Origin of the sequence: Pseudomonas fluorescens (genome assembly GCF_005938625.1) — a bacterium.
Classification (GTDB): Bacteria; Pseudomonadota; Gammaproteobacteria; order Pseudomonadales; family Pseudomonadaceae; genus Aquipseudomonas; species Aquipseudomonas fluorescens_BD.
Map to the genome: position 1 here is coordinate 1 of NZ_VCNJ01000008.1, position 357,995 is coordinate 357,995.

Below are 357,995 nucleotides of genomic sequence, written 5' to 3' on the forward strand. Positions count from 1 at the left end.
CCGGACTGCGCTATACCCCGGCTTGAAATTGGCTCCGTGACCAGGACTCGAACCTGGGACCCAATGATTAACAGTCATTTGCTCTACCGACTGAGCTATCACGGAACTACATATTTCAATTTACAACGGTGAAACTTACTGCTTCCAGTCACTCGTTCGCATCGCTGCGTTCGTGTGTCTGAGGCGCGCTATTCTACAACCTAGAACACCTCTGTCAACCCCCTAAATTGCTTTCAAGTTAATGATTTGCAACTTATTTCAGATTTCAACTCAGTGAGCTGAGACCGTCTTGGCGACTGACTGCGGGGCGCACTTTACAAGCCTTTTCCTTTGAGTTCAACAGCCTAACGAAAAAAAAGGCCCTACGATGTAGGGCCTGCCAATTTTCATTGGCGCCTGGACTCAGTTGAAAACGATTTCGTCGTTCTCGACCTTGCCGGTCGCCGTGTCGCCTGGCATGAAATGACCCGAAAGGATCAACTGCGCCAGCGGGTTTTCGATCCAGCGCTGAATCGCCCGTTTCAAAGGACGTGCGCCATACACCGGGTCGTAACCAACGGCGATCAACTTGTCCATCGCCTCCGGGCTGAGTTCCAGCTTCAGCTCGCGCTCGGCCAGACGAGTGCGCAGACGGCCCAACTGGATCTCGGTAATGCCCGCGATCTGATCCCGTGCCAAAGGCTCGAAGATCACCACTTCGTCGACCCGGTTGATGAACTCCGGACGGAAGTGCGACGTCAGCGCATCCATCACCGCTGCGCGCTGCGCCTCGCGATCACCGACCAGCTCCTGAATCTGCACAGAACCGAGGTTCGAAGTCATGACGATCACGGTATTGCGGAAGTCCACCGTGCGGCCATGGCTGTCGGTCAAGCGACCATCTTCAAGCACTTGCAGCAAGATGTTGAACACATCCGGGTGCGCCTTCTCGACTTCGTCCAGCAGAATCACCGAATAAGGCTTACGACGTACCGCCTCAGTCAGGTAACCGCCCTCTTCGTAGCCGACGTATCCCGGTGGCGCACCGATCAGACGCGCCACGGAGTGTTTCTCCATGAACTCGGACATGTCGATCCGCACCATCGCCTCTTCCGTATCAAAGAGGAATTCGGCCAGCGCCTTGCACAGCTCGGTTTTACCGACACCGGTCGGGCCTAGGAACATGAACGAGCCGCTCGGACGATTCGGGTCGGACAACCCTGCACGCGAACGCCGCACGGCGTTAGCCACGGCAACTACGGCTTCTTCCTGACCGATAACGCGTTTGTGCAACAGGCTTTCCATCTTCATCAGTTTGTCGCGCTCGCCTTCGAGCATTTTCGACACCGGAATGCCGGTCCACTTCGACACGACTTCAGCGATCTCCTCCTCAGTCACCTTGCTGCGCAGTAACTGGTTTTCGCTCTTGCCGTGTTGATCGACCATTTGCAGGCTGCGTTCCAGATCCGGGATCACCCCGTACTGCAATTCGGCCATGCGATTGAGGTCGCCTTTACGGCGCGCGGCCTCCAGCTCCTGACGCGACTGTTCGATCTTCTGCTGAATCTGAGCAGAACCCTGTACCTCGGCTTTTTCCGAGTTCCAGATTTCTTCCAGATCCGAGTACTCACGTTCGAGACGGACGATTTCCTCCTGGAGTTTCTCCAGACGCTTCATCGCCGCTTCGTCGCTTTCTTTCTTCAGTGCCTGGGATTCCACCTTCAACTGAATCAGGCGACGCTCCAAACGATCCAGCACTTCCGGCTTGGAGTCGATTTCCATGCGGATACGACTGGCGGCCTCGTCGATCAGGTCGATGGCCTTGTCCGGCAACTGCCGGTCAGTGATGTAGCGATGGCTAAGCTTGGCCGCGGCGATGATCGCGCCGTCGGTGATCGCCACCTTGTGGTGAACCTCGTAACGCTCTTTGAGGCCACGCAGGATAGCGATGGTGTCTTCTTCGCTCGGCTCATCCACCAGGACTTTCTGGAAGCGTCGCTCAAGCGCCGCGTCCTTCTCTATATATTGGCGATACTCGTTGAGCGTGGTCGCGCCGACGCAGTGCAACTCACCGCGAGCCAGCGCAGGCTTGAGCATATTGCCGGCATCCATCGAGCCTTCGCCTTTACCGGCGCCGACCATGGTGTGCAGCTCGTCGATGAACAGAATGATCTGCCCTTCCTGTTTCGACAGCTCGTTGAGCAGCGATTTCAGGCGCTCTTCGAACTCACCTCGATACTTGGCACCGGCAATCAGCGCGCCCATGTCCAGCGAGAGCAGACGCTTGCCTTTGAGGCCGTCCGGCACTTCGCCGTTGATGATGCGCTGGGCCAGACCTTCGGCGATCGCGGTTTTACCCACACCAGGTTCACCGATCAGCACCGGGTTGTTCTTGGTGCGGCGTTGCAGAACCTGAATGGTGCGACGGATTTCGTCGTCACGGCCGATCACCGGGTCAAGCTTGCCGTCTTCGGCGCGCTTGGTCAGGTCGACGGTGTATTTATCCAGCGCCTGCCGCGACTCTTCGTGGTTGGCGTCGTTTACCGCTTCGCCGCCACGCAGGTTGTTGATCGCGTTTTCCAGGGCTTTCTTGCTCACGCCCTGGCCGAGCAGCAACTTGCCGAGCTTGCTGTTCTCGTCCATTGCAGCGAGCAACACCAGTTCACTGGAAATGAACTGGTCGCCCTTCTGCTGGGCCAGACGGTCAGCCTGATTGAGCAGGCGCGCCAGATCCTGCGACATGTTGACGTCGCCGGTGGGGTTCTGGATTTTCGGTAATTGGTCGAGCTCTTTGGTCAGCTCTTTACGCAAGCTGTTGACGTCGAAGCCCACCTGCATCAGCAGAGGTTTGATCGAACCACCCTGCTGTTCAAGCATGGCTTGCATCAAGTGCGCCGGCTCAATCGCCGGATGATCGTGGCCGACAGCCAACGACTGGGCGTCGGACAAGGCCAACTGTAATTTGCTGGTTAAACGGTCTATTCGCATAAGTCACCTTCCTTTTGAGCAGGCCGGACCTAAAAACCATCCTGAATAAAGAAACCTGCCAGATACCGCTATAGATGCGGTCGATTCTGCAAGATTCAAGCGTCAGAGGGTTGATGCAGATCAGACAGTTTAGCGGGTGAGCCAAACGAGGGAGGCAAAGCGACCGGTGCGTGACGCACGGCGATAGGAGAAGAAGCGTGGATCGGTCACGGTGCAGAAACCGCCACCATAAACAGCTGTGACACCCCGCTCAGCCAGACGCAGACGCGCGAGCAGATAGATGTCAGCCATGAACTTGCCGGCATTGTCGCTCGGTACGAACGCTTCTGCTGCTTCAGGCAGTTGATTGATGAAGACTTCCCGTACTTCCGGGCCGACTTCAAAGGCTTTGGGGCCAATGGCAGGGCCGAGCCAGACCAGCACTTCTGCGGCCGGAACATCGAGACTGTCGAGGGTAGCTTCCAGCACACCCGCCGCCAGACCCCGCCAACCGGCATGAGCCGCCGCTACACGAGTGCCGGCACGATCGCAGAACAATGCTGGCAGGCAATCTGCCGTCATCGCCGCGCAGGCAATGCCCGGCGTTGCCGTCCAGCTGGCATCGGCGGTCGCAACAATGCCCGGATCAGCATGCGCCACGGCAATCCCGTGCACTTGCTGCAACCATGCAGGCTTTATAGAGAAGTGCTCGGTCAGACGCCGACGGTTCTCGGCCACAGCCTCAGGACGATCATCAACATGATCGCCCAGATTGAGGCTGTCGAACGGCGCCTCGCTGACGCCACCCTCGCGGGTGGTGACGCAGGCTTTGACGCTGGCCGGCGCAGGCCAGTCCGGCGTCAGCCAGTTCATCCGACGAATGCCTCACGATCCTGCTTGAGCAGGGTCAGCAGCCAGACGAAATCTTCCGGCAGCGGCGATTCCCAGCTCATGCGTTCACCGGTCGTCGGATGATCCAGCTCAAGGAAACGCGCGTGCAGGGCCTGACGCGGGAAATGCTTGAGGGATTCAACCATCGTCGGGTTGGCCGCTGGCGGAATGCGAAAACGACCGCCATACGCCGGATCGCCGACCAACGGGAAGTTGATGTGCGACATGTGCACGCGAATCTGGTGAGTACGACCGGTTTCCAGTTTCACCCGTACATGGGTGTGGGAACGGAAGCGCTCCAGCACGCGGTAGTGGCTGACGGCAGGCTTGCCGCCTTCCATCACCGCCATGCGCTGGCGCTGCTGGCCGTGGCGACCGATCGGGGCGTTGATCTTGCCACCGGCGGTGACGACACCGATCACGATGCACTCATAGATGCGGCTGACGCTGCGACTCTGCAACTGAGTAACCAGTTTGGTCTGCGCCTGAATGGTCTTGGCCACCACCATCAGACCGGTGGTGTCCTTGTCCAGACGATGCACGATACCGGCGCGCGGGACATTGATGATGTCCGGCACGTGGTGCAGCAAGGCGTTGAGCAGCGTGCCATCGGCGTGACCGGCAGCCGGGTGCACCACCAGGCCCGCAGGCTTGTTGATCACCAGGATGTCGTCGTCTTCATAGACAATGTCGAGCTCGATGTCCTGGGCGATCCACTCGCCCTGGGCTTCCTGCTCGGCAGTCAGCTCAAGGATGGCACCGCCGTGCACGATGTCGCGAGGGCGGATGACCGCCCCGTCCACAGTCAGGCGACCTTCTTTGATCCAGGCGGAAAGGCGCGAGCGAGAGTGCTCAGCGAAGAGTTGGGCAGCGACTTGATCGAGGCGTTGGCCGCCCAATTCGGACGGCACCTCTGCGCGAAGTTCAATTTTATCGGACATGCTCTGACTGTGCGTCGGCACAGCTTTTGGTTTCGGCTGCGCGCTTGTGGTTAAATACGGCGTCTTTTGCCCCGAGGCTTTTCAACGGGGCGCTCATCATAACAGGACGGCCCCGCCCAAGACAGCGGCCGTCATAGGGACGCAAGCCGCCATGCAAGTGAAACACCTGCTGCTGATCGCCATCCTCGCATTGACCGCTGCTTGCTCATCGAAGGAAGTCGTAGACGAAAACCTCAGCGAAGCCGAGCTGTATCAGCAGGCTCAGACTGACCTGGACAACAACAGCTACACCAGCGCCACAGCCAAGCTGAAGGCTCTGGAGTCGCGTTATCCGTTCGGTCGCTACGCCGATCAGGCACAGCTGGAGCTGATCTACGCCAACTATAAAAACGCCGAGCCGGAAGCTGCAAAATCCGCCGCCGAGCGTTTCATTCGTTTGCATCCGCAGCACCCGAACGTGGATTACGCCTACTACCTGAAAGGTCTGACCTCTTTCGACCAGGACGTCGGCCTGCTGGCGCGCTTCCTGCCGCTGGACATGACCAAGCGTGACCCGGGCGCCGCGCGCGACTCGTACAACGAGTTCGCCCAGCTGACCAGCCGCTACCCGAACAGCCGCTACGCGCCGGACGCCAAGCAGCGCATGATCTACCTGCGCAACCTGCTGGCAGCCTACGAAATCCACGTGGCCGACTACTACCTGACCCGTCAGGCGTATGTAGCCGCTGCCAACCGTGGCCGTTACGTAGTGGAAAACTTCCAGGAAACCCCATCGGTCGGCGACGGCCTGGCGGTAATGACTGAAGCCTACCAGCGACTGCACCTGGACGACCTGGCAGCCACCAGCCTGGAAACCCTGAAGCTCAACTACCCGAACCACCCAAGCCTGCAAGACGGTCAGTTCGTGCCACGGGTTGCCGAAGCCGACAACCGTTCGTTCCTGAGCAAGGCGACCCTGGGCCTGATCGAATCGCGCCCACCGCTGCCGCCGGGCGAAACCCGCGCTAACCAGGACGTGCAGAAGCAGTTCCAGGACGCGAAAGACGCGATTCCGAACGAGCTCAAGCCTAAAGACGAAAACGGTGACGTGATCGAAGAGCCGGAGCCTGAGTCGAGCAACACCGACCGCTCGTGGTTCAGCTACATGACTTTCGGCGTGTTCGACTGATCACACCGGATGCACAGAAAAGGGAGATCTGCGGATCTCCCTTTTTTATTGCCGCGCATTAATAGGCTGTGCGCTGGTCGGGAGCTTGGCTAAACTGCCGGATCATCAGTCGGAAAGCCGCTCATCATGCTTCGTTTATTGTTCTGGATCGTCGTGATTTTCGCCGCGATATGGTTGTGGCGTAAATTCAAGGCGCCTGCCGCGTCCAATCAATCCCATCGCGCCCCGCGCGAACAGGACGCGCCACCGATGGTGCGTTGCGCCCATTGCGGCGTGCATCTGCCACGCGACCGCGCGCTAAGCGTGCAACAACAGTGGTATTGCAGCCAGGCTCACCTTGAGCAAGGCCCGGGTGCCAGTGATCGCTGAGGCCACCAGCGCCGACAGCAAACAGGCGCAGCGCCTGCTGCGCCTTTATCATCTTTACCGTTTAAGCGTCGGCATCACTCTGGTGCTGCTGATCTCCAGCAACATGGACAACCGCCTGCTGATGTCGGCCAACGACGAATTGCTGCGCGGCGGCAGTTGGCTGTACCTGATCCTCAACATTCTGTTGGTGGTGTTCCTTGAGAACACCCGACGGCCGGCGCAACTGTTCAGTCTGGCCCTCGTTGATGTCCTGCTTTTATGCGCTTTGTTCTTTGCTGCGGGCGGCGTCGGCAGTGCGCTGGGCAATCTGCTGATTGTCTCGGTGGCGATCAGCAACACTTTGCTACGGCGACGCATCGGCCTGTTGATCGCCGCCATCGGTGCGCTGGGCATCGTTGGCTCGAGTTTCCTGCTGGGTTTCAGCCATCCCCTGAGTGCCAATGAATACCTGCAAGCCGGCACCCTCGGCGCGCTGTGCTTTGCTGCGTCGTTGCTGGTGCAAGGGCTGATCAGTCGCCTCGAAGTCAGCGAAACACTCGCGGAAAAACGCGCCAGCGAAGTTGTCGGCCTCGAAGCACTCAATGCGCTGATCCTGCAACGCATGCGCACCGGCATTCTGGTGCTCGACGAGGACCGTCGGGTACAACTGGCCAACTACAGCGCGCAAACCCTGCTCGCGCAATCGCATCTTCAAGGGCACCTGATCGATGACTATTCGCCGGCGCTGGTTGATCGCCTGCAACTGTGGATGAATAACCCGACCCTGCGCCCACAGAGCCTGAAAATCCCCGGCAACGGCCTTGAACTGCAACCGAGTTTCATCGCCCTCGAACAAAGCCCAAACCAGCAAACCCTGGTGTTTCTCGAAGACCTCGCGCAGATCGCGCAACAAGCCCAGCAATTGAAACTTGCCGCACTAGGGCGCTTGACCGCCGGCATCTCCCACGAAATCCGCAATCCGCTGGGTGCCATCAGTCACGCCGCACAGCTATTGGCTGAATCCGAGGAACTCGACAGCGCCGATCGGCGTCTGACACAGATCATTCAGGACCACTCCCAGCGCATGAACCGAGTCATCGAAAACGTCCTGCAACTGTCCCGCCGCCAGCAGAGCGCGCCACAACGGCTGGATCTCAAACCGTGGCTGGAAAACTTCGTTGCCGAGAGCCGCGAACAGGCCAGCGAGCGCCAGATTATTCACCTGCGGACCCGTTCGGGGGATTTCACCACGCTGATGGACCCCGGCCAGCTCACGCAAATTCTCGACAATCTATTACGCAACGGCTGGCGCCACAGCGCGCTGCTGCACGATCAGGCGCAAGTCTGGCTGGACCTGTTCATTGACCCCGACAGCCAGTTGGCGGTCCTTGAAGTGCAGGACAACGGCCCCGGCGTGCCAGCCGATGAACAGGCGCATCTGTTCGAACCGTTCTTCACCACCAGCAGCCAGGGCACAGGCCTTGGGCTTTATCTGTCCCGTGAGCTGTGCGAAAGCAACCAAGCGCGCCTAGACTTTCAATCACGCCAAGGCGGCGGCTGCTTTCGCATCACCTTTGCTCACGGACGGAAACAAAGTTGAATACGAGCCCACGGCAAAAAATTCTCATCGTCGACGACGAACCGGACATCCGCGAACTCCTGGAAATCACCTTGGGACGGATGAAACTCGACACCTACAGCGCGCGCAATCTGACTGAAGCCCAAGCGCTGTTGAACCGCGAGAACTTCGATCTGTGCCTGACCGACATGCGTCTGCCCGACGGCACGGGGCTGGAACTGGTGCAGCACATTCAGCAACGTTATCCACAACTGCCGGTGGCGATGATCACCGCGTATGGCAGCCTGGAAACCGCGATCAACGCGCTGAAGGCCGGAGCATTCGATTTTCTGACCAAACCGGTAGACCTCACGCGCCTGCGCGAACTGGTCGGCACAGCCCTGCGCATGCCGGCGGCAGGAGGCAGCTTTACATCGATTGATCGACGTTTGCTCGGCGATTCGCCGCCGATGCGCAACCTGCGCAAGCAAATCGACAAACTCGCTCGCAGTCAGGCGCCGGTGTATATCAGTGGCGAGTCGGGCAGTGGCAAGGAACTGGTCGCTCGCCTGATCCATGAGCAGGGGCCGCGCGCCAGCCAGCCGTTCGTGCCGGTCAACTGCGGGGCGATCCCGTCGGAGCTGATGGAAAGCGAATTTTTCGGTCATCGCAAAGGCAGTTTCACTGGCGCGGTCGATGACAAGCCCGGGCTGTTTCAGGCGGCCCATGGCGGCACGTTGTTTCTCGATGAAGTGGCGGACTTGCCACTGTCGATGCAGGTCAAACTGCTTCGGGCGATTCAAGAGAAAGCTGTACGCAGTGTCGGTGGCCAGCAAGAGAGCGTGGTCGATGTGCGGATTCTTTGCGCCACCCACAAGGATCTCGATGCCGAGGTCGCGGCCGAACGCTTTCGTCAGGACCTTTATTACCGCTTGAACGTGATTGAACTGCGCGTGCCGTCCCTGCGTGAGCGTCGTGATGACATCGAAGTGTTGGCGACGCATATGCTCAAACGTTTGGCCAAGGACACCGCCCAACCCGTGGCGCACCTGCATCCGCAGGCTTTGGAAGCGCTGAAGAACTACCGGTTTCCGGGCAATGTGCGGGAGCTGGAAAACGTACTTGAGCGGGCACACACCTTGTGCGAAAACCGTATGATCGAGGCCGAAGACTTGCGCCTGAGTGACGGCAACTGCGCGGCGGATGGTGGCATTGCCGATCTGACGCAGATCGATAATCTGGAGGATTATCTGGAGAACGTCGAGAGGAAGCTGATCTTGCAGGCGCTAGAGGAAACGCGCTGGAATCGCACGGCGGCGGCGCAGCGCTTGAGTCTTTCGTTCAGATCGATGCGCTACAGACTGAAGAAATTGGGCCTGGATTGAAGCCCCCTTCGCGAGCAGGCTCGCTCCCACATTGGATTTTGTGAACGACAAAGATCAACTGTGGGAGCGAGCCTGCTCGCGAAAGCGATCTGCCAGACGCCAGACGCCAGAGAAATATCTGACTAAATCCGGCCTTCCGGTGCATACGGCGCAGGATCAATAATCGGCGCCCGCCCCAGCATCACATCGGCAAACAACTGGCACGACGCTGGCGCCAGCACCAGTCCATTGCGGTAATGCCCGCAGTTCAACCACAACCCGTCGAACCCCGGCACCCGTCCGATGTACGGAATTCCCTCCGGCGACCCCGGACGCAGCCCGGCCCAGTGGCCGACCACTTCAGCCTGCGCCAGCGCCGGCAGCAACTCGACCGCTGAAGCCTTCAGGCTTTCCAGCGCCACATCGGTTGGCGTCTTGTCGTAGCCTTCGTGCTCCAGCGTACTGCCAATCAGGATATGCCCGTCGCGACGCGGAATCGCATAACGCCCTTTGGCCAACACCATGCTCGGCAGAAAATCCGCCGCACACTTGTAGAGAATCATCTGGCCCTTGACTGGCTCTACCGGCAGCGTCAGGTCCAGCGTCTTGAGCAGATCCCCGCTCCACGCCCCCGCGGTCAGTACGACCTGATCACCGTTGATCACGCCCCTCGACGTCTCGACGCCAATAACTCGCCCGTTCTCGCGGACAAACCCGCTGACTTCGCACTGTTCGTGAATGGTCACGTTCGGCAGTGCCTGCAAGGCCGCTTTCAGCGACTTGACCAGACGCGGATTGCGCACGTTGGCGACATCCGCCATGTAGATCGCCCGCGAGAAGCCACCACCGAGCACCGGCACCGCATCATGCGCCGCCGAGATATCCACAGCCCGCAGCGGACGATTCTCTCGCTCGGCCCAGGCCAACGCTTCGGCTTCATCGTCCAGATCGAGCCAGTACAGGCCGGTGGTGTGCACTTCAGGATCAACGCCAGTGTCGGCAAACAAACGCTCGCCCAGCTGTGGATAAAAATCCTGCGACCAGTGCGCCAGCGCTGTGACTGCCGGGCTATAGCGCCACGGATACAGCGGCGAAACGATACCGCCGCCCGCCCAGGACGATTCCTGGCCGAGGTTCGAGCGATCGAGCAGCACCACGCTGCGTACTTCGGAAGCGAGGTTGTAGGCGGTCAGCAGGCCAATCACCCCGCCACCGACAATCACCACTTGCTGTTGCCTGGTCATGTTTGTTCCAACCGTAAAAAGACAGTGAGCGCAAAAGGCACTCGAAAAGAAAGCGCCTCAGCGGCCCCAGCAATCCTTGGTGGTCAGCCCCGTGGTCGCGTTGTTCATGCTGCGGACACCGGTGTTGGTCAGGGTGAAATCCCCGCACTTGTCGGTGGCCATGGACGTACCCGTCTTGCGGGTGGCGGTCAGCAGGAAGGTTTGGTCAGCAATGGTCGGGGTGATGGTGTAGAAATCATTGCCCGTGCTGAGCCCGGTGATGCCGGTGTAGACATTGTTTTTGGTGTAGAAACGTTCGAGGCTCTGTGCGTGCTCCGATAGCAAAGACACCACTTCAGCGCGACGGCCCTTTTTCAGGTACTCGGTATAGCTCGGTGCGGCGATGGTGATGACGATCCCGATGATCGCAATCACGATCATGATTTCGATCAGGGTGAAGCCTCGGTTGAATCTGCGCATGCCTCAAACTCTCACTTACTGTATTTGTCGCCACATGATACGACGGCTGCCACCGCCGGACTTTTCCACCAGGGTCGTTATGCCGCCACTGGAGTCATTGACAATTTTGCGTGTGGCGCCGTTGACGATGGCATTCAGGGTCGGAATGCCACCGGTGAACACCACGCCACTGGAAATCGTGTCATTGCTGTCGACCACGCCATCGGCGTTGGTGTCGAGCACCGCGTAGTTGAGCATCTTACCGCTGAACGCATCGAGTTCGACCAGTTTGCCGGTGCCAAAACTGGAACAGGGGTCGGTGGTATCGACGCTCGCGGTGGTAAAGATGATCCGCCCAAGCACCAGACTGGCCTGATTGATCACGCGCTCGCCGTTCAGCGCGTTGTTATACACCAAGGGCAGGTACCAGCCCTTCTCTCCCGGATAGGTCGTGTCGTTCTGCGTCGTCGTCACGAACTGCCCGGTACTGCCGGAGAACACCCCCGTGACTGCCTGCGCCTGAAGATTGCTGACCGTAAGCTGGCCCGAGCCCCCGTCGGCATCCCACACCGAATAGAAGGCCTGCAAATCCTTGTTGGTCTTGTCGGCCGTTTCGTTGAACTTGCCGGTACCGACGAAAATCTGTTTGCCGCCGAGCGAGTTGTCCGCCAGCAGCGGTTGCGCGGTGATCGGTTGAGTCGCCCCACCCGCCGTCGTGAACAGCGGCTTGCCGGAAAATGCCACGCCCCAGCTGTCCGTCGATGTCGCGCTCAGATCGAACTTCCACAGGCGCCCTTTCAAGTCACCGCCATAAGCGGCCTGCACCACGTTCGAAGAATTGACCTTGAGCTTCACCGAGGACAAACCGTTGGTGGTTTCCGTGCTGTCGATGACGATTTTCTTGATCAGCGAACCATCTCGTACATCCAGCACATACAACGCTGCTACCCCAGAGTTGCTGCCGTAACCGTTAGCGATAAACGCCGCCCAGCGACCATCGGCCAAGCGTGCCACTTCCGGCCGCGCGTAGGCGTAACCCAGATCATTAAAAGCGTTGCCAGTGCTAGCTGTCACCGGGGCGCTGACTTCCCACAAAGCACGCAAAACGTTACCCGCCGATGCATCGAACAACTGCAACGCGTAAAAGCTTTTGCCACCGGCGCCCGTGCCGCCAATGGCCAAGGTCTTCCAGACGCTGTTGAGTTGCACGTCATACACACCGACCTGGCCATCCACCAGATATTTGTGGCTGACACCGTTGATGTAATTCGGATCAGCAATCAGCCGAAGCGATGGCAGCACGCTGGACGGCATGTAGGCGTAACGTCGGCTGCCGTTGGCCGAGTTGATGACGTTGACGAAACCGTCATTGGCATTCACCACCAGACTGGCATTCATGTTCGCCGCTTTGGTGGTCAGGTAAGCGGTGTAGGTGGTGTCGCCCGACAGATCGGAGGCTGTCTTGTCCGTTGGTGAGGCCAGCACCAGCGGTGAATTGATGATGTCGCCCAGCAACACGCTGCGTACCTTGAGCCCGCTCTTGTTGGTGCCTTTGCTCCACTCCACCAGATCACTGCCGGTAATACCGGTGGGCAGGCCTTGGCTGAGTGTCGTCTGCTGGGGTGCGGAAAAATTACCGTAGGCCAGCGTAACGGCGGCGTTGCTTGTAGTGTTCCACGACTGATAGGTCGGTGCGGTCGCACTCGGTACGATAGTGGTGTCAGTGGTCCAGAGCACCGCTGAGGTATTCACCGCTCCGGATGCATTGAAGCCGAAGGACTTGATCGTGCCGCGCCAGTCCTTGGGGTCGTAACTGGTCTGAAAGTAACTGGTGCCGCTGGCCAGTGTGGTGCCGCTGGTGACGCCACTGCCGCCGGAACCGGCCTTGGAGGTGATGTCGCTCAACGCCGACGACAACGCGGCGTTGAGGCCGGTACTGTCAGTCGCCTGGTAATACCGGCCCTGCCCGTAACTGGCCGCGTCCGACAGCATGTCGTTGTCAGCGGTGAAGCCCACGGTATAGGTGTTCATATTCTGTTTGGGAAAATCCACCGCGTTCCAGCTCTTGCCCGCCGCGTCGGTACCGCTCGAGCGCATGTCGATATCGAACGCGAACTTGGCGATGTCATCCAGATACAACGTGTCCCCTTCGTTGTCACCATTGAGGTTGTTGCCGTCATTGTTAACGCCGTCCCAGTTCGGCAATCGACTGCCACCCAAAGGGTCGTTGGTCGGAAAGGTCCGGTCGAAGGTCGGCAAACCGTCGGTAATCACCACGCCATAGTTTTTCTGGCAGCGGTACTGGATCGGGCTGGTATAGGTCGCCGGAGTGCTGTTGTAGTAAGGCGCCATGCCGCGCATGTAGCGCGTGATTTCGTAATAGGTTTCGGCTAATGGCGTGTTGGCCACGGCGCTTAAACCATTGATTGATGAGATCAGCGCGTTGTAGTTGGTGTCTGCCTGAGCCTGAGTCACGCTGCCGGAAACCGGTGACAGATCGCTGATCGAGCGAGCGATGAAACCACCGTTACCAGAGTTGTTGCTGGTGGCCGGGTTAAACGTCGATAGACCGATACGCAAGGTGCGGTTGCTGGTGACCAGCGCCGTCGAGACGTTACGCGCAACGTTGATCCGGTAGTCGTTGGGAATCGCCCCAGCGGTGAAATCGCGCGTGCCGTTGTTAATGGCCAGACTGACCACATAGGCAATGTAATCCCCGGAATACCGCGTGTTGCCGCTGCCCACCGGATCCGGCAGTTTCAGACACAACGGCGCCAGACTGTTGTTGTAGAACGCATAGGCACCGCCGGAACACCCGGAGGTCGGCAGGCTCGACAGAAAGATCGTGTCGCCGGTGATCGCCGTCGAACTCAGACACAAGCCGAGCAATGCGTTGCATTGCCGCGCCGGCGTGCGATCAACCGTCGGATCAAATCCGGACGCATAAATGATGCTGTTCATACTCCCCGAGTCGTCGATCAGCAGCATGACGTTGGGTGGCACCGCCGCCGCACTCAGCAGCGGCGAGTCGGAAGGCGTAAACGCATACGCCGGCGCGGCCAGATAAAAGCTCATGAGCATGCCGAACACCAACGACTTACAGCGCTCAATACTTCGCATAGACACTCTCCACAACGCTACGCGAAGTGCCGGCGATGCCGACGGCCGTGACCCGATACAACGTCGCCGACGTATTGCTCGGCACATTCACAGCCGTGAGCGTGGTACCGATGTTCTGTACGCCGTAGAAGCCATTACCGGTCGCAATCCAGGTCACACCCGAGGTTGAGTTGAGCCCCGCCGCGCTGACCACCGATGACTCCGCAGGCGGAGCGCATTGCGTGGTCCCGCTGCAAACTGCGAGGCTGTAGCTGTCGAGTTGCACCGCACTCTCACCCACCCGCAACGCCGCCTCGGCAGTTTGGAACGACTGATTACGCAGACTCACGCTGCCGGCCATTTTTTCCTGCAGGTTGGCACTCTGCATCGACGACAGGCCTATCAACGTCAGCAACAACAGAAACACCAGACTGACCAGCAACGCCATGCCGCGTTGCGCTTGGCGGTCATGAAGAGAAATCCGCATCACCCCGGCCCTCACTGCAAGCGGTTGCGCAAAGCGGCAACCACATTGAAGGTTTGCGTGGCGACCCGGCTGTTGGGGTCGGCGAGAGTCAGGCTCAGGCGCACACTGCGAATGCGTGCCGGATCACTGGGGTTGGCGCTGTACGTCGAGGCCGCCACATCCGTCGCGGAACTGGCCAGACCAAAAGTGACGTTGAAAGCACTGACGTTGTTCACCAGCACCTGCTGGGTGGGCGTGCCGCTACCGGTGCCCATGAGAATCTGGTTGTTGCTGAAGCTGTAGATCAGACGTCGGATCGGGAAGGCGATCTGCCCGCTCGCTGGGGATCGCAAGCCGGTATAGGCCGTTGCACTGTTGCGGCAATCGGAGAGCACCGTCCAGGTTGGCGTGCCGCCGCCGCTGCCGATATCGGCGGTGACCAGCGTCAGTTTCAGATTGGCGTTGTCCCAATTTATCGGCGTGACCTGCGCAGCGTTGAAATCGCCTGCCGAGCTCGAATCGGTAATAGTGCCGAGACAACCGAACATCCCGACCATGCGAATTTCCTGAATCATTTTGCTCAAGACGAAACGCGCGTCCTCCTGCATCGCCGCGGCGCTGTTCTGACTGACGTAAGTGTTTTTCGCGGCGATGAAAATCTGCACGACGCCCAGCACGATGATCAAGCCCAGTGCGAGAGCAATCAGCAACTCGACCAGGCCGAACCCCCGCTGATGGCGCATCATGGTGTAGCCACCGGGTCGACAGCAGCGCGGCTGGTCAGGACAAAACTGCGCTGAGCGCTGGCGGTGTTGGCTGCCCGTGCGTCGCTCCAGTTGATCGTGATGGTGTAGACCCGTTGATTGAGGGTAATGCTGCCGGTCGCCGTCGGCCCGCCGAAATTGATGATATTGGTCGAAAAATCGTAGAGATCCTGATCCCGTGCAACGCCGAGATTGCCCGAGGTCGGTGGCGTAATGGTGTAGTCGGCGCCGGAGTTGGCGCGGATGCGGTCCATCATGTCGTAGGCGATGAAACTGGCCTGGCTGGTCATCCGTGAGCTGTCGGTGTACTTCAGCGCATTCAGTTGCACTGCCGCCGCGCCCAGCAACCCGACCGTCAGAATCAGCAACGCGACCAGCACTTCGATCAGCGTCATGCCCTGCTGTGCGTGTTGACTCCCTACCCTCATCCGCAAGTTCCACCCAATTGAATTCGTCCGTTCAAACACACGTTCAGCGTCCTGCTTTGCGTTCCCAACGTGTAACTGATGGTCACCGCCGTCGACGGTGCAGCCAGACCGCCAAGGTTATTGAAATCCAGTGCGGTCACTCCTGAGGGTAGCGTCAGAGTTGCGCCGCTGCTCATCGCGGGAACAACCCGCAACACATTGGCCGGAGTGCCAGTACTGTCGTAGACCGATAACTCACCGGTCCAGACGCTGCCCCCGGCGGTCGGGCGCAGACGCAGAGTAGTGCCACGATCAATGGCTTCCAGGCGGGCGAAATTGATCGCGCGCTGCAGGTCGCCCATTTCGGTATCGGCCCTGCTGCCTTGTATCGAGCGGGTGAAGGCTGGCACTGCCAGGGTAATCAGGATCACGAAGATCGCGAGCGCGACCAGCAACTCGATCAGCGTGAAACCTTTTGTACGAAGATCCATCGATGCCCTCCGTTGCCGTCGGCTATACCTGCTTCTACACGCTAGAACATTCATCCGACCCGCGTCGGTTGATTTGCCCTGCCCGGCGCACGGACCGCGCCGCCAACCACGCTCCATGGAGGGGATTTTCATGCCACAACAGGGTTTCAGCCTGATCGAACTGCTTATGGGACTGGCGATTGGCGCAATTGTTCTGCTGCTGGTCAGTCCGGCATTTGCCACGCTCAGAGAATCGAACCATCGGGATCAGGCTGCGCAATCCTTGCTCGATGGCCTACGCAACGCTCGCACCCTGGCCATCACGCGCAATCAGAACGTGGTGATTCATGGCATCAACGGCGACTGGAGTCAGGGCTGGCGGATCATTCTGGATATCAGTGGCAAGGGGCCGAAAGACAACAGCAATCCGCTGCTACAAGAAAGTGTGAGCGACACACAGGTGCCGATTGTCGGCAATTGGTCGGTGAGTCGTTACGTACGCTTCAGCAGTCTGGGACAACCGCTGATGCCCGGGCGGGCGTTTCAGGCAGGGACATTACATGTCTGCTCGGCTCGCGAGCCGGTCAGTCAGCGCCAGATAGTGCTGGCGGCGACCGGTCGCGTGCGCCTGAACAGCAAAAGCGCTGAACAGGCGTTGTGTCAAAAAGCCAAAAGCCTCAAATCGAACGAACGCGCAGCTCTTTAGGCATCGAGAACGTGATGTTCTCTTCACGCCCGGCCAGCTCATCGGCACCAGTAGCGCCCCAGGCCTGCAATTGCTGAATCACGCCACGTACCAGCACTTCTGGCGCGGAGGCACCGGCAGTTATGCCGATACGCTCAACGCTATCGAACCAGCTCTTTTGCAGGTCTTCGGCACCGTCGATCAGGTAAGCCGGCGTGGCCATGCGTTCAGCCAGTTCACGCAGACGGTTGGAGTTGGAGCTGTTAGGGCTGCCGACCACCAACACCACGTCACACTCTTCTGCCAATTGCTTGACCGCGTCCTGGCGGTTTTGTGTGGCGTAGCAGATGTCGTCCTTGCGCGGACCACCGATGGCCGGGAAGCGCGTGCGCAAGGCATCGATGACGCGACTGGTGTCGTCCATCGACAGCGTCGTCTGAGTGACGAAAGCCAGTTTGTCCGGGTTGTGCACCTGCAACTCGGCGACGTCTTTTTCGTCCTCGACGAGGTAGATCGCGCCGCCATTACTAGCGTCGTACTGGCCCATGGTGCCTTCGACTTCCGGATGGCCGGCGTGGCCGATCAGGATGCACTCACGACCATCGCGGCTGTATTTCGCCACTTCGATATGCACCTTGGTCACCAGCGGGCAGGTGGCATCGAATACTTTCAGGCCACGGCCGGCGGCTTCGGTACGCACGGCCTGGGATACGCCGTGAGCGCTGAAGATCACGATAACGTCATCCGGCACCTGGTCCAGCTCCTCGACGAAGATCGCCCCGCGACTGCGCAGGTCTTCGACGACGAACTTGTTGTGCACCACTTCATGACGCACGTAGATCGGCGGCCCGAAGACTTCCAGAGCGCGGTTGACGATTTCGATCGCCCGGTCCACGCCGGCGCAGAAGCCACGGGGGTTGGCGAGTTTGATTTGCATGCTGTGCCTCGTGTCTTGCGCGCAAGAAATAGCGAAAACGGTTGAAAACATTGTGGGAGCGAGCTTGCTCGCGAAGGCAGTGTGTCAGACAACAGCTATGTTGAATGTCAGTCAGCATTCGCGAGCAAGCTCGCTCCCACATTTGACTTCATAGAGTCAGTTAGATCGATTTGACGTTGATGATCTCGACGTCAAAGGTCAGCGTCTTGCCCGCCAACGGGTGGTTGAAGTCGATGGTCACTTGCGTGTCGTCGAACTCTTTCACCACACCCGGCAGCTCAGTATTGGCCGCATCGTTGAAGATCACCAGCAAACCCGGCGACAACTCCATGTCGGTGAACTGCGAACGCGGAATGATCTGCACGTTCTGCGGGTTCGGCTGGCCAAAGGCATTTTCCGGCTCGACGGTCAGCGTACGCTTGTCGCCGGCCTTGAAGCCGAACAGCGCCGCTTCGAAACCCGGCAGCAGGTTGCCGTCGCCGACCTTGAAGGTCGCCGGGGCTTTGTCGAATGTACTGTCGACGGTGTCGCCGTTCTCCAGGCGCAATGCAAAGTGCAAAGTGACTTCCGTGTTCTGGCCGATGCGTTGCTCAGCCAATACCTGTTCAGTCATGAACGGCTTCTCCGGTCTTTTTACTTTTGAACATATCCAGTGCAAGCATCACCGCACCAACGGTAATGGCGCTGTCGGCGAAGTTGAACGCCGGGAAGTACCAGCGGTTCTGCCAGTGCACCAGAATGAAATCGATCACATGGCCCAGGGCAATGCGGTCATACAGATTGCCCAGCGCACCGCCCAATACCAGCGCCAGCGCGACGGCCAGCCAGGTTTCATTGCGCCCCAGACGCTTGAGCCAGACCACCAGCACCGCACTGACCACAATCGCGATCAGGGCAAACAGCCAGCGCTGCCAGCCGGAGCTGTCAGCCAAAAAGCTGAAAGCAGCGCCGGTGTTGTAGGCCAGGGTCCAGCTGAAGTAATCGGGAATGATCACGATCTGCTGGAACATTTCGAGCTTGCCTTCGAAGTAGAACTTGCTGGCCTGGTCGATGACCAGAACCAGCAAGCTCAACCACAGCCAGCTCAACCGTCCGAAACGGCCAACGGCATTAGGCATAGTGACGAACCTCGCCAGCGCCGCTGATGTTTTCGACGCAACGACCGCAGATTTCCGGATGCTCCGGGTTCACGCCAACGTCTTCGCGGCAGTGCCAGCAACGGGCGCACTTCGGGAAGGCCGATTTGACGATCTTCAGCTTCAGGCCGCTGACTTCAGTCACCACTGCGTCTTCAGGTGCGCTGACAAAAGGCGCAACACTGGCCGTCGAAGTGATCAGGACAAAGCGCAGTTCGTTGCTCAGCTTGGCCAGGTCGGCGCTCAGGGCGTCTTCGGCGTACAGCGTCACTTCGGCTTGCAGGTTGCCACCGACGGCTTTGGCTGCGCGCTGGATTTCCATTTCTTTGTTGACCGCTACTTTGACCGCCATCACGCGTTCCCAGTAGTCGCGGCCCAGCTCAACGTCGGCCGGCAGTTCGGTCAGACCTTCGTACCAGGTGTTGAGCATCACCGATTCGTTACGCTCGCCCGGCAGGTATTCCCACAGCTCGTCGGCGGTGAAGGCGAGGATCGGTGCGATCCAGCGCACCAGCGCTTCGGAGATGTGGAACAGCGCGGTTTGCGCCGAACGGCGGGCCTTGCTGTTGGCGCCAGTGGTGTACTGACGGTCCTTGATGATGTCGAGGTAGAAACCACCCAGCTCCTGCACGCAGAAGTTGTGGATCTTGGAGTAGACGTTCCAGAAACGGTATTCGCCGTAGTGCTCTTGCAGCTCGCGTTGCAGGAGCAAGGTGCGGTCGACCGCCCAACGATCCAGCGCGAGCATTTCTTCAGCCGGCAGGATGTCGGTGGCCGGGTTGAAACCGCTCAGGTTCGAGAGCAGGAAGCGCGCGGTGTTACGGATACGACGATAGGCGTCCGCACTGCGTGTCAGGATCTGATCCGATACCGCGATCTCGCCCGAATAATCTGTCGAAGCGACCCATAGACGCATGATGTCAGCGCCCAATGTGTCGTTGATCTTTTTCGGCTCGATCACGTTTTTCAGCGACTTCGACATCTTGCGACCAGACTCATCGACGGTAAAACCGTGAGTCAGCAGTTCGCGGTACGGCGCGTGGTTGTCGATAGCGCAACCGGTCAGCAGCGACGAGTGGAACCAGCCACGGTGTTGGTCAGAACCTTCCAGGTACAGATCGGCGCGTGGGCCGCTCTCGTGACCCATCGGGTGCGAACCGCGCAGGACGTGCCAGTGCGTGGTGCCCGAATCGAACCAGACGTCGAGGGTGTCGCTGATCTTGTCGTACAGCGGCGCTTCGTCGCCGAGCAACTCGGCAGCGTCCATCTTGAACCAGGCTTCGATGCCTTCGACTTCAACGCGTTTGGCGACTTCTTCCATCAGCTCGACGGTGCGCGGGTGCAGCTCGCCGCTTTCCTTGTTCAGGAAAAACGGGATCGGCACGCCCCAGTTGCGCTGACGCGAGATGCACCAGTCCGGACGGTTGGCGATCATCGAGTGCAGACGCGCCTGGCCCCAGGCCGGAACGAACTTGGTGTCTTCGATAGCTTTGAGCGAGCGCACACGCAGGGTGTCGCCGCTGGTTGGCTCTTTGTCCATGCCGATGAACCACTGCGCAGTCGCGCGGTAGATCAGCGGAGTCTTGTGACGCCAGCAGTGCATGTAGCTGTGTTTGATGATGGCGGTGTGCAACAGCGCACCGACTTCGGTGAGCTTGTCGACGATGGCCGGGTTGGCCTTCCAGATAAACTGGCCGCCAAAGAATTCCAGAGACGGCACGTAGACACCGTTGCTCTGCACCGGGTTAAGGATGTCGTCGTTGACCATGCCGTACTTCTTGCAGGTCACGAAGTCGTCCACACCGTAGGCCGGGGCAGAGTGAACCACGCCGGTGCCAGCGCCCAGTTCGACGTAGTCAGCCAGGTACACCGGCGACAGACGGTCGTAGAACGGGTGACGGAAGTTGATCAGTTCCAGCTGTTTACCGGTGGTGCTCGCGATGACCGAACCTTCCAGGCTGTAGCGCGCCAGGCAGGCTTCGACCAGTTCTTCAGCCAGCACCAGCAGCTTGTCGCCGACATCAACCAACGCGTAGTTGAATTCCGGGTGAACGTTCAGCGCCTGGTTGGCCGGGATGGTCCACGGGGTAGTGGTCCAGATCACGATCGAGGCAGGCTTGCTCAGCGACGGCAGACCGAACGCAGCAGCCAGTTGGGCTTCGTCAGCGATCGGGAAAGCAACGTCGATGGTCGAGGAGTCCTTGTTCTCGTACTCGACTTCCGCTTCGGCCAAGGCCGAACCGCAGTCGAAGCACCAGTTCACGGGTTTGAGGCCCTTGAACACGAAACCGCCCTTGACGATTTCAGCCAAGGCACGGATTTCACCGGCCTCGTTCTTGAAGTCCATGGTCTTGTACGGATTGGCCCAATCGCCCAGCACGCCGAGACGGATGAATTCGGACTTCTGCCCTTCGATCTGCTCGGTGGCGTAGGCACGGCACAGCTCGCGGGTTTTGTCCGCGCCGAGGTTCTTGCCGTGGGTCACTTCAACCTTGTGCTCGATCGGCAGGCCGTGGCAGTCCCAACCCGGAACGTACGGCGCGTCGAAACCCGACAGGGTCTTCGAGCGGATGATCATGTCCTTGAGAATCTTGTTCAGTGCGTGACCGATGTGGATCGTGCCGTTGGCATACGGAGGGCCGTCGTGCAGAACGAACTTCGGACGATCCTTGCCAATCTCGCGCAACTTTCCGTACAGGCCAATACTGTCCCAGCGCTGCAGGATCTGCGGTTCGCGCTGTGGCAGGCCGGCCTTCATTGGGAAGGCGGTGTCCGGAAGGTTAAGCGTGGCTTTATAGTCGGTCATTTAAGGCTCTTCATTAGCGATGGGCGCTAGGTGCGGCTAGTGCACGGGCGGTGGCGACATCCGCATTGATCGCCGTTTTCAATGCCTCCAGGGAGGCGAAGCGCTGCTCTTCACGCAGCTTTTGGTGGAAAACCACCGTCAAACGCCGGTCATACAGATCGCCGGCAAAATCTAAAAGATGGACTTCAAGGTGGGCCTTGCCATCACCTTGTACCGTGGGCCGCACGCCAATGTTGGCGACGCCGGGCCAGGTCTTGCCGTCGATATCGACATCCACCAGGTACACCCCGGTGAACGGCACGCGACGACGCTTGAGTTGAATATTGGCAGTGGGCGTACCCAGTTGCCGGGCCAGTTTCTGGCCGTGCAGCACGCGACCGGCGATCCGGTACGGGCGGCCGAGCAAACGTTCGGCCAAGGCAAAATCGGCGGCAGCCAAGGCGTTACGCACCTGTGTGCTGCTGACACGAATGCCGTCCAGCTCGACGGTTTGCGCCGCTTCTACGGTAAAACCATGCATCTGCCCGGCCTGCAGCAGGAAGTCGAAATCGCCGAGGCGATCGCAACCGAAGCGGAAATCGTCACCGACCTCCAGATGCTGCACGCCAAGACCATCAACCAGGATGGTATCGACGAACTCACTGGCGCTGAGTTTGCTCAAGCGCTGGTTGAACGCCAGGCATAACACCCGGTCAACGCCTTCGGCGGCCAGCAGTTGCAGCTTGTCGCGCAACCGGGCCAGACGCGCTGGCGCGGTCTCGGGGGCAAAGAATTCCCGTGGCTGCGGCTCGAAAATTACCACGCAGCTGGGTACGCCCAACTCGAGCGCACGCTCACGCAGTCGGGCCAGGATAGCCTGGTGACCACGGTGAACACCGTCAAAGTTGCCAATAGTGGCGACGCAGCCCCGATGCTGGGGGCGCAAGTTGTGGAGGCCTCGAACCAGCTGCATAACGCGCTTCTTGCTCATAAAGTGGTCGATTATAACCACACCCGACGGTCGACGACAGGCAACACCGTAACGCAAAGTGAACGAGCCGACAAAACTGCCGGCCCGCGCCTGTTTATAAAGGGTAAAACCTCAGCTCAAGGCCTTGCGATTGAAGTCGCGCAAGCGGAAACCGAGCAGCAGCAACATACCGAAATAAGTGATTACGCCCGCCGCGACCAATGCGCCCAGACGCAGGAAGCGCTCAAGCATGTGACCTTGATCCCACGCTGGCATGAAGTGCATGCCAATCAGCAGCACTGCCGACATCACAGCCACCGCGACCACCAGCTTGAAACCGAACTTGGCCCAACCCGGCTGGGGCTGATACATCTGTTGCTTGCGCAGTTGATAGAACAACAATCCGGCATTCAGGCAGGCGCCGGCACTGATCGCCAGGGCCAGTCCCGCATGCGCCAACGGGCCAATCAGCACCAAGTTGAACAGTTGAGTGACGACCAGGGTGAAGATTGCGATTTTTACCGGGGTGCGGATGTTCTGTTGCGCATAGAAGCCCGGTGCCAACACTTTGATCACGATAATCCCCAGCAGACCGACAGAGTAAGCAATCAGTGCACGCTGAGTCATTTCAGCGTCGAAGCCACTGAACTGGCCATACTGGAATAGCGAAACGGTCAGCGGCTCAGCGAGAATCCCCAACGCCAGCGAACATGGCAGCACCAGCACGAAGCACAGGCGCAGGCCCCAGTCGAGAATTCGCGAATATTCGTGGCGATCCTTGCTTGCGTAAGTTTTCGCCAGGGTCGGCAGCAGGATTGTGCCCAGCGCCACACCCAGTACGCCGGATGGCAACTCCATCAGGCGGTCGGCGTAATACATCCACGACACTGAGCCTGCGACCAGAAACGAGGCGAAGATGGTGTTGATGATCAGCGAGATCTGGCTGACCGAGACGCCGAGAATCGCCGGCAGCATCTGTTTCATCACACGCCAGACGCCGGTATCACGCAGATTCAGACGCGGCAGTACCAGCATGCCGATCTTTTTCAGGTGCGGCAGTTGATAGAGCAACTGCGCCAGACCACCGACCAATACTGCCCAACCCAGTGCCATGACCGGCGGATCGAAGTACGGCGTGAGGAACAGCGAAAACACGATCATGCTGACGTTGAGCAAGGTCGGCACAAAAGCCGGCACCGAGAAACGGTTCCAGGTATTGAGAATCGCGCCCGCCAGCGAGGACAGGGAGATCAGCAATATATAGGGGAAGGTCACCCGCAACAGATCGGAGGTGAGCTGGAATTTTTCCGGCGTATCGGTGAAACCGGGGGCCGTGGCCCAGATCACCCAGGGCGCAGCGATCATGCCCAGCGCAGTCACCACCGCTAATACGAGCGTCAGAAGACCTGAAACGTAAGCAATGAACGTACGGGTTGCCTCTTCGCCCTGCTGACTTTTGTATTCAGCGAGAATCGGCACAAAGGCCTGAGAGAAAGCGCCCTCAGCAAAGATTCGTCGCAACAGATTGGGCAATTTGAAGGCAATAAAGAAGGCATCCGTCGCCATCCCGGCGCCGAATGTACGGGCAATCAGCGTGTCACGAACAAAGCCCAGAATCCGGGAAAGCATCGTGATAGAGCTGACGGCGGCCAACGATTTGAGCAGATTCATTGAGGGAATTTGTGCCTGTCGATAAACAGCAGGCGAACAAAGCGCCTACTTGTGCGATACTCCGCGCCGCAGCAGCACAGAGCCAAAGCTCGCGAGTTTACAGGTCAAGCGCCGGAAATAAATATCCCGCCTCTTTATACCTACCACTTAGCGGAACGTTTCAAGTGCCCTTGACAAGACTTCAACTCATCGGCATGATTCGCGGCCTATTTTGTTTGCTATTTCCTAAAAAGTCTTTCGAGGAGCTCGACGGTGGCCAACTCACCTTCCGCCAAAAAACGTGCAAAACAGGCTGAGAAGCGTCGCAGCCACAACGCCAGCCTGCGTTCCATGGTTCGCACCTACATCAAGAATGTAGTTAAAGCCATCGACGCAAAAGACGCTGAAAAAGCTCAAGCTGCATACGTTCTGGCTGTGCCAGTTATCGACCGTATGGCCGATAAAGGCATCATCCACAAGAACAAGGCTGCTCGCCATAAGAGCCGCCTGAATGGCCACGTCAAAGCACTGAAAGAAGCTGCTTAATCCGACGTAGTCATTAAAAAACCGACCTTAGGGTCGGTTTTTTATTGCCTGAAATTTAGTAAATCCAGCGCAAAAAAATGTAGGAGTGAGCCTGCTCGCGATAGCGGTTAGTCAGATGTATATCTGCTGACTAACACACCGCTATCGCGAGCAGGCTCACTCCTACAGTTGGTTTTGCGGTGTTATTGCTGGACCGGCACCCATGGCAGGATCGGGATTGCGGTCACGGCATTCTGCGGACTACCTTCGATCAAGCGGTCGCTATAGACCAGATACACCAGCGTGTTGCGCTTCTTGTCGAGGAAACGCACCACCTGCATGGTCTTGAACACTAGCGAAGTGCGCTCCTTGAACACCTCATCACCATCTTTCAGATCACCCTTGAACTTGATCGGGCCAACCTGACGACAAGCAATCGAGGCCTCTGCGCGATCTTCAGCCAGGCCCAAACCACCTTTTACGCCGCCAGTCTTGGCGCGCGACAGGTAGCAGGTCACCCCTTCAACCTTCGGGTCATCGAATGCTTCGACGACAATCCGGTCATTCGGACCGACAAACTTGAACACCGTCGACACCTGACCGATTTCCTCAGCCGAGGCCAGCAATGGCATCGCCATCAGCAAGCCCAACAATCCTTTTGCTAAACGCATCGAGTTTTCCTTAAACCAGAATCAGGTTGTCACGGTGAACCAATTCAGGCTCCGCCATGTAACCGAGCAAACCGACAATCGCATCCGACGACTGACCGATGATTTTTTGTGCCTCCAGCGCGCTGTAGTTAGCCAGGCCACGGGCAATCTCACGACCATCCGGCGCCACACAGACCACCATTTCGCCGCGGCGGAAACTGCCCTGTACCAACTTCACACCGACGGGCAGCAGACTTTTGTTGCCCTTGGACAACGCCGATACAGCACCCTCGTCCAGCACCAAGGTGCCGCGAGTTTGCAAATGCCCGGCCAGCCATTGCTTGCGCGCCGCGAGCATGCCGCGCTCAGGCGACAGCAATGTGCCGATGCGCTCACCCGCCTTCAGACGATCAAGCACGCGCTCAAGACGCCCACCGACGATGATAGTGTGCGCACCGGAACGCGCAGCCAATCGAGCCGCACGCAGCTTGGTCTGCATGCCGCCACGACCCAGCGCACCACCGGTACCGCCGGCGACCGCATCGAGAGAAGGATCATCTGCACGCGCCTCGTAAATCATCTGCGCATCAGGGTTATTGCGCGGATCAGCGTCGAACATTCCGTCGCGATCAGTGAGGATCACCAGCAGATCCGCCTCGACCAGATTAGCCACCAGCGCCGCCAGCGTATCGTTGTCGCCAAAACGGATTTCGTCGGTGACCACGGTGTCGTTTTCGTTGATCACCGGGATGACTTTCAGCTCGACCAATGCGCGCAGAGTACTGCGGGCGTTCAGGTAACGCTTGCGGTCGGACAGGTCGTCGTGCGTCAGGAGAATCTGGGCGGTGTGCCGGCCGTGCTCGGCGAAGCTCGATTCCCACGCCTGCACCAAGCCCATCTGGCCAATTGCAGCGGCCGCCTGGAGCTCGTGCATCGCACTGGGTCGTGCGGTCCAGCCCAAACGACTCATGCCGGCCGCCACCGCCCCGGAGGACACCAGCACCAACTCGACGCCAGCCTCATGCAAGGCCACCATCTGCTCGACCCAGACACTCATTGCCGCGCGATCCAGCCCTTTGCCATCAGCTGTCAGCAAAGCGCTGCCGATCTTCACGACCCAACGCTGCGCACCTGTCACCTTGCTCCGCATCATCTTCAACCTTAGCTTGAGGGCAGCGCGACCCAGCGCCGCCCATGACGTTATTTGTGACTTGCGATTTCCAGATACCAAAACGCCGCTCGATTGAGCGGCGCCTTAGAAAAACGGCTTGCAGCGATGATAACACCGCCCTGAGATGAAGACTCAGCAGACACCAGCGATCTTCTGAAGGTCAAAAGATCGCAGCCTGCGGCAGCACCTACCCAACGAATCAGTCACGCACGTAAATGATTTCCGGACCGTCTTCGTCATCCACATCTTCTTCGTCCCAATCATCGTCGCCGATGTCATGGACCGACTTCACGCCGCTGCGACGCAGGGCACGCTTGTCATCCAGCGCCTGCAGTTGCGCGCGCGCTTCGTCTTCGATGCGCTGATCGAGATCGGCCAGCTCTTCCTTGTAAGCCGGGTCATTGGCCAGGCGATCGGCGCGATCTTCCATGTAACGCATGATGTCGTGGCACAGACGCTCGGTACCGATCTTGGCGATCGCCGAGATCACATAGACCGGACCGGTCCACTCGAGGCGATCAACGATTTCCTTGACGCGCTCATCGTGCTCCTCTTCAAGGATCTGGTCGCACTTGTTCAGCACCAACCAACGATCACGCTCTGCCAGGGACGGGCTGAACTTGATCAGCTCGTTGACGATCACTTCAGCCGCATCCGGTGCACTGCTGTCATCCAGCGGCGCCATGTCGACGAGGTGCAGCAGCAGACGGGTACGCGCCAAGTGCTTGAGGAAGCGAATGCCCAGGCCAGCACCATCGGAAGCACCTTCGATCAGACCAGGAATGTCGGCAATGACGAAGCTCTTCCAGCGATCGACGCTGACCACACCCAGGTTCGGCACCAGCGTGGTGAACGGGTAATCGGCGACTTTCGGCTTGGCAGCCGATACCGAACGGATAAAGGTACTTTTACCGGCGTTCGGCAAGCCCAGCAGACCGACGTCAGCCAGTACTTTCATTTCCAGTTTCAGATCACGCTGCTCACCCGGCTTACCCGGAGTGGTCTGACGCGGCGCACGGTTGGTACTGGATTTGAAACGGGTGTTGCCCAGACCGTGCCAGCCACCCTGCACTACCATCAATTTCTGGCCAGCCTTGGTCAGGTCGCCGATCACTTCCTGGGTAGCAGAGTCGATCACCGTGGTGCCGACCGGCACGCGCAGGATCAGGTCTTCGCCTTTTTTACCGGTGCAGTCGGTGCTGCCACCATTGGAGCCACGCTCGGCATCGAAGTGCCGGGTGTAACGGTAGTCGACCAGGGTGTTGAGGTTTTCGTCGGCCATCATGTAGATGGAACCGCCGTCACCGCCATCACCGCCGTTCGGGCCACCGTTTTCGATGAATTTTTCCCGACGGAAACTCATGGCGCCATTGCCGCCGTCACCAGCCTTTACGCGAATCGATACTTCATCAACAAACTTCATAACCAACGCCTCTCGCCGTACGGACGAGCCGAAAAACAATCAAGACATAAGACTCTTGCAAAAATGAGCGCAGCGACCCCAAAACACGACCTGCATCGCACGCCGACAGCCCATACAAACAGTTTTGCAAGAGACTCACCCCACAAACGAAAAAGCCCCGTCGCGAGACAGGGCTTTTCCAGCGATCGCGCAATTAAGCTGCGACAACGCTCACGTAACGGCGGTTGAACGCGCCTTTTACTTCAAACTTGATCACGCCTTCGATTTTCGCGAAGAGGGTGTGATCCTTACCCATGCCAACGCCGTAGCCAGCGTGGAATTGGGTGCCGCGCTGACGCACGATGATGTTGCCCGGAATGATTTTCTGGCCGCCATACATCTTAACGCCAAGGCGTTTGGCTTCTGAGTCGCGACCGTTACGGGTACTACCACCAGCTTTTTTGTGTGCCATGAGTCAATTCTCCTAGTGAGGAATTAGGCTGAAATTAAGCCTGAATACCGGTGATTTTGATCTCGGTGTACCACTGGCGGTGGCCCATACGCTTCATGTGGTGCTTACGGCGACGGAACTTGATGATGCGGACTTTATCGTGACGACCTTGGGAGATCACTTCAGCCACAACGGTAGCGCCAGCAACAACTGGAGCGCCGATATTCACGTCGTCGCCATTGGCAACCAACAGAACGCGATCAAAGGTAACGGATTCGCCGGTAGCGATTTCCAGTTTTTCGATCTTCAGGTATTCACCTGGGGCGACTTTGTACTGCTTGCCGCCAGTAACGATTACTGCATAAGACATGGTATTTCTCCGATAATCCTGCTCACCCAGCTCTTTATAGGAAGAGGTATTGGCTGGCATGGCTGCATAAGGCTGGAAGGCCTGTTGCAATTGCGTAAGGCAGGTGCTGCCCAGGAAGTTCAGGGTGCGCGATTGTACGCAAGGCGCGACAGGCTTGCAAGTAGCCGTCTATCGCGCCTTGACAGGTCTGGATGGGGGTCCTAGCATGCCGCGCAACCCTTCTGGAGCGACTCTCGCTGATGCAACCCCAAGCTTTCTACCGCGCGGTGGCGGACGATTTTAGCGCCGTCGACGGCATCATCAAGAAGCAGCTGACTTCCCGAGTACCGCTGGTATCGAAAATCGGCGATTACATTACCTCGGCCGGCGGCAAACGTCTGCGTCCTTTATTAGTGTTGCTGTGTGGCAAGGCCCTGGGTCGCGAAGGCGACGACATGCGTCTTTTGGCCGCCACCATCGAATTCCTGCACACCGCCACTCTGCTGCATGACGACGTGGTCGACATGTCCGGCATGCGCCGTGGCCGTTCGACCGCCAACGCCATGTGGGGCAACGCCCCGAGCGTGCTGGTCGGCGATTTCCTGTATTCGCGCTCGTTCGAAATGATGGTCGAACTGGGCTCGATGCCGGTGATGAAGATCCTGTCCCAGGCCACGCGCATCATTGCCGAAGGCGAAGTGCTGCAGCTGTCCAAAGTGCGCGATGCCAGCACCACCGAAGAAACCTACATGGAAGTCATCCGCGGCAAGACCGCGATGCTCTTCGAGGCTTCGACCCACAGTGCCGCCGCACTGGCCGGCGCCACCGCCGAACAGAGCGAAGCCCTGCGTACCTTCGGCGATCACCTGGGTGTGGCGTTCCAACTGGTCGACGACCTGCTCGACTACAAGGGCGACGCCGAGACACTGGGCAAGAACGTCGGTGACGATCTGGCCGAAGGCAAGCCGACCCTGCCGCTGATCTACACCATGCGCGAAGGCACACCGGAACAGGCTGCACTGGTGCGCCAGGCGATCCAGAAAGGCGGGATCGAAGATCTGGAAAGCATTCGCATTGCCGTAGAAGCGTCAGGTTCCCTGGAGTACACCGCGCAACTGGCCCGTGATTACGTGGCCCGTGCGATCAAGTGCCTCGATGCACTGCCGGCCAGTGAATATCGGGATGCGCTGGTTGAACTGAGCGAGTTTGCGGTCGCGCGTACGCACTGATACCGCTGAAGCAAAATCAAGAGATCGTAGCCTTCGGCAGCTCCTACAGGGGTTGTCGATGCTGCGATCTTTTGCATTTGACTGCCTGAAAAGCTAAAACCCTATACAATGTGCGACTTTTAGCGATCCACACCCAAGGAGCCTTAGTGAGCACGTTGCCACCCTGCCCGAAATGCAATTCCGAATACACCTACGAAGACGGTACCCAATTGGTGTGCCCGGAGTGCGCCCACGAGTGGTCCGCCAATGGCGAAGCCGAAGTGGCGTCCGATGATGCCGTGAAGAAAGATTCGGTCGGCAACGTCCTGCAGGACGGCGACACCATCACCGTGATCAAGGACCTCAAGGTCAAGGGCACCTCGCTGGTGGTCAAGGTCGGCACCAAGGTCAAGAACATCCGCCTGTGCGATGGCGACCACGATATCGACTGCAAGATTGACGGCATCGGCCCGATGAAACTCAAATCCGAGTTCGTCAGAAAGGTCTGAATCTGTTGTCATCCATCCCGCGCCAGCCGTGGGATGGAGCTTCGCCCTCCCCGCTCCGCCCCAATAAAATCAAGCAGTAGCCAAACGCCAGCCGTTTTGACCTTACGCAATCTTTACCCGGAAAAAATCAGAATCCGCCAATAGACGCTTGCTATTTGATGAATAAGAATTATTCTCATTGAAACCTTTCAAGGAGATGAGAACCATGACTTATTTGATCGACGCCTGGCTGGACCGCCCACACCCATACCTCAGAATCCTCCATCGGGAGACCGGTGAAGTTTGTGCGGTGCTTGAAGAAGAAGCCCTGCATGAACTGCAAGACCAAGGGGATCTGGACGTCAGCAGCCTGAATTCCAGCGAACCGCTGGTGCTCAAGGAGCTGGTGCGCAATCTGTTCCTGTTCTGCTATGCCCGGGCGTTGCGCCCGACCAGTGAGCTGCATCACAAGATAGAACTATGAGCAGCGATACAAAACCTGTGGGAGCGAGCTTGCTCGCGAAAGCTTCAACTCGAATCTCAAGTTAGATCCAGTCGCCTGCATTCGCGAGCAGGCTCGCTCCCACAAAGTTCTTACAGAACGTCCAGCAGCTCGACGTCGAATACCAGAACGCTGTGCGGCGGGATGCTGCCAACGCCTTGAGCGCCGTAAGCCAGTTCGCTCGGCACGTACAGACGCCATTTGCTGCCGGCATTCATCAGTTGCAGGGCTTCGGTCCAGCCAGCGATCACGCCGCCAACCGGAAATTCTGCAGGCTGGCCGCGCTCGTAGGAGCTGTCGAACACAGTGCCGTCGATCAGCGTGCCGTGGTAGTGCGTACGCACTTGGTCTTCACGGGTCGGCTTGGCGCCTTCGCCCTGCGTCAGCACTTCGAATTGCAGGCCGGAAGCCAGGGTAGTGATGCCGTCACGCTTGGCGTTTTCAGCCAGGAAGGCCAGGCCTTCGCCTGCAGCAGCTTCAGCTTTGGCAGCGGCTTCGGCTTGCATGATTTCGCGGATCACTTTGAAGCTGGCGGACATTTCTTCCTGACCCACACGGCTTTCCTTACCGGCGAACGCGTCGGTCAGGCCAGCCAGAATGGCGTCCAGGCTAACGCCCGGTGGCGGGTTGTCGCGCAGCTGGTCACCCAGCTGACGGCCGATGCCGTAGCTGACGCGGGTTTCGTCGGTGGACAGATTTACTTCGGACATGACACTGCTCCGCTGTGCGGACGGCCACAAGACTTGCCGTGCGTGCACAGCGCGTCCCGGCGCGCCCGGAACCAAAAGGGCGAGCAGACTAGCACAGATGTTCCGGCGATGGCGCGCAACGCCTACAGGGCAGAACGCCAGGCAAGCGGCACCTTCAGGCTTTCCTCGCCACTGGCGCCCAGGCCACACATTTCATCATGTACCGAGGTGTGTACGAGGTTGAAGGGCAGCACCGGAAAGTTGTGCAGCAAATCCCGCGCATGCTCCACCGAGCGCAATGTCAGCATCCCACCCTTGAGATCACTCAACGGATACGCCGCGCCATGCATGCGTGCTTCGAGCAGATAAATCCCGCCTTCCATGGAGATCAGATTCAGCTCATCAACCTTCCTGGCGATGGCAAACGCATTCAACTCTTGCAGGTTCATGAACGCACCTCACAACGTGGCGAGTCAGGACCTCTACAGGGATATGCCCGCGCGCATCAAAGCACAAGCCATAAACGACACCGCCCGTCTGTTTCGCAACAGACGGGCGGTGTTTTTGCAGCGATCAACGGTTGATCAGTGCTTGGTGACCTTGTCCAGGTAACCCATGGCGAACGCCGAAACGACGAAGGTCATGTGGATGATCACGTACCACATCAAGTGCTCGGGATCGACGTTCTTGGCGTCCATGAAGATGCGCAGCAAGTGGATCGAGGAGATCGCCACGATCGAAGCCGCGACTTTCATCTTCAGCGACGAAGAGTCCATGGTGCCGAGCCAGCTGAGCTTTTCCTTGCCCTCATCGATGTTCAGTTCAGAGACGAAGTTCTCGTAGCCGGAAATCATCACCATGACCAGCAGGCCGCCGACCAGCGCCATATCGATCAGCGACAGCAGCACCAGAATCAGCTCCGATTCGGCCATCGAGAACACGTTGGGCAGGATGTGAAACACTTCCTGGAAAAATTTCAGTGCCAGCGCCAGCAGCCCGAGGGACAGCCCGATATAGATCGGCGCCAGCAGCCAGCGCGAGGCGTACATTGCATTTTCGATAAAGCGTTCCATTGAATCTCACACATGGGGGGCTGGAAATGGCGGCGAGTATATCAGCCCCCTGTGACAGCCAGAAACTGCCCAAAAATCCGCCACCTGCGCGTGTGGGTGATTTTTTTCTGCTAGTGTCCAAACCATTGACAGCCCAGTGACTGCAGACAGGACGTGTGGAAATGGATGTGCGATTACCAATAACGACGGCCGGAATCTGTCTTGCTCTGTTGATCAGCGGTTGCTCGCCCGGCGACGAGAAACATGCCGCCAGCCTTGAAGAAAAGACCGCAAAGTTCGAACAGTCGCTGGACGCCATCACCGATCCGAAACTCAAGGACGCCATCACCGAGCTCGGCGGTTCACTGCTATTGCTCGAACGGGCACAGCTCAAACTCGCCGACAATCCACCGCGCACCGAATACGGCGAAGACGCCCTCGCCGTGCTCAAGCACTACCCTGCCCCGCAGACTCTGGTCGACACTTTTATCAATGGCCTGTTCGTGCTGCACAAAGATGCCAGCTCCGACTACCTTACCGATCTGCAACCAGTGTTCCCGTTCAACCTGAACATTCCCGGCGGCTTCCTGTTCCCCCATGGCGTGGAGTGGCAATCGGTAACGTTGAGCAACAAGCGCGTGATCGCTTATCAGCCGGAATGGTCGGAAACCGATCCGGGCATTCAGCTCAGCCCGTCCAGCTCCAACGTCACCAACCCCGATGACCTGACCGTGACCTACCCGTTCATTGACGGGCTGGACGTGGACAAGAAGACCCTGCCGCAACCGGTCAGCCTGCAAGGCCAGATCGAAGTCATCGCGCCGCGCCGCTTGTACAGCTTCGACCTGACGCAAAAGGACGTCGGCCAGACCCGCACCAACGACAACCTCAGCGTCAAACTGCTGAAGCTTGAAAAGGACTACGCCGAAGTCGAATTCAGCAACAACTTGCCGCTGGCCGCTGAAGTCGCCGAGGCCCAGCTCAATCCGCTGATCGTCCAGGCCCGCGATAACACCGGTCAGTATCTGGTCCGCGCCGGCTCGATCAACGAAAGTCCGGAGCAAGTGGCCTTCTACCAGAAACAACTGGCGTACCTGCAACAGCAGAAAGGCTGGAGCAATACTCTGGAAAAACAGCTCACCCAAGAACAGCAGGATTTCGAGCAGAAGCACTCGCGACGCTACAACAAGGTCTATTTCAATGGCCCGATCGAAACCCTGGAAGTCAGCGTGCTGGATTTTTCCTCGGCAACCGTGACCCGCAAACCGCTGGACCTGCCGATTCGCACGTTCAATCAGCACACCACGGAGAAAACCATCCAGCCACTGGATCCGTCGGTGACCGTTTACGACGATCTGGCGGCCAACTGGCTCAAGGGCGCGAGCCTGACCGAAGAGCAATTGAAGGCTGGCATCCGCGTCCACCAATCCGTGGAAGAACCGAGCGCCGCCCGTATCGAGTTCTCCCATCGCCGTACGTTCAACGATGAATTGCTGGGCGATGACTTCAGCCCGGGCGTCAGTCCTGTCACGTTCTTCACCGAAAAACGCAGCGGCAAGCTCGATGAGCCGATCGAACTGCCGCCCGAGGCGTATCAAGTCGATCCGCTGCGCGCGACGATCACTTACGACCTGAACCTGTTCCCGGAAACCCCGGCGATTGCCGTCGGCTCAATGCCGCTGTTTCTCGCCACGGTGGCCAAACAGGCGTACGACGCCAAATCCTTGCCCAAAGGCCTGGAGATCAAGAACAACCAATTGGTGGTGGATCTGAAACTGTTCCCGCCCAACGAGTGGCGTTTCTTCGTCAAAGACGACAGTGGCAACTACCTCAAGCAGATCCTGTCGGTCAGCCACGATGCGAGCGCAGAAGGCCCGGCGTTGTTTGGCGTGCATTACTTTTATGGCCGCCCCACCCACGTCGAAACCTATCAGCGCACCGACCTCGCCACCGTGCAATACGGCTTTGAGGTCAAACTCGACAAGGCACAGGTGCCTGATACTGCGCCTTGAAGGGCAAGATCAAAAGATCGCAGCCTGCGGCAGCTCCTACAGGGCGCGGCCACGGCCACCGTTGATCTGCCGCAATTGAGCTTGCAGGTGCAGACTCCAGATCTGCGGATCGTCAGCCAGCTCGTAGCCATGCAAGGTCAGACTTTCGACGATGGTGTCGAGTATCGATTCAGCGGCGACCGGCCCATGAAACGGGCCCTGGGCTTTGATAGCGGAAGGTTGTTCGCCGGCCATGCCGGCCGCGAAGAGCAGCGTCCACATGCCGTTATCGCCGGCCAACGGCTTGATGGCGCATTCGATACGGGTCACCAGACCCAGGCATTGACGGGTGAGACAGAGGTTGCGCGACATGGCGGCGACCCTCGGTGAAGCCGGTATTCAGTCCCCACGGGAGGACTGGCTCGATCCAGTGATACTGTCGATATCCTTGAGCTGAGAATAGAAGAAAAGTCCGCTGCGCAAGCCGAATGGAACCAGAAGGCGCCGAATGGTCATTGTGTGAATATTGGCGTCAGAGTTGTGGCGAATTTCCGGAAGATCCCCACAAAACAAATGTAGGAGTGAGCCTGCCCGCGATAGCGGTGAACCAGTCGACTTATTCGCCGACTGACACTCCGCTATCGCGAGCAGGCTCACTCCTACAGTTTGACCGCGCCAGGCTTAAGCCGGTTTGGCTTCGGCCAAGGCCTCTTGCGCCAGTTCCTTCTCGGCTTCCTTGAGGTCTTCTTCGCTGATCATCTCAGCGATGTCGCGCAGACGCTCGACCACCCGTGCGTTGATGCTGCCTTCCGGGAATTCGCCATCGGCATTTGGTTCACCCGCCGGTTCGCCCACCAGCAGACTCAGCGCCTCGTCGGCCTGACGCACCGCGTAAACGTGGAACTGCCCGGCTCGCACCGCCGCCAGCACTTTCTCATCAAGCATCAGCGTGGCGACGTTGGCCTGCGGAATGATCGCGCCCTGCTCGCCCGTCAGCCCACGCGCTTCACAGAGACGGAAGAAGCCCTCGATCTTCTCGTTGACCCCGCCCACCGCCTGCACTTCGCCGAACTGGTTGATCGAACCGGTGATCGCAAAGCACTGTTTGAGCGGGGTTTTCGACAGCGCCGAAATCAGCGTGCACGCCTCGCCCAGCGACGCACTGTCGCCATCAACGTAACCGTAGGATTGCTCCAGCGCGATGCTCGCGGAAATCGCCAGCGGGAATTCCTGGGCGTAACGGCTGCCCAGATACCCGGTGAGGATCATCACGCCTTTGGAGTGGATCGGCTGCCCAAGGTTGACCTCACGCTCGATGTCGACGATGCCGCTGCCGCCCGGGTACACCGTGGCGGAAATCCGCGCCGGCACACCGAACGCCGAATCGCCGACTTCGAGTACGGTCAGACCGTTGCACTTGCCGACTGCGGCGCCATCGGTGTCGATCAGGATGATCCCGGCGAGCATGTCATCGAGAATCCGCGCCGACACGCGACCAGTACGCGTGGCTTTGGCCTTCAGCGCACGTTCAATGTGCCCGGCGTCGGTCATCTCATCGCCGGCCAGATGACGGATGAAATCCGCTTCGCTGACCAGTTGGAACAGATCGCCGATACGCGCCGACAAACGCCCCTGATGCTCGGCCAGCCGTGCGCTGTAAGTCGCCAGACGTGCCACCGCGTCGGCGGTCAGCGGCGCCATGCCTTCTTCCGAGGTACGGGTTTTCAACAGCTGGGCGAATTGCTCCAGGCTCTCGTCGACCATCGGGATGTCTTCGTCGAAATCAACGAGAACGCGGAACATCTCCTGGAAGTCCGGATCGAGGTCTTGCAGCGTGTAATACAGCGAGCGCGCCCCGATGATGATGACTTTGACCTGCAACGGGATGTGCTGCGGGTTAAGCGTCACCGTAGCGAAACGGCCCATCTCGCCCAGCGGCGATTCCATTTTCAGCTTGCGCGATTGCAGGGCGCGTTTCAGCGCATCCCACACAAACGGCTCGCTGAGCATTTTTTCCGCTTCAAGAATCAGGAAACCGCCGTTGGCGCGGTGCAAGGCACCCGGACGCAACTGGCGATAGGTGGTGTAGAGCGCGCCCTGATCAGTGGTGTATTCGATACGACCGAAGAGGTTTTCGTAAGTCGGGTGCGGCTCGAACACCACCGGCGCACCGCCACTCACCGGATGGCCGACCACCAGGCTTGGCGCGTATTGCTCTTCCAGCAACTTGCGTGCAACGGCGTCGGTTTTGCTGTCATCGACCAGTTGCTCGACCACGGTCTTCAGCAGGTAGACCTGCATGGCTTGCAGGTAACCGCAGACCGCAGCGTTCTCGGCGTACTTCTCCGACAACGGCGACAGCAATGGCTGCAAGGCCAGGGTGATGGTTTCTTCGTTGAGCGAACGCAGCTGGTTGTTCGACTCACGCTTCCACTGCGGCAGGCTGGCGAGTTCTTCGTTCAGGCGCTCTTCGAGGCCAGAGATGTCATCGTGAAAACGCTCGCGATCAACCTCTGGTAACTGGGCGAATTCCGCTTCGTCCAGCGCTTTGCCGTCGAGCATCGGCGTGAACGCAATGTTGCTGCTGTCGCGATACAGGGCGACGTCTTTTTCCAGGGCCAGACGCTCGATGATGTCGAGAGCCTTGTCGTAGCGCTGGTTGAAAGCGCGGTCGATGGCGCTTTTCTTTTGCTGGTAGGACGGGTGCTCGAACACCGCTGGAAATGTCGCCAGCAGGTTATCGATCAAGCCGTTGATGTCACCGATGAATGCGCCGGCAGTGCCCGATGGCAACTCCAGGGCACGCGGCTCGCGCGGTTCATCGAAATTGTTGACGTAGACCCAGTCCGCCGGGGTCTGCAGGCGCTTGCCTTCGGCCTTCAGGTAGCGTTTGACGAACGAGAAACGACCGGTGCCAGGCTCGCCCATGACGAAAACGTTGTAACCGGGGCGTGGCATGGCCACACCGAACTGCAAGGCTTCGACCGCGCGTTCCTGGCCGAGCACACCGCGAAAGGGCTCCAGATCATTGGTGGTAGTGAAGCTGAACTGTTCAGCGGAAAACGGACGGGTCAGCGCTTCGGGCGCGAGACGCAAGCTGGCAGCAACAGGATCAGGCATCGGGCTTCCTTAACAATCAGGCGGGGCAGATAGCGGCATTCTGGCGCTGCCCGTGCCCCACTGGCAAGGCGCGCCACACCACAAAGCATAGACAACCGGCCAAGCCTGCGGCTCGCCCCCGGAAACCGGGGTTTATTCCAAATATTTTGCAAAAAACCACGGAACCCCTGGAACGTGCCTAAACTCCAAACTGCGCGGCTGGAACTAATACCGGCCCACTGGCTTCGTTTGGATCTGTTTCGTACAGAGCTTGGGGGGCCAGAACCCTGTCCATTGGTATGCACACAAAAGAGAACAAAGCTATGAAACGGATTCTTCTCGGTACTCTCTTCACCGCTGTATCCATCAACGCAATGGCGCAAGCTCCAGGCGGCCCGGATTGCGGTTGGGGCAACATGCTGTTCGAAGGTCAGCGTGGCACCCCGGCGCACTTCCTCGCTTCCACCACCAACGGCACTTCCGGTAATGCCACCTTCGGGATGACGTCCGGCACCAACGGTTGCTCGACCAACGCATCGCTGACCTACGGCGGCAAATCCTGGTTTGCCATGAATGGCATGATGAACGAGCTGTCCGAAGACATGGCCAAAGGCAACGGCGAAGCGCTGACGACTTATGCCGTGGTACTGGGCGTGGCGCCGGAAGATCGCGCGCATTTCGCTGCTGTGACTCACGAGCACTTCCAGCAGATCTTCAGCAAGGCTGACGTGACCGCTGAAGACGTGCATACCAACACCCTGGCCGTACTGAAATCGGATCCTCGTCTGGCCAAGTACGCAACTCAGGCTTAAGCTCGACCCCACCCGCTTCCTTCGGGAAGCGGGTTTTGTTTTTTCGGCCCGCCCTCCTTGGGTCTTTATTTCTTTCCTGTTCAAGTTGCCGACTATGCTCAAACGCCTTGCCTGGCTGGCGCTCTGTGTCTGCGCCCCGCTGTCCGCCGCGCCCCACATCGACCCTCAACGTTTGCAGCAACTGGCCAACGACCGCTTCTGGATTTCCCTCGGTCACTACGAAACCGCCAAGCTTGGCGGCTGGCGCAGCTATGTCAGCGACAAGAAATTCTTTCTGGCGCCGGATGGCAATGAGCATCCCGACCACGAACTGGCGGCCACCGTGCAAGCGCTGTACGCCCCTGCCAGCCTCGGCGAGCAACACGCGCAATGTGTTTATCCGGCGCGCACCCGCTGGCTGAAAGCGCAGCTCAACCTGACCGACCTGCCGACGCCCGAGTGCGCCGAGTACAAAAAATGGTTCAAGGACGTCTCGCCGCACAGCGCGGTGATGATCTTCCCGGCGGCTTACTTGAACAGTCCGTCATCGATGTTCGGCCACACCCTGCTGCGTATCGATCAGGCCGATGTGCAGGCCGATAAAACATCGCTGCTCAGTTACGCGATCAACTTCGGTGCCTACATCGAAGGTTCGGACAACAGCATTCTGTACGCCTGGAAAGGTTTGATGGGCGGTTATCCCGGCCTGTTCGCGCTGGTGCCGTATCAGGAAAAACTTTCGGAATACCGCAGTCTGGAAAACCGCGACCTGTGGGAATACCGACTGAATCTGACCCAGGAAGAAACCGCGCGCATGGTCGAGCATGTGTGGGAGTTGAAGCAGATTCAGTTCGACTATTTCTTCTTCGATGAAAACTGCTCGTACCGCCTGCTGGAGCTGCTGCAAGTCGCACGGCCGAGTCTGCGCCTGACCGAACAGTTTCCGCTGACCGCGATTCCCACGGACACCGTCAAAGCGGTGAAAGAAGCCGGGCTGGTGGAAAGTATCGAATACCGCCCGTCCCGCGAGCGCGAACTGCTCAGCCGCGCCGAGCCGCTCAACAGTGACGAACAGCAATGGGTGCTGAACGTCAGCGCCGATCAACAGCAGTTGCAGGATCCGGCTTTCAAAGCCCTGCCCCGCGACCGTCAGGCGTTGATCATTGATGCGGCGTATCGTCTGGAGCGCTACCGCGCCAACGGCCAGGAGCGCGATCCGCAACGGGCACAGCGCAGTTTCGAACTGCTGCGGGCGATCAACAAGAATCCCGCGCCAGAGTTGGACATTCCGCAGCCAGGCTTGCCGGAAGACGGCCACGAATCACGCACCTGGCAGGCAGGCCTCGGCACACGCGGCGATCGTGCGTTCGGCGAATACGGCTTGCGCATGGCTTATCACGATCTCAACGACAACGCCGAGAGCTTCCCGCTCGGCGCGCAGATCGAAATCCTGCAGATGAAGTTGCGTCAGTACGAAGGCAATCACTGGCAGTTCCAGCAGCTGGATCTGGCGACGATTCGTTCGCTGACGCCGCGCAATGAGCTATTGCAGCCGCTGTCGTGGCAGGTGACCGGTGGGCTTGAGCGGGTCCCGGGCAAGCATGATGACGAGACGCTGGTCAGCCACGTCAACGGTGGCGGTGGCGGCACCTGGGCGCTGGGTGACGATGTGCTGGGTTTTGCCCTCGGCACCGTGCGCGTTGAACACAACAACGATTTCGCCGAGTTCGTCTCTCCGGCCGGCGGTTTCAATACCGGTGCGCTGTGGAAAAACCCGCTGGGCAATCTCAGCCTGGAGGCCAAGGGCGATTACTTCTTCAATGGCGAAGTGCGCCGCAGTCTGAGTCTGAACCAGCAGTGGGAGTTGTCGCGCAATATGGGTTTGCGCCTGAGTGCGCAACGCGAATTCAGCCACCTTGCCACACCTGAGACGGAAGTCATGCTCGAAGTGAAGTGGTATCACTACTGACTCCGAACACAACACAGAACCAATGTGGGAGCGAGCTTGCTCGCGAAAGCGGTGGGTCTGTCGATATTAAAATCGCCTGACAGGACGCCTTCGCGAGCAAGCTCGCTCCCACAGGGGTTTTGTGGTGTTAATGGATTTTTCACGGGGCTTCGACAGCCGTGTCATGAATCAGCTTCTAGACTTTCCCCATAAGCCGGACAACCGGCGCGGGAGAGTGCGATGTGGCGGTGTGCGGGTGTGTTGGGTGTTTTGCTGTTGCTGGGCGGTTGCCAGTCGACCCACGATGATTTGATCGCCAAGGGTTACCCACCGGCCTTCGCCGACGGTTTTGATGACGGTTGCATCAGCGGCCGCCAGGCGGCCGGTTCGATCAGCGGCGAATTTCGCAAGAACGTGCCGCGTTATCTCAAGGACAAGCAATACGCCGACGGCTGGACCGATGGCTTTCGACAGTGTCAGGCGATGCTGGAAAACAAGGGGCGCGAAGAGTATCGCAACGAACACTGGGATGAACGCGAGCGCGCCTGGCAGCAACAGAAAGATCAGGACGCCGGGCGGGCTTATCGCTCGCCATAGGTCGCTCACAGACATCCAGTGAAACCAAATGCCTGCGAGCATGGCCCAAACCTCATACGAGGAGGACTTCATGAGCCGTGCTTTTGTCAACGAAGACAACGCCGCCGCACAAGCCGATCAGCCGGTCGAGCGACAGGTCAGCGAGCAGCCCAATTACGTCACGCAACAAGGCTTGGCGCAGTTGCAGGCGAAAGTTGCCGAACTGCAAAACCTGCACGCCGAACAAACGGCCAAGGGTGAGCAGGCCGACAAACAACGGCTGGCGGATCTGCAAAGGGATTTGCGCTACTTCAATCAGCGCCTGAGCAGCGCGCAAGTCGCCGTCGCAGCAACGTCCAGAGACAAGGTACAGATCGGCAGTTGGGTGACCTACGCCGATGAGCACGACACCGAAAGCCGCGTGCAACTGGTCGGCGAAGATCAGGCCGATGCGAGCAAGGGCCTGATCAATTGGGGTTCACCGCTGGGCCGGGCACTACTCGGTGCCCGCCTCAATGACGAGGTGCTGTGGCAGCGCCCCGCCGGCGATCAAGTGATCGAAGTGATCCGTATCGAACCGGCTTAAACCACGCCCTGCGCGAGCATTGCGTCGGCGACTTTGACGAAGCCGGCGATGTTCGCGCCTTTGACGTAGTTGATGCGCCCGTTCTCTTCGCCGTAATGCACGCAAGCGTGGTGGATCGACTGCATGATCGCGTGCAACTTGCTGTCGACCTCACCCGCCGTCCACAGCAGACGCATGGCGTTCTGCGACATTTCCAGACCACTGACCGCTACGCCGCCGGCATTGGATGCCTTGCCCGGAGCGAACAGAATGCCGGCCTCGATAAAGATATCCACAGCCGCAAGCGTGGTCGGCATGTTCGCGCCTTCAGCCACGCACACGCAGCCATTGCGCAGCAGTGTGCGTGCGGCTTCGGCGTCGAGCTCGTTCTGCGTGGCGCACGGCAGCGCGATGTCGCACGGCAACGACCATGGCAGCTGACCGGCGCGGAATTCCAGACCGTAAGCAGTCGCCAATTCACTGATGCGCCCGCGTTTGACGTTTTTCAGTTCCAGCAGCGCCAGCCACTGTTCTTCGTTCAGACCGGCCTCGCAATACAGCGTGCCTTCGGAGTCAGACAGCGAAATCACCTTGCCGCCCAGATCCATCACTTTGCGCGCCGCATACTGCGCAACGTTGCCGGAACCGGAGATCGCCACGCGCTTGCCTTCAACCGTCTGCTCGCGGCGCTTGAGCATTTCTTCAGCGAAATACACGCAGCCGAAACCCGTGGCTTCCGGGCGAATCAGGCTGCCGCCGTAGGTCATGCCTTTGCCCGTGAGGACGCTGGTGAACTGATTGCTCAAGCGTTTGTACTGGCCGAACAGGAAACCGATTTCCCGCGCACCAACACCGATATCACCGGCCGGCACGTCAACGTCGGCGCCGATATGGCGATACAACTCGCTCATGAATGCCTGACAGAAGCGCATGACTTCGGCGTCGCTCTTACCCTTCGGATCGAAGTCCGCGCCGCCCTTGCCGCCGCCCATGGGTAACGAAGTCAGGGAATTCTTGAAGGTCTGTTCGAAGGCGAGGAATTTCAGCACGCCCATATTGACCGAAGGATGGAAGCGCAAGCCGCCCTTGTACGGGCCGATGGCGCTGTTCATCTGGATGCGAAAACCGCGATTGACCTGAATCTTGCCCTGGTCATCGACCCACGACACGCGGAACACCACCGCGCGTTCCGGTTCACAAATACGCTCCAGAATTCCCGACGTCAGGTAGTGCGGATTGGCCTCGAGAAAAGGCCACAGGCTGCGCAAGACTTCTTCGACGGCCTGATGAAATTCGGGTTGATCCGGGTCGCGTTTTTTCAGGCGGGCGAGGAAGGATTCGACGGATTCGATCATGGCAAAAGTCTCGGCAAATTTATTGTCGTTGGAGGAGATTGGGCCGGACTGTAACAAACGAAATGCGCACAGGAACAGAGCAAAATGTCGCAGTTATGAAATTAAATGGTGCACAGGATATAAATCAGGCCGTTTTTTGGACCTGCTTTGCACTCTAATGGTGAGATTAGATTCACGTCATGCACCAACAGTTACACCCCCTTCGCGAGCAAGCTCGCTCCCACATTTGAAATGCGTTCCCCTGTGGGAGCGAGCTTGCTCGCGAAGGGTTCGACTCGGTTAAACCTGAAAAACACAGGCAAAAAAAAACGGAGCCCGAAGGCTCCGCTCTTTTATGCAACCAACCCGATATCAGGCCAGTTTCTTGTGACGCACGCGGTGTGGCTGGGCAGCTGCTTCGCCAAGACGCTTTTTGCGATCGGCTTCGTACTCGGTGTAGTTGCCTTCGAAGAAGATCGCTTGCGAGTCGTCTTCGTACGCCAGGATGTGTGTCGCCACACGGTCAAGGAACCACCGATCGTGAGAGATCACAATCGCGGCGCCCGGGAAGTCCAGCAGGGCTTCTTCCAGGGAACGCAGGGTTTCAACGTCGAGGTCGTTGGACGGTTCGTCGAGCAGCAGGACGTTGCCGCCCTCCTTCAGGGTCAACGCCAGGTGCAGACGACCGCGCTCACCGCCGGACAGGTCCTTGACGAACTTCTGCTGGTCGCCGCCCTTGAAGTTGAAGCGACCGACGTAGGTGCGCGACGGGATCTCGTAGTTGCCGATGCGGATCTGATCAGAACCGTCGGAGATCTGCTGGAACACAGTCTTGCTGCCATCCAGGTCATCGCGGCTCTGATCGACGCAGGCCAGCTGCACGGTTTCGCCGACTTCGATGCTGCCCGAATCCGGTGTTTCCTTGCCCATCAGCATGCGGAACAGGGTCGATTTACCGGCACCGTTACCGCCGATCACGCCAACAATGGCACCCTTCGGCATCGAGAACGACAGGTTGTCGATCAGCACGCGATCGCCGTAGCCCTTGGTGACGTTCTTGAATTCGATGACCTTGTCGCCCAGACGTGGGCCGGCCGGGATGTAGATCTCGTTGGTTTCACTGCGCTTCTGGAATTCCTGCGATTGCATTTCTTCGAAGCGTTGCAGACGAGCCTTGGATTTCGACTGGCGGGCTTTCGCGCCTTTGCGCACCCACTCCAGTTCTTCCTTCATGGCTTTTTCGTGGGCCGACTGCTGCTTGGATTCGGCAGCCAGACGGTCGGACTTGGCTTCGAGCCAACCCGAATAGTTGCCTTCGTACGGAATGCCCGCGCCGCGGTCGAGTTCGAGAATCCAGCCAGCGACGTTATCGAGGAAGTAACGGTCGTGCGTGATCGCTACCACGGTGCCCGGGAAGTCGTGGAGGAAGTGCTCCAGCCACGCAACGGAATCGGCGTCCAAGTGGTTGGTCGGTTCGTCGAGCAGCAGCATGTCCGGCGCGGACAGCAGCAGACGGCACAGGGCCACACGACGTTTTTCACCACCGGAGAGGAATTCGACCTTGGCGTCCCAGGCCGGCAGACGCAGTGCGTCGGCGGCGACTTCCAGCTGGCGATCAAGGTTATGACCGTCGCTGGCTTGCAGGATCGCTTCGAGCTTGGCCTGTTCGGCAGCCAGTTTGTCGAAGTCGGCATCTTCTTCAGCGTAAGCCGCGTAGACCTCGTCCAGGCGGGCCTGGGCGTTCTTGATCACGCTGACCGCTTCCTCGACCACTTCACGCACGGTCTTGGTCGGATCAAGTTGTGGCTCTTGTGGCAGATAACCGATGTTCAGCTCCGGCATCGGACGGGCTTCGCCCTCGAACTCGGTGTCGACGCCAGCCATGATTTTCAGCAGCGTGGACTTACCCGAACCGTTGAGGCCGAGTACGCCGATCTTGGCGCCGGGGAAGAAGGACAGAGAAATGTTTTTCAGGATTTCCCGCTTCGGCGGAACAACTTTGCCCAGCCGATGCATGGTGAAGACGTATTGAGCCAATGGGTGGCGCTCCTGACAAAATGGAAATAAGCGCGCTGAAAGCCCCGCCCCACGAGGTGAGTAAAGGTGATTGACGTCATCCAGGCGTTTCTTGAAAAAATACCCTCTCGGGTACTCTGCGCGACTGCAAATAGTGACGCGTTATCCCTATGAGTGCAATTGTGCCTGACAGAACGATCAGCCCTGACTTTGCGGCGGATAGACCAAGTGCCATGGGGTGCGTGATTCATAGGCGCGCGCAAGGTGGATGGCGATATGTTCATGCTCGCGCTTACAGACGAATTGCAGCGAACAAGGTTTGCCGTCATCGGTGAACCCCGCCGGTATCGCAATGGCGCACAGGTCAAGAAAATTCACGAACCGGGTGAAATGATTAGGGGGTGCCAGATGCTCAATTTGATCCAGTGCGCACGCAGGCATCTGCGTGGTGGGCAAGACGATGGCATCGACACTCTCGAAGAGGCGTTCGAACTGCCTGCGCAGTACGCTCATTTCCTGTCTGGCATCAAGGTAGGAGCGGCGGGAGATCTGTGCGCCGTGTGAAAGGCGGGCGCGCACCGCTTTGCCTATTTCACTGCGAGGGTCCTGAAAGAGGTGCGCGTAATTGGCATGCGCCTCGTAGAACGTGATAAGCGTATTTTTCTTCAGATAGTGTTCCAAAGAGGTGGGGAACTCACCCGTCTGGAGCTGGATACCGGCATCGCGAAGCACCTGGATGGCGTGCTCATATCGCGCGAGAACAGACGCGCAGACAAATGAGCGCTCACTGGGTGGCAAAGTCGCCACGCGATATTGGTCCAGGGATTTTTGTGACAGGGATCCGGCTTTGTTTTCGAAGGTCGCGCCGTCCGATACATCCAGCAGATGTGAGTAAAGCAGCGAAGCGTCGGCAACGCTTCTGGCGAGAACTCCCACGGAGTCCAGTGTCTGGCTGAGAGGCACGACATGGGTCATGTCGATCAAGCCATGGCCTGGCTTCAGACCCACAATGCCGCACCACGACGCCGGAATGCGCACAGAACCTCCGGTGTCGGTACCCAACGCCCAAGGTGTCAGGCCGGCAGCGACAGCGACCGCGGCCCCGCTGCTCGAGCCACCCGGGGCAATTTCGTGGTTGGTGCTCCAGGGGTTGTGCGGGGTCGGAAAATGCTCGTTCACACCAAAAGCGCCCAAGCCAAATTCCACTGTGTGGGTTTTACCCAATATGACCATACCTTTGTCTGCAAGGCGCTCGACAACCTCGGAGCTGGTTGACGCCCGCAGTTCACGCCAGCATGCGGAACCTGCCGCGGTGAGTTCTCCCTTTACGTGGAACAGATCCTTCAGTGCAATGGGAATACCGTGCAGTGGTCCCTTGGACTTGCCCTCACCGATGTCCTTGCAGGCTCGACGCGCGGCGGCGCGCGCCTGGCGCTCATAGACATCGAAAAATGCATTGAAGACGGTTCGACTGTCGAGGATTCGATGCAGGAAAGCATCCGTCACCTCGACGGGCGACAGGTCCCTGGCTTGAACGAGCGTAACGAGTTGGGTGGCCGTCAATCGGGTGATTGATGTACTCACTTGGCCTTCTCCGGGTCGGCCAATGTGCCGTGCTCCGATTGGCGATCCCCCACGAAAAGGATTGAAACGATTACGATCGACAACGTCGCAATAACGATCATCAAGACCGCCAGTTTCATGTGCGCCAGGAAGAACGCAGCATCATTGATGTAATGGCCGAACACTGCAACGCCAAGCGCCGATCCTATCTGGCCCGTCGCTCTGGAAAGTCCCGAGGCGATGCCTGTATAGATTTTTGGAGCACTCTGCATAAACACCGCGGTCGACATCGGTGCCCCTAGTCCGCCGCCCAGACCAATCAAAACCAGCGGCACCAGGAGCCAGGAATAAGCAGTGGAGTATTGGGGGATCAGCATTGCACAAAACCCGACGAGTCGGATCAGCGCCCCGGCGATCATCAGTTGTCGAGGTTGAAACCGATCAACCAGGCGCCCGGACATTTTATTACCGACTATCACGCACAGCGACAATGGGAGTAACGCCAACCCGGTTTCAACCGCGCTGTAGTGAAGGTAGTCCTGGAAATAAAAGGTGAGGACGAAAAGCGTGCCGAAAAAAGAGAAGGCCCCGGCCAGAAAGATGTAGGCGATGCTACTGAAGTTTCTATTCTTGAACAGCATCAAGGGCAGCATCGGATGGGCCGTGCGGGATTCGATCAGCACGAAGGCCATCAACGATGCGACGCAGATTAGCCCGCCCAACACTATGAATTCAGAGGCGACGCTGGCGTTTGGATATTCTATGAGCGTCCAGATCAGACTCAACAACATCAATGCCACTGTGAACTGTCCCTTGAGATCGAAGTGCTTTTTATGATCGGGATATGCAGGGGTCTCGATCCTGCTGGTCAACCAGACACCCACTAAACCAATGGGAATGTTGATGAGGAAGATCGAGCGCCATGACAAGTACTGAGTGAGCAGACCTCCCATGAGAGGGCCCATCACCAGGGCGATCCCCCCCCAACTGGCCCAACTGGCAATGGCTTTGGCGCGGGAGGAATGATCGGGATAACTATGAGTGATCAGTGCCAGTGAGCTGGGCACTAATAACGCAGCCCCTATTCCCTGAAGACCACGCCCAACCAATAAAGGTGTCGCGCCCACACTCAAGCCGCACATCAATGAGGCGGCTACAAATAGCAGAAGACCTGAAATGTAGATTGTCTTCGGTCCGATGCGATCACACAGCGCCCCGCCCGACAACAACAGACTGGCGAACACCACCAGATAGGCATTGACGATCCATTGCAACGCATCCGTGCCAATACTCAGTTCATTCCTGATCGATGGCAAAGCGACGTTGACAATGGAAGAGTCGAGGATGACCAGTATGTAGCTGATGTTGGCCGCCAGTAGCACTGAACGTTGTGTTTTATTAATAGTGTTCATATGGACTCGATATCTTGGAATTCGTCACCGGCACCCGCAACGGGTGCCGGAAAGGATTAGTCCGCGTTGAATGCTGCAATATCTTTTCGGTAGTGCATTCCGTCGAAGTGGATTTTTTGAGCGACCGCATACAGGCGCTCACGCGCCTGTTCAAAGGTATCGGCGGACGCACTCAGAGAAATGACTCTTCCGCCCTTGCTCACCAGACAACCGTCAGTACGGGTTACCGCCGCATGGAAAACCCTGGCTTGCTGTTCACCGTCAGGCAGGGAAATCACATCGCCACTGCGTTTTTTCTCTGGGTAACCCGCCGAGCTGATTTGCAGTGCGACTGCGCATTTGTCATTCCAGCGAACCTCGGCCTGGTGCAACTGCTTGTTCACAGCCTGCTTGAGGAGCGGCGCCAACTCACTGTCCAGACGCTCAAGCATGGGGAACAATTCCGGATTGCCAAGGCGGCAGTTGATCTCCAGCAAATGGACTTCCTGCGCTGGATCAATCATTACGCCAAAATATAGAAACCCTAAATATTCAATGCCTTCGTCGTTGATTGCCTTGATGACAGGCTCAACCAGACGCTCAATGATCCGCTGGGTCAGCGCCTTGGAAATGACCGGAGAATAGGCGCCCATTCCGCCAGTGTTCGGGCCCGCGTCATTCTCGTGCAGTCGTTTGTAATCGCGACTTTCGGCCATCGGAATGTAATTTGTACCGTCAAACAATACGGTAAAACTGACTTCCTCCCCCACCAGAAAGTCCTCAACCACGACCTTCCCGCCGTAAGTACTGAACAGGTGATCAAGGGTGGCGTCGACTTCCTGCCAGTCGTGGGCAATAACAACCCCGACTCCTCCGGTGGCCATTCCATCGACTTTCAGTACCAACGGCAGCGTCCGATCGCGGGCATACGAGCTGGCGGACGCGAAATCGGCAAACACTTCAAACTTGGGTGTGGGGATGTTGTGCCGTTGCATGAACTGCTTGGAGTATTCCTTCGACCACTCCAGTTTTGAGGCGTCGCGAGTAGCGGCCAGGATCTTGAGGTCTCGCGTATTAAAGTAATCGACAATCCCTGCCTCAAGTGCCTGCGTTGGCGTTACCAGGGTGTAATCCACCTCATACCGGGCGGCGGCATCGGCCAATCCCGGTATATCCGTCGACGCTACATTGATATTTTCGACTTTCGATTCGGCTTCGGTGCCGGGGCTACCTGGGGCGACGTAGACTTTTTCCACCTGATCGGATTGGACCAGCTTCCATGCGAGTGCATGCGCTCCCGAGCCTGCGCCGACAATGAGAATTTTCATATTACGTTCCTTGTGTAGAGAGTAAGAAAGTCAGTCCTTGAGATTCGAAGGGCCCCATTGAACCGAATCGTTTAACCAGTCGAGGAAGGTATCTATCCGTTCTAGCAGTCGGGCATCACTATCAGCGACGAGTATCGCGCTCAGTACATCGTCGGTGTAGGTTTGTGCAGCTGCATAGGTCTGGCCTTCGACGCCGGTAATACAGAGGGTCTTGACCCAATCGAAAGGTGCGAACGCCGGGATTTTCAGCAACCGTTCATTTCGCACTGGCACACGAATGGAGGCAGCGAAACTTGTCGGTGATCGCCCCGTGGGCAAAGGGTCTTCGATGCCCGCACACGCTCTGATCCAGGCTTGGTGAATATTGATTCCGTAGGAATGTTCGATCAATTCACCTGTCAGCGACCCGGCAGTACGTGCTGCGATTTCACACAATAAAAGTCGATCATCAGGCGTCTGGAAGATTTCAGCATGAAATCCCAACGGCGACGTTTGCGGTAATGCGGCAATGACACTTTTAGTGAAGGCCACCAGCCGTCGCGCAAGCGGTGTTTCCGGCTCGAGGGTTCGACTGCCGAAGGTTCCGGCGTTTTGGAAGTCCAGGGAGCCATTGATATAGGCGCACGGTGCAAAAAATGCCGAACCGCTGTCGGTCACTACGCCATTGACATGAAACATCTGCCCCTTGATGAAGGTCTCGATCATGTAGCCTTCAAGTGTCGGTTCGTTGAAGACTTGCGCAAGATCCGATCGATTGCGTATTACCCGAACCCCTTTCGAACTGCATCCATCGACAGGTTTGACTACGCACGGGAACCCGTGCTGATCAATAAACGCGAGAACATCGAGTGAGGACTGCACGCGTTTGAAGTGCGCCACCGCAATACCGGCTCGCGTCATATGTTCTTTCATGACGACTTTGTCCCGATACGCGATCGCGCTTTCGAGACTTTGCCCTGCAATGCCCAGATGCTCGCGAAGACGGGCGGCACGAATCAGGTCGAATTCAGAGTGCGGCAGGATCCTGGAAAATTTCGTCTGCGCCGCCCAGTCCAGTGCCGTCGTTTCGGCTTGGGAACCAACGTCCAGGTCGTTCAAGCGTTTTACCGCCTGGTAGAGATGTTGTGAGGGAAAGGGAAGTGAACCAATCAGAAAAAGTGCTTCATCCCTGTCCTTCAACCACTGTGCAAAATCTATCTTGATGCTTCTTCCCAAACACAGAATAGCCATGTTTTTTCCCCGTCATTACCGACGTATTTTCAATCCAGGGGCTGGAGTGATTTGCGCATGAACAGACGTGCGTTCCCTTCTGGCGTGCAGGCGACGCGGCCAAAAACTTCATACCCGTTCTTCACGTAAAAAGTCGGTGCCTGGATTTCCATAGTGAACAGCAGTGCCGTCAAGCACCCCCGTCGCGCAGCCTCTTGTTCGGCCTCAAGCAACATTCGACTGCCATGGCCTCTTCCCCGAAGTGTGTCGGGAAGATAGAAATAACTGATAAAAAACACCCCCAACGACGTCCTGCCCACCAGTCCCCCAACGACTTCGCCGGTGACGGGGTCCACCATCATGACGTCCAGTGGTTCGTTATCGTTGAGGCCCGTTTTCGCCACATTGTATTGATCCAGCAAATCACTGATCTGGTTGCGAGCGCTGGGCTCAGCGGTATTGTGAAGCGTGATGAGATAGTTATTGCTGCTGCTCGATTCGTATGCATCTGTCATTAATGAATCCACTGTGGAAGGAGCGAAACGCGGCACATGTGTACCGCGCAGAGTTACGCCTCAGTGACGGTCACGGCGCCGCGTACACGGGCGTCCTGATGCGTCTCGAGGTAAAGCTGTTCGTAATCGGCACCGCGGGCCTTGAGTTGTGGAATGACGGGACGCCCCTGATGAACATCCAGCCATAACCGCAGTAGATGGCGCTTTTGCGTCTCCGAATCCTGAAACTCGGTACGAGAGTGGAGCGTGGTGAAATTGTTCAGAAACAGCATTTCTCCGGGCTCAAGCATGAATTCAAGCTGGAACTCTTTCCGATTGCAGATTTGGTAAAAGGCTTTAAGCGCTTTGTCCATTTCTTCTGGAAATGCCTGCTTGAGTACCAGGGCGGCCGCGCGCATGTAATTACCCACGCACATTGAACTGAACCTGCCGTTCACTTGGGAAAACACCGGTATCCGATAATCCGTGACCGGATGACCCGACTGGGCACGCTCGGCAGTGGCATAGGGGTAGCCTTCGTAGAGAACCGGCAATAACGCTGGATTCTCTTCCAGGAGTTGGTTATGCACCGCCAGTCCGCTGACGATTTGACTGGTTCCTCCACTGGCGGCACTGCTGAGGCACATCAAGCCAATGATTTCGAACGCGTCCGAATGAAAACCCAGTTCCCGGTTTGACTGATAGCCGCGATTCTTCGGATTGGATACTTCGTGACGAACGTGACCGATGCGATCGCCCTGGGTGCTCTGTACAACAGGTCGTCCCATGTAGGAAGAAAGCCCCCAAAACAATCGTTCGAGATCCCGCTCACTGAATCTTTCCACATCGATACCGTGTAATACCGCAACCCCAGGCCCCTGTTGCAGCGTCTGGTGAAGGTTGCTCAGCAGCTCATGGATAGAAGGCTCATCGAAATCCTCCCATGTCAGATCGTGGATCGACTTGTGGGCACTTTGTTTCAACAAGGCCTCAATGCAATGCAGATCCGCGTCACTGAACGTTAGCAGCACCTCGTCCTTGGACTTGAGTGTCGAAGCATTCCAGACGGCGGGGTCGCTGATGGTCGCAGGCGTGAAATTGACGTATTCGGCGTTCATTCAAGGATCCTCAAGCACTGCAAACCGTGCACGATGTGTGTTGAGGTTTCTCAGTGATCGTTGTTTGCAGTGTGGCGAAATCAATCTGGATCAATTTGCCGGCGGAACTCATTGGCCAACCGACCAAGTGACGCACGATGTCCGCTGACATCATGCCCCCCACGGTCATGGCGCAATGGCTGAACGCCGACGTAGCAGGAATCAGGTCATGTTTTTCACGGTACTGTCGGGTGGCGTGATGATCCGGGTTGTTTTCCTGTGACCAGAGTTCATCGCAGCGAAAGCAACCGGATCGACCCGGATATTTGGTCCATAACATGCCCATGCCGGCCGAGACGCTATTGAAGACCGCGGGTATGCCGCCTGCAAAACAGGCATCGCTGATCCAGCGGTCGGCGGCGATGACAGGGCGATCGATTGCCGCAACGATGATGTCGGGTTTGAATTGATCGATCAGGGCGGCCACTGCGTCAGTCCCCGTCAGACGCTGAAGCACGGTATTGACCGTGACATCAGGATTGATGGCGATCAATCGAGCCTTGAGACCCTCGACTTTTTTCTGCCCGATGTCTTCAACCGCGAACAGTTGACGGTTGAGATTACCCAACTCGATATCGTCGAAATCCACCAGGGTCAGGGTTCCGCAACCTGCCATCGCAAGTGCAGTCGCAGTACAACTTCCCAGACCGCCACAACCGAGCATCAAGACACGGCCCTTGAGCAACCGCGCTTGAAGATCCGCCGGCTTCTGCTGATCGCGGGCGAGCGCTGCAAAACCGTTGAGGTTGCGCGAATAGCGATCTGCCTGATCGGGCCTTAGCCGGTCGAGCTGGAAGAACGTACTGTCTTGAAGAAGATTGCGCGTGTGCAAATCATTAACCAAGGCAGCGACAGCAGCCTGATCCACCTGATGCTTTTCGCTGGCCAGTTGCAGCGCAATCTGTGCCAAATCCCTTTTGCCGTTCATCAACTGGATGGCCGCGTATTTCCAGTTGTCAGCGTCTTCCAGAATCAGGCTCGGGTCGCCTTGGCGGGTCCCGCGATGAATCGCCACACGGTGGTTCGGGATTGGCACAGCAATGACGGTTGCCTGCAGTTGGGGGCGGTTCATCGGGTTTGCTCCTTCACGGTGATAACGGGAAGAAGGATGCCTCTGCGGCCAACGTTCATGACCGGATCAAAACTGGCCCGGGCCTGGAAACCCGCAAAGCGCCCGCCATAGACGTAGGTGTCTACGCCCGACCACATCTGTTCGGTCACTCCAATGTCCGGGTGGACCGCAGCAAGCATATGGCCCTTGATATACCGCTGGACCACAAAGGTGGATGCCCCCGCCAGCGCTTCCTGGATAAATGCCTCCCACTCTTGCTGCGCAGCGAATGGCCCCACCAACAGCCCCTCGCCACGGGTTGCATTCGACGGTTTCAGTACCAGATCCTGACGATGCTGTTTGACATAATCGATCAGGTTCACTGTCTGGCCGTTGTGATCGGTGCTGCTACCTTCAACCAGCAGCCGCGTCCAGGGGATATGTGCCTTACACAGAACCTGGTCCTGCGCAGGCAGCAAGGCCAATGTCGCGGGATCACTCAGCAGCGCCATGATGGCTTTATCCGCCAGTGGCCACTGACTGACCAAGGGGTTGAGAAACGTCACCTCACCCGCATTGGCGGCTTGCAGGTATTCGTCGACCAATGGCTCGTCAATCAAATCTCTCAAGTCGAGCTTGTTGTAGGCGACATCGATGGTGCGGCCTTGTTTATCGACAAGCTGGCCATCGCGTCGCGATAGATCCGCCGCATCGACTTCTTCGGTGGGTACGCCGAGCCTGTTCAATCCAGCGACCATTTGTGCCACTTCGTTTTTGAAGCGGCCCTTGAATGTGACAATGGCGGCACGACTCGCGGGGCGCCCGACCCGTTGCAGGTGAGTCGCCAGAATCTCCTTGAGGAACAGGTCCGCATCGGCGACGAAAGGCTGAAAGTCGATGCTGTGTTCTACACCCGCCAACAACGGGTTCTCGATATCGGCCCAAAGCTGGCTCGCCAATCCGTTCTGGATGACGCCGCCGGGGCAATCGGTATTGGTTTCCAGAATCTGGTAAACGCCTTCACCGTCGAATAAACCATCAAGTCTGAATATGCGAACCAAGGGCGAATGATCTGGCAGATTCAAAGTCAGGTGCTCGCTGTTCTTGTAGGCTGGGAACAATTTACGCACCTGTTCATTCTTGACGTAGATCCTGGCAACGTTGTCAAAAACCCTGGCGAATCCCTCTCCGATCGCTTTCAGCTGCTCGACTACTTTTTGCGGCAGGATCAACGGACGGATCGAGACGGGGTAACTTTTGCCTTCGAAATTCAACCCTTCACTCGACAACGTTTCGCTGAAGCGTTGCTGGGCTGCCAGCAGGCTTTTGTTCGCTGCAGGGGTAAGCCCCGCAAGAGACCGCTCGATCAACTGGTTATCCAGGTCGAACAGATTGGCGTCGTTGCCGCTGGTTAACTTGCTAACGATGCCGCCGGCGGCCTCTGACCGAAGGGTATTTTGTTTTTTTGCGGTGCTATCCATCGCTGTGCCCAACCGTGCTAATCCGTCATTTAGGGTTTGTGTATCGATCGTCAAAGGCGGCAACAATTTGATTACGTTGTCTTGCGGACCGCAGGTTTCGACGATCAATCCGTCAGCGTAAGCGTGAGCGCTCAGGGCTTGGGCCGTCGCGCAGTCTTGCAATTCGATGCCCCATATCATGCCGATACCGCGCACCGCTTTGATCGTCTGGGGCCACGTTGCGTGCCAGTGGGAGAGTGCATCGGCGATGCGCCTGGAATTCTCGGCAAGCGCCTGTATAAATGCGGGGTCTTGCCAGAATTGCAGCGCGTGAGTGGCTGCGACAAAGGCAAGGTTGTTACCTCGAAACGTGCCGTTATGCTCACCTGGTTGCCACTGATCCAGCTCCGGTTTGATCAGCACCAGCGACATCGGCAGGCCATAACCGGAAATGGACTTGGCCAGACAGATAAGGTCGGGTTGAATGCCCGCCCGCTCGAAGCTGAAGAACGAGCCTGCTCGACCGCACCCGGCCTGAATGTCATCGACAATCATGAGAATCCTGTGCCGAGCGGCCAGTTCGGCCAACCTTGCCAGCCACGGTCCGGTAGCGACATTGACACCGCCCTCTGCCTGAACGGTCTCGACGATGAAAGCGGCCGGCAAGTCGATCCCCGCCCCCGGCGAATGCAACATTTTTTCCAGCACTTCCAGGCTGTCTACATGCTCACCGAGAAAGCCCTCATAGGGCATTCGAATGATATCGGGCAGGGGAACGCCGGCGGCGGCCCGCTTGGCGCTGCGCGCAGAGGCTGCAAGCGCCCCCAGAGACATGCCATGAAAGGCGTTGCTGAACGCAACGATGTTGGTCCGGCCTGTGACTTTACGGGCGAGCTTCATTGCCGCCTCAACCGCATTCGTGCCGGTAGGTCCCGTGAACTGCAGGCGATAATCCATGCCTCGGGGCTGAAGAATGATTCGATTGAATTCTTTGATGAAGTTTTTCTTCGCGCTCGTGTGCAAATCAAGTGAGTGGGTAATACCGTCGCGTTGCAGGTAATCCACAAGAGCGTTCTTTATTTTCGGGTGGTTATGTCCATAATTCAAAGACCCCGCACCGGAAAGAAAGTCGATATACGTGTGACCATCGACATCCCGAAGTATGGACTCTCTCGCGGTGTCAAATACCGCCGGAAATTTTCGACAGTAACTTCTCACCGCGGATTCATGATCGGTAAATATCGCAGTTAGATCTTCTACGGCAGCAGCAGTCGCTGGAGTGACTAAAGTATTCACTTCACTATCCTTTGTCGGAATTGACTTTACTCAAATCAGAAATTCAAGATTTTATGATCTGCGCGTGGTTACCCGCATTACCGCTAGAGTTCTTCTCGTATCATAATCCTGCCCAGACTGGTCAGTTGCGGGGAGTTTTCGCAGGCAATGAATGATGCGCTTTGCTGATTATTGGCGTGATAATGCCGCGCCCATGCAGGCACATAAATTGCGTCACCGGCTTCCCAGTGCAGCACTTTATCTTCAATGAACGTAGAACCGGTTCCCGCCAGCACATAGAGCACTCTTTCATAGTTGATTCGATGCAACCGAGTTTGCTCTTCCGGGGCCAGGTGCTCGATGCTCATACGCATTGTTTGCACCGGCAGATCCACTGCGTGGTTTTTTACCTTTGCGGTTGTCACACTGCGTGCATCTTGATCGGCGCTGACGGCTACATGCAGAAGTCTTTGTGGTAGTTGCAGCGATCCCGCGTTTGCCTTATCCAGCCAATACCCGTCCTGCGATTCAGTCGATGGTTCATGGTCGGACCTGAAAGACTCTTGGCTGACCTCTTTCCAGATAGCGTCGAACATAACGCAGCGTTTCAGGATAGCTTCCCGCCCGATCTGTTTGGCCAATGCTTTCGCTTCAGGTGAATGTTGAGTCAACTCGCCCAAAATGCCCAGCATGGTGATGGCGTGGTCCTCATCCTCCTCAATGTGCAAACGGAAAAACTCCAACCCCTCGTCGCTGATGTTCAATCGTTCCAGCGCCTGCAGTACCGGTTTGTAGATCAGAGGGACAATGGCCTCCGCCCCCATGCAAAGGGCAGCCAATCCTTCGACAGGGTTGGTAGCACGAGAGAACTGCATTATCGTCTGAGTGAAATCGACGGTTTCTGGCAGCGCCTTTTCGGCCATGGGATGGGTTCCCACTGCGCGTAGGGTTCTCTGAAACAACTCGGCATGTGTGACCTTGTTGTCACCATCAATGCCCATTTCTTCCTGCATGTTTTCCATCAAATGCTTTATGTCGCCGAGGGATTCAAGCCGGTTGATGATGGCGCAAAGAAAGCGAGTGAAGTTTCGTGAGTAATGGTGATGTTGCACAAGAAAGTAGCGCACACCATTTAAAGACAGGCGGCCCTTTTGCATATTCAAGAGCAGGGGATGATTAACCAACAAATTCAACGCATCGGCATCCAGCCAGGAATCCCATATAGACCCACCGGTAATACTGCTAATGCTTTTGGTTATATCGGGCTGAGCAATAACAAGTTCCATATCCACTTTTATCTTCCTTATTGAGAAAATAGATTCAGCGATGGAGTTCATTACTACTTCGGGGTAAAGCCTGTCGACAACAGATCCACAACAATATCATTACGATATCACTCAACGACCGACGTCATCCGAAGTAATAGGACGCGGCTATAAAAATCCGGGTAGAAACAAGAGGAATAAATCGAAGGGATTGTTCATCAGCAATATCCTTATTATTTTTTACAAAATGTTTCCGTACAGTGCGGAACAAGGAATAGACCAAGGAGAAAATGATGTCAAGAAAAACAATCCACGAAGAATGTCACAGAGCCGTGACAAATCAGGATCACTCACAGTGATAGTAGTTAGCAGTGTTGCGATGACCCCAGTAATTATTAAGGAATGAGAAAGACAGACTGTAAACCATCCCCTGAAATCCATCTGCGCGATACAAGTACTGAATGAGATTCCCGGACCAATATGTGTCGATGGTTGAACTATTCGTTACGATGAAAGTCGTTACCGCATCTGGGTAGTGGCTGTGTGACATTGTGGTTAGTTCACTTCAACTCAGGCAGGTATGTGAATTTTTTCTTGCAGTGCCCATAGACTTTGGCCGCCTCTGTTAAACAGCCGCACAGGCAAAAAAATCTTTCAGCCACCGCTTTTGAAGGCTGAATGGCAAATCGCTAACCTTTTATTCCGACGGCGACAGAAATCCCATAGAAGTGTCAGCAACGGGGTCATTGCAGCGTACCGGCGATGCTGAAGGGTTATCGAGGCCACCAGTCGTGCAGGGCTGGCACTTCGCCACGACTCAAGGCATGCTAGCCGCCCTTTGGGCGTCCGGCTTATAGTGCACGTCGCGCCAGTCCAGCCAGACCGCAGGATTACAGCTTGTCCAATGTCACTCCGCCAGCTTCCGTGAGCAGCACCCCACCGGCGCCCGGCTCGTCCCTGCGCGGTACATTAAAGGGTGCGCTGGCGACGCTCGTGCTTTTGTTGCTGGCGTTGCTGTTCTGGCAACTGCTCGATCAACTGCGCGAAACCCAGAAAAACCAGCGTCAGTACACCATCGATTACACCGCCGACCTCGCCTCGCAGGTCAGTCTGAACATGGCGCTGAACGCGCAAATCGCCCTCAATCTGCTACCGATCGTCGAACAACCGCAATCAGCCGACGAACAGCAGGTGCTGCTGCGCAAGCTTCAGCAATCTCTGCCCGATCTGCGCAGCATGGCATTGCTCAGTCCTTCCGGGCGGATCATCAGCGACAGCGCCGTCGACAGTCACGACGCCGACTACCTCACCGAACTGGTGCGCCGCAGCCGCGCCCAGGCCCACTATTTCAGTAACGCCGATGATGGCTCGGTGGTGCACCTCTTGCTGCATCAGGCCAGCGGCAGCACGCGCGGCTATTGGGCCTTGCGCCTGACCCCGACCTTTTTCGACTCGCTGACCAAACAGGGTGAAACCGGCATCCGCCCGTTGTGGCTGGTGGAAAACCGCATCAACCATCAGATCATCAGCCGCGATGAAGCGTTGCCCTCGGCCAAGCCCGGCGTGCTGAGCCCGGACGACCTCGCCAACACCGTGCTGACCGTGCCACTGAGCAGCAGCGACTGGCAGTTGCGTGGTCTGTTCGACCGTCAGCGCGTGCTCGAAGAACTGCTGCCGGCATTTATCGGCAAATGCCTGTTGGGCCTGGCGTTCTCGATGCTGCCGGTGATCGCGCTGTTGAACATGCGCCGTCGTCAGCGCCAGTTGCACGAAGGTCGTCGACGCTATCAGGACATTTTTGAAGGTACCGGGGTGGCCCTGTGTGTGCTCGATCTGTCCGGCCTGAAGCAGGTCTTCGACAAGGCGCAGATCCAGACCAGCGACCAGCTCAAGGCCTGGCTCGACCAACCGCAACAACGCCAGCAACTGCTACAGGAACTGCGCGTCACCGAAGTCAACCAAGTGGCGCTGCAACTGCTCAACGTCAACTCCTGCGAGCATGCCTGGCAACTGTTGATCGATGGCCACCCACACCGTCAGTGTGCGATCGGCAATCAAGTCCTCGACGCCGTCCTGCAGCAACAAAAGCAGCTGGAACTGGAAATCAAACTGCCGGACATCAACGGCCGCGACCAGCACCTGTGGATGGTATTGCGCCTGCCGACCGAGCAGCACGACTACAAAGCCGTGATCCTCAGCATCAACGACATCACCAGTCGCAAGCTGATCGAACTGTCGCTGCTCGAACGCGAGGGGTTCTGGTCGGACGTGGTGCGCACCGTGCCGGATCACCTGTACGTGCAGGATGTGATCAGCCAGCGGATGATTTTCAGTAACCACCACCTCGGTCAGACGCTCGGCTACAACCGCACTGAACTGCACCAGATGGGCGAGTATTTCTGGGAGATCCTCCTGCACCCGGAAGATGCCGACTACTACCATCGCTCACGCCAGTTGCAACGCCACGCCGGTTACAGCCAATTGCTGCAATGCCAGTTGCGTTTCCGTCATCGCGACGGCAAGTGGCGGCGTTTCGATATTCGCGAACAGGCGCTGGCCCGCGACAAGCATGATCAAGTCACGCGGATCATCGGCGTGGCCAAGGACATCACCGAACAGATCGAGGCCAGCGAATCCCTGCGCGACAGCGAGCAGCGCTACCGCATGCTCGCCGAAAGCATCAGCGACGTGATTTTCTCCACCGACAGCAAGCTCTCGCTGAACTACGTCAGCCCGTCGGTGCAAGCCGTGCTGGGTTACGACGCCGAGTGGATTTTCCAGAACGGCTGGCAATCGACCATCGCCAACCCGCAGCAACTGAGCGGGATCTACACGCTTATGGATCGCGTCAGCAAGGCGCTGGACAAACCCGAGCAACTGGCGGTGTTGCGCAATCAGGTGCAGACGCAAATGTTCCTGTTCGACTGCCTGCGCGCTGATGGCCGCAAGATCCCGATCGAGTTGCGTCTGGTGCTGGTATGGGACGAACATGGCGCGTTCGAGGGCGTACTCGGTGTCGGTCGCGACATCAGTCAGCAGCGCCGCGCCGAGAAAGACCTGCGCATGGCCGCCACGGTTTTCGAGCACTCGACCTCGGCGATCCTGATCACCGACCCGGCCGGTTACATCGTGCAAGCCAACGAAGCCTTCAGCCGCGTCAGTGGGTACGCGGTGAGCGAGGTGCTCGACCAGTTGCCGAACATGCTCACCGTTGACGAGCAACAGGATGCGCACCTGCGCTACGTGCTCAAGCAATTGCATCAGCACAGCACCTGGGAAGGCGAAGTCTGGCTCAAGCGCCGTAACGGCGAGCATTATCCGGCGTGGGTCGGCATCACCGCGGTGCTCGACGACGAAGGCGATCTGGCCAGTTACGTGTGCTTCTTCAGCGACATCAGCGAGCGCAAGGCCAGCGAACAGCGGATTCACCGCCTCGCCTACTACGACGCCCTGACGCATTTGCCGAACCGCACACTGTTCCAGGATCGCCTGCACACCGCGCTGCAATCGGCCGAGCGGCAGAAGTCGTGGGTGGTGCTGATGTTCCTCGACCTCGACCGTTTCAAACCGATCAACGACTCCCTCGGCCATGCCGCCGGCGACCGCATGTTGAAAGACATGGCCACGCGCCTGCTGGCCTGTGTCGACGATGACGACACCGTGGCGCGCATGGGCGGCGACGAATTCACGCTGTTGTTGCAACATCGTTCCAGTCGCGAAATGGCGCTGAACCGGGCGATTCATGTCGCCGAACAGATTCTCGGCAGCCTCGTCCGGCCGTTCGTGCTTGAAGGCCGCGAATTCTTCGTCACTGCCAGTATCGGCATCGCCCTGAGTCCGCAGGACGGCAACGAGCTCAGTCAGTTGATGAAGAACGCCGACACGGCGATGTACCACGCCAAGGAACGCGGCAAGAACAACTTCCAGTTCTACCAGGCCGACATGAACGCCAGTGCGCTGGAGCGTCTGGAGCTGGAAAGCGACTTGCGCCATGCCCTGGAGCAGAACGAATTCGTCCTGTATTACCAACCGCAATTCAGCGGCGACGGCAAACGCCTGACCGGCGCCGAAGCGCTGTTGCGCTGGCGTCATCCGCGTCGTGGTCTGGTGCCGCCGGGAGATTTCATTCCGGTGCTGGAAGAACTCGGTCTGGTGGTCGACGTTGGCGACTGGGTGATCAGCGAGGCGTGCCGTCAACTGAAGACCTGGCACCAGAATCGTGTACGCGTGCCGAAGGTGTCGGTGAACATTTCCGCGCGACAGTTCTCCGATGGTCAGCTCGGTACGCGGATCGCCACGATCCTGCGCGAAACCGGCCTGCCGCCGGCGTGTCTGGAACTGGAACTGACCGAAAGTATCCTGATGCGCGAAGTCAGCGAGGCCATGCAGATTCTTGCCGGGCTGAAAAACCTCGGTCTGAGCATTGCGGTCGACGACTTCGGCACCGGTTACTCATCGCTGAACTACCTCAAGCAATTCCCGATCGACGTGCTGAAGATCGACCGCACATTCGTCGATGGCTTGCCGTCCGGTGAGCAGGACGCGCAGATCGCCCGGGCGATCATCGCCATGGCCCACAGCCTGAATCTGGCGGTGATCGCCGAGGGCGTGGAGACCCATGAACAGCTGGACTTCCTGCGTGAGCATGGTTGCGATGAGGTTCAGGGCTATCTGTTCGGGCGGCCGATGCCGGCGGGGCGATTTGAGGCGCAGTTCAGCAATGATGCGCTGTTCATGTTCGACTGAAGATCGGCGGCGCGACCGAAAAGATCGCAGCCTTCGGCAGCTCCTACAAGGATTGATGTCGGTCACAGTATTCGGGATCAGCTCGGATTACTGTAGGAGCTGCCGAAGGCTGCGATCTTTTGAGGCCGGCACAATCACCATCTATCTGCGCATGAACGCCACTTGTCTGCGACATGATGTCGTTTCATATGCCATCCAAAACCCATTGGGTTAGAATGCCCCCCTTTTCTGCCCCCGATCCTTGAGGACCGCCATGTTCAGCCGTGATTTGACTATTGCCAAGTACGACGCCGACCTTTTTGCCGCCATGGAGCAAGAAGCTCAGCGCCAGGAAGAACACATTGAGCTGATCGCTTCGGAAAACTACACCAGCCCAGCGGTGATGGAAGCTCAAGGCTCGGTCCTGACCAACAAGTACGCTGAAGGCTACCCAGGCAAGCGTTACTACGGTGGTTGCGAGTACGTCGACATCGTTGAGCAACTGGCCATCGACCGCGCCAAAGAGCTGTTCGGCGCCGATTACGCCAACGTTCAGCCGCACGCCGGTTCGCAAGCCAACGCCGCCGTTTACCTGGCCCTGCTGCAAGGTGGCGATACCATCCTGGGCATGAGCCTGGCACACGGTGGTCACCTGACCCACGGCGCCAGCGTTTCCTCCTCCGGCAAGCTGTACAACGCCGTTCAATACGGTATCGATGCCAACGGCCTGATCGACTACGACGAAGTCGAGCGTCTGGCAGTTGAGCACAAGCCAAAAATGATCGTGGCCGGTTTCTCTGCCTACTCGCAGATTCTCGACTTCCCACGCTTCCGCGCAATCGCTGACAAGGTTGGCGCTTACCTGTTCGTCGACATGGCTCACGTAGCCGGTCTGGTTGCCGCGGGTGTTTATCCGAACCCGGTGCCTTTCGCTGACGTCGTGACCACCACCACGCACAAGACCCTGCGCGGTCCACGTGGCGGCCTGATCCTGGCGCGCGCCAACGCCGACATCGAGAAGAAGCTGAACTCCGCGGTCTTCCCGGGCGCCCAGGGTGGCCCGCTGGAGCACGTGATCGCTGCCAAGGCGATCTGCTTCAAGGAAGCGCTGCAGCCTGAGTTCAAGGCCTACCAGGAACAAGTGGTGCTGAACGCCCAGGCCATGGCCGAAGTGTTCATCGAGCGCGGTTTCGACGTAGTTTCCGGTGGTACCAAGAACCACCTGTTCCTGCTGTCGCTGATCAAGCAGGACATCTCCGGTAAAGACGCCGACGCCGCTCTGGGCAAAGCGTTCATCACCGTGAACAAGAACTCCGTGCCAAACGATCCACGCTCGCCATTCGTCACTTCCGGTCTGCGCTTCGGTACCCCGGCTGTGACCACTCGCGGCTTCAAGGTTGCAGAGTGCAAAGAGCTGGCCGGCTGGATCTGCGACATCCTGGCTGACCTGAACAACGAAGCGGTGATCGACGCCGTGCGCGAGAAAGTCAAAGCCATCTGCAAGAAACTGCCGGTGTACGGCGCGTAATTGCGACGTTAAATCTGCAGCATGAAAAACCGGCCAAGTGATTGGCCGGTTTTTTTTCGCCTGCAGAAAAGATCAAAAGATCGCAGCCTTCGGCAGCTCCTACAGGTGAATGCATTCCAAATGTAGGACCTGCCGAAGGCTGCGATCTTTTGATCTTAACCACCGGTCAGACCGGTCATGCCAATTTTGTGTTTTCCCCTTGTATTCAAGAAAAACCCGAGCGTAGACTGCGCCTGCACTGGACATACCGGTAAGACCACAATAATTAAGTCCTGAATCTGAGCGTGCAAGCGCCAGCAGCCAGGACACCGACCAGGATTTCTCCCATGCTCAGATGGTGCTCGCGTTCAATCTTCCTCCAAGTGGTTCTCGGACTGATGCTCGGCATCGTCTGCGGGCTGACCCTTCCTGAATACTCGGCCCAGCTCAAACCGCTCGGCGACGGCTTCATCAAACTGATCAAAATGCTCATTGGCCTCATCGTGTTCTGCGTGGTGGTCAGCGGCATCAGCGGCGCGGGCGATCTGAAGAAGGTCGGGCGCATCGGCCTCAAATCGGTAATTTACTTCGAAGTGTTGACCACCATCGCCCTGGTGATCGGCCTGGTGTTCGCCTTCAGTACCGGCATCGGCAGCGGCGCGAACATTCATTTGGAGCAGCTGTCCGCCGCTGATATAGGCGACATCGCCGAGCGCGGCCAGCACATGCACACCACCACGCAGTTCCTGATGGACCTGATTCCGACTTCAGTGATCGGCGCCTTCGCCGACAACAATATCCTGCAGGTGCTGCTGTTCTCGGTGCTGTTCGGCAGCGCCTTGAATCTGGTCGGCGAAGCGGCTTCCGGGATCTCCCGACTGATCAACGAACTGAGCCATGTAATCTTCCGGATCATGGGCATGATCGTGCGTCTGGCGCCGATCGGCGTGTTCGGCGCGATTGCCTTTACCACCAGCAAATATGGCCTCGATTCCCTGCAGCACCTGGGCAGTCTGGTCGGTTTGTTCTATTTGACCTGTATCGCTTTCGTCAGCGTGATTCTCGGTCTGGTGATGCGCGCCTCTGGCCTGCGTATGTGGCCGCTGCTCAAGTACCTGCGTGAAGAACTGCTGATCGTCATGGGCACCGCCTCTTCCGATGCTGTGCTGCCGCAAATCATGCGCAAACTCGAACACCTCGGCATTGGCAGCTCGACGGTTGGCCTGGTGATTCCGACCGGGTATTCGTTCAACCTCGACGGTTTCTCGATCTACCTGACCCTGGCCATCGTCTTCATCGCCAACGCCACCGGCACGCCACTGGCGATGACTGATTTGCTGACGATTCTGCTGGTGTCGCTGATTACCTCCAAAGGGGCACACGGCATTCCGGGTTCGGCGCTAGTGATTCTGGCGGCAACATTGACGGCGATTCCGGCGATCCCGGTGGTCGGTCTGGTGCTTGTGCTCGCGGTGGACTGGTTCATGGGCATCGGCCGGGCACTCACCAATCTCATCGGCAACTGCGTCGCCACGGTAGCGATCGCCCGTTGGGAAAAAGACATCGACGTGCAACGCGCCAACAAAGTACTCAGCGGCCAGCAGGGCTACACCTTTCAGCCGCGTAAAACAGCAACTCCGGCGCACCAGCAGGAGTTCTGATTTCAACCCTGGAGGCGCTGCCGCAAGCGGTGATCTTTGATCCTGATTTGCGGCGCCCTACAGGCACATGGAGCAAGACAAGTGATTACCACATCAACCGTCGTCAACTCAGTCGTAGAGAAACTCCGCGCCGCCCTCGCCCGGGGTCAGTGGCGCTCCGGCGACATGCTGCCGGGCCAGCGTGAACTGGCCGAACAACTGGGCATAAGCCGGCCGAGCCTGCGCGAAGCGGTGATCGTCCTGGAAACCCTCGGCCTGGTCCGTTCGATGCCGGGCAAAGGTGTGGTCGTGCTCGACGCGCAATTGAGCGACAGTCAAAGCCACGACAGTGCCGTGGCCGGCGCCAGCCTGGAAGACGTGCTGCAACTGCGCTACACCCTTGAGCCGTTCATTGTCGGCTTGGTCGCACAATCGATCAGCAGCAAGGAAGTCGGCCAGTTGCGCCTGACCCTGATGGACATGCGCGAAGCCCTCGAGGCTGGCGACAGCGAAGCCGGGGTCAGCGCTTACATCGCCTTCCACGAAGAGTTGTTCACCCTGACCTCGAATCCGATCTTCCAGAGTGTGGTGCAGCAGACCAGCAATGCCCTCAAGCAAAGCGCTGAAGTGTTGCGCAACTCACCGGAACATCTGGCCGAACGGCTGGAAGAAAACGAAGCGGTGGTGCGCGCCATCCGCAGCAAGAACAGCGCCCAGGCCAGCGCCGAAATGCGCCGGCACATTCTGCGCGAAGGTAAGCGCATGGGCATCGAGCTGAATATTCCGGAAGACAACTTGAGTCGCTGATCCCTATTGGAGACAGGCCATGAACAGTTTCGCCTCACCGTCGCACACCCAGCCGGCTGCTGCGCCCCTGCCCTTCTCCCGCGTCAGGATGCCGGCGGACGATCTGTATCCGCGACTGTTGGATGCGATTCTGGAACAGCGCATAGACTCGACCAGCCGCTTCACCGAGGACAGTTTGAAAGAGATGTTCTGCGTCAGCCGCGCCGATGTGCGCCGGGTGCTGACGCAGTTGTCGCTTGAGCAAGTCATTGTGCTGCGGGCCAACCATCGCCCGCGTGTGGCAGCACCTGATCGGGAGCAGACCCGGCAGACTTTGCATGCGCGGCGGCTGACCGAAAACACGCTGGTACGTTTGGCCTGCCAGCGCCCGCAAGCAGAAGGCTTGAAACTGCTGCGCGGGTTGATCGAGCGCGAGCGTCAGGCGGTCGAGCAAGATCGGCGCGGGGCGGCGATTCGCTTGTCGGGGGAGTTTCATCTGACGTTGGCGAAAATGGCTGGGAATGCACCGTTGGCGCATTTTTTGGGCAGTCTGGTGCCGTTGACGTCATTGGCGATTGCGCGAAGTTCGTCGCAGACGCACAGCTGTTGCGCGTGGCAGGAGCATTTGGCGCTGGTTGAGGCAATGGAACATCGGGATGTTTCCAAGGCCGGGATGCTGATGAATCAACATCTGGATCATCTTGAGCAGACCCTGCTGGGTTCAGACCTTGAGCAATGTGCTGTCGGTTAGATCGCCTTCGCGAGCAAGCTCGCTCCCACAGTGAATTGCATTCGACTGACAGAGTGCGGTCGACTGTGGGAGCGAGCTTGCTCGCGAAGAGGCCATCACTGACAACCGAGATCCATCAGGCAGAAGCCAATCTGGCAAACCCCGCCCGAATCTTCTCTTCCGGCAAATCATCAGCAATAAACACAATCACACTTTCCCGCGCCTCGCCCTCGGCCCATTCGGTGTCCCAGTCGAAACCATAGAGTTTCAGCACGCCCTGAAACACCAAGCGCCGATCTTCGCCGGCAATGTTCAGCACGCCCTTGTAACGCAGCAATTGTTTGCCGTGTTCTTCCAGCAGTTCATTCATGAACTCGCTGAGCTGATCGATATCCAGCGGCTGATCGGTGCGCAATACCAGACTGGAAATACGATCAATCGACGGCGCCTTGCTCACCGGGCGCAGGCTCAAGTCGCCGCCAAGATCGGCATTCAGGTTGAAGCCGCGCACATCCAGCAATTCAGCCAGATCAATATTGCCGTGCTCAACCACACGCACGGGCGCACGCCGGTTGATCCGCGTCAGGCGTTCGCTCAACGCGTTGAACGTCGCCTCATCCACAAGATCGGTCTTGCTCACCAGCAAGCGATCGGCAAAACCGATCTGCGCCTGGGCGATGGTCTGGGTCAGGTGGACATCCGCGTGCGCCGCATCGACCAGGGTGATGATGCCGTCGAGCAGATAACGCTCGCGCAGTTCTTCGTCGATAAAAAACGTCTGTGCCACCGGCGCCGGATCGGCCAGTCCGGTGCACTCGATGACCAGGCGATCAAACGCAATTTCGCCGCTGTCCAGCCGCTCCAGCAGCAGATACAACGCCTTGGTCAGGTCGGTGTGAATGGTGCAGCAGACACAGCCATTGGCCAGGGTCATGACTTGCACGGGTTCATCGCCGAGCAACTGCGTGTCGATGCCGGCGTCGCTGAATTCGTTTTCGATCACGGCGATTTTCAGGCCGTGCTCGGCTTTCAGAATATGGCGCAGCAACGTGGTCTTGCCGGCACCGAGGAAACCGCTGAGTACCGTGACAGGTATGGGAGAAGACAAAACTGATCCCCTTCACAAAATGAATGAACAACACAAAAACAACTGTGGGAGCGAGCTTGCTCGCGAAAGTGGTGTGTCAGTCAAATCATTCATCAACTGACACTCCGTATTCGCGAGCAGGCTCGCTCCCACAGGGGGATTACCTCAACCTTGCGCTGTCAGCTCAACAGCACTTCGGCCCACCCTTGCCACCGTAACGGGCTTCCTGACGTTCGCGGAAGAACATCTCGTAGCTCATCACCGGTTTGTCCGGGTGCTTGGTTTGCATATGCTCGACGTAGGTGTCGTAGTCGGGCATGCCGACCATCAGGCGCGCGGCCTGACCGAGGTATTTACCGAGGCGACTCAGGTCATTGAACATGGTGCAATCCTCTGGTTACGCGTCCGGCAGGGCCTGGAATGGCGATTCTTTATCCGTGCGCTCTTTTTTGCCCCAGGCGGCGATGCCGACCTTGAGCGCATAGAACAGGATACTGAAGACCACGAACAGGAACAGCGCGGTAAGCGTTGCGTTGGTGTAAGCGTTGAAGATCACGTGCTGCATCTGCTCGACGCTTTTTGCCGGTGCCAGCACCTGACCATTGGCCAGGGCATCGCTGTATTTCTTGGCCAGCGACAGGAAGCCGATCGCCGGGTTGGCGTCGAACAGCTTGATGAAGCCCGCCGTCGTGGTGCAGATCAACAGCCACGTGGCTGGCAGCAGGGTGACCCAGATGTAGCGCTGGCGCTTCATTTTGATCAGAACCACGGTGCCGAGCATCAGCGCGATACCGGCCAGCATCTGGTTGGAGATACCGAACAGTGGCCACAGGGTATTGATGCCGCCCAGTGGATCGATCACGCCCTGGTAGAGCAACCAGCCCCACATTGCCACACAACCGGCGGTGGCGATCAGGTTGGCGGTCCATGATTCGGTACGTCTCAGTGCCGGAACGAAGGAGCCGAGCAGGTCCTGCAGCATGAAACGCCCGGCACGGGTGCCGGCGTCCACAGCAGTCAGGATGAACAGCGCTTCGAACAGAATCGCGAAGTGGTACCAGAACGCCATGGTGTTTTCACCCGGCAGGACACTGTGCAGGATCTGCGCGATACCGACCGCCAGGGTCGGCGCACCACCGGCACGGGCCAGAATGGTGGTTTCACCAATGTCATGCGCCACGGCTTGCAGCGCTTCCGGCGTGATCGCGAAGCCCCAACTGGAGACCACTTGCGCAACTGATGCGACATCACTGCCGACCACGGCGGCCGGGCTGTTCATGGCGAAGTACACGCCAGGCTCGATCACCGAAGCGGCGACCATGGCCATGATGGCGACGAACGACTCCATCAACATGCCGCCGTAACCGATGTAACGGGCGTTGGTTTCGTTATCCAGCAGCTTCGGCGTGGTGCCCGAAGAAATCAGCGCGTGGAAACCGGAAACCGCACCGCAAGCGATGGTGATGAACAGGAACGGGAACAGACCGCCCTTCCACACAGGGCCAGTGCCGTCGACGAACTGGGTCAGCGCCGGCATTTTCAGCTCAGGCATGGTCACCAGAATGCCGATCGCCAGGGCGATGATGGTGCCGATTTTGAGGAACGTGGAGAGGTAGTCGCGCGGCGCCAGAATCAGCCACACCGGCAACGATGCCGCGACGAAACCGTAACCGACCAGCATCCAGGTAATCTGCACGCCAGTGAAGGTGAACGCCTTGGCCCACACTGGGTCAGCGGCAATCTGCCCACCCAGCCAGATCGAACCGAGCAGCAGCAACACGCCGACCACGGAGATTTCGCCAATACGACCCGGGCGGATGTAGCGCATGTAAATGCCCATGAACATCGCGATCGGGATGGTCGCCATCACGGTGAAGATGCCCCACGGGCTCTCGGCCAGCGCTTTAACCACGATCAATGCCAGCACCGCGAGGATGATGATCATGATCAGGAAGCAGCCGAACAGGGCGATGGTGCCGGGAATGCGGCCCATTTCTTCACGCACCATGTCGCCCAGGGAGCGGCCGTTGCGACGGGTCGACATGAACAGGACCATGAAGTCCTGCACCGCGCCCGCCAGCACCACGCCGGCAATCAGCCAGAGCGTGCCGGGCAAGTAGCCCATCTGCGCGGCCAATACCGGGCCGACCAAAGGTCCGGCGCCAGCGATCGCTGCGAAGTGGTGACCGAAAAGAATGTGTTTGTTGGTCGGCACATAGTCCAGACCGTCGTTGTTGAGCACGGCGGGGGTGGCCCGACGCGGATCAAGTTGCATCACATTGTTAGCGATGAACAGGCTGTAGTAACGATACGCAACCAGATAAATGGCCACGGCAGCGACCACGATCCACAAGGCGTTGATCGCCTCGCCGCGGCGCAATGCCACTACGCCCAGGGCGCACGCTCCTACGATTGCCAGCAATAGCCAGGGTAAGTGGCGTAGCAGGCTATTATTATTTTTCATTTTATTATTCCAGCCAGGGTGGACAAGAAAGACAGCCACCCCGAGTTTAGCGCTTACGGCGCCAAAGGCCATACCCCGACGTTGGTCTAGACGCATTAGCGATTGGCTGGCGCCCGCATTCGCGGTCTATAGTCAGCGAACCTTCATGAGGATTGCGCCATGAGCGAACACCCAGCCAACCGTCGTCGCTTCAAACGTATTGCGTTCGATGCCAGAACCGAGCTGCGTCAGGGCCACTTCATCTGGCCGGTGAAGTTGATTGATCTGTCGCTCAAGGGGCTGCTGATCGAACGGCCGGAGCCTTGGCTGGGGGATCGCGAACAGGACTTCTTCGTTGACATTCACCTGAGCGATGACGTCGATATCGAGATGGATGTGCAATTGGCCCATGAAGAAAAAGGGCAGCTGGGTTTTGTCTGCCGGCACATCAGCCTGGAATCGATCCAGCGTTTGCGGCGGCTGATCGAGCTGAACCTGGCTGACGAGGCCGAACTGGAACGCGAATTGGGTGCCCTGATCGAAATCTAGAATCCGCCACAGATCAAATGTAGGAGTGAGCCTGCTCGCGATAGCGATTTGTCATTCAACATTTGCGTTGACTGGTTCACCGCTATCGCGAGCAGGCTCACTCCTACAGGGGTCGGTGGTTTATTCGAAGAGTGCGTCGAGGGCCTGTTCGAGGCGGGTCACGGCGATGATCTGCAAACCCGGTGGGGATTCCTTCGGCGCATTGCCCTTCGGCACGATCGCCCGCTTGAAGCCATGCTTGGCAGCTTCCTTCAATCGCTCCTGCCCGCTCGGCACCGGACGCACTTCGCCGGACAGCCCCACTTCACCAAACACCAACAGATCATGCGGCAACGGTCGATTACGCAAACTCGACATTACGGCAGCCATCAGCGCCAGATCCGACGCCGTCTCCAGCACCTTCACCCCGCCGACCACGTTGAGGAACACATCCTGATCATGAGTCGGGATGCCGCCATGGCGGTGCAAAACGGCAAGCAACATCGCCAAACGGTTCTGATCCAGCCCCAGCGTCACCCGGCGCGGGTTGGCCAGATGACTGTCATCGACCAAGGCCTGCACTTCCACCAGCATCGGCCGCGTGCCTTCCCACGTCGCCATGACCACACTGCCCGGGACTTCTTCCTGCGCACGGGTGAGAAAAATCGCCGAAGGGTTGGAAACCTCCTTCAGGCCCTTGTCGGTCATGCCGAACACGCCCAGCTCGTTGACCGCACCAAAACGGTTTTTCACTGCGCGCAGCAAACGCAAACGCCCATCGGATTCGCCTTCGAAATACAGCACGGTGTCGACCATGTGTTCGAGAACACGGGGACCGGCCAGCGCGCCTTCCTTGGTCACGTGGCCGACGAGGAAAATCGCCGTGCCGCTCTGCTTGGCATAACGCACCAGCAGCGCCGCACTCTCGCGGACCTGGGAAACGCCGCCGGGGGCCGATTGCAGCTGTTCGGTGAAGATCGTCTGGATCGAGTCGATCACCATCACCTTGGGCTTTTCCTGACGGGCAGTAGCGATGATGGTTTCGATGCAGGTTTCGGTCATCACCCGCAGTTGATCCTGGGGCAAGCCGAGGCGGCGGGCACGCATGGCGACCTGCTGCTGGGATTCTTCGCCAGTGACGTAAAGCGCTGGCATGCTTTTGGCGAGGTTGCACAAGGTCTGTAACAGAATCGTCGATTTGCCGATGCCCGGATCGCCGCCGATCAACACCACCGAACCGTCGACCAGACCGCCGCCGAGCACGCGATCCAGCTCACCGGAAGCGGTGGAAAAGCGCGGAATTTCTTCGACGCTGACTTCCGCCAGCGTCTTGATCTGCGCCTGTTGCCCGGCCCAACCGGTGCGACCGGTCGGCGCTGTAGCGCCGCCGCTTTCGATCATGGTCTCGGTCAGGGTGTTCCAGGCACCGCATTCACCGCACTGCCCGGCCCACTTGGGAAAGGTTGCGCCGCATTCGGTGCAGCCGTACATGCGCTTGGCCTTGGCCATCAGAACCCCCGACAAAAACCGCGATGATAACGCACGGGCCGCCGATCAGCGCGGCGCGGCACTACGGATTTCGCCGCTGGCCAGACGCGCGGCGCTATTGCCCAACGGATCTTCGGCATTCAGGTCAGCGCCCTTGGCCTTCAGTGCATCGAGCAGTTCCAGACGCTTGAACAACCCGGCGTACATCGCCGCCGTCTGCCCGGCGCCGTTGCGCTGATCGGGGCTGCAATCGGTGGCCATCAGGCGCCGGGCGATCTGTACTTCACCTTTGAAAATCGCCCCCATCAGCGCCGTGTTGCCACGCAGGTCCTGGGCGCAGGCATCGGCGCCGGCAGCGAGTAACCGCTCCACCGCCGGCGCCTCACCGTGATAAGCCGCCAGAATCAGCGCGGTGTAACCCTTGCTGTCGCGGGTGTCGAGGGAATAGCCGGACTCGATGAACGTGTTGAGCATCGGCACATCGCCGCGCCGCGCCGCATCGAAGTAATAGTCCTGCAACTGGGTCTTGATTGCCTCGGGACTCTGCTCGGCCGGTGCCGCCCACGTCGCGAACGACAGGCAGCCGGCCAACAGCAAAAGACAGATGCGCATCAGCAGTCTCCTTGAACGAAACGGGGCCTGACTCAGGCCCCGTGTGCTACATCGATATCAATCGACCAGTTTGGCCGCCAAGGCCTTGACCCGGCTCAGGTCGCCCTTGGCCACTTCCGTTACGCCAGTGCCGTATTCCGGATCAGCCTTATAAAGGAAGGACAGGATGATGTGCTTGCTCTCGTCATCGGTGCTGGCCAACGAGCCACCGAAGCTGTCGATCAGGTCGCGGCGTTCTTTCTTGCTGAACGAGCGATACAGATCACCTGCCTGCTTGAAGTTCTGCTCACGCTGGATCTTCGCTTGCTGAGTGCTGCCCGACAGCGCCGATTGGCTGTAACGCGCACTGGGTGTCTCGTCACGGGGTTGCAGGCGGCTCGGCTGATAGTTCACCCCGCTGTTGCTGGCGCCGAAGTTCATCGCGCCATCCTGATTGCCATTGTTCACGGCAACTTTTGCCGCGTTGATTGGCAATTGCAGAGCATTCGCCCCCAGACGATACATTTGCGTATCGGCATAGGAGAACACTCGACCTTGCAACAAACGATCTTCGGAAGGCTCGATACCCGGTACGATATTCGCTGGCGCCATGGCCACTTGCTCGGTTTCCTGGAATACGTTTGCCGGATTACGGTTCAACACCATTTGTCCAACTTTTCGTTCAGGAATACCTGGCCAGATCTTGGTCGCGTCTAATGGATCGAAATCAAACTTGGACAAATCTTGTGGCTTCAGCACTTGAATGTACAAGTCCCATTTCGGGAATTTGCCTTTATTGATATTGCTCACCAGATCATTGGTCATGTGACTGTAGTCTTGACCCTGAACTTTGGCGACTTGTTTTGGCGTGAGGTTATTAAGTCCCTGCAAGCTCTTCCAGTGAAACTTGACGTAGTGAACTTCGCCCTTGGCGTTTATCAACTTATAAGCATGCACGCCATTGCCATCCATCTCTCGATAGCTGGCGGGAGTTCCCGAGTTCGAATACAACTCGGTCAGCGTACGAGTGGCTTCGGGTACATGCGAGAAGAAGTCGAATCGACGTGAGTCGTCATCGAGGTTAGTCCGGGGATCGGGTTTGAACGCGTGCACCATGTCGGGAAACTTGATCGCATCGCGGATAAAAAAGGTCGGGAAGTTGTTGCCCACCAGGTCCCAGTTGCCGTCGGCCGTGTAGAACTTGGTGGCGAAACCTCGTGGATCGCGCAGGGTTTCCGGCGAGTGATTACCGTGCACCACGGCAGAGAAGCGCACAAATACAGGGGTGCTCTGGCCGGCGGCGAACACCTTGGCCTTGCTCAGGTCGCTGAGGTCGTTGGTCACCGTGAAGGTGCCATGGGCGCCAGTGCCGCGGGCGTGAACCACACGTTCGGGAATGCGTTCTCGATCAAAACGCTGCAACTTCTGGATCAGTTGCACATCCTGCAGCAGCACCGGGCCGTTGGCGCCGGCGGTCTGCGAGTTCTGATTGTCGCCGACCGCTGCACCGTTATCGCGGGTCAGCGGCGCGGCGTTTACGGAGAAGGTCAACAGGCTGGCGGTGAGTACACCGAGGGTGCGGCGACGGGGAAAAGCCCCCAATCCAAGTGCGGAAGTCATATCAGGATCCTCTGGTTTTTTTGCGGCGCATCCAGGTGCGCCAACCCAAGGCTAGAGGCCTGCGGCGTCGAACATAAATAGAAAGAACGTAACGCCATGATTGAAAAAATTGGCTTCATGATCAGCGAGTTACGCGATATTTCGCGCGCGATTGATGGCACTTTGCAAACTAATCGTCGATTGATGTGTCGATAAAAACGGGCTTTGTAAGAAGGTGTTTCGCGCAGGACGCGTTTTGCTGATTTACACTGCGTACACCAAACTCATCTGTAACAAGGAAATAACTATGGGCGTGCTAAGTGAGTTCAAGGCCTTTGCGGTCAAGGGCAATGTGGTCGACATGGCCGTCGGTATCATCATCGGTGCCGCCTTCGGCAAAATTGTTTCGTCGTTTGTTGGTGACGTGATCATGCCGCCAATCGGCCTGCTGATCGGTGGGGTGGACTTCAGTGATTTAGCCATCACGCTCAAAGCCGCCGATGGCGCTGCGCCTGCGGTGGTGATGGCCTACGGCAAATTCCTCCAGACAATTCTGGACTTCGTGATCGTCGCTTTCGCGATCTTCATGGGGGTCAAAGCCATCAACCGTCTCAAGCGCGAAGAAGCCGTGGCCCCTACCCTGCCACCGGTTCCGACCAAGGAAGAAGAGTTGCTGGGCGAGATCCGCGACTTGCTCAAGGCCCAGAACACTCGGCCCTGACCTTTTGCACGATAGAAACAACGGCGCCTTCGAGGCGCCGTTTGTTTACCAGTAGTTTTCCACCGCCACCTGCCCGGGCCGGCGAGTCAGGCTGAGGCTCATATGGCGTTTTTTCAGCAACGCGCGCGTGTCATCGATCATTTGTGGATTGCCGCACAGCATGACCCGCGAGTGGTCCGCTGACAGTTTCACGCCCGCTGTGCGCTCCAGCTCACCATTTTCGATCAATGTGGTGATGCGCCCGTGCAGTGCACCAGGATGCGCTTCGCGCGTCACCGTCGCGATGAACTGCAATTTGTGCGCATATTCGCTGAGGTATTCACGCTGCAAGAGTCCGTCAATCAGCGCCTGATAGGCCAGCTCCCGCGCTTCACGCACGCTGTACACCAGAATGATGCGCTCGAATTTTTCCCAGACTTCGAAGTCCTGCAGTATCGATAAAAACGGCGCCACCCCGGTGCCGGTGGATAACAGCCACAGATCCCGCCCGTCGACGAAGCGATCAAGGGTCAGGTAGCCGAATGCCTGACGATCCACCAGCAACGTGTCGCCGACCTGCAGCCGACTCAGCTCACTGGTGAATTCACCGCCCGGCACGACGATGGAAAAGAACTCGAGAAACTCGTCAAAAGGCGACGACACCATCGAATAGGCACGCCACACGATGCTGCCATCAGCCTTGCTCACACCCAGCCTGGCGAACTGCCCGGCGCGGAAACGAAAACCGGCATCGCGGCTGGTGCGCAAGGTAAACAGGCTCGGGGTCAGGGGTTGGACATCGAGCAACGTCTGCGTGGTGTATTTCTCTGCGCTGGCAGTCATGGGGAACTCCATTGAACGATTGCCGACAGTGTCGCGCAAACTAACTGGTCTAAACACTGATGATTGGTAATGACATTCGATGATTTAATCCTCTCGGTATTATTTATCAGATGACAAGATCAATATAAACATCGTTCACCCTAAGAACGCTTTATGGATATTTGGCTATCTGCAATCTCGAAAAAATTTAAAGCCTATTGTAGGAAACATCCTACACTTCGTTGCGTGCCGGATCCTTTGGATCCATTCGGCGCCCCCGCAACGTCATTGGAGTGTTCAAAGATGGAAACGTGGAAGGAGTCACAGTTAAAACGACTGACATTTGCCAAAGGAGTAGAGACCGCATATCCGATCTTGTTGCAATTCGCTGAAAATCTCGGTTTCAATTATTGCGCGATTTCGGTTGTTTCACTTCATCGCGACATGCCTCTTAAAACCTTGCAAATCAACAACTACCCTGACGATTGGAATACTCAATACGAAAAAAACAATTACAGCAAAGTTGACCCACTGATAGCACACTGCAATCACTCGATGACGCCAATTATCTGGTGCGAGTCGGTATTCGCAGATACCCGACAGTTATGGCAAGGATTGCAGCATCACGGCCTGCAACATGGCTGGTCACAGTCGTTCCATCATGAGCAAAGCGGCTTGTGCAGCATTATCAGCCTGGCGCGCAAACACTGTGCGATCAGTCCTCTGGAGCTGTATGAACATTTTGGTTATATGTTCTACGCCACCAGTCACTTGAGTGAACTGTTTGCCCGGACGCTGCCGCGAGAGTCTCTCAAACCTCGCCAGCCGCACCTTTCGCCACGAGAACTGCAGGTTCTGCAACTGTCTGCGGTTGGCAAGACCGCTTATGAAATCTCGAAAATCCTCAGCCTGAGCGAGCGCACCGTGAACTATCACGTGCAGAACGTCATCGAGAAGCTCAACGTCTGCAACAAGATTTCCGCTGTCATCGCGGCCGCCAGAGCCGGGATCATCTAGTCGATCCAGCCTTGCTCCCCATAGAAAACTTGCGGGTAATGAAGAAGAAAAAACCGTACCATTCGAGACCCTCCTGAGTGATGACGCGAACGTTAAGCGTTGCATTTCACTCGGCCGGTTCCGCTGCACAATGTCAGAGCTGCGGAACACCCCGTTGATTACCCTGAGTCCCCGCCCCATGCCTTTGCTTGATACGCCCTTCGCCCAACTTGATCTGATCCGCCAGCCAGAACAGCAGAACGAACCGCTGCAAGCCTTCGATGCCGCCGACGAATACCTGCTCAACCATCTGGCGGCGCAGCAACCGACGGCCGACACGCGCGTATTGGTGCTCAACGACAGCTTCGGTGCTTTGGCTGCCAGCCTGCTCGGCAAGGTCGAGGTCAGCAGCAGCGGCGACTCCTTCCTGGGTTTTCAGGGGCTGGAGAAAAACCTGCTGCGCAATGGCCAGGCGTTCGATGCCATTCGCGGTATCCCGGCCAGCGAGCCATTGGTCGGACCGTTCGACCGGGTGCTGATCCGCGTGCCGAAAACCCTCGCGTTACTGGAAGAACAATTGATCCGCTTGCAAGGGCAGCTCGCGCCCGGTGCCGAAGTGATCGCAGCGGCCATGGTCAAACACCTGCCACGCGCCGCCGGTGATCTGCTTGAACGCTACATCGGCCCGGTACAAGCCTCGCTGGCGGTGAAAAAGGCGCGGCTGTTGATCGCCACGCCGGAAGCAAAAGCCCCGGCTGTGTCGCCCTACCCTTCGCGGTATCGGCTCGACGAGCCGGCGATCGAGTTGCTCAACCATGCCAATGTGTTTTGCCGCGAAGGCCTGGACATCGGCACGCGCGCCTTCCTTCCGCATCTGCCGAAAAACCTTGGCAGTGCCCGAGTCGCCGATCTGGGCTGTGGCAATGGCGTGCTGGCCATCGCGAGTGCCCTGCAAAATCCCGATGCGCATTACACAATGGTCGACGAATCGTTCATGGCAGTGCAGTCGGCTAGCGAGAACTGGCGCGCAGCACTGGGCAATCGCGAGGTGATCGTGCGGGCTGGCGACGGTCTGGCCGGACAGGAACCGCAATCACTGGACGTGGTGCTGTGCAATCCGCCGTTCCATCAACAGCAGGTGGTTGGCGACTTCCTCGCCTGGCGCATGTTCCAGCAGGCGCGCGAAGCATTGGTGGTGGGTGGCGCGCTGTACATCGTCGGCAACCGTCATCTGGGTTACCACAGCAAACTGGCGCGGCTGTTCCGCGGCGTCGAGCAAGTGGCCGCGACGCCGAAGTTCGTCATTCTCAAAGCGCGCAAGTAAACCTTCAGGCAAAAAAAACCCTCCGTGAGGAGGGTTGCAAAGCCGTACCCGAAGGCGCCGGAACGGGGATGATTCAGTGCGTGGTCAGGCCTGCCGCATTCATGAACATGCGCATCAGGCTGGCGGCGATAAACAGCACGCCAACACTGCCGACCCAGATCAAGGCCAACCAGCCGAGCCGCTGCCACAGCGGTTTTTTTTCGGCTTCTTCAATGTCGTGCAGGGAATGTTTGCCGGTCATTGTTGCGATCCTCAGTCAGATCGATGGCGCCGCTACCGACGCCATCGCGGGCAAACCCGCTCCCACAGGTTTAGTGATAGCCGTCTTCGTGGGTGACCTTGCCGCGGAACACGTAGTAGCTCCAGAAGGTGTAACCCAGAATGAACGGGATGATGAACAGCGTGCCAACCAGCATAAAGCCCTGACTTTGCGGCGGTGCGGCGGCGTCCCAGATCGAGATCGACGGCGGCACGATATTCGGCCACAGGCTGATGCCCAGACCGCTGTAACCCAGGAAGATCAGCACCAGCGTCAGCAGGAACGGCATGTAGTTGGCGTTACGCGCCACCGCGCGGATCAGGCCGTACATCGTCACCAGCACCAGAATCGGCACCGGCATGAACCAGAACAGGTTTGGCATGCTGAACCAGCGCGAGGCAATTTCCGGGTGAGCCAGCGGCGTCCACAGGCTGACGACACCCATCACCGCCAGCAGCACGAACGCCAGAGGGCGGGCCAGATTGTGCATCTGCTCTTGCAACTTGCCTTCGGTTTTCATGATCAGCCAGGTGCAGCCGAGCAAGGCATACGCCACCACCAGCGCGGCGCCGCAGAACAGCGTGAACGGCGTAAGCCAGTCCAGTGAACCGCCAGCGAACTGCCGATTGACCACCGGCAAACCGTCGATGAACGCCCCCAACGCCACGCCCTGGAAGAACGTCGCCGCCACCGAGCCACCGATAAACGCCTTGTCCCACAGATGCCGCTTGTCGTCCTTGGCCTTGAAGCGGAACTCGAAGGCCACACCGCGGAAGATCAAACCGATCAGCATGAAGATCAGCGGCAGGTACAAGGCCGACAACACCACCGAATAAGCCAGCGGGAATGCGCCGAACAACGCCGCGCCGCCCAGTACCAGCCAGGTTTCGTTGCCGTCCCAGACCGGCGCGACAGTGTTCATCATTACGTCACGGTCGACTTTGCCGGGGATGAACGGGAAGAGAATCCCGATGCCCAGGTCGAAGCCGTCCATGACCACGTACATCATGATGCCGAAGATGATGATCACGGCCCAGATCAGCGGAAGATCAATACCCATGGCTCAAATCTCCTTGGTCAGGCTGGGGGTGTCGTGATCGGCATCGGTCGAATCGTCGGCAGCGGACAACGGACGCGCCGGCGTGCGCTGTTTGCCTGGCCCACCGTCCGGCGTTTCGGCGCCTTCGCTGATCTTCGGCCCTTTGCGCACAAGACGCATCATGTAGCCGAGACCTGCGCCGAACAGCGCGAAATACACCACCACAAACATGATCAGGGTGATGCTCATCTGCATGAAGCTGTGGTTGGAGGAGGCATCCGCGGTGCGCATCAGCCCGTAGACCACCCACGGCTGACGACCGATTTCCGTGGTGAACCAGCCGGCGAGAATCGCGATCAGACCGGACGGCCCCATCCACAGCGCCAGATAAAGGAACGGCCGCGAGGTGTAGAGCGTGTCGCGTTTACGCAACCACAGGCTCCAAAGACCGGTGAAGATCATCAGGAAACCGAGGCCGACCATGACGCGGAACGACCAGAACACAATGGTCGAATTCGGCCGGTCTTGCGGTGGGAACTCCTTGAGTGCCGGCACCTGTTTGTCCAGCGAGTGAGTGAGGATCAGGCTGCCGAGGTACGGAATCTCCACGGCGAACTTGGTTCTCTCTTCTTTCATGTCCGGCCAGCCGAACAGGATCAGCGGCGTCGCTTCGTCACCGTGGTTTTCCCAGTGACCTTCGATCGCAGCGATTTTTGCCGGCTGGTGCTTGAGTGTATTGAGACCATGGAAGTCGCCGATGACCGCCTGGATCGGCGCAACAATCAGCGCCATCCACATGGCCATCGACAGCATGGTGCGGATCGCCGGGTTGTCCTTGCCGCGCAGCAAATGCCAGGCCGCCGAGGAGCCGACGAAGAATGCCGTGGCGACGAACGCAGCCGTGGCCATGTGCATCAGGCGATACGGGAACGAAGGGTTGAAGATGATCGCCAGCCAATCGGTCGGAATCACCTGACCGTTGACGATCTCGAAGCCCTGCGGGGTCTGCATCCAGCTGTTGGAGGCGAGAATCCAAAAGGTCGAAATCAGCGTACCGATCGCCACCATGACAGTGGAAAAGAAGTGCAGCCCGCGCCCGACCTTGTTCCAGCCGAACAGCATCACCCCAAGGAAACCGGCTTCCAGGAAGAATGCCGTGAGCACTTCATAGGTCAGCAACGGCCCGGTGACGGCGCCGGCGAAGTCCGAGAAGCGGCTCCAGTTGGTGCCGAACTGGTAGGCCATGACCAGCCCCGAGACCACGCCCATGCCGAAGTTGACGGCAAAGATCTTCGACCAGAAATGGTAGAGGTCACGGTAGGTGTCGTTACGGGTTTTCAGCCACAAGCCTTCGAGTACCGCGAGGTAACTCGCCAGACCGATGGTGATGGCCGGGAACAGGATGTGGAACGAGATGGTGAACGCGAACTGAATTCGGGCGAGATCTAGTGCCTCTAAACCGAACATATGGCTTCCTCTGTCAGGTAATACCGGCTGCGGACCCGGAGGCCTGCACCCACTGCCCCCACGGATATGGAGTGCGGCGAATTCTGATTCGTTCTTTTTAAACAACCATCGCAACGCAGGGAGTCTGGCCAACTGGCCACCGGATCAATTCCTTTTGGGTCTTGATCTGGATCAAGCAACGTTGAAAGAGTAGTCCCATTTTTGCCGATGAACTGCGTGGTCGTTTGCCGCGTGACAAGTTGCCTCATAACCGTGGCAATGCCCTGCAACAAATCCCCGGAGCGCTGGCAGTGGGGAAAACAGTACAGATCGCGAAGGCGACACAAATCCCCGAACAGCAGAATTCATCTGCACCGCTAAAAAATCGATGTCTGGCTAACTAAATTTTTTGTCATAGCAACTTCCTGTTACAGGCTGGTGATAACCTCGGCATTCCCCTCGAGCCAGACCTGCCTTCAGATGCCCAGCCAAGAGCCCCTGCTGTTACGTCATCACCGCCCGTTTCTCGCTTTCTGGTTCGCGCGGATCTTTACCGCCAGCGGTTTCCAGATGCTCACCGTGGCGATCGGCTGGAACCTCTACCAACTGACCGGCAACGTCCTCGATCTGGGCCTGGTCGGGCTGGTCGAATTCGCCCCGCGCGTGCTGTTCATGCTGCACACGGGACACGTCGCCGACCGTTATGACCGGCGTAGAGTCGCCGCAATCTGTCAGTCGTTGCAGGCGCTGATCGCGCTGGCACTGGCCATCGGCAGCGCCACCGATCACGTGACCCGCGAGATGATCTTCATCCTCGCCTTCCTGCTCGGCGCGGCGCGCTCGTTCGAGATGCCGACCACGCAGGCGTTGCTGCCGAGCATCGTGCCCAGCGCGCTGTTCCCACGAGCAGTAGCGGCGGCGCAGTCGGCGCAGCAGTCGGCGACCATCGTCGCCCCGGCCCTCGGTGGTTTGCTCTATGCGTTCGGCAGTGTCTGGGTTTATGGCCCGACAGTGCTGCTCTATGTGATTGCCTGCACGCTGATGCTCAACCTGCCCGCGCGGCAAACGCCGTTGAACAAAGGCAAAGCCACGCTGGACTCGTTGCTGGCGGGGATTCGCTTCATTCGCAGTCGCCCGGACATTCTCGGGGCGATTTCGCTGGATCTGTTTGCGGTACTGCTCGGCGGCGCCACCGCGTTGCTGCCGGTATTCGCCAAGGACATCCTGCTGACCGGGCCTTGGGGCCTCGGCCTGCTGCGTTCGGCACCGGCGGTCGGCGCATTGGGGATGTCGCTGTTTCTCGCGCGGTTTGCCGTGGAGCGCAATGTTGGCCGGGTGATGTTCACCGCGGTCGGGGTGTTTGGCGTCGCGACCATTGCCTTCGGCCTGTCGACCTCATTCTGGTTTTCGCTGGCGGTGCTGGTGGTGCTCGGCGCGGCGGACATGATCAGCATGGTCATCCGCGCGTCTTTCGTGCAGTTGGAAACCCCGGACGAAATGCGCGGCCGGGTCAGCGCGGTGAACGGGCTGTTCATCGGTGCCTCGAACCAGTTGGGCGAATTCGAATCCGGTGTCACCGCCCACTGGTTCGGCACCGTGCCGGCGGTGGTGATGGGCGGGATCGGCACGCTGGTGGTCACGGGGACGTGGATCAAGTTGTTTCCGACGCTGGCGAACCGGGACCGGATGCATGTGCCGGTGGAAGAAGTGAAGGTCTGACAACCTCCAAAGCACAAGAAAACTGAAAATGTGCGGTACATAGTTACCGCACCGAGTGTAATGTATCGCCTTACACTCGAGCCCATGATCAAATCCTTTCAGCACAAAGGCCTTCGAGGCTTCTATGAAACAGGTTCGACTCGCGGGATTCGTGCCGACCACGCAAAACGGCTGTCGCGCATGCTGCAGTTCATGGATCGCGCTACGCTTCCCGCAGATCTGGACCTTCCGGGCTGGCGCCTGCATCGATTGAAAGGTGAACTGACGGAATACTGGTCGCTGAGCGTTTCAGGCAACTGGCGAGTGATCTTTCGTTTTGTCGGTTCGGACATCGAACTGGTCGACTATCTGGACTACCAAGAGGCAGATTCATGCCCATGCACAACCCGCCACACCCCGGTGAAACACTGCTGATGGATGTTTTGCCCGAGCTTGGCATCAGCGTGACCGAATTGGCCCGACACTTGGGCTTCGCACGCCCGCATCTTTCACGTGTATTACACGGACATGCGCCAATCAGCCCGGATCTGGCCGTGCGTCTTGAGCGTGCCGGCATTGGCAAGGCGCGTGTGTGGCTAGGCGTACAAACCGACTACGATCTGTGGCAAGCAGAGCATCGGGAGCAACCGGTTATCGAACTGATCGCTGTCCACGCCTGACACCTCCAGCCACTACAACTCCCCCGCCACTTTCGCCCGCAACGCCTTGCCGCCGAGTTGCTCGACCAGCGTCAAGGCAAACTCCAGCGCAGCGCTGGAGCCTTGCGCGGTGACGCAGTTGCCGTCGACTACCACCGGTTGATCAACAAACGTACAACCCGAGAGTTGATGACTGGCGCTGGGCAGGCAGGTCATGCGCCTCTGGCGCAGCACGCCGAAGGATTGCAGGGCGACGGCCGGGGATTCGGCGATGGCGGCGAACAGGCGTCCGGCGCTGGCCTGGTCCTTGAGCAACTGTTGTAGAGGTTGGTGCGCGGCCAGGTGTTGTGAACCAACAGTCCCGCCGGGCAGGACGATCAGGTCGAAGGTTTGCGCCAGCACATCGACCAGCATGCCGTCGGCGGTCAGGCGTGTGCCACGGGCGCAGGTGAGCATGCGTCGCCCTTCAATACTGGCGGCCACCACTTCGATACCGGCGCGGCGCAGCACGTCGATCAGAGTCACGCTTTGCAGATCATCGATGCCCTCGGCGAGGGTAATCAGGGCTCTAAAGGTCATGGGCGCTATCCGCTGGGTGATACTTCAAGCGTAGTCAGCTTCACCCGGATCGCGCTGCAGCAGCCGTTACTTGATGTAAAGCTGGGTCGACATCGTGTTGCGTGGCGCGTTGATCGAGGTGTTGCTGAAGGTGAAAGTACCTTCCTGCTTACCCGCCAGATCAAAGGTATAAAGAGAACCGACGGTTTTGTTGCCGGGAGTGCACTCGGTCAGGTTGCCGTTATCAAAGGCACACACCGGGGCACGTGTGCCGTTCACTTCAAAACCGTCCAGTGCGACCTGAGGCTGGCTCTTGCCGTAGCCGACTTCGAGCACGTAGACCTTGATGTTCGGTCCGCTGTGATTGCACTGCGTCTGCGTCTGGCCATCGGCGATATCTTCAAGACCACAGGCTGGCGATTGCACCTTGATGACTTTCACTTGCGTCAACGGTGGCGCCGATGCCGCCCACGCTGTCGACATCCCGGCCATCAGTACGGCAATCAAACCCAAAACCTTCATCCAGCACTTGCTCATGCGCTTCCCGCCCCGAAAAAATCAGCGCGCAGTATGGCGCAGTTGGCATCAACGCAAAACTTCGCCGACGTTCGACACCAACAACCGCCATATTCCTCACGCTGCTGGTATGATGCGCGGCTTTTTCCGGCCCACCACAATTTTTCAGGCGCTTGCGACGGTCTGTGCTTTGCTGTTGAGGTCGATACATTCACGGCGCCACGCGCGCCACGGGGAGCAGACATGCTGGAAAGGCTGTTTCAACTCAAGGCACACAACACCAACGTGCGCACCGAGATTCTTGCGGGCATAACGACTTTCTTGGCCATGGCCTACATTCTGTTCGTCAACCCGAGCATTCTCGGCGAGACCGGCATGGACAAAGGTGCGGTGTTTGTCGCCACCTGCCTGGCCGCCGCGATCGGTTCGACGATCATGGGCCTGATCGCCAACTACCCGATTGCCCTCGCTCCGGGCATGGGCCTGAACGCCTTCTTCACCTACACCGTGGTCTTGCACATGGGTCACACCTGGCAAGTCGCACTGGGCGCCGTATTCATCTCGGCCGTGTGCTTCTTCCTGTTGTCGATCTTCCGTATCCGTGAATGGATCATCAACAGCATTCCGCTGCCGCTGCGCTCGGCGATTGCAGCCGGTATCGGCCTGTTCCTGGCACTGATCGCCCTGCACAACGCTGGCATCGTGGTCAGCAACCCGGCGACCATGGTCGGCCTCGGTGATTTGAAAGCCCCCGCACCGATCCTCGCCACCCTCGGCTTTGCCCTGATCGTTGCCCTTGAAGCGCTGAAAGTGCGCGGTGCGGTACTGATCGGCATTCTGGCGGTGACCATCGTTTCCATCGTGATGGGCTTCACGCCGTTCAACGGCGTGACCTCGATGCCACCCTCGCTGGCGCCGACCTTCATGCAACTGGACATCAAAGGCGCACTGGACATCGGTCTGGTCAGCGTGATTTTCGCCTTCCTGTTCGTCGACCTGTTCGACAACTCCGGTACCCTGATCGGCGTCGCCAAACGCGCCGGCCTGATGGGCAAGGACGGCCACATGCCGAAAATGGGTCGTGCGCTGATCGCCGACAGCACCGCGGCCATGGCCGGTTCGTTGCTGGGTACGTCAACCACCACCAGTTACATCGAATCCGCCGCTGGTGTGAGTGCTGGCGGCCGCACCGGTCTGACTGCCGTCGTTGTGGCAATTCTGTTCCTGCTGGCACTGTTCTTCTCGCCACTTGCAGCCAGCGTTCCGGCCTTCGCCACCGCACCGGCACTGCTGTTCGTCGCCGTATTGATGACTTCCGGTCTGGCAGAAATAGACTGGGACGACATCACCGTCGCCGCGCCGGTCGTGGTGACCGCGCTGGCCATGCCGTTCACTTACTCGATCGCCAACGGCATCGCCTTCGGTTTCATTTCCTGGACGGTGATCAAGCTGCTGTCGGGCCGCGCTCGTGAGCTGAATCCGGCGCTGGTGATTCTGTCGATCCTGTTCGTGATCAAGTTGGGTTGGTTCAACGCATGACTTTCGATTCCCAGGCTTACGCCGAGCAACTTGAAGCCAAGGTCACGCGCTTGCGTGATCTGCTGGCGCCGTTCGATGCCCCCGAGCCGACGGTGTTCGACTCGCCGCTGCAGAACTTCCGTCTGCGCGCTGAGTTCCGCCTGTGGCGCGAGGGCGGTGATCGGCATTACGCGATGTTCGCTCAAGACGACAAGCGCACGCCGATCCTCATCGAAGAGTTCCCGATCGCCAGCCTGCGTATCAATCAGTTGATGCCGCAGTTGAAAGCGGCGTGGCAGGCCAGTTCGGCATTGAGCCACAAGTTGTTTCAGGTTGAATTTCTGACCACGCTGTCCGGCGATGCGATGATCACCCTGTGCTACCACCGTCCGCTGGACGAACACTGGCATGCAGCGGCGACGAAACTGGCGGCGGATCTCGGCGTCAGCATCATCGGTCGCTCGAAGGGCAAACGCGAAGTGCTTGGCCTCGATTACGTGGTCGAGAAACTCGAAGTCGGCGGTCGCACCTTCAGCTATCGCCAACCGGAAGGCGCGTTCACCCAGCCTAACGGCACCGTGAACCAGAAGATGCTGAACTGGGCGTACGAAGCGCTGGGCGATCGCACTGACGACTTGCTGGAGCTGTACTGCGGCAACGGTAACTTCACCCTGCCACTCGCGACCCGCGTGCGCAAAGTGCTGGCCACCGAAATCAGCAAGACCTCGGTCAACGCCGCCCTAAGCAACCTCAGCGAAAACGCTGTGGATAACGTCACGCTGGTGCGTTTGTCTGCCGAAGAGCTGACCGAAGCGCTCAACGAAGTGCGTCCGTTCCGCCGCCTGCAGGGCATCGACCTGAAGAGCTACGAGTTCGGCAGCGTCTTCGTCGACCCGCCGCGCGCCGGCATGGACCCGGACACCTGCGAGCTGACCCGGCGTTTCGACAACATCCTGTACATCTCCTGCAACCCGGAAACCCTGGCGGCGAACATCGCCCAGTTGCACGACACGCACCGCATCACCCAGTGCGCGTTGTTTGACCAGTTCCCGTGGACGCATCACATGGAATCGGGTGTGTTGCTGACTCGCCGTTGATTACGGGACAGCAGATACGAAAAAGCCGTCGTGATTGACGGCTTTTTTGTGGGTGCTCTAAAAGATCGTCCGAACGCGGCCCGAACCTTCGGCAGCTCCTACAGGGAAACGCATTCCTATGCAGGAGCTGCCGCAGGCTGCGATCTTTTGATCTGTGCGATTAACGAACACAAAAATCCTGGGCTCAAGCACTTCAATTGACCATGGTAACCATCTAGTACATTTTATCTCCACAGGCCGAAACCTCTGGCCAAAGCCAAAAACAATAAGTGGAGTTACCCCTCATGCCCCCTATCGTTCTGGTGCTCAACGGCCCGAACCTGAACCTGCTCGGCACTCGCGAGCCGGCGACTTACGGTCACGAAACCCTGGCGGACATCTCGGCTTTGTGCGGTCGCGCGGCTGAAGAACTCGGCCTGGCTGTGGAGTTTCGCCAGACCAATCACGAAGGCGAACTGCTCGACTGGATTCACGCTGCCCGTGGCCGTTGCGCCGGGATCGTGATCAATCCGGCCGCGTGGACGCATACGTCGGTAGCGATTCGCGATGCGCTGGTGGCCAGCGAACTGCCGGTGATCGAAGTGCACCTGTCCAACGTCCACGCCCGCGAACCGTTTCGTCATCACTCGTTCGTCTCGGCCATTGCCACCGCAGTGATGTGCGGCTTTGGCAGCCATGGCTATCGATTGGCACTGGAACATTTCAGCCAGCGGCTGAAGGGGTAACTCGCATGTCTCGCTCTAACGTAATACTCGCCGGGCTGATCGGCGCCGGCATTCAGGCCTCGCGCACGCCAGCGCTGCATGAGCACGAAGGTGATGCCCAAGGCCTGCGCTACCTCTATCGATTGATCGATCTCGACCAGTTGAAAATGGACATCACCGCCCTGCCCGACCTGCTGCTGGCGGCCGAGCGGATGAACTACACCGGGCTGAACATCACTTTCCCGTGCAAGCAGGCGATCATCCCGCTGCTCGATGAACTGTCGCCGGAAGCCAAAGGCATCGGCGCGGTGAACACGGTGGTGCTGAAGGACGGCAAGCGTGTTGGCCATAACACCGACTGTCTCGGTTTCGCTGAGGGTTTTCGCCGGGGGCTGAAGGACGCTGCCCGTGAGCGCGTAGTCCAGATGGGTGCCGGCGGCGCGGGTGCAGCAGTGGCCCACGCCATGTTGAGCGAAGGCGTACAACAGCTGAGTATTTTCGACGTCAACCGTGAGCGCGCCGAGAGCCTGGCGAACAATCTCAATGAGCATTTCGGCGTTGCTCGTGCGATCGCCGGGCATGATCTGCCGAGCTCGCTGAATCAGGCTGACGGTCTGGTAAACACCACGCCGATGGGCATGGCCAAACTGCCGGGCATGCCGGTGCCGGTCGAGCTGCTGCGCAAGGAATTGTGGGTGGCGGAGATTGTGTACTTCCCGCTGGAAACCGAACTGCTGCGCAATGCTCGCGCGCTCGGTTGCCGGACGCTGGATGGCGGCAACATGGCAGTGTTTCAGGCGGTGAAGGCGTTTGAGTTGTTCAGCAGCGTGGTGCCGGATGCGCAGCGAATGCTCGCGCATTTTCAAAGTATGAACGGTTGAAGATCAACCTTATCCCCCTGTGGGAGCGAGTTTGCTCGCGAAAGCGGTATATCAGTCAGTAGAGGTATAACTGACCAGACGCTTTCGCGAGCAAGCTCGCTCCCACAAAGGTCGGTGTCAGGCTTGCAGGTAGCGCAGCACCGATTCGCAGATCATCTCGCGATGACGCTGTTTGATGTTTTCATCCGGCAGGTCAATCTGGAAAATCTCGCCAAATGTGTGCCGGTTCGATACGCGATAGAAGCAGAACGAACTGATCAGCAGATGCACATCCAGCGCATCCAGCCCCGCACGGAAAACACCCTCTTCAGCACCCCGACGCAGAATCTCGCCGAGCGAATCAAGAATGGTGTTGTTCATCGTCTTGATCGCATCGGAACGCTTCACGTATTCAGCGTTGTGGATATTTTCGATGCTGACGATGCGCACGAAATCGACGTTGCGGTCGTGGTGATCGAAAGTGAACTCGACCAATCGCCGGATCGCCTCAACCGGCGCCAGCTCGGCCAGATGCAGACGGTTTTCGGTGCTGCGGATATCGCCGTAAAGCTTCTCCAGCACCTCGACGTACAACTGCTCCTTACTGCCGAAGTAGTAATAGATCATGCGTTTGGAGGTGTGGATGCGCTCGGCGATCGCGTCGACGCGGGCACCGGACAAGCCTTGCTGGACGAACTCGACGATCGCCTCCTGCAAGATGTTCTCGCGGGTCTTTTCCGGGTTGTTCTTGCGACTCTTGCGCGGCTCTACAGCGGAAACTTCAGGAGCTGCGGAAAGTTCTGTATTCATCGTCATTGCGGGCTCACGGCCATCACTGCACAGGCGGCGATTATGGGCCGCGCAGCACAGTGAAGGAAGCTGCGGGACCTGTGTTTAATCCCGCGTTTACGAATTTCCTACAACTTCGCCTGGCGCACGGCGCCACTGCGTGATTTGGCCATCGCCGCCAGACGCACCGCGACGTTCGCCGCGCCATACCCGGCATAGCCGTTCTTGCGCTGGATGATCTCGAAGAAGAAGCGCCCTTCGAACGGTTCGGTGTAGACGTGGAACAGCTCACCGCCCTGCGCGTCACGGTCGTACAGAACGTTGTAATACGCCAGTTCGCTAAGGAATTCGTCATCGAAATCGAAGCGCGCGGCGAGGTCGTCGTAATAGTTTAGCGGGATATCCAGCAATGGCACGCCGGCCTCTTTGGCGCGACTGACTTCGGCGAAGATGTCATCACAATCGAAGGCGATGTGATGCACACCCGAACCGCGGTAACTCGACAGCGCGTGGGAGATGGCGGTGTTGCGGTTCTCGGAAATGTTCAGCGGCAAACGGATCGAGCTGTCGCGGCTGCGCAGTGCGCGGCTTTTCACCAGCCCATACGGATCGGGCAGCACCACTTCATCGTCGGCCTCGAAATCCAGCAGGCTCTTATAGAACAGCACCCAACTGTCGAGGCTGTCGGCCGGCAGCGCCATGGCCATATGATCGATACGCTTGAGACCGCCACGGGCCGGCGCTTCTGCCAGCAGGTTGAAATCGGTGCCGTAGACATCGGCTTGTTCATCCACCAGATAGATCAGGCTGCCGTCCGGTGCGCGCACTGCCGCCAGTTCCAGCTCGTTGGGGCCGACCAGTCCACGATAGGGCTGACCTTTGTAAGCGACGGCGCGGGCTAGCGCACTGGCGCTGTCCTTGACCCGCACGGCGGTGGCACACAGCGAAGGGCCGTGAGCCTCGAAAAAGCTGTGGGCAAACGAATACGGTTCGGAGTTGAGGATCAGATTGATATCGCCCTGGCGCAGGAGACTGACGCTCTTGGAGCGGTGCTGCCCGGCCTTGACGAACCCGAGGCGCTCCAACCAGTTCGACAGCTTGGCGCCCAGACTTTCATCAACGGCAAACTCAAGAAACTCGATGCCGTTGTACTCGCTGGCCTTCGGCGTTTCGAAGAGAATTTCGCGGTTGGCCACAGGCTGGGCCTCCTGCTCCAGGCGCTGGCGGGTCTTCTCTTCCAGATACAGCAGCGAGCGCAGACCATCCGCAGCATTGGCCCGCGGCGGCGCGGCGCGGAAGCCATCGTTGAAGATTTCCAGCGACAGTGGCCCGGTATAACCACTTTGGATGATCGGCGCGAGGAAGCCCGGCAGATCGAATTCGCCTTGCCCCGGGAAACAGCGGAAATGTCGGCTCCACTCCAGCACATCCATGGCCAGAATCGGCGCGTCGGCCATTTGCACGAAGAAGATTTTGTCGCCGGGAATGTCGGCAATGGCACGAGGATCGCCCTTCAGCGACAAGGTGTGAAAACTGTCTAGCAATACGCCGAGGCTTGGATGATCGGCTTGACGCACGATGTCCCAGACCTGTTGATAAGTGTTGACGTGACGGCCCCACGCCAGCGCTTCGTAACCAATGCGCAAACCGCGCGCGCCGGCGTGCTCGGCCAGCAGCCGCAGATCATCGACTAGAATTTGTTGATCGCCGACGCTGTCGGCCGAGGCATTACTGCAGACCAGCACCAGATCGGTACCCAGTTCCTGCATCAGATCGAACTTGCGTTCGGCGCGCTCCAGATTGCGCGCCAGGCGATCGCGGCGGCAGCCTTCGAAATCGCGGAACGGCTGAAACAGGGTGATGGCGATGCCGAGGTCGGCGCACATCTGTTTAATTTCCCGCGGACTGCCGTCGTAGTACAGGAGGTCGTTTTCGAAAATCTCCACCCCGTCGAACCCGGCGGCGGCAATGGCTTCGAGCTTTTCCGGCAGGGTGCCGCTCAAGGAAACGGTGGCAATGGAACGCTGCATGTTTCAACTCCCGGACTGCGCCGCTTTATCTTTACTGTAGGAGCTGACGAAGGCTGCGATCGTTTGATCTTGATTACCAAAACAGCAAAATCAAAAGATCGCAGCCTGCGGCAGCTCCTACATGGGATTGGTTTTTTATAGTAGGGAAATTATTGGCTGCATCGAACGTGGCAGCAATTTAAAGTGTACTACCCGGTTAGTTTTGCGTGCGATTATCGAACACAATGGCGGTTTGGCGAATTGACGATTTTTCGTCCACTGCCCAACATCGACTGCACATTGAGTCCGGATCTGAACCACCGGTCGCAGCGTGCAAAGTAAAAAGCACACCAAATAACAAATCCAAAAACGGGTGGAACACATGATTCCTTCACAGACTTCCCGCATGGCCCCGGCCATGAGCACTGCCACGGGTGGCATCGGCGACAAGATCCGCGGCGCCATGGCCGTCGGCAAGACCCGTTGGGGCATGCTGGCGCTGGTGTTTTTCGCCACCACCCTGAACTACATCGACCGCGCCGCCCTCGGCGTCATGCAGCCGATCCTCGCCAAGGAAATGAGCTGGACGGCGATGGATTACGCCAACATCAACTTCTGGTTTCAGGTCGGCTACGCGATCGGTTTCGTCTTGCAAGGTCGCTTGATCGACCGGGTCGGCGTCAAACGCGTGTTCTTCTGCGCCGTGCTGCTCTGGAGCCTGGCCACCGGTGCCCACGGTCTGGCGACTTCGGCCGTTGGTTTCATGGTCTGCCGGTTCATCCTCGGTCTGACTGAAGCGGCAAACTACCCGGCCTGCGTGAAAACCACGCGCCTGTGGTTCCCGGCCGGTGAACGTGCGGTTGCCACCGGCATCTTCAACGCCGGCACCAACGTCGGCGCGATGTTCACGCCGATGCTGCTGCCACTGGTCCTGCATGTCTGGGGCTGGCAAGCGGCGTTCCTGTGCATGTCGGCACTGGGCGGAATCTGGTTGCTGTTCTGGGGTTTGAAGTACTTCAACCCGGAAGATCACCCGAGCGTTAAACAGTCCGAACTGGACTATATCCAGAAAGAAGTGGAACCGGAACAGGCCCGCGTGCCGTTCTCGAAAATCCTCCGTATGCGCGGCACCTGGGCCTTCGCCCTCGCCTACTCGCTGACCGCACCGGTGTTCTGGTTCTACCTGTACTGGCTGCCGCCGTTTCTGAATCAGCAATACAACCTGGGCATCAACGTCACCCAGATGGGTATTCCGCTGATCATCATTTACGTCACGGCTGACTTCGGTAGCGTCGGCGGCGGCATCTTGTCTTCGTTCCTGATCGGTCGCGGCATGAACTCGATCAAGGCGCGGCTGCTGTCGATGTTCCTGTTTGCCTGCTGCATCATCGGCGTGGTCATGGCCGCTGGCTCTGCCAATCTGTGGGTGGCGGTGGCTGCGATTTCTCTGGCGATCGGCGCGCATCAGGCCTGGACCGCGAACATCTGGAGCCTGGTGATGGACTACACGCCCAAGCACATGATGAGCACGGTGTTCGGTTTCGGCGGCATGTGCGCAGCGATCGGCGGGATGTTCATGACCCAGATCGTCGGCCATATCCTCACCGTGACCAACAACAACTACACCGTGTTGTTCACCCTGATTCCGGCGATGTATTTCCTTGCGCTGACGTGGATGTACTTCATGGCACCGCGCAAAATCCCTACCATCACCGAATAACCTGCCTACACCCGGCTCCCTTGTAGGAGCTGCGGCACGCTGCGATCTTTTGATCTTGATGTTGAAGATCAAAAGATCGCAGCCTCGTTTCACTCGTCAGCTCCTACACGGGGGTTTGCGGTCTCTTCAACGGCGGCTCTGCTGCCACGCTGCCGCCAGTCCGCTGCAACAGATCACCGCAATGCCGATCACCGTCAACAGACTCGGCGTGTGATTGAACAGCAACCAACCCAACAACCCCGCGAACACAATCTGGCAATAACCGAACGGGGCCAGCAGCGCCGGGGCGGCATGGCGGAACGCCTGGGTCAGAAACAGATGCGCAGTCATCCCGCAGCTACCCAGCGCCAGCATCAGCCCGGCATGGGTCAAGGTCGGCACCTGCCAGAAGAACGGCACCAGCGCACTCATCACCAGCGTGTTGCACAACCCGGCGAAAAAGTTGCTGGTGGTCGGGCTGTCCACTTCGGCGAGCTTGCGGGTCAGCAATTGATAGAAGCAGAAAAACAAAGCCGAGCAGAATGGCAGTAACACTGCAGGGGTGAACAACTCACCGCCGGGATGGACGATGATCAGCACACCGATAAAGCCGCAAATAACCGCGATCCATTGGCCGCGTGTCACTCGCTCCTTGAGCAGCGGCACCGACAATGCGGTCACCAATACCGGCGCAAGAAAGTTGACCGCCGTGGCTTCTGCCAGCGGGATGTAAAGCAGCGCCGTGGTGAAAAACAGGCTCGTACCGAGTAGGCAAAGTGCTCGGGTCAACTGCCATAAAGGCTTCTTGGTGCGCAGGACGCGCAACCCGGATTGCGGCAGAAAAATCCCCGCCATCAGCAGTGTGTGCACCAGATAACGCGCCCAGACCACCATCACGATCGGATAGAAACCGGACAGGTATTTCGACAACGCGTCGTGGCTGGAGAACAGGAAGGTTGCCACGACAATCAGCAAAATCCCCTTGAAGGGTTGGTTGACACCGGAGAGCGGGGTGCTGACGGTCATTGGCTATCTCTAGAAATCAAAATGAGGAAAGAGCCTCCAGCGATAATTTAGAACCCGGTTCCAAATTCTCACACCCTTCAAGCCAAATTCTGTGCGATCAACGCACAGCTTTACAGACAACCCGCCCCGTCTTCGGTTGCGCGGCTATACGAACAGCTCCGACGCCAGGCTCGCCGCCGACAACTCCTCGCTAAACTTCAACAACAGCGGCGCCAGTTCATGCAACCTCGCCCCCGGCATCCGCGCGCTCGGTCCGGCAATGCTCAACACCCCGATCACTCGGTCATCCGCCGGGTGCCGCACCACAGCGGCAATCGCCGACGTACCCACTGCCGAGCTTTCTTCGACACAGGCATAACCCTGTTCACGCGCCACGCGCAGATGCTCGAGCAATTCAATGTTGGTTCGCGGTGCATTCGGCCCGATACCCACCGGCATTTCGGCAGCCTGGCGTTCCACCAGCGACAAGGCTTCGGCATCACTCATGCTCGCCAGCCACGCATGGCCGGACGCGGTGTAGAACAGCGGCGCATCGCGGCCCATGTCCGGGTCGTAACGCAATCCGCTGCGCGCACCCTGTGACTTGGCGATCCAGGTCTGGCGCTCGCCGTCGGTGACGCCCAGCCGCACCAGTTCGCCGGTTTTCTGCGCCAGTCGATCAAGCACCGGCTGCACGATGTCGGCGCCGCTGCTCGACAGGTAACGAAAACCCATCGCCACCAATTTGGTCGACAAGTGATAACGCAGGGTTTCCCGGTTCTGCCGGACATAGCCCAGCCGGGACAGTTCGGCGAGCAAGCGATGGGTCGCACTTTTCGGAATGTCTATTTGTTCCGCGAGGGTTTGCAGCGGCAGTCCGCGCGGCTCGTGGGTAAGGTTTTCCAGCACGCTGAAAACCCGTTCGATCTGACTGCCGGCCATGGTGCGATCCCTGTGAAATTTTGCCGATTCTAAAATACATATTGGAGATTGCGAAATCTGGAACCGACCGCCCGATAATCGCCCGTTTTCTCGGCTGACGAGTTGCCCCCACTGGCAGGCGTTGTTTAGTTTTCGGAATCCCATTCTGAAACCCCAACAATGCAGGAGGCGCTGACCATGCAACACATCGTCAACAACCAAGGACTGAATCTGCCGAAACTCGGCCTCGGCACCTGGCCGATGCTCGGCGACGAATGCACCCGCGCCGTGGAGCAAGCGCTGGAACTGGGTTACCGGCACATCGACACGGCAGCGGCCTACAACAATGAAGACGCAGTCGGACAGGCAATGGCGAATACGCCGACACCCCGTGAGCAGATCCACGTCACCACCAAAGTCTGGTGGGACCAGTTGCAACCGGATGCCATGCGTCACTCGCTGGATCGCAGCCTCAAGGCGTTGCGCAGCGAGTACGTCGACCTGTTCATGATTCATTGGCCGACCACTGACTGGGACTTGCCGCGCACCCTCGAAACCCTGGCGTCGTTCAAGGAGCAAGGTCTGGCTCGCAACATCGGTGTGGCGAATTTTCCGCTGCCGCTGCTGCGCAAAGTCGTCGAGGAATACGGCATTCCTCTGTCAGCCATTCAGGTCGAGTACCACGTCCTGCTCGGACAAAACGCCCTGCTCGACTACGCCCGTCAACACGATCTGGCGCTGACGGCCTACACGCCGCTGGCGCGCAACAAGGTCTCGGAGGTTGCGCAGATTCAGAAGATCGCCGAAAAACACGACGTGCTGCCGACTCAGGTCGCACTGAAGTGGTTGCTGGATCAGGACAATGTCGCGGCAATTCCCAAGGCCAGCAGCAAGACCAATCAACTGGCCAACCTGGCGTCACTGAAGGTCGAACTGGACGATGAGGACCGTGCTTTGATTGCCGCGCTGTCCAAGCGCGAACGTCAGGTCAGCCCGGACTTCGCGCCAGTGTGGGACTCATTTGATCGCTAACCGTCAATGCAGGGCGCGTCATCGCCACCAGTAAAGGGATGAACTGGCAAACGCGTATATGGCTGCGCCCGATGCAATGCCGTTCAATGTCAGCGTCACATTTGCGAGATATTCATCGTAAAGGGGTTCCATATCGAGTCGATAGTCGGTTCGAGCCTGATGGGTCCACCCTCTGGCCACGTAGGTGGCCAGTGCCATTTTCCTGGGATGTCGATATCCGTTCTTGTAACCCACAGATACAGCAACTCGCGCAAAATTCGAAAAAGTCGACGGGCACCCTTGATATGTGAATGCTGCACCGTGATGAGTGGCTACAAGGCCATTGAACTTATAAGGCACCCTGCTTCCGTGCAGGATCGGGATATTGATAAAGTCAGCGTCTCCTGGCAGCAAGATGCCTTTCAATCGCGCTGAATCAGAAGGTCGCCTCTCATGCACCACCATGGCCAGTCCATTTTGATTCGGATCATTGGCGCGACGTCCTCTACTGATCTCGCGAGTCCGATAAATCGACACGTAGTCAAACTCCATTTCGGAATGGGACGCGGGCCACAAATACAACTGTCCACGTCGATTGAGCTCTCGGACAAATCGCCAATGCAACGGTCTGAGCTTGACCCCGCCCCAATCTGACCCGATACCCGGCACAATCCACGGCCGATCCAGCGCCGGAATGTGCCAGGTAATGGTCGAACCTCCACCACGATGGAAAATCACAGTGTCTATTGCCATGCCCCAGTGATCCCAATCCCAGTGAGAAAGCACCACAGGTGCTGTGCTCTCACTACCGCTGGATAAATCCGGCTTGAACCGAGGCAAGCCAGCTCGATCTTGAAACGTCGTTGGCCACCCCAAATCAAAAAATAGATGGGTGTCAGACCCACTCTGAATCGCGTTCAAGTTTCCTTGCCCGACATCGACGACATTGACCCGGATGGATTGGCTACCGGCATTGCGAAAGGCTTTATCGATGTTTACTCCCTCGAACAGTGGCGCAGTCGGAAGTTGCGTCAACGCATCAAGCGATTCATTCACTGGAGGGTCAGCTGGGGTAATGCTGATCACTCGATAAACATTTTTCAGCTGCACATTGTCGTCAGACAAAAGAAATCGAACGGCCACCCCATCGTTGGTTGATGCCCGCAGGATGATTTTCCACCAGGACTGAGAGTTGAACTGCTGGACGGTCACCTGCAAGGTTCGCCAAGCCTCGACTCGGTTTATCGCAAACAACGCGACCGGGTAACGTATGTCATCGCTCAGGCTATCTTGCCCAAGCGCACCCGCCTCTGCTTTTCGCTCGAACGATTCGTGAAAGGCATCAAAAACAATTTCACCGCCCTCGAAATTGCCCAAGGGGTCGATGGTAGACAAGTTCATCAGGCCATAAAAAACCAGTGTTTCTTCAACCGCATCCATTCGTGTCATACCCTTTCGATCATCCCTGTTTAATGGCATCGGACGTAAAACCCTCGATTAGAAGCCGCTTGACCAGATCGGCGAATACCTGGTGGGGAGCTAAAGCAAATAACAGCATTTCGATTTTACAGTGTTGATCCCTTTCCAATTGGAGGTAGTCGCCGATCTGCGCCACCAACCGTACATACTCTCGATAGGCTGATCTCACCGGGATGTGAAACTGAGGTCGTATTTCCTTACCCACATGCGCGCTGAGCAAGATGCTCGAATCCAACGCCCCAGAGCGCAGGTTCGACAAGAGGAACAGGCTTTCCAGATTAATCAGTGACAAACGGGCTCCTCGACCGACGGGCATTGGTAAAAACGCCTCGGTATCACCGTTCATGTAATTGATTGCATTGATGGAGAATGCGACCCGGGAATCGTAGATCGGCGCCCAGTCATACAGACATGAGACAACCTTTGACCATGAGCTCACACCGGTCAGTGAGATGTCATCCATCTTCTCCGGCCCCTTATCAAGGCTACAGCGGGCTTTAATCACCCATTCAGACAGCTTTACGCTGGGGGTAATCCCGCCCCACTCACCCACCAGAAAACGTGCGGCATCCAATCCTTCTTTGCTCTTCGGATCTGCCAGCATTGGACGCAAACACGCCTTCATTTTCAGGGTCTTTTCATAGGCACTGCCGATCTCCGAAAAGTCCTGTTGAGTAAGGTCGCTAATTTTTTGGCAATTGATCGGCCACTGATAATACTCATCCACATTACCGATGCTTGGGCTCAAGTAGTCACCCAACGTCCGCGCCATCTTTCTTATCGATGTTGCTTGCCCTTTTTTTATCGACATTCCTTGTATGCTCACTGTCTGAATTCAAAACCTTGCCGGACGATCGGACTGGCGCCAGCATCACACACCAGCAACACTCATCACCACGATCAGACAGAGGATTCCCACATGTTATGGAAAAAAGGCCGACGCAGTGACAACGTCGTCGACGCCCGTGGCGATGACATGGGCGGTGGTGGCGGTGGCATGCGCTTCGGTGGCGGCAAGGGCCTGAGCCTCGGTGCGATCCTGCTGATCGTCGGCATCGGCTGGATCACCGGGCAGGATCCGCTGCAGATCCTCGGTCAGCTCGCCGGGCAATCCACACAACAATCGGCGCCGACCTCGCAAACCCGTCAGGCCCCGCCGGCCAACGATGAACAGGCCGAATTCGTCCGCTCGATCCTCGGCGATACCGAAGACACCTGGGGCGCGATTTTCCAGCAGGCTGGCCGCCAATATAAAGATCCGACCTTGGTGCTGTTCAGCAATCGGGTCAATTCCGCCTGCGGTCTTGCGACCTCGGCCACCGGCCCGTTTTACTGCCCGGCGGATCAGAAGGTCTACCTGGACATGGCGTTCTTTCAGGAAATGTCGCAACGCTTCAAGGCTGCCGGCGATTTCGCTCAGGCCTACGTGATCGCTCACGAAGTCGGACACCATGTGCAGACGCTTCTTGGCGTCTCGGCGAAAATTCAGACAGCCCGCCAGCAAGGTCGGCAGATGGAAGGCGACGGCGGTTTGCTGGTGCGTCAGGAATTGCAGGCCGACTGCCTCGCCGGCGTCTGGGCCTACAGCGCACAGAAGCGCTTGAACTGGCTGGAACCGGGCGACATCGAAGAAGCCTTGAACGCAGCCAACGCCATCGGTGATGATCGCCTGCAACAACAGGGTCAGGGCCGTGTGGTGCCGGACTCGTTTACCCACGGTACGTCGGCGCAAAGGGTGCGCTGGTTCAAAACCGGATTCGCACAGGGCCAGGTCGGCCAGTGCGACACCTTCGCGGCGAAAAACCTGTAAATGCATAAATGGCTTTTGGCGTTACTGATTGTTGGCAGCACCGCGCAAGCGGCCGGTGTCGATGCAATCAGCCCCGGTCGTTTGCAACTCAAGGCCGGGGAAATGGCGGTGGGCATTGGTCCTGCGCCGGAGAAGATCGAGCGCGTGCTGATCGTCATTCATGGCCGTTTGCGCAACTCGGAAACCTATCGCAAAAGCGCCGAGAGCGCCGCCGAACTGGCAGGACAAAGCGCTCACACGCTGGTGATTGCGCCGCAGTTCCTCAATGAAAGCGATGTGGCCTTATATTCGCTGCCGCCGACACTGCTGCGCTGGCAAGGCAACGAATGGATGGGCGGCGGCTTATCCACAGGGCCGAATCCGTTGAGTTCATATGCCGCGCTCGATGAGATCGTCGGACGGATCAGCGACCGCAAACAGTTTCCGGACGTGAAGCAGATCGTGATCTTCGGCCACTCCGGCGGCGGCCAGGTGGTGCAGCGCTATGCCCTGCTCGCCAAGGAACAGCCTGCGCTGAAAGCCAACGGCATTCGCTTGCGCTATGTCGTGGCCAATCCGTCTTCTTATGCCTACTTCAATGAACAACGGCCGGTGGCGTTCGATCACGCCAAATGCGCGGGTTTCAATCGCTGGAAGTACGGTCTGTCAGACATGCCGGTGTACGCCGGTGGGCAAACGCCGTTGCAGCTTGAGAGCAGTTACGTCAAACGCGAGGTGATTTATCTGCTTGGACAGCAGGACGTCGATCCCAAGCATCCTGCGTTGGACAAGCGTTGCGAAGCCGAGGCGCAAGGGGCGTATCGCCTGGAGCGTGGCAAACTTTACTTCGGCTATTTGCTGCGTCGGCACCCGGAAGGGGTGAATCAGCGGCTGGTGGAAGTGCCCGGAGTTGGGCATAACGGCGATGGGATGCTGACCTCGCCGGAGGGGCAGAAGGCGTTGTTCGAATAAGTTTTGTGCTGATTGATCTGACGCCATCGCGAGCAGGCTCACTCCTACAGGGGAACGCATTCCAATTGTAGGAGTGAGCCTGCTCGCGATGAGGCCCGCTAAAGCGGCCAAGATTTCAGGCCAGAAGCATTCGCCGCAACTCGACACAATCCTTCGCATGCCAATCGGTCAGCTCGGGCCACGGGTTATCCGGCAGATTCACCAACACCGTGCGCGCCCCCGCCGCTCGCCCGCAATCAAGATCAAAGCGGTAATCACCGACCATCACCATCTCGCTCGCCGGTACTTCCCAAGCGTCTGCCAGCTTCAGCAAACCACCCGGATGCGGCTTCGGCGGTGCTTCATCACGGCCCAATACATCTTCCACTGCGAAGCAGTCAGCCAGACCAATGGCTTCCAGCGTTACATGCGCCAACTCCCGCGCGTTGCGGGTGAGGATGCCGAGGCGATAACCACGCGCATGCAGATCACGCACCAGCTCTACCGCCCCGTTGGCCGGGGTCGAACCCAGCGCCAGATCGCGCTCGTGCTCCAGCAACCAGGCATGTTTGGCCGCCGCCTCATCCGCCGGCAATGCCGCAAGATGAGTAAGGATGTCGTCTTGCGGCGGAATCGCCAGCGCCACGCGAATCGCTGCAAAATCATGCACGGCGACGGTCAGCGTGCCGTCCATGTCGAACACCCAGTGCTTCACCTCTTTCAGGCTCATGCCCAATCCTTGCGATGACGGATCAAGCCTTCCTGCGTCACCGACGCGACCAGTTGACCGGCGCGGTTGTACACGCTGCCACGGGAGAAGCCACGGGAATTGCCGGCCCACGGACTGTCCATTGCGTAGAGCAACCAGTCATCGGCGCGCAAATCGTTGTGGAACCACAGCGCGTGATCGAGGCTGGCGACCTGCATGTCTTTCTGCCAGACCGACTTGCCGTGGGGCAGCATCGAGGTGGTCAGCAAACCGAAGTCCGAAGCGTAGGCCAGCAGGTATTTGTGCAGCGCCGGGATGTCGGCCAAAGCGCCGTCGGCGCGGAACCATACGTATTTCACCGGATCCGCCGGTTGCGGGTTGTACGGGTCTTTTTCAGTGACAGGGCGTACTTCGATCGGTTTCGGGCACAGCAGTTTTTCCCGCATGTGTTCCGGAATCAGGTGCGCGCGTTGCTGAGTCAATTCCAGCTCCGACGGCAGGTTTTCCGGGCCGACCACAACGGGCATCTGACTCTGGTGCTCGAAACCTGCCTCGTCGTATTGAAACGATGCGCTGCAGGTGAAGATCGGATGACCCTTCTGAATCGCCGTGACCCGACGAGTGCTGAAACTGCCGCCATCACGCACGCGATCAACCGAATAAACCACCGGCAACTTGGCATCGCCCGGACGCAGGAAATAGCCGTGCATCGAGTGCACATGACGCGCCTCATCAACCGTCTGACTAGCCGCCGACAGCGACTGACCGAGCACCTGGCCACCGAACAACTGACGGAAACCCAGATCCTGGCTACGGCCACGGAACAGGTTTTCTTCGATCGGTTCCAGGGTCAGCAAGTCGACCAGATCTTCCAACACTTGGCTCATTCAGACTCTCCTCACACAAAGCTATGCCGCGCAGTCTTGGCTGCGGCGGCCGATTCAGATTCTGGCGCGGGCCAATGATATGGCGGCCATTGTAAACGTCCGTGTCGGCTTATCCATGCAAGGTTTGCAGCCATTGTTCGCGGGTGATGCGGTAGAGCACATGCCGGCGCAATGGATGATCGACGGCAAGCTTGGGGTGATCGAAATCATCTTCCGGGGCGTGATGCATGCCGATCGCCTGCATGACTTTCTCCGACGGCAGATTGGATTGCGCGGTGAAGGAGACGATTTCCTTCAGCGTCAATCGATCAAAGCCGCAACGCAGAGCGGTCCACGCCGCCTCACTGGCGTAGCCCAGCCCCCAATGTTCCTTGGCCAGGCGCCAGCCGATTTCCACTGCTGGAGTGAACGGCGCATCAAAGCCGACCACGCCGAGCCCGGTGAAACCGATGAATTCTCCGCTGTCCTTGCGCTCCAGTGCCCAAAGGCCAAAACCGTGCTCGGCAAAATGCCCGCGCACGCGGCCGATCATTGAGGCGCTTTCCAGTCGGCTCAACGCTGCCGGGAAGTAGCGCATCACCTGAGGATCGGCGCACATCGCTGCAAATGCTGGCAAATCCTCGTCCTGCCACTGACGCATCAGCAGGCGTGCGCTTTCGAGTTCCAGTATCGGCTCCATCGTGCCCCTCCGTTTCCATGCCGCAAGTCTACATCGCTGGTAGGATCCTTCACTCTTTCCTACGTTCCTACACGAAATCGCCATGCCACTGCCGCTGATCTACCACGAAGACTACAGCCCGGAGTTTCCGGCAAATCACCGCTTCCCGATGGACAAGTTTCGCCTGCTGCGTGATCACTTGGTCGACAGCGGTCTGACCCGCGATGCCGACCTGCTGCGCCCGGAGATCTGCCCCAACGACATCCTCGCCCTCGCCCATGACCGTGCGTATATCGAACGCTACATGAGCGGCGAGTTGTCCCGCGAAGACCAGCGGCGTCTCGGCCTGCCATGGAACGAAGCCTTGGCGCGGCGCACGGTGCGCGCGGTCGGCGGTTCGATTCTGGCGGCGGAAAAAGCCCTGGAGCATGGACTGGCCTGTCACTTGGCGGGCGGCACTCATCACGCGCACTACGACTATCCGGCAGGCTTCTGCATCTTCAATGACCTGGCGATCATCAGCCATTACCTGCTGCAAAGCGGTCGCGTGAATCGCGTGCTGATCTTCGATTGCGATGTACATCAGGGCGACGGCACCGCACGAATCCTGCATGACACGCCGGAGGCGATTACCGTTTCCCTGCACTGCGAGAAGAATTTTCCTGCACGCAAAGCCGAAAGTGACTGGGACATTCCGCTGCCCAAAGGCATGGGCGATGCTGACTACTTGAAAGTCGTGGATGACACGCTCAATTATTTGCTGCCGCTGTATCAACCGGATCTGGTGCTGTACGACGCCGGAGTGGACGTGCACAAGGACGATGCCCTCGGTTATTTGCAACTGACCGACGAAGGCGTTGCCGCACGCGATGAAAGCGTGATGCGCCATTGCCTGGGCCGCGACATACCGGTGATGGGCGTAATCGGCGGCGGCTACAGCAAGGATCGCCACGCCCTCGCCCGCCGCCACGGCATCCTCCATCACAGTGCGCAACGGGTCTGGCAGTCACACGGTTGTCATTGAGCTGTGCTGCGTTACCCACAATCGCTGTGGAACTGCCTGTGGATAACCTGCGTGAAAGGGCCTACAGCCCATAATGGCCGAGGCTCACAGCGTACTGACTATTTTTTAACCAGGTACTGAATCAAACGAAAATCCCCCTGTGGGAGCGAGCTTGCTCGCGAAGGCGTCGGTGCACTCAACATTTAATTGACTGACCCACCGCTTTCGCGAGCAGGCTCGCTCCCACAAGGATCTCCCACACTGGTTTGCGCTGTTAGAATGCCCGGCTTATCCCGCCATACCGCAGCGCACGCCATGACCCAGAACTCCGCCTCCTCCCCCGCTCACGTCGCCATCTTCGGCGGTGGCCCTGCCGGCCTGATGGCCGCTGAAGTGCTGAGCCAGGCCGGAATCCGCGTCGACCTGTACGACGGCATGCCCTCGGTGGGCCGCAAATTCCTGCTGGCTGGCGTTGGCGGGATGAACATCACCCACTCCGAAGCGTACCCGGCGTTCCTCTCGCGCTACGCCGAACGCGCACCGCAAATCGCCCCGTTGTTGCGCGGCTTCGACGCCGATGCGTTGTGCACATGGATTCACGATCTGGGCATCGAAACCTTTATCGGCAGCTCCGGCCGCGTATTCCCTACCGACATGAAAGCCGCGCCGCTACTTCGCGCCTGGCTCAAGCGTCTGCGCGACAGCGGCGTAGTTATCCACACACGCCATCGCTGGCTCGGCTGGGATGAACACGGTGCGCTGCGCATCGACAGCCCGGAAGGTGAAATCACCGTCAAACCCGACGCCACCCTGCTCGCCCTCGGCGGCGGCAGTTGGTCGCGCCTCGGTTCCGACGGCGCGTGGATGCTACCGCTGGAACAACGCGGTGTAGGACTGGCGCCGTTGCAACCAAGTAATTGCGGCTTCGAGGTGCAGGCCTGGAGCGAATTGATGGTCAGCAAATTCGCCGGCGCGCCGCTGAAAAATATCGCCATTGGTTTGAACGATGACATTCCGCGCTTGGGTGAATGCGTGATCACCGCGACCGGGATTGAAGGCAGTCTGATTTACGCGCTGTCAGCGCCGATTCGTGAGGCGATCAATCAGTATGGCGCGGCGGTTGTTCACATCGACCTGCTGCCCGGCCGGCCTGTGGATAAATTGCAGGCAGCGTTGAGCAAGCCAAGGGGGTCGCGCTCGATGGCCAAGCATCTGCACAGTCAGGTCGGCATTGATGGGGTGAAAGCGGCGTTGTTACGGGAACTCACTGATGCGGCGACCTTCGCTGATCCGGCGTTATTGGCGCGAGCGATCAAGGCGCTACCGCTGACGTTGGTCAAAACGCGGCCGCTGGACGAAGCAATCAGCAGTGCCGGTGGCGTGACGTTCGAGGCGATGGATGAGCGCTTGATGCTCAAGGCGTTGCCGGGGGTGTTCTGCGCGGGGGAGATGCTGGATTGGGAAGCACCGACGGGCGGCTACCTGCTGACAGGCTGTTTCGCCAGCGGCCGGGCGGCAGGGTCGGGGATCCTACAGTGGCTCAAACACCCCTAACCCTGTAGGAGCTGACGAGTGAAACGAGGCTGCGATCTTTTGATCTTCGGCAATCAAGATCAAAAGATCGCAGCGTGCCGCAGCTCCTACAGGAGTTACGGTTTACGCTTACGAGGGCCGGTGTTGAACACCGGTACTTTACGTACAGGCTTGATCGAAGGCTCCGGCGCCTGCGTCTCGCCGCTATCCACCCACTTGCCCAGATTACGCTTGCCACCACCACCGGAAGCTTTCGGCTTCTTCGGTTTCTTCGGCTTCTTGATCACCTGACCGCTGGCATCGGTGTCCGGCACGCGGTGCTCAGGTTCGAAATCCGGTTCGTTCTGACGATTCAACGTCTGCCGCGTCAGCATTTCAATTGCCGACAACATGTTCACTTCATCCGCGCAAACCAGCGAGATCGCCTCGCCCGTCGCGCCTGCACGACCGGTACGACCAATGCGATGGATGTAGTCTTCAGCCACGATCGGCAAATCGAAGTTGATCACCAGCGGCAGATCTTCGATATCCAAGCCTCGCGCAGCAACGTCGGTGGCCACGAGAATCTGCACTTCACTGAGTTTGAAACGATCCAGCGCACGCTGACGGGTCGCCTGCGGTTTGTCGCCGTGGATACCGTCGGCATTCACACCGAGGCCCTGAAGTTTTTCCACCAGCGCATCCACGCCGTTGCGGGTCTTGGCAAAGACCAGCACCTGCTTCCACTTGTTCTTGCGCATCAGGTGCACGAACAGTTCGGCCTTGCGCTTCTTGTCCACCGTTACGATCCACTGCTTGACGGTGTTGGCCGCGACGTTGCGCGGGCTGACTTCGACGGTCAGCGGATCGTTGAGCATCTGCCCGGCCAGCAGGCGGATATCATCGGAGAAGGTCGCGGAGAACAGCAGTGTCTGGCGCTTCTTCGGCAGCATGCGATAAATGTTCGCCAGTTCTTCGGAGAAGCCCAGGTCGAGCATGCGATCGGCTTCATCCAGCACCAGAGTCTGCAACTGATCGAGTTTCAGCGCGTTCTGGCGGAACAGGTCGATCAGGCGACCTGGCGTGGCGACCAGCACATCGACGCCGCCGCGCAGCTTCATCATTTGTGGGTTGATGCTGACGCCGCCGTACACCGCGTATGTGCGCAGCGGCAGGTTTTCGGCGTATTGGCGCACGGCTTCGTGAACCTGTTCAGCCAGCTCGCGGGTCGGCACCAGAATCAGCGCACGCGCCGAGTTGGCAGCGACTTTCGGCCCTTCCATGGCCAGTAACTGCAGCAGCGGCAAGGCGAAACCGGCGGTTTTGCCGGTACCGGTCTGGGCGGCGGCCATCAGGTCGCGACCGGCCAGAACGGCCGGGATGGCTTGCGCCTGCACCGGCGTCGGGGTCTGGTAGCCGAGCTTCTCGAGGGAGCGCAGCAAGGGTTCGATCAGGCCAAGGGTGGCGAAAGTCATGGAAGTACCGTAGGAAAAAATGACGCAGGCATGCAATGTCGCGCAGTTTACCCTAATTCGTACGCTGTTCCGCGGGAACGGCTGTCGGCGCTGCGACTGGCGGCTGTGCCGGGCGGCGCCACTGCGGCAAACCAATCAACACCACGGCGCTGATGATCACCAGCATCGCCAGCGCTTCTTCGATGCCGATGGTCTCGCCGACAAACACGATGCCCAGCAACACCGCGACTGCCGGGTTGACGTAGGCATAACTGGTCGCCGCCGCCGGACGCACGTGCTTGAGCAGGTACATGTAGGAGTTGAAAGCGATGATCGAGCCGAAGAAGATCAGGTACGCCAGCGCCAGCCAGCCCTCAACCGGGGGCATCGCTTGCAAGTGTTCACCACTGACGGCGCTACCAATCAGCAGCACCACACCGCCAACCAGCATTTCCACCGCACTGGCCATCGCCCCCTGCGGCAACGGCAAATGTTTGCTCCACACCGAACCGAACGCCCAGGTCGCCGCCGCAAAAATCAGCAGCGCTGCGCCCATCGGGCTCGATTGCAGGTTGGAGCCCATGTTGAGCATGGCAATACCGATAATCCCCAACGCCACCCCGGCCCATTCCAGACGGGTATTGCGCGCGCCCCAGAAATATCCACAGAGCAAAGTGAACAGCGGCACCGTCGCCACCGCCAACGCAGCAACACCGGAAGCCACGCCCGTGTGCTCGGCCACGCTCACCGCGCCATTACCGAAGCTGAGCAGCAAAATCCCGATGATCCCCGCCGCTTTCCACTGCGCCCAGGTCGGCGCCGGAGCCCCGCGCCAGCGCAGGAACGCGTACATCAACGTGCCCGCAATCACGAAGCGCACACCACCGAGCATCAGCGGTGGCCAGTACTCGACGCCGATGCGGATCACCAGATAGGTCGATCCCCAAATCACGTACAACGCAAAAAACGCGGCGATCAGCGGCAAGGAAAAACGGCGCAAGGCAGGCATGGGCAACTCGAAAGTCTGGGTCAGGGGATGGATTATTCTAGAAAGGCTGACGAGCAAAAATAAGTTACAAAACCTGTTTATAGCGCCGGTACACTTTGGAAAACACGGAGATCGACGGCTTAAACCGCGATTTCGAAAGTCTGGCATTTTCAGGAGTCCGGTCTTGGACAAATACGACCGCATGCTGCTCAGCGCTCTGCTCGAAAACGGCCGTGCGTCTTACGCCGATCTGGCGCGCAAGGTGAACCTGTCAGCGCCCGCCGTGGCCGAACGCGTGGCCAAGCTTGAGGCAACCGGGGTAATCACCGGATATGAGGCGAAAATCGACCTGTCGAAAATCGGCTTACCTATCCAGTGCATGATCGAGTTGCGTCTGCACCAGAACGGCAGTCAGAAGGTCTACGACGAACTGGTGAAAATCCCGCAACTGACCGAGTGCTTTCGAGTGACGGGCGATCCGTGCGTGATGATGAAGGCCGCAGTGGGATCGATGACGGAGTTGGAGGAGCTGATCAATCGCGTGGCGAAGTTTGGTTTCAGCAAGACCTCGATTGTGTTGTCGAGCGCAATCGAAAAGCGCGTGCCGCTCGGCCACATCGAAAACAACGGTAAATCCTGAGGACAATAATGCCACCTGTGGGAGCGAGCCTGCTCGCGAAAGCGGTGTATCAGACAACATCAATGTTGAATGAAAAACCGTATTCGCGAGCAGGCTCGCTCCCAAAGGGGTTGCGTGCTGGATTGGGGATTAGCGATAGCGCTGCAGGTGCTCGCTGACTTTGGCGGCAGGGACTTTCTGCAACTTGCACAGCAGGTCATGGGACAGTTCACGCACGCCATGCTTGCCGCGCAATTCTTCAGCCAGATGCGCCATCAGATTGGCCGCCATCTCCGCATCCGCCATCGCCCGGTGAGCCTGGCCGGTGTGCGGCAGGCGCGCGAACGTAGTCAGCGTGCCGAGCTTGTGGTTCGGCGCAGCCGGCATCAGCCGCCGCGCCAGCAACAGCGAACAGGCAAAGTTCTGCAACCGTGTGCGCTTTATCCGCGCCAGTTCAAAGTCCCAAAACTTCTGGTCGAACGATGCGTTGTGCGCCACCAACGGCGTGCAGCCGACAAACTCATTGACCTCGTTCATCACCTGCTCGGCCGACGGCGCGGTGCGCAGCATGGCGTTGCTGATGCCGGTCAGTTGTTCGATGAACGCGGGGACGCGCACGCCAGCGTTCATCAGGCTCTGGTAACGCTCGACGATGCGGCCGTTTTCCAGCATGACCACGGCGATTTCCGTGGCGCGACAGTTGCTGTTCGGCGACAGGCCAGTGGTTTCAAAGTCGATGACTGCAATGCGTTCCAAACCGGGTTCAACTCCGTACAAATCAATTCTTCAGCTTAATTTTTTAACAGCAGCGCGCCTTCGATCGGCACATAACGGCTGGCGGCGCGGATCAGCGAGTTGGCCGTCAGGCCGGGCACGCCGTAGGCGACTGCCTGCACGCCGTGCTTGCTGATGATGCGTTCGAGCAGCATGTCGAAATCGCCATCACCGGAGGCCAGGACGATTTCGTCGACATGGTCGGCGGCGTCCATGATGTCGAGGGTGATGCCGACGTCCCAGTCGCCCTTGGCCGAGCCGTCGCTGCGCTGGATGTAGGGTTTGAGCTTCACGGTGAAACCGAGGTTGCGCAGGATCTGCTGGAACTGCTGCTGCTTGCTGTCGCCACGGTCGATCGCGTAGGCGTAGGCCTCGACGATCTGCCCGTCCTTGCTGATGTCGGCCCACAATGCGGCATAGTTGAAGTGACAACCATAAGCCTGACGCACGGTGTAGTAGAGGTTCTGCACGTCGGCGAACACTGCGATTTTTTTCACCGGAGTTCCTGTGGGCGCGCAAGCGCACGAAGCGGGATCAGGCGCCAGGCCCGAAAAAGGCGCTCAGTATGCCAGCCATCAGGAGGGTTCCGCGAATAATCGGCCCGGAGCCCTCAGGGGCTCCGGACGAATGGTGAATCAGACGAAGGAATCGTCGTCATCAAAGAACGATGAGTTGTCGTCGCTGTAGTCGGTGTCGGTGAATCCGCCCTGATCATTGCCAGAGAAGCCGTTATCCGCCACACGCTGATCATCGCCCCAGCCGTTGTTGCTCTGGTCGGCGACCTGTGCCGGCTCTTCCTTGATCACTTCAACGATTTCTTCCGGCTGCTGGTTGTGATGGAACAGACTGCTGATGCCCTGCGCCAGCATCACGCCACCGGCCACACCGGCGGCGGTTTTCAGGGCGCCGCCGAGGAAACTGCTACCGGCTGCCGGAGCGGCTTGTTGCGCATAGTTAGGCGGCGGCGCGCCGAAGTTCTGTTGTGGCGCTGGGGCCGCATAATTCTGCTGCGGTGCCGGCTCACGCCAACCGCCAGTGGACGCCGGGGCGGCACTCTGGGTCGGCGCCGGACGCGGGCTACCGCCGAAGATGCTCGAGAGGAAACCGCCACCACCGCTCGGCGCCGGTGCGGCACTCTGCGCCTTGGCCGCTTGCAACTCGGCTTGCAACTGCTGGACCTGTTGAGTCAGTTGCTTGTTCTGCTCGTCGAGGCTCTTGAGCGCCGCCTCTTGCACCAGAATCGCCTGGGTCATGAAATAACCTGCCGCCGGCTGGCGGGTCAGGTGTTCCTTGATCCGCGTCTCTGCCTGGGCATCGCGCGGGGCTGCCTCCGTTTCGGCCTGTTGCAGCCGGGAAAACAGTCCATCGATCAGGGTTTGCTCTTCGCTGTTCATGGCGACCTCGTAGATTGCCGGGGATAACATTGCCCTCGTCCACGTTGGCCGAGGTGCTCTCCTGTAATGGAGACGGTGACAAAACGTTTCAATGACCTTTACCGAATGTTTACGTTTGTGTCGCACCAGCCATCATCGGTTAAAGTGAGCCACTGTTTTCGACCTGCGATACCGACTGATGAATGCCCTCGAAGTACTGCGCGACTCTCTGTATTTTTTCAAACGCCATTTAGGCAGCATCGTGCGGTTGTGCCTGCCGCTGGTGATTTTCGAAGCGTTTTTACAACAAGTGGTCGATCGTGCCAGCGGGCCGGAAAACATCTCGGCGATCAGCATCGTCGTCGGTCTGCTGGTGTATCCGCTGTACACCGCGGCGCTGATCCTGTTCCTCGATGCGCGCAGCCGTGGCGAGACGCCGCGCAACCGTGATCTGCTGGCGATGGCCGCCACTCTGTGGCCGCGCTTCGCGTTGCTCACTGCGCTCAATACCTTGCTGATTCTGTTGGGCCTGTCGCTGTATTTCCTGCCGGGCCTGATGTTGATGGTGATGCTCGCGTTCGGCGAGTACCTGCTGGTGCTGCGCGGCATGGGGCCCTTGCAGGCGATGAAAGAAAGCCTGCGCCTGACCCGTGGGCATTTCTGGCGGATCCTGTTGTGCATTCTCTGTGTGATGACGCCGCTGTGGTTGCTCAAAGGTGCGACGCTGGCGGTGTACCCCGAGCCGCAAAACCCGGTGATCGCCATACTGATCGACAGTGCTCACAGCTTCCTGCAACTGTTCACCAGCGTGGTGTTGTTCCGCCTGTTCATGCTGATCAGCGAATTGCCTGACAAACGTGACAGAGCAATCTGACAGCACTGCGCTTGGGCTTCGAGACGGCCGTCAGGTATGCTCGGGGCCACTTTCTGTAACGCTATAAGCCGAGCCATGACCCGTCTACTGCGCTACACCCTGCTACTTGCCGTGCTCACCCTCGTGCTGATCGGCGCGCTGATCTTCAGCCTGACCTGGCGCCCCGACGCCCGCGAGACCCTGCCGGTCAGTTGCACGGGGACGCCACCGACGCTGGTGCCGGGCCAGGCGCTGAAAGTCATGACCTGGAACGTGCAGTACCTGGCCGGCAAGCGCTACGTGTTCTGGAATGATCTGGCCCAGGGCAACGATGAAGCGCCGACCCTGGAAGACATGGCCTTCAGCCTCGACGAAGTGGCGCGGGTGATCCGCGATGAGCAGCCGGATGTGGTGCTGTTGCAGGAACTGGATGACGGCGCCAAGGCCAGTGACTATCAGGATCAACTGAAGTTATTGCAGGAACGCGTTGCCGACCTGTATCCGTGCAGCGCCAGCGCGTTTGACTGGAAAGCCGAATTCGTCCCCGACTCGCATATTTTCGGCAGCGTCGGGCGACAACTGGCGACCCTGAGCCGCTACCGCATCGAACACGCCGAGCGCCTGCAATTGCCGGTCGCCTCAGCCAACTTCATCAGCCGCCAGTTCCAGCCAAAAGATGCGTTGCTCGCGACCAAACTGCCGCTGAGCGATGGCGGACAATTGACCGTGTTCAATACCCATCTCGAGCGCGCCAGGCAACCCGACGACACGTTGCGGGCGCAAGTGAGCGCCGTGGCCAAAGTGCTCGACAAGTACGAAAGTCAGGGTCTGCCGTGGTTGATCGGCGGCGACTTCAATCTGTTACCGCTTGGTCAGTATCGCCGTTTGTCCGCCGAACAACGCACGCCCTACTCAGCCGACAGCGAACTGCATCTGCTGTGGGACAAGTACCCGATGATCCCGACCAACAACGAAGCCAGCGGCATCGACCGTGCGCAATGGCTGACCCACTATCCCAACGATCCTGGCCTGAACGGCCCGGATCGCACGGTCGACTATCTGTTCTACAGCCCGAAGATCAAACGGGTCGAAGCAACGGTGCGCCAGGACGACACGTTACGCATCTCCGATCACTTGCCGGTGATTGCGCGCTTCCTGCTACCGGCGGCGCCCTAGTCAGGGCCGAGGAATATCGACCCGTCGCCCGAATTGACGATATGGAATCCCATGAAAATCTTATTGGTGTGCAAGGATATTGGTGGTTACGCGCGCAAACTGGCGGACTATCTGATGATCGACAACGACGTGTGTTTTATCGATACGTCATCGATGCAGAACAGTTTTGATCGGGCGCCGAAGATCCTGCGCCGCCCGCTGAAACGCTGGGCGCAGTTGCGTGAGTTCAACAAAGCTATCGCTGCGCATGGACGTTTCGACGTCGCACTCATCATCAACCCGGCCCAGATCGATGCAAACCAGTTGGCCGCCGGACTCAAGGTCTCCGACCACAAGATCGCCTACCTCTACGACAGCTTCAGTCGCTGGCCGATGACGCGCGAAGCGCTTGCCGGTTATGACGAGGTGTTTTCCTTCGACCCGGAAAATGCCGAAAGCTACGGGCTGAAAAAACTCTACAACTTCATTTACGACGATTACATCGCGGACGGTGAGCCCGGTGAGTACTCGGCGTTTGTGGTGATGGCGGGCAAGGATCGGGTGCCGGCACTTGCCGGTCTGGCAGAGGAATTCGATCGCCTCGGGGTGACCGATTACAAGTTTCTGGTTCAGTCCAAACCGGTTCCGGGCGCGCATCCGGGCATCACCTTCTTCGAGCAGAGAATGTCACTGCAATCCGTCGGCGAGCTGGTCAAGCGCTCGCGGATCATTCTCGATATAGCCAAGCCCGGTCAGGCCGGGTTGAGCTTCCGTTTCTTCGAAGCCATGGCCTCACGGAAAAAAGTCATCACCACCAACAACAGCGTGGTCGACTATGACTTCTACAACCCGGCGAACATTCTGGTGATCGATGAGGCCAACCCGGTGATTCCTGAACGGTTCATCAGCGAGCCGTATGTGGATGTGCCTGAACACATCTATCAGAAGTACACACTGCAGGGCTGGGTCAAAACGGTCTTTGCCCAGCAGTGAAATCACATTGTGGGAGCGAGCTTGCTCCGGGCGGCGATCCGACGAATGCGGTGCGTCAGGCAATAAATACATCGACTGACACTACGCCATCGCGAGCAGGCTCACTCCTACAGGGTTTTGTGTTGAATCGGACTCAATGCACCTCTTCCAGGTCGTCATGCAGCAGCCCGAAGATCTGCCGTTTCATGTCGATGAACGAGCGCTCCATGACCATGTCCAGTGAACGCGGACGTTCGATTGGCACGTCGAGAATCTGTTTGATCCGCCCGGGTTTGGCGCCCATCACATAGACCCGGTCGCCGAGCAGAATCGCTTCGTCGATGTCATGGGTGACGAACAAAACGGTTTTCTTGCTGTTGCCCCAGACCCGCAGCAACAGCTGCTGCATCTGCAGACGCGTCTGGCTGTCGAGCGCGCCGAACGGTTCGTCCATCAGCAGAATCTGCGGATCATTGGCCAGTGCGCGCGCGATCGCCACACGCTGCATCATCCCGCCCGACAGCTGCTTGGCATAGTTGTCAGCGAACCCGGCGAGGCCGACTTCGTTGACGTAGTAATCGACAATTTCCTTGCGCCGCGCGGCCGGCATGCCCCGGCGCTTGAGGCCGAACTCGACGTTCTGGCGTACCGTCAACCACGGGAACAGCGTGTAACTCTGAAAGACCATGCCGCGATCCGCACCGGGTCCCTGCACTTGCTGTCCGCCGACGTAGATTTCACCGGAGGTCGGCTCGGCCAGGCCTGCGGTCAAGTACAACAGACTCGACTTGCCGCAACCCGAAGGCCCGACCAGCACGGCAAACTGCTGATCCGGCACTTCGAACGACACCTCTTCCAGCGCGGTAAACGTTCCGCCGTCAGGCTTCTTGTAACGCAGGCTGACCTTGTCCACCTGCAAGCGCGGTGCGGCCTGCGCCGGAGTCGCAACAGGTTCGATAAAACGATGATTGGCAGCAGTCACTGAGCCCATGCGGCAACCCTCAAACGAAGAAAGCGGAACAGTTGATCGGTGACCAGCCCGAGCAGGCCGATGATCGCGATGGCGAGAAAAATCACATCCACTTGAAAGCCGCGCATAGCCTTCAGGCTCAAGTAGCCCAAACCACTGGAAGCGGCGACCAGTTCAGCCACCACCAGATACGTCCAGGCCCAGCCCATCGTTACCCGTAGGGTATCGAGCACACCCGGCACCGAGGCCGGCGCGATCACATGCAACACCGCATCGCGGCGGTTCGAACCCAAGGTGTAAGAGGCGTTGATCAGATCCTTGGAAATGCCCTTGGACACGTCGGCGATCATCACCAGTTGCTGGAAGAACACGCCGAAGATAATCACCGAAACACGCTGCTCCAGACCGATACCGATCCACAGGATGAACAACGGCACAAACGAGGTCACTGGCAGGTAACGAATGAAGTTCACCAGCGGTTCAAGGAACGCCTGAACGATGCGGAAGCTGCCCATCAGCAACCCCAACGGCACCGCGACCAGCGACGAGACAATGAAGCCGACCATCACCACTTCGACACTGGCCCACACATGCGTGCCGAGCGTGCCGTCGCGGCCCAGGCGTACGGCGGCTTCAACCACCGCACCCGGTGTCGGCAAAAACATCCCCGGCACGATGCCGCCGTAAGAAAGCCCGGCCCACAGGCCGACCAACAACACCCAGGCCAGGCCGCTGGCACTCCACACCACTTGCACCGGCAACGCGGTTTTCGGTGTGAGGCTGCGGCTCAGCCACGAATTGCGCTTGAACATGGCACACCTCCTAGAGCGGGCTGACGAAACGGTTGTCGACCAAGTCGTCGTTGCTGACGTTGTACGGTTTGCCCTGCAATTCGCTGGCGGTTTCGTTGGCCAGTTTGATCAGCGCTGCGCTGTCGCCCGGTTTGCCTGGCGAGCCGAGGAGCTTTTCGCTCATCGCTTGATCGTAGAAGCGCACGCCTTGTGCGGCGGCGGCCAGTTCCTTCGGATCGGACAGGTAACCGCCGACGCCTTTGGCCATGATTTTGTAAGCGTCTTCCGGGTGATCCTTGGTGTACTGAACGGCTTTGTACAAACCGGCGACCAGCGCTTTGACGTCTTCCGGTTGCTTCTCGATGACGCTGCAATTGAGCGCGACCACATCGACGATCACCCCGGGGGTGCTGCTGCTGTCGATCAGCACTTTGCCTTGCTGCTTGTCGCGGACCATCGACAGGTGCGGCTCCCAAGTCACGGCAGCGGGTACGCGACCGGCGATGAACGCGGTGGCGGCATCGTCAGCGGTCATGTTCTGCACGGTGATGTCGCTCATCTTCATGCCGTTCTTTTTCAGCAGGTACGAGAGCCAGAACTGCGACGTCGAGCCTTCGTTGACTGCCACGGATTTGCCCTTGAGTTCTTGCAGGCTCTTCACATCCTTGCCGACCAGAACGCCGTCACCGCCATGGCTGTCATCCAGCGCCGCGACCGCTTTGAAGCAGAACTGCGGGCGGTACTTGAGCACCTCATCGATGGTCGACGCCGAGCCGGACAATTGCCCGGACGCCTGCGCGGCCATGTACATCGAGGCCTCTTCGACCACCGGCAATTCGACGGTCAGGCCGTTTTCCTTGAAGTAGCCCAGGTCCTGAGCCAGATAGAGGGTGCCGTAGCCGACCCACGTGGTGTGGCCGATGGACAGGGTGCCGGCCTGGACGCTGGTCGCGACCGTGGCGGCCAGGGCGGTGATTGCCAGTGGCTGAGTAAGACGAATACACAAGGACTTGATCATGGAGCACTCCCGACGCTGTTGATTTAGTTTTGTCATGGGCAGTACGGTCGCCGGCCGTTGTGCAGTTGCTGCCATTGGTCTCTCGCGGACGCTTGGGCGGACAACATTCGGCTGGCGGGCAAGATCGATGGTGGCCCATGTGCGCGGTGAGGAAAATCAGGAAATTGTTGGCTGCAAATGATGAAAAAACTGGGTAGTGCGCACTGCTAAAGGGCAGCGATTGGAGGGGTGCGCGAGGTGGGTGCAGATCGGGGATTTTCTGTGGCTGGGAGAATGCCATCGCTGGCTTGCCAGCGATGGCGTCGGGTCAGCCGACACTTTTGTTGCATGACCCACCGCATTCGCGAGCAAGCTCGCTCCCACAATGATCTCGAGCGAACCCTGGATTTGTAGACACCACTGAATCTGTAGGAGTGAGCTTGCTCGCGAAGGGGGCGACCCGGTTTCAGCGCAATTGAAACCAGGTAGTTTTCAGCTGGGTGTATTTGTCGAACGAGTGCAGCGACAGGTCGCGGCCAAACCCCGATTGTTTGCCGCCGCCAAACGGTACTGTCACATCCAGCGCATCCACCGTGTTGACCGACACTGTGCCAGCGCGCAACTGCCGCGCCACTCGATGGGCGCGGTTAAGGTCATCGGTCCACAGCGACGCCGCCAGCCCGTAGAGACTGTCGTTTGCCAACCGCACCGCTTCCTCTTCACTGTCGAACGGCACGACCGCCAACACCGGCCCAAACACTTCTTCGCGAAACAGCGGCATGTCAGCTGTCACACCGGTAAAAATCGTCGGTTCAATAAAATTATCCGACCCGTTGAAACGCCGCTGCTGACCACCACACACCCGGGTAGCGCCCGACTGCTCGGCGCTGCGAATGAAGCGCATGATGCCGGCCGTCTGCTTATCGTCGACGATCGCACCCGCACTGCTCTGCGGATCCAGCGGATCGCCCGGCAACCAACGTTCGGCCTGCGCTTTCAGCCGTTCAACAAATTCATCATGAATGGAACGCTCCACCAACAACCGCGAGTTGGCCGAGCAGACTTCGCCCTGATTGAAGAAGATCCCGAACGCGGCTTTTTCCGCCGCCAGGTCCAGATCCTGACAATCGGCGAACACCAGATTGGCACTCTTGCCACCGCACTCCAGCCACACCTGCTTGAGGTTCGACTGCGCGGAATACTCCATGAAATATTTGCCGACCTGGGTCGAACCGGTGAACACCAGACAATCGACATCCGCGTGTAAACCCAACGCCTTGCCGGTCTGCTCGCCAAGACCCGGCAAGACGTTCAGCACACCCGGCGGCAGCCCTGCTTCCAGCGCCAGCTCGGCCAGACGCAACGCCGAAAACGGTGACTGCTCGGCCGGTTTGAGGATCACCGAATTACCTGCAGCCAGTGCCGGCGCGAGCTTCCACGCGGCCATGTCCAAGGGGAAATTCCAAGGCACCACGGCGGCCACCACACCGAGTGCTTCGCGGGTGATCGTCGCCAACACATTCGGCGCACTGGGCGCGATCTGATCGTAGAGTTTATCGATGGCTTCGGCGTACCAACGGAACACCCCGGCAGCGCCCGGCACGTCGATGTTGTAGGCATCCATGACTGGTTTGCCCATGTTCAGCGAATCGAGCAGCGCCAGTTCTTCACGATGACTCATCAGCAAATCAGCCAGACGCAGCAGCACTTGTTTGCGCTCGGCCGGGGAGCGTTGCGACCACATACCGGCCTCAAACACTTGCCGTGCATTGCGCACCGCCGCGTCGACATCGTCTTCACCGCACGCGGCGACATTGGCCAGGCACTGACCGCTTGCCGGGTTGATCGCGGCAAAAGTCTGCCCCGATATCGCTGCGCAATGCTTGCCGTCGATCACGGCCTGATCGGGAAACTTCAATGCAACGGCGCGGCGCTGCCACTCTGCAAGCTCAAACACGACGGATGCTCCTGAGACGTTATTGTGCCTCGATGGTCGCTCAGGCCCGCGCGGGCTAAAAATAGTAAAAATGTCTTCGCAGGCAATAAAAACACTGGGCAATGACTTCCCCCAAACGCCGCGCAGGTGGCTATGGTTGAAGGATAAAAACATCGTCGTGCAACGGACGTGGCGGCGCACAAATTGCTTGGAAGTCGAGTCCGCTCGTCCTGAGGTTTGCCGTGGCCGCCTACAATTTGCGTCAGCTGAAATACTTCATCACCACCGTCGAATGCGGCAGCGTTGCCGAGGCCTCGCGCAAGCTGTACATCGCGCAACCGGCGATCTCCACCGCGATCAAGGCGCTGGAAGACAGCTTCGCCGTGCAACTGCTGATCCGCCATCACGCCCAAGGGGTTTCCCTCACACCGAGCGGCGCACGCTTCTTGCGCAAGGCTCAGGAACTGCTGCGCATGGCCAAGGAGTTCGAACAGAACGCTTTGGCCGACAACGACGTGGTCGCCGGGCAGATCGATATCGGCTGCTTCGAAACGGTTGCGCCGCTGTACTTGCCGCAGTTGATCGCCGGGTTCGCGGCGCTTTATCCGGGGGTGAAAATCCGCATCCGCGACGGTGAGCAACAGGAGCTGGTGCAAGGCCTGACCTCGGGAGCGTTCGATCTGGTGATTCTTTATGAACATGAGCTCGACGCGACCATCCAGACCGAACCACTGATGCCGGCGCAACGGCCCTATGCGCTATTGCCAGCGGATCATCGTTTTGCCCAGTACAAACAGGTTTCGCTAAGGGATCTGTGTCTGGACCCGATGATCCTGCTCGACGTGCAGCCGAGCCGAACCTACTTCGTCAGCCTGTTTGAAGAGCTTGGATTAACGCCGCGTATTGAATTCAGCTCGCCGTCGATCGAGATGGTGCGCGGGATGGTCGGCCAGGGTTTCGGCTTCTCGATTTTGGTGACCAAACCCCATTCGGAATGCACCTACGACGGCAAGAAAGTCGTGTGCGTGGACATCGTCGAAGACGTCACCGGATCAGGGTTGGTCGCGGCGTGGCTCAAGCGCGGGCAGTTGACCAAACCGGCGCAGTTGTTCGCCGATTACTGCCGCGAACAACTCACCGCCAAGATCCACCACTAAAAAGATCGCAGCTTCGGATCATGCAGCGAAAACCTGTAGGAGCTGCCGAAGGCTGCGATCTCTTGATCCTCAGGTGCCACGCGGCTTGGCCCGTGCGGTGGCTTCGGCCACCAACGGATCGTCCGGCCAGTAATGCTTCGGATACCGCCCCTTCAAATCCTTCTTCACCTCGGCATAGGTGCTGCGCCAGAAGTTGGCCAGATCCTGCGTCACCTGCACCGGTCGCCGCGCTGGCGATAGCAGATGCAATTTGACCACTTGCCGCCCTCCGGCAATTCGCGGTGTATCCGCCAGCCCGAACAACTCCTGCAAACGTACTGCGAGAATCGGTGGGAACTCGCTGTAGTCCAGACGAATCGACGACCCCGACGGCACGCTCAAATGATGCGGCGCCAGCTCATCGAGCTTTTGCGGCAACGGCCAGGGCAGCAGGTTTCGCACAATGCTCGACAGATCCAGATTGGCAAAATGACTGAGCCGCGAGACCTTGCCCAGATACGGCATCAGCCAGTCTTCGAGGGTATTCAGCAACGTCGCGTCGCTGACGTCCGGCCACTGACTGTCATCCTGATTGTTCAATTCCAACTGCCGTAACAGCGCCACCCGCGCCTGCCACTGACGCAGCTCCGGCGTCCATGGCAGCAGCTCCAGACCTTTGCGCCGCACCAGATTGACCAGCGCCTGACTACGGGCATTTTCGTCGAGACCGGTCAGCGGCTCGCGGCTGAGAATCAGCTCGCCGACCTTGCGCTGACGCTCGGCGCGCAGCACGCCTTCGCGCTCGTCCCAGTCGAGTTGATCGACGTTGCGCACCTGTTCGGCCAGCACCGAATCAAACAGCGCCGGATCAAAATCCGCCGCCAGATAAATGCGTTCTTCGCGCTGGCCCTGACGGCTGCCGAGATCGGCGATGACGATCCACGGTTCTTTCATCAGGCTGTCGGCTTCGGCAAACAACGCGGCGCGACCGTTGGCCAGACGATATTCGGCACCACCGGCACGCCGCTGCTGGGCGACACGATCCGGATACGCCAGCGCCAGCAAGGCACCGAGCCAGCGCGGATGATCGGGATCGATGACCGGTTCGCTCGCCTTGCCGCGCAGATAACCGCGATATTGCCGCGCCAATTGCTTAGCGCGCTGCACCCCGCCCTGCGCACCACGGGCGGCACGTTCTTCGCCGGAAAGCAGCACCAGCCGACTGTGCAGATCAGCCCCGGCACCGCGCAAGATATCGCGCTCGCCGAGCAACGCGGCGACATCGCACGCCATGTCCGCCAGCCCCAACGCCTGACCGCGCAACAACAAATGACCGATGCGCGGATGCGCGGGCAGCTCAGCCATGGCCTGACCGTGTGATGTCAGCGCCTCACCTTCCAGCGCGCCGAGCCGTTGCAACAATTCCTGCGCCTGGGCATAAGCCGCCGCCGGCGGAACATCGAGCCAGACCAGTTCGCCCGGCGTCACGCCCCAGCGCCCCAGTTGCAGCGCAAGGCTGGCGAGATCCGCCGAGAGAATTTCTGCACTGCCATAAGCCGCGAGCTGTTCGTGTTGATCCTGCGACCACAAGCGATAACAAACCCCCGGCTCCAGTCGCCCGGCCCGGCCCGCCCGCTGGGTGGCGCTGGCCTTGGAAATCCGCTGGGTATCGAGCCGCGTCATGCCGCTGCCGGGATCGAAACGTGGCACCCGCGCCAGCCCGGCATCGATCACCACACGCACGCCGTTGATGGTCAGACTGGTCTCGGCAATGTTGGTCGCCAGCACCACTTTGCGCTGGCCGGCCGGTGCCGGATCAATCGCAGCACGCTGGGCATTGAGGTCGAGCTCACCGTGCAACGGGCACAGCAGCACATCGCTGCGCTCACCGATCGCATCGGCCAATTGCTGGTGGACGCGACGGATTTCCGCCTGCCCCGGCAGGAACACCAACAGGCTGCCGGTTTCATCGTGCAGCGCTTCGAGCACGGTTTGCGTAACACGCTGATCAATATATTCGCCGGGCTGAAACGGTCGGCCCCAGCGCATCGTCACCGGGTACATGCGGCCTTCGCTGCGCAGGATCGGCGCGTCATCCAGCAATCCTGCCAGGCGCTCACCTTCGAGCGTGGCCGACATCAGCAAAATCTTCAGCGGCTGTTCAGCTCGAAACAGCTCACGACCGTTCAGACTAAGCGCCAGCGCCAGATCGGCGTCGAGGCTGCGTTTTCTAACTTGACCGATTGCACCATAATGTCAAAATGTCGAAAACGCCCTAAATACAAGGGATTGCGATACAGAATTAGAGCATCAATAAATTGACAATCATCAGAAAGACCGCATCCCTGGCTAACTACCCCTTCAGAGCGCTATCGCTTGACGTGGTAGACCTGCTGGTGCGGACAGCTAGTAGGGTGAGTACCTCCAGTCACACCACGGCCATTAGGCTCTTCGAGTGCTATTGCGACCTTCAAAATACACAGGTGGCCTACCTTGACCTGTCCAGTTCCAAATACCTCGATCTGGTCAGGGGGTTCATGGGTGCCGTGATGAGCGATGACTTTGTTGAAATGCACGCCTCCTCGCGCCGCCCCATTTCTCGCCTAATGGCTGTTGTTCACCAGGCTCTTTGCAACGAGATCCCTGCAATGGAACGGGTGGAACACGACCGTCCAAGCATGGAGCTATGCGATGGCATCTGGCAGGAGCATCGCTCGAAACTGTGCCCAGTACGCGTGCAATACTGGAATGGCTGGATTGTCGAGAGCGTTAAAAACGAAACTTATTACCTCGCCTTGGCAGATCTCTGGACGACCCATGGGCAAGAGTTCACTGAGGATTTTTTCCTTCAGTGGAAACAGCATTTTAAGAAACAAGCACGGCCTGGATGCACCATGGTCAACAAATTGGTTAATTTTCTTTCTACCAATTGTGAAGACTGGCCTGCGGTGACGTTCCAGCATCCTCAAATGATAAAGGCATTCTTCCTTGCCTTTATGAAGGACTTCTTTCTGGATGCACATGATCGCGGACTGGACATTAATTCCCAGATCACGCTGTGGGTTAATTTCATGTCGGCCTGTGAAGATGTTTTCATTGAGACAGGTAAGTGGACGACGCCCTATCAAGGTAGCCTACCTAAGCCAAAGCCGAAGTCTGATCTCGGTCATAACAGCAGAAAAAAAATGGGAGAGGACGGCGTAATCGTCCACGAGAAACTAATCACGCCAGTCCCTCTACACCTAACAGATGAAGAAGCAATTGAAATTCTGTTCAGCCGGATTCAGACAGATATTTTAATTGTAAAAAGCTGGGCTCTTGATCAGAGCTCAAAGCTCATTAGCACCGCTCGCATACGAAAAAAACTCGCAGAAACAGGTACACCAATTGACTCAGGAATGTCAGAAAGAACTATAGCTGAAGTCGGCCCAGAGAATATCTGCGCAACATTTGAAAGGGATGGTTTTCAACGAGATCCAGACTATCTGCTAACGCACTTCGGCAGAAATGGCTTCAGGAATATCGCTGACCTTCTGGGGCTGCCAACAGCTTATAGCCTTCATCCTTATCTGTTCCTCCTGATTGGCGAGCACCCGGAAATTACATCAGGATTCCTCTATAAACTCCAACTTCAGAATGACAATGGAGACCACATAGGGTTTGTCAAGTCGAACAATGGCGCAAAGCTCGTAGGTTATAAAGATCGGAGAGGCAAAAAGCTCAGCGAGCAAGTCATCGAGCTTAATGAAAAATCCCAGCGATGGATTGAGGAGATCATTGAAATCACAGCACCGTTGAGAGAGGCTCTTCGAAAAGAGGGGAACCCCACTTGGAAAGAGCTCTTCATTACTTGCGGGCAAGGATTTGCCCCACCGTCAACTGCTAAGCTGCCTACATGGAGTCGCTCTCACCTTAAAACGAAGGCCTACTTGCGCGAAGCCTTAATCGAGCAATTTGCTCCGTATGAAAAGATGATGCCTTGCGAGACTCTATTGTTCTTAGAAAGGGTTTCTCTCTCCGCCCTGAGATCTTCATGTGGTGTTGAAGTGTACCTTCGCACGAAGAGCGTTACGGAAATGGCGAAAGCGCTGGGCCACGCCAGCTATAAAACCAACTTATTGAGGCGATATCTTCCTGAGGCCATCCTGTCATTCTTCCAAACCAGGTGGATCAGAATTTTCCAACGCAGCATAATTTGCGAAGCTATGAAAGATAGTCCATACCTGCTGGAAGCTACAACTTTCGAAAGCATGGACGAACTGCATACCTTCCTGAAAAACCATGCACTCAAAAATATACCTCATCACCTGAGAAACCCAGAGAACAAGCCAAGGGATGAAAAGGCCGTATCACCAAATAGCCGCATCTACATATCAATTGATGTAGGTATCATGACGGCCCTTCTTTCCTTGGAGGCCGCTGTGAAATCTGCCGACCAGAAACAACAAGTTTGCGGCAGAGCCAGGTATTGGGCTGAGGTCTCAAAATCCGTAAGCGAAGAGATCGAGCGCGGTCATGATAGCTTACTGAAAGAGCACCTTAGCACCGCCAAAATTCATTGCAATCCAAACCGAATGGAAAAGGTCATCTATGCAACTGCCGCCTGAGCTCGACTTCCTGACACCGTTTTACATCGAGCCTAGTATTGCTCTAAGGCAGGCAGATTGGTTACTCAGTGATTTTGATGACTACTTCTGGAAATATAGCTTTGGCTTCAAAAAGCCTAAAGGTATTGATTGGAACGTTCAGCTCGATGATGGCAGCCGCCTCACCGACCCTAAAAACAAAGAGCTTTTAGACGGATTCAAATATTTCATTACTGGCTCTACTAATTCATTCGCCCAGTCTGCGCCCGGCACCGCTTCAACTGCAACCAGGGCTGGCGAGTTTAGCCGCGCCTTGCACATTGTTGACTTTCTGCTGCTTAATGCTAAAAACTTCCAATTAGCGAAGTATGGCCTTGCTGGTCTGGGAAGGGATGCTCTTAAGCTTATTTTATCAGAAATTTGTTCGAATAAGTTCGCGGTTGAGGCGGTATATGGCTGGCGGAAGCGGCTATCGCTTTACTGCCTAAACCTTACCCTCCAGACGAGTGCCGCCCAAATTGAGAGCACGCTTAAAAAATTCCCTGAGCTAAACAGTATTACACCAGACCAAGTTGAAAACAACACGCTCGACATTCCGCTGGAAATGATCCCGCGCGTTCGCGCAGCCTTATACCTGAATGGTATGTATGGGCACTCTGAAAAGGGCTACACCGCCAACTCTGTAAAAATCTCTAAAACAATCTATCGCGACACGTTGAAAGGCTGCAACGAAGTAAAACCCGCCATCGAAATACTTACCGTCAAAGAGGATGATTATTTTACTAGAGAGCTGCTCCCAATAGCGGTTACTACTGGCAAACGAGAGACGATAGGTGATGCCGGCTTCTACGAATACAGGAAGATTCTTTATAGCCTGGGTAACCTTCATGAGGTAGGACTGCCTGCACCGTCGGTAGATGACCTTGCCTCAGTGAAGAGATTCATGCTGGAGACAGGTAAGCTAGGTAGGTTTAGGACACTTCCTTCGCGCGTGGTATTCGGCGCCGTAAGGAATGCAATTGAATTTCATTTAAAACATGGCAAAACGCTGATTGATGGATTATGCAAAGTAGCACTTCACTGCAAACTTAAGGGCATATCTACTAGCGAACTCAAAGATCGCTTATTACAACGCATTATTGGTGAAGACCTTCGAAAGCTCGGGGTTAAGCGCCTTGGGCTGTCTCGACGGGTAGTCGGTACTGACTACGCGAGGCGTATAAAGGCTCCGCTCTCTGAGTATTACCCAGACCTTCGGGCCAACAAGGGCCTATTTGAACTCGTCAGAGTGTATATTGGGAGCGCCCAGATCGTTACCGGAGCTCTAATGGGCCGTCGAGTTGGAGAGCTTCAGGAGCTTCATGCGTCCAATTGCCTCGATGTCTCTGAGCAATGGCTTGTATTCCAAAATCGGAAAAGCACTCAGAACTTATTCGGAATTCGCCAAGTAGAGGTCAGGCCTATTGAGCCCATTGCGGTTCAAATGATTAAAAATCTTGTTCGGATGCAAAAAATCCTTAAACGGCTGGGCTATATTGATGAGCTCACGGAAATTTTCTGCGCCCCCTCCATTCATGGTGGACTTTCACTCACTAGCGCTCAAGCATACAACTACAATCAAAATCTCGACTTCTTCTGTGATTACTTTGAAACCGAAACCAATGATGATGGCAAGCGCTATTATATTCGCCAACATCAGCTAAGGCGCTTTTTCGCGATGTTATTCTTCTACTCCAGCAGTTTCGGCGGTCTTGAAACCTTGCAATGGATGCTTGGGCATACTGACGTCGAACATGTATGGAATTACATCACCGAAGCAATGGACGGAGCAACTCTTGCAGGCGCTAAAGTCCAATATGTCGCTGAGGCCCTGCACAGTGGCGATATTGAAAGCTTCGAGAGCCTCGCTGCCTTGGTAGCCGCTCGTTATGGCACCGAAGACTTCACTGTCGTAGATACAAACGAGCTGGAGGACTACCTCGCAGATCTGATGGAGGAAGGTGCAATTACCATCGAGCCCGAATTCTTCGAAGATGACGATGGTCAACGTTTTAAAGTAATCGCAAAAGTCACGGGAGTTGATGCATGAAGAAGGTTGATGCTCGCGTGGAGCGAAACACCTTGGCACTTAATACACTTATGGAGCTTCTTCACCAAGTCCATAAGTCACCCGAGAGCTTCAAGGGCAATAAAGAACTGATTCAAGCGCTCAAGAGCCAAGGAGCGACGGCAAGCCTGGACATCAGCTTCAAGGTGGGAGAGACCGCCAAGACGACCTCACCCATGAGCTTGAATACGCTCAAGACTTATGCCGAGCGGAACATCCCGACAGGATTCGATGGGTTTAACAGGCTTCGGGGTTCGGCTCTGGAGGCAGTGGAAGCTGCCGAGCGTAGGGAACAACGATCAAATAAGCGGACTAAGGTAGGGTTAACCCTGCGCGCTGAGGAGCTTGAGCACAAGCTCTCTGCGCTCCAAAAGACGAACATGGTGTTGTTGCAGGCCCTTAATCGCGCCCTTGATGACATAAAAAGTGTTCGAGACGCATCCAGCACTGGCGTTAGGGCGCTTCGTGCGACAGAGGCAATTAAGGCCCTGTCAGCAATCACGTCGCTCAATGCCCCGCCATTTAACAGGCTAACAAATCCAGATGAGAAAGCCGTCATCAACCTTGACGAGTATCGATGATGAAGAAAGAAACCTCTCATCAGCTTTACTCGCTCATTGATGAGTTAACACTTTTCTCACATATGGCGTTAGGAAGAACTGAAACCAATACATTTAACAACATCCCGTTTATGACATGGCCAGACGGATCGCCATGTATCCCAGCGAATCTCTACATACTGTCTTTGCTTGAACGTGCAGGTCGTGGTGGTAACCGTGGCCTATCTACTCGAGGTTCTAAGGGCGGTTCACTTGGTGAATACGCTTCTAAAATAGGACAGTTAATCCGCTACTGCTATTATAAAAATATCGACCTCATGCATCTAACAGATTCGACTTTCACGACTTTCATCGGTTCATTGAGAGACGAGAAATCTCCTATTTACCCAACCTCCAAGAAAAAATCTGAACCTACCATTTTAGCGATTGGCCGCATTTGTTTGACCTTTCTAGAGTTTGTAGGGCGACTCAATGGCAATCCGGAATTCGTTGCAAAGGGCGGTACAATTCGAGTAACCCATGAGACTTACACCATTACCTCCCGCAATGGTCGAAGCGTTAAGAGAACCTACATTCACCATCATTCTCTTAGCCTTGGGGGACGGACGCGAAGTGTATTCCCGATTACTGATGCCAACATCAAGAAACTCACCGATGCTGTTGACACATTGCCTAGCTCTCGATTCGTTAAAATCAGACGGAAGGTTATGCTTCTGCTCTTGGAGCTCACGGGTGCAAGGCGAGGAGAAATTTCAAGAATCCGGGTCGAGGATATCCTGAATGCATTCCATTCGGATGAGCCGATGCTTCGCTTGGAGACCTGGAAGCAGGGAGCTTCAAGCGAACGGATGATTCCGATTCATAAGATGATCCTCAAGGATGTCAACACCTTCATCGATATGCAGCGCAGGAAGGTTGCCAAGAAATTCAAAACTGGCAAGAACGACGGCTTCCTATTTATAGGTGAAACAACAGGTGAAGGCCTTTCACCGGATACAATCACCTCTGAGATCACTGCCCTCAAAACAGCAGCAGGCATTAAAGAGAGGATCTCTCCACATATGTTCAGGCATGCATTCATCACTAAAAAATTCGTGAGAATGATCAAAGAACATGAGATGACAAACTCCGACCAATTCCGACGAGCGCTCCTCGACGTCAAGGGCTTTATCGCCGAAGTCATGATGTGGACAGGACATAAATCGCCTGAGTCAGTAGAACGTTACATACACTTGGCCTTTAAGGAAATTACCGGCTATTCCGCAACTGTTACCTCGGTACACCTCACAAGTGCCATGGAGCTGTTTGATCGTAAGCAGCGGCAACTTGTAGAGCGGTTAAAAACTGATTTGACTGTTGAGGAATATGAGGCTGAGTTGTTGGAGCTGCAGCGCTTGAGAGATGAGGACTTTGAGATTGCACGCAAGCTTACTCCGGCCCCCTGATACAGCGATCCACTTAGTGCCCCCGTTTGGGAACATTACGGTGAAAAAATGGCTTAATGTGCCGTTTTGGGGGCGTTACGCCAAGCGTTTTTTGGCTTGCCCCCTTCGGGGACGGCTCTCGTGAACCAAACCCTGGCTGCGCCCGGTTTTGGCCCCGGCGGGCTTCCATCCTCAAGTCTCTGGCCCATCCTGGGCCAGCGCGCTCCGCTTACGGTCGTGAGAGATACCCGAACAACCCTCCACAACCTAGCGATGCCCTTCCCGCAGGCTATTGCGCAGGTAATTTGCCTGACCTATGATCAGGCCAGGCGGTGATGGTCGCCTGGCGCCTGTTTCGCGAAGCAATAGCCCATCGTAGATGCACCCCACGTTTTACATCGGCATGTCCCTACCCAGACGCTGCCCGGTGAACAGGCAATCGGTAACCAAAGCGTTGATGGTTTTGGAGACATTGCTATGTCTGATTTTTCCCCTCTCAGCATTTTCAAATCGCAAGCCAAGCAGCATAGTCGCCAGCACGACATGAAGCTTTCTGCTGCCCAAGAATCGCTTGCGCGCCAGGCAGGGTTCGAGGAGTACCACGAGCTCGTCGTTGTGGCCCAGCGAACCCCTACGGACGCTCGTTTGATGCTCGCCGCCTTTGGCGTGCGTGACTTTAAGGACGCGATCCACGAGGACGATGTTTTCTCCGAACTGGATCAAGAGCTAGAGCAGGCGCTCTCCCGCGCCATGGCCGAGACCAACACAAGTCAGTTTTCCATCAGCGACAGCAAGGTGGAATCAGCCGCTTACAACGAGGCGACTGGGGCGCTCACGTTGGGCATATCGATTCCCTACGAAAGGCAGCAGGATCCCGAGCGGGTTTACTACGGCAGGGCATTCTTCCTCCAGGCGGTTACTGAGCTGATTCGACGTGACGGCAAGTGGTCGCTTGGTAAAGACGGTTTTTCCATCACCAGTAGCGAGTCGGATATCGCCGCCCATCGGCGTGCCCTAATAACGAATGAGACCAGAAACATGTATCAGAAAGACCACTCCCCCCATGAAAAGCCAATCGAAAAGCTAAACGAAGATGGGAAGCGTGTAAAAAACCCGAACGAAATTACGGTCAATCAACACGTCATCCCCCAAGCGCATTTGAAGCAATGGTTAGGCGGTGAAGACCTGCTTACGGTCATCGATAAATCGAGTGGCAAGGCCTTGAAGCGCGCACCTAAGAACTCGTTTGTTGTCGCCCGTCTTTGGGATCAGCCTACTGAGCAAGGCATGATCAAAACGAACGAGGACAATTATCAGCAGCAGCTGACGTTACTCGCAGAGACCGGAAGCATCGCTCGCTCCCCCTGGATCACAGAATACTTCGTGATGTTGGCAGCACGGGCCTATTTTGCAGCCAAAGAAAGACCACTTTACGACTCCATCATGGAACCCCCGTCCTGGGCGCCTTCTCAGGCGGAGCTTGAAGAGGATGAAGTGGAGCAAGTGCATGATACCGTCCGAATTTACAGGGGCGCTGGAAACCCACATGCCACAGCCCGCACGGTTGTGAGCATGGCACTCACATCGTTCTTCATCAGAGGCCGGGTGCTGATTGAGGACACTGTATGGGTGCCCTTCACAACGACGGGGGAGAAGTTCATCCTCCCCGACTCGAACGTAGCGCTGTACGAGAAACGTTTTCTAGCACTGCCCGTGAGCCCGGAACTCGTGTTGCTTGACGAGAAGCTACTTGCCGGGCTCCAAGAGGCCGGCCAACTCACGCCGGAATACCTCAACAAGCGCTTTTTGGAGTCATCGGTTCGCTACTACGTTGCCCCCAAGTAAACTCTGCTCAAGGCATGCACGCTTCGCCCACAGCCAGAACAAATACGCTCTGGCTGCTTTCAGGGTAGTCAGGCTGGGTGGAAGATGTATACCTGCTTGCGCCTTCCGTACACCGCAATCTGGAGCACTTCATTTCCAGCGCTGGCAGCCTCAGTCACCTTGATGAGCTTGGCCATGCTGTTGACCGTGCTGGTCTTGCACTGGTATTTGAAGCGCTCGATCTCGGCTATGGAGCAGGCTCGATAAGCGGTTCGGATCACGCCGCTTTTCTCGAGGAGGTCGATTTTTTCTGGCGATATCCAGGAAATCAGATCGGTAATTTTGTCGATCTTCTCGTGGAGGTGAGCTACAGCCTGCTGTTCATTGGTGACGTTGAAGCGCTTCCACGCGGGTTCATAGTGGAACACCCTATTTCGGAACTTCCTTACCAATGCAACCTGATCCCTACATCCGGCCAGCATTGCACCCGCCTGACTTGTTGGCCACTGCCCCTTGAAAACCCGTCCCAGATTTTTTGGCCATATGAGGTTGTTGCCCATGTATTCATCGTCCAAAACGAATTCCCACGTGGAAAACTCTGTTTTGGATACGACCTCTTGGTGATCTGGTGGCCCGCTTACCTGGCGACCTTTACGCTCATACCAAGCAGTGCTGTAGGCTGACCCAAAATTTTTTGTGAGCTTACCGACCGCATCGGGCACCAGCCCACCGGGGGTAAAGCTTTTGTACTTGAGTTTTTTTGCCTTCCACCAAAATTTCCCGAGATCAGCAGTCAGAGCCGCGTCAATCGAGTTCCGCAACGTAACCTCTGCCGCGCTGAGCAGGGGGTAGAGAACGCCACAAACGTGCGAGTTCCACAGGTAGGCACCCACTAACTCAGCATCATTGCTGGTCGAAAATACCTTGCTGTAGCTGGCGATTCGGTGGGAACTAATGAGCTCGTCGATCAACAGGGGTCTATACTGGATGGTGTGCGGCATGCTCAGCTTCCTTTCGGCAAGGCGCCTGTATAGATTGTGGTTGACATAGGTGTCAACCACTCGTAGGATTAATGCACAGGTTGGCACTGAGCTCCAATGAGCGAAAGCTTACGACTCTTTGCAAAGACCACGAAAAACCCGCCCCGGCCTTGAGCCGGGGTTTTCGTTTCTGGGCGATACATAACCTCGTCCTCTCCCCCCATCTCCTGCCTCCTCCTGGCGATTTGTTCTTCTCCTGCGCCTCCACACGCGACGCCCGTTTCCTGCGCATCAGCCGCTGAGCTACCATCGAGATACACCTGATCAGCCAAGTTCCAGGGAGGACACACATGCCGAACGTTTGGTCGAAGCTGCTAGAGATCATTGGCGCTTGGATTAGCCTGGCAATCGGACTGTTCCTGATGCCGCTCTTCTTCCTGCCCACCTTTCTGTTCGGCTGGATCGTGTGGGACTGGGCTTCGCCGGCAACTATCTATTCGCTCCTCTACGACAAGGCCTTCATTACCATCATCGGGGTGGCCTTGCTGCTTATCCTCGTCTGGACTGAAGGCTTCAAAGCGTCTTTGGCTGAAGCGCCCTTCCTAGCTAACGTTAAGGCAACCGGCACGGCTCCCGGCTGGCTCTGGCGGATATTTCTCTACCGGAACAGCAAGCTCGCTCAGGCGTACAGGAACATCGACGACTTCGAGCAATACCTTTTACAGGCTGACCCAGACCTCTACAGGCATCATACCCTGGCCATGTCCTTCCTCCCTGCCTGGCTCGGAGAATATGTAAGTGGCCACACCCGGCACGGACATATTCGCTATACGCGAAATGGGCCAGTGAACGTCAGGTCGCACTATGTCATTGGCCATTTCAGGTCAAGACATCGATGAGGCACGGCAGTCCAGACCGATATGATTGGCCAATGTTTTCACCACATGTGGATTAAAAGGATTTTTTGATGCCTGCTCGAAAATACATACTTGAACGCTCACTGCTTGAGCCTGCTGACATCATCCTTACAGGCGACAAGGGCGGGGTAAGTCTCTCAGTAAGGGCAGCCACGATAAGCAGATATTCACATGCTGCCATTTATGTCGGAGACACTACTATCGAAGCTACGATGGCTGGCGTTTTCTCAAAAAATCCCCAACGCCTGATATTCGGCAGACCTACGGATGTACTGGTTTTACGTGCGAAACGCCCGCTATCTGAGCTTGAGGTTCGCGCAATTTGCTCCTATGCCCAGTCAAAAGTTGGAAGCCTCTACGCCCTCAATGAAGCGATTACCATCAGGCTGAGGACGCTGTTAAGACATCAAGATTCAAAGCAACAGTTCTGCTCAAGGTTGGTTGCGAAATCTTATGAGCATGGTGAATTTGATTTGATGAACTTGAGAAATCCTGCATTCTGCACGCCCAAACAATTGGCGCTATGTAAAGCGTTCGAGCCGGTTAAAGGGGTTGTCAGGCCTGCTAGCGAGGTGGAGATTAAATTTGCAGAAAGCGATGATCCGGCCCAAGAAAATCTTCGCAGGCTTTATGACTGGCTTAATAAAGTAAGAGAGTTAGTCAGCCAGCAGAAAGAACTAAATGGGAAATGGGATATTCAATCTCAGCATGAAGTGGATGGTTTTCTTTTAGCACACCCTGAATATGACATTCAAATATCCAGCTACGTGGAGAGCAGCGGGTATTTAGAGTTCTACACCATTGAGTCGCGCCAGAATCCCTACCGCTACAAAGTCGAACTATTCATGAATCTACTTTCCCAGATCGAAGATCAAGACGAATTCATCGACGCCGAACTATCCAAAGAGACAAGCATCTTCCAGCGCTTCGCCACAATGCAGAACTACTATGCTGAGCAATACGAAACTAAAAAACTAAAGTTCTTTAAGCTGCAGATACAGCTTTATAATAACATGCTGTCAGAAATACTTGTTCGCGTATCTGTTGTACGAGAGGCCCTTATAGAGCTTGGGTTAATTGATGAGGCTGAAAGCCTTAAAGCATCGATTGATGCCGTAGCATCAGTAGTCCGAGAGGGGCACGAGGCTCTCAGGGGCGCCAGCTGACGTCAAGACATACCTGCTGCAATGAGCATAGGGCGAGGGGTATGCACACGGCCACACCACTGCATGACCTTCCCCCCAACTCACCTGATCCTAGACACTCGCGAAGCCAAGATGATAGCTTTGCCGCAAATGATCTCCCTGGATCAAACGGTCGGCTCGTGAAGGCTCAAATGCCACAGGTTGCAACACCCTCTTTATCGCACGCATTTCGACGATAGTCAGCGGGCAGCCGACACCCTGGCACCGGAGAATTGCTATGCGCGTCCCAGTCTATCCACAAGACATGATCCGTAATCGTGGCTTCAAAAGCCTGTCTAAGCATTTGCAAGCGCAATGGTGTGGCTCAACACCAATCTCGCTGGCAGATGCTCAAAAAGCTCTCGCGCAGGGACTGGGCTACAAGAGCTTTTACGATCTCAGCGAAACCTCAAAGGTCTGCCAACCTGGGGAACCTGTGCCGCCAGAAGCCGATGTCAGGCAGGCAATTGGTTCTGTCATCAAAGCTACCCTGGAGCCGGAAGCATTGCTGTCTGTAGATCAAGGGGAGTTGGAACAGCTCTTAACCGATCTTCCTCTGACAAACCTTGTAGCCTTCAAACGAGTGCAGGTTTCTCACGATGCTGGTCACAGCCTGTTACCTAAACTGGTTAGCGGGGCTCAGAACGGATTGATCAAAGAACACATTCAGACCCTGGAAAAGATCCTTGCTGCATCTGGCAGCTTGAGGGATCGGGCTCTGTTCGCATGCATGCTGGGTGCGCTGCGGGCAAGCGAGCTACTATCGGCGAAAATGAAGCACGGTGTTGCGGTGTATAGCGTTAAGAGCCGTGATACCAAGAATGTAATCGATGCAATTCCCGATAGGCACAGGTCGGTGTTCGAGCAGTACATCAAGACCTCGAAGTTGTCGGACGGAGAGTATATTTTCAGTGTCGCCAATGCCCCTGGACGTCCACTATCGTCTGACGCGCTGAGAAGGATCTGTTTCTCGTGGGCTCGCAAAGCGAATATCGACGTGAGTCTACTCACGCCCCGTGGCATCCGTAGCACCAATGATGGTTATGCCGACTTGATGCGCAAAATGAGTGAGAGGATGGGGCACTACTCAGCGAATACGTCATTGGCATACGCAGTCGGATTACCGACAACCAGTAACACTGTTCACTAGGCCCATAATCGGAAATGGTAGAGATCTTGAGTTGTGAAGCCATTGACGCTTCTCCCGCCCCTTACGTCGATGCGATCTTGAGTATCCCCGCTTTTGGCCAGCCCCCTGTCAGGGTACGGCTGTCGTGAATCCAATCTTGGCTTCGCCAAGGTTGGGCCCTCCGGGCGTCCATCCTCAGGCCTTTGGCCCGTCATGGGCCGGCGCGCTCCGCTTGCATTCTTGACCACAACGTTCGACGTTATCTCGACGATTATCGACGCAGGCCTCACCTGCGTAGTTCCGCGCTAGAGGCTCTATATACTGACGCCGCGTCAATCGGGGACTAGGCACAGTGTTTTATACTAGGCCCCAGTTAACATCACGCGGAGCGTTTCTGGATCAGATTCAGCAGCAACTGGCCATCTGGCATAGGAGACATAGTGCGCAAAAAGACGACGTTCTTTTGCACCGCTTTCTTGATGTCCGCAGCTGAAATCGGCTTTTCCAAGATGGTGAAATCCATTAAACGCTGAAAATGGCACTCTTCGAGATAGCCGTGATGCTCACGTTTTTCAGTTTCGCCAGTACCTTTTCCGAAGGCGACGATCCCCTTGCCATTTTCGTACAAGAACACCACATCACCTTTCTGTATACGGTCGATGTTGTACTTCCAAGGGGCATAAAAAGCTGCTGCGCTTCCCTCGCTGAGCATACGGTCATGGTCTTCCAATGAGTGACGCTTGTTCGTATTCAGAAGGTGGAAGCTCGATGGTTCGAGTAACTCAATGTCTACCGCCGCCTGCTCTTTGTCATCAAGCTTCAGAGCAGTCTTGGCGGCTTCAACCCCCTTCTCGAGCAGTTTCAGCATTGTCTCCTGGCGACTCAGATCGAGCTGATCAGCCAAACCTTCGATGAAGGAGTAGAGCTCCTTGGGCATGCGGATAGATGCGGACGCCAGGTCATTCTTCGTCTTCGCGGCGTTTTCGATGAGCGAAATAATGTCGTTCATGGGATGGATCTCCTGTCAGATGCGGAGAAGCATCCCACGGCAATAAAATAAAATCAATTAATGCTTTTTTATAAAAGCACATTGCGAATCTAAAAAAATGCAATCCGAGTGTTCGGCGATGATTTCCACTTGAAGACGCTTGCCTGTGAGCCTTCCATCGGACAAGTAACTCCGGATGGGGAATACGGAAGCCAATCCTTCCTTGGGGGTGTACATTCATACAGCTATCTGATGCTATGCCCGGTGCAGGGCGCTGGCATAACGCTGGAAAGGTGCTTAGATCAATGCTTAATGTCATGTCGCCACCAGCAAGGATGAGGATTCAACTTGGCCACTCTTACTGATAAAGAAATCGAAGCGCTGAAAATCGAGAATTTCATTTTTCACGTTGTGCATCATCGAGCCGATGATCCGATACTTTTTGACGACACCCCCTTAAGCACCTTCGAGCCGTTCTTCATTGACCGCATCAAAGAAACCCTCAAGGGCAATAAATTCTCTTTCGCTGAAATATCTCAAGTAAAGGCCAAACTGAATAGTTGGGAAAAGGGCGAGTCGAATTTCGTCGATATCTCCAAGAGCCTGGCACGGCAATTTCATCGCCTTGGCGATAAACGGATGAAGTCAGGCGTGCTGATTGTAATCGGTTTAGTTACAGGCGCTAAAAAGTTTTATTCTTTAATCAAGTATGACTCTGAGAAAGTTGTGACATTTGAAACCAAGGGCGCCCAGGCAATACTTCAGGCAGTTACCAATAACTTTACGGAATCACCGAAAGCGCTGCAGAAATCAGCTCTTATTGATTTGGATTCCATAGACGCAGAAGTGGTGATCATCGATAAAATGAGCCGCTCAGGAATTAGTGACTTCTTCAAAGAATTCCTGGGAGTAGAGCGCCTCCGGAACTCAAAGGAAATGACGGTAGATTTGGTTAAGGCAATCAAAAAAACTGTAAGGACACACCTGGGTGATCTGCCGCCGGCTATCACATCGAAGGTCGCTGAGAAAGTCGTTGAGATTGCGAAAAAGCGTAAAGACTTTGAAGTCGACGGATTCTTCATAGATTTTTTTGGCATCAATGGCCAAGATGAAATTCGGGCGACCTTCGACAAAGAATTGGAAAGCCTAAATTTGACTGGAGAAGTGTTCTCCTATGATGAGGAAGAGCTACCTACCAACGAGGCAAAGAAATACGTAACAAGCGAAGGCATAACCATCAATATGCCTGCGCGGGCAAAGGGAAGCTTAACTATTGAAAATGGAAAGGATGAAACTGTTATTACTATTCGTACAAGTCGCTTGCGTGAATCATGAAACAGCTAGCGCTGGAACTTCGCAACTTCTTTGAGCGACTTACGGCGTCGGGTGGTTCTGCGCAGGTTGAAACTACGCATATTTTTCGAATTGATGAAGTGAGCGTTACATCTTCCGGGTTTGTTCGAGAATTGAAAGATCTTGCCCAGCGTGTTTGCTCTATGGGCATCGGAAAGATAGAGCTTTTTGGGGAAGTTTCCGACAGCATCGAGATCAAGAATTTCGATTTGGAGGATGTGAAAAATGACAGACTAACAGTCATCTTGGAAAAGCCAACGGATGATGGTTGGTGTTATTTCCTAACTTTAAAAGGTTTCGAAAACTGGTTGAGGACAAACCAATTTTCAGCACAGAACTCAAAGAAAAAAATGTGCGTGTGGGTTGCAAGTGAAACCTTTGAATTTTCCACTCATCAGTTTTTAGTGAAAGAAATGGGTGGAGATAAAAATTTACCGACCGTCACTCAACATCCTGAAAAGCCTTGGAAAATGGTACGGGATCTTACCCATTCCCTCACCCCACCGTCGCTTGAACCCTGGCTGCTTACTGCTGAGCCAATTACTGAAAGCGAACCTTTTACATCCTGGAAACGCGTGGCGGTGGAAAGGCTTTCCTTCTGCTTGCCTGCCGAGATTCGCAAGGAAGGTGATGAGACTCATGTGGTATTCCGAGGCGGGCGCTCACTCCCCATAGCTATAGACCAGGCTATTAACTGGGCTGATATCAATTTTGAAACGCTTCACGACACCTGTCAGTGGATCTACTCCACCCCTAGGGAGTGTGAAACGAAATTCCAACTTTTCAACAACCACATTGCTATCAACTGGAACAGTGGGACGACGTGGCCCTCTGGCTCAACTCCAATCCTAAAAAATAGCCTCTCGGGGGCCAAGGAAGCGTTCTCCTTTCATCTCCAGGATCAGAGCAAGGAGGCTGTCAAAAGCCTGGGGGATCTGCGCAAAGGTTTGCAGGAGGAGGTTAATAAGACACAAACTGCGACAAGGGATTTAATATCAGCTCTCTGGCGTGATTTCGCGGTGGCGGGTGTTGTTTTAGCTCTCAAGACTCCGATAGCTACTACAGGCGTGGCCGATACAGCTACCACGATTCTGTATCTCGGTGTCTCTGCACTTCTCATGTTAAGCATAGTTATCAACACTCTATCAACCTTGAGGTTTAACAGTCTTGCTGACAGCAGTAGAGAAGGATGGCGGAGGAAGATCTATAACTTCATGTCTGCCGATGACTGGAAGCGCTTGGTTGAAAAACCTATATCGTCCGGACGCACCGTTTACTGGCTCGCTTGGACTGTGTGTTTCTGTCTATACGTAGCCATTGCCCACTACTTCCTATCGCTTGCGGCACCTACTTTTGTAGCGAACCACATCGATTATTATTTTTTCTGCGCTTGGAACTACATCGCCGGCTTTTTTAATAAAACCATAAATACAGCTACGGTTGAATCTTTATGGTGCAGTATTCCTGCGCGGATATTTAGCAGCTATGCCAGGAACCATTAGGGACTTGCTTCCAAATCAGAAGATAGGCTGGGTTAGGTAGGGGGCTATAGTCATCATTGTCCGCATTCCTTTGCTCAGCGTAATGTACCCAAACAGGGTCATTAAGCCTAAAAATGGTGGTTAATGTGCCGTATAAGGGACATTAGCCTGGCTCGTCACACGGGACATATCCGCAGCACTCGGCGTCCAGACGGCGGTTAATACTCTTAGTCGCTAGGCTCATGGCGAGCCCAGCGCAACGCAGCTATCGACATGAATTGCCTAATCGCCAGTGCTCCCCGTTCATTTCTGGCTTTCGAGCCAGGCAAGGTCAATGCTACCTCTACCTTGGCACGACTCGCTTCGTACATTGCAAATGCGTTGAACTCAGAATCAAGCAGCACCAAGAGCACAGTATCGAAGGGTTGTCGTAGATCAATTGCGCCCATACGGCCCGTAATCTTTTGCTGGTTCAGGATACAGCGCCCCTTGATCTGGATTCTCGCGACGCCATCTTCCAGCGTCTCTGTTGCGTCGTAACCTGCCTGCCTTGCAGGATGTAGTAACAGGCCGAGTCGAGTAGCAGCTTCGTACTCTGCGACCTCGCCTGTCACGCCCAGCGGCTTGCCGGTCAAGCGATAGAATCTACGCGCAAGCACCTTGGCTTCTTTCAAGATCTCTAGGATTTCATCCTGGATCAATGCAGCCTGCTGAGGTTCGTTGCCATGACCGAGTTCAGTCATCTGCAAACGCCTCGAGCGCAGTGAGCAGCTTGGCAAGCTCAGCCAGGTTGGCTGCCGTCACGATGTCATATTCTCCTCGACTACTCAGCCGATATACCTCTCTAGCCTTTTTCACCCGTTCCAGTAGAGGAACAACAATGCCTGAAGCTCTTTCAAGAAACTCGTTAATGTCTGCCCGTGTTTGAGGGATCTTGTAGCCTTTGGCCGCGCTTGTGATGATGACGTCCGCATCCCGAAGCTTGGCAATGCCACTGGATCGAATTCGCTGGCCGTTGACCTCACCCAATCCGCTATCTTTTAGATGGGCCATGATCTCCGTAGTCAGCACGTAATCCTTGGTGACGAATTCGCTTTGAAATCTTAAGAACCGCAGGATACTCAATTGCAGGCGCTCATCCTCATCAGGATGCTCACCAACCCGCTCGCTGAAACGGTCTGCCTGGCGGAGAGCTTCCTGGTGTACCTGGTAGTCTGCATACCCAGACTCATTCGTCGGCGGCGGCAGAAGAGACTGGTACTTGGATGGCCACTCAAGCATTCCAAGAGTCAGGCTGCGTAGTATCTTTTTGTAGGCAAGAACTGCTTCTTCCGATGCTTTCTCTTCGTAGATCTGAGCGACTGAGCCAGCAAAAAAATCTGCAACCTGAACCAAAACGTTGTCCTTACTGGCCATCGTCTGGAAGGCATCCTTATCGCCAAATAGGTCGTCCACGAATCGTTCTGCAACGTAGCTTTTGAGGCTCTCCTGAAATTCCTGGCCACCATGCTCGTCTACGATCATCTGGAGGTCAGGGTATGCGCGGAACAAACGTTCATAGAGCAACCCGTTCACGTATTTTATGAACGAGGTTTTGATACGGAGGCCGCCGTCTTTGTGAATTCGGGACTTATCAACGACGGTGAAATAGAGCTTGAAAGGCAGCTCAGCTAGCTCGTTGAGGATTCGGGCACGGCGATCTGAATCCTTCGGCTTTAGATTGCTGGATTTGATCTCACCTGTTTGAAAGTGACGCATGCGGAGTGCTTCAGCTTGGGCATAAGCAGCTTCCAGGTCTTTCTCTGCCACCAGAATAGAGCACACGATGAAGAAGCCCGAGCTTCCTCCCTTTGACGTATCAAGGTCGGAATTCCCAGACTCATCCACGAAGGCATATGTTCTGTCCATGAGCTTGCTCCATCAACAACGTACTGAGCGCGGTGGGTCGCCCAATGGCAAGGTGGCGAACTCAGTTCGTCGCAGTGGTAGTACCTGGAGCGGGGCCGTCGCTGAACGTGTAGTTGATGACTACGTCATTTCGGATCAAGACATCGAGAGTTTTCTGAGTGCCTGTAGTCGTCACCTTCATGGTGACCACGTAGCTTTGAGCATGGGCTGAGCCATTGGTGTAAGTGTAGATCCACTTTTCGTCAGTCTCGCTGACAGCACTCTTGGCGTAGGGCTCACCGAATAGAGATTTCAACTCAGAAGTGGTGGTTTTGCCTTTGGTGATGCTCGTTACGCTTGCCGACGGAAAGTCTCGGCCTGCGGTGTAGTGAGACGTAGCGCAACCGCCGAGTGCGACACACATCCCCATGACTGCGATGAGCTTTTTCATATCCTTCCTTGATCGTAGAAAGCTCCAAATCTAGCTGGCATCGAGGCCAAAAGCCATCAGCATGTCGAAGCACCTGGAAGCTGTGGATTTTATACCCGCAACGGAGCTGTGACCGTTCCCAGTTGGGCTGCCTTCGTCCATCACGTTCGCTTCAATTGAGTGTCCTAAGAGTTTCAACAATTAGCGAACGCATCCAGCGATGACCTGGGTCACGCTAAGTTTGCTCATGCCAAGCCAGGATTTTTGTGAAGGCTGACTCTAGGCGTAGGGTTCCGGCAAGCTCGGGGGCAGTCTTTTCGATCACTACGCTGTTTTTTGGGCGAAGCACCCGGCATTGGGCTTCGTTAAATCCATCGCCGTCTTTAGTCGGCTGCAGATGTACCGCTCTTCACCGCCAGGCTCTTGCGCACGATGTCTGCCTCGCATTTGATGGTGTCGTTGTCGCTTTTAACCACCCAATTATTTTGAGCGCAGGGTACAGCGGGGCATTATTCGCTCGGCGAATTTGGCTCGTGACTATTAACGATTTCACAAGCTTCAGCCATTACGCGAACCTGATGACGAACCAAGCTAATCATCGTCAGAGGGTTTAAACATGAAAGGTAAAGATATTCTGGCTTCTGCCGCACTCGCCGCTTCGCTTACCGCTTCCGCAGGCGCCATGGCAAGTGACGTCGTCTCCTTGAAGTTTAGTGATGGCCGCCCAGACGTCGTCGGCGTAGATAAAGTAAACGCAGCGCTGAAAGATCTCGGCGTACACGTCGTGACTGTAGACGTGCCTAAATCAGCTACTCCGATTCTGGCCGCCTCTTACGAGCGTGCGCTGACCGAAGAGGAAAAGCGCAGCTTGATTAAAGACTTCAGCCTCACCATCCCGCAGTTGCTCGACTACGTGAAAATGGCAGGCCGCAAGCCAGCTGTCACTGACGGTGGTGTGTACACCGAGGAAACGGGAACCGGCCCTTACCCTAAGGTGTACGACATGAAGGCGTTGGACAAGCCGACTCATAAGGCCGTCCTGGAGAAATATGCCCGTCTGCACGTCAACTCCGCCGACGACGGAACCGACGTTGACGAGGTTATGACTGCCGTCTCCGGTGGCCCTTTCCGCTGGGCATTCACCACGAAGGATGGTTCGACCGTTCGCTTCCAAATTGAAAAACTGAAGCTGGGTGATAAGGCAGTTCGTGTGAGCTACCACGGCCTGGGCATGCATGCCGGCATCATGGATCCGGAGCAGGGTTTGATCGTAGCTTACGGCCATGGCCCGAAAGAATTCACCATGCGCTACAAGGCTGACGTACCTCACGCGAATCTGCTAGGTACAAATCCTTGGATGGATTTCAAAGGCGAAATGCCTAAAGCACTGGATAAAGCTCAGTAATCGTCCGATATCAGCAGATCAATGATCCGTAAGGGCCAGCCTGGCCCTTACTTGGTTGAGGAGAAAAAAATGATTCCTTTCGAGTTGAAGCATCTGGATCACGTCGTCTTGCGCGTTCAAGACATGGATCGCAGTTTGACCTTCTACATCGAGACCCTCGGTTGCGAAGTGAAAAAGCGTCGTGACGATTTGGGCATGATCCACCTACGTGCTGGATCCTCAATGATCGACCTCGTGGACGTTGCCGGCCCCCTTGGCCAACAGGCTGGCGGGCCCGCAGATCCGCAACATCGTAATGTCGATCATTTCTGCCTGCGGATCACACCGTTTAACGAGGCCGACATTCTCTCTCACCTACACGGCCACGGTATCCAAGCAGACAAGGCAGTGACACGATACGGCGCCGAAGGTAATGGCCCATCAATCTACTGCTTTGATCCCGATGGCAACCTGGTAGAACTTAAAGGCCCGGTTGAAGGTTGACGCTGGCTCAATGAGTCGCGTCATCAACCACGCCTGGATAATAGGCATCAACAAAACACTTTCGAAGCCACCTCAACGCAGGGTCACCGTCCTTTCTCAAGTGCCAGGCTTGCTGGTACGCGATTTTCGGCAACGCTATGGGCGGCTCAAAGCATCGTAGGTCGGGAAATCGCTTCATGTTTCCGAGAGCCTTTGCAGCAATCGTGAGCATGAGATCAGTCCCCTCGATCAACTCCACCGCCGCCGTCCAGTGAGGGAGGGCCAGCACAATATTTCTGCGTAGCCCCATGCCACTGAGTGTTCTTTCAATCTCATCGTTTGCATCAGGCCGCAACGCAAGCATCACATGCGGTCGCTGCAACCACTCCTCAAGCGACATCGTCCCCTTTGACGGTAAGGCAGCTTTATCGGCAACGCTAACGAACTGATCGGGAAATAGGTCTTCGACCATGATGTCTTTCGGTGCCTCCGGAAAAATACCCAGAGCCAGGTCTAATTCACCATCGGCCAGTTGAGAATGCATTGTCTCGCGGCTTGCTTGGCTGACGGCCAGCTCGATACCTGGTGCTTCAGCCCTGACTCGCCGAACAACGGAGGGGAACACTGTTTTCGCGGCGTAATCTGAGAGCGATAGCCGCAGTCTGGTTCTCGCTGTTGCAGGATCAAAGTCAGCCTCCGAAAGCAAACTGTTGAGCCCGATCAGCGCCGATTCCAGTGGGCCCATAAGAGCTTGAGCTTTGGCTGTCAGCGCCATGTAGCCATCTCGCCTAATCAGCAGCTGATCGTTGAAATGTACGCGCAGTTGGGCGAGGGAATGACTCACTGCTGGTTGACTCTTGTGCAAGCGCACTGACGCTCGGGTTACATGACGCTCTGTCAGCAATGCATGCAAAGTCAGCAGGAGGTTAAGATCGATTCGCCGGAGTTCATCCATAGAAGGTTCCACTGGAGCATATTTGATAAAGTTTCTAAGTCTCAGGCCAAATGGTAGCGTGAATATCAACTCCTCTGCCTGACTGGTCTACTTGCCATTAGCTTCCATCCTAGCGCTGGTAAGCCTCCCTATGGGTTCGAATTCAGTTAAAAAGATTGCTGATTGTCCGAGTGCCAGGTCAAAGCGGTATAGCGCCAGGTGCGATGCCAGCGAGATGATTTGGCTGTTATTGATAGCTCCTGTTTCAAACGTTAAGCATGAAACGACGATGGAGTCGATATGGCGCTTCCCCCGCTACACAGCTTCAAGGTATTTGAAAGCGTGGCCAGGTTAGGCAGCCTTGCCGGCGCGGCTTTAGAGCTGCACGTCACAACGGGTGCAGTTAGCCAACAACTCAAAGCCCTGCAGTCCAGTCTATGCGTGGAGCTCTTCTCCAAGCAGGGCCGACAATTGGCTCTCACACCCAGCGGTCGCCGACTGCACATGCGTATCGCTAACGCGATGCGCGAGATCAATGACGCTGTGAGTGAAGTTCGAATTGGCAATGAGCAGGAGCTCGTTGAAATCACATTGTCCACTCCGCCGTCCGAAGGAACCGAATGGCTGGTCTCGCCCATACTGCGTTTCATGGCAGAGTCCGAGGCGGTCAGGGTGACCGTGATTACGGCTCCGAACATGGCGCTGGTGGACTGGCGTCGTGCAGATGTTGCGGTTATTTATGGCACACCTCCATGGCCAGGCTACTGGTGGCGCCTGCTGCACGGCATACGCATGATTCCCGTATGCAGTCCTCAGCATTTGCGGGGAGCTCTTGCCATTCACGAAGTCGGGGATCTAGTGAAGCATCGGTTGCTACATGAGGATGACGGTAGCCAGTGGCAGCAATGGCTTGCTGAGACGGGGGGCGCACGTGGTGATTTTGACAATATCCACTTTGAAGACTTCGGCATGGTGCTTCAGGCTGCGCGAGAAGGTTTCGGTGTAGCGCTGAGTGATGAAACAGTATCTGCCCGAGATCTAGATGAAGGTCGTTTGGTCTGCCCTTTGCCAGTCTCTGTGCCAGCGCTACACAACTACTACGTCGTTTGCTCCGAAAGCGCACGTGAACGCCCGGAGTTGCGGGCGTTCATCGACTGGTTATTGGATACGGTGGGCCGCTCTGATCAGTAACCGTACCCGCGACCATCTGTGAAACGGATGTTAGTCAGGATGCTAATGTCCTTCTCCACCTTGTACAGCTTGGAGCTCTTGATGAGCTCTGGGTCGCTGAAAGACTCCCCCTTGGCCCGTCCTGCCTGGATCTGCAGCATCTTGTCGCGGATGACCACAACTTCGGCATAGGTCATGGCCGGTACTCTCGATGGGTCTTCATCAGCATGGGCGCCGTAGATTGCAGTATTGGGATTGATGACCTTCAGAGTGGCATCGAGGGATGACACATAGTCCTTCAGGTTTCCTGCCAAGAGCCATGATGGATAGAGGTGATCACCGGCCAGCAGGATGTCATGTGCCTCATCGTACAAAGCCACTTCGTCTTTGGTGTGCCCAGGGACGCTCAGCAAGCGAACCCTAAGGCCACCCAAGTCGATAATCTCCTGTGGCTTCACCAAGCGCGAGACCTTGAAGGGCGGTACTACCATGTGGTCGAAATTGCCCAGGTATACCGGCTCCGGTACGTGGTAAAGGCCATCCTTCCCTTTGAACTTGCTAGTGAAGGGGGTATCGACCAAGTACACGCTCTGGAAATTATGCAGGCCGCCCAGATGATCAAAGTGCAGGTGCGATGGCAGAACTGATAGTGGCTTATCGGTGATTTTCTTCGCTACTTCCGTGATGTCCTCCCTTTGGTTTGCACCTGAATCGAACATCAGAGCCTGTTTCTCTCCCACGAGCAGATAGGAGAAGTTTTTTTGGTAGTAGGTAGGCTCGCCGATGGCGTAGAGGAAATCAGTCAGCTTGTGCACTACGAAGGCTGGCCCAGCTGTCTTGGTCACCTCTTCTGCATGGGCAACGAATGGAGCGGAGAAAATCGTAATGGATGCCAGCGTTAGGGCATTAATGAACTTGCGCATTTGGCGCGAACCTCTTCTTCTAGTTATCGAGGGGGGGCAGAACGTGATCTGCGAGGTTCATCTCACCGTCTGTCGTGCCTGACATCAATCCACTTTTTTAAGATCAAAAACTTCAGTACAGCTAAAGCATCAAGAAGACGCTCGGCCACCGCTGATTGGTAAGCTCTGTGATATCGGGACGCCGATCACCAATCAACTCGATGTAGCGGTGTAGCGGTTTAGCGGTGTAACTGATCATCATCGGGTAACTTGGCTGCAGGCGAAGATCACGCTTCGTAGCCAGCTGTTGGCCGGATCTGCTTCCTTTCGAACGTGCCAGGCTTGCTGATACGAGAGGGTTGGCAGTGCGAAGGGAGCCTCGAAGGTTCTGAGGGTAGGGTGTTTGTTGAGATCGCCGACTGCCCAGCTCGCCACAGTCAGAATCAGATCGGTGCCGGCGATTAGCTCAATGGCCGCGCTCCAGTGAGGAAGTGCGACAGCTATCCGACGGCGGACACCTATAGCCGTGAGTGCTTTCTCAATCTCGTCGTTGGCGTCAGGCCTCATTGCCAACATGACATGAGGCCGCTCCAACCATTCATCGAGGCTCAGGCAGCCATTTTCAGGCAGAAAGGACACATCAGCGAGGCTCACGAAGTGTTCGGGAAACAACTCCTGGACATGAATGCCTTCGGGATACTCGGGGAATATGCCGAACGCGACATCCAGCTCACCATCTGCGAGCTGAGCTAGCATCATCTCTCGCGTGGCTTGGCTGACAGCCAGGTCGATACCAGGTGCTACTTCACGCAGATGTCGAACCAACCCTGGCAGCACGCGCCGAGTAGCGTAGTCCGAGAGAGAGAGACGGAATCGGGCATGAGACTTACCAGGATCGAACTGCGAAGCTCCCAGTAGACCATTTAGATTTTGAAGCGCCTGCTCTAAAGGAATAAGCAGACATTGCGCACGAGCCGTAAGAACGAGCTGCCCATCCCTTCTGATAAGAAGCTGGTCGTCAAAGTGAGCACGAAGTTGGGCCAAGGCATGGCTAACAGCAGGCTGGCTCTTGTGCAGGCGCACCGATGCCCGAGTGACATGTCGCTCCAAGAGCAGAGCATGCAGGGTCATCAGCAGATTGAGGTCAATTTTACGTAGCTCTTCCAGCATCAATTACTTCTCGATTTCTACTCGACCCAGCTTAGCAAACCTACCTGGCTCTTTGAGTGGAGGCCTAGATCGGAGCTGGGGCACGCGATCAGGTCAATTTTCGAATTCGACAACCTCAAGGCAACTAGGTGTGGTCTTTGACCGATAATTCGTACGGCGAATATTGGACGTATGATTAATCGATTTCCATTAGAAAAACGGATGGAGGATTATCTGTACACCAACTGAATACAGAGGGCGCAAAAGTGATTGGCAAAACTGCAATTCTCGCTCTGATCCCTGTCAGCATGGCATTCCTGGCTGGCGTAGTTCTTCCCTTTCAAGCGGCTAGTAATGCCGCAGTGGGCCGGGCCCTGGGCAGTCCTCTTTGGGGCGCTCTGACCTCCCTGATTGTCAGCGCGATAGTTGTCATCGCAGCAGTTCTCGTAATGCGAGTGCCTGCGCCGGACATCAGCAAAGCGTTGCAAGGTTCCTGGTGGCTATGGATCGGCGGGGTGCTAGGGGCAATCTACGTGGTGGGGGCGTCGGCACTCACCCCGAAACTTGGGGCTGGTGGCTTCCTTCTGCTTGTAGTGGCTGGCCAAATCACCGCCTCAGTATTGGTTGACCACTTTGGCCTGATGGGCTTGAGCCCGAAGCCGATCAACTTCGCCAAACTTGCAGGAGTGATTCTGATCTTCGGCGGCGTTTTCTTAGTACAGAGCGCTGGATCAACACCCACAGATAAACCATCGATTGAAGTCGCTAAGTAAGCCCTTCTCAGTTCGATGCGAGTGGACACTTCAAGAGCCTCACTGGAAGTCGACCTGAGGTTAACGGGAGGGAGGCGCAGGCGGAATTTTGATCATCATGGCAAAGATAATCGGACTTAAGCGATCTCAAAGCAGCTGAAACGCTGACCAAATTTCCGCACCGTTATAGATGGATTCCACGACGCTCTGCTTAGGCTGATTTTAGCTTCAATAATTCAGCCTCTTTTTACAGAAGCCTGATATCTAAATTTTATAAAAATTAACACTCAGAACTTGCATAGACGTTTATGTTTTATCACGTCAGCAGGATGTGCACATGAACGAAAGTTCATCACTACATTTCAATCTAAATCGTTTTATTGGAGTATCTCTTATGAATATCGTAAAGTTGCAATTCAGTGATGGTCGTCCTAATGCCGTAGGCCTCGAAGAAGTTAATGCTATTCTTCGGAGCGTCGGAGTTCGTGCGAGCACCGTCAGCATTCCCGATGCTGCCAAGCCAATTCTAGAAGCATCGAAATCTCGCCCTGTTACCGAGGCTGAGCAAGAAGAACTGATCAAGCATTTCAGCCTGAACCGTGCAGAGCTGCTTGAGCAGATCGAACTGGCAGGTCGCGTCCCGGAAACCCCGCGTGGAGGCCTGCTCGGCACTCGTCAACCTGGCGTTGCTCCTTACCCCAAGGTGTACGACATGTTGGCCATCCCTGAAGATTATCGCGCTAACGTTCTGGAGACTTTCGGTCGCTTTCACGTGAACATGGCCGAGAACGGTCAAGGCATCGATGAAGTGATGACCGTCGTATCGGGTGGCCCATTCACGTGGATGTTCGTCCTCCCTGACGGCGTCGTGATACGGCTCACCGTTGGCCCAGCCAGTGAAGAAACTGCGATCCGCCTGAGCTACCCAGGCATGGGTATACACGCCGGCTACATGGATCCGAAGCAAGGTCTGATCGTGGCATACGCACACGGCCCTGAAGAGTTCGTAGTTCGCTACGACGAACCTACAGCGCCCCATGCAGAGTTGCTGAATACCAACCCATGGGTAGACTTCACCGGAAACATGCCGTCCCTGTTCGACAAGATCTAACGGGCTCCTCCAAAAGCCTCCGTACCGAAAGGACGGAGGCTTTTTCGTAGCTGCCCAAAAAGCTCCTCTGCCTCACCATCCTATCTGTCCCCTGAGGCTTTCTCTAGATTTTCGCCATCTAAGACAACGTGCTTATTTCTGCAGTTAGCGATCCGTTCCTTGGCGCAGTAGAAATTGTTCCTCCCCGTTTTCCACGGTGCCACCTCGGTACTCGAAAACCGGTAAAAGCGGAATTCCCCCGGTTCGTGCTGGCTCTCCCGAAGCTTGCTGCGAGGCCCAATCACAACGACCAACTCGTCATAATTATCGGGGTTACCCACATTGATGTTGTTGCCCGTTGGCGAGTTGTTGAATTTGATCTGCACTCGCTTTTCGTCATGCACACCGTCATGCCCTGGTAGCCGCAGTTGTTCAGCAAGCACTGTTCCGAAGGCATCAGCGCAGAGGAACTCGCCAATGTCTCCCAAAAATCTCGAGGATCGGATGATGCCGACTTTTTCTAGCCTATCGACGGCCTCGAAGAACGCTGCCAAGGCAGATTCTTGATCACTTGTCATAACAGTCCAGCCATAAGTAGATGATCTATGTGGCGAAATAATTTCGCTAATTTTATCGCATAACTTTGATGAGCAGCCGCCTAGGCCAATTGATACCAGCGCTAAAACCGCGATATGAAGATGCAAGATGGGTCAAGCTCTGCGCAGCGATCACGAATTCATTGCCAGCCTGCCCATCAGATGTTTGCGGTCTGCTTACGCTGTGCATAAATGTCCGCTTCTGGCCCGAAGTTGACTGCTATGGGTCGATATCCCACTCAAGGCCAGCGAGTGTGCAGGTCAATTCGAATGTAAATAGGTGGTTACCCATGCGCTTACGCACACGAAGCACATTAAGACTGAATTCCCAATGCGTACTCGCGGAGAAGCCTCATAGAGCTCGATTCGGAGCATGCACAAAAAACCCGGTTGATCGGAAGGGAGCAATGATTCAACCGGGTGGGAACTGAAAACGCCAATCTGGCGCTCTAATAGTTAACGAGCGCTTTCAGAAACGCGCCGGAGGGATTGTGTTATGCACCACAACAGATATTGGGAATTGCTGACCGCCAAGGCTGCCACTGATAAACCAGCAGAGACATTTTTTGCTCGGGCTCATAAAAGACCAAGATTTTGCCCTCACCGCCGTCATCACGGGGGGAGTTTAAAGAGGTCACAAACCGGAACAGGTGGCCCGAGGGACTGATGGGCGATGGCTTCCCCTCAGTCGTTACCTCGACCGGAAAATCGACCTGATCAACCCAATCCAAGTTTTTCCCGGCTTGGGCGTCCTTTCCACCCACTCTCATGGCGGGTAATGTCCAAGAAGTACAGGGTGGTCGAGCGACATCTACTACGTAACACCCCTCTTCCTGCACGTCAAAATGAAAACCAGGATGAGCGGATAGGCGACTTAATCCGTTTGCGATCTCGAATCGGAGCCATGTGGTGTACACCCCCTTATGTGAGGTTAAAACACCGTCATGTTGAGCTTTGATTTCACACGCCGAACTTGGCACGACTACCCGAACTTTCTCGCTCCACTCTGCGTGAAAGTGCCCTAGGTATATCGTCACCAGAGGAACCAGATCACTCCCGAGTAGAGCTGAGCCATCGGCGGATTTCGGATTACAGTAATTGTTCACGTTTCCTCCTACGAAGCCAAACTGTGTCTTCCTATGAGGTGCTGTACTTGAGGCTTATGACGCCCTGGAAGCATCTAACGAACGGGAAGTGCATGTGTGTGTGCATCTTTAGCCACCGAGGAATTTAGCTTGCTGCTTTGGCGAAGACATACATTCCAACACCATCTCTGCCCATGTCTTCAACGCGAATAATTGAAAATCCACATTTATTTACGTAAAAACACACGTTGTTAATGAGGCATGTCGGAGTTTTCAGCTTCCAGCCTCCTTCGCACGGAAAGCTCCTTTCAATTTCTACCCATGCGCGGTAGCCATAGCCTTTCCCCTGTTCATCAGGAAGGATAAACAGTCGTTCAATTATGTTTGCGTTATAAGTATCTAAAGAAATTAAAGCCCCTCCAATCAGGAGGTCATCCTTCCATAGGGTCAAGACAGTTTTGTCCGGGAGCGCTATTGCGGACTCGAATGAAAGCTCTCTCTCATCATCGCCATCTTCCTCTTCCATATCATCAGGAAAGTAAGGCGCATTCGAATCGAGAGATAATGCATATATTCTTTCAAGCTCGTCGGCATCAGCTTCAACAGCTGTCTTTATTTGCAATTCTTTCTCCATTTTCATGTATAAAAAATGAGTTGTTAGAAGGTGCATTCTTTATTCTGGTGACAGGCCGTTATGCTCGAGCGCTCTGACTGGTAGGCGGGCGCACAAGCGTCGATAGTCTTTGGAGTAGATATGACCAAGGAGCCGAGCTGTCGGCATCACCGACTGGTGACTTCACTTTGCGGCTTCTTTTCTACTGGTGACAGGTTTGTACCGGTGAACTGAGCAACCAGCAACCCGACAAACATGATCCCGACGCCGATGGCGCGTCCCATGTTGATAGGCTTGACGGTCAATCCCAGTAATCCAAAGTGGTCGAGAAGCATTGCTGCGATCATCTGCCCGGCGATGACACACACGATGAAACCCGCAGCACCGATTTTTGGCAGAAGCGCCAGTGAGGTCGCGACGTAAATCGCCCCAGTTATGCCTCCGATCCACATCCACCATGGGCCTTGGAGGGCGTTTGACATAGAGGGAAGGGGTAACCGCAAAGCGAACGCAACAATTAATAATGCAAAAAAGCCGATGAACAGCGCGACAGCGGCACCCCACAGGGGATTGCCAAGCACCCGGCCCAGAGTGCCACCGCTTGCTGCTTGGACAGGAATAAGAGCTCCTGCCATTACTGCCATCGCCAACGGAAGAACTGATAAAAGTACGGTTTTGCTGAACATAACGAATCTCCGTCTGGAACCGATGGATGATTCGCATATTCTTCGTCATCTTAAATATATATAGAAATCGTTTATACGCACAAAGGTTATTCGTCGCATGGATGATGACCGAGAAGACCTTAGCGCCGCTAACCCTCCATGCAGCTGCTTAAGAGTCAAATCACTTGCACATCCGTTCGGCTCCATCGAAGCCTACGAACTGCAAGATAGCCACTGGGGGCAGCTATCTACATCGACTTTACCGAGACAACGTCCACATACTTGTACTTCTTCCTAGCGGCTTTCACGGCCTCTTGCTCAGCAAGCAACGAGCTCAACGTATCAACCTCGTGAATCAACTCGGTCATTTTCCCCTCAAATTCGTTTCCAACCCTGAGAATGACCTTCAGTCTAGGCGTAAAAGCTTTTGCCGCTTTCTTCTTGACTAGGGGAGCTGCTGGCTTTGTAGGCACTACTTCGGGCACATGCTCCTGTACTTGAGGAGCAGGCAACTGCTCTTCGGGCTGAGGCGTACCGAATAGAGCACGGCGCATTTCTTCTTCAGTTAATTCAGAGTTCATAGAACATCTCAAAGGGACGCATTTCGCTGGGCAAGTTCTAATAGGATTGTTGCTGACCGGTGTTCGGGGAGCCTGCGGGGACGTCAAATCCCCAATTCGATTTCAATACAAGAGCCTCGCAGGGCTCGCGAAAGCTGCGCCTTTGGCAGCAGTGTAATGAGCCCATCAACTAAGTTGCTAGCGTGACGAGCGTATAGCGTGACTGTGCCTGGATCCGGCGTTCGGCCTGGCACGATAGCACCTACCCGCTGCTGGGCAATTTTCAGTATGCTCAAGACGTCCTGACTCACCTCATTGGTGGACAGGTGTTCAACCAATGGTCTGGGCGGAGGGGCGGCGCGGCTCCACATTTCCATGACCGCTTGGAGGAGCCCGTCTGAACCAAGATGCTCGAGGGCCATTTCCCACAGCTGACCTTCCTGCACCATATCCAGGCGAGCCCTAGTCATTACGGAGTTCCGGCAAATGAGGCTCTTTCTTGATTGCGAGTTTACCCAGCTCTCAGCCACAGCGAAGCTGATATCACTCGCACTGGTAGCTGAGAATGGACGCGAATTCTACGTGGAATTGCTCGACACATGGCGAGTAGACGACTGCAGCGACTTCATCGTACAGATCGTTCTTCCGCAGCTCTGGGGCGGTGGCAATGCACAACCCATTATTGGGGCGAGAGCTGCACTGCTCGATTTCCTCGCGTCGTTCGACGAAGTCCTGGAAATTGTCACAGACGCTCCACAGTTCGACTGGGAGCTTTTCTGCGAACTCGCATATGACGACGGCAAATGGCCAGGGAATGTTCGGAACTACCCCACGGACGCAACCACTTTAGATGCCTCAAGTGACGGGGATCCGCTTCCGCATCACGCTCTCCTTGACGCCCGTATCATCGCTAGCATGTTCACCAAGAGCAATCCAAGGAGAGAGTTACCCTGAGAAAGGGCAGTCAATCATTAGTATGTATGGGGCAATCGAGTGGAGTGAAATATGAAATGGAAAGCGCACACGACCGAGCAAGTCGCCGAGTTATTTGTGGGGACAACACGGAAGGTTATTTCCGCTTTCTTATCCGCGCATGCAGCAGAGGCCGTCGTCATTATTCGCTCAGCTTAATGTGCCCGGATAGGGCCATTGAGCCCAAAAATGATGGTTAATGTGCCGTATTGGGTACATTAGCCTTGCACATCATTCGGAGCGTCCGTTGCGTTAGTCTTCAAGACGGCAGTTAATTATCTGAGTCGTTAGGCTCATGGCGAGCCCAGTACAACGTAGCTACCGCAGTCCTCCACAGCAGTCCTTCCTGTGACATTTTTAGCCGGGAGCTGGACACTGGAAAATCATTCGGAATCCGTTTGCTCGGACGTGATTGTTTTCAGATATCTGCGGACAGTCGATCTCGACAGATCCAGTCTCTCTGCGATTTCGGACACCGCAACTCCGGCACTGCGGAGGCGATCCGCTTCAGCCGCCTTTTGCGCAGCATCGGATCGGACGGGTCGACCAGGCGCCGGCTTTCCGTCTCGTGCCATTGACTCCATTTCCTGATCAACGCTTTCTTTTTTAATTCTGTTCAGCTGTTTGGAAATGCGTTTAAGGCCCTCCCCGAATGGCTCATTAGATTGCAGGGATGTCGCCATGAGAATCAGCGAGGCCGGCTCAACTTCCATTATCGCTGCAAGACGAATGAGCACATCAATCGTGATGTTCACCTCGCCACGCTCTATCCGGCCCCAGTAGGAACGGTCAATCGTGATCAGGTTTTCCTGCGTAAAACCCTTTCTTCTACGCAGTGCTCGTACCACTACAGCTAGGGCTTCTGCGGCCTCCATGACATTTCCCCAAGCAAATCGAGGATGAGGCCATATTGCGAAGCACCATAACACGGACTATCATCCTCATTATGGTGCGCTCGGCGCTTTCAGGCTGGCTTCCCTTGATCTGATTGACGTCTCCAGCCCCACACAGCTGGCGTGCGGAGAGGTTCCCACGAGGGGCGAGCGCAGACTAACGGGATTGAATTGTCAATTTCCGGGTTATTAATTGAGGTGAACCTTATGGCTAGCGTCCAAGAGCCCGATTTTATGAAAGGGCCTAGAACGCCCCTCGAGGGCCTGACGGGTACTTCCGAGGCTCGAGCTTTAGCAGTCGAACGATTTCCTAAAAAGCCTTACTGCCTAGTTCGCGACTGGACAATATTTCGTATTGAAGTTACCCGCGACGAACTCTTCAAATGCCAGGCAGCGGGCCAACTCCCGATGATTCTGTTTGCTCACAACGTGGCCGAGGACAGCCAAGGCCGTTTCGAACGCGGCGATTGGGTTCGTTCAAGCATGTGCACCGGTCTCCACGACGGTGTTGCGTTCGAGACCAGAAACTCTGTTTACGTATTGATTGGCCCTGGTCATGAACAGCTCGCAAGCCTGAAAGACGTTTTCTCCCTCTTCTAACCTGCGCTCTATATCGGAGCCCCTTCAGGCCAAGGACATACGATGTTTAGAACACACGACGCCGACATGCTGGGCCTACCGGGCATGTTCGGTGAGGGTCAATACCAATGGCAACAGGTATCCAAAGTGCTTCGTAATCACTGGTATCACGTAACTGTCCAAGCCATGTACGAGGACAGAACTTCAGAGGCGGTTCTGATGATCGACAGCGAACCACGGCTTCAGCAACTGCTGATTGCCCAGGACTCGGAGACGATCATCACAGAGGTGCAAGTAGTCACTCCCGCCTATATGAACGGAACGGGAGGCTGGCGAATGGAGACTCTAACCAAGGTGACGCTTGGCGAAGACGAGAACGAATGCGTTGTGTCTTTGTTGGAAGTGGAGACCGGCTCCAAGTACCACAGCTCTCACCAACCTGGCTTCACCACTGATGTGCTGAGCAACCTTCGTCCGATCTATCACGCAAACATGATTCGTACAGCCTGAGATTTACCAGGATTCCTGCACGATACCAGCACAGATGGTTGCGTGTGGTTTTCCTGGTAACGCCATACTGGCTGCGAAAGGAGCGCAAATATGCCGAACACTGTGGATGTAAATTTTCATGGAAAACGACACACAGATTTTGATCTTGCACGAATCCTAAAAGCACAGGCGCAATGCTTCGACAAACCGATAACAGCCTATCTCTGCGGGGTATCCATAAAGGCTCGTGCTGGATTAGGTGTCGTGTTTGGTCACAACCGTAAAGACCAATATGGACGGTTCGGCGACGGTCACCTGATTCGGACTTCTGACGTCATCAAAGCGGAGCGCGAGGGACGATTTTGGGTGCTGACCACAGTGGACTCACGATACGTGCTCGCGACGTTTCAGCGCGGCAATGGGCGTGCGAGCCTGCGAGATTTTCTACGTATTTCACAGGGTCAGTACCATTTCACTCCGCGAGTGTTGCAGTGACAGTCGCGCCCATTAGCATGAATGGAAATCACCATCCTCCGCTCAATCTGGCTCGTCCGCCTGCGTACTTTTAATGAGGTAATTACCGAGAGAGGCACATAGGCCAACTATCAACTCAGCCTCATAGAAGGAAGGCTCTCGCCCTTCGCGTATGTGCCGACCATTTTCAGATGCGTAACCCCAAGCTTTTGCTACAGCCTGATCCAGTGGGGGAGGAATGATGGTGTTGTGTCGTTTGAGAATGTCACCCAAATTCGCTTTGACATCACCAGTGATTTCTCGGGCAACACACTCTAATGATGCCATAGCATGTTGGATGGCACCTGTTGGATCAGGAGAGGGGCGACGGGAGAGATCACCTATTGCTTCGTGCAGCTCCTTACCCGCTGTCACATGACCGTATTCGCTCTCTGTCTCCCTAGCATTCTTTACGATGACTTCGAATGACTCCGGGCCACGAATTTCGACCAGGCCATCTGCAAGCTTCCAACCAATGCCATTCTCTACGAAATAGTCATTCAACTCGGTGTGAAAATGTTCGTACGTATCCGGGTTGTAGTTGTGCTGACCCAAGTCGGCCTGGATGCGTTCGATTACGTCATAAACTTTGTACCACTTACATTCTTGGAGAAGATTGTTCACCTCCCAGTCAACGTTGGGAAATTCGCTCCAGTTATTCGGGTCAGGCTGTTTTTTTAGGGCTTTACAAAGAATGGCCCGCAGGCCTGAGGGCTTGAATCCGCACTCGTAGGCCAGTTGAACCAAATACCCTCGTAGCTCCTCTGGCGCATCCTCCCTGATGGTGATTTCACTCTCTTGGGTGCTATGAAATCCGTTGCGCTTGGAAAAAGAGTCTTTCATCCCGTTTCCGCTCCGTTGATCCATGTTTGATCAAGCTAAAGTTTTTCCGGATCCGTGTCTATTGCTCAGGCTCTCATAGCAGCAGAGGAGCCGGCACGCTTACGAGATGGCCCATCCTAGCGCTGGACGCCAACCTGCTTTCCCAAAGCTGATCGTCATTTTCTGCGTGGATCGCGAGCTTTATGCCACATCCGAAAACCTGAGAGCTTTTGGGAAGGCTCACTTATTGATTCAGAGTCAACGCTGGAAAACCTTCCGAAATTTGCGAGCAAGAAACTGTTCATTCGATTGCATTGATATTAAAAATCAACAAAGGGCCGTTGAAAGCCTACCAACTGGATGGTAGCTTTGTTGCAGATTTTAAATTCGTGCAACCAACGCCATCCCTGTGAGAATCCCATGCAAGATTGGAAGCAAACCCGCAAAGACATCAATACTCGTTTGGTAGAGCTCAACGGCCTGTCGCCGGAAACAATGAAGGGCATGGCCGCACTCGGCGCCGCCGGTGGGAAAACCAACCATCTGGACGCCAAGACTCGCGAGCTCATTTCCCTTGCAGTGGCCGTGACGACACGCTGCGATGGTTGCATTGCCTTCCACGCGGCTGAAGCCAAGAAGCTCGGTATAACCAGTGAAGAGGTAGCTGAAGCTTTGGGTGTGGCCATCAACATGAACGCCGGGGCTGCGATGGTTTACAGCACCCACGTACTCGACGCGTTCGACAAGTCCTAACTCAAACGCCGAATTCAACCCTTAACGACGTCGAGATTAATCATGAATAAGCTGTTCACTCCTTACGATCTAGCCGGTACTCCTTTGAAAAACCGCGTTGTCATGGCCCCTATGACTCGCACCCGAACCTTGAACAACATTCCGAATGAATCCAACGCGCTTTACTACGCACAACGAGCTTCTGCCGGCTTGCTGATCACCGAAGGCCTGCCTATTTCCGATGAGGCTCGCGGCTATCTGTACACCCCTGGCATTTACGAAGATGTGCACTTACCAGGCTGGCGCAAAGTGACGGAAGCGGTGCACGCCAAGGGCGGGAAGATTTTTGCTCAGCTTTGGCACGTAGGGCGTATGTCCCACACCTCGGTACACGGCATGGTGCCGGTCTCCTCGGGCACAGTGCCTGCGGTGGACACTACGGTGTATGCCTGGATCGAACCTGGCAAAGCTGGCCCGGTACAGCCCAGCGCTCCACGTGCGCTGGAAACTGAAGAAGTGAAACGCGTCATCGCTGACTTCGTGAAGTCTGCACGGATGGCCGTGGACGCCGGCTTTGACGGTATCGAAATCATGGCAGCCAACGGCTTCCTGTTCGACCAATTCCTGAGCAGCGCCCTGAACACTCGTACTGATCAGTACGGTGGCTCCATTGCCAACCGTCAGCGCTTCCTGCTGGAAACCATTGATGCGATTGCTGCTGAAATCGGCGGATCGAAGATCGGTGTGCGCTTCTCTCCATTTGGTCGACTGTATGACTTCGGTGTGTACGAAGGCGAAGAAGAAACCTGGATGAGCATGGCGGCTGCTCTCAACGAAAGAGAGCTGGCATTTGTTCACCTGAACTACCAGCCGACCATCCTGGCCGCGCAAACGCCACCAGGTTTCGGTGCTGCGTTCCGTGAAGCGTACAAGGGCACCTTGATGGCTGCGGGCGGCTTCACCAAAGAGATCGCAGAGTCTGAGCTGGCCAAAGGCGAGCTAGATCTGATTGCCTTTGGCACCGCCTACATTGCCAACCCTGATCTGGTAAAGCGTATGCAGAACGATTGGCCATTGGCCGAGGGTGATCGCGCGACCTACTACGGCGTAAGTGGTTCGATTGATAAGGGCTACACCGACTATCCAGAATACGCAGCGACCAAAGCCTGATATTCCTTCACAAACATTTAGGAGAACACCATGCCACTCGTAACTATCAAAGGGATTGAAGGCGTTTTTTCCGACGAGCAAAAGGCTGAGGTCATTCGCAAAGTGACCGACGCCATGGTGTCAGTTGAAGGCGAAAACATGCGCGCCCTCACCTGGGTCATCTTCGAAGAAGTGAAAAGTGGAGACTGGGGTATTGCTGGCAACCCCGTGACCGCGCAGGAAGTATTGAAGCTGCAAGCCGGCCAGTAAGGCTTCACCTTCAGGTCATTAGCTCCCTGTTTGTTGAGTGCGATTATGCTCAGCGAACAGGGAGCTTTTTCCGTTCTTAAAGAACGCCAGGTTTGTGGGGATTACTCCGTGATTCTGATCATTTACGCCCATCCTTACCCTGACAAATCTCACGTCAACAAGCTGATGCTTAAGCTAGCAGCCAATCATCCTGATGTCGTAATACGTTCGCTGTACGACCTATATCCCGATTTCAATATCGACGTTGAAGCTGAGCAGAGGGCGGTGGAACAGGCAGATCTCCTGGTTCTGCAACATCCTATGTATTGGTACAGCTATCCGCCCCTTTTAAAGCTGTGGATCGATAAGGTCTTCACTCAGGGCTGGGCCTATGGCTCAGGCGCTGTTGCCTTAAAAAACAAAAATCTGCTGTGGGCTGTAACTACGGGCGGAGAACATGATCATTTTGAAGGCGGCGACCACCCAGGTTTTGCGGTGCTGTCCCAGCCCATTCAGGCGACGGCGAATTACTGCGGGATGCGTTGGTTGAGTCCAGTCGCAGTCCATGGTGCTTACAGAGCAGATCAAACCGCATTGCTCAAACAGATTCGGAATTATGGCGAGCGCCTGACGTCATGGAGGGAAGATTGAATGGACACTCACAGCCTGATTGAAATGCTCATCTACCTGGGCTCCGCAGGCTTGATAGTCCCAATTGCCGTTCGCTTAGGGCTGGGCCCGGTTCTAGGCTACCTGATAGCGGGCTGCCTGATCGGCCCATGGGGTTTGAAGCTTGTGACCGACGTGGAGTCCATCCTGCACTTTGCTGAAATTGGCGTGGTGTTGATGCTGTTCATCATTGGTCTCGAACTCGACCCCAAGCGCCTTTGGGCAATGCGCCGCATGGTCTTCGGCGGCGGCGCGCTGCAGATGCTGGCATGCGGCGCGGCCATCGCAATTTTCTGCGCTGTACTTGGCTTGAATTGGACGGCTGCGTTGTTGGTAGGGCTGACGTTGAGCCTGTCCTCGACGGCTATCGCCATGCAGGCCATGAGCGAGCGAAACATGAACTCCACCGCCGTGGGTCGCAGTAGCTTCGCCGTGTTGCTTTTCCAAGACATCGCGGCGATTCCCCTAGTTGCCATGATCCCACTGCTGGCCGCAAACGGTGGTACGCCCTCAGGTGCAGAGCTGGCCCTGTCCATTGCCAAAATCGTGGGTGCAATTGTCGCAGTGGTTCTCTTGGGTCAGTACGTCTCTCGGCCCGTCCTTCGCTTTGTAGCGCGCTCAGGCCTGAGAGAAATCTTTAGTGCCGTCGCACTGTTCCTGGTGTTTGGGTTCGGCCTCTTGTTGGAAGAGGCCGGCTTATCCATGGCCATGGGCGCGTTCTTAGCCGGCGTTCTCTTGGCCAGCTCGGAGTATCGCCATGCTCTGGAAAGCGATATAGAACCCTTCAAAGGCCTGTTGCTGGGTCTGTTCTTTATCGGTGTAGGGATGTCGATTGACTTCGGCACGCTGATCGATTCGCCACTGAAAGTCATCACCCTGACCTTGGGCTTCATCCTGATCAAGCTGCTCGTGATCAAGCTCCTGGGTCGCTTACTGAATGTCCCAATTGACCAGCGTTCATGGCAGGCGGTGTTCCTTGGCCAAGGCAGTGAGTTTGCCTTTGTAGTATTTGGCGCAGCGACCGTCTCCGGCATCTTGGTCGACCCTTGGGGTAAGAGCCTAACGCTAGCGGTGGCGTTGTCGATGTGTGTGACGCCTTTGTTGATCCTTTTGCTCAATCACCTGGAGTCGTCGAGCAAACAGGGCAGTAATGAAGCTGACACCATTGATCAGAGCAATCCTCGGGTCATCATTGCTGGCTTCGGTCGATTCGGTCAGATCGCTGGGCGTCTGTTGATGTCCTGTGGTTTTGAGGTAGTGGTCTTGGATCATGATCCAGACCACATCGAGACGCTGCGTAAGTTCGGGGTCAAGGTGTTCTATGGGGATGCCACCCGCCTCGATTTACTGCACGCTGCGGGTGCTGCCCAAGCCGTGGTGCTGATCAACGCCATCGATAATCAAGACGATAACCTGGCACTGACCAAGTTGGCCCAGGAGCATTTTCCATCCCTAAAACTGGTGGTGCGCGCTCGAGATATGGGGCACATCATTACCCTACGACAGATGGGTGTGGAAGAAGTCGAGCGAGAGACATTTGAAAGCGCATTGTCCCTCGGGCGCCGGGCTTTGGAGCAACTCGGGATAGGACGCTACGAGGCTCGTGAGCGTGCGGATCGATTCCGTCGCCTGAACTTGGAAATGCTGGAGGAGATGGCCGCTCAGCCCGAGGATGATTCCGAATTCAAGTACGACGCTTACAAACGAGCCAACGCTTTACTAACGGAGATATTCAATGAAGACCGCGCTCATCCAATTGATGCCGGCCCAGGAAAAGTGAGCCTTACGCATAGGGAGACAGGTAGCTGAGTTGGTTTATATGTCGCGGAGGATGCTTGGTTAGCTAGCATCTTCCAGCTCAGTGATGATTGCTTTTTTCAAGGCCGAAACCGATTTAGACCCAGCGAAGACTTTCAGCAGTCGGCCTTCGTGGAACACTGCCAAGGACGGCACAGATCGAATGCCATACATCTGCGCAATCGTCGGCGATACCGCAATATCAATCTTTCCAAACACTGCGAGAGCATGGAGCTTTTCCTCCAAGTCGACGAAGACTGGCTTCATCTCTTTACAAGGTTTGCACCAGGATGCTGAGAACAGTACGACACTGCTGCCTTTGGCAACAAAGCGGGAAAATTGGGGAGCGCTCAATTCAACGATACGGCTCATTTGGATCTCACGTGTTGTGTTAAGGAAAAGGGGGCACCTTCTGAGTGCCCCCGTTCCGTTGTCCATCAAATTTCGCAGCCATCGATGCCGCAGACTTGGCCCATCAATGAGCTATCCTCGGTTCTCGCTTTAGCAACCATTTGATTCAGCGCTTCAAGAAAGGCCGCTTCTGGCTGAGCGCCTGACACCGAGAACGTGTTGTTGAAGACAAAAAGTGGCACGCCGGAACCCAGTTGGGCTGCGAAATGCTCGTCCTCTTCCATCTCAACTCGCAGCTCCACGGATGACCACGCCAACTGAATTGATTCATCGGGCACACCTGCCGCCTTCGCAATCGCCTCCAAATTGGCGCGATCAAAAAGCGACTTGCCGTGACTGGTACTTTGCTCGTACAGCGCCTCAACAAGACGCTTCTTCACTGTCGTGTCTTCAACTGCTTTCACCAGGACATGAGCATCAGCTGTGTCACCAAACATCATGGTGTCGAAGCGATAATCCAGCCCCTCTCCTCGACCATATTTGCTGACCGTATTCATCATCGCTTCTGCGGAATCTGGGTTGCCGAGCTTACGTTTCAGTGCCGCGATCATCGGTTCAGGGGCGTGATTTCCAGCCAGTCGATAGGCCCGAACGTTGACCTGTACATCGTCTTTCTGCGGGAAGGTTTCGAGCGCTTTTTCAAAACGACGCTTGGCAATCCAGCACCAGGGACACACATAATCAGACCAGATATCGACTACATATTTTTTCGAAGGGGTTTGCATATTTTATCCTGCACGAAGAAACGAAGACTTTATTGCCGACATTTCAAGTAAATGGTTAAAGCCGGCCAAAGGGTCGGTCGAGCGACCGATTGTCCAATCAATGAGGCTTGCTCCCTCCAACATACTCAGCAGCATGAAAGCGAAGCTCTCAACAGATGTTCCCAGCGACCAGTTGTACTGCCGGACTGCGTCATTCAGGGTGGCCTGTAGCCAAGAGAGCTGGGAGTTAAAGAAGTCCCGAGTGAGCGCTTGAAGCGACAATGGCAACGCAGCCATTTCCGCTGCCAAGGCACCGCATAACGGCAGAAGCCCTTCATTCGCGCTGATCACGAAAAGTCGGGAAAAAGCCTGTAAACGTTGCACTGGCTCGGGATGCATGATCTCGATTGACAGCAACGTCTCGTTGAACCGAGTGATGTAGTCGTTGATCAGCTCCGCGCCCAAGCACTCCTTGGTAGGAAAGTGATGGTGAATACTGGCTTTTCTAATGCCGATTTTCGCTGCGAGATCCGCGTAACTGAACGCTGAGTAACCCTTTGATCGCATCTGGGTTTCCGCGTAGCTCAGCAGCGCGGCTTTTGTCGTGATAGACATTTGAAACTCCTACAGCCAGCACCCTTGTCACCGAAGCAGCCTGCTGGAAAGCGCCCCGTTGAGAGGCGCTACACAGCACGCTTGCCTCGGTGTTTAGGCACGTACCGCCATCACCCCTGCATCAACGTCCCAGATAGCACCGGTCACCCAGGCGGTTTTATCGGAGAGTAAGAAGAGGATGGTGTTAGCGACGTCTTCAGGAACACCGACTCGACCCAGTGGGTGGAAATCGTTCAGCGACTTCATTGCATCCGGGATCGCCTCCTTGTCCATGAAGCCTTCGTAGATCGAGGTGTGAACGATGCCAGGCGAAACGGCATTGACCCGGATACCTGAGTGAGCCAATTCAATTGCCAGGTTTCGGGTGACTGCGTGCAGGCCCGCCTTAGCCATCGAATAAGCGGTTGCTGGAGAGCCGGCTAGCGCGGCCTGGGCGCCAATCGAACCGACGTTGACAATGGAGCCTTCGCGCTTGGCAGCGAGCATGTTCTTGACCACAGCCTGAGTGATAAAGAATGTGGCGCGGTTCAGATCCAGGTACATGTCGTAGTCAGCCTCATCGTGCTCGATGAAAGGCTTCGGAATGAATATGCCTGCAGAGTTCACCATGAAGCCGATGTCACTGTGGTTGGCATTGATTTCGCTGCGTACATGATTCATCCCTTCCTCGGTCATGAGGTTGGCAACGATCACTGATACGTTCCCCAGCGGACTCAGCTCGGCGCGCACAGCATCGGCTTTATCCTGTTTACTGCCGGTGAGAACTACGCTGCCACCCGCCTTTAAAAACTGGCGCGCTGTTTCCAGACCCATACCGCTCGTGCCGCCGACGACCAACAGTTTTTTGCCTTTAAAAAAATCGTTCATTACAGACTCCGGTATCAGATAAGTGAGAGGTGGTCAGCGGCCAGGTGCCGTGCTGACCTGTGGCCAGGACGGTTAGCCTTCGATGACTTCCAGCTTAGGGAGCATGCGAATGGCTTTAGAGAAGTTGGCGTAGTTGACCGAAGTCTTGAGCACCACGTTGTGCAGCTCCTCTACACGCTCACGGGAAGCATCTGTGTGCAGGCGAATCACGACACTCACCTCGTCGTAGCCTGGGTTAACGCTTTCGTCGATCCCCAGGAAGCCACGCAGGTCGAGAGTGCCGTCGGTCTCAATTTCCAGGCTGTGAATCTTGATGCCCATCATTGCGGCATTGGCGGCATAGCCGACCGACATGCAGGCGTTTAGAGCAGCCATCAGCAGCTCCTGAGGGTTGGGCGCGGTGTTCTCGCCCAGCAGCTCATTCGGCTCGTCAGCTGCAATTTCAAAATCGCGGGAATAGGTCTCACCGGCCAAGCTGTAACGGCTGACTTTGGCTACAGAACGGGTCTGACCCTTCCAGGCGGTTTTAACGTTGAAGCTTGCGTGGCGCTTGGTCGCATCACCAGTAACGCCTTCGGCGAAATTCTGGAGTGCGGCGACATCGATACCATTCAGGTTGCTGCTCATGTGGACGTTCCTCTTCAGATAAGCCGGACGATTAGACCGGAAGAGAAACAAGCCTACCAAGTAGTAGGTTGGCTTACAAGAGAGATGACGATACCAATAGCTTTGAACAAATAGGCTGCATAGAGGAATTGGGAATATTGATGACAACACAGTGAGTGTCGTGATCAACAGAGTCACTTCGAAAGCGACGCCATGAAACGATCTTTCACACCTCTATGCATCGGGTGAAATTTGTGTAATCGTACGAATTGATGGCATAAGGCCGTCACCACATGGATAAAATCAGGGAGGTTTTATGGCTGTTTATGCACCAGGGCACGTGTTGGGGCGAGATGGAGGTTCGTTTCAAGAAGTCACTTTGAACGCAGCCAAAAGCGCGGTCGTCGCTAAGCATGGACGTTACTGTACAATTCGCGATCACGAAAAAGCGCCGCCTACAAGCCAACCTTCCCGTCATTGGATGCAAATCTACCGCACACCAGATAATACCGAGTGATATATCCGGTGGATTTTAGTTTGCACTAATTGATACAAGCATAGATCGGCTCGCGGCCCTGAATCAAATGACTCAAGGCCGCCTGCTCTTGGCAGGCGACCAAATCGAGAAGCTATTGAAAGATGTACTAAAGATACAGCGATGAAAGATGCCCCCTGAAAAGGGAATGCAGCGATGGAGTCGATAAATGTGCTTGCTAGAGTTTTCAGTGACGAAGGGTAGATAAAATCAAATCAAATCCCGAAGTTTTCTCGTAATCATCGCTCATCGCCCAAGAAACAAAGCTCGCACCTTCCAAAGTATTCAATATGTACCTTGAAACTCTGATTACATCCAGGTCGGCTTTAAGCTCTCCTCGATCTTGACCCTGCTTAATATTTGCCTGAAGCCAAGTGAGATGGATCTCAAAGAAATCCTTCGTCATTTCTTTGAGACTTTCAGGCAGGGCCAGAAGCTCTGCGGCCAAGGCTCCACAGAGTGGAAGCATCCCGTTTAGACTGCTTTGTGCGAACATCAAGGCGAACGCATTCAGTCGGTCGACAACACTGACGTGTTCATCATTGATAGCATCCAGCTGCTTTTTGAACCGGAACAGGTAGCTCTCGACTATGGCAATTGCCAAGCCTTCCTTGGTGGGGAAGTGATGGTGAATACTCGCCTTCTTGATGCCAATGTCGTCCGCAAGGTCGGCATAGCTGAAGGCCGCGTAGCCTTTAGTGCGCAGCAGAACTTCGGCGCTGGTCAAAAGGTCTGAACGTGTACTCATGATGCGAAATCCGAATTTGTCATCCAAGCATCATAAATTAGTCCCACCTCAGAAGACAGCGTTCGCCCTCGAGCGCGCTGAGTCACCGATTGCGTTGTTCGCAGCATGAAAGGGGTAAATGCAAATAATGCCGGAGCGGTCACGCGAAGGTTTCCTGTCGAAGATGAACCAGGCATTAGGTATGGGATCTGTGCGCTGGTAGTCGCGTGCCGAGTTGCTTATCAATTGATATCACTGTTTGTTCCGTTTTTACTACGCCGGCAGCGCTCCGAGCAGTAACGCACTTCGTCCCAGCAACGTGCCCACTTCTTCCTCCATGTAAAAGGAAGGCCGCAGGTCGCGCAAATTTTTACTGGGCGTTCACTCTTATTCATTATGACTCCCTTTCGTCCAAGCTTGTGGCCGCGCCAGGCGCAAGCTCTTGGAACTGCACGCCACCAACAAGAGCATGCTCGCCGAAAAAGCCCTGCGCGACATCCAGCTACCATACGAAATCGAACGCGAAGCCCGCGAACTGGAGCCGGATCTAAGGCGCCAAATACGCCAGGAAAAGCCGTCCCGTCATGGAGAGGCCGCACACTTGGATGATCTCCAGCGAGAGCTCGAACCGGAATGTTCGGCCATCCGCAGAATGCTTGATTACAGCCTAAAAACGCTGGGCAGCGCTGCCTCGATGACGGGGCCGTCCCTGTTGATAATAATTGGGCAGAGAGCCAAATCCGGCCATGGCTATGGGCGGCTACTATCATGAGCTTGATCAAGTCTGCACGGCTTAGCGAGATTGATCCGAGTGATTATTTGAAGGGCGTGCTCACTCGCCTGCCGTCGCAGCGGGCGAGTGAGACTACCGATCTGCTGCCACACAATTAGGTCGCCATCTGACCGCGTATATCCAATGCGGAAATTTGCGGCGTAACGCCAAAGATACTTAATCCTGCGCGACTTTGATTACTACCTTACCAAAGGCGCCTTTGGCCAAATGTTCGTACGCTTCGCGTGCTTGATCGAATGGATACACATGGTCAATTACCGGGCGAATCTTGTGCTCATTCAAGAATTCGTTCATTCGGTCAAATGACGAGCGTGGAGCAACGGCTATGCCGCGAATCGTTGTTTGTCGGAAAATCATAGGCATCAGGTTCAGGGCAGAGGTTTGGCCTGTCAGAAAGCCGATCTGTGCGATACGCCCACCTACCTTTGTTGCAGCAATCGATTGATTGATGCCGTCGCCGCCTGCCACATCCAGTAGGAGATCCACTCCCTTGCCGTCAGTGAGCTTCAGGACTTCCTCCGCCCATTCAGGGGTAACGCGATAATTCACACCAGCAACAGCGCCCAGTCTTTTTACAGCGTCCAGATTGGCATCACTGCTGGAGGTGACGATAACCTTGGCTCCCAAAGCTGTGGCTATTTGCGCCGCAAAAACAGAAACACCTCCAGATCCTTGAACCAAAACGGTTTGGCCGGCCTCGATCTGACCATAATCGACGAGCGCATACCATGCCGTCAGAGCAGCGATTGGAAGGGTCGCTGCTTCCTCATCTGACATGTCGTCGGGGGCACGTACCGCGCTGTCTTCATGGATGATCATGTATTCAGCAAGACCACCAGGCAATGGTGAGCCGAAGCAGTAGTTGGGTTCATCTGGCCCGGGCATGCCGTCCAACCAGCGCGAGTAGAGGTGTGAGTTGACCCGATCTCCAACAGCGAAGCGGCTAACACCATCACCAACTGCCACGACAGTCCCCGCCGCATCGCTGACGGGGATCAGCGGCTTGGGCACCATGTGAGGTTCGTAGATACCGTCAACGATGGCCTTGTCCCGGAAATTGAGTGATACGGCGCCTACTTTAACCAGCAGCTCACCAGCTTGGGGCACGGGGGTTTCCGTTTCGCCCTGCACCAAATTCTCTAGGCCAAAATCTTTTAGAAGCCACGCTTTCATTTTCTTTCTCCAGCAATTTTGAAGTGCTTAGGAGGAAAAGCTCCCCCTGTACGCTGAAGACATTGTTCCGCTTTGCCACTTCTGGATAAATGTGCAGAAACCAACAGGATTGTTATCCTGGCAAGCAACAATCATCGCAGTCACATGCTTTTCGGAGGAGAGTTATGGAGCTTCTACAGGCGATGCAGGTATTCGCTAAGCTAGCGGAGCTAGAGAGCTTCACGAAAGTCGCGGAAGCATTGCAGGCAGGACGCCCGCACGTCACGCGCACCATTCAGGATCTGGAAGCTTCGCTGGGTGTCCGTCTCTTCCAACGCACTACTCGCAAGGTAAAACTGACTGCTGAGGGCGAGCGGTTTTACGAACGCGTCAAAGAGATTTTGGCAACCATCGCAGAAACCACTTCCATGTTCGACCGCAGTGGATCGACGTTGCGAGGACGGCTTCGAATTGACATTCCCACTGCATTTTCCCAGCACAGCTTCATGGAAAGCCTTAGGAGATTTACCGAGGCATTCCCCGAAATCGAGCTTGCGCTAGGCGTGACCGACCGTATGGTAGATCTCGTAGCCGAGGGCATCGACTGTGTAGTACGAATTGGTGACCTCCCAGATTCAAGTATGGTGGCCAGAGAAATTGGCACCGCCATCATGGTGACCTGTGCGTCCCCAAGTTATCTCCACACGTTTGGGGCACCTACAACTCTGCAAGGTCTAATAGACCACCGGTGTGTCAGCTTCCTTTCCGGTCAAAGCAACAGGCCGCTCCCTTGGCACTTCTCGGTGGACGGCGAGGATCATCCTCACACCCCCCGTGGCGGTATCACTGTGAATGAGTCAAATGCCTACGTTCAATGTGGTGTTGCCGGCTTCGGCATTATTCAAGCTCCGGGAATTACCGTTGAGACCTTCCTCGCAAGTGGAGAACTGGTTGAGGTGCTCAGTGAGTATCGTCCACAGCCGCGCTTGGTTTCCGTGCTTTATCCAAGCAGGACGCATCTTGCTCCTCAGGTCGACGCATTTGTGGCTTGGCTGAAGGAACATTTTCCTGTGCTACACCCCAGTTGGTTCACAGCGCACTAACCTTCGCTTGTATGCTGGCTCTACACCAAACTGGGCTAGGCAAGTTATGCCCTGCAGACGCTTACGTGAGATGACCTTGAGCCGTGCCAAATTCCGCCGAGAGGGTTTCTTGCACACTATGCAGTTTCCAATATGTAGCCCAAACTGAGCTCATAGGAATAGCGGTTCGTAGTACCGAACCAGTCCTACCGCCGAAGTGACATCATGTTCAATCTCGATGAATTCCGATTCAATTCTCACCACCTTCTAGTGGCTCTCGATGGGGCGACAAATCATCTAATGATGCTTGTGGTGGCGAAGGAAGTCTCAGGCGCCCGATGGGACGAAGCAGTGATTTGCCACAAAGGCGCATATGACGCTTGGACTATGTTGCTTTCCACTGCCCCACCTTGCGTCGAGCCTTGACGGTCGCCCGTCGGATGGTTTGTTTCGTATTGGAGTAGCTACCATGGCGTCCAGATAGGAAAAGCCTTAAGCCTAGCCTTCATGACGTTTGAGACGCGGATCGCCTGGCCGGAGCAGTTTTGCGACAGCCATCATCAGGTCGTTCATAGACCAAGGCTTATCCAGGTAAATTGTTGAAGGTGGAACCATCGACGGATCCAGCGCATAGCCTGAAGTAAGAATTGTGGCAGTTGTTGGCCACTTCTCATTAATCAACTCTATGAAATCCGCACCCTGAAGTTCACCAGGCAACCCTTGATCTGCGATCACCAGTGGGCAGCTATCTGACATGCCAAGCACGTGGGTCAAGGCATCATCTGCAGTGCTGAAGTCCAAGCATCGCATCCCCATCTCCGACAAGATCTCTACCGTCAGCAGGCGAAGTAATGGGTCGTCCTCAACTACGATTACCAGTCCTTCTATCGGGGGAAGTTTTTCCCACTCTTCGTGCATAAGATCGTTCCTGTATCCGATCTATTTTTCTAAAAATTTTGTACAGCGGCCTAAAGTGTAGGCCTTTTCGAAGGAACTGACTGGTCGGAACGAGCTAAGTGACAAAATTCTACGCGGCATTCAGTCGAACTGGGAGTTGAATACGGCTTAAGAGCAACGCTGACTTTGCTGCGAGCTAAGCCAGGCTTCCATTTTTTGCAGTCTGCCCATTTCGAGAAGCTTCGGTTTTCCTAAATCTAAAAGCATGAGTAGTCCTTGTCTGTCCTCTGACGAGGGGAACCATTCAGCCACTTCAACATTGCAGTGCTTGGACTCACTCATGGCCCATTTTACAACCATGTCTGCCGTAGCTCTGTAATGATCCGCAATGAAGATACTGGCTCCCTCCACTGGCCATCCGCGCTCTGCCAGTTGAACGGTTACGTCAAGGATTCCCGAACTCCCGAAAAAATCAGAGGTGTCCGGATAATGGATGCCTGCCAACGATACCTTCGCCACACCGGCTTCTCGGTCGAAGTACAACATAAAATGCCATCCACCCGTTGTGCTCCCAGCGTGCGGAAAATTGATGGCGGCTTTACCAGTTATGTAGTGCTCGCGTGACACACGTTTGAGATCAAAATCAAAGAGCGGCTGCCTCATGGGAGCTTTTTGAGCCGGGCTAAACCCTGTTTGATATGGCCAGCGTTCTCACCAATTGTGTAAAGCGCGCCACGAACGTTGTCGCCAACTTCCGCATGTCCCTGCGCTTCCACCTGGAGGGTTAGCTCCATGAGGGCAGCTTCCAGGGCTAGCTGGTTTTGGTACATCCTTTCCAGTACATCTGATAGGGAATACTCACCCTGCATTTGGCTCACCTCCATGTTGGGAGCAACAGCATAGCAACAGGCGTAAACGAGTAGGCGCTTTTCCAGACTGGCCTACAGCTCATCACCATTGAACTAATCATCAAGCGCACGTCCCTAATGTCTTGCTGATAGCCACTCGGTTTCGCGGTTCGGAGCTCCCCACTCACACGCAAAGGTTTGATGAATCATGAAGAGCGAACAAGTTGAAGGTGTAGCAGAAAAGCTGGCCGGCAAGGCGCAGAGCACTGTCGGGAAACTAATTGGTGATTCGAAGATGGAAGCTGAAGGTGCGGGACATCAAGCAGCTGGTCAGCTGACTAAAACCTATGGCGATACACTGAATAGCGTATCCACGTTCGTTAAAGAAAAACCAGTCGCCGCTCTCGCGATTGGTGCTGCAGCATTGATCTTGATAAATCGCATTTTTCGTCGTTGATCGTGGAGGAGGTGTTTCCAGCCAGGTGACACCTCTCGCTAACGTCCCTCCCGCTTCGCACTCCCGCTACAGTTTTCTGCCAAGAGAATGCGAGGGTAATAAACCTGCAGCCTCTTTTGCCTCGAGCAGCCTTTGCTCAGCGTACATAGCCGGATCATCGTCTGGAAGCGGGTAGCCTGCAGCCGATAGGGCCTGGGCCCGCTCCTCAATCACCAGGCGCTCGGGATCGCGAACCGCTTGGTAGGATCTGCCTGGTACGCGTTGAGTTACGCCAATTCGCAACTCCCCAGGACTTAATCTCCAGCCGGCATCGTCTGGGTGCTTGGTAAGCTTGTAACCAGAGCAGTTAGGCACGTGATTAGTGATCTCGTACTCTCGCCATTCGGCCATAGCTTGACCGTCAATCTTCTGTGGCCTGCACTCAATCAGCCAAGCCACCGCATTGATGAGTTGCCCGTGTGAAAACACGGCGACCTCCTGGGCAGGATGCTCTGCAATTCTATCTAAAAAAGACTGAGCTCTAGATATAAAGTCCAGGAATGACTCGGCGCCTTCACCATCCGTGAACGCTGGGTCTGACTTGGCCCAGTATTCCTCCACCCAAGCTCGTCTCTGGGCAACGGTGGTGTTGATACACCGCGCAGGTTCAAGGTAGGTGAACTCGTGAATGGGCCATATTTCAAACGGCACTGAAGGGAAAGCAGCCACTGTCTGCATTGCAGTTGCTTGCGCTCGGGAGAACGGCGAGGCAACGATCAGATCTGGGGCCTGGGCGAATGCCCTGGCCACCAAGTGCGCTTGTTCCACACCCTTTGGCGTTAGCGGGATGCTCGCATGATCCGAACTGGCTTCTCCAGCGTTCGCGGCGCTTTCCCCGTGGCGAATCAGTCTGACGTGCTTCACCGACCAAATACCCCCACTATTTCAGCCATCCGAACCTGCTCTCTACGTTATGGGCAACACCACAAGTGCCTCCCTTCCCCAAGGATACACCGCAGCCATGAGCACGAAAGACATCACGTAAAGAAAGAGGGATCGCGATAACCTGGAGGTTTATGTATTCCAATATTTTTGGACTGTGCTTTTGGCAATGCCTAGCTTTTCAGCGATTGTTTTCCTGTCCAAACCTTGCGCTTTCATGGCTCGAACGTATTCCGCATTAAGCGGTTGCTTAGGCTTTCCCTGGGAGCGCTTGATGAGCTTTCCATCACTGAATTGCTCCTCTACCAACTGCCATCCTCCGGACATTTCGAATTCCCTGATTCGCAAGGCAGTACGTTGCAGAGCCTCCGAGGGAAGTTCGTTACCCTGAGCCGCAATGGCGAGAGTGACTACCGTCAAAAGGTCGAGGCCTAAGTAGTCAGCGATCTCGTCCAGTTTCTCCAACGTCGGCGTCGTCCTGGCCTGTTCAAGCTTCCCTACATTCGTTCGGTGCGTTGCCCCTGCGAGATCCTCGTAACTCAACCCTTGGTGTGCACGGGCTCCGCGTAATGCCCCCGCCAGCGCTTCCTTCAGATTCATGTGTCGGATCCCCAAAAGCGAGGATAGAGCCACGGGGAGCATGTTTCGATAAACAGATCATAGTGATATTATCGTGGCATTAGGTTCGTCAGGCGGTGGTCGATCAAGTCGTCACGGCGTCAGGGGCGATGGTTTGGTTTGATCAGGAAAGCGGGCTGGTGGGACATGGCTCGGTGGCATTGACGCGAGCCACTCCATAGAGCGTGCATTGAATGGCCTCCGCGTGCCTACCTGCAACCATCATTGAAGGCTTCCTGGCATGAACCGAATGCGTTTTTTAAGCGAAGGCAGGGATAGGTAGTAATGAAATTTGATTGCGTGAAGTTTTCTGGGAAAGTCGACTACGTTCGGCATACTGATCGTATAAGTGGAGGTTATAAGGCTAATGTTAGTATTAATGGGGCCGTGATACCAAAACTACAGCTGACGAATAAATTTTACGAAGAACTGGAGGCTGGCGAAAATGTGACGTTGTACGGCGTTTTTAAAAACAAAAGGAAAAAAGAAGAAAACGACGGCTTTATATATGGACTTCAGAAAGAGAGCGGCGAAAAAATGTTCGCGACTCACTATAGATATCAAGTTCCTATTTTTATGGCATTTACGGCTGCTATAGCTTTTTGTCTGACATTCGTTGCAGGCTGGTTTGCATCGATATTTCCAGTGCTGATGCTCTTTGGCAAAGATGATCCGAATTACATGTATAACACTACTGTATTTGCGACAATTGAAGCGAGTATGGTCGCTGCTTTTTTCCTGTGGCGGGCCTGGCTAATGTTCAGCGTTACGGCGGATCCAGAAAGCTGGGAAACCATTGAGCCAGCAACTCTTTCGAGCCGTTTCAGTAAGTTTTATAAGTAACACACCTGTCGGTGGGTGGGGTACGTACAACGCTTGCTCCACTTGCTCCACTTGCTCCACTTGCTCCACTTGCTCCACTTGCTTCAGAGCGCGGCAAGATCCAGGTTCGCTGGGCATGCCGCCTGACTAGCAGATGGAGTCGTGGGCCGTGGGAGAGCGAATTAGTGAACAGTGGTAGGAGCTACCGGGGGAAGAGTGCGGAATCTGATAGCCTTAACGAGGGACAACCTGCATGAGCTCGAAGCCATCGAGCGCCTCGCCTCGACGCTTGGTGCCGACCGCTTCTTTGTTCTGGCATTGCAGATCGCTCACGAATACCCGATCAAGATCGAGGAGTCCTATCAATCTGTACGTAAACTGCAGCACAGCTCGGTTATTGGCATGAGCGCCACCCCGTTTGAGGCGCTACGCTCCGTATGCGAAGTCATTATTGAGCGAGCTCCTGAGCTGCTGCGGATACTCTCATATCGCAATCGACATGAGAGTCGCACGACTATTCCCCATGGACTTTGGCTAGCTCTCCTAGACTGTGCTAATGGAGACATGTCTCAGATCTACGCTGTCTGATCGCATGGATTGATGGGCGCTGGGTTCGAAGATCGTTGCCACGTTCCACGATTGATCGCTTACCACAAGGTTGTTGGGAGCTTAGTCGCATACAGAAGGGAAGCACGCGCTCGCTGGCAGGCTGCAAGAGGGAGGAACAGACTCAAGCCCATTGATCGCGGCAATTGTAGGTTTCAATGCTCGGCAGACCAAATATGGCATCTTTGTTTTTTCATCGTTGAGATACTGGCTGTCTAAAGTAAAGGGATGACTATGGCCCGAGTCTAAGGATCTTGGCCTGTGGGTAAGCGGAGCGCGCAGGCGTGTGGGATGGACGCCCGTAGGGACGAGACGTGGCTTGCCACGGCTCGGTTCACGCCAGCCATCCGCCGAAGGCGGCACGCCATCACCACTGCCCTGCTTTGTGAAAAGGAGGCTTAAATGACCTGCGATTTACTCCGCGAGCGTGAGAGAACTAGGCGAAGGGTTCTGTGGGCGCTTGCCACCTTCCACCCTGGTGATCCCAACGCATCCGACCTCCTGGCCATCCTCGATGATCTCGCCGACCAAGAGCGAAACGACACCCCCTATAGCGATAGGTTACTCGAGCTCACTGAGGTTCGTAACTCTGTCTTGGTGATGCGCCATAAATCCGGAATTGGCATCATTTTGGAGCAGACTATCCCGCAGCCGTGGAGGGAGCGGTTCCATCAGGCAAGCATCGGGTCGACCCGCGTTCCGGATGGGCCCTACGCCACAGACTGGGATAAATTTTTGGTTGAATGGGAGCGTGAGATGCAGCATCTGCAAAATCACCGAGTTGCACAGGCTACTAACAGCTAGAACGGCTGGCGAGCGATGGCGGCGCAACCACACAAGCAGTCGGTGTAGCCTGGTGAAGTTGCACCCTCAAAACAGGAGCTGCAGAGTGGAACGGCCTTCTTTTTTTATCGATTTCGAAGCCTCAGGGATAGCCCCGGATAGCTATCCTATCGAAGTCGCCGTCGTGTCGAATGAGACCGTCTACAGCTCGCTGATTAAGCCCGCCCGCTATTGGACGCACTGGTCGTTCGATGCGCAAGACATGCATGGCCTCACTCAGGATTATCTGCTTCAGGAAGGTGATCCCCCCCACGCCGTGGCGAAACAAATGAATCAGCTGTTTTCAGGGCAGGTGCTTTGCAGCGACTCACCTCAAGACGTGTTTTGGTTCGATGTCCTTTATGAGGCAGCAGATCTGAGACCTACCTTCGAGTTGAAGCCTTTGGAAGTTTTTGTGGGCAGGGAGGCTGCCAGTGAAATCTACCGGCGACTGCCGACAACCAGGCACCACCGAGCTTCAAATGACGCAACTGCTTTGATGAACGCCTGCCGTGCTTTTTTCGAAGCTTGAACTATCAAAGGTATGGATACCCTCTGCTACGACAAAGAAATGGGCCCATTGAGCTTTGGATCTAGCTCAGCCTGAGTGTCCGCTCGAACCGAAGGCAGGTGTTCACGCGGCTAAATAGCACGGTAAGCGGAGCGCGCAGGCGTGTGGGATGGAAGCCCGAAGGGCCGAGGCCGGCGCTTGCGCCAAGGCTCGGTTTACGACAGCCCCTCACCGAAGGGGCACGCACCAAACGCCAGGCCGTATGAACTGGAGACGAAGAACATTCTGCGAGGATGTGCCGATGGGAATGAAGAGCGATGACGACACAGTGTACTGCGACGTTCAAATGCCCTTAGCTCAGGGTAAGGAGCTGCTGCATTTGTTCAGCACACTCCGGGAGTCAAATACCCATCCGACTCTGAACAGGGTCTTTGAGCAAATGCAGTACGAGCTCAGCACGTCGATTGATATAGTCGAAAATCCGCCGACTTGGGGCCTTTGGCGCGAATGATTCCCTCATCACGGTGTTACTAGCCAATAGCAAAGCCGCTATATAACGTCGAGGGTTGGATTTCGAAAAATTTATTTCTGGCGTCTATGGTCGGCATGGATGTGCGCAGGAATAGCGTCACTTTTTGGCCATCTACCAGGAGGTTAAAATAGGGTTCGCTCGACCTTACCCTAACCCGGATTTGTGCTCTGTTAGCACCATTGGCAAATTTGCTGAACGTTTTGATATAGAACGAGCCGTTAAATAAGTTAACCGATGCATTTCCAAAAACAATGGTATTGCTCCAGTTTACTGAGTTGACATCCTCCCCAGCGTGACTCAACGGAACGAATGCATCAAAGTAATTGAGCGGCTCATTTTCTATATAAAGCTGATGCTCGACTCGTTCGTTCATGCTCAAAATTCTCCAAGCATCGACAACTTCCTGTAGCGTGCCAGGGTGGATTGCTGGAGAGCTCTGAACTTGTTGAGCAAGCGCAAGCATTTGTGCTCGCGTAGGCATGGCCTTTTTTTTCGTAGTAGGAACTGCGCCTAAGTGGCTTGGGATGATCGTGGGTGCTACTGCCATTGCAACTTTTTTTTGCTCTCCCTGTACATTGGAGTTCTCGATGGATTCCTTTTCATTCTTACATCCAGTGACATGCCTGTTTGGTGCCCTAAAAAATTTGTTGTTCCTTTGCGCTGGGACGACCTTTTCCAAGCAGTTCTGCTCAGGACAAAAATAATAGGAAGTGGAGTTGTCTTTTGCGTACTCTGCCGACACGTTGGCGCCCACCTCCCAGCACACTGCGGTGGTCATCAATTCAGAGCTCATATTTCATATTCCCTCATTCGTCCGAGAACTCATCCTATCCACAGTGATGGCCCATGACTATCTGTGGTTTTCATCTTGTCCTGAGACCAGTGGCGACGGCGGTGGGGCCTGATCGCGAATTACGACAGGCTACCTATGTGCAAATGCCTTGGGATGAAACTAGGATCGATTCTGCACGTCGCTCCCAACGTCCTGCCGCAACAGGAGTCGGCGATTAATGCCATTGGAAAACCATCTCATACGTCACCTCCAGAATTAGCCGGGCTAATCACATCGCCTTCTTATAGGCTTTCGAGGTAGGGCTTCTTATCAATCACTGCAGCACGTACCTTGCTTCGCAGGAGACTGACCAAGTCGCTTTTGTTCATGAGCAGCACCACGATTTCCCTTAGCGTGCAAAGCACCATCGTTTTCTGGGTTGAGTGAGTGACGCACTCGGCAATAGTGGTAGAGGCAAAATCTGAGTTCGAGATGAAGATTCCTCGAGCGTCAGCTCTCGCAAACAGTCTAACCATGTGCGCCGCGAGATCATTCACTCCTACTGGATCCTTGAGCCATTTCATCTCTACAAGGTAAATGTGTCCTTCAAACTCGATGACTCCATCTATTTGCTCAACGACGGCGCCTCCAGATTGATCAAGTCGCTTGAAGTCTTCTCGTAAAAGGATTCCGTGTGCCCTGAACAGGTCGTTCAAAACTCCTTCCAAGAGCTTGCCGCGCTTTTGAGGTTCTTTATCCATACCAAAGAGAGCACTCAGCCGATCACGCACGTCTTCAACTTTACGATCCCTCGCTGCAGCCGCTTGACGCTCGGCTCGTGCCTTGCCGGCAACCTCGGCTTGAGCGGCCTCTCGTTGCTGGTTCATTCGGGTAAACGAGTCTTTAACATTGACGATGCGCGCCAGGTCTCCCACGTTAGCTTTAGCCTTGTGAACATTGTTGGGCCAGCATCCTGAAAACTCCTCGAACTCCACCACTCGTTTGATGATTTCGCGCCTAGCCGCCAAGCCCCCATCCCCTCGCTTATTCAGCTTTTCAAGGACGTCGCGAACTATGGCAAATGTACTGACTGAATCACGGTTTGTTTTAACCGTGACCTCCATCAGCGCCAGGTCATCATGAGGCACTCCCGCTCCCCGTAAAAAAAGCAGCACGTCAGCCTTACTTCTGCAAAGTAGCGGGATGGTGTCGACCAGCAGGTTAAAGACATCAGGGGGATAGTGGTAGCGCGCGTCCATGTTCCAGCCCAGCACGTGGTGGTGAAATGCAAGAGTAGCTACCAAGACCACAAAGACACCATCGGTGGATGTGAAAAAAGCTCATGACGGACATGTCTTGGTAGCAGGCAAAGCTCCTGCGCCATGCTACGGCCTCATCTGATTAGGTTTTGGGGCATGTGGCACAAGCGTTGAGTGATGCCCATTGATACTTAACATCGTCACGGGGCGTCAGAAGTTTCGTATCAGACTCCCTAGTAGGTTGAATCATCCTGGCGATGTGCTATCCATTGGGTATATACGCTATCGTTGGAAACAGGGTATCCCACCGGGGCGCATCTATCGGCGCGACCAATGCCTATCTGCAAGGAAGAACCATGCGCCTCGATCAGATGCCGTACCACTCGATGCCTACTCTAGCCGTACTCCCATTCCGTCAATTTGGAATCGGCTGGTCATGGCAACTGCGAGCCCTGAAGCTCTTCCCTGACTCCCTGCTCGCCTGGAAACGCTATTTCTACGATAACGGCCAGGGGCATGCACGTGGTTCCTCATTTAGCACCTTTGCAGAAGCCATGATTGCGGCAGATGCGTTCAACCAGACCATCGCCGAGCGCATAGGCATAGCGGTGCTTGATCCCGTGCTCCAAGCCTCAGTCACCCTAAAGGTCGACAAGGCTTTGACTGCGGCTCGCCGCATTCAGGACGAAGAGGAGCTAATGGAGCGCGAGGCGATCAAACGTAATGCTCATCTGCCCCGCCCAGCCATCCGAGATTTAAATCTGCCCAGTAAGATGGACAGTTTGCGGGAGCCGCTACACGAACAGCTTATACGTGCCCCGTATTTGCAAGTGGTTGCAATCCCAAGGTTTAACGCTTGTCTTCGTCGTACCGGAGACATGGAATGGGAAGAGATCGGCGCTCTAACCCCGAAGCGCTCACAGATATGCCTTAGAGAATTTACTGCCAAGGGTTTTGGTCTTTCGGCAGCTGATCACTGGGGAAGAACCAAGGCACAGATTCGTGCTCTGCTGCTTCCAAGAGCTAACCAACTGCTTCAACTGGCCAGCGTCAAACAAATGCTTGCCGAAGCCAGGATGCGCGGCCAGAGGGTGTTGGTCTGTGGAGGTTTCGTGTTCTGGCTCGAGGATGATGGGCAGCCTAGGTGGGTCATCAAGAACACCGGGGGCGAGTCCAATAGCGAAGAAGGTACGACCCTATGGCATGAAGGCACCATTTTGTCCAAGAATCATGGTCGGATCGTAGTGCTTCCATATATCAAGGAAAATGGCGAGCGGGTGCAAGGGCACACTAAGAACGCGCCACATGACGGAAAAGCTCTACTTCGTCATCGAGATCAATATGTCACCCTTCCGTTCGAAATCTTGGAAGGAGATCTCATGATCGGTTTGTTCGGAGAGCTGCACTATGAGTGACAACCGAACAGCACCTGATGCGATCCCACCGCATCGAAGACCGTGAAATCAATGGTCAAGCGACAACAATCAGAGCTCTGCATCCCATGCATCCATCGCCTCGCTCACGGTAGCCAACCAGCGGAGATGATCGTTCTGTATAGCATCGGCGACTTGCCTGGCTGTGTTAGCTTCGATCCAAGATGGGAGACTATGCGAGCCGTCCGAGAACAGGTTTGCGGTCGCGACAGCGAATCGCCCCGTACTCGTTGACTGGAGGCACACGTAGCGCACGGAAGCGCCAGTCTGCAACCGACGCCAAGCCACCACCTCGATACAATCCAAGGCACTCACTGGAGCCTCAACGGCGGGACTCGCATCCTGTTCCACCAGGACGTCTCCCACTGCTTTGAATGAGCTGCTAGGCGGTTCTGGTTTGTGGACAAACTGCTTCAGCTGCTCACGTGAGGCGATGATCTGTTCGCGGAGCTCTTCGGGGTCTATAGACATGCCACCCCGGTCGGTGACCGAAAGGGTCTTCAGGCTGTTCGCTGCCAGGATGAACTCACGTTCTCGAGTTTTCTCTCGCTCGGGGCGGCGGTCGGGGCTGATTAGGTTCCGAATACTATTTAGGAGCTTCAAAGACATTCCTAGCAAGGATGAGCCGATCTCAATTATACATCCCCGGAACGTTTATCATCTCGAGCTTGGATAAAGCGTCCTCATCAAAAAGGAACGATCCACAGTGCCCAAGCCCCGCCAACGGTCTTCGTTGTTTCTTAGGTATTGAGCCATCTCATCCACATCTAGGTCATAAGGGACATCCATGAGAGTGTTGAGCCTCTGGAGCGTCTGTACCGGCACGCCCATTTCCTCCAAGCCAGCCAGGCCAGATGGGAGGTGGTAATGTTCAAAAACCCCACGAAGTTTTGAATAATCAATCTTCGCATTAATATTACGCCTTTTAGCATGCAACTTAACGACATCCTCAAGAATACCGAGTAGTTTTGGAACTGTGTGCCCCAGAATATTGACCACCACCTTGAGGTCATCATTAATACATGTGGAAAGATTATCGACCTCGCCCTTCTCTAAGCGCGCCTTCGACTGAACAATCTGTGACTTAAAGTATTCTGCGTACTGAGGGGTATACAGATAACTTGTGAGTTTTGCATGGATAACCGAACTATTCTTGGTTGGGATCCGCACTCGGCGAAGCGCGCCGGATTGGAACCTCGTTAGTGCCTCAGCCAAAACATTGAGAAACTCACCTGAAGGCATCCAATGAAAGATGGTGGACTGAAAGGATTCCTCAAATAACATCTCGACATAAGAGTACAGCTCTCTGAATGCCTCCAGAGTGAATGAGCTATGGCGCTTCAACAAGTCCACACCAAATTCATCGATATTTTCATCTCGTTCGAATCTGGACTGAGAGTAATCACTAAGGTGCTCAGGCTGAACGCCAACCAGAAGATTCATTGGCGTCGTATCATCTTGAATTCCGAGAGGGATATCCACCTCTTGGTTGAATGAGTCCTGGGGAATCGACTCTAGGCAGTAAACTTTTCCTACGAAATGGACACCCATGCGACCAGCGCGCCCCTTTATGTTGCCATGTGTGAATTTATCAATGCTAAAATTGCCATCCCTGTTGTCATGTATCACAACATTTTTTGCAATAGTATTCACCCCCTCGATTATCGTCGAAGTACAAATAAGGTAGTTAATTTTTCCCCGATTAAAAAGATCAATAGTGTACTGCTGCAAAGCACGCGGCAACCCCCCAAAGTGAAGACCGATTCCGCTTCGTAGAGCGACACAATAATCCCAATCAGAATCGTACTCTTGGGCGACCCAGTCGAGATGAGGGCTATGAAACTCAGCACCAAACCCATGCTTGGCTAAAGACCTTGCAACTCCTCCAGCAACAGCAGAGGATTTACAGTAAATTATTGTCGCCTCACCACGACACAGGTCTGCAATAGAGAGAACCGCTTCCTCTTTACCCTCCTCATCATTAGGAGACAGGTCGAAGGACTCAACATCCAAAGCCACGGTATTAAAATCGGAGGAGATGAAGGTATACTCGAGGCCGAGACTCGCTAAGCCTGTCACACTGTTAATAAAAGGCCCGGTCATATAAAACTGCTTAGATGCCTTCAACAGCTTACTCAAAGCGATATTAAGCTCGATAACCCGCTCATTTTCATAGTCTATCTTCCCACTGGCCCGCTGCTGAAATGCAAGTTTGTAGAACTCATCAATTACGAAGAAATCAATTCCAACAATATCCTGTCGTTCATTAACCCTTTCCTGCGTGAGAACGTAAATCACCTTATCACCATTCGCTTCCTGAGAACTGTGATGGATGATTTGATAGAATTCGCCGAACCGCTCCTGAAGGCGCCTGCGCGTTTCGTCGGCTAGCGCGATAGTAGGAACAACTAGAACCACTCTACTCACTATTCCCAAGCCAATTATCGAATCTACGATTGCGCTCTTTCCCATGCTGGTCGGTGCACTTAGAACAACGTTGCGTCCAGATCGAAGCAGTTCAAAAACCTGAAACTGCATTGAATGGAAAACAATTTCATCCGAAAAAGGAGTCTGATAGATCCCTAAAGCCGCTTTTTCGCTGACCGTTACCTCTTGGAACTCTTTCTTCAAATACGGATACAGCCCAGACTTGCGTACCAGGTTGCGAAGCAAAGGCGTATAGCTCGTAAACTTCAGCCTAGCGTCCAAGGCTCGGATAACTAAATCCCTACCCATATGCAATGAAACGGGATTCGACAACAGCTTGTCAGCAGCATGAAGATAGCTAAATGCTGATGTTCCTTCTGTTTCGAGCAGAAGCCGAGCAGTGTCGTAAATCCTATTCACATGTCATCCCTCATTTTCTTTTCCACCAACCCACATAAGTCGTCAAAGCTTGGGGCAGGATAGAGATAGAGCTCAAAATTAAATTGTGAATATTCCGGACTCTTGGTGATATCGGAAATAAAATCAACGAAGAGATCATAAGCTTCCTGATACAGGTTAGCCTCATGACCTTTAGTCTCAGGAATAGTGAGAAAACTTGACTCATAGCCGAAAAAAATTACAAATCGAAGGCGTTCCAAATGATCTTCAAACGAATTGCTGGTATCTAGAATATCATCGATATCGTGATTAAGTAGATATGAGTCCTCCTTGACATCCAGAACCTTTTCTCTAACTCCGTCCAGACCACTTACAATATCATTATACAGCGTATCTCTAAGATCATTTAAAACCTGTGATAACGTCTTGGCTTTTGTTAACTTGCTGATCCCAAGCCATAACTCATCACCTCCCTTAGCACGCTGTACGATGTGAACATTCTCAAAAACCCGCATTTCATCTTTAGAATCAAGGTATAGGGTAGCCGGAATAGGCTGACTGTTATGTCTTAGCCTCATGACCGAATGCAGCAATGCATTTCCAAGAAACCGCTCAAGGTCTCTGGCATTATCAGCGAGACGTGACCTTAATAATTTGTATTTTTCCGTAGCAGTCGAACTGATGAAGTCGGCAATTTCACCTGGTCTCAACAGGAGCTCGTCAAACCAACAACAAATATTCTTGGCGATGTGCTCATAGCGGTACTGCCCCATCTGATAACGCTGATGTAGGGCAAGCCCATTCCTGGTTGGAATCGGACTTAAAAAAGGCGCCTGAAGTTGAATTAATATATCTGGCAGCTTGCGATGAACATAAACTTTGCAATGAGAATTTCCGCGATCATAAAATAAGACCTCCGCCTTGAACCAAGCAAGAAAATTATCTCTATGGTAGGTTTTGTCATCTTCAACGTACACACGCCTATCGAGCGCACTTCTTTTAGTCATAGCTACTAAAATATTAACCCAGATACTTTCAACCATTGAATCCGAACTTAGAATTACGCCATACAGGTTAAGGGCAGCATTTCTGATATTACTAAGACCTGTAAGTTCTACTTGCCTTAAGCTAGGTATAACCTCCCACGAACAAGAGTCAACCCAGTCGGATATAGAATTGCCTGCTGGCGCAACATATTTTCGCAATTTTACGTCGAGCTCATCGATCAGGCTTTGTCGGCCAGGCTTACCGTCTCGCTTTGAGAGCTCAATTTCTAAGTAGTCGAGTGGCGCTTTACAGTCTCTAGGAGATAAGATCCGAAACTTGCATTTCTCAATAGGCGTGAATGCACATTGCATTGACTTGTGCACAATTGAACTATTGGCAATAAGCTTTTTATCAGCTCCACGAGTACGACTTGTAACCGTACTAATAGACCAGCGAGGCTTGTCAGAAGTCTTAACTTGAACGAACTCAGTATGCGTATCGTATAGGATATCGATGTCGTCTGTAACTTCGCATCTGACAGCCTGGATCTTCTTGTTGAGTAGCATCTGGGTTACGAAAAGCGCCGCCGCACAGTCCTGATACAAGAATCCAAGCTTGGCTGCTACGCCCCCCGCATTGCTTGAGTCCATCACCTACTTCCATGGTTTTTGATGCCCAAGGCTATGGGAAAAGACATGTGGCGTCCACGCCTAATGGCCTTAGGCTATTTCGCCTGCGACGTGAGGAGAAAAAGCGGGCAGAACGTGAGGCTGATTTGGCCCGAAAGTCAGGGCTTCCTAGGCTTGGCTTTGGCAGTCGCCTCAGCCACTAATGGATCTTCGGGCCAGTAGTGTTTCGGGTATCTGCCTTTAAGATCCTTCTTCACTTCCACGTAGGTTCTACGCCAGAAATTGGCTAGATCTTGGGTAACCTGTACAGGCCTCCGCGCCGGCGACAAAAGATGCAACGTCAGGGGCTGTTTACCTTGGGCAATCCGAGGTGTTTCTGACAGACCAAAAAGCTCCTGCAGCCTCACAGCCAATATCGGAGGATGCTGCGAATAGTCGATTCGGATATTCGACCCAGATGGCACCTGGATGGTCTGAGGTGCCTGTGTCTCTAGTTCCTGTGGAAGCGGCCAAGGCAGAAGATTCCTGACAATCGATGACAGATCCAGTTGGCTGAAGTGGCTGAGCCTCGAGACTTTGCCCAGGTACGGTGCGAGCCATTCTTCCAGCGTGTCCAGAAGGTTGGTATCGCTGAGATCAGGCCACTTGCTTTCTGCTTGGCCATTTTGGATATCCAACTGACGCAGCAGATTGACCCGCGCCTGCCATTGGCGCAACTCAGGGTTCCAAGGCAGAAGCTCGATGCCCTTGCGCCTCACCAGATTGACCAAGGCTAGCGAACGAGCTTGCTCATCAAGACTTGGCAAAGGGGTTGCGGACAGCACCAACTGCCCCACCTTGAGTTGCCGCTCAGCCTTGAGTACCCCCTCCCTCTCGTCCCAGTCAACCTCATCGACTGACCTTACAAGGTCAGCCAGCTCGTCATCGAACAAGGCTGGATCGAGATCGCTCGCTAGGTAGATCCGCTCCTCGCGCTGCCCTTGCCGACTACCCAGATCGGCCACTATTAGCCACTCATGTTTAGTGAGAGCATCAGGCTCTGAGAACAAAGCAGCCCGCCCGTTGGAGAGACGGTACTCAGACGCACTCGCACGCCTCTGGAGACCTACTCGGTCAGGGTAAGCGAATGCCAGTAGGCAGCCTACCCATCTTGGGTGATCCGGCTCTCTGACAGGGTGAACGGCTCTCCCACTTAGCAGGGATCGATACTGCCGAGCAGACTGCTTCACGCGCTGGAAGGAGCCACCGCCTCGACGTGAATGTTGCTCGCCGGATAATGCACTCAGTCTGGTGTGAAGATCGGCACCTGCACCACGCAAAACATCCTTCTCACCCAGCAGCGCAGCTATGTTGCAAGCAAGGTCATCCAGCCCCATCGCGTTGCCCTTGATGAGCATGTGAGCGATCCGTGGATGCGCTGGAAGCTCGCTCATGGCTGATCCGTGTGGTGTGAGCTGTCCGGCATCATCGAGTGCGCCCAGGCGCTTCAGCAGGTCTCTACCTTGGCCGAAGGGAGCTGATGGAGGTTGGTCGAGCCAGGCCATCTCCTCTGGCTTCATTCCCCACCGCGCCAACTGGAGTGCCAGGGCTGCAAGATCAGCCTGCAAAACTTCAGGGGTACTGTAGCCGGCCATTTGCTCGTGCTGCGACTCAGACCACAGGCGATAGCAGACACCTGGCTCCAATCGCCCTGCCCGCCCCGCTCGCTGAGTAGCGCTGGCCTTCGAGATACGCTGCGTGTCGAGTCGGGTCATCCCACTGCGAGGATCGAACTTCGGCACTCGCTCGAGACCACTGTCCACCACCACCCTGACGCCTTCGATGGTCAGGCTGGTCTCGGCGATGTTCGTGGCCAGTACAATCTTCCGGGAGCCCTTGGGTGCCGGGTCTATCGCGGCACGCTGGGCGTTCAAGTCGAGGTCACCGTACAGCGGGCATACGATCACGTCTGGACGGCTGCTCAATTGCTCTTTGAGTGTCTCTGCCACCCGCAGAATCTCAGCCTGCCCAGGAAGGAAAACCAGAACGCTTCCCGGCTGTTCGTTGATGGCGGCCAAGCAGGTGTGCGTGACTCGCGCATCGATACGCTCGCCCGGCTGATATGGGCTACCCCAAACCGTCGAGACCGGATACATCCGCCCTTCACTGGTGACCACAGGCGCATCATTCAGCACCTTTGAAAGGCGAGCACCTTCCAGTGTTGCGGACATCAGAAGTAACTTCAGTGGGGGCTCATCACGCAGAAGCTCCCGAGCACTCAAACACAGAGCCAGTGCAAGGTCGGAGTCCAGGTTTCGCAGGTGGTATTCGTCGAAGATCACCACACCCACACCATCCAGCGCAGGATCATCTTGAAGCCGGCGAGCCAGGATACCTTCTGTGACCACTTCAATCTGGGTGCGAGGGCCTACCTTGCTTTCAAGACGAATGCGGTATCCGACAGTCTCACCAACCTTCTCACCAAGCTCACTTGCCAAACGTTCAGCGGCGGCCCGAGCAGCCAATCGACGAGGCTCGAGCATCAGGATCTTCTGATCACCAAGCCAAGGTTCGTTCAGTAGTGCTAGGGGCACACGAGTGGTCTTGCCCGCACCAGGAGGAGCTTCAAGGATTACTTCGTGGCGGTTGGCCAGGGCCTCTCGTAGGTCTGGCAATACGAGGTCAATAGGTAGTGAAATCATCGAGGCTCCCAAATCAGGGAAGCAGTATACGACGGGGGATCAAGCGAGGAGATTAAGCCCTCAGACTGAGACGGCGTTGTTTGAGAGTTTTTGACAAGAAAGTGATTGTTTCTGTGCATTCAGCAAAACGTGAAATTCGTCGAAGATCAGCAACCCCACGCCTTCCAGCGCCGGGTCATCCTGCAAGCGACGGGTGAGAATGCCTTCGGTGACCACTTCGATACGTGTATTGGGGCCAACCTTGCTGTCGAGACGGATGCGATATCCGACGGTTTCCCCGACCTTCTCGCCCAATTCGCTGGCCAGACGTTCTGCGGCAGCCCGCGCGGCCAGACGGCGCGGTTCGAGCATCAGAATGGTCTGCCCGGCCAGCCACGCTTCATTGAGCAAGGCCAACGGCACGCGCGTGGTTTTACCGGCGCCGGGCGGTGCTTCGAGCACGGCTTCGTGGCGTGTCGCGAGGGCTTCACGCAGGGCGGGTAAAACTTCATCGATTGGCAAAGAAATCATGCTGGCTCCAAAACAGAGGCCCGAGTATAACGGCGAACTGGCGGGCGTTCGTCAGGGTCTTAACTTCACACGACGACGCTTCGTTCTTAGATCAATCAGGAGATTTCCCCATGCGCTTACCTTTTCGCCTGATCGGCGGTGTACTGGTCGCCACCCTGCTCACGCAAATCACCGCGTGCGGTTCGATTTTCTACCCGGACCGGCGCGGCCAGATCGACGGAAAGATCGATCCGGCGATTGCCGTGCTCGACGCCGTGGGCTTGCTGTTCTACATCATCCCCGGCCTGATCGCGTTTGCCGTCGACTTCGCCACCGGCGCGATCTATTTCGAACCGGGCCACACCGCGCAGATCGATCCGGCCAAACTCAAGCAAGCCATCGGCCCGGACGGTCAGGTCGATAATCACAAGCTGCAGGCTATTCTCGAAAGCGAGCTGGGCAGAGATTTCCCACTGGATGATCCACGCCTGATTCAACACAAAGGCAGCACTCAGCAACTGGCGATGTTCGGCCTGCAACCCGCCGCCTAAAAAGGAAGATCAATGACATCCAGCCCCGAACACGCTCGCCTGCTACGGCTGGCGACCCGCGCCTCGGTGGCGGTCGCTTGCACGTTGATCGTCGCCAAAGCCATCGCCTGGTGGCTCAGCGGCTCGGTGAGCATGCTTGCCGGCCTCACCGACTCGGCGCTGGATGGCGTCACTTCGATGCTCAATCTGCTGGCGGTGCATTACGCGCTGCGCCCGGCGGATGACGATCACCGTTACGGTCACGGCAAAGCGGAATCGCTGGCGGGCATGGCGCAGGCGCTGTTCATTGGCGGCAGTGCGGTGCTGATCGCGTTTCAGGCGTACGAGCGATTGCATGATCCGCAGCCGCTGGGCGCGCCGTGGCTGAGCATTGGCGTCATCGTGTTTTCGTTGCTGCTGACGGCGGCGTTGCTGGTGTTGCAGCATCGGGTGATCAAGCAGACCGGCTCCAACGCCGTGCGCGCGGACTCGCTGCACTATCGCTCGGACATGCTGCTCAACGGCAGCATTCTGATTGCGCTGATTTTGGCCGGGTTTGGTTTTGAGCAACTGGATGCGTGGTTCGGTCTGGGCATTGCTGCGTACATTCTGTGGAGCGCAATCCAGATCGCCCGGGAAAGTTTTTCGGTGTTGATGGATGAAGAACTGCCAACCGACGTCAGCCAGCACATGCTCGAACTGGCTTGCAGTGTGCCGGGCGTGTTGGGTGCGCATGACTTGCGCACGCGGATATCCGGCAACCGCTGGTTTGTGCAGTTGCACCTGGAATTGCCGGGGGAATTGACCCTGTCAGTGGCGCACGGCATCAGCGATCAAGCCGCCGATGCCATTCACAAGGCCTACCCGCGAGCCGAAGTGCTGGTGCACGCCGATCCGATAAAAGCAGCTACAAGTCGCGAGCCGCAAGCTTCAAGCTTGTAGCTCGAAACTTGCCGCTCGCAGCTGCTTCTATCTGACCTGATAACCACGACTGCTCAGGCAATTGCCCTGAGCCTGTCGATAGGCCTGAACCACTTCGGGCGCCGGTTGATAAGTCGCGGTGCGCGGGTCAAAACCGCTTTGCTGCACGGCGTACTGGTAGCACTGGTAACCGTCCTGCTGCACCTGCTCCGGCGACTGACCGTTGGCTGGATACGCCTCGACGTCATAGCCTTGGGACTGTGGCTGCGGCTGTTGCTGCACCGGCGGCTCGACCACCACGTAATCCTGCGTCGCTTCCTGATACGCGTAGTAGGAACCGGCGGCAAGGAACAGCAGCGAACCACCGATCCACACTTCACGGGCGTAATCCGGCAAATACTGGATGCGGATCCCGCGCGGCGGTTGCACGACGATGTAGCGCGGGCCTTGCGGGCGATACCAGTAGCCGCCGGAGAAGAAGTAATCCTGCCCGCGATACGGCACGCGGTAATCGCGATCCGGGAAACGGTCGATCACATGCCCCGGACGATACTGCGGGCCCGGGCCCCAACCGTTGCCGTGTCCGTCGGGACGCCCCGGCCAGCGATTGTCATTGGGCCGGTTGTTGGTCTGCCAATGCTGATTGCTGTAGCCGTTTTGCGGACGCTCGTCGCGGTAGTAACCCTGACGCGGCTCTTGAGTCTGGCGCACGGCGTCGGGCCGTGGCTGGATCGGCAGGCTGTTGGCCGGCAGTTGCGGCGGTGGTGGCGGCTGACGTACCGGGTTGGGGTTGTAGGCCGGACGGTTTTGATCATGGTTTTGCCACTGGCCGTTATTGTTGTGCTGCTGACCGTTGTGCTCGAACTGGCGGCTGTTGTCGCCACGAATGATCTCGTTGTTCTGCGGGCGCGGCTGATTCTGTTGCGGCTGATTCTGCGATGGATTGCTCTGCGGGCGCGGCTGATTGTTGCTGCCATGGCCCTGATTATTGCCCTGATGGTCCGGGCCGTGGCCGCCGCCATCCGGTCCATGATTCTGCGGCTCATCGGCAAGCGCTTGCGCACTGACACTCACGCACAGCAAACCAACACCGGCCAGACGCCAGATGCGCGACTTCATGCTTTTTCTCACTGCGGGGCCTGCAAATGTAAGAGGACTTGTCACTAAGACCGGGAATACCCACAACGGGTTCTGCAACAGGTTATCAGTCACGCAACTTATTTATTGAGTGTCAGGCATGAAATCGCAGGCAAGAAAAAAGGGAGACCCGTCGGCCTCCCTTCTAGAGAACTTCGTCCTGGCTCGACGCTTTTGACGTCGGCTCACCTCACGCCGTCTTCTGGACAGTGTGCAGCTCGGGGGCCGGCACAACCCCGGTGGGGGTGGCGGCCGCGGCAGGCCTGATAGGGCGGGCCGCGTGGACTGTGTTACCGAGCAGTGATTCTGGTGATAAGAATAGGCCTGAGGCCGCGACAGAGGATTGCGAAGATTGCTGAAATAAACACCACTTGCGCAATTTTTAACCCTGGATAGATAATCCGCCGCAATAGTTACAACCAAGGACAGATTGATGAGCAAACTCGACCGTTACGACCTGAGCATTTTGGCGGAATTGCAGCGCGACGCCCGCATCTCCAACCAGGAATTGGCCGAGCGCATCGGTCTGTCGCCCTCGCCATGCTCGCGCCGGGTCAAGCAGCTGGAAGACGACGGGTATATTTCGCGTCAGGTGGCGTTGCTTGATCGCAAGATGCTTGGGTTGAGCCTGACGGCCTATGTGCTGATCGGCATGGACCGGCACACACCGGAGCGTTTCGAGAATTTCGAAGCGGCAATTCGGACGTTGCCGCAAGTGCTGGAGTGCAGTCTGGTGACGGGTGTGGATGCCGATTACCAGTTGAAAGTGGTGGTGCCGGATATGGATCACTATCAGAAGCTGTTGCTGGGGCACCTCACCCGCATCGAAGGCGTGACCAGCGTGCGCTCAAGTTTTGTGCTGAACCAAGTCCTAAACAGCACCGAACTCCCCCTAACCCATCTGCGCAACTGATCAAGGACACCCTCACCCCAGCCCTCTCCCGGAGGGAGAGGGAGCCGACCGAGGTGTCTGCTGTCATACATCGACTTGAAAGATCGAGTCGATTATGGATTCACAACAGAACGTTCAGGTCGGCGTATTTTGCGAGCATCCCCCGGTCAGTCCCCTCTCCCTCTGGGAGAGGGCTAGGGTGAGGGCTAAAGGCTTCGGATCAGACCCAGATCAATGCCACCTCACACACCTTGGCGTATACTCGTCGCGCCCTTTTAGCCGCGTGCGCGCCGGAGATGCCCAATGGATCCAGCCTTATTAGAAGAGTGGATGATGACCGGACTGGTCAGCATCCTGATCATTTTCATGGGTTTCATCGTCTGGGATCTGGCGAAGAAGTCCAAGGCCGGGCGCTTTGGCTCGTTCATTCTGTTCTTCGTGCTGGGCCTGGGCGTGGCGGCGTTCATCATCAAAAGTGTAGTGATCGGCCTGATCGAATCCGGCGCTTTATAAGCGCGCCGGCACTTCCTTCCACTGGCCCTGATCGAGGCCTTCGACCGTCCAGTCCCCAATCTTCACCCGCACCAGCCGCAGCGTCGGCAGTCCGACGGCTGCGGTCATGCGCCGTACCTGACGGTTGCGCCCTTCGCGAATCACCAGCTCCAGCCACGAAGTCGGCACGGTCATGCGAAAGCGCACCGGCGGATTGCGCGGCCACAACTCAGGCTCATCCAGTTGCCGCGCCTCGGCGGGCAAGGTCATGCCGTCGTTCAGCTCTACACCTTCGCGCAAGCGCTGCAATTGCTCAGCCGTCGGCACGCCTTCGACCTGCACCCAATAGGTCTTCGCCAGTTTGTGTTTCGGATCGGCGATGCGTGCCTGCAACTGCCCGTCGTTGGTTAGCAACAACAAGCCTTCGCTGTCACGATCGAGGCGTCCGGCCGGATAAATGCCGGGCACATCGATGAAATCCTTGAGCGTCGCCCGCCCTTCACCATCGCTGAATTGCGTGAGCACATCGAAGGGTTTGTTGAACAGGATCAACTTCGGCTCGGCCGGGGGTGCCTTGGCAACACGGCGCGGGGAAGAAGACTGAGGCTTCACGCCTGGGCGGCGGGAAGGTGGACGCGGGGGACGAGACATAGGGAGAGCAAACATTTAGCGATCAGGGCTGACAATGCTAGTGCCCTGACCGCCAAATGACCACGACTAACCGTTAGCGGAACGGCGGCTCGTCGAAGCTGCGCAGTTTGCGCGAGTGCAACGAGTTGAGTTCAGTGCGCAGCAGATCCACCGCTTCGATACCGATCTTCAAGTGCTGGCTGACCGCGCGTTCATAGAAAGCGTTGGCCGAGCCCGGCAGTTTGATTTCACTGTGCAACGGTTTGTCCGAAACGCAGAGCAACGTGCCGTACGGTACGCGCAAGCGATAACCCTGCGCGGCAATCGTGCCGCTTTCCATGTCTACCGCGACCGCTCGGGACAGGTTGATCAACGGCCGTTCCTGCGCCCAACGCAATTCCCAGTTACGGTCGTCGTAGGTCAGCACGGTGCCGGTGCGCAGGCGTTTTTTCAGATCGTCGCCCTTCTCGCCGGTGACGTTCGCCGCTGCTTGCTGCAGCGCCATTTGCACTTCGGCCAGTGCGGGGATTGGAATGTTCGGCGGCACCACGCGGTCGAGAATGCCGTCGCGACGCATATAAGCGTGGGCCAGCACATAGTCGCCGATGGTCTGCGACTGACGCAGGCCGCCGCAGTGACCGATCATCAGCCAGCAATGCGGACGCAGCACCGCCAAGTGATCGGTGATGTTCTTGGCGTTGGACGGGCCGACGCCGATGTTGACCAGCGTCACGCCGTGGCCATCGCTGGCGATCAGGTGATAAGCCGGCATCTGATAACGGTGCCAGACCACACCGGCGGCAATCGCCGAAGCTTCGCCGTGATCCATGCTCTTTTCGATGATCACGTTGCCCGGCAGGACCATGCGCACGAAACGCGGATCGCTGCGCAACTGTTCCAGACCATGAACGATGAACTGGTCGACGTAGCGGTGATAGTTGGTCAGCAGAATCCACGGCTGCACATGACGCCAGTCGCTGCCGGTGTAATGCACCAGACGCCGCAGCGAGAAATCCACGCGCGCGGCGTCGAACAGCGCCAGCGGCAGCGGATCGGTGTTTTCCCAGTCGTAGAGACCGTCGGCGATGCCATCGGTGGCGGCGGACAGGTCGGTACTCGGAAACACCCGCGCCAGCACGGCAGCGGTGACGCCGGAGCCGGCCAGTTCATCGCCCTGCTCGACCACGTACGGATACGGAATGTTTTGCTGGCTGACGCCGACTTCCACGGTCACGGTGAAGTCGTGCATCAATGGCACAAGTTGTTCGAGCAGGTATTTGCGGAACGCCGCCGGGTGGGTGACGGTGACGCTGTAGGTGCCCGGCAGTTGCACCTTGGCGTAAGCGCGGGTGGTCTGCGGGACTTCGCCCTGGCAGTGATAGGTCAGACGCAGTTCGGGATAACGAAACAGAGCACGCTGCGCAGCGTCGGGTTCGACGCGATCCTTGAGGTAACGCTTGAGCGCCGAGTTCAGCGCAGTGGTGGCCCGCTCATGCAGCTCGGCCAGACGGTCCACGGCTTGTTCGGCGGTTTGAACGACAATAAACGCTTCGGTCACGATCAGCTTCCTGTGTTCTGACTTGCAGAGCTTCATCTTGCCTGCATCGTGGCGTCACGGGAACAGTGGCATGTTGGCAACCACACAATATATGGGTCAGCACGATCCCAGTAGGAGCTGTCGAAGGCTGCGATCTTTTGATCTTATAAACAGCAAGATCAAAAGATCGCAGCCTTCGGCAGCTCCTACTGGGGATGTGTGGTGGGTCAGAGAATCTGTGGGGTTGAGCGGGCGACGATAGCTTCGACGTCCAGCCCACGTGGCAAGGCGCCGTACACGCGACCAGCACCGCTCAGACGGCTGGCAATGAACGCATCGCTGATCGCCGAGTTACCGGCCTCAAGCAACAGTTTGGCCTGCAAACCGAGCGCGATGTCCTCAGTCAACTGCCGCGCCCGATACTGAATGTCGCTCGTATCCTTGAACTGCGCCTGCAACTGCTGAATATGCGCGGCCAGTCGTTTGTCACCATGACCATTACCGAGTTCGCTGAACAACACATCCAGCACGCCCGGCTCTTTCGACAAGGCTCGCAGCACATCCAGACACTGCACATTCCCCGAGCCTTCCCACGTCGAGTTCACCGGCGCCTCGCGGTACAGACGCGGCAGGATGCTGTCCTCGACATACCCGGCGCCGCCCATGCATTCGGCGGCTTCGTTGATCATCCCCGGCGCGCGTTTGCAGATCCAGTACTTGCCCACCGCCGTCACCAAGCGCGCAAATTGCGCTTCGTGGCGATCATCCAGATGATCCAGCGCTTTGCCCATGCGCAAACTGAGGGCCAGCGCGGCTTCGCTTTCCAGGGCCAGATCGGCCAGCACGTTCTGCATCAATGGCTGTTCGCTGAGCAGTTTGCCGCCGACCTTGCGGTGCGCGCAGTGGTGGCTGGCCTGGGTCAGCGCCTGACGCATCAGCGAGCTGGAACCGACCATGCAATCGAAACGGGTCATGGCGACCATTTCGATAATGGTCGGCACACCGCGCCCTTCCTCACCGACCATCCACGCCAGCGCGCCACGGAATTCTACTTCGCTGGAAGCATTGGACTGGTTGCCAAGTTTGTTTTTCAGGCGCTGGATGTAGAACTGATTGCGCGTATCGTCCGGGCGATGACGCGGCAGCAGGAAGCAGCTCAAGCCCTTGTCCGTCTGCGCCAGCGTGAGGAACGCGTCGCACATTGGCGCGGAGCAGAACCACTTGTGCCCGACCAGCTCATACGCCTGCCCCGGGCCGCTGGCGCCGACCGGATAAGCCTTGGTGGTGTTGGCGCGCACGTCGGTGCCGCCCTGTTTCTCGGTCATGGCCATGCCGATGGTCACGCCGGCCTTGTGCGCCATGCCGACATTGCGCGGATCGTATTCGGTGGCGAGGACTTTCGGCAGCCATTGCTCAGCGAGATTCGGCTGCAAGCGCAGGGCCGGCACGCTGGCGAAGGTCATGGTCAACGGGCAACCGCTGCCCGCCTCGGCCTGGCTGTGCAGATAAGTCATCGAGGCGCGGGCGACATGGGCGCCATCCTGTGGATGCGCCCATGGCAGCGAGGTCAGGCCATGCTCGATCGCCGTGCGCATCAGCTCGTGATAAGCCGGGTGAAATTCCACCAGATCAATGCGATGGCCATAGCGGTCATGGCTGGCGAACACCGGTTTGTTCTGGTTGGCAAGGAAGCCGGCTTCCATCAACGGCCCGCCGGCGAGCGCGCCGTAGGCATCGATCCGCGACTCGGCCCAACCGGCACCAAAGCGCCGCGACCACTCCTGCAACGGCTGGTCGATGCGGTACAGGTTGGTGCCGTCCAGCGACGGCGGCTGGTTGGTGACTTCGTGGGTTTCGGCGAACTGATGCAGGTTCATGACGGGCTCCTTTGCTCAACCAAGAGATCCAGTTAAGCACCGCCCCAAGGTTGATCAAAGTGTCATATATGCCGATTTTGCGGCGCTTTTACCCTATCAACAACACAGTACGCGGCGCTCAAGTGCTGACTGCAAGTCCTCGAATTTCACCGGTTTGTTCAGGTAATCGATAGCGGCGCCGGTGCTGCAGAGCTCTCGGTCGGCGGTGAGCGCCAACATGAATACCGGCAAGTTCGCGCAGCCAGGCAACGCATGAATCTGGCAGCATAATGACGCGCCGTCGTGAGCCGGCAACTGGCAATCGATCAGCACTGCATCGAAGGTCTCCCGCTGCAGGCAGTCCAATGCCGCCGCACCGTTATCGGCAGTACGCACGCGGAAGCCGAGCTTGAGCAACATGCCGCGCATCACCAGTTGATTGACGCTGTTGTCGTCCACCAGCAACACCGTGCAGTCCTGCGGTGCACGTACGCAATCGTGCGAAGGTGTAGCGATCGGCGCAGATTCCATCACCGGCAATTCGAATTCGACATCCAGCTGGAAGCGGCTGCCACGCCCGGGCTCCGAGCGGTGCGTGAGCTTGCCACCGAGCAACTCGACCAACTGTCGGCAGATCGCCAGACCGACGCCGAGCCCGCCGTATTCGCGGGTCATCGAACCGTCGAGCTGGAAGAAACGCTGGTACATCGTCGCCTCGCCCAGATCGGTGAAACCAATGCCGGTGTCGATCACTGCGAACGACAGCGCCAGACGATTGCCCGTCGACGGTTTGCCGGTGACCCGTAGCGCCAGACCACCGACGCGGGTGAACTTGATCGCGTTATCCAGCAGGCACTCCAGGCATTGCGCGAGTTTGGCGCTATCGCCGTGCAGGCGATCCGGCAGGGTCGGCAGCACCTCGACTTTGAAGTCCAGCGACTTGCTCGCTGCGTTGCCGTCGAACTGCAAGCGCAACGCTTCAACCACTGCGCGCAGACTGAAGCTGCCCGGCGTGGCCTTGAGCTTGCCCGCCTGCAATTCGGTAAGGGTCAGGATGCCGTTGACCATGCGCATCATGTCCCGCGCGGATCCGGCGGCGGTCTGCTGATATTGCTCAAGCTCAGGATTCAGATCGACGGTCTGCATCAGCTCCAGCGAACCGATCACACCGTTCATTGGCGTGCGCAGTTCGTGGGTCAGGGTCGCGAGGAATTCGTCCTTGAGCTTGTTGCTGTGCGCCAGTTGCTGGTTAAGCACTTCGAGCTTCTGACCGGCGTCGTACAGCGTCTGCGCCTGTTGCTCACGCATCGCGTTGATGCGATCGGCCAGCGCCAGCGACAACAGCGCCACTTCGATGGCCGAACCGATCTGGCTGGCGTACATGGTCAGGAATACGTTCGGTAGCAAGCCCAGCACCATCAGCGTGTTGACGATGCCGCCGAGCAGGAACGCCGACCAGGCGATGATGAAATAACGCGCAACGCGCAAGCCGCGCCACCAGGCCAGAATCCCGGCGGCAAAAATCACCACGGTGAAGGTCAGCGCCAGCGTCGTTGCCAGGCGCAGGGCCAGGGCGTAACTGGTCATCAGCGACAAGCCGATGACCAGTGCACCGAATGCAATGAGTCCGATCAGCAACCGATCGAGCCAGCGACTGTGGTTTTTGGTCTGCAAGAAGGTGCGGGCAAACTGGCTGCCGAACAGGCCGGCGCAGCCGATGAAGAACGGCGTCGCCGCATTGGCCCACCATGGATTGTCCGGCCAGAAATACTCGACAGCGGCGCCATTCACGGAAAGTTGATACAGGCCGAACGAGGCGATGTAGAAGATGTAATAGAGGTAACTCGTGTCACGCACGCTGAGGAAGATGAACAGGTTGTAGACCACCATCCCCAACAGCACGCCATAAATGATGCCGAGCACGTACAGGCGCACCGGTTGATCTTCGAGGTACGCAGTACTGGACCATAACGTGACCGGTGCCTGAATCGAGCCTTCGCTGGCCAGTCGCAGATACACGGTTTGCGTTTGATCCGGCTTGAATGAAAGATCGAACAGATAGTTGTTCTGGCGGATCTCGCGACTGGCGAACGGCCAGGCGTCTCCGGTTTGCCGGACGAGGCGGTAGTCGCCATTGACGTCGGCCGTATAGAGGTCGAGATGGTCGAGCGGTGGATAAGCCAGTTCCAGCAGCCAGGTGCGCTGGGCGGCGGGATTGCTCGGGCGGTAATGCAGGTCGATTTTCAGCCAGAACGCCGAGCGCGAGTAGCCGGCATTGAGCGTGTCTTTATCGTGAGCTTTGAAATTGCCGGCGGCAGCTTGCGCACGAACATCGGCAATGCTCGCCTGACCGCTCGGGTCTTCGAACACTTGCAGCGACCGGCCCAGAGGGAGGCTCTGGGTAAATTCGTCGAATTCGACGGCGCTCGCCATAAGGGGCAAGCAGAACAACAACATCAGCAAATAGCGCATTGAAGCCCCAGCGTGGCTCGTCCGGTTGTGTCAGGAAGCCCCCCATTCCCTTTGAGTAGACGTAAAACCGGTATTACCTGTTATTGGTTTGGATCCAGACTAGCATAGCCGTTGATGGCCATTGAGCACCATTGAAATTTTTCCTACAAAGGCTCTAGAACGGGCGTTCCAGAGCAAAGCAGCGAGCTAGAGCTGTTGAGTTGGTCAGCTTGTGACAGAGCGGTCGGATTCTCCTGCCAGGTTATCGGCCCGGGACAACGGCACTGAACCGGAAAATCAGGTTTGGTGGTAAGCTCGCGCACCATGAATATCTACAGCTCCCGCCCCGTTGTCCTCTGTCTCTCCGGCCACGACCCAAGTGGTGGCGCCGGCTTGCAGGCAGATATCGAAGCCTTGCTCGCGCAGGGTTGCCATGCGGCTCCGGCCGTCACCGCCCTGACCGTGCAAGACACCGTCAACGTCACTGACTTCCGCGTCCTCGACCGTGAGTGGGTACTGGCTCAGGCCAATGCCGTGCTCAACGACTCCGAAGTCGCTGCGGTCAAACTGGGCATGCTCGGTTCGCTGGAAATGGTCGACACCATTGTCGAACTGCTTTCGGCGCACCCGCACTTGCCGGTGGTCTGCGACCCGGTGCTGCGCGCCGGTGGCGGCGGTCGCCTGGGCAAGGACGAGGTCGGCTATGCGATGCGCGAGCGTCTGCTGCCGCTGTCGATCATTGCCACCCCTAACCTTCCTGAAGCCCGAATCCTCGCCGAACTGCCCGAAGGCACTGCGGACGAGTGCGCTGAAAAACTCCTGCCGTTCGTCAAAAACCTGCTGATCACCGGCGGCCACGGCGACGAAACTGAAATCCACAACCGCGTGTACAGCCGCGACGGTCTGCGTGAAACCTTTATCTGCCAGCGCCTGCCGGGCAGCTATCACGGTTCCGGTTGCACACTGGCCAGTGCTTTGGCCGGTCGCCTGGCGCAGGGCGAACACCTCGCCAGCGCCGTGCGCAGTGCATTGGATTACACCTGGCGCACCCTGCGCGATGCAGAACAACTGGGCAAAGGCCAGTTCGTCCCGCGTCGCCTGCCGCTGGATTTCTGCTCGTAACGTCGTGAGGTCTGCCCGATGAAACTACGTGGCCTGTATGCCATTACCGACAGCGATTTGCTGGCCGGCAAGTTTCTGTCTTACGTGGAGGCGGCGCTGGAAGGCGGCGTCACCCTGCTGCAATACCGCGACAAGAGCAGCGACGAGGCCCGCCGTCTGCGCGAGGCCGAAGCGTTGCGCGATCTGTGCGAGCGCTACAAGACGCAACTGATCATCAACGATGACGCCGAACTGGCCGCACGCCTCAACGTCGGCGTGCACCTCGGCCAGACCGACGGCCCGCTGTCGCCGACCCGCGCCCTGCTCGGCTCCAAAGCAATCATCGGTTCGACCTGCCACGCGCAAATCGCGCTGGCCGAACAAGCGGCCAAAGAAGGCGCGAGCTATGTCGCTTTCGGTCGCTTCTTCAATTCCAACACCAAGCCCGGCGCACCGACCTGCAGCCTCGATCTGCTCGACGAAGCCAAACGCACGCTGCACCTGCCGATCTGCGCGATTGGCGGCATCACCCTCGACAACGCCGCACCGCTGGTGGCCCATGGGGTCGACCTGCTCGCCGTAGTCCACGGTCTGTTTGGTGCCGAGAGCACCGCCGAAGTGACCCGCCGCGCCCGCGCGTTCAATGAATTACTGAAAGTCTGATTTGAGAGCCCGATCATGTCTCGTTCCGAAACCCTGTTTGCCAATGCCCAGAAACACATCCCCGGTGGCGTGAACTCGCCCGTTCGTGCGTTCAAGAGCGTTGGCGGCACCCCGCTGTTCTTCAAACACGCCGAAGGCGCTTACGTTACGGATGAAGACGACAAGCGCTATGTCGATTACGTTGGTTCGTGGGGCCCGATGATCCTCGGCCACAGCCACCCGGACGTGCTCGACGCGGTGCGTAACCAGCTGCAACACGGCTTGTCGTACGGCGCGCCGACCGCGATGGAAACCGAGATGGCCGACCTGGTTTGCTCGCTGGTGCCATCGATGGACATGGTGCGTATGGTCAGCTCCGGCACCGAAGCGACCATGAGTGCGATCCGTCTGGCCCGTGGTTACACCGGCCGCGACAGCATCATCAAATTCGAAGGCTGCTACCACGGCCACTCCGACAGCCTGCTGGTCAAGGCCGGTTCCGGCGCCCTGACCCAAGGCGTACCGAGCTCGGCTGGCGTACCGGCAGCATTCGCCAAACACACCCTGACCCTGCCATTCAACGACATCGACGCTGTGGAAAAGATGCTCGCTGAAGTAGGCCAGGAAGTGGCATGCATCATCGTTGAGCCGGTGGCCGGCAACATGAACTGCGTACCACCGGCGCCGGGTTTCCTCGAAGGCCTGCGTTCGCTGTGCGACAAGCATGGCGTGGTGCTGATTTTCGACGAAGTGATGACCGGTTTCCGTGTCGCCCTCGGCGGTGCCCAAGCGCACTACGGCGTAAACCCTGACCTGACCACCTTCGGCAAGATCATCGGCGGCGGCATGCCGGTCGGCTGCTTCGGCGGCAAGCGTGAAATCATGGAACGCATCGCGCCGCTGGGGCCGGTGTATCAGGCCGGCACGTTGTCGGGTAACCCGTTGGCAATGGCTGCTGGTTTGACCACCCTGCGTTTGATCAGCCGTCCGGGTTTCCACGCCGAGCTGACCGACTACACCACGCGCCTGCTCGACGGCCTGCAACAGCGCGCCGATGCCGCTGGCATTCCGTTCGTGACTACCCAGGCTGGCGGCATGTTCGGTCTGTACTTCAGCGGCGCCGACGACATCGTCACTTTTGAAGACGTGATGGCCAGCGACGCTGCACTGTTCGGGCGCTTCTTCCACCTGATGCTGGAAGGTGGTGTGTACCTGGCACCGAGCGCCTTCGAAGCCGGTTTCACCTCGATCGCTCACGGCGAAGCCGAGTTGAAACTGACCCTGGACGCGGCCGAACGCGCCTTCGCTGCACTAAAGTAATCGCCGTACCGCTGACGTTGGCTATCGCCAGCGTCAGCATTCACCTACACCCACGCTGTTTTTCCGATGCCCCTGCTAAAAATCTCCCCTAAAGTGGGCGATATATTCCCCGCGCAGCAGAAAAACGAGTAAAGACTTTGTAAGGTTGGCCCTGCTTATTTCATAATGCGCGCTTATTGGATCCCTCGATGGGTCCGCGTGCCCTTCAGAGGTAAGTCGATTCCCATGAACCGCACCGGCCGCACCCTTGCCTTGGGCTGCCTGTTGCTCCTTCAGCCCCTGCTCGCGCATGCACAAGCAGGCGGCAACTCGTTGTTGATCCCGGCGATGGGTCGTTGCACCCTCAATACTCAGCCGCAAGACGTCACGCAGGCACTGGCCGCCTGCCAGAAAGCGGCGGACGAAGGGGATGCGCAAGCGCAATACGAGTTGGGTGAGTTCTACTACGACGGCAAGATTGCGCCGCGCGACCTCAATCAAGCCCTGAGCTATTTTGAAAAAGCCTCGCTGCAAGGCCACGCTCAGGCACAGTTCAAACTCGGCACGATGTTCTTCCACGGTGAAGGCGTGCAGGCCAACAACATTCAGGCGTATATCGTGTTGAAGATGGCCGCGGTCAACGGCGCTGAAGACGCGCTGGACACGGCCGACGAAGTCTCCGAAAAAATGTCCCGCGAAGACCTCGAAACCGCGACCCAGGTGCTCGGGCAAATTTTCCGTAAATACCTGATGGAACTGCAAAGCGCCGATGGGCGTACGCCGTTCTCGCCCCTTCCCTGATTTTTGCGCCGACCTTTCCGGCCCCTTCGCGAGCAAGCTCGCTCCCACAGTAGATCTCCAGTGTTCAGAAGATCCCCTGTGGGAGCGACGGTGCGACGATTCGACTTGCTCGCGAATGAGACGACTCGGTCTTGAAGCTTACTTCTCAGGCATCGGCATCGGGAACGGCATCACATTGCCGACCGCGCCGCGGGCTTCGCTGATTTTCGGGGTGCCCAGACGTTCCACTTCGTCGATACGCACGATCGAATGCATCGGCACAAAGCTGCGCACCACGCCTTCGAACTGCGCCTTGAGCTTTTCTTCGCTCGGGTCGACGACCACTTGCGTGCGCTCGCCAAAGACGAACTCTTCCACTTCCAGAAAGCCCCACAGATCACTTTGATAGATCTGCTTGGCGTACATTTCGAACACCTGGCCCTGGTTGAGGAAAATCACCTTATAGATTGGAGCTTCGCGTTTGGTCATGGCGGGGGGATAACGTCGGGGATAAAAATGAGGGCGCAAACTATAGCATAGCCACCGGACGCGCAGCGGTAGGAACCTGAAGGCTTGTTCCCTATAATGCCGGGTTCTTTGAATCACGTGATGACCCTATTCCATGGCCAAGAAGCTTTACATCGAAACCCACGGTTGCCAGATGAACGAGTACGACAGCTCGCGCATGGTCGATCTGCTGGGTGAACATCAGGCCCTGGAAGTCACCGCTCGCGCGGAAGACGCCGACGTGATTCTGCTCAACACCTGCTCGATCCGCGAGCGCGCCCAGGATCGCGTGTATTCGCAGCTGGGCCGCTGGCGCGAACTGAAACTGGCCAACCCGGACATGGTCATCGCCGTCGGCGGTTGCGTGGCCAGCCAGGAAGGCGCGGCGATCCGTGATCGCGCGCCGTACGTCGACGTCGTGTTCGGCCCGCAGACCCTGCACCGCCTGCCGGAGATGATCGACGCCGCGCGCATCACCAAGCTGCCGCAGGTCGACGTGTCGTTTCCGGAAATCGAGAAATTCGACCACTTGCCCGAGCCGCGCATCGATGGCCCGAGTGCTTATGTGTCGGTGATGGAAGGCTGCAGCAAGTACTGCACGTTCTGCGTGGTGCCTTACACCCGTGGCGAAGAAGTCAGCCGGCCATTCGACGACGTGATCGCCGAAGTCATCCACCTCGCCGAAAACGGCGTGCGTGAAGTGACCCTGCTGGGGCAGAACGTCAACGGCTATCGCGGCACCACTCATGACGGTCGTCTCGCCGATCTGGCCGAGCTGATCCGCGTTGTCGCCGCCATCGACGGCATCGACCGCATCCGCTACACCACTTCGCACCCGCTGGAGTTCTCCGACAGCCTGATCCAGGCCCACGCCGATGTGCCGGAACTGGTGAAACACCTGCACTTGCCTGTGCAGTCGGGCTCCGACCGGATTCTCGCAGCGATGAAGCGCAATCACACCGCGCTGGAGTACAAATCCAAGCTGCGCAAATTGCGCGCCGCTGTGCCGGGGATCTGCATCAGCTCGGACTTCATCGTCGGCTTCCCCGGCGAGACCGAGAAAGATTTCGAACAGACCATGAAGCTGATTGCCGACGTCGGTTTCGACTTTTCCTACTCGTTCGTTTACAGCCAGCGCCCGGGCACCCCGGCCGCCGATCTGGCCGACGACACCCCGGAAGAGTTGAAGAAAGAACGTTTGAACGCGCTGCAACATCGCTTGAATCAGCAAGGTTTCGAGATCAGCCGACAAATGGTTGGTTCGACACAGCGGATTCTGGTGACCGATTACTCGAAGAAAGATCCGGGCGAGCTGCAAGGACGTACCGAGAATAATCGTATCGTCAACTTCCGCTGCGAAAATCCAACCCTGATCGGTCAGTTTGCTGATGTACACATCGACGCTGCACAACCGCACTCGCTGCGCGGCTCGCTGATCCAATAAATGCAAAAGATCGCAGCCTTCGGCAGCTCCTACATGGATTACATTCTCCTGTAGGAGCTGCCGAAGGCTGCGATCTTGATGGTGTCGACGCCAAGAATATTTAAGAGCTTTCGCACCCAGGCCTCTGGCGTTATCCTTGATTTCATCTTAATTGCCCCAGGGCGGCTAAATACGACCTTGAACGCACCCATAGAACCACATCGTTTTATCCTCGAGCCCTTTGAGGCTCGCCGCTTCGCCAATCTGTGCGGGCAATTCGACGAGCATTTGCGCTTGATCGAACAGCGCCTGACGATCGAGATCCGCAACCGCGGAAACCAGTTCGAGCTGATCGGCGACCCCAAACACACCACTTCTGCGGAAAATCTGATTCGTCGCCTGTACCGGGAAACCAAAGGTTCAGAGCTGTCGCCGGATACGGTGCACCTGTTCCTGCAGGAATCGGCCGTGGTCGAGCTGGACAATCACGCCCCCGCCGAAGCGTCCGTTGCCCTGCGCACCAAGAAAGGCATGATTCGCCCGCGCGGCTTGAATCAACTGCGCTACGTGAAGGAAATCCTCGGCAACGACATCAACTTCGGCATTGGCCCGGCCGGTACCGGCAAGACCTATCTGGCCGTGGCGTGCGCTGTCGATGCACTGGAACGCGAGCAGATCCGCCGCATCCTGCTGGTGCGTCCGGCGGTTGAAGCGGGTGAAAAACTCGGCTTCCTGCCCGGCGACCTGTCGCAGAAGATCGACCCGTACCTGCGCCCGCTCTACGACGCACTCTACGAGATGCTCGGCTTCGAATACGTGGCCAAGCTGATCGAACGTCAGGTGATCGAAGTTGCGCCACTGGCCTATATGCGCGGTCGCACGCTGAACAACAGCTTCATCATTCTCGACGAGAGCCAGAACACCACCGTCGAACAAATGAAAATGTTCCTGACCCGGATCGGCTTCGGTTCTACCGCCGTCATCACCGGTGACATCACCCAGGTCGACCTGCCGAAAGGCACCAAGTCGGGTCTGCACCATGTGATCGAAGTGCTCAAAGACGTACCGGGTATCAGCTTCACCCATTTCCAGCCTAAAGACGTCGTGCGCCATCCTTTGGTCCAGCGGATCGTCGAAGCCTACGAGCGCTTCGAAAACCGTGACGAAGCACCCAAGGACACCCCGCGAAATGCTTGAGCTAGACCTGCAAATCGCGACTGAAGCGAGCGCGCCGAGCGAGGCTGACTTCCGCCTGTGGTGCGAACTGGCCCTGCGCCAGCGCACCGCCGACTCGGAAATGACCATTCGTCTGGTCGACGAGGAAGAAGGCCGCGAGCTCAATCACACCTGGCGCCACAAGGATTACGCGACCAACGTCCTGTCGTTCCCGGCTGAAGTGCCCGACGAGTTTCTCGACATCCCATTGCTTGGCGATCTGGTGATCTGCGTGGCCGTGGTCGAGCGTGAGGCCGCTGAACAGGGCAAGGAACTAAAGGCCCACTGGGCACATCTGGTCATTCACGGCTGCTTGCATCTGCTCGGTTACGACCATATAGATGACGAAGAAGCCGAAGAAATGGAAGCACTGGAACGCGAGTTGCTTGCTGAACTGGGCTATCCCGATCCGTACGCGGACGACGAACCCGAAACATCCCCTATCGTTACAACAAAGGATTCAGAGTAATCGCTATGAGCGAAGATCGATCGAGCAACGGGCAGAAGTCATGGCTGGGTAAACTGACCCAGGCTTTTGCCCACGAGCCGAAGAACCGGCAGGAGCTTCTCGAGCTGCTGCGTGATGCACATCAGAACAAACTGCTGGACAGCGAAGCGCTGGCCATCGTCGAAGGCGCCATTCAGGTGGCTGACCTGCAAGTACGCGACATCATGGTGCCGCGTTCGCAGATGATCAGCATCAAGGCGACCCAGACACCCCGTGAATTCCTCCCGGCCGTGGTCGATTCGGCCCACTCGCGCTATCCGGTCATCGGCGAAAGCCATGACGACGTGATGGGCGTGCTGCTGGCCAAGGATCTGCTGCCGCTGATCCTCAAGGAAAACGGCGACAGCTTCAACATCAAGGATCTGCTGCGCCCGGCCACCTTCGTGCCGGAGTCCAAGCGTCTGAACGTGTTGCTGCGTGAATTCCGCGCCAACCACAACCACATGGCCATCGTCATCGACGAATACGGCGGTGTGGCCGGTCTGGTAACGATCGAAGACGTGCTGGAACAGATCGTTGGCGATATCGAAGACGAGCACGACGTCGAAGAAGACAGCTACATCAAGCCACTGCCAAGTGGCGACTTTCTGATCAAGGCCCTGACGCCGATCGAAAACTTCAACGAGTTCTTCGACAGCGAATTCTCCGACGATGAATTCGACACCGTCGGCGGCCTGGTGATGAGCGCGTTCGGGCACTTGCCAAAACGTAACGAAATCACTGAAATCGGCGCCTATCGCTTCCGCATCCTGAACGCCGACAGCCGTCGGATTCATTTGCTGCGACTGACGCCAATTGCTCGTTAATTCTAAGGACTGAAATGCGCTGGACAACCCGCCCCGGCTGGCCCGGTAACTTGCTGGCCGTGGCGGCCGGTGCAATCACCACTTTTGCTCTGGCACCTTTCAACATCTGGCCGCTGGCTTTGCTGGCGGTCGGCTTGTTTTATGCCGGTTTGCGCGAGCTGACCCCGCGTCAGGCACTGGGCCGTGGCTGGTGCTTCGGTTTCGGCCTGTTCGGCGCCGGCACCAGCTGGATCTATTACAGCATTCACCATTTCGGCGGCGCTTCGGTGCTGCTGGCCGGTTTCCTGATGCTGTTGTTTACGGCGGCGATTGCCTGGTTCTTTGCCCTGCCCGCCTGGTTGTGGGCGCGCTGGTTGCGCCGTAACGAAGCACCGGTGGCCGATGCCTTGGCGTTTGCCGCTTTGTGGGTGGGCCAGGAAGCGTTTCGCGGCTGGTTCCTCACCGGTTTCCCGTGGCTGTATTCCGGTTACAGTCAACTCGACGGGCCGCTGTCCGGACTCGCGCCAGTCGGTGGCATGTGGCTGGTGTCGTTCGTGCTGGCATTGACTGCGGCGCTGATCTACAACGCGCCGCGTCTGCTGCAAACCGGCCGCAAAGGTTTTATTGCCGCAGGTCTCGTGCTGCTGGTTGGGCCGTGGGTGGTGGGCATTGCACTCAAGGGCTACGCCTGGACCAGCCCGTCCGGCGCGCCGCTGAGTGTTGCCGCGATTCAGGGCAACGTCGCCCAGAGCATGAAATGGGATCCGGCCGAACTCAACGCGCAACTGGCGCTGTATCGCGATTTGAGTTTCCGTTCGAAACCGGTGGACCTGCTGATCTGGCCGGAAACCGCCGTGCCGGTGCTCAAGGAATCTGCCGAAGGCTACCTGAGCATGATGGGCACCTTCGCTGCCGAGCGTAAATCGGCGCTGATCACTGGTGTGCCGATCCGCGAAACGGTTCGTCACGAAAAGCGTTTCTTCAACGGCATCACCGTGGTGGGCGAAGGCGATGGCACTTATCTGAAACAGAAACTGGTGCCGTTTGGTGAATACGTGCCGCTGCAGGATGTATTGCGCGGACTGATTGCTTTTTTCGACCTGCCGATGTCGGACTTCGCCCGTGGCCCGGCGGATCAGGCACTGTTGCAGGCCAAGGGTTATCAGATCGCGCCGTTCATCTGCTACGAAGTGGTGTATCCGGAGTTTGCCGCCAGCCTGTCGGCGCGCAGCGACCTGTTGCTGACGATCAGCAACGACACCTGGTTCGGCACCTCGATTGGCCCCCTGCAACATTTGCAGATGGCGCAAATGCGTGCACTGGAAGCCGGGCGCTGGATGATCCGCGCAACCAACAACGGCGTGACCGGACTGATCAACCCGTTCGGGCAGATCACCGAGCAGATCCCGCAGTTCGAACAAGGGATTTTGTACGGTGAAGTGGTGCCGATGCACAACCTGACGCCGTATCTGCAATGGCGCTCGTGGCCGTTGATCATTGTCTGCTTGCTGCTGTTTGGCTGGGCACTGATGGCGAGCCGGATGTCGAAAACCCTTTAAAGCCCCCCGGCAGCGTTCCGCTTCGGATGTGGCGCAGAGCGCCACGGGATGCGTTCCCACGCAGAGCGTGGGAACGATCAATCACCGCGGTAGAACAACGAATACCCCACCTGCCCCACCGCCTCGTTCAGCAACTGCCCGCTCTGCCAGATCGACTTGAACTCCGGCAGCCAGCCACCAAACGGTCTTGCGTTATCGGTACCGAGAAACCCGACCGGCGCCGGCACCACTTCAAATCCCGCCTGTTGAAAACTCCACACCGAGCGCGGCATGTGCCAGGCCTGAGTGACGACAACCACGCGTTTGATCCCCTGCGGCAACAGAATATCGGCGGTGAGTTTGGCGTTTTCCCACGTGGTACGGCTTTCACCTTCCTGCCAGCGCACCGTCACACCGAAATCGTCGCGCAATGAATCCGCCATCAGTTTGGCCTCGGTCGGCGGCGTTCCGTAATGCAAGCCACCCGTGGTCAGAATCGGCAAGCCCGACGCTTTGGCCAGTCGCGCCGCGTAACGCTGACGTTCAAGCCCCACGCCGGTCGGCTGATCCTCACCCCACGCAAGATCGCCGCGCTCGCGCCCGGAGCCCAACACCACAATGGCGTCAGCCCGCTGCGCCAGCGTTGTCCACTCTTCTCGGGCCAGCGGTGGGTCGCGCTCCAGCGCTTTTGCGCCCAACTGCACGACCACCGGCAAGCTCATCAGCCATAAGCCGCCAAAGCCAAGGGCAAAACACACGCCTGCGAGTCGCGGCCGTGAGCGGCGCAGCCACCACGCAGCCAGCAACAGCAGCAAGAGAATGCCGGGCGGCAATAAAAGTTGTTTGATGAAATAACGAAAGGGCATCGGGCATCTCCAGAGATGCCCGAAGCCTAAGAGTGTTAATTAAGCGTTACAACCAATAGGTGGGATCCTGTTGAAAAAGATCCGGTTCTTGACCTGCCATGCGCTTACTTGGCCTGCAGAGAGCGAACCTTGACGGTGTCTCTGCCGGGCGCCTTGTCCTTGAGCCAGATGACCTTGGCCGAATGTGCTGCATCGAGCTGCTTCACTGCCTGTGACAAGCATCCGTGCGTTTCACGTTCACTGCGATCCAGATAGGCCTTGACCAGTTTGAACTCGGCGGGACTCAAGCCACGCAATTCCAGTTCCAGGGGGCGCTCGTCGCGCAGCCGGTCAGCGGTTTTTACAGCGTCCAGGGCCATACCCAGACGGTCGATCAACCTTTCGTACAACTCGGGTTTAGTCACTTTTTTCTGCCGTTGCTCCACCATCCCTCACCTCATTGAAGATAAGACTCACTCCCCAGTTAGAGCTTAGCTTCGCTGCACAAACCGGCTGCACGCCGCGACCAACGGCCCTCGCCACGGATTGGCCGGGAAAAACAGCTGTAATCAGGGTTTCCCTAGGCCAAGCGCGGTCATGTATGCTACGGCGCTTCCTGTAATTCCACTTCCAGCTCGTCCGGGCCAACCCCGGAACCTGCGTTGAAGAGGATTAGGCCACCCCTATCCAGTACAAAAGTAGCCATGCACGAACAATATCAGCCCCGTGAAATCGAAGCCGCCGCCCAATCGTTCTGGGACGAGCAAAAGTCCTTTGAAGTCAGTGAACAGCCAGGCAAGGAAACCTATTACTGCCTGTCGATGTTCCCTTACCCCAGCGGCAAGCTACACATGGGGCACGTGCGCAACTACACCATCGGCGACGTGATCTCCCGCTACCAGCGCATGCTCGGCAAAAACGTTCTGCAACCGATGGGTTGGGACGCGTTCGGCATGCCGGCGGAAAACGCCGCGATGAAGAACAATGTCGCCCCCGCCAAGTGGACCTACGAAAACATCGCCTACATGAAAACCCAGCTGCGCAGCCTGGGTCTGGCGGTCGACTGGTCGCGCGAGGTGACTACCTGCAAGCCGGATTACTACCGCTGGGAACAATGGCTGTTCACTCGCCTGTTCGAAAAAGGCGTGATCTACCGTAAAAACGGCACCGTGAACTGGGACCCGATCGACCAGACCGTTCTCGCTAACGAACAGGTGATCGACGGTCGCGGCTGGCGTTCCGGCGCGCTGATCGAAAAGCGCGAAATCCCGATGTACTACTTCAAGATCACCGCCTACGCGGATGAGCTGCTGGAGAGCCTCGACGAACTGACTGGCTGGCCTGAACAGGTCAAGACCATGCAGCGCAACTGGATCGGCAAATCCCGCGGCATGGAAGTGCAGTTCCCGTACAACGTCGACTCGATCGGCGAAGCCGGCACTCTCAAAGTCTTCACTACCCGTCCGGACACCCTGATGGGCGCGACCTATGTCGCCGTGGCTGCCGAGCATCCACTGGCCACTCTGGCGGCAAAAAACAACACCGGGCTGCAAGCGTTCATCGCTGAATGCAAGGGCGGCAGCGTTGCCGAAGCCGACGTTGCCACGCAAGAGAAGAAAGGCCTGCCAACCGGCCTGTTCGTCGAGCACCCGCTGACCGGTGAAAAACTGCCGGTGTGGGTCGCCAACTACGTGCTGATGCATTACGGCGACGGCGCTGTAATGGCGGTACCGGCGCACGACGAGCGCGATTTCGAATTCGCCCACAAGTACAGCCTGCCGGTGAAATCGGTGGTGCGTACCAGCTCCGGCGACAGCAACCCGGCCCCTTGGCAAGACGCCTACGGCGAGCACGGCACGCTGATCAACTCCGGTGAGTTCGACGGCCTGGACTTCGCTGGCGCGTTCGACGCGATGGAAGTGGCCCTGATCAAGAAAGAACTGGGCGCCTCGCGCACCCAATTCCGCCTGCGCGACTGGGGCATCAGCCGCCAGCGCTACTGGGGCTGCCCGATCCCGATCATCCACTGTGATGCTTGCGGTGACGTGCCAGTGCCGGAAGATCAACTGCCTGTGGTCCTGCCGGAAGACGTGGTGCCGGACGGCGCCGGTTCGCCGCTGGCACGCATGCCTGAGTTCTACGAGTGCAGCTGCCCGAAATGCGGCCAGCCTGCCAAGCGTGAAACCGACACCATGGACACCTTCGTCGAGTCGTCGTGGTACTACGCCCGTTACGCCTCGCCGCACTTTGAAGGCGGTCTGGTGGAAAAATCCGCGGCCGATCACTGGCTGCCGGTCGATCAGTACATCGGCGGTATCGAACACGCCATTCTTCACCTGTTGTACGCTCGCTTCTTCCACAAACTGATGCGTGACGAAGGCCTGGTCAGCTCGAACGAGCCGTTCAAGAACCTGCTGACCCAAGGCATGGTGATCGCCGAGACTTACTATCGTCGCGAAGCCAATGGTGCCTACACCTGGTTCAATCCGGCAGACGTGGAACTCGAGCGCGACAGCAAAGCCAAGGTCATCAGCGCCAAACTGAAGTCCGACGGTCTGCCGGTGGAAATCGGTGGCACCGAGAAGATGGCCAAGTCCAAGAACAACGGCGTCGACCCACAGTCGATGATCGATCAGTTCGGCGCTGATACCTGCCGCCTGTTCATGATGTTCGCTTCGCCACCCGACATGAGTGCTGAGTGGTCCGACTCCGGCGTTGAAGGTTCGCACCGCTTCCTCAAACGCGTCTGGCGCCTGGCGCAAGCCCACGTCACTCAGGGCTTGCCGGGCAAACTGGACATCGCCGGCCTGAACGACGAGCAGAAAGCCGTTCGCCGCTCGATCCACGTAGCCATCAAGCAAGCCAGCCATGATGTCGGCCAGAACCACAAATTCAACACCGCCATCGCTCAGGTGATGACGCTGATGAACGTGCTGGAAAAAGCCGCACAAGCTACCGAGCAGGATCGTGCGTTGATTCACGAAGGCCTGGAAGCTGTGACGCTGTTGCTGGCGCCAATCACGCCGCACATCAGCCACGAACTGTGGAACAAGCTGGGTCACGCCGACGCAGTCATCGATGCTGGCTGGCCGGCAGTCGACGAAAGCGCGCTGGTGCAGGACAGCCTGACCCTGGTGATCCAGGTCAACGGCAAGCTGCGCGGCCAGATTGAAATGCCGGCCAGCGCGACCCGCGAAGAAGTCGAAGCGGCAGCGCGCGGTAACGAAAACGTACTGCGTTTCGTCGACGGCCTGACGATTCGTAAAGTGATCGTTGTGCCGGGAAAACTGGTCAACATCGTCGCCAGCTAATTGGATCGGGCGTCAGGTTTGCCTGACGCCAAGTAAAACCTTTCGGGCCGTACAGTCGGCCCACGTGGTTTCAAGGGGAGCAACACAATGATCAAACGCAATCTGCTGGTGATGGGCCTCGCCGTTCTGTTGAGCGCCTGCGGTTTCCAGCTGCGCGGTACCGGCACCAACGAACTGTCGATCAAGGAACTCGATCTGAGCGCCCGTAACGCCTACGGCGAGACGGTCACGCAACTGCGCCAGATGCTGGAGTCGAGTGGCGTCAAGGTTTACAGCGGTGCCCCGTACAAGCTCTACCTGGCAGACCAGCAGGAGAGCCAGCGTATCCTCAGCTACGCCGGTGCCGGTCGTACGGGCGAGTATCAAGTCAGTACGGTTCTGAACTACGAGATCCGTGGCGACAAGAACCTGCAACTGCTGAGCGACAAGCTTGAAGTTCAGAAAGTGTTTATTCACGACGGTAACAACCTTGTGGGCTCCGATCAGGAAGCCAACGACGCCCGTCGCGAAACCACTCGCGAACTGGTCCAACGCATGATGCTGCGTCTGCAGCAACTGACCCCGGGTCAACTGCAGCAGCTGCAGCAAGCCGCCAATGACCGCGCCAAGGCAGAAGCCGATGCGCTGCAAGCGGCACAAAAGGCTGAAGCGGAAACCCCGCGTCAGTCGCCGCTCGAAGTACCGCAGCCGTAAGACGTTCGGGGCGCTCAGGCGCCCCGTTCGGCATTTCTTATGAAGCTCGCTCCCGCCCAACTCGGTAAACACCTGCAAGGTGCTTTGGCACCGGTCTACATCATCAGCGGCGATGACCCGCTGCTGTGTCAGGAAGCCGCCGACGCCATCCGCAATGCTGCGCGCCAGCAAGGATTTGATGAACGCCAGGTTTTCGCCGCGGACGCCAATTTCGATTGGGGCACGTTGTTGCAGGCCGGCGCCAGCATGTCGCTGTTCTCGGAAAAACGCCTGCTGGAACTGCGACTGCCTTCGGGCAAGCCCGGTGACAAAGGCGCCGCTGCATTCATCGAATATTGCTCGCGTCCCGCCGAAGACACGGTGCTGCTGATCAGCCTGCCCAAGATGGATGGCAGCGCGCAGAAAACCAAGTGGGGCAAGGCGCTGGTCGAAGGTCAGCAAACCCAGTTCATTCAGATCTGGCCGGTGGACGCCAATCAGTTGCCGAGCTGGATTCGTCAGCGTCTCTCTCAGGCCGGGCTATCGGCGAGTCAGGACGCCGTCGAATTGATTGCTGCGCGTGTCGAGGGCAACCTGCTCGCCGCCGCGCAGGAAATCGAGAAGCTCAAGCTGATGGCCGAAGGTGCACAGATCACCGTCGAAACCGTGCAGGCCGCTGTGGCCGACAGTGCGCGGTTCGACGTGTTCGGCCTGACCGATGCCGTGCTCAACGGTGAACCGGCACATGCGCTGCGCATGCTTGAAGGCTTGCGTGGCGAAGGCGTCGAACCGCCGGTGATTCTCTGGGCGCTGGCGCGGGAGCTGCGGCTGCTGGCCAATATTTCGTTGCAGTACAGTCAGGGCACGCCGCTGGACAAGTGTTTCAGCCAGGCAAAACCGCCAGTGTGGGACAAGCGCAAACCGCTGATGAGCAAAGCCCTGCAACGCTACTCGGCGCAACGCTGGGCGCAGTTGCTGCTGGAAGCGCAGCGGATCGACGCGCAGATCAAAGGCCAGGCTGCCGGGTCGCCGTGGATGAGCCTGAGCCGCTTGGCGCTGTTGATGTCTGGCCAGCGTCTGACACTCCCCGCCGAATAACCTGCTCTACCGCATAACGGCCATTCGCGAGCAAGCTCGCTCCCACATTTGGAATGCATTTCAATGTGGGAGCGAGCTTGCTCGCGAAAGCGTCAGAACATTCCTACCTATCAGGGACTGGACAGACGCCCGACATCGGCAGATTATTTCCCCCGCAAAACCCACTCACTCGAGAGAACCCTCATGAGCAAAAAGCCATCGAAACATGGCCCCAACAAGGCCAAATCCATTGTCGCCCAACCCCTGTTCCGCAGCCGCCAGGAACGACCAACCAAGGGTAAAGGCAGCTACCGCCGCGAAGCCTTCCAGTCTGACAGCTGGGAGGCTTCTTACTTTCTGGCCGCTTAAAGCGCAGTACCCCCCGGTCATGTTAAGGTCTGCACCTGATTCGTTTTCCTGGAACTGTGCATGCCCCTAAGTCTTTCCCGTCGTTGGCCTGTTCGCCAACTGATCGCTGCCTCCAGCTTCATTCTGCTTGTCGCCTGCGCGGAAAAACCGACCGCAGCCGATGCGCAACCTCTTCAAGCCGCTCCTGTCGCCACGGCCCCAGCGATTATCCCGCCGGTAGTGCCGTCCGCCGACCCTCTGGATCTCCAGCCGACCCAGACCTTTGCTGAATGGCAGGCTGGCTTCCGTAAAGATGCGCTGGCCGCCGGGATCCGCGCTGACCTGTTCGATCGCGCCTTTGCCAATGTCAGCTTCGACGCCAGTGTGATTCGGGCCGACCGCAGCCAACCCGAGTTCTCCCGCCCGGTGTGGGAATACCTCGATGGCGCGCTTTCGCCACTGCGCGTGCGTAAAGGTCAGGCACTGATCAGCCAGTACGCCGATATTCTGCAAAGCATCGAACAACGATATGGTGTTGACCGTCAGGCGCTGGTATCGGTTTGGGGCATGGAAAGCAACTTCGGCCAGTTCCAGGGCAGCAAGTCGGTGATCAACTCGCTCGCCACCCTCGCCTACGAAGGCCGTCGCCCGGGCTTTGCTCACGCACAGCTGATCGCCGCACTACAGATCCTGCAACAAGGCGATATCACGCCGGAGAAGATGCTCGGTTCCTGGGCCGGCGCGATGGGACAGACCCAGTTCATTCCGACCACCTACAACACCCATGCTGTGGACTTCGACGGTGACGGTCGCCGCGATATCTGGGGCAGCCCTGCTGACGCACTGGCCTCGACCGCGCATTACCTGCAAAGCTCTGGCTGGCAGCGTGGCCAGCCGTGGGGTTTTGAAGTGCAATTGCCGGGCAGTTTCAATTACACGCTGGCTGATGGTGCGATTCGCAAGAGCGTTGCCGAATGGCGTCAGTTGGGCGTGAGCCTGCCAAACGGTGCTCAGGTGCCAGCCGGTTCGGATCAATTGTCCGCCGCCTTGCTGCTGCCCGCCGGCTACCGTGGCCCAGCGTTTCTGATCCTCGACAACTTCCGCGCGATCCTCAAGTACAACAACTCCTCGTCGTACGCGCTGGCAGTGAGCCTGTTGTCCGAGCGTTTCAGCGGTGGCGGCTTGATCAACGGGAGCTGGCCTAAAGATGACCTGCCGCTTAGCCGCACCGAGCGTATGGAATTGCAGACCCTGCTGAGCGCGCGCAATTACGATGCCGGCACGGCGGACGGGATTATTGGCGCCAATACGCGTAAAGCGATTCGCAGTGCCCAGCAGTCGTTTGGCTGGCCGGCGGATGGGTATCCGACGCACAAGTTGCTGGAAAGCCTGCGGACTCAGTAGAACGATTGTCGTATGGCTGATATCGCTTTCGCGAGCAAGCTCGCTCCCACACTGGTTCTGTGAACGCCACAGATCAAATGTGGGAGCGAGCTTGCTCGCGAAGACTGACTATCAGGCAGTAAACCTTCAGGCCTTGATCACCACATCCTGCTCCAGCATCAATTCCTGCTTCCCCGCATCCAGCCGCACCAGTGCGCCCATCGGCAGCGTCAGGTTCGGATCGCAATGCCCGCTGCGCCAGCCAGACAAAACCGGAATTCGCAAAGGCTCGAAGGTCTGCTTGAGCAAGCGGTTCAGCGCTTCGACATCCACGCCGGCAATATCCCCGACCAACACCCCGCGCAATTTGGCCAACTTGCCGGCCAGACGCATCTGGGTGAGCAAGCGATCAATGCGATACAGCGGCTCGTTGATGTCTTCGATGAGCAGAATCACCCCCTCGACATCGATTTCGTAAGGCGTACCCAACGTCGAAGCGATCATCGCCAGATTACCGCCGAGCAAGCGCCCATGCGCGACACCAGGCTCGACTGTGGTCAATGGATAAGCCACCGGATGGCTAAACACACTCCCTGCCTTCAATTGCCCACGCAGCATGGCGAAGAACGAGGTGACCGTCGGCGGCTCCTTGTCACCCAACAGGTCGGCATTGAGCAGCGGCCCGTGAAAGGTCACGAATCCGGCATAACGACTGATGGCCAGGTGCAGCGCGGTGATATCGCTGTAGCCAACGAATGGCTTGGCGTTGCGGCTCAGCAGGTCGTAGTCGATGCGGTCGAGCAATCGCGGCGTGCCGTAGCCGCCGCGCAGGCAAATGATCGCATCGACCTCGGGATCAACGAACGCTGCGTGCAGATCGTGCAGACGCACATCGTCACTGCCGGCCAGATAGCCGTCCTTCTCGTAGACGCCGGGAAATACCTTCAACCCATAGCCACGGGCGCGCATCCATTGCACCGCCTTATCGGTGTCCAGAGCACCGGGGCCGGCAGGCGCAATGACGCCGATCAGCCCTTCCGAGGGCAGCGCAGGCACGGCTTTGTGCGGGCAAAGTGTGTGGGTTGGTCGAACGGTCATCCTTGGATCTCCCTGTGAAGTCATGCACACACAGTAGTCAGGAACGGCGCTAAACAGAAGAGGGTCAGCCACGCCGCAGGTTGCAGGAAAAATCAGTATCGAATGTAAGACGGGCAAAAAAATGCCCGCCGGGCGTTAAAACCTCGGCGGGCATTTTCAATCAACGCTGAATCAGGAACCCAGCAGCTCAGCCTTGACCAGCTTGGCCTGCTCGTCTGCGTGGTACGAAGAACGCACCAACGGGCCCGAGGCGACGTTCTTGAAGCCCATCTTGTAACCTTCCTCGGCGAACCAGGCGAAGGTGTCCGGGTGCACGAAACGCTGCACCGGCAAGTGGCTACGCGAGGGCTGCAGATACTGACCGAGGGTCAGCATGTCGATGTCGTGTTCGCGCATGCGCTTCATGACTTCGATGACTTCTTCGTCGGTCTCGCCCAGACCCAGCATCAGGCCGGATTTGGTTGGAATGTGCGGCATCATCTGCTTGAAGCGTTGCAGCAGAGTCAGCGACCACTGGTAGTCCGAACCCGGACGCGCAGCCTTGTACAGGCGTGGCACGGTTTCCAGGTTGTGGTTGAACACATCCGGCGGCTCGGCCGCGGTGATTTCCAGAGCGACATCCATGCGACCACGGTAGTCCGGAACCAGAGTTTCCAGCTGCACGTTGGGCGACAGTTTGCGGATTTCGCGGATGCAGTCGGCAAAGTGCTGGGCACCGCCGTCGCGCAGGTCGTCGCGGTCAACCGAGGTGATCACCACGTACTTGAGCTTGAGGTCGGCAATGGCAATGGCCAGGCTTTCCGGCTCGTTGACGTCCAGTGGCTTCGGACGGCCGTGGCCAACGTCGCAGAACGGGCAGCGACGGGTGCAGATGTCACCCATGATCATGAACGTCGCGGTGCCGCCGGAGAAGCATTCGCCGAGGTTCGGGCAGGACGCTTCTTCGCAGACGCTGTGCAGTTTGTGTTTACGCAGCAGGCTTTTGATACGGTCGACTTCCGGCGAAACCGGGATGCGGACACGAATCCAGTCAGGCTTCTTCGGCAGTTCGGTGGTCGGAATGATCTTTACCGGGATGCGTGCAACCTTCTCGGCGCCGCGCAGCTTGACGCCGGCTTCTACCTTGGGACGCGGGGCCGGGCGCTCGGTCACGTCGAGCGTCGGGATCATGGTTTGCACTGCATCAGTAGTCATATCAGTCGATTCCGCCCGTCAGGGTCGTCTGCTCAGCATAGTCGAGGTGTTTGACGAGCTGCGCGCGCAGCCGGGCACTTACCTCGGCAAATTCAATCGATCCTGCGTGCTCGCTCAGCTGGGTCATCGCCAGCCCGGCATAGCCGCAGGGATTAATCCGTCGAAACGGTTCCAGGTTCATATCCACGTTCAGGGCCAGGCCATGAAAGGAACAACCGTGGCGAATCCGCAAACCCAGAGAAGCGATTTTCGCTCCATCGACATAGACGCCGGGAGCATCTGGCTTGGCTGCAGCAGTTACGCCGTAGCTGGCCAGCAGTTCAATCAGGCAAAGCTCCATGCGACTGACCAGATCACGCACGCCGAAACCCAGCTTGCGTACATCCAGCAACAGGTAGGCCACCAACTGGCCGGGGCCATGATAAGTCACTTGCCCGCCGCGATCGACCTGCACCACCGGGATATCTCCCGGCAGCAACAAGTGTTCGGCCTTGCCGGCCTGGCCCTGAGTGAACACCGGCGGGTGTTCGACGAGCCAGATTTCGTCAGCGGCATCGCTGCCGCGTTCGTTGGTAAAACGTTGCATGGCATGCCAGACCGGCTCGTAGGCCATCTGGCCGAGCTCGCGAAAGCCCAGCGTGCCCGGCATCACAACACCATATGCACGAAGCCGGTCGCCCGCAGTTCGCTGTTGATGTTGTACAGCTGATCCTGATCGGTCGCGACGATGTGCAACTGAATCGTGGTGTATTTACCGTTGGTGCTTTGACGCTCGTCGATGCGCTTATCGTTGATGGTCGCGTGTTTCAGGACGATCTCGATGATCTTGTCCTTGTTGCCAACACCCGTATCGCTGATCACCTTAATCGGATAGTCGGTCTGCGGGAATTCGATCTTTGGCGCCTTTACTTCGGTATCGGTCATGGCGTAACGGCCTCTTGAGCGCAAGCCGTGGTAACGCACATGGCCCCGCACCGGATCGGGGCGGGGCCATGCAGGTCAACACAAATCAGTTGAACAAGCCGTAGAAGAATAGACGGATGCTATCCCACATGCGGCGGAAGATACCACCCTCCTCGACGCCATCCAGAGCGATCAGGTCAGCACTGTGCACGACCTTGTCTTCCAGTTTGACTTCGACTTTACCGATCACGTCGCCCTTGGCGATTGGCGCGGTCAGTTGCGGGTTCATGGTCATGCTGGCAGCGAGCTTCTTCAGCTGGCCTTTTGGCAGGGTCATGGTCAGGTCTTCAGCCAAGCCGGCCTTGACTTGATTGGTGGTGCCTTTCCACACCGGGGCCTGAGCCAGTTCGGTGCCCTTCTGATAGAAGGTCTGGGTTTCGAAGAAGCGGAAGCCGTAGGTCAGCAGCTTCTGGGTTTCAGCGGCGCGAGCCACTTCGCTGTTGGTGCCGAACACCACGGCGATCAGACGCTGGCCGTCACGTACAGCCGAGGACACCATGCAGTAGCCGGCTTCGTCGGTGTGACCGGTTTTCAGACCGTCAACGGTCTTGTCGCGCCACAGCAGCAGGTTGCGGTTAGGCTGCTTGATGCCGTTCCAGAAGAACTCTTTCTGCGAGTAGATCGCGTAGTGAGCCGGGTCTTCATGGATGATCGCACGGGCCAGGATCGCCATGTCGTGAGCCGACGAGTAATGCTCAGGGTTTGGCAGACCGGTCGGGTTCATGAAGTGGGAATTGGTCATGCCCAGATCAGTCACGGTCTTGTTCATCAGGTCGGCGAACGCATCTTCGCTGCCGGCGATGTGCTCGGACAGCGCCACGCTGGCGTCGTTGCCGGACTGGATGATGATGCCGTGCAGCAGGTCGCTGACAGTCACCTGCGAGCCGACCTTGATGAACATCCGCGAACCGCCGGTACGCCAGGCGTTTTCGCTGACGGTCACCGGATCGTTTTCACCGATCTGGCCACGACGGATTTCCAGGGTCGCGATGTACGCGGTCATCAGCTTGGTCAGGCTGGCCGGTGGCAGACGCTGATCGCCATTGTTCTCGACCAGCACGTTGCCGCTGCTGGCATCCATCAGAACGTAGGCTTTGGCGGCCAGTTGCGGTGGCGACGGCATCATCTCGGCCGCGAAGGCGGCTGGCGAGAGGAGCAGCGGGACTAGCAGACACAGGCGTTTGGCAAAGGTGGTGATGTTCATCCGTCTCTCGAAATCGCTAATGGAAACTGTCCTTGCGGACAAAATTTAATCAGATGACTTTCTAACGAGCCATCGCGTGTTCAGTTGCTCACTCCAGTCACCCTTGCCGGGCTTTTGTTCTTCGACGAGCCAACAACCTGATTCACCCCCCAATCGCTGGTGAACCGTCAATCAAGATCTACGTTTTGCTTACTCGGTGACCACACTTGGCGAACCAAGGTTGGCCAGACGCACACTGTTCTGCACCTGGGCAATTTCACCCGGCGAGCCGATCGGCCCCAGGCGAACCCGGTGCAGGGTCTGCTGATTGCGCACGATCGAGCTGATGAACACCGGAGCGCTCACCATCCCGCTGAGCTTCGACCTCAGGAGTTCTGCAGCGTCCGGGTTGGCGAACGCGCCCACCTGCAGATACTGGCCAGTTGCTGTTGCAGAAGCGTTTTTTTTTGCACTCATCGGCACGGGGACGGTGTCAGAGGCATGTTGTTGCGGTGGCGGCGTCCATTGCTCGACGGTGCCGGCCGAGGCCGTGATCACCGGCGCGCTGTTCTGCGCGACCTGCGGCTCGTTGAGCATCAACGGTGCCGGACGGCCCTTGGCAGCCCAGTATTGCTGCGGATCGATGCCTTCAACCTTGACCCGCGCCGTGCCGGTTTCGGCGTAACCGAGTTTTTTCGCGGCCGCGTACGACAAGTCGATGATGCGATCGGAATAGAACGGCCCACGGTCGTTGACCCGCAGGATCACCGTGCGGTTGTTGTCCAGGTTGGTCACCCGAACGTAACTTGGCAGTGGCAATGTCTTGTGGGCGGCACTCATGCCGTACAGGTCGTAAACCTCGCCATTGGCGGTGTTCTGGCCGTGAAACTTGGTGCCGTACCAGGACGCCGTGCCAGAGGCGACGTAGGTCTTGGATTCCTGCAACGGGAAATAGGTTTTGCCCAGTACGGTGTACGGGTTGGCCTTGTACGGACCGGTGTGCAGGGTCGGCGTGGCATCGGGGATGCGCGAAACATCGACGTCCCACCACGGCGCGCCATCTTTGTGCGCGCGATTGATGTCCAGGCCCGGCTGCGCTCGCACAGCGGTATTGGAGGTTTTCGGTGTCGGCGAACGACTGGTCGAACAGCTGGCAACCAGCACCGCCAACGCAGCGAATGCCACCAGCTTCAGGGGTTTATTGTTAGGCAATGCCCGCATTACTTGACGCCCCGTGCTTGTACCAGCTGTTCAGACAGTTGATGTACGGCCATGGCGTACATCACGCTGCGGTTATAACGCGTGATCGCGTAAAAATTCTTCAGGCCCATCCAGTATTCAGGGCCGTTGTCGCCTTCGAGGCGAAATGCAGTAACCGGCATATCATCGCGCAGCGCATCATGACTTGACCAGCCCAGCGCCCGCAACTCTCCAACCGTTTTCGTCGGCTCGATACCGGTGGTCAGGCCTTCATCGACCTGCTCGCCACGGACATCGGCGCGGCTGACCACAGGCTCACCCGCGACCCAGCCGTGACGCTTGAAATAGCTCGCGACGCTGCCGATCGCATCATCCGGGTTGTTCCAGATATTGATGTGGCCGTCACCGTCGAAATCCACCGCATACGCGCGAAAGCTGCTCGGCATGAACTGCGGCAGGCCCATGGCCCCGGCGTACGAGCCTTTGAGGGTCAATGGGTCGACCTGTTCTTCACGCGCCAGCAGCAGGAACTCACGCAGCTCCTTGCGGAAAAATTCGGCACGGGGAGGATAGTCGAAACCGAGCGTCGACAAGGCATCGATCACCCGGTAATTACCGGTATTACGTCCGAAAAAGGTTTCAACGCCGATGATCGACACGATGACTTGTGCCGGTACGCCGTATTCCTGCTCGGCACGGGCCAACGTCGCCTCGTGCTGACGCCAGAAGTCCACACCACGGGCGATGCGTGCATCGGTGATGAACATTGGACGGTATTCTTTCCACTGCTTGACGCGCTCGGCGGGCCTGGAAATGGCGTCGAGAATCGCCTGCTTGCGCTGAGCCTCGCGGAATACCGCCATCAGCTGCTCACCGGCAAAACCATAGTCGCGGGTCATTTCACCGACGAATTCGGCCACCTGAGGCGAGCCTTCGTATTCGCCGGCCAGCGCTTCCTGCACGCTGCCCAGGAGGCCCATCAGGCCAACCAGCGGCGCGCATCGAGTCGCCCAGCCACGCATTACTTGCATTGAACTCTTCACCTTATTCAAACCTGTGCGATCCACTTGCGATGGGTATGGATCGACATCAAAACCCCAAACGCTGACAGCAGCGTCACCAGCGAAGTTCCTCCGTAGCTAATGAACGGCAACGGTACCCCTACGACCGGCAACAGGCCACTGACCATACCGATGTTGACGAAAACGTAAACAAAAAACGTCATGGTCAACGCACCGGCGAGCAATTTGCCGAACAGCGTTTGTGCCTGAGCGGTAATCACCAGCCCCCGGCCAATCAGCAACAGATAGATCAGCAGCAGCGCACAAATACCCACCAGGCCAAACTCTTCGCCGAGTACGGCAATGATGAAGTCGGTGTGGCTTTCGGGCAGGAAGTCCAGGTGTGACTGGGTGCCGAGCAGCCAGCCCTTGCCGAACACGCCGCCGGAACCGATCGCGGCTTTCGACTGAATGATGTTCCAGCCAGTGCCGAGCGGATCACTTTCCGGGTCGAGGAAGGTCAGGATTCGCTGCTTCTGGTAGTCGTGCATGATGAAAAACCACATGGCGACCGACACCGGAATCGCCGCCGCCAGCACGCTGAGAATCCAGCGCCAGCGCAGCCCGCCCATGAACAGCACGAACGCACCACCCGCCAGAATCAGCAGCGAAGTACCGAGGTCAGGCTGACGGACGATCAGGATGAACGGCACACCGATCAGCATCAGGCTGATGCCGACGTGCTTGAGCTGCGGCGGCAACGTGCGCTTGGACAGATACCAAGCGATGGTCGCCGGCATCAGGATCTTCATGAATTCCGAGGGCTGGAAGCGGATCACTCCGGGGATGTTGATCCAGCGTGTGGCGCCCATGGCGTTGTGGCCCATGATGTCCACCACCAACAGCAACACCACGCCGATCACGTAACCGAGCGGCACCCAACGGGCCATGAAGCGCGGCTCGAACTGGGCGATGACGATCATCGACACCAGGCCGATACCGAACGAAGTGGCCTGTTTAGCCAGTAGATCCCAACTCTTGCCACTCGCCGAATACAGCACGAACAGGCTACCGGCGGCGAGAATCAGCAGCAGGATCAGCAGCGGGCCATCGATATGCAGTCTTTGCAGCAACGTCGCGCGGCGACGCATCACATCCTCACTGGAGAGCATGCGATCAAAGTTATTCATCACGGGCCGTAGCCTCCGCACTGATTGGGCTGGCGTATTCGGCCTTCAAACGTCCGTCCTGATCGAGCAGCCAGGCGTCCATGACCTGACGCACCACGGGCGCGGCGACACCGGAGCCGGACTCACCGTTCTCGACCATCACCGAAACAACAATTTTCGGGTCATCAGCCGGGGCAAAACCGACGAACAAGGCGTGGTCGCGGTGGCGTTCCTGAACCTTGGAGCGGTCGTACTTTTCGCCCTGCTTGATCGCCACGACCTGCGCCGTACCGGACTTGCCGGCAATCCGGTATTGCGCGCCGATCGCTGCTTTGCGCGCGGTACCGCGAGCGCCGTGCATCACCTGCTGCATGCCGTGATTGACCTTGGCCCAGTCCGACGGGTCGCGCAGGACAATGTCCGGCATCGGGTTTTCATCCACCGGTTTCACCCCTTCGAGGGATTTGGCCAAGTGCGGACGATTCCAGATGCCTTTGTTGGCAACCAGCGCCGTGGCCTGGGCCAGTTGCAGCGGCGTTGATTGCATGTAGCCCTGGCCGATCCCGAGGATCAGGGTTTCGCCCGGGAACCACGCCTGTTTACGCGTCGCCCGTTTCCATTCGCGGGACGGCATCAGGCCGGGGGATTCTTCGAACATGTCCAGCGAGACCTTCTGGCCGATGCCGAATTTGTTCATGTAAGTCGACAACCGATCAATGCCGAGCTTGTGCGCCAAGTCATAGAAGTAGGTGTCGTTGGACCGCATGATCGCCGTGTCGAGATCGACGAAGCCGTCACCGGTGCGGTTCCAGTTACGGTATTTGTGATCGTAGTTGGGCAGCATGTAGTAGCCCGGGTCGAACACCCGGCTCGATGCCGTCACTACGCCGGAATCAAGACCGGCAATCGCCACCGCCGGTTTGATCGTCGAACCCGGCGGGTACAGACCGCGCAGCACGCGGTTGAACAATGGCCGGTCGATCGAGTCACGCAACTCGGCATAGGCCTTGAAGCTGATGCCGGTGACGAACAGATTCGGGTCGAAACTCGGCTGACTGACCATTGCCAGCACTTCGCCGGTCTTCGGATCCAGCGCCACCACCGCGCCACGACGCCCGCCCAGCGCTGCTTCCGCCGCTTCCTGCAATTTGATGTCCAGGCTCAGGACGATGTCCTTGCCGGGAATTGGATCGGTGCGTTTGAGCACACGCAACACGCGGCCTCGGGCGTTGGTCTCGACTTCTTCGTAACCGACCTGACCGTGCAATTCCGGCTCGTAGAAACGCTCGATGCCGGTTTTGCCGATGTGATGGGTGCCGCTGTAGTTGACCGGATCGAGGCTCTTCAGCTCTTTCTCGTTGATCCGCCCCATATACCCCACCGAGTGCGCGAAATGCGCGCCCTGCGGGTAGTGACGAACCAGCTGCGCAACCACTTCCACGCCCGGCAGGCGGAACTGGTTCACCGCGATGCGGGCGATCTGCTCTTCGCTCAGCTCGAACAGAATTGGCACCGGCTCGAATGGTCGGCGCCCCTGGCGCATGCGCTTCTCGAAGATCACCCGGTCCTCGGGCGTCAGCTCGAGCACTTCGACAATGACGTCGAGCACTTGCTGCCAGTCGCCGGAGCGCTCGCGGGTCATGCTCAGACTGAAGCTGGGACGGTTGTCCGCTACCACCACGCCGTTGCGGTCGAAAATCAGCCCGCGGGTCGGCGGAATCGGCTGCACGTGGACGCGGTTGTTTTCCGACAGCGTCGAGTGGTACTCGTACTGAATCACCTGCAAGTAATACAGCCGCGCAATCAACACGCCGATCAGCAGCATGATCGCAATGGCCCCGAACACGACGCGGCTACGCACTAAGCGTGCGTCCTTTTCGTGGTCCTTGATGCGGATCGGCTGAGACATGAGGGCTGGATTACTTGTGGTAAGGGTGACCGGACAGCACGGTCCAGGCACGATACAACTGTTCGCCGATCAGGATCCGCACCAGCGGGTGCGGCAACGTCAGCGGCGACAACGACCAGCGCTGATCGGCACGGGCGCAGACTTCCGGCGCCAGCCCTTCCGGGCCACCGACCATGAAATTGACCGTGCGCGAATCCAGCCGCCAGCGGTCGAGTTCGACCGCCAGCTGCTCGGTGCTCCAGGGTTTGCCGTGGACTTCCAGCGTGACGATCCGCTCGTTCGGCCCGACCTTGGCCAGCATGGCTTCGCCTTCCTGGCGGATGAATCGGGCCACGTCGGCATTCTTGCCACGGGTATTGAGCGGTATTTCCACCAGTTCCAGCGCCAGCTCGGACGGAAGACGCTTGGCATATTCATGCCAGCCTTCTTCCACCCACTTGGGCATGCGTGAACCGACGGCGATCAGGCGCAGTCGCACAGCAATCCCTTACAGCTGGTCTTTGTTGAGCTTGGTGAAATGCTCGTGGGTGTTTTCCGGGCTGTGGTGCTTGGCGTCGGCCGCACGGCTCTGCTCGGCACCGGCCCACAGGCGCTCCAGGTCGTAGAACTGACGTGCCGAGGCAGTCATCATGTGCACGATCACCAGGTCCAGGTCCAACAGCACCCAGTCGCTGTCGCCCTTGCCTTCTTCGCCCAGCGGCTTGGCGCCCTGCTTTTTGACTTCTTCGCGAACCTTGTCGAGCATCGCGTTGATCTGGCGGTTGGACGTACCAGTGGCGATGATCATGTAGTCAGTGATGCTCTGCTTGTCGCGAACATCAATGATCTGGATGTCTTGTGCCTTGACGTCTTCCAGCGCGGCTACAGCCAGCTTGACCAGTTCGTCGCCCTTCAGCGGCTCATTGGTGTTGACCGGTTCTGGCAGCGGGGCGCTCTTGAATGTGCCTTTGCGCTTTACTTTGGTTTGGTCTTTGTCAGTCATATAAAACTCGTTTTGCTCATATATTCGGCGGCTTGGCGATACGTGGATTCGTATCAGTGAAGCACGCCTTGCTCAGTTCGACGCACGGTAAAGACCGTGCGCATCGATGTAGGCCAGGACCGCGTCGGGCACCAGGAAACGTACCGACTTACCGCTGGCCAGCAGTTGACGGATCTGGGTGGCGGAAACCGCGAGCGGTGTCTGCCAGACGAATGCAATCTGTCCGCTCGGCCCCTTCAGGGCCAGCGGGTCGCTCACCGAACGCGCTGCCAGCAGGTTGCGCAAGGCATCCGGCGGTTCGCTGTCGGCGTCCGGGCGCTGTAGCACCAGGATGTGGCAATGCTGGAGCAACTCTTCCCAGCGGTGCCAAGTGGGCAGGCCGCAAAATGCGTCCCAGCCCAAAAGCAGAAAAACCTGGGTCTCGGCGGACATTTCAGCCCGCATCGACTCCAGGGTATCAATGGTCCAGGACGGCTTGTCCCGCTGCAATTCGCGGGCGTCCACCACCAGCGGCGGCATGCCGGCCACCGCGCATTCGACCATCGCCAGCCGATCCTGCGCAGACACCTGCGGCGTACCGCGATGTGGCGGCCGCGCATTCGGCATCAGGCGCAACTCGTCGAGCGCCAGCGCTTCGGCGACTTCCAGGCCCCCGCGCAAATGGCCGATGTGCACCGGATCGAACGTACCGCCCAATACGCCGATGCGTCGGGGGCGGGACTCGCTGCCGGTTTGCGGCGCTGTCAGGTCGAGGTCGGTCAAGTCAGACCGTCGCCTGGCCGCGCAACTGGCCATCACCGACCACGATGTACTTCTCGCAGGTCAGTCCTTCGAGGCCCACCGGGCCGCGGGCGTGCAGCTTATCAGTAGAAATGCCGATCTCGGCACCCAATCCGTATTCAAATCCATCGGCGAAGCACGTCGGGGTATTGATCATCACCGACGCTGAGTCGACTTCCGCCACAAAGCGACGGGTATCGGCGAGGTTTTCGCTGACAATCGAGTCGGTGTGATGGGAGCCGTAATGGTTGATGTGTTCGATCGCCTGATCCAGACCCTCAACCACACGGATCGACAGGATCGGCGCCAGGTACTCGGTGCTCCAGTCGTCTTCGCTGGCCGCAACGGCGTCAATAATCGCTAGGGTGCGCTCGCAGCCACGCAGTTCGACGCCTTTTTCGCGGAACTGGGCGGCCATCGACGGCAGGAAATCTTGCGCAACCTTTTGATCGACCAGCAAGGTCTCCATCGCACCGCAAATTCCGTAACGATAAGTCTTGGCATTGAAGGCGATGCGCTGGGCTTTCGGCAGATCGGCATGGGCGCTGACGTAAACGTGGCAGATGCCATCCAGGTGTTTGATCACCGGCACCCGGGCATCGCGGCTGATGCGTTCGATCAGGCCACGACCACCGCGCGGCACGATCACATCGACGTACTCGGGCATGGTGATCATCGCGCCGACGGCGGCACGGTCGGTGGTTTCAACCACTTGCACCACGGCGGCGGGCAATTCAGCCTCGGCCAGACCGCGTTGAATGCACGCGGCAATCGCGCGGTTGGAGTGAATCGCCTCGGAGCCACCGCGCAGGATGGTCGCGTTGCCGGACTTCAGGCACAGGCTCGCAGCATCGATGGTCACGTTGGGACGCGATTCGTAGATGATCCCGATCACGCCCAGCGGCACGCGCATCTTGCCGACCTGAATGCCCGACGGACGGAAGCTCATGTCACGGATCGCACCGACCGGGTCCGGCAGTGCCGCGACCTGACGCAGGCCAACGATCATGCCGTCGATGCGCGCCGGGGTCAGTTCCAGACGCTCCAGCAAAGCGGGTTCCAGACCATTGGCGCGACCGGCGGCCAAATCCTGCTCATTGGCGGCGGCAAGCTCGGCACGCGCGGCGTCCAGGGCATTGGCAGCAGCCTGCAAGGCGCGGTTTTTCTGCGCGGTGCTGGCACGGCCGATGACCCGGGAGGCTTCGCGGGCGGCGCGACCCAATCGGGTCATGTAGTCAAGAACGGACTCAGTCATGGTCTGCTGGGGTCTTGGCAAAGAGGAAAGCGGCAGATTATAGCTGTCGCGTCCCGGGACTAACAGCGGTGACGGGCGGATGGTCAAAATGAGCGCAGATTCACCGGCGTTCAGGCCCAATTAAGCCGTGCGTTGTTATCATCACGACCTCTTCAGCCTGGATATACCTTGCCTGCCATGTCCAACCTGACCGCTCGCTCCCACGCCGAACGCCTGCCGCTGGGGCTGCCGGACGCCTTTTTCGACCGAGATGCGCAAGTGCTGGCGCAGGATCTGCTCGGCAAAGTCATACGCCATCGCGTCGGCGATCTGTGGCTGAGCGCGCGAATTATCGAAACCGAAGCCTATTACTGCGCGGAAAAAGGCAGTCACGCGTCCCTCGGCTACACAGAAAAGCGTAAGGCTTTGTTTCTGGACGGCGGCCACATCTATATGTATTACGCCCGTGGCGGTGACTCGTTGAATTTCAGCGCGCAAGGGCCGGGCAATGCGGTATTGATCAAATCCGCCTATCCGTGGGTCGATGAAATCAGCGGGCCGGCGAGTCTGGCGCAGATGCTGTTGAATAACCCTGATGCTCAGGGACGTGCGCGTCCTTCGCAAAAGCTCTGCGCCGGGCAAACCCTGCTGTGCAAGGCGCTGGGGCTGAAGGTGCCGATGTGGGACGCCAAGCGTTTCGATCATGAAGTCCTGTTGGTGGAAGACACCGGACCGGCGCCTTCGCACATCATTCAAACCACACGTTTGGGCATTCCCCATGGCCGTGACGAACATCTGATGTACCGTTTTGTCGACGCAACCTATGCGCAATGGTGCACGCGGAACCCGCTGCGACGCGGTCAGGTCGAAGGCCGGGATTATTTTCTGCTGTAAACACACACTCATGTAGGAGCTGCCGAAGGCTGCGATCTTTTGATCTTGCTTTCAGGATCAAGATCAAAAGATCGCAGCCTTCGGCAGCTCCTACAGGAGGCCATTAATGATTTGGAGTTTTTCTGTATGGGCCCATGGCTCGATAGCGTGACCGGCTGGCTGGCAGCCAATCCACAGTGGCTGGCTGCTGCGGTGTTCATTGTTGCCTTTGTGGAATGCCTGGCGATTGCCGGTTTGATCGTGCCGGGCACCGTGCTGCTGTTTGCCGTCGCTGTACTGGCTGGCAGCGGCGCACTGTCGCTGAGCGAAACGTTGCTGTTGGGTTTTCTCGGCGGGATTCTCGGCGATGCCGTTTCGTATTTCCTCGGCCGCCATTTCCACCAGAACATTCGGCGCCTGCCAGGGCTGCGCCATCATCCGGAATGGATGGCCGGCGCCGAGTCCTACTTCCAGCGCTACGGCATCGCCAGCCTGCTGGTCGGTCGCTTTATCGGGCCGTTGCGGCCGATGCTGCCAATGGTCGCCGGCATGTGCGACATGCCCTTCCCGCGTTTCGCCGCTGTCAGTCTATTGGCCGCCGCCGGCTGGAGTCTGGCTTATCTGCTGCCCGGTTGGGCCACCGGCGCGGCCTTCCGCCTGCCATTGCCTGAAGGGTTCTGGCTGGAGGCCGGGATTGTCGCCGGCAGCGTCGCCGTGATGGTCGGCCTCAGCGTGAACAGCAGCCTGCGCCGGCACCGCCGCGCAACAATCTGGATCAGCAGCATGAGCCTGTTGATACTGATCGGTCTGTTCATCGGCTATCCGTACCTGACAGCACTCGATCAAGGCGTGATGACGCTGGTGCAGGAACATCGCCAACCGGTGCTCGATGAAATCGCGGTCACGCTGACCCTGATTGGTGAATTCCGCAACATGCTGCTGTTCAGCGTCCTGCTGACAGGTCTGTTGCTGTTGTGCCGGCAATGGCGCCAGGCGATTTTCGTCGGCGGCACGTTGCTGGTCACCGCACTGGCGAACACCGGGACCAAATACTTCTTCGCCCGGGTGCGCCCGGAAGTGCTGAGCGATCCGCTGACCACTTACAGCATGCCCAGCGGCCACGCATCAGGTTCATTTGCGCTGTTTCTGACCCTGGCCGTGCTGGCGGGTCGCGGACAGCCACCGCGCATGCGCCTGACCTGGTTGCTGATCGCCTGTATTCCGGCCCTCGCCATCGCGCTGTCGCGGGTCTATCTGGGCGCTCATTGGCCAACCGACGTATTGGCCGGCGCCATGCTTGCCGCTTGTGTCTGCGCCGCTGCCTTATGGCTGAGCCAGCGCAAAACCCCGCTCAATCCCATGCCGTTCAAGATCTGGTGGCTGATCTTGCCGGCCATGTTGGCGCTGTTTGGCTTTTTCGTCCTGCGGCATCTGCCCCATACGTTGTTGCGTTACGCCTACTGAATGAGGCGATATACAAGCCTTATTCCCTTCGCGCTGCTCTTTTAGGAAATATCCGACATGAGCAGCGCTATTCCCTTATCAAACCTTACTCATCCAAAGTAAAACTTCCTATCTATAAAAACTGCAACTTCCTACACTTCAAAACAAAAACAATAGAAGTTACACATCACCTGTAAACCGCTACAACAACGCCTTCCATAACTTGAAAAACCAGTTAGATTAAATCCACAACCCTTGAAGCCCTTCGGCAAATTCTCGCCATTAAAGTGAGACTGCTTGCACTTGCCTGCCAGACAAACAACTCAACTTACAAATCGAGGGGTTCAATACATCAACTGATTTCGAGTACTCCATGAGTCCAAAGATACCGCGCAAACCACCCCAGCCCTCAACGCAGCAACCTGACTCGAGCACATTCCCGCCCCTGCGAACCGAAACGCCCTTCGCTACCAGCGGGCCTTCCATTTTCCGGGTACCGGGTTCGCCGAGTGGCGAGGATTTCGTCCCCACCGCTAGCGGTCGCCCGATCATCGACAACACCCCGCCTGCCGTGGCCATCCAGGCCATGCCGGTTACGAGTCCTGCCCGCCTCGCAAACGATAGTTCGCCCGACACTTATTGGCTGCGCGACGACTTCCTGCGCGGCATGAAACCGGCGGAGGATGACGGTTTTCGCTGGATCGTCGGACGCCAGTTTGTCGACGTCGAACATGAAGGAGGCTTGCGCACTACCCATGTCGGTCAGGATGCCGCCGGGGTTTATCGCTGCAAGTTGGTCTCTGAGCGATCAGCGTCCGGGCCGGTGCTTTACCGGAACGAAGGCCGATTGACCTGGCGCCTGACGGAGCATCCGGCGCCAATCATGGCCTCGACGAAACGACCTGCGCCGCCACCCGGAACCGCCCCCCTCGCAAAACGGCCCCGCCCCGCCCCCCTCGATCAGAATCTGTACAAGCCATCACCGCGTTCGCCGGATGCCCAAGGCTATTACGAATTGGCACCTTCTTTCGGGTCGAACAAGACGATCACGCAATTGGCCTTCCTGGACGCCTTCGGTAACTGGATCCCGGTCGATCCACCGGCCGGCGGTTTCGGTGCCCAGCCCACGCTCTTGAAGCACTGGACCGATCTCGAGATCTGGCAGGCGTATGACATCCACGGCCAGGATCTCTGGCGTTTTCGAACCGATGCCCAAGCCAGCGGCAAGAGTCCGCTGTGGGCGGTTCCCAACATCACGAACCCCTACCGTGATTTGCTGCGCGATACCCTGCGCTGGCTGCACCCGACCATGAGCCTGACCCAGCGCGAGGCATTCCTGCAGTCCTACAACCTGCTGCCGAGTCAGTTGACCCGCTTGCAACAAGACCTGAAGACCGAACCGAAAATGCCTGACTGGGCGCAAGCCCACAAAAGCCTGATCGACGACATCGCCAATCCACAGCGCCTCGAACAGATGACCCAGGACGCCGTCAAGGAACTCAACCTCAAGCGCGATGCCCGGCATGCCTGGTACAGCCCCGAAACCAGCATGACCGCGCCGGTGCGCGACGCGCTGCTGAGCAAACTCGGCTATCTGCGCAACAAGAACAATTGCCTGTACCGCACGGACATCCCGGCGCTGTTCCGTGGCGACGAGCGCACACCGTTCGAACTCGCCAATGATGGCTTCATGCTGCCGCGCTATCACCACGAACCTGGGGCAACCACGCACAAACCGATGAGTGCCACCTTCAGTCTCAAAGAAGGGAAGATGTACGCGAGCGAGCCTGATCCCGAGTACTTGCGCTTCAACAGACAGACCAACAAACACCCGGGACGGGATGCCGATGATAGCGATTCGGGCAGCGATGCCAGTGACACAGAAAGCACCACATCGTCCGAATGGTCAGATGCCGCAGACACGGTGCCGTGGGATCACGATCGTCGCTATGAATCAACGCGCACCCGCCAGCAGGAAATGTTTTTGTATGTACTCGACACCCGCGGCCTGGAAGTGGTGCCTCATGAAGAAAACATGAGTTTCAATTCAGCGGCGCGCAATACACCTCCGACCTGGTTTCCCTCCGACGACTTCGAAGGGCTGATTTCAGTCACCCGCAGCGGACTGGATGCCGAGCGCATCTGGCTGCTCAACTCGGCCCTGACCAAAGCGGTGAAGATCGACGACATCAAAGCGCAAGCAGGCGCAAGCGCCAAGCGCATCAAAGCCGCCACCCATGCCGGACACCAGAACAAATCCGAATACGATCAGTTGATCGACAAAGCCGAGGCTGCGGGCAAGCCCGTGCTCCGGCTGTCGGGGCGCGGCGACGAATTCGCCTACGACGTCAGGTGGCCTGAACCGACTCAAACCTCGTGACACACCGGTACGGATACCGGGATTGCTACGCACTTCATTAAAGGATTAATGACATGTCAAAAATGATCACGCCCCCGCTGCAGAATGTCAGCATCAGCCCCATCCAGGTCGCCCCCATCAGCGCCTCGGCCAACCTTCATGCGCCATTGGCTGGCATCCTCAACAGCGCAACACCGCCAGACGACGCGGATGCCCCCTACCGACGCACGCTCAAATCCCTCGACAAACATTTCGGCCCCTTGCGCATCGGCGAGGTGATGGCCAGCCGGGTCGAGCTTCAGGCTTTGGGTGCGACGGTCAATGGCCAGCCCATCAGTACGGCGAATGCCGGCATGCAGCGAGCGGATCAAGCCTTTATAAACGGACTGAATTTCGACGCCGACAGGGTGCAGGCGCGCTTGAAGTCCGTGGACATCGCTGACAGCGGTGTGGCGGCGATGCTGTTCTACGAGATCGCCTGCAAACGTTCCGTCGATGCCGCACCGCTGTTCGTCGCCGACACCGCCATCGACCCCGGCAGCGCGATGGATCGTCTGAACCAATTGGGCAAAGCCGCGCAGAAACTGGATATCCACCGCGCCGATGCGCTGGAAAATGCGCCGGGCTGGATCAGCAAAAACAAAAGCTACTTGATGAGCGGCGCCGGCGTCGGTATGCAGGCATTCGGCATCTATAGCGGCTACAAGGCCATGATTGATGCGATCAAGCACGGCGACACCCTGGAAGCGGTTTTTCAGGGTGGCTCGATTGCCGCCGAATTCGGCTCACTGATCATCGAGCGAGGGCTGACCAGGACCGGTGAAGCGATGCTCAGGAATGGCGGCACCGCGCTGAAGTATTTCCCGCTGACGTCGGTCGGCAAATACATGAGCCGCGGTGCCGGGATGTTCGCCAGCGCAATCACCCTGCCTTTCGATATTGCCGATGCGATCAAATCGTTCAATGCTGCCGCCGCGGCGCAGGGCAAAGTGGCCCAGGATCACTACGTCAGCGGCGGTCTGAGTGTTGCGGGTGCCAGTCTCAGCCTGGTGCTGGGCGTCGCTGCGCTGGCCGGTTTTGGCAGCGTCGCCGGGCCGGTCGGACTCGTCGCTGCGGGGTTGCTCATCGCCGCGTCGATGATCTACCAGGCCGCCCGGGTCGTGGACGACATCGATGACTACATCGAACTGACCTTTGAGGAACGCCTGCGCTCCGGCTGGTTCGCCTTCACCAACAAGGAACTGGATCAAGACGTACTGGACCGTTTCAAGCTTTCCAAGGGCTATCGAGACCACCAGCAGCAGCTCGAATTGTCGGCCAGGGACATGCTGGAGGGCGCCTACAAGCACTCCATCGAACACGTGATCAACGGCGCCTTCCAGGTCGAATTGAAGCCCGTGGAAATCTGGCGCTACCAATGGGACGAAAGCACCGGTCAACAGCCGTTCAAGCTCGACAACCAGACAGTCGTTGTCGCGGGTGACGACGTGATCGATGCCGGCAACGGCCTGCCCGCCAATCTCCAAGGCAAAGTATCGGGCAGTGCCGGTGACGACAAAGGCATTTTCTGGCGCCTGGGCGACGGCAACGATCGGGTCATCGGCGTCCGGGACAAACCCAATCTGTTCACCTATCGCGCGGATCACAAGGCACTGACCGGGGGCGACAGGAACGATGCGTTTTATCAGGACATCACCGAGCAGGAATTGAACCGGATCAACAAACCCGCGCACCTCAATGTGCTGGATGGCGGCGCAGGTTCCGACACACTGGCCTTCGAAGGCAGCCGCCCGCTCAGCGACACCCGCCACATCGGCCACGACATCAATCTGCACAGCGGCCGAGTGGCGCTGCGAGGCCTTGACCCTGCGGTCGATGCCGTTGAGGTCGCGCAACTCACTTCGATCGAAAACGTCTCGACACTGCGCAAAGGCACCAGCCGTGTCAGCGGAAACGATGAGGCCAACCAGATTTCCGCCAATGGCTACGACCGCATCAGCGCCGGCGGCGGTGACGATACGATTGCCCTCTACGGACTTGACTGCCGGGTGGAAGGCGGCAGCGGCGCCGATCGTTTTTATATCGCCAGCAGCAACGCTCGCACGACCATTATCGAGGACGGTGAACAGTCGAGTCTTATCGAATTCGGCTGGCCGGCGGAGGTCATTCAGCGCTGGCAGATTATCGGCACTTCGCTGGTGGTCAGCTCATTGCGCGGCGCGGATGGCAACGATCCCGAACATGTCCTCACGCTGGAAAATGTCTACCAGTGGATCGATGGCAAACGTCAGCTGAAAAATGATCGATTGCAGTTCAAGACCCAAGACGGTTATGAACTGCTGGCTCAGTTACCTCAGTCGCCGGATGAGGCAGCGCCTGTGGATATCGAGCCCGCCGTGATTGTCATCGGGCAACCGGCAGCCGCACCACAAATCGTCAACGGCGGCACGGTCGAGATCGCCGAACAAGGCTTGAAGCGGCACTTTGTGTCGCGCACCGACCGACAAGTGGAATTCGTCGCGCAGCGCAACACAGCCGAAACGTCCCGCAGCGTTTATCTGGAGTTCGACAGCGCTGAAATCATCGATGTGCAAGTCAGTTATGAAGTGCAAGTGCGCAAAGGCGTCTCCGACAATACTCATTTGTATTACACAGACTTCACCCTGTCGCTCAGGCTGCCCTCGAAAGTCGTGATGTTCAAAGGCGTCGTCCAGCCCAGCGCAGCGGCCACCGGTTACAGCGGCAGAAACAGCCTGAAAATCACCACGCCACGTCTGCAACAAAACGTTGTGCTGATCATGCAGGACCAAACTTCATACCGCCTGCAGATTCCCACACTGGATTATGAGGACGATGCGAAAAACCCCGGCCCTCGCGTAAGCAGCACGCGCAGTTGCCTCAAACTACGCAATGGCAATTATCGCTTTGTCAGACCGTTGGCCAGCGTGAAGCCGCTGATAACAGCAGAACCCAGCCGCATTACGATCGACACGGGGTCGCACACCGGCATTTATGTGCTCGAAGGCCAGAGTTCGACTTACGATATCCACCTTGCCAGCAACACGATCATTCGCCTTTCGACGCCCAGTGCTACAGCCAAAACCGCCGATGCATCGACCTGGACTCTGTACACCCACACGCTGAAAGAAACCGTCACCCGCACTGACATACAACTGGACGGCAACCGTTTACGCATCGCCAGTGTCACGATTGAACTGCCCGATATCGAGGACGACGTCCCGGTGGAGTCCATCAACGTGGCGACTTCGGCCGGCAATATTTATGAGGTTTCCCTGCTGTTTGAAGTGCTCCAGCTTTACGTCATCGATGCGCGTGGCTACGCCAGCATCGAAGCGCTGTTGGCCGAGATCGAAGCGCACCAACAGCGCAACGAACTGGCGACCAGGGTTCATGTAACCCACATCGGCGTCAAAGCAGGAGCCATCGGCACAGTGGTTTACAACTCAGTGCGCAAGTACTGGTGCCTGGGGAGCGATCCACAAGCGCGAATCAAACCCGAAGATCTGAACTTCTCAATCAACAAGACCTGACCGCGCTTTGCCCGGTTTCATCGACTTGCCCGTGTGGATCTGACGTCCACACGGGCACCTGCTCACTTCAGCCGACGGACAGGCTGACGCGCAAAAACGGAGTTTATGCATGCGCCAAAAACCGGGCCCACGCCCCAAATCACCGACAATCGACACACCGGCGACCTCCGCATCGCTACCTGTGGATCATTCGGCGAGAAACCCGATACTCCCTACACTCGAAAGCATTACGGGTCGTTTACCGGTCGATGCACCCTCTTCACCCAAGCGACCTCGACTGGATGAGCCAGGCAGCTCCCGACCAATAAACCCACCTTTCGAAATGAGCGTTGTGCCAAGGTCTCCCGCTGACACGCCAGATTTTTCGATGACGTCGCTGGAAGATGTCGCACATCCGTACTTCGGCGATCTACCCGCGCCGAATGAATCTGGCATCCGCCGTTATCTCGCCAAGGACTGGGTGGACGTGCAACTTCCAGGCACCGAAGGCCGGCACCACGTTTGCGTTCAATACGATGCCGACCTCAGGGCGTATCGGGTGATGTCCTTCAGGCGCCTGGCACCTGGCCCGCCGATCTATCGAACCACGCAGGACAATCTGTGGAGTCTGGACCGGCACCTCACCTTCCTGAACGGCGATGATTACGCGTTTTCCGCGACACCGAATGCTGACGGTTACTACGCGTTTCGCGCCCTCGGATCGAGCAGTGAGACGGCCATCCTCGGCTATGCCATCAAGCACCCAGAGCATCAGTGGATTGCCATCGATCCCGCGCAGCCGAAGGACCGGAGGTTAGCTGTTGCGCAATGGTCGGATCAGGACATCCAGCGTATGTACATTGTGGATGACGCCCGGGTTACGGATTTCCGCACGCAAGCGCAAGCGTCCGGCAGAGCGCCAGACTGGGCAACTCGGGCGCAGAACATAGAAGACCCTCTATTTGTGGCCGAGTCGTTGAAGTGGCTCCATCCACAAATGTCTTTGGCCCAGCGTCTGGAATTACAGCGCAGCTACAACCTGACTCAGGATCAACTGTGTCGGCTGCGTACAGAGTCGGGTGACGGCCTGATCCCGGAATGGGCTGAACAGCATAAACGTCTGAGCCTCGACCCGACTAATGACCAGCGCTTCAAACTGATCGCCGAAGAGCTGGAAAACTACGTTCAAGACCTGAGATCCCAAGGGCTGACCCTCGACCGTCAATGGCCTGCCACCCGCTACAGCGATGTTTTTTTAGCCGACTACGCAGCGCATCTCGGTTACCTGCGAAGCAAGCACGACATGTTGTATCGCACCGATATTCCGGCGATGTTTCGCGGCGAAACCCGGTTACCGTTCGAGTTGGCCAGGGACGGGCGGATGATGTACCGCAAAGGCAATCCCACTGGCACCACGAACAAACGCGCGCTCAGTGCAACGTTCGGACTGCATGACGCTACCGCCTACGCGGCGACCAAGGGCGGCTTCTATCACGAGCTGCATTACAACTCGCAGGCCAATCGTTTTCCCGGCGTGAACCCTCAAAGCTCGAAAGGCCAGACCGGCGAGTCATCCGATTCGGGTGGCAGCTCAGTGTCGGAGGGTAAACGAACCGGCGACGAGATCGACTCTGACAACTCTTTCGTGTTCGACGACTCGCAAGGTTATGAATCCACGCGCCGCCAGCAAAAGACGTCATTTGTTTACGCCATTGATACCCGAGGCCTGGAAGTGGTACCCGGGGCTGAGAACAAGGCATTCAACCCCGGCAACGGAAAATTCCTCTTCGACGACCTGGAGGGGCATATCTCCACCCCCACACGCGGCATCAGTGCCGAGCGGATCTGGCTGGTACGCTCCGACCTGACGCGAGCCGCCCGGGTCAAAGATGTGCTGGAGCAGGCGGGTGACCGTGTCGCGGCCCTCGAACAGGCCACCTGGGCAGGCACCGACAGTCGAGCGGCCGGTAACTTTGGCAGCAATGCCTATGACAGCCTGATCGACGAGATTGCCGGTTCAGGCGGCCTGATACTTGAGCTGCCCAAGGGCGACAAGACGTTCGCCGACGACATCGTCTGGCCGGTTCCCGAGCATGACCGGTCTTGATTGCGCGCGGTGCGCTGACAACACAACTGAGCCAACGGATGGCTGACCCAACCACATGGAGTGACCTTTATGCGTCAAAAACCAGGGCCGCTGCGCCCACCGCCAACGACCGATACACCCGCCCCCCCGGTTTCTCGTCCTGCGCCCTACGATCGGCCCATTGACCTGGATTCCCGCTTGCATGGCCGCGTCAGGCCGGATGGTTCGAACGAGCCGCCGGGCATTAACCCCGACGGCCCTCACGGCAGCAGCGCGAGTGTCGAGCCTGGCATAACGATTACACAGATGTCCGAAACGCAGACGCCCCGGACTCGTATATCGACGTCGCCCCTGGAGCCTTATTTGCAGAGTGTCGACGCGTCTTTGCACCACGATGCAGACGGCCTGAAGATGCACAAGGGGCGCAAGTTCGCGGACATCGCCAACGAAGATGGATCCGCCGCCGGGTTGACGGTGATGGTGGCGTTCCACGATTTGATCAAGGCCTACCGGGCCAGGTTGCCCAGTGAGCTGACTCCCTCGGGACCTCCCCTTTATCGTGTGGCCGACAGTAACGTCTGGAGCCTGAAGAAGCCGATCGAATACTACGACCCCATGCAATTTGCCTCGTCTTATACCGCAGATGCTCAGGGCTACTACTCAGTTCACAAACACCGGGCGGTTGAGCACTCTGGCCCGTATGGCAAGTGGACTGAATTCGAAGTGGTGCAACGAGACGCAGGTTTCGCCTTTGCCGATGAGCATCGACGTTTGATTCGGGTTGATCCGAGTGAGGCACGAGGAGAGACAGCTGTCCCGCTGAAACTTGCGCATTGGAGCGATGGAGATATCTGGAAGATGTACCGCCTGGAGGGCGCGCAGGCCTTGGTATTTCGAATCGAAGCACAAGCCTTGGGAACAGCACCTGACTGGGTTACGCGTTTCAACGAGCCGGATACTCACACATTTTTGATCGACTCATTGAGATGGTCTTATCCACAAAAACCCGAGACTGAACGTGCGCAAATCCTGCGCAGCTACAACTTGAGCATGGCTCAGCAAAATCGTCTGCGACAAGACATGGAACATGGACGGTTCCCCGATTGGGCCGAACAGCACAAACGCTTGAGTCAGAATCCGTTGGACAACTCACGCTTTGAGCAGATTGCAGAAGAACTGGAGCCATTCATTCTAAAAATGAGAAATGAAGGCGAGAACCATGATTTCGACTCACATCCCGTCGAACAACGTTATGAAGAAAACCTCCTGAAAAGTTATCTGGAGCACGCCGGCTACAAACGCAATAAGCATGACTATCTTTATCGGATAGACATTCCGGCGATGTTCCGCGCCGATTTGCGTACGCCTTTCGAACTGGCTCGGGACAAACGCTTGGTAAAATTGCGGGGCAATCCTTCTGACTCCACGACCAAATCGGCTTTCAGCGCGACATTCGGTGCGGCCAATGCTTTGAGCTACATGGGATTTGATTACTACTCCAACCCTCGGCACTACAACAGCCAGGCCAACCGCTATCCAGGGCATTTTTCCGACAGCGATTCGTCGAGCGGGTATCGACACAATTCGGCTGAGGAGTCTGACACCTCGTTTGAAATGGACGACTCACGCGACTACCCATTGCTCCGTCGCAAACAAACACTGGGTTTTCTGTATGTCATTGACACCCGTGGTATCGAAGTCGTCCCGCGAGTGGAAAACATTTACCTGAACGACAAGGATTTCGACGGAGACAAACTGGAAGGCCGGATATCAATGCCGACGCGAGGTATCAGTGCAGAGCGGATATGGCTAGCGAGTTCGGACTTGAGCCAAGCGGCCAGAGTCGAGGATATTTTGCGGCAGGCCGGTGACAACGCCGAGCAGATAGAGAAGGCGACATGGGCAGGTACCGACGGGAGCGACAGCTATTTTTTCGGAACCACTGCTTATGACCGATTGATCAACCAGATAGCCCACTCCGGCGGCATCGTGTTGAAGTTGCCCAAAGGCAAAAACACCCACTCCAACGATATAACCTGGCCGGTGGCCGAACATTACCGAGCCTGACGAAAGGCGCCATCCATATTGATAATGAATGGCGCCTTTTATGAAACAGCGACTGATCGCTATTTGATTACCTTGATCACGAATTTTGCCGGTTTCTGATTGAAGGCGTTATGCCCCGTCACATTAGGATCTACATCCAGGAAGGTGCTCATCCCACTGCTCACATTGCGATACAAGGGCCGGTCATTCGGCTCGCTGATCAATTCAAGATAGGCCGGCCCGGATTCGAGGTGGCGCAGAGAAGCCCTCGTCGTGGCAGGTGTACTGATTGAAAAAGACTGTGTTGGCGCATGGGTACTGGCCAGCAGGTTATGCGTCTTGTCCTCTATGAATAACCGCGCACCGTCGAATGCTCCCGCAAGTACAAGGTTGATTGCATATTCGTCACCCTGTGCGACGAATTTCAACAGCAGTGGCGCGTCATTCTCATGATCCGCCAGGGTGATGAAACTGGAGACACGCCAATCCGCCAGGCCCACTTCGGCATCCAGTTTTTCGCCTTTGGTTATCCGCAGGTCGCGAAGCGACTGTTGCAGACGTTGTTGATTAAGCACCACTGGCCGGCCATCAAGATAAAGATGCGCGGTGAATGTTTGGTTGGTTTTTTCTGTTAAAGACATACAGTTGCCCACGTGCAAACGCCTGCTGTGACTAAAACTGTAACGGCAGGCCATGCTGGAAAAAGAAAGGATCAAATGGCGGTCGCGGCCATTACTGTTTTGGCGCTCGCAGACATCCGCGGGACTTCGCCAACAGGAACTTTTTCTGATTTTCGTTTACGCCGGGCAATCACCATACGGTCTGCATAAACCGTTGCGGCTTCAATAATGTGTGTCTCGTTATGATCCGCCCCGGCATATTTAAAAATATACTTGCTGGCAATATCATCCCAAAACGCCCACTCATCTTCATAGACAGTCATGTCTTTCATCCTTGTTGTTATTCAGGTTGCCCGCTTCCTGCGGACAACCTGAAATTAAGACAAAGACAAAAGCAAAACAATGCTGGCAGTCGCCATGAGTTGATTCAAAGTGCAACTAGGCAAACAACTCACCCTGAAGCTCGTCGAGCAATGCCTGGATCGCATCCAGTCGCTGCTGGGGATCGTCGAGTTGCAGCAGATCGATCTTGTCCTCTTCGGCGAACGGCAGCAGATAGGCCAGTTGATTGGCCAGCGATTGCTGACCCAGCGCCTCGGTGCCCATGTTCAGCGCTTCCACCATCGGGTGCTCGGCCAAGGCCTTGAGCAGTGCCACCAGATCAGCGTCTTCGTCCTGTAGCGGTTGCTCGGGTTCGTCATCCAGCCACTCGACTTCCGCGAGGATCAATTGATCGCGCTGGACCTCGGTACGCAATACGTTGAACCGGCGTCCGCCCTGCACGCGAATCCCCAACAAGCCATTATCCTGCTGCTGGAAATCAGTGATACGTGCTTCGCAGCCGACCAGCGCATACCCCGCCGGCGCCAGACCGACTTCACTGCCCTCAAGGATGCACACCACACCGAAACCGCCGCCCTGTTTCATGCAGCGACCGATCATGTCGAGGTAGCGCGCCTCGAAGATCTGCAAGTCAAGGTTGCAGCCGGGAAACAGCACTGTGTTCAGTGGGAAAAGCGGCAGACTCATAGACATTTCCTTACACCACCATCGACACCGCCAACGGCAGGAACACCGCCGTGGCCACGCCCATCAGACTCATTGCCAGCGCGGCGAAGGCGCCGCACTCATCGTTTTCCTGCATGGCCACCGCCGTGCCGACCGCATGCGCGGTCATGCCCAGCGCCATGCCTCGCGCTTCGGGACTGTGCACGCCGAGGCGGGTGAGCAGCGCCGGGCCGAAGATCGCGCCGATCACCCCGGTGATCAGCACGAACACCGCCGCCAGCGCCGCAACGCCACCAATTTGTTCGGCCACCAGCATGGCAATCGGCGAGGTCACCGACTTCGGCGCCATGGTCATCAGGATCATGTGCTCGGCACCGAACCACCAGCCCAGCAACACGCCCATGCCCGTGGCGACCACTCCGCCTATCACCAGCGTAGTAAAAATCGGCCAGAACAATTGCCGAATACGCCGCAGGTTGAGGTACAGCGGCACCGCCAGCGCCACGGTGGCCGGGCCGAGCAAAATGCTGAGAATCTCGGTGCTCTTGCGGTACTCGGCGTAAGTCAGGCCGCAGCCAACCAGCACACCGATCACCAACAACATGGAGACCAGCACCGGTTGCAGAAAGATCCAGCGGGTTTTCTCGAACGCCGCCAGCACCAGTTGATAGGCACCGAGGGTGATGCCGATGCCGAACAGCGGATGATGAATGACCGAAGCCCAGGCGCCGTGCCAGTCGAAAAGCATCAGGACTCCTCCGACGCAGGCGCGTGACGCTTGACCAGGCGCTGCATCAGCACCCCGGCGAAGGCCATCGACAGGATCAGCGAAAGCACCAGCGCGCCGACAATTGCCCAGAAATCCGCGGCAATCGCTGTCGCGTACACCATCACACCGACGGCAGGCGGCACCAGCAGCAACGGCAGATAACGCAGCAGACTGCCGGCCGCGAGGTTCAGCGGCTCGCCGACTTCACCGCGAATGATCAGGAAGATCAGCAACAGCAGCAGACCGATGATCGGCCCCGGCAGTACCGGCAACAGCAAATGATTGAGCGCCGTGCCGAGCAGTTGAAACAGCACCAGCAGGGTCAGGCCACGTAGCAACATCCGACATCTCCGTCTTACTTTTCGCCCAGCAGGGGCTCGGCATTATAAGCACGCCTGCGCTATGGATCGGCATTCGCCAAAAGCATGGTCGGTTGACCGGAGCAAATCGCCATGATGATCTACAGTGGTTCGCAGGGAGGTCAAATCCCCCCACCTTGAAAACTATAAAACCGATGAACCCAAGGAGAGTCTCAATGCCCTATGTTCCAGTTGCAGAGCTCAAAGATTATGTCGGCAAGGAACTCGGACGTTCCGAATGGCTCACCATCGATCAGGAACGTATCAACCTGTTCGCCGAAGCCACCGGTGATTATCAGTTCATTCACGTCGACCCGGTCAAAGCCGCGCAAACGCCTTTTGGCAGCACCATTGCCCACGGTTTCCTGTCGTTGTCGCTGATCCCGAAATTGATGGAAGACATCCTCGTGCTGCCGCAAGGCGTGAAGATGGTCGTCAACTACGGCCTGGACAGCGTGCGTTTCATCCAGCCAGTGAAGGTCAATTCGAAGGTACGACTCAAGGTCGACCTCGGCGAAGTCACCGAGAAAAAACCGGGCCAGTGGCTGCTCAAAGCCACAGCGACGCTTGAGATAGAAGGCTCGGACAAACCGGCCTATATCGCCGAGCCTCTGTCGCTCTGCTTCGTCTGATGGTTCTGGATGCGAAGCAGCGCACGCTGTTTCGCGTCAACACTGGTTTTACCGGCTGCATTAGTTCACATAGCTGCGGCATACTCGGTCGCCTAATTGCCCGGATCCCGCTATGCGCTCACTCGCTCGTATTGCACCCCTTGCCTTGACCCTGATGCTCACCGCGTGCGGCGACGGCGAATCGCTGTTGCCGCCAGATGCGCGCCTGCCCGACGGCGGACGCTATCGCGGTGAACTGGTCGATGGCTTGCTGCAAGGTCAGGGCCGCGTCGACTACCCCAATGGCAGCTGGTATGCCGGGCAGTTCGACAAGGGTCAGTGGCATGGTCAGGGCGAATGGCATGGCAGCAATGGCGAGGTCTATCGCGGCCAGTTCCAACAAGGCCTGTTCGACGGTCAGGGCAGCCTGACCACCAACGCCAGCAGTTACACCGGCGGCTTCAAGCAAGGCCGGCGCGAAGGCGAAGGTACCCTGAAAGAAAACGCCATGACCTACCGTGGCGAATTCAAGGCTGACCAGTATTCCGGGCTCGGCCGTCTGGAGATGGACGACGGCAGTTCCTATCAAGGCCAGTTCGCCCACGGCAAGCCCAACGGCGAAGGCCTGCGCGGCGACGCCAGCGGCAACTCGTTCAGCGGGCATTTCGTCAACGGTCAGCTGGAAGGCAACGGCACCTTCAACAGTGCTGACGGCGACATCTATGTCGGCGGCTTCAAGAACAATCAATTGCACGGCAAGGGCCGCTACGAAAACGCCGACGGCGATGTCTGGCTCGGCCAGTTCAAGGAAGGCGCGCTGACCGGCAAGGGCGAGTTGATCGGTGCCGACGGCAGCCATTACGTCGGCGTGTTCAGCGACTGGCGTTTCAGTGGGCCGGGCCGTTTGAACCTGCCTGATGGCAGTTTCTACATCGGCGGCTTCGACAACGACAGCTACGCCGGACGCGGCACCTTGGTGCTCACCGATGGCAGCGTCATGAGCGGCACCTGGATCAACGGCCAGCGCGTGCGCGATGCCGACGGCAAGTTGCTGCCCGACACCCTCGAACTCGGTTTGCTCGCTCAGGGCCGTCTGCTCGAAGACGCACTGGCCGCCATTCCTGCTTCGACCCCAGCGGTCGAGTTGTACACCCTGACCCTCGGCGGTGACGGCAAGCAAAGCGTGTTCCTGCGCGAATCCGACTACGTCGCCAACATGCTCAACACACGCTTCGGCGCTTATGGCCAGATCCGTCTGGTCAACCACCGCGACCACCTCGGCGACCGGCCGATGGCCACCCGCGAGAACCTGCGCCGAGCCGCGCAAACCCTCGCCGAACGCAGCGGCCCGGAAGATTTGCTGTTCATCTACCTGACCAGCCACGGCACCGCCGAACATGAACTGGTGCTCGACCAGCCGCGCATGGAACTGGCCGACCTGCCCGCCGACGAACTTGCTGCTGTGCTGGCGCCGCTGAAAAACCGCGACAAGATCATCGTGATTTCCTCGTGCTACTCCGGTGGATTCATCCCGGCGCTGAAAGACGAACGCACGCTGATCATGACCGCCTCGCGCGCGGACCGGGTGTCCTTCGGCTGCTCGGAAGAAGCCAACTTCACCTATTTCGGCGATGCCCTGTTCGCCCAGGCGCTGAACCAGACCGATGATCTGGAGCAAGCCTTCAAACTGGCCAAGGCCACCGTCGCCGAGCGTGAACTGGCGGACAATTTCGAAGCCTCGGAGCCGCAGATCTGGGCGCCGAAAACCGTGCTGGCGCACTGGCAACTGCTGCGCAAACAGCAAGCAAGAAAAGCTTTGCAAAGTGCTGCATTGAACGACGGTGCGATAAAGAGCAACTAAGCTGAACAGTATCAAGGGAGAGACACTATGTACTTGACGCCTCAGCACGTATTGCTTGCCGGAGCCACCGGTTTGACCGGTGAACATCTACTCGACCGGTTGCTCAACGAGCCAACGATTTCTCGCGTGCTCGCCCCTTCGCGTCGGCCATTGGCCGAACATCCGCATCTGGAAAACCCGGTCGGCGATCCGCAGGCGTTTCTGCCGCAACTGAGTGGCCGTGTCGATATCGCCTACTGCTGCCTCGGCACCACGATCAAACAGGCCGGTTCGGAAGCGGCGTTTCGCGCGGTGGATCTGGACATGGTCGTGGCGTTCGCCAAACGCGCGCGGGAGATGGGCGCGCGGCATCTGATCGTCATCAGTGCGATTGGCGCCGATCCGAAATCGTCGGTTTTCTACAATCGGGTCAAAGGTGAAATGGAGCAGGCATTGCGTGCGCAGGACTGGCCGCAACTGACCATTTGCCGGCCATCGCTGTTGTTGGGTGAGCGGACTGAACCGCGTCTGGCCGAGCAACTGGCCGGGCCATTGTCAAAGCTGATTCCCGGTAAATACCGTGGCATCGAGGCGTGCCAATTGGCGCGGGCGATGTGGCGGTTGGCGCTGGAAGAGCAGGATGGCGTGCGGGTGATCGAGTCGGATGAGCTGCGCAAGCTCGGTAAATAATCTTCCGCCGCATGATCGTTCCCACGCTCTGCGTGGGAATGCAGCCACGGACGCTCTGCGTCCCAAAGCGTGACGCAGAGCGTCACCGGAGGCGTTACCACGCAGAGCGTGGGAACGATCTGTCTAACTACAATCCGCCCGTTGCCTGGAAGCTCACACCGATCACCGTCAGCAATGACAACGGCAACAACAGCGTATCGAGCAACGCACTCGCCGGCAGGTCAACGCCCGGATAGCTCGGCGCCTCAGCCCCGAACCGATCCATCGCGCAACAGCCGCCATTCATCGCGTATAAGTCCAGACGCGTCCCGGAGTACACCACCGGTGCCCCCGGTTTGGCCGCATCCAGCGTGCGCGCCGTGGCGCACCCGGTCAGTAACAACACCAGCCCGATCACCAGCAGCTTATTCATCACTGCTCAGATGATGCTCACCCCAACGCGGCAGCATGTCCTGGGGAATGCCGAGCAGATTGAGAATCCGCGCCACGACGAAATCGATCAGATCATCGATGGTCTGGGGCTGATGATAGAAACCCGGTGAGGCCGGCAGAATGGTCACACCCATGTTCGACAGCTTGAGCATGTGCTCCAGATGAATGCTTGAATACGGCGCCTCGCGCGGTACCAGAATCAACTGACGGCGCTCCTTCAACGTGACATCGGCCGCACGTTCGATCAGGTTGTTGCACGCGCCGGTGGCAATCGCCGACAACGTGCCCGTAGAGCACGGCACCACGACCATCGCCGCCGGAGCGCCAGAGCCCGAGGCTACCGGCGACATCCAGTCTTCCTTGCCGTAAACGCGGATCTGCCCGGCGGCAGCCCCGGTGTATTCGGTCAGGAATGCCTGCATCATCTGCGGCTTGGGCGGCAGCGTGACATCGGTCTCGGTAGCCATGACCAGTTGCGCAGCTTTCGAGATCAGGAAATGCACTTCGCGATCTTCGCGCACCAGACAATCAAGCAGGCGCAAACCGTACTGGGCGCCGGACGCGCCGGTCATCGCCAGCGTGATGCGTTCGGGGCCATTGCTCTCAAAACCAGTGTTCATTGCAGCGCCTCGGCGAGTTTGCCGTGCAGGCCGCCGAAGCCGCCGTTGCTCATGATCACCACATGAGTGCCGGGCTGCGCCTGGCTCTTCACGCGCTCGATGATGCCTTCCAGCGAATCGCTGACAATCGATGGCACTTTGCACAACGCAGCGGTGCCGGCCAGGTCCCAACCGAGGTTGACCGGGGCGTACCAGATCACCTGATCGGCATCGACCACACTGTCGGGCAAGCCATCACGGTGCGCGCCGAGTTTCATCGAGTTGGAGCGCGGTTCGATGATCGCGATCAGTGGCGCATCGCCGATGCGTTTGCGCAGGCCGTCGAGGGTGGTGGCGATGGCGGTCGGGTGGTGAGCGAAGTCGTCATAGATGGTGATTCCGCGTACTTCAGCGACTTTCTCCATGCGACGTTTGACGTTCTTGAATGCGCTCAGACCGGCGATGCCCATCGACGGCACCACGCCAACGTGACGTGCCGCGGCCAGCGCAGCCAAGGCGTTGGCGACGTTGTGCTGACCGGTCAGCTCCCATTCGACGGTGCCTTGCGACACGCCTTCGAACATCACTTCGAACGCCGAACCATCTTCGCTGAGCAGTTTGACCTGCCACTGACCGCCAGCACCGGTGGTTTGCACCGGGGTCCAGCAGCCCATTTCGATCACACGTTGCAAGGCAGGCTCGGTGGTCGGATGAATGACCAGGCCTTCACTCGGGATGGTGCGCACCAAGTGATGGAATTGCCTCTCGATCGCCAGCAGATCCGGGAAGATGTCGGCGTGATCGAACTCAAGGTTATTGAGGATCGCGGTACGCGGACGGTAATGCACGAATTTCGAGCGCTTGTCGAAAAAGGCGCTGTCGTATTCGTCGGCCTCGATTACGAAGAACGGCGTACCGCCCAAGCGAGCAGAGACCGAGAAGTTCTGGGGTACGCCGCCGATGAGGAAACCCGGGCTCATGCCGGCGTGCTCCAACACCCAGGCGAGCATGCTGCTGGTGGTGGTTTTGCCGTGCGTACCGGCCACCGCCAGTACCCAGCGACCTTGCAGCACGTGGTCAGCCAGCCACTGCGGGCCGGACACGTACGGCAGGCCTTTGTTCAGGACATATTCCACCGCCGGGTTGCCGCGCGACATGGCGTTGCCGATCACCACCAGATCCGGCGCCGGATCGAGCTGCGCCGGGTCATAGCCCTGCGTCAGCTGAATGCCTTGGGCTTCAAGCTGCGTGCTCATCGGCGGATAGACGTTGGCGTCGGAACCGGTCACGTGATGGCCCAGCTCTTTGGCCAACACCGCCATCGAGCCCATGAAAGTCCCGCAGATACCCAGAATATGAATGTGCATAGTCGACCTCGTAAAACATGGCCGCAGGTTAGCGTAGGGAGGGGGAAATCGCACTCTTTAGGTGAGGGGCGGGGCTGGTTGGCCGCAGCATCTCGGTTCGGCTGCAGATTGTAGCCCCTCACCCCAGCCCTCTCCCGAGGGAGAGGGAGCCGATCTGCGTTGCTTTCAAATCCGCAGTTCGGCTCGATATTTCAGCTCGGCGTAAATTGCCGGATCACCTCGGTCAGTCCCCTCTCCCTCCGGGAGAGGGCTAGGGTGAGGGCCTTCTAACTGACTCGCCGCTCAATCCCATGCTTACGCAGCTTTCTATAAAGCGTATTACGGCTAACCCCAAGCTGCTCAGCGGTGCGAGTCATGTGCCACCGCGTTTGTTCAAGCGCCCCGAGCAAGGCTAACCTTTCGGCATCGTCCAGTGGGTGTTCGCCAGACTCGGCTGGCGGAAGGACTGCACGCCCCTGCCGAATCATCACCGGCAAATCCTCCACCCCGACCCGCCCCTCATCACATAACGCCGCCAACGTGCGCAGCACATTGCGCAACTGCCGCACATTGCCCGGCCAGTTGAACGCCAGCAACGCCTGACGCGCCGGCTCGTCGATCACTATCGTTTCACCGCCCGCCTCCTCGGCCAGCAGAAAATCCAGCAACTGCGATTTGTCACTGCGCGCGCGCAATGCCGGCAACCCCACTTCCAGCCCATTGAGCCTGTAGTACAAATCCTCGCGAAAACTGCCGTCCGCAACCCGCTCCAGCAGATTGCGGTGGGTGGCGCTGATGATCCGCACATTGACCGACTCCGGCTCACCACCGATCGGCACGACCTGTCTGTCCTCAAGGACTCGCAACAAACGAGTCTGCAAGGCCAATGGCATATCGCCGATTTCATCGAGGAACAGCGTGCCACCATCTGCCTGCTGCAGCTTGCCGCGCATGCCGTCCTTGCGCGCGCCGGTGAAGCTGCCGCCGCGATAGCCGAACAGTTCGCTTTCGATCAGGCTTTCAGGAATGGCCGCGCAGTTGAGCGCGACGAAGGCTTTGGCGGAGCGTTGACTGGCCTGGTGCACAGCTTTGGCGAAGGCCTCCTTGCCCGAGCCGGTTTCACCATTGATCAACAAAGGCACGTCACGCTCGAACACGCGCAGGGCTTTGCGGAAATCGGCCTGCAACGCCTCGTCACCGAGACAGATGCCCGACAAGCGCGGCGCTTCAGCCACCACCGGCGTCGATACCATCGGTACAGGTTTGCGCGATTCCCCGCGCAACACAGCAAACAGATGTCGCCCGTCACGGGTGCGCAGCGGCCAACTGGCGCTGGCATGGGCACTGGCGCGGCCAAGCAATTCATCCAGCGAACAATCGAAAAACGCCTCCACTGGTTTACCCAGCAAGCCACCGCGAATATGCCCGAGCAGATTCAGTGCACTCTGGTTGACCGCGCTGATCCGCCCTTCCCCGTCAAACGCCAGCAGCCCTTCGCTGAACAGACCGACCGATTCGGCCTGCAAATGAAAACGCAACAACCATTGGTTATCGAAACAGCGCAGGAAGTAGCAACTCTCGATCATCTTCGCCGACAGATTGACCAGCGCCATGGTGTGGAACTGGCTTTGCCGCGAGACATCGTGGCGCGCCGAAGACACGTCGAGCACCGCCAGCAGTTCGCCATGCGGGTCGAATACCGGGCTCGCCGAGCAGGTCAGGCCGGTGTGGCGACCGCGAAAGTGTTCATCTTGATGAATGGTCAGCGCCTGACGTTCGACCAGGCAGGTGCCGATGCCGTTGGTGCCTTCGCAGGCTTCGCTCCAGTCAGCCCCCAGCCAGAGCCCGGCGCGTTCGAAGATCTTGCGTTCGGCCGGCGCGGTGACGCAGTTGAGGATCACCCCACGCGCGTCAGTCAGCAGCACTGCATGGCCGGCGCCGGAGAGTTGTTGATGCAGGCTGCTCATTTCATTGCCGGCGATCTGCAGGACTTGCTGCAGTCGTTCGCGGCTTTCGAGGACGCGCCCGTGTTCGAGCACGGTCGGCGCCATGGTCAGGGCCGGGTCGAGGTGATAGTCCTCAAGACAGCGCAGCCACGAGCGGGCAATCGACGGATCAGCTCCAGGCCCGTGCAGGTGCGGTTTGCCCTGACTGACGGTGAGAACCTGCTGGGCATGGCGACTCAAATGGTTGTCGTGCATTTCTTATTGTTCTCCCCGAGGCTCGACGGCCCAATGCTGAGGTGACGCTCAGCATCCTCCAGCCACCGACGCATTGCAATGCTGGCAAGACTGCCCGGTCATCAGCTGTGCCGAAAGCGGTACAAACTGTCACCCAAGCTGTACCGAAACCGCCACAGGCAAAATCCACTCGTCCGACATAAACCAGCCAACCCCTTGATTTACCGGCCCTGTACGGCAGTGGCCCGACCTTTGCTCTACGCTTATAGCAAGCGCACTTGCGCGTTTCTCTAATAAGTACAAAGCCAAGGAGAACATCATCATGCGTTACGCTCACCCCGGTACTGAAGGCGCCAAAGTCTCGTTCAAAGCCAAGTACGGTAACTACATCGGCGGCGAGTTCGTCGCGCCTGTCAAAGGTCAGTACTTCACCAACACCTCGCCAGTGAATGGCCAGCCAATTGCCGAATTTCCCCGCTCCACTGCCGAAGACATCGACAAGGCTCTGGACGCCGCCCATGCCGCTGCCGACGCGTGGGGCGCGACCTCCGTGCAGGCGCGCTCGCTGATCCTGCTGAAAATCGCCGACCGCATCGAACAGAACCTCGAACTGCTGGCGATCACCGAAACCTGGGACAACGGCAAAGCCATCCGCGAAACCCTCAACGCCGACATCCCGCTGGCCGCCGACCATTTCCGCTACTTCGCTGGCTGCCTGCGCGCCCAGGAAGGCAGCGCTGCCGAGATCGACGGCAACACCGTGGCGTATCACATTCACGAACCGCTGGGTGTGGTCGGCCAGATCATCCCGTGGAACTTCCCGATCCTGATGGCCGCGTGGAAACTCGCGCCTGCGCTGGCAGCGGGTAACTGCGTGGTGCTCAAGCCTGCCGAGCAAACCCCGCTGGGCATTACCGTATTGCTGGAACTGATCGGCGACCTGCTGCCACCGGGCGTGCTGAACATCGTTCAGGGCTACGGCAAAGAAGCCGGCGAAGCGCTGGCCACCAGCAAACGCATCGCCAAGATCGCCTTCACCGGCTCGACCCCGGTCGGCTCGCACATCATGAAATGCGCGGCCGAGAACATCATCCCGTCCACCGTGGAACTGGGCGGCAAATCGCCGAACATCTTCTTCGAAGACATCATGCAGGCCGAACCGACGTTCATTGAGAAAGCCGCTGAAGGTCTGGTGCTGGCGTTCTTCAACCAGGGCGAAGTCTGCACCTGCCCTTCCCGTGCGCTGGTGCAGGAATCTATCTACGACGAGTTCATGGCCGTCGTCATGAAGAAAGTCCTGCAAATCAAACGCGGCGATCCGCTGGACACCGACACCATGGTCGGCGCGCAGGCGTCCGAGCAGCAATTCGACAAAATCCTTTCGTACCTGGAAATCGCCAAGGGCGAAGGCGCCGAGCTGCTGACCGGCGGCAAGGTGGAAAAACTCGAGGGCAACCTGTCGACCGGCTATTACATCCAGCCGACCCTGCTCAAGGGCACCAACAAGATGCGCGTGTTCCAGGAAGAAATCTTTGGCCCGGTGGTGAGCATCACCACCTTCAAGGACGAAGCCGAAGCGCTGGCGATCGCCAACGATACCGAGTTCGGCCTCGGCGCCGGCCTGTGGACCCGCGACATCAACCGCGCCTATCGCATGGGCCGCGCGATCAAGGCTGGCCGTGTGTGGACCAACTGCTACCACCTGTATCCGGCGCATGCCGCGTTTGGTGGCTACAAGAAGTCCGGCGTTGGGCGTGAAACCCACAAGATGATGCTCGATCACTATCAACAGACCAAAAACCTGCTGGTGAGCTACGACATCAATCCGTTGGGCTTCTTCTAAAACCTGAGGGCGACTCAGATATTTCTGTGTCGCCCGTTCAACCGCTTTCGCGAGCAAGCTCGCTCCCACAGGGATCTCTACAAGGTCTCGATATTGGGCTTACCACAGAAACCTGTGGGAGCGAGCTTGCTCGCGAAGGCGTCCTGTATGACACACCATCAATGGCCTGGCCGCTCTGGCACGGCCCTTGCGTACCCGTCATTCAGGTTTTGCGCGAACACTGCCGCTGCGTGAACAGCATCCATCCACCTCAACCGCGCCACCCGAAAGTCCAATAGATCAAACAATAAAAAACAGAGAGGACTTATGACTTCCACCACACAGCTCAAACCCACACTCGGCACCCTGCATCTGTGGGGCATTGCCGTCGGCCTGGTGATTTCCGGCGAATACTTCGGCTGGAGTTACGGCTGGGGCACCGCCGGCACGCTCGGTTTTCTGGTCACGGCTTTAATGGTCGCGACGATGTACACCTGCTTCATCTTCAGCTTCACCGAATTGACCACCGCCATCCCACACGCTGGCGGGCCATTTGCCTACAGCCGTCGGGCATTCGGCGAAAAAGGCGGATTGATCGCCGGCATCGCCACGCTGATCGAATTTGTCTTTGCGCCCCCGGCAATTGCCATGGCCATCGGCGCCTATCTAAATGTGCAATACCCGGAGCTTGATCCGAAGATCGCCGCCGTCGGCGCGTACTTTGTGTTCATGACCCTGAACATCCTCGGCGTCAGCATCGCGGCGACATTCGAGTTGGTGGTCACCGTGCTCGCCGTCGCTGAGCTGCTGGTGTTCATGGGCGTGGTCGCGCCGGGCTTCAGCTTCAGCAATTTCGTGCTCAATGGCTGGTCGGGGGCCAACGAATTCACCCTGGGTTCGATTCCGGGGATCTTCGCGGCAATACCCTTCGCGATCTGGTTCTTCCTCGCCATCGAAGGCGCGGCCATGGCCGCCGAAGAGGCGAAAGACCCGAAACGCACGATTCCCAAGGCCTACGTCAGCGGCATTCTGACCCTGGTATTCCTCGCTATCGGCGTGATGGTCATGGCCGGCGGCGTTGGCGACTGGCGCCAACTGTCGAACATCAACGATCCGCTGCCGCAAGCGATGAAAGCCGTGGTCGGCAACAACTCGACGTGGATGCACATGCTGGTCTGGATCGGCCTGTTCGGTCTGGTGGCGAGTTTCCACGGGATCATTCTTGGCTACTCGCGGCAGTTCTTCGCCCTCGCCCGCGCCGGTTATCTGCCTAAAGGCCTGGCCAAGCTGTCGCGTTTCCAGACACCACATCGGGCGATTCTGGCCGGTGGCGTGATCGGTATTGCGGCGATTTACAGCGATGGTCTGGTCAATCTGCAAGGCATGACCCTGACCGCAGCGATGATCACCATGTCGGTGTTCGGCGCCATCGTGATGTACATCATCAGCATGCTCAGCCTGTTCAGACTGCGTAAGACCGAGCCGAATCTGGAGCGCACCTTCCGCGCGCCGGGCTATCCGGTGGTGCCGGCGATTGCGCTGTTTCTGGCGGTAGTGTGCCTGATCGCGATGGCGTGGTTCAACACGCTGATCGGCTGTGTGTTCCTTGGCTTTATGGCCGCCGGTTACCTGTATTTCCAGCTGACCGCCAAGCAACGCTCCGAAGCGCCGGCAGACGCTATGCTCGAAGGTATCTAGTTGCACCGGCACCGGGCCAAATACCTGGTGCCCGCATTATTGAAGTGCATACAACACCTGTAGGAGTGAGCCTGCTCGCGATCGCATCGACGCGGTATGACTGTTGTACCGAGTCGCCTGCATCGCGAGCAGGCTCACTCCTACATAAAGCAGATTGCAGCAATTATTGGAGGACACCGCCCCATGGCCGCATTCGCCCACTCCGTCGGCGCCCAGACCTATCGCTTCGACAGCCTCAAGGACGTCATGGCCAAGGCCAGCCCGGCACGCTCCGGGGACTTCCTCGCCGGCGTCGCTGCCCTCAATGATGGCGAGCGCGTAGCCGCGCAAATGGCCCTGGCCGACATTCCGCTGACGCATTTCCTGCAAGAAGCGCTGATTCCCTATGAGGCCGATGAAGTCACCCGGCTGATCATCGACACCCACAACAAACAAGCCTTCGCCGTGGTCAGCCATCTCACGGTTGGCGGTTTCCGCGACTGGCTGCTCAGCGACGCTGCCGACGAAACCAGCCTGCGCGCCCTCGCCCCCGGCCTGACCCCGGAAATGGTCGCCGCCGTGTCGAAGATCATGCGCGTGCAGGATCTGGTGCTGGTGGCGCAAAAGATTCGCGTGGTAACCAAGTTTCGCGGCACCCTCGGCCTGCGCGGACGCCTGTCGACACGCCTGCAACCCAATCATCCAACCGACGAGCCGTCCGGGATTGCCGCGAGCATTCTCGACGGCCTGCTCTACGGTAATGGCGACGCGATGATCGGCATCAACCCGGCCACCGACAGCATCGCCTCGATCTGCGCGATGCTGGAAATGCTCGACGCGATCATCCAGCGCTACGACATCCCGACCCAGGCCTGCGTGCTGACCCACGTCACCACCTCTATCGAGGCGATCAACCGTGGTGTGCCGCTGGATCTGGTATTCCAGTCAATTGCCGGCACCGAAGCGGCCAACGCCAGTTTCGGCATCAACCTGAATGTTTTGCAGGAAGGCTACGATGCCGGCCTGAGCCTGAATCGCGGCACCCTCGGGCAGAATCTGATGTATTTCGAAACCGGTCAAGGCAGTGCACTGTCAGCCAACGCCCATCACGGCGTCGACCAACAGACCTGCGAAACCCGGGCCTACGCCGTGGCGCGACATTTCAAGCCGTTTCTGGTGAATACAGTTGTAGGATTTATCGGCCCGGAATACCTCTACAACGGCAAACAGATCATCCGCGCCGGCCTCGAAGACCATTTCTGCGGCAAGCTGCTCGGTGTGCCGATGGGTTGCGACATTTGCTACACCAATCACGCCGAAGCCGATCAGGACGACATGGACACCTTGCTGACTTTGCTCGGTGTCGCTGGGATCAACTTCATCATGGGCATCCCCGGCTCCGACGACATCATGCTCAACTACCAGACCACTTCATTCCACGACGCGCTCTATGCCCGGCAGACTCTGGGCCTGAAACCGGCGCCGGAGTTCGAGCAGTGGCTGGCGAACATGGGCATCTTCACCCAAGCGGACGGCAAGGTCCGCTTCGGTAACAACTTGCCGCCGGCCTTCCGCCAGGCGCTGGCGCAACTGGGATGAGTCACATGGAAAAACCGCCCATCGACCCACAGAACCCTTGGCTGGAACTGCGCCGTCTGACCCCGGCACGGATCGCCCTTGGCCGCACTGGCACCAGTCTGCCGACCAACGCGCAACTGGATTTTCAGTTTGCCCACGCGCAGGCACGCGATGCCGTGCACTTGCCGTTCGATCACGCCGGGCTCAGCGCGCAACTGACTGAACGTGGCCGTGAAAGCCTGTTGCTGCACAGCGCCGCTGCGGATCGAAACAGTTATCTGCAACGCCCGGATCTGGGCCGCAAGCTCAGCGATGAATCGGCGCAGGCCTTGCGTGACTACGCAACGGCGCATCCGGGCGGTGTCGATCTGGCGATTGTCGTGGCGGATGGCCTGTCGGCGCTGGCGGTGCATCGGCATACCTTGCCGTTTCTCACGCGACTGGAAGAACAGATGAGCGCTGACGGCTGGTCGATGGCGCCCATTGTCCTGGTGGAACAGGGCCGCGTTGCCGTCGGTGATGAGATCGGCCAACTGCTCGGCGCAAAAATGCTGGTGATGTTGATCGGCGAACGCCCAGGCCTCAGTTCACCAGACAGCCTCGGTTTATATTTCACCTACAATCCAAAGATCGGCCTGACCGACGCCTACCGCAACTGCATTTCCAATGTACGGCTCGAAGGCTTGAGCTACGGCATGGCGGCGCACCGCTTGCTTTATCTGATGCGCGAAGCCTGTCGGCGACAGTTGTCGGGGGTCAACCTGAAGGACGAAGCACAGGTTCAGACGCTGGAATCGGACGCTGGTGTAGACATGAAAGGTAATTTCCTACTCGATCCGCCCACAACCTGAACCGTTTCCGCATTGCGTTTCTGCGCCGGTTTCAGGCAGGATCGATGCACGGCCGCACGGGTTTCCCATCGCCGTCAGAGCAGTTGAAGACAGCCACTTGAAGACGAGACCTATCATGCGGATTATTCAAGCGACCCTCGAACATCTGGATTTGTTGACCCCGTTGTTCGTCAAATATCGCGAGTTCTACGGTTCCCTGCCTTACCCGGATTCCTCCCGCGCATTCCTCGAAAAACGTCTGCGCCGCAAGGAATCGGTGATCTACCTGGCGCTGGCCGATGATGACGACAAGAAGCTGATGGGTTTTTGTCAGCTCTATCCAAGCTTCTCTTCGCTGTCGCTCAAACGCGTGTGGATCCTCAACGACATCTATGTCGCCGAAGATGCCCGCCGCCAACTGGTCGCCGACAACCTGATCCGCACCGCAAAAAAAATGGCCAAGGAAACCCAGGCCGTGCGCATGCGTGTTTCCACCAGCGCCGACAACGAAGTGGCGCAGAAAACCTACGAATCCATCGGGTTCAAGGAAGACACCGAGTTCAAGAACTACGTGTTGCCGATCAGCGAAGAGCTCTGACTGCAAATGCAACGTGTGATGAGGGAGCCCGCTCCCTCAGCCACGCTCAATACATCCTGACAATTGTTCACACCCCGACATCCCCCGCTACAAAACCAACGCGCTTTTCATCCTTCAGACCGTATAATCCCGATCTTTCCGGCTTGTAAGAAAAACTACACCCCGCTGTAGGCTTACACGAAGTCATCCGCACAGGCCTGCCGAGTCGGGCCGTCAAACAGGTGCCCCCATGGATTTCAACCCGCTCGACCTTATCCTGCATCTCGACGTCTATCTCGATTTGCTGGTGAACAACTATGGGCCATGGATCTACGCCATCCTGTTTCTGGTGATCTTCTGTGAAACCGGCCTTGTGGTGATGCCGTTCCTGCCGGGTGATTCGTTGCTGTTCATTGCCGGTGCCGTTGCGGCTGGCGGTGGCATGGACCCGGTGCTGTTGGGCGGCTTGCTGATGCTCGCGGCGATCCTTGGTGACAGCACCAACTACGTGATCGGACGAACGGCTGGCGAGAAACTGTTCAGCAACCCGAACTCGAAAATCTTCCGTCGCGATTACCTGCAGAAAACCCACGATTTCTATGACAAGCATGGCGGCAAGACCGTAACGCTGGCGCGCTTCCTGCCGATCATCCGTACCTTTGCGCCGTTCGTCGCCGGCGTAGCGAAGATGCCATACCCGCGCTTCTTCGGTTTCAGCGTACTGGGCACCATCCTTTGGGTCGGCGGTCTGGTCACACTGGGCTACTTCTTCGGCAACGTACCGTTCATCAAGAAAAACCTGTCATTGCTGGTGGTGGCGATCATTCTGTTGTCGCTGGTGCCGATGATCCTCGGTGTGGTTCGCAGCCGTTTCGGCGGCACCAAAGCGCAATCGCACTAAGCCGATGTGGTCGCTGAGCGCCTGGCGTCGCCGGCGCATTCTGGCGAAGCACCCGATTGCTGACGACATGTGGCAACGGGTGCGCCATCACCTGAGCTTTCTTGACGGCATCAGTGCAGCCGAAGACCAGTGGTTGCGCGAAGCCTGCGTGCTGTTCATCGAGGACAAACACCTGAGCGCCCTGCCCGGCGTCGAACTGCATCAGGAACAACGCCTGCTGCTCGCCGCCCAGGCACAATTACCACTGCTCAATCTGGGCGATCTGAACTGGTATCAGGGTTTCCATGAGATCGTGCTCTACCCGGACGACTTCCTCAGCCCGCAACGTCATCGTGACGCCAGCGGTGTCGAGCACGAATGGGACGGCGAACACAGCGGCGAAGCCTGGCAGCAGGGGCCGATCATCCTCGCCTGGCCCGGCGTCATGGCCAGTGGTGGCTGGGAAGGCTACAACCTGGTCATTCACGAACTGGCGCACAAGCTCGACATGCTCAACGGTGACGCCAACGGCCTGCCGCCGCTGCATGCCGACATGCGTGTCAGCGACTGGGCAGACGTTATGCAAAAGGCCTATGACGACCTCAATCGCCAACTCGACCATGACCCGGACGCCGAAACCGCCATCGATCCCTACGCCGCCGAGAACCCGGCCGAGTTCTTTGCGGTCACCAGCGAGTATTTCTTCAGCGCCCCGGATCTGCTGCACGAGGCTTATCCACAGGTGTATGCGCAGTTGCAGCTTTTCTACCGCCAGGATCCGTTGAGCCGGTTGCGGCAACTTCAGGCCACAGACCCGGTCTATCAGGCGCACGACTAAGCTCTGCACGACTTTCGGCACATGGCGTCGACGGCAGAATATGCCTATAATCGCCGCCACTTTTTGGTCAATCCGGCCAAGTGTTTTTGGTCAACTACGGGGGCAACGCCCAATGAGCTACAGCAAGATTCCGGCTGGCAAAGACCTGCCGAACGACATCTACGTCGCGATCGAGATCCCGGCCAACCACGCGCCGATCAAATACGAAATCGACAAAGACAGCGATTGCCTGTTCGTTGACCGTTTCATGGCCACCCCAATGTTCTACCCGGCCAACTACGGTTACATCCCGAACACCCTGGCTGACGACGGTGATCCCCTCGACGTGCTGGTTGTGACCCCTTACCCGGTTGCGCCAGGCTCGGTGATCCGCGCGCGTCCAGTCGGCATCCTGAACATGACCGACGACGGCGGCGGCGATGCCAAAGTCATCGCAGTGCCACACGACAAGCTGTCCCAGCTGTACGTCGATGTGAAGGAATACACCGACCTGCCGCCGCTGCTGATCCAGCAGATCGAGCACTTCTTCGCGAACTACAAAGATCTCGAAAAAGGCAAATGGGTCAAGATCGAAGGCTGGGCCGGTGCTGACGCCGCCCGCGAAGCGATCACCAAGTCGGTTGCCGCCTACAAAGGCTAAGCACCTGCGCTGCGCGTGAGGCTTGAAGAAAACCCCGGTTGATCCGGGGTTTTTTGTGCTCGGCAAAAGCCGTCTTAAACAGAGTGTTTATTACGGACTACAGAAAAGTTTTAGCCTGTGTAATTTCCCACAAGACCGTCTTACATCCCGTCGCAAAATTCAGCCCGTTTTTGAACGTCCGGTTTATTCAAACCGCTCTGGCACGGCCGTAGACTCCGTGTTTATGAGAAAGAACACTAGCGGTCCAAGATTCAAGGCACTCCTGGAAGCTGCGAACATCTCGACGACGGGTTTCGCAAAGTTCTGGGGCACGGAAGCCCAAAATGTCCACAACTGGTACACCCGGGGCGTCCCGGCGTATCGCATGGAAGAAGTCTCACGCCTGCTGTCCGTCAACAGCGAATGGCTGAAAACCGGCCAAGGCACAAAAGAGCTGCCGAGCCTGACTCCACCTGCCAGCAACGGCGACAGCTTTGACGCCCACGATCCACAGGGCGCCTACCGATTCATCCATCCCAACGACATCGAACTGGCCTTCTTCAAAGAAACACCGCAAACCAACGGCTCCGACAAAACCCACGTTATCCAGGACCCGGACCTCTCCATCCGCCTGCTGCGTGCACACGTTGATCAACTGGAGATCCGCCCCGCCGACGCTATCTGCGCACACATGATCGGCAACAGCATGGCCGAGCGCATCGAGGACGGCTCCGTTGTCGCCATCGATCGCGGCCTGACCCAAGTCGTCGACGGCGAGATCTACGCCATCGAACACGACGGTATGCTGCGCATCAAATACCTGCACCGCATGCCCGGCAACGGCCTGCGCCTGCGCAGCCACAACAGCGCCGAATACCCGGACGAAGTGTTCCGCCCAGCGCAGATCGAGGAGCAACGGATTCATATATTGGGCTGGGTGTTCTGGTGGTCGACGGTGAGCAAGCGGCGGCCGGTGGTGCCGTTTCTCTGACTTGATGCAGTTTTTCGAGTTCGCACTGAACCTGTGGGAGCGAGCCTGCTCGCGAAGAGGCCCGGACAATCGGTACAAATCCCGGATTTCTGGCGCTGAAGTCGCTCTAACTCGCACTTCAGACTGGGAATCCCAAGCAAAACTCAGTATCCTGCGCCCCACATTTGCGCATCGACCCGCCCCGCGGCTCAGACAGCGCCCGACGCGGCAGACCAACGTCTGACCAAGTCCCACAGCCGGACGCAGATCCGGATGTACGTTTTGAAGGCTGGCAAGGCTTACCAAAAATAGGCCAAGCCAGTCCCCGAGAAGCCGGCCACAAGCCGGCTTTTTAATGCCTGAAAGACACACAGAACAAGGGCTTGATATAAAGCACCATCTTTGACCCACACTTTGACCCACACCCAAGCAATGGGTTGTTCACTTGCTCCAAGGACTCAGCGTCTACGACACAAGAAATCTGTGTCGACCCATGCTCTCGTGCGGAATTACTTCAGCTTAATTCCAACGCATTCCTACGATCACCTGCTTGCATGCGGCTTTAGACGGTTCGGACCATCCTCCGTCGTGCTTGTCTCACCACAGCAAGTCGTATCCAACTGTTGATGTAGAGGTAATCCGCCGCGCTTTCTCGATTGCACTGGCATGGCGATATCGGTAACCCTATCCGCTTGTCAGGACAACATGGAAAATCAAATGAATGAATCTCAACGCCAGGCCCGGTTAATGAGAGCTCAAACGCTGATTATCGAGGCAATCGACGCCACGGAAGCACGCACGCGCACCGCGTATTTGCACGGTTACCTTGATGGACTATTAGTAGAGGGGCATATATCGGTATCTAATGCGCAAAGCCTAAAGACAGTAGCCACTGAGTACCGTGACATGCGGCTCACTGCCCTGGGTGCCGCGCCTGTGCCAAACCCACCTCAGGGTGAGGATTACGGCCGCCCCTACACTGCTGACCAAGAGGCCAGCATGACCTGGTGGAATATTCTTACGGTTGTCGAGCGACAGCATTGGATGGCGGAAGCGCGTAACACTGGACTGGTAGCAGACGCCTGGGCCGCCTACAAACGCGCTCACGATTAACCAACCGCAAATGCCACTGCATCTTCAGCCCGCCATTGTCGCTGGCTTTGACAGTGACAGGATGCGAGTTTCACGCGCCTGCAAGCTACCTATCTCTCTAAGGGCAATCCATGACCGACATGAGCGTTCACACAGGGTAGCTACGCAGCTTATCAGCGCAAATCCCGAAGAGATCGTTGACGGTGAATCGGGATTGCCCGCTCTGCACTACATCACACTCGTTTCGTGATCGGGGAGATTCCGCTACATACCTCTGAAGCTTGACTGCACCTCTTTGCAGTACCAGACCGTGGTTGTAGCGTCCGCGAAACTGAAAAAACGGTAAGGAACATTGATGTTTGGATCAAGAACGCGCTACTCCGCTGCTCAGTTTTTAGGACTTCAGGAGGTATCGGTTATCCGTGCACTGCTAGGCAAAAACGGTGTCGATACTTCGTGGATGCATCCCGCAACCATGATGGAAAACCTAATCCACGTCACCACCAGCAGCGACGATAGAACGCTGATGTCGATGCTGGATGAAATCACTCGAACCCAAAAGGATCTTCGTTCACGTGTAAGTCCCAAGGAGCGCTTTGATGAACGGTTCAATGATCTGCAAAAATGCCTGCTCCTCGATGGTTTCGTGATTGAGAACAAGCAGCTTCGAACCCTCGACCCTTCAATCAGGGACGCCCCTCCTATTGATGACGAGCTCATCGCAGCACTGCATCACTCAGGCCTTACACAGGGTCCTGCGGTTATCCAAAAGATCAACGACTCTACTGATGCGTTTAAGCGGCCGAATCCCGATTTCAATGCATCTCTCACAAATGCTCGAGTGGCTTTGGAGACGCTCGCGGGCAATATCGCACAGTTGAGAATTCATGGCATGCAACCACAGCCAAATCTGGACACAACGTCTTGGGGAAGTATTTTGTCTTGTCTGCGTGCGATTGATTTCATCACTGTTGAGGAAGAAAAGGGTTTGGCAGGGGTGTTTAGGTTCCTCAGTCCTGGCGCCCATCGACCTATAGGTTTACCTCAAGATCAAATGACACGCCTGGGTCGGACTTTAGCTCTGAACATGTGCTGGTTCTTGGTCAAGCTCCATCAGCCTAGCGCTGACACAACATCGCGAAATCCAGTGGTGCAGGGGTTTGGAGGAAACGCCGGTTTCTAGAAGTAAAATATCGCGGTTTTACACCTACACCGAAGATCTCGGTGAAGGCCTGACAAAGTACTAGAACAACGCCCTGCTCTGTCAGTGATCGGTTCAAGGAGAAACAACCCTGGTGATTTACTTTAAAGAACGCGTCGACACGATAGCAGGCGATGCTATCTGGATGGGTTTACCTAAGGACCTTCAAGACGTTCCGAAACTTGTCACTGAGAAGACAGGGATCGAGGTTGATATTTTGCCCCTTGAAGCCTGCTCAGTACCTTTGTTCAGGATAGAGAAGGCAGCGGCGGCGCTGGATATCGACGGTGATGCTCAGCGAATAACGGTTTGGTGCGATCCTGAGAAAATTACTGCTTTCACCCTGGGCCATGAACTGATTCACCTGCGCAGATATGTTCTAGAGGGCACCCCTGTGATGGCGCCGTTTCGGTGCGGCCCTAGGGAGACCAGCCTGATTCTTATGGTGGAAAACGAACTAGAGCACCTGCTGATAATTCCAGAAGAAATTAAGCGATTTACAGACTCGGAAGACTGGTGGTCTAAGCATTACAGCGAGCTTGTAGACACAATTGTTGCGAGGCCAAAACCAAGCATTTTGGAACTGATTTTTACCTGGACGCAACTCCGAAGCTCTTTGCCAAGCCAAATGGAAATCGCTAGGAAGCTTGGTGCCCACCTCCAGTCGCTGGGCCCTGAATTCGTTAGAACCGTTGACCATATTCGGTGTAACGCGATGGAGTCTCTCCCCGACAAAGTGAGGCTTTTAACGCTCTTCAGCGGCGAACTGAAAGAAATCTCACAATGCGTTGCCATTGGCCGCTGGGAGATGTCAGGAGGCCGTCTGGAGTTTTCGTACAAGATGGCAGCCGGCTTACGCCTGAGCTGACCAGAAGGTAATTCTCCCCGAGATGCCTCATATACCGGATAATCAGTGTTTGCTTCGCTCCGCCATGGTGGAAGCCTTGCTTGAGTTCATGCCAAAGGATCGGAAAGAATTTCAACAACTAATACCTGGCTATCTCCGTACGAGAACCAATCCGGCGGAAGGCAAATACATAGATGACGTGCTCACTTTGATTAGTGAGCACGAAAAATTTGAAGTCCCTGCAATGCGGGGGCCGTTGGAGCAGTAAATGACGGATATCACCACCCTCCGCGAGGCACTGCTCGCGGCGGTGCCTACCGATGGCAATACCATTGGCAACCAATCACTACTAGAACGTCTGCACGGACAGTTTCCGCAGATGACCGAAGAGGAGTTTTGGAGTGTTCGCGATGGATTGATCGATAAAGGCGTGCTGGCCAAGGGGCGTGGCCGTGGCGGTGCGGTGAAGCGCGTGCAACAGCCGGGTGGCAGCGCGGTGAGTCTGGCCGAGCAGGCATTGAGCAAGGCGCGGGAGCGTTTCGATCTGGCCCAGCTCGAAGATGTCTCGGTAGCGCATGTTATTGAGACGATCAAGAAGCCCAAGGTTCAGGCCAGCATGAGCCTGCAAGACCTGGAGAAAACGCTCTGGGCTACAGCCGATAAAATGCGCGCTAACATGGATGCCGCCGAGTACAAGCATATTGTCCTCGGGTTGATCTTTCTCAAGTACATCTCCGACAGTTTTGCTGGTCGCCGCAGTGAACTGGAAAGGAAATTTACCAACGAAAGCGACGACTACTACCTGGGAGCGGGCGCCTCCGAACTTCTTGATGAAGAACTTGAAGACCGGGACTACTACCGCGAAGTCAACGCCTTTTGGGTGCCTGAAGTTGCTCGCTGGGAGTCGATCCGCGCTGCCGCCAAGCAGGTTGATATCGGCAAGCGCATTGATGATGCCCTGACCGCGATTGAGGCGGAAAACCCCAAACTAAAGAACATCCTCGATAAGCGCTATGCCCGTGCCCAGCTTCCGGACGGTAAGCTCGGCGAGCTGGTCGATCTAATCTCTACCATTGGCTTTGGTAGTGATGCTAACAATGCGCGCGATCTACTCGGCCAAGTCTACGAATACTTCCTTGGCCAATTCGCCAGCGCTGAGGGCAAGAAAGGCGGGCAGTTCTATACCCCAGCCAGCATCGTCAAAACGCTGGTCGCTGTGCTTAACCCGCATCACGGCAAGGTCTACGACCCATGCTGCGGCTCCGGCGGTATGTTCGTTCAGTCTGAAAGATTCATCGAAGCCCATGGCGGCAGATTGGGCGACGTTTCTATTTATGGCCAGGAGTCCAACCCCACTACCTGGCGGTTGGCTGCGATGAACCTAGCGATTCGCGGTATTGACTTCAATTTAGGTAAAGAGCCGACTGATACTTTTATCCGCAACCAGCACTCGGACCTACGCGCAGACTTTGTACTTGCCAACCCGCCGTTCAATATCAGCGATTGGTGGCATGGCAGCCTAGAGGGCGATCCGCGCTGGGTCTACGGTACTCCGCCGCAAGGCAACGCTAACTATGCCTGGCTGCAACATATGCTCTATCACCTCAAACCCAACGGCCGTGCGGGTATCGTACTCGCGAATGGATCGATGAGTTCCAACCAAAACAGTGAAGGCGATATACGTCGCAGCATGGTAGAGGCTGACGTGGTAGAGGTGATGGTTGCGTTACCTGGGCAGCTGTTCTTCAACACGCCGATCCCGGCCTGCCTGTGGTTTCTGACAAAACAAAAATTTACCCGTCCCGGTGAAGTGCTGTTTATCGATGCACGCAAGCTCGGCAGCAACGTCAGCCGCGTGCAGATCGAGCTGCTCAACAGCGACATCGAACGTATCGCACAGACCGTTGCCAATTGGCGCGGTGAGCCGCTGGATGTTGGGGGCGAGATCTCTGAGTACCTCGACATCCCAGGCTTCAGTCGCAGCGTAACTCTTGCTGAAATCGCCGAGCACGGACATGTTCTTACCCCTGGCCGCTATGTCGGCGCCGAAGCGGTGAAGGATGACAACGAAGCATTTGCTGAAAAGATGCAGAACCTCAGCGCACAGCTGGGCGAGCAAATGGCCAAAGGGGCGGAACTTGATCAGTTGATACGCCAGAAGCTTGGGGAGCTAGGCTATGAGTTCTGAAAATCCTACGTATCAGGTTCTTCGGAGCAAAGTACCGGCAAGCTGGGATGTATGTTCTTTGTCCAGCGTAACTGATTTTCAGGAGGGGCCTGGCATTCTCGCCAAGGACTTTCACCAAAGCGGGGTTCCTCTGTTACGGTTGCGTAACATTGAAACTCCAACGGTTAGACTCGAAGGCTGTAATTTTCTTGATCCTGAGAAAGTTGCAAAGAAGTGGGCTCACTTCGCTTTACGCAAAAACGATCTCCTCATTAGTACAAGCGCATCACTTGGGCGGGTGAGTGCCGTTGATGAAAATTCGGTAGGCGCGATTGCCTATACAGGGATCATCAGGTTTCGCTCATCTGATCCGAAGAAATTGGATCTTGGTTACTTACGTGCCTTCTTATCATCGGCTGCTTTTGTCGAGCAAGCAGAGCAAATGGCAACGGGAAGTGTCATTCGACATTTTGGCCCGAGCCACCTCAAGCAAATGTCCATTGCTCTCCCTAATCTCACAGAGCAGCGGCGAATTGCTGAAATATCGGATGCGCTCGACGATCGCATTGCCCTGCTGCGCAAAACCAACGCCACTCTGGAAGCCATCGCCCAGGCGCTGTTCAAATCTTGGTTTGTCAATTTCGACCCCGTACACGCTAAGTCCGCAGGGTTTAAGCCAGAATGCATGGACGCAGCAACCGCAGCGCTGTTTCCCGACAGCTTTGAAGAATCCGAGCTAGGATTGGTGCCAAGGGGGTGGCAGATCTGCTCAATACTAGATATCGCAGATCTATTAAGCGGAGGCACTCCAAAGACTGATCGCGCCGAATTTTGGGGGGGGGAAATTTCGTGGGCTAGCGCGAAGGATGTCTCTCAAACGCCTAACTCAATTCTGACGAGTACTGATCGCACTATCACAGCCCTTGGGCTTCAAAAAAGCTCTACAAGAATGATTCCGGCATTGAGCACTGTGGTTGTAGCGCGAGGTGCTACTACGGGGCGCATGGTTATGTTCGGTAAGGCAATGGCTATGAATCAAACTTGTTATGCATTGGAATCCAAAGCCGGAACACCAGTTGCCCTCTATCTACTATTGAAGAAAGAAATTGATGCGCTTACGCAGAAAGCGCATGGGTCTGTATTCGACACAATTACGACGAGTACCTTTTCCGCTTCAAAAACGTTGCAGATTCCTGATGCCTTATTGTCTTGCTTCGAGAGCGTTGCTGGCCCTTTATTCCATCGCATCCTCATGGGCACCCAACAAACCAAGACCCTTACCCAACTTCGCGACACCCTACTGCCTCGCCTGATTTCTGGCCAATTGCGCCTAGTAGAGGCGGAAGCTGACGTCGAAAACGCATTATCAAAGTGTGGCTGAATATTAACTATTGAGTGATTTCCCCAGAACACTGGGCGGCAAACTACCGAGCATCGCCGAGATCGAGACAGAGCTGGCCGGCGAAATAGACACAGGAAGTGAACTGGAATGACCGAAGACCAGCTTGAAAAAGATGCCCTCGGATGGCTAAGTGAGTTGGGATACTCACATGTTTACGGGCCGACTATTGCCTATGATGGCGACAGCCCTGAGCGCGACAACTACCGTCAGGTCATCCTGGTCGAGCGACTACGCAGTGCTATCGCCAGATTAAACCCCAAAGTGCCTCTGACAGCGCGTGAAGACGCATTAAAGCAGGTGCTGGAGTTGGGCGTCCCTGTGCAAATGTCGGCCAATCGAGTGTTTCATCGGCTGCTTGTCAGCGGCGTACCTGTGCAATATCAGAAAGAAGGCGAAACGCGAGGTGACTTCGTTCGCTTGATCGATTGGGCTGAGGTAAAGGCCAACGACTGGGTCGCGATCAATCAATTCAGCATCCAGGGTCCTAAGCATACCCGACGGCCGGACATTATTTTGTTCGTTAACGGGTTGCCGCTTGTGTTGCTGGAGTTGAAAAACCCCGCCGACATGAATGCCAATCTGTGGCAAGCGTTCAAGCAACTTCAGACCTATAAGGAGCAGATCCCTGACCTGTTCCAGTATAACGAAATTCTGGTGATTACCGACGGCAGTGAAGCTCGCATGGGATCGCTGTCTGCGGATACTGAACGGTTTATGAACTGGCGAACCATTGACGGTCTGGGCCTAGACCCGTTGGGGCAGTTCAACGAGCTGGAGACTATGATTCGTGGTTTATTGGCTCCTGAGATGCTGCTCGACTACCTGCGTTATTTCGTATTGTTCGAGGACGATGGTCATCTGATAAAAAAGATCGCCGGATATCACCAGTTTCATGCTGTGCGGGCGGCAATCCAACAGGTCGTCAGCGCATCGCGTCCTGGCGGGACCCACAAAGGTGGCGTCGTATGGCATACGCAGGGGTCTGGCAAAAGCATCACCATGACTTGTTTCGCCGCTCGGGTGATGCAGGAAGCGGCGATGGAAAACCCCACCATTTTGGTGATCACTGACCGCAATGATCTTGACGGTCAGCTATTCGGAGTATTTTCACTTTCTCAAGATCTACTCCGCGAGCAGCCGGTTCAAGTAGAGTCCCGCGGTGACTTGCGTACCAAACTGGCTAATCGACCAAGTGGCGGTATCGTGTTTGCCACTATCCAGAAATTCATGCCAGGGGTTGATGAAGACAGCTTTCCGGTATTGTCCCTGCGCCACAATATCGTAGTCATCGCCGACGAAGCCCACCGCACTCAATATGGATTCAACGCCGAACTAAAAGCGCCCAATGGACTTCAGGTAGCCGAAAGTAGGACTCGCTACCAAGTGGGCTACGCCCAGCACTTGCGTGATGCGCTGCCGAACGCCACGTTTGTTGCGTTTACCGGCACTCCTGTATCTAGCGAAGATCGTGATACTCGCTCGGTGTTTGGTGAGTATATCCACGTGTACGATATGCAGCAGGCCAAGGAAGATGGCTCCACCGTCGCTATCTATTTTGAGTCACGCTTGGCGAAGTTGTCGCTGAAGGCCAGCGAACTTCCGAACATTGACGATCAAGTCGATGAGTTATCCGAAGATGAAGAAGAGGATCAGCAATCACGCTTGAAGAGCCGCTGGACAGCATTGGAAAAAGTAGTCGGTTCTGAACCCCGTATTAGAAGTGTGGCAAAAGACTTGGTTGCTCACTTTGAAGAGCGTAATCAGGCGCAGGACGGTAAGGCCATGATCGTGGCAATGAGCCGAGAGATTTGTGTTCACTTATATAACGAAATCGTGGCGTTACGCCCGGACTGGCATAACGAAGATCCGGAGAAGGGCACGATCAAAGTCGTGATGACCGGCAGTGCCTCAGACAAGGTATTGCTACGCCCGCATATTTATCCTGGCCAGATGAAAAAGCGGCTGGAGAAGCGCTTTAAGAACCCCAACGACCCTCTCCAGTTGGTGATCGTTCGTGACATGTGGCTGACCGGCTTCGACGCGCCCTGCGTGCACACACTTTACGTAGACAAACCCATGAAAGGTCATAACCTGATGCAGGCTATCGCTCGCGTCAATCGGGTTTTCAAGGACAAACAGGGTGGTTTGGTTGTCGATTACATTGGCATCGCCAACGAGCTAAAGGCCGCACTCAAGGAATACACTGCAAGCAAAGGCAAAGGCCGTCCTACGGTTGATGCATATGAGGTCTACTCAATATTGGAAGAAAAGCTCGACCTGCTCCGTAGCTTCCTTCACGGGTTTGATTACAGCAGCTTTCTAATTGGAGGCCACAAGCTTTTGGCGGGCGCCGCGAACCATGTGCTGAGTCTCAAAGACGGGAAGAAGCGATTTGCTGATGCAGCACTAGCGATGAGCAAGGCATTCTCTTTGTGCTGCACCCTCGACAACGCCAAAGCTGTACGCGAGGAAGTTGCTTTCCTTCAGGCGATCAAAGTGATTTTGATCAAGCGTGACGTAAGTCTGAAGAAAAAGACCGATGAAGAGCGTGAGCTGGCGATCCGTCAGATCATCGGTAACGCGGTAGTTTCCGGCGAAGTGGTGGATGTGTTCCAAGCGGTGGGGTTGGATAAACCAAATATAGGTTTGTTGGATGACAACTTTCTCGCCGAAGTCCGGAACCTGCCAGAAAGAAACTTGGCGGTCGAGTTGCTTGAGCGCTTACTTGAGGGCGAGATCAAGAGCCGCTTCAGCACCAACCTGACGCAGGAGAAAAAATTCTCTGAATTGCTCGATAGCGTTATCAAGCGCTACCAGAATCGCTCCATCGAAACCGCGCAGGTCATCGAAGAGCTCATTGAAATGGCCAAAAAATTCGCATCGGCCAGCAAACGCGGAAATGAGCTCGGCCTGAATAATGACGAATTGGCGTTCTATGATGCCTTGGCGAATAACGAGTCTTCGGTGCGCGAGTTAGGCGACGAAATTCTGGCCAAAATCGCCCATGAGTTGACCGATAGCCTTCGAAAAAGCGTCACGGTGGACTGGAGTAACCGAGAAAGCGTTCGGGCTAGACTTCGACTGCTGGTTAAACGAATCTTGCGTAAATATAAATATCCTCCGGATCAGCAAGAGGAAGCGACCAAGTTGATTCTGGCGCAGGCAGAAGCGCTTTGTGAGACGTGGATGTAACGGGGGTGAAAGGGTGTTAATACGAAGAGGCTAATTAGTAGGCGCGACCTGTAGCTTTGACCAAAGTAGGTGGCGACATGCAGGAGATGATCCAGTGTTCGCACAAAAACGGGGCCGAGATCAGCCAGCGTAGCTTGCGCCGAAGCATTGGAATTGGTCGGGCAACTTGAACCTGCGTCAGGATGTTTGCAACGTGCTCGAAGCCAGTAACCCTCGGGTGTACATGTTAGGCAGCACCAATTCAATTGGGTATTAATAGGTCGAGCCATTCCGTAGACGGGCTGTCAGGTGATGATACGGCCGAGTAAAGTTTAATAAATGAACAAAGTCTCTAACTCTTGCGGGGTTCCAAGATCACCAAGCTCTTTTTGGCGATTGCTGAAAATACTTCAGTGGTTCTGGAACCGAACCACATCTCGCTCTATTTTCTCCTCAATAGCCTGACGCACGAAATCAAGAACGGTTGCTGACTTACCCGAGTGAAGACTGGAATTGCGAACGCGAGTCTTACCCGGTGTCCCAAGGCGATGTGGTCGATTACATCGGACGAAATACTCAGTCGGGCCAACGACTGGAGTAATAAGCGGATTCAGCGCTACTTGGAGCGCCTTTATTAGGAGGATTGGGAGTAAGAGCCATCCATAGCGCTTCACTCAGTCCAGAATCTCTCGACGAATCTTGTCCAGCTCTCGAAGCTCTTCGGCCAGCTCTCGTAGCAGCGGCCTCATCCCGCCCGTCCAGGCATTGCGCGATGCAGCAGCCTTACCCTCGGCGCTGCTTGGTCCGCTGCTTCGCTCCCATGGTCGCCATTGCCGGATCAGCTCCGCCTGCCGTGCCCGTCGCTCGGGTGTCCAGCCGTTCGCCATGCTCAACCTCCAATAGTTCGTTCTGCGCTTTTTTGGTTTTCCGCGTGCGCGCGGGCTTCTCTTGAACACCATTGTTGACCTGGACCTGATTGCCGATATTCGCCTGCTTCACGAAAGCGATCTGCTTGGGAGCTTTGAGTTCGCCCAGGGTCTGCAAGGTAGCCCTGGCCTGGTTCTGGGCCTTGAGCGCCAGACGCATGTAGGACTCCAAGCCGCCCATGTGTTTGGCCGACAGCGCCCGACTTGCGAGATGCGTGAACAGAGCGTCCAAAGTGTGTGCCTGCGCCACCAGCATTTCTTCTGCTCGGGTCATGTCACCGCGGGTAATAGCAGCCGACTGCCGAAAAAGTTCGGAGACAACCTCGATAACCGGCGTCTTGCCGAGCAGGTTACTGCTGACAAGCAATGCGGCGCTCAGGAACTCCGGAGTCAGGTAATTGCGGGCGTTGATCTGGTCCTCATTTTCCTCAATGGCTAACTTCACTGTCGAGGCGTCGCTCATTCGCTCATCTCCATCGGAGTGTTGTTATAACGCTGGCGCAGCGCTTCCCCTATTGCACAGTAACGAACAGTCGGTGCGTGACAGGCATCGCAGCGCATCAGATGGCCGATGTACAAGTCGCGGGACTGGTGCCATTCAGGTGAGGCCGTTGCAGCAGTGCGGATGAGATGTTGCGGCTCGTGCTGCTGCGCTACTGGCGCGATCTGCGGATCGTTGGCAACTCAATTCGGCCAGCAGGTCAGCGCGGTGATCGCTCAGGTACTGGCGGTGCTCGTCGGTGATACGCGATGCTGGGGTCACGCGCAGTCGCTTGCCCTCCAGCTCGACGACCAGGCCAGCCTGGCGCAAATAGTCCAGGGCGGCCATGACTAGAAGTACTCCGCTGTGTTGTCTTCGTGCTGTACCGCCTTTTGATCCGCTACAACGCTACAAGCCTCGGAACTACTGGCTTTCAGCGTGTTTTGCTTCGCTACAGACGTGACCTGTGTAGCGTTCGAAAAGTCGCTCAAAGCCTTATGGTTGTTGGGCTGTAGCGTTGTAGCGGTAGCCGCGGGGGTAGTGCCGGGAAGGTAGCGCGTCCATACGTCTTCGAAGTCGCTACGCTCGAAGCCTTTTTTTACAGCTACCCCAATACGCACGTCTTTCGACTTAACGCCAAAACCCTCAACGCGACCGGTGAGCTGACGGCGAGTCATAGGGCGGCCACGATTCCAGGTTGCCCAAGGCGCTTCCTCATCAGCCAACAAAAAAGCGAGAAGGTCTTCTCCGAACATCTTGAGCGCATGCTTTTCCGTGAAAGCGGTGCGAATGTCGTTCAACAGTTCGGCATCTGCGCTCGGAGCTTCCTCCTCCAGACCGTGAAGCGTGATCGCAGACTGTCGAGCAAGGCGCAACCAGTCACCACCAGCGACTTCCGCAATCTTCAGAAGCGGTTCCCAGCAATCATTGGCCCGGTCGTTCAAGCCTTCGATCTCTGCCGGCCTGGCGATACGTACTGCATCCCGGTTGTCGATGGCGAAACGGGCCAACTTACCCGCCAAGGTTGCGAAGTGATGCGCATCGGCGTGGCGAATCTTCACCGTGCGCTCCCCCGGCAGTTTGCGACGCAGGCGAAGCGGAATACTGCGATCAGCGAGAGTGTCGGCAATTTTACCGATGCCACACAGCGCCTTCGCACCCCAAACGTTAAAGCGGGTTGGCATGTGATCGTCGCCCACACACCGAATTACGTAAGCCGTGTCACGGGTGAAGCCGGCATTCAGGATACCTCGCGCTTCTTCATGTGCGGCAAGGAAGGCATCCACCTCGTCAAGCATCAAGGACGGCGTCCACAGCTCCAAGGCACGGAACAGCGCAGCCGGGGCGATGTTGGAAACTGCCAACGGACGATAGACCAGCCGTGCCAACACACCCAGCATCACCGTCTTCCCGCAACGCTTTTCCGGGGCGGTGATGTTAGCGATGGGCGCCACGTCCACCACGTCGATAAACCAAGTGAAGGCAACCCACAGCGCAGCGGCATGGATTGTCGTCGGATCGGCAATGACGTGGTCACGGATGGCAATCGCCACTTCGTGCAAGAGTGCGGCGCCGTCCACCGAGTCGGGCCAAAACATCACCTCGGGGAAGAGCTCGGCGTTGCCGGTTTCTTTGGGACTGCTGGTGCTAGTCAACTTATCCAGGTCGGCCATGCTCACGACACCACAATCCTTGATGGCCTGCCGGTAACGCGCCCAACGCGCCGGATCGGTATCGCGTACTTGACGAAGAGGCGCCAGCACCTCAGCTTCAAACACGGCACCGGGATCGTGCTTAAGCTTCGAGATGGCGTTTGCGATAGGGTCGGGCGCAGGCAATGCCTCGGGCACCAGCGGGCTTACGTTGGATGCGCTCATGCGTTGGCCTTCCGCCATTGGTGCAGATCGTTGAAGTCGGAAAGCTCCAGTGGCTCGTCACCAGACCAGGGCGGGAAGATCAGCCCACAGCCCAGCGTTGCAGCGGCCATGGTGGCGGCAGTCCTGCCTGGGTTGCCTTCGGTCTGGCGGTCGTCGTCGCCGGCGACGATAAGCACGGCGTCTGAGTGTTGGCGCTGCAGTCGCTGGCCAACGCCCAAGAGGTTGCCAGCATTCATTGCACACGCCACGGCGGCCCCAGTTTCGGCATGAATGGTGGCGCCAGTAGCCCAGCCTTCGCAGTAGTACAGCGGCTGGCCAGCGGTGATGATGCCCAAAGGCGAATAGCAGCCTTTGAACATGCCGCCACGCAGGAAACTTTTACCTCCGTTCGGATAAATACGTTGGAGGCTAACCAACTGGCGATTCAGGCACAGCGGAACCAACAACACGTCGCCACGCTGGCGCAGGATGTATGGCTTAGTACCCTTGCGGGTCAGATAGGGATGATCGGGATCAGCCGGTGCGCCAGCATTCCACAAGCGCATAGCTTCGACGGTGGCCGCCCGTTGGCGCTTACGCAGCTCCCCCTCTCGCAGCTGCCGGGCCTGCTTGAAGCGCTGGGCGATCATCTGTGCCTCAAGATGATTGAAGGGCTTACGGCTGCGCCATTTGTATACACCCCCGGCCTTCCAGCTACCGAAACAGCCCGCAGCGATGCGATCGACAAACAGCACATACCAGCCGTTCGTACTGCCAGGCTTATCACCGGGGACATGGAAGCGATGGATACTGCCATCTGGTACCGGAAGGCAATCAAGCGGGCCATAAAAAGCTTGCATGGCATCAAGAAACAATAGGGAGTGGCCGTTTTTCATTATTGGCACTCCAACTGCTGGGAAATCCAGGCTTCGATCTCCAGCGAGTCCCAGCCAACAACATGTGCGCCAGCAATGCGGCGGGCCTTCGGAAAGCGGCCCTCCTTCATCAAATTATAGATTTTGGAACGCCCCAAACCCGTTGCAAATTTCACAGTAGGGAGTCGCCAGATCATGCGCTGTTGGCGCAGGGTGGCGGTCTGTTGGCGTATTGTTGGTTGGTTGCTGCCATCGTCGTTTCCTCTAAGGATTCACCCAGCTCGGGGTGGACGATGGCATTTCACATGGAGGTGACGCAGGCTCTAACCGGCCATAACGCGCTTTATGAGGGAAGTGCCGCCTAGCGGCCCCAATATCTCCAAGAGGGTGACGTCAGGGTAGTGCTCAATTTCAGACTTGTATTGCGCATGGGCTACCTTGATCGCCTTTTCTCCCTCACCATCAGGGAACATAAGGTTTGCTGCATCGCCTATTGCGTCCTGCCACAGAAGACCCTTTCGCATCAGCAACACAACACAAGCTGCCGCCGTCACATCACGCTCCGTCGTATCTTCACGGTCGTACCCACCTCTCCATAGCTTCAAACCAAATGCTTGGCACCCGGTTCTTTTATCCTCCACAATTCTCGCGAAGACCAAAGTCATGTACTCGTGAAGAAAATCCCTGTCGTATGGATAGCCGCTACTCATGCACTCATGAAAGTACTCCTGGAGGTTTCGCGCCGCTTCTGGGTCATGGCCATTCTTGATGGAAGCTAATGCTGCGTTCAGGTCATCGCGCGTAACGTTTGCCCACTTCATCTCTCACTCCTGTCCTAACAGATATCTGCCTCTGGCATTGGCAATCATTCTCCCGCCAGCCGTACTTAAGCTCGTTTGAAATCGCCTTGAATGACGTTTGCCGATGGCGGCGTGGTAATGAATTTCGCCCAATCAGCCATCAAGGCACGGCGTTTCTCTATGAAGTCGGATCGGGAGTAGGCGGCCTCGGTCTGGTCACGCTCGTCGTGGGCCAAGGCCAGTTCGCAGATTTCACGAGGATACTGAGTGTATTCGCTTGCCCAGTCACGGAAGCTCGACCGGAAGCCGTGACGGGTCACGTCGTCATGCCCTAAGCCGTGCAACAGGTTGCGGATGGCGTTGGCATGCATAACGCCGGTCTTGCCCTGACCAGGGAAAAGGTACGAGCTGTCCTCGTCGGACCGCAGAGCCTCTAGCAGTTCGACTACCTCGGGAGCCAGGGGAATATTGAAGGCTTGGCGCATTTTCATCCGTTCAGCAGGCAGCGACCAAATACCGGCCTTCAAATCGAACTCCGACCATTTTGCAAAGCGGACCATGAGTGCGCGCGCGCCAGTGAGGATCAGCAGGCGGGCTGCTACAGAGGCGCGAGACTCGTCCATCGTCAGCTTGACCATAAGCGTCGGTACATCCTTCCACTTCATTGCTGAGAAGTGCTGGCGCTGGCGGGCTTTTTTCTTTTCTACTTTGCTCAGCAAGCTATCCAAATGCCCGCGCCAACGTGCCGGATTGTCACCATCGCGCAGCTTGTGCGCCTTGGCTGCATCTAGAACCTGCTCGATTTGTCCGCGCACCTCGTCGGCGGTACGGGTCTTGGTTGCCCAGATGGGGCGAAGCACTTTCAGGACCTGCTCGGTCTGAATCTCGGCGGCAGGCAACTTGCCGATGATGGGGAAGACATACAGCTCCAGCTTTCGTAGCCAGCCTTTACGCCATTTTTCCGACCATGCAGAACCATGAGCATTCCGGTATTCGGTCGCCAGCGACTCAAAGGTCACACGACGCGTTTGCGCTTGTCGCTCGGCTTCGCGCTTTGCTTCTCGCTCTTCATCGCGGGCCGACAGAGGGTCAGAACCAGCAGCCAAAACCTTGCGTTGATCTGCAGCCAGTTCGCGGGCGTTAGCGAGAGTTATGGTTGGATAAGGGCCCAGGCCCATTTCCCGACCTTTACCTTCAAGCTTGTAGCGGAAAATCCAACTGGACACACCCGCTTTGCTTATCTGGAAATACAAACCATCGCCGTCGTTGGTTTTACCTGTGTCTCCGGATCGGACAATTGATTCGATTGCCTTGATTGTCAGCTTGCCCATAGAGCCCTCCGGTTCCGACCCACACCTTGACCCACACCTAAATCGCGGATTCTAGCAATTTGCTGTGGACATCTGAGGACTGATAGTAGGCGTAAAGCCCCGTAATATCTAGGCCTTGTGGATTTATGGAGAAAGCTGTGGATCTATAGAAAGCCGGCCACAAGCCGGCTTTTTAATGCCTGAAATAAACCCGTCCCCACATTATTCGCACACGTATCAGTCCAAAGCCGCCATCGAAAAAACGATTTGCATGCCGTCATTTCCGATGACATCAATAGGCATCCGGCGCCAAGGGGCATCGATGAGCAAACTTACCCGTTGTCTGAGCCTGTTTATTGGAGCGAGCCTGTCCTTTCTGGCGAAGGCAGCCCCGGTGCAGTTCACCGATTACCGTGCTTTTTACGAGTCGCTGGGCAGCAACTTGTTTACGGGGCCCGGAATTGAACTGACCATGCCCTGCTCGGAATCACCGAGGCATTGCCTTTGGGTCAATGCCATGCGGCCAGCGTTTGAACGTTATGACCAGGCGCAGTGGAGCGCCCCCGAAGACCTGGCTCTCAGCCCGCCCAAAGGCATACCCGAGATTGTCTTCGATGGCGTGGCCCTGACGATTGGGAAGCAGCGTTGGCTGCTGCGCGACGCCAGCAACTTCGCGCCACCGGCATGGCGCACAAATGATCCCGTCGACCCGGAAAATCTGGCGTCGGCCACGGTCTGGCGCCATGACACCTCGACGTGCGTCGAGATGCAGTATGTGAGCAGTGGCCGCGGTGTTCGCTACACTCATGTGTTGTTGGTACACGAGCAACACCTTTACGCACTACCGCCGCTGTTTGCGTCCTGTGCAGGCATTCGCAGGGCGCCGCAGAACCAGTTCAGTTATCCGGACAACTCCTATCTGGGTCCAGAGCTGGAAAACAACCCTCTCGGTCTGAAAATGGATTATCGGCTGTCCGATGGTAAAACGCCGGTTGCGCAGTACCTGTTGCACTTCCCGGACCCGGGGAACCCCTACGTATTTGAGGCGCACCGTCAATAAGCGGCCGCGTGCAGATATGTCATGACCTTGCCGCAGCACAAAGGTCATCATGGGCGGGGATCAAAGGGAAAGGTCAGGCAGTCACCCCTGTTCCTAGCGACCAACGGGGTAACTTTCAAGGAAGAAATGCACGATGACTCATGCAGCTCTGGCAAAGAAACTCTGTATCGCCCCATTGCTCCCCCTGGCCAGCATCAGCCTGCGCGCCGACGATGACGGCAAGGCCTGCTTGCGTCGCAAACGCAAAAACCGCACTCATCTCAATCCTGCTTGCCTGCTTATCGTCGGTTTTTTCCTGACCAGCCCGCTGGCTCGCGCGGCTGAACAACCGCTGACGCTCAGCCGTTGCTTTGCCAGTCCGACCTCCGCCGTCACGCCCTATACCTCGGCCAACGAAGCGACAGCCATGACCGTGGATGCCCGTTACCGCGCGCCAGCCACTTCGCCCCGTCTGGACACTCTCGATGTGCTCGCCGTCGGCATAAGTCTCGACGTATTCCGGCAAGGTCAGGTCTGGAAAGCCTTGCAGGAGCAGAATACAAAACACGCCGAATCCCTGCACGCTGGCAGCATCCTGCCGACTGATCCAGGAAAATATCCGGTGGATAGCGACGACAAGGACATGGCCTACGACAAGCGCAAGGCTGATGCGCTGGAACTGGGTTTAAGCGACTTCGTGGAGAAATGGCCCATCCCGACCATCACGGTCGTGCGTGGCTGGAATTCCGATGCACCGAACCTGCGTTTCTCTCCAGACAGGACCCGAAAAATGCTCTCAGGCATGGTCAACGCTTACCGTACGGAAGCGGGCCTGCACTGGCATCGCGTGCGCAATCTGCAAGACGGCATTGTCTGCAACGACACCCCAGAAGGTCTGTTGGAAGAGTTGTTCCGGTTGTTCGAGCAAAACCCCGACCTCCCCGCCGTGCTGATCTACAGTGTGGAGGGCTTCAGCATGTCGTTTGCCCTCTCGGCAAAAAAAGCGCCGCTGATTGGTGGACCCGGGCCGCGTAAGCCCGGTGAACTCACCGACTCGATGGTCGCCATGGTCGTCGGCCGCCCCGAGCGCGTCGAATGGCTGCGTTACTACGCTCAGTTTGCCAGGATCAACGAGAACAGAATCGACCCGGAGTTCAACGGTTGGGGAATGCGCAAACCCGCCGTGGCATTCCAGCCCTCGCCGTTCATTCCTCAACCCTGGACCCAGCGTGCGTTCGAGCAATGGGATGCGCTGCCGGTACTGGCCAGGCTGCATCGGCCGGTCAGCGTGTCGCTGCGGCGGCCGGATAACGGCGAACCGCTGAAGCGTGAGGCCATGACGCTGAAACTGGCCGCTGGCTGGAAAGAGGCCACGGCCGGGCTCGCGCAAAAGCCCACCCGGCTGTTCTTCGACAGTGGCTCGAACGCCACGGCAATGGCGCAGCTGTTGCCGGCGCTCAAAGCAGCACACAGTTCGCTGAACCTGCTCGATTCGCGCGCGGGTTACGACCTGACTCAGCGCTTGGGTGACACTGGCTCGGCTTCACCTTTTGTCGGGCTCACGCTCGCGACGATGGCCAGCTACTTGAATGCCGACACCAGCGTGGTCATGCCGATGCGGCGTCAGGATCAGGCAATGATCATCGCCGTAACCTCCCCGACACCCGGAAAGAAACCGGTGGGCAACGAGCACTTCAGCGTCACCTTGATGCCATCCTCCGCCAGTCCCTATTCAGCCCCGTGAACCGCGGATACGGCGTGAGCCTTTAGGCGGTTCCGCTGTGTCATTCGGCAACCGACACTTGCCAATTGCAATGGCTCGGTGCTAAATCCCGCCCTGTCACCGCCCTCTGTTTTTACCCGCATCCCCGACCCCGGCCGGATTCCGGTATTGCGCCTCACGGGAATCCATGGAATGGCCCTGCATATCCCGACCCTGTTGGTCGTTTCGGTCTTCGTCTTCTTTTTGATGGGGCTTTTGACGCTGCACGCCTGGTATCGCGAAACCCGTGAGCCGCCGCTGGCGTACCTCGGCAGCATGATGCTGCTTGGCGCTTTGGGCGTGGTCTTGGTCAGTTGGCGTGATCGAGGCGTCGACTTCATTCCCATCGTGTTCGGCAATGTTGTTCTATTGCTCAGTGCTGCCCTGAACTGGACGGCCATGCGCACACTGGTCGGGCGCAGGCCTTCAGTGTCCGGCATTCTGGCGGGGGCGTTCGCCTGGCTGACCTTGTGCCTGATTCCCGCCTTCTACGAGTCGATGCCCAATCGGGTTCTGATCTACTCCTTGCTGGCATTCGGTTACGGCGTGCTGACAACGCTGGAGCTCTGGCGCAGCCGCCACACCCTGGACGTCGCGTTCATGCCGGCGCTGGTGCTGACCGTTTTGCACACTGTGTTCTACGCCGTTCGCAGTGCGACCGATGAAGGGCTGCCGGTGACAAAGGCGCTGCTGGGCAGTGGCGAGGGCGTGCCGTTTTTCTCGTTCATGCTGTTCGAGTCGATGCTGTATGTCATCGGCATTGCCTACATCACGTTGGCGATGGTCAAGGAGCGTGCCGAGCTCAAGCTCAAAGCGGCAGCGTTCAGCGATCCGCTGACGGGCATTGGCAATCGTCGCGCGTTCATGATGAACGCCGGGCAGTTGCTTGCCGAAAGTCAGCAGCACGCGGAACCGGCGGCGTTGTTGCTTTGCGATCTGGATAACTTCAAGCGTCTGAATGACACCTATGGCCACCCCGTCGGGGATCAGGCGTTGATTGCGTTCGGCCGGATCGTGGTCGAGAGCCTGCGCAAGGAAGATGTATCGGGGCGGATTGGCGGTGAGGAATTTGCTTGTTTGCTCAACGATTGCGATGAGCAGACTGCATTGGAGATTGCCGAGCGGATCCGTCGTTCTTTCTCGCAATTGTCGATTCTTGAACCGGGGCTGCTCAGCGTCAGCATCGGCGTGGTGACCACTCGTGAATCCGGTTACGACTTGTCACGCCTGCTCTCGGAAGCGGATCAGGCGCTGTACGGTGCCAAGCATCAGGGGCGCAATCGCGTACAAACACTGCGTTCTTTGTACCTGAGTCTTTCCGACAGTTAATGCCCGACAATCGGCCATTTCAATAAGCCATTAGCACATCCGCCCTAATTGCCCCAGCCGGCACCCGCCACTAAATTTCCATTCTGTTTTTGTGCACTACAAAAGCGCCAAGGAATGGAGCAGCACCATGTCATCGTTTTTCAAACTGAGTAAATCCCTCGCTCTACTGGCTGCCCTCTTGACTGCTACTTCAGTGTCAGCAGAAGAGCCGAACCCCGTCGGCGACTGGTGGATCATTTACGGCAACGGTGTCCCGCACAAGAACATCATGTATGTCGCCGACAGCACATCAGTAGTGCCGTCGACGCGTACCAAGGGCGCGCAAATGCTGGCGGTGACGCTGGTGTATGAAGAGCCGGGCAAGCCAATGATCGATGCCTACAACCTGGAAGTTCAGTGCAAGACCAACAAGGTGCGGTTTGTTAATGGCCAGTCGGTGGATCGAATTGCCTACATGCTGCGCCACCTGAAAGTGAACGAGCAATGGCAGCAGCCGAAGGAATTCTGGGTGCAACGCGCTTTGGCTTTCGTTTGCACTCCAGAGAAAAAAGACATGATTGCAGTGGGCAAGATGGAGCACTTGCAGATGATTCAGGGCATGCAGCAAATGTTCTTCAAACTGGCACCTATTCAGGAAAAAGGCCAGATGATGGACAACCTCGATTCGATACTGGGCAACAAGTAACAGCCTGACCTCTTAACGCTGCAGCGCGCCAATTCTCGCACATGACACCGGGAGTCATGATGAATCAATGGACTAAAACGTTACTGACGCTGCTGATAACAGCCACAGTCTCAATGGTTAATGGCTGCCACCTGATTGCGCAGTCGCGCTGGGAAGGACGGGATGTTCAGGAAGCACTCGATCTGTTTGGCAAACCCGACTCAATGAAAAAACAGACCGCTGCCAACGGCGAAAATCTGGCCGTCCTGACTTGGTTCAAGTCCTCAAGTTGGACCACCACTGAAGCGGCCGGTACTTCCATGAATCACACCGGCAACGGCATGGTGTACACCGAGTACTACGAGACGGTCGGGCATAGCTCTGACTGCAAACTGGAAGCCACCGTCAACAAAGCCAAAAAGATCGTACTGTTCAGGATCGAGGACGGAAAAATCATTCATGGCAAATGCATCAACGTTCCGTTCGTACCCGGTTACATTCCGCCTGGACTCTAGTGCTGCCCCTGAGCAACTAACTGCTCAGGGATAACTGAACGACTTCACCAGCGTCAGCTCCCCCACCGCGCGCATCGGGATCAAAAACGTCTCCATCTTCTCGTTCGGTGTGCCTTCTTCGGTAATCACCGTCACCTGCGCCGTGGTCAGCGCCTGCACCGCCTCATCTCCGCCCTCGTCATCACCGCGATAACCACCGCCGTAATAATTCACATACACCAGATACTGGCCCTTGATCGGCGCCGGCATGGCGAAGATTTCCGGGCCGTAGCCGGTGGTGACGTCGACGTCGAGCGCGGCGCCGTTGGCGGCGCTGCGGTTGCCGTACCAGATGTGCGCGCCGTCGGGGGTGACGAGGTGCAGATCGAGGTCGGTGCCGTCGCTGTCCCACGCCAGCAGTACGCGCAACTTGGCCGGAGTGGCGCCGCCGCTGGTGTTGAGGAATTGCGTGCGGTGGCGCTGTTGGCCGTCGGGGCTGCGCACTTCGACGCTGTTGCTGCCGTTGGGGAACGAGAACGGGCGATCAAAATGGCCGCTGTCGTCGATTTTCAACGGCATGCTGACGCCGTTGACGATCAGTCGTCCCGGCTCGTTGTTTTTGGGCGTGGCTTTGATGTCGCCGCTGATGCGCGCGGTATTGGCCTGGCCAATCGGGGTGTTGACCGACGAGGCCGGGTAGTTGACGGTCTGGCGGAAGCTTTCGCCCTCGCCTTCTGGCGCGCCGCTGCGCCAGCCGCCGACCGGGGTGTCGAGTTTGACGCTGTCGGCAGCGATGGTCGGCGAGAGCGCGGTCAACGTGCAGAGCAGCAGCAAGACCTGTGGAAAACGGAGTGTCATGGTCTATTCCAGCAAAAGGTGACGGGCGAGCCCTTCGATGTAGGTTTCATCCTGGCCATTGGGGTGTGCTTCAAAGGCCAGGTGCAGATATTCGTGAGTCAGGTCGAGGCGATCCTGCAGGCTCAGTACGCCGCGCACGTAGATGCGTTGGCGTTCGCGATCGACGAAGGGCCTGCCGAACGCCAGTTTGCACACGGCGAAGGTGCTGACTTCGTTGTAGCCGGTTTCGCTTTCCAGCTTCGGGCGCCAGCCGCGACGTTGTTTTTGCAGCCAGTCTTGCGCGGCGGGCAGCGCTTCGCAGGAAGCGACCGGGTTGTCCCAACGACTGAGGCTGGCGCGCGGATAAGCGTGCAGCAGAATCGCGTCGTAACGTTGACCGGCATTGGCTTGCTCGACGGCTTGTTGCCAGGCGAGTTTGTCCGGGCCGGGTTGATCGGAATGATAGGTGACGGTGCTGCCGGCCAACACCAGATCCGCCGTCCATGCGGCGATGTTGCGGGATTCGGCCGAGGCCGGGCGCGGTGCGACGCGTTGGCGATTGCTGCTGTCGTCGATGCTCAGGCAATCGCCATTGCGTGTGGCGTTTTGCAGCAGATACGTGCGGATCGCTACGGCCAACGCCTTGGCCGCTTCGGCGGGTTCGGGTTTGGCTTCGCGCTCAAGGACGCGGGCGACGTACTCTTCGCGATCAAGCCTTGCGACGAGTTTGTCGTTGAGCAGAAACAGTTCGCCATCGCCGTGGATATCCAGCGCGTTGCCGTTGGCGAATTCAACGCGGTAATCGCCTTGCAACGGGCCGGAAGTGACCACCCGCTCGCCAGTCAAAACCCGGGTTACCGGATAGCGCGAAAAAAGACCGACCTCAACACAGCGCCCCGCCTCTGCCGGCCAAACCGCAGGTAACACCGTTGCTAGCGCTTGCCCGTAATGACGTAAAACCATTTGACTGGTGCCCCGCCCGCCAGCCCAGACCGGTGAGCCATCAGCCGTCCAGCCAGCGAATCCGCCCTGTCGCGATTGCGGGTCTTGATCGCCGAGCCAGCTCCAGGTTTTCACCCGTAAGCGACCGCCCAATTCACCCACGACATTGCCGTCCGCCGCATTCAGCACCACATCGAGCAACACCCGCCGCGCCTGATCCTGCGCCGGCAACGAGGCCAGGACCTTCAGCAGTTCAACCACGGAAACCCGTTGAGCCGGTTGCACCGAAGGCAGATCGAGCAACCACGACGGCGCTTGTCGCGCCTGCCAATAGTTTCTCCAATCAGCCGTCGCAATGCCCAACCGCGCAGGCTCAAAATACAACCCGCAGGATTTAACCAACGCCTGATCACGTTCAATCCTGCCGCCCGCCGTGCAGCAATAAACCTCGTCCTTCGATTGTCCGCGACATTCATACGCAGGTTCCCGGGCGCCGGTGTCCACCAGCCACGCGTAGACAAACAACTTCCACAGACTGCCCAGTGGCGTATCCAGCGATGACGGCAACGCTTCACGGGCGATCAGTTGTGTCTGACTCAACGACAACAATTCGCCCTTGTAGGCCACGCGCAACGGCTCGTCCTGCGCCGTCGCCAGCGCAGGAGCCACACACATCAGCAGCCACAGTAGCGGCCGGGTCATGTCAGTTGACCGTGACCTGACCGAGGGCGGCTTTCGCTTCCTGGGCCTGATGCTGCGGCGCGTAGACCTGTTTGAAACGCACCGGAGGCAGGTTGAACTGGCCCTTTTGCGAGAAGCGCACCAGATGGCGCAGGCGCAATTCGCCGCTCAACGCATCGACGGGCACCGCATAAGCCAGTTGCCCCGGTTCGAATCGCGCCTTCTCCAGTGCGGTCGGCTCGGTACCGTCCTTGCCCCGCAACTTGATGCCCCACGTCGTGCGCTCGACATCGGCGCCCGGTGGCAGCGGCACTTCGAGCATGCCGTAGCGCAGCGGTTTCGGCGCTTTGCTGGTGAGGATCACTTCGTCCAGATACAGGCTGTCGCTGGACAGCGGCTTGGTGCCGATCGGCTCCAGTTTGAAGGTGAAGGCTTCATCGCCCGGCACCAGTCGCGACAGGCGACGGGTGATGGTCACGGCCATTGGATCGACCGGCGGCTGCTGGGTCTGGAAGCTCAACGCCGCACGCAGTGGGCGCTCCTGAGTCCCCGACACCGTCAACACACCCGGCACCGGCGTGGCGCCCTGCCAAGTCCAGTACATCTCACCGGTTGCACCGTAGTTTTTCTTCCAGCCTTCACCCGGTGTGAGGGCAATAGTCGGCGACGCCTGGGCGATGCTGCGTTGCAACCAGGTCAGCGCCAGCGCACGTTCGAGGGTCGATTGCTGTGGCAGCAGACGTTGCAGCAGCGCTTGCGCACGAGCCTGATCGAACGGTTGCAGCGACAGGTTCAGCGCTTCGGCAAACGGCTGCGAGCTGACCGACAGACGTTGTTGCGCAGCGCCCACTTGACGATTGAACGCGTCTGGCAAGGCCACTTTTGACTGCGCGGCCAAAGAGGCGGTCAACACCCGCGCCGCCGCCAGTCCGAGCGCCGAATCCGGATCGCTCATCACCAGACTGTCTTCGCCATCGGCGAGCATGGTTTCAGCATTGCCTTCGCCGGCCTTGGCCAGATCCTCCATCAAACCGCTGAGCAGCGTGTTCACCGGCAAATGCATCTGCTTGGCGAACGACAGAATCAGCGCCCGTTGCAGCAACGGCGTGTTCGGCGCCTGCTTGGCGTACACCTCCAGCACGCGCTGCCAGTGCTCCGGCGGCAGGGTCAACTCCAGTACCTGACTGGCATTGAAGTCAGCGTAATAAGCGTAAGCGGTGAGGAATGCATCCGGCTCTCCGTCGTAACCCCACCAGGTGAAGCTCGCCGATGGCCCGGCCATTTGCACCAGACGCAGACGGCTGTTCTGCATGATCAGACGCAAGCGATCGCGGATCTGCGGATTCGACGCCAGCGACGGATAAGCAATGCTCAGTGGCAGCAAACGGCTGGCCGTCTGTTCAACGCCGCCGTACGGATAGCTGAGCAGATCATCGAGTGCCGAGCGGAACAACGCTTGCGGACTGTCATCCAGACGCAGGCGAATATCGCTGGCGTCGGCCGGCAGACTCAACGGCGTGTCACCGCTGGCGACATCGAGGCTTTGCGTTTGCGTCACTTGCCAGCCGTCACCGGTCGCACTCAGGCGCACGGTGAGGGCGTCGGCGGTTTTGCCGTCCTGCACCAACTCCGCCATCCACTCGCCGGAAGCCAGGGCGAACGCCGGCAGCGGCAGGTAGTTGATGCCGTTGTTCAGGGTTACCGGCAGGCGTTGCTCGGCACCCGCGTAGTGAGTGACCAGTTCAGCCTTGACCGGTTTCTCGGCCTGACTGAACGCGAATATGCCGAGTTGCGGCTGATCGCCCTTACGGAATTTGCTCGGGCCGCTCCACTTCAGGTACAGCGGTTTTTCCGAACGAACGAATTGCTTCTTCTGCCCGACCTGACCGTCATCGGCGATGGCGCGGGCGGTGATGCGCCAGCGGGTCAGCGAGTCCGGCATCTTGAAGGTGAAACGGGTTTTGCCGTCGGCACCGGTCAACAACTCCGGCTGCCACGCGGCGGTATCGACGTCTTCACGACGCGGACGCTCCAGCACTTTCACCCCACGCTCGCTGCGGTTGGCTTTGCCCGGTGCGCCGGGGCTGCCCGGCAACGCGACGTCGTAACTGATGAACGACAGGCTGGCGCTGGTGCGCACGTTGTTGCGGCGCGGGTGATAGAAGAACTGGTCGATGGTCGGCGCGACTTCCGGTTGCAACGCGTAGACCATTTCGTCGACGACGCTGACGGTCAGATGCGCCGGTACTGCTTTGCCGGCGAACTGTGTGGTCAGGTCAACCGTGACGGTATCGCCCGGCAGATACACCGCTTTGTCAGTGCTGATCGCCACGTCGATTTGCGGCGCGACCACTTTGATCCCGGCGTTCTGGAAGCTGTACTGACCGCCCTTGGTGTAGAGCACGGAAAAAGTCAGGTTCGGCGCGAAGTTGTCCTTCACCGGGATACGCGCGCGGTATTGGGTGTCGCTGAGTTTTTCCAGCTTCAGCCAATCACCGCCCTTGGCCAGCAGCGCAGTGGCTTCGACCTTGTCACGTTCCAGCGACAGCAATGCATCGCTGACCGGTTCCGGGAACGTGATCAGTGCCAGCGCTTCATCTCCAGCCTTGTACTCGGGTTTATCGAGGACGATTTCTACGGTGCCCGGCACTGCTTTCACGCCGTCGCCAGTGACCGAATGCCCGGTTGCCCCGAGCACGCGACCGTGTTGATCCTTGAGCGTCAGGTTGTAAGTGCCGGGACGATCAAAGGCCAGACTGAAGCCCTTGTCCGTCGCCGCCAGTTTGCCTTCGCCCGTGCTCTGGTCTTCCAGACGCACCCAGCCATACGTGCTCGGCGTCACCGCTTTGCTTTGCTCGGTGCCGCCCTCGTTGGCGTAACTGAACGCAACCTTGTCGCCGACCGCACTGAAGCGTTGCGGAGCGCTCAAGCGGAAGCTCGCCGCGCCACGGTCGATGAGGATTTCCTTGGTGGTCTTGACCCGATACGCCGCGCCATCGCTGGCGAACACGGTGAGCATGTAGCGGCTCGGTTTGTCGGCAGCCGGCAGGTCGAGGGTCGCGTTACCTTTGCTGTCGGTGGTCAGTTCGGTGCTGGTCAGTTCCACCGGGAATTGCCCGAGGTATTGCAGCTCGTTGTCGACCATCGACAGTTGCTGGGCACGCAGGCTCAGGGTCAGCTTGGCGTTGGCCACCGGTTTGCCGTCCGGGTAGAGCAACACCAGATTGCCTTTGACCGGTTCGCCGGTGCGGTAATCCTGCTTGGCCAGATTCAGTGAGATTTCGAAGTGCGGTTTGATGTATTCCGCCACTCGGAACGCGCTGCTGTAGGCCTGATCCTTGTAGTTGAAACGAATCTCGTAGCCGCCCGCCACCGCGTTGTCCGGCAACTGGAAACGGCCCTGAGTACCGGCCTTCGAATCGAGTTTCAAATCGAGGTGCTGCAACTCGGTGCCGGTGGCATCGAGCACACTGACCGTGACATCCGCTGCACCCGGCAACACCGAATCCCGCGCATTCTTGAACTCGCGACCGACGATCTTCAGCGACACCCAATCACCCGGGCGATACAGCGGCCGGTCGGTGAAGGCATACAGTTTGGTGTCATAGATTTCGCTGTCGTAATAGAAGTTTTCCGAGACGAATACACCGCCCTCTTCGTCCTCGCCGATGACGAACGAACGCTCAGGGCTGACGTGTTTCAGCCGCAGCAAGCCATCGGCATCGGTGGCACCGCTGCTCATCACGCCGAGGCCGTCAGTCCACAGCACGTTAACCTTCGGCACCGAACTGCCTTCATGTTTGCGCGCAGCCCAGACCAGCAATTCATCACCGGCAATCTTGCTCACCGCGACGGTGTTGGAGACGAAGACCATGGTGGTCGCACGGTATTTACCGATCAGCGCTTCAACCAGATACAGACCCGGTTTCAGATTGCCCAGCGGGATGTAAACGTTACCCGGCGCGACACTGACGAAATCGCTGGAAGACCCGGCCAGATTGACCCCGGCCGGCGGCTCAATCGGCTTGGCCTGCCACAACGGATAACGGAACTGGCTGACCACCGGCAGACCCGGGATCAGCGCAAATTGCGGCTGTGCGTCGTACGGCGTCGGCGCGGCAATGGCGTTACCCATCTTCAGTTCCGGCACTTCCTCGGTAACCTGTTTGCGCGACTCGTAAGAGAACGCGCGTTGCATCACTCGACGGGATTTTCGATACCAGTTGTCCCACAGGTACGCGAGGGTGTTGGACAGGCCTTCGCCCTTGAACTGGCCATCGCTGACGACGCGGTGCAGGTTCTTCTGGCGCTTGAGGAAATCCAGCGGCTTGTCGATGCGATACACGCGAATGTCGGCGCCGCCATACGGTTCCATGCGGAAACGACGGTAATCACGGCCCGGCGCTTCGAGGCGCACCATCGCCTGTTCGTCGGCAGCAAAGCTGCTATCGGCCAGCAGGAAGAAGCTTTCACCGGAGACCGGCGTGTAGCCACTCGGCTCGACCGAATCTTCGGCGTTGACGGTGGCCAATGGCAGCAACAGCGCCAGCAGCAAAGGAATTCGGGAGCAGAGTCGCAACATGCGGGCACCGGTCATTGGGAGAGAAAGTTCAGTCGATAGACGCCGATGAAGTTGGGGTTGGCTGCGTCGGGTATCCATCGGGTGTCCTTCCATGTCATGAGTTGCTGCAGGCTTGCTGAACGCATGCCGTTGTCAGTAGGGGTGGTGGTGCCGGTGTGATAGGCGATGTAGCGGCCCATCCAGATCATCAGGTGCTGGTCGTCGCCCTGATCGAAAAACATCAGATCACCGGGCCGCGCCTGCGACACGTCACGGCTGACCAGGTGGCTGTTGAACTGAATCAGTTTGATCGCGTTGACGTACGGCCCGACCTTGCCACCGCCCTGCTGCCATTGCTGGGCGAGCTTGCGCTGCTCATCGCTGAGCGACAGTTCCGGCGGCAGATAACGATTGGACAGGCCATTGCTGCGCAGCCATTTGTCGTCGTGGACTTTCAGCGCTTCGTTGGCGGCAAAACGCACCAGCCCGGCACAGTCCTGCTGATACCAGCGCGGGCTCGGGCCCTGGCTCAGTTGCTCCTGGGCGATGCGCACGAACCAGGCGCGGAACACCTGGGACTGCGCCGGATCCAGTGCAGGTGCTTCAACGGCGCGGGCGCCCGCGCTGAGTAACAGCGCGAGCAGGCCGAGGCTGCGGATCAGTGTGGTCACAGCGCTTTCCATTCCAGCGGCAACCATTGCCAGTGGCCGTCTGGTTCACTGCCTTCGGGCAAGGTCAGGGCATATTTGCCATAGCCGCCGAGGGTGCGCAGTTTCGGGATCAGGTAGGTTTGCGCGGCGTTGTAAAACACCGGTTCCATGTCCTGCGGCAGGCTGTCGAGGGTTTCCTGCTGCATCAGCTGCGCCATCGAATCCGGGCCGAAGTAGATCGGCATCAGCACATCTTGGGGCAGCACATCGGCCATCGGCGGGAAGCGTTTGTCGAGGGTGCCGAGGGCCTTGTCGACGAGTTTGTCGTCGAGGGAAAACAGCAGCGTCGAACCGTGACGGGCGAGGCTGACTTTCATGAAAGCCTTGCCGGAAATCGCGTCCGGGTTTTCGGCAGTCTTCGCCGCATACGGGCCGAAGTTGGAGCTGACCTGACGCTGCCAGACGTGGTTCTGGCCTTCTTGTTTCTCGACCACCGGGAAGACGTTTTCGTCGACATTGGCCTCGAACGCACCAACCATCGAACCGAACAGCTTGCCGAGGTCGCCATCAAGTTTGCTGCTGTCCTCGTCTTTCAGACTGGCCACCAGCAACGGCGTGTACAAACGCGAATCGGCGTACCAGCACAGGCCTGCCGCGCCGGCCACGTGTTCGGTGAGTGTCTGCGCCACGGCTTCTTCAGCGCCGAGTTTTACCAACAGCGGCTTTTGCGGCTCGGCCGCGACCGGCAGAGTTACGCAGGCACTGGCACCCAGCGGCATCGCTTGCCAGACCGGTTTGAAATCGAAGTCTGGCTGGTTTTCCAGTTCGTCCATGGCCAGGTAGCTGTGCCAACCCTTGTCGTCCATGTCGAAGCGCAGCCCGGCGAAGTTCGGGATAAAGCGCTGATAACCCATGGCCAGAACACTGGAATTGACCGAAAGGCGTTGCTTGGTTTCCGGAGTTTTCGCCGGCAGGCCGAACGCTTCAGGGAACAGTTTTTCGCCATTGAGCAACGCCGCCAGCGCTTGTGGCGAGACGTGGCCCGACTCCTCGGATACGCCGCTTTCCGGGTCGTAGTACTTGGCCGGATTGGACAGCACCACCAGTTTGTCGCCGTGGGAGGCGAACAGCAGGGCTTTGCTGGCGTTATAGGTCAGTTGATACAGCGGCACGCTATCGCCGCCGACTTTGAGTTCGCCCATCTGACTGAGCTGCGTGTCATCCAGTGCAACTTTCGCCAGCGGCTCGAGCAGTTTCGCCAGACCGCCGCGATCCATCACCAGCAGGAAATCCTTCAAGCGACCATCCGCGCCACGCCACAACGCCACGTCAGCCGGTTGATCGAAAAGCTGTTCGATCAGGCTGTCCTGCAACTTCAGATCATGCTCGTAGATGATCCGGCGCAGACTGCCGATCAGCCCGAGACGATCGGCATGGGTCTCGTAATAGAAGACGAAATCTTCGGTGAGCGTGGCCTTGAGGAACGGCACCGTCAGCAAGTCCTTGGGCAACTGGCTCAGCGAGCGGGTTTCCAGCAACGCATCCGGACGGCTCAGGCCAAGTTTGTCACTGGCCAATTCCGCAGGCGGCGCCTTGGGTTTGAGCAGCAGCCAGCCAAAACCACCCGCCACACCGGCCACCAGGCACAGCCCGGCCAGCAGCAAAGGCCAGCGTCGCGAAGGTTTGGCCGCTGGCGTGTCGGCAGCCGAAGTCACAGTGTTATCGCTCATCTTCTCGCTCATTTCCCAAAGCTCAGGATTTCATCCGTGGCGGGATGCTTAAATGCTTAATAGTTGAAAGTCTTGACTAGCAGCAGATCACCGATCGCCCGCAGGGGAACGATGAACGTTTCGCGTTTTTCGTCGACGGTGTTTTCGTTGAGCACCAGCGTGATTTGCGAGGTGATCACCTCGTTCTGGTTGCTGGTCTCCTCGAAGTTATAGCCGCCGTTGCCGAAGTTGCCCCAGTAGTTGACGTAAACCAGATAGGTGCCATGCAGCGGCGCGGTCATGGTGAACATTTCCGGGCCCGGGCCATCGACGCCATCCGGGTCGAGCCCGCCGCCATTGCTCAGCGCCGGCTGCGCCCAGAACGCATGCTGACCGTCGGGAGTGACAATGTGCAGATCGAGTTCGGCTTTCGGATCGTCCCATCCCAAGACAAGACGAATCCGCGCCGGCGTGCGCAAATTGTTTGCTTCATAAAATTGCACGCGCTTGAGCGACTGGCCTTCGGCGCTGATCACCTCGACGCTGTTGGAGCCCGCGCCGAACGCGTACGGCCGGGCGAAACGGCCCTGATCGTCGGTGTACAGATTCAGTGGATTGCCATTCACCGCGAGGCTGTGCGGCGGGCGCATGTGCCCTATGGCCTTGAGTTGGCCCTGGATCATCGTGCGATTACGCTGGATGCCGCGATCGATCGGCGGCGTCGGGTAGGCGACTTGCGGGTTTTCCGTGCGATCGAGCAAGCCGTGATAGCGCCAGCCACCCACCGGCTCCGACAGCTCCGCACTCGGCGCGGCCCACAGCGCGGGCGCGCAGGCCAACCCGATCAGCAGCCAAAGAAATGAACGCATGTGATGCCTCCTGCCATGCCTGAACGAAACCTTGCACCCGATCCTCGGTACTTCACAGCGGTGAAAACTGCGTTTCGTCTGAAAGACCCGTGACTATGGGGTCGTAGAAGGCGCGAAGATTAGCGATTCGGCGGTTTTTTAACAATCGGATACATGTGCTTTTACCGTAGGAATAAAGCCGACGCGGTGGACGGTGAGCCGAATAGGCGTCATATTCGGCTCACAAAATGAGCCGAATAGCTTTTTCTATTCGGCTCACGGACTCAAGGCAGGCAACGAATGGCAACTCACTGGATCTGGCAGCAGCCCGATTGGCCCGACTTCAACTGGCAGGCAGAACGCCTGACGCCGTTGTTGCGCGAGTGTGTTCAGGCACAAGGCCAGTTGATGGGGATGGCCGGTTCGGTAGGTAACGCCTTGGGGGCCCAAACTGAACTGGATGCCTTGCTGCAAAACATCGTGACCTCTTCAGCCATCGAAGGAGAGCAACTGAATGCCGGCTCCGTACGCTCATCTTTGGCGCGACGGTTGGGCCTGGAGTTGATCGAAGGCGATAAAGTCAGCCAACGCAGTGAAGGTCTGGCGCAGCTCATGCTTGATGCCACCCGTAGATTTGCCGAACCGTTGACGCTGGAACGCTTGCTGGAATGGCACCAATGGCTGTTTCCCGATCAAGAGGCTGACCTCACTGCACGCGCAATGCATGTGGGGGCACTACGCGGTGACGAGCCAATGCAGGTGGTATCGGGTCGCATTGATCGTCCAACGGTTCATTTCGAGGCGCCACCTGGTAAAGGTCTTGAACAGCAGCTCGACCAATTTCTCCAATGGTTCGAGGCCAGCCAGCATCAGACAGCACTCGACCCAATACTACGCGCGGGCATCGCCCATTTCTGGTTCGTCACCTTGCATCCGTTCGATGATGGCAACGGTCGTCTGACCCGCACCATCACTGATCTGGCGCTGGCACAGGGCGAAGCGCAAACCATCCGTTTCTACGCCATGTCGGCGAGCATTCTGGATGATCGGTCCGGCTACTATCGGATTCTGGAATCGAGTCAAAAAGCCACACTGGATATCACTGAATGGCTCACATGGTTCCTGCAAACCTTGCTACGCAGCCTGCAACAAGCCATCGCACGGATAGAAAGCGTGCTGGGCAAGACACGCTTCTGGCAGGCACACCGCGAGTCCGAACTTTCGGCGGAGCAGGTCAAAGTGCTTAACCGCCTGCTCGACGGCGGTGAGCGGGGCTTTGAGCACGGTATCAGCGCCGGACAATATCAAGCGGTGGCGAAAGTATCGAAGGCCACAGCGACCCGACACCTCGCGGAGTTGCTGGAGAAAGGTTGCCTGCAACGCTTGCCGGGAGGTGGCCGTAGCACGCGTTACCAGATCAATTATCCGGACAGAGCAGCACGTTAAACCCAACCGCCACAGAGTCATTTTTGCCCTTGAGGGCCGGCCTGCTCATTTGCCCATAACCCCCCTATCTGCTAGTGTCGCGCCGGTTTAACGTCAACCGGAAATCGCCGCCATGGCCCGCAAAAAAGCTGCACTGGATTTCGAACAGTCCCTCGCCGACCTGCAAACATTGGTCGAGCGTCTGGAGAACGGTGAATTGTCGCTGGAAGACTCGCTGACCGCTTTCGAGCAGGGCATCGGCCTGACCCGTGACTGCCAGGCAGCGCTGGCGCAAGCCGAGCAGAAGGTGCAGGTGCTGCTGGAGCGCGATGGCGAACTCGCCGAGGAACCCTTCGACGCGGAACAGTCAGAATGATTGCGGCGTACACGGCGAGCAGCCAGACCCGGGTCAACGCCGCTCTGGAAACCCTGTTCAATGCGCCGCTGCCGGAACTGGCGCGGCTTTACGAAGCCATGCGCTACAGCGTGATGAACGGCGGCAAACGCGTGCGTCCGCTGCTCGCCTACGCCGCGTGCGAAGCGCTCGGTGGCAAGGCTGAACAGGCCAACGGCGCAGCCTGCGCGGTTGAGCTGATCCACGCTTATTCGCTGGTTCACGATGACTTGCCGGCGATGGACGACGACGATCTGCGTCGCGGCCAGCCGACCACCCACAAAAAATTCGATGAAGCCTGCGCGATTCTTGCCGGTGATGGCTTGCAGAGTCTGGCCTTCAGCGCCCTGCTCGACCCGCGCCTGAGCGACTGCAGCAGCGACATCCGCCTGCAAATGGTCACCGCGCTGGCTAACGCCGCCGGCCCGGCAGGCATGGTCGGCGGTCAAGCCATCGACCTTGGTTCGGTCGGCCTCAAACTCGATCAGAAAGCCCTCGAACAGATGCACCGGCACAAGACCGGCGCGCTGATCGAAGTCAGCGTCAAGCTCGGCGCTCTGGCCAGCGGCCGTGCCGAGAAGGATGAACTCAAGGCCTTGCAGACTTATGCACAGGCGATCGGCCTGGCCTTTCAGGTGCAGGACGACATCCTCGACGTCGAAAGCGATACCGAAACCCTCGGTAAACGCCAGGGCGCCGACATCGCTCGGGACAAGCCGACCTACCCGGCGCTGCTCGGTCTCGACGCCGCCAAGACCTACGCGCTGGAACTGCGCGACCAGGCCCTGCACGCCCTGCGACCGTTTGACGCGGCAGCCGAGCCGTTGCGCGAGCTGGCCCGGTATATCGTCGAGCGCCGCAGCTGACGGCGAATCAGCCAAAAAAGACCAACGCGTGGGCAGGGGGCGATGCATCAGGTAAACTGCCGCATCTTCTATACCTATAACGATTCGCCTGATGCCCACGACGTTTCATGAGATTCCCCGCAAGCGCCCGACCACGCCCCTGCTCGACCGCGCTAACACGCCGGACGGCCTGCGCCGGTTAGGCGAAGCCGAGCTGGAAACCCTGGCCGATGAGTTGCGCCTGGAATTGCTCTACACGGTCGGTCAGACCGGTGGGCATTTCGGGGCGGGGCTGGGCGTGATCGAGCTGACCATCGCGTTGCATTACGTCTTCGACACGCCGGACGACCGTCTGCTGTGGGACGTCGGGCATCAGGCGTATCCGCACAAGATCCTCACCGGTCGCCGCGAGCGCATGGGCACCCTGCGCCAGAAGGACGGCATCGCCGCTTTCCCGCGTCGCTCCGAGAGCGAGTACGACACCTTTGGCGTCGGCCACTCCAGCACCTCGATCAGCGCTGCGCTGGGCATGGCGATTGCCGCCCGCCTGCAAGATAGTGATCGCAAGGCGATTGCGGTGATCGGCGACGGCGCACTGACCGCCGGCATGGCTTTCGAGGCGCTGAACCATGCGCCGGAAGTCAACGCCAACATGCTAGTGATCCTCAACGACAACGACATGTCGATCTCACGCAATGTCGGCGGTCTGTCGAATTATCTGGCGAAGATCCTTTCCAGCCGCACCTACGCAAGCATGCGAGAGGGCAGCAAGAAAGTCCTGTCGCGCCTGCCCGGCGCCTGGGAAATCGCCCGCCGCACCGAAGAATACGCCAAAGGCATGCTGGTGCCCGGCACCCTGTTCGAAGAGTTGGGCTGGAACTACATCGGCCCGATCGACGGCCACGACCTGCCGACCCTGATCGCCACGCTGCGCAACATGCGCGATCTGAAAGGCCCGCAGTTCCTGCACATCGTCACCAAGAAAGGCAAAGGCTTCGCCCCGGCGGAAGTCGACCCGATCGGTTACCACGCCATCACCAAACTCGAACCACTGGATGCTCCGGCCGCCGCGCCGAAGCAAGCCGGCGGGCCGAAATACTCGGCAGTGTTTGGCGAATGGCTGTGCGACATGGCCGCATCCGATCCACGCTTGGTCGGGATCACCCCGGCGATGAAGGAAGGCTCGGATCTGGTCGCGTTCAGTGAGCGTTTCCCGCTGCGCTACTTCGATGTGGCGATTGCCGAGCAACACGCGGTGACGTTCGCTGCCGGCATGGCCTGCGAAGGCGCAAAACCGGTGGTGGCGATCTACTCGACGTTCCTCCAGCGCGGGTATGACCAGCTCGTCCATGATGTGGCGGTGCAGAACCTCGACGTGCTGTTCGCCATCGACCGCGCCGGTCTGGTCGGCGAAGACGGCCCGACTCACGCTGGCAGCTTCGATCTGTCGTACCTGCGCTGCATCCCGGGCATGGTCATCATGACCCCGAGCGATGAAAACGAACTGCGTAAAATGCTCACCACCGGCCACCTCTACAACGGCCCGGCGGCAGTGCGTTATCCGCGTGGCAATGGCCCGAACGCTACCATCGAGAAAGACCTCGAGCCGATCGAAATCGGCAAGGGCATCGTTCGTCGTCAGGGCAGCAAAGTCGCCTTGCTGGTGTTCGGTGTGCAACTGGCCGAGGCGCTGAAAGTTGCTGAGAAGCTTGATGCGACAGTGGTCGACATGCGTTTCGTCAAACCGCTGGATGAAGAGTTGGTGCGCGAGATTGCCGGCAGCCATGAGTTGCTGGTAACGATCGAAGAGAACGCGATCATGGGCGGCGCCGGTGGCGCGGTCAGCGAGTTCCTGGCACGCGAGAACATCCTCAAGTCGATGCTGCATCTGGGCTTGCCGGATGTCTACGTCGAGCACGCCAAGCCTGCGCAAATGCTCGCCGAGTGCGGGCTGGACGAGGCCGGGATCGAAGCGTCGATTCGTGAGCGTCTGGCCTTACTCGACAAATAAACGCAATACTTGTGCAAAACCCTGTGGGAGCGAGCTTGCTCGCGAAAGCGGACTGTCAGTCGACTCATTTTTGACTGACACACCGTATTCGCGAGCAAGCTCGCTCCCACAGTGGTTTGTGTCACTGCCAAATTGAATCCGCCCCAAGCGTCAACGGACCACCGATGAAACTCTCGCGCCTCGCCCTGCCCTTCTTCTTGCTGCCGTCCGCTAATGTTCTCGCCGATAACTTCGAGCGTGATCAGGCGTTGAAGCTGCCGGACACGTTGATCTCCGCCAACCGACAGGTCGAAGCGCGGAACGACAGCAGCGCCGCCAACACCGTGTTCACCCGCGAAGACATCGACCGCCTGCAACCGAGCGATGTGCCGGATCTGCTGCGGCGCGTCCCTGGCGTGCAAGTGGCGCAGGCCGGCGGGCGCGGCAGCTTGCCGGGGATCTACATTCGCGGCACGCAGTCAGCGCAGAGTCTGGTGCTGGTCGATGGCCAGCGCATTGGCAGTTCGACCTCCGGTGACAGCAATCTGCAACACCTGAACATCGAACAGATCGAGCGCGTGGAAGTACTGCGCGGTTCGCGGTCGGTAATTTACGGCAGCGATGCGATTGGCGGGGTGATTCAGATTTTCACCCGGCGCGGCACCGAGCAAGGCTTGCAGCCACGGATGCACGTCGGCTTCGGCAGCAACCAGACCTGGGAGCGCAGCGTTGGTTTGTCCGGCGGCGATGAGCAAACCCGTTTCAACCTCGGCGCCAGCCTCAATGAAACTGCCGGGATTGACCGCACTAACGAGTCATACCCGAGCGATGGCGATCACGATGCCTATCGCAACAAATCCATCAGCCTGAGTCTCAGCCATGCGCTGACCGATGACATCGAAATCGGCGCCAATCTGCTGGATAACCGTGGCAAGAGCGAGTTCGACAACCCGTTCGGCCGCTTCGACATGAACACGTTCGAATCGGTGCAACAGCAGCCGTACAGCGATTTCAACGTCAGTAGCGTCAGCAGTTACATCGATGCGCGGGTCAACGAAACCTGGAAAACCCGCGTCGAGTTCGGCCATACCGAGAACCGCGAAAAGACCCTCGACAAGCTCAGCGACGAGCGCACGGTGTTCAACACCTACCGCGACTCGGTGAACTGGCAGAACGACCTGACACTGGACGCGCGCAACAGCTTGATCCTCGGCGGCGACTGGTACGAAGACCGGGTCAACAGCAGCACCGCGTTCGACGAAGACAGCCGCTGGAACCGCGCCGCGTTTATTCAGCATCGTTATCACGCCGACAGCTTCTCCACGGAACTGGGGCTGCGCCATGACGATAACCAGCAATTCGGCAGCCAGAATACCTGGAGCGGCACGTTCACCCTGCCGTTGAACCCGGACAATGATCTGTTGCTGAGCTACAGCGAAGGCTTCCGTGCGCCGACCTTCAACGACCTGTACTACCCGGATTTCAGCAACCCGGATCTGAAACCGGAAACCTCGAAAAGCTACGAGCTGCAGTGGCGCAGCCAGTTGACCGACAGCAGCCGCCTCGAGGCGTCGATTTACCGTACGGACCTGGAGGACGCGATTATCTTCGGCAGCAATTCACGTCCGGAGAACGTCGCTTCGGCGCGAATCAACGGTTTCGAAGCAGCGCTGAAGCAGGAACTGTTTGGCTGGCAGAGCAACCTTGGCGTTTCGATCATCGATCCGCGTGATCGCGATACCGGGCACACCTTGGCCCGGCGTGCGCGGCGCACGGTGAGTTGGGATCTGGATCGACAGTTTGACCAAATCAGCCTCGGCGCCAGTTGGCAGGCGGTCAGCAGCAGTTATGACGATAAGGACAATACGCAGGCGCTGGGCGGCTATGCGCTGTTCGGCTTGCGCAGCAGCTGGGCGCTGAACCGCGAGATCAAGCTGGATCTGAAGGTCGATAACGTTTTTGATAAGGGTTACAGCCGCGCAAATTACAGCTATGACGGCAGTCAGTATGGTTATCGCGAGGAAGGCCGGGTGTGGATGTTTGGGGTGACCTGGACTCCCGAAATCCACTGAAATCCACTGTGGGAGCTGCCGAAGGCTGCGATCTTTTGATCTTGATCTTCGGCGATTCCAACTCAGTCAAACGGCAAAATCAAAAGATCGCAGCCTTCGGCAGCTCCTACAGGGTTACCTGTCCGGCGCGATCAATTGGCAGAGTTTGGCGGTGGCGCTGATCATTTGGCCGCTTGGGCGCTCAAGGCCTTTGTCGGTGACCAAGAGTAATTTCCCCTGCTTCACCGCTACCACTTGCGGCCAAGCCTTCCACGCATTCAGCTGCGCCTGATCACTCGCCAGAATCACCTCCGGATCACGCTGCAACACCGCCTCAATACTCACCTGCGGCGCCGGCAGACTCAAATCACTGAACACATTCCGCGACCCGCATACCTCCAGCGCATCGCTGATGATCTGCCCGCCACCGACGGTGTACAGCGGCTTGTCCCAAACCTGATAGAAGACCCGCAACGGCACATCGCGGCGATAGCGCTGGCGCAGCTCAACGAGTTGTTTGCGCAACTCCACCGCCCGTTTCACCCCTCGCTCAGGTCGGCCCAATTGCGCGGCAATGGCCTCTATCTGGGTGGCGAGTTGTTCTAAAGAATGCGGTTCGGCGACGAAGGTCGGGATGCCCAAGCGCTTCAACTGATCACGCTGCGCCGGGCCGACACTGCCGGGCCACAGCAACAACAAATCAGGCTTGAGGCTCAGTAGCTGTTCCATGTCGAGTTGGCCATAGCGACCGACTGAGGGGACGCTGGCAATTTCAGCAGGACGCTCGCCGGCATCCAGCACGCCGACCAACAGATCAGCCGAATCCAGTTCAACGACGATTTCAGAAAGAGACGGTGCGAGGCTGACAACCCGCAGTTGCGCCAGCACAGACCCACTGACGGCCAACAGCAGAACCGCCAGCCACAGACGGCGCATCAGCCGAGTTGACGCGGGATACGGTAGAGGTAGAACAGCACTGCCGTGGACAGCGCCAACAGCATCAGCGGCACCGCTTCGAGACCGACGAAAACCGCCAGCGCACCTATCCACGCCGGCAAGGCTGCCGCCAGAAACGCAGTGCGACGGCGCGCAGCGAGGGCAATCCACGCGGCCGGCTCATCCGGGGTATCGAGGGCTTTTTGCGTGGCGATCAGTGCGTGTTTGTAGCGGCCGAAAAACTTCAGGCTGACAAACATCGACGCCACACCAGCAATGAAAAACGGCATCGCCAGTACTGGCAGAATTCCTTCGCCCTGACCAAACAGCGCGTTGAGCACGAACAACGGCAGCAGCGCCAGCGCGAGGTATTTCCACCAGTCGACCGACAATCGGCGCCGCACCTGACCGCGAGTCACGCGCGATCAACCTCGCCCTGATGCTCATTGCCCATCATGTGGTCGAGCTTGCTGGCTTTGGTCGCCAGGTAGAGTTTGTTGTGCGGGTTGTGCCCGGTGTGCAGCGGCACGCGCTCGGCGACGGTAATGCCCATGTCGGTCAAGGCTTTGACCTTGCGCGGGTTGTTGGTCATCAGGCGCAGGGATTTCACACCCAGGTGCTCCAGCATCGGCAGGCACATGGCGTAGTCGCGCTGGTCAGCAGCAAAGCCCAGACGCTCGTTGGCCTCAACGGTGTCGGCGCCGCCGTCCTGCAACTCGTAGGCACGGATCTTGTTCAGCAGACCAATACCGCGACCTTCCTGACGCAGGTAAAGCAATACGCCACGGCCTTCGCGGGCGATGGCTTTGAGGGCGCCTTCGAGTTGCGAGCCGCAGTCGCAACGCTGGCTGAACAAGGCATCGCCGGTCAGGCATTCGGAGTGCAAACGGCCGAGAACCGGGGCACCGTCGGCAATTTCACCCAGGCTCAGCACGACGTGCTCGCGGCCGGTAGCTTCATCGAGAAAACCGTGCATGGTGAATTGCGCAAAAGGCGTTGGCAGCTTGGAAGCGGCGACAAAGACGACAGGCACCGGTGTGCTCCTGATCTAAAGAGTCTGAAAATTCGCAGGCCGGCATTGTAACAGCAGGTTCCTACAGACGCTTAGGCTGAATTATCGGGCATAACGATCAAAAAGTTTGATAACTACCCGGTCGACATGGATCCCTGTAGGAGCTGTCGAGTGAAACGAGGCTGCGATCTTTTGATCTGGCTTTTAGGATCAAGATCAAAAGATCGCAGCGTGCCGCAGTTCCTACAGGGGATTCGTCGCGCCCGTAGCGAATGGATACGGCTGCTTCCACTTCTCGAAGATCGGCTTCAACTCGCCGCTCTTCACCAGTTGCTCCATACGCTGGTCATACAGCGCCATCAGCGCCCGCGCCTGAGGCGTGTCGGCGAAGCCGAGAAACAGCGGCAACTCGGCCAGGTGTGAATAACGATACTGGGATGGATCAGCTGCGGTTTTCACCACCGCTTCAATCTCGGTCAGCGCATCAATGTAGTAATCCGCCCGCCCCTGCTTGAGCATCGACAGAATGCCGGTGCGCCGCTCGATCTGGTTGTAACGCTTGATATTAGGCAAGTAGTTTTCGTAGCGATAACCGCGCACCCAGGCCAGCCGATACTTGCCCAGCGTCGCCTGGGTGGGCGAAGGATTGCTCGCCAGACCCAACGCGTAGATGTGATCGGAATCGAAATTCCAGCGTGGGTACAGCACTTGATCGGCTTCATCGCGATAGGAACCGACCAACGCATCGACCTCTTTCAACTGCACCAGACCAACCGAACGGGTGTAAGGCACCGTGCGAAGGTCCAGCTTCACCCCGGCCGGTTCGAACACTTTGCGCAACACATCCCAACCGAGGCCATGGCCGTCAGCGGCGGTGTAGTCTTCCCAATCTTCGCTGGCCAGATGGATGACCGCCGGCGTCGGCGCAGCTTCCTGCGCACTGATAACAGTGCTCAGCAAAGCAAAAACCAGCAGCGCCAACCAGCGTCGAGCCATCCCTAGTCCCCTTACTTGACCCTGATATCCCTTGAGATCAGGCGAAAATCCACACCAGTCCCTGCATGGCCAGCCAGGCGAACACGCCGGCCAGCACGTCGTCGAGCATGATGCCGACGCCGCCATGCACATGCCGGTCGATCCAGCGGATCGGCCATGGCTTGAGAATGTCGAAGAAGCGGAACACGAGGAAACCCGCGAGCAACCAGTACCAGCCTTCGGGTACCAGCCAGAGGGTGATCCACATCCCGACCATCTCGTCCCAGACGATGCCTTCGTGGTCGTGTACCCGCAGATCATCGGCGACTTTGCCGCACAGCCAGAAGCCGAACAGCATGGTGATCCCGAGCATCAGCCAGTAACCCCAGTCAGGCAACATTTGCCACAACGGGATAAAGGGTAGCGCAACTAACGAGCCCCACGTGCCCGGGGCTTTCGGCAGGGTGCCGGAACCAAAGCCGAACGCGAGGAAATGCCAGGGATTGCGCCAGACCGACGGCGGAACGAATTCGGCCGGAACCTGTTTCGGGTGATCTGTCACGGTGTCTCCTGAAAATGTTGATAGCCCCGGATTTGCGGGGTGATGTCGTGCCCTTCGCGGTCCAGCAAGACTACGCCCTGCCCCTTTGCGACGCGACCGATCACATGGATCGGCCAGCCATTGGCCAGCAGCGGCGGCAACTCGACGGACGGTAGAGTGAACGCCAGCACGTAATCATCGCCACCGCTCAGCGCTGCACGCTCGGCGCCACGCTGACCGAGAAACGCCACTAATGCATCCGACAGCGGTACGCGCTCGCGTTCAATCTCAAGCCGCACCTTTGAGGCCAGCGCAATATGGCCGCAATCGGCGAGCAGACCATCAGAGATATCCAGCGCTGAGGTAGCTTTGCCACGCAGGGCCTGACCGAGGGCCAGTTGCGGTTGTGGCGACCAGTAATGATCGAGCAGCGGCTGGGCGATATCAGGCTCGGCGTCACGCTGCCCCAACACCAGCGGCAGAGCGCCGGCGGCATTGCCCAACTCACCGCCGACACAGAGCAAGTCGCCCGGTTTCGCGCCGCTGCGGGTCAATGCCTGACCCGCCGGCACTCGACCAAACACCGTTACCGTCAGACTCAACGGCCCGCGCGTGGTGTCGCCGCCCACCAGCGCAACGCCGCAGCTCTGCGCCATGCGGTTCAAACCGTGGGCATAGGCTTGCAGCCAATCGGCGGTCACCGTCGGTACAGTCAGGGCAAGGGTAAAGGCAACGGGCGTGGCGCCCATGGCGGCCAGATCGCTGACCGCAACGGCCAGCGAGCGCTGACCGAGCAGAAACGGATCGCAGGGGTCGGCGAAATGCACACCGGCCACCAGCGTATCGGTAGAAATTGCCAGTTGTTCCCCGGAGGGAACAGCGAGCAAGGCGCAGTCGTCGCCAATCCCCAGAGCAACGCCTTCGCCGCCCTGCGCACAAGGCGCGGCGGCGAAGAAATTGCGGATCAGCTCAAACTCGCCCATGGCTGAGACAAAGGATTCAAGCGCCGATCAGCGCTTGAACGCCTTCACTTCAGCTTCACGCAGGCGCGGGGCCAGCTTGTCGAGCACACCGTTGACGAACTTGTGACCGTCGGTAGAACCGTAGACTTTCGCCAGTTCGATCCCTTCGTTGATCACAACGCGGTACGGCACGTCGACGCGCTTGAGCAGTTCCCAAGTGGACAGGCGCAGTACGCACAGCTCAACCGGGTCGAGTTCTTCGATGGCCAGGTCCAGGCACGGCGCCAACGCATTGTCGATCTCGGTCAGATTGGCCGGAACACCGTGCAGGATGTCGTGGAAGTAGCTGGCATCGGCGAAGGTGAAATCGTTGTCGACGCGAAACTGCGCTTCGATTTCGTTCAGCGAAGTACTGGCCATGTGGCGCTGGTACAACGCTTGCGTCGCCAACTGACGGGCAGCGCGGCGCTTTTCACTTTTCGAAGGCTTGCCGGCGTCGGTTGGACGCGGTTCGCGCGGGTTGAAACGATCGCTTTCGTCGCTAATCACTTGGCCTCCAACTGTGCCAGCAGGCTGACCATTTCCAGAGCGGACAGGGCAGCTTCGGCACCTTTGTTACCGGCTTTGGTGCCGGAACGTTCGATGGCTTGCTCGATGGAATCTACGGTCAGGACGCCGAAAGCGACCGGCACGCCGAATTCCATGGACACCTGGGCCAGGCCCTTGGTGCATTCGCCCGCCACGTATTCGAAGTGCGGAGTACCGCCACGAATGACTGCGCCCAGGGCGATGATTGCTGCGAACTCGCCTTTCTGGGCGACTTTCTGCGCAACCAGCGGGATTTCGAAGGCGCCAGGTGCGCGGATGATGGTGATGTCGCTTTCGCTCACGCCGTGGCGAACCAGGGCATCAACTGCACCGCTGACCAGGCTTTCAACAACGAAGCTGTTGAAGCGGCCCACTACCAAAGCGTAGCGGCCTTTAGGGGCGATGAAGGTACCTTCGATGGTCTTCAGGGTCATTCGTCAGTTCTCTTAAAGAGCCGGGACGCGTCTGCTACGCGTCCCTCAGTGATTTATTTGCCGCGAATTGGCGTCCGGAAACAACCGGTCATTATTCGGAGGGCACGTATTCTACAACTTCCAGATCGAAACCGGATATCGCATTAAATTTCATTGGCGCGGACATCAGGCGCATTTTGCGTACACCAAGGTCACGCAGGATCTGCGAACCGGCACCGACGATGCTGTAAGTCGTCGGTTTTTTCGGCGCAGCCTGATCACCGGTTTCGCGGATATGTGCCAGCAGCACGTCGCCGTCGAGCGGGTGACCGAGCAACAGCACCACACCGCTGCCCGCTTCGGCAACCGCAGCCATGGCGGCGCGCAGGCTCCAGCGGCCCGGCTGTTTGACCATCAACAGGTCGCGCAGCGGATCCATGTTGTGCACGCGAACCAGCGTCGGCTCTTCGGCGCAAACAGTGCCCAGGGTCAGGGCCATGTGCACGTCGCCTTCCACCGAATCACGATAGGTCACCAGGTTGAATTGGCCCAGTTCGCTGTCCAGTGGCTGCTCGGCAATCCGCTGAACGGTACGTTCGTGGATCATCCGGTAGTGGATCAGGTCGGCGATGGTGCCGATCTTGATGTTGTGTTCAGCGGCAAACTCTTCGAGTTCAGCACGACGGGACATGGTGCCGTCGTCGTTCATCACTTCGCAGATCACCCCGCTCGGCTCGAAACCGGCCATGCGCGCGAGGTCGCAAGCGGCTTCGGTGTGGCCAGCGCGAGCGAGGGTGCCGCCGGCCTGGGCCATCAGCGGGAAGATGTGGCCCGGGCTGACGATGTCTTCAGCCTTGGCGTCCTTGGCGGCCGCCGCTTGCACGGTGCGCGCACGGTCAGCGGCGGAGATGCCGGTGGTGACGCCTTCGGCGGCTTCGATCGAGACGGTGAACTTGGTGCCGAAACCGGAACCGTTGCGCGGCGCCATCAGTGGCAGCTTCAACAGTTCGCAGCGCTCGCGGCTCATCGGCATGCAGATCAGGCCACGGGCGTGCTTGGCCATGAAGTTGATGTGTTCGGCCTGGCAGCATTCGGCGGCCATGATCAGGTCGCCTTCGTTCTCGCGGTCTTCGTCATCCATGAGGATGACCATCTTGCCTTGGCGGATGTCTTCAACCAGTTCTTCGATGCTATTGAGCGCCACAAGGCACCCCCCTTCTTTCGAATTTAGAGCTTCAGGATTTGAGGTAGCCGTTTTGGGCCAGAAAGCTTTCAGTAATGCCGCCAGCGCTCGGCTCTGCGGCCTTGTCGCCGAGGAGCAGACGCTCCAGATAACGCGCCAGCAAGTCGACTTCCAGATTCACCCGGCGACCTGGCTTGTAAGAAGCCATGATGGTTTCGCTCAGGGTGTGCGGGATGATCGTCAGCATGAATTCGGCGCCATCGACTTCGTTCACGGTCAGGCTGGTGCCGTCGACAGTGATCGAACCTTTGTGGGCGATGTACTTGGCCAGCTCTTTCGGCGCACGGATGCGAAATTCCACGGCACGGGCATTGTCACTGCGCGAGACGATTTCGCCGACGCCGTCGACGTGGCCGCTGACCAGATGCCCGCCGAGACGGGTGGTCGGGGTCAGGGCTTTTTCCAGATTGACCGGGCTGCCGCTTTTCAGGTCGTTCATGGCGGTGCAGTCCAGCGTTTCACGGCTGACGTCGGCGGCAAAGCCGTCGCCCGGCAGCTCGACCGCAGTCAGGCAGACGCCGTTGACCGCGATGCTGTCGCCAAGTTTGACGTCGCTCAGGTCGAGCTTGCCGGTGGCGACGTGGACCCGCACATCACCGCCCTTTGGGGTCAGTGCGCGGATACTGCCGATGGATTCGATGATGCCGGTAAACATGGGGTTCTCCTTGAGAACTAAGCCAGCGCTAACGCGATGGCCGGGAATTATACGCTCGCCGCTTGAGCAGGGATGGCAGTGACTCGCCAGTCATCGCCCACCGCGCGAATTTCAGTGATTTTCAGCTCCGGCGCATCCTTCATATAAGCCAACGGCCAGTCCAGAAGAGGACGCGCCGAAGAGCCGAGAAACTTGCCGGCGATGAAGATCACGAACTCGTCGACCAGACCGAGCTGAGCAAAAGCACCGGCCAGACGCGGGCCGGCTTCGACCAGCACCTCGTTGACGCCACGGTTAGCCAGTTCAATCAGCAATTGATGCAGATCGACCTGTCCGTCCTCACCCGGCACGATCAGGCACTCGGGGCCGTGAGCGTATTGCTCTTCGATCGCGACGCAGGTGGCGACCAACGCCGGGCCAGCCTTGAAGAACGGCGCATCCAGCGGCACCCGCAGGCGCCCGTCGATCAGCACGCGCAGCGGCGGACGGCTCATGGCCAGCGCGGTTTGCTCACTGTCCAGACCGAGTTCGTCAGCGCGAACAGTCAAGCGCGCGCCATCGGCCAGCACGGTGTCGGCGCCGGTCAGGATCACGGCGGCCTGAGCGCGCAAACGCTGGACGGCCGAACGTGCGGCCGGGCCGGTAATCCATTGACTCTCACCGCTTTCCATCGCCGTGCGCCCATCAAGGCTCATGGCCAACTTGACCCGCACGAACGGCAAGCCGTGTTCCATGCGCTTCAGAAAACCTTGATTGAGTTTGCGCGCCTCAGCTTCCAGCACACCACTTTCGGTGGCGATGCCGGCATCGGCCAGGCGCTGCAAACCGCGACCGGCGACTTGCGGATTCGGATCTCGCATCGCCGCCACGACTCGGCCGACACCGGCAGTCACCAGTGCATCAGCGCACGGCGGCGTGCGGCCATGGTGGCTGCACGGTTCGAGGGTCACGTAAGCGGTAGCGCCCCGGGCCAGCTCACCGGCGGCGCGCAGGGCATGGACTTCGGCGTGCGGTTCGCCGGCGCGTTCATGCCAGCCTTCGCCGACAATCTGCCCATCGCGCACCACCACACAGCCGACCCGCGGATTGGGATGGGTGGTGTAGTGACCTTTGCGCGCCAGCTCCAGCGCACGCGCCATGAAGTGGGCGTCGAGGACGGCCTGCTCGGCGACGGTGGTCATTCTTTCACCGGTTCGCGGGCGAGGCGGTCGATCTCTTCGCGGAATTCGTTGAGGTCCTGGAAGCGCTTGTACACCGAGGCGAAACGGATGTAGGCGACTTCATCAAGCTTTTGCAATTCGGCCATGACCAGTTCGCCGACCACAAGGGATTTGACCTCGCGTTCGCCGGTGGCGCGCAGCTTGTGCTTGATGTGAACCAGAGAGGATTCGAGGCGCTCGACGCTCACCGGACGTTTCTCCAGGGCGCGTTGCATGCCGGCGCGGAGTTTTTCTTCGTCGAACGGTTGGCGACTGCCGTCGGTTTTGATCAGGCGCGGCAACACCAGTTCGGCCGTCTCGAATGTCGTGAAACGCTCGCCGCAGGCCAGGCATTCACGCCGGCGGCGCACCTGTTCGCCCTCGGCGACCAGACGCGAGTCGATGACCTTGGTGTCGTTGGCACCGCAGAAGGGACAGTGCATGGTGGCTGGCAACAAAAAAAGGGAGGGCCATGGTAGCGCATCCCGGTGGCAAGACAAGCCATAGGCTTTGCGGTATACAGAACGGCATGATCGTTTGATCCATGGATTTCATTTTGCCGGAGCATCCAATGCCGTTACGTCCGCTCGTTTTGCTCAGTCTTTTCAGCCTGCTGGTGGCCTGTGGCAGCGATGCACCCAAGCCCCAGCCGCCAACGCCTGGCCCGGCGCCGCAGCAAGCGCAGAAAAAAGCCAAAGAGGCTGCTGACCTCGGCCCGCTGCCGGCCTATCAACGTGAACTGAGCGGCACCCTGCAAGGCGTGCCGGCCGGCGCCGAAGTTGAGCTGGCGCTGCTGGTGATCGACGAGAAGGATCGCCCGCAACAATTGCTCGCCAGTTCCAGCCTGATCGGCAATAACCAGATTCTGCCGTTTCGCCTGCGCTTCAACCCGGACGCCTTCCCGGCTGGCGTGCGGGTTGAGCTGCGCGGCCGCGCCAGCCAGTCCGGGCAGTTGATTCTGCATCTGCCGTCGCAAACCATCACCCAGCCGACTACTCAGGCGCTGGGCCAACTGCAATTTGTCAAAGCACCATGAATGCACCGCTAGACCTGCAACAGGCGTTAGGTCAATTGCTCGGCGACGCCAGACTCAAGGTCTGTGCGTTGCCGGACACTGATTTACAGCTATGGCTGATCGATGGCGACAACATGGATCGCGAGTTCAGCCAGGAAGAAATTCAGCGAATTCTGCACGAGCCACCGTATTGGGGTTTCTGCTGGGCCAGTGGTCTGGCGGTGGCGCGGTATCTGGCGGAGTTTCCCGAGTGGGTGCGCGGTAAACGCGTGCTGGATTTCGGCGCGGGTTCCGGGATTGCCGGGATTGCGGCGGTCAAGGCCGGCGCGCTGGAAGTGGTGGCCTGCGATCTCGATCCGTTAGCGATTGCCGCGTGTAAGGCGAACGCCGAGCTCAATGATGTGCAGATGAGTTATTCAACGGACTTCTTCGCCGAGGCGGATCGGTTTGATCTGATTCTGGTGGCGGATGTGTTGTATGACCGGGCGAATCTGCCGTTGCTCGATGCATTTTTGAGCCGTGGCCGCGAGGCGTTGGTCGCGGATTCGCGGGTTCGGGATTTTCGCCATCCGTTGTATGAACGCATTGAAATGCTTGAGGCGATGACGTTGCCGGATCTGGCCGAGCCTGAGGAATTTCGGCATGTCAGCCTGTACCACGCGCGGCGCTAGCCAAAAGCATCGCTGGCAAGCCAGGTCCCACAGTGACCGAGTCGAACCAACATTTCGTATACGACACAGAACCCTGTGGGAGCTGGCTTGCCAGCGATGGCGTCCTGCCTAGCGATACACCTCTCAAATCTGCCCCGCTTCCGGCCACACCCCGCCAAGCCGTATAGTTGCCCCATCCACGCTTCTACGAGATCCCCCATGAGCGAGCAAACGCCGTACATCTTCGACGCCACGACGGCCGATTTCGACCAGTCGGTGATCGAGGCTTCTTTCAACAAACCGGTGCTGGTGGATTTCTGGGCCGAATGGTGTGCGCCGTGCAAGGCGCTGATGCCGATGCTGCAAGGCATTGCCGAGAGCTATCAGGGTGAATTGCTGCTGGCCAAGGTCAACTGCGACATCGAGCAGGACATCGTCGCCCGCTTCGGCATACGCAGCCTGCCGACCGTGGTGCTGTTCAAGGACGGTCAACCGGTCGACGGCTTTGCCGGTGCACAACCAGAGTCCGCCGTCCGCGCTCTGCTTGAGCCGCATGTGCAGATGCCGCCACCCGCTGCGGCCGATCCCTTCGAGCAGGCTCAGGCGTTGTTCGATGACGGCCGTTACGCCGACGCCGAAGCGGCGCTGGTGGTGATGCTCACTGAAGACAACACTAACGCCAAGGCGCAGATCCTCTACGCGCGCTGCCTGACTGAACGCGGCGAGCTGGACGAAGCGCAAACCGTGCTGGATGCAGTCAAGAGCGATGAGCATAAGGCTGCGTTGGCCGGAGCCAAGGCGCAGATCAAGTTCCTCGGTCTGGCGCGCGATCTGCCGGATGCGGCTGACTTGAAAGCGCGTTTGGCGAAAGATCCGCAGGACGATGAGGCGGTGTATCAACTGGCGATTCAGCAGCTCGCTCGCCAGCAGTATGAGGCGGCGCTGGATGCACTACTGAAGCTGTTTATCCGCAACCGCAGCTACAGCGAAGGTTTGCCGCACAAAACCTTGCTGCAGGTGTTCGAGCTGCTGGGCAACGATCATCCGTTGGTCAGCGTTTACCGCCGCAAGATGTTTGCTGCGCTTTATTAAGATCAAAAGATCGCAGCCTTCGGCAGCTCCTACATTGGAACCGTGTACATCCTTGTAGGAGCTGCCGCAGGCTGCGATCCTTTACGGTTCACTCGATCCAGCTGTAGAGCGGCGTATCCCCGCCGCTCACGACTTTCACGTCCGAACTGTGGCGCAGGCGCACCAGCAAGCGTTTACCTGCCACCGCGCTGCCGGTCAGCCCTTCCAGTTGATCAAGCAGGTCCGGACCGCTGAGCTGCCCGGCCTTGCGCAACAGATCCTTGGCCAACTGCCACAAGGCATCGTCCTGATTAAGCGGTTTCGCCGCAGGGGCTGCCGCGACCGCTGCAGATTCAGCGACCGGCGCCTGCCCATTCAGTGCCGAACCGAGCTTCGCCCAGTCGCCGTCATCCAGTTCCACCGTCAAGTCCACCGGCACATCGCCGACGGTTCCGCGTATCCGCAACATTGAGTTCGCTCCCGCACTTTTCTGACCTGCATGCTCCCACGGGACTTGTGCAACGCCAAGCGCACGGGCAAACTCTGCGCACTTTCGTTATAAGATTACATAACAAACTCTTCACTTTACTTCCCGGAGACCGCCATGCGTCGTCTGCTGCTCGCTTTGCCGTTTGCCCTGTTGCCGCTGGCCATCGCCCATGCGGCTGATGAGCATGACCACGATCACGACCATGAACACGGCAGCCTCGGCGCACATGAACATGGCGTTGGTCGCCTGAACGCTGCGCTCGACGGTCAGACCCTGGAGCTTGAGCTGGAAAGCCCGGCGATGAACCTCGTGGGTTTCGAACACGTTGCCTCCACCGATGCCGATAAAGCCAAAGTCGCTGCTGCCCGTGCGCAACTGGAAAAACCGTTGACCCTGTTCAGCCTGCCCGCCGCAGCCGGTTGCAAAGTGGTCAGCCAGGAACTCGAAAGCCCGTTGTTCGGCGACAAGCCGGATGCCGACGACCATGGCGACGATGAAGCGGACAAGGACGGTCACGAGCATCACCATGACCACAGCGAAATCCACGCGCATTACCAATTCAGCTGTGCCGCACCGGGTGCATTGAAGACGCTGGATCTGGCGAACATTTTCAATACCTTCCCGGCGACGCAGAAAATTCAGGTACAACTGATCAGCGCCAGCGGCCAGCAAGGTACTGAAGTGACAGCCAAGGCTGCCGCGCTGAAATTCTGATAACACCGAAAATCCCCTGTGATCCACCGCGATCCAATGTAGGAGCTGCCGAAGGCTGCGATCTTTTGATCTTGCTTTAAGAAGATCAGGATCAAAAGATCGCAGCCTTCGGCAGCTCCTACAGGGGCTATGAAAACCCATGAAACTGGTGCCATGACCCAAGCACTCATCGAACTGTCCGACCTGGGCTTCAACTGGCCCGGTCACCCGCCGTTGCTGGACATCCCGGCGTTCCGCCTGGAAGCCGGCGAAACCCTGTTCCTCAAAGGCCCCAGCGGCAGCGGCAAGACCACCTTGCTCGGCTTGCTCGGCGGCGTGCAGAAACCCGGTCGCGGCAGCATTCGTCTGCTCGGCCAGGAACTCACCGAACTCTCTGCCGGCGCTCGCGATACTTTTCGCGTCGACCACACCGGCTACATCTTCCAGCAGTTCAACCTGCTGCCATTCCTCTCGGTGCGCGAGAACGTTGAACTACCTTGTCACTTTTCCAAACTGCGCGCGCAACGGGCGAAACAGCGCCACGGCAGCGTCGATCAAGCCGCCGCCACCCTCCTCGCCCACTTGGGTTTGAAGGATGAAAGCATCCTCAGCCGTCGCGCCGATTCACTGTCGATTGGCCAACAGCAACGGGTTGCCGCCGCACGCGCATTGATCGGCCAGCCAGAACTGGTGATCGCCGACGAACCAACCTCGGCGCTGGATTACGACGCCCGGGAAAACTTCATTCGCCTGCTGTTCGCTGAATGCCGCGAGGCCGGATCCAGTCTGCTGTTCGTCAGCCACGATCAGAGTCTGGCGCCGCTGTTCGACCGTCATTTGTCCCTGGCCGAACTCAATCGCGCCGCCACGTCTGCCGAGGTCTGAGATGTATCTGTTTCGTCTGGCCATGGCCAGCCTGGCCAACCGCCGCTTCACCGCTTTGCTCACGGCTTTTGCCATCGCCCTCTCGGTTTGCCTGTTGCTCGCCGTTGAGCGGGTACGTACCGAGGCCAAAGCCAGTTTCGCCAGCACCATCAGCGGCACCGACCTGATCGTCGGCGCCCGCTCCGGTTCGGTGAATCTGCTGCTGTACTCGGTGTTCCGCATCGGCAACGCCACCAACAACATCCGCTGGGACAGCTTCGAACACTTCGCCAACAACCCGAAAGTGAAGTGGGCGATCCCGATGTCCCTCGGCGACTCCCATCGCGGCTACCGAGTGATGGGTACCACTGAAGCGTATTTCGAGCATTACCAGTACGGTCGCCAGCAGCATCTGGAATTGGCCGACGGTCGCGCTTTCGCGACTGATCCGTTTGAAGTGGTGCTCGGCGCAGAAGTCGCCGATGCGCTGCATTACAAACTCGGCGACCAACTGGTGCTGGCCCACGGCGTGGCGGCGATCAGTCTGGTCAAACATGACGACAAACCGTTCACCGTGGTCGGCATTCTCAAGCGCACCGGCACCCCGGTGGATCGTACGTTGCACATCAGCCTCGGTGGCATGGAGGCGATTCACATCGACTGGCACAACGGCGTGCCGGCGCGCGGCAACGGCCGGATCACGGCGGATCAGGCGCGCAACATGGACCTGACGCCGCAGGCGATCACCGCGTTCATGCTCGGCCTCAACAGCAAGATTTCCACCTTTGCGCTGCAACGCGAGATCAACGAATTCCGTGGCGAGCCGATGCTGGCGATTCTGCCGGGCGTGGCCTTGCAAGAGTTGTGGAGCCTGATGAGCACTGCCGAAAAAGCGCTGTTCGTGGTCTCGTTGTTTGTGGTGTTGACCGGGTTGATCGGCATGCTCACGGCGATTCTCACCAGCCTCAACGAACGGCGCCGCGAGATGGCGATTCTGCGTTCAGTCGGGGCGCGGCCGTGGCATATCGCGAGTCTGCTGGTGCTCGAGGCGTTTGCCCTGGCGCTGACCGGTGTGATTGCCGGACTTGCTTTGCTGTACATCGGCATCGCCGCTGCGCAGGGCTATGTCCAGGCCAATTACGGTTTGTTCCTGCCGCTGGCATGGCCGAGCGAGTATGAATGGACGCTGCTCGGTGGCATTCTGGCCGCCGCGCTGCTGATGGGCAGCGTGCCGGCCTGGCGCGCTTATCGCCAATCCTTGGCCGATGGCCTGTCGATCCGTTTATGAGGATGTTCACCATGCCACGCGCTGCACTCGCGCTGCTGTTGTTGATCGCCCTGCCCGTGTGGGCAGCGGCGCCGAAAGACCTGACGTGGTCGGAGATGATCCCGCCGGACGCCGCGCCGGAAGTGCCGAACATGACGCCGCTGCACGACATGTCGAAGATGAGCGACGCGTTATCTGCCGAGGCGGCGCCAGCGGCGAAGCAGGACATGCCGAATGCGCCGGTGGTACAGAGTCTCGACGGGCAGAACATTCGTTTGCCGGGCTACATCGTGCCGCTGGAAGTCAACGAAGAAGGGCGCACCACAGACTTTTTGCTGGTGCCGTATTTCGGCGCGTGCATCCATGTGCCGCCACCGCCGTCGAACCAGATTGTGCATGTCAAAAGCGAGCTGGGCGTGAAGCTTGATGAGCTGTATCAGCCGTACTGGGTCGAGGGGCCGTTGCAGGTCAAGGCGTCGAGCAGCGAACTGGCGGATGCCGGCTATCAGATGGATGCCGACAAGATTTATGTGTATGAGCTGCCGGAGTAATTCCCGGTAGTTTTGTGCTGTCTGTAAAAGCCCCATCGCTGGCAAGCCAGCTCCCACAGTGATTGAGTCGTTCACAAATTTTGTGATCACCAACAAAACCTGTGGGAGCTGGCTTGCCAGCGATGGGGCCCGCAAAGGTTCCGCAAAAGTCTGCCCCTTCACTGTTTCATTGAGCTGAGTCAAAAGACCGTATCAGTTGGCTTCGTACCATAGGACATCAAACATTTTTAACGTCCTTTCGGAGCCCCCATGAACAAGTCCTTGCTCAGCGCTTCGCTGTTTGCCCTCGCGCTCGCAGCCCCGCTCGCCCACGCCCACGAAGCCGGTGACATCCTCATCCGCGCCGGCGCGATCACCGTCAACCCGAAGGCCGACAGTTCCAGCGTCAAGGTCGATCAGGGTCCGTTGAGCGGCACCAATCTGGGCGGCAAGGCGACCATGAGCAGCGACACCCAACTGGGTCTGAACTTCGCCTACATGCTTACCGATCACGTCGGCCTCGAACTGCTCGCAGCGACGCCGTTCGAGCATGACGTCAAGCTCAAAGGCACTGCCCTGCCAGCGGCCAATGGCAAGCTCGGCACCCTGAAACACCTGCCGCCAACCCTCAGCGTTGTGTACTACCCGCTGGACTCGAAGTCGCCGTTCCAGCCTTACGTCGGCGGTGGCATCAACTACACCTGGATCTACGACGAGCACGTTGGCAGCGAAGCCAGCGCCAACGGTTTCAGCAACTTCAAGGCGAAAAACTCCTGGGGTCTGGCCTGGCAGGTCGGTGCTGACTACATGCTGACCGATAACATCATGCTCAACGCCCAAGTGCGCTACATCGATATCGACACCCGCGCCACCGTCGAGAACAACGCGGTTGCACCAGGCACTCGCGCACGGGTGAACGTGGATGTGGATCCGTTCATCTACATGGTCGGTTTGGGCTATAAGTTCTAAGTCGAGTTACCGAACGTTCACGTGGTGGTGAATGAGGCTTGGTGGTGAGCAGGCATAGAACTGACGGCGACATTACGCAGTTGATCGGGGGATAACATCCCCTCGCCACAGGAGTAGCGACATATATTCCGGCCGTGAAAAAGGCGCCTGTCAAAGGGCGCCTTTTTCATGTCTGCCGCAAATGTGTGGCGTGAGTTGGATCTCCCCCTCACCCCAGCCCTCACCCTCAGGGAGAGGGGGAAAGGGAGCCGATTTGTGTGTTCTTCAAAATCTCAGTTCGACTCGGTATTTCACGTCGGCGTAACTCGAAAGTACACCTCGATCAGTCCCCTCTCCCTCTGGGAGAGGGCTAGGGTGAGGGGCTTTTCAGGTTCGACCGAGCAACCGCGCCAAACCCACGCTCATCGGCGTCTGCTGTGGCAGCTTGAAGCGTTCCAGCAGACGAGCATTGTTCGCCCGCGAATGCCGGATATCGCCGGAACGCGCCGGTCCGTAGCTGACGGGTGGCAGCTCACCGACCACCGCTTGCAGCGCTTCAAGCATCTGCTTGAGGCTCATCGCCTGATTCCAGCCGACGTTCACCGGGCCGACTTCCACCTCAGGCTTTTCGATCGCCTGTACCAGCAGATCGACCAGATCTTCGACATAAAGGAAATCGCGCGTCTGTTCACCATCGCCGAACACGGTAATCGGTAAGCCTTTCTGTGCGCGTTCACTGAAGATGCTGATCACTCCGGAATACGGCGAGGACGGGTCCTGGCGCGGGCCGAAGATGTTGAAGAAGCGGAAAATCACCGGCTCCAGACCATGCTGGCGGCGATAGAAATCGAAATAATGTTCGCCCGCCAGTTTGTCCGAGGCGTAAGGCGTCAGCGGGGCTTTGGGCGTGTCCTCATCTATCGACTCGCCCTCGCCATTGTTGCCGTACACCGCTGCGCTTGAGGCATACACCACACGCTTGACCCCGGCCAGACGCATGGCTTCGCAGACATTCAGCGTGCCAATGAAATTGCTCTGGTGAGTTTTCACCGGATCATCCACCGACGCCTGCACCGACGCCACGGCCGCCAGGTGCGCGACAGCGCTGCAGCCTTGCATGGCCTTGGCCACCAGCGCCGCATCAGCGACGTCACCAACAATCAGTTCAACCTGCGGATTGTCCTGCGGCAGGTTGCTGCGTTTCCCCGTCGACAAGTCGTCGAGGATGCGCACCGAATGCCCCTTGGCGAGCAAGGCATCGGTCAGGTGCGAGCCAATGAAGCCGGCTCCGCCGGTGATTAAAACAGTCCCTTCAGCCATGACGGTAGAACCTATCCAGTAAGCCCGGGAGAGCGGCACGCCAGGCGCGCGGCTTGATCCCGAAAGTGTGCAGAATTTTCTTGCAGGCCAATACAGCGTGTTGCGGCTCTTCGGCAGCGTCCGGTCGCGCGGCGTGAGCCTGAGCGGTCGGCGCTTCGATGGCCAGCGCATGCAGGCTGCGCGCTTCGGTCAGAATCGCCTGGCCCAGCGCCAGCGGCGTGGTCGCTTCGTGACCAGCGTAGTGGTAAGTGCCCCACAACGGCGCGGCACAATCGAGTTGCTTGAGCACCGAAATGATTACTCGCGCGGCATCGTCGACCGGGGTCGGATTGCCACGGCGGTCATCGGCCAGCAGCAATTCTTCCGGCTGCTCGGCACGCGCGAGGAAGCGCCCGAGGGTGCCATCCATGCTGTCATCGAGCAACCAGCCAAATCGTAGCAAAACGTGTTGCGGGCACGTGGCGCGCACACTTTGCTCGATGCGCCACAACGCCTGACCGCGCAGCCCCAGTGGCACCGGCTCGTCTTTTTCGCTGTACGCCGTGGCACGCGAACCATCGAACACCCGATAACTGGAGGGCTGGACGAGGACGATATTGTGGTGCTGGCACAGTTCGGCCAGACGCTCTATTGCACGTTCCTGCCCGGCCATGCGGCTTTCGCTGACGGTTTCGGCCTGGAACCAGTCGAAATAGTAGGCGAGATTGATCAATGCATCGGGACGGGTGTCGTCGAGCAGTTGCGTCAGGCTCGCGGCATCCCAGCCGTCTTCGGGCGGGCGGGGGGCGAGGAAACCGATGTCTTCCTCTGCACCGAGGCGAATCAGCGCCTGCCCAAGGGCATTTCCGCCGCCCAGTAACATAAGGCGCATTCGCATAGAGTCAGCAGGCCCAGTCTGATTGGAACGATGGCTTTAGCGACGGATCTCGTGGAACCGTCGTCGATAATTACCGGAATCGTTGCATTTTGCGGGTTTAGTGCGCAACCGTCATCCGTAAAGTGTAGATCCCGGATATTTGTAGCGCTTCGACTGGCACCATCGCGAGCAGGCTCGCTCCCACAAGGGATTTACGGCGCTCACAAATCCACTGTGGGAGCGAGCTTGCTCGCGAAGAGGCCAGGCCAGACGCTGAAGATCCCAGCGGTACTTGCATCTTCCCACCTGCGCCCGCATAACTTAAGCCATGAATCTGCCCATCCCCACGGACGCGGCCCTGGCAGGCTTTCACCCCGCCGTCAGCGCCTGGTTCAGCAACACATTCGCGACGGTCACCGCCGCCCAGGCCCGCGCATGGCCGTTGATCCGCCAGCGACGTTCGACGCTGATCGCTGCGCCCACCGGCTCCGGCAAAACCCTTACCGCGTTTCTCGCCGTGCTCGATGACCTCGTGCATCGAGGCCTGGAAAACCCCGACGGCCTGCCCGATGAAACGCTGGTGGTCTATGTCTCGCCGCTCAAAGCGCTGTCCAACGACATCCGCATCAACCTGCAAAACCCACTGGCCGGGATCACCGAACAACTGCGGCAGATGAGTCTGCCCGAGCTGCAAATCACCACCGCTGTGCGCACCGGTGACACCCCGCAGAAAGAACGCGCGGCCATGCGCAAATCGGCGCCGCACATTCTGGTGACCACGCCGGAATCACTCTACGTGCTGCTCGGATCCGAATCCGGACGCAAAATGCTCGGCACCACGCGCACGGTGATCATCGATGAAATCCACGCGATGGCCGCTGGCAAACGCGGCAGTCATCTGGCCCTGAGCCTTGAGCGCCTGCAAGCACTGTGCGCCGAACCGCTGACCCGCATCGGCCTGTCCGCCACGCAGAAACCGGTTGAAGCCGTGGCGCAATTTCTGGTCGGCCATGAGCGCCGCTGCGAAATCATCGACATTGGCCACGCGCGGCCACGGGATCTGGGTATCGAAGTGCCGCCCGTGCCGCTTTCGGCAGTCATGGCCAACGATGTCTGGGAACGGGTTTACGACCGCCTCGCGGAACTTGCCCGCGAGCACCGCACCACGCTGATTTTCGTCAACACCCGGCGACTGGCCGAACGCTTGAGCCGACACCTCAGCGAACGTCTCGGCAAGCACGCCGTGGCTGCGCATCACGGCAGTCTGGCCAAGGAGTTCCGCCTCGACGCCGAACAACGGCTCAAACGCGGTGAACTGCAGGTGTTGATCGCCACCGCCTCACTGGAACTGGGCATCGACATCGGCGAAGTCGATCTGGTCTGCCAGATCGCCTCACCGCGCTCCATCGCCGGGTTTCTGCAAAGGGTTGGCCGTTCCGGGCACCAGGTCGGCGGCACACCCAAGGGTCGCCTCTTCGCCACGACCCGCGACGACCTGATCGAATGCACCGCCCTGCTCGACTGCGTGCGCCGTGGCGAACTCGACACCCTGCACATTCCCGAAGCGCCGCTGGATGTGCTGGCGCAGCAGATCATCGCCGAAGTCAGTTGCCAGGAGTGGCCGGAGGACGCCTTGCTGGCGATGTTCCGTCAAGCCTCGCCCTACCGCGATCTCGACGAAAGACACTATCAGGCCCTGCTGAGCATGCTCGCCGAGGGCTACAACGGTCGCCAGGGTATCCGCAGCGCCTACCTGCACCGCGACGCCGTCAGCCGCACCTTGCGCGGCCGGCGCGGCGCGCAACTGACCGCCGTGACCAGCGGCGGCACCATCCCCGACAACGCCGACTACAGCGTGATGCTTGAGCCGCAAGGCCTGAATATCGGCAGCGTTAACGAAGACTTTGCCGTGGAAAGCATTGCCGGCGATGTGTTCCAGCTCGGCAATACCTCCTACCGGATTCTGCGGGTGGAAACCGGCAAGGTGCGCGTCGAGGATGCCCACGGCCAGCCGCCGACCATTCCGTTCTGGCTCGGCGAAGCACCGGGGCGCAGCGATGAATTGTCGTCCGCCGTCGCCCGTCTTCAAGCGCAGCTCGACGAGCTACTCGGCGCCAGCCCCGGCGATCTGCAACCGGCACTCGACTGGCTGACGCAAACCCTCGGCCTCAACCTCGCCAGCGCCGAACAACTGGTCGAATACCTTGCCCGTGCCCGGCAAACCCTCGGCGCCCTGCCCTCGCAGGACACGCTGCTGATGGAGCGTTTTTTCGACGAGTCCGGCGGCACCCAACTGATCATCCATTCGCCGTTCGGCAGCCGTATCAACCGCGCCTGGGGCCTGGCCCTGCGCAAGCGGTTCTGCCGCACTTTCAACTTCGAATTGCAGGCGGCCGCCAGCGAAGACGCGATCGTGCTGTCGCTGTCCACCAGCCACAGCTTTGAACTCGACGATATCTGGCGTTACCTGCACAGCAACAGCGCCGAGCACATCCTCATTCAAGCGGTACTCGATGCGCCGCTGTTCGGCGTGCGCTGGCGCTGGAACGCCGGGGTGGCGCTGGCGCTGCCGCGTTTCACCGGCGGGCGCAAAGTTGCGCCGCAGTTGCAGCGGATGAAAAGTGAAGACCTGATTGCCAGCGTGTTTCCCGATCAGATTGCCTGCCTGGAAAACCTCGCCGGTGAACGCGAAATTCCCGAGCATCCGTTAATCGAGCAGACACTGGACGATTGCCTGCATGAGGCGATGGACAGCGAAGGCTGGCTCAATCTGCTGCGGCGCATGGAGCGTGGCGAGGTGCGTTTGATCAGCCGCGACCTGCCGGCGCCCTCGCCGCTCGCGGCTGAAATTCTCAGCGCGCGGCCGTACACCTTTCTCGACGATGCGCCGCTGGAAGAACGTCGTACCCAAGCGGTGATCAACCGGCGCTGGAGCGATCCGCAATCGACCGATGATCTCGGTGCGCTGGATGCGGACGCGATTAGCGCCGTGCGTCAAGAAGCGTGGCCGACGCCGAATGCTGTGGATGAAATGCACGAGGCGTTGATGAGCCTGGCGTGCATCAGCGATGAGGAAGTACAAGCGAACGAAGGTTGGCGTGCATGGCTGGAAACCTTGGCCAGCACCGGTCGCGCCTGCCATTTACAAATCAATCCCGAGCATGGTTTGTGGCTCGCGCGCGAACGTCTGATCTGTCTACAGGCGCTTTATCCACAGGCCCGATTGCAGCCCGAACTGCAGGCGTTGCCGGGATTTGATGAAGCCTGGACGTTCGATGAAGCGCTGGTCGAATTGCTCCGCGCGCGCCTTGGTGCCTTCGGACCGCTGCCGTTATCCGCGATTGCCGAACCGCTCGCACTGCCGGTCACTGAAGTCCATCAAGCCCTCGCGCAACTGGAGCGCGAAGGTTACGTGCTACGCGGCCAGTTCACGCCCAAGGTCAACATTGAGGAATGGTGCGAACGGCACCTGCTCGCGCGTATTCATCGCTATACGGTCAAGCGCCTGCGCCGGGAAATCGAACCGGTCGCGCTGCAGGATTTCATGCGGTTTCTGTTCGACTGGCAGCATCTGTCGTCCGCGACACGCGGTCAGGGCAGCACCGTGTTGCCAGCGATTGTTGGCCAGTTCGAAGGCTACGCGGCGGCGGCTTCAGCGTGGGACAGCGACATCCTTCCCATGCGGCTCAAGGACTACTCACCGAGCTGGCTGGATGAGCTGTGCCGCAACGGAAAACTGGTGTGGACGCGCCTCAGTGCCCGGCAGAAAGTCAGCGGCACGGCGCTGCGCAGCACGCCGATCGTGTTGCTGCCGCGCAGTCAGGTGGGTTTGTGGAGTGCGTTGGCCGAACAGACGCCGGTGAGCGAACTCTCGCCAAAAACCCAGAAGGTGTTTGAAGCCTTGAGTCAGCACGGTGCATTGTTTTTCGATGAGCTGATTCATGAAGCACACCTGCTGCGCACCGAGCTGGAAATCGCCTTGCAGGAACTGGTCGGCGCCGGGCTGGTGAACGCCGACAGCTTCGCCGGCCTGCGTGCGCTGATCACCCCGGCGAGCAAGCGCCAGCAGCGCAGCAGTCGTCGCGGGCGCGGCGCGTTTGTCGGCGGTATGGATGATGCCGGGCGCTGGGCGTTGCTGCGGCGCGGAGCGGCTGTGGATAACAGCGAAACCCTGGAACATGTCGCAATGACGTTGTTGCGGCGTTACGGCGTGGTGTTCTGGCGTTTGCTGGAGCGTGAGGCCGACTGGTTACCGAGTTGGCGCGAATTGCTGCGCACGTTTCATCGGCTGGAAGCACGGGGCGAGATCCGTGGCGGGCGGTTTGTCAGTGGTTTGGCGGGGGAGCAGTTTGCCTTGCCCGAGGCGATTCCATTGTTACGCGAAGTACGACGGCGGCCGCATGACGGCAGTCTGGTCGCGGTGTGCGGGGTGGATCCGCTGAACCTGGCCGGGACGTTGTTGCCGGGGATAAAAGTGCCGGCGTTGGTGAGTAATCGGTTGGTGTATCGGGATGGTTTGCCGGCGGCTGCCGAGATTGCCGGCAAGCAGCAATACTGGCTGGAGCTGGATCAGATCGACATGGAGCAGGTGCGCAGCAAGCTGATCCGGCATTGAGGTTGTCCTCACCGGCCTCTTCGTCGGAACGCCGCCCGGAGCGAGCTTGCTCGCGAAGGGGCCGGCACTGCACCACTAATATTGCGTTAAGTCCGCGATTCCTGCGGCACCTCAGTCGCAATCACCTCCCCCTCCTGCGGCGACCGCTTCGGCAACAAAACCTGCTGTGGATAAGTCTGCGCGAAATGCACCTCCGGGCTGTTATCCACAAGCTTTTTCAAGCGCTGATTGAACGCCCGGCTCACCGCATACTGACCGCCCGACACCGTACGGAACTGCGCCGTCAGCACCACGCCGTTCAGATCCATTTTGTCCACGCCAAACACATCCAGCGGCCCTTGCAGGTTGTACTTGAGGAACGGATCTTCGCGGATCGAATCGCCGGTCTCGCGGATCAGTTCAATGGCCTTGTCGACATCCGTGTCATAAGTGAACTGCACCGAGAAAAACGCAAAGGCAAACTGCCGCGATTGGTTGGTCACAGCCTTGATCTGGCCGAACGGCACCGAGTGCACGAAACCCTTGCCGTCACGCAGGCGCAACGTACGAATGGTCAGCCCTTCGACGGTGCCGGCATGGCCCGAATCGAGCACCACCCAATCGCCGATCGACAGGGTGTCTTCGATGATGATGAACAACCCGGTGATCACGTCCTGCACCAGTTGCTGCGAACCGAAGCCGATGGCCAGACCGACCACTCCGGCACCGGCCAGCAGTGGCGCAACGTTGATCCCAAGATTGGCCATAGTGGTGATTGCGCAGATCACCACGAGGATGATTTTGATCGCGTTGCGCAGCAACGGCAGGATGGTTTTCACCCGTGTGCTCGGTTGGCGTGCGGCGCGTTTGCTGAGCGGCGGCTTCAACGCTTCCTGAATCGCCGTGTCGAGCACCACCCACAGCAACCACGTCACCAGGAAAATCAGGCCGATGCTGCTTAACGCGTTGCTGATGGCTCTTCCGACCGTGCTGCTCTGGGCAAAATCGAGCAGCGACACGCCCCAGATCCGCCCGAGGATATCGATGAAGGCAATGGCGATGACGATCCGCAGCAAGGCATGCAAGAGGCTGAGGAAACGTTCCTTGTAGGCGCTGCTGCGCTGGATTGCTTCGGCCTTTCGTGACTTGAACAAGTGCTGCAGGATCGTGCTGAGGAACACCGTGCCGATCAGCAACACCGTGGTGAACAACGCGCAACGCAGGGCTTTCTGATTGTCCTCGCCGATGCCGATCAGGTTGACTGCCGAGACCAGCACCATCAGCACGATCGGCCAATACCACAGCCCGGAAAAGATCCGCAGCGACTCCTGCAACGAAGGCTGTTTCAGCCGCTGACTGAGCGAACGATTGCGGATCAGATGCGCCACCGGGCGACGTAGACGAATCACTAACAAGCCGAAAATCACTGAGGCAATCAAGCCCGTAAATACCGCGATGCTGCTGGTGATATTGCCACCCAGTTGACGGGCGATCTGCGGGCTGGTCAGCGCATCGCTGAGGGCGGCGAGAAAGCCGATCAGGAACAGCGGACGCGGGCAGTAGTTGCGGATGATCCGCGCCGCCGGGCGTTTATGGCCGACGTTGAACATCACCACTACGCACAACAACATCGAGGTGGAAAAGATGCCGCTACTGGTGGCGTAGGCCAGACACAGTGCCAGTGCACGCCCTACCGAGGCTTGCAGAAAATGGCTGACGTACAGCGTCAGCGGCAGGCAGATCAGCGCCGGTAAGGTGTACGGCAGCAAATAACCAATCAGGTCCTGACTGCGCTGGCGGGTGCGCAACCAGCGACCTTCGCGCAGACGTTTGGCCAACAGGCTGCCGAGTACCGTCAACAAAGCAAAACTGCCGAGCCAAGTACCGGACAGCGAGAGGAAATCCCCAGCGACGCTCCAGCCCGAGCGGTTCGACGGTTGATTGACCAGTTTGTCGACTTCATCTGCGGCGCGATCGGCGCGCAGGCGCCAGGCGTCGACCAAATGTTCGTTGAGATCGAGTTTGTCCTGGACGTCGTCGATGCTCGAACTGATTGCACCGAGCAGACCGCCCTGCACAATCGGTTCGGGTTTGGCCGCTTCTTCGGTGGCGTCCGGGACGCCTGGCAATGCGGCGGCGTCAATTTCACTGGCGCCGAGAAACAGCAGTGCTCCCAGCAGAATTGCGATCCTGAACTTGACCAAAACTCCGATCTCCCGTGGCTGAACCTGTAAGGAACTGATCGGTAATTGCACAGCAAGTTCAAGAGCACCCTCACAGAGCATCACCGCGAACCCCGATCGCTCCCACGCTCTGCGTGGGAATGCAGCCAGCGACGCTCTGCGTCCCAGAAGCGGACGCGGAGCGTCCATTGAGGCGTTCCCACGCGGAGCGTGGGAACGATCAACAAAGACCAGCGCCCTTATCCCTTGTGAGGCGAACTCAAATCCTGAGAACCCTGAAGATCAGCTCCCTTCCCCCTCGCCCCCTTTGGGGGATAGGGTTGGGGTGAGGGGGAGCGTTTTTGATCTGCGCCTTGGACGTGACCGTCCGTAACGCCATCGAAACTTTCCCGGCCCGCCCGCAGTCATCAAAAGATACCGGCAACACGAGGACTTTCGACGGGAGGGCGGCATGGCAACGATTCATATCGGTATTTCCGGCTGGCGCTACGAACCGTGGCGCGGGGACTTCTACCCCAAGGGACTGGCGCACAAACGCGAATTGCAGTTCGCGTCGAGAGCGGTCAACAGCATCGAAATCAATGGATCGTTCTACGCCCTGCAACGGCCCGAACGTTATGCCCAGTGGTACGCCGAAACACCCGACGACTTCGTTTTCAGCGTCAAGGCGCCGCGCTTCATCACCCACATTCGCCGCTTGCGCGAGATCGAAAAACCACTGGCGAACTTCTTCGCCTCCGGGGTGCTGGAACTCAAGGAAAAGCTCGGGCCGATCCTTTGGCAATTCCCGCCAAACTTCAAATTCGAGCCCGAGCGCTTCGAACATTTCCTCGCGCTACTGCCCCACGATACCGAAGCTGCTGCCACCCTCGCCCGGGAACACGACGCTCACCTGCACGGTCACGCGAGCATGAAAGCCTGGCGTAGAAAACCGCTGCGCCACGCCGTGGAAATCCGCAACGACAGCTTCCTTGATCCCGATTTTGTGCGCCTATTGAAGCGCTACAACACCGCACTGGTGATCGCCGACACCGCCGATAAATGGCCGTACCGCGAAGACCTCACCAGCGACTTTGTCTACCTGCGTCTGCACGGTGCCGAAGAACTCTACGCCAGCGGCTACACCGCGCCAGCCCTCAAGCGCTGGGCCGAGCGCATCGACGCTTGGCACCACGGCGAGCAACCAAAGGATGCTCATCTGATCGCTCCACGCTTGAAGCCGCGCGCGCGCAAATCCCGCGAAGTGTTCTGCTACTTCGACAACGACATCAAAGTCCGCGCGCCCTACGACGCCCGTGATCTGCTGCATCGTTTCGAACTGGATAAAGACCTCGTCACCACCCCCGGCGAACCCGCTGGCGAAGGAGTGTTGGCATGAGTATTCCAGAACCGGTTGGCTTCACTGATGAAGGCTCTGTTGTTGCGCCTTCGGTACGCACCTTCACCGTGCTGACGGTCAACACCCACAAGGGTTTCACCGCCCTCAACCGACGCTTCATCCTCCCGGAACTGCGCGAAGCCGTGCGCAGCGTCGCTGCCGACGTAGTGTTTCTGCAGGAAGTTCACGGCACCCACGAACATCATCCCAAGCGCTACAGCAATTGGCCGACGATGCCGCAATATGAATTCCTCGCCGACAGCCTCTGGCCGCAGTTCGCCTATGGGCGCAACGCGGTGTACCCGGAGGGCGACCACGGCAACGCGTTGCTGTCGAAATACCAGATCATCCGTCACGACAACCTCGACGTGTCTATCAATGGCCACGAGAACCGCGGCCTGCTGCATTGCGTGTTGCGCCTGCCGGGTGACGGCACCGAAGTGCATGCGATCTGCGTGCATCTGGGTCTGCGCGAAAGTCATCGCAACGCCCAGCTGGATTTACTCATGCAACGCTTGGCGGAGTTGCCCGACGACGCACCGGTGATCGTCGCTGGCGATTTCAACGACTGGCGCCAGCGCGCCGATGCGCAGCTAAAACCTTGCGGCCTGCGCGAAGTGTTCGCCGAGCACCAGGGCAAACCGGCGCGCAGTTTTCCCGCGCGCCTGCCAACACTGCGCCTTGATCGTATTTACGTGCGCAACCTCAAGGCCAGCCAGCCAAAAGTTCTGGCGAACCGGCCTTGGTCGCACCTTTCCGACCACGTTCCTTTATCGGTAGAGATCGAACTATGAGCAGCGCGCCGCTGGAGAAATCCGCTGTGGAACCGATCGCCATCAACCCGCCGATACGCGAGCCCGGCCACGTTGATGTCGAGTACCGCTGGCAGGGCAATAATCGCGTCGAGTTGCTGGAAAATGGTGAAGAGTATTTCCCGCGGGTGTTCGATGCGATGCGCGCGGCGAAGAGTGAAATCCTCCTCGAGACCTTTATCGTTTTTGAAGACAAGGTCGGTGCCGAGTTACAGGAGATTCTGATCGACGCAGCCCGGCGTGGCGTGCGCACCACGGTCAGCCTCGACGGCTTCGGTTGTGGCGAGTTGACCACCGGCTATCTCGCCGCGTTGAGCGAGGCCGGCGTGCATCTGCAAATCTTCGATCCGGCACCGAAACGCCTGGGCATTCGCACCAACTGGTTCCGTCGTTTGCACCGCAAGATCGTAGTGGTCGACGGCCTGACCGCGTTTATTGGCGGGATCAACTTTTCCGGCGATCACCTCGCTGATTTCGGCCCTGAAGCCAAGCAGGATTATTCGGTGCAGATCCAAGGGCCGGCAGTCGCTGACATCCACCACTTCGCCCTGCTGCAAAGCGGTCGGCCAGGTCGTGCGCGGTTCTGGTGGCAACGTCGGCGCCAGCGCCGCGCGGAGATGGCTTTCGAGGATCACGACGGACAGGTGCGCCTGGTGTTCCGCGATAACGACCAGCACAACTCCGATATAGAAGACGTGTATCTGCAGGTACTGCGCCGCGCCAAACGCCGGGTGGTGATCGCCAACGCCTACTTTTTTCCCGGTTACCGTTTGCTACGTGAAATCCGTAACGCGGCGCGGCGCGGGGTCGAGGTGCGCCTGATTCTGCAAGGCCAACCGGACATGCTGGTGGCCAAACTCGCGGCACGCATGACCTACGACTACCTGCTCAAGGCCGGCGTGCAGATTCATGAATATTGCCAGCGCCCGCTGCACGGCAAAGTGGCGCTGGTCGACGAAGAGTGGAGCACCGTTGGTTCGAGCAATCTCGACCCGTTGAGCCTGTCGCTGAACCTGGAAGCCAACGTACTGATCCGCGACCGCGCGTTCAATCAGCATCTGTTCGAACGCCTCGAAGACCTCAGCCAAAACCACTGCAAAGCCATGGATGCCAGCAAGTCGCCGCGTGGGCGCATCTGGCACATGACCGTGGGGTTTCTGGTATTCCACTTTCTGCGGCATTTCCCGGCGATGGCCGGATGGTTGCCAGCGCATAAACCGCGGCTCAAGCCATTTCGAGGTAACACGCCATGAGCCATTCCGAAGCGCACCCGAGCGGCCATGCGGCGCCAGCAACTCATTCGAAATGGAGTCGCTGGAAGCGCCCGTTGACCCTGCTGTTTTTCCTCGCACTGATCGTGTTGCTGACGCTGTTCGCTACGCGCATCGAATGGGCCGAGGTGCTGCAAACTCTCGCCGATTTCAAGGTGCGCACACTGATCATCGCCGCCAGCCTGACGCTGCTGAGCTTTCTCGTGTACGCCAGTTTTGATCTGATCGGCCGCACTTACATCCGTCAGGACCTGACCTGGAAACAGATTCTGCCAGTGGGGATCATCAGCTATGCGTTCAACCTGAATTTGAGCGCATGGGTGGGCGGCATCGCCATGCGCTATCGGCTGTATTCGCGCCTTGGCGTGAGCAAAAGCAACATCGCCAAGATTCTCGGCTTGAGCCTGGCGACCAACTGGTTCGGCTACATGACCATCGCCGGTGCGGTTTTCAGCAGCGGACTGGTGAGCATGCCGCCGGGCTGGAAAGTCAGCAGTGATGCGCTGCAAGGCATCGGTGTGCTGTTACTGCTGATCAGCGCCGGCTATCTCGCCGCATGCCAGTTTTCCAAGCGCCGCGAGTGGTCGATTCGCGGGGTGGAAATCAACCTGCCGTCGTTGCGCATGGCGGTCCTGCAACTACTGCTGGGCGCGTTGAACTGGTCGCTGATGGCGGCGGTGATTTTCACTTTGTTACCGAGCAAACTCGATTATCCGTTGGTGCTGGGCGTTTTGTTGATCAGTGCGATCGCCGGGGTCATCACGCATATTCCAGCGGGGCTTGGGGTATTGGAGGCGGTGTTTGTCGCCTTGCTGCAACATGAGGCTTCGCGCGGCAGTCTGGTGGCGGGGTTGCTGGCGTATCGGGTGATTTATTTTCTGTTGCCGTTGTTGATCACGGTGGTGATGTATCTGGTGGTGGAGGCCAAGGCCAAGGCGCTGCGAATAGAGAAGAAACCCAGACATTAGAATCAAGATCAAAAGATCGCAGCCTTCGGCAGCTCCTACAGGGAGAATATATTTCAAATGTAGGAGCTGCCGAAGGCTGCGATCTTTTGATCTTCAGGATTGGATAATGCTCAACCGTTCACCCACGACCATCTCGGTAATCCAGTCCACCAGAATCGAGGTATACGCCTGCTGCGAAACCGGCTCGCTCAACGCATGATCGGCGCCGTCGATTATCCGGTGCGTCAGCGAATGGGTCTGCTGGCACGCCGCGCGGTAACTCATGATCGCCGCGTGGGGCACGTAGTCATCGGTTTCCGATTCCACCAGCAACACATCACCGGTGAATTGCGAGCAGGCATGCAATGCCCGGTTGGTGTCCGCGCGCACCAGCGTGCTGCGGTAATCGCGCAAATCGGCCTTGTCCAGCTCACGCTTGGGCGTGTGCCATTGCTCGTCGCGATACAGCGCCGGCACGCGCAACGCCAGCCAGCGTACCGGACGCAGCGAAGTCAGGATCGCCGCCAGGTACCCGCCATAACTGGTGCCAACCACGGCGATCGCCGAGGTGTCGAGCGCCGGATGCGCGAGCAAGCGGTCATACGCCGCGAGAAGATCGCGCAGATTGTCTTCGCGCGTCACACGGGTCAGCGGAATCCCGGTACCGCCGGTGTGCCCGCGCAAGTCGAAAGTCAGGCATACGCAACCAAGACCGGCGATGCCTTTGGCGCGCTCGAGATCACGTTCCTGACTACCGCCCCAACCGTGCACGAACAACACTCCCGGGACTTTCGATTTGGGACTGAGAAAGGTCCCGCTCATCTGTTCATCATCAATGTCGATTTGAATGCTTTCGCTTCTAGCCGTCATAGGATTTGACCGTTACGTATTTGAGGAGAAATTCACTGTTCTCGGCCGGCCCGCGATACACCTCGATGGCGTCCGCCGGCAGCGGCTGATCGATGTAGGTTTCCACCGAAGACACACGAATCGCGCGCATACCCGGATCGTTGACGAAACTTTGCAGCGCCGCGACCTCAGCACTGCTGGCGCCGCCCATGCGCCACGATTGTTCGAGTACACCGCTGCGGGATTTACCGTTGCTGTCCAGGCCCTGGGCGATGTCGTAATTGCGCCGCGACGCGTAAAAACGCGGATAGGCTTCATTCGCCGCACTGTCGAAAACCTGCGCCTGCTCAATGGCCAGACGCACATCGTCGGGCAGGTCCAGCGTCAGCAGTTCGTCATAACCACCCTGCACCACCAGCAGATTCGAGCCGCCATAGACCTCTTCGCCGTGAGCATCCTTGGTCAAGTATTGATCACCGCAGTAGCTCAGTACTTTATCGCCGATGAACGACTGGCCGACGCTGTGGGTGACAACGTCGCTCAAGTCCTGTTCCAGCACCACGCCCTCGCTGAACTGCTTTGCAATGTCGGGGCGGGCAAGGATTTGGTCGAAGGCATCCAGGCTTTTGATCACTTCTTGCCCGCGACCGGCGCAGGCGTGAACCGGCTTCAAACGGATCGGCCCGCTGTATAACAAATGCTCTGCAGCGGGCCGCGCATCCTCCAGCGAGAACACGCTGAGCCCGTCGAGCACCACATTGCGCGTTCGCTCGGAAAATAATGGCGACCAACCTTGCGGCGCCTGAGCCAGATGACTGTGCAAACCGTGGCTGATGGCTTTGGTGCAGATGAAATCGTGCTCGACAAAGCCACCCCACAAATCGTCGGGGCCGTTGATACCAAGTTGATGAGCGCTGGCAGTGCCGACTATGGTTTGCGTCGGTAGCAGATACAGGTCTCGGCCGCGGTGTTTGTCCGGGTCGTAACTGCCGCCGAACTTGCATCCGAGAATCTGCGCCAGCCATCGCGCCAAGGCCTTGTTGGTCTGTACTTCATGTTGCGGCGCGTCAGCGCGCACCGAATGGGCGACGACGATTTTCTTGCGAGGTGTCGGGGTCATGCGTTCCCCTTCCATCGGTTCGATGACTGTAGCGGTGAGAGGTGCAGAGATCAGGCCAACGGCGACTCTACGAAAATCCTAGTCCAATCAGAAACTTGCCGAAAACGTACTGGCACCACGCCTGTTTCAATCTGCACGACCGCGTGCAAAATCCCGGCAAATTGCACGACCTATAGTCCTATAGAGTTCAATGTGGAGCGAGCTTGCTCGCGAAGGCGTCGTGTCAGTCGACATCAAACTTACAGCCCCCACCGCTTTCGCGAGCAAGCTCGCTCCCACATTAGGTAATGGATGCTTTCGGGTTTGGGGACACACCAAACCGCGCCCGATAATCACTTGGCGCCAGCCCGGTGATCTTCTTGAATATCGCACGAAACGCGCCCGGATCCTGATAGCCCACCGTCCAGGCAATGTGATCGATCGTGCCATTGCTGAATTCGAGCATCTCACGCGCCTTGCCAACCCGCAGATGTTGGCAGTACTCGGTCGGTTTCAACCCGCTCGCCGCGCGAAAACGGCGCAGAAAGGTGCGCTCTTCCAACCCGGCCCGCACAGCCATCGCAGTCAACGATACATCCGTCGCGCCGGTGCTTTGCAGCCAGTGCTGCACCTTGAGAATCGCCGCATCGCCATGCCCGAGAATCGGCGCGAAGTTACTGCCGCACTCACTGGCGCTGTCACTGTGCTCAATCACCAGAAATCGCGCGGTGCCGGTGGCAATGCTCGGCCCGAGCAACCTGTCGACCAGACGTAATCCCAGTTCCGACCAAGCCATCAATCCGGCCGTGGTGATCAAGTCGCCGTCATCAACAATCGGCGTATCCGCCTTGAGTCTGATCTTCGGATAACGCTCGGCAAAGGCCTTGGCCGACGTCCAGTGGGTAGTGGCGCTACGGCCGTCGAGCAGACCGCTTTCAGCCAACATCAGCGAGCCTACGCAAACCCCGCCCAGCGTCGCACCGTGGGCATGTTGATCGCGTAACCATTGCATCAGGCTGGCCGGAGCCTGCGCCGCCGAAAACCCGCCAATCGATGGCGGAATCAGCACCGCCAGCAAAGCGCTGTCGTCACCCGCATGACTGTCGTAAGTGCGCGTTGGCGGCTGATCACTTTCGACCTGCCAGTGACTGACCCGCAGCACCGGCAATTGCGCAGCCTGATATTCGGCGGCAATCCGGTTGGCCACCGCAAACAAATCGGTCAAACCGTGCACCGCTGCCATCTGCGCACCGGGATAGATCAGCACGCCCAATTCAGCGATGGCGGCCCTTTCTGCGCCCATTGTCAGTTTTCCCCTGTCTATTGTCGGTGCGGCCAATCCTCGAATCGCTGGCCAGCGCCAATACTGAAGCCACTTCCAGCCAATACATCGAGGACACACCTATGGCCAAGCAAGCGCTCATCGTAGTCGATATCCAGAACGACTACTTCCCCCAAGGCAAGTGGCCGCTGGCCGGTGCCGATGCGGCTGCTGACAACGCCGCCCGGCTGATCGCCGCGTTCCGCGAGGCCGGTGATTCGGTAATACACATTCGCCACGAATTCACCTCAGCCGAGGCGCCGTTTTTCACCCCGGGTTCCGAGGGCGCCAAGCTGCACCCGAAAGTGCTCAATCGCGCTGATGAACCGGTGGTGCTTAAACACTTCGTCAATTCGTTCCGCGAAACCGAACTGCAAGCAATCCTCGACGAACATGGCATCAAGGAACTGGTGGTGGTCGGCAGCATGAGCCACATGTGTGTTGACGGCATTACCCGTGCGGCGGCAGATCTGGGTTATGGCGTGACCGTGATTCACGATGCCTGCGCCAGCCGCGATCTTGAGTTCAATGGCCTGACAGTGCCGGCGGCACACGTCCACGCCGCTTTCATGTCGGCACTGGGCTTCGCTTACGCCAGCGTGGTGTCCACTGACGAATTCCTCGCCGCCTAACGCTGAGTCACACTCTGTAAAACACCAGGCCCGCCTTGCAGCGGGCCTTTTTACAACTGTCATAAAAATCTCACGCGTGAGCCATTGATGGCACTTTGAATTGGTTGTAGTGTGGCTCACGCGTGAGATGTTCATAACCGAGCCATTGCCATGAAAACCCGTTCCCCCAAAGTGAAATCAGAGAGCCCGAAGGGGGAGCGCGCGAAACCGTCGGCGAAAAAACCGTCGAGCTTCTATATGAAGCAGATGCGCGCGGGCCTGGCCGCTGCCGGTTATGTGAAACACGAAACTTGGGTGCTTCCCGAAAACCGAAGCTTGCTCAAGCAAATGGAGCAACAGCTACGCCAACCGATTCTGGCTGGCTCTTTCATGTCGGAGAATTACATGAGCGCAGGCAACAACTGGACCATCGATAGCCTCTTCAACGCCCTCAAGGCCCTGGATGAGGTGGCTTCGCAAGAGACTACTCTGTCGCTGATCCAGAGCTCCGAACCCAGCATCAAGCTGGAAATGAACGAATTCGGCGGTCTGCCGATTCACATCGCCCTGGCCGGTCAGCAGATCATCGTCGACACCGTGCTGGTGGACATCGACTCGATCAGCGACGTGCGCGCCTTCAACGATGCCGTGCTGCGCAGCCGGGAAATGTTCCCGCTGTCGTCGATCGGTATCGAGTCGATGCCGAACGGGCAGACCGTTTACAACATGTTTGGCGCCCTCAGCGCCGACTCGAGCCTGACCAACGTGGTGACCGAGGTGAAAACCCTGGTCGACAACGTGCAGCGCGCGAGTGAAGCCTTCGAACACTTCTTCAAGTAATCAACAGGGAATATCCAATGACTCAGTCCATCTGGAGCAAGTTGTTCACCGCGCTGCGCGGCGGCGCCAATGAAGTCGGCGAAGCGATCGCCGACCAACAGGCCCTGCGCATCCTCGACCAGGAAATTCGCGATGCCGACAGCGCGCTGTCGAACGCCCGTCGCGAACTGGTCACCATCATGGCCAAGCACAAACTGGCCGCCGACCGCGTGAGCGAGTACGACGCCAAGATCAAGGATCTGGAAGCCAAAGCCGTCTCGGCGCTGAATGCCGGCCGTGAAGACCTGGCGCTGGAAGTGGCCGAAGCGATTTCGACCCTGACCAACGAGCTGGATGTTGAGAAAAAGCAGAGCGACGAGTTCGGCACTTACGCCGAAAACATGCGCAAAGACATCAGCAAGGCCGAGTCGCGTATCAAGAGCCTGCGCCAGCAAGTGGACATGGCCAAAGCCCGCGAAAGCGTGCAGAAAGCCCAGGTCAGCGCCTCCATCGCCAGCGGTGGCGCCAATGGCAAACTGGAAACCGCCGTCGGTACGTTGAACCGCCTGCAAGCCAAGCAGCAGCAACGCGCGGCTGAATTGAGCGCTGCCGACGAACTGGCTGACGCTTCGACCGGCAACGACCTGGAACGCAAACTGCGCGACGCCGGCATCACGCCGAACGAAGGCAGCGCCAACGCGATTCTTGAGCGTCTGAAGCAAAAGTCTGCTCAGTAAACACTGCACAAAAAACCTGTGGGAGCGAGCTTGCTCGCGAAAGCGTCGTATCAGTCGCCATCAATGTTGACTGACACGCCCTCTTCGCGAGCAAGCTCGCTCCCACATGGTTTACGGCGTGTCGTTCGCCGTTCGGCCCGGTACACTAGCGACGTTTTTTTCGCCGACGAACACCTCCACCCGCTTCAAGGAACGTACCCATGGGATGGTTTAAAGACTTGCTGGGCACCAGCAACTGGCAGACCGCTGCGCCAACTCCGACCGTTGCCAGTGGCCCACTCGGCATGGCCCAAGGCAAGGCTGTCAGGTTCGATACGACGCTGGCGCTGTTGCTCGATGGCTCGACTACAGTGCGAGTGCCCTTCGATCAGGCGATCTGGAGCCACGGCTGGGTCGACCTCGGCCAGTCCAATAAACTGCACCGCTATTACATGAATGACGAGGATTTCTGGCTGCAGATTCACGTCACCGGTGACGATCAGATCGAATCGGTCACCCTGTTCAACTACCTCAGTTACGTGACCGTCAACAGTGACGCCGAACTGCAGCGCCTGGCCGGCCCCAATAGCTCGATCGGACTGCCGACCTACACCCACGAAGGTGTCGAATACACCCGCGAGTGGGGCACCGAGCACGGCCAGACCGAACTCGTACCGATGACCGAACAGGTGGTCAATCCGGACGAGAGCTACACCATCGAACACCACTCCATGCTTTATGCGCGCGAGACCGGCCTGACCGATCGCCGCGAATTGCTGCTGTTCTCCGTCGAACAGGATGAAGAAGGCACCGTCAGCCTGAGCACCTCGCTCGGCATCTCGCTGTACACGACAGATCTGAGCACCATTTAAAAAAGGAAGTTTTACATGCTGGAAGTGCTGGCCGTTTCCCTGAACAAAACCGCTCTGGTCGGTTTCGTCGTCTACCTCATCGGCGCCGTACTGCTGTTCATGCTGTTTCAATTCGTCTACACGCGCATCACGCCACACAAGGAGTTCGAGCTGATTCGTTCCGGCAACATCGCCGCAGCAATCGCCCTGTCCGGCGCGATCATCGGCTTCGCGATTCCTGCCAGTAACGTGATTGCATTTTCGGTCAATGTTCTCGACTTCGTACTCTGGGCAGTGATTGCCGCCGTCGTGCAACTGCTGGCGTTTCTTGCCACGGGTCTGGTGCTCAAAGGCACCTCCCAGCGCATCGCCAATGGTGAAATCGCCTCCGGCATCTACGTCGCGGCGGTCGCGATCAGCGTCGGCATGCTCAACGCCGCGTGCATGACACCGTCCAACTGATCGGCAGGAAGCCTTAGATGAAACGCAGCAAATACGTTCAGTTGTCCCTCGCTGCCTCGGTGGCCATGGCCGTTTCCGGCCAAGTGACAGCCGCGGATCAACCGCGCAATTTCCAGAACGTTGAACAGTGCGTCGACGCCGAAGTGGCTGCCGATGTCTGCTCCAACGCCTACGTCGCCGCTCTGACCGAACACCGGCGCATCGCCCCGGCGTACGACGCCAAGGCCAAGTGCGACGCGGACTTTGCCGCTGACTGGTGCCAGAAGAATTCCGACGGCCGCTTCGTGCCGAAACTCGGCGGCTTCAAAGTGCCGCAGGAAGGTGAGCCGGCGCAGAACCTCGACGCCATCGCGAATGCGCAAATGCCTGCGGGAAACGCGGCGGCGGTGCAGAATGTGCAAAATACTTCGCACACCTCCAGCGGCGGCAACGGCTGGTTGACTGGCTGGCTGATCGGCAACGCCATGAGCAACAACGCCGAACGCACGGTTTACCGCGATCGTGACACGCGCCAGCCCTATAACACCTCGACGCAATACCGCAGAGCCGAAACCACGACGCGCAACCAACCCGATTACGAGAGCAGCAAAAGCAAACCGGTCAACGTTGCCTCGTCGACCTCTCGCGGCGGCTTCGGCAGCCAGTCCAGCGCCCGTAGCGGCTGGGGTGGCTGGGGTAGCAGTTCCGGTCGTTCGAGCAGCTGACCATGAAGAAGATCCTCTGCGCCGAGCGCCCCGACTGGAAACACACCGCCGAAAGTCTCGGCTTCATGTTCCACACCATAGACGACGAGCCATACTGGGACGAAAGCGCGTACTACCAGTTCACGCTCGCGCAGATCGAAAACGATCTCGAGGACCCGACCAGCGAACTGCACGAGATGTGCATGGACCTGGTCGACCGTGTGGTGCACAGCGAGGAACTGCTCGATCGCTTGAGCATCCCGGCGCCGTACTACGACATGATCCGTACTTCATGGCTGGAAGGTCATCCGCATCTGTACGGCCGCATGGACTTTTCCTACAGCGGCAACGGCCCGGCGAAACTGCTGGAACTCAACTACGACACCCCGACCAGTCTTTATGAAGCAGCGGCGTTTCAGTGGGGCTGGCTGGAACAATGCATCGAGCGCGGCACGCTGCCGCGCCATGCCGACCAGTTCAACAGCATCGACACCCAACTGCATCAGGCCTTTGCTGAGTTACAACTGAAGCGGCCATTCTACTTCGCTTCGATGAAAGAATCGGTTGAGGACAAGGGCACCACGGATTACCTGCGGCTGATCGCCGAGAAGGTCGGCATCGAATCACGGCACATCGATATTGAAGACATCGGTTTGACGGCTGAAGGGCGTTTCGTCGATCTGGAAGATCGCTGGATTCCGCACCTGTTCAAGCTGCATGCCTGGGAGTTTATCTTCCACGAACCGTTCGGCGCGGCGATTGCCGAGTGCGACACGCAGTTTTTCGAACCGGCGTGGAAGGCGATTCTGTCGAACAAGGGGGCACTGCCGTTGCTGTGGGAACTGCACAAAGGGCATCCGAATCTGCTGGCCGCGCATCTCGACCCGAATCCGACCAACGCCGTGCCCAAGGGCTGGGTACGCAAGCCGTACTTTTCCCGGGAAGGCGCCAACATTGAGCTGCAAACGGCTGACGGTCTGATCGTCAAAGAGGACGGCCCCTACACTGATGCGCCGTTTATCCTGCAGGAATTTGCACCGCTGCCGAAATTTGGCGACAGCTACACGCTGATCGGTTCCTGGGTGATCGGCGATCAGGCAGCGGGGATTGGTGTAAGGGAAGATAACAGCCTGATCACCAAAGATTCGAGCCGGTTTCTGCCGCACCTGATCCTCGACTGACTTGCTCGGCAGATGGCTGCCCGACACTAAAAACCGCAGCGTTTGCGCACTGCGGTTTTTTTGTTTCTGTGCCAGGTTACGCAATATCCACCGAACGAACTGGCGATTCCACGGGTGGTTTTTCCCTCGCCGTTTCAGTCGCGCCAACGCCAGCCATTCTGCGCCGGGCGATCTCTGCACCACGGCGCCGCAATGGCGTTTCGACGAAGCGGAAATTGAGTTCACTGCACACGACCATGATCACCAGCGAGGTCAGCAGCAGCTCTACCGTGAAGGCAGCCCCCAACTCCACGTCTCTGCTGGCGGCAATGCGCGTCCAGATCTCGGTGCTCAGATGGTAGGCAAAGATGTGCACGACGTATAACGCGTAAGAGCGCGAACCGAGCCACTGGAAAAGACCATTGAGCAGCGCCGGGCAGTAGATGTAGCCCTTCTGATAACTGGCGAGCCAGACAATGATCAACGCCGTGATCGCGATCAGACCGACGGCAATCGGCGCCATGATCATCTGACCGGCGATGGCGCCCATCATGTACAGAAGGAACAACGTGATGGCCAGACGCTTGAACCTGCTGCCGCCAAGCCCGACAGGTTCAATATCCTTGTACAAAGAGGTGCGGGTGAACAGGCAAAGCAGAATCCCCCACATCATCGCGTCCAGGCGGAACGAGAAAAGCATCGGTGCGGGAGGGGCTGCGAAGGTATCGCGATTGAACGGAAATTGCGCCGCGATCAGCAAGATCAGAATCATCACGCGCCAGCGGGGCGACGTCACCAACAGCAGGAACAACGGAAAGATGAAGTAGAACTGCTCTTCCAGCGCCAGGCTCCAATACACGGAATTCGGCCCCAGCAGCACCCCGTACTGATTCGCCAGATTACCGGAGAACGTGGCCACCGCGGTGAAACTGCGCAAGTTTTCATACCAGGACTGGAACGCATTCGACTGGTTGAAAAAGATCGAGAACGCCAGCGGTATCAACACCCACAGCCAGGCTGTCGGCAGCAATCGGTAGGCGCGCCGGATCCAGAAAGACGTTGCCGCAAGGCCAAAGCGGTTCTGCTCGCGGTTCTTATCGAAGTAATCGAGATAGGCCTTGCTGACGACGAAACCGGAAATACAGAAGAATAGATCAACGCCGGTCCACGGCGCATACACATTGAACACCTTCAACAGGTATAAACCGAAGAACGGCAACAACTGAGGGAGATGGGCAAAAATGGTCATGAGAATGGCCACGCCCCGCAGAAACTCAATTTCCTTGTTTTTGCTACTGCTCATCGGTTTCTCTTGTTTTTGTGAATGAACAAGCGCTGATAGTCACGCAATCTGTTCTTGAGAAGATGGGCCGGTTCTCCAGCCGCCGGGGCCGATCATGGAATGGCTTGCGATGGCGTTCAAGAGCCTTCGGCAAACTTTACCGGCACGCGCTGACGCGTGAATATTCGCTTTATGTTTCGCCAAAACGACGAAACCCCCGCAATGCGGGGGTTTCGAGCTAAGCCAGGTGACGGCTCAGGGACAAATCAGAACGGGATATCGTCATCGAAGCTGTCGAAATCCGGAGCCGGTTGCGGTGCGGCCTGCTGTGGAGCCGGGGCCGAACGCTGCTGTGGAGCCGACTGCTGCGGGCGCGGAGCCTGCTGGCGTGGAGCCGGAGCCGACTGCTGGTAGTTGTTGCCACCGCCTTGTTGATCGCCCTGTTGTGGACGGCCGCCGAGCAGTTGCATGGTGCCTTGCATGTCGACCACGATTTCGGTGGTGTAACGCTTGATACCGTCTTTTTCCCACTCACGGGTCTGCAGCTTGCCTTCGATGTAGACCTGCGAACCCTTGCGCAGGTATTCGCCGGCGATTTCGGCAACCTTGCCGAACATCGAAACACGGTGCCACTCGGTCTTCTCGACCTTCTGACCGGTTTGCTTGTCGGTCCATTGTTCGCTGGTGGCCAGACTCAGGTTGGTCACGGCGTTACCGTTAGGCAGGTAGCGAACTTCGGGATCCTGGCCGCAAGTGCCGACCAATATGACTTTGTTAACCCCACGGGCCATAACGTTCTCCTAGGCTTCGCAAGCAGCCCCGGCCGGGTTGTTCACCAGGCGTTCGAGGGTGTCGCGATCCACTAATTCTTTGTCCAGTTTGATGTAAACAGCCGCTTCGTCAGCAACTATCACTGCATCGGTTACCCCTACGAGGGCCTTGAGGCGCTCGACCAGACCCGCTTCGCGGATCGCTTCGGGCGACAACGGCAAGCGCAGACTCGTCACGTAGGGAGGTTCACGCATGGTAACAGCAAAGGCTAACCAAAGTGCAGCCAGCCCGGCACATCCAAGGAACACAACCGACAGACCGCCATGCTGAAACAGCCAGCCGCCGAGTATCCCGCCGAGTGCCGAACCGAGGAACTGGCTGGTGGAGTACACGCCCATCGCCGTGCCCTTCCCGCCTGCCGGTGAAACCTTGCTGATCAGCGACGGCAATGAAGCCTCCAGCAGATTGAACGCGGTGAAGAACACCACCGTACCGATCACCAGAGCCCGCAGGCTGTCGCCGAACTGCCAGAAGAATAGCTCAGTCAGCATCAGCGTCATGACGGCGCCGAGCAAAACTCGTTTCATTTTGCGTTTCTTCTCGCCATAGATGATGAACGGGATCATGGCGAAGAACGAAATCAGCAGCGCGGTGAGGTAGACCCACCAGTGCTGCTCCTTGGGCAAACCGGCTTTTTCCACCAGTGCCAGGGGCAATGCGACGAAGCTCGACATCAACATGGCATGTAACACAAAGATGCCCAGATCGAGGCGCAGCAGGTCCGGATGCTTGAGTGTCGGCATCAAGGCCTGACGCGCGACGCCGGACTCACGATGCTGCAGCGGCCCGGTAGAGCGCGGCACCATGAACATGATGATGGCGATACCGACCAGAGCCATGGCACCCGTGGCGAGGAACAGTCCGGACAAACCGAAAGCCCGGGTCAGTAAAGGCCCGACGACCATGGCCACGGCAAACGACAAACCGATGGTCATGCCGATCATGGCCATCGCCTTGGTGCGGTGCTGTTCGCGGGTCAGATCGGAGAGCAACGCCATGACTGCGGCGGAAATAGCCCCGGCACCTTGCAGGATCCGTCCGGCGATCACGCCCCAGATCGAATCAGCCTGTGAAGCCAGGACACTGCCGAGCGCGAAGACGATCAGCCCGAGGTAAATCACCGGACGACGGCCTATGCGGTCGGAAATGATCCCGAAGGGTATCTGGAAAATTGCCTGGGTCAGGCCGTAAGCGCCGATAGCCAACCCGATCAGGGCCGGGGTCGCTCCCGCCAGATCCATGCCGTAGGTCGCCAGTACCGGCAACACCATGAACATGCCCAGCATACGGAAGGCGAACACCAGGGCCAGACCGCTCGCCGCGCGGGTCTCGCTGCCACTCATGCGTTCGCTGTGGGGATCGTGCATGGAAAAACCTCGTGTGAACCGGCGGCGATTCTACCAGTCCCATCGGAAGACGGGGTAGATCGCGACGCTTTGACGCGTATAGATGAAACTCTCTTCATCCAGGGCAAAAAACCCTTCGTTTGATAGTGTGCATCCATCCAGTATTTGGCCGTATACTCCTACGTTTTCGACGCCCGCCGAGCGAGGCCACTTTGGACAAGATCCTGATACGTGGGGCCCGTACCCACAACCTGAAGAACATCGACCTGACCCTGCCACGGGACAAGCTGATCGTCATCACCGGCCTGTCCGGATCCGGCAAGTCGTCCCTCGCCTTCGATACGTTGTACGCCGAAGGTCAGCGCCGCTATGTCGAATCGCTGTCGGCCTACGCCCGCCAGTTCCTGTCGATGATGGAAAAACCCGACGTCGACACCATCGAAGGCCTGTCGCCGGCGATCTCCATCGAACAGAAGTCGACCTCGCACAACCCGCGCTCCACGGTCGGCACCATCACCGAAATCTACGACTACCTGCGCCTGCTTTATGCACGCGTCGGCACGCCGCGCTGCCCGGATCACGACATTCCGCTGGAAGCACAAACGGTCAGCCAGATGGTCGATCTGGTGCTGGCGCAACCGGAAGGCAGCAAACTGATGTTGCTGGCGCCGGTGATCCGCGAGCGTAAAGGTGAACACCTTTCGGTCTTCGAAGAGCTACGTGCCCAAGGTTTCGTTCGCGCCCGGGTCAATGGCCGCATCTGTGAGCTCGACGAGCTGCCGAAACTGGATAAACAGAAGAAGCACTCGATCGATGTGATCGTCGACCGTTTCAAAGTACGCGCCGATCTGCAGCAACGTCTGGCCGAGTCTTTCGAGACTGCGCTGAAACTGGCGGACGGCATTGCTCTGGTCGCGCCGATGGACGATGAGCCGGGCGAAGAGATGATCTTCTCCGCGCGCTTTGCCTGCCCGATCTGCGGCCACGCGATCAGCGAGCTGGAGCCGAAGCTGTTCTCCTTCAACAACCCGGCCGGCGCCTGTCCGACTTGCGACGGCCTGGGGGTGAAGCAGTTCTTTGACATCAAGCGACTGGTCAACGGCGAACTGACGCTGGCTGAAGGCGCAATACGTGGCTGGGACCGGCGCAACGTCTATTACTTCCAGATGCTCGGCTCATTGGCTTCGCACTACGGTTTCAGCCTGGAAGTGCCGTTCAACGAATTGCCGGCCGATCAGCAGAAATCCATCCTGCACGGCAGCGGTTCGCAGAATGTCGACTTCAAATACCTCAACGACCGTGGCGACATCGTCAAACGTTCGCACCCGTTCGAAGGCATCGTGCCGAACCTCGAGCGTCGCTACCGCGAGACCGAATCGGCAAGCGTGCGCGAAGAGCTGGCCAAATTCCTCAGCACTCAGTCGTGCCCGGATTGCCGTGGCACGCGCCTGCGTCGCGAAGCGCGGCACGTGTGGGTTGGCGAGAAGACATTGCCGGCAGTGACCAATCTGCCGATCGGCGATGCTTGTGAATACTTCGGCCAGCTGAAGATGACCGGCCGCCGCGGCGAGATCGCTGACAAGATTCTCAAGGAGATCCGCGAGCGTCTACAGTTCCTCGTCAACGTCGGTCTCGACTATCTGTCGCTGGATCGCAGCGCTGATACGCTGTCCGGTGGCGAGGCGCAGCGGATTCGTCTGGCCAGCCAGATCGGCGCTGGCCTGGTGGGCGTGTTGTACATCCTCGACGAACCGTCCATTGGCTTGCACCAGCGTGATAACGACCGACTGCTCGGCACGCTCAAGCACCTGCGTGATATCGGTAACACGGTAATCGTCGTCGAGCACGACGAAGATGCGATTCGTCTGGCTGATTATGTCGTCGATATCGGCCCGGGCGCCGGCGTGCACGGCGGGCAGATCGTTGCCGAAGGCACGCCGGCCGAAGTCATGGCACACCCTGATTCCCTGACCGGCAAATACCTGTCGGGACGGGTGAAGATTGAAGTACCGGCCAAGCGCACACCACGCAACAAGAAGCTCAATCTGTCGCTCAAAGGCGCGCGTGGCAACAACCTGCGCAATGTCGATCTGGACATCCCGATTGGCTTGCTGACTTGCGTCACCGGCGTATCCGGCTCGGGCAAATCGACACTGATCAACAATACGCTGTTCCCGCTCAGCGCCACGGCACTCAATGGTGCAACAACGCTGGAAGCGGCAGCGCACGACAGCATCAAAGGCCTGGAGCATCTCGATAAAGTCGTCGATATCGACCAGAGCCCGATTGGCCGTACACCGCGCTCTAACCCAGCAACGTATACCGGGCTGTTTACGCCGATCCGGGAACTGTTCGCCGGTGTGCCCGAGTCACGTTCCCGTGGTTACGGTCCGGGGCGCTTCTCTTTCAACGTCAAGGGCGGTCGCTGCGAAGCTTGTCAGGGCGATGGCCTGATCAAGGTAGAAATGCACTTCCTCCCGGACATCTATGTGCCGTGCGACGTGTGCAAGAGCAAGCGCTACAACCGCGAAACCCTTGAGATCAAATACAAGGGCAAGAGCATCCACGAAACCCTCGAGATGACAATCGAGGAAGCCCGGGAGTTCTTCGATGCAGTGCCGGCGCTGGCGCGCAAGCTGCAGACCCTGATGGATGTCGGCCTGTCGTACATCAAGCTCGGGCAGTCGGCGACCACGTTGTCCGGCGGTGAGGCGCAACGGGTCAAGCTGTCTCGCGAGCTGTCCAAGCGTGACACCGGCAAGACCCTGTACATCCTCGATGAACCTACCACCGGTTTGCACTTCGCGGATATTCAGCAATTGCTCGACGTCCTGCATCGTCTGCGTGACCACGGCAACACGGTGGTGGTGATCGAACACAACCTCGACGTGATCAAGACGGCCGACTGGCTGGTCGACCTCGGGCCGGAAGGTGGTTCCAAGGGTGGCCAGATCATTGCCACCGGTACACCGGAAGAAGTGGCCGAGATGAAGCAATCTCATACTGGTCATTACCTCAAACCGCTGCTGATCCGAGATCGGGCGTAAACGCCAGACATGAAAAAGCCCCTGTCACTTCATCAGTGACAGGGGCTTTTTTGTATCGATTGCAATCAGGAAGTGTGAGATTGCAGGTAGTTCTCAAGGCCGATCAGCTTGATCAGACCCAACTGCTTTTCCAGCCAGTAGGTGTGGTCTTCTTCAGTGTCGTTGAGCTGAACCCGCAGGATCTCGCGGCTGACATAGTCTTTGTGCTGTTCGCACAGCTCAATGCCTTTGCACAGGGCAGCGCGAACTTTGTATTCAAGACGCAGATCCGCTTCCAGCATCTCCGGCACAGTGGTGCCGACATCCAGATCATCCGGACGCATACGTGGCGTGCCTTCGAGCATCAGAATCCGGCGCATCAGTGCATCAGCGTGACCGGCTTCTTCTTCCATCTCATGGTTGATTCGCTCGTAGAGCTTGGTGAACCCCCAGTCCTCATACATCCGCGAATGAACGAAATATTGATCACGCGCGGCCAGTTCGCCGGTCAGCAACGTGTTGAGGTAATCGATTACGTCTGGGTGGCCTTGCATCGCCCTACATCTCCCTACTTGAAAGTCTGTAGTTTGAACCAACATGACTGGAAGGTCACCCGTTCCACGCAATAAAAGCGAAGATATTCTGAGAAAAGCGGCCTAAATAACGCAAAAACCGCCCAAATGAGGGCGGTTCTGCTTCTCGTTTAGACTTCGTTAAGCTGTACGTTCAGCAGCTTTGCGATTGCTTCTCCATACGCCGGGTCGGCTTTATAGAAATGCTGCAGCTGACGGTCGACGACATCACTGGAAACGCCCGCCATGGCGCCGGCGATGTTGCTGATCAGAAGCGCTTTTTGCTCGTCACTCATCAAGCGGTACAACGCACCGGCGTGGCTGAAGTAATCGGTGTCTTCGCGATGATCGTAACGATCAGCCGCACCACTCAGGGCCAGTGCAGGCTCTGCGTAACGCGGAGCTTGTTTCGGCGCTTCGGTGTAGCTATTCGGCTCGTAATTAGGCGCTGCACCACCGTTGCTACCGAACGCCATCGAGCCATCACGCTGGTAAGTGTTCACCGGGCTGCGTGGCGCGTTCACCGGCAGTTGCTGGTGATTGGTGCCAACACGGTAACGGTGGGCGTCGGCGTAAGCGAATACGCGACCTTGCAGCATGCGATCCGGCGACAAACCTACACCCGGCACCATGTTGCTTGGGCCGAACGCGGCTTGCTCGACTTCAGCGAAGTAGTTCTGCGGGTTGCGGTTCAGCTCCAGCTCACCCACCTCGATCAACGGGAATTCTTTTTGCGACCAGGTTTTGGTCACGTCGAACGGGTTCTCGTAATGCGCTGCGGCCTGGGCTTCAGTCATGATCTGGATGCATACGCGCCATTTCGGGAATTCACCGCGCTCGATCGCTTCGAACAAATCACGCTGGGCGTAATCCGGATCGGTGCCAGCCAACCGCGCAGCATCGGCCGGAGCCAGATTCTTGATGCCTTGCTTGGTCTTGTAGTGCCATTTCACCCAGTGACGCTCACCTTTAGCGCTGATCAGGCTGTAGGTGTGGCTGCCGAAGCCGTGCATGTGACGGTAACCGTCCGGGATGCCTCGATCGGAGAACAGAATGGTGACCTGGTGCAGCGCTTCAGGCGAATGCGACCAGAAGTCCCACATCATCTGCGCGCTTTTCAGGTTGCTTTGCGGCAGACGTTTTTGCGTGTGGATAAAGTCAGGGAATTTAAGTGGATCACGAATGAAGAACACTGGCGTGTTGTTGCCAACGATGTCCCAGTTGCCCTCATCGGTGTAGAACTTCAACGCGAAACCGCGTGGATCGCGCTCGGTATCAGCCGAACCACGTTCACCGCCGACCGTCGAGAAACGCAGGAACGTAGGTGTTTGCTTGCCAACAGTTTCAAACAACTTGGCACTGGTGTACTCGGTAATGTCACGAGTCACTGTGAAAGTGCCGTATGCACCCGAGCCCTTGGCGTGTACACGACGTTCAGGAATATTTTCACGGTTGAAGTGCGCAAGCTTCTCGAGCAGATGGAAATCGTCGAGCAGCAGCGGGCCACGAGGGCCTGCGGAGCGAGAATTCTGGTTATCAGCGACAGGTGCGCCACTGGCGGTAGTAAGCGTTTTAATCTGGCTCATACGGTCTTCTTCCTCTGTCAGTCTTGAAACTGCCGGCTAATCGGCTTGGTGGGAAGTATTGATCATCCATGTGACGGCCACAAATTCATTAACTTGCGCACATCGATAGAAAATTACTAATTATATTCCAGCACATAGTGACAACAGAGACATGTCAGAAGCTTGTATGAACAGCGCATTTTCTTGCACGCACAAAAAACCGGGCACTAGGCCCGGTTCTTTGTTTCAGACTGACGTCTTACTCGGCGGATACAGCTTCGCCAGCAGTAGCACGATCAACCAACTCGACGTACGCCATAGGCGCGTTGTCGCCAGCGCGGAAACCGCACTTGAGGATGCGCAGGTAGCCACCCTCACGGGTAGCGTAACGCTTGCCCAGGTCGTTGAAGAGCTTACCAACGATAGCTTTCGAACGAGTACGGTCGAAAGCCAGACGGCGGTTAGCCAGGCTATCTGTCTTGGCCAGAGTGATCAGCGGCTCAGCAACGCGACGCAGTTCTTTGGCTTTTGGCAGAGTAGTTTTGATCAGCTCGTGCTCGAACAGCGACACCGCCATGTTTTGGAACATGGCCTTGCGGTGCGAGCTGGTGCGGCTCAGGTGACGACCACTTTTACGATGACGCATGGTTCATTCCTTACCAAACACTACGTTCGGTGATTACGACGATCAGGCAGTCGCCTTGTCGTCCTTCTTAAGACTTGCAGGCGGCCAGTTGTCGAGGCGCATGCCGAGGGACAGACCGCGGGAGGCCAGAACGTCCTTGATTTCAGTCAAGGATTTCTTGCCAAGGTTCGGAGTCTTCAACAGCTCTACTTCGGTACGCTGAATCAGGTCACCGATGTAGTAGATGTTTTCCGCCTTAAGGCAGTTAGCCGAACGTACAGTCAGTTCCAGATCGTCAACCGGGCGAAGCAGGATCGGATCGATCTCGTCTTCCTGCTCGACAACCACTGGCTCACTGTCACCTTTGAGGTCGACGAACGCAGCCAACTGCTGTTGCAGGATGGTTGCAGCGCGGCGGATAGCCTCTTCAGGATCCAGAGTACCGTTGGTTTCCAGATCAATAACCAGCTTGTCCAGGTTGGTACGCTGCTCGACACGGGCGTTTTCCACCACGTATGCGATACGGCGAACCGGGCTGAACGAAGAGTCAAGCTGCAAGCGACCGATGCTGCGGCTTTCGTCTTCATCGCTCTGACGCGAGTCGGCTGGTTCATAACCACGACCACGAGCTACGGTGAGCTTCATGTTCAGGGCGCCGTTAGACGCCAGGTTAGCGATTACGTGATCGGGATTAACGATCTCGACATCATGATCCAGCTGAATATCGGCAGCGGTAACCACCCCCGAACCCTTCTTCGACAAGGTCAGCGTAACTTCGTCACGACCGTGCAGCTTGATGGCCAGACCTTTAAGGTTCAACAGGATTTCAATTACGTCTTCCTGTACACCTTCGATGGCGCTGTACTCGTGGAGCACACCGTCAATCTCGGCCTCGACTACTGCGCAGCCGGGCATTGAGGACAACAGGATGCGTCGCAGCGCGTTGCCCAGGGTGTGGCCAAAACCACGCTCGAGAGGCTCGAGAGTGATCTTGGCGCGGGTTGGACTGACAACCTGCACATCAATGTGGCGGGGTGTCAGGAACTCATTTACCGAAATCTGCATGGATGCACCTATTTTCTAGCCCTTACTTGGAGTAGAGCTCGACAATCAGGCTTTCGTTGATGTCGGCGGACAGATCACTGCGAGCAGGAACGTTCTTGAAAACGCCCGACTTCTTCTCAGTGTCTACTTCTACCCATTCTACGCGGCCACGTTGGGCACACAGATCGAGAGCTTGGACAATGCGAAGTTGGTTTTTTGCTTTCTCGCGAACTGCAACCACGTCACCAGCACGAACCTGATACGACGGAACGTTTACGGTCTGACCGTTAACGCTGATCGACTTGTGCGATACCAGCTGACGGGATTCGGCACGAGTCGAACCAAAGCCCATACGGTATACAACGTTGTCCAGACGGCATTCGAGCAGTTGCAGCAGGTTTTCACCGGTTGCACCTTTCTTGCCAGCAGCTTCTTTGTAGTAGCCGCTGAACTGACGCTCGAGAACGCCGTAGATACGACGGACCTTCTGCTTTTCACGCAGTTGGGTGCCGTAGTCGGACTGGCGACCGCGGCGTTGGCCGTGGATACCAGGTGCTGCTTCAATGTTGCACTTCGATTCGATCGCGCGCACGCCGCTCTTCAGAAAGAGATCGGTGCCTTCGCGACGAGCGAGTTTGCATTTTGGACCAATGTAACGAGCCATTCTTTACAATCTCCTGGATTACACGCGGCGCTTCTTCGGCGGACGGCACCCGTTGTGCGGGATTGGCGTCACGTCGGTGATGCTGGCGATCTTGTAGCCACAGCCGTTCAAAGCGCGGACTGCGGATTCACGACCTGGACCTGGACCCTTGACGTTAACGTCGAGGTTTTTCAGGCCGTATTCCAGCGCAGCTTGACCAGCACGTTCAGCAGCTACTTGAGCAGCAAACGGGGTGGACTTGCGGGAACCGCGGAAACCCGAACCACCGGAGGTAGCCCAAGAAAGCGCGTTACCTTGACGGTCGGTGATGGTCACGATGGTGTTGTTAAAAGAAGCATGGATGTGGGCGATGCCATCAACCACTGTCTTTTTAACTTTTTTACGAGGACGAGCAGCAGGTTTTGCCATGATTAATTTCCTGTCGATTCGCGTGGGCGATTACTTGCGGATCGGCTTACGCGGACCTTTACGGGTACGCGCGTTAGTCTTGGTACGCTGACCGCGTACTGGAAGACCACGACGATGACGCAGACCACGGTAGCAACCGAGGTCCATCAAACGCTTGATTTTCATGTTGATTTCGCGACGCAGGTCACCTTCAGTGGTGAACTTCGCCACTTCGCCACGCAATTGCTCAATCTGCTCGTCGCTCAGATCTTTGATCTTTGCGGCTGGGTTTACCCCAGTCTCTGCGCAAATTTTCTGCGCAGTAGTGCGACCAACACCATAGATGTAGGTCAGCGAGATAACAGTATGCTTGTTATCTGGAATGTTAACGCCTGCAATACGGGCCATTCAGTGGGACTCCAATTGACAGCTACCTACGCCCCGGAAGCCAAGAAATAGGGCGCGAGATAATATCGCTGTAATAACAAATAATCAACCCGGTAGCGCACTAGCTACCGGGCTTGAAGCACAATCACACTCAGCCTTGGCGCTGTTTGTGACGCGGTTCCGCGCTGCAAATTACTCGAACAACACCTTCGCGGCGAATAATCTTGCAGTTACGGCACAGCTTTTTCACCGATGCACGAACTTTCATCACCAACTCCTCGAACCTTATGGGTACTCAGCGCAACATGCCGCTGCCGTAACCCTTCAGGTTGGCTTTCTTCATCAGGGATTCGTACTGGTGCGAAACGAGGTGCGATTGTACTTGGGACATGAAGTCCATCACAACCACGACCACGATCAGCAACGAGGTCCCGCCAAGGTAGAACGGAACGTTTGCTGCAACCACCAGGAACTGGGGCAACAAGCACACGGCCGTCATGTAAAGAGCACCGAACATGGTCAAGCGAGTCAGAACGCCATCAATGTAGCGCGCAGACTGCTCACCTGGACGGATGCCCGGAATAAAGGCACCGGACTTCTTCAGGTTTTCCGCTACGTCTTTCGGATTGAACATCAACGCCGTATAGAAGAAGCAGAAGAAAATAATCCCTGCACTAAACAGCAGAATATTCAACGGCTGACCAGGAGCGATCGACTGCGAGATGTCCTGCAACCAGCCCATACCTTCAGACTGACCGAACCAGGCACCCAACGAAGCCGGGAACAGCAAAATGCTGCTCGCGAAGATAGCCGGAATAACGCCGGCCATGTTCACCTTAAGCGGCAAGTGGCTTGTCTGTGCAGCAAAAACCTTGCGGCCTTGCTGACGCTTGGCGTAGTGAACAGCAATACGACGCTGACCACGCTCAATGAACACCACGAAACCGATAATCGCTACTGCCAGCAAACCGATGGCAACCAAGGCGAAGATGTTGATATCACCCTGACGCGCAGACTCGAAAGACTGCCCGATTGCTCTCGGAAGACCGGCGACGATACCCGAAAAAATCAACATCGAGATACCGTTGCCTACACCACGCTCAGTAATCTGCTCACCCAGCCACATCATGAACATCGCACCAGCCACAAACGTGGATACCGCGACGAAATGGAAGCCAAAGTCACCAGTGAACGCAACGCCCTGCCCCGCCAGACCAATGGACATGCCAATAGCCTGAACGAGAGCGAGGACGACGGTGCCGTAGCGGGTGTACTGGCTAATCTTGCGACGGCCAGCTTCACCTTCCTTCTTCAACTGCTCCAGCTGCGGGCTGACGGCTGTCATCAATTGCATGATGATCGATGCCGAAATGTACGGCATGATCCCCAGTGCAAAGATGCTCATCCGTTCCAGCGCGCCGCCGGAGAACATGTTGAACAAGCTAAGAATGGTCCCCTCATTCTGTCGAAACAGGTCTGCGAGTCGGTCCGGGTTGATACCTGGAACCGGGATGTGTGCGCCTATTCGGTAGACGATAATCGCCAGGAACAGAAAACGCAGACGAGCCCAGAGTTCAGACATACCGCCTTTGCCGAGCGCAGAGAGAGCACCTTGCTTAGCCATTTATTCCTCGAACTTGCCGCCAGCTGCTTCGATAGCCGCACGCGCACCTTTGGTGGCGCCGATTCCCTTGCCGATAGTGACAGCGCGAGTCACTTCACCGGACAGCATGATTTTCACACGCTGTACGTTGACGTTGATCACGTTGGCATCTTTCAGGGACTGCACGGTGACGATGTCGCCTTCCACTTTAGCCAGTTCGGAAAGACGCACTTCTGCGCGATCCATGGCTTTCAGGGAAACGAAACCGAACTTCGGCAGGCGACGATGCAGCGGCTGTTGACCGCCTTCAAAGCCTGGAGCAATGGTGCCACCGGAGCGGGAGGTCTGACCTTTGTGACCACGGCCACCAGTCTTACCCAAACCGCTACCGATACCACGGCCCGGACGATGCTTTTCGCGACGGGAACCCGGCGCTGGACTCAGATCATTGAGTTTCATCGATTAACCCTCGACACGCAGCATGTAGTAAGCCTTGTTGATCATCCCGCGATTCTCGGGAGTATCCTGGACTTCTACAGTGTGACCGATGCGACGCAGACCCAGACCCTTAACGCACAGTTTGTGGTTAGGGATGCGGCCGGTCATGCTTTTGATCAGCGTTACTTTAACGGTAGCCATGATCAGAAGATCTCCTTGACGCTTTTGCCACGCTTGGCGGCAATGGATTCAGGAGACTGCATAGCTTTCAAACCTTTGAAAGTGGCGTGAACCACGTTTACCGGGTTAGTCGAGCCGTAGCACTTGGCCAGAACGTTCTGAACGCCAGCAACTTCGAGGACAGCACGCATAGCGCCGCCAGCGATGATACCGGTACCTTCAGAAGCAGGCTGCATGTACACCTTCGAAGCGCCGTGAGCGGACTTCATTGCGTACTGCAGAGTGGTGCCGTTCAGATCAACTTGGATCATGTTGCGGCGAGCAGCTTCCATTGCCTTCTGGATCGCAGCAGGCACTTCACGCGACTTGCCACGGCCGAAGCCAACACGCCCTTTACCATCACCAACCACGGTCAACGCGGTGAAAGTGAAGATACGGCCGCCTTTAACGGTTTTGGCTACGCGGTTAACTTGAACCAGCTTCTCAATGTAGCCTTCGTCGCGCTTTTGGTCGTTATTTGACATAACTTAGAACTCCAGCCCAGCTTCACGAGCAGCATCAGCCAGCGCTTTAACGCGGCCGTGGTACTTGAAGCCAGAGCGGTCGAAAGCCACTTGCGAGACGCCCGCGGCCTTAGCACGCGTAGCGACCAGCTGGCCAACCTTTGTGGCCGCGTCGATGTTGCCAGTGGCGCCATCACGCAGTTCTTTATCCAAAGTCGAGGCGCTTGCCAGGACTTTGTTGCCGTCGGCCGAGATGACCTGGGCGTAGATGTGCTGCGACGAGCGGAACACGCAGAGACGCACGACTTCTAGTTCGTGCATTTTCAGGCGTGCTTTGCGAGCGCGACGCAGTCGAGTAACTTTTTTGTCGGTCATTTGCTATGCCCTACTTCTTCTTGGCTTCTTTACGACGGACGACTTCGTCCGCGTAGCGCACACCTTTGCCTTTGTACGGCTCTGGTGGACGGAAGTCGCGGATCTCAGCGGCCACTTGACCTACCAGCTGCTTGTCGATGCCCTTGATCAGGATATCGGTCTGGCTAGGAGTCTCAGCGGTGATGCCTTCCGGCAGTTCGTAATCCACTGGGTGCGAGAAGCCAAGGGCCAGGTTCAGAACCGTGCCTTTTGCTTGCGCCTTGTAACCAACACCGACCAGCTGGAGCTTGCGCTCGAAGCCTTGGCTTACGCCTTGGACCATGTTGTTTACCAACGCACGCGTGGTACCGGCCATTGCGCGAGTTTGTTGATCGCCATTGCGAGCAGCGAAACGCAGCTCACCAGCCTCTTCAACGATCTCAACGGACGAATGGATGTTCAGTTCAAGAGTACCCTTGGCACCCTTCACCGAAAGCTGTTGGCCTGCGAATTTTACTTCGACACCGGCTGGCAGCTTAACGGGGTTCTTAGCGACGCGAGACATGCTTATCCCCCCTTAGAACACAGTGCAAAGAACTTCGCCGCCGACACCGGCAGCGCGCGCAGCACGATCCGTCATCACACCTTTGTTGGTGGAGACGATAGACACGCCAAGACCGCCACGAACTTTCGGCAGATCTTCAACGGACTTGTACTGACGCAGGCCTGGACGACTAACGCGCTTCACTTCTTCGATAACCGGACGGCCTTCGAAGTACTTCAGCTCGATGGACAACGACGGCTTAGCGTCGGTGGTGATCTGAAAATCCGCGATGTAACCTTCGTCCTTCAGGACTTTTGCTACAGCCGCCTTCAACGTGGAAGATGGCATGCTTACGACAGACTTTTCAGCCATCTGGGCATTACGGATTCGAGTTAGCATGTCCGCTAACGGGTCCTGCATACTCATGGGCTAGACGCTCCTAATACAGAAAAATTAGCCTTGCGGCTACTACTTGTCGCCGAGAACTTCCGGGCATGAAAAACACGGGCTCAGGCGAGCCGGTCATTCTAGACACACCCCAGAAATGAATCAAGCCCCAAAAGGGGCTTGATTCAGATTCAAGGCCACCGATGGTCAGGTTCTTGTGAACCCGAACATCGAGACTTTGACAGCAATTACCAGCTGGCTTTAACCAGACCTGGTACGTCACCACGCATTGCAGCTTCACGCAGCTTGTTACGGCCAAGGCCGAACTTGCGGTAAACGCCGTGCGGACGACCAGTCAGGCGGCAACGGTTACGCATGCGCGAAGCGCTTGCGTCACGTGGTTGCTTCTGCAGAGCTACGGTAGCTTCCCAACGCGCTTCTGGACTTGCGTTCAGATCAACGATGATAGCTTTCAGCGCTGCACGCTTGGTGGCGTACTTGGCAACGGTGAGCTGACGCTTCAGCTCACGGTTTTTCATGCTCTTCTTGGCCATTTTCCTACTCCAATCAGTTGCGGAACGGGAATTTGAAAGCACGCAGCAGAGCGCGGCCTTCATCATCGTTCTTGGCAGTGGTGGTCAGGGTAATGTCCAGACCGCGGAGAGCATCGATCTTGTCGTAGTCGATTTCCGGGAAAATGATCTGCTCTTTCACGCCCATGCTGTAGTTGCCACGACCATCGAAGGACTTGGCATTCAGGCCGCGGAAGTCGCGAACCCGAGGCAGGGAGATCGACAGCAGACGATCCAGGAACTCATACATACGCTCACGGCGCAGAGTCACTTTGACGCCGATCGGCCATCCTTCACGGACTTTGAAGCCAGCGATGGATTTACGAGCGTAGGTCACAACGACTTTTTGGCCGGTGATCTTTTCCAGGTCAGCAACAGCATGCTCGATGACTTTTTTGTCACCAACAGCTTCGCCCAGACCCATGTTCAGGGTGATCTTTGTAACGCGTGGAACTTCCATCACGTTCGAAAGCTTAAGTTCTTCCTTAAGCTTCGGTGCGATTTCCTTCCAGTAAATCTCTTTTAGTCGTGCCATGGTCTTCTACCTAGCAGTGTTCAAGCATCAACCGCTTTTTGGGTCGACTTGAAGACACGAATTTTCTTGCCGTCTTCTACTTTGAAACCAACGCGGTCAGCCTTGTTGGTTTCGCCGTTGAAAATGGCGACGTTAGAAGCGTCCAGTGGAGCTTCTTTTTCGACGATACCGCCTTGCACGCCCGACATCGGGTTAGGCTTGGTATGACGCTTGACCAGGTTCAGACCGCTAATAACCAGACGGTTATTAGCAAGAACCTTAAGCACCTTACCGCGCTTACCTTTGTCTTTGCCGGCGATCACGATGATCTCGTCGTCACGACGAATCTTTTGCATGTCGGATCTCCTTACAGCACTTCTGGGGCGAGCGAGACGATCTTCATGAACTTCTCAGTACGAAGTTCACGGGTCACTGGCCCAAAGATACGGGTGCCGATCGGCTCTTGCTTGTTGTTCAGAAGAACAGCAGCGTTGCCATCAAAGCGGATAATGGAGCCATCAGCACGACGTACGCCGTGACGAGTGCGGACTACAACAGCAGTCATCACTTGGCCTTTTTTCACTTTACCGCGAGGAATTGCTTCCTTCACGGTAACTTTGATGATGTCACCGATACCAGCGTAACGACGATGGGAGCCACCCAGCACCTTGATGCACATAACACGGCGAGCGCCGCTGTTATCGGCCACATCGAGCATGGATTGAGTCTGAATCATATAATTTCTCCGACCCCTAGTCCTTAGACTTCCACAGCGCGTTCGAGAACATCAACCAGCGCCCAAGACTTGGTCTTGGCCATAGGACGAGTTTCACGAATAGTGACTTTGTCGCCGATGTGGCACTGGTTGGTTTCGTCGTGCGCGTGCAGCTTAGTCGAACGCTTAACGTATTTACCGTAGATCGGGTGCTTTACGCGACGCTCGATCAGTACGGTGATGGTTTTGTCCATCTTGTCGCTGACAACACGGCCAGTCAGCGTACGGACAGTTTTTTCGGCTTCAGCCATGATCACTTACCTGCCTGCTGGTTGAGCACAGTCTTCACGCGAGCGATGTCACGCTTAACTTGCGAGAGCAGATGAGACTGCCCCAACTGGCCAGTTGCTTTCTGCATACGCAGATTGAACTGGTCGCGCAGCAAGCCGAGCAGTTGCTCGTTCAGCTGCTGTGCGGATTTTTCACGAAGTTCATTCGCTTTCATCACATCACCGTCCGTTTAACAAAGGCGGTGGCGAGCGGCAGCTTTGCAGCAGCCAGGGCAAAAGCCTCACGCGCCAGCTCTTCAGAAACACCCTCGATTTCATACAGGACTTTGCCTGGCTGAATCTGGGCAACCCAGTACTCCACACTACCCTTACCTTTACCCATACGAACTTCGAGGGGCTTTTTGGAAATAGGCTTGTCCGGGAATACACGGATCCAGATCTTGCCGCCACGTTTAACGTGACGGGTCAGAGCACGACGCGCTGACTCGATCTGACGAGCGGTGAGACGACCACGAGCTACAGACTTCAGCGCGAACTCGCCGAAGCTGACTTTGCTACCGCGCTGAGCCAGACCACGGTTGTGGCCTGTCATCTGCTTGCGGAACTTCGTACGCTTAGGTTGCAACATTTGGCGTACCCCTTACTTAGCAGCTTTTTTACGAGGCGCTGGTGCTTGTGGTTTCAGCTCTTCTTGGCGACCACCAATTACTTCGCCTTTGAAGATCCAAACCTTTACACCGATCACACCGTAAGTGGTGTGAGCTTCGTAGTTGGCATAGTCGATGTCGGCACGCAGGGTGTGCAATGGCACACGACCTTCGCGATACCATTCAGTACGTGCGATTTCAGCACCGCCGAGACGACCGCTCACTTGGATTTTGATGCCCTTGGCACCAATGCGCATGGCGTTCTGAACTGCGCGCTTCATAGCGCGACGGAACATTACACGACGCTCCAGCTGCTGAGCTACGCTCTGCGCAACCAGCATACCGTCGAGCTCCGGCTTGCGGATCTCTTCGATATTGATGTGCACAGGCACACCCATTTGCTTGGTCAGGTCCTGACGCAGTTTCTCAACATCTTCACCTTTCTTCCCGATAACGATACCTGGACGAGCGGTGTGGATGGTGATACGTGCAGTTTGGGCCGGACGATGGATATCGATACGGCTTACGGACGCGCTTTTTAGTTTGTCTTGGAGATACTCACGCACTTTCAGATCTGCGAACAAGTAGTCCGCATAAGTCCGACCGTCTGCGTACCAGACGGAGGTGTGCTCCTTGACGATTCCCAGGCGAATGCCAATGGGATGTACTTTCTGACCCATCTCTTCGACTCCGTTACTTGTCAGCAACCTTGACAGTGATATGGCAAGACCGCTTGACGATGCGATCAGCACGGCCTTTGGCACGTGGCATGATGCGCTTCAGCGAACGCCCTTCGTTGACGAAAACGGTGCTGACCTTCAGGTCATCAACGTCTGCGCCTTCGTTATGCTCGGCGTTGGCTACGGCCGACTCCAGCACTTTTTTCATGATCTCGGCGGCTTTCTTACTGCTGAAAGCCAACAAGTTGAGCGCTTCGCCCACCTTCTTCCCGCGGATCTGGTCGGCGACCAAGCGGGCTTTCTGGGCGGAGATTCGAGCGCCCGACAACTTAGCGGCTACTTCCATTTCCTAACCCCTTAACGCTTGGCTTTCTTGTCAGCCACGTGCCCGCGATAGTTGCGGGTACCGGCGAACTCGCCCAGTTTGTGGCCGACCATGTCTTCGTTAACGAGAACTGGGACGTGCTGACGACCGTTGTGTACTGCGATGGTCAGACCGACCATTTGTGGCAGGATCATCGAACGACGCGACCAAGTCTTAATTGGTTTGCGATCGTTCTTTTCCGCCGCCACTTCGATCTTCTTCAGTAGGTGAAGATCAATAAAAGGACCTTTTTTCAGAGAACGTGGCACTGTCGTATCCCTCTATTTACTTGCGACGACGGACGATCATTTTGTCGGTACGCTTATTACCACGAGTCTTCGCGCCCTTAGTCGGGAAGCCCCATGGCGATACCGGATGACGACCACCAGAGGTACGACCTTCACCACCACCATGTGGGTGGTCAACCGGGTTCATGGCAACACCACGAACGGTTGGGCGAACGCCACGCCAGCGCTTGGCACCAGCTTTACCCAGCGAACGCAGGCTGTGCTCGGAGTTCGAGACTTCGCCCAGGGTCGCACGGCATTCAGCCAGGACTTTACGCATTTCACCGGAACGCAGACGCAGGGTAACGTAAACGCCTTCACGAGCGATCAGCTGAGCCGAAGCACCAGCGGAACGAGCGATCTGTGCGCCTTTACCTGGCTTCAGTTCGATGCCGTGTACGGTAGAACCGACTGGAATGTTGCGCAGTTGCAGAGCGTTGCCTGGCTTGATTGGAGCCAGAGCACCTGCGATCAGCTGGTCGCCAGCACTCACGCCTTTAGGGGCGATGATGTAGCGGCGCTCGCCGTCTGCGTAGCAGAGCAGTGCGATGTGAGCAGTACGGTTTGGATCGTATTCGATACGCTCGACAGTGGCGACGATGCCATCTTTGTCGTTGCGACGGAAATCGACCATACGATAATGCTGCTTATGACCACCACCGATGTGACGCGTGGTAATACGGCCATTGTTGTTACGACCACCAGTCTTCGATTTTTTCTCGAGCAGCGGTGCGTGAGGAGCGCCTTTATGCAGCTCCTGGTTGACCACCTTGACCACAAAACGGCGGCCAGGGGAAGTCGGTTTGCATTTAACGATTGCCATGATGCACCCCTTCCTTACTCAGCACTGCTGCTGAAATCGAGATCTTGGCCTGGCTGAAGGGAGATAACTGCCTTCTTCCAGTCATTACGCTTGCCCAGACCGCGAGCAGTGCGCTTGCTCTTACCCAGAACATTCAGGGTAGTGACGCGCTCTACTTTCACGCTGAACAGGCTTTCGACGGCCTTCTTGATTTCCAGCTTGGTTGCGTCAGTAGCAACCTTGAAAACGAACTGGCCTTTCTTGTCTGCCAGAACCGTAGCCTTCTCGGAAACGTGCGGGCCAAGCAGAACTTTAAATACGCGTTCCTGGTTCATCCCAGCAGCTCCTCGAATTTCTTCACGGCCGACACGGTGATCAACACCTTGTCGTATGCGATCAGACTAACTGGATCGGAACCTTGAACGTCACGTACATCTACGTGCGGCAGGTTACGAGCAGCCAGGTACAGGTTCTGATCAACAGCGTCCGACACGATCAAAACATCGGTCAGGCTCATGTTGTTCAGCTTGCCCAGCAGATCTTTGGTTTTCGGAGTTTCAACAGCGAAATCCTGAACCACGACCAGACGATCAGTACGCACCAGCTCAGCAAGGATGGAACGCATTGCTGCGCGATACATCTTCTTGTTCAGCTTCTGGGAGTGATCCTGTGGACGCGCTGCAAAAGTGGTACCGCCGCCACGCCAGATTGGGCTACGGATAGTACCGGCACGAGCACGGCCAGTACCTTTCTGACGCCATGGGCGCTTACCGCCACCACGAACGTCGGAACGGGTCTTCTGCTGCTTGGTACCTTGACGGCCGCCAGCCATGTAGGCCACGACTGCTTGGTGAACCAGCGTCTCGTTGAATTCGCCGCCAAATGTCAGTTCGGAAACTTCGATCGCTTGAGCGTCATTTACATTTAATTGCATGTCAGCTTCCCCTTAACCGCGAGCCTTGGCTGCTGGACGTACAACCAGGTTGCCGCCAGTAGCGCCAGGAACAGCACCCTTGACCAACAACAGATTGCGTTCAGCGTCCACGCGCACTACTTCCAGGGACTGCACGGTCACGCGCTCAGCGCCCATATGACCGGACATTTTTTTGCCCTTGAATACACGACCAGGAGTCTGGCACTGGCCGATAGAGCCTGGGACGCGGTGGGATACGGAGTTACCGTGGGTGTTATCTTGCCCGCGGAAATTCCAACGCTTGATCGTACCCTGGAAGCCTTTACCCTTGGACTGACCGGTTACATCAACCAGTTGACCAGCGGCGAAGATTTCAGCGTTGATCAGATCGCCAGCCTGGTACTCGCCTTCTTCAAGACGGAATTCCATGGTGGTGCGACCAGCGGCAACGTTCGCCTTAGCGAAGTGGCCAGCCTGAGCTGCTGTTACACGCGAAGCACGACGCTCGCCGACAGTGACTTGCACTGCACGATAGCCATCGGTCTCTTCAGTTTTGAACTGGGTGACGCGATTCGGCTCGATCTCAATGACCGTGACCGGAATGGAGACACCTTCTTCGGTGAAAATACGGGTCATACCGCATTTACGACCGACTACACCAATAGTCATGTTGTAAACCTCATGAGTGTACGGGGCTTTCACCCGCTATGGCCGCCCATTTCAGAGCGTTACACGACTAAGACCGAGTCTTAGCCGAGGCTGATCTGCACTTCCACACCGGCCGCAAGATCAAGCTTCATAAGAGCATCAACGGTTTTATCCGTTGGCTGGACGATGTCCAGAACGCGCTTATGAGTGCGGATTTCGTACTGGTCGCGCGCGTCTTTGTTGACGTGCGGAGAAACCAGAACGGTGAACCGCTCTTTACGGGTAGGCAGTGGAATTGGACCACGCACTTGAGCACCAGTACGTTTCGCGGTTTCCACGATTTCCTGGGTTGATTGGTCGATCAGGCGATGGTCGAAAGCCTTCAACCTGATACGGATTTGCTGATTTTGCATTGGATTTCAGACTCCGGCTGCTATTCCCACCGAGCGCAATACGCCCGTTAAAAGGAGGCGCAATTCTATAGACGCCCCAGATAGGTGTCAACCCAATAAAAAAGCCCCCGCTGAGCGGGGGCTTTTTCAAAGCATCAAGCAAACTCTAAAAAGAGAATTACTCGATGATTTTGGCTAC

339 protein-coding genes, 1 tRNA gene and 5 pseudogenes are annotated in these 357,995 nt (G+C 57.5%); 147 read left to right on the plus strand and 198 right to left on the minus strand.

What is annotated here, in order from left to right; all coding sequences use genetic code 11:
* Positions 1 to 29: 29 nt before the first annotated feature.
* The 4 genes from FGA82_RS06105 to rluD form a co-directional block, all read right to left on the minus strand.
* Positions 30 to 105, minus strand: a tRNA-Asn gene (locus tag FGA82_RS06105).
* 297 nt (positions 106 to 402) lie between these two features.
* Positions 403 to 2,967 (minus strand): ATP-dependent chaperone ClpB, encoded by a 2,565-nt coding sequence (clpB, locus tag FGA82_RS06110; protein ID WP_034153867.1) that lies wholly within the window; start codon positions 2,965 to 2,967, stop codon positions 403 to 405.
* Positions 2,968 to 3,096: 129 nt separating this feature from the next.
* Entirely contained in the window at positions 3,097 to 3,819 is a 723-nt protein-coding gene (pgeF, locus tag FGA82_RS06115; RefSeq protein ID WP_141126394.1) for a peptidoglycan editing factor PgeF, read from the minus strand.
* Positions 3,816 to 4,778: a 23S rRNA pseudouridine(1911/1915/1917) synthase RluD gene (rluD, locus tag FGA82_RS06120; RefSeq protein WP_016986220.1), complete on the minus strand. Its 963-nt coding sequence runs from the start codon at positions 4,776 to 4,778 to the stop codon at positions 3,816 to 3,818. The genes pgeF and rluD overlap by 4 nt, the downstream gene beginning before the upstream one ends.
* Positions 4,779 to 4,929: 151 nt before the next feature.
* Here rluD and FGA82_RS06125 point away from each other — a divergent pair, with 151 nt between their 5' ends.
* From FGA82_RS06125 to FGA82_RS06140, 4 genes are all read left to right on the plus strand, one after another.
* On the plus strand, positions 4,930 to 5,946 hold the full coding sequence (locus tag FGA82_RS06125; protein ID WP_093434846.1) for an outer membrane protein assembly factor BamD: 1,017 nt from the start codon (positions 4,930 to 4,932) through the stop codon (positions 5,944 to 5,946).
* A gap of 126 nt (positions 5,947 to 6,072) precedes the next feature.
* A complete protein-coding gene (locus FGA82_RS06130) occupies positions 6,073 to 6,315 on the plus strand; it encodes a PP0621 family protein (protein WP_141126395.1) in 243 nt (80 codons plus the stop codon).
* Positions 6,305 to 7,894 (plus strand): ATP-binding protein, encoded by a 1,590-nt coding sequence (locus tag FGA82_RS06135; protein WP_141126633.1) that lies wholly within the window; start codon positions 6,305 to 6,307, stop codon positions 7,892 to 7,894. Before FGA82_RS06130 ends, FGA82_RS06135 begins: the two co-directional genes overlap by 11 nt.
* Positions 7,891 to 9,237, plus strand: a complete 1,347-nt coding sequence (locus FGA82_RS06140) for a sigma-54-dependent transcriptional regulator (protein ID WP_141126396.1) — start codon at positions 7,891 to 7,893, stop codon at positions 9,235 to 9,237. Before FGA82_RS06135 ends, FGA82_RS06140 begins: the two co-directional genes overlap by 4 nt.
* 122 nt (positions 9,238 to 9,359) lie before the next feature.
* Here the strand turns inward: FGA82_RS06140 and thiO are convergent, their stop codons facing one another.
* Genes thiO through FGA82_RS06175 form a run of 7 tightly spaced genes read right to left on the minus strand, consistent with a single transcriptional unit; the run spans position 9,360 to position 16,125 of the window.
* Positions 9,360 to 10,460: a glycine oxidase ThiO gene (gene thiO / locus FGA82_RS06145; RefSeq protein WP_141126397.1), complete on the minus strand. Its 1,101-nt coding sequence runs from the start codon at positions 10,458 to 10,460 to the stop codon at positions 9,360 to 9,362.
* 57 nt (positions 10,461 to 10,517) lie between these two features.
* Positions 10,518 to 10,919, minus strand: a complete 402-nt coding sequence (locus FGA82_RS06150; protein WP_141126398.1) for a type IV pilin protein — start codon at positions 10,917 to 10,919, stop codon at positions 10,518 to 10,520.
* A gap of 15 nt (positions 10,920 to 10,934) precedes the next feature.
* Positions 10,935 to 14,018 (minus strand): pilus assembly protein, encoded by a 3,084-nt coding sequence (locus tag FGA82_RS06155; protein ID WP_141126399.1) that lies wholly within the window; start codon positions 14,016 to 14,018, stop codon positions 10,935 to 10,937.
* Positions 14,005 to 14,484, minus strand: a complete 480-nt coding sequence (locus tag FGA82_RS06160; protein ID WP_141126400.1) for a pilus assembly PilX family protein — start codon at positions 14,482 to 14,484, stop codon at positions 14,005 to 14,007. The genes FGA82_RS06155 and FGA82_RS06160 overlap by 14 nt, the downstream gene beginning before the upstream one ends.
* Before the next feature lie 11 nt (positions 14,485 to 14,495).
* Positions 14,496 to 15,209: a PilW family protein gene (locus tag FGA82_RS06165; protein ID WP_141126401.1), complete on the minus strand. Its 714-nt coding sequence runs from the start codon at positions 15,207 to 15,209 to the stop codon at positions 14,496 to 14,498.
* Positions 15,206 to 15,655 (minus strand): type IV pilus modification protein PilV, encoded by a 450-nt coding sequence (gene pilV / locus FGA82_RS06170; protein WP_141126402.1) that lies wholly within the window; start codon positions 15,653 to 15,655, stop codon positions 15,206 to 15,208. Before pilV ends, FGA82_RS06165 begins: the two co-directional genes overlap by 4 nt.
* The gene (locus FGA82_RS06175) at positions 15,652 to 16,125 is read right to left on the minus strand and encodes a GspH/FimT family pseudopilin (protein ID WP_141126403.1); all 474 of its coding nucleotides are present in this window, start codon (positions 16,123 to 16,125) and stop codon (positions 15,652 to 15,654) included. The genes pilV and FGA82_RS06175 overlap by 4 nt, the downstream gene beginning before the upstream one ends.
* Positions 16,126 to 16,255: 130 nt before the next feature.
* Between FGA82_RS06175 and FGA82_RS06180 the strand changes: the two genes are divergently transcribed.
* On the plus strand, positions 16,256 to 16,810 hold the full coding sequence (locus tag FGA82_RS06180; protein ID WP_141126404.1) for a GspH/FimT family pseudopilin: 555 nt from the start codon (positions 16,256 to 16,258) through the stop codon (positions 16,808 to 16,810).
* Here FGA82_RS06180 and ispH read toward each other — a convergent pair.
* From ispH to murJ, 6 genes are all read right to left on the minus strand, one after another.
* The gene (gene ispH, locus FGA82_RS06185; protein ID WP_141126405.1) at positions 16,782 to 17,726 is read right to left on the minus strand and encodes a 4-hydroxy-3-methylbut-2-enyl diphosphate reductase; all 945 of its coding nucleotides are present in this window, start codon (positions 17,724 to 17,726) and stop codon (positions 16,782 to 16,784) included. The genes FGA82_RS06180 and ispH overlap by 29 nt on opposite strands.
* Positions 17,727 to 17,886: 160 nt before the next feature.
* Entirely contained in the window at positions 17,887 to 18,324 is a 438-nt protein-coding gene (fkpB, locus tag FGA82_RS06190) for an FKBP-type peptidyl-prolyl cis-trans isomerase (protein WP_171057254.1), read from the minus strand.
* 7 nt (positions 18,325 to 18,331) lie between these two features.
* Positions 18,332 to 18,844: a signal peptidase II gene (lspA, locus tag FGA82_RS06195; protein ID WP_007909836.1), complete on the minus strand. Its 513-nt coding sequence runs from the start codon at positions 18,842 to 18,844 to the stop codon at positions 18,332 to 18,334.
* On the minus strand, positions 18,837 to 21,668 hold the full coding sequence (gene ileS, locus FGA82_RS06200; protein ID WP_141126407.1) for an isoleucine--tRNA ligase: 2,832 nt from the start codon (positions 21,666 to 21,668) through the stop codon (positions 18,837 to 18,839). The genes lspA and ileS overlap by 8 nt, the downstream gene beginning before the upstream one ends.
* Before the next feature lie 13 nt (positions 21,669 to 21,681).
* Entirely contained in the window at positions 21,682 to 22,620 is a 939-nt protein-coding gene (ribF, locus tag FGA82_RS06205) for a bifunctional riboflavin kinase/FAD synthetase (protein ID WP_008078544.1), read from the minus strand.
* A 129-nt stretch (positions 22,621 to 22,749) separates the two neighbouring features.
* Positions 22,750 to 24,288, minus strand: a complete 1,539-nt coding sequence (gene murJ / locus FGA82_RS06210; protein WP_141126408.1) for a murein biosynthesis integral membrane protein MurJ — start codon at positions 24,286 to 24,288, stop codon at positions 22,750 to 22,752.
* A gap of 252 nt (positions 24,289 to 24,540) precedes the next feature.
* Here murJ and rpsT point away from each other — a divergent pair, with 252 nt between their 5' ends.
* Entirely contained in the window at positions 24,541 to 24,813 is a 273-nt protein-coding gene (gene rpsT, locus FGA82_RS06220) for a 30S ribosomal protein S20 (RefSeq protein WP_003228351.1), read from the plus strand.
* Between the two features lie 182 nt (positions 24,814 to 24,995).
* Here rpsT and FGA82_RS06225 read toward each other — a convergent pair whose 3' ends face one another.
* The 5 genes from FGA82_RS06225 to rplU form a co-directional block, all read right to left on the minus strand.
* On the minus strand, positions 24,996 to 25,463 hold the full coding sequence (locus FGA82_RS06225; protein WP_007909822.1) for a CreA family protein: 468 nt from the start codon (positions 25,461 to 25,463) through the stop codon (positions 24,996 to 24,998).
* A 10-nt stretch (positions 25,464 to 25,473) separates the two neighbouring features.
* Positions 25,474 to 26,592 carry a glutamate 5-kinase gene (gene proB, locus FGA82_RS06230; protein WP_141126409.1) on the minus strand — a complete coding sequence of 373 codons (1,119 nt, stop codon included), beginning with the start codon at positions 26,590 to 26,592 and terminating at the stop codon, positions 25,474 to 25,476.
* 220 nt (positions 26,593 to 26,812) lie between these two features.
* Complete coding sequence (gene cgtA / locus FGA82_RS06235; protein WP_016986202.1) at positions 26,813 to 28,036, minus strand: Obg family GTPase CgtA; 1,224 nt, start codon at positions 28,034 to 28,036, stop codon at positions 26,813 to 26,815.
* Positions 28,037 to 28,229: 193 nt separating this feature from the next.
* A complete protein-coding gene (rpmA, locus tag FGA82_RS06240) occupies positions 28,230 to 28,487 on the minus strand; it encodes a 50S ribosomal protein L27 (RefSeq protein WP_003176049.1) in 258 nt (85 codons plus the stop codon).
* 34 nt (positions 28,488 to 28,521) lie between these two features.
* On the minus strand, positions 28,522 to 28,836 hold the full coding sequence (gene rplU / locus FGA82_RS06245; protein ID WP_003176051.1) for a 50S ribosomal protein L21: 315 nt from the start codon (positions 28,834 to 28,836) through the stop codon (positions 28,522 to 28,524).
* Positions 28,837 to 29,075: 239 nt separating this feature from the next.
* Here rplU and FGA82_RS06250 point away from each other — a divergent pair, with 239 nt between their 5' ends.
* From FGA82_RS06250 to FGA82_RS06260, 3 genes are all read left to right on the plus strand, one after another.
* Positions 29,076 to 30,044, plus strand: a complete 969-nt coding sequence (locus FGA82_RS06250; RefSeq protein WP_007950962.1) for a polyprenyl synthetase family protein — start codon at positions 29,076 to 29,078, stop codon at positions 30,042 to 30,044.
* A 146-nt stretch (positions 30,045 to 30,190) separates the two neighbouring features.
* Positions 30,191 to 30,532 (plus strand): zinc ribbon domain-containing protein YjdM, encoded by a 342-nt coding sequence (locus FGA82_RS06255; RefSeq protein WP_077574604.1) that lies wholly within the window; start codon positions 30,191 to 30,193, stop codon positions 30,530 to 30,532.
* A 205-nt stretch (positions 30,533 to 30,737) separates the two neighbouring features.
* Positions 30,738 to 30,995: a PA4570 family protein gene (locus tag FGA82_RS06260; RefSeq protein ID WP_034153845.1), complete on the plus strand. Its 258-nt coding sequence runs from the start codon at positions 30,738 to 30,740 to the stop codon at positions 30,993 to 30,995.
* 110 nt (positions 30,996 to 31,105) lie between these two features.
* Here FGA82_RS06260 and FGA82_RS06265 read toward each other — a convergent pair whose 3' ends face one another.
* The 3 genes from FGA82_RS06265 to FGA82_RS06275 form a co-directional block, all read right to left on the minus strand.
* Complete coding sequence (locus tag FGA82_RS06265; protein WP_008078561.1) at positions 31,106 to 31,723, minus strand: FKBP-type peptidyl-prolyl cis-trans isomerase; 618 nt, start codon at positions 31,721 to 31,723, stop codon at positions 31,106 to 31,108.
* A gap of 122 nt (positions 31,724 to 31,845) precedes the next feature.
* Positions 31,846 to 32,151, minus strand: a complete 306-nt coding sequence (locus tag FGA82_RS06270) for a DUF6482 family protein (RefSeq protein WP_077574605.1) — start codon at positions 32,149 to 32,151, stop codon at positions 31,846 to 31,848.
* 135 nt (positions 32,152 to 32,286) lie between these two features.
* Positions 32,287 to 32,775, minus strand: a complete 489-nt coding sequence (locus FGA82_RS06275; protein ID WP_007909801.1) for a TIGR00645 family protein — start codon at positions 32,773 to 32,775, stop codon at positions 32,287 to 32,289.
* A gap of 161 nt (positions 32,776 to 32,936) precedes the next feature.
* Here FGA82_RS06275 and FGA82_RS06280 point away from each other — a divergent pair, with 161 nt between their 5' ends.
* Complete coding sequence (locus FGA82_RS06280) at positions 32,937 to 34,766, plus strand: hypothetical protein (protein ID WP_141126410.1); 1,830 nt, start codon at positions 32,937 to 32,939, stop codon at positions 34,764 to 34,766.
* Between the two features lie 36 nt (positions 34,767 to 34,802).
* On the opposite strand, the gene FGA82_RS06285 is transcribed toward FGA82_RS06280, so the two are convergent.
* Positions 34,803 to 35,117 (minus strand): hypothetical protein, encoded by a 315-nt coding sequence (locus FGA82_RS06285; RefSeq protein WP_007909799.1) that lies wholly within the window; start codon positions 35,115 to 35,117, stop codon positions 34,803 to 34,805.
* A gap of 309 nt (positions 35,118 to 35,426) precedes the next feature.
* A complete protein-coding gene (locus FGA82_RS06290) occupies positions 35,427 to 37,865 on the minus strand; it encodes a Lon protease family protein (protein ID WP_141126411.1) in 2,439 nt (812 codons plus the stop codon).
* Between the two features lie 302 nt (positions 37,866 to 38,167).
* Here FGA82_RS06290 and FGA82_RS06295 point away from each other — a divergent pair, with 302 nt between their 5' ends.
* From FGA82_RS06295 to FGA82_RS06315, 4 genes are all read left to right on the plus strand, one after another.
* On the plus strand, positions 38,168 to 38,656 hold the full coding sequence (locus tag FGA82_RS06295; protein ID WP_007909797.1) for a DUF3015 domain-containing protein: 489 nt from the start codon (positions 38,168 to 38,170) through the stop codon (positions 38,654 to 38,656).
* A 94-nt stretch (positions 38,657 to 38,750) separates the two neighbouring features.
* On the plus strand, positions 38,751 to 40,604 hold the full coding sequence (locus tag FGA82_RS06300) for an Lnb N-terminal periplasmic domain-containing protein (RefSeq protein WP_141126412.1): 1,854 nt from the start codon (positions 38,751 to 38,753) through the stop codon (positions 40,602 to 40,604).
* A gap of 219 nt (positions 40,605 to 40,823) precedes the next feature.
* Positions 40,824 to 41,180, plus strand: coding sequence for a hypothetical protein (locus tag FGA82_RS06310; protein WP_141126413.1), 357 nt, complete (start codon positions 40,824 to 40,826; stop codon positions 41,178 to 41,180).
* Positions 41,181 to 41,250: 70 nt separating this feature from the next.
* Positions 41,251 to 41,745 (plus strand): GreA/GreB family elongation factor, encoded by a 495-nt coding sequence (locus FGA82_RS06315; RefSeq protein ID WP_141126414.1) that lies wholly within the window; start codon positions 41,251 to 41,253, stop codon positions 41,743 to 41,745.
* Here the strand turns inward: FGA82_RS06315 and gdhA are convergent.
* The 11 genes and pseudogenes from gdhA to FGA82_RS06370 form a co-directional block, all read right to left on the minus strand.
* Positions 41,742 to 43,079 (minus strand): NADP-specific glutamate dehydrogenase, encoded by a 1,338-nt coding sequence (gene gdhA / locus FGA82_RS06320; protein ID WP_141126415.1) that lies wholly within the window; start codon positions 43,077 to 43,079, stop codon positions 41,742 to 41,744. The two genes, FGA82_RS06315 and gdhA, sit on opposite strands and share 4 nt — an antisense overlap.
* Before the next feature lie 351 nt (positions 43,080 to 43,430).
* A complete protein-coding gene (gene ettA / locus FGA82_RS06325; RefSeq protein WP_064118743.1) occupies positions 43,431 to 45,095 on the minus strand; it encodes an energy-dependent translational throttle protein EttA in 1,665 nt (554 codons plus the stop codon).
* Between the two features lie 177 nt (positions 45,096 to 45,272).
* Positions 45,273 to 46,658, minus strand: a complete 1,386-nt coding sequence (locus FGA82_RS06330; RefSeq protein ID WP_171057249.1) for an amidase — start codon at positions 46,656 to 46,658, stop codon at positions 45,273 to 45,275.
* Entirely contained in the window at positions 46,655 to 48,049 is a 1,395-nt protein-coding gene (locus FGA82_RS06335; protein ID WP_141126417.1) for an MFS transporter, read from the minus strand. The genes FGA82_RS06330 and FGA82_RS06335 overlap by 4 nt, the downstream gene beginning before the upstream one ends.
* A gap of 56 nt (positions 48,050 to 48,105) precedes the next feature.
* On the minus strand, positions 48,106 to 49,356 hold the full coding sequence (gene purD / locus FGA82_RS06340; protein WP_141126418.1) for a phosphoribosylamine--glycine ligase: 1,251 nt from the start codon (positions 49,354 to 49,356) through the stop codon (positions 48,106 to 48,108).
* Positions 49,357 to 49,386: 30 nt separating this feature from the next.
* Positions 49,387 to 50,586 (minus strand): ATP-grasp domain-containing protein, encoded by a 1,200-nt coding sequence (locus FGA82_RS06345; protein WP_141126419.1) that lies wholly within the window; start codon positions 50,584 to 50,586, stop codon positions 49,387 to 49,389.
* A gap of 29 nt (positions 50,587 to 50,615) precedes the next feature.
* On the minus strand, positions 50,616 to 51,080 hold the full coding sequence (locus FGA82_RS06350; RefSeq protein ID WP_141126420.1) for a GNAT family N-acetyltransferase: 465 nt from the start codon (positions 51,078 to 51,080) through the stop codon (positions 50,616 to 50,618).
* Between the two features lie 53 nt (positions 51,081 to 51,133).
* Entirely contained in the window at positions 51,134 to 52,177 is a 1,044-nt protein-coding gene (locus FGA82_RS06355) for a TauD/TfdA family dioxygenase (RefSeq protein ID WP_141126421.1), read from the minus strand.
* Positions 52,178 to 52,187: 10 nt separating this feature from the next.
* The gene (locus FGA82_RS06360; protein ID WP_141126422.1) at positions 52,188 to 53,288 is read right to left on the minus strand and encodes a ThiF family adenylyltransferase; all 1,101 of its coding nucleotides are present in this window, start codon (positions 53,286 to 53,288) and stop codon (positions 52,188 to 52,190) included.
* A gap of 1,436 nt (positions 53,289 to 54,724) precedes the next feature.
* Positions 54,725 to 55,969, minus strand: a pseudogene (ectB, locus tag FGA82_RS32835) (diaminobutyrate--2-oxoglutarate transaminase); the annotation flags it as partial.
* A 137-nt stretch (positions 55,970 to 56,106) separates the two neighbouring features.
* On the minus strand, positions 56,107 to 57,339 hold the full coding sequence (locus FGA82_RS06370) for an iron-containing redox enzyme family protein (RefSeq protein ID WP_141126423.1): 1,233 nt from the start codon (positions 57,337 to 57,339) through the stop codon (positions 56,107 to 56,109).
* 825 nt (positions 57,340 to 58,164) lie between these two features.
* On the opposite strand from FGA82_RS06370, the gene morA reads away from it, so the two are divergent.
* From morA to FGA82_RS06395, 5 genes are all read left to right on the plus strand, one after another.
* The gene (gene morA, locus FGA82_RS06375) at positions 58,165 to 62,013 is read left to right on the plus strand and encodes a cyclic di-GMP receptor MorA (RefSeq protein WP_141126424.1); all 3,849 of its coding nucleotides are present in this window, start codon (positions 58,165 to 58,167) and stop codon (positions 62,011 to 62,013) included.
* A 253-nt stretch (positions 62,014 to 62,266) separates the two neighbouring features.
* Positions 62,267 to 63,520, plus strand: coding sequence for a serine hydroxymethyltransferase (gene glyA / locus FGA82_RS06380; protein ID WP_077574612.1), 1,254 nt, complete (start codon positions 62,267 to 62,269; stop codon positions 63,518 to 63,520).
* Between the two features lie 326 nt (positions 63,521 to 63,846).
* The gene (locus tag FGA82_RS06385; RefSeq protein WP_141126425.1) at positions 63,847 to 65,160 is read left to right on the plus strand and encodes a C4-dicarboxylate transporter DctA; all 1,314 of its coding nucleotides are present in this window, start codon (positions 63,847 to 63,849) and stop codon (positions 65,158 to 65,160) included.
* A gap of 81 nt (positions 65,161 to 65,241) precedes the next feature.
* Entirely contained in the window at positions 65,242 to 65,946 is a 705-nt protein-coding gene (locus tag FGA82_RS06390) for a FadR/GntR family transcriptional regulator (RefSeq protein ID WP_141126426.1), read from the plus strand.
* A 19-nt stretch (positions 65,947 to 65,965) separates the two neighbouring features.
* Positions 65,966 to 66,676: a GntR family transcriptional regulator gene (locus FGA82_RS06395; protein ID WP_141126427.1), complete on the plus strand. Its 711-nt coding sequence runs from the start codon at positions 65,966 to 65,968 to the stop codon at positions 66,674 to 66,676.
* Positions 66,677 to 66,791: 115 nt separating this feature from the next.
* On the opposite strand, the gene yjiA is transcribed toward FGA82_RS06395, so the two are convergent.
* From yjiA to FGA82_RS06410, 3 genes are all read right to left on the minus strand, one after another.
* Positions 66,792 to 67,763 (minus strand): GTPase, encoded by a 972-nt coding sequence (gene yjiA / locus FGA82_RS06400; RefSeq protein ID WP_141126428.1) that lies wholly within the window; start codon positions 67,761 to 67,763, stop codon positions 66,792 to 66,794.
* A 163-nt stretch (positions 67,764 to 67,926) separates the two neighbouring features.
* A complete protein-coding gene (locus FGA82_RS06405; RefSeq protein ID WP_003228401.1) occupies positions 67,927 to 68,124 on the minus strand; it encodes a YbdD/YjiX family protein in 198 nt (65 codons plus the stop codon).
* A 15-nt stretch (positions 68,125 to 68,139) separates the two neighbouring features.
* Positions 68,140 to 70,206: a carbon starvation CstA family protein gene (locus tag FGA82_RS06410; protein WP_141126429.1), complete on the minus strand. Its 2,067-nt coding sequence runs from the start codon at positions 70,204 to 70,206 to the stop codon at positions 68,140 to 68,142.
* Positions 70,207 to 70,365: 159 nt separating this feature from the next.
* Between FGA82_RS06410 and FGA82_RS06415 the strand changes: the two genes are divergently transcribed.
* Complete coding sequence (locus tag FGA82_RS06415) at positions 70,366 to 70,734, plus strand: PilZ domain-containing protein (protein ID WP_141126430.1); 369 nt, start codon at positions 70,366 to 70,368, stop codon at positions 70,732 to 70,734.
* 120 nt (positions 70,735 to 70,854) lie between these two features.
* Here the strand turns inward: FGA82_RS06415 and radA are convergent, their stop codons facing one another.
* From radA to katB, 3 genes are read right to left on the minus strand one after another with little or no spacing between them, the layout of a single operon-like run.
* Positions 70,855 to 72,222, minus strand: a complete 1,368-nt coding sequence (gene radA / locus FGA82_RS06420; RefSeq protein ID WP_141126431.1) for a DNA repair protein RadA — start codon at positions 72,220 to 72,222, stop codon at positions 70,855 to 70,857.
* Positions 72,223 to 72,267: 45 nt separating this feature from the next.
* A complete protein-coding gene (locus FGA82_RS06425) occupies positions 72,268 to 72,813 on the minus strand; it encodes an ankyrin repeat domain-containing protein (protein WP_141126432.1) in 546 nt (181 codons plus the stop codon).
* 57 nt (positions 72,814 to 72,870) lie between these two features.
* Positions 72,871 to 74,412: a catalase KatB gene (gene katB, locus FGA82_RS06430; RefSeq protein ID WP_141126433.1), complete on the minus strand. Its 1,542-nt coding sequence runs from the start codon at positions 74,410 to 74,412 to the stop codon at positions 72,871 to 72,873.
* Between the two features lie 286 nt (positions 74,413 to 74,698).
* Here katB and mscL point away from each other — a divergent pair, with 286 nt between their 5' ends.
* Positions 74,699 to 75,112 (plus strand): large-conductance mechanosensitive channel protein MscL, encoded by a 414-nt coding sequence (mscL, locus tag FGA82_RS06435; RefSeq protein WP_038361758.1) that lies wholly within the window; start codon positions 74,699 to 74,701, stop codon positions 75,110 to 75,112.
* 45 nt (positions 75,113 to 75,157) lie between these two features.
* On the opposite strand, the gene FGA82_RS06440 is transcribed toward mscL, so the two are convergent.
* Entirely contained in the window at positions 75,158 to 75,934 is a 777-nt protein-coding gene (locus FGA82_RS06440) for a ferredoxin--NADP reductase (protein WP_141126434.1), read from the minus strand.
* A gap of 282 nt (positions 75,935 to 76,216) precedes the next feature.
* Between FGA82_RS06440 and FGA82_RS32070 the strand changes: the two genes are divergently transcribed.
* Positions 76,217 to 76,930, plus strand: a complete 714-nt coding sequence (locus tag FGA82_RS32070) for an autoinducer binding domain-containing protein (protein WP_171057250.1) — start codon at positions 76,217 to 76,219, stop codon at positions 76,928 to 76,930.
* 178 nt (positions 76,931 to 77,108) lie between these two features.
* Positions 77,109 to 78,233, plus strand: a complete 1,125-nt coding sequence (locus FGA82_RS06455; RefSeq protein WP_141126436.1) for a methyltransferase — start codon at positions 77,109 to 77,111, stop codon at positions 78,231 to 78,233.
* A gap of 73 nt (positions 78,234 to 78,306) precedes the next feature.
* Here FGA82_RS06455 and FGA82_RS06460 read toward each other — a convergent pair whose 3' ends face one another.
* The 3 genes from FGA82_RS06460 to FGA82_RS06470 all read right to left on the minus strand — a co-directional run bounded on the left by FGA82_RS06460 (position 78,307) and on the right by FGA82_RS06470 (position 80,998).
* Positions 78,307 to 78,474, minus strand: a complete 168-nt coding sequence (locus tag FGA82_RS06460; protein ID WP_016773090.1) for a DUF2474 domain-containing protein — start codon at positions 78,472 to 78,474, stop codon at positions 78,307 to 78,309.
* A 70-nt stretch (positions 78,475 to 78,544) separates the two neighbouring features.
* On the minus strand, positions 78,545 to 79,552 hold the full coding sequence (gene cydB / locus FGA82_RS06465) for a cytochrome d ubiquinol oxidase subunit II (RefSeq protein WP_141126437.1): 1,008 nt from the start codon (positions 79,550 to 79,552) through the stop codon (positions 78,545 to 78,547).
* A 3-nt stretch (positions 79,553 to 79,555) separates the two neighbouring features.
* Positions 79,556 to 80,998, minus strand: coding sequence for a cytochrome ubiquinol oxidase subunit I (locus FGA82_RS06470; RefSeq protein ID WP_141126438.1), 1,443 nt, complete (start codon positions 80,996 to 80,998; stop codon positions 79,556 to 79,558).
* 459 nt (positions 80,999 to 81,457) lie between these two features.
* Here FGA82_RS06470 and FGA82_RS06475 point away from each other — a divergent pair, with 459 nt between their 5' ends.
* From FGA82_RS06475 to FGA82_RS06485, 3 genes are all read left to right on the plus strand, one after another.
* Complete coding sequence (locus tag FGA82_RS06475; protein WP_141126439.1) at positions 81,458 to 82,696, plus strand: MFS transporter; 1,239 nt, start codon at positions 81,458 to 81,460, stop codon at positions 82,694 to 82,696.
* A gap of 84 nt (positions 82,697 to 82,780) precedes the next feature.
* On the plus strand, positions 82,781 to 83,110 hold the full coding sequence (locus tag FGA82_RS06480; RefSeq protein WP_141126440.1) for a type II toxin-antitoxin system RelE/ParE family toxin: 330 nt from the start codon (positions 82,781 to 82,783) through the stop codon (positions 83,108 to 83,110).
* Complete coding sequence (locus tag FGA82_RS06485) at positions 83,068 to 83,355, plus strand: HigA family addiction module antitoxin (protein ID WP_095048728.1); 288 nt, start codon at positions 83,068 to 83,070, stop codon at positions 83,353 to 83,355. Before FGA82_RS06480 ends, FGA82_RS06485 begins: the two co-directional genes overlap by 43 nt.
* 12 nt (positions 83,356 to 83,367) lie before the next feature.
* Here the strand turns inward: FGA82_RS06485 and FGA82_RS06490 are convergent, their stop codons facing one another.
* Positions 83,368 to 83,913, minus strand: a complete 546-nt coding sequence (locus tag FGA82_RS06490; RefSeq protein ID WP_141126441.1) for a DJ-1 family glyoxalase III — start codon at positions 83,911 to 83,913, stop codon at positions 83,368 to 83,370.
* A gap of 66 nt (positions 83,914 to 83,979) precedes the next feature.
* A complete protein-coding gene (locus FGA82_RS06495) occupies positions 83,980 to 84,429 on the minus strand; it encodes a DUF4879 domain-containing protein (RefSeq protein ID WP_141126442.1) in 450 nt (149 codons plus the stop codon).
* Between the two features lie 222 nt (positions 84,430 to 84,651).
* Between FGA82_RS06495 and FGA82_RS06500 the strand changes: the two genes are divergently transcribed.
* The 4 genes from FGA82_RS06500 (at position 84,652) to FGA82_RS06515 (ending at position 88,608) form a co-directional block, all read left to right on the plus strand.
* Entirely contained in the window at positions 84,652 to 85,947 is a 1,296-nt protein-coding gene (locus FGA82_RS06500; RefSeq protein ID WP_008084602.1) for an NCS2 family permease, read from the plus strand.
* Complete coding sequence (trmA, locus tag FGA82_RS06505; protein ID WP_141126443.1) at positions 85,944 to 87,023, plus strand: tRNA (uridine(54)-C5)-methyltransferase TrmA; 1,080 nt, start codon at positions 85,944 to 85,946, stop codon at positions 87,021 to 87,023. The genes FGA82_RS06500 and trmA overlap by 4 nt, the downstream gene beginning before the upstream one ends.
* A 284-nt stretch (positions 87,024 to 87,307) precedes the next feature.
* Positions 87,308 to 87,748: a type II 3-dehydroquinate dehydratase gene (gene aroQ, locus FGA82_RS06510; RefSeq protein WP_141126444.1), complete on the plus strand. Its 441-nt coding sequence runs from the start codon at positions 87,308 to 87,310 to the stop codon at positions 87,746 to 87,748.
* A gap of 5 nt (positions 87,749 to 87,753) precedes the next feature.
* Entirely contained in the window at positions 87,754 to 88,608 is an 855-nt protein-coding gene (locus tag FGA82_RS06515; protein WP_141126445.1) for a shikimate dehydrogenase, read from the plus strand.
* Positions 88,609 to 88,725: 117 nt separating this feature from the next.
* Here FGA82_RS06515 and FGA82_RS06520 read toward each other — a convergent pair whose 3' ends face one another.
* Positions 88,726 to 89,403: a TetR family transcriptional regulator gene (locus tag FGA82_RS06520; RefSeq protein ID WP_141126446.1), complete on the minus strand. Its 678-nt coding sequence runs from the start codon at positions 89,401 to 89,403 to the stop codon at positions 88,726 to 88,728.
* Positions 89,404 to 89,504: 101 nt separating this feature from the next.
* On the minus strand, positions 89,505 to 91,406 hold the full coding sequence (gene quiC, locus FGA82_RS06525; RefSeq protein WP_141126447.1) for a 3-dehydroshikimate dehydratase QuiC: 1,902 nt from the start codon (positions 91,404 to 91,406) through the stop codon (positions 89,505 to 89,507).
* Positions 91,407 to 91,767: 361 nt separating this feature from the next.
* Between quiC and FGA82_RS06530 the strand changes: the two genes are divergently transcribed.
* Entirely contained in the window at positions 91,768 to 93,105 is a 1,338-nt protein-coding gene (locus FGA82_RS06530; protein ID WP_141126448.1) for an MFS transporter, read from the plus strand.
* A gap of 126 nt (positions 93,106 to 93,231) precedes the next feature.
* Here FGA82_RS06530 and FGA82_RS06535 read toward each other — a convergent pair whose 3' ends face one another.
* Positions 93,232 to 94,110: a DMT family transporter gene (locus FGA82_RS06535; RefSeq protein WP_038361795.1), complete on the minus strand. Its 879-nt coding sequence runs from the start codon at positions 94,108 to 94,110 to the stop codon at positions 93,232 to 93,234.
* A gap of 144 nt (positions 94,111 to 94,254) precedes the next feature.
* Entirely contained in the window at positions 94,255 to 95,031 is a 777-nt protein-coding gene (locus tag FGA82_RS06540) for an IclR family transcriptional regulator (RefSeq protein ID WP_141126449.1), read from the minus strand.
* A gap of 177 nt (positions 95,032 to 95,208) precedes the next feature.
* Between FGA82_RS06540 and FGA82_RS06545 the strand changes: the two genes are divergently transcribed.
* Positions 95,209 to 96,042, plus strand: coding sequence for an aldo/keto reductase (locus FGA82_RS06545; protein WP_141126450.1), 834 nt, complete (start codon positions 95,209 to 95,211; stop codon positions 96,040 to 96,042).
* A gap of 18 nt (positions 96,043 to 96,060) precedes the next feature.
* Here FGA82_RS06545 and FGA82_RS06550 read toward each other — a convergent pair whose 3' ends face one another.
* The gene (locus tag FGA82_RS06550; protein ID WP_141126451.1) at positions 96,061 to 97,461 is read right to left on the minus strand and encodes a hypothetical protein; all 1,401 of its coding nucleotides are present in this window, start codon (positions 97,459 to 97,461) and stop codon (positions 96,061 to 96,063) included.
* Positions 97,462 to 97,480: 19 nt separating this feature from the next.
* Positions 97,481 to 98,311 carry a hypothetical protein gene (locus tag FGA82_RS06555; RefSeq protein ID WP_141126452.1) on the minus strand — a complete coding sequence of 277 codons (831 nt, stop codon included), beginning with the start codon at positions 98,309 to 98,311 and terminating at the stop codon, positions 97,481 to 97,483.
* A 108-nt stretch (positions 98,312 to 98,419) separates the two neighbouring features.
* Here FGA82_RS06555 and ypfJ point away from each other — a divergent pair, with 108 nt between their 5' ends.
* A complete protein-coding gene (gene ypfJ / locus FGA82_RS06560) occupies positions 98,420 to 99,310 on the plus strand; it encodes a KPN_02809 family neutral zinc metallopeptidase (protein WP_141126453.1) in 891 nt (296 codons plus the stop codon).
* On the plus strand, positions 99,311 to 100,261 hold the full coding sequence (locus tag FGA82_RS06565; RefSeq protein WP_141126454.1) for an alpha/beta hydrolase: 951 nt from the start codon (positions 99,311 to 99,313) through the stop codon (positions 100,259 to 100,261).
* A 115-nt stretch (positions 100,262 to 100,376) separates the two neighbouring features.
* On the opposite strand, the gene FGA82_RS06570 is transcribed toward FGA82_RS06565, so the two are convergent.
* The 3 genes from FGA82_RS06570 to FGA82_RS06580 all read right to left on the minus strand — a co-directional run bounded on the left by FGA82_RS06570 (position 100,377) and on the right by FGA82_RS06580 (position 102,515).
* Positions 100,377 to 100,970: an HAD family hydrolase gene (locus FGA82_RS06570; protein WP_141126455.1), complete on the minus strand. Its 594-nt coding sequence runs from the start codon at positions 100,968 to 100,970 to the stop codon at positions 100,377 to 100,379.
* On the minus strand, positions 100,967 to 101,836 hold the full coding sequence (tesB, locus tag FGA82_RS06575; RefSeq protein WP_141126456.1) for an acyl-CoA thioesterase II: 870 nt from the start codon (positions 101,834 to 101,836) through the stop codon (positions 100,967 to 100,969). Before tesB ends, FGA82_RS06570 begins: the two co-directional genes overlap by 4 nt.
* Before the next feature lie 109 nt (positions 101,837 to 101,945).
* Positions 101,946 to 102,515 carry a GNAT family N-acetyltransferase gene (locus tag FGA82_RS06580; RefSeq protein ID WP_141126457.1) on the minus strand — a complete coding sequence of 190 codons (570 nt, stop codon included), beginning with the start codon at positions 102,513 to 102,515 and terminating at the stop codon, positions 101,946 to 101,948.
* A gap of 82 nt (positions 102,516 to 102,597) precedes the next feature.
* Between FGA82_RS06580 and FGA82_RS06585 the strand changes: the two genes are divergently transcribed.
* Both FGA82_RS06585 and FGA82_RS06590 read left to right on the plus strand, forming a co-directional pair.
* On the plus strand, positions 102,598 to 103,518 hold the full coding sequence (locus FGA82_RS06585; RefSeq protein WP_141126458.1) for a histone deacetylase family protein: 921 nt from the start codon (positions 102,598 to 102,600) through the stop codon (positions 103,516 to 103,518).
* Between the two features lie 294 nt (positions 103,519 to 103,812).
* Positions 103,813 to 105,051 carry a TIGR03862 family flavoprotein gene (locus tag FGA82_RS06590; protein WP_141126459.1) on the plus strand — a complete coding sequence of 413 codons (1,239 nt, stop codon included), beginning with the start codon at positions 103,813 to 103,815 and terminating at the stop codon, positions 105,049 to 105,051.
* A 95-nt stretch (positions 105,052 to 105,146) separates the two neighbouring features.
* Here the strand turns inward: FGA82_RS06590 and FGA82_RS06595 are convergent, their stop codons facing one another.
* A complete protein-coding gene (locus FGA82_RS06595) occupies positions 105,147 to 106,484 on the minus strand; it encodes a DEAD/DEAH box helicase (RefSeq protein WP_141126460.1) in 1,338 nt (445 codons plus the stop codon).
* A 52-nt stretch (positions 106,485 to 106,536) separates the two neighbouring features.
* Positions 106,537 to 107,472 carry a drug/metabolite exporter YedA gene (gene yedA / locus FGA82_RS06600; RefSeq protein WP_141126461.1) on the minus strand — a complete coding sequence of 312 codons (936 nt, stop codon included), beginning with the start codon at positions 107,470 to 107,472 and terminating at the stop codon, positions 106,537 to 106,539.
* A gap of 163 nt (positions 107,473 to 107,635) precedes the next feature.
* Between yedA and FGA82_RS06605 the strand changes: the two genes are divergently transcribed.
* The gene (locus FGA82_RS06605) at positions 107,636 to 108,091 is read left to right on the plus strand and encodes an Lrp/AsnC family transcriptional regulator (RefSeq protein WP_141126462.1); all 456 of its coding nucleotides are present in this window, start codon (positions 107,636 to 107,638) and stop codon (positions 108,089 to 108,091) included.
* A 129-nt stretch (positions 108,092 to 108,220) separates the two neighbouring features.
* Here the strand turns inward: FGA82_RS06605 and FGA82_RS06610 are convergent, their stop codons facing one another.
* From FGA82_RS06610 to FGA82_RS06620, 3 genes are all read right to left on the minus strand, one after another.
* A complete protein-coding gene (locus tag FGA82_RS06610; RefSeq protein ID WP_141126463.1) occupies positions 108,221 to 108,826 on the minus strand; it encodes a 3'-5' exonuclease in 606 nt (201 codons plus the stop codon).
* A 35-nt stretch (positions 108,827 to 108,861) separates the two neighbouring features.
* A complete protein-coding gene (locus FGA82_RS06615) occupies positions 108,862 to 109,341 on the minus strand; it encodes an NYN domain-containing protein (RefSeq protein WP_007949802.1) in 480 nt (159 codons plus the stop codon).
* A 138-nt stretch (positions 109,342 to 109,479) separates the two neighbouring features.
* Positions 109,480 to 110,238 carry a DUF2076 domain-containing protein gene (locus tag FGA82_RS06620; protein ID WP_141126635.1) on the minus strand — a complete coding sequence of 253 codons (759 nt, stop codon included), beginning with the start codon at positions 110,236 to 110,238 and terminating at the stop codon, positions 109,480 to 109,482.
* 178 nt (positions 110,239 to 110,416) lie between these two features.
* Here FGA82_RS06620 and FGA82_RS06625 point away from each other — a divergent pair, with 178 nt between their 5' ends.
* From FGA82_RS06625 to FGA82_RS06635, 3 genes are all read left to right on the plus strand, one after another.
* Positions 110,417 to 111,091, plus strand: coding sequence for a YciC family protein (locus tag FGA82_RS06625; protein WP_141126464.1), 675 nt, complete (start codon positions 110,417 to 110,419; stop codon positions 111,089 to 111,091).
* A gap of 75 nt (positions 111,092 to 111,166) precedes the next feature.
* On the plus strand, positions 111,167 to 112,246 hold the full coding sequence (locus tag FGA82_RS06630) for an endonuclease/exonuclease/phosphatase family protein (RefSeq protein ID WP_141126465.1): 1,080 nt from the start codon (positions 111,167 to 111,169) through the stop codon (positions 112,244 to 112,246).
* Positions 112,247 to 112,297: 51 nt separating this feature from the next.
* Entirely contained in the window at positions 112,298 to 113,218 is a 921-nt protein-coding gene (locus FGA82_RS06635; protein WP_141126466.1) for a hypothetical protein, read from the plus strand.
* A 133-nt stretch (positions 113,219 to 113,351) separates the two neighbouring features.
* Here FGA82_RS06635 and FGA82_RS06640 read toward each other — a convergent pair whose 3' ends face one another.
* The 4 genes from FGA82_RS06640 to FGA82_RS06655 all read right to left on the minus strand — a co-directional run bounded on the left by FGA82_RS06640 (position 113,352) and on the right by FGA82_RS06655 (position 117,912).
* On the minus strand, positions 113,352 to 114,188 hold the full coding sequence (locus FGA82_RS06640) for an ABC transporter ATP-binding protein (RefSeq protein WP_034153794.1): 837 nt from the start codon (positions 114,186 to 114,188) through the stop codon (positions 113,352 to 113,354).
* A complete protein-coding gene (locus tag FGA82_RS06645; RefSeq protein ID WP_141126467.1) occupies positions 114,176 to 114,979 on the minus strand; it encodes an ABC transporter permease in 804 nt (267 codons plus the stop codon). Before FGA82_RS06645 ends, FGA82_RS06640 begins: the two co-directional genes overlap by 13 nt.
* Positions 114,980 to 114,989: 10 nt before the next feature.
* Positions 114,990 to 115,976 carry an ABC transporter substrate-binding protein gene (locus FGA82_RS06650; protein WP_141126468.1) on the minus strand — a complete coding sequence of 329 codons (987 nt, stop codon included), beginning with the start codon at positions 115,974 to 115,976 and terminating at the stop codon, positions 114,990 to 114,992.
* Positions 115,977 to 116,421: 445 nt separating this feature from the next.
* Complete coding sequence (locus FGA82_RS06655; RefSeq protein ID WP_141126469.1) at positions 116,422 to 117,912, minus strand: aldehyde dehydrogenase; 1,491 nt, start codon at positions 117,910 to 117,912, stop codon at positions 116,422 to 116,424.
* A 221-nt stretch (positions 117,913 to 118,133) separates the two neighbouring features.
* On the opposite strand from FGA82_RS06655, the gene FGA82_RS06660 reads away from it, so the two are divergent.
* Positions 118,134 to 119,048 carry a LysR substrate-binding domain-containing protein gene (locus FGA82_RS06660; RefSeq protein WP_141126470.1) on the plus strand — a complete coding sequence of 305 codons (915 nt, stop codon included), beginning with the start codon at positions 118,134 to 118,136 and terminating at the stop codon, positions 119,046 to 119,048.
* A gap of 69 nt (positions 119,049 to 119,117) precedes the next feature.
* On the opposite strand, the pseudogene hrpB (FGA82_RS06665) reads toward FGA82_RS06660, so the two are convergent.
* A pseudogene (gene hrpB, locus FGA82_RS06665) lies at positions 119,118 to 121,265 on the minus strand (ATP-dependent helicase HrpB); the annotation flags it as partial.
* A 311-nt stretch (positions 121,266 to 121,576) separates the two neighbouring features.
* Here hrpB (FGA82_RS06665) and FGA82_RS06670 point away from each other — a divergent pair.
* The 5 genes from FGA82_RS06670 to FGA82_RS32300 all read left to right on the plus strand — a co-directional run bounded on the left by FGA82_RS06670 (position 121,577) and on the right by FGA82_RS32300 (position 129,549).
* Positions 121,577 to 123,634 carry a hypothetical protein gene (locus FGA82_RS06670; protein ID WP_141126471.1) on the plus strand — a complete coding sequence of 686 codons (2,058 nt, stop codon included), beginning with the start codon at positions 121,577 to 121,579 and terminating at the stop codon, positions 123,632 to 123,634.
* Positions 123,618 to 125,702: a site-specific integrase gene (locus tag FGA82_RS06675; protein ID WP_141126472.1), complete on the plus strand. Its 2,085-nt coding sequence runs from the start codon at positions 123,618 to 123,620 to the stop codon at positions 125,700 to 125,702. Before FGA82_RS06670 ends, FGA82_RS06675 begins: the two co-directional genes overlap by 17 nt.
* On the plus strand, positions 125,699 to 126,301 hold the full coding sequence (locus FGA82_RS06680) for a hypothetical protein (protein ID WP_141126473.1): 603 nt from the start codon (positions 125,699 to 125,701) through the stop codon (positions 126,299 to 126,301). Before FGA82_RS06675 ends, FGA82_RS06680 begins: the two co-directional genes overlap by 4 nt.
* Positions 126,298 to 127,725, plus strand: a complete 1,428-nt coding sequence (locus FGA82_RS06685) for a tyrosine-type recombinase/integrase (protein ID WP_249384221.1) — start codon at positions 126,298 to 126,300, stop codon at positions 127,723 to 127,725. Before FGA82_RS06680 ends, FGA82_RS06685 begins: the two co-directional genes overlap by 4 nt.
* Before the next feature lie 456 nt (positions 127,726 to 128,181).
* The gene (locus FGA82_RS32300; protein WP_212760529.1) at positions 128,182 to 129,549 is read left to right on the plus strand and encodes a hypothetical protein; all 1,368 of its coding nucleotides are present in this window, start codon (positions 128,182 to 128,184) and stop codon (positions 129,547 to 129,549) included.
* 68 nt (positions 129,550 to 129,617) lie between these two features.
* On the opposite strand, the gene FGA82_RS06695 is transcribed toward FGA82_RS32300, so the two are convergent.
* Positions 129,618 to 130,529: a CAAX protease gene (locus FGA82_RS06695; protein WP_141126474.1), complete on the minus strand. Its 912-nt coding sequence runs from the start codon at positions 130,527 to 130,529 to the stop codon at positions 129,618 to 129,620.
* Between the two features lie 329 nt (positions 130,530 to 130,858).
* On the opposite strand from FGA82_RS06695, the gene FGA82_RS06700 reads away from it, so the two are divergent.
* The 3 genes from FGA82_RS06700 (at position 130,859) to FGA82_RS06710 (ending at position 133,759) form a co-directional block, all read left to right on the plus strand.
* Entirely contained in the window at positions 130,859 to 131,407 is a 549-nt protein-coding gene (locus FGA82_RS06700) for a hypothetical protein (RefSeq protein ID WP_141126475.1), read from the plus strand.
* Positions 131,408 to 131,475: 68 nt separating this feature from the next.
* Positions 131,476 to 132,591 (plus strand): hypothetical protein, encoded by a 1,116-nt coding sequence (locus FGA82_RS06705; protein ID WP_141126476.1) that lies wholly within the window; start codon positions 131,476 to 131,478, stop codon positions 132,589 to 132,591.
* Between the two features lie 256 nt (positions 132,592 to 132,847).
* A complete protein-coding gene (locus tag FGA82_RS06710; protein ID WP_141126477.1) occupies positions 132,848 to 133,759 on the plus strand; it encodes a site-specific integrase in 912 nt (303 codons plus the stop codon).
* Between the two features lie 358 nt (positions 133,760 to 134,117).
* Here the strand turns inward: FGA82_RS06710 and FGA82_RS06715 are convergent, their stop codons facing one another.
* Complete coding sequence (locus FGA82_RS06715) at positions 134,118 to 134,747, minus strand: hypothetical protein (protein WP_141126478.1); 630 nt, start codon at positions 134,745 to 134,747, stop codon at positions 134,118 to 134,120.
* A 327-nt stretch (positions 134,748 to 135,074) separates the two neighbouring features.
* Here FGA82_RS06715 and FGA82_RS06720 point away from each other — a divergent pair, with 327 nt between their 5' ends.
* The gene (locus tag FGA82_RS06720; RefSeq protein ID WP_141126479.1) at positions 135,075 to 136,061 is read left to right on the plus strand and encodes a nucleoid-associated protein; all 987 of its coding nucleotides are present in this window, start codon (positions 135,075 to 135,077) and stop codon (positions 136,059 to 136,061) included.
* Positions 136,058 to 137,581: a hypothetical protein gene (locus tag FGA82_RS06725; protein WP_141126480.1), complete on the plus strand. Its 1,524-nt coding sequence runs from the start codon at positions 136,058 to 136,060 to the stop codon at positions 137,579 to 137,581. The genes FGA82_RS06720 and FGA82_RS06725 overlap by 4 nt, the downstream gene beginning before the upstream one ends.
* A 206-nt stretch (positions 137,582 to 137,787) precedes the next feature.
* Here FGA82_RS06725 and FGA82_RS06730 read toward each other — a convergent pair whose 3' ends face one another.
* The 3 genes from FGA82_RS06730 to FGA82_RS06740 form a co-directional block, all read right to left on the minus strand.
* The gene (locus FGA82_RS06730; protein ID WP_141126481.1) at positions 137,788 to 138,303 is read right to left on the minus strand and encodes a hypothetical protein; all 516 of its coding nucleotides are present in this window, start codon (positions 138,301 to 138,303) and stop codon (positions 137,788 to 137,790) included.
* Positions 138,296 to 139,468 carry a DUF3800 domain-containing protein gene (locus FGA82_RS06735; protein ID WP_141126482.1) on the minus strand — a complete coding sequence of 391 codons (1,173 nt, stop codon included), beginning with the start codon at positions 139,466 to 139,468 and terminating at the stop codon, positions 138,296 to 138,298. Before FGA82_RS06735 ends, FGA82_RS06730 begins: the two co-directional genes overlap by 8 nt.
* A 61-nt stretch (positions 139,469 to 139,529) precedes the next feature.
* Positions 139,530 to 139,898 (minus strand): hypothetical protein, encoded by a 369-nt coding sequence (locus FGA82_RS06740; protein WP_141126483.1) that lies wholly within the window; start codon positions 139,896 to 139,898, stop codon positions 139,530 to 139,532.
* Positions 139,899 to 140,493: 595 nt separating this feature from the next.
* Between FGA82_RS06740 and FGA82_RS06755 the strand changes: the two genes are divergently transcribed.
* Together FGA82_RS06755 and FGA82_RS06760 are read left to right on the plus strand one after the other, a co-directional pair.
* Positions 140,494 to 141,282, plus strand: a complete 789-nt coding sequence (locus tag FGA82_RS06755) for a hypothetical protein (protein WP_141126484.1) — start codon at positions 140,494 to 140,496, stop codon at positions 141,280 to 141,282.
* 69 nt (positions 141,283 to 141,351) lie between these two features.
* Positions 141,352 to 141,765 carry a VOC family protein gene (locus FGA82_RS06760; protein ID WP_141126485.1) on the plus strand — a complete coding sequence of 138 codons (414 nt, stop codon included), beginning with the start codon at positions 141,352 to 141,354 and terminating at the stop codon, positions 141,763 to 141,765.
* A gap of 7 nt (positions 141,766 to 141,772) precedes the next feature.
* Here the strand turns inward: FGA82_RS06760 and FGA82_RS06765 are convergent, their stop codons facing one another.
* The gene (locus tag FGA82_RS06765; RefSeq protein WP_141126486.1) at positions 141,773 to 142,699 is read right to left on the minus strand and encodes a LysR family transcriptional regulator; all 927 of its coding nucleotides are present in this window, start codon (positions 142,697 to 142,699) and stop codon (positions 141,773 to 141,775) included.
* Between the two features lie 279 nt (positions 142,700 to 142,978).
* On the opposite strand from FGA82_RS06765, the gene FGA82_RS06770 reads away from it, so the two are divergent.
* Positions 142,979 to 143,869, plus strand: coding sequence for a LysR substrate-binding domain-containing protein (locus FGA82_RS06770; RefSeq protein WP_141126487.1), 891 nt, complete (start codon positions 142,979 to 142,981; stop codon positions 143,867 to 143,869).
* Here the strand turns inward: FGA82_RS06770 and FGA82_RS06775 are convergent.
* Both FGA82_RS06775 and FGA82_RS06780 read right to left on the minus strand, forming a co-directional pair.
* Positions 143,863 to 144,771, minus strand: coding sequence for an MBL fold metallo-hydrolase (locus FGA82_RS06775; protein ID WP_141126488.1), 909 nt, complete (start codon positions 144,769 to 144,771; stop codon positions 143,863 to 143,865). The genes FGA82_RS06770 and FGA82_RS06775 overlap by 7 nt on opposite strands.
* 237 nt (positions 144,772 to 145,008) lie before the next feature.
* Positions 145,009 to 145,917, minus strand: coding sequence for a LysR family transcriptional regulator (locus tag FGA82_RS06780; protein ID WP_141126637.1), 909 nt, complete (start codon positions 145,915 to 145,917; stop codon positions 145,009 to 145,011).
* Between the two features lie 248 nt (positions 145,918 to 146,165).
* On the opposite strand from FGA82_RS06780, the gene FGA82_RS06785 reads away from it, so the two are divergent.
* Both FGA82_RS06785 and FGA82_RS06790 read left to right on the plus strand, forming a co-directional pair.
* Positions 146,166 to 146,672 (plus strand): DMT family transporter, encoded by a 507-nt coding sequence (locus tag FGA82_RS06785; protein WP_141126489.1) that lies wholly within the window; start codon positions 146,166 to 146,168, stop codon positions 146,670 to 146,672.
* A gap of 316 nt (positions 146,673 to 146,988) precedes the next feature.
* Complete coding sequence (locus FGA82_RS06790) at positions 146,989 to 147,762, plus strand: hypothetical protein (protein WP_212760530.1); 774 nt, start codon at positions 146,989 to 146,991, stop codon at positions 147,760 to 147,762.
* 80 nt (positions 147,763 to 147,842) lie between these two features.
* On the opposite strand, the gene FGA82_RS06795 is transcribed toward FGA82_RS06790, so the two are convergent.
* The 4 genes from FGA82_RS06795 to FGA82_RS06810 all read right to left on the minus strand — a co-directional run bounded on the left by FGA82_RS06795 (position 147,843) and on the right by FGA82_RS06810 (position 151,281).
* Positions 147,843 to 148,295, minus strand: a complete 453-nt coding sequence (locus tag FGA82_RS06795) for a DUF6998 domain-containing protein (RefSeq protein ID WP_141126490.1) — start codon at positions 148,293 to 148,295, stop codon at positions 147,843 to 147,845.
* A gap of 1,272 nt (positions 148,296 to 149,567) precedes the next feature.
* Entirely contained in the window at positions 149,568 to 150,092 is a 525-nt protein-coding gene (locus FGA82_RS06800; protein WP_249384222.1) for a GNAT family N-acetyltransferase, read from the minus strand.
* Between the two features lie 110 nt (positions 150,093 to 150,202).
* Positions 150,203 to 150,721, minus strand: coding sequence for a DMT family transporter (locus FGA82_RS06805; protein WP_141126491.1), 519 nt, complete (start codon positions 150,719 to 150,721; stop codon positions 150,203 to 150,205).
* A gap of 227 nt (positions 150,722 to 150,948) precedes the next feature.
* Positions 150,949 to 151,281: a hypothetical protein gene (locus tag FGA82_RS06810; RefSeq protein ID WP_141126492.1), complete on the minus strand. Its 333-nt coding sequence runs from the start codon at positions 151,279 to 151,281 to the stop codon at positions 150,949 to 150,951.
* Between the two features lie 465 nt (positions 151,282 to 151,746).
* On the opposite strand from FGA82_RS06810, the gene FGA82_RS06820 reads away from it, so the two are divergent.
* A complete protein-coding gene (locus FGA82_RS06820; RefSeq protein ID WP_141126494.1) occupies positions 151,747 to 152,214 on the plus strand; it encodes a 3'-5' exoribonuclease in 468 nt (155 codons plus the stop codon).
* A gap of 401 nt (positions 152,215 to 152,615) precedes the next feature.
* On the opposite strand, the gene FGA82_RS06825 is transcribed toward FGA82_RS06820, so the two are convergent.
* On the minus strand, positions 152,616 to 153,107 hold the full coding sequence (locus FGA82_RS06825) for a transcriptional regulator (protein ID WP_141126495.1): 492 nt from the start codon (positions 153,105 to 153,107) through the stop codon (positions 152,616 to 152,618).
* Between the two features lie 225 nt (positions 153,108 to 153,332).
* Between FGA82_RS06825 and FGA82_RS06830 the strand changes: the two genes are divergently transcribed.
* The 3 genes from FGA82_RS06830 (at position 153,333) to FGA82_RS06840 (ending at position 154,688) form a co-directional block, all read left to right on the plus strand.
* Entirely contained in the window at positions 153,333 to 153,725 is a 393-nt protein-coding gene (locus tag FGA82_RS06830) for a DUF6957 family protein (RefSeq protein ID WP_141126496.1), read from the plus strand.
* Positions 153,726 to 153,791: 66 nt separating this feature from the next.
* Positions 153,792 to 154,214, plus strand: a complete 423-nt coding sequence (locus FGA82_RS06835; protein WP_249384223.1) for a hypothetical protein — start codon at positions 153,792 to 153,794, stop codon at positions 154,212 to 154,214.
* A gap of 90 nt (positions 154,215 to 154,304) precedes the next feature.
* Positions 154,305 to 154,688 (plus strand): hypothetical protein, encoded by a 384-nt coding sequence (locus FGA82_RS06840; RefSeq protein ID WP_141126498.1) that lies wholly within the window; start codon positions 154,305 to 154,307, stop codon positions 154,686 to 154,688.
* 42 nt (positions 154,689 to 154,730) lie between these two features.
* Here FGA82_RS06840 and FGA82_RS06845 read toward each other — a convergent pair whose 3' ends face one another.
* Positions 154,731 to 155,549 carry an AbiJ-NTD4 domain-containing protein gene (locus FGA82_RS06845; RefSeq protein ID WP_141126499.1) on the minus strand — a complete coding sequence of 273 codons (819 nt, stop codon included), beginning with the start codon at positions 155,547 to 155,549 and terminating at the stop codon, positions 154,731 to 154,733.
* Between the two features lie 399 nt (positions 155,550 to 155,948).
* Here FGA82_RS06845 and FGA82_RS06850 point away from each other — a divergent pair, with 399 nt between their 5' ends.
* The 5 genes from FGA82_RS06850 (at position 155,949) to kefC (ending at position 160,136) form a co-directional block, all read left to right on the plus strand.
* Positions 155,949 to 156,281 (plus strand): carboxymuconolactone decarboxylase family protein, encoded by a 333-nt coding sequence (locus tag FGA82_RS06850; RefSeq protein ID WP_053481123.1) that lies wholly within the window; start codon positions 155,949 to 155,951, stop codon positions 156,279 to 156,281.
* Positions 156,282 to 156,323: 42 nt separating this feature from the next.
* The gene (locus FGA82_RS06855) at positions 156,324 to 157,430 is read left to right on the plus strand and encodes an alkene reductase (protein WP_141126500.1); all 1,107 of its coding nucleotides are present in this window, start codon (positions 156,324 to 156,326) and stop codon (positions 157,428 to 157,430) included.
* A 30-nt stretch (positions 157,431 to 157,460) separates the two neighbouring features.
* Positions 157,461 to 157,679 carry a tautomerase family protein gene (locus FGA82_RS06860; protein ID WP_141126501.1) on the plus strand — a complete coding sequence of 73 codons (219 nt, stop codon included), beginning with the start codon at positions 157,461 to 157,463 and terminating at the stop codon, positions 157,677 to 157,679.
* Between the two features lie 108 nt (positions 157,680 to 157,787).
* Entirely contained in the window at positions 157,788 to 158,309 is a 522-nt protein-coding gene (kefF, locus tag FGA82_RS06865) for a glutathione-regulated potassium-efflux system oxidoreductase KefF (protein ID WP_141126640.1), read from the plus strand.
* On the plus strand, positions 158,310 to 160,136 hold the full coding sequence (gene kefC, locus FGA82_RS06870; protein ID WP_141126502.1) for a glutathione-regulated potassium-efflux system protein KefC: 1,827 nt from the start codon (positions 158,310 to 158,312) through the stop codon (positions 160,134 to 160,136).
* Positions 160,137 to 160,166: 30 nt separating this feature from the next.
* Here kefC and FGA82_RS06875 read toward each other — a convergent pair whose 3' ends face one another.
* From FGA82_RS06875 to FGA82_RS06910, 7 genes are all read right to left on the minus strand, one after another.
* Complete coding sequence (locus FGA82_RS06875; RefSeq protein ID WP_141126503.1) at positions 160,167 to 160,496, minus strand: thioredoxin family protein; 330 nt, start codon at positions 160,494 to 160,496, stop codon at positions 160,167 to 160,169.
* Between the two features lie 65 nt (positions 160,497 to 160,561).
* Positions 160,562 to 161,260 (minus strand): DsbA family oxidoreductase, encoded by a 699-nt coding sequence (locus FGA82_RS06880; protein WP_141126504.1) that lies wholly within the window; start codon positions 161,258 to 161,260, stop codon positions 160,562 to 160,564.
* 3 nt (positions 161,261 to 161,263) lie between these two features.
* Positions 161,264 to 161,854, minus strand: a complete 591-nt coding sequence (locus FGA82_RS06885) for a TetR/AcrR family transcriptional regulator (RefSeq protein ID WP_141126505.1) — start codon at positions 161,852 to 161,854, stop codon at positions 161,264 to 161,266.
* Between the two features lie 93 nt (positions 161,855 to 161,947).
* Complete coding sequence (locus FGA82_RS06890; protein ID WP_141126506.1) at positions 161,948 to 162,721, minus strand: SDR family NAD(P)-dependent oxidoreductase; 774 nt, start codon at positions 162,719 to 162,721, stop codon at positions 161,948 to 161,950.
* Between the two features lie 72 nt (positions 162,722 to 162,793).
* Positions 162,794 to 163,348 carry an OsmC family protein gene (locus FGA82_RS06895; RefSeq protein WP_141126507.1) on the minus strand — a complete coding sequence of 185 codons (555 nt, stop codon included), beginning with the start codon at positions 163,346 to 163,348 and terminating at the stop codon, positions 162,794 to 162,796.
* Positions 163,349 to 164,049: 701 nt separating this feature from the next.
* The gene (locus FGA82_RS06905) at positions 164,050 to 164,610 is read right to left on the minus strand and encodes a TetR/AcrR family transcriptional regulator (protein WP_141126508.1); all 561 of its coding nucleotides are present in this window, start codon (positions 164,608 to 164,610) and stop codon (positions 164,050 to 164,052) included.
* A 221-nt stretch (positions 164,611 to 164,831) separates the two neighbouring features.
* Positions 164,832 to 164,984, minus strand: coding sequence for a DUF2256 domain-containing protein (locus tag FGA82_RS06910; protein WP_141126509.1), 153 nt, complete (start codon positions 164,982 to 164,984; stop codon positions 164,832 to 164,834).
* 47 nt (positions 164,985 to 165,031) lie between these two features.
* Here FGA82_RS06910 and FGA82_RS06915 point away from each other — a divergent pair, with 47 nt between their 5' ends.
* The gene (locus FGA82_RS06915; protein WP_432767133.1) at positions 165,032 to 165,361 is read left to right on the plus strand and encodes a hypothetical protein; all 330 of its coding nucleotides are present in this window, start codon (positions 165,032 to 165,034) and stop codon (positions 165,359 to 165,361) included.
* A complete protein-coding gene (locus tag FGA82_RS32840) occupies positions 165,358 to 165,480 on the plus strand; it encodes a transposase domain-containing protein (protein WP_432767134.1) in 123 nt (40 codons plus the stop codon). The genes FGA82_RS06915 and FGA82_RS32840 overlap by 4 nt, the downstream gene beginning before the upstream one ends.
* Before the next feature lie 58 nt (positions 165,481 to 165,538).
* Here FGA82_RS32840 and FGA82_RS06920 read toward each other — a convergent pair whose 3' ends face one another.
* Positions 165,539 to 166,555 (minus strand): zinc-dependent alcohol dehydrogenase family protein, encoded by a 1,017-nt coding sequence (locus FGA82_RS06920; protein WP_141126510.1) that lies wholly within the window; start codon positions 166,553 to 166,555, stop codon positions 165,539 to 165,541.
* 182 nt (positions 166,556 to 166,737) lie between these two features.
* Between FGA82_RS06920 and FGA82_RS06925 the strand changes: the two genes are divergently transcribed.
* Positions 166,738 to 167,637, plus strand: a complete 900-nt coding sequence (locus FGA82_RS06925) for a LysR family transcriptional regulator (protein WP_141126641.1) — start codon at positions 166,738 to 166,740, stop codon at positions 167,635 to 167,637.
* 477 nt (positions 167,638 to 168,114) lie between these two features.
* Here FGA82_RS06925 and FGA82_RS06935 read toward each other — a convergent pair whose 3' ends face one another.
* From FGA82_RS06935 to FGA82_RS06945, 3 genes are all read right to left on the minus strand, one after another.
* A complete protein-coding gene (locus tag FGA82_RS06935) occupies positions 168,115 to 168,534 on the minus strand; it encodes a response regulator (RefSeq protein WP_141126512.1) in 420 nt (139 codons plus the stop codon).
* A 147-nt stretch (positions 168,535 to 168,681) separates the two neighbouring features.
* Entirely contained in the window at positions 168,682 to 169,176 is a 495-nt protein-coding gene (locus FGA82_RS06940; RefSeq protein ID WP_141126513.1) for a hypothetical protein, read from the minus strand.
* On the minus strand, positions 169,173 to 169,382 hold the full coding sequence (locus tag FGA82_RS06945) for a hypothetical protein (RefSeq protein ID WP_141126514.1): 210 nt from the start codon (positions 169,380 to 169,382) through the stop codon (positions 169,173 to 169,175). Before FGA82_RS06945 ends, FGA82_RS06940 begins: the two co-directional genes overlap by 4 nt.
* A 187-nt stretch (positions 169,383 to 169,569) precedes the next feature.
* On the opposite strand from FGA82_RS06945, the gene FGA82_RS06950 reads away from it, so the two are divergent.
* A complete protein-coding gene (locus FGA82_RS06950; RefSeq protein WP_032894809.1) occupies positions 169,570 to 169,818 on the plus strand; it encodes a CsbD family protein in 249 nt (82 codons plus the stop codon).
* 294 nt (positions 169,819 to 170,112) lie between these two features.
* Here the strand turns inward: FGA82_RS06950 and FGA82_RS06955 are convergent.
* Both FGA82_RS06955 and FGA82_RS06960 read right to left on the minus strand, forming a co-directional pair.
* Positions 170,113 to 170,721, minus strand: a pseudogene (locus FGA82_RS06955) (histidine phosphatase family protein); the annotation flags it as partial.
* 150 nt (positions 170,722 to 170,871) lie between these two features.
* Positions 170,872 to 171,339, minus strand: a complete 468-nt coding sequence (locus tag FGA82_RS06960) for a helix-turn-helix domain-containing protein (RefSeq protein ID WP_141126516.1) — start codon at positions 171,337 to 171,339, stop codon at positions 170,872 to 170,874.
* Positions 171,340 to 171,642: 303 nt separating this feature from the next.
* Between FGA82_RS06960 and FGA82_RS06965 the strand changes: the two genes are divergently transcribed.
* From FGA82_RS06965 to FGA82_RS32390, 4 genes are all read left to right on the plus strand, one after another.
* Entirely contained in the window at positions 171,643 to 172,200 is a 558-nt protein-coding gene (locus FGA82_RS06965) for a hypothetical protein (protein ID WP_141126517.1), read from the plus strand.
* A 987-nt stretch (positions 172,201 to 173,187) separates the two neighbouring features.
* On the plus strand, positions 173,188 to 173,589 hold the full coding sequence (locus tag FGA82_RS06970; protein ID WP_141126518.1) for a hypothetical protein: 402 nt from the start codon (positions 173,188 to 173,190) through the stop codon (positions 173,587 to 173,589).
* Positions 173,590 to 173,674: 85 nt separating this feature from the next.
* Complete coding sequence (locus FGA82_RS06975) at positions 173,675 to 174,139, plus strand: hypothetical protein (RefSeq protein ID WP_141126519.1); 465 nt, start codon at positions 173,675 to 173,677, stop codon at positions 174,137 to 174,139.
* 280 nt (positions 174,140 to 174,419) lie between these two features.
* Positions 174,420 to 174,629, plus strand: coding sequence for a hypothetical protein (locus FGA82_RS32390; RefSeq protein WP_432767135.1), 210 nt, complete (start codon positions 174,420 to 174,422; stop codon positions 174,627 to 174,629).
* Positions 174,630 to 174,648: 19 nt separating this feature from the next.
* Here the strand turns inward: FGA82_RS32390 and FGA82_RS06985 are convergent, their stop codons facing one another.
* Both FGA82_RS06985 and FGA82_RS06990 read right to left on the minus strand, forming a co-directional pair.
* Positions 174,649 to 175,443 (minus strand): hypothetical protein, encoded by a 795-nt coding sequence (locus FGA82_RS06985; RefSeq protein WP_141126520.1) that lies wholly within the window; start codon positions 175,441 to 175,443, stop codon positions 174,649 to 174,651.
* Positions 175,444 to 175,724: 281 nt separating this feature from the next.
* Positions 175,725 to 176,681, minus strand: coding sequence for a restriction endonuclease (locus tag FGA82_RS06990; RefSeq protein ID WP_171057251.1), 957 nt, complete (start codon positions 176,679 to 176,681; stop codon positions 175,725 to 175,727).
* Positions 176,682 to 177,037: 356 nt separating this feature from the next.
* Here FGA82_RS06990 and FGA82_RS06995 point away from each other — a divergent pair, with 356 nt between their 5' ends.
* Positions 177,038 to 178,096 (plus strand): hypothetical protein, encoded by a 1,059-nt coding sequence (locus FGA82_RS06995; RefSeq protein WP_141126522.1) that lies wholly within the window; start codon positions 177,038 to 177,040, stop codon positions 178,094 to 178,096.
* A 69-nt stretch (positions 178,097 to 178,165) separates the two neighbouring features.
* Here the strand turns inward: FGA82_RS06995 and FGA82_RS32845 are convergent, their stop codons facing one another.
* The 5 genes and pseudogenes from FGA82_RS32845 to FGA82_RS07020 all read right to left on the minus strand — a co-directional run.
* Positions 178,166 to 178,723 (minus strand): hypothetical protein, encoded by a 558-nt coding sequence (locus FGA82_RS32845; RefSeq protein WP_141126523.1) that lies wholly within the window; start codon positions 178,721 to 178,723, stop codon positions 178,166 to 178,168.
* A gap of 48 nt (positions 178,724 to 178,771) precedes the next feature.
* Positions 178,772 to 180,961 (minus strand): DEAD/DEAH box helicase, encoded by a 2,190-nt coding sequence (locus FGA82_RS07005; protein WP_141126524.1) that lies wholly within the window; start codon positions 180,959 to 180,961, stop codon positions 178,772 to 178,774.
* The gene (locus tag FGA82_RS07010; RefSeq protein WP_141126525.1) at positions 180,958 to 182,577 is read right to left on the minus strand and encodes a dsDNA nuclease domain-containing protein; all 1,620 of its coding nucleotides are present in this window, start codon (positions 182,575 to 182,577) and stop codon (positions 180,958 to 180,960) included. The genes FGA82_RS07005 and FGA82_RS07010 overlap by 4 nt, the downstream gene beginning before the upstream one ends.
* 137 nt (positions 182,578 to 182,714) lie before the next feature.
* Positions 182,715 to 185,237 (minus strand): ATP-dependent helicase HrpB, encoded by a 2,523-nt coding sequence (hrpB, locus tag FGA82_RS07015; RefSeq protein WP_141126526.1) that lies wholly within the window; start codon positions 185,235 to 185,237, stop codon positions 182,715 to 182,717.
* A gap of 129 nt (positions 185,238 to 185,366) precedes the next feature.
* A pseudogene (locus tag FGA82_RS07020) lies at positions 185,367 to 185,747 on the minus strand (DEAD/DEAH box helicase); the annotation flags it as partial.
* Positions 185,748 to 185,857: 110 nt separating this feature from the next.
* Between FGA82_RS07020 and FGA82_RS07025 the strand changes: the two are divergent.
* Positions 185,858 to 186,277, plus strand: a complete 420-nt coding sequence (locus FGA82_RS07025; RefSeq protein ID WP_016986146.1) for a hypothetical protein — start codon at positions 185,858 to 185,860, stop codon at positions 186,275 to 186,277.
* A 12-nt stretch (positions 186,278 to 186,289) separates the two neighbouring features.
* Entirely contained in the window at positions 186,290 to 187,198 is a 909-nt protein-coding gene (locus tag FGA82_RS07030) for a cation diffusion facilitator family transporter (RefSeq protein WP_141126528.1), read from the plus strand.
* A gap of 27 nt (positions 187,199 to 187,225) precedes the next feature.
* Here FGA82_RS07030 and FGA82_RS07035 read toward each other — a convergent pair whose 3' ends face one another.
* A complete protein-coding gene (locus tag FGA82_RS07035; protein ID WP_141126529.1) occupies positions 187,226 to 188,296 on the minus strand; it encodes a DUF6515 family protein in 1,071 nt (356 codons plus the stop codon).
* 451 nt (positions 188,297 to 188,747) lie between these two features.
* Here FGA82_RS07035 and FGA82_RS07040 point away from each other — a divergent pair, with 451 nt between their 5' ends.
* Positions 188,748 to 189,227, plus strand: a complete 480-nt coding sequence (locus FGA82_RS07040; protein WP_008081091.1) for an Lrp/AsnC family transcriptional regulator — start codon at positions 188,748 to 188,750, stop codon at positions 189,225 to 189,227.
* A gap of 282 nt (positions 189,228 to 189,509) precedes the next feature.
* Positions 189,510 to 189,719: a DUF2788 domain-containing protein gene (locus FGA82_RS07045; protein WP_007909655.1), complete on the plus strand. Its 210-nt coding sequence runs from the start codon at positions 189,510 to 189,512 to the stop codon at positions 189,717 to 189,719.
* On the opposite strand, the gene FGA82_RS07050 is transcribed toward FGA82_RS07045, so the two are convergent.
* From FGA82_RS07050 to FGA82_RS07065, 4 genes are all read right to left on the minus strand, one after another.
* On the minus strand, positions 189,714 to 190,349 hold the full coding sequence (locus tag FGA82_RS07050) for a pseudouridine synthase (RefSeq protein ID WP_141126530.1): 636 nt from the start codon (positions 190,347 to 190,349) through the stop codon (positions 189,714 to 189,716). The two genes, FGA82_RS07045 and FGA82_RS07050, sit on opposite strands and share 6 nt — an antisense overlap.
* 73 nt (positions 190,350 to 190,422) lie before the next feature.
* Positions 190,423 to 191,922: an AMP nucleosidase gene (gene amn / locus FGA82_RS07055; RefSeq protein ID WP_171057252.1), complete on the minus strand. Its 1,500-nt coding sequence runs from the start codon at positions 191,920 to 191,922 to the stop codon at positions 190,423 to 190,425.
* Between the two features lie 170 nt (positions 191,923 to 192,092).
* A complete protein-coding gene (locus FGA82_RS07060) occupies positions 192,093 to 193,742 on the minus strand; it encodes an acyl-CoA dehydrogenase family protein (protein ID WP_141126532.1) in 1,650 nt (549 codons plus the stop codon).
* 96 nt (positions 193,743 to 193,838) lie between these two features.
* Entirely contained in the window at positions 193,839 to 196,193 is a 2,355-nt protein-coding gene (locus FGA82_RS07065; protein WP_141126533.1) for a hybrid sensor histidine kinase/response regulator, read from the minus strand.
* A 303-nt stretch (positions 196,194 to 196,496) separates the two neighbouring features.
* Between FGA82_RS07065 and FGA82_RS07070 the strand changes: the two genes are divergently transcribed.
* The 4 genes from FGA82_RS07070 (at position 196,497) to FGA82_RS07085 (ending at position 200,015) form a co-directional block, all read left to right on the plus strand.
* Positions 196,497 to 197,294: a hydroxymethylpyrimidine/phosphomethylpyrimidine kinase gene (locus FGA82_RS07070; RefSeq protein ID WP_141126534.1), complete on the plus strand. Its 798-nt coding sequence runs from the start codon at positions 196,497 to 196,499 to the stop codon at positions 197,292 to 197,294.
* An 18-nt stretch (positions 197,295 to 197,312) separates the two neighbouring features.
* Complete coding sequence (gene thiE, locus FGA82_RS07075) at positions 197,313 to 197,936, plus strand: thiamine phosphate synthase (protein ID WP_141126535.1); 624 nt, start codon at positions 197,313 to 197,315, stop codon at positions 197,934 to 197,936.
* 15 nt (positions 197,937 to 197,951) lie between these two features.
* Positions 197,952 to 199,235 carry a glutamate-1-semialdehyde 2,1-aminomutase gene (gene hemL, locus FGA82_RS07080; RefSeq protein ID WP_141126536.1) on the plus strand — a complete coding sequence of 428 codons (1,284 nt, stop codon included), beginning with the start codon at positions 197,952 to 197,954 and terminating at the stop codon, positions 199,233 to 199,235.
* A gap of 225 nt (positions 199,236 to 199,460) precedes the next feature.
* Entirely contained in the window at positions 199,461 to 200,015 is a 555-nt protein-coding gene (locus FGA82_RS07085; protein WP_141126537.1) for a tetratricopeptide repeat protein, read from the plus strand.
* A gap of 138 nt (positions 200,016 to 200,153) precedes the next feature.
* Here the strand turns inward: FGA82_RS07085 and FGA82_RS07090 are convergent, their stop codons facing one another.
* The gene (locus FGA82_RS07090; protein ID WP_003185742.1) at positions 200,154 to 200,483 is read right to left on the minus strand and encodes a DUF1820 family protein; all 330 of its coding nucleotides are present in this window, start codon (positions 200,481 to 200,483) and stop codon (positions 200,154 to 200,156) included.
* Between the two features lie 133 nt (positions 200,484 to 200,616).
* Here FGA82_RS07090 and miaB point away from each other — a divergent pair, with 133 nt between their 5' ends.
* The 5 genes from miaB (at position 200,617) to lnt (ending at position 205,991) form a co-directional block, all read left to right on the plus strand.
* Positions 200,617 to 201,945: a tRNA (N6-isopentenyl adenosine(37)-C2)-methylthiotransferase MiaB gene (miaB, locus tag FGA82_RS07095; protein ID WP_141126538.1), complete on the plus strand. Its 1,329-nt coding sequence runs from the start codon at positions 200,617 to 200,619 to the stop codon at positions 201,943 to 201,945.
* Positions 201,946 to 202,122: 177 nt separating this feature from the next.
* Positions 202,123 to 203,121, plus strand: a complete 999-nt coding sequence (locus FGA82_RS07100) for a PhoH family protein (protein ID WP_141126539.1) — start codon at positions 202,123 to 202,125, stop codon at positions 203,119 to 203,121.
* Positions 203,114 to 203,608 carry an rRNA maturation RNase YbeY gene (gene ybeY, locus FGA82_RS07105; protein ID WP_007909643.1) on the plus strand — a complete coding sequence of 165 codons (495 nt, stop codon included), beginning with the start codon at positions 203,114 to 203,116 and terminating at the stop codon, positions 203,606 to 203,608. Before FGA82_RS07100 ends, ybeY begins: the two co-directional genes overlap by 8 nt.
* Before the next feature lie 5 nt (positions 203,609 to 203,613).
* Positions 203,614 to 204,453 carry an HlyC/CorC family transporter gene (locus FGA82_RS07110; RefSeq protein WP_007909641.1) on the plus strand — a complete coding sequence of 280 codons (840 nt, stop codon included), beginning with the start codon at positions 203,614 to 203,616 and terminating at the stop codon, positions 204,451 to 204,453.
* Positions 204,454 to 204,467: 14 nt separating this feature from the next.
* Positions 204,468 to 205,991, plus strand: a complete 1,524-nt coding sequence (gene lnt, locus FGA82_RS07115; protein WP_141126540.1) for an apolipoprotein N-acyltransferase — start codon at positions 204,468 to 204,470, stop codon at positions 205,989 to 205,991.
* 77 nt (positions 205,992 to 206,068) lie between these two features.
* On the opposite strand, the gene FGA82_RS07120 is transcribed toward lnt, so the two are convergent.
* Positions 206,069 to 206,836, minus strand: coding sequence for a YdcF family protein (locus tag FGA82_RS07120; RefSeq protein ID WP_141126541.1), 768 nt, complete (start codon positions 206,834 to 206,836; stop codon positions 206,069 to 206,071).
* Between the two features lie 104 nt (positions 206,837 to 206,940).
* Positions 206,941 to 207,264: a hypothetical protein gene (locus FGA82_RS07125; RefSeq protein WP_141126542.1), complete on the minus strand. Its 324-nt coding sequence runs from the start codon at positions 207,262 to 207,264 to the stop codon at positions 206,941 to 206,943.
* 255 nt (positions 207,265 to 207,519) lie between these two features.
* Between FGA82_RS07125 and leuS the strand changes: the two genes are divergently transcribed.
* The 5 genes from leuS to FGA82_RS07150 all read left to right on the plus strand — a co-directional run bounded on the left by leuS (position 207,520) and on the right by FGA82_RS07150 (position 213,627).
* Positions 207,520 to 210,126, plus strand: a complete 2,607-nt coding sequence (leuS, locus tag FGA82_RS07130; RefSeq protein WP_141126543.1) for a leucine--tRNA ligase — start codon at positions 207,520 to 207,522, stop codon at positions 210,124 to 210,126.
* Between the two features lie 87 nt (positions 210,127 to 210,213).
* Positions 210,214 to 210,819: an LPS assembly lipoprotein LptE gene (lptE, locus tag FGA82_RS07135; protein WP_141126544.1), complete on the plus strand. Its 606-nt coding sequence runs from the start codon at positions 210,214 to 210,216 to the stop codon at positions 210,817 to 210,819.
* Positions 210,820 to 210,858: 39 nt separating this feature from the next.
* A complete protein-coding gene (gene holA, locus FGA82_RS07140; protein ID WP_141126545.1) occupies positions 210,859 to 211,896 on the plus strand; it encodes a DNA polymerase III subunit delta in 1,038 nt (345 codons plus the stop codon).
* Between the two features lie 183 nt (positions 211,897 to 212,079).
* Positions 212,080 to 212,244 carry an alternative ribosome rescue factor ArfA gene (gene arfA / locus FGA82_RS07145; RefSeq protein ID WP_016986126.1) on the plus strand — a complete coding sequence of 55 codons (165 nt, stop codon included), beginning with the start codon at positions 212,080 to 212,082 and terminating at the stop codon, positions 212,242 to 212,244.
* Positions 212,245 to 212,304: 60 nt separating this feature from the next.
* A complete protein-coding gene (locus FGA82_RS07150; protein WP_141126546.1) occupies positions 212,305 to 213,627 on the plus strand; it encodes a lytic murein transglycosylase in 1,323 nt (440 codons plus the stop codon).
* 126 nt (positions 213,628 to 213,753) lie between these two features.
* On the opposite strand, the gene FGA82_RS07155 is transcribed toward FGA82_RS07150, so the two are convergent.
* The 13 genes from FGA82_RS07155 to FGA82_RS07215 form a co-directional block, all read right to left on the minus strand.
* Positions 213,754 to 214,704 carry a S66 peptidase family protein gene (locus FGA82_RS07155; RefSeq protein ID WP_141126547.1) on the minus strand — a complete coding sequence of 317 codons (951 nt, stop codon included), beginning with the start codon at positions 214,702 to 214,704 and terminating at the stop codon, positions 213,754 to 213,756.
* Between the two features lie 171 nt (positions 214,705 to 214,875).
* Positions 214,876 to 215,874: a lipoyl synthase gene (lipA, locus tag FGA82_RS07160; protein ID WP_161986515.1), complete on the minus strand. Its 999-nt coding sequence runs from the start codon at positions 215,872 to 215,874 to the stop codon at positions 214,876 to 214,878.
* Positions 215,875 to 215,899: 25 nt separating this feature from the next.
* The gene (gene lipB / locus FGA82_RS07165; RefSeq protein WP_141126548.1) at positions 215,900 to 216,547 is read right to left on the minus strand and encodes a lipoyl(octanoyl) transferase LipB; all 648 of its coding nucleotides are present in this window, start codon (positions 216,545 to 216,547) and stop codon (positions 215,900 to 215,902) included.
* The gene (locus FGA82_RS07170) at positions 216,547 to 216,822 is read right to left on the minus strand and encodes a DUF493 domain-containing protein (RefSeq protein WP_141126549.1); all 276 of its coding nucleotides are present in this window, start codon (positions 216,820 to 216,822) and stop codon (positions 216,547 to 216,549) included. The genes lipB and FGA82_RS07170 overlap by 1 nt, the downstream gene beginning before the upstream one ends.
* Positions 216,823 to 216,907: 85 nt before the next feature.
* Entirely contained in the window at positions 216,908 to 218,065 is a 1,158-nt protein-coding gene (locus tag FGA82_RS07175; RefSeq protein WP_038361911.1) for a D-alanyl-D-alanine carboxypeptidase family protein, read from the minus strand.
* A gap of 189 nt (positions 218,066 to 218,254) precedes the next feature.
* The gene (locus FGA82_RS07180) at positions 218,255 to 219,265 is read right to left on the minus strand and encodes a septal ring lytic transglycosylase RlpA family protein (protein WP_141126550.1); all 1,011 of its coding nucleotides are present in this window, start codon (positions 219,263 to 219,265) and stop codon (positions 218,255 to 218,257) included.
* On the minus strand, positions 219,265 to 220,275 hold the full coding sequence (gene mltB / locus FGA82_RS07185) for a lytic murein transglycosylase B (RefSeq protein ID WP_093434581.1): 1,011 nt from the start codon (positions 220,273 to 220,275) through the stop codon (positions 219,265 to 219,267). Before mltB ends, FGA82_RS07180 begins: the two co-directional genes overlap by 1 nt.
* A gap of 17 nt (positions 220,276 to 220,292) precedes the next feature.
* Positions 220,293 to 221,396 carry a rod shape-determining protein RodA gene (gene rodA, locus FGA82_RS07190; RefSeq protein WP_042704880.1) on the minus strand — a complete coding sequence of 368 codons (1,104 nt, stop codon included), beginning with the start codon at positions 221,394 to 221,396 and terminating at the stop codon, positions 220,293 to 220,295.
* Between the two features lie 31 nt (positions 221,397 to 221,427).
* Positions 221,428 to 223,323 carry a penicillin-binding protein 2 gene (gene mrdA, locus FGA82_RS07195; protein WP_141126551.1) on the minus strand — a complete coding sequence of 632 codons (1,896 nt, stop codon included), beginning with the start codon at positions 223,321 to 223,323 and terminating at the stop codon, positions 221,428 to 221,430.
* A gap of 10 nt (positions 223,324 to 223,333) precedes the next feature.
* Complete coding sequence (gene rlmH / locus FGA82_RS07200; protein ID WP_003185785.1) at positions 223,334 to 223,801, minus strand: 23S rRNA (pseudouridine(1915)-N(3))-methyltransferase RlmH; 468 nt, start codon at positions 223,799 to 223,801, stop codon at positions 223,334 to 223,336.
* Between the two features lie 9 nt (positions 223,802 to 223,810).
* Positions 223,811 to 224,305, minus strand: a complete 495-nt coding sequence (rsfS, locus tag FGA82_RS07205) for a ribosome silencing factor (RefSeq protein WP_016986117.1) — start codon at positions 224,303 to 224,305, stop codon at positions 223,811 to 223,813.
* A gap of 72 nt (positions 224,306 to 224,377) precedes the next feature.
* Entirely contained in the window at positions 224,378 to 225,100 is a 723-nt protein-coding gene (gene nadD / locus FGA82_RS07210) for a nicotinate-nucleotide adenylyltransferase (RefSeq protein WP_141126552.1), read from the minus strand.
* Positions 225,069 to 226,340 carry a glutamate-5-semialdehyde dehydrogenase gene (locus FGA82_RS07215; protein ID WP_141126553.1) on the minus strand — a complete coding sequence of 424 codons (1,272 nt, stop codon included), beginning with the start codon at positions 226,338 to 226,340 and terminating at the stop codon, positions 225,069 to 225,071. The genes nadD and FGA82_RS07215 overlap by 32 nt, the downstream gene beginning before the upstream one ends.
* 177 nt (positions 226,341 to 226,517) lie before the next feature.
* Between FGA82_RS07215 and FGA82_RS07220 the strand changes: the two genes are divergently transcribed.
* From FGA82_RS07220 to FGA82_RS07245, 6 genes are all read left to right on the plus strand, one after another.
* Entirely contained in the window at positions 226,518 to 227,213 is a 696-nt protein-coding gene (locus FGA82_RS07220) for a DNA-3-methyladenine glycosylase (RefSeq protein ID WP_141126643.1), read from the plus strand.
* Positions 227,214 to 227,339: 126 nt separating this feature from the next.
* A complete protein-coding gene (locus tag FGA82_RS07225) occupies positions 227,340 to 228,656 on the plus strand; it encodes a bifunctional DedA family/phosphatase PAP2 family protein (protein WP_141126554.1) in 1,317 nt (438 codons plus the stop codon).
* A gap of 352 nt (positions 228,657 to 229,008) precedes the next feature.
* Positions 229,009 to 231,015, plus strand: a complete 2,007-nt coding sequence (locus FGA82_RS07230; protein WP_141126555.1) for a hypothetical protein — start codon at positions 229,009 to 229,011, stop codon at positions 231,013 to 231,015.
* A gap of 53 nt (positions 231,016 to 231,068) precedes the next feature.
* Positions 231,069 to 234,545: a calcium-binding protein gene (locus FGA82_RS07235; RefSeq protein WP_141126556.1), complete on the plus strand. Its 3,477-nt coding sequence runs from the start codon at positions 231,069 to 231,071 to the stop codon at positions 234,543 to 234,545.
* A 367-nt stretch (positions 234,546 to 234,912) separates the two neighbouring features.
* Positions 234,913 to 236,631, plus strand: a complete 1,719-nt coding sequence (locus FGA82_RS07240) for a hypothetical protein (protein WP_249384224.1) — start codon at positions 234,913 to 234,915, stop codon at positions 236,629 to 236,631.
* 69 nt (positions 236,632 to 236,700) lie between these two features.
* Complete coding sequence (locus tag FGA82_RS07245) at positions 236,701 to 238,677, plus strand: hypothetical protein (RefSeq protein ID WP_141126558.1); 1,977 nt, start codon at positions 236,701 to 236,703, stop codon at positions 238,675 to 238,677.
* Between the two features lie 59 nt (positions 238,678 to 238,736).
* On the opposite strand, the gene FGA82_RS07250 is transcribed toward FGA82_RS07245, so the two are convergent.
* The 5 genes from FGA82_RS07250 to FGA82_RS07270 form a co-directional block, all read right to left on the minus strand.
* Positions 238,737 to 239,297 carry a hypothetical protein gene (locus FGA82_RS07250; protein ID WP_141126559.1) on the minus strand — a complete coding sequence of 187 codons (561 nt, stop codon included), beginning with the start codon at positions 239,295 to 239,297 and terminating at the stop codon, positions 238,737 to 238,739.
* Between the two features lie 71 nt (positions 239,298 to 239,368).
* Positions 239,369 to 239,599 (minus strand): hypothetical protein, encoded by a 231-nt coding sequence (locus FGA82_RS07255; protein ID WP_141126560.1) that lies wholly within the window; start codon positions 239,597 to 239,599, stop codon positions 239,369 to 239,371.
* Between the two features lie 115 nt (positions 239,600 to 239,714).
* Complete coding sequence (locus FGA82_RS07260; protein WP_141126561.1) at positions 239,715 to 240,305, minus strand: LON peptidase substrate-binding domain-containing protein; 591 nt, start codon at positions 240,303 to 240,305, stop codon at positions 239,715 to 239,717.
* A 10-nt stretch (positions 240,306 to 240,315) separates the two neighbouring features.
* Positions 240,316 to 241,032 carry an LrgB family protein gene (locus FGA82_RS07265; protein WP_141126562.1) on the minus strand — a complete coding sequence of 239 codons (717 nt, stop codon included), beginning with the start codon at positions 241,030 to 241,032 and terminating at the stop codon, positions 240,316 to 240,318.
* Positions 241,032 to 241,394, minus strand: coding sequence for a CidA/LrgA family protein (locus FGA82_RS07270; protein WP_141126563.1), 363 nt, complete (start codon positions 241,392 to 241,394; stop codon positions 241,032 to 241,034). Before FGA82_RS07270 ends, FGA82_RS07265 begins: the two co-directional genes overlap by 1 nt.
* Positions 241,395 to 241,588: 194 nt before the next feature.
* On the opposite strand from FGA82_RS07270, the gene FGA82_RS07275 reads away from it, so the two are divergent.
* From FGA82_RS07275 to FGA82_RS07285, 3 genes are all read left to right on the plus strand, one after another.
* On the plus strand, positions 241,589 to 242,044 hold the full coding sequence (locus FGA82_RS07275) for a MaoC family dehydratase (protein ID WP_034153755.1): 456 nt from the start codon (positions 241,589 to 241,591) through the stop codon (positions 242,042 to 242,044).
* A 112-nt stretch (positions 242,045 to 242,156) separates the two neighbouring features.
* The gene (locus FGA82_RS07280; RefSeq protein ID WP_141126564.1) at positions 242,157 to 243,884 is read left to right on the plus strand and encodes a C13 family peptidase; all 1,728 of its coding nucleotides are present in this window, start codon (positions 242,157 to 242,159) and stop codon (positions 243,882 to 243,884) included.
* A 27-nt stretch (positions 243,885 to 243,911) separates the two neighbouring features.
* Entirely contained in the window at positions 243,912 to 244,553 is a 642-nt protein-coding gene (locus FGA82_RS07285; protein WP_034153753.1) for an oxidoreductase, read from the plus strand.
* Between the two features lie 127 nt (positions 244,554 to 244,680).
* Here the strand turns inward: FGA82_RS07285 and FGA82_RS07290 are convergent, their stop codons facing one another.
* The 4 genes from FGA82_RS07290 to FGA82_RS07305 all read right to left on the minus strand — a co-directional run bounded on the left by FGA82_RS07290 (position 244,681) and on the right by FGA82_RS07305 (position 249,131).
* Positions 244,681 to 244,965: a YceK/YidQ family lipoprotein gene (locus tag FGA82_RS07290; RefSeq protein ID WP_141126565.1), complete on the minus strand. Its 285-nt coding sequence runs from the start codon at positions 244,963 to 244,965 to the stop codon at positions 244,681 to 244,683.
* Positions 244,958 to 245,605 carry a flavin prenyltransferase UbiX gene (ubiX, locus tag FGA82_RS07295; RefSeq protein WP_141126566.1) on the minus strand — a complete coding sequence of 216 codons (648 nt, stop codon included), beginning with the start codon at positions 245,603 to 245,605 and terminating at the stop codon, positions 244,958 to 244,960. The genes FGA82_RS07290 and ubiX overlap by 8 nt, the downstream gene beginning before the upstream one ends.
* Positions 245,602 to 246,951 carry a UDP-N-acetylmuramate:L-alanyl-gamma-D-glutamyl-meso-diaminopimelate ligase gene (gene mpl, locus FGA82_RS07300; protein ID WP_141126567.1) on the minus strand — a complete coding sequence of 450 codons (1,350 nt, stop codon included), beginning with the start codon at positions 246,949 to 246,951 and terminating at the stop codon, positions 245,602 to 245,604. The genes ubiX and mpl overlap by 4 nt, the downstream gene beginning before the upstream one ends.
* Before the next feature lie 266 nt (positions 246,952 to 247,217).
* The gene (locus FGA82_RS07305) at positions 247,218 to 249,131 is read right to left on the minus strand and encodes a sigma-54-dependent Fis family transcriptional regulator (protein WP_141126568.1); all 1,914 of its coding nucleotides are present in this window, start codon (positions 249,129 to 249,131) and stop codon (positions 247,218 to 247,220) included.
* A gap of 301 nt (positions 249,132 to 249,432) precedes the next feature.
* On the opposite strand from FGA82_RS07305, the gene exaC reads away from it, so the two are divergent.
* From exaC to FGA82_RS07390, 15 genes are all read left to right on the plus strand, one after another.
* A complete protein-coding gene (exaC, locus tag FGA82_RS07310) occupies positions 249,433 to 250,953 on the plus strand; it encodes an acetaldehyde dehydrogenase ExaC (protein ID WP_016984137.1) in 1,521 nt (506 codons plus the stop codon).
* Positions 250,954 to 251,259: 306 nt separating this feature from the next.
* Positions 251,260 to 252,630, plus strand: a complete 1,371-nt coding sequence (gene eat, locus FGA82_RS07315) for an ethanolamine permease (RefSeq protein WP_141126569.1) — start codon at positions 251,260 to 251,262, stop codon at positions 252,628 to 252,630.
* Between the two features lie 183 nt (positions 252,631 to 252,813).
* Complete coding sequence (locus FGA82_RS07325; protein ID WP_141126571.1) at positions 252,814 to 254,208, plus strand: ethanolamine ammonia-lyase subunit EutB; 1,395 nt, start codon at positions 252,814 to 252,816, stop codon at positions 254,206 to 254,208.
* A complete protein-coding gene (gene eutC / locus FGA82_RS07330; protein ID WP_432767136.1) occupies positions 254,205 to 255,038 on the plus strand; it encodes an ethanolamine ammonia-lyase subunit EutC in 834 nt (277 codons plus the stop codon). Before FGA82_RS07325 ends, eutC begins: the two co-directional genes overlap by 4 nt.
* 115 nt (positions 255,039 to 255,153) lie before the next feature.
* Positions 255,154 to 255,615: a GNAT family N-acetyltransferase gene (locus FGA82_RS07335; RefSeq protein ID WP_074691599.1), complete on the plus strand. Its 462-nt coding sequence runs from the start codon at positions 255,154 to 255,156 to the stop codon at positions 255,613 to 255,615.
* A 229-nt stretch (positions 255,616 to 255,844) separates the two neighbouring features.
* Positions 255,845 to 256,495 (plus strand): DedA family protein, encoded by a 651-nt coding sequence (locus FGA82_RS07340; RefSeq protein WP_007910892.1) that lies wholly within the window; start codon positions 255,845 to 255,847, stop codon positions 256,493 to 256,495.
* 4 nt (positions 256,496 to 256,499) lie between these two features.
* Positions 256,500 to 257,312 carry a zinc-dependent peptidase gene (locus tag FGA82_RS07345; protein WP_141126644.1) on the plus strand — a complete coding sequence of 271 codons (813 nt, stop codon included), beginning with the start codon at positions 256,500 to 256,502 and terminating at the stop codon, positions 257,310 to 257,312.
* Positions 257,313 to 257,424: 112 nt separating this feature from the next.
* Positions 257,425 to 257,952, plus strand: a complete 528-nt coding sequence (gene ppa, locus FGA82_RS07350) for an inorganic diphosphatase (RefSeq protein ID WP_003205933.1) — start codon at positions 257,425 to 257,427, stop codon at positions 257,950 to 257,952.
* A gap of 223 nt (positions 257,953 to 258,175) precedes the next feature.
* Complete coding sequence (locus tag FGA82_RS07355; RefSeq protein WP_141126573.1) at positions 258,176 to 258,922, plus strand: S24 family peptidase; 747 nt, start codon at positions 258,176 to 258,178, stop codon at positions 258,920 to 258,922.
* Between the two features lie 696 nt (positions 258,923 to 259,618).
* Positions 259,619 to 260,014, plus strand: coding sequence for a hypothetical protein (locus tag FGA82_RS07360; protein ID WP_141126574.1), 396 nt, complete (start codon positions 259,619 to 259,621; stop codon positions 260,012 to 260,014).
* Positions 260,015 to 260,348: 334 nt separating this feature from the next.
* On the plus strand, positions 260,349 to 261,176 hold the full coding sequence (locus FGA82_RS07365) for a hypothetical protein (protein ID WP_212760531.1): 828 nt from the start codon (positions 260,349 to 260,351) through the stop codon (positions 261,174 to 261,176).
* Positions 261,177 to 261,288: 112 nt separating this feature from the next.
* On the plus strand, positions 261,289 to 262,062 hold the full coding sequence (locus FGA82_RS07370; protein WP_141126575.1) for a hypothetical protein: 774 nt from the start codon (positions 261,289 to 261,291) through the stop codon (positions 262,060 to 262,062).
* 247 nt (positions 262,063 to 262,309) lie between these two features.
* Complete coding sequence (locus FGA82_RS07375; RefSeq protein WP_141126576.1) at positions 262,310 to 264,229, plus strand: type I restriction-modification system subunit M; 1,920 nt, start codon at positions 262,310 to 262,312, stop codon at positions 264,227 to 264,229.
* A complete protein-coding gene (locus FGA82_RS07380) occupies positions 264,219 to 265,589 on the plus strand; it encodes a restriction endonuclease subunit S (protein ID WP_141126577.1) in 1,371 nt (456 codons plus the stop codon). Before FGA82_RS07375 ends, FGA82_RS07380 begins: the two co-directional genes overlap by 11 nt.
* A gap of 108 nt (positions 265,590 to 265,697) precedes the next feature.
* The gene (locus tag FGA82_RS07390; protein WP_141126578.1) at positions 265,698 to 268,802 is read left to right on the plus strand and encodes a type I restriction endonuclease subunit R; all 3,105 of its coding nucleotides are present in this window, start codon (positions 265,698 to 265,700) and stop codon (positions 268,800 to 268,802) included.
* A gap of 762 nt (positions 268,803 to 269,564) precedes the next feature.
* On the opposite strand, the gene FGA82_RS32400 is transcribed toward FGA82_RS07390, so the two are convergent.
* The 7 genes from FGA82_RS32400 to FGA82_RS07430 form a co-directional block, all read right to left on the minus strand.
* Positions 269,565 to 270,170 (minus strand): hypothetical protein, encoded by a 606-nt coding sequence (locus FGA82_RS32400; RefSeq protein WP_249384225.1) that lies wholly within the window; start codon positions 270,168 to 270,170, stop codon positions 269,565 to 269,567.
* A gap of 135 nt (positions 270,171 to 270,305) precedes the next feature.
* On the minus strand, positions 270,306 to 270,536 hold the full coding sequence (locus tag FGA82_RS07405) for a hypothetical protein (protein WP_141126579.1): 231 nt from the start codon (positions 270,534 to 270,536) through the stop codon (positions 270,306 to 270,308).
* 2 nt (positions 270,537 to 270,538) lie between these two features.
* Positions 270,539 to 272,065 carry a DUF3631 domain-containing protein gene (locus FGA82_RS07410; RefSeq protein WP_141126580.1) on the minus strand — a complete coding sequence of 509 codons (1,527 nt, stop codon included), beginning with the start codon at positions 272,063 to 272,065 and terminating at the stop codon, positions 270,539 to 270,541.
* Positions 272,062 to 272,940: a toprim domain-containing protein gene (locus FGA82_RS07415; protein ID WP_141126581.1), complete on the minus strand. Its 879-nt coding sequence runs from the start codon at positions 272,938 to 272,940 to the stop codon at positions 272,062 to 272,064. The genes FGA82_RS07410 and FGA82_RS07415 overlap by 4 nt, the downstream gene beginning before the upstream one ends.
* The gene (locus FGA82_RS07420; RefSeq protein WP_141126582.1) at positions 272,940 to 273,116 is read right to left on the minus strand and encodes an AlpA family phage regulatory protein; all 177 of its coding nucleotides are present in this window, start codon (positions 273,114 to 273,116) and stop codon (positions 272,940 to 272,942) included. The genes FGA82_RS07415 and FGA82_RS07420 overlap by 1 nt, the downstream gene beginning before the upstream one ends.
* Positions 273,117 to 273,242: 126 nt before the next feature.
* Entirely contained in the window at positions 273,243 to 273,740 is a 498-nt protein-coding gene (locus FGA82_RS07425) for a hypothetical protein (protein WP_141126583.1), read from the minus strand.
* Positions 273,741 to 273,805: 65 nt separating this feature from the next.
* The gene (locus FGA82_RS07430; RefSeq protein ID WP_141126584.1) at positions 273,806 to 275,050 is read right to left on the minus strand and encodes a tyrosine-type recombinase/integrase; all 1,245 of its coding nucleotides are present in this window, start codon (positions 275,048 to 275,050) and stop codon (positions 273,806 to 273,808) included.
* 301 nt (positions 275,051 to 275,351) lie between these two features.
* Here FGA82_RS07430 and FGA82_RS07435 point away from each other — a divergent pair, with 301 nt between their 5' ends.
* From FGA82_RS07435 to FGA82_RS07455, 5 genes and pseudogenes are all read left to right on the plus strand, one after another.
* Positions 275,352 to 276,089, plus strand: coding sequence for a hypothetical protein (locus FGA82_RS07435; RefSeq protein ID WP_141126585.1), 738 nt, complete (start codon positions 275,352 to 275,354; stop codon positions 276,087 to 276,089).
* Positions 276,090 to 276,222: 133 nt separating this feature from the next.
* Positions 276,223 to 277,794 (plus strand): annotated as a pseudogene (locus FGA82_RS07440) (type VI lipase adapter Tla3 domain-containing protein); the annotation flags it as partial.
* 189 nt (positions 277,795 to 277,983) lie between these two features.
* The gene (locus tag FGA82_RS07445) at positions 277,984 to 279,159 is read left to right on the plus strand and encodes a GGDEF domain-containing protein (protein WP_141126586.1); all 1,176 of its coding nucleotides are present in this window, start codon (positions 277,984 to 277,986) and stop codon (positions 279,157 to 279,159) included.
* 127 nt (positions 279,160 to 279,286) lie between these two features.
* Positions 279,287 to 279,844, plus strand: a complete 558-nt coding sequence (locus tag FGA82_RS07450; protein ID WP_141126587.1) for a hypothetical protein — start codon at positions 279,287 to 279,289, stop codon at positions 279,842 to 279,844.
* 59 nt (positions 279,845 to 279,903) lie between these two features.
* Positions 279,904 to 280,338 (plus strand): hypothetical protein, encoded by a 435-nt coding sequence (locus FGA82_RS07455; protein WP_141126588.1) that lies wholly within the window; start codon positions 279,904 to 279,906, stop codon positions 280,336 to 280,338.
* Between the two features lie 24 nt (positions 280,339 to 280,362).
* On the opposite strand, the gene FGA82_RS07460 is transcribed toward FGA82_RS07455, so the two are convergent.
* From FGA82_RS07460 to FGA82_RS07485, 6 genes are read right to left on the minus strand one after another with little or no spacing between them, the layout of a single operon-like run.
* Entirely contained in the window at positions 280,363 to 281,175 is an 813-nt protein-coding gene (locus tag FGA82_RS07460; protein ID WP_141126589.1) for a YfaP family protein, read from the minus strand.
* Between the two features lie 3 nt (positions 281,176 to 281,178).
* Positions 281,179 to 282,798 carry a DUF2300 domain-containing protein gene (locus FGA82_RS07465; protein WP_141126590.1) on the minus strand — a complete coding sequence of 540 codons (1,620 nt, stop codon included), beginning with the start codon at positions 282,796 to 282,798 and terminating at the stop codon, positions 281,179 to 281,181.
* A 1-nt stretch (position 282,799) separates the two neighbouring features.
* Positions 282,800 to 287,374: an alpha-2-macroglobulin family protein gene (locus tag FGA82_RS07470; RefSeq protein WP_141126591.1), complete on the minus strand. Its 4,575-nt coding sequence runs from the start codon at positions 287,372 to 287,374 to the stop codon at positions 282,800 to 282,802.
* Positions 287,371 to 288,021, minus strand: coding sequence for a DUF1175 domain-containing protein (locus tag FGA82_RS07475; RefSeq protein ID WP_095122135.1), 651 nt, complete (start codon positions 288,019 to 288,021; stop codon positions 287,371 to 287,373). The genes FGA82_RS07470 and FGA82_RS07475 overlap by 4 nt, the downstream gene beginning before the upstream one ends.
* Positions 288,006 to 289,718, minus strand: coding sequence for a DUF2138 domain-containing protein (locus tag FGA82_RS07480; protein WP_141126592.1), 1,713 nt, complete (start codon positions 289,716 to 289,718; stop codon positions 288,006 to 288,008). The genes FGA82_RS07475 and FGA82_RS07480 overlap by 16 nt, the downstream gene beginning before the upstream one ends.
* A 56-nt stretch (positions 289,719 to 289,774) precedes the next feature.
* Positions 289,775 to 290,566, minus strand: coding sequence for a YfaP family protein (locus FGA82_RS07485; protein WP_141126593.1), 792 nt, complete (start codon positions 290,564 to 290,566; stop codon positions 289,775 to 289,777).
* Positions 290,567 to 290,845: 279 nt separating this feature from the next.
* Between FGA82_RS07485 and FGA82_RS07490 the strand changes: the two genes are divergently transcribed.
* The 5 genes from FGA82_RS07490 (at position 290,846) to FGA82_RS07510 (ending at position 297,271) form a co-directional block, all read left to right on the plus strand.
* Positions 290,846 to 291,991 carry a Fic family protein gene (locus FGA82_RS07490; RefSeq protein ID WP_141126594.1) on the plus strand — a complete coding sequence of 382 codons (1,146 nt, stop codon included), beginning with the start codon at positions 290,846 to 290,848 and terminating at the stop codon, positions 291,989 to 291,991.
* A 112-nt stretch (positions 291,992 to 292,103) separates the two neighbouring features.
* Entirely contained in the window at positions 292,104 to 292,346 is a 243-nt protein-coding gene (locus FGA82_RS07495) for an exodeoxyribonuclease VII small subunit (protein ID WP_141126595.1), read from the plus strand.
* Complete coding sequence (ispA, locus tag FGA82_RS07500) at positions 292,343 to 293,230, plus strand: (2E,6E)-farnesyl diphosphate synthase (protein WP_141126596.1); 888 nt, start codon at positions 292,343 to 292,345, stop codon at positions 293,228 to 293,230. The genes FGA82_RS07495 and ispA overlap by 4 nt, the downstream gene beginning before the upstream one ends.
* Positions 293,231 to 293,321: 91 nt before the next feature.
* On the plus strand, positions 293,322 to 295,220 hold the full coding sequence (gene dxs / locus FGA82_RS07505) for a 1-deoxy-D-xylulose-5-phosphate synthase (protein WP_141126597.1): 1,899 nt from the start codon (positions 293,322 to 293,324) through the stop codon (positions 295,218 to 295,220).
* A gap of 164 nt (positions 295,221 to 295,384) precedes the next feature.
* The gene (locus FGA82_RS07510) at positions 295,385 to 297,271 is read left to right on the plus strand and encodes a TonB-dependent receptor domain-containing protein (protein WP_141126598.1); all 1,887 of its coding nucleotides are present in this window, start codon (positions 295,385 to 295,387) and stop codon (positions 297,269 to 297,271) included.
* 114 nt (positions 297,272 to 297,385) lie between these two features.
* On the opposite strand, the gene FGA82_RS07515 is transcribed toward FGA82_RS07510, so the two are convergent.
* The 12 genes from FGA82_RS07515 to nrdR all read right to left on the minus strand — a co-directional run bounded on the left by FGA82_RS07515 (position 297,386) and on the right by nrdR (position 306,217).
* Entirely contained in the window at positions 297,386 to 298,186 is an 801-nt protein-coding gene (locus FGA82_RS07515) for a cobalamin-binding protein (protein ID WP_141126599.1), read from the minus strand.
* The gene (locus FGA82_RS07520) at positions 298,186 to 298,605 is read right to left on the minus strand and encodes an MFS transporter (protein ID WP_141126600.1); all 420 of its coding nucleotides are present in this window, start codon (positions 298,603 to 298,605) and stop codon (positions 298,186 to 298,188) included. The genes FGA82_RS07515 and FGA82_RS07520 overlap by 1 nt, the downstream gene beginning before the upstream one ends.
* Positions 298,602 to 299,219 (minus strand): GTP cyclohydrolase II, encoded by a 618-nt coding sequence (gene ribA / locus FGA82_RS07525; RefSeq protein WP_016984117.1) that lies wholly within the window; start codon positions 299,217 to 299,219, stop codon positions 298,602 to 298,604. Before ribA ends, FGA82_RS07520 begins: the two co-directional genes overlap by 4 nt.
* Positions 299,220 to 299,441: 222 nt before the next feature.
* On the minus strand, positions 299,442 to 300,194 hold the full coding sequence (locus tag FGA82_RS07530; protein ID WP_141126601.1) for a substrate-binding periplasmic protein: 753 nt from the start codon (positions 300,192 to 300,194) through the stop codon (positions 299,442 to 299,444).
* A 37-nt stretch (positions 300,195 to 300,231) separates the two neighbouring features.
* Positions 300,232 to 300,735, minus strand: a complete 504-nt coding sequence (locus tag FGA82_RS07535; protein WP_007910933.1) for a phosphatidylglycerophosphatase A family protein — start codon at positions 300,733 to 300,735, stop codon at positions 300,232 to 300,234.
* Positions 300,732 to 301,697, minus strand: a complete 966-nt coding sequence (gene thiL, locus FGA82_RS07540) for a thiamine-phosphate kinase (protein WP_141126602.1) — start codon at positions 301,695 to 301,697, stop codon at positions 300,732 to 300,734. The genes FGA82_RS07535 and thiL overlap by 4 nt, the downstream gene beginning before the upstream one ends.
* 27 nt (positions 301,698 to 301,724) lie before the next feature.
* A complete protein-coding gene (gene nusB / locus FGA82_RS07545) occupies positions 301,725 to 302,225 on the minus strand; it encodes a transcription antitermination factor NusB (RefSeq protein WP_141126603.1) in 501 nt (166 codons plus the stop codon).
* Positions 302,222 to 302,698: a 6,7-dimethyl-8-ribityllumazine synthase gene (gene ribH / locus FGA82_RS07550; RefSeq protein WP_003228649.1), complete on the minus strand. Its 477-nt coding sequence runs from the start codon at positions 302,696 to 302,698 to the stop codon at positions 302,222 to 302,224. The genes nusB and ribH overlap by 4 nt, the downstream gene beginning before the upstream one ends.
* Before the next feature lie 91 nt (positions 302,699 to 302,789).
* On the minus strand, positions 302,790 to 303,881 hold the full coding sequence (ribBA, locus tag FGA82_RS07555; RefSeq protein WP_007910939.1) for a bifunctional 3,4-dihydroxy-2-butanone-4-phosphate synthase/GTP cyclohydrolase II: 1,092 nt from the start codon (positions 303,879 to 303,881) through the stop codon (positions 302,790 to 302,792).
* Between the two features lie 31 nt (positions 303,882 to 303,912).
* Positions 303,913 to 304,575, minus strand: a complete 663-nt coding sequence (locus FGA82_RS07560; protein ID WP_141126604.1) for a riboflavin synthase — start codon at positions 304,573 to 304,575, stop codon at positions 303,913 to 303,915.
* Between the two features lie 47 nt (positions 304,576 to 304,622).
* A complete protein-coding gene (ribD, locus tag FGA82_RS07565; protein ID WP_141126605.1) occupies positions 304,623 to 305,756 on the minus strand; it encodes a bifunctional diaminohydroxyphosphoribosylaminopyrimidine deaminase/5-amino-6-(5-phosphoribosylamino)uracil reductase RibD in 1,134 nt (377 codons plus the stop codon).
* A complete protein-coding gene (nrdR, locus tag FGA82_RS07570; RefSeq protein ID WP_007910946.1) occupies positions 305,753 to 306,217 on the minus strand; it encodes a transcriptional regulator NrdR in 465 nt (154 codons plus the stop codon). Before nrdR ends, ribD begins: the two co-directional genes overlap by 4 nt.
* Before the next feature lie 128 nt (positions 306,218 to 306,345).
* Between nrdR and FGA82_RS07575 the strand changes: the two genes are divergently transcribed.
* From FGA82_RS07575 to trxA, 3 genes are all read left to right on the plus strand, one after another.
* A complete protein-coding gene (locus tag FGA82_RS07575; protein WP_141126606.1) occupies positions 306,346 to 306,810 on the plus strand; it encodes a YbaY family lipoprotein in 465 nt (154 codons plus the stop codon).
* A complete protein-coding gene (locus FGA82_RS07580) occupies positions 306,807 to 307,460 on the plus strand; it encodes a class I SAM-dependent methyltransferase (RefSeq protein WP_141126607.1) in 654 nt (217 codons plus the stop codon). The genes FGA82_RS07575 and FGA82_RS07580 overlap by 4 nt, the downstream gene beginning before the upstream one ends.
* A 198-nt stretch (positions 307,461 to 307,658) precedes the next feature.
* Positions 307,659 to 308,531 (plus strand): thioredoxin, encoded by an 873-nt coding sequence (gene trxA / locus FGA82_RS07585; RefSeq protein WP_141126608.1) that lies wholly within the window; start codon positions 307,659 to 307,661, stop codon positions 308,529 to 308,531.
* Between the two features lie 88 nt (positions 308,532 to 308,619).
* Here trxA and FGA82_RS07590 read toward each other — a convergent pair whose 3' ends face one another.
* Positions 308,620 to 308,979: a hypothetical protein gene (locus FGA82_RS07590; protein WP_141126609.1), complete on the minus strand. Its 360-nt coding sequence runs from the start codon at positions 308,977 to 308,979 to the stop codon at positions 308,620 to 308,622.
* Between the two features lie 135 nt (positions 308,980 to 309,114).
* Here FGA82_RS07590 and FGA82_RS07595 point away from each other — a divergent pair, with 135 nt between their 5' ends.
* The 5 genes from FGA82_RS07595 to FGA82_RS07615 all read left to right on the plus strand — a co-directional run bounded on the left by FGA82_RS07595 (position 309,115) and on the right by FGA82_RS07615 (position 313,323).
* A complete protein-coding gene (locus FGA82_RS07595; RefSeq protein ID WP_141126610.1) occupies positions 309,115 to 309,714 on the plus strand; it encodes a DUF2796 domain-containing protein in 600 nt (199 codons plus the stop codon).
* A 153-nt stretch (positions 309,715 to 309,867) separates the two neighbouring features.
* A complete protein-coding gene (locus FGA82_RS07600; protein WP_016984101.1) occupies positions 309,868 to 310,578 on the plus strand; it encodes an ABC transporter ATP-binding protein in 711 nt (236 codons plus the stop codon).
* A 1-nt stretch (position 310,579) separates the two neighbouring features.
* Complete coding sequence (locus FGA82_RS07605) at positions 310,580 to 311,845, plus strand: ABC transporter permease (RefSeq protein ID WP_141126611.1); 1,266 nt, start codon at positions 310,580 to 310,582, stop codon at positions 311,843 to 311,845.
* Positions 311,846 to 311,856: 11 nt separating this feature from the next.
* Entirely contained in the window at positions 311,857 to 312,375 is a 519-nt protein-coding gene (locus FGA82_RS07610; RefSeq protein WP_141126612.1) for a DUF3299 domain-containing protein, read from the plus strand.
* 249 nt (positions 312,376 to 312,624) lie between these two features.
* Positions 312,625 to 313,323 (plus strand): OmpW/AlkL family protein, encoded by a 699-nt coding sequence (locus tag FGA82_RS07615; protein ID WP_007910962.1) that lies wholly within the window; start codon positions 312,625 to 312,627, stop codon positions 313,321 to 313,323.
* A 366-nt stretch (positions 313,324 to 313,689) separates the two neighbouring features.
* Here FGA82_RS07615 and FGA82_RS07620 read toward each other — a convergent pair whose 3' ends face one another.
* A complete protein-coding gene (locus FGA82_RS07620; protein WP_141126613.1) occupies positions 313,690 to 314,622 on the minus strand; it encodes an NAD-dependent epimerase/dehydratase family protein in 933 nt (310 codons plus the stop codon).
* A complete protein-coding gene (locus tag FGA82_RS07625; RefSeq protein WP_141126614.1) occupies positions 314,615 to 315,499 on the minus strand; it encodes a sugar nucleotide-binding protein in 885 nt (294 codons plus the stop codon). The genes FGA82_RS07620 and FGA82_RS07625 overlap by 8 nt, the downstream gene beginning before the upstream one ends.
* 307 nt (positions 315,500 to 315,806) lie before the next feature.
* On the opposite strand from FGA82_RS07625, the gene FGA82_RS07630 reads away from it, so the two are divergent.
* Complete coding sequence (locus tag FGA82_RS07630) at positions 315,807 to 320,093, plus strand: DEAD/DEAH box helicase (RefSeq protein WP_141126615.1); 4,287 nt, start codon at positions 315,807 to 315,809, stop codon at positions 320,091 to 320,093.
* Between the two features lie 86 nt (positions 320,094 to 320,179).
* Here the strand turns inward: FGA82_RS07630 and FGA82_RS07635 are convergent, their stop codons facing one another.
* Positions 320,180 to 322,276 (minus strand): mechanosensitive ion channel family protein, encoded by a 2,097-nt coding sequence (locus FGA82_RS07635; RefSeq protein ID WP_141126616.1) that lies wholly within the window; start codon positions 322,274 to 322,276, stop codon positions 320,180 to 320,182.
* A gap of 430 nt (positions 322,277 to 322,706) precedes the next feature.
* Between FGA82_RS07635 and FGA82_RS07640 the strand changes: the two genes are divergently transcribed.
* The 4 genes from FGA82_RS07640 to FGA82_RS07655 are packed head-to-tail and all read left to right on the plus strand — an operon-like array spanning position 322,707 to position 326,684.
* The gene (locus tag FGA82_RS07640; RefSeq protein ID WP_141126617.1) at positions 322,707 to 323,633 is read left to right on the plus strand and encodes a DUF72 domain-containing protein; all 927 of its coding nucleotides are present in this window, start codon (positions 322,707 to 322,709) and stop codon (positions 323,631 to 323,633) included.
* Positions 323,630 to 324,427 carry an endonuclease/exonuclease/phosphatase family protein gene (locus FGA82_RS07645; RefSeq protein WP_141126618.1) on the plus strand — a complete coding sequence of 266 codons (798 nt, stop codon included), beginning with the start codon at positions 323,630 to 323,632 and terminating at the stop codon, positions 324,425 to 324,427. The genes FGA82_RS07640 and FGA82_RS07645 overlap by 4 nt, the downstream gene beginning before the upstream one ends.
* Positions 324,424 to 325,698 (plus strand): cardiolipin synthase ClsB, encoded by a 1,275-nt coding sequence (clsB, locus tag FGA82_RS07650; RefSeq protein ID WP_141126619.1) that lies wholly within the window; start codon positions 324,424 to 324,426, stop codon positions 325,696 to 325,698. Before FGA82_RS07645 ends, clsB begins: the two co-directional genes overlap by 4 nt.
* Positions 325,695 to 326,684 carry a lysylphosphatidylglycerol synthase domain-containing protein gene (locus FGA82_RS07655; protein ID WP_141126620.1) on the plus strand — a complete coding sequence of 330 codons (990 nt, stop codon included), beginning with the start codon at positions 325,695 to 325,697 and terminating at the stop codon, positions 326,682 to 326,684. Before clsB ends, FGA82_RS07655 begins: the two co-directional genes overlap by 4 nt.
* Positions 326,685 to 326,777: 93 nt before the next feature.
* On the opposite strand, the gene FGA82_RS07660 is transcribed toward FGA82_RS07655, so the two are convergent.
* The 3 genes from FGA82_RS07660 to FGA82_RS07670 form a co-directional block, all read right to left on the minus strand.
* Positions 326,778 to 327,533, minus strand: a complete 756-nt coding sequence (locus FGA82_RS07660; RefSeq protein ID WP_102901724.1) for an alpha/beta hydrolase family protein — start codon at positions 327,531 to 327,533, stop codon at positions 326,778 to 326,780.
* Positions 327,523 to 328,632: a DUF3182 family protein gene (locus tag FGA82_RS07665; protein ID WP_141126621.1), complete on the minus strand. Its 1,110-nt coding sequence runs from the start codon at positions 328,630 to 328,632 to the stop codon at positions 327,523 to 327,525. Before FGA82_RS07665 ends, FGA82_RS07660 begins: the two co-directional genes overlap by 11 nt.
* Positions 328,633 to 328,912: 280 nt before the next feature.
* Positions 328,913 to 329,914 (minus strand): GlxA family transcriptional regulator, encoded by a 1,002-nt coding sequence (locus FGA82_RS07670; protein WP_141126622.1) that lies wholly within the window; start codon positions 329,912 to 329,914, stop codon positions 328,913 to 328,915.
* A 101-nt stretch (positions 329,915 to 330,015) separates the two neighbouring features.
* Here FGA82_RS07670 and FGA82_RS07675 point away from each other — a divergent pair, with 101 nt between their 5' ends.
* The 7 genes from FGA82_RS07675 to FGA82_RS07710 all read left to right on the plus strand — a co-directional run bounded on the left by FGA82_RS07675 (position 330,016) and on the right by FGA82_RS07710 (position 335,255).
* Positions 330,016 to 330,564 (plus strand): cysteine hydrolase family protein, encoded by a 549-nt coding sequence (locus FGA82_RS07675; protein WP_141126623.1) that lies wholly within the window; start codon positions 330,016 to 330,018, stop codon positions 330,562 to 330,564.
* A 150-nt stretch (positions 330,565 to 330,714) separates the two neighbouring features.
* The gene (locus FGA82_RS07680; protein WP_141126624.1) at positions 330,715 to 331,383 is read left to right on the plus strand and encodes a YjfI family protein; all 669 of its coding nucleotides are present in this window, start codon (positions 330,715 to 330,717) and stop codon (positions 331,381 to 331,383) included.
* Positions 331,384 to 331,400: 17 nt separating this feature from the next.
* Positions 331,401 to 332,099: a PspA/IM30 family protein gene (locus FGA82_RS07685; protein ID WP_038362095.1), complete on the plus strand. Its 699-nt coding sequence runs from the start codon at positions 331,401 to 331,403 to the stop codon at positions 332,097 to 332,099.
* A gap of 200 nt (positions 332,100 to 332,299) precedes the next feature.
* Positions 332,300 to 332,950 (plus strand): DUF2491 family protein, encoded by a 651-nt coding sequence (locus FGA82_RS07695; RefSeq protein ID WP_141126625.1) that lies wholly within the window; start codon positions 332,300 to 332,302, stop codon positions 332,948 to 332,950.
* Positions 332,951 to 332,965: 15 nt separating this feature from the next.
* Positions 332,966 to 333,391 (plus strand): DUF350 domain-containing protein, encoded by a 426-nt coding sequence (locus tag FGA82_RS07700; RefSeq protein WP_141126626.1) that lies wholly within the window; start codon positions 332,966 to 332,968, stop codon positions 333,389 to 333,391.
* Between the two features lie 17 nt (positions 333,392 to 333,408).
* Positions 333,409 to 334,095, plus strand: a complete 687-nt coding sequence (locus FGA82_RS07705; RefSeq protein ID WP_141126627.1) for a DUF1190 domain-containing protein — start codon at positions 333,409 to 333,411, stop codon at positions 334,093 to 334,095.
* A 2-nt stretch (positions 334,096 to 334,097) separates the two neighbouring features.
* Complete coding sequence (locus tag FGA82_RS07710; protein WP_141126628.1) at positions 334,098 to 335,255, plus strand: glutathionylspermidine synthase family protein; 1,158 nt, start codon at positions 334,098 to 334,100, stop codon at positions 335,253 to 335,255.
* Positions 335,256 to 335,331: 76 nt separating this feature from the next.
* On the opposite strand, the gene FGA82_RS07715 is transcribed toward FGA82_RS07710, so the two are convergent.
* From FGA82_RS07715 to FGA82_RS07725, 3 genes are all read right to left on the minus strand, one after another.
* Positions 335,332 to 336,537, minus strand: coding sequence for an acyltransferase family protein (locus FGA82_RS07715; RefSeq protein ID WP_141126629.1), 1,206 nt, complete (start codon positions 336,535 to 336,537; stop codon positions 335,332 to 335,334).
* A 245-nt stretch (positions 336,538 to 336,782) separates the two neighbouring features.
* Positions 336,783 to 337,307, minus strand: coding sequence for a single-stranded DNA-binding protein (locus FGA82_RS07720; protein WP_008081898.1), 525 nt, complete (start codon positions 337,305 to 337,307; stop codon positions 336,783 to 336,785).
* Between the two features lie 9 nt (positions 337,308 to 337,316).
* Entirely contained in the window at positions 337,317 to 338,714 is a 1,398-nt protein-coding gene (locus tag FGA82_RS07725) for an MFS transporter (protein ID WP_141126630.1), read from the minus strand.
* 191 nt (positions 338,715 to 338,905) lie between these two features.
* Between FGA82_RS07725 and uvrA the strand changes: the two genes are divergently transcribed.
* Positions 338,906 to 341,740: an excinuclease ABC subunit UvrA gene (gene uvrA, locus FGA82_RS07730; RefSeq protein WP_141126631.1), complete on the plus strand. Its 2,835-nt coding sequence runs from the start codon at positions 338,906 to 338,908 to the stop codon at positions 341,738 to 341,740.
* A gap of 65 nt (positions 341,741 to 341,805) precedes the next feature.
* On the opposite strand, the gene bfr is transcribed toward uvrA, so the two are convergent.
* From bfr to rpsJ, 30 genes are all read right to left on the minus strand, one after another.
* Positions 341,806 to 342,273 carry a bacterioferritin gene (gene bfr, locus FGA82_RS07735; protein WP_007918444.1) on the minus strand — a complete coding sequence of 156 codons (468 nt, stop codon included), beginning with the start codon at positions 342,271 to 342,273 and terminating at the stop codon, positions 341,806 to 341,808.
* 149 nt (positions 342,274 to 342,422) lie between these two features.
* Positions 342,423 to 343,877, minus strand: a complete 1,455-nt coding sequence (locus tag FGA82_RS07740) for a catalase (RefSeq protein ID WP_141126632.1) — start codon at positions 343,875 to 343,877, stop codon at positions 342,423 to 342,425.
* A gap of 238 nt (positions 343,878 to 344,115) precedes the next feature.
* Positions 344,116 to 344,502, minus strand: coding sequence for a 50S ribosomal protein L17 (rplQ, locus tag FGA82_RS07745; protein ID WP_003176402.1), 387 nt, complete (start codon positions 344,500 to 344,502; stop codon positions 344,116 to 344,118).
* Positions 344,503 to 344,544: 42 nt separating this feature from the next.
* Positions 344,545 to 345,546 carry a DNA-directed RNA polymerase subunit alpha gene (locus FGA82_RS07750; protein ID WP_003186012.1) on the minus strand — a complete coding sequence of 334 codons (1,002 nt, stop codon included), beginning with the start codon at positions 345,544 to 345,546 and terminating at the stop codon, positions 344,545 to 344,547.
* A 22-nt stretch (positions 345,547 to 345,568) separates the two neighbouring features.
* Positions 345,569 to 346,189, minus strand: a complete 621-nt coding sequence (gene rpsD, locus FGA82_RS07755) for a 30S ribosomal protein S4 (protein WP_003176404.1) — start codon at positions 346,187 to 346,189, stop codon at positions 345,569 to 345,571.
* An 18-nt stretch (positions 346,190 to 346,207) separates the two neighbouring features.
* Positions 346,208 to 346,597 (minus strand): 30S ribosomal protein S11, encoded by a 390-nt coding sequence (rpsK, locus tag FGA82_RS07760; protein ID WP_002555466.1) that lies wholly within the window; start codon positions 346,595 to 346,597, stop codon positions 346,208 to 346,210.
* Between the two features lie 30 nt (positions 346,598 to 346,627).
* Positions 346,628 to 346,984: a 30S ribosomal protein S13 gene (rpsM, locus tag FGA82_RS07765; RefSeq protein ID WP_009045849.1), complete on the minus strand. Its 357-nt coding sequence runs from the start codon at positions 346,982 to 346,984 to the stop codon at positions 346,628 to 346,630.
* Positions 346,985 to 347,114: 130 nt separating this feature from the next.
* On the minus strand, positions 347,115 to 347,231 hold the full coding sequence (rpmJ, locus tag FGA82_RS07770) for a 50S ribosomal protein L36 (protein ID WP_002555468.1): 117 nt from the start codon (positions 347,229 to 347,231) through the stop codon (positions 347,115 to 347,117).
* 27 nt (positions 347,232 to 347,258) lie between these two features.
* Positions 347,259 to 348,587 carry a preprotein translocase subunit SecY gene (gene secY / locus FGA82_RS07775; protein WP_003228718.1) on the minus strand — a complete coding sequence of 443 codons (1,329 nt, stop codon included), beginning with the start codon at positions 348,585 to 348,587 and terminating at the stop codon, positions 347,259 to 347,261.
* Positions 348,588 to 349,025, minus strand: a complete 438-nt coding sequence (rplO, locus tag FGA82_RS07780) for a 50S ribosomal protein L15 (protein WP_003228720.1) — start codon at positions 349,023 to 349,025, stop codon at positions 348,588 to 348,590.
* A gap of 3 nt (positions 349,026 to 349,028) precedes the next feature.
* A complete protein-coding gene (rpmD, locus tag FGA82_RS07785) occupies positions 349,029 to 349,205 on the minus strand; it encodes a 50S ribosomal protein L30 (protein ID WP_003176408.1) in 177 nt (58 codons plus the stop codon).
* 2 nt (positions 349,206 to 349,207) lie between these two features.
* Entirely contained in the window at positions 349,208 to 349,708 is a 501-nt protein-coding gene (gene rpsE / locus FGA82_RS07790; protein ID WP_003186035.1) for a 30S ribosomal protein S5, read from the minus strand.
* Between the two features lie 3 nt (positions 349,709 to 349,711).
* Positions 349,712 to 350,062 (minus strand): 50S ribosomal protein L18, encoded by a 351-nt coding sequence (rplR, locus tag FGA82_RS07795; protein WP_003186037.1) that lies wholly within the window; start codon positions 350,060 to 350,062, stop codon positions 349,712 to 349,714.
* 10 nt (positions 350,063 to 350,072) lie between these two features.
* Positions 350,073 to 350,606: a 50S ribosomal protein L6 gene (gene rplF / locus FGA82_RS07800; protein ID WP_003176412.1), complete on the minus strand. Its 534-nt coding sequence runs from the start codon at positions 350,604 to 350,606 to the stop codon at positions 350,073 to 350,075.
* Between the two features lie 12 nt (positions 350,607 to 350,618).
* On the minus strand, positions 350,619 to 351,011 hold the full coding sequence (gene rpsH / locus FGA82_RS07805; RefSeq protein WP_077574736.1) for a 30S ribosomal protein S8: 393 nt from the start codon (positions 351,009 to 351,011) through the stop codon (positions 350,619 to 350,621).
* 209 nt (positions 351,012 to 351,220) lie between these two features.
* Positions 351,221 to 351,526, minus strand: coding sequence for a 30S ribosomal protein S14 (gene rpsN, locus FGA82_RS07810; RefSeq protein WP_003228726.1), 306 nt, complete (start codon positions 351,524 to 351,526; stop codon positions 351,221 to 351,223).
* Positions 351,527 to 351,539: 13 nt separating this feature from the next.
* Complete coding sequence (rplE, locus tag FGA82_RS07815) at positions 351,540 to 352,079, minus strand: 50S ribosomal protein L5 (protein WP_003176415.1); 540 nt, start codon at positions 352,077 to 352,079, stop codon at positions 351,540 to 351,542.
* 20 nt (positions 352,080 to 352,099) lie between these two features.
* Positions 352,100 to 352,414: a 50S ribosomal protein L24 gene (rplX, locus tag FGA82_RS07820; protein ID WP_008081905.1), complete on the minus strand. Its 315-nt coding sequence runs from the start codon at positions 352,412 to 352,414 to the stop codon at positions 352,100 to 352,102.
* 11 nt (positions 352,415 to 352,425) lie between these two features.
* Positions 352,426 to 352,794: a 50S ribosomal protein L14 gene (gene rplN / locus FGA82_RS07825; RefSeq protein WP_002555479.1), complete on the minus strand. Its 369-nt coding sequence runs from the start codon at positions 352,792 to 352,794 to the stop codon at positions 352,426 to 352,428.
* 23 nt (positions 352,795 to 352,817) lie between these two features.
* Positions 352,818 to 353,084, minus strand: a complete 267-nt coding sequence (gene rpsQ / locus FGA82_RS07830) for a 30S ribosomal protein S17 (RefSeq protein ID WP_003194644.1) — start codon at positions 353,082 to 353,084, stop codon at positions 352,818 to 352,820.
* 2 nt (positions 353,085 to 353,086) lie between these two features.
* A complete protein-coding gene (rpmC, locus tag FGA82_RS07835) occupies positions 353,087 to 353,278 on the minus strand; it encodes a 50S ribosomal protein L29 (RefSeq protein WP_002555481.1) in 192 nt (63 codons plus the stop codon).
* Entirely contained in the window at positions 353,278 to 353,691 is a 414-nt protein-coding gene (gene rplP, locus FGA82_RS07840; protein ID WP_007896757.1) for a 50S ribosomal protein L16, read from the minus strand. Before rplP ends, rpmC begins: the two co-directional genes overlap by 1 nt.
* Before the next feature lie 12 nt (positions 353,692 to 353,703).
* On the minus strand, positions 353,704 to 354,390 hold the full coding sequence (gene rpsC / locus FGA82_RS07845; RefSeq protein ID WP_003176422.1) for a 30S ribosomal protein S3: 687 nt from the start codon (positions 354,388 to 354,390) through the stop codon (positions 353,704 to 353,706).
* Between the two features lie 13 nt (positions 354,391 to 354,403).
* Positions 354,404 to 354,736 (minus strand): 50S ribosomal protein L22, encoded by a 333-nt coding sequence (rplV, locus tag FGA82_RS07850; RefSeq protein WP_003103908.1) that lies wholly within the window; start codon positions 354,734 to 354,736, stop codon positions 354,404 to 354,406.
* 11 nt (positions 354,737 to 354,747) lie between these two features.
* Complete coding sequence (gene rpsS / locus FGA82_RS07855) at positions 354,748 to 355,023, minus strand: 30S ribosomal protein S19 (RefSeq protein ID WP_011336172.1); 276 nt, start codon at positions 355,021 to 355,023, stop codon at positions 354,748 to 354,750.
* Between the two features lie 16 nt (positions 355,024 to 355,039).
* Positions 355,040 to 355,864, minus strand: a complete 825-nt coding sequence (gene rplB, locus FGA82_RS07860; RefSeq protein WP_003228734.1) for a 50S ribosomal protein L2 — start codon at positions 355,862 to 355,864, stop codon at positions 355,040 to 355,042.
* 14 nt (positions 355,865 to 355,878) lie between these two features.
* The gene (gene rplW / locus FGA82_RS07865) at positions 355,879 to 356,178 is read right to left on the minus strand and encodes a 50S ribosomal protein L23 (protein WP_002555488.1); all 300 of its coding nucleotides are present in this window, start codon (positions 356,176 to 356,178) and stop codon (positions 355,879 to 355,881) included.
* On the minus strand, positions 356,175 to 356,777 hold the full coding sequence (gene rplD, locus FGA82_RS07870; protein ID WP_007918468.1) for a 50S ribosomal protein L4: 603 nt from the start codon (positions 356,775 to 356,777) through the stop codon (positions 356,175 to 356,177). The genes rplW and rplD overlap by 4 nt, the downstream gene beginning before the upstream one ends.
* 12 nt (positions 356,778 to 356,789) lie before the next feature.
* Complete coding sequence (gene rplC, locus FGA82_RS07875) at positions 356,790 to 357,425, minus strand: 50S ribosomal protein L3 (RefSeq protein WP_003228738.1); 636 nt, start codon at positions 357,423 to 357,425, stop codon at positions 356,790 to 356,792.
* 80 nt (positions 357,426 to 357,505) lie between these two features.
* On the minus strand, positions 357,506 to 357,817 hold the full coding sequence (gene rpsJ, locus FGA82_RS07880) for a 30S ribosomal protein S10 (protein ID WP_003186070.1): 312 nt from the start codon (positions 357,815 to 357,817) through the stop codon (positions 357,506 to 357,508).
* Positions 357,818 to 357,995 lie beyond the last annotated feature (178 nt).

Excerpts from the sequence above, each read along its gene's own strand:
- clpB (WP_034153867.1), bottom strand. The coding sequence starts at position 2,967 with ATGCGAATAGACCGTTTAACCAGCAAATTACAGTTGGCCTTGTCCGAC.
- pgeF (WP_141126394.1), bottom strand. The coding sequence starts at position 3,819 with ATGAACTGGCTGACGCCGGACTGGCCTGCGCCGGCCAGCGTCAAAGCC.
- rluD (WP_016986220.1), bottom strand. The coding sequence starts at position 4,778 with ATGTCCGATAAAATTGAACTTCGCGCAGAGGTGCCGTCCGAATTGGGC.
- FGA82_RS06125 (WP_093434846.1), top strand. The coding sequence starts at position 4,930 with ATGCAAGTGAAACACCTGCTGCTGATCGCCATCCTCGCATTGACCGCT.
- FGA82_RS06130 (WP_141126395.1), top strand. The coding sequence starts at position 6,073 with ATGCTTCGTTTATTGTTCTGGATCGTCGTGATTTTCGCCGCGATATGG.
- thiO (WP_141126397.1), bottom strand. The coding sequence starts at position 10,460 with ATGACCAGGCAACAGCAAGTGGTGATTGTCGGTGGCGGGGTGATTGGC.
- FGA82_RS06150 (WP_141126398.1), bottom strand. The coding sequence starts at position 10,919 with ATGCGCAGATTCAACCGAGGCTTCACCCTGATCGAAATCATGATCGTG.
- FGA82_RS06155 (WP_141126399.1), bottom strand. The coding sequence starts at position 14,018 with ATGCGAAGTATTGAGCGCTGTAAGTCGTTGGTGTTCGGCATGCTCATG.
- FGA82_RS06160 (WP_141126400.1), bottom strand. The coding sequence starts at position 14,484 with ATGCGGATTTCTCTTCATGACCGCCAAGCGCAACGCGGCATGGCGTTG.
- FGA82_RS06165 (WP_141126401.1), bottom strand. The coding sequence starts at position 15,209 with ATGATGCGCCATCAGCGGGGGTTCGGCCTGGTCGAGTTGCTGATTGCT.
- pilV (WP_141126402.1), bottom strand. The coding sequence starts at position 15,655 with ATGAGGGTAGGGAGTCAACACGCACAGCAGGGCATGACGCTGATCGAA.
- FGA82_RS06175 (WP_141126403.1), bottom strand. The coding sequence starts at position 16,125 with ATGGATCTTCGTACAAAAGGTTTCACGCTGATCGAGTTGCTGGTCGCG.
- FGA82_RS06180 (WP_141126404.1), top strand. The coding sequence starts at position 16,256 with ATGCCACAACAGGGTTTCAGCCTGATCGAACTGCTTATGGGACTGGCG.
- ispH (WP_141126405.1), bottom strand. The coding sequence starts at position 17,726 with ATGCAAATCAAACTCGCCAACCCCCGTGGCTTCTGCGCCGGCGTGGAC.
- lspA (WP_007909836.1), bottom strand. The coding sequence starts at position 18,844 with ATGCCTAATGCCGTTGGCCGTTTCGGACGGTTGAGCTGGCTGTGGTTG.
- ileS (WP_141126407.1), bottom strand. The coding sequence starts at position 21,668 with ATGACCGACTATAAAGCCACGCTTAACCTTCCGGACACCGCCTTCCCA.
- ribF (WP_008078544.1), bottom strand. The coding sequence starts at position 22,620 with ATGCAGCTGGTTCGAGGCCTCCACAACTTGCGCCCCCAGCATCGGGGC.
- murJ (WP_141126408.1), bottom strand. The coding sequence starts at position 24,288 with ATGAATCTGCTCAAATCGTTGGCCGCCGTCAGCTCTATCACGATGCTT.
- FGA82_RS06225 (WP_007909822.1), bottom strand. The coding sequence starts at position 25,463 with ATGCGTTTAGCAAAAGGATTGTTGGGCTTGCTGATGGCGATGCCATTG.
- proB (WP_141126409.1), bottom strand. The coding sequence starts at position 26,592 with ATGCGGAGCAAGGTGACAGGTGCGCAGCGTTGGGTCGTGAAGATCGGC.
- cgtA (WP_016986202.1), bottom strand. The coding sequence starts at position 28,036 with ATGAAGTTTGTTGATGAAGTATCGATTCGCGTAAAGGCTGGTGACGGC.
- rpmA (WP_003176049.1), bottom strand. The coding sequence starts at position 28,487 with ATGGCACACAAAAAAGCTGGTGGTAGTACCCGTAACGGTCGCGACTCA.
- rplU (WP_003176051.1), bottom strand. The coding sequence starts at position 28,836 with ATGTCTTATGCAGTAATCGTTACTGGCGGCAAGCAGTACAAAGTCGCC.
- FGA82_RS06250 (WP_007950962.1), top strand. The coding sequence starts at position 29,076 with ATGCAACCCCAAGCTTTCTACCGCGCGGTGGCGGACGATTTTAGCGCC.
- FGA82_RS06260 (WP_034153845.1), top strand. The coding sequence starts at position 30,738 with ATGACTTATTTGATCGACGCCTGGCTGGACCGCCCACACCCATACCTC.
- FGA82_RS06265 (WP_008078561.1), bottom strand. The coding sequence starts at position 31,723 with ATGTCCGAAGTAAATCTGTCCACCGACGAAACCCGCGTCAGCTACGGC.
- FGA82_RS06270 (WP_077574605.1), bottom strand. The coding sequence starts at position 32,151 with ATGAACCTGCAAGAGTTGAATGCGTTTGCCATCGCCAGGAAGGTTGAT.
- FGA82_RS06275 (WP_007909801.1), bottom strand. The coding sequence starts at position 32,775 with ATGGAACGCTTTATCGAAAATGCAATGTACGCCTCGCGCTGGCTGCTG.
- FGA82_RS06280 (WP_141126410.1), top strand. The coding sequence starts at position 32,937 with ATGGATGTGCGATTACCAATAACGACGGCCGGAATCTGTCTTGCTCTG.
- FGA82_RS06285 (WP_007909799.1), bottom strand. The coding sequence starts at position 35,117 with ATGTCGCGCAACCTCTGTCTCACCCGTCAATGCCTGGGTCTGGTGACC.
- FGA82_RS06290 (WP_141126411.1), bottom strand. The coding sequence starts at position 37,865 with ATGCCTGATCCTGTTGCTGCCAGCTTGCGTCTCGCGCCCGAAGCGCTG.
- FGA82_RS06295 (WP_007909797.1), top strand. The coding sequence starts at position 38,168 with ATGAAACGGATTCTTCTCGGTACTCTCTTCACCGCTGTATCCATCAAC.
- FGA82_RS06300 (WP_141126412.1), top strand. The coding sequence starts at position 38,751 with ATGCTCAAACGCCTTGCCTGGCTGGCGCTCTGTGTCTGCGCCCCGCTG.
- FGA82_RS06310 (WP_141126413.1), top strand. The coding sequence starts at position 40,824 with ATGTGGCGGTGTGCGGGTGTGTTGGGTGTTTTGCTGTTGCTGGGCGGT.
- FGA82_RS06315 (WP_141126414.1), top strand. The coding sequence starts at position 41,251 with ATGAGCCGTGCTTTTGTCAACGAAGACAACGCCGCCGCACAAGCCGAT.
- gdhA (WP_141126415.1), bottom strand. The coding sequence starts at position 43,079 with ATGATCGAATCCGTCGAATCCTTCCTCGCCCGCCTGAAAAAACGCGAC.
- FGA82_RS06335 (WP_141126417.1), bottom strand. The coding sequence starts at position 48,049 with ATGAACACTATTAATAAAACACAACGTTCAGTGCTACTGGCGGCCAAC.
- purD (WP_141126418.1), bottom strand. The coding sequence starts at position 49,356 with ATGAAAATTCTCATTGTCGGCGCAGGCTCGGGAGCGCATGCACTCGCA.
- FGA82_RS06345 (WP_141126419.1), bottom strand. The coding sequence starts at position 50,586 with ATGGCTATTCTGTGTTTGGGAAGAAGCATCAAGATAGATTTTGCACAG.
- FGA82_RS06350 (WP_141126420.1), bottom strand. The coding sequence starts at position 51,080 with ATGACAGATGCATACGAATCGAGCAGCAGCAATAACTATCTCATCACG.
- FGA82_RS06355 (WP_141126421.1), bottom strand. The coding sequence starts at position 52,177 with ATGAACGCCGAATACGTCAATTTCACGCCTGCGACCATCAGCGACCCC.
- FGA82_RS06360 (WP_141126422.1), bottom strand. The coding sequence starts at position 53,288 with ATGAACCGCCCCCAACTGCAGGCAACCGTCATTGCTGTGCCAATCCCG.
- FGA82_RS06370 (WP_141126423.1), bottom strand. The coding sequence starts at position 57,339 with ATGAACTCCATCGCTGAATCTATTTTCTCAATAAGGAAGATAAAAGTG.
- glyA (WP_077574612.1), top strand. The coding sequence starts at position 62,267 with ATGTTCAGCCGTGATTTGACTATTGCCAAGTACGACGCCGACCTTTTT.
- FGA82_RS06385 (WP_141126425.1), top strand. The coding sequence starts at position 63,847 with ATGCTCAGATGGTGCTCGCGTTCAATCTTCCTCCAAGTGGTTCTCGGA.
- FGA82_RS06395 (WP_141126427.1), top strand. The coding sequence starts at position 65,966 with ATGAACAGTTTCGCCTCACCGTCGCACACCCAGCCGGCTGCTGCGCCC.
- FGA82_RS06405 (WP_003228401.1), bottom strand. The coding sequence starts at position 68,124 with ATGTTCAATGACCTGAGTCGCCTCGGTAAATACCTCGGTCAGGCCGCG.
- FGA82_RS06410 (WP_141126429.1), bottom strand. The coding sequence starts at position 70,206 with ATGAAAAATAATAATAGCCTGCTACGCCACTTACCCTGGCTATTGCTG.
- FGA82_RS06415 (WP_141126430.1), top strand. The coding sequence starts at position 70,366 with ATGAGCGAACACCCAGCCAACCGTCGTCGCTTCAAACGTATTGCGTTC.
- radA (WP_141126431.1), bottom strand. The coding sequence starts at position 72,222 with ATGGCCAAGGCCAAGCGCATGTACGGCTGCACCGAATGCGGCGCAACC.
- FGA82_RS06425 (WP_141126432.1), bottom strand. The coding sequence starts at position 72,813 with ATGCGCATCTGTCTTTTGCTGTTGGCCGGCTGCCTGTCGTTCGCGACG.
- katB (WP_141126433.1), bottom strand. The coding sequence starts at position 74,412 with ATGACTTCCGCACTTGGATTGGGGGCTTTTCCCCGTCGCCGCACCCTC.
- mscL (WP_038361758.1), top strand. The coding sequence starts at position 74,699 with ATGGGCGTGCTAAGTGAGTTCAAGGCCTTTGCGGTCAAGGGCAATGTG.
- FGA82_RS06440 (WP_141126434.1), bottom strand. The coding sequence starts at position 75,934 with ATGACTGCCAGCGCAGAGAAATACACCACGCAGACGTTGCTCGATGTC.
- FGA82_RS32070 (WP_171057250.1), top strand. The coding sequence starts at position 76,217 with ATGGAAACGTGGAAGGAGTCACAGTTAAAACGACTGACATTTGCCAAA.
- FGA82_RS06455 (WP_141126436.1), top strand. The coding sequence starts at position 77,109 with ATGCCTTTGCTTGATACGCCCTTCGCCCAACTTGATCTGATCCGCCAG.
- FGA82_RS06460 (WP_016773090.1), bottom strand. The coding sequence starts at position 78,474 with ATGACCGGCAAACATTCCCTGCACGACATTGAAGAAGCCGAAAAAAAA.
- cydB (WP_141126437.1), bottom strand. The coding sequence starts at position 79,552 with ATGGGTATTGATCTTCCGCTGATCTGGGCCGTGATCATCATCTTCGGC.
- FGA82_RS06470 (WP_141126438.1), bottom strand. The coding sequence starts at position 80,998 with ATGTTCGGTTTAGAGGCACTAGATCTCGCCCGAATTCAGTTCGCGTTC.
- FGA82_RS06475 (WP_141126439.1), top strand. The coding sequence starts at position 81,458 with ATGCCCAGCCAAGAGCCCCTGCTGTTACGTCATCACCGCCCGTTTCTC.
- FGA82_RS06480 (WP_141126440.1), top strand. The coding sequence starts at position 82,781 with ATGATCAAATCCTTTCAGCACAAAGGCCTTCGAGGCTTCTATGAAACA.
- FGA82_RS06485 (WP_095048728.1), top strand. The coding sequence starts at position 83,068 with ATGCCCATGCACAACCCGCCACACCCCGGTGAAACACTGCTGATGGAT.
- FGA82_RS06490 (WP_141126441.1), bottom strand. The coding sequence starts at position 83,913 with ATGACCTTTAGAGCCCTGATTACCCTCGCCGAGGGCATCGATGATCTG.
- FGA82_RS06495 (WP_141126442.1), bottom strand. The coding sequence starts at position 84,429 with ATGAGCAAGTGCTGGATGAAGGTTTTGGGTTTGATTGCCGTACTGATG.
- FGA82_RS06500 (WP_008084602.1), top strand. The coding sequence starts at position 84,652 with ATGCTGGAAAGGCTGTTTCAACTCAAGGCACACAACACCAACGTGCGC.
- trmA (WP_141126443.1), top strand. The coding sequence starts at position 85,944 with ATGACTTTCGATTCCCAGGCTTACGCCGAGCAACTTGAAGCCAAGGTC.
- aroQ (WP_141126444.1), top strand. The coding sequence starts at position 87,308 with ATGCCCCCTATCGTTCTGGTGCTCAACGGCCCGAACCTGAACCTGCTC.
- FGA82_RS06515 (WP_141126445.1), top strand. The coding sequence starts at position 87,754 with ATGTCTCGCTCTAACGTAATACTCGCCGGGCTGATCGGCGCCGGCATT.
- FGA82_RS06520 (WP_141126446.1), bottom strand. The coding sequence starts at position 89,403 with ATGACGATGAATACAGAACTTTCCGCAGCTCCTGAAGTTTCCGCTGTA.
- quiC (WP_141126447.1), bottom strand. The coding sequence starts at position 91,406 with ATGCAGCGTTCCATTGCCACCGTTTCCTTGAGCGGCACCCTGCCGGAA.
- FGA82_RS06530 (WP_141126448.1), top strand. The coding sequence starts at position 91,768 with ATGATTCCTTCACAGACTTCCCGCATGGCCCCGGCCATGAGCACTGCC.
- FGA82_RS06535 (WP_038361795.1), bottom strand. The coding sequence starts at position 94,110 with ATGACCGTCAGCACCCCGCTCTCCGGTGTCAACCAACCCTTCAAGGGG.
- FGA82_RS06540 (WP_141126449.1), bottom strand. The coding sequence starts at position 95,031 with ATGGCCGGCAGTCAGATCGAACGGGTTTTCAGCGTGCTGGAAAACCTT.
- FGA82_RS06545 (WP_141126450.1), top strand. The coding sequence starts at position 95,209 with ATGCAACACATCGTCAACAACCAAGGACTGAATCTGCCGAAACTCGGC.
- FGA82_RS06550 (WP_141126451.1), bottom strand. The coding sequence starts at position 97,461 with ATGGATGCGGTTGAAGAAACACTGGTTTTTTATGGCCTGATGAACTTG.
- FGA82_RS06555 (WP_141126452.1), bottom strand. The coding sequence starts at position 98,311 with ATGTCGATAAAAAAAGGGCAAGCAACATCGATAAGAAAGATGGCGCGG.
- ypfJ (WP_141126453.1), top strand. The coding sequence starts at position 98,420 with ATGTTATGGAAAAAAGGCCGACGCAGTGACAACGTCGTCGACGCCCGT.
- FGA82_RS06565 (WP_141126454.1), top strand. The coding sequence starts at position 99,311 with ATGCATAAATGGCTTTTGGCGTTACTGATTGTTGGCAGCACCGCGCAA.
- FGA82_RS06570 (WP_141126455.1), bottom strand. The coding sequence starts at position 100,970 with ATGAGCCTGAAAGAGGTGAAGCACTGGGTGTTCGACATGGACGGCACG.
- tesB (WP_141126456.1), bottom strand. The coding sequence starts at position 101,836 with ATGAGCCAAGTGTTGGAAGATCTGGTCGACTTGCTGACCCTGGAACCG.
- FGA82_RS06580 (WP_141126457.1), bottom strand. The coding sequence starts at position 102,515 with ATGGAGCCGATACTGGAACTCGAAAGCGCACGCCTGCTGATGCGTCAG.
- FGA82_RS06585 (WP_141126458.1), top strand. The coding sequence starts at position 102,598 with ATGCCACTGCCGCTGATCTACCACGAAGACTACAGCCCGGAGTTTCCG.
- FGA82_RS06590 (WP_141126459.1), top strand. The coding sequence starts at position 103,813 with ATGACCCAGAACTCCGCCTCCTCCCCCGCTCACGTCGCCATCTTCGGC.
- FGA82_RS06595 (WP_141126460.1), bottom strand. The coding sequence starts at position 106,484 with ATGACTTTCGCCACCCTTGGCCTGATCGAACCCTTGCTGCGCTCCCTC.
- yedA (WP_141126461.1), bottom strand. The coding sequence starts at position 107,472 with ATGCCTGCCTTGCGCCGTTTTTCCTTGCCGCTGATCGCCGCGTTTTTT.
- FGA82_RS06620 (WP_141126635.1), bottom strand. The coding sequence starts at position 110,238 with ATGAACAGCGAAGAGCAAACCCTGATCGATGGACTGTTTTCCCGGCTG.
- FGA82_RS06625 (WP_141126464.1), top strand. The coding sequence starts at position 110,417 with ATGAATGCCCTCGAAGTACTGCGCGACTCTCTGTATTTTTTCAAACGC.
- FGA82_RS06630 (WP_141126465.1), top strand. The coding sequence starts at position 111,167 with ATGACCCGTCTACTGCGCTACACCCTGCTACTTGCCGTGCTCACCCTC.
- FGA82_RS06635 (WP_141126466.1), top strand. The coding sequence starts at position 112,298 with ATGAAAATCTTATTGGTGTGCAAGGATATTGGTGGTTACGCGCGCAAA.
- FGA82_RS06640 (WP_034153794.1), bottom strand. The coding sequence starts at position 114,188 with ATGGGCTCAGTGACTGCTGCCAATCATCGTTTTATCGAACCTGTTGCG.
- FGA82_RS06645 (WP_141126467.1), bottom strand. The coding sequence starts at position 114,979 with ATGTTCAAGCGCAATTCGTGGCTGAGCCGCAGCCTCACACCGAAAACC.
- FGA82_RS06650 (WP_141126468.1), bottom strand. The coding sequence starts at position 115,976 with ATGATCAAGTCCTTGTGTATTCGTCTTACTCAGCCACTGGCAATCACC.
- FGA82_RS06670 (WP_141126471.1), top strand. The coding sequence starts at position 121,577 with ATGAGCGATGACTTTGTTGAAATGCACGCCTCCTCGCGCCGCCCCATT.
- FGA82_RS06675 (WP_141126472.1), top strand. The coding sequence starts at position 123,618 with ATGCAACTGCCGCCTGAGCTCGACTTCCTGACACCGTTTTACATCGAG.
- FGA82_RS06680 (WP_141126473.1), top strand. The coding sequence starts at position 125,699 with ATGAAGAAGGTTGATGCTCGCGTGGAGCGAAACACCTTGGCACTTAAT.
- FGA82_RS06685 (WP_249384221.1), top strand. The coding sequence starts at position 126,298 with ATGATGAAGAAAGAAACCTCTCATCAGCTTTACTCGCTCATTGATGAG.
- FGA82_RS32300 (WP_212760529.1), top strand. The coding sequence starts at position 128,182 with ATGTCTGATTTTTCCCCTCTCAGCATTTTCAAATCGCAAGCCAAGCAG.
- FGA82_RS06695 (WP_141126474.1), bottom strand. The coding sequence starts at position 130,529 with ATGCCGCACACCATCCAGTATAGACCCCTGTTGATCGACGAGCTCATT.
- FGA82_RS06700 (WP_141126475.1), top strand. The coding sequence starts at position 130,859 with ATGCCGAACGTTTGGTCGAAGCTGCTAGAGATCATTGGCGCTTGGATT.
- FGA82_RS06705 (WP_141126476.1), top strand. The coding sequence starts at position 131,476 with ATGCCTGCTCGAAAATACATACTTGAACGCTCACTGCTTGAGCCTGCT.
- FGA82_RS06710 (WP_141126477.1), top strand. The coding sequence starts at position 132,848 with ATGCGCGTCCCAGTCTATCCACAAGACATGATCCGTAATCGTGGCTTC.
- FGA82_RS06715 (WP_141126478.1), bottom strand. The coding sequence starts at position 134,747 with ATGAACGACATTATTTCGCTCATCGAAAACGCCGCGAAGACGAAGAAT.
- FGA82_RS06725 (WP_141126480.1), top strand. The coding sequence starts at position 136,058 with ATGAAACAGCTAGCGCTGGAACTTCGCAACTTCTTTGAGCGACTTACG.
- FGA82_RS06730 (WP_141126481.1), bottom strand. The coding sequence starts at position 138,303 with ATGACTGAACTCGGTCATGGCAACGAACCTCAGCAGGCTGCATTGATC.
- FGA82_RS06735 (WP_141126482.1), bottom strand. The coding sequence starts at position 139,468 with ATGGACAGAACATATGCCTTCGTGGATGAGTCTGGGAATTCCGACCTT.
- FGA82_RS06740 (WP_141126483.1), bottom strand. The coding sequence starts at position 139,898 with ATGAAAAAGCTCATCGCAGTCATGGGGATGTGTGTCGCACTCGGCGGT.
- FGA82_RS06755 (WP_141126484.1), top strand. The coding sequence starts at position 140,494 with ATGAAAGGTAAAGATATTCTGGCTTCTGCCGCACTCGCCGCTTCGCTT.
- FGA82_RS06760 (WP_141126485.1), top strand. The coding sequence starts at position 141,352 with ATGATTCCTTTCGAGTTGAAGCATCTGGATCACGTCGTCTTGCGCGTT.
- FGA82_RS06765 (WP_141126486.1), bottom strand. The coding sequence starts at position 142,699 with ATGGATGAACTCCGGCGAATCGATCTTAACCTCCTGCTGACTTTGCAT.
- FGA82_RS06770 (WP_141126487.1), top strand. The coding sequence starts at position 142,979 with ATGGCGCTTCCCCCGCTACACAGCTTCAAGGTATTTGAAAGCGTGGCC.
- FGA82_RS06775 (WP_141126488.1), bottom strand. The coding sequence starts at position 144,771 with ATGCGCAAGTTCATTAATGCCCTAACGCTGGCATCCATTACGATTTTC.
- FGA82_RS06790 (WP_212760530.1), top strand. The coding sequence starts at position 146,989 with ATGAACGAAAGTTCATCACTACATTTCAATCTAAATCGTTTTATTGGA.
- FGA82_RS06800 (WP_249384222.1), bottom strand. The coding sequence starts at position 150,092 with ATGCACCTTCTAACAACTCATTTTTTATACATGAAAATGGAGAAAGAA.
- FGA82_RS06805 (WP_141126491.1), bottom strand. The coding sequence starts at position 150,721 with ATGTTCAGCAAAACCGTACTTTTATCAGTTCTTCCGTTGGCGATGGCA.
- FGA82_RS06810 (WP_141126492.1), bottom strand. The coding sequence starts at position 151,281 with ATGAACTCTGAATTAACTGAAGAAGAAATGCGCCGTGCTCTATTCGGT.
- FGA82_RS06820 (WP_141126494.1), top strand. The coding sequence starts at position 151,747 with ATGAGGCTCTTTCTTGATTGCGAGTTTACCCAGCTCTCAGCCACAGCG.
- FGA82_RS06825 (WP_141126495.1), bottom strand. The coding sequence starts at position 153,107 with ATGGAGGCCGCAGAAGCCCTAGCTGTAGTGGTACGAGCACTGCGTAGA.
- FGA82_RS06830 (WP_141126496.1), top strand. The coding sequence starts at position 153,333 with ATGGCTAGCGTCCAAGAGCCCGATTTTATGAAAGGGCCTAGAACGCCC.
- FGA82_RS06835 (WP_249384223.1), top strand. The coding sequence starts at position 153,792 with ATGCTGGGCCTACCGGGCATGTTCGGTGAGGGTCAATACCAATGGCAA.
- FGA82_RS06840 (WP_141126498.1), top strand. The coding sequence starts at position 154,305 with ATGCCGAACACTGTGGATGTAAATTTTCATGGAAAACGACACACAGAT.
- FGA82_RS06845 (WP_141126499.1), bottom strand. The coding sequence starts at position 155,549 with ATGAAAGACTCTTTTTCCAAGCGCAACGGATTTCATAGCACCCAAGAG.
- FGA82_RS06850 (WP_053481123.1), top strand. The coding sequence starts at position 155,949 with ATGCAAGATTGGAAGCAAACCCGCAAAGACATCAATACTCGTTTGGTA.
- FGA82_RS06855 (WP_141126500.1), top strand. The coding sequence starts at position 156,324 with ATGAATAAGCTGTTCACTCCTTACGATCTAGCCGGTACTCCTTTGAAA.
- FGA82_RS06860 (WP_141126501.1), top strand. The coding sequence starts at position 157,461 with ATGCCACTCGTAACTATCAAAGGGATTGAAGGCGTTTTTTCCGACGAG.
- kefC (WP_141126502.1), top strand. The coding sequence starts at position 158,310 with ATGGACACTCACAGCCTGATTGAAATGCTCATCTACCTGGGCTCCGCA.
- FGA82_RS06875 (WP_141126503.1), bottom strand. The coding sequence starts at position 160,496 with ATGAGCCGTATCGTTGAATTGAGCGCTCCCCAATTTTCCCGCTTTGTT.
- FGA82_RS06880 (WP_141126504.1), bottom strand. The coding sequence starts at position 161,260 with ATGCAAACCCCTTCGAAAAAATATGTAGTCGATATCTGGTCTGATTAT.
- FGA82_RS06885 (WP_141126505.1), bottom strand. The coding sequence starts at position 161,854 with ATGTCTATCACGACAAAAGCCGCGCTGCTGAGCTACGCGGAAACCCAG.
- FGA82_RS06890 (WP_141126506.1), bottom strand. The coding sequence starts at position 162,721 with ATGAACGATTTTTTTAAAGGCAAAAAACTGTTGGTCGTCGGCGGCACG.
- FGA82_RS06895 (WP_141126507.1), bottom strand. The coding sequence starts at position 163,348 with ATGAGCAGCAACCTGAATGGTATCGATGTCGCCGCACTCCAGAATTTC.
- FGA82_RS06905 (WP_141126508.1), bottom strand. The coding sequence starts at position 164,610 with ATGAGTACACGTTCAGACCTTTTGACCAGCGCCGAAGTTCTGCTGCGC.
- FGA82_RS06910 (WP_141126509.1), bottom strand. The coding sequence starts at position 164,984 with ATGAATAAGAGTGAACGCCCAGTAAAAATTTGCGCGACCTGCGGCCTT.
- FGA82_RS32840 (WP_432767134.1), top strand. The coding sequence starts at position 165,358 with ATGAGCTTGATCAAGTCTGCACGGCTTAGCGAGATTGATCCGAGTGAT.
- FGA82_RS06920 (WP_141126510.1), bottom strand. The coding sequence starts at position 166,555 with ATGAAAGCGTGGCTTCTAAAAGATTTTGGCCTAGAGAATTTGGTGCAG.
- FGA82_RS06925 (WP_141126641.1), top strand. The coding sequence starts at position 166,738 with ATGCAGGTATTCGCTAAGCTAGCGGAGCTAGAGAGCTTCACGAAAGTC.
- FGA82_RS06935 (WP_141126512.1), bottom strand. The coding sequence starts at position 168,534 with ATGCACGAAGAGTGGGAAAAACTTCCCCCGATAGAAGGACTGGTAATC.
- FGA82_RS06940 (WP_141126513.1), bottom strand. The coding sequence starts at position 169,176 with ATGAGGCAGCCGCTCTTTGATTTTGATCTCAAACGTGTGTCACGCGAG.
- FGA82_RS06945 (WP_141126514.1), bottom strand. The coding sequence starts at position 169,382 with ATGCAGGGTGAGTATTCCCTATCAGATGTACTGGAAAGGATGTACCAA.
- FGA82_RS06950 (WP_032894809.1), top strand. The coding sequence starts at position 169,570 with ATGAAGAGCGAACAAGTTGAAGGTGTAGCAGAAAAGCTGGCCGGCAAG.
- FGA82_RS06960 (WP_141126516.1), bottom strand. The coding sequence starts at position 171,339 with ATGAATCTGAAGGAAGCGCTGGCGGGGGCATTACGCGGAGCCCGTGCA.
- FGA82_RS06965 (WP_141126517.1), top strand. The coding sequence starts at position 171,643 with ATGAAATTTGATTGCGTGAAGTTTTCTGGGAAAGTCGACTACGTTCGG.
- FGA82_RS06970 (WP_141126518.1), top strand. The coding sequence starts at position 173,188 with ATGACCTGCGATTTACTCCGCGAGCGTGAGAGAACTAGGCGAAGGGTT.
- FGA82_RS32390 (WP_432767135.1), top strand. The coding sequence starts at position 174,420 with ATGGGAATGAAGAGCGATGACGACACAGTGTACTGCGACGTTCAAATG.
- FGA82_RS06985 (WP_141126520.1), bottom strand. The coding sequence starts at position 175,443 with ATGAGCTCTGAATTGATGACCACCGCAGTGTGCTGGGAGGTGGGCGCC.
- FGA82_RS06990 (WP_171057251.1), bottom strand. The coding sequence starts at position 176,681 with ATGGACGCGCGCTACCACTATCCCCCTGATGTCTTTAACCTGCTGGTC.
- FGA82_RS06995 (WP_141126522.1), top strand. The coding sequence starts at position 177,038 with ATGCGCCTCGATCAGATGCCGTACCACTCGATGCCTACTCTAGCCGTA.
- FGA82_RS32845 (WP_141126523.1), bottom strand. The coding sequence starts at position 178,723 with ATGTCTTTGAAGCTCCTAAATAGTATTCGGAACCTAATCAGCCCCGAC.
- FGA82_RS07010 (WP_141126525.1), bottom strand. The coding sequence starts at position 182,577 with ATGGACTCAAGCAATGCGGGGGGCGTAGCAGCCAAGCTTGGATTCTTG.
- hrpB (WP_141126526.1), bottom strand. The coding sequence starts at position 185,237 with ATGATTTCACTACCTATTGACCTCGTATTGCCAGACCTACGAGAGGCC.
- FGA82_RS07025 (WP_016986146.1), top strand. The coding sequence starts at position 185,858 with ATGCGCTTACCTTTTCGCCTGATCGGCGGTGTACTGGTCGCCACCCTG.
- FGA82_RS07030 (WP_141126528.1), top strand. The coding sequence starts at position 186,290 with ATGACATCCAGCCCCGAACACGCTCGCCTGCTACGGCTGGCGACCCGC.
- FGA82_RS07035 (WP_141126529.1), bottom strand. The coding sequence starts at position 188,296 with ATGAAGTCGCGCATCTGGCGTCTGGCCGGTGTTGGTTTGCTGTGCGTG.
- FGA82_RS07040 (WP_008081091.1), top strand. The coding sequence starts at position 188,748 with ATGAGCAAACTCGACCGTTACGACCTGAGCATTTTGGCGGAATTGCAG.
- FGA82_RS07045 (WP_007909655.1), top strand. The coding sequence starts at position 189,510 with ATGGATCCAGCCTTATTAGAAGAGTGGATGATGACCGGACTGGTCAGC.
- FGA82_RS07050 (WP_141126530.1), bottom strand. The coding sequence starts at position 190,349 with ATGTCTCGTCCCCCGCGTCCACCTTCCCGCCGCCCAGGCGTGAAGCCT.
- amn (WP_171057252.1), bottom strand. The coding sequence starts at position 191,922 with ATGAAGCTCTGCAAGTCAGAACACAGGAAGCTGATCGTGACCGAAGCG.
- FGA82_RS07060 (WP_141126532.1), bottom strand. The coding sequence starts at position 193,742 with ATGAACCTGCATCAGTTCGCCGAAACCCACGAAGTCACCAACCAGCCG.
- FGA82_RS07065 (WP_141126533.1), bottom strand. The coding sequence starts at position 196,193 with ATGCGCTATTTGCTGATGTTGTTGTTCTGCTTGCCCCTTATGGCGAGC.
- FGA82_RS07070 (WP_141126534.1), top strand. The coding sequence starts at position 196,497 with ATGAATATCTACAGCTCCCGCCCCGTTGTCCTCTGTCTCTCCGGCCAC.
- thiE (WP_141126535.1), top strand. The coding sequence starts at position 197,313 with ATGAAACTACGTGGCCTGTATGCCATTACCGACAGCGATTTGCTGGCC.
- hemL (WP_141126536.1), top strand. The coding sequence starts at position 197,952 with ATGTCTCGTTCCGAAACCCTGTTTGCCAATGCCCAGAAACACATCCCC.
- FGA82_RS07085 (WP_141126537.1), top strand. The coding sequence starts at position 199,461 with ATGAACCGCACCGGCCGCACCCTTGCCTTGGGCTGCCTGTTGCTCCTT.
- FGA82_RS07090 (WP_003185742.1), bottom strand. The coding sequence starts at position 200,483 with ATGACCAAACGCGAAGCTCCAATCTATAAGGTGATTTTCCTCAACCAG.
- miaB (WP_141126538.1), top strand. The coding sequence starts at position 200,617 with ATGGCCAAGAAGCTTTACATCGAAACCCACGGTTGCCAGATGAACGAG.
- ybeY (WP_007909643.1), top strand. The coding sequence starts at position 203,114 with ATGCTTGAGCTAGACCTGCAAATCGCGACTGAAGCGAGCGCGCCGAGC.
- FGA82_RS07110 (WP_007909641.1), top strand. The coding sequence starts at position 203,614 with ATGAGCGAAGATCGATCGAGCAACGGGCAGAAGTCATGGCTGGGTAAA.
- lnt (WP_141126540.1), top strand. The coding sequence starts at position 204,468 with ATGCGCTGGACAACCCGCCCCGGCTGGCCCGGTAACTTGCTGGCCGTG.
- FGA82_RS07120 (WP_141126541.1), bottom strand. The coding sequence starts at position 206,836 with ATGCCCTTTCGTTATTTCATCAAACAACTTTTATTGCCGCCCGGCATT.
- FGA82_RS07125 (WP_141126542.1), bottom strand. The coding sequence starts at position 207,264 with ATGGTGGAGCAACGGCAGAAAAAAGTGACTAAACCCGAGTTGTACGAA.
- leuS (WP_141126543.1), top strand. The coding sequence starts at position 207,520 with ATGCACGAACAATATCAGCCCCGTGAAATCGAAGCCGCCGCCCAATCG.
- lptE (WP_141126544.1), top strand. The coding sequence starts at position 210,214 with ATGATCAAACGCAATCTGCTGGTGATGGGCCTCGCCGTTCTGTTGAGC.
- holA (WP_141126545.1), top strand. The coding sequence starts at position 210,859 with ATGAAGCTCGCTCCCGCCCAACTCGGTAAACACCTGCAAGGTGCTTTG.
- arfA (WP_016986126.1), top strand. The coding sequence starts at position 212,080 with ATGAGCAAAAAGCCATCGAAACATGGCCCCAACAAGGCCAAATCCATT.
- FGA82_RS07150 (WP_141126546.1), top strand. The coding sequence starts at position 212,305 with ATGCCCCTAAGTCTTTCCCGTCGTTGGCCTGTTCGCCAACTGATCGCT.
- FGA82_RS07155 (WP_141126547.1), bottom strand. The coding sequence starts at position 214,704 with ATGACCGTTCGACCAACCCACACACTTTGCCCGCACAAAGCCGTGCCT.
- lipA (WP_161986515.1), bottom strand. The coding sequence starts at position 215,874 with ATGATCCCGACGCTCGACGTGACCGAGCGCCCGGCCCCGCGTCCCAAG.
- lipB (WP_141126548.1), bottom strand. The coding sequence starts at position 216,547 with ATGCCGGGCACGCTGGGCTTTCGCGAGCTCGGCCAGATGGCCTACGAG.
- FGA82_RS07170 (WP_141126549.1), bottom strand. The coding sequence starts at position 216,822 with ATGACCGATACCGAAGTAAAGGCGCCAAAGATCGAATTCCCGCAGACC.
- FGA82_RS07175 (WP_038361911.1), bottom strand. The coding sequence starts at position 218,065 with ATGAACATCACCACCTTTGCCAAACGCCTGTGTCTGCTAGTCCCGCTG.
- FGA82_RS07180 (WP_141126550.1), bottom strand. The coding sequence starts at position 219,265 with ATGCGGGCATTGCCTAACAATAAACCCCTGAAGCTGGTGGCATTCGCT.
- mltB (WP_093434581.1), bottom strand. The coding sequence starts at position 220,275 with ATGCAAGTAATGCGTGGCTGGGCGACTCGATGCGCGCCGCTGGTTGGC.
- rodA (WP_042704880.1), bottom strand. The coding sequence starts at position 221,396 with ATGCGTCGCCGCGCGACGTTGCTGCAAAGACTGCATATCGATGGCCCG.
- mrdA (WP_141126551.1), bottom strand. The coding sequence starts at position 223,323 with ATGTCTCAGCCGATCCGCATCAAGGACCACGAAAAGGACGCACGCTTA.
- rsfS (WP_016986117.1), bottom strand. The coding sequence starts at position 224,305 with ATGACTGACAAAGACCAAACCAAAGTAAAGCGCAAAGGCACATTCAAG.
- nadD (WP_141126552.1), bottom strand. The coding sequence starts at position 225,100 with ATGGCCAGTTGCGCGGCCAGGCGACGGTCTGACTTGACCGACCTCGAC.
- FGA82_RS07215 (WP_141126553.1), bottom strand. The coding sequence starts at position 226,340 with ATGACTGAGTCCGTTCTTGACTACATGACCCGATTGGGTCGCGCCGCC.
- FGA82_RS07220 (WP_141126643.1), top strand. The coding sequence starts at position 226,518 with ATGTCCAACCTGACCGCTCGCTCCCACGCCGAACGCCTGCCGCTGGGG.
- FGA82_RS07225 (WP_141126554.1), top strand. The coding sequence starts at position 227,340 with ATGGGCCCATGGCTCGATAGCGTGACCGGCTGGCTGGCAGCCAATCCA.
- FGA82_RS07230 (WP_141126555.1), top strand. The coding sequence starts at position 229,009 with ATGAGTCCAAAGATACCGCGCAAACCACCCCAGCCCTCAACGCAGCAA.
- FGA82_RS07235 (WP_141126556.1), top strand. The coding sequence starts at position 231,069 with ATGTCAAAAATGATCACGCCCCCGCTGCAGAATGTCAGCATCAGCCCC.
- FGA82_RS07240 (WP_249384224.1), top strand. The coding sequence starts at position 234,913 with ATGACGTCGCTGGAAGATGTCGCACATCCGTACTTCGGCGATCTACCC.
- FGA82_RS07245 (WP_141126558.1), top strand. The coding sequence starts at position 236,701 with ATGCGTCAAAAACCAGGGCCGCTGCGCCCACCGCCAACGACCGATACA.
- FGA82_RS07250 (WP_141126559.1), bottom strand. The coding sequence starts at position 239,297 with ATGTCTTTAACAGAAAAAACCAACCAAACATTCACCGCGCATCTTTAT.
- FGA82_RS07255 (WP_141126560.1), bottom strand. The coding sequence starts at position 239,599 with ATGACTGTCTATGAAGATGAGTGGGCGTTTTGGGATGATATTGCCAGC.
- FGA82_RS07260 (WP_141126561.1), bottom strand. The coding sequence starts at position 240,305 with ATGAGTCTGCCGCTTTTCCCACTGAACACAGTGCTGTTTCCCGGCTGC.
- FGA82_RS07265 (WP_141126562.1), bottom strand. The coding sequence starts at position 241,032 with ATGCTTTTCGACTGGCACGGCGCCTGGGCTTCGGTCATTCATCATCCG.
- FGA82_RS07270 (WP_141126563.1), bottom strand. The coding sequence starts at position 241,394 with ATGTTGCTACGTGGCCTGACCCTGCTGGTGCTGTTTCAACTGCTCGGC.
- FGA82_RS07275 (WP_034153755.1), top strand. The coding sequence starts at position 241,589 with ATGCCCTATGTTCCAGTTGCAGAGCTCAAAGATTATGTCGGCAAGGAA.
- FGA82_RS07280 (WP_141126564.1), top strand. The coding sequence starts at position 242,157 with ATGCGCTCACTCGCTCGTATTGCACCCCTTGCCTTGACCCTGATGCTC.
- FGA82_RS07285 (WP_034153753.1), top strand. The coding sequence starts at position 243,912 with ATGTACTTGACGCCTCAGCACGTATTGCTTGCCGGAGCCACCGGTTTG.
- FGA82_RS07290 (WP_141126565.1), bottom strand. The coding sequence starts at position 244,965 with ATGAATAAGCTGCTGGTGATCGGGCTGGTGTTGTTACTGACCGGGTGC.
- ubiX (WP_141126566.1), bottom strand. The coding sequence starts at position 245,605 with ATGAACACTGGTTTTGAGAGCAATGGCCCCGAACGCATCACGCTGGCG.
- mpl (WP_141126567.1), bottom strand. The coding sequence starts at position 246,951 with ATGCACATTCATATTCTGGGTATCTGCGGGACTTTCATGGGCTCGATG.
- FGA82_RS07305 (WP_141126568.1), bottom strand. The coding sequence starts at position 249,131 with ATGCACGACAACCATTTGAGTCGCCATGCCCAGCAGGTTCTCACCGTC.
- exaC (WP_016984137.1), top strand. The coding sequence starts at position 249,433 with ATGCGTTACGCTCACCCCGGTACTGAAGGCGCCAAAGTCTCGTTCAAA.
- eat (WP_141126569.1), top strand. The coding sequence starts at position 251,260 with ATGACTTCCACCACACAGCTCAAACCCACACTCGGCACCCTGCATCTG.
- FGA82_RS07325 (WP_141126571.1), top strand. The coding sequence starts at position 252,814 with ATGGCCGCATTCGCCCACTCCGTCGGCGCCCAGACCTATCGCTTCGAC.
- eutC (WP_432767136.1), top strand. The coding sequence starts at position 254,205 with ATGAGTCACATGGAAAAACCGCCCATCGACCCACAGAACCCTTGGCTG.
- FGA82_RS07335 (WP_074691599.1), top strand. The coding sequence starts at position 255,154 with ATGCGGATTATTCAAGCGACCCTCGAACATCTGGATTTGTTGACCCCG.
- FGA82_RS07340 (WP_007910892.1), top strand. The coding sequence starts at position 255,845 with ATGGATTTCAACCCGCTCGACCTTATCCTGCATCTCGACGTCTATCTC.
- FGA82_RS07345 (WP_141126644.1), top strand. The coding sequence starts at position 256,500 with ATGTGGTCGCTGAGCGCCTGGCGTCGCCGGCGCATTCTGGCGAAGCAC.
- ppa (WP_003205933.1), top strand. The coding sequence starts at position 257,425 with ATGAGCTACAGCAAGATTCCGGCTGGCAAAGACCTGCCGAACGACATC.
- FGA82_RS07355 (WP_141126573.1), top strand. The coding sequence starts at position 258,176 with ATGAGAAAGAACACTAGCGGTCCAAGATTCAAGGCACTCCTGGAAGCT.
- FGA82_RS07360 (WP_141126574.1), top strand. The coding sequence starts at position 259,619 with ATGAATGAATCTCAACGCCAGGCCCGGTTAATGAGAGCTCAAACGCTG.
- FGA82_RS07365 (WP_212760531.1), top strand. The coding sequence starts at position 260,349 with ATGTTTGGATCAAGAACGCGCTACTCCGCTGCTCAGTTTTTAGGACTT.
- FGA82_RS07375 (WP_141126576.1), top strand. The coding sequence starts at position 262,310 with ATGACGGATATCACCACCCTCCGCGAGGCACTGCTCGCGGCGGTGCCT.
- FGA82_RS07380 (WP_141126577.1), top strand. The coding sequence starts at position 264,219 with ATGAGTTCTGAAAATCCTACGTATCAGGTTCTTCGGAGCAAAGTACCG.
- FGA82_RS07390 (WP_141126578.1), top strand. The coding sequence starts at position 265,698 with ATGACCGAAGACCAGCTTGAAAAAGATGCCCTCGGATGGCTAAGTGAG.
- FGA82_RS32400 (WP_249384225.1), bottom strand. The coding sequence starts at position 270,170 with ATGAGCGACGCCTCGACAGTGAAGTTAGCCATTGAGGAAAATGAGGAC.
- FGA82_RS07405 (WP_141126579.1), bottom strand. The coding sequence starts at position 270,536 with ATGGCCGCCCTGGACTATTTGCGCCAGGCTGGCCTGGTCGTCGAGCTG.
- FGA82_RS07410 (WP_141126580.1), bottom strand. The coding sequence starts at position 272,065 with ATGAGCGCATCCAACGTAAGCCCGCTGGTGCCCGAGGCATTGCCTGCG.
- FGA82_RS07415 (WP_141126581.1), bottom strand. The coding sequence starts at position 272,940 with ATGAAAAACGGCCACTCCCTATTGTTTCTTGATGCCATGCAAGCTTTT.
- FGA82_RS07420 (WP_141126582.1), bottom strand. The coding sequence starts at position 273,116 with ATGATCTGGCGACTCCCTACTGTGAAATTTGCAACGGGTTTGGGGCGT.
- FGA82_RS07425 (WP_141126583.1), bottom strand. The coding sequence starts at position 273,740 with ATGAAGTGGGCAAACGTTACGCGCGATGACCTGAACGCAGCATTAGCT.
- FGA82_RS07430 (WP_141126584.1), bottom strand. The coding sequence starts at position 275,050 with ATGGGCAAGCTGACAATCAAGGCAATCGAATCAATTGTCCGATCCGGA.
- FGA82_RS07435 (WP_141126585.1), top strand. The coding sequence starts at position 275,352 with ATGAGCAAACTTACCCGTTGTCTGAGCCTGTTTATTGGAGCGAGCCTG.
- FGA82_RS07445 (WP_141126586.1), top strand. The coding sequence starts at position 277,984 with ATGGCCCTGCATATCCCGACCCTGTTGGTCGTTTCGGTCTTCGTCTTC.
- FGA82_RS07450 (WP_141126587.1), top strand. The coding sequence starts at position 279,287 with ATGTCATCGTTTTTCAAACTGAGTAAATCCCTCGCTCTACTGGCTGCC.
- FGA82_RS07455 (WP_141126588.1), top strand. The coding sequence starts at position 279,904 with ATGAATCAATGGACTAAAACGTTACTGACGCTGCTGATAACAGCCACA.
- FGA82_RS07460 (WP_141126589.1), bottom strand. The coding sequence starts at position 281,175 with ATGACACTCCGTTTTCCACAGGTCTTGCTGCTGCTCTGCACGTTGACC.
- FGA82_RS07465 (WP_141126590.1), bottom strand. The coding sequence starts at position 282,798 with ATGACCCGGCCGCTACTGTGGCTGCTGATGTGTGTGGCTCCTGCGCTG.
- FGA82_RS07470 (WP_141126591.1), bottom strand. The coding sequence starts at position 287,374 with ATGACCGGTGCCCGCATGTTGCGACTCTGCTCCCGAATTCCTTTGCTG.
- FGA82_RS07475 (WP_095122135.1), bottom strand. The coding sequence starts at position 288,021 with ATGGAAAGCGCTGTGACCACACTGATCCGCAGCCTCGGCCTGCTCGCG.
- FGA82_RS07480 (WP_141126592.1), bottom strand. The coding sequence starts at position 289,718 with ATGAGCGATAACACTGTGACTTCGGCTGCCGACACGCCAGCGGCCAAA.
- FGA82_RS07485 (WP_141126593.1), bottom strand. The coding sequence starts at position 290,566 with ATGCGTTCATTTCTTTGGCTGCTGATCGGGTTGGCCTGCGCGCCCGCG.
- FGA82_RS07490 (WP_141126594.1), top strand. The coding sequence starts at position 290,846 with ATGGCAACTCACTGGATCTGGCAGCAGCCCGATTGGCCCGACTTCAAC.
- FGA82_RS07495 (WP_141126595.1), top strand. The coding sequence starts at position 292,104 with ATGGCCCGCAAAAAAGCTGCACTGGATTTCGAACAGTCCCTCGCCGAC.
- ispA (WP_141126596.1), top strand. The coding sequence starts at position 292,343 with ATGATTGCGGCGTACACGGCGAGCAGCCAGACCCGGGTCAACGCCGCT.
- dxs (WP_141126597.1), top strand. The coding sequence starts at position 293,322 with ATGCCCACGACGTTTCATGAGATTCCCCGCAAGCGCCCGACCACGCCC.
- FGA82_RS07510 (WP_141126598.1), top strand. The coding sequence starts at position 295,385 with ATGAAACTCTCGCGCCTCGCCCTGCCCTTCTTCTTGCTGCCGTCCGCT.
- FGA82_RS07515 (WP_141126599.1), bottom strand. The coding sequence starts at position 298,186 with ATGCGCCGTCTGTGGCTGGCGGTTCTGCTGTTGGCCGTCAGTGGGTCT.
- FGA82_RS07530 (WP_141126601.1), bottom strand. The coding sequence starts at position 300,194 with ATGGCTCGACGCTGGTTGGCGCTGCTGGTTTTTGCTTTGCTGAGCACT.
- thiL (WP_141126602.1), bottom strand. The coding sequence starts at position 301,697 with ATGGGCGAGTTTGAGCTGATCCGCAATTTCTTCGCCGCCGCGCCTTGT.
- ribH (WP_003228649.1), bottom strand. The coding sequence starts at position 302,698 with ATGACCCTGAAGACCATCGAAGGTACCTTCATCGCCCCTAAAGGCCGC.
- FGA82_RS07560 (WP_141126604.1), bottom strand. The coding sequence starts at position 304,575 with ATGTTTACCGGCATCATCGAATCCATCGGCAGTATCCGCGCACTGACC.
- ribD (WP_141126605.1), bottom strand. The coding sequence starts at position 305,756 with ATGACCACCGTCGCCGAGCAGGCCGTCCTCGACGCCCACTTCATGGCG.
- nrdR (WP_007910946.1), bottom strand. The coding sequence starts at position 306,217 with ATGCACTGTCCCTTCTGCGGTGCCAACGACACCAAGGTCATCGACTCG.
- FGA82_RS07575 (WP_141126606.1), top strand. The coding sequence starts at position 306,346 with ATGCCGTTACGTCCGCTCGTTTTGCTCAGTCTTTTCAGCCTGCTGGTG.
- FGA82_RS07580 (WP_141126607.1), top strand. The coding sequence starts at position 306,807 with ATGAATGCACCGCTAGACCTGCAACAGGCGTTAGGTCAATTGCTCGGC.
- trxA (WP_141126608.1), top strand. The coding sequence starts at position 307,659 with ATGAGCGAGCAAACGCCGTACATCTTCGACGCCACGACGGCCGATTTC.
- FGA82_RS07590 (WP_141126609.1), bottom strand. The coding sequence starts at position 308,979 with ATGTTGCGGATACGCGGAACCGTCGGCGATGTGCCGGTGGACTTGACG.
- FGA82_RS07595 (WP_141126610.1), top strand. The coding sequence starts at position 309,115 with ATGCGTCGTCTGCTGCTCGCTTTGCCGTTTGCCCTGTTGCCGCTGGCC.
- FGA82_RS07600 (WP_016984101.1), top strand. The coding sequence starts at position 309,868 with ATGACCCAAGCACTCATCGAACTGTCCGACCTGGGCTTCAACTGGCCC.
- FGA82_RS07605 (WP_141126611.1), top strand. The coding sequence starts at position 310,580 with ATGTATCTGTTTCGTCTGGCCATGGCCAGCCTGGCCAACCGCCGCTTC.
- FGA82_RS07610 (WP_141126612.1), top strand. The coding sequence starts at position 311,857 with ATGCCACGCGCTGCACTCGCGCTGCTGTTGTTGATCGCCCTGCCCGTG.
- FGA82_RS07615 (WP_007910962.1), top strand. The coding sequence starts at position 312,625 with ATGAACAAGTCCTTGCTCAGCGCTTCGCTGTTTGCCCTCGCGCTCGCA.
- FGA82_RS07620 (WP_141126613.1), bottom strand. The coding sequence starts at position 314,622 with ATGGCTGAAGGGACTGTTTTAATCACCGGCGGAGCCGGCTTCATTGGC.
- FGA82_RS07625 (WP_141126614.1), bottom strand. The coding sequence starts at position 315,499 with ATGCGAATGCGCCTTATGTTACTGGGCGGCGGAAATGCCCTTGGGCAG.
- FGA82_RS07630 (WP_141126615.1), top strand. The coding sequence starts at position 315,807 with ATGAATCTGCCCATCCCCACGGACGCGGCCCTGGCAGGCTTTCACCCC.
- FGA82_RS07640 (WP_141126617.1), top strand. The coding sequence starts at position 322,707 with ATGGCAACGATTCATATCGGTATTTCCGGCTGGCGCTACGAACCGTGG.
- FGA82_RS07645 (WP_141126618.1), top strand. The coding sequence starts at position 323,630 with ATGAGTATTCCAGAACCGGTTGGCTTCACTGATGAAGGCTCTGTTGTT.
- clsB (WP_141126619.1), top strand. The coding sequence starts at position 324,424 with ATGAGCAGCGCGCCGCTGGAGAAATCCGCTGTGGAACCGATCGCCATC.
- FGA82_RS07655 (WP_141126620.1), top strand. The coding sequence starts at position 325,695 with ATGAGCCATTCCGAAGCGCACCCGAGCGGCCATGCGGCGCCAGCAACT.
- FGA82_RS07660 (WP_102901724.1), bottom strand. The coding sequence starts at position 327,533 with ATGACGGCTAGAAGCGAAAGCATTCAAATCGACATTGATGATGAACAG.
- FGA82_RS07665 (WP_141126621.1), bottom strand. The coding sequence starts at position 328,632 with ATGACCCCGACACCTCGCAAGAAAATCGTCGTCGCCCATTCGGTGCGC.
- FGA82_RS07670 (WP_141126622.1), bottom strand. The coding sequence starts at position 329,914 with ATGGGCGCAGAAAGGGCCGCCATCGCTGAATTGGGCGTGCTGATCTAT.
- FGA82_RS07675 (WP_141126623.1), top strand. The coding sequence starts at position 330,016 with ATGGCCAAGCAAGCGCTCATCGTAGTCGATATCCAGAACGACTACTTC.
- FGA82_RS07680 (WP_141126624.1), top strand. The coding sequence starts at position 330,715 with ATGAAAACCCGTTCCCCCAAAGTGAAATCAGAGAGCCCGAAGGGGGAG.
- FGA82_RS07685 (WP_038362095.1), top strand. The coding sequence starts at position 331,401 with ATGACTCAGTCCATCTGGAGCAAGTTGTTCACCGCGCTGCGCGGCGGC.
- FGA82_RS07695 (WP_141126625.1), top strand. The coding sequence starts at position 332,300 with ATGGGATGGTTTAAAGACTTGCTGGGCACCAGCAACTGGCAGACCGCT.
- FGA82_RS07700 (WP_141126626.1), top strand. The coding sequence starts at position 332,966 with ATGCTGGAAGTGCTGGCCGTTTCCCTGAACAAAACCGCTCTGGTCGGT.
- FGA82_RS07705 (WP_141126627.1), top strand. The coding sequence starts at position 333,409 with ATGAAACGCAGCAAATACGTTCAGTTGTCCCTCGCTGCCTCGGTGGCC.
- FGA82_RS07710 (WP_141126628.1), top strand. The coding sequence starts at position 334,098 with ATGAAGAAGATCCTCTGCGCCGAGCGCCCCGACTGGAAACACACCGCC.
- FGA82_RS07715 (WP_141126629.1), bottom strand. The coding sequence starts at position 336,537 with ATGAGCAGTAGCAAAAACAAGGAAATTGAGTTTCTGCGGGGCGTGGCC.
- FGA82_RS07720 (WP_008081898.1), bottom strand. The coding sequence starts at position 337,307 with ATGGCCCGTGGGGTTAACAAAGTCATATTGGTCGGCACTTGCGGCCAG.
- FGA82_RS07725 (WP_141126630.1), bottom strand. The coding sequence starts at position 338,714 with ATGCACGATCCCCACAGCGAACGCATGAGTGGCAGCGAGACCCGCGCG.
- bfr (WP_007918444.1), bottom strand. The coding sequence starts at position 342,273 with ATGCAAGGCCACCCAGACGTAATCGATTACCTCAACACGTTGCTGACC.
- FGA82_RS07740 (WP_141126632.1), bottom strand. The coding sequence starts at position 343,877 with ATGAGCCAGATTAAAACGCTTACTACCGCCAGTGGCGCACCTGTCGCT.
- rplQ (WP_003176402.1), bottom strand. The coding sequence starts at position 344,502 with ATGCGTCATCGTAAAAGTGGTCGTCACCTGAGCCGCACCAGCTCGCAC.
- FGA82_RS07750 (WP_003186012.1), bottom strand. The coding sequence starts at position 345,546 with ATGCAGATTTCGGTAAATGAGTTCCTGACACCCCGCCACATTGATGTG.
- rpsD (WP_003176404.1), bottom strand. The coding sequence starts at position 346,189 with ATGGCTCGTTACATTGGTCCAAAATGCAAACTCGCTCGTCGCGAAGGC.
- rpsK (WP_002555466.1), bottom strand. The coding sequence starts at position 346,597 with ATGGCAAAACCTGCTGCTCGTCCTCGTAAAAAAGTTAAAAAGACAGTG.
- rpsM (WP_009045849.1), bottom strand. The coding sequence starts at position 346,984 with ATGGCCCGTATTGCAGGCGTTAACATTCCAGATAACAAGCATACTGTT.
- rpmJ (WP_002555468.1), bottom strand. The coding sequence starts at position 347,231 with ATGAAAGTTCGTGCATCGGTGAAAAAGCTGTGCCGTAACTGCAAGATT.
- secY (WP_003228718.1), bottom strand. The coding sequence starts at position 348,587 with ATGGCTAAGCAAGGTGCTCTCTCTGCGCTCGGCAAAGGCGGTATGTCT.
- rplO (WP_003228720.1), bottom strand. The coding sequence starts at position 349,025 with ATGAAACTCAATGATCTGAGTCCAGCGCCGGGTTCCCGTCGCGAAAAG.
- rpmD (WP_003176408.1), bottom strand. The coding sequence starts at position 349,205 with ATGGCTACCGTTAAAGTAACGCTGATCAAAAGCATGACCGGCCGCATC.
- rpsE (WP_003186035.1), bottom strand. The coding sequence starts at position 349,708 with ATGTCAAATAACGACCAAAAGCGCGACGAAGGCTACATTGAGAAGCTG.
- rplR (WP_003186037.1), bottom strand. The coding sequence starts at position 350,062 with ATGACCGACAAAAAAGTTACTCGACTGCGTCGCGCTCGCAAAGCACGC.
- rplF (WP_003176412.1), bottom strand. The coding sequence starts at position 350,606 with ATGTCTCGCGTCGCTAAGAACCCCGTTAAGCTGCCAGCCGGTGTCGAA.
- rpsH (WP_077574736.1), bottom strand. The coding sequence starts at position 351,011 with ATGAGTATGCAGGACCCGTTAGCGGACATGCTAACTCGAATCCGTAAT.
- rpsN (WP_003228726.1), bottom strand. The coding sequence starts at position 351,526 with ATGGCCAAGAAGAGCATGAAAAACCGTGAGCTGAAGCGTCAGCTCACC.
- rplE (WP_003176415.1), bottom strand. The coding sequence starts at position 352,079 with ATGGCACGACTAAAAGAGATTTACTGGAAGGAAATCGCACCGAAGCTT.
- rplX (WP_008081905.1), bottom strand. The coding sequence starts at position 352,414 with ATGCAAAAGATTCGTCGTGACGACGAGATCATCGTGATCGCCGGCAAA.
- rplN (WP_002555479.1), bottom strand. The coding sequence starts at position 352,794 with ATGATTCAGACTCAATCCATGCTCGATGTGGCCGATAACAGCGGCGCT.
- rpsQ (WP_003194644.1), bottom strand. The coding sequence starts at position 353,084 with ATGGCTGAAGCCGAAAAAACTGTCCGTACGCTGACTGGCCGTGTTGTC.
- rpmC (WP_002555481.1), bottom strand. The coding sequence starts at position 353,278 with ATGAAAGCGAATGAACTTCGTGAAAAATCCGCACAGCAGCTGAACGAG.
- rplP (WP_007896757.1), bottom strand. The coding sequence starts at position 353,691 with ATGTTGCAACCTAAGCGTACGAAGTTCCGCAAGCAGATGACAGGCCAC.
- rpsC (WP_003176422.1), bottom strand. The coding sequence starts at position 354,390 with ATGGGTCAGAAAGTACATCCCATTGGCATTCGCCTGGGAATCGTCAAG.
- rplV (WP_003103908.1), bottom strand. The coding sequence starts at position 354,736 with ATGGAAGTAGCCGCTAAGTTGTCGGGCGCTCGAATCTCCGCCCAGAAA.
- rplB (WP_003228734.1), bottom strand. The coding sequence starts at position 355,864 with ATGGCAATCGTTAAATGCAAACCGACTTCCCCTGGCCGCCGTTTTGTG.
- rplW (WP_002555488.1), bottom strand. The coding sequence starts at position 356,178 with ATGAACCAGGAACGCGTATTTAAAGTTCTGCTTGGCCCGCACGTTTCC.
- rplD (WP_007918468.1), bottom strand. The coding sequence starts at position 356,777 with ATGCAATTAAATGTAAATGACGCTCAAGCGATCGAAGTTTCCGAACTG.
- rplC (WP_003228738.1), bottom strand. The coding sequence starts at position 357,425 with ATGACTATTGGTGTAGTCGGTCGTAAATGCGGTATGACCCGTATTTTC.
- rpsJ (WP_003186070.1), bottom strand. The coding sequence starts at position 357,817 with ATGCAAAATCAGCAAATCCGTATCAGGTTGAAGGCTTTCGACCATCGC.